380 protein-coding genes, 5 tRNA genes, 3 rRNA genes and 1 riboswitch (1 of these 389 cut by a window edge) are annotated in these 461,373 nt (G+C 43.9%); of the genes, 140 read left to right on the top strand and 248 right to left on the bottom strand.

The annotated features are described in order from the left end of the window. Positions 1-39 precede the first annotated feature (39 nt). On the bottom strand, positions 40-411 hold the full coding sequence (locus tag K9M52_RS05775) for a ribosome-binding factor A (RefSeq protein ID WP_224071109.1): 372 nt from the start codon (positions 409-411) through the stop codon (positions 40-42). A gap of 61 nt (positions 412-472) precedes the next feature. Here K9M52_RS05775 and K9M52_RS05780 point away from each other — a divergent pair, with 61 nt between their 5' ends. Beyond that, complete coding sequence (locus K9M52_RS05780) at positions 473-2,281, top strand: ABC transporter ATP-binding protein (protein ID WP_224071110.1); 1,809 nt, start codon at positions 473-475, stop codon at positions 2,279-2,281. A 120-nt stretch (positions 2,282-2,401) separates the two neighbouring features. After that, on the top strand, positions 2,402-3,148 hold the full coding sequence (locus K9M52_RS05785; protein WP_224071111.1) for a class I SAM-dependent methyltransferase: 747 nt from the start codon (positions 2,402-2,404) through the stop codon (positions 3,146-3,148). A gap of 103 nt (positions 3,149-3,251) precedes the next feature. On the opposite strand, the gene K9M52_RS05790 is transcribed toward K9M52_RS05785, so the two are convergent. The 6 genes from K9M52_RS05790 to K9M52_RS05815 form a co-directional block, all read right to left on the bottom strand. Further along, positions 3,252-4,421, bottom strand: a complete 1,170-nt coding sequence (locus K9M52_RS05790; RefSeq protein WP_224071112.1) for a lytic transglycosylase domain-containing protein — start codon at positions 4,419-4,421, stop codon at positions 3,252-3,254. Between the two features lie 165 nt (positions 4,422-4,586). Next, the gene (gatA, locus tag K9M52_RS05795; protein ID WP_317197284.1) at positions 4,587-6,050 is read right to left on the bottom strand and encodes an Asp-tRNA(Asn)/Glu-tRNA(Gln) amidotransferase subunit GatA; all 1,464 of its coding nucleotides are present in this window, start codon (positions 6,048-6,050) and stop codon (positions 4,587-4,589) included. A gap of 113 nt (positions 6,051-6,163) precedes the next feature. Further along, a complete protein-coding gene (locus K9M52_RS05800) occupies positions 6,164-6,406 on the bottom strand; it encodes a Sec-independent protein translocase subunit TatA/TatB (protein WP_224071113.1) in 243 nt (80 codons plus the stop codon). 92 nt (positions 6,407-6,498) lie between these two features. Then, a complete protein-coding gene (locus tag K9M52_RS05805; protein WP_224071114.1) occupies positions 6,499-7,572 on the bottom strand; it encodes a fatty acid desaturase family protein in 1,074 nt (357 codons plus the stop codon). 35 nt (positions 7,573-7,607) lie between these two features. Next, positions 7,608-8,327, bottom strand: a complete 720-nt coding sequence (gene bshB1, locus K9M52_RS05810; RefSeq protein ID WP_224071115.1) for a bacillithiol biosynthesis deacetylase BshB1 — start codon at positions 8,325-8,327, stop codon at positions 7,608-7,610. A gap of 73 nt (positions 8,328-8,400) precedes the next feature. Beyond that, positions 8,401-9,033 (bottom strand): DUF4294 domain-containing protein, encoded by a 633-nt coding sequence (locus K9M52_RS05815; protein WP_224071116.1) that lies wholly within the window; start codon positions 9,031-9,033, stop codon positions 8,401-8,403. A 120-nt stretch (positions 9,034-9,153) separates the two neighbouring features. Between K9M52_RS05815 and holA the strand changes: the two genes are divergently transcribed. Continuing rightward, the gene (gene holA / locus K9M52_RS05820) at positions 9,154-10,149 is read left to right on the top strand and encodes a DNA polymerase III subunit delta (RefSeq protein ID WP_224071117.1); all 996 of its coding nucleotides are present in this window, start codon (positions 9,154-9,156) and stop codon (positions 10,147-10,149) included. Positions 10,150-10,165: 16 nt separating this feature from the next. Here the strand turns inward: holA and K9M52_RS05825 are convergent, their stop codons facing one another. Next, positions 10,166-11,902, bottom strand: a complete 1,737-nt coding sequence (locus K9M52_RS05825) for a RecQ family ATP-dependent DNA helicase (protein WP_224071118.1) — start codon at positions 11,900-11,902, stop codon at positions 10,166-10,168. 138 nt (positions 11,903-12,040) lie between these two features. On the opposite strand from K9M52_RS05825, the gene K9M52_RS05830 reads away from it, so the two are divergent. The 4 genes from K9M52_RS05830 (at position 12,041) to K9M52_RS05845 (ending at position 16,336) form a co-directional block, all read left to right on the top strand. Continuing rightward, on the top strand, positions 12,041-12,616 hold the full coding sequence (locus K9M52_RS05830) for an AraC family transcriptional regulator (RefSeq protein WP_224071119.1): 576 nt from the start codon (positions 12,041-12,043) through the stop codon (positions 12,614-12,616). 125 nt (positions 12,617-12,741) lie between these two features. Continuing rightward, on the top strand, positions 12,742-14,988 hold the full coding sequence (locus K9M52_RS05835; protein WP_224071120.1) for a heavy metal translocating P-type ATPase: 2,247 nt from the start codon (positions 12,742-12,744) through the stop codon (positions 14,986-14,988). 29 nt (positions 14,989-15,017) lie between these two features. After that, positions 15,018-15,239 (top strand): heavy-metal-associated domain-containing protein, encoded by a 222-nt coding sequence (locus tag K9M52_RS05840; RefSeq protein ID WP_224071121.1) that lies wholly within the window; start codon positions 15,018-15,020, stop codon positions 15,237-15,239. Positions 15,240-15,388: 149 nt separating this feature from the next. After that, positions 15,389-16,336 carry a cation diffusion facilitator family transporter gene (locus K9M52_RS05845; protein ID WP_224071122.1) on the top strand — a complete coding sequence of 316 codons (948 nt, stop codon included), beginning with the start codon at positions 15,389-15,391 and terminating at the stop codon, positions 16,334-16,336. Between the two features lie 134 nt (positions 16,337-16,470). Here K9M52_RS05845 and K9M52_RS05850 read toward each other — a convergent pair whose 3' ends face one another. From K9M52_RS05850 to K9M52_RS05860, 3 genes are all read right to left on the bottom strand, one after another. Further along, positions 16,471-19,260: an alpha-L-rhamnosidase gene (locus K9M52_RS05850; protein ID WP_224071123.1), complete on the bottom strand. Its 2,790-nt coding sequence runs from the start codon at positions 19,258-19,260 to the stop codon at positions 16,471-16,473. A 107-nt stretch (positions 19,261-19,367) separates the two neighbouring features. Beyond that, positions 19,368-20,864 carry a RagB/SusD family nutrient uptake outer membrane protein gene (locus K9M52_RS05855; RefSeq protein WP_224071124.1) on the bottom strand — a complete coding sequence of 499 codons (1,497 nt, stop codon included), beginning with the start codon at positions 20,862-20,864 and terminating at the stop codon, positions 19,368-19,370. Positions 20,865-20,922: 58 nt separating this feature from the next. Further along, a complete protein-coding gene (locus K9M52_RS05860) occupies positions 20,923-24,060 on the bottom strand; it encodes a SusC/RagA family TonB-linked outer membrane protein (RefSeq protein ID WP_224071125.1) in 3,138 nt (1,045 codons plus the stop codon). Positions 24,061-24,585: 525 nt separating this feature from the next. On the opposite strand from K9M52_RS05860, the gene K9M52_RS05865 reads away from it, so the two are divergent. The 3 genes from K9M52_RS05865 to K9M52_RS05875 all read left to right on the top strand — a co-directional run bounded on the left by K9M52_RS05865 (position 24,586) and on the right by K9M52_RS05875 (position 27,481). Next, positions 24,586-25,626: a GntR family transcriptional regulator gene (locus K9M52_RS05865; protein ID WP_224071126.1), complete on the top strand. Its 1,041-nt coding sequence runs from the start codon at positions 24,586-24,588 to the stop codon at positions 25,624-25,626. 242 nt (positions 25,627-25,868) lie between these two features. Next, on the top strand, positions 25,869-26,423 hold the full coding sequence (locus tag K9M52_RS05870; protein ID WP_224071127.1) for a ferritin: 555 nt from the start codon (positions 25,869-25,871) through the stop codon (positions 26,421-26,423). 107 nt (positions 26,424-26,530) lie between these two features. Next, positions 26,531-27,481, top strand: a complete 951-nt coding sequence (locus K9M52_RS05875) for an ion transporter (RefSeq protein ID WP_224071128.1) — start codon at positions 26,531-26,533, stop codon at positions 27,479-27,481. Between the two features lie 40 nt (positions 27,482-27,521). Here K9M52_RS05875 and K9M52_RS05880 read toward each other — a convergent pair whose 3' ends face one another. From K9M52_RS05880 to K9M52_RS05910, 7 genes are all read right to left on the bottom strand, one after another. Further along, on the bottom strand, positions 27,522-29,378 hold the full coding sequence (locus K9M52_RS05880) for a serine hydrolase domain-containing protein (protein WP_224071129.1): 1,857 nt from the start codon (positions 29,376-29,378) through the stop codon (positions 27,522-27,524). Positions 29,379-29,577: 199 nt separating this feature from the next. Continuing rightward, positions 29,578-30,417, bottom strand: a complete 840-nt coding sequence (tsf, locus tag K9M52_RS05885; RefSeq protein ID WP_224071130.1) for a translation elongation factor Ts — start codon at positions 30,415-30,417, stop codon at positions 29,578-29,580. 121 nt (positions 30,418-30,538) lie between these two features. Continuing rightward, positions 30,539-31,423 (bottom strand): 30S ribosomal protein S2, encoded by an 885-nt coding sequence (gene rpsB, locus K9M52_RS05890; protein ID WP_224071131.1) that lies wholly within the window; start codon positions 31,421-31,423, stop codon positions 30,539-30,541. Between the two features lie 96 nt (positions 31,424-31,519). Further along, positions 31,520-31,909 carry a 30S ribosomal protein S9 gene (gene rpsI / locus K9M52_RS05895; RefSeq protein ID WP_224071132.1) on the bottom strand — a complete coding sequence of 130 codons (390 nt, stop codon included), beginning with the start codon at positions 31,907-31,909 and terminating at the stop codon, positions 31,520-31,522. A gap of 52 nt (positions 31,910-31,961) precedes the next feature. Then, positions 31,962-32,405: a 50S ribosomal protein L13 gene (gene rplM, locus K9M52_RS05900; RefSeq protein ID WP_224071133.1), complete on the bottom strand. Its 444-nt coding sequence runs from the start codon at positions 32,403-32,405 to the stop codon at positions 31,962-31,964. A gap of 241 nt (positions 32,406-32,646) precedes the next feature. Continuing rightward, positions 32,647-33,237, bottom strand: coding sequence for a pseudouridine synthase (locus K9M52_RS05905; protein WP_224071134.1), 591 nt, complete (start codon positions 33,235-33,237; stop codon positions 32,647-32,649). A 3-nt stretch (positions 33,238-33,240) separates the two neighbouring features. Beyond that, entirely contained in the window at positions 33,241-33,489 is a 249-nt protein-coding gene (locus K9M52_RS05910; RefSeq protein ID WP_224071135.1) for a hypothetical protein, read from the bottom strand. 112 nt (positions 33,490-33,601) lie between these two features. On the opposite strand from K9M52_RS05910, the gene K9M52_RS05915 reads away from it, so the two are divergent. Next, positions 33,602-34,771, top strand: a complete 1,170-nt coding sequence (locus tag K9M52_RS05915; RefSeq protein WP_224071136.1) for a glycosyltransferase — start codon at positions 33,602-33,604, stop codon at positions 34,769-34,771. On the opposite strand, the gene K9M52_RS05920 is transcribed toward K9M52_RS05915, so the two are convergent. Continuing rightward, positions 34,756-35,250 (bottom strand): SixA phosphatase family protein, encoded by a 495-nt coding sequence (locus K9M52_RS05920; RefSeq protein WP_224071137.1) that lies wholly within the window; start codon positions 35,248-35,250, stop codon positions 34,756-34,758. The genes K9M52_RS05915 and K9M52_RS05920 overlap by 16 nt on opposite strands. Positions 35,251-35,350: 100 nt before the next feature. Here K9M52_RS05920 and pncB point away from each other — a divergent pair, with 100 nt between their 5' ends. Continuing rightward, entirely contained in the window at positions 35,351-36,550 is a 1,200-nt protein-coding gene (pncB, locus tag K9M52_RS05925; RefSeq protein ID WP_224071138.1) for a nicotinate phosphoribosyltransferase, read from the top strand. A gap of 151 nt (positions 36,551-36,701) precedes the next feature. Next, complete coding sequence (locus K9M52_RS05930; RefSeq protein WP_224071139.1) at positions 36,702-37,055, top strand: hypothetical protein; 354 nt, start codon at positions 36,702-36,704, stop codon at positions 37,053-37,055. 21 nt (positions 37,056-37,076) lie between these two features. Here K9M52_RS05930 and K9M52_RS05935 read toward each other — a convergent pair whose 3' ends face one another. Beyond that, complete coding sequence (locus tag K9M52_RS05935; RefSeq protein WP_224071140.1) at positions 37,077-38,201, bottom strand: alpha/beta hydrolase; 1,125 nt, start codon at positions 38,199-38,201, stop codon at positions 37,077-37,079. A gap of 66 nt (positions 38,202-38,267) precedes the next feature. Further along, positions 38,268-38,855 carry a UbiX family flavin prenyltransferase gene (locus K9M52_RS05940; RefSeq protein ID WP_224071141.1) on the bottom strand — a complete coding sequence of 196 codons (588 nt, stop codon included), beginning with the start codon at positions 38,853-38,855 and terminating at the stop codon, positions 38,268-38,270. 154 nt (positions 38,856-39,009) lie between these two features. Here K9M52_RS05940 and K9M52_RS05945 point away from each other — a divergent pair, with 154 nt between their 5' ends. Continuing rightward, on the top strand, positions 39,010-39,594 hold the full coding sequence (locus tag K9M52_RS05945; protein ID WP_224071142.1) for a DUF3109 family protein: 585 nt from the start codon (positions 39,010-39,012) through the stop codon (positions 39,592-39,594). 52 nt (positions 39,595-39,646) lie between these two features. Next, positions 39,647-40,243 carry a TrmH family RNA methyltransferase gene (locus K9M52_RS05950; protein ID WP_224071143.1) on the top strand — a complete coding sequence of 199 codons (597 nt, stop codon included), beginning with the start codon at positions 39,647-39,649 and terminating at the stop codon, positions 40,241-40,243. Positions 40,244-40,532: 289 nt separating this feature from the next. On the opposite strand, the gene K9M52_RS05955 is transcribed toward K9M52_RS05950, so the two are convergent. Beyond that, positions 40,533-41,447: a DUF6268 family outer membrane beta-barrel protein gene (locus K9M52_RS05955; RefSeq protein ID WP_224071144.1), complete on the bottom strand. Its 915-nt coding sequence runs from the start codon at positions 41,445-41,447 to the stop codon at positions 40,533-40,535. A gap of 219 nt (positions 41,448-41,666) precedes the next feature. Here K9M52_RS05955 and K9M52_RS05960 point away from each other — a divergent pair, with 219 nt between their 5' ends. From K9M52_RS05960 to thrC, 5 genes are all read left to right on the top strand, one after another. Then, positions 41,667-42,695, top strand: a complete 1,029-nt coding sequence (locus K9M52_RS05960; RefSeq protein ID WP_224071145.1) for a sensor histidine kinase — start codon at positions 41,667-41,669, stop codon at positions 42,693-42,695. 3 nt (positions 42,696-42,698) lie between these two features. Next, positions 42,699-43,439: a LytR/AlgR family response regulator transcription factor gene (locus K9M52_RS05965; protein ID WP_224071146.1), complete on the top strand. Its 741-nt coding sequence runs from the start codon at positions 42,699-42,701 to the stop codon at positions 43,437-43,439. Between the two features lie 470 nt (positions 43,440-43,909). Further along, positions 43,910-46,360 (top strand): bifunctional aspartate kinase/homoserine dehydrogenase I, encoded by a 2,451-nt coding sequence (gene thrA / locus K9M52_RS05970; RefSeq protein WP_224071147.1) that lies wholly within the window; start codon positions 43,910-43,912, stop codon positions 46,358-46,360. Positions 46,361-46,398: 38 nt separating this feature from the next. Continuing rightward, complete coding sequence (locus K9M52_RS05975; protein ID WP_224071148.1) at positions 46,399-47,328, top strand: homoserine kinase; 930 nt, start codon at positions 46,399-46,401, stop codon at positions 47,326-47,328. 50 nt (positions 47,329-47,378) lie between these two features. Continuing rightward, a complete protein-coding gene (gene thrC, locus K9M52_RS05980; protein ID WP_224071149.1) occupies positions 47,379-48,674 on the top strand; it encodes a threonine synthase in 1,296 nt (431 codons plus the stop codon). A 449-nt stretch (positions 48,675-49,123) separates the two neighbouring features. Here thrC and K9M52_RS05985 read toward each other — a convergent pair whose 3' ends face one another. Then, entirely contained in the window at positions 49,124-51,391 is a 2,268-nt protein-coding gene (locus tag K9M52_RS05985; protein ID WP_224071150.1) for a helix-turn-helix domain-containing protein, read from the bottom strand. A 271-nt stretch (positions 51,392-51,662) separates the two neighbouring features. Between K9M52_RS05985 and hemH the strand changes: the two genes are divergently transcribed. Both hemH and K9M52_RS05995 read left to right on the top strand, forming a co-directional pair. Then, entirely contained in the window at positions 51,663-52,682 is a 1,020-nt protein-coding gene (gene hemH, locus K9M52_RS05990) for a ferrochelatase (protein ID WP_224071151.1), read from the top strand. A gap of 261 nt (positions 52,683-52,943) precedes the next feature. Next, positions 52,944-53,510, top strand: coding sequence for a CopD family protein (locus K9M52_RS05995; RefSeq protein ID WP_224071152.1), 567 nt, complete (start codon positions 52,944-52,946; stop codon positions 53,508-53,510). Positions 53,511-53,537: 27 nt separating this feature from the next. Here the strand turns inward: K9M52_RS05995 and K9M52_RS06000 are convergent, their stop codons facing one another. The 4 genes from K9M52_RS06000 to K9M52_RS06015 all read right to left on the bottom strand — a co-directional run bounded on the left by K9M52_RS06000 (position 53,538) and on the right by K9M52_RS06015 (position 57,427). Continuing rightward, positions 53,538-54,188 carry a hypothetical protein gene (locus K9M52_RS06000; protein WP_224071153.1) on the bottom strand — a complete coding sequence of 217 codons (651 nt, stop codon included), beginning with the start codon at positions 54,186-54,188 and terminating at the stop codon, positions 53,538-53,540. A gap of 2 nt (positions 54,189-54,190) precedes the next feature. Then, positions 54,191-55,684 (bottom strand): RNA polymerase factor sigma-54, encoded by a 1,494-nt coding sequence (rpoN, locus tag K9M52_RS06005; RefSeq protein ID WP_224071154.1) that lies wholly within the window; start codon positions 55,682-55,684, stop codon positions 54,191-54,193. 224 nt (positions 55,685-55,908) lie between these two features. Further along, positions 55,909-56,697: a hypothetical protein gene (locus tag K9M52_RS06010; RefSeq protein WP_224071155.1), complete on the bottom strand. Its 789-nt coding sequence runs from the start codon at positions 56,695-56,697 to the stop codon at positions 55,909-55,911. 211 nt (positions 56,698-56,908) lie between these two features. After that, on the bottom strand, positions 56,909-57,427 hold the full coding sequence (locus K9M52_RS06015) for a DinB family protein (protein WP_224071156.1): 519 nt from the start codon (positions 57,425-57,427) through the stop codon (positions 56,909-56,911). Positions 57,428-57,548: 121 nt separating this feature from the next. Here K9M52_RS06015 and gldC point away from each other — a divergent pair, with 121 nt between their 5' ends. From gldC to K9M52_RS06045, 6 genes are all read left to right on the top strand, one after another. After that, positions 57,549-57,905, top strand: a complete 357-nt coding sequence (gldC, locus tag K9M52_RS06020; RefSeq protein WP_224071157.1) for a gliding motility protein GldC — start codon at positions 57,549-57,551, stop codon at positions 57,903-57,905. A gap of 11 nt (positions 57,906-57,916) precedes the next feature. Beyond that, positions 57,917-58,369 (top strand): GatB/YqeY domain-containing protein, encoded by a 453-nt coding sequence (locus tag K9M52_RS06025; protein WP_224071158.1) that lies wholly within the window; start codon positions 57,917-57,919, stop codon positions 58,367-58,369. After that, the gene (locus K9M52_RS06030; RefSeq protein ID WP_224071159.1) at positions 58,366-58,911 is read left to right on the top strand and encodes a CvpA family protein; all 546 of its coding nucleotides are present in this window, start codon (positions 58,366-58,368) and stop codon (positions 58,909-58,911) included. Before K9M52_RS06025 ends, K9M52_RS06030 begins: the two co-directional genes overlap by 4 nt. A gap of 110 nt (positions 58,912-59,021) precedes the next feature. Next, a complete protein-coding gene (locus K9M52_RS06035; RefSeq protein ID WP_224071160.1) occupies positions 59,022-59,783 on the top strand; it encodes an alpha/beta fold hydrolase in 762 nt (253 codons plus the stop codon). Between the two features lie 11 nt (positions 59,784-59,794). After that, positions 59,795-60,451 carry a CBS domain-containing protein gene (locus tag K9M52_RS06040; RefSeq protein ID WP_224071161.1) on the top strand — a complete coding sequence of 219 codons (657 nt, stop codon included), beginning with the start codon at positions 59,795-59,797 and terminating at the stop codon, positions 60,449-60,451. Between the two features lie 112 nt (positions 60,452-60,563). After that, positions 60,564-61,253 (top strand): OmpA family protein, encoded by a 690-nt coding sequence (locus K9M52_RS06045; RefSeq protein WP_224071162.1) that lies wholly within the window; start codon positions 60,564-60,566, stop codon positions 61,251-61,253. 432 nt (positions 61,254-61,685) lie between these two features. Here the strand turns inward: K9M52_RS06045 and K9M52_RS06050 are convergent, their stop codons facing one another. Together K9M52_RS06050 and K9M52_RS06055 are read right to left on the bottom strand one after the other, a co-directional pair. Then, entirely contained in the window at positions 61,686-63,062 is a 1,377-nt protein-coding gene (locus K9M52_RS06050; RefSeq protein ID WP_224071163.1) for a hypothetical protein, read from the bottom strand. 91 nt (positions 63,063-63,153) lie between these two features. After that, on the bottom strand, positions 63,154-65,958 hold the full coding sequence (locus K9M52_RS06055) for a carboxypeptidase-like regulatory domain-containing protein (RefSeq protein WP_224071164.1): 2,805 nt from the start codon (positions 65,956-65,958) through the stop codon (positions 63,154-63,156). Between the two features lie 313 nt (positions 65,959-66,271). Here K9M52_RS06055 and K9M52_RS06060 point away from each other — a divergent pair, with 313 nt between their 5' ends. The 3 genes from K9M52_RS06060 (at position 66,272) to K9M52_RS06070 (ending at position 69,539) form a co-directional block, all read left to right on the top strand. Beyond that, on the top strand, positions 66,272-67,369 hold the full coding sequence (locus K9M52_RS06060) for a DUF4271 domain-containing protein (RefSeq protein WP_224071165.1): 1,098 nt from the start codon (positions 66,272-66,274) through the stop codon (positions 67,367-67,369). 40 nt (positions 67,370-67,409) lie between these two features. Then, positions 67,410-68,222, top strand: coding sequence for a uroporphyrinogen-III synthase (locus K9M52_RS06065; RefSeq protein ID WP_224071166.1), 813 nt, complete (start codon positions 67,410-67,412; stop codon positions 68,220-68,222). Positions 68,223-68,396: 174 nt separating this feature from the next. Continuing rightward, positions 68,397-69,539, top strand: a complete 1,143-nt coding sequence (locus K9M52_RS06070; protein ID WP_224071167.1) for an acyl-CoA dehydrogenase family protein — start codon at positions 68,397-68,399, stop codon at positions 69,537-69,539. A gap of 399 nt (positions 69,540-69,938) precedes the next feature. Here the strand turns inward: K9M52_RS06070 and K9M52_RS06075 are convergent, their stop codons facing one another. From K9M52_RS06075 to K9M52_RS06120, 10 genes are all read right to left on the bottom strand, one after another. After that, positions 69,939-71,582, bottom strand: a complete 1,644-nt coding sequence (locus K9M52_RS06075) for a CTP synthase (RefSeq protein WP_262902426.1) — start codon at positions 71,580-71,582, stop codon at positions 69,939-69,941. 386 nt (positions 71,583-71,968) lie between these two features. After that, entirely contained in the window at positions 71,969-72,463 is a 495-nt protein-coding gene (locus K9M52_RS06080; RefSeq protein WP_224071168.1) for a hypothetical protein, read from the bottom strand. A gap of 123 nt (positions 72,464-72,586) precedes the next feature. Next, positions 72,587-75,220 (bottom strand): M1 family aminopeptidase, encoded by a 2,634-nt coding sequence (locus tag K9M52_RS06085; RefSeq protein ID WP_224071169.1) that lies wholly within the window; start codon positions 75,218-75,220, stop codon positions 72,587-72,589. Positions 75,221-75,304: 84 nt separating this feature from the next. Continuing rightward, positions 75,305-75,934 carry a 16S rRNA (guanine(527)-N(7))-methyltransferase RsmG gene (gene rsmG / locus K9M52_RS06090; RefSeq protein ID WP_224071170.1) on the bottom strand — a complete coding sequence of 210 codons (630 nt, stop codon included), beginning with the start codon at positions 75,932-75,934 and terminating at the stop codon, positions 75,305-75,307. A 10-nt stretch (positions 75,935-75,944) separates the two neighbouring features. Beyond that, entirely contained in the window at positions 75,945-76,571 is a 627-nt protein-coding gene (locus K9M52_RS06095) for a D-glycero-alpha-D-manno-heptose-1,7-bisphosphate 7-phosphatase (RefSeq protein WP_224071171.1), read from the bottom strand. Between the two features lie 53 nt (positions 76,572-76,624). After that, complete coding sequence (locus K9M52_RS06100; protein WP_224071172.1) at positions 76,625-77,209, bottom strand: D-sedoheptulose-7-phosphate isomerase; 585 nt, start codon at positions 77,207-77,209, stop codon at positions 76,625-76,627. Positions 77,210-77,267: 58 nt separating this feature from the next. Beyond that, positions 77,268-78,389: a glycosyltransferase gene (locus K9M52_RS06105; RefSeq protein WP_224071173.1), complete on the bottom strand. Its 1,122-nt coding sequence runs from the start codon at positions 78,387-78,389 to the stop codon at positions 77,268-77,270. 17 nt (positions 78,390-78,406) lie between these two features. Then, the gene (rseP, locus tag K9M52_RS06110) at positions 78,407-79,750 is read right to left on the bottom strand and encodes an RIP metalloprotease RseP (RefSeq protein WP_224071174.1); all 1,344 of its coding nucleotides are present in this window, start codon (positions 79,748-79,750) and stop codon (positions 78,407-78,409) included. Between the two features lie 35 nt (positions 79,751-79,785). After that, positions 79,786-80,943: a 1-deoxy-D-xylulose-5-phosphate reductoisomerase gene (locus K9M52_RS06115; RefSeq protein ID WP_224071175.1), complete on the bottom strand. Its 1,158-nt coding sequence runs from the start codon at positions 80,941-80,943 to the stop codon at positions 79,786-79,788. A gap of 176 nt (positions 80,944-81,119) precedes the next feature. Then, positions 81,120-82,613 (bottom strand): GH3 auxin-responsive promoter family protein, encoded by a 1,494-nt coding sequence (locus tag K9M52_RS06120; RefSeq protein WP_224071176.1) that lies wholly within the window; start codon positions 82,611-82,613, stop codon positions 81,120-81,122. A 146-nt stretch (positions 82,614-82,759) separates the two neighbouring features. Here K9M52_RS06120 and K9M52_RS06125 point away from each other — a divergent pair. Continuing rightward, positions 82,760-82,846 (top strand) — tRNA-Leu (locus K9M52_RS06125). Between the two features lie 132 nt (positions 82,847-82,978). Here the strand turns inward: K9M52_RS06125 and K9M52_RS19180 are convergent. The 4 genes from K9M52_RS19180 to K9M52_RS06140 all read right to left on the bottom strand — a co-directional run bounded on the left by K9M52_RS19180 (position 82,979) and on the right by K9M52_RS06140 (position 86,334). After that, positions 82,979-83,212 (bottom strand): transposase, encoded by a 234-nt coding sequence (locus tag K9M52_RS19180; RefSeq protein ID WP_394369860.1) that lies wholly within the window; start codon positions 83,210-83,212, stop codon positions 82,979-82,981. Beyond that, positions 83,167-83,529, bottom strand: a complete 363-nt coding sequence (locus K9M52_RS19035) for a transposase (RefSeq protein ID WP_394369845.1) — start codon at positions 83,527-83,529, stop codon at positions 83,167-83,169. The genes K9M52_RS19180 and K9M52_RS19035 overlap by 46 nt, the downstream gene beginning before the upstream one ends. A 150-nt stretch (positions 83,530-83,679) precedes the next feature. Then, a complete protein-coding gene (locus K9M52_RS06135) occupies positions 83,680-85,212 on the bottom strand; it encodes an ATP-binding protein (protein ID WP_224071177.1) in 1,533 nt (510 codons plus the stop codon). Positions 85,213-85,509: 297 nt separating this feature from the next. After that, positions 85,510-86,334 (bottom strand): DUF3108 domain-containing protein, encoded by an 825-nt coding sequence (locus K9M52_RS06140; protein WP_224071178.1) that lies wholly within the window; start codon positions 86,332-86,334, stop codon positions 85,510-85,512. Between the two features lie 447 nt (positions 86,335-86,781). Between K9M52_RS06140 and K9M52_RS06145 the strand changes: the two genes are divergently transcribed. From K9M52_RS06145 to K9M52_RS06155, 3 genes are all read left to right on the top strand, one after another. Continuing rightward, positions 86,782-87,273: a hypothetical protein gene (locus K9M52_RS06145; protein WP_224071179.1), complete on the top strand. Its 492-nt coding sequence runs from the start codon at positions 86,782-86,784 to the stop codon at positions 87,271-87,273. Positions 87,274-87,460: 187 nt separating this feature from the next. Continuing rightward, positions 87,461-87,808, top strand: coding sequence for a heavy-metal-associated domain-containing protein (locus K9M52_RS06150; RefSeq protein ID WP_224071180.1), 348 nt, complete (start codon positions 87,461-87,463; stop codon positions 87,806-87,808). A gap of 55 nt (positions 87,809-87,863) precedes the next feature. Continuing rightward, positions 87,864-90,107, top strand: a complete 2,244-nt coding sequence (locus K9M52_RS06155; RefSeq protein WP_224071181.1) for a TonB-dependent receptor — start codon at positions 87,864-87,866, stop codon at positions 90,105-90,107. Between the two features lie 156 nt (positions 90,108-90,263). Here K9M52_RS06155 and K9M52_RS06160 read toward each other — a convergent pair whose 3' ends face one another. The 18 genes from K9M52_RS06160 to K9M52_RS06245 form a co-directional block, all read right to left on the bottom strand. Then, complete coding sequence (locus K9M52_RS06160; protein WP_224071182.1) at positions 90,264-91,115, bottom strand: COG4315 family predicted lipoprotein; 852 nt, start codon at positions 91,113-91,115, stop codon at positions 90,264-90,266. Between the two features lie 41 nt (positions 91,116-91,156). Next, on the bottom strand, positions 91,157-92,071 hold the full coding sequence (locus K9M52_RS06165; RefSeq protein WP_224071183.1) for a DUF5777 family beta-barrel protein: 915 nt from the start codon (positions 92,069-92,071) through the stop codon (positions 91,157-91,159). A gap of 10 nt (positions 92,072-92,081) precedes the next feature. Then, on the bottom strand, positions 92,082-92,624 hold the full coding sequence (locus K9M52_RS06170; RefSeq protein WP_224071184.1) for a YceI family protein: 543 nt from the start codon (positions 92,622-92,624) through the stop codon (positions 92,082-92,084). Between the two features lie 28 nt (positions 92,625-92,652). After that, positions 92,653-93,045, bottom strand: a complete 393-nt coding sequence (locus K9M52_RS06175) for a c-type cytochrome (protein WP_224071185.1) — start codon at positions 93,043-93,045, stop codon at positions 92,653-92,655. Positions 93,046-93,063: 18 nt separating this feature from the next. Continuing rightward, positions 93,064-93,474, bottom strand: a complete 411-nt coding sequence (locus K9M52_RS06180; RefSeq protein ID WP_224071186.1) for an OB-fold putative lipoprotein — start codon at positions 93,472-93,474, stop codon at positions 93,064-93,066. A gap of 64 nt (positions 93,475-93,538) precedes the next feature. Then, positions 93,539-94,906 carry a hypothetical protein gene (locus tag K9M52_RS06185; protein WP_224071187.1) on the bottom strand — a complete coding sequence of 456 codons (1,368 nt, stop codon included), beginning with the start codon at positions 94,904-94,906 and terminating at the stop codon, positions 93,539-93,541. Next, positions 94,875-95,459, bottom strand: coding sequence for an RNA polymerase sigma factor (locus K9M52_RS06190; protein ID WP_224071188.1), 585 nt, complete (start codon positions 95,457-95,459; stop codon positions 94,875-94,877). Before K9M52_RS06190 ends, K9M52_RS06185 begins: the two co-directional genes overlap by 32 nt. 660 nt (positions 95,460-96,119) lie before the next feature. Then, positions 96,120-97,292: an alginate lyase family protein gene (locus K9M52_RS06195; protein ID WP_224071189.1), complete on the bottom strand. Its 1,173-nt coding sequence runs from the start codon at positions 97,290-97,292 to the stop codon at positions 96,120-96,122. A 52-nt stretch (positions 97,293-97,344) separates the two neighbouring features. Further along, complete coding sequence (locus K9M52_RS06200; protein WP_224071190.1) at positions 97,345-99,795, bottom strand: glycoside hydrolase family 2 TIM barrel-domain containing protein; 2,451 nt, start codon at positions 99,793-99,795, stop codon at positions 97,345-97,347. Between the two features lie 323 nt (positions 99,796-100,118). Further along, on the bottom strand, positions 100,119-100,544 hold the full coding sequence (locus tag K9M52_RS06205; protein WP_224071191.1) for a DoxX family protein: 426 nt from the start codon (positions 100,542-100,544) through the stop codon (positions 100,119-100,121). 40 nt (positions 100,545-100,584) lie between these two features. Continuing rightward, the gene (locus K9M52_RS06210) at positions 100,585-101,127 is read right to left on the bottom strand and encodes a DinB family protein (RefSeq protein ID WP_224071192.1); all 543 of its coding nucleotides are present in this window, start codon (positions 101,125-101,127) and stop codon (positions 100,585-100,587) included. 346 nt (positions 101,128-101,473) lie between these two features. After that, entirely contained in the window at positions 101,474-103,027 is a 1,554-nt protein-coding gene (locus tag K9M52_RS06215; protein ID WP_224071193.1) for an alpha-N-arabinofuranosidase, read from the bottom strand. Positions 103,028-103,080: 53 nt separating this feature from the next. Further along, positions 103,081-103,863, bottom strand: a complete 783-nt coding sequence (locus K9M52_RS06220; protein WP_224071194.1) for an NUDIX hydrolase — start codon at positions 103,861-103,863, stop codon at positions 103,081-103,083. Between the two features lie 53 nt (positions 103,864-103,916). Beyond that, complete coding sequence (locus tag K9M52_RS06225; protein WP_224071195.1) at positions 103,917-105,602, bottom strand: sodium:solute symporter family transporter; 1,686 nt, start codon at positions 105,600-105,602, stop codon at positions 103,917-103,919. 43 nt (positions 105,603-105,645) lie between these two features. Next, positions 105,646-107,136, bottom strand: coding sequence for an L-arabinose isomerase (gene araA, locus K9M52_RS06230; RefSeq protein WP_224071196.1), 1,491 nt, complete (start codon positions 107,134-107,136; stop codon positions 105,646-105,648). 50 nt (positions 107,137-107,186) lie between these two features. After that, on the bottom strand, positions 107,187-107,885 hold the full coding sequence (locus K9M52_RS06235; protein ID WP_224071197.1) for an L-ribulose-5-phosphate 4-epimerase: 699 nt from the start codon (positions 107,883-107,885) through the stop codon (positions 107,187-107,189). Between the two features lie 27 nt (positions 107,886-107,912). Beyond that, positions 107,913-109,574, bottom strand: coding sequence for a ribulokinase (locus K9M52_RS06240; RefSeq protein ID WP_224071198.1), 1,662 nt, complete (start codon positions 109,572-109,574; stop codon positions 107,913-107,915). A 125-nt stretch (positions 109,575-109,699) separates the two neighbouring features. Continuing rightward, positions 109,700-110,599, bottom strand: a complete 900-nt coding sequence (locus K9M52_RS06245) for an AraC family transcriptional regulator (RefSeq protein ID WP_224071199.1) — start codon at positions 110,597-110,599, stop codon at positions 109,700-109,702. A 326-nt stretch (positions 110,600-110,925) separates the two neighbouring features. On the opposite strand from K9M52_RS06245, the gene K9M52_RS06250 reads away from it, so the two are divergent. From K9M52_RS06250 to K9M52_RS06295, 10 genes are all read left to right on the top strand, one after another. Continuing rightward, on the top strand, positions 110,926-111,870 hold the full coding sequence (locus tag K9M52_RS06250; protein ID WP_224071200.1) for a dihydrodipicolinate synthase family protein: 945 nt from the start codon (positions 110,926-110,928) through the stop codon (positions 111,868-111,870). Between the two features lie 57 nt (positions 111,871-111,927). After that, entirely contained in the window at positions 111,928-113,427 is a 1,500-nt protein-coding gene (locus tag K9M52_RS06255; RefSeq protein ID WP_224071201.1) for an aldehyde dehydrogenase (NADP(+)), read from the top strand. Between the two features lie 14 nt (positions 113,428-113,441). Further along, positions 113,442-114,443, top strand: coding sequence for a 4-hydroxyproline epimerase (locus K9M52_RS06260; RefSeq protein WP_224071202.1), 1,002 nt, complete (start codon positions 113,442-113,444; stop codon positions 114,441-114,443). 47 nt (positions 114,444-114,490) lie between these two features. Beyond that, complete coding sequence (locus K9M52_RS06265) at positions 114,491-116,854, top strand: glycoside hydrolase family 127 protein (RefSeq protein WP_224071203.1); 2,364 nt, start codon at positions 114,491-114,493, stop codon at positions 116,852-116,854. 33 nt (positions 116,855-116,887) lie between these two features. After that, positions 116,888-118,153 carry an NAD(P)/FAD-dependent oxidoreductase gene (locus tag K9M52_RS06270; protein ID WP_224071204.1) on the top strand — a complete coding sequence of 422 codons (1,266 nt, stop codon included), beginning with the start codon at positions 116,888-116,890 and terminating at the stop codon, positions 118,151-118,153. A gap of 11 nt (positions 118,154-118,164) precedes the next feature. After that, positions 118,165-119,559, top strand: coding sequence for an aminopeptidase P family protein (locus tag K9M52_RS06275; protein ID WP_224071205.1), 1,395 nt, complete (start codon positions 118,165-118,167; stop codon positions 119,557-119,559). A gap of 323 nt (positions 119,560-119,882) precedes the next feature. Beyond that, positions 119,883-120,854, top strand: a complete 972-nt coding sequence (locus K9M52_RS06280; RefSeq protein WP_224071206.1) for a hypothetical protein — start codon at positions 119,883-119,885, stop codon at positions 120,852-120,854. Between the two features lie 70 nt (positions 120,855-120,924). Further along, the gene (locus K9M52_RS06285) at positions 120,925-123,372 is read left to right on the top strand and encodes a glycoside hydrolase family 127 protein (protein ID WP_224071207.1); all 2,448 of its coding nucleotides are present in this window, start codon (positions 120,925-120,927) and stop codon (positions 123,370-123,372) included. Positions 123,373-123,995: 623 nt separating this feature from the next. Beyond that, positions 123,996-126,965, top strand: coding sequence for a SusC/RagA family TonB-linked outer membrane protein (locus K9M52_RS06290; protein WP_224071208.1), 2,970 nt, complete (start codon positions 123,996-123,998; stop codon positions 126,963-126,965). Positions 126,966-126,982: 17 nt separating this feature from the next. After that, positions 126,983-128,572 carry a RagB/SusD family nutrient uptake outer membrane protein gene (locus K9M52_RS06295; RefSeq protein WP_224071209.1) on the top strand — a complete coding sequence of 530 codons (1,590 nt, stop codon included), beginning with the start codon at positions 126,983-126,985 and terminating at the stop codon, positions 128,570-128,572. A gap of 116 nt (positions 128,573-128,688) precedes the next feature. On the opposite strand, the gene K9M52_RS06300 is transcribed toward K9M52_RS06295, so the two are convergent. Beyond that, complete coding sequence (locus K9M52_RS06300; RefSeq protein ID WP_224071210.1) at positions 128,689-129,828, bottom strand: aldose epimerase family protein; 1,140 nt, start codon at positions 129,826-129,828, stop codon at positions 128,689-128,691. 307 nt (positions 129,829-130,135) lie between these two features. On the opposite strand from K9M52_RS06300, the gene K9M52_RS06305 reads away from it, so the two are divergent. Continuing rightward, positions 130,136-130,840 carry an NUDIX hydrolase gene (locus K9M52_RS06305; RefSeq protein WP_224071211.1) on the top strand — a complete coding sequence of 235 codons (705 nt, stop codon included), beginning with the start codon at positions 130,136-130,138 and terminating at the stop codon, positions 130,838-130,840. Positions 130,841-130,955: 115 nt separating this feature from the next. Here K9M52_RS06305 and K9M52_RS06310 read toward each other — a convergent pair whose 3' ends face one another. Further along, complete coding sequence (locus K9M52_RS06310; RefSeq protein WP_224071212.1) at positions 130,956-132,062, bottom strand: alpha/beta fold hydrolase; 1,107 nt, start codon at positions 132,060-132,062, stop codon at positions 130,956-130,958. Between the two features lie 274 nt (positions 132,063-132,336). Between K9M52_RS06310 and K9M52_RS06315 the strand changes: the two genes are divergently transcribed. Beyond that, positions 132,337-132,579, top strand: a complete 243-nt coding sequence (locus tag K9M52_RS06315) for a hypothetical protein (RefSeq protein ID WP_224071213.1) — start codon at positions 132,337-132,339, stop codon at positions 132,577-132,579. A gap of 10 nt (positions 132,580-132,589) precedes the next feature. Here the strand turns inward: K9M52_RS06315 and K9M52_RS06320 are convergent, their stop codons facing one another. From K9M52_RS06320 to K9M52_RS06375, 12 genes are all read right to left on the bottom strand, one after another. After that, the gene (locus tag K9M52_RS06320; protein ID WP_224071214.1) at positions 132,590-133,414 is read right to left on the bottom strand and encodes an META domain-containing protein; all 825 of its coding nucleotides are present in this window, start codon (positions 133,412-133,414) and stop codon (positions 132,590-132,592) included. A 181-nt stretch (positions 133,415-133,595) separates the two neighbouring features. Continuing rightward, the gene (locus K9M52_RS06325) at positions 133,596-133,844 is read right to left on the bottom strand and encodes a hypothetical protein (protein WP_224071215.1); all 249 of its coding nucleotides are present in this window, start codon (positions 133,842-133,844) and stop codon (positions 133,596-133,598) included. 561 nt (positions 133,845-134,405) lie between these two features. Continuing rightward, entirely contained in the window at positions 134,406-134,954 is a 549-nt protein-coding gene (locus K9M52_RS06330; RefSeq protein ID WP_224071216.1) for a methylated-DNA--[protein]-cysteine S-methyltransferase, read from the bottom strand. 82 nt (positions 134,955-135,036) lie between these two features. Further along, entirely contained in the window at positions 135,037-135,180 is a 144-nt protein-coding gene (locus K9M52_RS06335) for a hypothetical protein (RefSeq protein ID WP_224071217.1), read from the bottom strand. Positions 135,181-135,215: 35 nt separating this feature from the next. Beyond that, the gene (locus K9M52_RS06340) at positions 135,216-135,479 is read right to left on the bottom strand and encodes a DUF2059 domain-containing protein (RefSeq protein WP_224071218.1); all 264 of its coding nucleotides are present in this window, start codon (positions 135,477-135,479) and stop codon (positions 135,216-135,218) included. A 370-nt stretch (positions 135,480-135,849) separates the two neighbouring features. Next, complete coding sequence (locus K9M52_RS06345; RefSeq protein ID WP_224071219.1) at positions 135,850-136,488, bottom strand: NAD(P)-dependent oxidoreductase; 639 nt, start codon at positions 136,486-136,488, stop codon at positions 135,850-135,852. A gap of 88 nt (positions 136,489-136,576) precedes the next feature. Beyond that, positions 136,577-136,981, bottom strand: coding sequence for an Rrf2 family transcriptional regulator (locus tag K9M52_RS06350; protein ID WP_224071220.1), 405 nt, complete (start codon positions 136,979-136,981; stop codon positions 136,577-136,579). 118 nt (positions 136,982-137,099) lie between these two features. Then, entirely contained in the window at positions 137,100-138,356 is a 1,257-nt protein-coding gene (locus K9M52_RS06355) for a DUF2264 domain-containing protein (protein WP_224071221.1), read from the bottom strand. Positions 138,357-138,586: 230 nt separating this feature from the next. Continuing rightward, positions 138,587-139,705 carry a glycoside hydrolase family 43 protein gene (locus K9M52_RS06360; protein WP_224071222.1) on the bottom strand — a complete coding sequence of 373 codons (1,119 nt, stop codon included), beginning with the start codon at positions 139,703-139,705 and terminating at the stop codon, positions 138,587-138,589. A gap of 266 nt (positions 139,706-139,971) precedes the next feature. Then, on the bottom strand, positions 139,972-141,243 hold the full coding sequence (locus K9M52_RS06365) for an amidohydrolase (RefSeq protein ID WP_224071223.1): 1,272 nt from the start codon (positions 141,241-141,243) through the stop codon (positions 139,972-139,974). Between the two features lie 50 nt (positions 141,244-141,293). Then, complete coding sequence (locus K9M52_RS06370; protein WP_224071224.1) at positions 141,294-142,658, bottom strand: amidohydrolase; 1,365 nt, start codon at positions 142,656-142,658, stop codon at positions 141,294-141,296. Positions 142,659-142,839: 181 nt separating this feature from the next. Next, positions 142,840-143,694 carry a helix-turn-helix domain-containing protein gene (locus K9M52_RS06375; protein WP_224071225.1) on the bottom strand — a complete coding sequence of 285 codons (855 nt, stop codon included), beginning with the start codon at positions 143,692-143,694 and terminating at the stop codon, positions 142,840-142,842. A gap of 403 nt (positions 143,695-144,097) precedes the next feature. Here K9M52_RS06375 and K9M52_RS06380 point away from each other — a divergent pair, with 403 nt between their 5' ends. The 4 genes from K9M52_RS06380 to K9M52_RS06395 all read left to right on the top strand — a co-directional run bounded on the left by K9M52_RS06380 (position 144,098) and on the right by K9M52_RS06395 (position 151,504). After that, positions 144,098-145,369, top strand: a complete 1,272-nt coding sequence (locus K9M52_RS06380) for a Gfo/Idh/MocA family oxidoreductase (RefSeq protein ID WP_224071226.1) — start codon at positions 144,098-144,100, stop codon at positions 145,367-145,369. Positions 145,370-145,430: 61 nt separating this feature from the next. Further along, on the top strand, positions 145,431-148,892 hold the full coding sequence (locus K9M52_RS06385) for a DUF1080 domain-containing protein (RefSeq protein WP_224071227.1): 3,462 nt from the start codon (positions 145,431-145,433) through the stop codon (positions 148,890-148,892). A 44-nt stretch (positions 148,893-148,936) separates the two neighbouring features. Further along, positions 148,937-150,394: a Gfo/Idh/MocA family protein gene (locus K9M52_RS06390; protein WP_224071228.1), complete on the top strand. Its 1,458-nt coding sequence runs from the start codon at positions 148,937-148,939 to the stop codon at positions 150,392-150,394. A gap of 18 nt (positions 150,395-150,412) precedes the next feature. Further along, positions 150,413-151,504, top strand: coding sequence for a Gfo/Idh/MocA family protein (locus K9M52_RS06395; protein WP_224071229.1), 1,092 nt, complete (start codon positions 150,413-150,415; stop codon positions 151,502-151,504). A gap of 120 nt (positions 151,505-151,624) precedes the next feature. Here the strand turns inward: K9M52_RS06395 and K9M52_RS06400 are convergent, their stop codons facing one another. After that, entirely contained in the window at positions 151,625-154,036 is a 2,412-nt protein-coding gene (locus tag K9M52_RS06400) for an outer membrane beta-barrel protein (protein WP_224071230.1), read from the bottom strand. Positions 154,037-154,391: 355 nt separating this feature from the next. On the opposite strand from K9M52_RS06400, the gene K9M52_RS06405 reads away from it, so the two are divergent. The 4 genes from K9M52_RS06405 (at position 154,392) to K9M52_RS06420 (ending at position 159,753) form a co-directional block, all read left to right on the top strand. After that, positions 154,392-155,228: a UDP-2,3-diacylglucosamine diphosphatase gene (locus tag K9M52_RS06405; protein WP_224071231.1), complete on the top strand. Its 837-nt coding sequence runs from the start codon at positions 154,392-154,394 to the stop codon at positions 155,226-155,228. After that, positions 155,225-156,277, top strand: a complete 1,053-nt coding sequence (locus K9M52_RS06410; protein WP_224071232.1) for a glycosyltransferase family protein — start codon at positions 155,225-155,227, stop codon at positions 156,275-156,277. Before K9M52_RS06405 ends, K9M52_RS06410 begins: the two co-directional genes overlap by 4 nt. 180 nt (positions 156,278-156,457) lie before the next feature. Then, positions 156,458-157,624: an acyl-CoA dehydrogenase family protein gene (locus K9M52_RS06415; RefSeq protein ID WP_224071233.1), complete on the top strand. Its 1,167-nt coding sequence runs from the start codon at positions 156,458-156,460 to the stop codon at positions 157,622-157,624. An 8-nt stretch (positions 157,625-157,632) separates the two neighbouring features. Next, positions 157,633-159,753: a 3-hydroxyacyl-CoA dehydrogenase NAD-binding domain-containing protein gene (locus K9M52_RS06420; protein ID WP_224071234.1), complete on the top strand. Its 2,121-nt coding sequence runs from the start codon at positions 157,633-157,635 to the stop codon at positions 159,751-159,753. 69 nt (positions 159,754-159,822) lie between these two features. Here the strand turns inward: K9M52_RS06420 and K9M52_RS06425 are convergent, their stop codons facing one another. The 4 genes from K9M52_RS06425 to K9M52_RS06440 all read right to left on the bottom strand — a co-directional run bounded on the left by K9M52_RS06425 (position 159,823) and on the right by K9M52_RS06440 (position 164,222). After that, positions 159,823-161,277 carry a bifunctional 2-methylcitrate dehydratase/aconitate hydratase gene (locus K9M52_RS06425; protein ID WP_224071235.1) on the bottom strand — a complete coding sequence of 485 codons (1,455 nt, stop codon included), beginning with the start codon at positions 161,275-161,277 and terminating at the stop codon, positions 159,823-159,825. Between the two features lie 22 nt (positions 161,278-161,299). After that, a complete protein-coding gene (gene prpC, locus K9M52_RS06430; protein ID WP_224071236.1) occupies positions 161,300-162,454 on the bottom strand; it encodes a bifunctional 2-methylcitrate synthase/citrate synthase in 1,155 nt (384 codons plus the stop codon). After that, a complete protein-coding gene (gene prpB / locus K9M52_RS06435; RefSeq protein WP_224071237.1) occupies positions 162,451-163,335 on the bottom strand; it encodes a methylisocitrate lyase in 885 nt (294 codons plus the stop codon). Before prpB ends, prpC begins: the two co-directional genes overlap by 4 nt. A gap of 119 nt (positions 163,336-163,454) precedes the next feature. Further along, positions 163,455-164,222 (bottom strand): enoyl-CoA hydratase-related protein, encoded by a 768-nt coding sequence (locus tag K9M52_RS06440; protein ID WP_224071238.1) that lies wholly within the window; start codon positions 164,220-164,222, stop codon positions 163,455-163,457. 262 nt (positions 164,223-164,484) lie between these two features. On the opposite strand from K9M52_RS06440, the gene K9M52_RS06445 reads away from it, so the two are divergent. Next, positions 164,485-165,156, top strand: a complete 672-nt coding sequence (locus tag K9M52_RS06445; protein ID WP_224071239.1) for a hypothetical protein — start codon at positions 164,485-164,487, stop codon at positions 165,154-165,156. A 213-nt stretch (positions 165,157-165,369) separates the two neighbouring features. On the opposite strand, the gene K9M52_RS06450 is transcribed toward K9M52_RS06445, so the two are convergent. After that, positions 165,370-166,305, bottom strand: a complete 936-nt coding sequence (locus tag K9M52_RS06450) for a sugar phosphate isomerase/epimerase family protein (protein ID WP_224071240.1) — start codon at positions 166,303-166,305, stop codon at positions 165,370-165,372. Positions 166,306-166,592: 287 nt separating this feature from the next. Here K9M52_RS06450 and K9M52_RS06455 point away from each other — a divergent pair, with 287 nt between their 5' ends. Next, positions 166,593-167,972, top strand: coding sequence for an oligogalacturonate lyase family protein (locus tag K9M52_RS06455; protein ID WP_224071241.1), 1,380 nt, complete (start codon positions 166,593-166,595; stop codon positions 167,970-167,972). 336 nt (positions 167,973-168,308) lie between these two features. After that, a complete protein-coding gene (locus K9M52_RS06460) occupies positions 168,309-168,653 on the top strand; it encodes a hypothetical protein (protein WP_224071242.1) in 345 nt (114 codons plus the stop codon). Between the two features lie 444 nt (positions 168,654-169,097). On the opposite strand, the gene K9M52_RS06465 is transcribed toward K9M52_RS06460, so the two are convergent. Both K9M52_RS06465 and K9M52_RS06470 read right to left on the bottom strand, forming a co-directional pair. After that, positions 169,098-170,294 (bottom strand): basic secretory family protein, encoded by a 1,197-nt coding sequence (locus K9M52_RS06465; RefSeq protein ID WP_224071243.1) that lies wholly within the window; start codon positions 170,292-170,294, stop codon positions 169,098-169,100. 195 nt (positions 170,295-170,489) lie between these two features. Further along, positions 170,490-171,602, bottom strand: coding sequence for an acyltransferase family protein (locus tag K9M52_RS06470; protein WP_224071244.1), 1,113 nt, complete (start codon positions 171,600-171,602; stop codon positions 170,490-170,492). A 668-nt stretch (positions 171,603-172,270) separates the two neighbouring features. Between K9M52_RS06470 and K9M52_RS06475 the strand changes: the two genes are divergently transcribed. Both K9M52_RS06475 and K9M52_RS06480 read left to right on the top strand, forming a co-directional pair. Continuing rightward, positions 172,271-172,861 carry a sigma-70 family RNA polymerase sigma factor gene (locus K9M52_RS06475; RefSeq protein ID WP_224071245.1) on the top strand — a complete coding sequence of 197 codons (591 nt, stop codon included), beginning with the start codon at positions 172,271-172,273 and terminating at the stop codon, positions 172,859-172,861. Positions 172,862-172,870: 9 nt separating this feature from the next. Next, positions 172,871-173,158, top strand: a complete 288-nt coding sequence (locus K9M52_RS06480; RefSeq protein ID WP_224071246.1) for a hypothetical protein — start codon at positions 172,871-172,873, stop codon at positions 173,156-173,158. A 467-nt stretch (positions 173,159-173,625) separates the two neighbouring features. Here the strand turns inward: K9M52_RS06480 and msrB are convergent, their stop codons facing one another. From msrB to K9M52_RS06495, 3 genes are all read right to left on the bottom strand, one after another. Continuing rightward, on the bottom strand, positions 173,626-174,084 hold the full coding sequence (gene msrB, locus K9M52_RS06485) for a peptide-methionine (R)-S-oxide reductase MsrB (RefSeq protein WP_224071247.1): 459 nt from the start codon (positions 174,082-174,084) through the stop codon (positions 173,626-173,628). 149 nt (positions 174,085-174,233) lie between these two features. After that, positions 174,234-174,890, bottom strand: a complete 657-nt coding sequence (gene msrA, locus K9M52_RS06490; protein WP_224071248.1) for a peptide-methionine (S)-S-oxide reductase MsrA — start codon at positions 174,888-174,890, stop codon at positions 174,234-174,236. Between the two features lie 204 nt (positions 174,891-175,094). After that, on the bottom strand, positions 175,095-175,595 hold the full coding sequence (locus K9M52_RS06495; RefSeq protein WP_224071249.1) for a YkgB family protein: 501 nt from the start codon (positions 175,593-175,595) through the stop codon (positions 175,095-175,097). Between the two features lie 518 nt (positions 175,596-176,113). Between K9M52_RS06495 and K9M52_RS06500 the strand changes: the two genes are divergently transcribed. Both K9M52_RS06500 and K9M52_RS06505 read left to right on the top strand, forming a co-directional pair. After that, the gene (locus tag K9M52_RS06500; RefSeq protein WP_224071250.1) at positions 176,114-177,364 is read left to right on the top strand and encodes a site-specific integrase; all 1,251 of its coding nucleotides are present in this window, start codon (positions 176,114-176,116) and stop codon (positions 177,362-177,364) included. Between the two features lie 18 nt (positions 177,365-177,382). Beyond that, the gene (locus tag K9M52_RS06505) at positions 177,383-177,601 is read left to right on the top strand and encodes a hypothetical protein (RefSeq protein WP_224071251.1); all 219 of its coding nucleotides are present in this window, start codon (positions 177,383-177,385) and stop codon (positions 177,599-177,601) included. Between the two features lie 96 nt (positions 177,602-177,697). On the opposite strand, the gene K9M52_RS06510 is transcribed toward K9M52_RS06505, so the two are convergent. The 5 genes from K9M52_RS06510 to K9M52_RS06530 form a co-directional block, all read right to left on the bottom strand. Next, on the bottom strand, positions 177,698-180,805 hold the full coding sequence (locus K9M52_RS06510) for a type I restriction endonuclease subunit R (RefSeq protein ID WP_224071252.1): 3,108 nt from the start codon (positions 180,803-180,805) through the stop codon (positions 177,698-177,700). Then, entirely contained in the window at positions 180,792-181,928 is a 1,137-nt protein-coding gene (locus tag K9M52_RS06515; RefSeq protein ID WP_224071253.1) for an ATP-binding protein, read from the bottom strand. The genes K9M52_RS06510 and K9M52_RS06515 overlap by 14 nt, the downstream gene beginning before the upstream one ends. A gap of 19 nt (positions 181,929-181,947) precedes the next feature. Beyond that, entirely contained in the window at positions 181,948-183,114 is a 1,167-nt protein-coding gene (locus tag K9M52_RS06520) for a restriction endonuclease subunit S (RefSeq protein ID WP_224071254.1), read from the bottom strand. 124 nt (positions 183,115-183,238) lie between these two features. After that, positions 183,239-184,090 carry a RhuM family protein gene (rhuM, locus tag K9M52_RS06525; protein WP_224071255.1) on the bottom strand — a complete coding sequence of 284 codons (852 nt, stop codon included), beginning with the start codon at positions 184,088-184,090 and terminating at the stop codon, positions 183,239-183,241. Continuing rightward, complete coding sequence (locus tag K9M52_RS06530) at positions 184,087-185,640, bottom strand: type I restriction-modification system subunit M (RefSeq protein ID WP_224071256.1); 1,554 nt, start codon at positions 185,638-185,640, stop codon at positions 184,087-184,089. The genes rhuM and K9M52_RS06530 overlap by 4 nt, the downstream gene beginning before the upstream one ends. Positions 185,641-186,120: 480 nt before the next feature. On the opposite strand from K9M52_RS06530, the gene K9M52_RS06535 reads away from it, so the two are divergent. Continuing rightward, positions 186,121-186,615 carry a hypothetical protein gene (locus K9M52_RS06535; RefSeq protein ID WP_224071257.1) on the top strand — a complete coding sequence of 165 codons (495 nt, stop codon included), beginning with the start codon at positions 186,121-186,123 and terminating at the stop codon, positions 186,613-186,615. A gap of 13 nt (positions 186,616-186,628) precedes the next feature. Continuing rightward, positions 186,629-187,072: a hypothetical protein gene (locus K9M52_RS06540; protein WP_224071258.1), complete on the top strand. Its 444-nt coding sequence runs from the start codon at positions 186,629-186,631 to the stop codon at positions 187,070-187,072. Between the two features lie 373 nt (positions 187,073-187,445). Here the strand turns inward: K9M52_RS06540 and K9M52_RS06545 are convergent, their stop codons facing one another. The 8 genes from K9M52_RS06545 to K9M52_RS06580 all read right to left on the bottom strand — a co-directional run bounded on the left by K9M52_RS06545 (position 187,446) and on the right by K9M52_RS06580 (position 193,709). Then, complete coding sequence (locus K9M52_RS06545; RefSeq protein WP_224071259.1) at positions 187,446-187,796, bottom strand: hypothetical protein; 351 nt, start codon at positions 187,794-187,796, stop codon at positions 187,446-187,448. Between the two features lie 30 nt (positions 187,797-187,826). Further along, positions 187,827-188,639: a relaxase/mobilization nuclease domain-containing protein gene (locus K9M52_RS06550; RefSeq protein ID WP_224071260.1), complete on the bottom strand. Its 813-nt coding sequence runs from the start codon at positions 188,637-188,639 to the stop codon at positions 187,827-187,829. Next, positions 188,636-189,025, bottom strand: a complete 390-nt coding sequence (locus tag K9M52_RS06555; RefSeq protein WP_224071261.1) for a plasmid mobilization protein — start codon at positions 189,023-189,025, stop codon at positions 188,636-188,638. The genes K9M52_RS06550 and K9M52_RS06555 overlap by 4 nt, the downstream gene beginning before the upstream one ends. A 137-nt stretch (positions 189,026-189,162) precedes the next feature. Continuing rightward, entirely contained in the window at positions 189,163-190,098 is a 936-nt protein-coding gene (locus tag K9M52_RS06560; RefSeq protein WP_224071262.1) for a hypothetical protein, read from the bottom strand. 309 nt (positions 190,099-190,407) lie between these two features. Next, positions 190,408-191,724 (bottom strand): DUF3987 domain-containing protein, encoded by a 1,317-nt coding sequence (locus K9M52_RS06565; RefSeq protein WP_224071263.1) that lies wholly within the window; start codon positions 191,722-191,724, stop codon positions 190,408-190,410. Positions 191,725-191,761: 37 nt separating this feature from the next. Then, a complete protein-coding gene (locus K9M52_RS06570) occupies positions 191,762-192,088 on the bottom strand; it encodes a helix-turn-helix domain-containing protein (protein WP_224071264.1) in 327 nt (108 codons plus the stop codon). A gap of 162 nt (positions 192,089-192,250) precedes the next feature. After that, the gene (locus K9M52_RS06575) at positions 192,251-193,492 is read right to left on the bottom strand and encodes a hypothetical protein (RefSeq protein WP_224071265.1); all 1,242 of its coding nucleotides are present in this window, start codon (positions 193,490-193,492) and stop codon (positions 192,251-192,253) included. 144 nt (positions 193,493-193,636) lie between these two features. Beyond that, positions 193,637-193,709, bottom strand: a tRNA-Lys gene (locus K9M52_RS06580). A 214-nt stretch (positions 193,710-193,923) separates the two neighbouring features. Next, a riboswitch (SAM riboswitch) is annotated at positions 193,924-194,032 on the top strand. A gap of 466 nt (positions 194,033-194,498) precedes the next feature. On the opposite strand from K9M52_RS06580, the gene K9M52_RS06585 reads away from it, so the two are divergent. The 5 genes from K9M52_RS06585 to alr all read left to right on the top strand — a co-directional run bounded on the left by K9M52_RS06585 (position 194,499) and on the right by alr (position 200,854). Beyond that, positions 194,499-195,803 (top strand): O-acetylhomoserine aminocarboxypropyltransferase/cysteine synthase family protein, encoded by a 1,305-nt coding sequence (locus K9M52_RS06585; RefSeq protein ID WP_224071266.1) that lies wholly within the window; start codon positions 194,499-194,501, stop codon positions 195,801-195,803. Positions 195,804-195,854: 51 nt separating this feature from the next. Next, positions 195,855-196,913, top strand: a complete 1,059-nt coding sequence (locus tag K9M52_RS06590) for a homoserine O-acetyltransferase family protein (RefSeq protein WP_224071267.1) — start codon at positions 195,855-195,857, stop codon at positions 196,911-196,913. A 6-nt stretch (positions 196,914-196,919) separates the two neighbouring features. Further along, the gene (locus K9M52_RS06595) at positions 196,920-198,182 is read left to right on the top strand and encodes a homoserine dehydrogenase (protein ID WP_224071268.1); all 1,263 of its coding nucleotides are present in this window, start codon (positions 196,920-196,922) and stop codon (positions 198,180-198,182) included. A gap of 353 nt (positions 198,183-198,535) precedes the next feature. Continuing rightward, positions 198,536-199,687 (top strand): amidohydrolase, encoded by a 1,152-nt coding sequence (locus K9M52_RS06600; RefSeq protein ID WP_224071269.1) that lies wholly within the window; start codon positions 198,536-198,538, stop codon positions 199,685-199,687. Between the two features lie 6 nt (positions 199,688-199,693). Then, positions 199,694-200,854 carry an alanine racemase gene (gene alr / locus K9M52_RS06605; RefSeq protein ID WP_224071270.1) on the top strand — a complete coding sequence of 387 codons (1,161 nt, stop codon included), beginning with the start codon at positions 199,694-199,696 and terminating at the stop codon, positions 200,852-200,854. Positions 200,855-201,074: 220 nt separating this feature from the next. Here the strand turns inward: alr and K9M52_RS06610 are convergent, their stop codons facing one another. The 10 genes from K9M52_RS06610 to K9M52_RS06655 form a co-directional block, all read right to left on the bottom strand. Continuing rightward, positions 201,075-201,335, bottom strand: coding sequence for a hypothetical protein (locus K9M52_RS06610; protein ID WP_224071271.1), 261 nt, complete (start codon positions 201,333-201,335; stop codon positions 201,075-201,077). A 107-nt stretch (positions 201,336-201,442) separates the two neighbouring features. Then, positions 201,443-202,093 (bottom strand): Rpn family recombination-promoting nuclease/putative transposase, encoded by a 651-nt coding sequence (locus K9M52_RS06615; protein WP_224071272.1) that lies wholly within the window; start codon positions 202,091-202,093, stop codon positions 201,443-201,445. A 524-nt stretch (positions 202,094-202,617) separates the two neighbouring features. Beyond that, entirely contained in the window at positions 202,618-206,421 is a 3,804-nt protein-coding gene (gene rpoB, locus K9M52_RS06620; RefSeq protein WP_224071273.1) for a DNA-directed RNA polymerase subunit beta, read from the bottom strand. Positions 206,422-206,629: 208 nt separating this feature from the next. Next, entirely contained in the window at positions 206,630-207,853 is a 1,224-nt protein-coding gene (locus K9M52_RS06625) for an ATP-grasp domain-containing protein (RefSeq protein ID WP_224071274.1), read from the bottom strand. A gap of 49 nt (positions 207,854-207,902) precedes the next feature. After that, the gene (locus tag K9M52_RS06630) at positions 207,903-208,580 is read right to left on the bottom strand and encodes a FadR/GntR family transcriptional regulator (RefSeq protein WP_224071275.1); all 678 of its coding nucleotides are present in this window, start codon (positions 208,578-208,580) and stop codon (positions 207,903-207,905) included. A gap of 197 nt (positions 208,581-208,777) precedes the next feature. Beyond that, on the bottom strand, positions 208,778-209,620 hold the full coding sequence (locus tag K9M52_RS06635; protein WP_224071276.1) for an energy transducer TonB: 843 nt from the start codon (positions 209,618-209,620) through the stop codon (positions 208,778-208,780). Positions 209,621-209,993: 373 nt separating this feature from the next. Further along, complete coding sequence (locus K9M52_RS06640; RefSeq protein ID WP_224071277.1) at positions 209,994-210,842, bottom strand: energy transducer TonB; 849 nt, start codon at positions 210,840-210,842, stop codon at positions 209,994-209,996. Between the two features lie 78 nt (positions 210,843-210,920). After that, complete coding sequence (locus K9M52_RS06645) at positions 210,921-211,472, bottom strand: ExbD/TolR family protein (RefSeq protein WP_224071278.1); 552 nt, start codon at positions 211,470-211,472, stop codon at positions 210,921-210,923. Positions 211,473-211,505: 33 nt separating this feature from the next. After that, a complete protein-coding gene (locus K9M52_RS06650) occupies positions 211,506-212,192 on the bottom strand; it encodes an ExbD/TolR family protein (RefSeq protein WP_224071279.1) in 687 nt (228 codons plus the stop codon). Positions 212,193-212,352: 160 nt separating this feature from the next. Next, positions 212,353-213,216 (bottom strand): MotA/TolQ/ExbB proton channel family protein, encoded by an 864-nt coding sequence (locus tag K9M52_RS06655; protein WP_224071280.1) that lies wholly within the window; start codon positions 213,214-213,216, stop codon positions 212,353-212,355. 358 nt (positions 213,217-213,574) lie between these two features. Between K9M52_RS06655 and K9M52_RS06660 the strand changes: the two genes are divergently transcribed. From K9M52_RS06660 to rpmA, 3 genes are all read left to right on the top strand, one after another. Next, entirely contained in the window at positions 213,575-216,127 is a 2,553-nt protein-coding gene (locus K9M52_RS06660; RefSeq protein WP_224071281.1) for a zinc-dependent metalloprotease, read from the top strand. A gap of 270 nt (positions 216,128-216,397) precedes the next feature. Next, a complete protein-coding gene (rplU, locus tag K9M52_RS06665) occupies positions 216,398-216,703 on the top strand; it encodes a 50S ribosomal protein L21 (RefSeq protein WP_224071282.1) in 306 nt (101 codons plus the stop codon). Between the two features lie 45 nt (positions 216,704-216,748). Further along, positions 216,749-217,024: a 50S ribosomal protein L27 gene (gene rpmA, locus K9M52_RS06670; RefSeq protein WP_224071283.1), complete on the top strand. Its 276-nt coding sequence runs from the start codon at positions 216,749-216,751 to the stop codon at positions 217,022-217,024. A 603-nt stretch (positions 217,025-217,627) separates the two neighbouring features. Here rpmA and K9M52_RS06675 read toward each other — a convergent pair. After that, positions 217,628-218,728 (bottom strand): mandelate racemase/muconate lactonizing enzyme family protein, encoded by a 1,101-nt coding sequence (locus K9M52_RS06675; protein WP_224071284.1) that lies wholly within the window; start codon positions 218,726-218,728, stop codon positions 217,628-217,630. A 169-nt stretch (positions 218,729-218,897) separates the two neighbouring features. Between K9M52_RS06675 and K9M52_RS06680 the strand changes: the two genes are divergently transcribed. Beyond that, complete coding sequence (locus tag K9M52_RS06680) at positions 218,898-220,571, top strand: molybdopterin-dependent oxidoreductase (protein WP_224071285.1); 1,674 nt, start codon at positions 218,898-218,900, stop codon at positions 220,569-220,571. 134 nt (positions 220,572-220,705) lie between these two features. On the opposite strand, the gene rrf is transcribed toward K9M52_RS06680, so the two are convergent. From rrf to upp, 8 genes are all read right to left on the bottom strand, one after another. Then, positions 220,706-220,819 (bottom strand): 5S ribosomal RNA (gene rrf, locus K9M52_RS06685). Between the two features lie 114 nt (positions 220,820-220,933). Further along, positions 220,934-223,747: ribosomal RNA gene (locus K9M52_RS06690) — 23S ribosomal RNA — on the bottom strand. Between the two features lie 304 nt (positions 223,748-224,051). Beyond that, a tRNA-Ala gene (locus K9M52_RS06695) sits at positions 224,052-224,125 on the bottom strand. Positions 224,126-224,174: 49 nt separating this feature from the next. Then, positions 224,175-224,248, bottom strand: a tRNA-Ile gene (locus K9M52_RS06700). Positions 224,249-224,396: 148 nt separating this feature from the next. After that, positions 224,397-225,926, bottom strand: a 16S ribosomal RNA gene (locus tag K9M52_RS06705). The 16S, 23S and 5S rRNA genes sit together here with 2 tRNA genes alongside, the layout of an rRNA operon. A gap of 555 nt (positions 225,927-226,481) precedes the next feature. Further along, positions 226,482-227,231, bottom strand: a complete 750-nt coding sequence (truA, locus tag K9M52_RS06710; protein ID WP_224071286.1) for a tRNA pseudouridine(38-40) synthase TruA — start codon at positions 227,229-227,231, stop codon at positions 226,482-226,484. A gap of 17 nt (positions 227,232-227,248) precedes the next feature. Continuing rightward, positions 227,249-228,712 carry a DUF4476 domain-containing protein gene (locus K9M52_RS06715; protein ID WP_224071287.1) on the bottom strand — a complete coding sequence of 488 codons (1,464 nt, stop codon included), beginning with the start codon at positions 228,710-228,712 and terminating at the stop codon, positions 227,249-227,251. An 84-nt stretch (positions 228,713-228,796) separates the two neighbouring features. Further along, positions 228,797-229,450 (bottom strand): uracil phosphoribosyltransferase, encoded by a 654-nt coding sequence (gene upp / locus K9M52_RS06720; RefSeq protein WP_224071288.1) that lies wholly within the window; start codon positions 229,448-229,450, stop codon positions 228,797-228,799. 83 nt (positions 229,451-229,533) lie between these two features. On the opposite strand from upp, the gene K9M52_RS06725 reads away from it, so the two are divergent. From K9M52_RS06725 to K9M52_RS06760, 8 genes are all read left to right on the top strand, one after another. Beyond that, entirely contained in the window at positions 229,534-230,631 is a 1,098-nt protein-coding gene (locus tag K9M52_RS06725) for an anhydro-N-acetylmuramic acid kinase (RefSeq protein ID WP_224071289.1), read from the top strand. 41 nt (positions 230,632-230,672) lie between these two features. Next, positions 230,673-231,659, top strand: coding sequence for a Gfo/Idh/MocA family protein (locus K9M52_RS06730; protein WP_224071290.1), 987 nt, complete (start codon positions 230,673-230,675; stop codon positions 231,657-231,659). A 109-nt stretch (positions 231,660-231,768) separates the two neighbouring features. Then, complete coding sequence (locus K9M52_RS06735; protein ID WP_224071291.1) at positions 231,769-232,620, top strand: SDR family NAD(P)-dependent oxidoreductase; 852 nt, start codon at positions 231,769-231,771, stop codon at positions 232,618-232,620. Positions 232,621-232,660: 40 nt separating this feature from the next. After that, the gene (locus K9M52_RS06740) at positions 232,661-233,596 is read left to right on the top strand and encodes a helix-turn-helix domain-containing protein (RefSeq protein ID WP_224071292.1); all 936 of its coding nucleotides are present in this window, start codon (positions 232,661-232,663) and stop codon (positions 233,594-233,596) included. Between the two features lie 86 nt (positions 233,597-233,682). After that, on the top strand, positions 233,683-234,729 hold the full coding sequence (locus K9M52_RS06745) for an MBL fold metallo-hydrolase (RefSeq protein WP_224071293.1): 1,047 nt from the start codon (positions 233,683-233,685) through the stop codon (positions 234,727-234,729). An 80-nt stretch (positions 234,730-234,809) separates the two neighbouring features. Next, positions 234,810-235,052: a molybdopterin converting factor subunit 1 gene (gene moaD / locus K9M52_RS06750; RefSeq protein ID WP_224071294.1), complete on the top strand. Its 243-nt coding sequence runs from the start codon at positions 234,810-234,812 to the stop codon at positions 235,050-235,052. Positions 235,053-235,063: 11 nt separating this feature from the next. Then, positions 235,064-235,480 (top strand): molybdenum cofactor biosynthesis protein MoaE, encoded by a 417-nt coding sequence (locus K9M52_RS06755; RefSeq protein WP_224071295.1) that lies wholly within the window; start codon positions 235,064-235,066, stop codon positions 235,478-235,480. A 26-nt stretch (positions 235,481-235,506) separates the two neighbouring features. Further along, a complete protein-coding gene (locus K9M52_RS06760) occupies positions 235,507-235,857 on the top strand; it encodes a DUF7009 family protein (RefSeq protein WP_224071296.1) in 351 nt (116 codons plus the stop codon). Positions 235,858-235,905: 48 nt separating this feature from the next. Here K9M52_RS06760 and K9M52_RS06765 read toward each other — a convergent pair whose 3' ends face one another. From K9M52_RS06765 to moaA, 9 genes are all read right to left on the bottom strand, one after another. Then, positions 235,906-238,230 carry a molybdopterin oxidoreductase family protein gene (locus K9M52_RS06765; protein WP_224071297.1) on the bottom strand — a complete coding sequence of 775 codons (2,325 nt, stop codon included), beginning with the start codon at positions 238,228-238,230 and terminating at the stop codon, positions 235,906-235,908. 100 nt (positions 238,231-238,330) lie between these two features. After that, positions 238,331-238,540, bottom strand: a complete 210-nt coding sequence (locus K9M52_RS06770; RefSeq protein ID WP_224071298.1) for a hypervirulence associated TUDOR domain-containing protein — start codon at positions 238,538-238,540, stop codon at positions 238,331-238,333. Positions 238,541-238,562: 22 nt separating this feature from the next. Next, on the bottom strand, positions 238,563-239,369 hold the full coding sequence (locus K9M52_RS06775) for a family 1 encapsulin nanocompartment shell protein (RefSeq protein WP_224071299.1): 807 nt from the start codon (positions 239,367-239,369) through the stop codon (positions 238,563-238,565). Between the two features lie 5 nt (positions 239,370-239,374). After that, a complete protein-coding gene (locus K9M52_RS06780) occupies positions 239,375-240,406 on the bottom strand; it encodes a Dyp-type peroxidase (RefSeq protein WP_224071300.1) in 1,032 nt (343 codons plus the stop codon). A 91-nt stretch (positions 240,407-240,497) separates the two neighbouring features. Further along, on the bottom strand, positions 240,498-241,556 hold the full coding sequence (locus K9M52_RS06785) for a HesA/MoeB/ThiF family protein (RefSeq protein ID WP_224071301.1): 1,059 nt from the start codon (positions 241,554-241,556) through the stop codon (positions 240,498-240,500). A 5-nt stretch (positions 241,557-241,561) separates the two neighbouring features. Next, positions 241,562-242,167 (bottom strand): NTP transferase domain-containing protein, encoded by a 606-nt coding sequence (locus K9M52_RS06790; protein WP_224071302.1) that lies wholly within the window; start codon positions 242,165-242,167, stop codon positions 241,562-241,564. Continuing rightward, positions 242,148-242,627 (bottom strand): cyclic pyranopterin monophosphate synthase MoaC, encoded by a 480-nt coding sequence (gene moaC / locus K9M52_RS06795; RefSeq protein WP_224071303.1) that lies wholly within the window; start codon positions 242,625-242,627, stop codon positions 242,148-242,150. Before moaC ends, K9M52_RS06790 begins: the two co-directional genes overlap by 20 nt. A gap of 14 nt (positions 242,628-242,641) precedes the next feature. Then, positions 242,642-243,847, bottom strand: coding sequence for a molybdopterin molybdotransferase MoeA (locus K9M52_RS06800; protein ID WP_224071304.1), 1,206 nt, complete (start codon positions 243,845-243,847; stop codon positions 242,642-242,644). Between the two features lie 4 nt (positions 243,848-243,851). Further along, positions 243,852-244,838, bottom strand: coding sequence for a GTP 3',8-cyclase MoaA (moaA, locus tag K9M52_RS06805; RefSeq protein ID WP_224071305.1), 987 nt, complete (start codon positions 244,836-244,838; stop codon positions 243,852-243,854). A gap of 272 nt (positions 244,839-245,110) precedes the next feature. Between moaA and K9M52_RS06810 the strand changes: the two genes are divergently transcribed. Then, complete coding sequence (locus K9M52_RS06810; protein WP_224071306.1) at positions 245,111-245,545, top strand: GNAT family N-acetyltransferase; 435 nt, start codon at positions 245,111-245,113, stop codon at positions 245,543-245,545. Positions 245,546-245,594: 49 nt separating this feature from the next. Here K9M52_RS06810 and K9M52_RS06815 read toward each other — a convergent pair whose 3' ends face one another. The 5 genes from K9M52_RS06815 to K9M52_RS06835 form a co-directional block, all read right to left on the bottom strand. Beyond that, the gene (locus K9M52_RS06815; RefSeq protein WP_224071307.1) at positions 245,595-248,054 is read right to left on the bottom strand and encodes an ABC transporter permease; all 2,460 of its coding nucleotides are present in this window, start codon (positions 248,052-248,054) and stop codon (positions 245,595-245,597) included. A gap of 170 nt (positions 248,055-248,224) precedes the next feature. Then, positions 248,225-249,472: a TlpA family protein disulfide reductase gene (locus K9M52_RS06820; RefSeq protein ID WP_224071308.1), complete on the bottom strand. Its 1,248-nt coding sequence runs from the start codon at positions 249,470-249,472 to the stop codon at positions 248,225-248,227. A 44-nt stretch (positions 249,473-249,516) separates the two neighbouring features. Beyond that, on the bottom strand, positions 249,517-250,749 hold the full coding sequence (locus K9M52_RS06825; RefSeq protein WP_224071309.1) for a TlpA family protein disulfide reductase: 1,233 nt from the start codon (positions 250,747-250,749) through the stop codon (positions 249,517-249,519). A 26-nt stretch (positions 250,750-250,775) separates the two neighbouring features. Further along, on the bottom strand, positions 250,776-252,185 hold the full coding sequence (locus K9M52_RS06830; protein ID WP_224071310.1) for a RagB/SusD family nutrient uptake outer membrane protein: 1,410 nt from the start codon (positions 252,183-252,185) through the stop codon (positions 250,776-250,778). A gap of 27 nt (positions 252,186-252,212) precedes the next feature. Then, on the bottom strand, positions 252,213-255,428 hold the full coding sequence (locus K9M52_RS06835; protein WP_224071311.1) for a SusC/RagA family TonB-linked outer membrane protein: 3,216 nt from the start codon (positions 255,426-255,428) through the stop codon (positions 252,213-252,215). Positions 255,429-255,930: 502 nt separating this feature from the next. On the opposite strand from K9M52_RS06835, the gene K9M52_RS06840 reads away from it, so the two are divergent. Further along, positions 255,931-256,770 carry a sensor histidine kinase gene (locus K9M52_RS06840; protein WP_224071312.1) on the top strand — a complete coding sequence of 280 codons (840 nt, stop codon included), beginning with the start codon at positions 255,931-255,933 and terminating at the stop codon, positions 256,768-256,770. Then, positions 256,767-257,504, top strand: coding sequence for a LytR/AlgR family response regulator transcription factor (locus K9M52_RS06845; RefSeq protein ID WP_224071313.1), 738 nt, complete (start codon positions 256,767-256,769; stop codon positions 257,502-257,504). Before K9M52_RS06840 ends, K9M52_RS06845 begins: the two co-directional genes overlap by 4 nt. 104 nt (positions 257,505-257,608) lie before the next feature. On the opposite strand, the gene K9M52_RS06850 is transcribed toward K9M52_RS06845, so the two are convergent. Next, on the bottom strand, positions 257,609-258,439 hold the full coding sequence (locus K9M52_RS06850; RefSeq protein ID WP_224071314.1) for an XRE family transcriptional regulator: 831 nt from the start codon (positions 258,437-258,439) through the stop codon (positions 257,609-257,611). A gap of 73 nt (positions 258,440-258,512) precedes the next feature. Between K9M52_RS06850 and K9M52_RS06855 the strand changes: the two genes are divergently transcribed. Genes K9M52_RS06855 through K9M52_RS06865 form a run of 3 tightly spaced genes read left to right on the top strand, consistent with a single transcriptional unit; the run spans position 258,513 to position 263,934 of the window. Continuing rightward, positions 258,513-259,250: an ImuA family protein gene (locus tag K9M52_RS06855; protein ID WP_224071315.1), complete on the top strand. Its 738-nt coding sequence runs from the start codon at positions 258,513-258,515 to the stop codon at positions 259,248-259,250. After that, on the top strand, positions 259,247-260,740 hold the full coding sequence (locus tag K9M52_RS06860; protein WP_224071316.1) for a Y-family DNA polymerase: 1,494 nt from the start codon (positions 259,247-259,249) through the stop codon (positions 260,738-260,740). The genes K9M52_RS06855 and K9M52_RS06860 overlap by 4 nt, the downstream gene beginning before the upstream one ends. A gap of 17 nt (positions 260,741-260,757) precedes the next feature. Further along, entirely contained in the window at positions 260,758-263,934 is a 3,177-nt protein-coding gene (locus K9M52_RS06865; protein WP_224071317.1) for an error-prone DNA polymerase, read from the top strand. 129 nt (positions 263,935-264,063) lie between these two features. Here K9M52_RS06865 and K9M52_RS06870 read toward each other — a convergent pair whose 3' ends face one another. Then, positions 264,064-264,441 carry a hypothetical protein gene (locus tag K9M52_RS06870; protein ID WP_224071318.1) on the bottom strand — a complete coding sequence of 126 codons (378 nt, stop codon included), beginning with the start codon at positions 264,439-264,441 and terminating at the stop codon, positions 264,064-264,066. Further along, positions 264,426-265,250, bottom strand: a complete 825-nt coding sequence (locus K9M52_RS06875) for a hypothetical protein (RefSeq protein ID WP_224071319.1) — start codon at positions 265,248-265,250, stop codon at positions 264,426-264,428. Before K9M52_RS06875 ends, K9M52_RS06870 begins: the two co-directional genes overlap by 16 nt. A gap of 366 nt (positions 265,251-265,616) precedes the next feature. Here K9M52_RS06875 and gdhA point away from each other — a divergent pair, with 366 nt between their 5' ends. Then, positions 265,617-266,957, top strand: coding sequence for an NADP-specific glutamate dehydrogenase (gene gdhA, locus K9M52_RS06880; RefSeq protein WP_224071320.1), 1,341 nt, complete (start codon positions 265,617-265,619; stop codon positions 266,955-266,957). A 124-nt stretch (positions 266,958-267,081) separates the two neighbouring features. Here the strand turns inward: gdhA and K9M52_RS06885 are convergent, their stop codons facing one another. Next, positions 267,082-267,999: an alpha/beta hydrolase gene (locus K9M52_RS06885; protein ID WP_224071321.1), complete on the bottom strand. Its 918-nt coding sequence runs from the start codon at positions 267,997-267,999 to the stop codon at positions 267,082-267,084. Between the two features lie 503 nt (positions 268,000-268,502). Here K9M52_RS06885 and K9M52_RS06890 point away from each other — a divergent pair. Continuing rightward, entirely contained in the window at positions 268,503-269,048 is a 546-nt protein-coding gene (locus tag K9M52_RS06890; RefSeq protein ID WP_224071322.1) for a phage tail protein, read from the top strand. A gap of 11 nt (positions 269,049-269,059) precedes the next feature. Then, positions 269,060-270,238, top strand: coding sequence for an ABC transporter substrate-binding protein (locus K9M52_RS06895; protein ID WP_224071323.1), 1,179 nt, complete (start codon positions 269,060-269,062; stop codon positions 270,236-270,238). Positions 270,239-270,409: 171 nt separating this feature from the next. Here K9M52_RS06895 and K9M52_RS06900 read toward each other — a convergent pair whose 3' ends face one another. Genes K9M52_RS06900 through K9M52_RS06915 form a run of 4 tightly spaced genes read right to left on the bottom strand, consistent with a single transcriptional unit; the run spans position 270,410 to position 275,014 of the window. Then, positions 270,410-271,696, bottom strand: coding sequence for a bile acid:sodium symporter family protein (locus K9M52_RS06900; protein WP_224071324.1), 1,287 nt, complete (start codon positions 271,694-271,696; stop codon positions 270,410-270,412). A 9-nt stretch (positions 271,697-271,705) separates the two neighbouring features. Beyond that, positions 271,706-272,368: an aspartate/glutamate racemase family protein gene (locus K9M52_RS06905; protein ID WP_224071325.1), complete on the bottom strand. Its 663-nt coding sequence runs from the start codon at positions 272,366-272,368 to the stop codon at positions 271,706-271,708. A 3-nt stretch (positions 272,369-272,371) separates the two neighbouring features. Further along, complete coding sequence (locus tag K9M52_RS06910; protein WP_224071326.1) at positions 272,372-273,766, bottom strand: four-carbon acid sugar kinase family protein; 1,395 nt, start codon at positions 273,764-273,766, stop codon at positions 272,372-272,374. 6 nt (positions 273,767-273,772) lie between these two features. Next, positions 273,773-275,014, bottom strand: coding sequence for a ribulose-bisphosphate carboxylase large subunit family protein (locus K9M52_RS06915; RefSeq protein ID WP_224071327.1), 1,242 nt, complete (start codon positions 275,012-275,014; stop codon positions 273,773-273,775). A 613-nt stretch (positions 275,015-275,627) separates the two neighbouring features. Here K9M52_RS06915 and K9M52_RS06920 point away from each other — a divergent pair. Further along, positions 275,628-276,548, top strand: a complete 921-nt coding sequence (locus tag K9M52_RS06920) for a 3'(2'),5'-bisphosphate nucleotidase CysQ family protein (RefSeq protein WP_224071328.1) — start codon at positions 275,628-275,630, stop codon at positions 276,546-276,548. Positions 276,549-276,675: 127 nt separating this feature from the next. Here the strand turns inward: K9M52_RS06920 and K9M52_RS06925 are convergent, their stop codons facing one another. Continuing rightward, on the bottom strand, positions 276,676-277,476 hold the full coding sequence (locus K9M52_RS06925; protein ID WP_224071329.1) for a 3-keto-disaccharide hydrolase: 801 nt from the start codon (positions 277,474-277,476) through the stop codon (positions 276,676-276,678). 345 nt (positions 277,477-277,821) lie between these two features. Beyond that, a complete protein-coding gene (locus tag K9M52_RS06930; protein ID WP_224071330.1) occupies positions 277,822-278,400 on the bottom strand; it encodes a GNAT family N-acetyltransferase in 579 nt (192 codons plus the stop codon). 630 nt (positions 278,401-279,030) lie between these two features. On the opposite strand from K9M52_RS06930, the gene K9M52_RS19185 reads away from it, so the two are divergent. The 3 genes from K9M52_RS19185 (at position 279,031) to K9M52_RS06945 (ending at position 281,570) form a co-directional block, all read left to right on the top strand. Continuing rightward, on the top strand, positions 279,031-279,147 hold the full coding sequence (locus K9M52_RS19185; RefSeq protein ID WP_224071859.1) for a DUF4372 domain-containing protein: 117 nt from the start codon (positions 279,031-279,033) through the stop codon (positions 279,145-279,147). A gap of 756 nt (positions 279,148-279,903) precedes the next feature. Next, the gene (locus K9M52_RS06940) at positions 279,904-280,812 is read left to right on the top strand and encodes an ABC transporter ATP-binding protein (RefSeq protein WP_224071331.1); all 909 of its coding nucleotides are present in this window, start codon (positions 279,904-279,906) and stop codon (positions 280,810-280,812) included. Between the two features lie 5 nt (positions 280,813-280,817). Then, positions 280,818-281,570: an ABC transporter permease gene (locus K9M52_RS06945; RefSeq protein WP_224071332.1), complete on the top strand. Its 753-nt coding sequence runs from the start codon at positions 280,818-280,820 to the stop codon at positions 281,568-281,570. Positions 281,571-281,750: 180 nt separating this feature from the next. Here the strand turns inward: K9M52_RS06945 and K9M52_RS06950 are convergent. Together K9M52_RS06950 and K9M52_RS06955 are read right to left on the bottom strand one after the other, a co-directional pair. Next, positions 281,751-281,834: transfer RNA gene (locus K9M52_RS06950), tRNA-Leu, on the bottom strand. Positions 281,835-282,019: 185 nt separating this feature from the next. Beyond that, on the bottom strand, positions 282,020-282,805 hold the full coding sequence (locus K9M52_RS06955) for a tRNA1(Val) (adenine(37)-N6)-methyltransferase (RefSeq protein ID WP_224071333.1): 786 nt from the start codon (positions 282,803-282,805) through the stop codon (positions 282,020-282,022). Between the two features lie 63 nt (positions 282,806-282,868). Between K9M52_RS06955 and gatC the strand changes: the two genes are divergently transcribed. From gatC to K9M52_RS06970, 3 genes are read left to right on the top strand one after another with little or no spacing between them, the layout of a single operon-like run. Further along, a complete protein-coding gene (gene gatC, locus K9M52_RS06960; RefSeq protein WP_224071334.1) occupies positions 282,869-283,162 on the top strand; it encodes an Asp-tRNA(Asn)/Glu-tRNA(Gln) amidotransferase subunit GatC in 294 nt (97 codons plus the stop codon). Between the two features lie 18 nt (positions 283,163-283,180). Continuing rightward, positions 283,181-283,900, top strand: a complete 720-nt coding sequence (locus K9M52_RS06965) for an ABC transporter ATP-binding protein (RefSeq protein WP_317197283.1) — start codon at positions 283,181-283,183, stop codon at positions 283,898-283,900. Between the two features lie 9 nt (positions 283,901-283,909). Then, complete coding sequence (locus tag K9M52_RS06970) at positions 283,910-284,497, top strand: cob(I)yrinic acid a,c-diamide adenosyltransferase (RefSeq protein WP_224071335.1); 588 nt, start codon at positions 283,910-283,912, stop codon at positions 284,495-284,497. 9 nt (positions 284,498-284,506) lie between these two features. On the opposite strand, the gene K9M52_RS06975 is transcribed toward K9M52_RS06970, so the two are convergent. Continuing rightward, entirely contained in the window at positions 284,507-285,163 is a 657-nt protein-coding gene (locus K9M52_RS06975; protein ID WP_224071336.1) for an ABC transporter ATP-binding protein, read from the bottom strand. A 144-nt stretch (positions 285,164-285,307) separates the two neighbouring features. On the opposite strand from K9M52_RS06975, the gene K9M52_RS06980 reads away from it, so the two are divergent. Then, positions 285,308-285,529: a DUF2795 domain-containing protein gene (locus tag K9M52_RS06980; RefSeq protein ID WP_091397889.1), complete on the top strand. Its 222-nt coding sequence runs from the start codon at positions 285,308-285,310 to the stop codon at positions 285,527-285,529. A gap of 215 nt (positions 285,530-285,744) precedes the next feature. On the opposite strand, the gene K9M52_RS06985 is transcribed toward K9M52_RS06980, so the two are convergent. From K9M52_RS06985 to K9M52_RS07040, 12 genes are all read right to left on the bottom strand, one after another. Continuing rightward, entirely contained in the window at positions 285,745-286,404 is a 660-nt protein-coding gene (locus K9M52_RS06985; RefSeq protein ID WP_224071337.1) for a DUF6089 family protein, read from the bottom strand. A gap of 12 nt (positions 286,405-286,416) precedes the next feature. Then, complete coding sequence (gene porN, locus K9M52_RS06990; RefSeq protein ID WP_224071338.1) at positions 286,417-287,454, bottom strand: type IX secretion system ring subunit PorN/GldN; 1,038 nt, start codon at positions 287,452-287,454, stop codon at positions 286,417-286,419. Between the two features lie 30 nt (positions 287,455-287,484). Beyond that, entirely contained in the window at positions 287,485-289,008 is a 1,524-nt protein-coding gene (gene porM, locus K9M52_RS06995; protein ID WP_224071339.1) for a type IX secretion system motor protein PorM/GldM, read from the bottom strand. A 168-nt stretch (positions 289,009-289,176) separates the two neighbouring features. Next, positions 289,177-289,812 carry a GldL-related protein gene (locus K9M52_RS07000; protein WP_224071340.1) on the bottom strand — a complete coding sequence of 212 codons (636 nt, stop codon included), beginning with the start codon at positions 289,810-289,812 and terminating at the stop codon, positions 289,177-289,179. A gap of 87 nt (positions 289,813-289,899) precedes the next feature. Then, a complete protein-coding gene (gene porK / locus K9M52_RS07005) occupies positions 289,900-291,183 on the bottom strand; it encodes a T9SS ring complex lipoprotein PorK/GldK (protein WP_224071341.1) in 1,284 nt (427 codons plus the stop codon). Between the two features lie 60 nt (positions 291,184-291,243). Next, complete coding sequence (gene ade / locus K9M52_RS07010; RefSeq protein WP_224071342.1) at positions 291,244-292,884, bottom strand: adenine deaminase; 1,641 nt, start codon at positions 292,882-292,884, stop codon at positions 291,244-291,246. A 47-nt stretch (positions 292,885-292,931) separates the two neighbouring features. Further along, positions 292,932-293,744 carry an MBL fold metallo-hydrolase gene (locus tag K9M52_RS07015; protein ID WP_224071343.1) on the bottom strand — a complete coding sequence of 271 codons (813 nt, stop codon included), beginning with the start codon at positions 293,742-293,744 and terminating at the stop codon, positions 292,932-292,934. Between the two features lie 115 nt (positions 293,745-293,859). Further along, positions 293,860-294,540, bottom strand: a complete 681-nt coding sequence (gene trmD / locus K9M52_RS07020; RefSeq protein WP_224071344.1) for a tRNA (guanosine(37)-N1)-methyltransferase TrmD — start codon at positions 294,538-294,540, stop codon at positions 293,860-293,862. Positions 294,541-294,574: 34 nt separating this feature from the next. Then, positions 294,575-295,090 (bottom strand): YcxB family protein, encoded by a 516-nt coding sequence (locus K9M52_RS07025; protein WP_224071345.1) that lies wholly within the window; start codon positions 295,088-295,090, stop codon positions 294,575-294,577. A 45-nt stretch (positions 295,091-295,135) separates the two neighbouring features. Next, entirely contained in the window at positions 295,136-295,921 is a 786-nt protein-coding gene (gene bla / locus K9M52_RS07030; RefSeq protein WP_224071346.1) for a subclass B1 metallo-beta-lactamase, read from the bottom strand. Between the two features lie 36 nt (positions 295,922-295,957). Next, complete coding sequence (locus K9M52_RS07035; RefSeq protein ID WP_224071347.1) at positions 295,958-296,356, bottom strand: RNA-binding S4 domain-containing protein; 399 nt, start codon at positions 296,354-296,356, stop codon at positions 295,958-295,960. 85 nt (positions 296,357-296,441) lie between these two features. Continuing rightward, entirely contained in the window at positions 296,442-297,812 is a 1,371-nt protein-coding gene (locus K9M52_RS07040; protein WP_224071348.1) for a dipeptidase, read from the bottom strand. Between the two features lie 23 nt (positions 297,813-297,835). Between K9M52_RS07040 and K9M52_RS07045 the strand changes: the two genes are divergently transcribed. After that, entirely contained in the window at positions 297,836-298,084 is a 249-nt protein-coding gene (locus K9M52_RS07045; RefSeq protein ID WP_224071349.1) for a hypothetical protein, read from the top strand. Between the two features lie 80 nt (positions 298,085-298,164). On the opposite strand, the gene K9M52_RS07050 is transcribed toward K9M52_RS07045, so the two are convergent. The 13 genes from K9M52_RS07050 to K9M52_RS07110 form a co-directional block, all read right to left on the bottom strand. Next, positions 298,165-298,458 carry a hypothetical protein gene (locus tag K9M52_RS07050; RefSeq protein ID WP_224071350.1) on the bottom strand — a complete coding sequence of 98 codons (294 nt, stop codon included), beginning with the start codon at positions 298,456-298,458 and terminating at the stop codon, positions 298,165-298,167. 238 nt (positions 298,459-298,696) lie between these two features. Beyond that, entirely contained in the window at positions 298,697-299,632 is a 936-nt protein-coding gene (locus K9M52_RS07055; protein ID WP_224071861.1) for a PD-(D/E)XK nuclease family transposase, read from the bottom strand. Continuing rightward, positions 299,551-299,796: a hypothetical protein gene (locus K9M52_RS07060; protein WP_224071351.1), complete on the bottom strand. Its 246-nt coding sequence runs from the start codon at positions 299,794-299,796 to the stop codon at positions 299,551-299,553. Before K9M52_RS07060 ends, K9M52_RS07055 begins: the two co-directional genes overlap by 82 nt. Positions 299,797-300,295: 499 nt before the next feature. Then, complete coding sequence (locus K9M52_RS07065) at positions 300,296-301,489, bottom strand: TlpA disulfide reductase family protein (protein WP_224071352.1); 1,194 nt, start codon at positions 301,487-301,489, stop codon at positions 300,296-300,298. 53 nt (positions 301,490-301,542) lie between these two features. Next, positions 301,543-303,000 carry a PKD-like family lipoprotein gene (locus K9M52_RS07070; protein WP_224071353.1) on the bottom strand — a complete coding sequence of 486 codons (1,458 nt, stop codon included), beginning with the start codon at positions 302,998-303,000 and terminating at the stop codon, positions 301,543-301,545. 23 nt (positions 303,001-303,023) lie between these two features. Further along, positions 303,024-303,842 (bottom strand): DUF4843 domain-containing protein, encoded by an 819-nt coding sequence (locus K9M52_RS07075; RefSeq protein WP_224071354.1) that lies wholly within the window; start codon positions 303,840-303,842, stop codon positions 303,024-303,026. A gap of 14 nt (positions 303,843-303,856) precedes the next feature. Then, a complete protein-coding gene (locus K9M52_RS07080; RefSeq protein ID WP_224071355.1) occupies positions 303,857-305,389 on the bottom strand; it encodes a RagB/SusD family nutrient uptake outer membrane protein in 1,533 nt (510 codons plus the stop codon). 11 nt (positions 305,390-305,400) lie between these two features. Next, the gene (locus K9M52_RS07085) at positions 305,401-308,781 is read right to left on the bottom strand and encodes a SusC/RagA family TonB-linked outer membrane protein (RefSeq protein WP_224071356.1); all 3,381 of its coding nucleotides are present in this window, start codon (positions 308,779-308,781) and stop codon (positions 305,401-305,403) included. 152 nt (positions 308,782-308,933) lie between these two features. After that, on the bottom strand, positions 308,934-310,133 hold the full coding sequence (locus K9M52_RS07090) for a FecR family protein (protein WP_224071357.1): 1,200 nt from the start codon (positions 310,131-310,133) through the stop codon (positions 308,934-308,936). Positions 310,134-310,200: 67 nt separating this feature from the next. After that, the gene (locus tag K9M52_RS07095; RefSeq protein WP_224071358.1) at positions 310,201-310,770 is read right to left on the bottom strand and encodes an RNA polymerase sigma-70 factor; all 570 of its coding nucleotides are present in this window, start codon (positions 310,768-310,770) and stop codon (positions 310,201-310,203) included. Positions 310,771-310,916: 146 nt separating this feature from the next. Further along, positions 310,917-311,900, bottom strand: coding sequence for a cation diffusion facilitator family transporter (locus tag K9M52_RS07100; RefSeq protein WP_224071359.1), 984 nt, complete (start codon positions 311,898-311,900; stop codon positions 310,917-310,919). Between the two features lie 45 nt (positions 311,901-311,945). Next, a complete protein-coding gene (locus tag K9M52_RS07105) occupies positions 311,946-313,418 on the bottom strand; it encodes an LptF/LptG family permease (RefSeq protein ID WP_224071360.1) in 1,473 nt (490 codons plus the stop codon). A 153-nt stretch (positions 313,419-313,571) separates the two neighbouring features. Then, positions 313,572-313,955: an START-like domain-containing protein gene (locus tag K9M52_RS07110; protein ID WP_224071361.1), complete on the bottom strand. Its 384-nt coding sequence runs from the start codon at positions 313,953-313,955 to the stop codon at positions 313,572-313,574. A gap of 493 nt (positions 313,956-314,448) precedes the next feature. On the opposite strand from K9M52_RS07110, the gene K9M52_RS07115 reads away from it, so the two are divergent. The 4 genes from K9M52_RS07115 to K9M52_RS07130 all read left to right on the top strand — a co-directional run bounded on the left by K9M52_RS07115 (position 314,449) and on the right by K9M52_RS07130 (position 317,876). Continuing rightward, positions 314,449-315,975 (top strand): GH3 auxin-responsive promoter family protein, encoded by a 1,527-nt coding sequence (locus K9M52_RS07115; RefSeq protein ID WP_224071362.1) that lies wholly within the window; start codon positions 314,449-314,451, stop codon positions 315,973-315,975. Positions 315,976-315,982: 7 nt separating this feature from the next. Next, positions 315,983-316,231: a hypothetical protein gene (locus K9M52_RS07120; RefSeq protein ID WP_224071363.1), complete on the top strand. Its 249-nt coding sequence runs from the start codon at positions 315,983-315,985 to the stop codon at positions 316,229-316,231. Between the two features lie 191 nt (positions 316,232-316,422). After that, positions 316,423-317,178: a 3-oxoacyl-[acyl-carrier-protein] reductase gene (gene fabG, locus K9M52_RS07125; protein ID WP_224071364.1), complete on the top strand. Its 756-nt coding sequence runs from the start codon at positions 316,423-316,425 to the stop codon at positions 317,176-317,178. A gap of 62 nt (positions 317,179-317,240) precedes the next feature. Continuing rightward, entirely contained in the window at positions 317,241-317,876 is a 636-nt protein-coding gene (locus K9M52_RS07130) for a carbonic anhydrase (RefSeq protein ID WP_224071365.1), read from the top strand. A 110-nt stretch (positions 317,877-317,986) separates the two neighbouring features. Here the strand turns inward: K9M52_RS07130 and K9M52_RS07135 are convergent, their stop codons facing one another. Both K9M52_RS07135 and K9M52_RS07140 read right to left on the bottom strand, forming a co-directional pair. After that, complete coding sequence (locus K9M52_RS07135; protein ID WP_224071366.1) at positions 317,987-318,553, bottom strand: hypothetical protein; 567 nt, start codon at positions 318,551-318,553, stop codon at positions 317,987-317,989. Positions 318,554-318,708: 155 nt separating this feature from the next. Continuing rightward, complete coding sequence (locus K9M52_RS07140; protein ID WP_224071367.1) at positions 318,709-319,899, bottom strand: aspartate aminotransferase family protein; 1,191 nt, start codon at positions 319,897-319,899, stop codon at positions 318,709-318,711. Positions 319,900-320,083: 184 nt separating this feature from the next. On the opposite strand from K9M52_RS07140, the gene rnhA reads away from it, so the two are divergent. After that, entirely contained in the window at positions 320,084-320,551 is a 468-nt protein-coding gene (gene rnhA, locus K9M52_RS07145) for a ribonuclease HI (protein WP_224071368.1), read from the top strand. Between the two features lie 47 nt (positions 320,552-320,598). Here the strand turns inward: rnhA and rsmI are convergent, their stop codons facing one another. The 4 genes from rsmI to K9M52_RS07165 form a co-directional block, all read right to left on the bottom strand. Next, positions 320,599-321,303: a 16S rRNA (cytidine(1402)-2'-O)-methyltransferase gene (gene rsmI, locus K9M52_RS07150; RefSeq protein WP_224071369.1), complete on the bottom strand. Its 705-nt coding sequence runs from the start codon at positions 321,301-321,303 to the stop codon at positions 320,599-320,601. Between the two features lies 1 nt (position 321,304). Then, complete coding sequence (purS, locus tag K9M52_RS07155; RefSeq protein ID WP_224071370.1) at positions 321,305-321,553, bottom strand: phosphoribosylformylglycinamidine synthase subunit PurS; 249 nt, start codon at positions 321,551-321,553, stop codon at positions 321,305-321,307. 75 nt (positions 321,554-321,628) lie between these two features. Next, a complete protein-coding gene (locus K9M52_RS07160; protein ID WP_224071371.1) occupies positions 321,629-322,486 on the bottom strand; it encodes an NUDIX domain-containing protein in 858 nt (285 codons plus the stop codon). An 8-nt stretch (positions 322,487-322,494) separates the two neighbouring features. After that, positions 322,495-323,439, bottom strand: coding sequence for an SPFH domain-containing protein (locus K9M52_RS07165; protein WP_224071372.1), 945 nt, complete (start codon positions 323,437-323,439; stop codon positions 322,495-322,497). Between the two features lie 32 nt (positions 323,440-323,471). Here K9M52_RS07165 and K9M52_RS07170 point away from each other — a divergent pair, with 32 nt between their 5' ends. Then, the gene (locus K9M52_RS07170) at positions 323,472-324,188 is read left to right on the top strand and encodes a 2-C-methyl-D-erythritol 4-phosphate cytidylyltransferase (RefSeq protein WP_224071373.1); all 717 of its coding nucleotides are present in this window, start codon (positions 323,472-323,474) and stop codon (positions 324,186-324,188) included. On the opposite strand, the gene K9M52_RS07175 is transcribed toward K9M52_RS07170, so the two are convergent. The 9 genes from K9M52_RS07175 to K9M52_RS07215 form a co-directional block, all read right to left on the bottom strand. Further along, positions 324,174-325,100, bottom strand: coding sequence for a hypothetical protein (locus tag K9M52_RS07175; protein ID WP_224071374.1), 927 nt, complete (start codon positions 325,098-325,100; stop codon positions 324,174-324,176). The two genes, K9M52_RS07170 and K9M52_RS07175, sit on opposite strands and share 15 nt — an antisense overlap. After that, the gene (locus tag K9M52_RS07180) at positions 325,094-327,259 is read right to left on the bottom strand and encodes a hypothetical protein (protein ID WP_224071375.1); all 2,166 of its coding nucleotides are present in this window, start codon (positions 327,257-327,259) and stop codon (positions 325,094-325,096) included. The genes K9M52_RS07175 and K9M52_RS07180 overlap by 7 nt, the downstream gene beginning before the upstream one ends. A gap of 32 nt (positions 327,260-327,291) precedes the next feature. After that, positions 327,292-328,719 carry a sugar transferase gene (locus tag K9M52_RS07185; RefSeq protein WP_224071376.1) on the bottom strand — a complete coding sequence of 476 codons (1,428 nt, stop codon included), beginning with the start codon at positions 328,717-328,719 and terminating at the stop codon, positions 327,292-327,294. Positions 328,720-328,749: 30 nt separating this feature from the next. After that, positions 328,750-329,742 carry a Gfo/Idh/MocA family protein gene (locus tag K9M52_RS07190; RefSeq protein WP_224071377.1) on the bottom strand — a complete coding sequence of 331 codons (993 nt, stop codon included), beginning with the start codon at positions 329,740-329,742 and terminating at the stop codon, positions 328,750-328,752. Positions 329,743-329,814: 72 nt separating this feature from the next. Continuing rightward, on the bottom strand, positions 329,815-331,341 hold the full coding sequence (locus tag K9M52_RS07195; protein WP_224071378.1) for a helicase HerA-like domain-containing protein: 1,527 nt from the start codon (positions 331,339-331,341) through the stop codon (positions 329,815-329,817). 42 nt (positions 331,342-331,383) lie between these two features. Beyond that, positions 331,384-332,211 carry a glutamate racemase gene (murI, locus tag K9M52_RS07200; RefSeq protein ID WP_224071379.1) on the bottom strand — a complete coding sequence of 276 codons (828 nt, stop codon included), beginning with the start codon at positions 332,209-332,211 and terminating at the stop codon, positions 331,384-331,386. Between the two features lie 74 nt (positions 332,212-332,285). Beyond that, a complete protein-coding gene (locus K9M52_RS07205; RefSeq protein ID WP_224071380.1) occupies positions 332,286-334,640 on the bottom strand; it encodes an efflux RND transporter permease subunit in 2,355 nt (784 codons plus the stop codon). A gap of 113 nt (positions 334,641-334,753) precedes the next feature. Continuing rightward, positions 334,754-335,461 (bottom strand): peptidase associated/transthyretin-like domain-containing protein, encoded by a 708-nt coding sequence (locus K9M52_RS07210; protein ID WP_224071381.1) that lies wholly within the window; start codon positions 335,459-335,461, stop codon positions 334,754-334,756. Between the two features lie 138 nt (positions 335,462-335,599). After that, positions 335,600-337,309 carry an OmpA family protein gene (locus tag K9M52_RS07215; RefSeq protein WP_224071382.1) on the bottom strand — a complete coding sequence of 570 codons (1,710 nt, stop codon included), beginning with the start codon at positions 337,307-337,309 and terminating at the stop codon, positions 335,600-335,602. Between the two features lie 351 nt (positions 337,310-337,660). Here K9M52_RS07215 and K9M52_RS07220 point away from each other — a divergent pair, with 351 nt between their 5' ends. Further along, complete coding sequence (locus K9M52_RS07220) at positions 337,661-338,623, top strand: polyprenyl synthetase family protein (protein WP_224071383.1); 963 nt, start codon at positions 337,661-337,663, stop codon at positions 338,621-338,623. Positions 338,624-338,696: 73 nt separating this feature from the next. Here the strand turns inward: K9M52_RS07220 and K9M52_RS07225 are convergent, their stop codons facing one another. Beyond that, positions 338,697-339,113: an acyl-CoA thioesterase gene (locus tag K9M52_RS07225; RefSeq protein ID WP_224071384.1), complete on the bottom strand. Its 417-nt coding sequence runs from the start codon at positions 339,111-339,113 to the stop codon at positions 338,697-338,699. Between the two features lie 57 nt (positions 339,114-339,170). Continuing rightward, positions 339,171-339,488 carry a hypothetical protein gene (locus K9M52_RS07230; RefSeq protein WP_224071385.1) on the bottom strand — a complete coding sequence of 106 codons (318 nt, stop codon included), beginning with the start codon at positions 339,486-339,488 and terminating at the stop codon, positions 339,171-339,173. A 106-nt stretch (positions 339,489-339,594) separates the two neighbouring features. On the opposite strand from K9M52_RS07230, the gene K9M52_RS07235 reads away from it, so the two are divergent. Continuing rightward, positions 339,595-340,191: a TetR/AcrR family transcriptional regulator gene (locus K9M52_RS07235; RefSeq protein WP_091398000.1), complete on the top strand. Its 597-nt coding sequence runs from the start codon at positions 339,595-339,597 to the stop codon at positions 340,189-340,191. 202 nt (positions 340,192-340,393) lie between these two features. Here the strand turns inward: K9M52_RS07235 and K9M52_RS07240 are convergent, their stop codons facing one another. The 6 genes from K9M52_RS07240 to K9M52_RS07265 form a co-directional block, all read right to left on the bottom strand. After that, the gene (locus K9M52_RS07240; RefSeq protein WP_224071386.1) at positions 340,394-345,067 is read right to left on the bottom strand and encodes a translocation/assembly module TamB domain-containing protein; all 4,674 of its coding nucleotides are present in this window, start codon (positions 345,065-345,067) and stop codon (positions 340,394-340,396) included. 169 nt (positions 345,068-345,236) lie between these two features. Continuing rightward, the gene (locus K9M52_RS07245) at positions 345,237-347,492 is read right to left on the bottom strand and encodes a cation:proton antiporter (RefSeq protein WP_224071387.1); all 2,256 of its coding nucleotides are present in this window, start codon (positions 347,490-347,492) and stop codon (positions 345,237-345,239) included. Positions 347,493-347,552: 60 nt separating this feature from the next. Beyond that, entirely contained in the window at positions 347,553-348,086 is a 534-nt protein-coding gene (locus K9M52_RS07250; RefSeq protein ID WP_224071388.1) for a YkgJ family cysteine cluster protein, read from the bottom strand. A 169-nt stretch (positions 348,087-348,255) separates the two neighbouring features. Next, a complete protein-coding gene (locus tag K9M52_RS07255) occupies positions 348,256-349,059 on the bottom strand; it encodes an outer membrane beta-barrel protein (RefSeq protein ID WP_224071389.1) in 804 nt (267 codons plus the stop codon). 23 nt (positions 349,060-349,082) lie between these two features. Further along, positions 349,083-350,135: a hypothetical protein gene (locus tag K9M52_RS07260; protein WP_224071390.1), complete on the bottom strand. Its 1,053-nt coding sequence runs from the start codon at positions 350,133-350,135 to the stop codon at positions 349,083-349,085. Further along, complete coding sequence (locus tag K9M52_RS07265; protein WP_224071391.1) at positions 350,116-350,688, bottom strand: RNA polymerase sigma factor; 573 nt, start codon at positions 350,686-350,688, stop codon at positions 350,116-350,118. The genes K9M52_RS07260 and K9M52_RS07265 overlap by 20 nt, the downstream gene beginning before the upstream one ends. 122 nt (positions 350,689-350,810) lie before the next feature. Between K9M52_RS07265 and K9M52_RS07270 the strand changes: the two genes are divergently transcribed. The 5 genes from K9M52_RS07270 (at position 350,811) to nagA (ending at position 355,715) form a co-directional block, all read left to right on the top strand. Next, the gene (locus K9M52_RS07270) at positions 350,811-351,212 is read left to right on the top strand and encodes a hypothetical protein (RefSeq protein ID WP_224071392.1); all 402 of its coding nucleotides are present in this window, start codon (positions 350,811-350,813) and stop codon (positions 351,210-351,212) included. 102 nt (positions 351,213-351,314) lie between these two features. Beyond that, entirely contained in the window at positions 351,315-352,784 is a 1,470-nt protein-coding gene (gene gatB, locus K9M52_RS07275; RefSeq protein ID WP_224071393.1) for an Asp-tRNA(Asn)/Glu-tRNA(Gln) amidotransferase subunit GatB, read from the top strand. Positions 352,785-352,874: 90 nt separating this feature from the next. Then, positions 352,875-353,462 (top strand): adenylate kinase, encoded by a 588-nt coding sequence (locus K9M52_RS07280; protein WP_224071394.1) that lies wholly within the window; start codon positions 352,875-352,877, stop codon positions 353,460-353,462. 167 nt (positions 353,463-353,629) lie between these two features. Beyond that, positions 353,630-354,556, top strand: coding sequence for a DMT family transporter (locus K9M52_RS07285; RefSeq protein WP_224071395.1), 927 nt, complete (start codon positions 353,630-353,632; stop codon positions 354,554-354,556). Positions 354,557-354,566: 10 nt separating this feature from the next. Then, a complete protein-coding gene (gene nagA / locus K9M52_RS07290) occupies positions 354,567-355,715 on the top strand; it encodes an N-acetylglucosamine-6-phosphate deacetylase (RefSeq protein WP_224071396.1) in 1,149 nt (382 codons plus the stop codon). Between the two features lie 95 nt (positions 355,716-355,810). On the opposite strand, the gene K9M52_RS07295 is transcribed toward nagA, so the two are convergent. The 4 genes from K9M52_RS07295 to yihA all read right to left on the bottom strand — a co-directional run bounded on the left by K9M52_RS07295 (position 355,811) and on the right by yihA (position 360,105). Next, positions 355,811-356,824 carry a tetratricopeptide repeat protein gene (locus K9M52_RS07295; RefSeq protein WP_224071397.1) on the bottom strand — a complete coding sequence of 338 codons (1,014 nt, stop codon included), beginning with the start codon at positions 356,822-356,824 and terminating at the stop codon, positions 355,811-355,813. Positions 356,825-356,886: 62 nt separating this feature from the next. After that, a complete protein-coding gene (locus K9M52_RS07300) occupies positions 356,887-358,119 on the bottom strand; it encodes a DUF1015 domain-containing protein (protein WP_224071398.1) in 1,233 nt (410 codons plus the stop codon). A 98-nt stretch (positions 358,120-358,217) separates the two neighbouring features. Further along, positions 358,218-359,291, bottom strand: a complete 1,074-nt coding sequence (gene serC / locus K9M52_RS07305) for a 3-phosphoserine/phosphohydroxythreonine transaminase (protein WP_224071399.1) — start codon at positions 359,289-359,291, stop codon at positions 358,218-358,220. A 175-nt stretch (positions 359,292-359,466) separates the two neighbouring features. After that, positions 359,467-360,105, bottom strand: coding sequence for a ribosome biogenesis GTP-binding protein YihA/YsxC (gene yihA, locus K9M52_RS07310; RefSeq protein ID WP_224071400.1), 639 nt, complete (start codon positions 360,103-360,105; stop codon positions 359,467-359,469). 97 nt (positions 360,106-360,202) lie between these two features. On the opposite strand from yihA, the gene K9M52_RS07315 reads away from it, so the two are divergent. The 3 genes from K9M52_RS07315 to K9M52_RS07325 all read left to right on the top strand — a co-directional run bounded on the left by K9M52_RS07315 (position 360,203) and on the right by K9M52_RS07325 (position 362,002). Beyond that, positions 360,203-361,207: a WD40/YVTN/BNR-like repeat-containing protein gene (locus K9M52_RS07315; RefSeq protein ID WP_224071401.1), complete on the top strand. Its 1,005-nt coding sequence runs from the start codon at positions 360,203-360,205 to the stop codon at positions 361,205-361,207. Between the two features lie 69 nt (positions 361,208-361,276). Further along, entirely contained in the window at positions 361,277-361,522 is a 246-nt protein-coding gene (locus tag K9M52_RS07320) for a hypothetical protein (RefSeq protein ID WP_224071402.1), read from the top strand. A 57-nt stretch (positions 361,523-361,579) separates the two neighbouring features. Further along, positions 361,580-362,002, top strand: coding sequence for an immunoglobulin domain-containing protein (locus K9M52_RS07325; protein ID WP_224071403.1), 423 nt, complete (start codon positions 361,580-361,582; stop codon positions 362,000-362,002). 120 nt (positions 362,003-362,122) lie between these two features. Here K9M52_RS07325 and K9M52_RS07330 read toward each other — a convergent pair whose 3' ends face one another. From K9M52_RS07330 to K9M52_RS07375, 10 genes are all read right to left on the bottom strand, one after another. Further along, positions 362,123-362,677 carry a hypothetical protein gene (locus tag K9M52_RS07330; RefSeq protein WP_224071404.1) on the bottom strand — a complete coding sequence of 185 codons (555 nt, stop codon included), beginning with the start codon at positions 362,675-362,677 and terminating at the stop codon, positions 362,123-362,125. A 284-nt stretch (positions 362,678-362,961) separates the two neighbouring features. Then, positions 362,962-364,119: an esterase gene (locus tag K9M52_RS07335; RefSeq protein WP_224071405.1), complete on the bottom strand. Its 1,158-nt coding sequence runs from the start codon at positions 364,117-364,119 to the stop codon at positions 362,962-362,964. Between the two features lie 54 nt (positions 364,120-364,173). Then, the gene (locus K9M52_RS07340; protein ID WP_224071406.1) at positions 364,174-365,550 is read right to left on the bottom strand and encodes an MFS transporter; all 1,377 of its coding nucleotides are present in this window, start codon (positions 365,548-365,550) and stop codon (positions 364,174-364,176) included. 78 nt (positions 365,551-365,628) lie between these two features. Further along, on the bottom strand, positions 365,629-367,425 hold the full coding sequence (locus K9M52_RS07345; RefSeq protein WP_224071407.1) for an alpha-amylase family protein: 1,797 nt from the start codon (positions 367,423-367,425) through the stop codon (positions 365,629-365,631). Next, entirely contained in the window at positions 367,425-369,284 is a 1,860-nt protein-coding gene (locus K9M52_RS07350) for a glycoside hydrolase family 13 protein (protein WP_224071408.1), read from the bottom strand. The genes K9M52_RS07345 and K9M52_RS07350 overlap by 1 nt, the downstream gene beginning before the upstream one ends. 26 nt (positions 369,285-369,310) lie before the next feature. Then, positions 369,311-371,740 carry a glycoside hydrolase family 31 protein gene (locus tag K9M52_RS07355; RefSeq protein ID WP_224071409.1) on the bottom strand — a complete coding sequence of 810 codons (2,430 nt, stop codon included), beginning with the start codon at positions 371,738-371,740 and terminating at the stop codon, positions 369,311-369,313. Between the two features lie 158 nt (positions 371,741-371,898). Further along, on the bottom strand, positions 371,899-372,933 hold the full coding sequence (locus K9M52_RS07360) for a SusE domain-containing protein (protein ID WP_224071410.1): 1,035 nt from the start codon (positions 372,931-372,933) through the stop codon (positions 371,899-371,901). A 32-nt stretch (positions 372,934-372,965) separates the two neighbouring features. Then, positions 372,966-374,561: a RagB/SusD family nutrient uptake outer membrane protein gene (locus K9M52_RS07365; RefSeq protein ID WP_224071411.1), complete on the bottom strand. Its 1,596-nt coding sequence runs from the start codon at positions 374,559-374,561 to the stop codon at positions 372,966-372,968. A 62-nt stretch (positions 374,562-374,623) separates the two neighbouring features. Continuing rightward, positions 374,624-377,593 carry a SusC/RagA family TonB-linked outer membrane protein gene (locus tag K9M52_RS07370; RefSeq protein ID WP_224071412.1) on the bottom strand — a complete coding sequence of 990 codons (2,970 nt, stop codon included), beginning with the start codon at positions 377,591-377,593 and terminating at the stop codon, positions 374,624-374,626. A gap of 305 nt (positions 377,594-377,898) precedes the next feature. After that, positions 377,899-378,909: a LacI family DNA-binding transcriptional regulator gene (locus K9M52_RS07375; RefSeq protein WP_224071413.1), complete on the bottom strand. Its 1,011-nt coding sequence runs from the start codon at positions 378,907-378,909 to the stop codon at positions 377,899-377,901. Between K9M52_RS07375 and K9M52_RS07380 the strand changes: the two genes are divergently transcribed. Further along, positions 378,910-379,107, top strand: a complete 198-nt coding sequence (locus K9M52_RS07380; protein ID WP_224071414.1) for a hypothetical protein — start codon at positions 378,910-378,912, stop codon at positions 379,105-379,107. An 89-nt stretch (positions 379,108-379,196) separates the two neighbouring features. On the opposite strand, the gene K9M52_RS07385 is transcribed toward K9M52_RS07380, so the two are convergent. From K9M52_RS07385 to K9M52_RS07450, 14 genes are all read right to left on the bottom strand, one after another. Further along, on the bottom strand, positions 379,197-379,820 hold the full coding sequence (locus K9M52_RS07385) for a hypothetical protein (protein WP_224071415.1): 624 nt from the start codon (positions 379,818-379,820) through the stop codon (positions 379,197-379,199). Positions 379,821-379,870: 50 nt separating this feature from the next. Then, complete coding sequence (locus K9M52_RS07390; RefSeq protein ID WP_224071416.1) at positions 379,871-382,114, bottom strand: TonB-dependent receptor; 2,244 nt, start codon at positions 382,112-382,114, stop codon at positions 379,871-379,873. Between the two features lie 134 nt (positions 382,115-382,248). Further along, positions 382,249-382,539, bottom strand: coding sequence for a winged helix-turn-helix domain-containing protein (locus tag K9M52_RS07395; RefSeq protein WP_224071417.1), 291 nt, complete (start codon positions 382,537-382,539; stop codon positions 382,249-382,251). Beyond that, on the bottom strand, positions 382,532-383,122 hold the full coding sequence (locus tag K9M52_RS07400; RefSeq protein ID WP_224071418.1) for a hypothetical protein: 591 nt from the start codon (positions 383,120-383,122) through the stop codon (positions 382,532-382,534). Before K9M52_RS07400 ends, K9M52_RS07395 begins: the two co-directional genes overlap by 8 nt. Positions 383,123-383,343: 221 nt before the next feature. Continuing rightward, a complete protein-coding gene (locus K9M52_RS07405; RefSeq protein ID WP_224071419.1) occupies positions 383,344-384,009 on the bottom strand; it encodes an ABC transporter ATP-binding protein in 666 nt (221 codons plus the stop codon). 67 nt (positions 384,010-384,076) lie between these two features. Beyond that, positions 384,077-386,467, bottom strand: coding sequence for an ABC transporter permease (locus K9M52_RS07410; protein ID WP_224071420.1), 2,391 nt, complete (start codon positions 386,465-386,467; stop codon positions 384,077-384,079). A 21-nt stretch (positions 386,468-386,488) separates the two neighbouring features. Further along, positions 386,489-388,855 carry an ABC transporter permease gene (locus tag K9M52_RS07415; protein WP_224071421.1) on the bottom strand — a complete coding sequence of 789 codons (2,367 nt, stop codon included), beginning with the start codon at positions 388,853-388,855 and terminating at the stop codon, positions 386,489-386,491. Positions 388,856-388,875: 20 nt separating this feature from the next. After that, positions 388,876-391,236, bottom strand: a complete 2,361-nt coding sequence (locus K9M52_RS07420) for an ABC transporter permease (protein ID WP_224071422.1) — start codon at positions 391,234-391,236, stop codon at positions 388,876-388,878. 33 nt (positions 391,237-391,269) lie between these two features. Next, on the bottom strand, positions 391,270-393,630 hold the full coding sequence (locus tag K9M52_RS07425) for an ABC transporter permease (RefSeq protein WP_224071423.1): 2,361 nt from the start codon (positions 393,628-393,630) through the stop codon (positions 391,270-391,272). A 39-nt stretch (positions 393,631-393,669) separates the two neighbouring features. Further along, positions 393,670-394,377, bottom strand: coding sequence for an ABC transporter ATP-binding protein (locus tag K9M52_RS07430; RefSeq protein ID WP_224071424.1), 708 nt, complete (start codon positions 394,375-394,377; stop codon positions 393,670-393,672). Between the two features lie 26 nt (positions 394,378-394,403). After that, the gene (locus tag K9M52_RS07435; RefSeq protein WP_224071425.1) at positions 394,404-395,336 is read right to left on the bottom strand and encodes a DUF4097 family beta strand repeat-containing protein; all 933 of its coding nucleotides are present in this window, start codon (positions 395,334-395,336) and stop codon (positions 394,404-394,406) included. 40 nt (positions 395,337-395,376) lie between these two features. Then, on the bottom strand, positions 395,377-397,737 hold the full coding sequence (locus K9M52_RS07440) for an ABC transporter permease (protein ID WP_224071426.1): 2,361 nt from the start codon (positions 397,735-397,737) through the stop codon (positions 395,377-395,379). Between the two features lie 40 nt (positions 397,738-397,777). After that, positions 397,778-399,028, bottom strand: a complete 1,251-nt coding sequence (locus tag K9M52_RS07445; protein ID WP_224071427.1) for an efflux RND transporter periplasmic adaptor subunit — start codon at positions 399,026-399,028, stop codon at positions 397,778-397,780. 32 nt (positions 399,029-399,060) lie between these two features. Continuing rightward, positions 399,061-400,515, bottom strand: coding sequence for a TolC family protein (locus tag K9M52_RS07450; protein ID WP_224071428.1), 1,455 nt, complete (start codon positions 400,513-400,515; stop codon positions 399,061-399,063). A gap of 220 nt (positions 400,516-400,735) precedes the next feature. Here K9M52_RS07450 and K9M52_RS07455 point away from each other — a divergent pair, with 220 nt between their 5' ends. Continuing rightward, positions 400,736-402,073: a sigma-54-dependent transcriptional regulator gene (locus K9M52_RS07455; RefSeq protein ID WP_224071429.1), complete on the top strand. Its 1,338-nt coding sequence runs from the start codon at positions 400,736-400,738 to the stop codon at positions 402,071-402,073. A 67-nt stretch (positions 402,074-402,140) separates the two neighbouring features. Then, positions 402,141-403,484 (top strand): sensor histidine kinase, encoded by a 1,344-nt coding sequence (locus K9M52_RS07460; RefSeq protein ID WP_224071430.1) that lies wholly within the window; start codon positions 402,141-402,143, stop codon positions 403,482-403,484. Between the two features lie 26 nt (positions 403,485-403,510). On the opposite strand, the gene K9M52_RS07465 is transcribed toward K9M52_RS07460, so the two are convergent. Beyond that, a complete protein-coding gene (locus K9M52_RS07465; protein ID WP_224071431.1) occupies positions 403,511-404,134 on the bottom strand; it encodes a DUF502 domain-containing protein in 624 nt (207 codons plus the stop codon). Between the two features lie 530 nt (positions 404,135-404,664). Between K9M52_RS07465 and K9M52_RS07470 the strand changes: the two genes are divergently transcribed. The 4 genes from K9M52_RS07470 (at position 404,665) to K9M52_RS07485 (ending at position 408,001) form a co-directional block, all read left to right on the top strand. After that, on the top strand, positions 404,665-404,991 hold the full coding sequence (locus K9M52_RS07470; RefSeq protein ID WP_224071432.1) for a helix-turn-helix domain-containing protein: 327 nt from the start codon (positions 404,665-404,667) through the stop codon (positions 404,989-404,991). Beyond that, on the top strand, positions 404,966-406,096 hold the full coding sequence (locus K9M52_RS07475) for a type II toxin-antitoxin system HipA family toxin (protein ID WP_224071433.1): 1,131 nt from the start codon (positions 404,966-404,968) through the stop codon (positions 406,094-406,096). The genes K9M52_RS07470 and K9M52_RS07475 overlap by 26 nt, the downstream gene beginning before the upstream one ends. Before the next feature lie 82 nt (positions 406,097-406,178). After that, positions 406,179-406,886, top strand: a complete 708-nt coding sequence (locus tag K9M52_RS07480; RefSeq protein ID WP_224071434.1) for an SDR family oxidoreductase — start codon at positions 406,179-406,181, stop codon at positions 406,884-406,886. A 125-nt stretch (positions 406,887-407,011) separates the two neighbouring features. Further along, positions 407,012-408,001 carry a 2-hydroxyacid dehydrogenase gene (locus K9M52_RS07485; RefSeq protein ID WP_224071435.1) on the top strand — a complete coding sequence of 330 codons (990 nt, stop codon included), beginning with the start codon at positions 407,012-407,014 and terminating at the stop codon, positions 407,999-408,001. Positions 408,002-408,095: 94 nt separating this feature from the next. Here K9M52_RS07485 and K9M52_RS07490 read toward each other — a convergent pair whose 3' ends face one another. After that, positions 408,096-408,836 (bottom strand): geranylgeranylglyceryl/heptaprenylglyceryl phosphate synthase, encoded by a 741-nt coding sequence (locus tag K9M52_RS07490; RefSeq protein WP_224071436.1) that lies wholly within the window; start codon positions 408,834-408,836, stop codon positions 408,096-408,098. A 268-nt stretch (positions 408,837-409,104) separates the two neighbouring features. Between K9M52_RS07490 and K9M52_RS07495 the strand changes: the two genes are divergently transcribed. Then, entirely contained in the window at positions 409,105-410,226 is a 1,122-nt protein-coding gene (locus K9M52_RS07495) for a 5-(carboxyamino)imidazole ribonucleotide synthase (RefSeq protein WP_224071437.1), read from the top strand. Between the two features lie 90 nt (positions 410,227-410,316). On the opposite strand, the gene K9M52_RS07500 is transcribed toward K9M52_RS07495, so the two are convergent. After that, on the bottom strand, positions 410,317-411,372 hold the full coding sequence (locus K9M52_RS07500; protein WP_224071438.1) for an outer membrane beta-barrel protein: 1,056 nt from the start codon (positions 411,370-411,372) through the stop codon (positions 410,317-410,319). A gap of 163 nt (positions 411,373-411,535) precedes the next feature. After that, positions 411,536-412,918 carry an ammonium transporter gene (locus tag K9M52_RS07505; protein WP_224071439.1) on the bottom strand — a complete coding sequence of 461 codons (1,383 nt, stop codon included), beginning with the start codon at positions 412,916-412,918 and terminating at the stop codon, positions 411,536-411,538. 431 nt (positions 412,919-413,349) lie between these two features. Here K9M52_RS07505 and lptB point away from each other — a divergent pair, with 431 nt between their 5' ends. The 8 genes from lptB (at position 413,350) to K9M52_RS07545 (ending at position 425,159) form a co-directional block, all read left to right on the top strand. Beyond that, positions 413,350-414,168 carry an LPS export ABC transporter ATP-binding protein gene (gene lptB / locus K9M52_RS07510; protein ID WP_224071440.1) on the top strand — a complete coding sequence of 273 codons (819 nt, stop codon included), beginning with the start codon at positions 413,350-413,352 and terminating at the stop codon, positions 414,166-414,168. A 203-nt stretch (positions 414,169-414,371) separates the two neighbouring features. Next, a complete protein-coding gene (locus K9M52_RS07515; protein ID WP_224071441.1) occupies positions 414,372-414,830 on the top strand; it encodes an LSm family protein in 459 nt (152 codons plus the stop codon). A 39-nt stretch (positions 414,831-414,869) separates the two neighbouring features. Beyond that, complete coding sequence (nusA, locus tag K9M52_RS07520; protein ID WP_224071442.1) at positions 414,870-416,114, top strand: transcription termination factor NusA; 1,245 nt, start codon at positions 414,870-414,872, stop codon at positions 416,112-416,114. A gap of 53 nt (positions 416,115-416,167) precedes the next feature. Next, entirely contained in the window at positions 416,168-419,221 is a 3,054-nt protein-coding gene (gene infB / locus K9M52_RS07525; protein ID WP_224071443.1) for a translation initiation factor IF-2, read from the top strand. Positions 419,222-419,444: 223 nt separating this feature from the next. After that, on the top strand, positions 419,445-420,890 hold the full coding sequence (locus K9M52_RS07530) for a peptidylprolyl isomerase (protein WP_224071444.1): 1,446 nt from the start codon (positions 419,445-419,447) through the stop codon (positions 420,888-420,890). Positions 420,891-421,033: 143 nt separating this feature from the next. Then, entirely contained in the window at positions 421,034-422,302 is a 1,269-nt protein-coding gene (locus tag K9M52_RS07535) for a hypothetical protein (protein ID WP_224071445.1), read from the top strand. Positions 422,303-422,435: 133 nt separating this feature from the next. Further along, positions 422,436-424,655 carry a phosphoribosylformylglycinamidine synthase subunit PurL gene (gene purL, locus K9M52_RS07540; RefSeq protein ID WP_224071446.1) on the top strand — a complete coding sequence of 740 codons (2,220 nt, stop codon included), beginning with the start codon at positions 422,436-422,438 and terminating at the stop codon, positions 424,653-424,655. Between the two features lie 174 nt (positions 424,656-424,829). Further along, positions 424,830-425,159 (top strand): DUF6686 family protein, encoded by a 330-nt coding sequence (locus K9M52_RS07545; RefSeq protein WP_224071447.1) that lies wholly within the window; start codon positions 424,830-424,832, stop codon positions 425,157-425,159. A 7-nt stretch (positions 425,160-425,166) separates the two neighbouring features. Here the strand turns inward: K9M52_RS07545 and K9M52_RS07550 are convergent, their stop codons facing one another. Next, positions 425,167-425,334 (bottom strand): hypothetical protein, encoded by a 168-nt coding sequence (locus tag K9M52_RS07550; RefSeq protein ID WP_224071448.1) that lies wholly within the window; start codon positions 425,332-425,334, stop codon positions 425,167-425,169. Positions 425,335-425,375: 41 nt separating this feature from the next. Here K9M52_RS07550 and K9M52_RS07555 point away from each other — a divergent pair, with 41 nt between their 5' ends. Then, the gene (locus K9M52_RS07555) at positions 425,376-426,032 is read left to right on the top strand and encodes a Pr6Pr family membrane protein (protein ID WP_224071449.1); all 657 of its coding nucleotides are present in this window, start codon (positions 425,376-425,378) and stop codon (positions 426,030-426,032) included. Between the two features lie 57 nt (positions 426,033-426,089). Here K9M52_RS07555 and K9M52_RS07560 read toward each other — a convergent pair whose 3' ends face one another. The 4 genes from K9M52_RS07560 to K9M52_RS07575 all read right to left on the bottom strand — a co-directional run bounded on the left by K9M52_RS07560 (position 426,090) and on the right by K9M52_RS07575 (position 429,664). Further along, a complete protein-coding gene (locus K9M52_RS07560; RefSeq protein WP_224071450.1) occupies positions 426,090-426,497 on the bottom strand; it encodes a DUF4907 domain-containing protein in 408 nt (135 codons plus the stop codon). Positions 426,498-426,512: 15 nt separating this feature from the next. Then, positions 426,513-427,541, bottom strand: coding sequence for a Kelch repeat-containing protein (locus K9M52_RS07565; protein ID WP_224071451.1), 1,029 nt, complete (start codon positions 427,539-427,541; stop codon positions 426,513-426,515). Positions 427,542-427,671: 130 nt separating this feature from the next. Further along, a complete protein-coding gene (locus tag K9M52_RS07570) occupies positions 427,672-428,376 on the bottom strand; it encodes a LytR/AlgR family response regulator transcription factor (RefSeq protein WP_224071452.1) in 705 nt (234 codons plus the stop codon). Then, positions 428,369-429,664, bottom strand: a complete 1,296-nt coding sequence (locus K9M52_RS07575) for a sensor histidine kinase (protein ID WP_224071453.1) — start codon at positions 429,662-429,664, stop codon at positions 428,369-428,371. The genes K9M52_RS07570 and K9M52_RS07575 overlap by 8 nt, the downstream gene beginning before the upstream one ends. A gap of 292 nt (positions 429,665-429,956) precedes the next feature. Here K9M52_RS07575 and K9M52_RS07580 point away from each other — a divergent pair, with 292 nt between their 5' ends. After that, positions 429,957-431,330 (top strand): DUF4270 family protein, encoded by a 1,374-nt coding sequence (locus K9M52_RS07580; RefSeq protein WP_224071454.1) that lies wholly within the window; start codon positions 429,957-429,959, stop codon positions 431,328-431,330. 110 nt (positions 431,331-431,440) lie between these two features. Further along, positions 431,441-432,637, top strand: coding sequence for a hypothetical protein (locus K9M52_RS07585; protein ID WP_224071455.1), 1,197 nt, complete (start codon positions 431,441-431,443; stop codon positions 432,635-432,637). 482 nt (positions 432,638-433,119) lie between these two features. Here K9M52_RS07585 and K9M52_RS07590 read toward each other — a convergent pair whose 3' ends face one another. Beyond that, entirely contained in the window at positions 433,120-433,719 is a 600-nt protein-coding gene (locus tag K9M52_RS07590; RefSeq protein WP_224071456.1) for a NifU family protein, read from the bottom strand. A 236-nt stretch (positions 433,720-433,955) separates the two neighbouring features. Between K9M52_RS07590 and K9M52_RS07595 the strand changes: the two genes are divergently transcribed. The 3 genes from K9M52_RS07595 (at position 433,956) to K9M52_RS07605 (ending at position 437,371) form a co-directional block, all read left to right on the top strand. Continuing rightward, positions 433,956-435,215 carry an S-adenosylmethionine:tRNA ribosyltransferase-isomerase gene (locus K9M52_RS07595; protein WP_224071457.1) on the top strand — a complete coding sequence of 420 codons (1,260 nt, stop codon included), beginning with the start codon at positions 433,956-433,958 and terminating at the stop codon, positions 435,213-435,215. Between the two features lie 208 nt (positions 435,216-435,423). Then, entirely contained in the window at positions 435,424-435,900 is a 477-nt protein-coding gene (locus K9M52_RS07600) for a hypothetical protein (protein ID WP_224071458.1), read from the top strand. A 76-nt stretch (positions 435,901-435,976) separates the two neighbouring features. After that, positions 435,977-437,371 (top strand): endonuclease/exonuclease/phosphatase family protein, encoded by a 1,395-nt coding sequence (locus tag K9M52_RS07605; protein WP_224071459.1) that lies wholly within the window; start codon positions 435,977-435,979, stop codon positions 437,369-437,371. A gap of 2 nt (positions 437,372-437,373) precedes the next feature. Here K9M52_RS07605 and K9M52_RS07610 read toward each other — a convergent pair whose 3' ends face one another. The 6 genes from K9M52_RS07610 to rplK all read right to left on the bottom strand — a co-directional run bounded on the left by K9M52_RS07610 (position 437,374) and on the right by rplK (position 441,136). Further along, positions 437,374-437,925 (bottom strand): hypothetical protein, encoded by a 552-nt coding sequence (locus K9M52_RS07610; protein WP_224071460.1) that lies wholly within the window; start codon positions 437,923-437,925, stop codon positions 437,374-437,376. A gap of 24 nt (positions 437,926-437,949) precedes the next feature. Continuing rightward, on the bottom strand, positions 437,950-438,663 hold the full coding sequence (locus K9M52_RS07615; protein WP_224071461.1) for a copper homeostasis protein CutC: 714 nt from the start codon (positions 438,661-438,663) through the stop codon (positions 437,950-437,952). 161 nt (positions 438,664-438,824) lie between these two features. Next, positions 438,825-439,223: a 50S ribosomal protein L7/L12 gene (gene rplL, locus K9M52_RS07620; protein WP_449500889.1), complete on the bottom strand. Its 399-nt coding sequence runs from the start codon at positions 439,221-439,223 to the stop codon at positions 438,825-438,827. Between the two features lie 126 nt (positions 439,224-439,349). Beyond that, positions 439,350-439,928, bottom strand: a complete 579-nt coding sequence (gene rplJ / locus K9M52_RS07625) for a 50S ribosomal protein L10 (protein WP_224071462.1) — start codon at positions 439,926-439,928, stop codon at positions 439,350-439,352. A gap of 43 nt (positions 439,929-439,971) precedes the next feature. Then, positions 439,972-440,667 (bottom strand): 50S ribosomal protein L1, encoded by a 696-nt coding sequence (gene rplA, locus K9M52_RS07630; RefSeq protein WP_224071463.1) that lies wholly within the window; start codon positions 440,665-440,667, stop codon positions 439,972-439,974. A gap of 25 nt (positions 440,668-440,692) precedes the next feature. After that, positions 440,693-441,136 carry a 50S ribosomal protein L11 gene (gene rplK, locus K9M52_RS07635; RefSeq protein ID WP_224071464.1) on the bottom strand — a complete coding sequence of 148 codons (444 nt, stop codon included), beginning with the start codon at positions 441,134-441,136 and terminating at the stop codon, positions 440,693-440,695. A gap of 285 nt (positions 441,137-441,421) precedes the next feature. On the opposite strand from rplK, the gene K9M52_RS07640 reads away from it, so the two are divergent. Next, positions 441,422-441,814 carry an acyl-CoA thioesterase gene (locus K9M52_RS07640; RefSeq protein WP_224071465.1) on the top strand — a complete coding sequence of 131 codons (393 nt, stop codon included), beginning with the start codon at positions 441,422-441,424 and terminating at the stop codon, positions 441,812-441,814. 6 nt (positions 441,815-441,820) lie between these two features. Here the strand turns inward: K9M52_RS07640 and K9M52_RS07645 are convergent, their stop codons facing one another. From K9M52_RS07645 to K9M52_RS07670, 6 genes are all read right to left on the bottom strand, one after another. Next, positions 441,821-442,969 carry an acyl-CoA dehydrogenase family protein gene (locus K9M52_RS07645; RefSeq protein WP_224071466.1) on the bottom strand — a complete coding sequence of 383 codons (1,149 nt, stop codon included), beginning with the start codon at positions 442,967-442,969 and terminating at the stop codon, positions 441,821-441,823. Positions 442,970-443,063: 94 nt separating this feature from the next. Then, positions 443,064-445,775, bottom strand: a complete 2,712-nt coding sequence (locus K9M52_RS07650) for a PIG-L family deacetylase (RefSeq protein WP_224071467.1) — start codon at positions 445,773-445,775, stop codon at positions 443,064-443,066. A gap of 152 nt (positions 445,776-445,927) precedes the next feature. After that, positions 445,928-447,844, bottom strand: coding sequence for an acetate--CoA ligase (gene acs / locus K9M52_RS07655; RefSeq protein WP_224071468.1), 1,917 nt, complete (start codon positions 447,842-447,844; stop codon positions 445,928-445,930). Positions 447,845-448,045: 201 nt separating this feature from the next. Then, entirely contained in the window at positions 448,046-448,459 is a 414-nt protein-coding gene (locus tag K9M52_RS07660) for a hypothetical protein (RefSeq protein ID WP_224071469.1), read from the bottom strand. A 140-nt stretch (positions 448,460-448,599) separates the two neighbouring features. Next, a complete protein-coding gene (locus K9M52_RS07665) occupies positions 448,600-449,535 on the bottom strand; it encodes a muramidase family protein (RefSeq protein WP_224071470.1) in 936 nt (311 codons plus the stop codon). Positions 449,536-449,708: 173 nt separating this feature from the next. Beyond that, entirely contained in the window at positions 449,709-451,094 is a 1,386-nt protein-coding gene (locus K9M52_RS07670; RefSeq protein ID WP_224071471.1) for a methyltransferase RsmF C-terminal domain-like protein, read from the bottom strand. Between the two features lie 123 nt (positions 451,095-451,217). Between K9M52_RS07670 and K9M52_RS07675 the strand changes: the two genes are divergently transcribed. Beyond that, positions 451,218-451,733 carry a DUF4399 domain-containing protein gene (locus K9M52_RS07675; protein ID WP_224071472.1) on the top strand — a complete coding sequence of 172 codons (516 nt, stop codon included), beginning with the start codon at positions 451,218-451,220 and terminating at the stop codon, positions 451,731-451,733. Between the two features lie 421 nt (positions 451,734-452,154). On the opposite strand, the gene K9M52_RS07680 is transcribed toward K9M52_RS07675, so the two are convergent. Next, the gene (locus K9M52_RS07680) at positions 452,155-452,664 is read right to left on the bottom strand and encodes a hypothetical protein (protein ID WP_224071473.1); all 510 of its coding nucleotides are present in this window, start codon (positions 452,662-452,664) and stop codon (positions 452,155-452,157) included. A 532-nt stretch (positions 452,665-453,196) separates the two neighbouring features. On the opposite strand from K9M52_RS07680, the gene K9M52_RS07685 reads away from it, so the two are divergent. Further along, the gene (locus K9M52_RS07685; protein WP_224071474.1) at positions 453,197-454,081 is read left to right on the top strand and encodes an AraC family transcriptional regulator; all 885 of its coding nucleotides are present in this window, start codon (positions 453,197-453,199) and stop codon (positions 454,079-454,081) included. 96 nt (positions 454,082-454,177) lie between these two features. Here the strand turns inward: K9M52_RS07685 and K9M52_RS07690 are convergent, their stop codons facing one another. The 4 genes from K9M52_RS07690 to K9M52_RS07705 form a co-directional block, all read right to left on the bottom strand. Continuing rightward, positions 454,178-457,081, bottom strand: a complete 2,904-nt coding sequence (locus K9M52_RS07690; RefSeq protein WP_224071475.1) for a sugar-binding domain-containing protein — start codon at positions 457,079-457,081, stop codon at positions 454,178-454,180. 185 nt (positions 457,082-457,266) lie between these two features. Next, the gene (locus K9M52_RS07695; protein ID WP_224071476.1) at positions 457,267-459,423 is read right to left on the bottom strand and encodes an alpha-amylase family protein; all 2,157 of its coding nucleotides are present in this window, start codon (positions 459,421-459,423) and stop codon (positions 457,267-457,269) included. A 319-nt stretch (positions 459,424-459,742) separates the two neighbouring features. Next, complete coding sequence (locus K9M52_RS07700) at positions 459,743-460,639, bottom strand: AraC family transcriptional regulator (protein ID WP_224071477.1); 897 nt, start codon at positions 460,637-460,639, stop codon at positions 459,743-459,745. Between the two features lie 64 nt (positions 460,640-460,703). Continuing rightward, a protein-coding gene (locus K9M52_RS07705; protein ID WP_224071478.1) for an alpha-galactosidase crosses the window boundary here: on the bottom strand, positions 460,704-461,373 show its 3' end. Its footprint extends 1,571 nt past the window's final position; 670 of the gene's 2,241 nt are visible here — the last part of the coding sequence; its start codon lies off the right edge, out of view; its stop codon occupies positions 460,704-460,706.

Raw genomic sequence — 461,373 nt, forward strand, 5'->3', positions numbered from 1 at the left:
AGTTTCTTAAAAAACGCCCGGGTGCCTCAAATATTATATTTAATCGTTATTTTTATCGGAATTACGGTTAATCTGTGCCAAAAGCTCTTCAATATGAAAGACTTGATCCAGGGTATCATCTAAGTAATAATGAATAACCGGAATTCTTCTTAATTGTTTACCCAATTTATGAGAAAGCTCTTTTTTGATCTCCCAGGCCTTTTGTTCAATACGTAATAATGCAGCTTGACTATCAGCAACCTGGAAAAAGCTGAGATAAATCCTGGCTTCCAATAGATCGGGTGTAACCTTCACATCCGCAATAGAGACCATACCGCCTCCTATCATATTGAGATCCAGATGCCTGAAAATGGCATTCATCTCCTCTTTAATGACACTGGCCACCTGTTTTTGTCTTTTCCCCTCTTGCATAATCTTTACAAGTTTATTGGCTGTAAAAATAGTTACTTTTGCACTCTACCACTGAGAAACAATGAAGAAATTTAAAAGAATATTCAGATATCTGGGCTATTATAAAGCAAAACTGACTGTCTACGGTGTATTAACTATACTGGGAACAGTCTTTGGTGTTTTTTCATTGGGTATGCTAGCCCCGTTTATTTCCCTGATCGTTTCTGATGGTAGTGACGGGACAGCTGGCCTTATCAAATCCAAAGCAGTTGGTCAAAATGTATCCGATATTTTAAATGAAATGATGATAGACCATGGCAAAGTCTATACTTTGGGAGCAGTCTGCGTACTGATTATTATCCTGACTTTTTTAAAGAATATTTGCATTTACGGCTCTAATATTATGTCGGCCCCGATCAGGAGTTCCATTATCCGGCATTTGCGTAGTGATCTTTACCAAAAAACACTGGTACTGCCCATCGGCTTTTTTACAGAACAAAAAAAAGGCGACATTCTTTCCCGGATGACCAATGATGTAGGCGAGGTAGACGCTTCTGTGGTCAGCACCTTGGAAGGCCTGATCAAAAATCCGCTGACCATTATCGGATATTTGATTGCGATGATTATCATTAGCCCCTTGCTTTCCATCGGTTTATTTATATTGCTGCCGCTGACAGCATTTTTAATCGGCAGAGTAAGTCGGTTACTTAAAAAGCAATCTAAGGTAATGTCCGAACAGATGAGCCTTGCATTATCTATAATAGACGAAACCCTCTCCGGTATGCGGGTAGTCAAGGCATTTTTAGCGGAAAAGTTACTGGGACAAAAATTTGAAGCCGTAAATGATTACATGTTTGTGGTACGTAATAAAATGGCCAGAAGAAGGGACCTCGCCTCGCCGATGACTGAAATTCTAGGTGTGATCGTGCTGGCAGCCATTCTTTTTTTTGGTGGCTTATTGGCTATCCGATATAAAACTTTGTCGGGGGGCGATTTATTAAGCTATATCGCCATGTTCGCCATCATCATCAATCCTGCCAAGACATTATCCACCGCTTTTTTTAATATGCAAAGAGGCGGCGCGGCATTGGACCGGATAGAGCAGCTACTCAATACACCAGTGGTCATTGAAGATAATGGCCAGCAAGAATTGGCATTTAACCATCAGATCGAGTTTCGAAATGTCAGCTTCAGCTATGGACAGGGTAATCCAATCCTTAAAAATATCAACCTGACCATCCCCAAAGGTAAGACAGTTGCTTTAGTGGGGAGTAGCGGTGCTGGGAAAAGCACCCTCGCGGACCTGGTTCCACGCTTCCATGACGTAACTTCGGGCGAACTTTTGATCGATGGGGTCAACATCAAGGATTATTCATTAAGTTCTCTCAGAAGCCATATTAGCATTGTTACCCAGGAGCCGATCCTATTCAATGACAGCATTGCCGGCAATATTGCACTCGGGAAAAATAGTGCAACCGAAGAGGAAATTGAACAGGCTGCCAAAATTGCCAATGCCTATCAGTTTATTGAGAAAAAAGAAGGTGGCTTTGAGGCCAATGTAGGCGATAGAGGCGGCAAGCTCAGTGGGGGAGAAAAACAGCGGCTGACCATTGCCCGGGCCGTTGTCAAAAATCCGCCGATTTTGATTCTGGATGAAGCCACTTCCTCACTGGACACTGAAAGTGAAAGACTGGTGCAGGATGCTATTAATAAAATGATGAGCAACCGAACTTCACTGGTAATTGCACATCGGCTCAGCACCATCCGCAATGCCGATGAAATCATCGTATTGCAAGGCGGGCAGATCGCAGAGCGGGGTAATCATGAAACATTGATGGCCATCCCTGAAGGCATTTACCAGAGATTGGTTCAGATTCAGGCAGTGAAATAGAATTATTGTTCTGATAAGATGACGGGACGCCCATTCATATAATTCATCGCTCATAAGCGGTAATTTGGCCGTAAATTTGCGTTTAGACTTTACACAGAAAAACTTTAATGAATACTCTATATGAATGATATTCAGAAATATTTTGAAAATAATACAGGTAGACTTATCCATAAATGGCACCATTATTTTGATATCTACGACCGGCACTTTTCAAAATACAGAGGTAAAGAAGTCGTTGTACTGGAAATCGGTGTATATCAGGGTGGAAGCCTTAAGATGTGGCAGGACTATTTCGGCCCTAAGGCAAAACTCTACGCGATCGATATAGACCCCAACTGTAAAAGTTTCGCGGATGAACAAACGACCATACTCATTGGCAGTCAGTCAGACCGTCAGTTTTTAAAAAAGGTAATAGCTGAACTCCCCCCAATTGACATCTTTATTGATGATGGTGGGCATACAATGAAACAACAGATTGTTTCTTTTGAAGAGATCTTTTCCCATGTAAAATCTGACGGTGTGTATTTATGCGAAGATCTGCATACATCTTATTGGCCCATATACGGAGGCGGTTACAAGAGAAAGAATTCCTTTATCGAATATAGTAAAAACTGGATCGATTTCATGAACGCTTTTCATAGCCAAAGTAGCCGGTTAAAAGTAACTGACTTCACCAGATCGGTCAAGGGAATTCATTATTATGATAGTATTGTGGTCGTGGAAAAAGCTCCTATCGACCCTCCGCAGGATTCAATGTCAGGCAATGCCTCCATTCCTACACCCGTTGCCATCCGGCCAAAGAACTTTTTCGAGAGAAACTTCAACAAGATCATGGGTAAATTGAACTTACCCTTTTACATCGATTAAAAGCATTCCAATTACTATAAAAAACCGAGTGGGCCGCTATTGATTTAGTGGCCCACTCGGTTTAACTTTCTAATTTCAAAAAATATCTGTTCATTACTTTGAGTTAAGAACGATCGATAGCTGTTCTGCCGGCCGGCAGCTTCTCACTGCTTGGCGAATCTGCATCCAACAGATCATTAAAACACTGCTGTAGGATCTGATCCTTCTTTTTAAGGAACTGGTCTGTTTTCCCATCGGGTAAATGTAAATCGTAGAACTGTCCGTCTGAAAGGGCCTTATCAAAGTTTGGATTAATTTTATCAAACTCTGATTCTTTAATATTCAATACTTTACAAATCGCATCCTTCTTATAAATGCCCTTAATTCTTACAACATTTGTATTACCGATTAACTGAATTACTTCATTGCCATCTTCATTAGCCGCCAGTTCTTCTTTTAATTTTTTAGTTTCTTTGGCGCTCATGGTGGTGATCCCGCCGCTACCTTCAAAGAAATAATGCGTACTGATAAACTTCTTGACATGGTTGCGTGTCTCCTTCGGCAGATAATACTGCACTTTCCAAAAATCTTTGCTACCACCTGCTTTTTTTATCGCCCTGTTTACTCCGCCAACACCTGCGTTATAAGCGGCGATAGTGAGCAACCAGTCATGATAACGATTATGCAGAGAAGTCAGTAATTTGGAAGCAGCTTCCGTACTTCTGGCCAGATCCGTACGGTAATCGTGCCCATTCTTAAGCAATCCGTACCGTACCGCCTCATCGGGCATCAATTGCCAATAACCTAACGCACCGGAACGCATTCTAAGATGTGCCTTCAGGCTACTTTCAATGACAGCCAGATATTTTAACTGTGTAGGCAGATGATTTTCTTCCAGAATCCTGTCCATGGTGGCGAACATGGACTTGGCAGAGGATTTCATACGGGTCAGGTCGGTATATTCACGACGAATATAACTATCCGCAAAATCTTCTACCTTGCTGTTCAAATCTACCTTAACATCAGAAAGATCAATTGTTGCGGGTTTGACCCCTTCAGTCGAAGGGTCTAAAATAACCGGTTTGGTCTTAGGTAATAAGCTAACGAACCCTTTAGGGCCTTTTGCTTTTAATTTCGTATCCTTACCCGGAGCAGGCAATAAATCACTGCTGTAGCTGCTAAATGACATTATTGACACAGCAAAGCCCCCCATCAACACAAGGCCGATACAGTACTTTATACCTGTCAAGGTCAAAAAATTCTCTTTAATCCGGGAAACTAAACTCCGCTTCATTCATTTTTTTTTCGTTACATAACCATCCCAGATGCAGTTTTTAGTTGCAATGGGTTTAACTTAGAAAAAACGCGTCTGCATTAATCCTGAACGGTATTATCTAAAATTGAAGATAATCCGGATGCAAAGAAGCCTGTTGATTGAGGATTATGTATATTAAAGTTCTTAATGTTTGCCTTCTGATTGCATCAATTGATCCGAAAGAGTTAGCAAAGATAACTCTTTAAGTTGATCTGACATCAGCTGTATACCAAAAGGCATGCCATCCTTTGTGTGGAAAAGTGGCAACGAAATCCCGGGAATGCCGACCAGATTGGCGAAAACTGTATAGATATCAGCCAGATACATCTCGGTGGCATCACCCTGCTTTTCCCCTAATTTAAAAGCCGAACAAGGAGCATTGGGGGAGATCAGCGCATCGTATTTGTTAAATATTTCTTTAGACTTTTCAGATAGTAATTGTCTAATTTGCTGAGCTTTAGCAAAGTAAGCATCAAAATAAAATGCACTAAGTACAAAAGTACCTAACATAATTCTTTTTTTCACTTCCTTTCCAAAGCCTTCGCTCCTATTCTTTTTATAAAATTCTGTTAAATCATCTACTTTTTGAGTTGTTTGATGGCCAAATTTGACTCCGTCATATCGGGATAGATTCGTAGATGCTTCTGCGGTAGTGAGTACATAATAGGTTGGGACAACATAATCAAGAAGCTCAAATTCAATGGGAGTAACAGTATGGCCTTCTGCTCTCAGTTTATCTATCAGATCCGAAACAGCGTTTTTAATTTCCGGATCCAGGCCCGGATGCTCAAGCGCCTGTTTAAAATAAGCCAGCTTATATCTTTTGTCTTCACGGCGCCCCGCCTTTAATAACTGACTGTAAGCCTCTACCGGCGACTGGCTAACCGTACTATCCATATCATCAGCCCCAGAGATAACCTCCAGCACTCTGGCGGCATCCGGTATATTAGTGGAAAAAATACCGATCTGGTCAAAAGTAGATGCATAAGCGATCAGTCCATACCGGGAAATCCGGCCATAAGAAGGTTTAAGGCCGATTACACCACAAAAATCCGCCGGTTGACGAACAGATCCGCCTGTATCGCTTCCCAGGCTAACCATACAAAGGCCGGCCTGAACAGACACAGCCGATCCTCCCGAAGAACCACCGGGTACCCTGTTATTATCGGCATCGTTGAGCACAGCTCCGTAAGCAGAATGTTCATTGCTGGATCCCATGGCAAATTCATCACAGTTCTGGCGACCAATGATAATGGCCCCTTCTTCCAATAGACGCTCGACCACGGTTGCATTATAAACAGCCTCATAGCCTTTCAGCATATTAGAACTGGCCGTCAGGCCATGCCCCCGGTAGCTGATAACATCTTTGAGCCCAACAATAACGCCGTGTAGTTTACCCATCGGGGCCCCGTCACGTCGCTGATGGTCCAACATTTTTGCCCGCTGAATGGCTTCTTCTTCAAATACTTCCAAGAATGCATTGAGATGCGTTTTCTCTGCTATGCGCAATAAAAAATGATTTACAGCCGCCTCGCAACTCGTGCGATGGTGCTGTAAATCATCTAAATAAGTTTCAATAGAGGTAAAACTAAACAGAACGGCAATTATTTATAGCTCCGCCATCAGGCAGTGCTTCCATGAAAATAACATTCCTGCGACCAATATGACAATAGTGGCAGCAGCTACAAATCCAAACACGCTTATTCAGCGGAAAACTGGTTCTACTTTTCTGTAACAGCTGTTTCTACCGGTTCAATTGTTTCTACCGATTTAGCAGCAGTTTTAGGTGTATCTTTTTCCTTCATGCCTTCTTCCAGCTCCTTGCGAACGCTGTCTTTGGCATCGTTAAATTCCCGGACACCTTTACCTAACCCACGCATGAACTCAGGAATCTTACGGCTGCCGAAAAGCACCAAGATAACTACTGCGATCAATAAAATTTCTGAAAAGCCAATATCTCCCATGATGATGTGATTTTATATATTATGTGAACAACAAAGATAGCTAATTTATTGAACTGGAAAACTCTGGTTCTATTTTTTTAACAGCCACCTTTTCACGCGATCTGCCCCATATGTTTTAAGAAGCTAACATGCGATATAAAGGCCTGATACATACGCTTATACTCGATATAAGTTACATTATATTCTTTGCATGCCTGCTTGACGATTTTATTAATGGCCGGATAGTGTACATGGGAAATCTTAGGAAACAGGTGATGCTCTACCTGAAAGTTAAGCCCTCCTACATACCAGGAAATAATCTTGCTATTGGTTGCAAAATTGGCCGTAGTCTTCAACTGGTGTACCGCCCATTCATCAGCCAGTTTACCGGTAGCTATATCCGGTACGGGAAACTCTGTATCCTCTACCGTGTGTGCCAGCTGAAATACAACGCTCAAGATCAAACCTGCGGTTAATGAGAAGATCAGATAGCCGATAATCCATTTTTCAAATCCCAACCGGATAATGGGAACCACAATAAACAAGGTATAATATACCGCTTTAAAACCCCAGAAAAGAATATGATCCGTGCTCTTCATTTTTTTCAACGGCATTGAACCGATTTTACCGGTGAAATATTTTTTATAATCACTAAGCAGGGTCCAGTAAATATGTAAAATAGAATAAAACATCCAAAAATACAGATGCTGAAACTTGTGCATTTTGTATTTTTTTTGCGTAGATGCCATCCTCAAAAACGGCTTGGCGTCAATATCATCATCCACTCCGTCGATATTGGTAAAGGCATGGTGAATGATATTATGCTTCATATTCCACATAAACTGGCTCGCCCCAACTATTTCTGCAGAATAAGCAGCTATTTTATTCACCGTTGGATACTTACTAAAACTCCCGTGACCACCATCATGCATCACATTGAATCCCACTCCGGAGATCAAAGCACCAATAGCTATACAAAGTAATATATCCAGCCATAGGCTTTCCGGTGTAAAAAACACGGTCTGAATATAGCAGTAGATCAAGGCGGCATATAAAATAACGGCCTTGCTGTATATGCGCATACCCCCTGTCACACTCTGATTGGTGGTAGCAAAATAATCGTTGATACGGTTTTTAAGTTCTACATGAAAAGAATTACCGCTTTTAGGGAATTTAGGAACTGCCATTTTAAAAAAGATCCGTTTAAGGTTGGTGTTAATGTTTAGAGGGTAAAACGATCAAAGCTGCTGATGCCCAGTGCACGGGTTTTAATATACCCCTCCCCAAACTCAGCCCCGATTCTTTTACCAAATAATCTGGCTCTTGCTTCTACCCCCTGGATAAACTGCGGCTTTGAGATATAGGTCTGTACTCCATCTCCGGCCACAACGTTAAATTGCGTGGTATAGCTGAGGATCGCTTCCTGTCTTTGATTGAATGTGTTTGTAATGTCAAATATAAAATCCGGTTCAATATAATCATCCTGAATATAATGATACAGATGTTTGGGCCTCCAGGCAGCCTGCTTTTCTCCGTTTTCTTCTGTTTCTATACGAATCAGGCCCGATAGAAAGGCGGCTTCCTTCACCAGCTGAGAACTACGCCCATGATCGGGGTGCCGGTCATGAGGTGCATTACAAATCAGTACTTCAGGTCGGTATTTACGGATAACCCTTATTACTTTCAGGGTATTTTCTTGCGTAATCTGAAAAAAACCATCTGCCATTGCCAGATTTTCACGGGCGGCGAGCTGCATAATCTTAGACGCAGCTTCTGCTTCCTGTTCTCTGGTCTCGGGCGTTCCCCTGGACCCCAATTCTCCTCGGGTAAGATCTATTACCGCTACTTTTTTCCCTTCCTTCACGGAGGCTATAATCGCCCCGCCACATCCTAATTCGACATCATCTGGATGAACGCCAACGGCTAGTATATCTACTTTCATCAATATTTGTTATTGCGGATACGCTCAAAAACAGTCAAAGTTAACGCATTTTGTCCAAAAGCTGCCTTAAAAATTAATAGCCATAGTAAGAGGCGGCTTGCTGCGCTAAAATCTCTATAGAGCGGTCATCGCGGGCTCCGTCATAAGATTGTTTCAAAGAGGAGCCGAAAATCCGGGCTACCCCCTGATAGACCACTGCCGAGAAATCACCCTTATATTCATCGATGATCTCGTAACAACTGTTACCGGTTTCCCGGTTGATCAATTTCATAAGAACTTTACCTTGATACACAGAGAGGTTACGTAACTTGCTCGAGAATTTTTCTTTGAGTTCCTTTTCGTGACTTTTGATAATCTTTTTCCGTTTATGCTTACTGGTAACCCCGACTAATTCCTGGTTGATCTGATTGATCACAGAACCGGCGGCCTTCGCATAAGGGTAAGTGACATAAACGGCATTTTTAAGCCGTCCCCATGCCTGGTAATATTTACGCCATTTGGCCGTCATCTGTGCGAACAGATAAAGAGGTTCCAGTTCACTGGTAGGTACCGGGATACCGGTTTCAGTAAAAGTTAATTCTACCCGGATAGAATCATAGGGTCCTATTTGTAACGATGAAGATAACTGTTGAGCAGCGACCTCCCTGCCGATAAGTAGGATACTTACCAGGATCACCGGGCTCATTATTTTGCTAACTGCTTTCATCCGCCTATAAAAGTAATAGAAATCTTCAATCTGCAAAAATAAACGCTAAAAAAATCCAGCGTTGCCTGGAATCGTTAAAATCCCTGCAAAGGAAACGTTATAATCTGTTACATTTGCGACATGTCTGTTGAAAAAATTATCGGCGATTGGAAAAAAGGCAGTTTCAAACCCATCTATTGGTTGGAGGGAGACGAGCCCTATTATATTGATCAGATCGTAAACTATGCGGAAAAGCGCCTGTTGACGGAGTCTGAGGCAGGATTCAACCTGACCATTTTTTATGGCCGGGATGCCTCCTGGTCTGATGTAGCCAATACCTGCAAAAGGTTCCCGATGTTTGCCGAAAGGCAAGTCGTGATTCTGAAAGAGGCGCAATACATGAAAGATATTGCCAAGCTGGAATCCTATTGCGAAAAGCCTCAGCCAGAAACCGTGCTGGTCATCAGCTATAAAGATAAAAAGCTGGACACCCGGACCAAATTTGGCAAGGCTATCAAAAAAAATGCGGAGATCGCCTCTTTCAAAAAAATCTACGATAATAAGCTTCCCGAATGGATCGGCAACCGGGTAAAACAGCTGGGTTATCAGACGACACCCAAAGCCGTCATGCTTCTTGCAGAACATATCGGAAATGACCTGTCCCGCATAGAAAATGAGTTGAACAAACTGGCTGTTAACCTTACAGATAACAAAACGATTACGGAGGATGAAATAGAAACTTATATCGGTATCAGCAAAGACTATAATGTCTTTGAGTTGCAAAGAGCAGTTGCCGGCAAAGATCTGCCCCGGGTGATCAGCATGATCCAATATTTTGACAAAAACCCGAAGGCAGCGCCGGTACAAGTAATCTTGCCTACGCTTTACAATTTTTTTTCAAAGACCTCCATGGTCTTCTATGCGGGTAATGGCGAAGCTGCTATAGCCTCTGCATTGGGAGTACATCCTTTTTTTGCCAAAGACTACATGGCGGCAGCCAGACTATATGGACATGCCGGAGTTGATAAAACCTTATTATTACTCCACGCTTATAATCTCAAGAGTATTGGCATTAATAACGGAGGGGCTTCTGAAAGCGATTTACTAAAAGAATTGATGGTAAAACTGATGTCCTAAAAAACATTCACCGTGCTTACACATCGGCTCTCTTCTCAACCTGACAATTATCACAAATGCCACATGGCACAGCAAGCTGCTGACCAAAATAAGCCGCCAGCATTTGGGCCCGGCATTTATCCTTTTGTTGTATATACCGGATTAACATATCGAGCCGCCATTCAAACCATTTTTTTCTTCTCTGGTATCGCTCATGATCAAACAACAGTGATCCGGCCGGAGCCCGGGCCGTTAAAAAATGGACCTGAGGTAGATTACGCGCGGGTAGATACTGTATATATCCGTCCTGATGCAGGTTATAAAGGATATGCCTGATACGTGCCTCATCCAGATATAAATCCCAGGCGATCTGGCGCTCTCTGATCGTAACCGATTCGATAAAAATATGCGCGTAGTGACGCATCAGGAAATCCAGCACCTCGCCGGCCTCAGGAAATCCTTCACTATAGATCTCGATTTGGGACCTGGAAGCAGTTATCTTTAATTTAGACGGCAGATATACCTGTTCCAGATAGGTGATCAGGCCCGATTGCTCCAGAGCCTTTAGAATACTATGCACCTGTAATGGATTCCATTGAAAACGCTCCGCAAAATCCTTTGTCCGGAAACTAAAAAAACGATCCTCTCCCAACCCGACCGGCAACTGCAGGTAGTCAGCGAGGTCTTGATAAAAATGTTGTATCGTCTCAAAAGAGGGATAAAAGAGCCCGGATAATTTCTCCAACATCTGAAGATCCCCTTCTGTATATAACAACAGGGCTGTTGAAGGGTTCCCGTCTCTGCCGGCCCGGCCGGCTTGCTGGTAATAAGACTCCAGATTATCGGTTGGTCCATAATGCACTACCCACCTGACATCGGGCTTATCAACCCCCATACCAAAGGCGCTGGTGCAAACCATAATGGGCAGTTTGTTTCCTAGCCAATCCTCTTGCCTTTGCTCGCGTTGCTCACCGGCTATGCCTGCGTGATAGAAGGTACTGGAATAACCGGCAGCATTCAGCTGAGCTGATAACGCTTCTACTGCTTTTCGGCTGCGCGCATAAATAAGAACACGCTCTTCTTTACAGCGGGATAACAATGTGTATAGCTTCTCCAGTTTATCTGCTTCGTTAACACAAAGTTCGATCCGGTAGCTAAGCCCAGGTCTGCTAAAACCCTGAATCAGGACTTCAGCTTGTTGTAACCGGAGTTTGTCGATAATGTCCTTTTGTACAAGAGGCGTGGCGCTAGCCGTCAGTGCCAGACAAGGAACATTTCTCAGCTCTTCCCGAAGCATCCCGATATTGAGGTAAGCGGGCCTGAAATCATATCCCCATTCCGCAATACAGTGCGCCTCATCTATTACAAGCAATTGCACCTTGAGGCGGCTCATACATTGCAGGAAGCTTACTGTGTCCAGACGCTCGGGCGATACATATAAAAAGCGATATTTATCCCCTTCCAACTCGTCATAGATACGTGCGATATCTGTGGCATTCAGGCCGCTGTGAAGGGCAATTGCAGCAATACCCCTTTGTTGCAGATGTTGCACCTGGTCTTGCATTAACGCGATCAATGGCGAAACAACCAGACAGAGACCAGAGCGCATCATAGCCGGCACCTGAAAGCAAAGGGATTTGCCGCCTCCTGTCGGCATCAGCGCTAATACATCCTTGTTCTCCAAGACGGCTTCAATGACGGATTGCTGAATGCCCCTGAGGCTGTCATAACCCCAATATCTGCTCAAAATATCATGAAGTTGCCGCTGTTCCATTGGCAGTAAAAATATCAACCTTTTTATAAACTTGGCAAATTAAAAAAAAATTAAGATCAGTTAGCAGAGCGTTAATCCATATCCAGTACACTTGCAGTCAATTAAATTCTATGTAAATTGCGTTAAATCTGAACATACATGATACTGCATATCAAAAATATGGTTTGTCCACGCTGCGTCCAGGCTGTCACCGATCTGGTTAACAAGATGGGCCTAAAAGATGTGCAGGTCGATTTGGGCATCTTGACGATATCTGATGGAGATAGCCCTCTAAAAGATAGAAAAAAGCGGGAACAATTAGCTGACCAACTTCGGGTACTGGGCTTTGAACTGATTGACTCCCAGAAAGGGCGCCTGATAGAACAGATCAAAAAAGAAGTAATTACACTGGCCAGAAAATCCGATGGCGAGAAACCCAGCCAAAACCTTTCCCAAATTATAGCCAATGCCTTACATTATGATTATAACCACCTGAGCGCGCTTTTTTCCGCTTCAGAAGGGCAGACAATCGAAAAATACTATATCGCTCAAAAGATAGAATTTGTAAAAGAATTATTGGTCTATGACGAACTTAGTTTAAGTCAGATCGCTTTTAACCTCGGATATAGCAGCACGGCCCACCTCAGCGCGCAATTCAAAAAAGTAACCGGTCTAACCCCTTCCCATTTCAAAAGCGTAAAAGATCAAAAAAGGAAGTTTCTTACAGATATTTAAAATATTGCACAAAAAGTCTATCGCCGTAAGTAGCTGCTCCTGAAAATCTATAACTTTTACAGATAAAGCTGTAATAGCTGGCCTTGAAATTCGTCGGAACTTTGTCTTCATAACACAATAAAACTATGAAGACCGTTCAACCCATAAGCGAAAAATTACAACATAGATCCTTTCCGGTACTGGGGCTTTCATGCGCCTCATGCGCCGCTAGTGTACAATCGATGCTTTCCAGTCAGGCAGGCGTTTCTGCCGTAGCCGTCAATTACGCCAATGCCACAGCAACCGTTGACTATGATCCGGCTGCTATCCGGGAAGAGGACATGCAATCAGTGATACGTAGCATTGGATATGATCTGGTGATTGAAAAGGAACAGGCCGCTGAAGTGGTCGAAAAATCAGAGCAGAACAGGTACAAGAAGTTAAAAATACACACCCTGTGGGCGGCAATACTGAGCATGCCACTTATGGTCATTTCTATGTGGGGCATGGATATCCCTTACGCCGGACTCCTTATGTGGATACTGGCGACGCCTGTCGTATTTGTTTTTGGTGGCCGGTTCTTTACAAGTGCCTACCGACAATTAATTCATGGAAAGGCAGGCATGGACACCTTAGTGGCATTGTCTACCGGCGTCGCTTATCTATACTCCCTGACAGTATTTATCTTTCCTGATTTCTGGGCATCTAAAGGACTGCCCGGTCATCTGTATTTTGAGTCTGCGGCTGTGGTGATTACCTTTATCCTGCTAGGTAAGCTATTGGAAATGCAAGCCAAGAGCCGCACTTCCGCAGACATCAAAAAGCTAATGGGTACACAGCCTACGACCGCTACGGTCATCAGAGACGGCAGAGCCGAACAAGTGTCTGTCAACGCCATTAAAATTGGTGACCACCTACTGGTAAAGCCTGGTGAAGCCATCGCGGTTGACGGCAATGTCCTTTCCGGAATGCCCCTAATCAATGAAAGCATGATTACGGGAGAACCGGTTGCTGTACAAAAAGAAAAAGACGCAATCGTCTATGCGGGTACACTCAACGAGCATACGTCTTTTGAAATGACTGCTACGCAAGTAGGCAGCGACACGGTATTGGCCTCTATCATCGAAATGGTAAAAAATGCGCAGGGTAGTAAAGCGCCTATTCAGAAACTCGTGGATAAGATCGCTGCACGTTTTGTTCTGGGTGTTTTAATCATCGCTGCCATTACCTTTTTATCCTGGTGGTGGCTGGGAGGTGCGGCAGAGATTTCCAGAGGTGTGGTGGCTGTTGTCACAGTGCTTGTTATTGCCTGTCCATGTGCACTGGGACTGGCAACACCTGCAGCCATCATGGTAGGCATTGGTAGAGGCGCCGCGATGGGCATACTTATCAAGGATGCTGCACATCTTCAGACCTTAGCTGGCGTAACAGACATTGTATTAGACAAAACCGGCACGCTTACTACCGGCAAGCCTGTTGTACAGGAAGCCGTCTGGCTGGAATATAATGACCAACTGGCAAATATATTACTGGCCATAGAACGCAGTTCACAGCACCCACTCGCAGATGCCGTCGCCGACTATGCTGCATCATTGCTTCCACATAAGGACACCGTAAACGGCCTGACGCACGCTACTTTTTTGCCTGGCTTAGGCCTGGAAGCGGCCGTTAATGATATCAATTATTATGTAGGAAATGCCCGGCTTTTGGAAGACAAAGGCATCGTCTTAAATGACCAAAGCCTGGATCACTTTCTACAGAGGCACCCCAACGACACCATTATCTACTTTGCAGATGGCGGCCATAAAAAACTGTTGGCCGGACTGGCGTTGGCAGACACCCTGAAACCGGAGGCGAAAACAACACTTGACAGGCTTCGGGATCAAGGGATAACCATACATATGCTCACAGGCGATAATTCAGCAACAGCCAGTCATATAGCTGCGCAAACGGGTATCACTTTTTTTGAAGCAAATCTGCTGCCGGCTGACAAGCTGACCTATATTGAACAACTGCAGCGAGCCGGTAAAGTTGTGGCCATGATCGGCGACGGCATCAATGATAGCGCAGCGCTCGCACAGGCAGATATCAGTATGGCAATGTCAAAAGGAAGTGCGGTAGCGATGGATGTCGCGGGCATGACACTGGTAGGCGACAGGCTGGATAAAATTGCTGACGGCATACAACTTTCCAGATTAACCAACAAAACAATAAAAGAAAACCTTTTCTGGGCCTTCTTTTATAACTTAATAGGGATTCCTGTCGCTGCCGGTATCCTTTATCCGTTCACAGGTTATATGCTAAACCCTATGATCGCGGGTGCAGCTATGGCGATGAGCAGTATTTGCGTGTTAGCCGCCAGTCTGCGGCTCCGGTATAGAAAGCTTCAGTAATTTATTTTTTTCATATTTAAATCTAATCAATGATGGCAACTTATCAATTTAAAACGAATATCCAATGTGAGGGGTGCATTGCTAAAGTCACTCCCTTCCTAAATCAGATCAAAGACCTGGAAAACTGGCAAGTAGATATCAAAAATCCAGAAAAAATCCTGACCATACAGGGGCCTGCAGAAGCAAATATTAACGTATTGGTAACTGAAAAGGTCAAAGAGGCAGGCTATCAGATAGAACCTGTCGTCTGATGCCCCTGACGCCTGTCTATTATAATTTAGCGCGGCTTTGCGGTAATCTTAATGAAACCGCAAAGCCGCTTTTTTTGAAACCTTATTACAAAGATAAATATTCAGACTACTAAACGAGTTTGGTAAATTTGTATAAAGAATATCAACATATGGCCCACGATCATTCAACGCATAGCCATGCACATCACCATCATACACTTACTGCTCAGAAGATCAATACAGCATTTCTGATTGGTATCGGCCTGAATACCGTATTTTTGATTGTTGAGTTCATTGTAGGCTTTATGCAGAACTCCTTATCCCTCATTAGTGATGCGGGTCATAATGCCACTGATGTATTCAGTCTGCTAGTATCCCTGTTTGCCTTTAAAATGATGCAGGCAAAGGCATCTAAACAGTATACATATGGTTATAAAAAGGGAACTATACTGGCGTCCTTACTCAATGCGGTATTGTTACTTGTAACGGTGTTTTTTATCTTTTACGAAGCAATTGGCAGAATCGGCCAACCTGTAGCCGTGCATGGAACTGTTATTTCTATCGTTGCGCTGATCGGTGTATTTATTAACGGGTTCTCTGCCTACCTGTTTTTTAAAGATCAAAAAAAAGATATCAATATCAAAGGTGCTTATCTACATATGGTGAGCGATGCCATTGTTTCCCTGGGTGTTGTTATTGGTGGTCTGTTAATGAATTATACGGGGTGGTACTGGCTGGATACGGGCATCAGTATAATCATAGGCATTGTTATTTTGAAGGCCACATGGGGCCTTTTTACGAAAAGTGTACGTTTGGCACTCGATGGCATGCCCGAAGATATTGATGTGGAAGAAGTCAAGAAAATAATATTAACATATCCTGGAATTGTGGGCGTACATCATATTCATATCTGGCCGCTTAGCAGTAACGAGAATGCCTTAACCGCACATCTGGTATTAGCCGGGACAGATATCACCCGTTACGAGACTATTAAACAGTCGCTTCGCCACGATCTGTTACATGCTAATATCCACCATATTACTTTCGAAATAGAAAGTACCGCCTGCAGCGAAATAACCTGTGCAGATAAGGGTCAGCAAAGCGACGGGTGTTCATAATGACAAAATAACTACCCGAAACAACCGTATTTGATTGGGTAACAGAACATCCGCCATGCGTAAACCAATAGGTATAGCATGACGGATGTTCTGTTATCCAATCTTGGAAAATATTCTCGGTCCTATATACTTTTCTAAATTTTCTTCTTGGGTACCTGATACTGACTTGTAAATGTATAACTTCCTGAGCCTAATTGTATCTTAAGAAATTCACCATCTTTGCCTTCCACTAAAAGGCTATCCATGTCGTTTAACGGCTTGCCATTCACCCTTACGGACGAAGGGTCATTGGTAGGAATGAAAACAGTCGAATGCGTATTCACCGGGATGTGAACAGTCATAGTCAGCCTATTGCCCGACATCTTCCATTCATTACTCAATATGCCAAAATAGGTATTCAGGCTGGCCTTTGCATCGGTAAAGTCGCCGCCAATATGTGGCTGAATTCTGCTATGCTTGTAAGCGACACCATCCTCGTAGGTATCCAGTCCAACCATTTTTCGATACATCCAATCTCCTATTGCACCATACGCATAATGATTAAAGGAGTTCATTCCGGGATTTTCAAAGGTACTGTCAGGCTTTATACCATCCCACCTTTCCCAAATAGTGGTCGCTCCCATCTTTACAGGATATAACCAAGACGGATAGGTCTTCTGGAGCAATAGCTGATAAGCAACATTACTATAGCCAAATCTGGTCAGCACCGAACAGATGTAAGGCGTTCCTAAAAATCCGGTAGTAATATGATTGTCATAACTTCGGATGTTTGCTACCAGTCTTTCCGCTGCCTGACTTCGGAGGCCTTCCGGTAACATATCAAAATTAAGTGCGAGCACATAAGCCGTTTGCGTACTGGACACAAGCCTGCCGGAAGGAGTTACATACTCGCGCATAAAGGCTTTTTTAATATCTTCCAGTAAGTGAGTATACATCGCCACATCATTCGCTTTCCCCAGAAGTTTTGCCGTATTGATCAGTAACTGGGTGGAGTGAGCATAGAAGCATTGAGCTATCAGATACTTATCAGTCACCGCCGCGCGGCCATCATTATCATCTGCCGGGTGATAGAAAAGCCAGTCTCCAAAATGAAAACCGGTATTCCACAGATTTTCTTTACTGACGCTTTTAATATAGTCCACCCAGGCTTTCATACTCGGATATTGCGTTTCCAATATTTGACGATCCCCATACGCCAGGTACATATTCCAGGGTATAATGGTAGCGACATCTGCCCAGCCGGCCGAACCACTGGAATTAGCACCTAAGACGTTAGGAACGACATGATCTACCCGCCCGTCTTTTTGCTGATCGGCAGCTACGTCTTTCATCCACTTATCGAAAAAGCTGTTGACATTGCGGATAAAGGACGCCGTTCTGGAGAAGACCTGTGCATCACCTGTCCAGCCAAGTCTTTCATCGCGTTGCGGACAATCAGTAGGCACATCCAGAAAGTTTCCCCTCAGGCCCCATTCTATATTATGCTGCAGCTGATTGATCAGGCTGTCAGAGCTACTAAAATGGCCCGTCACAGGCATAGCTGAATAAAGTGTTACCGCTGTAAAGTCCTCAGGATTCAATGGCCCATCTATTCCTTCCACACGGATATAGCGGAACCCATGCCAGGTAAAATGCGGTTCAAATGTCTCGGCACCGGTTCCGCTTAAAATATACTGATCTTCGGCTTTTGCTTTGCGCAGATTGGTCGTGTAAAAATTACCGTCTTTATCCAGCACTTCCGCATGAAAAACCTTCACCGTATCTCCCGCCTGGCCATGTAACCTGGCTACGACCCAACCTACCAGGTTCTGCCCGAAGTCCAGTACTTTTTCTCCCTTGGGTGTGGTGATTACTTTAATGGGTTTAAAAGTTTTATGCTTTTCAACGAGCTCATTCTGCGTTGTTATAAGATTCTTATATCCATACTGACCTATCCTAACCGGCGACCAGTCAGCATCATTATACCCTGGCTCCGTCCAGCCTTTCTTTGCCTGTCTAGCATCAATGGTCTCGCCGTTATAAATTTCTGCATAGCGAACTTTGCCTGTTGTTGACGTCCAGGAGTCATCGGAGATAACCGTTGCTTTGCTGCCGTCACTGTATGTTATTTCCAGCTGAAATAAAAGGCCGAGGGTTTTCCCATAAATATTATAATTATTTCCCCAGGCAATCGTTCCCCTGTACCAGCCATTTCCCAGCATCACTCCAATAGCATTACTTCCCTTTTTGACCAGATCCGTCACATCATACTGTTGATACTGCAACCTTTTATTGTAGCTTGTCCAACCCGGTGTAAGAAAGCCCTTCCCCACTCGCCTGCCATTGATAAATGCTTCATACAGTCCATGTGCAGTGATTAAAGCTGTTGCCCGCAGAATCTTTTTATCCAGACTAAAGTCCTTTCGCAGCAACGGGCTGGGTCTTAAAACCGTGTCCTCCTGGTATCCCGGTTCGATCCATTTGGCTTTCCATTCATTGCTTGAAAACAGCCCGGTGGTAAAATAAGCGGGCGCACTCCACTTAGAGCTATGACCCTGGTTGTCCCAGACACGGACCTGCCAATAATACTGCTGGCTGGCTTGCAATTTGTCCCCTCCATATGGTACATGTAAAGAACTGGGTGAACTTATCTTACCTGATCCCCAGACAAGGTTTTTCCCCTTTTGCAGATCTTGTGAAGTACCAGCCACCCGAATTTCGTAAGCCGTCTGTTCTACATTCCCGCCGTCTGAAACAGATGCCCATGTAAATCTGGGTTGTGGCACATCAATCCCCATCGGGTTTGTCTTATTTTCTACCCAGAGTTGACTTATTTGGATCTGCGCCTCAAGACGTAACCCAAAAAATAAGAATATGGCACAAAACCAGAGTGCCTTAGGCGTAAAAACACTAATTGAGCGATCGATAAACTTTGTTTGTTTCATAATGATGTCAGTTTAATTTATGCTGATTTGAAGTTAGGTAAAATATTTTATACGCATCAGAAACGGGCGCCACCACTCCGGCCTGACAGGCATACCGGGTAAAAATGCTATTGCCAGCCCTCATTTTGTTCAATATTATTTAATTGAATTTCATTGAGCGGAATAGGAAACAGCATTTTATAGTCCTGGATATCATATGAAGACGCAGGCAGCCATTTCTGATAAGATTTTTGCTCAGAACCGTTGGCCGTCATCGCCGCTTTTGCTTCTCCTGTTCTCAACAGCTGATACCATCGATGATTTTCAAAAGCATTCTCAACACGCTGTTCATGATAAACGGCTTTGCGGAAATCAGCCTGACTTAACCCTTTTTCCAAAGCCGGTAGCCCTGCTCTTTTGCGTACCAGATTTACATTCTCATAGGCTTGACCATTCGGACCCAACTGCTCGTTAATGGCTTCCGCCTTCCAAAGTAACACCTGAGCATATCGATATACATAAAAATCATTATCCTGTTTACCTGAAACAATGGGTTTAGAAGCATATTTATTAATAAAAGGAACAGAATCATGCTGTGCTTCTGCATAACCTTTATCTATATTCAACTTATCCACGAACCAGGCAATAGAGGCCGCCTTGCGTAAGTCACCTGCCTCATAGGCGCTGATCATGTTCCGGGTCGGGATATTGCGGCCGGCACCGCTGTTGGGGTCAAAAGAACCGATTGTCTTAAACCCGGAATATAAAGGGGCAAAAGTATAAAGATAGTTGCTGGCTTCGCCCTCAATGGCATTGCTATACTGGATCTCAAAAATGGATTCTACATTATTCTTACCGCTGGGTTGATACAAACCTGCATAAGAGGGCAACAGAGCATAACCCGATACCTTATCAAATGCGTCAATCGATAGCTGATATTGTTTTCTGGTCAGATATACCTCCCCAAGTAACGAATAGGCTGCCCCCCGGGTGGCTCTTCCCAAATCTGAGGATGGCCAGGATTGCGGAAGATCTTTAGCGGCCTCAGTAGCGTCCGCTATGATCTGCCGATAGACCGAATCCACAGAGACCTTGGTATTGTATGCCTTAGCGGGATCATCCAACTGCCTGAGGACCAGCGGAACACTTCCCCAAAGTCTTACCAAATGAAAGTAGAACAAACTTCTTAAGAAAACTGCCTGCCCATAAATTTCCGCCTTCTGGTCATCACTGGCATAGGTCACATCATCGATATGTGCAATGACACCATTACACTGAGCGATTGAATTGTAGATAGATGTCCAGATAGTTTCAAGATAATTATTGTCTGTTGTTACCTGAAAATAGTCTAGATTTTCAAGTTGCAGGGAGCCACGATCTTCATTATTATATTCAAAGGTGGTGTTATCGGAGCGCATCTCTGTCATTGCCCAGAGATTCCCGTCTGCATTATATAGGTTCTGCAGGCCAGCGTATCCACCGTTCAGAACTTCTTTCAGCTGTGTTACATTCTTAAAAAAAGTTGTAGAGGAAGCAAAGTCCTGTGGTTGCTGATCCAAAAATTTATTGCATCCGCAGGCAGTAATCGCTATATAAAATAAACCGATCAGATATTTATATTTCATAGTATTTCTTTTAATCAATGATAATTATGTCATTCTATACCGTCTACATCCTTCCGCATCAATAGCTGAGCTTAACACCCAATACGAATGTCCTGGGAACAGGATAATTCGTATAATCGACTCCCGGTGTCAAGGCAGTTCCATAGCCGTTTGCACCTGTGTAGTTTGAAACAGCTGGATTGCCGGGATAATTGGTAATAATGAATGCATTTTGAATACTGCCGTAAACCTGTACACTATTGAACAGCCCTTTGGCAAATCTTTCGGGTAAGTTATAGGACAATGATATGTTGCGGCACCAGAGATAAGAAGCCTTATAAATGGCCCATGAGTTAATATCCCTAAACATTACTCTTCCCAGGCTGGCACCTGCAGTGGTGGGCACTTTTCCGCTTCCGGGGTTATCTTCTGACCGCCAGCGATCAATCACATCTGTCGGAACATTAAAAATACCATCAATATTGTGCAATGAGGCGTAGTTTCCCTTATAACGGTCCGCTCCATAGGATCCCGAGAATACAAAGTTCAGGCTGAGCCTTTTGTAGGTCATATTATTGGAGAAACCATAATTAAATTTCGGATAAGGATTACCAATGATCGTAAAATCAGCAACTGGTGTTATCTCACCATCTCCATTCGCATCCAGCATCTTCAGATTTCCGGGAATCGCATCAGGAAAAGCAGGATTACCTGCTACGTCTTCGGCATTTCGATAAAGGCCTAACACTTTATAACCAAATAACATTCCGACCGGCAGGCCAATCCTGGTAATATTGGTCGGATGCCCTTCCATATTGCTGGCACTTTGTATCTCTGATTCATTCGGTCCCAGTTCAAGTGTTTTATTTCGGTTTAAAGTAAAATTAAAATTGGAAGTCCAGTTAAAATCCTTGGTAGCCATATTCACCGTATTCAAAGACAGTTCAAAACCTTTGTTCTGCACTTTTCCCACATTTGCAATGGTTGACGTAAAACCGGAAGAGTTCGGAATATTCAGATTTAAAAGCAGACTTTTTGTTCTGGACTGGTAAAAATCCGCAGTAAAGGTTATTTTATTGTTCAGTAGACCAATGTCCAACCCCAGGTTAACCTCAGCGGTCCTTTCCCAGGCCAGATCCTGATTGCTGATAGAACTAATCACGCGACCACTGGCCAGAGAGCCGCCAAAGACATAATTGCTGGAATTAAGCTGACTTAAATAAGTAAAATTACCAATCTGATCATTGCCTGTAATCCCATATGAGGCACGTATTTTAAATTGGTTTAATGCCGAGCTCCTGCTTCGCATCCAAGGCTCTCTGGCGATATCCCAGCCTAGCGCAAAGGACGGAAAAGTACCCCATCTGTTATTCTGTCCAAACCTTGAGGAACCATCTCTTCTGACGGTGGCTGTCAGCAGGTATTTATCCTGATAAGCATAATTGACCCTGCCAAGATAAGATGCAAGTGCCCAACTGCCGGCATAGGTACCTCCGGTGATCAAAGCAGCAGCGTTAAGTGTCTTAATCGCATCATCAGGGTATTCAGAGCCATTAAATGCCGCCGAGTTATCGCTTTGCTTCTGTTCGGAGAACACCCCCAGAACCGTAAGCGCATGCCCGCCTTCGAAGGTTTTCTTAAACGTGAGGCTATTTTCATTGGCCCAGTTAAGATAATGGCGTTCGCCATAAGAGCCTGATGGTATATGTGGAGGCGGGTTATTTGTGCTTCCCAGGATAGATGGGGTAAAGTTTTTCTGGTTTTGATAGTCAAGATCCACATTAAAGGTTGACTTAAAGGTCAGTGCAGGCAGGATCTCGTAATTAATATAGGTACTTGTTAAGAGATGCGTCTCCGTTTGTCGATGCACAGACTCTTTCAGTACCATAACAGGATTAGGTTGATTCCAGGTCCCGGCAGTCCCGATCATTGCATTATATGTTCCGTCTTCATTATAAATGGCAGGAATTGGATTCGCTACTTCCCATGCACCAAAAGCGTCACCTCTTTCATTCCCTCCTGTAACGCCATTATGCCCATAGGAATAAGTCGGAGATAAGTTTAATCCGACAGTGATTTTCTTACCGATCAGGCCCGTCATATTAAAACGCAGAAAAAACTTGCTGTAATCGGTAGCCAACACCACGCCTTGCTGATTCAAATATCCGCCCGATGCATATATCTTGAAATTTTTCGAGCCTCCACTCAGACTAAAGTTGATGTTGGTCATTGGCGCTACCCTGGTTATCGCGTCAAACCAATCAGTTCCTTTGCCTAGTGCTTCCGGATGCTGATAGATTTCGGGAATAGGCGTTTTCGTCCCATTCAGGACATCATTATCTTCTATAATCTCCTTTTGAAACAGTGCGAACTGGGAGGCATTCATCATACTCGGCACTTCTTTTCCCGGTATTTTCTGCCATCCGGTATAGGCATCCATATTAAACCTGAGCTTACCTGAAACACCTTGTTTGGTGGTAATAATTACGACACCATTCGCTCCCCTCGATCCATAGATAGCAGTTCCGGAAGCATCCTTCAGGACAGATATAGAAGCAATATCTCCGGGCGGGATATCGTTAAGTGGATTGGAAATCTGTACTCCGCCGGAGCTACCGGAGGGCAGAGGAAACCCGTCGACCACATATAGAGGCGTGCTGCCCGCTCCAATGGCACCGACACCCCTGATTTGTACTTCTGGCCCTCCTCCAGGAATTCCATTTGTAAAATTAACCTGAACCCCAGGAATCTGGCCGGCCAATGCCTCATTGGCCCCCACAATGGGCTGTTTGGTCACAGTCTCCATATCAACAACCCCAACCGACCCGGTAACATCTTGCTTGCGCTGTGAGCCGTACCCAACAACTACTACCTGATCCAATGCACCTTTGCCAGTAGCCGGTTGCAAGAAAATCTTTATGGGCGATGCAACAACCTCTGCTGCCGCCTGATCATAGCCAACACTGCTAATCAGTAATTGCGCACCAGGCATCGCTTTAATGGAAAACTGACCATTGCTGGCTGTAACGGTTCCTTGAGGAGAGCCTTTTATCCGTATTGTTGCGCCGGGCAGCGGGGTGCTATCTATGGCGGACAATACCGTTCCATGAGCGGTAATTTCTTGCTGTGAATAGCCCTGTAATACAGGAAGCAATAGCGTTACAGCGACGATACCGTTGCGTAGGTGTGGAAACCAACGTTTTTGCCTTTTCATCATGAGATATTATTTTGGAAGGTTAAATATTAAAAAATAAGGGTTCCCCCAGGTCTATCCGTTGCAATAGCCAGCTGAAGGCATGAAATGTCATCCTCCTAATAATCATTTTACAGAATGTATTTGCGCTTAGGGCTTGTCGTCAATATAAAATGACAAATGATCCAAGTTGTTAATCATTCATTTTTTATATTTAGGTTAATCAATAAAATATTCTGCTATTTAGGCGCTTCCTGACAATCTGCTCCACACAACCTAAATAACATTTGTATGCAATTTATCGCATTCCAATAAGTTAACTATCCCCTACTGTATTCAAACACCTACCCGGCTCCGGATTTCCATAACACTTCATTTTAATTGCGGCCCGGCTTCATCCGTCTATAAAAAACTACCCGACCAGACATCGAACACAGCGACCATCTTTCAATACATATAACTATTGTCGGCTGCATAAGCCGATCAGGCCATTGCGGCTCCCATTTTGTTCATAGCGTTTACGTATCTTTAAACTATTATAGAAAACATATGGACATGACGCTATCCGAGAACATCTATTCGTTCATTGAATTTGATGATTATGCAATAACTCCTAAGTATCTGCAATTATGTAATTCCATCATAAAGGCGGTTGAAGACGGTAAGATTACCAAAGAATATCTATTGCCCTCAATTAATAATTTTAGTTATGAGCTGGAGATAGGGCGCAATACGGTCGAAAAAGCCTACAAACACCTTAAAAAACGCGGATTCATAAAGTCGGTTCCAGGCAAAGGTTATTTTATCAGTGACTTACAAATGGAGAAGTCCATCCGGGTGTGTCTGATCTTCAATAAACTAAGTGTCCACAAAAAAATCATCTATGATGCCTTTACCAAAGCACTTGGTGTAAATGCCATGGTCGACTTCTATATATACAACAACGACTTCTCGTTATTCAAACGTCTGTTGTCCCGCAGAAAAGACAATTACTCTCACTTTGTTATTATTCCGCATTTTCTGGAAGGTGGCGAACACGCAAATGAGATCATCAATACAATTCCTAAAGAGAAATTAATTTTAATGAGCCACCTCGTTGAGGGCGTTGACGGTAGTTACGGCGCGGTCATCGAAGAGTTTGAAAAAGAAATCTATCATGCCCTCACCGATGCATTGCCCCGTCTTGAAAAATACAAATCTATCCATATCATCTTTCCTGAAAACACATATCATCCTGAAGCAATATTAGATGGCTTCGTCCGATTTTGTCGGGACAATCATTTTAACCATCATATCATCAGAAATATCGACATAGCCCCCATACAGCGCAGCACGGTTTATATCAGCCTTATGGAAGATGACTTGGTGGTGCTGGTCAAAAAAGTGCTTGAATCGGGCTATACGGTTGGTGCTGAGATCGGCATCATATCTTACAATGAAACCCCTATCAAGCAAATTATTCTTAATGGTATCACCACGATTTCCGCGGACTTTAAATTTATGGGAGAGGCGGCGGCCAAATATGTCAAAGAGGGTATCAGGGAGCATCTTGCTGTGCCTTTTTATCTGACTTTAAGGAACTCACTTTAGCGTGATCCTGGGTAAAAAATCCGGAAATCAAAAGGCGCCAAAAGGGCATAGACCTTGATGTCGGGGTTATAAAAAGGCACGGTCTGTATGCTAAATCGCCTGGTTGATGGAATTTATCAAAAATTACTTAACTTTAGGATAGTAACCGTTTTGACATAAACAGCGATCTGCCCGGCATGGTCATCATTTCGTTTTCAGACCGGGGCTGTCGTTCACAACTTTAACCTTTAAATGATTTGCAGATGAAAACGGACAGACTTTCTCCGGCAATGAACCAGGCGTTAAATCAACAATTGACCATTGAAGCAGAAGCGGCACAGACCTATCTTTCCTATGCCGCCTGGGCGGATGATCAGGGTTACGCCGGTATCAGCAATTTCTTATTCAGGCATGCACATGAGGAAAGAAATCATATGATGAAATTTCTTCGCTATATTTTGGACAGAGGTTCAAAAGTAACTATTCAGGCGGTGTCCGCCCCAGGGGCAGATCCCACAAGTATACAAGATTGCTTTAATAAAGTTTTTCAGCAGGAAGTAAGCAATTCTGAATCGATCCATAGAATCGTTAAGCAGAGCTTCGAAGAGCAGGACTGGGCTACCTGGAACTTTTTACAATGGTTTGTAAAAGAACAGGTAGAAGAAGAGACCCTTGCACTTAATCTGCTGGATAAGATAAAAATTGCCGGTGGCGAAGGGGCCGCAGATGAAGCACTACTGGAACTCAATGCCGAATTAGGCAAAATGCCGGATGAGGCGCATAATGCCAGCAGTGCTACGGAACAACATCCGTCATAGTCCCGGACGTACTGCGGCTAGATCATGTGTAAGGTCAGTTTCAGTGTTTAAAATATCCTGATACTTACCAATGGATATACTATTTCTTATTAATAACTGAAGTGTAGATGGCTAAACCGGATGACGACTTTACCTTTCTGGAATCTCTGGATGCAGAATATGATAACGAACCTGACCATCCGGGTTGGCGTCAGCGTGTCTATAATATCATCTTTAAATCCGATACACGGAAAGGCAAGGTATTTGACATCATTTTGGTGCTTTTTATTCTTACCAATATCGGCGTGTTGCTCCTGGAGTCCATCGAAACCTTCAGTGTCAGGTACGGCTCTTTATTTAAAATATTAGATAAAATATATCTGGTATTTTTTACCCTGGAAGTCTTACTCAGGATAATTTGCGTTAAATGGCCCGGGCGCTATATTTTTAGTTTTTATGGCTTAATAGACTTACTCTCGATCATCCCGTCTTATCTCGAATATTTCTTCCCTTCGACACATGTGCTGATGATGATCCGTGCCTTTAGACTACTCAGGGTATTCAGGATCTTTAAATTGGTTAAGTTTTTAAATGAGAGTAAGCGTTTACTCTTTGCTATGATCCGCTCTTTGAGAAAGATAGTCATCTTCCTGTTTTTTGTATTACTGCTGACCATCTTCTTAGGTGCAATCATGTACGTACTGGAGTCCGCCAAAAACCCACAGTTTTCAAGCATTCCACAAAGTATTTACTGGGCTATTGTAACAATTACTACGGTAGGGTATGGAGATGTCGCCCCGATTACACCGGCGGGCAAAATTGTATCTTCCCTTATTATGATCCTCGGCTATGCAATTATCGCCGTACCTACAGGAATTCTTTCCACCTCCATGATGCGGGAACAATGGAAGCGTTTACCGCAGTACGCGTTACTTCCCTGCCCCAAATGCGGCGAAAAAGGCCACGAAACGGATGCTGCTTTCTGTAAAAACTGTGGTGCCGCATTATACCCGGATACGGATAAAGGCCATAGCTCCGATCAGACGGGGACGGCTGTGAACGATGCCTCAACATTGTAACAAGAGCGTTTGAGCGATATACAGATACGACCGACGCGGCTTATTTACTGTTATCACGTATGGTTGCTCTCTTTCTTCCTTGTATCGATTGATCGATCGCCTTATTGATCACATCTTGTATCCTGCTTCTGGTTTTCAGTCTATAGATTTCGGTGCTGCGTACAGGATTTACGCGATTGGACAAAAAGATATACACTAAGTCGCGGTCTTCATCCACCCAGATGCAGGTACCTGTATAACCGGTATGTCCAAATGTATTGAGCGACGCGAGTCTGGAGGGGTATTCTTTAGATCTGTCCGGATCTGCCCTGTCAAAACCATATCCTCTTCTGCTTACTTTGGATTCATTCTTCGTAAAAGTAGTAACCGTCTGTGGCTGAAAATATCTTTGCCCACCATAATATCCCTTGTTTAATAACATCTGGTAATAAGCTGCCAGGTCAGTAGCACACGAGAACAATCCGGCGTGACCGGCAACACCTCCTTTAAGGGCCGCTCCTTCATCGTGTACATATCCAACCAGTAAAGTTTTACGGAAGGTCTTATCATCTTCTGTAGGGACGATTCTTCTGTCATCAAACTTATAATATGGCAAGTACCCGGTACTATGCATGCCCAGAGGTTTGTAAAAATTACGATCTGCATATACATCCAGTGTCGTGTCTGTAATCGATTCTACCACGGCCTGCATCACATACATGCTGATATCACTGTATACATACTTTCCTCTGGTAACAATGGGCGAATAAAGCATAGTAGGCCACATCAAATCCTTAAAAAAGTTTTTGCGGATAAAATAATGGTCAGCCACCTTAGTAGGAAACGCCCCGCTGGAATCACGGCGATAATCCCGGTCTGTAATCATCTTGGGGAAATTAATAAAGGGCACAAATCCGGCCTGATGCAACATTACTTCCCAGAGATGAATATTATTCATACCCGTCTTTCTGGCCCGGGCGATATAATGACCAATGGTAGAATCGAGCTTGAGTTTTCCTTTTTCAACCAGCTTCATTACCGAAGGAGTCGTTGCAGTTATCTTTGTCACTGAAGCCATATCAAAAATATCATTCAGCTGTTCGGGCACCTGTTTACTATAGGTATGATAGCCATATGCCTTGTGGAAAAACACTTTTCCATTTCTGGCAGCAAGCACTACCATTCCCGGAGTAGCTCTTTTTGAAATAGCCTCCCCCGCTATTTTATCGATCTCTTTTAAAGCAGTACCGGAGATCCCCAGCTCTTCAGGGAATGTGTATTTTAAGCGAATGGCACTGGTGAGACTGCCTTTACCAGCCGTCATATCTGGACCTAAGGTCTTTTTCAGCTTACCATGCACACCAATACCGCCAAAAACCATTTGCGCAGCCACGCCGGCTGATATGGATTCATTAGAAGGGATATAGAGCACCGGGCATTTAAGAGGATTCAGGCGCATTTTTAACGGATGACGGATCTGCCCCATGATCACCAAAATTGTCTGTTTGCGCTTAGCGACATCCTGAATATACCGCTGATTCCTGTAGTCACTCAACCCAGCTGAGGTTGTGGTTATAATGATCGTATTATAGGGTTGTAAATCATCTTCAAGATTAAACAGGTCAGAAGAATCCGCATAGACCTGGGCCGTTAAACTGGCAACAGGCGCATATAAACGGGCAATACTGTCAAAAAGTGTACTTTGATTACCTGCCAGATGAACGGTTGCTATGGATCGCTGTGATAAATCTTTTACGGGAAACAGGTCTGGGTAATGCCCTAACAATACGGCGGCATTTTCTACAGAACGCATAGCCGAATAGGCGCTCTTTGCACGGCGAGTCGTTTGTGCGTGGACATCCAGGATATACAATAGACCTATCAGCAGGCTGACGGCTGCGCATAATCGTTGTTTCATAAAAAAAGATGTTTGCTTAAAGATATACAATTTTCAGGAAGCATCTTACAAGGCAAATCGCTTATTTTACAAACAGATATTAGTTTCAGGTTACTCCAGAGGTAAACTCACAAAGAAGGCGGCTCTCCCTAAAGAAGGAAAGCCGCCCTATATTTTCTGTTATGTCTTTTAAAGACACCGCTTGTCTGTCTTGCAAATATTACCCTAAAGCAACACGCTTGAAAGATTGAACTTTCAGGTCGTTACCTAAGTATGCGGCAACAGTTTTGCTACCATCCTTTACAAATGGTTGCGCCAGTAACGTATTTTCTTTAAAGAATGCATTTAATTTACCTTCAGCGATCTTGCCGATCATTTCGTCGGGCTTGCCTTCCATTTTAGGATCAGCTTTCATGGTATCAATGATCACAGCTCTTTCCCGGTCAATTGTTTCCTGAGAAATGCTGTCAGAATCGATGGCCAGTGGGTTCAAAGCTGCAATTTGCATAGCGATATCTTTACCTGCTTCACCTGCTTCTTTATTGAAACCTACCAAAACACCGATGCGGTTGGCTCCATGAATATATGAAGCCACATAAGGGGCTTCTACAACTTCAAAGCTGGCAATACCGATTTTTTCACCGATAGCCGCTAATTTATCATTGATCAGATCAGCCACTTTTGCACTTCCAACAGTTGCATTGTTCAATGCATCAATCGAGTCAACATTATTTTCAACTGCGGCATTAGCAATAGATTCCGCGAAAGCCACGAAATCCGCATTTTTTGAAACAAAATCAGTTTCGCAAGAGATGTTAACGATATACCCTTTAGAGTTGTCACTATTTGTCTTTGCAATAACAACACCTTCTTTTGCTTCTCTGTCACTACGTTTTGCTGCAACTTTCTGGCCTTGTTTGCGTAACCAGTCAATTGCGGCTTCAAAATCACCGTTGGTTTCTGTCAATGCCTTACGACAATCCATCATACCAGCCCCGGTGGCCTGGCGTAATTTATTAATATCCTGCGCTGTAATAGCTGCCATGGTTAATTCCTCCAAATATTTTTTAATGATTAAAAAAACCTGCCTTCCAGGCTTAAATAAGAAGCCTGCAAAAGATATTTACAGGCTTCTCTATTGACTTAATTGAAAATAATTCTCTCTTCTATCAAGGAAGCAATTATCTTTTTCCACCAGCCTGAGGCTTGCGGGCGCCACCACCCTGAGGTGCACGGCGTTTAGGGCCACCTTCGCTCTGACGGCCACGACCACCAGCTGTGTTACCGCCTTCTGCTTCGGCTTCAGCCTGCAGTCTGGCAGCTTTTGCTTCATTTTCGTTGTCCACTTCTTCTTCATCTTCATCCTTTGCAGCCTGACGTTCAGCCAGACCTTCTGCAATAGCAGCAGTGATGTAGTTTGTGATAATAGCCACAGATTTAGTAGCATCATCATTAGAAGGAATTGAAAAGTCTACTTTATTGGGATCACAGTTCGTATCAACCATACCGAAAGTTGTAATACCCAGACGCTTTGCTTCAGCCAGCGCAATATGCTCATGTCCGATATCCACCAGGAACAAAGCAGCCGGAAGGCGGCTCATCTGAGCGATACCGCCCAGTACCTTTTCCATTTTATCTTTATCGCGTGCCAGTGTCAGCTTTTCTTTCTTAGTCAGGCTATCAGCGTTTGCATCGCTCAGCAATTTCTCAATGCTCTGCATTTTCTTAACGCTTTTGCGGACCGTGTTGAAATTAGTCAGCATACCGCCTAACCAACGTTCTGTTGCGTAAGGCATATTAACTCTCTTAGCGCAATCAGATACGATTTCCTTAGCTTGTTTTTTGGTAGCCACAAACATGATCTTTTTACCGCTTTTAGCGATCTGTTTCATAGCGGCTGCAGTCTCCTGCAGGTGGTCGACAGTTTTATTCAGGTCAATGATGTGAATGCCTTTTTTCTCTGCAAAAATGTAAGGTAACATTTTTGGATTCCACTTCTTCTTGAGATGGCCAAAGTGTACACCAGCCTCAAGCAGTTGTTGCTGTAGAGAAGTATTTGTTTCCATTTATTAAAAATTATAGTATGGTTAAAATGATATTTTCGGTAAGAAATATACCACTGTCCGCCACTTGAGCAGCGAACAGTGACAATATTTTCTGTATTAACGTTTGCTGAACTGGAAGCTGCGACGGGCTTTCTTGTGACCGAATTTCTTACGTTCAACACTTTTCGAATTACGTGTCAACAGACCGGCTGCCTTTAACAGGGGACGGTATTCAGGATCAATTTCGATCAGTGCACGTGCGATACCTAATTTAGCAGCTTCTGCCTGACCTTTCACACCACCACCAGTGGCATTCACTTTTACATCAAATTTATCGCTTCCCTCTACAGTTTTCAAAGGCACCTCTACCTGATTCTGTAAATAAGCTAAAGTGAAATATTCTTTATAGTCCTTGTCGTTAATGGTAATTTTTCCACTACCGCGGCTAATAAAAACGCGGGTAACGGCTTCCTTACGACGTCCTACGGCTATTTTTTGCTTTTCCATTGAGTATTAATTATTTACAAAAGATCACTTCTGTAAGATTGTTTAAGATTAATTAGAATTTCAGTTCTTTGGGCTGTTGAGCAGTGTGCGGATGCTGGTCCCCTGCATAAACAAACAATTTTTTAATCATTTTACGACCTAATTTGTTTTTAGGCAACATACCCTTGATGGCTCTTTCCAAAACAACTTCAGGACGACGCTTTAAAAGGTCTTTAGCCACTTCCTCTTTTTTACCTCCCGGATAACCAGAGAAGTTGATATAGGATTTCTGCTCTAACTTGTTACCACTAAAAGTAACTTTATCTGCATTGATGACGATAACATAGTCACCAGTGTCTACGTGTGGAGTATAAGACGCCTTATTCTTGCCGCGCAGAATGGCTGCAATTTTAGAGCTGATACGACCCACGGTTTGATTAGTACCATCCACAATATGCCATTGGCGTTGAACGGTAGCCGCATTCGCGTGCTTGGTTGTGAAATGTAGTTTACTCATTTTTAAATGTTTTATACAGCGCTATCCCGCCGTTTTTTATGAATTAGGGTGCAAAGTTGCGCTTAGTTTTTGGATATAACAAGAAATTCGGCCTTTTTTAGAAATGATACTTTCTCAAGTTACTGATTTTCAATAATTATTTTGACTCAATTTTAAAAATAGTCTTGAAAAACACCGTCTTACAACATTTTGGGGGAACGATTATCAGCTTTTATGCCACGAAGCGGTCTTGTACTGCCGATTAAACATGCATATAACGAGAAATGTCTATCCGGCTCAGCTCTTTAATATCGCCGGATGCCCATCCTGTAATATCCAGCTCTTCAATTGAGATACGGACCAATCTAAGGACAGGGGCACCTACCGCAGCACACATTTTGCGGACTTGTCTATTTTTACCTTCTCTCAGTGTCAATGAAAGCCAGGGAGCAGGTACGGTTTTTCTAAAGCGAATCGGCGGGTTTCTATCCGGAAGCTGCGGTTCTCCACCCATTATCTGTGCCTCCACAGCCCGACAGGTATGCACTTTACCGTTGATACCAATCTCAACACCTTTTTTAAGCTGAGAAACTGCCGCCTGACTGACAATACCCTCTACCTGCACATAATACGTTCTGTTGTGAGCGTTTCTGGGATGTAATAAGGCCTGGTTTAACTTTGGGTCATTGGTAAGTAATAACAATCCTTCACTATCATAATCCAAGCGACCCACCGGATAGACGTCTTTTGGAACGGAAAAATAGTCTTTTAGGGTTCTTTTCCCAACCTCAGGGGAAAACTGTGATAAAGTCTGAAAAGGCTTATATATAGCAAAATAGCGAAACCTGGACAAAACTTAGTTTTTATTAAATAAGAAGACAAAAGGCTTAATGGGGTCACTGATAATTTTGCGTACCAGGTAGCTCTTCTCCAGAATTCTGTAATGATTGAGATCGATGACCTCATGCGCCTGGCAGAACTGCTCGGTTCCTTCCACCCTATACAGAATCTCATGAATGGAGCGTACCTCCTGCTCGAAAGCAGCAGTATCGGTATCCGCATACCGGGACAATATGATCAAATCTCTGTTACTATACGCATTCATCGTATCTTAGTTCCGTTATTATTAATAAGACACATTAGCCTCATCTCACGGAAACAATTTATTTTTGTCTCCAGTCAGGCCACTCAGGCAAAATTATTAAAAAAATAAGTTTTTGGAAGAAACCAACGACATCATTTTATTTTCCGCACTGGATTGGGGCTTAGGTCATACCACAAGATCTATTCCGCTTTTAACGTTTTTTAACGAAAATGGCTACCAATTGCTGATTGCAGTGCAGCCAGCTACTGCCAGCGAAAAGATTCTGCAAAGACACTTTCCCGATGCTATATTCCTTCCTCTGAAAGGTTACTGCATTCGCTATGCCAAAAAAAGATCTTTTTTTGCGCTCAAAATATTTTTTCAGATTCCCAAAATTCTGGCAGCCATCAGGCGGGAACATCGTTTTGTCAAAGAAACCGTTCGGTCTTATCCCATCAAGATGATTCTTTCAGACAACCGGTATGGATTTTACCATAAATCCGTGCATTCAGTTTTTATGACCCATCAACTGCGAATTGCAGCGCCCTTTTCATGGCTGGAGGCGACTATACAACAGATCAACTATAACTATATTCAGCGCTTTGATGAACTCTGGATACCCGATCTTAAAGGCGAGCTTAATATCGGAGGAGCACTGTCTCATCCGGGAAAAATGCCACCCGGCGTTTCAGCTCACTACCTGGGTCCCCTCAGCAGATTATCCCTGTTAGACCGGGCCGACACCGACAAGAGCATGCCGGTTCACTCCTTGAAATACCTTTTTTTATTGTCAGGCCCCGAGCCACAACGCAGCATTCTGGAAAAACGACTGCTGGAAGCAGCTCACCGTCTGACAGGTAAAACGATTTTGATCCGGGGACTGCCGGCAGAAGCCAGTACCCCCGTCTACCAGACTTCTGAAATAAAAAGCGGGGCCAATGGGTTGACAGTGATTCCTTATGCTGATCCCGACACATTAAACAGATTATTGCAGAAAGCAGAATATGTCGTTTGTCGAGCCGGCTATTCTACGATTATGGATCTTTTAATCCTGGGTAAAAAAGGCATTTACATTCCCACTCCCGGGCAAACAGAACAACAGTACCTTGCTAAGCGGTTAATGCAGCAGCAATGGGGCTTCTGTTTTGAGCAGGAAGAAGCGGACTACATAAGTCTGTTAGAAAAAGCTGATACTTTTAATTACATTCTCCCTAAACTGGAAACAATGGATGTCCGGCAACATCTGACACACACAGCAAAACTGGGAAATCAGTTAAAAAGATCCAATCACCTGATCAGATGATTTTTAGGGTAGTCAAAAAACCAGAATGCCTTTTTCCCCTCTTTAAAACCGGACCAGCTTTCTATATCCGCTTTAACGGCATAAATACCACAGGTAGGGACAATATCCACCCGGACTTTAGTTAGTTTATTCACAAAATCAGTAAGTCCCGTATTATGAGAGAATAGAGCCACACATTGATAGCTATCCGGCAATGCATGTACGATCTCAAAGAAATTCTTGACGCTCGCCTGATATAATTTAGGTTCCTTTCTGATAGGTATCCCGGGATAAGCACCGGCAAAAAAAGCGCATGTTGCCACCGCCCGGTTCGCATCGCTGGTCACCAGGGCATCGATAGGCACTCCTTTTTTGAGGATCTCATCGGCCATAAAGGGCGCATCCCTTTTGCCCCTGTCATTCAGTGGCCTGTCAAAATCATCTTCCCAGGGATTCTGCCAGCTGCTTTTAGCATGACGGATTACGAGTAATTCTTTCATAGAAAGGGCTCCTTGTTTACTGCTAAACAAATATACATTTTGCATCTAAACCACCCAAATAGACATTCGGATAATTCTAATTTTTTCGTAGGTTTGATTGATGGAACAATCAACAACACTTGTCCGGCTGGCGTCGATGCTAGACAATGATTTTTATAAATTCACCATGCAATGCGCTGTGGTGAGTCTTTTTGCAGATGTAAAGGCAACCTATAAATTCATTAACCGTGGCGGGCATCGCTATCCGCCCGGATTTGGCCAGGCATTAAGAGCGTCTGTGGATGCGATGGCGGAGCTAAAACTGCAGCCTGATGAGAAAGAATACCTACATACAACCTGCCCTTATTTAAGTCCGGCCTATATTGACTTTCTTGCCGGGTACAAATATCATCCACAGGAGGTTCGCATCCATCAGGAAGGCGAAGAGCTGGAAGTAACTGTTGAAGGTTACTGGTTTAGAACCATATTATGGGAGGTTCCATTACTTTCACTAATCAGTGAACTTTTTTATATCCTGACCGGGCAAAAGCGGATAGCGGATGTGGACATTGAAAGACGTACGGCAAAAAAGATACATCTGTTCAATCAACTGGGTGTCACTGTTGCAGAGTTTGGCACCCGTAGAAGACACTCCTTTGAAGTTCACAGGCTGATTGCCTCTACCCTAAAAAAGCACCACGGTAACAGCTATATTGGCACGAGCAATGTCCACCTGGCCAGGATGACTGGTGTCAAGCCCATCGGCACCCATGCACATGAATGGTTTATGTTCCATGGCGCTTATTACGGCTTCAAGATGGCAGGAGGGCTCGGGCTGGAAAACTGGGCAACTGTTTTCCAGGGCGACCTTGGTGTCGCATTATCAGATACGTATACCACCGATATTTTCTTCCAGCAATTTAATAAGAAATTATCCAAGCTTTTTGACGGCGTGCGCCATGATTCAGGCGATCCCATTGAATTTGCAGAAAAAACAATTACGCACTATGAAAAACTGGGGATTAACCCACTCTATAAGTTTATCATCTTTTCAGATGGCCTAAACCCGGAAAAGGTCACCCATATTGCCCAGGCCACACGGGGAAGAATCGGAATATCTTTTGGCATTGGCACCAACCTGACCAATGATGTAGGCCTGGATCCCATGAATATTGTTATAAAGCTTTCATCCATTCAAGCGGGTAATGATAAGCCCATCCCCACCATTAAATTATCGGATGAAAAAGGGAAATACACAGGGGATCCGGAGATGATTGAACTGGCACAGAAAATACTGGGAATTCCGGTTGATCCAGCTTAACAACGATTTTTATTCCCTAAAATCACCTTCACGGTCAACAGACATGCATTTTAAGCACACATCGGGAAAATGTCATTACATTTGCCCCCATACACCTTAGATGACTATAACCATTAGCATTTAGATTATGATACAGGATAAAAATTTTTTAATGCGCCGCCTGAAAGAACTGGCAGCCATGCTCAATAAACAGATTGGCTCATTCCCTGACAATATACTGGGAATTACGCAGGCAGATATTGATCAGCAGATATATACAGCAACGGGATTGGCCGTAGAAGATTTCCTGGCATTTGATGAAAAGCAATTAGAGGATACAATTGCGAAATATGGAGAGCAAGGCGGGCCGTTAATGCTGGATTTTCTGGGTAATCTCTTTTATTATCAGTATCAGGTCACAGGCGACAACTTGTTTCTTACAAAAGCCAGAGATTTCTATGCTCGCTTTCAACAAGAAACCGGCACTTTCTCTATGGTGTATTTCCAAAGAATGCAGCAGCATTGATCTGCAGCAATATCCTTATGACTACCTCGACTGTAAAGTCAAGAGCCAATGATAAAACGGAGCAAACGCTTTACGCCAATATTGTTCCTGATGCATCCCTTCGGGATCCATTACAATCTGGCTGACAACAGTTTCGTTTTTATCCAGCACTAGCTTCATTTGCCGTAACCTTATGTCCAGGCTATCTCCTTCTTTATCTCCTCCATAAAAATAAAACCCCGACTGCCCTAAAAGTGGTAAAGCTTTTTTGGCAGCAGGATAAATGTCCGGTGCGATCCAAAATGAGGGAGAGAAAACACCTGCCTGGCCAAAAATTTGCGGGTATGTAATTGCCGTATAATAACTAATCAGCCCACCCATGGAACTGCCACAAATAGTGGTGAATCTGGCAGCCGGTTTTGTACGGTAATGAGCATCCACAAAAGGCTTTAGAACCTCTGCCAGAAAAGCAGCATAACGTTTTCCTTCTCCCCTACCAAATTGTTTGTTAGGATATGGATTATATTCCTGCATCCGTTCATTCCCGCCATTATCTATTGCCACGACAATGCATTGCTCATGATCGGGCAGACTATTAAGATATTCATCTACACCCCATTCACCTGAAAATGCGGTGGCCTCATCAAATACGTTTTGCCCATCCTGCATATATATAACAGGATAATGGGTTTGTGTATTTTGCTCATAGTTTTTGGGCAGATAAACCCAGATACGCCTTTTACGGTTAAGCTGAGGAATCAAAAATGTGCTATCTATGATTTTAACGTTACCGGCCGCAGTGCTTCTGACAGGCACCCTGGGGAAACGATCAGCCCATCCGGCGACTTTTATAGCAACTTTCAGAGGAGATCTTCCTGTTTGCTTTTCAAGATCCAATATTCTGTTGGAGATCGCACCGCCCATACTGTCGGTTTCCACTGTCTGCCAGTTACCACGAACAACTTTAAAAGCATGTTCACCCAACAGTAATTTAGTTTTTAGTACATAATGCCCCTTTCGGTCTTTGCTGAAGCAAAAAGCGGTATCGGCGGTATGCCAACCATTAAAATCCCCCGCCAAGAACAGACTGTCATTTGCGTCAGGTAATGAAGCATCAGGAAGCTCCAATTCAAAAATTACGGTCTGTCGGACTTGTTTAGCGGACATAAACGAAAATAAACTTAAAATAACTATCAGGTTAAAGATCGGTTTCATAAACCTACTGTATTACGGCTACTTCTTTTCCTCTGCTGACCCAGCTGCACCCCACCTGAACCCGCCTTGTTCCAGCCCCAAGAGGTCGATCAATCGGTGCACTACGGTCATCGCCACTTCGTCGATTGTTGCCGGTTTGCTGTAAAAAGAGGGCGTCAACGGACAGATAATGCCTCCAGCCATTGTGACCGTCTCCATATTACGGATATGAATCAGGTTATAAGGCGTTTCTCTAACACCCAATATAAGGTTTCGACGCTCCTTAAGCATAACATCTGCAGCTCTGCTGACCAGGTCATCGCTGATGCCACTTGCAATCCGGCCTAAGGTGCCCATACTACAGGGAACAATCAACATATCTGTATATTTTGCTGAACCCGAAGCAATGGGTGCATTAAAATCGTACTTGTCGTAGTAAGTAAGCGGGTAAGACGCATATTCTTTATTACTCAGCTCTGTCTCCCAAACGGTAGCCGCATTCTTACTCATTACGACAGCCATTTCTCTCCACTGGCTTTTTAATGCTAACAGTCTTTCAATAAGAAGCTTAGCGTAAATCGACCCGCTGGCCCCGGTTATAGCAAGGGCTATTTTCTTTTCCATCATAATTATTTGCAAGTTAGGCATCCTGGATGAATAATCAGCCATTTGGCGCCATCGACAGCCACGAATGCGCAGATCTCTATTTTTAATAAAATATGGTTTATCTGTCAAAAACTCGGCTTTAGATGTACCTTTGCATATAAGTAGAAATCAGCGTATGATTGTAATTGATAATATATTAGTCAGTGATGATGTACTTAGTGAACAGTTTGTCTGTGATCTAAGTAAATGTAAAGGAGGCTGTTGTGAAGATGGTGATGCCGGTGCACCGCTGATGGATGAAGAATTAAAGGAGCTCCAGAAAAACTTTGACGCCATCAAACCATATCTAACAACGGAAGGGCTGAAAGCGATTGAACAGCAGGGTAAATATATTTACGACAAAAGCTTCGGCTGGGTAACCCCAACAATTAATAATGCCATCTGTGCCTATGGCTACCGAGACACCAACGGTATTATAAAATGTGGTATCGAGCAGGCCTACAATGATGGTAAGCTGGATTGGAAAAAACCCGTCAGCTGCCACCTGTTTCCTATTAAAACAGAAAAAAGCAGGCTTGATAAGGATCTGGAGTTTGTCAATTATGTTCCCAGAGAGGACTTGTGTAGCGCAGCATGTAAATTGGGGAAAAAACTAAAAGTTCCGGTTTACCGGTTTTTAAAAGAGGCAATCATTCGCAAGTACGGCACCGACTTCTATCAAAGCCTGGAAGCTACTGCCGAGCATATGCATAAGGACTAAACTGTCTTCGCAGACTTATTGTAGAAATTATGCCTCGAAGAAATCACTAAACATGACTCCTGAAAGAAAAGAAAAATTATTACGTGTACTTAGTAAACGGCAGTTTGACCTGACCGTCGTCTTTGAAAATGTGCAAGATCCCCATAATATTGCAGCGGTCTTGCGGACATGTGAATCAGCGGGCATTCAGGAAGTACATATTTTAAATCACAGCATTCCGCCACATCCTAAATTTGGCGATGGTTTAGGTTACAGGAGCAGCAGCAGTGCCTGGAAATGGCTAACACTCCATTATCACGATGAGCTGCAAACCTGTGTTGATCACATCAAATCACAAGGGTTTTCATTAATGGCTACAGCGCTCAATGAAAGAGCCGTTGATTTGTACGAAGTAGATTTTACCCAAAAGCTGGCATTGGTATTCGGGAATGAAAAAAAAGGGGTGTCAGATGAACTACTGCAGCTTTGCGATGGCAACTTTCTAATTCCACAGGTAGGCATTATCCAGTCACTGAATATATCTGTAGCCTGTGCTGTTTGTCTGTATGAAGCATATAGACAGAAAAAAAACAAAGGGCATTATCAAACCCATGCCATAACAGACCCAAAAAGTAACGCATTGGCAGCTGAATGGGGAATAAATGAATAACGACCACAACCGTACTTCCCAACTTAAGTACTGTCAAAAATGACAAGTCAACTTTAACGCCCTCTTCGTCAGTTATATAGAAATCATCTACATCCCTTATTGTGGTTAAGCCAGCCGTGCAAACAGGTGTCATCAAGCTAAGGGTGATATGTGAAAGGTAAATTATATCCCCTGCTGGCCGCCATGGTAAAAAAGCAAAAATTACGACCGCTAACTATCGGTTTATAAGTGCAGCCCCATATACTATCATCCCGTCTTCATCTGTATTTGCCTGGGCCTGAAAGATGAATCAAAAATCCAATTTTAAAGACAGTGAACCATAAGGAGCAGCACCAAAATGAGGATGATGTACATTATCATCACTTTTAAAAATAGATTTCAAGGTCCTTTCCTGATAATAGGCCGTTCTGCCAGCGGCAAGGCCTGCTATGGCAGAAATCGACCAACCTTCCCCCAGATTAATTTCAGGTTGAAGTCCTGTATAAAAATACTGATGCGTAAACATTAGTTTCTTGTTGTTTTTAGTTTCCAATGCCATACTCCCGTTAAATGCAGCTACCATATCCAACTTAAACTGTTCACTAAACCTTTTGCCTGCTGAAGCCTCCAGCCCGTTGAACATGGAAACATTCACTTCATAATCACCATTAGTTTTCCATTTAACATATACACCGGGGAAAACCATGGGGTATCCAAGCAATGTATTAATTACCGGCCCCAGGCCCACATCCAAATTATTTTTTATGTGACGAACAAAAATCACACCGCCGTTAGCCATTAAATTATGGAATCCCACTTTTGAAAGATCCGTATGGCTTGTATAAACGCCAACGCCCAGAGTGGCAAGAATGGACCATTTTTCTGACATCGGCCGCAGATGATATAAAGATAAGTTAGCATTAACTATCTTATCAGGGCCAAAGACATCCGCTATTTTCCCGTTTGAGAATGTGGTATATTCTGCTGCGACTCCTAGCCCCCACACCTTCACCGGCTTCTGATTTTCATCCACTTCCACCGATAATGGGATCTTGGCATTCAATGAGAACACCTTTGCACTTCCTTTATCAGTCGTTTTAATATTGCTTCCATTTGTATACCGGGAAGACCCGATAAGTTCGGTTCTCAATTCAACCTGACCATATGTCTTAGCCAAAACCACACTTAACAAAGTAATTAGTGATAACCTCAATATCATATTCATTTTATTTTTTTTAAGATTTAATCCGATCCTTAAGAATTTGAAACAGCAAATATCTATTGCAAGTCCTGCCTTACTAACACAGATTTGACCAATAGCACATTGGTTTTGACCAGTGGCGCACGACCGATCCAATTATCCGTTATTTTTGCACTGTGACAATTGAACATTCTGGGAACCAAGCGCATTATTGAAAAAAACTCCATTATCAAATAATCCTACATGAAAAACTATTTTTTCAAAAGCTATAATGGTATTATCTTTCTGATCTGGACAATCATTATTTTCCTGGTCTTTTTAAATTTTATAAATAGGTATTCGTTTTTACCTTCCGTTGTTTTAACGGTCGTCATTTTCCTTCCGACCATCTTGATTAGCCATGTCCTAAGCAATCATTTATTAAAAATATTTATGCTTACTGACAGAATGCACATTTTCACGATATGGTTCCTGTCATTATCGCTTTTACTATCATTTATCTACGCGTTAATTGACCAGGGCTTCGATATATTATTAACAAACGGGGTGGTCGCATACCCCCGGACGATGTCAGCTAATTCTTTGCTACTGCAATTCATGAGCGCACTCCCTACTCCGCTTTTAATAAATCTCGGATTTTGCGGACTTCGTTTTTATTATGAACATACCAAACTGCAACAGGCTCATTTAAAAAGCCAATTACATTTTTTGCAAGAACAGATCAATCCACATTTTATGTTCAATGTGTTAAATAATATCCACATATTAATGCAAAAGGACCTGGAACTTGCTTCTGCTCAACTGGTCAAATACGCAGATATACTGCGCTATCAACTCTATAACGGCAAAAATGAATGGGTAGCTCTAAAGCAAGAAATCCAGTTTTTGAAAGATGTTATTGAAGTGGAAAAGATGAGGTGGGGGCATTCATTAAAAGTTCAAACCCGGTGGAAGATCATTGACGGTGAAAAAGTAATACCACCCTTGCTGCTAATCACATTCATAGAAAATGCATTCAAACACGTTTCCCGGTCCTTATCTGAAACGGGTTACATAAACATATTGGCAGAACAACAGGAAGGCCAGCTCTATCTAGAAGTAGTCAACTCAAAATCAATAAAACATCCTCAACAAAATAAAAATGCGGTCACTTCAGGCATCGGTTTAAAGAACATAAAAGAAAGACTGGCATTGCTTTATCCCAAAAAACACAATTTGAGCATCGATGAAACGAAAGAGCATTACCGGGTTCAGTTATATATCAATTTTTAATTTATGGAGAAAAAAACTATGACTAAAAGCAGCAATAATACGTTGAAGTGTCTGGTTGCTGACGACGAGAGCTTGGCCCGTGAAGGCATTATTTCCTACATAGAAAAGATTGGCTTTTTACAGGTCGTATCCGTCTGTTCTTCTGCCGTCGAGGTTGGGGAGGTACTTAAAAGAACTTCAATCGACTTGATGTTCCTGGACATCCAAATGCCCCATTTTTCCGGTATGGAACTTCTTGAGTCTCTTGATCATCCACCTTTAACCATTCTTACTACAGCACATTCAGAATATGCCTTAGAAGGTTATAGATTTCAGGTGGTGGACTACTTATTGAAACCCATCACTTTTAATCGCTTTTTCCAGGCTGCATTGAGAGCACAGGAACTATTTAGCCTGCGTAACAATAATGAAGAAGTGGACCCTTCCGTGTATATTCGTCAGGGCGATTCATTTGTCAAAATCTCGTGGCTCGACGTGCTCTTTGTTGAAAGTATGGAAAACTACCTGAAGCTATATTTAAAAGAACGAGTGCTGATCATCCATCAGACAATGACCTTTTTAGAAAATGCACTTCCGAAAGACTATTTTTTCAGAATACACAAATCATACTTAGTACATCTTTCTCATATTGATGTCATAAAAGGAAATTTTGTGTACATCCAGAATCATCCCATTCCGATTTCAAGGCAGAAAAAGGAAGCCTTTCTGAAAACCGTGGTCTATAAAAACCTGGTCAGCAAATAACATGTCAATATGCCCTTGTTTTGACATTAGAAAAACACACATGTTTTAACAATTTCTGAAAGCAGACTTTGTGCTACTTTATATAATCTTGATCACCCATTCCGGGACCTTGGTTATTTTAAAAAACTGAGCGAACCCTGAGCTAACGAACGTTTGCAGGAATCATCACCGATCCACTTCCGTATTAAAATTTTAAAATATTCAATAAAAAATATTTTTTTAATTAAAAATTGTAGGCTAATTTAGCTCCACATTTAACAAATAAGTGAATAATCGTACCCTAAATATTACCTCTTACATTTCCGTAGTGTCCTCCACTACCGGGACGATTATTATTACCCTGTAAAGGGTAAATCATTGTATATATCATCCACTGGGCCGTTAAGGCCGTTTTGTAGAAGCATCTATTTTTCTACGATATAAATCAATATCACTTTCATTTACGCTCATTAAACAATTAAACAATATCTATGTATGTCTTAAAATTCGGAGGCTCCTCCGTCGCAAATGCCGACAATATCAGAAAAGTAGCTGAGATCGTCCGGGCATCAGAGGCCAACCAAGTGGTCGTTGTCGTCTCTGCCCTCGGAGGAATGACCAATGAGCTCCTGGCGCTTGGAACCAGGGCTGCGGAAGGCGATGAAAATTATAAAGGGCACCTGGATGAATTGCAGGAACGCCACATCAATGTTGTAAAGGCTTTGTTACCCATTACCGGCCAGAGCGGCAGCCTCAGCCTGGTCATGCAGCATTTCAATGAACTTGAAGATATCGCAGAAAGTATATTCCGGCTCAGAGAGTTCTCTCCCGCAACAAAAGATCGCATCCTTGCTTTTGGCGAAACGCTCTCCAGCAAAATCATCGCTGCCTATTTTGCCTCCCTGAACCTTTCCTATCGGTGGCTCGACGCCAAAGGTGTAATACTAACAAATTCTAAGTTCAGCATGGCTAAGGTACATCTGGAACCGACCATGGACAATATCAGTAAGACCATCGCCGAGTTTAAAGAAAGAATTATTCTGGTGCCTGGTTTCATTGCCCGCAATAAAAAAGGTCAGACAACCACCCTCGGAAGAGGAGGGTCAGACTATACAGCCGCACTCTTTGCCGCCGCGCTGAAAGCTACACGTCTGGAGATCTGGACCGATGTATCTGGCATGATGAGTGCAGATCCCAGATGGGTGAAGGGAGCAAGAATTATTCCTCATATCTCTTTCAAGGAGGCTATGGAGTTATCTCATTTTGGAGCGAAAGTGATCTATCCACCCACTATTATCCCGGCCATGAATGCCGGTATACCCATACTTGTAAAAAACACTTTTGATCCTGATGCTGCCGGCACTTTAATCGATAATGAGCCGACCGTTCATGAGCTGGATCAGGATATCGTTACCGGCATATCCAGTATGACGGAAATCGCGCTACTCAGCATTGAGGGAAGTGGTATGGTCGGGGTTCCCGGCACATCAAAAACCCTGTTTGAAACGCTGGCAACAGCTCAAATCAATGTTATACTGATCACGCAGAGTTCTTCTGAACATTCTATCTGTGTGGCCGTCGATGTGGCAGATGTCGAACTCGCCAAGGAATCCCTCGATAACAGTTTTCAAAATGATATTCAATCAGGAAAAATAGAACCTATTAAAATTGAGCGCGGACTATCCATCGTAGCGCTTGTAGGGGATAAAATGAAAAGCCATCCGGGCATCAGCGGAAAAATGTTCTCCGTACTCGGCAGAAATGGCATTAATGTTCGCGCCATCGCTCAAGGTAGCTCAGAAAAGAACATTTCCGCAGTCATCTCATTCGACGACGTCAAAAAAGCAATCAATGTGCTGCATGAAGCGTTCTTTGAGAAAGTCTATAAACAATTAAACCTGTTTATTGTAGGCGTCGGCAATGTGGGATCCAGATTGCTTTCCCAATTGAAACAACAAAGAGAATATCTGCTTCACAACCTGAATATACAACTTAGAATAGCAGGCCTGGCCAATAGCCGCAAAATGGTCTTTTCTGATAATGGCGGTGTCTGTCTGGATAACTGGGAAAATGCTTTACAGCAGGGCAATAAGTTTGAGCTGGCAGCATTTATCAATACTGTTCTAGAGAAAAACGTGCGTAATGCCGTTGTGGTAGATGTTACAGCCAATGCTTCCATTGCCGGCACCTATAAAAGGTTTCTGGAAAAAAGTGTAGCCGTGGTGGCTTGCAATAAAATAGCCTGCTCTTCTTCTTATGACGACTACCAGCAGTTAAAGACACTCTCCAAGTCGTTTAATGCACCATTTTTCTTCGAGACAAATGTTGGTGCGGGACTTCCTGTGATCGGAACGCTAAACGATCTGTTAAGAAGTGGCGATGAGGTCCTAAAGATCCAGGCGGTACTTTCAGGGACACTCAATTATGTATTCAATAACTATGATACGACCACCAGCTTTGAACAAGTGGTCAGACAGGCGCAAAAGGACGGCTATACAGAGCCGGATCCGCGGTTAGACCTTGGCGGGACAGATGTGATGCGCAAAATTCTGATCCTGGCCCGGGAGGCTGGATTTGAGCTGAATATGGAGGACATTCAAAATACCCCGTTTCTTCCCGAGTCTTGCTTTGAAGGGAGTGTTGAAGATTTTTATGGTCAGCTGAAAGTCCATGAAGGCCATTTTAAGAAATTGTTTGAAGAGGCTTCTGCCAAGAATTGTAAACTGAAATATGTAGCTAATTTTGAGCCAGGCAACGCCAGCGTAGGATTACAGTCCGTATCTCCTGATTCTGACTTTTACCATCTTTATGGCAAAGACAATATTGTTCTTTTCTATACAAAAAGGTATCCGGACCAACCGCTTGTTATCAAAGGTGCGGGCGCCGGAGCAGAAGTAACGGCTAGTGGTGTTTTTGCGGATCTGATCAAAACCGTTTATTAATCATTTCCTTAATGGCTCATTAAATAAAAAAAAGAACAATGAAAGCATGTATTGCTTATGCGCCCGGAACTGTAGCCAACCTTGTATGTGGATTTGATATCCTCGGACTCTGCCTGGACTCTCCTGCGGACAAAATGGAAGTGAGACTTACGGATAAAGCGGAAATCATTATCCGCAGCGCCGACGGCTATCCACTACCAGAAGATCCGGCACTTAATACAGCCGGGGCTCCATTATTAGAAATGTTGCAGGACCTCGATCAAAAACTGGGCTTTGAAATTCTGATCCATAAAAGGATCAAACCAGGCAGCGGTATCGGGTCCAGTGCCGCCAGCGCAGCTGGCGCCGTAGTGGCGGCTAATTATTTGTTAGGCAACCCTTTTGACAAAGCACAATTAATTCAATATGCAATGGCAGGAGAAAAGGTAGCCAGTGGCGTCAAGCACGCAGATAATGTAGCGCCTTGCGTTTATGGTGGCATTACTCTGATACGTAGCATCGCGCCTTTGGATATTATTCCGCTGGCTGCACCTGATCTCTATGTCAGTGTAGTACATCCACAAATTGAAGTCAGAACGGCGGACGCCAGGGCAATATTACGCCAGCAGATCCCCTTGAAAAACGCGATCCGGCAGTGGGGAAATATAGCGGGGCTGGTCACCGGAATTCTTAAAAACGATGCGGCATTAATCGGCAGAAGTCTTGAGGATCACATTATAGAACCCATACGTAGCACTTTGATCCCCGGCTTTAAGGAATTGAAAGAAAGCTGTAAAGAAGCTGGCGCCTTGGGCGGCGGTATCTCAGGATCCGGGCCTTCCATTTTTATGCTGAGTACTTCCAGACATACTGCACAACAGGTAGAAGAGGTTATGCAAAAGACTTACATTGAACTTGGTATAGAATATCACAGTTATGTTTCTATGATCAACAAAGAAGGCGTCAGAATTGAACCCGTAAAAGGTTAATTTCCGGGACTCATTGACCCAATAACAGAACAATAATACAAAAATAAACAATGCAATATTATAGTTTACAACACCAAGCCCCAAATGTGTCTTTCAGGGAAGCTGTACTAAAAGGGCAGGCACCTGACAAAGGGCTCTATTTTCCAGAAGAGTTACCCAAATTGTCCAAGGACTTCGTCGAGAGCCTCTCGTCACTCAGCAAAGAAGAGATCGGCACTACCGTTATGCGACCCTATGTCGGGGAAGACATTCCAGAGCAGGATTTAAAAAAAATCGTTTCAGAGACCATTAATTTTGACTTTCCACTCGTAAAGATCAATGATCATATTTCGTCACTGGAATTATTCCATGGTCCGACCTATGCATTCAAAGATGTAGGGGCCCGATTCATGAGTCGTTGCCTGGGTTATTTCCAAAAAGAAGAAAATAAGAAAACAACCATTTTAGTAGCCACCTCAGGTGATACGGGAGGTGCTGTCGCCAACGGTTTTCTGGGTGTTGACGGCGTCGAAGTTATTATCCTGTATCCTTCGGGCAAAGTCAGCCCCATCCAAGAGCTACAGTTAACGACCTGTGGGCAGAATATTACAGCCCTGGAGATTGAAGGTAGTTTTGATGATTGCCAGGCGATTGTCAAACAAGCGTTCATGGATCAGGACCTAAATGACGCCTATAATCTAACCTCTGCCAATTCCATTAATGTTGGTCGCTGGCTTCCTCAGCAACTCTATTATTTTTTCGGATTGCAGCAATGGGACCAACGTCAACCACCCGTCATTTGCGTCCCCAGCGGTAATTTCGGTAATATCTGCGCCGGCATATTAGCCCATATCAGTGGGCTGCCTGTAGAACATTTCATGGCTGCCTGTAATGCAAACGATACGGTGCCCGTGTATATGCAAACCGGTAATTATCAACCGAAAGCTTCAACTCCAACCATTTCAAATGCCATGGATGTAGGCAACCCAAGCAACTTTGGTCGTATTCTGGAGATCTTTGGTGGAAAGGCCACTAAGCTAAAGGCCCAACTTAGTAGCGTATCTGTGACAGATGTCAGCACAAAAAGTACGATCAAACAAGTGTATGAGACCGCGGGTTATCTTCTGGATCCACATGGAGCAGTAGCCTATCGTGCACTTGAAGACTTTCAGGCAAGGCATCCGGATAAAAACGGATTTATATTGGAAACCGCTCATCCGGTTAAATTCCCGGATGTAATTGAATCTTTATTAGGAATTCAGATCCCTTTACCTGAAAATGCGGAACAGTTAAATGCCGGCAATAAAGTATCCATTCAACTTCCGGCAACATATGAAGCAGTCAAAAAATGGCTGTTAGGCAGATAAGAAACTACAGCCTGTGACCTATTAAAATGAGATATCAACCCGGCGAGCATCCCATTCTAATAGGTCACTTTTCATTCGTTCAGTCACCTGCCGGCCTATCCGTCATTGGTTAAGGTACTTTGTCCAGTACAATTGTAAATGCACCTCCCTCATCCATCTTTGTCTGAATCGACAAGTTGCCACCGGTTCTTTTGAGCTCTGCAAGATTATCAGACTCCCGTTACCTTCTCTGTGCTCTGCATTTACAGCGTCCATGTAATATTGAACCTGCCGGTCATTTGCCATTACATCATCATAATCAGTGGGCAATCTTTTTTGTTTATATACCTTCCCTTCTTTTGAGGCGATCTAATAGGAAGCATATGTACACAATCACAACCGATTCCTTTGAAAGGGTAAAATACTCACCAGTTATTCATCCAAAGGCAATAATGTTCTGCGTCTGTTCGCTAGTCTTTCAATGGCAGGTCACTGTCTACCTGCGCAGGTTTTAACGGAAGCCGGATTCCTAATGCAGTTGCCACCGCACGAATCTGCGTGAAACTCACAGTTTCTCCACTCAGGATCCTGATTTCAGTGGCCCTGGCTTCGGGGTTATTATTAATTAAATCCTCGATAGAACGCTGTTGCGCGGCCGTTACAAATAGAGATAGCGCCACTTCTTTTGTCTCTAAAAAAGAAATCAAATGACTTTCGATCGTGCTGACGACCATATTTCTGGCTTCTGCAATCTGCTCAATGCTCATCCCTTCCTTAAGCAGGGTCAACGACATTTTCTTGGAACTGCCTACAGGTGCCCTGCCTGACGGTTTTAACGCCTGCGCGGATTCCGACACATTGATCCGGTGAAGGCCGGTTACGCAGGAGAGCCAGTCAGCGATCTTACTGGATTTACTCATGGATTCTGTTAACTGTATAACCTGACCAATCTGAGCTATTTTTCTTTCCAGAGGCAGGATGAGACCAACAATCTTCTTTTGTACCGCGGCTGTTTTCTTAACGCTTTTCAATTTCCTGAGTTGCTCCTTCAGCGGTTCAATAACCTCTTTAGCCAGTGCATCTGTAAACCATCCACAGGCAGCCATGGTTCTTTGATGCAATTTATCAAAACTCTCTATGTCACCTGAATGCAATAACTGCGACAGCTCACCGTTAAACCGTTCTGAAGTGACGCGCTGCTTTTGAATCTGTTGATAGACCTCCTTCATCTTGTCGAGCAAGTCCTGATGGTCGGTGAATAGCTTCTGCTCGTTTTCGCCTATATAAGCCACAATCTGCCGTTCCAGCCGGTTCCAGTCAAATGCTTCCAGGATAAGTGTATAAATATATTCTCTTTGTAGTGTCAGCAACTGGCCGGAGAGCTCATCCTCACTTTTTGCCATCGCATAATATTCCATAACGGATTCATCGGTTTTAATCGCCGAAGACATAATTCTGCTCCGCAGTACCAGGCCATCCAGACTGCGAAGCCGGCTAAGGGCTACATAGACCTGACCAGGTGCAAAGGAAGCGCCCGCATCGACAACAGCTTTATCAAAGGTCAGTCCCTGACTTTTATGTACAGTGATTGCCCAGGCTAGCCGTATAGGTAACTGCCTGAAACTACCTACCTCCACTTCCTCAATCTGATCCTTTTGGCTGTCATATTCGTAACGTAAATTCTGCCAGATCTCCGGTTCCAGGGTCAGCAATCCTTTTTCATCCTTAAACTGGACCTTTATTTCCTGATTGATATCAATATCTGCAATAACGCCGATCTTGCCATTATAAAATCGGCGTTCTTCCCCTTTATCATTTTTAATAAACATGATCTGGGCACCGACCTTAAGCACAATTTCTTTTTCTGCCGGATAGGCCTTTTCAGGAAAGTCCCCTTCAACAATCGCCTTAAAACAGTATGCTTTTGCAGGCAATCCATTTAACGCTTTCTGGTTGATCCGGTCTGCTATGGCATTATGTGAAGTCAATGTAATATACCCTTCATCCTCGCGGGGTTCAAACTCCGGATGATAGTAGCTGTTGAGCTCACTTAGTTCCTGCTGGCTCACCCGACTATTACGCACCTGATTGAGCAAGTGGATGAATGCCTGATTGCTCTGACGGTAAATTTTCTTAAGTTCCAGAAATATAGGAAGTTCTTCTCTTAGCGCATGTGCTTCAAAGAAAAAAGGACTTTCATAAAATTGTTTAAGCACAGCGATATCCTCATTACGGACCACTGGCGGCAACTGAAACAAGTCTCCGATAAACAACATTTGTACCCCACCGAACGGCCGCTGATTTCTGCGTACCCATTTAAGTACTTCACTGATGGCATCCAGTAAATCCGCTCTCACCATGGAAACCTCATCTATAATCAATAGCTCCAACTCTTCCATTATAGATCTTTTGGCGCTATTGAGTTTCAGTTTCTGGATCAACTGATGTCTGTTGTAAAGCACCTGGTGCTCATCAACACCCCAAACATGTTCCGCCGTAGGTGCAAAAATGCCAAAAGGCAGTTGAAAAAAAGAATGGATCGTTACACCGCCGGCATTAATGGCCGCTACACCTGTAGGGGCGAGTACCACCATCTTTTTAGGGCAATGCTGTTTAATATAGTGTAAAAAAGTGGTCTTCCCTGTACCAGCCTTTCCGGTTAAAAAAAGTGGACTACGGGTGAAATTCACAAATGAGATGGCCTGCTGAAAGGCTCTGTTATTGCTGTCATGCTCCATAGGCCTGCAAATTAACGAAATCTGCCTGTCTTCGCAAGATTGTTGTCACCCGTAATCTTCACCCAAGGCAGACAATTGTAGGTCGCCGTTCTCATAGGGATAAGGCAAAACCATTCGTTTTTCTTGCGGCATTTGTCAGCCATTTGTCATATTCAATAAAGTTGCCGGCAAGTTGCTCCAAGATTTAATCTTTTCCTGACCTTTTAGCACACTTGAGAAGGCCCTCTTTAACAGTAATTGACTAATTTTGCACACAATTATTCAATTTGACATGGCAAAGCGTGGCATCATATTAATGAATCTGGGTTCTCCGGATTCTACCAGTGTTCCGGATCTAAAAAAATACCTGACCCAGTTTTTGATGGATGAAAAAGTAATAGATAAACCCTGGCTTGTCCGCACGGTGCTGGTTAAGGGATTAATCGTTCCTTTCAGGTCTCCTAAATCTGCTGAAGCCTATAAAAAAATCTGGTGGCCGGAGGGCTCTCCGCTGATCGTCCTTACAGAACGCCTGTGCACTTCTCTAAAAGAAAAGATCACTGATCCTATGTCCATTTCAATGCGATATGGCAACCCTTATCCCAAAGCGGCTTACGAAGCGCTTTTGAAGGAGAATCCCGACCTTGAAGAAGTCGTACTGGTCCCTCTGTACCCTCATTATGCCATGAGTAGTTTTGAAACGGCAGTGGACTATATGAAACAGGCTCACCAGCAACTGGGCTACCGTTTTGTGCTTAAAACCATTCAGCCTTTTTATAACCATCCTTCCTATATCCATGCCCTGGCAGAAAGTATCCGCCCTTATCTGCAGGAAGATTTTGACCAGCTCTTATTCAGTTATCATGGCATCCCGGAGCGGCATGTCCTTAAATCAGATCCGACCGGTCATCACTGCATGCAGTCTGCTACCTGTTGTTTTAATAAATCTGAGGCGCATAAGACCTGTTACAGGCACCAGGTAACGATGACCAGCGAACTGGTCACGAAAAAATTAGGATTACCTAAAAGCAAATGGCAGCAAAGCTATCAATCCAGGCTCGGCCGGGACCCCTGGCTACAACCCAATACCCAGGTGCGCTTGCCCCAACTGCCGGGAGAAGGTGTCAAAAAACTGCTGGTGGTTTGCCCTTCTTTCGTGAGCGATTGCCTGGAGACCCTGGAAGAGATTGAGATCCGTGGTAAAGAAGATTTTATAAAAAGCGGAGGCGAATCATATAAGTATATTCCTTGTATGAATGTCCAGCCACTTTGGGTCGATGCGTTGTCGGAGATTATTCGGGAAGTCAAATAATTTATAGAACGTGCAGTAAAACCCATTCATCACGTAGTGTGGGTGGGATGTAAGGCACAAAAGTATTTGGCTGTTTTACAAAGTACATTTACCTTCGTTTTGTCAGTAAAAGACTTAAAAACCTCGTAAGGGACTTGCGAGTACACGTGTGGAGCGATAATAAGACTTCTAACCCATTTGGGCAGTAAGCAAGTCGCTGTGAAGCACGAAGCCCATTCATCGCTTTAGCGTGGGTCGGTAGTTCACTCCTAATTTTATGGTATGTATTATTATATCAAAGCGCTACATATCATTTTCATTGTAACTTGGTTTGCCGGTCTGTTTTACTTTCCCCGGCTGCTGATCTACAACGCGGAAATCCAGACAGAGCCCGATGCAAATATTAAATCGGCCATGACCCGGCAGTACCTACTTATGATGAAGCGGCTCTGGTATGGAATCACCGTGCCCTCGGCGATCATGACGCTGATTCTGGGGTCACTGACATTGCATTTTGGACACTGGGCGCCTCATTTATTTGACGGAACGGGCACATGGCTACTCATCAAACTCGGTTTTGTCATCCTGCTATATATCTATTTTTTCTCTCTGGGAAAGATCTTTAAACAGCAATCCAAGGGAATTTTCAAATACTCCGGTAATCAACTCAGGTTCTATAATGAGGTCGCAACTGTATTTTTATTCGCCATTGTCTTTCTGGCGACCGTCAAAAGTGCCGGCAGTCTGCTATATGGCCTGGGTGGCCTTATCCTGCTCATTCTGATCCTGGTTACAGCTATTAAGATCTACAAAAAAGTCCGGGAGAAAAAATCGGGGAAACAGCCATAAGCACATAGAAACCAAAAACCAGCTATATCACATCATCACCCAATATCCAATGATCTGGCACAAAGCGCCCACAATAAAGCCCAGGTTAATCTCAAAAAGACTGTGTTCGCTAAGCGCCATACGTGCTGTACAGACCGTCCCGGCTATTAGCGTAAAAAGCGCAATATCAAGGCCATAGTTGTTTTGATAGAGAATACAGGTTAGAATAATAGCTGCCAGTGCACCGCCTACCCCCATGGCATGCATACTGATTTTGACAAAATTGTTCAAAATCAACCCTGGGATAGTCGCTATGAAAATGCCAAAATAAAAGAATTTAAGGGCAGAAGCCTGATCGGTAAAATTCCGGCTCAGATACCACATCCACCAATAGAAAATCATCGTGGCAATATAAGGAATAATCCTTTCTTTCTGGTATCTTAAATGGATGCTTTTAGCAAAGCCTAACTTCCACAGCAGGAAAACCGTAAAAGCCGGAAAAAAAGCGGTTGTCATAAAGACTCCGATTTCCCGAAGCGTCAGATCGTGGCCCTGAAGCCCAATAAATTCATAGGGAAAACGCAATACCATCCACCCAAAGATATACGTCGGTATAAACAGTGGATGAAAAACATAAGATAATACCTTTGCCAATACTCTAACGACTACGGGCTGTCTTTGAATCACGTTCTCCGTCATAATTATAATTGAATTCTAAGCCTGGCTACAGGAATGTTGAGTTGTTCTCTGTATTTGGCCACAGTTCTGCGTGCAATATTATAGCCTTTTTCTTGTAATATCTCAGTTAATTTCTCATCACTGAAGGGCTTTTGCTTATCTTCCTCATCGATTACATCACTGAGTATCTTCTTCACCTCTCTGGTACTTACCTCCTCACCACTTTCGGTACTGAGCGATTCACTAAAAAAGAACTTCAGCCGATAGGTCCCAAATTCTGTCTGCACAAATTTGCTGTTCGCTACCCGGCTCACGGTAGAAATATCCAGATCGATCATTTCAGCAATATCTTTCAAAATCATTGGTTTCAGTGTCGTTTCATCCCCTGTCTTGAAAAATTCCTCCTGATATTCCATAATGGCGCCCATCGTACTAAGCAGTGTATGCTGGCGCTGCTTGATCATATCAATGAACCATTTAGCAGAATCGATCTTCTGCTTGATAAATAAAATAGCTTCTTTCTGCCTTTTGTCTTTTTTATTGCCTTTTTCATAGTCCCGCAACATATCCCGATATCCATCGCTGATACGCAGGTCTGGCGCATTTTTAGCATTCAGAGACAGTTCAAGCTCGCCGTTATTATTAAAAATAAAGAAGTCCGGAACGATATAGCTCATAGCCTTATTTACCTCTCCTACACCACCGCCCGGCTTAGGATTCAATCTGATGATAGCACCAATTGCGCCTTTGAGCTGTTCTTCCGTTATGGACAGACCACGCTGGATCTTGTCGTAATGCTTCTTGGTAAATTCATCAAAATACTTGGTAAGGATCTGAATGGCGACTTTTGTGTGTTCATCCGCTTCCGCCCCTGCCCGATTGAGTTGCAATAACAAGCATTCCTGCAAATCCCGGGCACAGATACCGGCCGGATCGAACTGCTGTATCTTCTGAATAATTGATTCTACCTGTTCCTCCGTGGCGTCAATATTCTGTCGGAAGGCCAGATCATTGACGATAGAAGCCAATTCCCGGCGAAGATATCCGTCATCGTCAATACTACCGATGATCTGCTCTGCAATGGTATATTCTTTATCGTCCAGAGACAACATCCCTAACTGTGACTTTAATGTCTCGTGTAGGCTGCTTTCCACCTTAAAAGGTATATTTTGCTTGTCTTCAGCCTCCTGATAACCGTCCGACCGGAGCTTATAGTCAGCGATCTCATCATCCCCCTCATTGACATACTCAGAAATATCTATATTCTCATATTCCTGCTCGCTTCCATCGGGTTCAAAATCATCATCAGTCTCCTGCTCATATTCATCTGCCGGAGTCTCTAACTCATCATGGACATCTTCTTCACCGCTCTCTTCGAGCGCCGGATTCTCTTCCAACTCCTCTTTGATTCTTTCTTCCAGATTAGCGGTCGGGATCTGCAACAACTTCATCAACTGAATCTGTTGTGGAGATAACTTTTGTAATAACTTTTGTTGTATTGTTTGACTTAACGCCATAACATAGTGTTTGCTTCAATAATTGAGTAGGTTTTTTCTCACAAACCTAAAATCAAAAGTACAATGATTTGCAGCTAAATTTCTAAATAAATTGTTTTATTTTAAAAAATGGCCTACTTTTTGCTATTGTCGGAAATTTTCCCTACTTTCATGAGCTGTCATAAAAAAATGCCCCTGGAAAGGAGCATTTTGGAAGCATTTAAACCCTAAATTTTCAATCATATTCAATAAATATTCTTGCCATAAGTATCCTTAAAATGTGATAATAGCAAGACCAGATCGATTTTGCGTATGTTCAATTGGAAAAGCTCCATACGAATGGACTCCACCTCTAGGAAGGTGTTATAATAAAAAATAGTAATACTTGAATTATTGGTTACATCGCGGCGATTATACTGCCAATCAATAATCTTATCCCAGGAAACTACTTTGTTTTGCACCAGCAACGCTTCAGGCGTAAATTCCATGGCGACACCGCCGCTGCGGAAAAAATTATAGTTTCCGAACAGATATCCGAAAGCGATACACATCAGTCCAAGAATCGCAATCAAGGCTGTATCGCTGGCGCTCAGCGATAGCAGCTGATTGGCTGCATACACTCCCAATAAATAGGTGCTTATTGTAACCCAGATAATATAGTCGTGTGTTCTCCTGGCGCCTATCCGCGTACTGAGATTATTGTCTCGAATAAAACTATCTATTTCCTGACCATTCTCGACAATTGTAGCTGTATGTTCTTTGGGGCGCTCCAGCAGAATGTTTTCTGTCAAGTGGATCTTTTCCAACACTTGCCAAAAAAGGCTTTTGTATCTGGAATGTTTTAACCTGGTGTAAATGATCTTATCTTTAAAAATATAGATCAGGAATAAAACCGCTGATACACCTAAGAGATAAAAATTCACGTGAATCTGCGCTTCATCAGTACCCACTAACGACAGTACCATCAATAAAAAGGCGCACAACACAAACACACTGGAGTATTCAACAAAGCGGATACTGTTTTTGACACTCATTTAAGAAAGTTTTAAAATTCAATAAGCATTGGCTCAGTTACGTGTTAAAAAAGTTTTCATAAATATAATATGAATACTCGTTCGGTTAATAACAAATTGTGCACAATGATCATATCAAACGTTTGCGTATCAAAAATAATTCACGACTTTGGCTTTATTTTAACATTTAACCTTCTTTTTAACGATGACTTCTGACTGCCTGGGAGCCTTATCAGTCCTCTATTCCATAGCGTTCTTTTAGAATTTGGGCATGATAGAGTGCATGACCAAAACTAATATATATCCAAGACCTGCAGGTACATTTGTGCCCCGTAACCAGACCTTCTGCGATTAATGCAGTCTTGTCAAAGGACCGGAAAAGAATATTATGATCACTGCGCAAGGCCAGGAACTCTTCCTGAAGATCACTAAAGGCCCTGTATTGAGCGCGTTGAAACCGCGCGAAGGCATCTTGATCCACTCCTGGCAAGTCCAGTATATACCCTCTGGCAATGGCGAGTGCCCGGTACGCAAATACCCTTTCCATATCGATGATATGCTGCAACACTTCTTTAACGTTCCATTTTCCAGCAGCGTAGCTGTAACCCGCGCTGTCTTCCGGAATATTCGCTATAAAATCTAAAAGGTATTCGCTGTGATTGGTAATTAGCTCGCCTACACTATTTCCCTTAGCAAGAGAGACATATGGTTCGAAAGCGGGCTTATACTCATTTAATGCAGGTCTAGGCATATAATTACATTTTTGGGCTAAGTTAAGTCAGTCTCATTAGATTGCAACGGCATTCGGGCGCGAATTGTCAGAATAAAATTACCTTTGTGCCGCCTAATTATTTAAATATAAAAGACGATCAATGATTAAATCCACCATTCAAATAGATGTTGAGTTAGACAAGGACCGCGTTCCGGAAAATATTTACTGGAGTACGACCGATAGAGAACAGCAGGCACAGAAAGCGAGAGCTATGCTACTGGCCTTCTGGGATGCAGCCGATAAGAGCGCACTGAGAATAGATTTATGGACTAAAGATATGATGGTCGATGAGATGGCGGATTTCTTCTACCAGACGTTAATGACCATGGGCGATACGCTGGGCAGGTCCATTAATGAAAAGGAACTGGTGGATGACATGAAGGGTTTTGCAAAAGATTTCTATCAGAAATTCCGCAAACTCCAACTGGAAAAAAACAAAATTGAAGGAAAACAATAACACTTTATACAATGAGCTTAGAACAAGAAATCATGACGCGCCTTAAAGAGGCCATGAAATCAAAGAATGAAGACGCCCTTCGCAGTTTGAGGGCGATCAAAGCAGAAATCATCAAGGCGAAGACAGAAACCGGTGCCGGTGGCATAATTACAGAAGACGGTGAAGTCAAACTTCTACAGAAAATGGCCAAACAACGCAAGGACTCGCTGGAGATTTTTGAACAGCAGGGACGAAGTGATCTGGCAGCCAAAGAAAAGGCGGAGCTGTCTGTTATTGAGCAATTCTTACCCGAACAGCTTTCGGCAGAAAAACTGCAAGAAATTATTGCTGACATCATTAGGGAAACCGGCGCTTCCAGCCCTGCAGATATGGGAAAGGTCATGGGTATTGCGACCAAAAAACTGGCTGGCAAGGCCGACGGCAAAGCCATTTCCACACAGGTAAAAGCCCTATTGAGTAAATGACCCTAGATCTGATCGCAGCGATACTGTTGGTTCTGGCAATCTTTAAAGGTTACCGGAAAGGGGTCATCGTGGCCGCATTTTCGTATGTAGCGCTCATTATCGGTATCGCAGCGGCCATGAAGCTCTCGGTGGTAGTAGCAGGTTACCTAACCAGTCAATCGATGCATGGCAAATGGCTATCCTTTTTGTCTTTCGTGATTGTATTGGTTGTAGTCATCGTTATCATCAAACTGGTTGCCCGCATGATCGAACAGTTGGCGGAAGCAGTCCTTATGGGGTGGCTAAACCGTATTTGTGGTATTATTTTATATGGCCTGGTTTATTTTACCCTCTATAGTGTTGTGTTATTTTATACGAGTAAAATGGGCCTTACAGGGCCCCAGACCATTGCAGGATCAGTAACTTATCCCTATTTCCATAATCTTGGTCCATGGGTTATTGATCATTTGGGCGCTGTGATTCCCTGGTTTAAGGACATGTTTAGCCATCTTTCTGATTTTTTTGCAGACATGGCCGCCAGAATTCCGGCTTCCTCCAGCTAATCTAAACGGTATCAGCCTAACAAGCAGGTTGATGTGCTAAAAAAAATAATAAATTCTCATTTGAATTATGTTTATTTGTAAGTAAGAAATACCTGTACAGATATTATAATATGAGTTACGAAGTAAAACAATTAGATAAATTTCAATATATTGATGAAGGCAAGGGAGAACCTCTTGTTTTATTTCACGGCCTGTTTGGTGCGCTGAGCAATTTTGAGGATCTGATCGAGCATTTTAAGCACACGCATCGTGTGATCGTCCCTCTATTGCCTCTCTTTGGATTAGACCTGCTCAGTACTACAGTGGGCGGGCTCCAAAAATATGTCAACCGGTTTTTTGAGAAACTGGACATAAGGGATATGCACCTCCTGGGGAATTCACTGGGTGGCCATGTTGCACTGGTACAGGTACTCAAACATCCGGAAAGGATTAAAACCCTGATCCTGACCGGCAGTTCCGGCCTTTTTGAAAACGGCATGGGAGACACCTACCCAAAAAGAGGAGACAGGGAATATATTCGTAAGAAAACCGAATTTACCTTTTATGACCCTAAAATGGCCACTGAGGAACTCGTCAGTGAAGTCTTTGAGATCACCAATAACCGTCTGAAGGTTATTAAGATCATTGCCCTGGCTAAAAGCGCCATTCGTAACAACCTGGGACAGGAATTAAATGGTGTCCAGCAACCCACCCTGCTTATCTGGGGGCAGAATGACCAGGTTACGCCACCATTTGTGGCAGAAGAGTTTCATAAATTGATCCCTAACTCCGAGTTGCATTTTATTGATAAATGTGGCCACGCCCCTATGATGGAAGTTCCAGGTGAATTCAATGTATTATTGGAAGCATTTTTGCAGAAACATAAATCCTAAGCACAATAGCCATGTTATGTGAACAAATCATAGCGCCCGATTTTCCGACACTGACTGCTGACAGTACAGTGGCGGATGCCATGATGGTTTTCAATGACCGCGGCTTAACATATGCTCCGTTGCTTAAAGGAGATGAGTTACTCGGACTGATATCACTGGAAGTATTGGAATCACTGGATGAGAGAATACTTCTTGAGGAAGTACCTCTCAGAACACTTTCAATTGGTGGCGGTCAACATATTTACGCAGCGCTTCGCACAATAACTGCCGCCGGAACCGATTTATTGCCCGTTTTAGATACTGAACAAAATTACATCGGCGTCATCACTGCAGGTGCATTACTTAGCGGACTGGCTGTCTTACTGGACACGGAGAAATCTGGCGGAGCAATTATCACGCTACAGATGAAGAGAGTAGATTACTCTCTTTCCGCTCTTACCCGCCTTATTGAGTCCGGTGACGCCAATATTACCCAACTCAATACCTATAACGACCAGGAGACCGAAAATCTGTGGATCAATATCCGGCTGGACCGTATGGAAGTGTCTGATATTATCAGCACCCTGCAGCGTTATGAGTATAATGTGGTACACTTTTGGGGGAATGAACTATATGAAAATGAGCTTCGCAGGAATTATGAAGCCTTAATGAACTATCTTAGCATATAATTTTAAGAATTATCTAATATTTTAATAATCAGTAATTAAACGTGCGTATTTTTTTTATATCGAAGAGAATGGCATAATTATAGCATATTTAGAACTTTAAAACCAAACAATAATGAAAAAGCTAAAAATCTCTGTATTTGCCCTTATCACAGGTGCAATCATGCTTACTTCCTGTAATGCTTATAAAAATGCAAATAAAAGCGAACGCGGCGCAGCCATCGGTGTAGCCGGTGGAGCAGTAGCAGGTGGCATAATCGGTAAAATTTCAGGTAACACTGCGCTGGGATCCATTATTGGAGCTGCAGTTGGCGGCGGTGCCGGTTACGTAATTGGTAAAAAGATGGATAAGCAAGCAGAAGATATTAAAGAGCAGATTCCGGACGCAAAGGTACAGCGTGTCGAAGAAGGAATTGTCGTAGAGTTTAATAGTAAGGTTCTTTTTGGATTTGACCAGTCAAGCCTGACAGACGCTTCCAGAAATACACTTAGTAACCTGATCACGATCCTGAACAAATACCCTGAAACGAACTTGGAAGTTCAGGGGCATACAGATAACACTGGTGCAGCGAACTATAATATGACTCTGTCCATAAAAAGGGCTACCGCAGTATCTGACTACCTGAAATCAAATGGCATCAACAGTTCCAGACTGACCGTAAAGGGCTTCGGTGAAACAGTACCTAAATACGATAACAATACAGAGGATGGGCGCGCCCAGAACCGTCGTGTTGAATTTCTGATTACCGCCAATGAGCAGATGAAGGCTGACGCAGCAAAAGAGGCGAAGCAGCAGGGAAAATAAGCACAATCGGCAACAAGCGACTAAAGCGATGCCCATAACATACAACGGGCGAAAAATAACCAGAAGGCCACTGATGTAATATTCAAGTTACACAGTGGCCTTCCGGTTTTCCGGAGATCACTATTTCCGATAGCCAAAGCAGCGACCGACGTAAAACAGCTTCCACGGACGCACCTATATTCGGCAGAGAACCAAAAAATTGCTTTTCAAAATACGAGTTCCGTTACTAAATGAAGCGTGGTAAATTGCAGTGGTCCATCTAAAGTGGATATGCGAACCAACACAGACACTGTCTATAATAGAAAACAGCAAAAGACCCGATCAATATCTATTTAATATTGTCGGGCCTTTCCATTGCTATTTATCAACACTCAATATATGACGCTGCGATTCTGTGCTGTTATGATAAGCGTCATGGCATTTCTTCTTTTATTATTTACCCCATGCGGTCCATCCACTTGTCCAGTCATTGCTAGCATCCAGTGCACCTACATAAGATGTCTTCACAAAGAAACTGTTGTCCAATCCGTTAACATCAAACTTTCCTTCAGTAGTCAATGCTTTAGAATCGGCTTTAGGCTTCAAGTCAGGTGCCGCGTTATTGAACGGGTCTGTCAGACCGGCGTCTTCTGCACCGCTTAACAACTGAGAAAGATTTGTGCCCAGTGTCAGTGTTGTCAAGGCTGCTGTGTTCAGTGTGGTTGAATCACTACCCAATACAAGGAAGGGTTTTGTTACCGCTTGGATCAAGCTGTTATAGAATCTGGCTGTACCGGCTTTATAATTCGCCTGAGTTACATCGTCTTCAATAATCAGACCGCCTTTCTGGCTGCCCAGAACAACAGAATTAGCTAACGTAACATTAGAGCCTCTTCTAAAACGCATCCCATAGCCAAAATCGGATGAAGTACCGCTGGCATTATTAGGGCCGATCGCAGTAAAGTTAGATAATACCGGTGTGGTCATCGGCTGGGTATTGAATGGAATCTTACCATTGGTATTATCTATTTCAAAGTTATTGGATAAATCACCACTGGTGCCCTTAGCGTCAGTAAATTTAGGGTCCTTAATAGACAGCCCAAACTGAATCTTGCCATGGTAACCGTCATCCATATCAAAATCATCATCGGCACAATCATAAGCAATCAGATACTTACAGTTTACGCTGCCGCCGAAGAACTCATATCCGTCATCCAGGCCACGGATAACTTGAATATGATCAATCGTTGTACCGCTACCCACAGCGTACAGCGAGAGACCGTTTACTTCATCCCCTGGATTGACAGCCTTCCCTGCATATTCAATACGAACATATTGTAAAACACCACTGTTATCGGCATCGTCTGTACCGCCGAAATCCTTGTGTGAATCATCTACTCCACCTTCCAGATTGGCATGATTATGATTGCCGGTAGCTTTACCAACCAGGACCAAGCCACCCAGATCGCCAGGTTTAGGACTCTCTTCGTTAGAGGTGAATACAATTGGCGCAGAAGCGGTGCCTTTGGCATTGATCTTAGCACCCTTGTATATGATTAAAACGCCTGCAGAATCACTGTTGGAAACGATCTTGGTGCCAGGTTCAATGGTCAGGGTTGCACCTGATTCTACATAAACATAGCCCCGGAGCCTGTAGACATTATCTTTGGTCCACGTTTGGTCTTTACTAATGGATCCCCGTATATCTGTCGTCTCAGATGGATCTACCGGGTTTACAACCCCTCCGTCATCTGACTTGCTGCAACTTGCTGCCATCATAATCAGGCCGCCGGCAAGTCCCATAAACTGAATTGTTCTTAATTTTTTCATGATTTTTAAGTTGAATTTTACTTTGGTTTTTACGTCTGTTTTTAGATTGAATTTTTGTGATTAATAATCTGTTTTAAGAAATGTATGGCATCTAAAATTGATATTTGATAGATAGATTAAGTGCTGTACCCGGTTTAAACTGGCGAGTGATTTTATCCGTAGAGGCGTCGTAGCCCGTTTTACGGCTATCCTGACTCACCCCGAACTTATAATACCAGTCAACTGATTGTGCCAACAAGTCTTTGGCTGATAGTTTCAGTTCCAGTTTTTTAGATTTCAGGAATTTATAACTCACCTGTGCGTCAATGACATCCCTTCCTTTTTCATAGATATTCATCTGCCCTTCACCCTGGCCTCTGAAGGCAAGGCGGGGGCCGGCTTTCTGATAAAGCAGGTTCACAGACATATCCCCTTCCGTATAGCTCAAACCTGCGCCAATCAAATAGGGCGACTGGCCCTGCATTAAGCTTTTGCCCTTTGTACCATTTAATTGAATATCTCCGTCAACATAGGTGGCATTTCCATATAAGGTCCACTTGCTCATGAATTCACTTCCCAGAAAATCCAGTTTCTTTCTGATCTCAAACTCTGCCCCGTATAACTGTGCTTCGTCTGCATTCTGATAGTTAAGAATTCCGTTCCCCTGATTGACCTGTTCGATAGGATCATTGAAATGTTTGTAGAATATACTGGCTGAGATGATCTCTCCTGTTGCAGGGAAAAACTCATACCGAAAATCCAGGTTGGTGATCTTACTTCGGGTCAGATTCGGGTTACCACGATAGATAAAATCCTTGCTATAATCATAGAGGCTATAATCTGCCAGCTCCCTGAACTCTGGTCTGTTTACGGATTGAGATCCGGCTAACCTGAAGTTCATTTCCGACCATGGCCGGAAAGTCAGGATGGCAGAAGGCAGGATATCAGTGTTATTCTTTTCGATGGATTTTCCGGAAGTCGGTATCAGTTTTTGATTATAACTGCTAATGGCAGCTCCCCATTTTAAGGTCCAGTGGTTCCACCATTTATTTTCTAACATGACAAATCCGTCAGTATTCCAGGCCTTTCCCTGATAATCTGTAGAGTTATTGCCAATAGTCGCTACTGTAACTTTATACTGCTCAATATTCTCATTGGTAAAGAGGTCAAAAGGGCTCGAAGGATCTGCGGGAATGGTAATACCATACGCATTTAGTGACGCATACCCCAGCGCTTCTACCGATACATCTTTTAACCGGTAATAAGTCGACATTCCGGCCTTTAATAATTGTTCCTGATCGCCCAATTTAAATCCATAGCTGTAATCCCAGTGACCGCCGAACTGCTGCTCCAGGTTACTGGAATAGACCCGGCCCGCATTCTGAATTTCCGGTGAGTTCTCATTGCTCAGCTTTCTTTCATAACCACCATCAGCGTTCTCATTCAGTGTAAGAATCGTCTCGTCCGGGCTATAATGATAGGTTCTGGCATAGGACAAATTCCAATTGAGTACCTGATCAGATTTTAAGTCATGTACTCCTTGCAATACCGATTGCAAAAGACCGTTTCTAGATGCCTTACTGGAGCTGCTGATAAAAGGCTGTGGGTTTTCGTTAGAAAGATTGGCCCCTTCTCTAAGTACCACATCGCTGGTGAGCTGATTGTTATAAAGATTTTTGAGCATCAATCTGTTGTTCGCATTAAACGCATAGCTAAGGTTCAGTAAGGCATAATGGCCATATTTATAGCTGTAATCTGTTGCGTTGCTTCTGTATATCTGTCTCTTGTCAATAGAATAGTCGTTGATTAACCCTGTGGTGACTTCTCTGGAAGCGCTGTAACCCAGGGAATAAATATACCCGAACTTTTTATCCGACTTTGTGTACCGAGTGTCCCCACCTGTATACGAAATACTCATATCAGGTAGGCTGTTTGCAGCCCCTTTATAGCCGAAGTTATTAGAGAATTTTTCGGTAACGGCCATTTTAATTCCATCATCCTGATGGCTAAACCCGTTTTTATAGTAGTTATAGGAAGCCGGCAGAGCTCGTCGATTATCAAAATATCCTGTATAGTCGTATTTACCCGTAACCTTTGATTTTTTAAAGCTTTTAAACGTTGTATTTGTCTGATATCCCAGCGATAACGACAGTTCACTCACCCTTCTTGATGGGAATTCCTTGGTGGTTATATCAATCGCCCCTCCGGCAAAGTCAGGAGGCAGATCTGGTGTCATGGATTTATAAATCACCACTTGGTCGATGAGTGATGCGGGAATAATATTAAAGGCAAATGCTTTTTTGTCGGGCTCTGTGGAAGGCAATAGTGCACCATTCATTTTTGCCGTATTATAGCGTTCATTCAGTCCTCGGATAATGACGAACTTATCGTCTTGAACGGATGCGCCACTGACTCTTTTAAGCACATCACCCATATTTCTATCGGGCGATTTTTTAATTACGTCCTGAGAGATGCCATCAGAGATCGCAGAAGCAGCCTTTTGATTTGCATAGACCAAATCCACGCTACCGCTGCTACGTCTCACGGCAGAAACCGTTACATCTGCAAGATCTCCTGCCTTAGACTGGAGTTCAATTAAAAAAGGCTGGTCTTTTTGACGATTCGGATATAAAGTAAGAACAGTTTTTTGGTAGCCGATAGCTTCCACACTAACCTTGCAGCTTGAGTCCTTGGGACACATGAGCTGAAATATCCCATCTGATTCGCTGACTGCACCGGTGTGGCTGTTTAAAATTTTTATGGTTGCACCTGCAACAGGAACGCCTTTTTCATCCTGGACCTTCCCGTTTATTTGTATTTTGCTGTCGTCAACAGGCTTTGCCTGGGCCAGCTGTAAGCCACTTAAGATCAGTAAGGTGATCAGGTAACTTAAGGATAAAGAAAATTTAATTTTCAAGAAATCTATGCTTTAGTGATCTAATTATTTACGGGCCAAAAGTAGAAGTGCCGTGTTAAGCCAAGGTTATCTCAGGATTAATTCCGTGTTACCATCCATCTCTGTCAGCAAAACAAAAAAAACGATACAATGAGCGGGTTTCCCAAAAAAATAGGCAACTTTGCAGAGTATGAAGCAATTGTGGATTTTTCTAATATGCATTTGCTGTACTTTGACTGTTTTGGGCCAACATCAAAATACAGATAGCACTCCCACCAAAAAAACTACAGGCACCCGATCTGGTGCCGGAGATACTGGGCGGGCGGGCCAAGCTGTGCCAGCAAAAAAACAATCATCCACAAATACGCAAACAAAAGATACAGGCAAAGCCGCAAAAGCAAGCACTGCTAAACCAGTCGCCGATACAGGAGTCAAGCAGTCCCGAAAGCGTACATTAGCGAACACACCGGACAGTTCGAAATCTGGTTCGGCAACAATTGCTGCCTCTGATAGCGGAAATGCCAACAACCGTCCCGAGGCTCTGACAGCACAGCAACTTGAAGCGCAACACAAAGCCAGCGAACAGCGTCAATTAAAGGAGCGTAAAGATTCTATATATAATACGCATAAAAGGCAGGTTTTATCAGGGCTGACATCCGCAGCACTGACCAGAGACAATCGACGTCCTGATTACAGCATATTCTTTCCTGATTATTTCTATGACAATAGTCGTGATGCCGGCAATAACAATGGTGCACTTGTCAGTTTTCATGCATACCGGAATCGCGATCTGCTCTTTTATGCTTTTTTTGGAATTACGTTGTTACTGGCCCTGATTAAAATGATATTTCCGCGTTATTTTAATCAGATCTTCTGGTTTTTTCTACATCCTAATGATAGAAAAAATAATGCATCGGAACAGATCAGTGGTCAGAATCTGCTTCCCTCCCTGTTATTAAACCTGTTTTTCGTATTAACGGGAGGGCTATTCCTAGCCCAGATAGCCCGGCCCAATATACCCGGCACGAACTTTTGGACAACCTGGGCGCTTTTTTCTCTTTTATTAGCGGGTGTCTATCTTGTTAAATTTTTGGTCATTTTACTTTCCGGATGGGTATTTGGCGCACCTACTGCAGCAACTATTTATAATCAGGTCGTCTTTTCTATCAATAAAATCATCGGCCTCGTGCTGCTCCCTGCCACATTGTTAATCAGTTACGGAACAGATAGTACCCTCGGACATGTCTTTTCCACTGTAGTGGTTATAATAGTTATACTTCTAATATATCGCTATATAGCCTCTTTTCTTCTAATTAAAGGCAAACTCAAGGTGAGCGCATTCCACTTTATTTTGTACCTTTGCGCGGTTGAAATAGTACCTTTGCTACTTGTTTACAAAGTATTATTGACCAATATGGGACGGTTCATGTAACCTGTACCTATTCATTATTCTATCGACATTATAATAATTTATGGTAAAAAGTGAAGGTAAGAGCTTGATTCCGGCAACGGTAAATACTAGGATACTCATTACCCAACCCAAACCAAGTAGTGAGAAATCACCTTATTACGACCTAGCCAAAAAGCACAATGCCGAATTAGTATTTCATCCATTTATACGACTGGAAGGACTTTCTGCGAAAGAATTCAGAAAACAGAAAATAGATATCACTAAATATAGTGCCGTTATTTTTACCAGTAGAAATGCCATCGATCATTTTTTCCGCATGTGTGAAGAAATGAAAGTCTCTGTAAGTCAGGATACCAAATATTTTTGTGTAGCAGAGGCCATCGCGCTTTACCTTCAGAAATTTATTCTGTATAGAAAAAGAAAGGTATTTTTTGGGGCCGATGGTACCAACAAGAGCATTTTCGATGTGATCAACAAACATAAGGAAAATGAAAGTTTTTTGTATGTCTGTAGTGAAAACCAGCAAGACAGCGACATCGTTAACTGGTTGAAAGCCAATAACTGTAGCTTTGAACTCGGCTTTATGTACCGCACAGTATCTAATGATATCAAAAGTGTTATGAATAATCAACGCTATGACATAATCTGTTTTTTCACACCTAGCGGTATCCGCTGCCTGCTGGATTCCTATCCTGATTTTGGTAAATCAGACACAGTTGTAGGCACTTTCGGAAGTGGCACCTTCCGGGCCTGTGGTCAGGAGGGCTTAAAAGCGACCATCGTTGCACCGTCAGAGAAAAGCCCCAACATGGCTGTTGCTCTGGATAATTATCTGGCCTCCCGGGAAAAAACTGCAGGAAAAAAAGCAAAATAAAACAGGACTATTTCTGTTTTTCATACGCTATTTAAAGCCACTCTATTTGTAAGGGGTGGCTTTGTTTTATGTTTCACCTAATACCTTATTAAAAATCAGTAATTTTTTTGAATAACATCAAAAAAGCACTACATTTGTAACAAATGTTAGTTAGTTTTAAATATTTGATACTATATGCACACAACTCAAGTAAGTGATTTAGCGCTGGAAATCCGGCAAATGGCTGCTGACTTCGCCGCCAGGCATATTAAACCATATGTAATGGAATGGGATGAGGCGCAGAAGTTTCCGGTGGAATTGTTTCAAAAGTTAGGCGAATTAGGGATGATGGGGGTATTGGTACCGGAGCAATACGGGGGGGCCGGACTGGGCTACCATGAGTATAAAGTTGTCATTGAAGAAATCGCCAAAGTCTGCGGCAGTATCGGACTGAGTGTAGCTGCACATAATTCCTTATGTACCAATCATATATTGACCTTCGGAAGTGAGGCTCAAAAAAATAAATACCTGCCGGCGCTGGCGTCGGGGGAACATATTGGCGCCTGGGCACTGACAGAACCCAATACCGGCAGTGATGCAGGCAATATGAAATGTGTTGCCACCAGACAGGGTGATAACTGGGTCATTAATGGTTCAAAATGCTGGATTACCCATGGCATTACCGGTAATACCGTCGTATTGTTGGCCAGAACCGGTCCCGCCCATACGAGAGACAATTGTACTGCATTTATTATAGAGCGGGGTATGGAAGGATTCAAGGCAGGCAAAAAAGAGAATAAATTAGGGATGCGTGCCAGTGAGACCGCTGAAATCATTTTCGATAATTGTGTAATTTCTGATGCACAGAGAATGGGAGAAGTGGGAGAAGGATTTAAACAGGCAATGACCATCCTGGATGGCGGTAGGATCTCCATAGCGGCCTTATCACTTGGCATTGCTAAGGGTGCTTTTGAAGCTGCTCTACAATATAGCCAGGAACGCAAACAGTTTGATAAACCCATCAGTTCGTTTCAGGGCATCAGTTTTAAGCTGGCCGATATGGCCACTGAAATCGATGCTGCAGATTTATTGATTCAACGCGCCTGCCAGCTAAAGGAAGATCATGCGCAACTTACGAAAGAATCTGCCATGGCGAAATACTATGCCAGTGAAGTAGCAGTAAGGACGGCCACAGAGGCGGTGCAAATTTTTGGTGGATACGGCTATACAAAGGATTTTCCTGTGGAAAAATTTTATCGGGATGCCAAACTCTGCACTATCGGAGAAGGCACATCAGAAATCCAGAAAATTGTGATCGCCCGGGAGCTTCTAAGATAGTGTAACTGTCTGGCAAAGTTTGTCAATGCTGCCAGGAATATACTCAGGGAAGGTCTGGAAATATTGCCTGGCTGTGGTGCGCAGACGGACATTAAACAAAAAACAGGCGGAGGCACCCCCACCCGGAGCGTCTGTGAAGCCTGAAGCGAAGGCTATGCAAAAGTAAAAACCTAATACATAGCCGAACAGCAACAAGATAGTTATTGTGCGATAAGCGCACCATCAAGCAACGCAAGACAATTTCATATACCCGGAGGAGAGATGCGCATTGAAACCGGATCATTTATCAGGCATCTTTCCCTTATTTTGAGCGATTGTAGCTGTATCAAAAGACCGCTGTTGCCCTAACAACAGCGGTCTTTTGATATTCAATAAAATTGATATCAGGATTGTATATAATTATCTGATCACCGCACTGGTCATTTTATTAGCCGTTCTCTTTTCACTGTATTGCTTGGCGGCAGCCACGAAATGGACAAAGAGCGGGGCAGGATTTAGAACGGTACTTTTTAATTCGGGATGATATTGTACACCAATGAAGAAAGGGTGCGTCGGAACCTCCACGATCTCTACCAGACCTGTCTCGGGATTGAAACCGGTAGCCGGCATTCCCTTGTCAATAAATTGCTGCAGGTATTCATTATTAAACTCATACCGGTGACGATGCCTTTCCGAGATATTCACCTTTCCGTAAATTTTATGTGCCAATGACCCATCTTTGATCTCACAAGGATAGGCGCCGAGGCGCATAGTCCCGCCCATTAATTTTACCTTTTTCTGTTCTTCCATCATACTGATGACCGGATGCGTGGCATCTTCCTTCATTTCTGTAGAATGAGCTCCTTTCAGGCCAATTACATTGCGGGCAAATTCTATAACGGCCATCTGCATACCCAGGCAAATTCCAAAGAAAGGAATGCCGTGCTCTCTGGCATATTGAATGGCCATAATCTTACCTTCAATTCCTCTTTCTCCAAATCCTGGCGCTACCAGCATCCCGTCAAAGGATTCCAGTTTCTCTGCGACATTATCTTTAGTAATAAATTCGCTGTGAACATTGATGATCTGTACTTTCACCTCACAAGCCGCACCTGCATGAATAAAGCTCTCCAAAATCGATTTATAGGCATCCTGCAGTTCAATATACTTTCCGATCAGACCGATCGTGATTTTACTTTTTGGGTATTTCAATTTATCGAGGAAGACTTTCCATTGTTCTAGTTGTGGTTCTTTAATATCGGAGATCTGAAATTTTTTCAGACAGATCAAGTCCAGTTTCTCTCGAAGCATTTCCAGCGGCACTTCATAAATAGAAGAAGCATCCATCGCTTCTATTACGGCATCCTGTTTTACATTACAGAAAAGAGCTATTTTTCTCTTCAGTTCATTGGTGAGTGGTTCTTCAGTCCTGCAGACAATGATATCGGGATGCACCCCATTTTCACTCATGGTCTTAACAGAATGTTGTGTAGGTTTGGTCTTAAGTTCTTTTGCCGCCTTCAGATAAGGGATCAGCGTCAGGTGTACAACGCAAACATCTTCTTCGGGCAATTCCCATTGGATCTGGCGAATAGCTTCTACAAACGGCAGGCTTTCGATATCCCCTATTGTACCGCCGATTTCAGTGATAACCACGTCATAGTTACCGTCCCCGCCCAGCAATAGCATACGGCGCTTAATCTCATCGGTAATGTGAGGAATAACCTGGACAGTCTTACCCAGGTATGCTCCCTCCCGCTCTCTGTTGATCACCGTCTGATAGATCCTTCCCGTGGTAACGTTGTTCGCCTGGGAAGTATGAATATTCAGGAACCTTTCATAATGTCCCAAATCCAGGTCGGTCTCCGCACCATCTTCTGTTACATAACACTCTCCATGCTCATAAGGGTTCATGGTTCCGGGGTCGATATTGATATAAGGGTCAAATTTCTGGATTGTGACCTTCAACCCTCTTGCCTGTAACAGCTTCGCCAGCGAAGCTGCTATAATGCCCTTTCCTAAACTACTGGTCACACCACCGGTTACAAATACATACTTTGCCATAATTATATTGTATATGAATTCAACTTTTATACAAAAAAAATAATCATCCGATCATTGATTACTACAAAAAAACGGATGACGAACGTGACCTGATTAATAAATGATTTTGGAAAAGGGATTTTGACTCATTTTCCTAGGGAGGTCATGCAAAGATATTTGAATTTTCCGGGATTTAGGCACGTGCCTGCCTTTAATTTTTAGAGCGAGCCCGCATTTGTGCCTGTCTGGCAAAAGCAATCTTCATAAGAAGATGAATTTCAGGCAAATATTGGCCCGATAAAATATATAAGAAAAACCACCTCCAGAGATAGACTCATAAGAGGTGGTCACCTTCAACGAACAAAAATCGCAAAATGTACTATTACATATAGAGTGGGAATCCGACATTATTTTTCACGGACAAACTTCACGACAGTAGAAGTACTGTCAGCCGTCTTGTCACCAAACTGAACATCACCTTTTACACCACTGGTAACAATCAGAGAGTCCTTTGTCAGGCTCACGTCTCCTTTGACGTTAAAGTCCTCTGCTTCACCTAAGTCTAATTTTGCATCGATAGAAGTTTTATCTTTTTCGGTGTTCAAGACATAGGTACCCAGTAATGCTTTGTTTTCTTCACCATAGGTTCCCTTGATGGAATCAGCTGTTTCGGTGCCTTCAAATAAAGTAATCTTCAGAGACTTTACCAGCGCATCCTTATCCGTATTGGTCTCATCAATTGCTTCCCCATCAATAAAGCCGGTCATTACATATGATACACCCGCCCAGTCTCCCCGGATCTCTGTTGATGGATCTGGAGGTGGAGGAGTAGGGTTATCATCTTTGGAACATGCCACAATAAGCATGGTAGCCGCTGCAGCGGTTAACAAGATCTTTTTCATCGGTTTTAAAATTTTAAAATAATTTATGAATACACTCTGAACGTCCTGTTAACCCATATCGCTACACCTGGCATTAAAAATCACCGGATATTATTTTCTATCATATGATAAATAATGTTCTTGCTATTTACTTTCCGACCAAAGCCTTGCCCTTCTGAGTCGGTCTGTAGCCTGCAATAGTTTATCTCTCAGTTTTGGAAAATCATTTTTATGCTTCTCTAAATAAGCATTCACGGCGTTTACGGCATTAGCGCTGTTATAATTTGCGAAGATGGCACTCAAAAACCCTTTAGGGAAAAAAATCGTACCGGTATTTTGTATTTCTTCCAGGAGCTTTAATGAAGCCTTCAAATACTTTTCACTTCCAGGCTGGCGTAATGGATGATGTAAATAGGTTAGCCCGGAAAGTACTGCCCTTTCATTACTACGCCCCTTTAGATCACTTATCTCATTAAGGAACCGTTCTCTTAACGCAGGATCACTGCTGGCGGCCTGCATAACAACCTTAAAGGTCGCCCGTTTATCTTCATTGCTGATCCTACCAAGTGCGCTATCTAATAAAACCTTATTGCTATCCATTCTGAGGGCGAGTTGCAGGGCCAGATCACTATAATCATCTTCATAAAGTCTGACACCGGCAGGAGGTTTCATATCCAGCCATATTTTTTTCAGGCGAAGTAAGGCCTCCCTACTTTGAAATACACTGCTATAACTCTGAAAATACAATTTTCTGATGTTTGTAGCATTACTTTTACTCAGGTCCGACCAGAGCGTTTCTTCCAAGCTTGGGGCTAATTTCTGCCTTATATCCCGGGGTATAAAATCCCAATAGATTGTTTTGATATATCCTAACAACAAGCGGGTATTCAGTTCATCTTTTTCACTATGGGCCGCTTTCAGAAAGCACTGCAGCAACCGTTCCGGACGCTGCCCTTTGCCGGCAAGCATCTGTTCATATAAATTGATATAGGCACTAGCTCTTTGAAGTGGAGAACCAATCAGGTACAAATGCGTAGCCATTATGGAATCTGCCGGGAATAGGCCATAGCCCATTCCGTTAGAGTTGAATAAGATAAACAAGGGTGTTCTTTGTCCGATGGCTGCCTTTATCTCCATAGCACTACTGCTATTACGCACACCAATCACTTTTATTCCTTTCTCATAAAAAAGTGTGATGTCAAAAATCTGAGGCCAGACAGCTGACCGGCCTTTGTTGTATTCGAGAGTTGTATCTCTTCCGGCGACCTCTTCCGGATGCTGACTGAGCGTAAGCTTTGATATCCGGCCTCCTTTTGTCTCCATCCGGTAGTCAAACACAGGCCGGCCGGCCCTTTCTACCCAGACTTTATTCCATTTGACAAGGTCCACCGGTGTCTCTTTATCAATCAGCGCAATCAGCTCCGGCCAACCCGCATTTCCATAGGCATACATTTTCAGATACTGCCGAACGCCTTTTTTAAAAGCGGCAGGCCCGGCAAGCAACTCTAACTGGCGCATCATAATAGGCGCCTTATGGTAAATAATATTACCGTATAACATGCCTGCATGCTGTAAATTTTCCAGTTTTTGCCGGATCGGTGTAGCTCCGGCCGACCGATCTTCATCAAAAGCCGCCGGATAGTGATCTAATAAAAACTTATGATTGAAAGCCGCCACTTTACCTGCTGGTCTCATACATTTATCAGCCATAAAGTTAGCAAAGACCTCTTTCATCCAGACATCGTTAAACCAACGCATCGTCACCAGATCGCCAAACCACATATGAGCCAGTTCATGGGCCAGTAGATTTGAGCGGTTGTTGACCTGACTGGCGGTAGCCACCGGATCCAAAAACAGGCTGGAGGACTGGTATAAGATACTGCCAGGATGCTCCATTCCTCCAAACTGAAAATTCGGGATAGCGGCCATACCGAGATTATGGAAAGGATATGGCAGGCCCGTCCAGTCTTCATAAAACCGAACGGCTTTATTAGATAAACGATACACCTCTTGAAGACTGGCCTTTATCTTAGCGGGATCTGTTTCTCGGTAAAGCAACTTGGCAACCAAAGTGTCCACTTTTCCTTTTGCCAGTTTAAACTTACCCGCAGTGAAAGCAAACAGATAAGTGCTTAACGTGTCGGAAGGCTCAAAATGTAATGTTTTCCTGCTGCCCTTTACCAAACTGTCCTGTAGATGCCCATTGGCGATCGCCTGCCAGCTGGTATCGACCTGCAGGGTAAGATCAAACACGGCCTTTAAATCAGGCTGATCAAAACATGGAAACGCGGTACGGGCCCGGTCAGGAACAAATAATGTGTACATATAATCATCCCTTCTGTTCAAAGCTTCTTCTCCTGGCTGAAACTCAAATGAGATAGTGTTGGTGCCTTTCTGTAGCTGACCGGCATCAATAATAATATGTTCTTTCTGATAATTGGGGACAGCCTGCTGCCCGTTAATCACCATTTTCTGGAGGGAAGCCGTCCCGTTTTGCCTGAAATCTATCTGTAAAGGCACTTTCAGGCTATCTTGGTAATCAAATTGTATGGCTGACGTAGCCTGAATAGGCTCCTCTCTGTCAACAGGGATGTTGTAACTAATCTTATATTGCAAATGGCTGATCACCCGTTTTCGATACGTCGCCAGCTTTTGAGACACCCCCTGCTCCAGTTCAATTTCTTTTACTTCAGCGTTACTATGGCAGCCTGCTAAGCTATAGCCGAGTATAAGCATTACACTAGCAAAGAGAAGAAATTTAAATCTGGCGACATTCATGTTGAGGCATATTATAATTTAAAAGATTTATCTCAGAAAATACAGTGTTCTTGATAGGCGGTTACTCACAGAGGCCTTTTATAGCTATCCTTTTTTGACATGCAGTAGAAATTTATCCTGGAATATGTCTTCATCAAAGATATCTTCCAGCCTGTAAATGTGTGGCCGGAGCCCGCTTTCAGAAATCTCCTGGGCCAGATCCCCTCCTTTAAGGCAAATCAGACCATTCGGCAGTTCCTGCTCCTTAGCTTTCCTGATGAGCGGCTTGCTCCACTGCCAAAGATTCTTCAGCGAAGTAACGGCTCTGGAGACGACAAAATCAAACTGGCGGTCTTTGATATTTTCGGCTCTTGTATGTTCTATTGTAATATTTTTCAGTCCTATTTGCTGGCTGATCTCTCTAACGACGGTCAACTTCTTGTTAATAGAATCTACCATGTGAAAGGATACTTCAGGAAAGAAAATGGCCAGTGGAATTCCTGGAAATCCGCCGCCGCAGCCTATGTCAATGATTTTAGTGCCTGCTTTGAACTCTATAACCGCAGCAATACTGAGCGAATGAAGGATATGACGGATGTACAGGCTGTCGATGTCTTTTCTGGAAATTACATTGATCTTTTCATTCCACTGGGGGTATAATTTACCCAAGGCTTCAAACTGAAGGGCCTGTTCCGCTGTAAAGCCAGAAAAATATTGCTGAAGTACTTCTACCATAAATAAACGTTTAATGAGATGGTCGGGTGATTTTGTTATTTTTAATACTATCAGCAAAAGCCTTCAGGCTGTTATAATTAAAATCGCTGATCGGTCGGCCTTCCTTGGTGGGCGCCTCATCAATGGTCGTATGTAAAAACACTTTATAGCCGATATGTGCATTCAGCGCAAACTCCATATCAGAGGGATTATTGCCGACCATGATAGATTTCTGAAGATTAATTTGCGGATAGTCCTCCATAGCAGCTATTGCCATTCCGGGATTAGGTTTTCTTAACGGGTCACTGTCATAAAGTTCCTTGGCGTAATAAAAGTGATCAACCCTTCCGCCGGCAGGTGTAATTTGTTCCAGTAAATACCTGTGAATATCTGCCAGCCCTTGCTCCGTGAGCAGACCTCTGCCGATACAGCGTTGATTGGTACAGATCACGATCTTTCCAAATTGCTTTGCAAACTGCGCCATAGCTTCTTTTACCCCTTCATATAACCTGAATTCTGAAATACTCAGGGTATATCCACCGACATGGTCTTCATTAATCACACCATCTCTATCCAAAAACAGCGTCCAGCTAGCATCAATGGTATCGACTTGCTCTGAATGTCCCGCTATTTCTTTTTTATTTTCTGCTATATCCATTTTTTAACTAAATCCCTTATAAATCTGCTTCGTAATGATCTGTTTTATGCACATTATCTACCCTGGCCAAATATATTTTCTTCTACCAACTGGCAGATAATGTGTCCGATAAGAATATGGGACTCCTGAATCCGGGGTGTGTCCGTTGCCGGTACATTAAAGAGAATATCACTTAAGGCTTTGATGGCACCACCGCTTTCCCCTGTGAGACCAATTGTCACCACTTCTGCCGCCCGAGCCGATTCAAAAGCCTTTATGATGTTACGGGAGTTGCCTGATGTACTCAGCCCTATCAGTATATCTCCCGGATATGTAAGTCCCTCAATCAACCGGGAATAAATATCATCAAAATGATAATCATTAGCCACAGCGGTCAGATAGGAGGTATTACAGTGAAAAGCTTCAGCCGGCAACGCTTTACGGTTCAGATAGAAACGGCCCGAGAACTCGGCAGCCAGGTGCTGCGCATCAGCAGCACTACCGCCATTACCGCAAAACCAAACTTTCCTGCCTGCCTCAAATGCCCGTGTGATCATATCCACCGCCTCCTGGATTCTGGCTAAAAAAGCGTCGTCAGCCAATATCTGCTGCTTGACGGCAATGGACCTGCTGATACAATCCTGTATAATTGATTTCATGGTTTAACATTTTGGAATGGTACACTAAATGGACCAGCCCGGAGGGGCTTCATTTTACTTATTTTATCAACGACAGAATCGCCTCTGAGAACCTGGCCCAGCTATAACGCTTTTTTTCTTCTTTGAGGTGAGGCAAAAAATATGCCTCTCCCCTATTGTAAAGTTGTTCGATACCAGCTGCAACAGACTCGGGTGTCGGTTTTGTAACAACACCCACCTGATCATCCGGCACCAGATCAGGCAACCCACCGACATTAGTGACCAACATTGGCTTCTCAAAATGATACGCCAGTGGCGTCACCCCGCTTTGCGTTGCATCCCGGTATGGCTGTATGACAAAATCCACCGCACTCAGATACCACCGCACATCACTATCCGCAATAAATCCAGTCCGCATAATGAGTTGGTCCTCGATACCGAGTTCCCTGATCAGCTTTTCATATTCCTCTCTGCCGCCGTAATATTCTCCTGCAACCAATAGCCTGGGGATAATCCTGCTGTTTTTGTCTTTCAGGCATTTCATGGCTTTTAACAAAATATCCAATCCTTTATACTTTCGGATAAAGCCAAAAAACAATATAATGGGTTCATCGGGCAAATGTAATTGCAGCCGGGCTTCTTGCTTGTTTGCGGGCTCCCCGAAATTATCAAATAAAGGATGCACCACTAATCTGGATGGTTTATCCGTAAATTGACGCAAATCCTTCTCTACTGAATCGCTCATAGTAATAAAGCCATCCACCGGTTTTATAAAATATCTGGTCAATAGCGTATCACCCGGCCTTTTTTCGTGTGGGATAACATTATCCGTGATACAGACAACTTTGGTGTGTCCATTCTTTTTAACTTGTCTTAGAATACTGCCCTGGCAGGCACCCATGTAAGGAATCCAATACCTGACGATGATCAAATCGGGTCTCAGCCGCTGAAGTGCTTTACCAACTTTGCGCCAATTGAGCGGATTAACTGAATTGATGACCACTTTTATATCCAGATCACGGGGTGCAGGTTCATCGCTATATTGAGAGGTACCGGGGAATAGAAATCCGGGATATTGCAAACTATAGGTATACATTTCTACTTGATGCCCTTCCACCATAAATTGTCTGGCCAAACGCTGATCAAAATTGGCCAGACCTCCCCTGAGCGGATATGCAGGACCCAGTATTACAATATGCATACACTAAATAGTTGAGCCTATTTAAAAAGCCTGAATATATCATTGCCAAATGCAAAGACCATAAGGGCCAATATGATGATCATGCCTACCGTCTGTGCATATTCCATAAACTTTTCACCCGGTTTGCGGCCCGTGATCATCTCATAGATACAGAATAAGGCATGCCCGCCATCGAGTGCCGGAATGGGCAGTAAGTTCATAATCGCCAGAATCATGGATAAAAAAGCCGTCAGCGACCAGAAAGCCTGCCAGTCCCAGGTAGCGGGAAACAGATTGGCAATACCCACCGGTCCGCTCATACCTTCGGAGAGATTCACCTTACCGCCGAACAGTATTTTCAGCTGTTTCACGTAGGAGCCGAGCATCCTGCATCCTTTCGCCACTCCGGCAGGCAGGGCTTCCAGGAAGGTATAATGGACAATAAAGGGAGGTTCAGCCCTGACATAGACCCCCATTGTCCCTTCCTCAGAGACATGAACACTTAAATTGGCTGTATCACCGCCCCGCAATACAGACACTTCCACCTGCTGGCCTTTCGCCGCTTTTGTCGGCTGTGTCACCTGATCCCAGAACTCTACAGGCTGTCCGTTGAAAGCAACGACCTTATCTCCTTTTTTAAGTCCGGCCATTTCTGCAGGCGAACCAGCTAACACAGAATCTAATGCGGGAACCTTTTTTCTAAAGTCATCAGCACCCAGAAAATGCAGATGTTTATTAATAATTGTAGAAGTCAGGTCTGCCGGCAAGGATACCTCAACCGGTTTTCCGTCTCTCAATACTTGAATGGTTTTTACGTCATCCAGTAATATCTTCAGTGGAATATCTTCAAAATGCGCCACTTTTTTGCCGTCCAAGGTCAGTATTTTATCACCACTGCGCAATCCTACAGACTGCGCCAATGAATCGGCTACGATTCCATACTGAAGGCTGTCCGTCGGGCGGTAAGCATCTCCCCATTTCCAGAGCATCATGGAATAAATAAAAAAGCCCAGCAGGATATTAACGATAATACCGGCCAGCATGATGATCAGGCGCTGCCAGGCAGGCTTGCTCCTGAATTCATACGGCTTGGCAGGCTCAGCCATCTGTGCCTTATCCATGCTTTCGTCGATCATTCCGGAGATCTTTACATACCCACCTAAGGGCACCCAGCCAATCCCATATTCCGTATCGCCGATTTTCTTTTTTACCAGAGAAAACCAGGGATCAAAGAACAGATAGAATTTTTCGACGCGGCACTTGAACCATCTGGCCGTTATATAATGACCAAATTCATGGAGGACCACTAAAATGGAAAGAGATAAAATAAGTTGGGCAGCTTTTATTCCGACAGTTGCCCAGTCTATAGCTAAAAGTGTCATGTAGATTGCGAAGTAATGATAAAATTAAGTTTTGATTACATATTAACCAATGTGGCTGCAAAATTACGGGCTTCCCCATCAGTTTCAAAGTAATCTTCCAGGGTAGGCCTTTCAATAAAACTGATTTTCGCCATAGTTTTTTCAATCACGTCAGTCATTTCCAAAAAGCCAATTCGGTTATGCAAAAAGGCATAAACCGCTAACTCATTGGCTGCGTTTACGATACAAGGTAAATTACCTCCCTTATTCAGGGCTTCTGAGGCCAGGGCCAGGTTCCGGAAAGTCTTCAGGTCTGGTTTCTCAAAATGTAAGGCGTCGGGCTTTAGGAAGTCATATCGGGGGAATTTTGACTGAATCCTATGTGGAAAACTCATTGCATACTGGATAGGCACCTTCATATTGGGCAGTCCCATCTGAGCTTTAATACTGCCGTCTTCGAATTCCACCATGGAGTGGATGATACTTTCCGGGTGAACAATGACATGGATCTGTTGAGGCGTCAGGTTGAACAACCATTTGGCTTCGATCATTTCCAGGCCCTTATTCATCAAAGTGGCAGAGTCTATGGAGATTTTCGCCCCCATCTGCCAATTAGGATGTTGCAGCGCATGCTCTCGCTTCACATTGACCAGGTAATTTGGCTTTCTGCCCAGAAACGGCCCTCCGCTGGCAGTCAGGATAATCCGGTCGATTTTATTGCGCCCTTCTCCTACAAGGCACTGAAATATAGCTGAATGTTCGCTGTCCACGGGGATGATGGGCACCCTGTTCTCGGCGGCCGTACGCATGACGATATCTCCTGCAACCACTAATGTCTCTTTATTGGCCAGCCCTACGGGCTTACCGATCTGAATGGCTTTTAGCGTGGGCTTTAATCCTGCAAAGCCTACAATACCGGCAATCATCAGGTCATAGGCGTCCATCCCAGCTACATCGGTCAATGCCTGTTCACCTGCAAAAACCTTGGTATTGGTCTGGATAAGGGCTGTCTGTACTGCGGAAAACTGGCTTTCATCTGCTATCACCACAATATTAGGATCGTATTTAAGCGCCTGCTCGATTAGCAGATCCGCATTGGTAGATGCAGTCAGTATCTCAGCTGAAAAGAGTTCAGGATTTTCATCAATGATTTCCAGGGTCTGCTTACCTATCGAACCGGTAGAGCCAAATATTGCAATACGTCTTTTTTGCATAATTTTCAGGGATGCAGGATTAATAATACCTCGTTTTTACGAATGGTTGTAAAGATATTGGTTTTAGGTCTAAATAGAAAATCGCCCCACTGGACTACCTCCGGCGATCAGTGACTTGCTCACTTGCAGGGATTTTTCCTAAAAATATTCCATAAAAACCAAGGTTTCTACATAAGTTAAATTAAAAACTCTTTTAATGCGTCAGCGATTTTCCGGTCATTACTGAGTCTGGGGAGTTTATTTTGCCCGCCCAGTTTACCGATGGAGCGCATATAATTAATAAAACCGTCCTTCTTGACGGGGGTTATTTTAAGTGGCTGGAGAATACCTCCAGCGATCAAATCGTCATAGTAAGTGTTTTTCTTTCTTAGATAATTATCAATTGTCAGGGCCAGCTGTTCTATATTTTCCGGCGCCGATTCAAATTCTATCAACCATTCATGATAACTCTTACCTTCTCCCTGGACCACCATTGGTGCTACGGTAAATTCTGTAATTTTAGCCCTACAGTTGCCCGCGGCGGCCTGCATCGCATAGTCTACTTCTTCCCCGATCACGTGCTCTCCGAAAGCAGAGATAAAGTGCTTGGTCCTGCCTGTCACAACGATCCGGTAGGGATCAAGACTGACAAAACGCACTGTGTCCCCGATATCATAGGCCCAAAGGCCCGCATTATTGCTGATGATCAGGGCATAATTCTGATCCAGTTCCACCTGCTCAAGAGACAACCTTTTGGCACCCGGCTTTCCGTACTCATCTGCCGGAATGAATTCAAAGAAAATTCCCGAATTAGTATTGAGTAACATACCTTTTTCCGTCTGCGTATCCTGAAAGGCAAAAAAGCCTTCTGAAGCAGGAAAAAGCTCAATGCTATCAATTTCCTTGCCAATGGATTCAAAGAGTTTCTGTTTATAAGGCTCAAAATTGACGCCTCCGTATACCAGTAATGAAAAGTTAGGGAAGATCTCTGAAACCTTCTTACCATGCTTTTCTATCAGCCGATCAAAATACATCTGAACCCAAGGAGGGATTCCACTGATCAGGGTCATGTCTTTGGCACTGGTCTCTTCTACGATTTTATCCAGTTTGGTCTCCCAGTCTTCAATACAATTGGTTTCATATTTGGGAAGCTGGTTGGTTCTTAAATAAGGCGGGACATGATGATTAACAATCCCGCTTAATCTGCCAGATGGCACGCCTCCGATTCTGTCCAGTTCAGGAGAGCCGCTCAGAAAAATCATTTTACCTGCTGTAAAATCAGCGTTTTTTGTCTGGGCTATATAGCATAGCAGCGCATTACGGGCTGTATTAATGTGGTTAGAGATCGATTCTTTGGAGATAGGGATGTATTTAGCGCCGCTGGTGGTGCCACTGGTTTTGGCAAAATACAAGGGCTTACCTTTCCAGAGAATATTTTGTTTTCCTTCCTTTACTTTTTCAACATAAGACTTCAATGCCTCATAATCACGAACCGGAATCTGATTTTTAAAATCTTCATAGGTTTTTATCGTTTCAAAGCCATGGTCCTTACCAAATACGGTGTGTTGAGCTGATTTTATCAGGTACTGGCGGATGCTTTTCTGATCCTCCACCGCGCTCGCCATCTCCTTTTTTATCTTATTATAGATAAAGCCCGCGAAAGGCCTTGCCAATAATGATTTTACGTGCATCTTTCTGTACAGTTCTTAAGGCTTCAAATGTAACTTAAATGCGAATGGAAGTCCCAGAAAAAATCGATAAATTCAACAAAAAGAAAATTTCTTTTCGAATATTTTTTTGAAATCCAACTTTTCCCATTACTTTTGCGCTCCTGAATGCCCAGGTGGCGAAATTGGTAGACGCACTGTGTTCAGGTCGCAGCGTTCGCAAGGATGTGCTGGTTCGAATCCAGTCCTGGGCACCATAAAGAATTAAAAACGACTATAAATCAATTATTTATAGTCGTTTTTAATTCTGGCTATATCAGTTCTCTGACCACGGAGCAAGGGATTAACACTTTTAACCATAGATTTTTGCCAACCTGAACAAAAAGAAATTAATTGTCTCTTACACCCCTTGCCGAAGATCTGAAAGATTTAATTTTTGCATTAAAGGCTTCAGCAGATGCATTGGTATTTCTATTATTAAAATAGTTGAGTATTGCCAGGTAATGCGTTTGTAGGGATCTTGATACAGTTCTGAAGGAATCTATTGCACAGTCTTCTACTTCATTATACCCCAATGCTAACCTTTTAAAGGCCTGTTCTTTGCTGGTGCATTTGCGGAATATGGAACTAAGTTTCTGTGAAGGATCATAAGCTTTTTTATGGCCGGATAACCTTCAAATATAAATCCGGCAGCTGGGCTTGTGAGGATGCCCACTTGTTCTGTGGCTTGAATAACAGATATCTGGCTCTTGCCAGCAGTTGTTTTGGCGTGTCTCCGTTGGCCAAAACTTCGGGTACATATGGCTTTTCTTGTTTTTTTGCCTCTTCTGTCAGCTTGTTTTCCAGGTCCAGCTCCTGCCACCGGCCACCGATATTTGATTCTGATCTCCTGTACCGCCTCACTTGCCAGCTGCTGTACATGAAAGCGGTCTACTACCAAATGTGCATGAGGGAAACATTCCGTTTTTCCAGATCGTAATCGATAAAATACTGATGCCTCACTTTAGGAAAAGCGGTACCTTTATCATAGGACTTTCTGTTCTGTTCAAAACCCGCAATCTACTAGTTTCTATAAAAATACCTGCGATTTCTACCCCTGCTGTTCCTCCAACAAAAATTCAGCTACTTCCCTGTTTTCAGAAGAAAATGAAATGCCGACGGCCAGTTTCTTTCTCAGATCGGCTACATAAGGTGAAAGGTAGCCCTTTTTCCTGATCTGCTGCAGGGCCTCAGAGGCAGAACCATCCAGTTTAAGCTCTATTACAAATATGTAAAGGTCCGTTTTAACCAGTACATCACACCTGCCTTTTGCACTATGCACTTCAGTATATACATCCACTCCAATCAGTTTGAAGGTAAGAAAGGTAATAATGGTAAATATGGACTCAGAATCGACCTTCCAGTGATCATAGGGGATGGTTGCAATCAGCGCGTTTAGCTGCCTTACTAATCCTGCTATGTTAGCTGCTTTTAGTGCCACCTGTATATCTTCTATCAGCGCAACTGAATCTACTGACGGCATTTCCCGGTACTCACTTAGTAATCCATCCAACAGACTAGCTTTTACCTCCTGGTTCGGATATCCCAATTCGTATACCTGGCCGCTGGCAGATATATTTTTAATCGTGAGATAACCCGTCTGAAAAAGCAGGGAGCCTGGGTTCGGATGATCTGGATTAAAAGTCGAAAGTGCCAAACTACCCATCCTGATCCCCTCAACATCATATATGTTATTTTTTTTCAATATATTTATTAGGAAGCTAGGGGTTCCCGTTGCAAACCAGTAATTACGGAAAACCGGGTCCTTCATAAACTTCAGTACAGAAAAAGGGTTATAGACGTGCGTTTGCATATTCCAGGTATAACCATTATACCATTCTTTGATCTGAGCCAGTATATCGGGCCTGTTTTTTTGCAATTCAGTGATTTCCGGGGCAAAACTCTTTTCCAGTTCTTTCTGTGTGATCCCTACAAGACCTCCATATTGAGTCGTCAACGTAATATTATCCAAGTTATTGAGGTCCGAGAAAATACTTACCTGACTGAACTGACTCACGCCGGTAATCAGCAAAAAACGTATATTTTCATCACTGGCTTTCAGAATAGAATAGAAACTTTTCATAATGGAGCGGTTAGTATCCATGAGCCCCGGCTCCTCCAGAAAATCAATGATCGGCTTGTCATATTCGTCTATCAAAATAACAACCTGGCCTTTTAGCGCAGCTTTTTCAATAAGATCCCTAAAACGATCTTTTATATTGTCCCCGGAAACTGAAAGGCCCAACTGTTTGGCATTTCTATCTAATCCCCGGTTTATTGACTCGGTAAGCCCGATTTCCTTATAAGGCAATTCCGAAAAATCAAAATGAATTACCGGATGAGACTGAGACCAGTTCCATTTGTCATGAATCCACAGTCCTTCAAAAAGTTCCTTTTTCCCGCTAAACAGCTGTTCAATGGTATCCACAAGCAGGCTCTTGCCAAAGCGTCTGGGCCGGCTGAGAAAATAGTATTTACCGGTTTCCACGAGCTGATGGATGATTTCGGTCTTATCAATATAAACATAGCCGCCCTGCCGGATTTCCCTGAAACTCTGCAGGCCGATGGGGTATTTGCGTTGCATAGGACAAAGATACGAACAATCCTTTGCTTCTATTGTTTTTCCAGCATATCTAAAGAACAAAAAGCCCAGGTCAAAGCAGCAAAAACAATCAAGGGTATACAATCGTCCAACTCCAGTAAGTAAACGGTCTTTTTTGACCTGTAACTCGACCGGATATGTAATTGTGATATAGGCTTTAGACAAACAGGGCGCGCCAAATTTTGCACGACAAGCGAATTATCGAGCGTAAAAAAGCACATCAAACAAAAATTGACATTCTCTTTCTCAAAAAAGGGATATCGATTATATACATTCAATTTACAGAGTCGCTGCCGCAAAATCAGGCAACTTTATCTTATATCTGAAAGCTCCATGGCCTAAATCATCTTTTTCCATCAGCAACTCATGCGAATCCTGACTAATCCAAAACGTTTCTGTGAACTTCATCCCTTTATAGCTGGCTTCCATAAATAACTTCCAACACCGCACTTTAGCGGCACTTCCATATACAGAAATGCTGTCTTCGCCGGTCACTTTGTAAACCAGCCTTTGCGGTGTTTCGATACCCGCATCATAAAAATTAATAGCAAATATTTTATGTTGATCCATGGGTAGCATTTCAAAGGTTTCCAAATCCAGATTCCAATTTAAATTGGGTTGATCAAATGCCAGAATAAGCCCCTTTTTCTGATTACCGGTAACCGAATCTGCCGCCTGGATGTGATCAGAATACCAGTTGTAAGCCACCACACCACGGTGGCTTTGTTGAGAATGGTATAATGGAAGGAAATCAGTGTAATTGTTGACAGATATAAAATGCTCAAAACGGGCAGAATCAGAAGACAGCCAGTTCTGTTTAGTTACAAAAACTTTGTGGTTGTCCCGCTTTGCAACAGACACCCTTCTTTGCCAGAGCCTCATATTGTGTTGCCTTTTAACCCCAGGTATCGTAGTATAAACCAAATACTGACGCAATCCAGGTTTCAGATACTGTGTGTTTAAAACAGAATTGTCAGGAAGATATACCGTATCTAATCCTTTATTGACGCCTAGAGGGGGTTCGGTATTTGAACCGTATACATTTGTTATTGGACTTAACAATAGTGCTGTAGCCCAGAACAAAAGGCATTTAAATGGCTTCATCGTGTCCAACTTTTATAACGTGGAAAGAAACCGTAAATTTATTCAATCTATGTAATCTGGGCAAGCCATTCATAACGCTATTCAGCTATTTATACTATTTTCAGTACGCCTAGAGTGCACACCATACGTGAACGTCAGATTGGCAATAAATAAGAACGTTCAGATAACGCAACCTAAAATAACTTATTGTACGGCGTCGTCCTTGCTGCAGGAACTTACGCAAAAAGTCAGGGCCGCAAAAATAAAAGCGATAGGTGCCAATTGTTTTTTCGTTATCTCACTGTTTGGGTTCTGCGGTTATATCATTAAATACAAAGCACTTGCGAATATAAACTGATTTTTCAACACACTCCCAAAGAGGTCGTGTATTTTCCTCTAATTCATCAATCTCCCAAAACCCTGATTTTAACAATTTCACCTCCATAAAGTCTGTTAACTTTGACCGGATTGAAAAAGTTAGTTTCCATATTCTTAATGGCGCTCTATGCCATGTCGGTCTCTGCATCTGTAGTGAGCATACGCTATTGCGGCCCTATGCAGGGAAAGGTCATTATTTCTGCCTTAGAAAGTAATGATTGTTGCTGCGCTGACAGCCATAATATGGAGATGTGGCAGGGCCTTGTAAAATCAGATATAGTTTTCAATCAGTCCAGCGATGCCAGTGCCGCTCTTATCGGCAAGACAGACACAGTGACGCCAAAGGCCTGCTGTGCTGAGATTGTTTTACAATCAAGGCTCGCTGCCAATCAGCTCATTAATGCAGAAACAATCAGTGCCCTGGGTAGGACGCCACAGTTATTGCCGGCAATTATTTTGCAGCATATAACTTACCGGCCGGTTTTATTAATGCTTCATAAACCGATTGCGGTCTCCGTTAAGCCACCGCCACCGGCGATCCCCCTCTACAAGTTATTTCAGAGATTTACCTTCTACGGATAGGAGACTTCAATAAAATCCACTTCATATAAGTCTGCCAGCCATGTCAACAGTGAACACTGTGATAGTATTATCACTATTAAAGTGGCTGTATAGATATTTGATGTAAGTTTCATCTTTCAGTGGGCTGCAAGGTGAATGTACCAGCTTCCGTATATGGAAGATTTAATAATTGAAAAAAGTCTCTATCATGAAAACACTATTAATTATATTTAGCTTTATACTTATCAGTACACAAATTAGCTTTGGTCAAAAAAAGCAAATCGTAACTGATACGGTTTCCGTTGACGGTGTTTGCGAACAATGCAAGGAAAGAATTGAAGATGCAGCCTTTATAAAGGGCGTAAAAAAGGCAGACTGGAACAAAACGACCAAAAAACTGCTCATTATATATGACCAGCATAAAACCACTCTTAAAGCAATTGAAACAAGTATCGCAAAGGCGGGGCACAATGCAGGAGAAATAAAAGCTTTACCGGCTGACTATAACAAACTACCCTCATGTTGCGCCTACAAAGACCCGCAGATTGTCCATTAAATTCCGGTTCTACATTAGACTATTTGTTTCCGGGGTATTTTTATTTGGCGTCTTTTTGGAGAACACAGCATCGGCGCAGACTGTTTTTCCAGCAACCGGCACTTCCCTATTGGAAGGAAAAGTAATAGATGCTAAGGATAAGAAACCCTTACAGGGAGCAAGTGTATCCTTTTTGAATGTGCATAAGGGAGTGATTTCTGATATCAATGGCCACTTCCAACTACCGGTAAAGAAAGGAGACCGTTATTTAAAGCTGGTAGCCAGGTATGTTGGATACCAGTCAGATACGCTCTCCCTCAAGCCAGACTTTAATCCAGACTCCACGAGTCTGTCTATTTTACTGTACCCTCAGGACCTGAAGACGGATGAGTCAGCCGTTACCGTTCGTTATGAAAGGAAAAGTACCGAGATCAGCCTTCTCGGCGCTATTAAACAAGAGAAAATTGGCGGCGCTGAACTCCTTCGGGCTGCCTGTTGTAATCTAAGCGAAAGTTTCGAGACGACACCCTCTGTGGATATTGGTTATACGGACGCAGTGAGTGGCTATCGTCAGATTGAAATGCTGGGCCTTGCAGGATCAAATACTTTCTATACACGGGAAAACGTCCCGGAAAACAGAGGGTTGGCTTCTGTTACCGGTTTAACATTCACCCCCGGGACATGGTTAGAAGGTATACAGTTAAGCAAGGGTACAGGGTCCGTTGTAAACGGCTACGAAGGAGTGGCGGGGCAGATCAATACGGAATGGCTAAAGCCATTTGAAAAAACAGCACCCCGGCTCCTGTTAAATGGCTATCAAAGTATCCAGGGGAGATCAGAAGGCAATCTCGTGTTTAATCATCACTTAAACGATGCAGTCAGTACGAACCTACTGCTGTACGGTCGGTCTGACTGGCATCGCAATGATGAGAACAAGGATGGATTTATGGATAATCCGGTCGGCAAACTGTTTGTAGGTTCCAACAGATGGTTTTATTTTAGTCCAAAAGGCTTCGAGGTTCAAGGGGGCGTAAAAGCCGTTTATATGGATGGCACTGGAGGTCAATTAAATTTTCAGTTCGACAAGAACCAGCCGGTAAACGATGACAGCTGGGGCTATCACAGTAAAATTAAAAGACTGGAAGGGTGGGCGAAAATCGGTAAGGTATATGTGGACAAGCCATATAAAAGTATGGGGCTTCAACTATCGGGTGTCACGCATGAGCAACGGAGTCTGTATGGCGACCGCATCTATAACGCGGATCAAAAGAGTTTCTATGCCAATTACATCTATCAGTCAATCATCTCCAATACCAATCATGTTATAAAGGCGGGTGTCAGTTTTCAGGCGGACAATTTTAAAGAGAATTTTGACAATTGGAAAATGCAGCGAAATGAAATTGCTCCCGGGGCCTTTATGGAATATACCTATAATTATCTGTCGAAATTAAATATCGTAGCAGGCCTCCGCGGGGACCATCACAACCTTTTCGGCAATTTTCTGACACCGCGGCTCCATATTAGGTATGCCCCTTTTGAGAGAACAGCGATACGGGCATCCATTGGCAGGGCGCAGAGAACAGCCAATTTTTTGTCAGAAAATACCGGGCTGATGGCTAGCAATCGTCAATTTATGCTAAATGGCATTTCTTTAACAGAGACTAAACAGGATGCCTACCCCCTCAAACCCGAAATTGCCTGGAATACCGGAATGAATATTACCCAGAAATTTACTTTGGGTTATAGAGAAGGTTCATTCACTGTCGACTACTATTATACGGATTTTCGAAATCAAATAGTAACCGATTTTGAATCTGCAGGTCTGGTCAACTTTTATAACTTGTCGGGAAAGTCATATTCTCATAGTCTGAATTTTCAGCTAGACTACGAATTAATCCATAAATTGAATCTCAGATGGGCCTACCGGTATCTGGATGTAAAATCCACTTATGGAGGTACGCTTAAAGAGCGCCCGCTTGTTGCAAAAGACCGGGCTTTTTTCAATGCCAATTACGAAACGCGCAACAAATGGAAATTCAACTACACCCTGCAATGGATCTCGGCAAAAAGATTACCGGTAAGTAACGTATATCCGGAAAAGCAATCGCCTTCATTCTTTCAGATGAATGCACAGCTCAACAAAAGTTTCATGTCTGATAAACTGGAATTATACGTAGGTGCCGAGAATCTTACCAATTATATGCAGAAGCCATTAATACTTTTAGCGTCGCATCCGGCAGACCCGGGATTCGACGCCTCACAAGTGTGGGGTCCGGTTATGGGAAGAAACCTGTACATCGGCTTTAGATGGAAACTATAGTGTCTACCGGTTGTCTGTAAAGATAAAAACAAGTATAGAAGGTAGCGATTTTGTCGCTACCTTCTTCTCTTATTACCGTATTATAACCACATCAGCAAACCTCCACTCTTCTTAAAAAGACAGGTAATATTGTTGTAATTAATCAATGGTCACTATTTAACTTTCGGGAGCCGGAGCCGAGCTTTTGTTTAAAAGCGGCCATATGCTGCTTTCGCCTTTAATATCTCCCCTTACCCCTTTATCCGGACCATAAAAATAAAGTGGCCAGCCTTTATAGGTCAATTGAGATTTGCCAAAAACCTGAATGATTTTGAAATCCTCTTTTTTCAAAGTAGAAGGCACACTGCCAATCCCGGTAAAAGAAGTGTCAATTGGCCATGCCGAATTATTACTGAAATCAGACTTGGTGTAAGTGTTAACACCATCTTTATCAGGCGCGTACGCATAAAGTGTATTTCCATTATCATCCGTTAAGTATTGGATGGAGTGATCATCTGTTTTATTGGCGAGCATAACAGAATAATCTGCCTTAGCCACAAACCAATTGCCACCGAATCCATCTCCATTTACTTCTCCTGCTTTTTTGTCTTCAGAATAATAATAAAGCGGCCAGCCTTTGTAAGTTGTCTGCATTGTCCCATCTGTCCGGGTAATCGTCCCAAAATCAGAAGCTTCCAACCCTGCTCCAATCTTGGGTGTTTTGATGTAGTAAACAGGCCAAAGGTCTGTACATCCAGCGTTGCATCCTGATTTTCCATTGGCATCTATTGAGAAAAAATAGAGTGTCTCCCCTGCGCCATCAGTAATAATCTTTCCAAAACTGGCATTTGCAATCAGTTTAATGCTATCTCCTGCATTACTGCCATTACCGTTGCCGTTGCCGTTACCATTACCATTTCCGTCACCGTATCCACCACCGTCGCCGCTGCTGTCTTTTGAACAGGCGATCGCAAAAAAGGCCATCCCCATAATGGCTGCTATCCAATAAAATATTTGCTTCGTTTTCATGATTCAAGTTTTATGATTTATAAAAATTAATACGCACTATTCTACTTCGCTTTTGTCTTTTTCCATCCAAAAGCCCTGGAAATATTAAACCCAAAGTATATATCACCATTTCCCCAGGTCCCGTTAGTTTCAGTCAGATAATAGGGGCCGATCATTCCCTGGGAGTTACTGAATACAAACTGGAAGACATGACCACCGGTTTCAATATCCAACCCGACACCAAAGGAGGGCTTTATATCACGCGAAGGCATTGGATCACCCGGCAGCAAATCATACTCCAGATCCAGACTCAGCCTTTTGGTCAGTTTCATTCTACCGGCAAGTCCAAGGAGAAAAACATCATTTTGATCCTCTGGTGTCGGCACAAGATTGTAATGCACCCAGGTAGGCACGACCTCCAGGGAAAGATTTCTATTAAATTTCCGGGCAATTAATAGCTGGGAAGTATACGCTGTCCTATATTTAGCGTTGAGATAGGGCTTGTCATCATATTTAATCGTCTGAACTGTCGCCCATTCATTTAGACTTACAGCTACAGGCATTTTATGTTCCCGCTGTTGGAGCAGCTTATATTTAAAGGAGGCGTCATAGGTCTTATCCAGCGAACTGCGGCCTATACCTATAGACAATCTGTCTGTCAGGCCGTAATCCAGGCCGAAACGGATTGTCGCATTATCCAAACCAAATAGCTGATATAACCCGCCATCAAGCTTTCCGAACCTGTGCATAATTATAAACTGCAGATTATTCCGGCCGGGCTGTTCAACCGTAGGAAGATTTACAATTTGCGTGGCTTTAAATATCGAGTTTACGTCATCCATCTCAGCAGCCTGCTTCCCAATTGAATCATTTAACTGATTGAGTAAATCGACTGAAGTACTATCCTGGGAAAAGACGCTGGAGGCGCCGGCCGCCAATACCAGCATTACAATTGCGATCCTCTTAAAAGTTATCATAAATAAAGGGTTATTTTTTTTGCATGAGCTTACAATCCACATTTACGGTCACCAAAATGTCGGGGGCTATATTGTTCTTAAGTACGGCTGGTATTTTAATTTTATAGTCAGCGAGTGATATTTTGAATTGGCAGTTGCCGTGAAGTACTTGATTTTTAAGTTCTAAATCCGCCATTGTATTGAGTGGCTTTGTAATGCCACGGATCGTCAGCTGGCCTGTAAGATGAACATGATTTAAGCCTTCTTTTACACCTTCTTTCATACTGCCCGTAAAAGTTGCTTTGGGAAACCTGTCAGATTCCATAACATCTTCATTAAAATGATCCTGCATGAGCTGCTTCTCGAAAAGAAATCCCTTTATTAATAAATTAAAGGCCAATTTATGACGCACCGGATCGATAATTGCCAGAACCTGATGGTTCTCCGCTTTAATATCCTCTACAGGAGATTTCGAAAAAAAACTGATCTGACCACCTCGGGTAAAATAGCTTTGCGCTTCCGACTTTACAGAAATTAAAGCCAACACCATGATCAGGAAAAAAAGGCGTTTCATATCACTCATTTTAAGGTTAAGAAAATCATCAGTTATTCTGGGCTCCTCTGTTAATCCAGTCCCTGATTTTATTGATATCACAATCGGACAACTTTGGCAAGTTAAACGGCATGGCAGGATATCCTGGTGCATGGGTGATAACCCCAATCAAGTTTCCGTTATCTGCCTGTGTTTTTACGGTCCCATAATCTTTCAAATTTATACCTGCCTGCGGAGCGGCGCCATCACCATGGCAGCTATAACAATTTTTAGCCAGTATAGGCTGAACATCTGCCTGATATGCCATATTTACCGTATCGCAAACTGTGTTATTTCCCGATTGCAGATCTGTCTCATTCGCCTTAGAGCACCCCTCCAAAAACAATACAGAGATGGTCACTACAGATAATACCAAGCATACATTGACAATAATGTTTTTCATATTTGTTTAGTTTACAGTTTACTTGATAATTTCAACGTCAGTTAAATTCACATCCATCAAAAAGCCGGCACATCTGCCCTTTACCCTTACCCGCTCTCCTATTTGCACTGCAGAATCTTTTGGAAAACGGAGCGCGCAATTAACACCGCCGCCCGTCAATTCGCTTCTTCCCATTTGAACCGCGACATGATCTCCGTCTACCATCTTCCCAGTAATTTGCCCCTCTACCTCCAAAATTTTGCCCAGGTAAAGTTTATTGGCACTATCCTCATTAGCCGCAAATGCCTGGTACAGCGCAGCTGCATGAACGTCTGCAGCCGCTCTCTCTGACTTCAGCAGAGGCCTTTGTTCATGGTACAGCCGCCAGAACCAAAAGATGGCGATTACCAGGCACAAAGAGCCGCCTACGAAAAAAAATACTTTTTTCATTTTCATTTTAAATCGATTATATTATTATAGGCTATTTCATGTCGCTGCCCATCAGATATATCAGTTAAAAGCTGCGTTTTATAGATATCTGCGCACCGAGACTACCAAGATTCAACTCTCCATAGCCGATACTGCTCATCGGCAATTTTACATAAGGCTCAATTTGAACAGAGGTTCGCTTAAAACTGCGTTCATACCCAATAGAAAGATTTGTCACCGTATATAGGCTTTTCCCTTTACCAGTTACCGTAACACTTCTTTGATACACCTGACCTTTATTGTCGTAATTATAGGAATAGGTTTCCTTCGCCATCAATAACCCGGAAACACCTGTGCTGACAAACGCCTTACTTTTCTTATTACGCATGACATCATATCGGACATTTACCGGCACATCCAGCATTTGACACTTTCCTTCTACGCTCGTTAAAGAAGGGATATTCAAGGTTTTACCACCAGGATGAAAATCACCGGGCGCCATTTTATATACCATGGACTCCAGCACAACACCTGAACCGACAGAAAACTTTGAATCGTTTATTCTGCGTTGAACAGTAATGCCCGTATTAAAACCAGCTGTCTTCCCAACTGTGCCGTTTACAGTTGTCAAGTTGGGTCCGACGATCAGGCCTAATTGCCATTTTCCTTGTCTTGATGCGGCAGCGTTATCGCGGGACGCATTGTAATTTCTGTCTGGAACCGATAAATCACCAGGTTGCGCCGCTTTTTGTGTAGCAAATGGATCATTGGCTGCCAAAAAATCTGCTTTGCTTAATCTCTTCGTTACCGAATCCCCGTTTCTGTTAACAGGGTTTATATTTGGTTCGGGGGCCGCGTCTTCATGTACCAAGAAGGGGTCAATCACACGAATGGATGCCTTATTAGTAGTAATCCGTTGTGGCACAATTTGAAAGGTTTTGTGGCGAATCATTATCATAGCCTTTGCCATAACCGAAGTACCGGCTTCTGAATTGTTCGCTGACGGGACAGCTAACTTTTCACCCTTAATTACCCCATTTTTTCCGGGAAACGCTGATTCAGTGAGCACTTTTTTATGCCTTGCCGGCGCCACTTCCCTTCCTATATAGTCACCACCAGTGGTTTCACCTTTGGTTACCAATACGCGATTATCGGTAGAACGACTTTCCCCCATTTCCTGCCAAATCCCTATAATTCCCAGGCAAAAAAGCACTATCGCTGCTGCGACAATTAACCAAAACCTGCGTTGCCTGAAAAAGGTAATCTTCTTCCAATTTGTTTCTTTACCCTCATTGTCTGTTCCTAAGCTACCTCCCTGCTGCGCCTTCTCCCTATTCTGTATAAATTCTTCCCAAGCTCCCTTTGGCGCAGAAGGTGGATTATACTGTCGGGCAGCGTCACGGAAGATTTTATCTAATTGTTCATCTGTCATATCTGGAAATTTCTTCTGCATGGCTCAATTCCAACATTTTTCGTAATTTTCCTCTCGCCTTTAATAAATTAGACTTAGAAGTACCGATAGAGATCTTCATCATCTTGGCGATATCTTCATGTGAGTACCCGTCTAACACAAAAAGTGAAAAAACATGCCGATAAGCTGGACTAAGATTTTGTATTAAAGCGACTAGTTCTTCATAGGCCATGCTTTCTATCGGATGGCGATCTTTAGATGGAAGATTCTCAGCTTCATTGTCTTGACTATCCCAGGAAATTTGCCTGGCCAGAGATTTCTTGTAATTAATACCTGTATGGATCATTATCTTTTTAAGCCAACCCATAAATGCAGGCAATATCTCAGCTTCATTTTCCGGAACATCAAAATTAATCAACCCTCTAAAGACCCGGACAAAGCCATCGTTCAGAATTTGAGTCGCGTCTTCTCTTGTAGAAGCATAGCGGATACAAATTGTAAAAACATAACCATAGTACTGCTCATACAATACCTTCTGCCAAGCAGGATCTCCCTGCTTGCATCCACTCAAAATGACCATTAGATTATTTTCCATCTTGAGAGGCAAGAATTTATTAATAGCTTTTTAGGTTAAAAATCATATTGCCATTAGTATAAACAGGGAATTAAAAAAAATGGTTGCCTGAAGATAAAAAAATTCTAAGAACGGCGGAGTTTACTTTTCTGAGACCGAAGCTTCGATGTATGCTTCCCTTATAAAATATTGATAAACAGCGGGGACCAAAACAATGAGCCTGCTCGCCCTAAATCGTCAAATTCTTTTCACCATCTTCATTAACGGAATCGGGCGTACGCGTATTGCGTACGAATGTGAATGCTCAATTTGGCAGCACGATCTTATCAACTATTAGAACACCATATGGCAATGCAGTCATCAAAACCCATTTTCATACACCATTCCTGGCATTGATGTCTCATGGAATGCACGTGAAAAAATATGACTATATTATTCTGCGAAAATCCTCAGAAATCTACAAAGGCTGGGAAAAATTCAAGCATACAAGGGGGAATTTTATGCAAAATTCTATAGTGGAAAAAGCTTCAGGTTGCTTGAGTCAGCAGACACGAGACCCATATATCCGGACCTACGCGGGATCTCGCCCGACTGCTTGCGACGGGTACCGGCCATTGCTGGATCATATTAATAATTACCACAGAACAAATAGCTTGCGATGCAGTTTAATCTACTATTATCCTATAACCAAATCAAGGGGTTCCGCACCGGCAGATTCCGGATCACTTCCTCTACTTCCGGGAAGTGATTTAACCTCTTCCAGACACCCAGCCATTGATTATTGCCATATCGTGCAGCACCAAAGATCAGTGAAGGTTGTGCCACAGGCCACTCATTCCAATACATCACATCTTGTTTAAATGGCCATTTTGACTTATCCTGTATATAAGGAAACATAAATTCGATTCCTTTTTTAATGGAGCGGCCATCAGGGGTTTGAAAACTCCATAAATCCATCTTCGGGGTGGATAATATCTGGCAGAGGGTTGTCATCGCATCCAGGTTGAACAAGGAATAGCCATAAGGTTTTGTCCTGGCCAGTTCCTTTGGAAAACTGCCATCCTGTGCCATTTGATCCGGAAGCAGAACCGTTTTATAACGGTTCCTGCAAAAATTCATCAACTTCGCGTCTCCGGTGAACTTTGCAAAACAGGCTACCTGCATAACCCAACAGGTGCCATGGTTATTGGCTGCATTCATTTCATCGATACCATATTGATGTGTCGTAAGCCAATGTAAGTAGGCATTAAACCAGTCTTTGATTTTCCGCAAAGCTTCTTGGTCCATTCCAGGCGCATGCTGCATAATGTATAATCCCTGTGCCACCTCCATTAACTGGATAGCATCAATGATCCCGATGCCGCGCCCGGTCGCTCTGCCCTTAATCGCCTGTGCATACAGCAGATTGGGGTTCATCATCGTAGCCGTATCTACAAACCATGCCCTACAATGCTCCATCGCTTTTTCAAGATATACTTTCTTATGCGTAATCCGCCATGCAGAGGCGAGGGTGCCGACAATGCGGCTGAAACGAATCATAGCCAACCGATGCGCCACAAAATTATCAGGGTTTGTCATGCCATCTTTTCTGATATAGGGACGGTCTACACTAACCGGATCCGGCCACCAATAGTCTCCTTCACTGAAAAAATCATGTTTCCCACCGGCGCTGCGTGGGCTTGTTGCGGCAGTAACTGTTACAGGTTCTTCCTTTAAGGCTTTTGCCGCCGCATGCATGACTTCCCCTCGCAGCATTTTTTCTGCCCGTTGATATACGACAGACTTTTCCAGCCTGTTTTGTGCACCGGCACATAAGCAATACATAATACAGAATATCCATAAAAGCAGACGCATAATTAAATTATTTATAAGGAAAGAAATCGTCACTACCTTCAAAATACTTCTTTTACAAGGTCAGGAAAGCAACCGGAAGCGTTTCTACTTTGGCACTGGCTACAGATCTGCCGCTATTCGTTTTAAGCTTTATGATCGCCCGCCCATTATACAGCTGCACTTTTCTGGACCCTGAAGACGTGCCTAAGTCATCTATCAACGTTCCATCTCCCGTTAATCCAAACCGGATCCAATTGGTTGCATCCAGACACTGAACATGATTTTTATCATACAACTTAGCTTCGATAGTTGCAATACCATTTTCTTCTGCAACCTTTTCAAGTTTTACCAAAGCGGGTTTACCCCATTTTTCCGTCTGATACTTGAATTGGATGGTATCACGCACAGCTGTATTCTCTTTCGTTGCAACGACGATCACATTGTAATTTCCTTTATGCAAAGGTATATTCCAGCGAAGCCCGGCAGCCGGAAAATCCTGGCTATTGCGCTTTTTACTGCCATAGGATTTACCGTTCACAAATAACTCAGCCTCATCACAATTAGAATACACCTTAATCATTTTTTCTTCTCCCTCCTTCCCCCAACGCACCGGCCAGGTGTGGCCATAAATATGTGCCATAGGTTTAGTAGCCCAGTAGGACTGGAATACATAATAAGATTCCTTTTTCGTCAGATCGCGTTCAACAACGCCCTTTTGGTTCATATATGGAACCGGATTATCCGGTCGGACCGGTGTGGAGAAATCCTTAAATACCCACTGCGCTGTCCCCGTCAGCCAAGGCATCGTCTCCTGCTCTTTTAAATGCCAGTCAAACAGATTACAAATATAGGTTTCACTCCAGTCTCCATCTTTGGAAGCCCTGGCGGCACCTCCGTATAACGAAGCGTCTCCGGCTCTTTCATCTGCCGTACCTGTCGCTTTAATATCTTTAAGTGCATTATCAGGGTTTTCAGAATGCCTCCTGGCATGGCTGTCACCTCCCCACTCTACATGTAAAAAATGATCGACTTTATCAAACTCCGATTTTGTCACGTCTTTATACTCCGTATAAATTCCTCTGTACCAGCCTGCCCAGATTGACGGTGAATAAACATCTACGATGTCCTTACAGAAGTCACAACGACGGATGGCTGTTTTACGCGACGGATCTAAAGAATGCGCCAGTACATTCAGCTCCTTCATATAGGCTCTGATTTTTTCTTTGTCAAATTCGGGAAAGTCGTTTGGCCAGTCGTTTTCATTGCCTAGCCCCCAGATCATTACTGCAGGATGATTAAAATGCTGCTCGATCATATTCGTCAACATTCGCTTTCCTTGTGCCTGATAGACCGAACCTCCCAGTCCGCCACGGCACCAGGGAATTTCTTCCCACACCAGAATCCCCAGGCTGTCGCAAAGATTTAAAATGATCCTTGACTGCTGATAATGCGCCAGGCGAATAAAATTCACGCCCATACCCTTCATCAGAATCATTTCCTTGCGCATCAATTCTTCAGTCATGGCTGGCCCCAGGCCTGCATAATCCTCATGACGATGGGTTCCCTTAAGTAATAACCGTTTGCCATTTAATATGAAAGGACCTTTTTTTACAAACTCAAAACTTCGAAATCCGACCGGAGAAACACTGGTATGCGATCCGGCTTCTGAGGAAATGGTTGCTTCCAGGCTGTATAATTCCGGTTTATCCGGGCTCCAGAGTTGTGGACTATTAATTTTAAGATCGGCCACTGCCTGGTCTCCGTCAAAATGATCCAGATGCTTTTGAAGGCGCTTCACAATCTTGCCGGAGGGCGCTTTTAGTGTCACCGATAAGTTCGCGGAATGAATCTTTTCAGGATTATTGAATCTCAATCTGATGCCGAGTTGACCAGCAGCCCTATCCTCATTCACTTTCGGGGCGGCAAAAACCTTGTCGATATACAATGCCGGTTCATATACCAGGTTTACATACCGGTATAATCCACCATAAAGATTAAAGTCGGATAAATCTGAGGGCATCATTTCCAGATCCCGGCTATTATCACACCTGACCGCTATCGGCACCTGGCTTTTAAAAGCCTTAAACAGACTATCATTGTTCTTAAATGCATTTACAGCGTCCGTGATATCTACTGTCCATTCATCATATCCGCCTACATGGCTGCCTACTTTGGTCGTGTATACATAAACTTCTGATTTCTGGCCCGCACCTTCAAAATGTAATAAAGTTCTGCCATGAGAATACGGATTCTTGACATCCAGCTTTGTTTTGTACCACATTGGACCTTCATAGTAATTGACATCGGGGTCAACCGCATCCCGTTCATTTGCGCTATGTGGTAATGTAACGGGAGTCCATAAAGGAACCGTTTCAGGATTGCCCTTCTTGGCTGGGCGGACTGCCTCCCAAATACCCCCAAGATCTTCTTTCAGAAACTGCCATCCCTCAGTCAACCGTATAGACTGCTGCGCAAACGAGAGTTGAGAGCCTAATATAAATGCAATAGCCAATAGATACCTCATATAATTATCGAATATTTAGAACAATAGTTTCGACTTAGCGGGCCCGTTATCAACAGTGCGAACCGTTTGGAAACGATTTCATTTTAACCGGCCCCAATTAAATAGTCGAAACACTAAACTAAAGGATAATTATCAATTGTTAGCTTTTTATTTCCGCAACCGTTTCCGTAAAACATGACCTCCCAAACATCGAAAAAAAATGAAAAAGGGTTGTCACAATGCGCTTACTTATTTAATATACAGCGAACTATAACAACCCTAAGCGTTTAAATACAGCCGTTACCTGTAAAAATCCGTCTTTCGGATGACATTTACTTTGTTGGTCAAGTGTTGCCCGTTTTTGGGGAAATCACAATTGGAAATCCGTTGTTATCATGCAACTTGTGATAGGTGATATAAGAAACCACCAAGAGTGCCATGAAGAGCAGAGGGGAAAATAAACTCGCGGTCCATCCATCTACCGCAGCATAAGCGATAAAAGCCGAGATAAAGTCAATTCCAAAAGCGACATAGGTCCATTCTTTAATTCTTTTGGAGACAGGAACAATTAATAGTATTCCGCCGATTATATGACCAATACTCACCTCCCAACGAAACCATTCCGGAAGCATAAGGTGACGCGTCCCCGCTTTAGCTATTTCGCTATTGATAAAAAATGCACCGGAAAGCTCGAATAATGCAATGATAAGCGTAGTGACCCAATACGTAATCTTAGTCGATTTTTTGTTGTTACGGACTACTGTTTCCATTGTGTTTAGTTTTATGTTAGAAAATGGAGATCTGTTACAATTAAATAACTGTTTTATTCTCTTGAAGGAGCTTATAAATATTTTGTATTTGCCTGGTATGTCTTATAACATGAAAGGCCGCAAAACTGAGCAACTCAAATCTTGTCAGATACCCTACACCGGGAAACTCCATAGCCTGGCATATAAGAGATAAATCCAACCCGCGTATATCGCCTAGCAATAATTGTTCTGTCTCAGTCAGGTCATTTCTCATTTCTGCTCTGGAAATAAACCTTTCGTCGGGCAGCAATTCGGGAGCGGATTTGCCCTTTGCTGTCATATCTTCCATTATTTGCTTTAATACCGGTATGTGTTGCTCCGGGTTTCTGTTTACCGGTATAACCTCCCCTTCAACAATCTGATGGATAAATTGCATAGATTTATTGATGTGATTTCCTGTTTCTGCCGCTGTCCAGCTCCCTGCAAATGGAGCGACATTGAAAGCCGATTCCTTAAATGCGTACATTGACTCAACAAAGGATTTTATAGCCTCCTGTAACAAGGATTCCAACGCTGTTCTTTTTTCTTCATTTATTGCTTCCATGACTTCGAGTTTAAAATGGCACAATCCGGTCTGATTAATTTTCTATGACAAAAATAGAAGGAATATTCAGTTAATTGCAGGTATAAATACGGCAAAATATGGGGCAATTTACGCCAGAGATGAAATTCGCCCGTAAAATCAGCCTCAGTTGATGGATATTAGAGAAAAGAATAGTGGGCATGCTGCTCATCGCAACGATAGTGCTGTGGCTGAAAACCGCCCGAACAGCACGCCTCAACTCAGCCATTAGCCTAAAGAATGAATAAAGGAACAGGGGCCAATCCTGGACATATTATATCCGGACTGACCCCATTCACCCTTTATCTAAAATCCAAAACTTTAGTCTTTATTCAAGATCCAGCATCACTACACTATGTGCCGGCAGCGTCACCGTTAGCACCTGACTACCTGCCGCGCCGGATAATTTGGCGCCCTTAAACTCAGTTATCTTAACATTATCAGGCTGTTCAAATGTATTGACCGTTGTAACGGCTTTGGCATTCAACAGCAGGCCAGCTACTTTCGTATATTGAGTATGTGCCAGGTCAACGGTTACCGTTTCCGAGGTTTCAGCATTCAGGTTGACCAGGCTGGCATGCAATTTTCCGGCATCATCGATAGAAGCGGAGGCATTGACTGCATCAATTGTCGCATTACCTACAGTATAAGCCGGGCTAATCAGGTGTAAAGGCACTAAACGCCCTCCCTGATGCTTTTTGTACATCTCAAAAACATAATAAGTCGGTGTAAGGATCATCTGATCGCCTTTGGTCAAAATGAGCGATTGTAAAACATTCACCGTCTGGGCAAGGTTCGCCATTCTCACACGATCTGCGTGATTATTAAAGATATTCAATGTGGATGCCGCAATGAGTGCATCTCTCATACTATTTTGCTGATAAAGAAAAGCAGGATTCGTCCCCGGTTCTGCATCGGTCCATACCCCCCATTCGTCTACCACAAGCGCCACTTTCTTATCCGGATCATACTTGTCCATGATAGCAGAATGCTTGGTCACCAGTTCTTCCATATGAAGACAGTTCTTCATCGTATTAAAATATTCCGCTTCATCAAAATTCGTAGCCGATCCTTTCTTCCCCCAGTGTCCGGTTGGAATGGTATAATAATGCAAACTTAGCCCCCACATCATATTCAGCGGGATGCCTTTCATCAGCACTTCTGTCCAGTGGTAATCATCGGAGTTCGCGCCGCTGGCAATTCTTTTCAAGGGAGCATTTTGATAACTCTTCGCAAATGTAGCGTATCGCCTGAATTCATTGACGTAGTATTCAGGTTTCATGCTACCGCCACAGCCCCAGCTTTCGTTGCCAATCCCAAAAAACTGAACGCCATAGGGCTTGTCTATCCCATCTTCCTTTCGCAATTTAGTCATGGGGCTCTCGCCGTCAAAGTTCAGGTATTCAACCCAGTTCGACATCTCCTGGACAGTACCACTGCCCATATTGCCAGAGATATAAGGCTGCGTGTGCAGCAGATGGCAAAGCTGCATAAACTCGTTGGTGCCAAAACTATTGTCTTCCGTCACCCCGCCCCAATTCGTATTGACCATTTTAGGCCTTTTTGCGGGATCGCCGATGCCATTCATCCAGTGGTATTCATCCGCAAAGCAGCCACCCGGCCACCGCAGGTTAGGAATCTGTATTTTCCGGAGCGCTTCCACAACGTCCATTCGGATTCGACCCTCCTTTTTCACTTTGGCATCCTTAGGCACCCAGATACCTCCATAAATACCCCGGCCAAGGTGTTCGGAAAACATTCCATAAATATTCGGATTGATCTCGGTTTTGGCTTTGGAGGCATCCAGGCTAATGACAGCCTTTTGTGCGGATGCCGCCAGTATGCCGCAAAGCAATAAAACTGTCAGCAATTGTTTTTTCATGTTAATCAATATTTAATAATAAGCGAATAAATACAACAGTTTAAACCAGATGGCTATGTGTCAGCGTCCGCTGCTTTCACCGGCATCATTACAGCACTTACCTTTTGTCCTTCCTTGTTACTTTTAAATTTCGGCTTATATACAAAATTCAAAAAGGTATTAAAACCTTCTTCATACTTCTCTTTATCCAGTGTATAGAAATAAGCTCCTTTTTTTGAATTCAGCTTATCTCTTTCTTTTAGCCTGACAAGCAGGCCCAGGGATTGAACCTTCTTGAAGAAATTGCCGGGATCAAATTTCGTATCATAGAGCTTTTCATATAAGATCTGCAACTGCGGAATGGTAAATTTATCCGGTAACAACTCAAAGAGAAGCGGATGCAGGGCGGCTTTATAACGCAGCCTTTCTTTGGCCATCTCCACCATCGCATTATGATCAAAAATGAGTTTAGGAACTTTTTCGGCAGGCACCCATCTGGCCTGAAAATCTGCACTCATCTGACTCTGATAGCGCTTAATATCTATCAGGGCAAAATATGCCATCACCGCTGTCCGGGCACCAGGGTCTCTGGAAGGGTCACTAAAAAGATGCAACTGCTCCATATAGATTCCCTCCAGGCCAGTCAGTTCATGGAGAACACGGGTAGCAGCATCTTCTCCGCTTTCCGTCTCCGCTACAAAACCTCCCATCAAGCTGAGCCGCCCTTTACACGGCTCAAACCCTCTTTTAATGACCAATAGCTTCAGACCTTCCTCATCGAATCCAAATATGATACAGTCCACTGCCAGAAGGAGCTTTTTGCCACTGTATTTTCTTTTTTTCTTTTCCTTTTCCAAAATCCCGTTTTAAAAATAAGCTGACTCAAATTGCATATCCAACCTGATTCCTATTACCAGAATTTGGCATATAGTGCAGCAAACAACATCAGGATTACTACAATAAGTACCAGTACGCTGGGTTCCACTTTATACATCTTACGATCTATAACGAAGGCTTTTTCATTGACCTTCGGACTAAACAGGCTGCAGATCACCATCAGTACTACTGTAAACCCAAAGGCCAGTCCCATACAGATAAGGAACGGAATTTCGTAACCGCCATGTCCATTCGGATACGCCGTATAAAACCAGGTATTATTTCCGAAAAGTTGTGGCGCAAATTCGTTGAAGAATACGCAAAGCACAAATCCGCCGACGATGCCCACAATGGAAGCCAGTCCGTTTGTCCGCTTCCAGAACATACCCAGTAGAAACACGGCCAGTACGCCCGGGCTGATAAATCCGGTATACTTTTGGATAAATGTAAATCCGCCGGCACCACCAATCCCAAGAATATCATCCCAGGTAAAGAACAGTCCGATGGCCATAGATACTACCACAGCGATACGTCCAATCCATACCATCTTCTTGTCGGAAGCCTCCTTATGAAAATAGTTCTTATAGATATCCAAGGTATAGATGGTAGAAATGCTATTAGCTTTCCCGGCGAGTGAGGCGATGATCGCGGCAGAGAGTGCGGCGATAGATAGGCCTTTCAGCCCGTTAGGCAAAAAGCCTAATACCGCTGAATAAGCATGATCTTTATGCCCGCCTAATTCAGGTAGAAACCCTTTCTGATACAACACATAAGCCGCAATTCCAGGCAACATTACTACAATAGGGGTAAACATTTTCAGGATACCGGCGAACATCAGGCCCGTGCGGGCTGTCTTCAGATCGGCTCCCAGAGCTCTCTGGGTAATATATTGATTGGTACCAAAATATTCCAGATTTACGATCCACTGACCGGCGATATACATCAGAATTCCCGGCACGATCAGATACTGGTCAATATAATGCTGTGAAGACGTCGCTGTCGGTTTATCATAAATCAGGTGAAAATGCTGTGGTGCCGCGTCCATCATAGCCTGGAATCCGGCAAAGATATCTTTGCCAAGGCCGAACTTTTCGCTGACCACCTGTAAAGCAAAATAAGTAGTTGCCAAACCACCGATGAGCAGCATCGCGACCTGTATCGCGTCTGTATATCCAATGACCTTCATACCTCCCAGGGCAATCAATACCGAGCAGATGGCAAAGATCACCATAATCATATGCAGTGACGCTCCTCCGACAAGCGTATTGACAGCCAGTGCCCCTAAATACAGAATAGAAGTAATATTGACGAACACATAGAGCAATAACCAGAAAATAGCCATAATCAATGCAACAGTCCCGTTAAACCGCCGTTTTAGAAACTGTGGCATTGTAAATATCTTGTTCTTGAGATAGATCGGTAAGAACCAGACGGCGATAATGATAAGCCCCAGAGCGCCTACCCATTCGTATACGCCTACGGCAATCCCCACAAAAAATCCATCTCCACTCATACCGATAAACTGCTCAGCTGAGATATTAGAAGCAATAATGGAGGCTCCGATAGCCCACCAGGTCAGAGACCCCTCCGCCAGAAAATAATCATGGCTGCTCAGGTCCTTATTCTTCCTTTTGCGGTAGATCCAAATTCCATAAAAGGTAATCAGTAAAAAATAGGCAACGATAATGATATAATCAATATGGATAAGTCCACTTTTCATGTGTCGAATTTAGTGTGGGATGACTTCCCGGTGAATGAAATAATTATTGATAATACGCTTGGGCGAACTTAAGTTCTCTTTTGAGTTGCCGAAGTGTTGTGTCCTGATCAATGATAACGCTCTCTATACCCGCCATCTCCGCAAAATCTTCAATCTGCTCTACGGAAAGATTCTGACTATAGCTGGTATGATGGGCGCCACCTGCCAGAATCCATGCTGCGCAGGACGTCTGAAAATCAGGTAAAGGCTTCCACATTACACGTGCGACCGGCAACTTTGGCAAGGCTTCTGTAATTTCCACACCCTCAACCGCGTTGATAACCATCCGGAAGCGGCCACCCATGTCTACAAGACTGGATGCCACCGCAGGCCCGCCACCACCGTTAAAAACCAGGCGTACCGGATCAGATTTTCCACCGATGCCCAAAGGATGAATTTCACAGCTGGCACGGCCGACCGCAAGTGAAGCGTCTACTTCCAGCATATGTGAGCCCATCACCTTTGCATCTTTTGGATCTAAATGATAGGTATAATCTTCCATAAAGGCATTTGCTCCCGGCAGGCCGTGCCCCATCACTTTCATAGCGCGTACAAGTGCCGCAGTTTTCCAGTCCCCTTCACCTGCAAATCCATAACCATCTGCCATCAGCCGCTGTACAGCAATGCCGGGCAACTGATTCACACCATGCAAATCCTCAAAGGTGTCCGTAAAACCTTTAAACCCTCCGGCCTGCAAAAAGCTTCGAAGCCCCAGTTCGATCTTCGCCGCGTCTCTGAGGGCCGCCCTTTGTGTACCTTCTTTTCTAAGTACGTCCATCAGGTCATAACTGTCTTCATATTCCTGGATTAAAACATCTACTTCTTTATCGGATATCTCACTGATTACAGTGGCCAGATCTCCGATTCCGTAGGTATTCACTGAAAATCCGAGTTTAGCTTCCGCCGCCACCTTGTCCCCTTCCGTTACGGCAACAAAGCGCATATTATCGCCAAAACGGGCAAATTTAGCTCCCTGCCAATCCGCCCAGCCAGCTGCGACCCTGGCCCAGTCGCCAATCTGCTTTTGAACCGCAGACGCTGCCCAATGGCCTACAACCACCTTTCTGTTGATGCCTAAACGTGTAACAATAAAGCCAAATTCTCTATCGCCATGTGCACTTTGGTTCAGATTCATAAAATCCATATCCATTGTTGCCCATGGAATATCCTGGTTAAACTGAGTATGCAAATGCAACAGCGGCTTATGCAAAATATTCAGTCCGCGGATCCACATTTTTGCCGGAGAAAACGTATGCATCCAGGCAATCAGACCTATGACATTATCATCGTGATTGGCTTTTTGAACCAGGCTGTAAATCTCGTCGGTTGTCTTTACCGTTGGCTGCCAGACGATCTTTGCCGGAATATCCCCTGCACTATCCAATGCCCGTGCAATTTCCTGGCTATGGCTGGCAACTTCTCTTAGCGTCTCTTCACCATATAAATGTTGGCTGCCGGTCACCAGCCAGATCTCCCGGTTTTTAAAGTCGATCATATAAATTTTATTTAATATAAGATGATTATTGTTAATCTGTTTCTATAATCCTATTGTCCGTAATACGCGCCGTCTCCGTGTTTACGCTCATAATGTTTTCTTATCAGCGCATCTTTTAGCCTGGGCGCTTCGCTATTGATCTGTAGCGTAAACAAAGCCATTTTAGCCACCTGTTCTAATACGCCACTATTATATACTGCCTTATCTGCGGTTTTACCCCAGGTGAAAGGTGCATGATTACCAACCAGCACCATTTCCATCTCCTCATAGCTTAGACCACGTTCTTTAAAACAATCCATAATCTGGAAACCCGTCTGATATTCGTAATCACCTCGGATCATCTCATCAGACATGGGAGGGGCGCAGGGAATATCCATCGTATTATGATCAGCGTGTGTGGTGCCAAAAATGGGAATGTCTATTCCCGACTGCGCCCATGAAGTGGCATAAGTAGAGTGCGTATGTACAACGCTTCCGATATTTTCCCAGTGCTGATAAAGCACTCCATGGGTTTTGGTATCAGAAGAAGGCCTTAAATCTCCTTCTACGACTTTACCATCATAGTCTACAATGACCATCTTATCAGGCGTTAGCTGTTCATATGGTACGCCACTCGGCTTAATGGCAAACACAGCTTCACTTCGATCCACGACGCTTACATTTCCAAAAGTAAACAAAACCAGACCTAATGCAGGTAACTGCATGTTGGCCTGGTATGCTTCTTGTTTAATGGATGAATATTTTTTCATATTATTTGTTTAATTTCAGAACATATTTTAATGAGCAGCGGTCCGGTTGTTTGCCTCCGCTTCGATCCAGCCTCCAAGGCGCTTATATTGTTCATATCTTGTATTATACAGTGCATGCCGCTGATCATCCGGCACATAATGTTTATCAAACCCTTGTCCCATCGTCTTCATAGCAATCTGTACATTTGAGAATATACCGGCTGCTGTCGCGGCAAACATAGCCGCTCCAGTCGCACAGGTCTGTTCTGAGCAATGTACTTTGATGGGCATACCAATAACATCAGCCATCGTCTGCATAATAAAAGAAGATTTTTGAGCAACGCCTCCCATAGCGATCAATCCTTTTACAGCGATACCTTCAGCAACGAACCTTTCCACGATCGCTCTGGCACCGAAACAAGTAGCTTCCACCAGTGCCCGGAATATTTCCGGCGCGTCCGTGCCCAACTGTAATCCGCTGATCGCGCCATCCAATGCCTGGTTGGCATCCGGTGTCCTGCGTCCATTCAGCCAATCTATGGCCAGCACGCTGTTTTCCGTTACCGGCCGCTTACCGGCCTCTTCAGAGAGCTGCACCAAAAGATTTTTTTCCATCTGTTCCAGTTGCTCACCCGACAGCCCCATGTTTCTGGCCGGCCATAATAATATATTCTTAAACCATGCATATACATCGCCAAAGGCGCTTTGTCCAGCTTCCAGCCCTATCATGCCTGGCACAACGGAACCAGGAACCTGGCCGCAGATACCTTTGACCAGAATATCTTTCATTTCCTCTTCCGGAACGACCATAATATCACAGGTGGAGGTCCCGATGATTTTACTGAGCATATAGGGCTCTATCTCGGCGCCCACCGCGCCCATATGACAATCAAAAGCACCGATGCCGACAACAACATCAGTTGAAAGACCCAGTTTTTCCGCCCATGCTGCGCTCAAAGTGCCTGCAGCCTCAGCAGCAGTATATGTCCTGTCAAACAGCCGGTCCCTGAATCCGTCCAATAGAGGATCAATCTCCGCAAAGAAACTATTCGGCGGCAGTCCCCCGAACTCAGGGGCAAAAAGAGATTTATGCCCTGCAGCACATACACTTCTTTTCATTAACTTCAAATCATCGCCGCCCGTGAGCAAAAACGGAATCCAGTCGCAGTGTTCGACCCAGCTATAGACGTGTGGCCGAATGTGTTCATCAATACGTAGAACATGGAGTAATTTGGCCCAAAACCATTCTGTGCTGTAAATTCCGCCTACAAATTGCAAGTAATTAATTTCTTTCGTTGCAGCCACTTCATTGATACGAGCCGTCTCCTGAATAGCTGTGTGATCTTTCCAAAGAATAAACATCGCATTCGGATCTTCTTCAAAACCAGGCTTCAGCGCCAAAGGCCTTCCTGTCTGATCGACCGCAACCGGCGTGGAGCCCGTCGTGTCCACAGAAATACCTTTGACAAACCTTCCTGCCTCCGGTCCTGCCAACTCCAAAATTTCTTTAATTGTTGCCGTCAGTCCTTCAATATAATCAAGCGGATGCTGCCTGAACTGCTGTTTTTTGGCATCACAGTATTTTCCTGCAGCCCATCTGGGATAATAATAAACACTCGATGCCAATTCCTTCCCATCCGCCGTATCTATCAGCACAGCCCTAACAGAATCCGTTCCGTAATCAAGACCTATTACATAATTGTAATTCATACAAATATAATTATGGATAAATTTTTTTAATTGTAAATTTAACTTTTATTCTTAACCCACAAAAAATATCTTCTCATTTTTTCTCGGCCATCCCGTTTAACTAATTGAGAATCAATAATAGAAACTTAACCAATAGCAGGACTTGATTGTTGCAACTCTCTTAAACTCTCAATATACTCGGTGGGAGCCTGTCCCATTACCGATTTAAAGACACGATTAAAATTAGTAATGCTATTGAAGCCTGAGCTATAAGCGACACTGGATATACTCTCAAAGGATCCGGAGGAAAATTGTTTTCTGGCTTCTCCAATCCTCACCTCATTTAAAAACTGGACAAATGTGTGCCGGGTATGCTTCTTAAAAAAACGACAAAAGGCCTGTGGCGTCATATAAGCCTGACCTGCCACATCTTCCAGCGTAATCGGTTTATCGTAATTATGTAATATATAATTGTAGATATGACTGACACGGATACCGTCGGTCTCCGTATTCAGCATTCTTGGTCCCTGCTGAGAAAGAATCTTATAACCGGACAAGCCGGAAAGCTTTTGAAGCAACTGTATAAATAAAATTGTAGACTGGGCCGCGTCTTCGGTGGTGAACAGTTTATCCAAAAGCGCAGAAACTTCAGACGCGTTAGCAGCCGGCACCTGTATGCCGTTTTGCGCATAAGCAATAAAACTACGCAGGTGTTTAAATTCAGGTATACCCAACAGTGTCTGACATATAACGTCCGGATCAAAAAACACATCCAGTGAACAAATAATTCTTTCAGAACCTTCCTCAAAATAAGCAGCGGGACTTTTAAACAAATGCGGTTGCCCGCCTCCGATAATAAAAATATCCCCTTGCTGAAAGCTATGCATATTGTGATCTGCCATCAGTGTTCCCTCTCCATGCTGCACCCAGGTTAGCTGCATTTCCTTGTGTCTGTGCAGATAGGGATAAAAGTGAGGTAAAATATCCATTCTTGTGACAATGGTTTTATCATGACGGACAGGTATTGTAAACTGGAGTACTTTCATGACTGCTGATATTTAAATGGGAAAAACAGATGCCAACAGGAATAAAGATTTGATAATGCCAAGTTAACATTTTCTCGCTTTATAGCACGGAAATTACCATAAAAAATCAATTTATGCATATTCTCGGTTAAAATACGGTTATAATTCCGTATGGGGAATGACTTCAACATTCTTATCTGCTGAATAACGAGCCGGCGGCGGCGGTTAAAATCTGTCTAGTAAATAACAAAAAGCGGGAAGATCACTTCACAGCACGCAGGTAATTTTACAGCCGATATTCCTTACCTTGTAGAGGATGTTATTTCACTAACTAAATGTATAATACTATGGCAATTGAATGGAAGGGAGTGTTCCCGGCAGTTACAACAAAATTTACCGATAATGACGAGTTGGATCTGACATTATTTGAAAAAAATCTTCAGGCGCAGATCGAAGCAGGCGTCGCAGGAATCATCATAGGAGGGTCTTTAGGAGAATCAAGTACCATTACAACCGAGGAACTGGGCCAGCTGGTGGCAAGTGGTTTAAAAACAGCCGCAGGTAAAGTACCGGTCATTGTCAATATCGCTACAGGTTCCACCAGAGAGGCGACATCGATAGCAAAACAAATTAAAGCATGGGGGGCGGATGGCATTATGTTATTGCCACCTATGCGTTATAAATCCACGCCGGAAGAAACCGTTTTATTTTTCAGAACCGTCGCTGCGGCGACAGACCTGCCTGTACTGCTCTATAATAACCCTGTAGATTATAAAACTGAGATCACAATAGATATGTTTGAGGCACTAAAAGACATCCCGACCATACAGGCTGTAAAAGAATCTACCCGTGACGTCAGTAATGTCATCCGCATGCGTAACAATTTTGGAGATCGATTTAAAATACTCTGTGGCGTGGATACGCTCACTTTTGAGGAGCTATCTTCGGGAGCGGATGGTCTGGTGGCAGGCCTGGTATGTGCTTTCCCCAGAGAAACTGTCGCCATTTACAACTTTATTAAAAACAATCAGCATCAACAGGCCCTGGAGATATACAGATGGTTTATGCCTTTATTGGAATTTGATATCACACCACAGCTGGTACAGTATATCAAATTAGCGGAAGTGTATACGGGTCTTGGCAACGAAACTGTTCGCGCACCCCGCATATCTTTAAAAGGGGACAAAAGAGCGGCAGCAATCGCGACTATCGAAACGGCATTAAAAACACGTCCCGAAGCATTGGTTGAAAAGGGGCTTGCACTGATGACAGCAGAAGGGGTTTCTGTATAGAACAGTTGCCATATAACCTTACGATTGAACACCTTTTATTTCTAAATAACTATTACTATGCAACACGATATTAACAGCACGACCATTCAGGCGCAGGAAGTTATGGATCGTGCACAACAGGCATTTCTCAGTTTCCGACACGCATCAGGCAGGAAACGGGCTGAACTGCTGGAAAAAATTGCTGACGGACTGGAAGCGGAACGTTCCGCATTAGTGAGGACTGCGCAAGAAGAGTCACATCTGCCAGATACCAGGTTAAATGGTGAACTGAGTCGTACGATCGGGCAATTAAAGCTCTTCGCTAACCTGGTTCGCGAAGGGAGTTGGGTACAGGCCAGTATTGATCCGGCACTTCCCGACAGAAAACCGCTTCCCAGAACAGATATCCGTAAAATGTTGCGCCCCAAGGGCCCTGTGGTTGTCTTTGGTGCCAGCAACTTTCCCTTCGCGTTTTCGACATTGGGAGGAGACACTGCCAGTGCACTGGCTGCCGGCTGTACAGTAGTGATCAAAGCACATCCCGCACATCCGGCCACATCTAAAGCCGCGTTTAGGACGGCTTGCAAGGCGATACAAGACTTGGGATTTCCCGCAGATATCCTGCAGCACGTCGATCAGCCCGATATCCGGACCGGCATTGAACTGGTGAAAGCAAAAGCTACCGCGGCCGTTGGATTTACAGGCTCATTTCAGGCGGGGTACGCCCTAATGCAGGCCGCAGCAGAACGAGCGGTGCCTATTGAAGTGTATGCTGAAATGAGTAGCACTAACCCCGTTGTGATCCTACCTGAACTTTTAAACAGCGCTGCTGAGGCTACTGCCAAAAAGCTGGCAGCTTCCATTTCACTGGGCGTGGGCCAGTTCTGTACCAATCCCGGTCTCATTTTTATTACCAAAAATCCGCAACTCGAAACATTCCTGAAAGTGCTTAAATCAGCCATGGAGACCACCGCCGCAGCTCCCATGCTGCACGAAGGCGTCCTGGCCGGTTACCACAACAACCTACAGGTTGTTCTTTCCCAAGCAGGCGTAGACACGCTGGTAGAAGGGAAGCATGTGGATGGGACTATCGCCGTCACCCCCTCTCTTGCAACAGTAACCGCCGACAGTTTCCTGCACAACAGTAGTCTTAAAACGGAGGTATTTGGACCGTTCTCACTAGTGATCATAGCCGAAAACCAAGCAGAGCTCCTCGCAGCCTTACAGAGCATCGACGGGCAACTGACGGCCAGTATCTTCGGCACACAGCAGGACCTGGCCAACAAAACAATCGTTACACCTATACTGGACAGTTTGACGGCCATTGCCGGCAGAATTATATTCAATGAAGTTCCTACTGGTGTAGAAGTCTGCCATGCCATGGTGCATGGAGGCCCTTTTCCTTCAACATCCAATGGCAGCTACACTTCAGTAGGATCATCGGCTATTTTACGTTGGGCAAGGCCGGTTTGTTATCAAAATTTCCCCGACAGTCTTTTACCTGAAGAACTGCAAAATGCCAACCCGTTAGGTATCTGGCGGCAGATAGATGGTGACTGGTCAAAAAATCAACGCTAATTCATTCAAACGTTATGCATAAAACATTCTTTTGTATTGATGCACATACATGTGGCAATCCGGTTCGCCTGGTCGCCGGTGGCGGTCCCCTTTTAGAGGGGGCCACCATGCGTGAGAAAAGATTATTTTTTCTCAAGCACTATGACTGGATTCGCAAAGGCCTGATGTTCGAACCCAGAGGACATGATATGATGAGTGGCAGCATCTTATATGCTCCCTCAACTGATGCCTATGATATCGGTGTTCTCTTTATTGAGACCAGTGGCTGCCTGCCCATGTGTGGCCATGGCACTATTGGTACAGTTACAGCAGCATTGGAAGCCGGTTTGGTCACCCCGGCGACTCCCGGTACACTTCGCCTGGAGACGCCTGCAGGATTGGTCACGGCCACTTATCAGGAAAAGGCCGGCAAAATAAAATCCGTTAAGTTAATCAATGTCCCCTCCTATCTGGCTGCCAGGGACCTCCAGGTGCAACACCCGGAGCTAGGCCTGTTGCATTTTGACGTAGCATTCGGCGGGAACTTCTATGCCATTGTAGACCCTCAGCCAAACTTCAGTGGGATGCAAGACTATACCGCGCTTGATCTGATCCGGTGGTCCAGGCAAATGCGCGAAGTCGTTGCAGCAGGCCAGCCGTTCATACATCCTGACGATCCCGCCATCTATGGAGTGCATCATATCATGTGGACAGGCACTCCTTTGAACCCGACCTCTACTGCACGGAATGCGGTTTTCTATGGCGAAAAAGCTATTGATCGCAGCCCATGTGGAACAGGAACCTCTGCCCGTATGGCACAACTCTATACGCAGGGCAAATTAAAACCAGGAGATCAGTTCGTCCATGAAAGTATCATAGGATCTTCGTTTACAGGCACCATAGAAGACACCTGTAAGGTCGGAAAGTTTGATGCCATCATTCCCGGTATTGAAGGATGGGCCCGCGTATTTGGCCATAACAACATCACGATTGATACGGAGGATGATCCGCTGGCACTCGGTTTCTCTGTTATTTAGACATCCATCTCAACAGCATTTACCTACGTCATTTAATCTTATCTCTCATGAAACACAAAAAAGACATCGCTCTATTATCCGCTCTGATGATATGGGGTTATATCTGTTCTGCCCAGACATATATTCCCATTAAAAATGATACACGTTTTAAGATCAGGCCTGCGGCTAAAATTGAGGCCTACGGGTTTCCGCTAACAGCTATCCAACTCACAGAAGGATCGCCATTTGCACATGCCCAGAAACTTGACGAAGCTTATCTGTTAAAGCTGGAACCTAACCGACTGCTTAACAGGTTTTATAAAAATGCCCACCTGCCCGAAAAAGACTCGGTATATGGTGGCTGGGAGCGTGAGGGTCTTTCCGGACATACATTGGGTCATTATCTTTCTGCCATTAGCCTGATGTACGCTACCACCGGCAAGACAGCATTTAAAAACAGGGCAACATATATAGTAGGAGAACTGGCTCGTTGCCAGGCGGCCCGTGGAACCGGCTATGTAGGCGCCATTCCTAAGGAAGACAGCATTTTTGGCAGGGTCGCCAGGGGAGACATTGAAAGCGGAGGGTTTGACCTGAACGGTGGCTGGTCGCCCTGGTATACCGTTCATAAAGTGATGGCCGGCCTGGTGGATGCTTATCTTTACACGGGCAACAAACAAGCCCTGGAGGTAGTCGTAAAAATGGCTGATTGGGCAGACAAGCTATTAGGCAATCTCAGCAAAGAGCAGATGCAAAAAATGCTCGTCTGTGAATACGGAGCAATGAATGATGTCCTGGTGACGATATACGCCATTACGGGTAATAAAAAATATCTGAATCTGGCAGATCGCTTCTTCGATGATTTTGTCATGTTGCCTTTATCAGAACGAATGGATGCCTTGGAAAACAAGCATGCCAACACTAATATTCCCAAAGCAGTAGGGTCTGCATCCGAATACTTTTGGGTAGCCGGTGCCAGAGACAGTACTATTGCGCAATATGCCTGGCGCACCATCATCGGACACCACACCTATGCAAATGGTGGCAATGGCAGCTATGAATATTTTGGGCAGGAAGACCACTTAAGTGACCGGTTAAGCGATGACAACACAGAAACCTGTGCGTCCTATAATATGTTGAAGCTCACACGCAAATTATTCTCACTTCACCCATCTGCTACTTTGGGTGACTACTATGAAAGAACGCTGACAGATCATATCCTGGCCTCGCAACAACCTCAAACGGGTATGTTTACCTACTTCGTGCCATTACGTATGGGTGGCAGCAAAAGTTTCAGTGATGCATTCAACACCTTTACATGCTGCGTGGGTACCGGTATGGAAAATCACGCTAAATACGGAGAAAGTATCTTCTTTGAGTCACCCGACAGTAAAACACTTTATGTGAACCTGTTTATTCCGGCTACCTTAAACTGGCGGGAGCAAGATACAAAAATCCAGTTAGCTTCATCCATCCTTACAACAGATACCATTACCATCAATATCCAAAACCAGGCTGCTAAAAACTTCGCTGTCAAATTACGCAAGCCTGCCTGGTCTGCAAATTACAGTGTGTTCGTGAATGGGGAAAAAATGAAAAGTCAACCAGATTTGAATGGATTTGTCACCATAGAAAAAAACTGGAAAAACGGCGATAGAATTCAATACGTATTGAACCGGGAGATCCATGCCGATCCAATGATAGATAATAAAAACCGTGTCGCCATTTTCTATGGCCCCGTCTTACTTGCAGGGCTACTGGGAGACAGTATGCCCGATCCGGTAATGGGCATTCCTGTCTTGCTCACGTCTGATCACAACGCCTCTAATTGGATACAAACGGTAGACAAAGAAAATATGATTTTCAAGACAGCCGGAGTTGGCAAACCCTTCGACGTAACCTTAAAACCATTCTATGCCGTCTATAAACAACATTATATGGTTTATTGGGATTTATTCACCAAAGAAGACTGGAAACAACGGGAGGCGTCCTATAAAGCCGAGCTGGAAAGACAAAAACAAATCGAAGCCAGAACAGTTGATGTGTTCAGAATTGGAGAAATGCAACCTGAACGGGATCATGCACTCAAAGCTTCTAAAAACTCCTATGTCAGTGAGGCCTTCGGCAAACATGGCAGAGAAGCCAGAGGCGGAGGCTTCTTTGAATTCAATATGAAAGTTGATCCAAATGCCACAGATAGCCTGCTGGTTACCTATATCGGTGCTGACAAAAACCGAAAATTTGACATTGTAGTGGAAGGCAAGGTTATCGCAACAGAACATTTAACCGGCGGGCAGACGGATAAATTCTATGACAAGACCTATGCAATCCCCAGGGACTTAATCAAAGGCAAAAACAGGATCCGGGTCCGTTTTAATGCGAATTACCGGTCTACCGCCGGCCGTGCATTTAATATCCGTATCATCAGATAATAACAATAATCCAAATTATTCAACCGACAGTTCATGAGCGCAAATAAGGTGATAATAATCGGAGGAGGTATCTCTGGTTTATCTTCCGCACGCTATCTGGCCAAAGCCGGATGGCAGGTCACTGTGCTGGAGAAAGGCGATTTTACCGACGGCTGTTCCTATGGTAATGCAGGTTTCGTCTGCCCAAGTCATTATGTTCAGTTAGCGACTCCCGGTATTGCCAGGCAAGGACTTAAATGGATGTTTAAAAATACCAGCCCGTTTTATATACAGCCAAGGTTAGACCCTCATTTACTCCGGTGGGGAATTCATTTTCTGAAAAGAGCCAAACAACGTTATGTTGACATCAATGGTGCCCCGCTCAGAGATATTGGCTTGCTCAGCCAGCAAGAATATGAAAATGTCTGGATCAGGGAAATCAACTTTGATTATCAGCATAATGGTATGCTGGAAGTTTTTCAGACGCCGAAGGCACGTAAAGAATGTGAATACATTGCTAAAATGGGCCAGAATCTGGGACTGGACATCGAATTAGTAGATAAAGCCGGGCTGGAAATGCTGGAACCTGATGTCCGGTGGAATGCACTGGGTGCCGTAAATTACAAGTGTGACGGACATCTAAATCCGGCCAAACTCATGCAAGGTCTCTATAAACAGCTGGAAAAAGAAGGCGTACAGTTAATCGCGCATGCCGAGGTAACCGGTTTTAAAAAAGAAGGCAAACTAATTAGTGAAGTTCACGTGGGAGAACAGACATACCCGGCTGACAGTGTGGTACTCGCAGCAGGATCCTGGAGTGAACAACTGGCCCGTGAGCTGCATATAAACCTTCCTGTGGTGGGTGGCAGAGGGTACTCCTTTTTGGCACCTATAACTGCCGGCGATGGTCAACATATGAAGCGGCCAGGCCTGCTGGTAGAAGGGCGGGCTGCATTTACCCCATTGGGAGATCAGGTCCGTTTCGGAGGCACCCTGGAGATCAGAAAACTCGACGCACCATTGGCACTCAACCGGGTCCGCGGTATTATTCATGCAGTCCACCAATTCTTTCCCGATTATCAACTGGATTTTGAGGAGATCCGCCCCAGGATATGGTCCGGGTTCAGGCCCGTATCTGTAGACGGAATGCCTTATCTGGGCAAATCCCCTGCACTGGACAACCTGGTCATCGCAGCCGGCCATGCGCAGTTAGGCATCAGTCTCGGTGCCGCTACCGGGTTACTGGTCAGCGAACTGGTCCGCGGGGTCGATACTACCATAAATATTTCTACCTTTGGGGTCAATCGATTTAATAACTAAACCAGGAAATTATGTTTAACAAAGACATCTATACCCAACGCAGAAAACAGCTAGCGGCCAAAGTAGGTTCCGGCGTCATTTTGCTGATGGGCAATGATGAAGCAGGCATGAACTTTAAAAATAATTGGTATCCTTTCCGGCAGGACAGCAGTTTTTTATACTATGTGGGTATTGATTTGGCCGAACTGGCTGTCGTGATAGATTTGGCGACAGGTGATACGACACTTTTTGGCAATGAGCTAACCATTGACGATATCGTATGGACAGGCCCCTTACCTTCCTTGCAGGAACTTGCCGCTAAAACAGGTATAGATAAGGTCCGACCTTATAATGAACTGGAAATCGTGCTTAAGGCAGCAGGCGACAAAGTTCATTTTTTACCGGCATACCGTCCCGAGCATTCTATTAAACTGCAGGCCTGGTTGAACATTGCTCCTGCACAGAGTATTTCAGCAGCTTCTGAAACACTTATCAAGGCAGTCGTCTCCATGCGTTCCTATAAAGGGCCGGAAGAAATCGCAGAAATGGAGAAAGCTGTAGATATTTCCAACGATATGCATAGCTATTTCATGCGTGCCTTAGCGCCGGGGAAAAATGAAATGGAGATTGCTGGCCAATTACGGGCACTGGCCATTGCAGGCGGGGGTGACCTCTCCTATCCCATTATCCTTACCAGCCGCGGAGAGACCTTACATATTCATGCACGCAATGTCGAGCTTCCAAGTGGTGCCATGGCCCTATGTGATGCCGGCGCAGAAACAGCCATGCATTACGCGGGCGACCTCACCAGGACAGCACCCGTGAATGGTGTTTTTTCCGGTGTTCAAAAGGATATGTATCAACTGATATTAGATATACAGCTGGCTACTATTGATGCCTGCAAGCCAGGCGTGCCTTTCAGCGAGGTGCACCGACTGAGCGGAGAGTTGTTACTAGAAGGCCTGAAATCATTTAGTATCATTAAAGGCGATGTAAAAGAAGCCTTGGCGCTGGATGCGCATACCCTGTTTTTCCAATGTGGACTGGGACATATGATTGGACTGGACGTACATGACATGGAAAACCTCGGAGAGCAATATGTCGGCTATACCCCCGAGACGCCTAAGAACATGAGTTTTGGCTGGAAATCACTCAGACTGGGCAGAGCACTTGAGCCGGGATTTACCATTACTGTAGAACCAGGCATATATTTTATCCCAACGCTGATCGACCTGTGGAAAACGGAACATAAGCTGGCTGATTTTATCAACTACAACGAACTGGATAAATTCAGAGATTTTGGTGGTATTCGTATTGAGGACAACCTGGTCATTACACAAGACCATTACCGTATCCTGGGTACCAGAATGGCACCCAAGACAGTCGCGGACATGGAATCAATTCAAAAACAGGGGCTTATTAAATAACACCCTTCAATTCCTCAAAAACTTAAAAGCCGGGCCAGTCATTTGCCCGGCTTTCTCATTGTATGTCATCTGCCATTTTATTCTCCCTCTGGTTAAAATCAGCAAAACAAAGGTTAAGAACCGGTTAGCCGTGTAAAAGAAAAAGATTAACTTTATGCTATATTAATTGTATTTATTACAATATAAGCAGATAAGGAGAGGTAGCGCAAGATTTTTTCAGGCATCGAGCAAAAGAATTGATTACACAACAGTTATCTACCAGATACAACTATCTATCAACAAAGGTTTAAAACATTTTCATTGCACATAAAAATAGAATGACAATGCCCAACAGAATGTCCACAAAAAAATACCTCGCCTGTATGACAGGGCTGGCCATTTTACAGGCTCTCCTGTTTTCAGTGAAAGTCACTGCAAGTCCAAATCAACAGGAAAACAATATTACAGGTACTTCAACTCACGATACAGCAGGGCTCACCAACCGATATTTCGCGCAAATAATAACGCCGCCGCCGGATAGCCTACACCTCGACCCATTCTATAAACAATACTGCAACGCGGTCGGGATCCCCATAGTAGGATCAGAAAAAGTACCCCCGACGGCATTATTAACGGCCAGAGATATCGTTACATATATGCTGTCCGGCAGAAGTGATATCCGGGCGGAGCTTGTAAAAGAAAAAGGTCGCGTACTTGTTATGGCCGAAACGGAAATGGAGACAGACCTCCCGGAGCGCAGGGACTGGAAGAAGCCTGCCTTTAATGACCAGAGATTGACACCGAAAGAACGTGAAAATTATTATAAACCCGGCGGCATAGCCTCTATGACGGATAGAGGATACTGGAATCAACGCGCCAGAGGTATGGGTGGCCTTATTACCTCCTGTGCAGAAGAAAACCTTTTAGGCTACGCTGGAACGCGTTACTACGGAGAGAACATCACTGTACACGAATTCAGTCACAATATGATGGGGGCAATTGAAAAAATAGACCCTTCGCTTTATAACCGTATTTTAGCAGCATACGCCTCTGCCAAAGAAAAAGGCATGTATAAAGATCAATATGCGATCAACACAGCGGACGAGTACTGGGCTGAAGGAACGCAGTGGTGGTTCTGGTCTAATTTTCCTTTCCGGGATAGCATACGCAATATAACAATATGGTCTCCGGCGTCTCTTAAACAATATGATCCTACGCTTTATCAGATATTATCGGAGGTCTATATCGGGCACCATAATCCGGCAGATGTATACTATAAAACGCATTATACACCAGCCGCCAACAGTACGCATTAATACGATTAATACACGTAAATTCACACTTATTTTTGTATTCTATACCTTACACCTGTTTAACAAGACAAAAATGAAAACTAAAATGAAAGGAATGGCCGGAAGAACCTGCACATGGCTGAAATTAGGGTTATTTACCGGTATACTGCCTATGGTCTCTTCGGGATTTGGGCAAGACTATCCCTATAAACCAGTCCCTTTCACGCAAGTACAGCTGACGGATCACTTCTGGAAACCTAAGATTGAGGTAAATGCCAAAATCACAATTCCATATATATTACGTATGTGTAAGGAGCATGGCCGTATCGACAACTTTCTAAAAGCGGCAGGCAAAATGCCTGCGGGTGAGGATATGACCACCTACCCATTTGATGACACGGATATCTACAAACTAATCGAAGGAGCCTCCTATAGTTTACAGACCACACCAAATCCAATACTAGACAGGCAGCTGGATACCTTGATTCAAATGATCGGCGAGGCGCAGGAGCCTGATGGCTATCTATATACATTTAGAACCGCCAAGGTCAAACATCCGCAGAAGTGGATCGGAGAAAAGCGCTGGGAAAAAGCAGAGATTCTTAGTCATGAGCTATATAATTCCGGACACCTATTTGAAGCGGCAGTTGCTCATTACCAGGCCACCGGTAAAAAAACGCTCCTGAAAATCGCCATTAAAAATGCCGATCTTCTCGTCAACGATTTTGGCTGGGGCAAAACCGAAAAATATCCAGGTCACCCTGTAGTAGAGATGGGACTAGCAAAGCTATATAGGTCAACCGGCCAGAAAAAGTACCTCGATCTCGCCAAGTTCTTTCTGGACGTCCGAGGTCCCCAAAAAGGGAACCCCGGTGATGCGTATAATCAATCAAATATCAAACTGGTCAATCAAAGAGAAGCGGAGGGACACGCCGTAAGAGCTGCCTATCTTTATTCAGGAATCGCTGACGTGGCAGCGCTCACCAAAGGCAGTGCCTACTTAACCGCCATTGATGCGATCTGGAATGACATAATCAAACACAAACTTTATATTACCGGCGGCATCGGCGCTACGGGCAACGGTGAAGCATTTGGACCTGCCTATGACTTACCCAATATGAGTGCCTATGCAGAAACCTGTGCCGCTATTGCCAATGTATATTTTAATGAAAGGATGTTTTTGTTACACGGTGATGCACGCTATATTGACGTACTGGAAAAAACCCTATATAATGGCTTGTTGTCAGGTGTGTCCCTGGATGGCACACATTTCTTCTATCCGAACCCATTAGCTTCCCTTGGTCAGCATGCCCGCAGTGCCTGGTTTGACTGTGCCTGCTGTATCACCAATATCTCCAGATTCATGCCTTCTATGCCGGAATACATTTATGCGCAGGACAACAATGCAATTTTTGTCAATCTGTTTGCAGCAAATAAAGCCAGCTTTGAACTTACCGAAGGTAAAGTTCAGTTAGAGCAGATAACCAATTACCCATGGGACGGGCAAATCGCTATTCACGTCAATGCCGCTGCCGCGCATAATTTCGCATTACATATCCGCATACCCGGGTGGGCAAAAGGCGAGGCCTTACCCGGCGACCTATATCACTTCCTGGACATCAACCCTCATCCGGTAGATATCTCCGTTAACGGTAAATCTGCCGGCTATAAGATGATCGATGGCTATGCGGTGATCAAACGCAGCTGGCAAAAAGGAGATAAAATCAGTTTCGCACTTCCGATGCCGGTTAAAAAAATACTGGCAGACCCTGCGGTCAAAGCAGATGATAACCGTTTTGCATTTCAACGGGGCCCTATCGTGTATTGCATTGAAGGAGCAGACAGAAAAGACAGTAGCGTAATGCACCTGATGGTGGATACGTCCGCACAAATAAAAGTCAAGTATATCGCTGATAAACTGGGTGGTATTGAACAACTGGAAGCTCCTGCAGTCCTACTCAAACGCAAAAGCGAAACCCATTCCACTGACGCTATTGAAACCATTCCAACGGAAGTCACAGCCATTCCCTATTACAGTTGGAATAACCGCGGAGCAGACGAAATGGAAGTCTGGATCCCTTATAACAACCAGGCCGGCACACCGCTTCCGGCCCCCTCCATTGCCTCTGAAAGCAAGGTTAGCGGGTCCCAGGTCTCTAAACTCATGTTGCGGGCCGTAAACAATCAGGTAATACCACAAGACTCAAAAGACCAGAGTACAGGTAATTTACATTGGTGGCCCAAGAAAAATCAGCCGGAATGGATACAATATGACTTTAAAACATCCTATACCATATCCAGTTCAACGGTTTACTTCTTTGACGACGGCCCTTTTGGAGGATGCAGAGTTCCGGCCTCATGGCAGCTGCTTTATAAGAAAGGCGACAGATGGATCCCTGTTGAAAACACAACCAGCTACGGTACCCGAAAAGACACCTTTAATGAAGTATCTTTCACGCCTGTAACCACAACAGGTCTAAGACTACAATTGCAGCTTCCAAAAGACAACTCTTCAGGAGTTCTCGAATGGTCGGTTAAATAACGCTCAATCAACTCAATACTTCGTTTTACATCCAACCGGTCGGTTTTTATCAGGAATAAGCAATCCTTTTAAAAACCGACTCTTTTTTGTAACTATCTGAATACACGCATATTGTTAATTTGACGTTTAAAACAGGTTAAAATCCGGCCATCATGGAGCAATATATGTAAAAACAGAGCACAATGTAAATTTTAACTTCACTATCTGATTGATGCGATAATTACATGCGACCGGTTATAGCTGTTTGTCTCAAAGGGCAAACAAATTTTTTACTCGGATTTTAACTTGTAAATAATACAATTTAAAATCGGGAAAGGCAGCCATTGTACAGCCGCCAGTCAGAAAGTAAAAGAACAAAACGGTTAACGGGCAAAACTAGAAGTAAAGAATTTACCGAATTGATAAAACCGCAAAAGAACCGATTCACCGCGTAGGTTTATTTAAACGAACTCCAGATGAAAAAAAGAATCTTTACGCTAATAGGGTTATTAGTAATTATTACCGAAAGGTGTCAGGAGCCCAGAAAGTAATTTCCGGACATTGAATATAATTGGTCAAATCCCATCCTATCTATCTTAATCCAGATGCAGAAAATCAAACATTCAACCACTAAAAACAAAAAAATGAAGACAGAAATTCCAAAGGGAACACTGGGAGGCAGCTTGCTGTTAACGCTGCTCCTGCTGTTCTGCCAATTACTTCCCGTGGCGGCTCAGAAAACGCGTAGTTTATCAGGCACAGTTCGCTCACTTGAAACAGGTGAACCCCTGCCCGGCGTATCAGTCACCCTACAAAATTCAACTACAGGCACCACTTCGGACCAGAACGGCCATTATGAGCTTCAGGCTAATGCAACAGACACGCTGATCTTTCATTTTGTCGGCTATATCAGTCAGCATGTCGTCGCAGATCATAATCCGCTGAACATTTCCCTACAAAATGCCTCCAACATACTGGGAGACGTGGTAGTGGTCGGATACGGGACAGAGAAAAAAGAAGTTGTAACTGGTGCCATCGGTACCGTTAAGTCCAAAGACTTTGTCAAAGGTGCCGTAAAAGATGCGGCCCAATTAATTACAGGTAAAGTAGCGGGCCTGAGCGTTTCCTCCTCCACCGGAGACCCGACGGCAGGTACGGAAATCATGTTACGCGGCATTCCGACATTAATGTCTTCCACTTCTCCACTGATCCTTATTAATGGTATTCCCGGCGACCTGAAAACAGTTTCTCCCGAAGACATTGCTTCTGTAGATGTATTGAAAGACGGCTCTGCTGCCGCCATTTACGGCACACGTGCGACTAATGGCGTTATACTAATAACGACAAAGCAGTATAATAAGAACCAGGCAAAATTGCAATATGATGGCTACATCAGTATACAAACCATTGCCAAAAGACCGGAATTCCTTGATGCATCTGACTACCGCCGTCTGATAAAAGAAGGGGTCGCGTACACAGATTATGGAACCTCTACAGACTGGTTCGATGAGATCTCCCGGACACCGGTCAGCCATACCCATAATATTCTACTGCAGGGAGGTAATGCGCAAACCAATTACACTGCTAATATCAATTACCGTAACTGGCAAGGACTACTCAAACGTTCCGACAATACCGACTTTAGAGGCAACTTTGACATTCACCATGCGATGTTCAATGATAAAGTAAAAATTCACTTGAACGCCATAATGTCAAAAAGAAAGTACTGGGCTGGCGGAGATGGCTATAGTTTCAACACCTATATTTACCGACAGGCACTGATTCGTAATCCTACGGATAGCGTTCGTCATACTGACGGCAGCTATGTTACCAGAGATGGTTATTTTTATGATAACCCGGTGGCCCTGCTGGAGGGCGTAGACGGAGAAAATACAGAAAAGGAAATACGCCTGAATGGGAGTATCACTTATCAGCCTATCAAGGCATTATCTTTTAAATTACTGGCATCTGACAACAGCTGGATGCAGTCCAGAGGGTATGCAACCAAGAGTTACTATCCTTCCAATGAAGCTAACGGGTGGGGTAACGCTTATGCCTCAAGAGGCCAGTCCAATACTGAGGACCATCTTATAGAGTTTACCGCTAATTATGATAAGGCTTTCGGTGCCCACCACCTTAATGTTCTCGGAGGTTACAGCTATCAGGATGCCATGGCAGAAGGTTTCTGGGAAAACAACTGGTATTTTCCCACCGACAGCTATGGGTATAATAACATAGGCGCAGGTGACGCGTTGTCTGAAGGCAGTGCCGGCATGGGCAGCAGCAAGACAGAAAATAAACTCATTGGCTTCTTCGGCAGGGTAAATTACAATTACGCTGAGAAGTACCTGTTTATGGCCTCCCTACGCAGAGAAGGTTCTTCCAAATTCGGAAAAAATTACCGCTGGGGTATGTTTCCGGCGATATCTGCCGGCTGGCGGATCAGTCAGGAGGCTTTTCTAAGGAACAATAAAATAATCAACGATCTGAAACTTCGTGTTGGTTTTGGAATAACAGGTACGGCACCAACCGATGATTATGATGCCTTAACCACGTTAAACTATGGAGACCGCTTTCTATATAATGGCAATTGGGTGCAAGGCCTGTCTCCTACCAGAAACCCAAATCCGAATCTAAGATGGGAGCAAAAAGAAGAGTATAATGTCGGTATTGATTTTGAGCTATTCAATCATTTTGTTTCCGGCAGCATTGATGCTTATCGTAGAAATACGAAAGACATGTTATATGATTACCCAGTACCTGTGCCTCCATACCTGTATAACACAATCCTGGCTAATGTGGGACAAATGCGCAATGAAGGAGTAGAAGTGCTCCTAAATTTTAATCCGGTGACAACTAAAGATTTCTCCTGGAATTCCGGCCTTACCTTCTCTACTAATAAAAATACATTAGTTTCCATTAATAACAGTGAATTTAACCTTACCCAGGACTTCTTCACCGCAGGATACACTGGTGAGCCTATCCAGACATATACGCACCGGGTTGAAGTTGGCCAGCCTATCGGCAATTTCTACGGCTGGCAGTCAGTCGGAATTGATGAAAATGGTGTATGGCAAGTGCTGAATAAAGATGGTGAAACTATTTCTATCAAAGAAGCAAACGAGGATGACAAGCGAATTCTAGGCAATGGTTTACCTAAATATTACTTCTCATGGAACAACTCAGTCAGATATAAGCAATTTGATCTCAGTATTAATATGCATGGCGCCTTTGACTATAAAGTGCTCAACTTTCTGCGTCTCTTTTACGAAAACCCACGTAACGCACAATATAATATGCTCAAATCCGCTTTTGAAAAGGTGTATAACAAAGCCCAACTTGATTACGACCTATCCTATGTAAGCTATTATCTGGAAAATGGCGACTACTGGAAAATAGACAATATCACCCTGGGATATACCCTTGCCTTGAAAAAGAACAAAACATTCCAATCGGCAAGACTGTATGCATCCGGGCTTAACTTGGTTACGATCACAGGTTATAAAGGTATCGATCCTGAGGTAAACCGCAGCGGACTTGCTCCGGGCAATGATGATAGAGACAAATACCCCACGACCAGGACTTTTACACTGGGCGTTAACCTTACCTTCTAAACACAAAATCTTTAAAAATGAAAACATTAAAATATCTGTATAAAGGGTTGCTGGCGGTGTCTGTTCTCTCAGCGACAGCCGGATGTACCAAATTAGATGTCAACGACTATTCTGAAATCATCAGTGATAATTTTAATCCGACAGAAAGCGATATCGCCTCGATTATTGCGCCGGTTTATATTAGTTTCCGGCCGATGTGGGCAGCCTGGTATGGCAATTTTGATTTGCAGGAAGAGAGTGCAGACGCCATTGTAACCCCGGTTCGCCCAAACGGGTGGTATGACGGAGGCACTTATATCAGGATGCATCAGCATCTGTGGACGCCTACCGAAGGTCAGCCGGAAACTTTATGGTATAATTGCTTTAACGGTATCAATGCCGCCAACCGGGTACTAAGTCAAATAGCATCAGGAGACCTTCCCGTCAGTGAAGGTAAGGAAGCAATTATTGCTGAGATGAAAGTCGCCAGAGACTTCTGTTACTATCAATTATTGGATAATTTCGGAAATGTCCCGATCGTTACAGACTTTACCAGTGATGAACTGCCAAAACAAAACACTCGTAAAGAACTTTACGATTTTCTGATAGCTGAGCTAACCGAAAATATTCCTTTACTTAGTGATGAAGTCAGTTCAAAGACCTACGGCCGTTTTAACCAATGGGCAGGTTATACCCTGCTCGCCAAAATCTACCTGAATGCGGGGGTTTATACCGGAACCGCACAATGGCAAAAGTGTATTGAAACGTGTGATAAGGTTATCGCCAGCGATAAATACATACTCGAACCGGATTATAAATCCAATTTTGTTACCGAAAATGAGAACTCTCGGGAAATCATCTTTGCGGTACCATATGACGAGACAAAAGCGACAGGGTTTATCATTCATATGAAGACGCTGAAGCCCGCAGATCAGAAAGTGTATAACCTCCAGGCCCAGCCCTGGGGCGGCAGCTGTGCCGTTCCCCAGTTTATACACACCTATGACCCGGATGACAGCCGCCTGGAAAAATCCTGGATCATGGGGCCTCAGATCACACCCGAAGGCGAGGTGGCCATCGACTATATTGATTCTCTGATTAATATTGACCAGGCGGGAGGCAATCCTTTTAATTACGGGTTTCCGATAGGAAAATATGAGATCAAAATGGGTGCTAAAGGATCGCTGAGTAATGATTTTCCGATTTTCAGATATGCAGATATACTGCTCATGAAAGCTGAGAGCCTGTTGCGCACCGGGAAAGAAGAAGAAGCCGCGGCGCTGGTAACACAGGTCAGAGCAAGAGACTTCAAATCAAATCCTGGCAAAGCGAAGGTAACTGGTGTCGATTTACAAAAAGGCAGTGTCTATAATTACGGGTATGTCAAAAATGGGAAGATTACTACCGATGAGGGAGGCGCCGATATTAAATATGGCCGGTTCTACGATGAGCTGGGATGGGAATTCGCGGCAGAAGCACACAGAAGACAAGATATGATCCGTTTTGGTGTGTATTCAACCAAAATGTGGTTCCAACATAAACCAGTTGGCGCTTACAGACAACTATTCAGCATTCCGGAAAGCGTCCTTAATTCAAACTCCAATCTCAAACAGAACCCCGGATATTAAATAACAAAGTCAGTCTGATATAGTCGCTAAAAAAACGCCGGGCGGTATTCCTACATACCCGCCCAGCGTTTTAATTGGAAAGAAATACATAATGCAGCCCAACCAACAGCCCTCCCCTACCTTTTGATAGACAAAGCATAGGTCGTCTCTTCATGGTAATGCTCACCTGGTCTGAGAATTGTATTCGGGAACTTAGGTTCATTAGGGCTGTCGGGAAAATGCTGCGTTTCAAGTGCCAGACCATCATACTTAATCACGGCGTGTCCTCTTGCGGTAATACTGCCATCCAGGAAATTGCCAGAATAGAACTGCAATCCCGGTTGAGTTGTATATACGTCCAATTGCCTTCCCGATATACTATCGAACAATGTCGCGACGGGCTCCTTAGCGCCATGAGTCGTATCCAATGCCCAATTATGATCATATCCGCCCGGCACCTGAGAGATTCTGGCGCCTATAGCTGTTGCCGTATTAAAATCAAAGGGAGTCCCCACTACAGACACAGGCATACCGGTCGGGATCTGGTCCTCTACCGGAGAATAACCGGGCGCATGAATGGTGAGCTGCTCGTCCAGGATAGTTCTGGCGAGATCACCGGAAAGATTAAAATAACTATGGTTGGTCAGGTTCACAGGTGTTGCCTTATCTGTTGTTGCGTCGTAAATGATATGCAATTGATTATCATCAGTAAGTTCGTATTTTACCGTAACCTGGAGGTTGCCAGGATATCCTTCTTCCCCGTCTTTAGAGGTATAATGCAAAATCAATGTAGTTTTGTTACTATCTGGCACTTCAACCTGCCAGAGGACCTTATCAAAACCTTTGATGCCCCCATGCAAATGATTATTACCATCATTAACGGCTAATTGATAATTTTTGCCATCCAGCGCAAATTTACCTTTAGCAATACGATTGGCATATCTGCCGATCAATGCCCCAAAATAAGGAGGGTGTGCCAGATAGCCACTCAGGCTGTCAAAACCGATAATAATCTCACTGGTATCTGCATTTCGATCGGGAAAACGCCATGAGGTAATAGTGCCACCGTAGTTGGAGATAGCCATTCTTGTGCCATGTCCATTGTTTAAATGGTATAAATATACAGGATTACCTTCGTAGCTGCCCCAGTCTGACACTGTGATAGCTACCTTACTACTATCTGATGTGTTATTTCCTTTCTGACTAGCAGTTCCGCAGGAAATCAAACCCATGGCCAAGGCTATAGAACATAAGCCGAAATACCGTTTTTTATTCATCGTATATTCATTTTTGAGTTAAGATAGAATAAAAGTACAAATTATATTTGTATATATGACAATTTATATAGGCCGACTTAAACAGAAATGAAGGTCAGCAATTTTTCTGAATTATACTGGACAAAAGAATATTTTTTATGGCGGAATCCGTCTTTGTAACCAACAAATCAAATCAAATTAAGCTGAACTTTAACATTTAACGTTGGGGAAATAATTAAGAATTGTATAGAATATAATATCTTTACGTATAATAACCCTTTATTATTTATCGATTGAAACTGAAATCGAAATTCAAACTGTTTTTTTTATGACGCAATACAAAGGACAAGAACATTACCTGGTGGCCGTTGATTGTATTATTTTCGGCTTCGATGGAGAACACCTTAACCTGCTTTTAATTAAAAGAGGGTTCGAGCCCAAAAAAGGTAAATGGTCGCTGATGGGCGGATTTGTTGAACCCCAGGAAAACCTGGATGGCGCTGCAAAAAGAATACTGCATCAGCTGACTGGGTTGAAAGGCGTTTATCTGGAACAACTTAAGGCTTTTGGACAACCCAAAAGAGACCCGGAAGAAAGAACAATCAGTATTTCTTACTTTGCCCTGATCGATATCAATCAGTATAAAGAAAAAATAAGCGATACATATTCTGCGGCCTGGTTCCCACTTAAAAAGCACCCCAAACTCATATTCGATCATGACAGGATGATTGATCTGGCTAAAAAGCGGCTGCGTTATAAGGCGTCCCTACATCCAATTTTATTTGAACTCTTACCGGAGAAATTTACCATGCCCCAACTGCAGAATCTGTATGAGGATGTATATGATACCGTGTTTGATAAAAGGAACTTTAGCAGAAAAGTGCTTTCTACTTCCCTTTTGATAAAGCTGAAAGAGAAAGATATGTCAGCCTCTAAAAAAGGCGCATACTACTATAAGCTAAACAAAAAACAATACATAGAAAACTTCCATTCTTTCCTGAAGTTTATTCCAAACCCTGATCATCTTTTATAGGTTAACTGATGAGGATAACTTTTACAACCTGGAGAAGGAGGACTTTAAAACTCCCCCTTCTCCATTATGACAACGTCTCCAGACCGCTATGTTCAGCCCATAAAATACTGACCAATTAAGGATGCTTCGCTAAAAAAGCCTTTACAATGGGGTAGTACGCATCTGCGGCTTCCATATTTACATTATGGGCAGCGCCAGCCATAATATGTAACTCTTTTTGATTTTGGTTTAGCCCCGTAAGCGCTTCATAAATAAGATTGGCGTGGCCCGGCCCTACTACATAATCTTCTGCGCCGCCAATTACAGCCACCGGAACATGGATCTCAGCCAACCGCCCTGTTAACTGAATACGATTATATGCCGGTGTGTTTCTGAATACCTGATTTACATGTGTACCTTTTTCAGTGACACTATCATAACTAGCCATATCATAATGTGCCCTTGCGTAGAACGCGCTGTCTTTTCCCAATTGGACTGCTTTATTGTGCGCGACGCTATCGTACCAGTAAGCATTAAAGCCCAGCTTCTTGGGAAACTTAAATTTCAGAAGTTCAACATCTTTAAAAAACCGGTCAAAATCGCTATTTGCAATGCGCTTTAACTCCAGGGCAATCTGGCGAAGAGTGTCAGCAGTGGCAGAAGTTGTATCTTCCATGGCATTCAGTTCTGATGCTACAAGCGCCATTTCATGGTCAATCAGCACTTTATTTTCATATGGGCCATCCACTTTACCACTCACACAGATAAAGGAGCGGATCTTATCCTGATGGGCCAACAGATATAAAAAACCATAAGTGCCTCCCCAGGAACCACCCAGTAAATGAATAGATTGATCGGGATACTGATGATGTAATGTATCAATCACCGCATCAAGATCGGCCACAAATTGCGCCATAGTAATAAGACTGTCGTTTTTCTCTCTAGGCGATTTACCGCAACCCCGTTGGTCCAGATAAGCCATCAGGTATTGCTCCTCCATAGGATCTTTATAAAACTCCCTGTCAAAGCCCGACGTTCCACCCGGTCCGCCATGAAGCATTACAATAATAGGTCCGTTTGCATTCCCCGACAGGCGCATATACAGGCTATTGTCTTTTACAGGGATATAGACTTCTTTATCAATCAATTTAGGAGCAATGCGCTTGCAAGAAATGCCGAAGCTTAATAGAAGAACAAGGGGAAACAGCACATAGGTCAGGGAGTAACATTTGAACTTAATCATAACTATAAAACCGTTAGGTGTCAGGTAAATCCACATTCAGGCATCAGGTCAATGAAATATATTAAAACAGCCGCAATACATCTTTCTTTGGTCAAATCCACCCTCATTACTTCACAACTCTGTTTTGGAACCGCTACAATCATCTTCAGCACGGGAAAAACGCTTGAATACTTTTTTAAAAAGAATGTATTCAATACCAACCAAATAAACCTTTACCCGGAATTGCCAATGGAAATCTGAAGGTAAAGGTTTATTTTTGGAAAAACAACGGATTATGGAACAAATCCTTTCTATTAATGAACATCCCTACTGGGATACCTATCCTGAACAAAAGGAGGCATTGGTAGCCCGAATGAACGAGTTACTGGCAGCAGGCAATATATACCAGGATGGTGATATTCTGGAGCTTGACCTTTTAGGTATTCCTGTCAAATTACGCACACACGTTCAAATTGCTGAAAGCAGGGTGTCTGGGGACGCCTATCATATGCTGGACCTGGAATTGATTGAATCCTAAAGAGCGAAATTTAGAGATAAACAGCGACAAACTGAGCCAGGGGCGCCATTCTGGCTTTATTTAAATACAGGGTGTCTCCATGTTGTGTATAGTTATCAGCTTTCTCCAGGAGCTTTAAAAAAGATGTTTCTAAAGACAGGTCCGGGCAAGCCATCATGGTAGATATTAATTTAGAAAAACGGATACGGTTACCTGGTAACAACTCAAAGTGACCACCAAAACCATTGCAACCGGCAAAACCCCTGACAGTGCTGTCCGCAGACTTTAAAATCATGTGGGGCTCTTTATTTCCCTTAAACTGTACAGGCTGCCCATTGATTTGGGTGAGCTTCCAATATTTCTCCTCAATTTTATGTTCATCCATTTTTCTGAATTTAGACAAATTAGAAGCAGCGCCCTCAATAGGCTGACCATTTTGATCTAATTGATCCAATCCGTTTTCAATAACCTGATAAGTAAATCCGGTGTCAGCTAATAAATTCATTGAAATTTTAGAACCTGTTGCATCCCACTGGAATGTCCCGGTCTTAATAACTGTTGAATCACTTTTACCTTCATATTCATATCTAAGTATATATGTATCGTCTGCATTTAGCGTTAATTCTGCGTTAATGGCGGCGCAGTCATCGCAAGGCATTTTTCCGGCATATACACCTGCCCAATCCAGAGAATTGCGACTGTTATGGGAATTATCGACATTCTGTATTTTTTTGTCTGGGCGATTCGATCCAACGGCTGCTTTCTGAGTATTTTTACATCCGATGCTCAGCGATATCCATCCACCTAACAGGATAACCAAGAAACAGCTATGTCTAAATCCAAGTCCTTTTTCCATCTTTGTGTTTTTTAGGTTTGCACCCATTCGATGAATGGATAGTATTTGGACTATATAAACGTGAGAGGTGTTTAAAATGCTACAAATAGTTTTTGAACATATGTTCATTTATCTCAGCTAAAAGAAATTATTGCTTCAACAAAAGTAGACTATTTCCGGTTTCCTACCAGTAAGATTGAAATCAGGACAAGGCACCAAAATAAAGTGCGCCAAAATACTTAGCGCCGTAGAAGGGAATAAACATTTTCCATCGATCCTTCCTGGGCATCTCTCCCAGGCGAATCAATCGATGACTATCTACAAGCGGGCGATAAAGAAGTACATAAACCAAAATCGCAACAAGGGTGGTTGCATACAGTTCGCGTTCATACAAATAAACCATGAGCGCCACTGGTAGCAGAATCTGGAGATAATAGAACAGTAGTTTCATGAGTATTAGTTTTGAAGATACACAAGGTTATCAAATTTTTAAGCAGCACCTTCTACACTTGTGTGTACCTCGATAAACGTTTATCGAAGTTAGTAAAAAACAACCGTACTCAAAAATAAATTTCAGAGATTAATGAAAAGTTAACGTAGCAGTTCATTATTAAAAGAAACGTAATAAACCGGCAAGCCAGGCAAATGCGATTGCCCACAGGAGAAAATAACCTGCGATTAACCATAAAATCGTGTATTTTGAAAAAGTTGAACTTTTTTTCCTTTTCATTTTCATTTCACGTTTTTAGGGGAATTTCCCTGTTTATTTATTGTCCGTACTATACTATTGGCATCGACAATATGCCAAGAGCAACACTGTGTCTTCCATGGTTAATGACCAAGACCCGCACAAAACGACCGTGGGTGTATATAAGTACCTCAACGAAAGTTTAACCGCTATTTTTCACCCATTTATTTTTCTGATTTTTTCAGTTTTAAGCTGAAAACGGGTCAAATGTTCAAAAAAAAGAAATAACTACTTAGTTTTCAACAAAATAAGTAAGGGAAAATATTAAAAAAGACTTCCTGACGGCACAGGGCTATTGGACCGCTCCAACTGAAGCAGCCATTTTTTTTTCTCCAATCCACCGGCGTAACCCGTCAGACTGCCATTGCTGCCAATCACTCTGTGGCACGGAATAATGATTGCGATCGGGTTACGGCCATTGGTGGCCGCGATCGCCCGAATAGCCAGGGGGTTTTTCATCATTTCTGCCTGTTTTTTATAGGTCCAGGTTTCTCCATAGGGAATTCTAAGAAGCGTTTGCCAGACGGATTGTGCAAATGTATTACCATACGGATCCAGCGGTATCGTAAAGCGCTTCAGGTTTCCGGAAAAGTAGGCTTGTAGTTCACTGGCTGTCTGTTGAAGAATAGGATGATCGGCCACCGCCCATTCTCTATCAGTCTGGGTGGCTAACTTATTTAAATCCTTCCGGATCTGAGCCAGACTTCCAAACTCCAGCAAGATAAGGCCAGTATTCGAGGCAGCGGCAACCATACATCCCAAAGGTGTATTTAAAACGCGTACGTTTATAGAGGAAGTTTCATTTACCGTCATTTGAAAAGAAGCCATTTTTAGCAGCTCCCTTACAAATTTAATTAAAATACTAAACATTTTATCCAAAACCGGCTATAAGTTTCTATCGATCCTCCAAAATAGGAGGCGCTTCCTGATCTGCTGTCGGTTTGTTCTTATAATCTTCCAATACTTTCCGTCCGGCCTCCGCACCCCATTTTGCACCGAGTTCCATGCATTCCTGAAGGATCTTGGGCGTTTCCTGCATTAATTTCTGGCCCAGAGGCGTTTTGTAGAAAGCAATCAGGCGTAATTGAATGTGTTTTGCAATGCTTCCAGATACTCAGAGGATAAATTGGGAATTTGTTTTTTATAGGTAATTACCATTGCGTCAAGCATTGTCTGCATATTCTTTTTGGCCCCCGTCAGTTCGAGCAGTTCACATACTGCTGCTTCACTTTGCGTACCTACATAGGGTGTCTGGTCATTTACCTGTGCATGTCCCTGAAATAGGGCGCCTGTTATAAAACATGTCAACAATGTCAGGGTTATCAGGAATTTTCTCATGATGCGTTTATTTTATTCAAAATTAAACGAAAATAACATTATCACTTTGATTGAAAATAAACTTCCGGTAGCGCCCATGACTTACCTTAATTTTCCAGTTTCCGACAATCGTTTTCCCAAATTCATAAACAATTTATCGCCATCCCGCCCATCTTTGCATAAATAATGGTTTTTCAAGGTCCGGCAGGAAGAAACCTTATCTGATACCCGGTTCCTTCAGATATTGTCCCCTGCCGGTTTTCACCGAACTGAACGACTTTAGATGATAATTTTTTGCTTTAATTCGTATGCTTACCACATGTCGAAAAACACAATGGGGCCGCGTTTCATATAATAAAAATCGCGGCCTTTTTATGCAGCAAGAACGGTATCAGTATCCCAATGTAAACCTTTGTCGGATATGTTCGGGCTCTTCAAGCTCGTTTATAACAGCAACCGCCAAATCTTCTACCGAAATCCTGCTCTTTCCGTTCTGGTCAAATACCGGACTATCTGCCCCCAGTCTAAACTTCGCCGTTCTTTTTCCAGGCACCAGCTCAATAGCCGGGCTTACAAAAGTCCAGTCAAGGGCTTTGTCTTCAACCAATATATTCAGATAGTCCCTGGCCGCAGTAGCACCTTGCTTCCACTCGGCCGGAAAAGCGGGGGTGTCAACCAATTGCTGACCATCTATAAACAAACTGCCTGCACCACCAATTACCAGTAATCTTTTTACACCGGCCTCATGGGTTGCCTTTTGTATGGAAGCACAACCATCCATAAAATCCTGATATAGGTTGGGGTTTTGCCAGCCGGCATTGAAAGCATTAACGACTGCATCCTGCTCCTGAAACAATGTTTTCAACACCTGCGGCTGTTTTACATCCGCTGATACCGCTTTCACACCGGGAAGATCAGGTACTTTACCCGCATCTCTGGCGGCTGCTGTAACCTCCAGGCCTCTATCGCTGGCTTCTTTAACCAAGGCTTTGCCCACAAATCCTGTGGCGCCGACAATAACAATTTTCATGTGTTTTGAATTTGAGATTATAAAATAAATTGAAACATTTTTTATTACAGTTTACAGCATCACAAATGGAAGATCTACTATAGATATCCTATTTAAACCTGTTACAAAATTCCGCCAAAGACTGATTTGCCAGCTGGGCTTCCAGTTGCCGTTCTATATCCTGATACAGCTGCTCTAACTGGCCAGTTATTTGGCGCCCAACGGGACAATCCGGATTCGGTATGTTCCTGGAAGCTCCCAGTATTGCTTCCGGTTTTACCGACCTGTATACCTCTGATAAGAAGATCGTTGCTGCACTACGACTCAACAAATAGCCCCCGTTTTTGCCTTCTTTACTCACGACTAAACCTTTGGCCATTAAATCCCGTAAAGCCTTTCTGACTAAAACGGGATTTACATTCAGACTACCGGCAATATAATCCGAGGATAACTGCTCCTGGGTATAACTGAGCAGCGTCATAATATGAATCGCGATAGGAAACCTGCCGTTCATGATTGTATCAGTTAAGTAACCAAACTGTAACAATAATTATTACAGTACAAAAATAACAAAATTCCGCTATCGAGCATTGGAATTTTGAAAAATTTAAGTTTTCGTCAGCTGTGTTTCCTCAAATGGAATGATCAATCGAGATATCCTCTCCCTTCCAGACTTTTTTGCCAATCCATTCCTGATCCGGCCCTTGCCAGAGTGCGTTATTTTCCGGCAGGCCTAAAATCAAAAATGCTTCTGAACATAAATACAGGCTACCTGTCGAAATGTACCCCTGCGCTATTCTTCTTTGGTGTCCTGCCATACCGATACGCAGCCATCCATCTTTATCAAAAGTGCCTTTCATGGATAACTGTCTTTTAATCACAGTGTACAAAGCCGCTCGGACCTCTTGGGGTTGAATTCCTTCGGGCAGGTGTTCCATCAGGGCCATTTTGGACAAATGCTGAAAAGCGCCAAAGCGGTAGGCCAGTGAACGACCCAGTGGCGGATAAGTGCCTTCAGGAGAGATCAGAGATTCCTGAATGTAAGCATACCGGGTTGCTCTTTTAAGCACCAACTCATATATTTTGTTGTATTTGCCGGGATTTACTTTTGCATCAAGAAGTTCCCGCAATACTTCCAGAAACATTGGCTGTATTACGTATGAATTATAATAATCCCAATGATAATGGGGGCCATCTCCGTAGGTTCCGTCACCCACATACCATTTCATATGCGCATCTATCGCTTTTTCAATCGGGGCCATTTCGCAGGTACCCGTAAATTTAAGAATAGCTGCTTCCACCATGGCACTGAACAGAAGCCAGTTATTATTGCCAGGTGTTATTACCCGGGTTGACCGAAGTGCGGTCAGGATATTATCTTTGGTTTTGGTATCTAATGGATCCCACAGCTGATGCGGCGCGCGAAGCAATGCCTGCACGAGAAAAGCAGCATCCACGACGGGCTGACTACCTTTATTGAAATTCATAAAATCAGGGCTATCTGGATCCGTTGCGTTGTGCAGACATTTGCGCGCCAGCAAAATATATTTTTCCCTTAGCCGGCCTTCCTTTGACTGATCCGGGCCTAATTCCAGCCAGGGTGCCATGCCTGCCAGCAATCGACCAAATGCTTCTAAATAGGTATATTGTTCCCTACCCTTTGCTACTGCCTCTACGGGCATACGTTCAACTAATTTATTTTCACTGAGTGCTGTCAATACCGGATCAGCAATTTTGACCAGGCTTTTGACCAGGTACACTCTTTCTCTCGTCCCATCACTGTTATTGAAGCCACTAGCCATTACGGATGCGGAACTCATTAACAGCAGTATGAGACTGGGCAGAATCGCATGTTTAATTCTGGTACTTACTGTAGCGATTTGTTGCATTGCGTTCGGTTTTACATGGGTTAAGCCTGACGGCCGGGCCCAAAATATAAAAATTAAATTGATAAACTTACCTGGAACAAAATCTCTTCCTGTCACAAATGCTGCATACAGCGCGTACACGCAACCAGATCTGATTAAGACAGGCGTATGTCTACAAATTTATAGTATTGATACAGCTGCGCAAAAAAATTTACCAGCAGCGCCTGCTATCAGGAAAAGAACGCAGCCTCCTATCTCATTTTTGAGCCGCCTTTTTTCCGCTTCAGATATACAGCCGACCAGTGCGCTAATCTTTTATATTCCTTCTTAGTCAGCACTAAAAAAGAACCATGCTGCGCCGTACCGGCAACATCACCTCCTATATCTTCAGGTGTGTGAAAATTATGCATGAATTCATCTGCCTCACAGAGCCGGTATTTTGTCGGCCTGGAACTGTATTCTACATAAGCGATCCGCCAGGTCGAATCTCCTATACGTTGAAACGCTGATGGGCCCTCTACTTTCCTGCTGCTTTCAAAATTAATGTAATCTTTATCATCGGGTAAGTGATAAGGCCCGGTAAGTTTTCCGGATGTTGATGTAAAGATACCGGGTGTCCCACCCTCCTTTTTTATCAACAGATGATACTTTCTGTCTGCAGCTATATAATGAATATCGGCATCTATTGTCGCATATCCCCAATCTATCAGTAAGCGGGGCTTCGTTAGCTTAGTAAAAGAAGCGTCTGCATACGAATAAAATATCCGGTCATATCTGTCTTCTTTAGCATTGAGCAGTGAATAATAGATCATATATCCACCTTTCTGGCCGTCAGGCCATTGATACCTGGCATCCCAGATAATCTGTGGTGCCCATACCCGGCATATTGCTCCATAATCTTTATAAAAATCAGGGCTATCGCTGTCACAAAAAATGCCTGGCCCTTTTCTAAAATCAAAGCTGACTGAGGACCAATTTATCAGATCATCGCTTTTCAGTAAATCAATCCCATAGTTGTGCCAGCTATGGCTTTTGTGATTAGACATATCAGTGACAACCATCACATACCCATTTCCTTTACCAGCTCTTGCGATAAAAGCATCCCTGCTGCCGCCTTCTATTCTGGAAAGCCTTGCAGGGTCGTAGACCGGGTCACCATCCAATAGCTCCTGAAAATGAATGCCATCCCGGCTAAGCGCATATGCCGTGTACTCACCTTTCTGACTCATATGGCAGTATAGATACCCGTAACCCTTCGTCGTCTGGGCAAAAAGGGCATTCATCTGACCCGACAGCAGCCATAGCAAAGCCGCTATGCCTGCCAAACTGCTGTATTTTAGCTTTCTCAGTAGTGTTAATTTAAAAAACATCTTTATATTTTACCGCTTTGATTCAATAAGTTACCCCGCCGAATAAATACCTGATCTTTCATTATGCCACATCAGCTTCTGCCAAATATAGTCGTTTTCAATTTAATTGTAACATCCACAGTTTTATTCTGTAAAGGTGATCTTCCAATATTTATCTGACATTAGTCCCTTTATAGCGTGCACGTTCTCTTCAAGTCCTCAAAAGCACAAGGTCTGTCCGCTAAATATATAACGAACAGACCTCGTGATGAACGAAAAAATAAAACTTATCCTTCCATAGTCCAGTTTATATCGCCTTTATGGGCAAATGCTTTCACAGGTGCAATCCTGGCAACTGCCTCTGCGGAACAGCTGGCATTCACCAGTACAAATTCTGCCGGATCACCGGCTGCCGGCCAGCTATGCTCCCCTTGGTCTGTCAGTGGCAGCACATTGCCTGTCGCGAATCTTAAGGTTCGCGACAGATCATACTCCGACGACCATCCATAGAGCTGCGCCATTAGATTTGCCTTTTGCAGCATACTGCCAGAACCGAATGTGCTCCAGTGGTCCTGGATATTATCATTGCCGGCGAGCACCTGAACGCCGTGGCGTATCAGTGTCGGGACCGGCATCACAAGGCCCGCAAATGGGATTGAGGAAACGATACCTATTTTTGCTGCAGCCAGACTTTCCGCAATCCGGTCCAGTGTTTTTTGATCCAGCCGACCTAAGACAAATGCATGACTGATATAGGTATTACCTTTCAGTGAAGGGTTCTCTTCTACCTTCTGTATCAGGTATTCCACTGTTTCCAAACCTTCCTTACCACCATCATGCAAATGTATATCTATCCCCTTACTGTTATCCAGTGCGAGGCTAACAGTGAAGTCAAGCACTTTTTTAATGGCCCTGTCTACACCATAAGGATCCACGCCACCGATAAATCTGACACTATCCAGCTTGGCTGCTTCTTTTAACAACGCTGCACTATCTGTATAAAAGACCCCGTGCTGGGGAAAAGCCACTAATTCTGCATTAAAACGTCCATTCAAATTGTCCAGTGCCTTTTGCAGGTTTTCCAGAGAGTGAAGACCGGAAGTCGGGTCAACATTAAAATGGGTGCGGGCAAACGTGGTACCATAACTTTGCATAAGGTCTATCAATTGCTCCGCCCGCTTTGTCGAGGTCTTGAGTAATTCAGGAATGATCTCTTGTTCATAGGCGATCATATCATAAATAGTCCTTCGCCCGGTATTCACCGCCTGCCAGGGCAGACCATACAGCGTCTTGTCCAGGTGTACATGCATATCCTTAAATGCTGGTAGCATAAGAAAGCCTTTCGCATCTACGATATCAGACTCGGTTGTGCCGGCATTCCCGGTCCACAACTTGGCTATTTTTCCGCTTTCTACGGCAACATTATACAAAGCTGTTTCGGTCGCGTTAATAAACGCTCCTGTTGCATCCTTTATAAACCCTGTTTCCAGCAGTACATTTTTTATTATATAGTTATCTGCGGCAGCATTACTATTCAATTTATTGCCTATCTCTGACATAATCTTACTGATTGGTTGATGAATTCTTTATCTGAATACCGGATATCTTATCAAAAAACATGATTACCCTTGTAATAGAGTGATTTTACCGGCGAAATCCTGGCAATCGCTTCGGCTGAGCAGCTGGCCTCTATGAGCACGAAATCTGCCGTATCACCCGCCTTTGGCCAGACCTGAACGCCTTTATCATCTAATGGGATAGGCCCCGAAGTAGCCAGTGATAACATTCTTGACAAATCAAACTCCGTCCTTTTACCATATAACTGAGCGGCAACATGCGCCTTCTCCAGCACACTGCCTTTTCCAAAGGTACTCCAATGGTCCACAATACTGTCATTGCCCGTCATCACTTTTACCTTATGTTTTAATAAGGTGGGGATTGGCATGATCAATCCGCCAAAAGGAATGGTCGAAACAATGCCGATTTGAGCATCAGAGAGCCTGGCGGCCATTTCTTCTTGCTTGTCTTTGCTGATTCTGGCCAGGCAAAAACAATGACTCAGGTAGGTTTTCCCTTTTAATACAGGATTCTCCTGCACCTTTTTAACCAGGTATTCCACTGTCTGCAATCCGGAATCACCGGTTTCATGGAGATGTATATCAATACCTTTATTAAATTCCAGTGCCAGTCCCACTGTAAAATCCATGGTCTTCTCAATAGCACCATCTACGGTGTAAGGATCTACACCACCGATAAAATCAATTCCAGACTGAGCGGCTTCCCGCATATAAGGTGCGGAATCTGTGTAGAAAACGCCGTGTTGGGGGAAAGCCACCAATTCGGCACCAAAGCTTTGCTTTTTGTTTTCGAGAGCAGCCTGCAGATGTTTAAGAGACAGCAACTTAGAAGTAGGCTCAATATTTACATGACTGCGAGCAAAGCCAGAGCCTTTGGACTGCAAAAGTTCTATTAATTTCTCTGCTTTATAAGTGGAATTTTTAAGCATATCGGGCAAGATCTTTTGCTCTAGCTCGATCATACCCTTGACGCCGCCTGCTCCTCTTCTGACTGCACGCCATTTATCGCCATAAAAGGTCTTATCTAAATGTATATGCATGTCTTTGAAGGAAGGCAGCATCAATTTGCCTCCCGCATCAATGGCGTTTGCTTCTGGCTTATTCGCTGCTACTGACAGAATTTTCGGGCCTTCTACTTCCACGCAAAATAAACCCGTTTGCGTCGCCACTACCTCTCCGTCCTTATACTCGAAGCCAGTTTCCAGACGAACATTCTTAAGTGTATAATGCCCGGTAAATCCACCATTGTGCATTCCGGGCATTACATTCGTTCCGCTTACGCCAGCTTTTAACAAGGAAGGCGCAACGGCTGTCCCCATCAGGGTCCATGCTGCATTGCGGATAAAGGCTTTTCTGGAAAGTCCTGCTGCCTGAGATTTATCAGTTGCTTTTACCATAAAGATTAAATTGCTGTTTTTGACATTACATTTATATGACCAATAAGACACGATTTCAACTGCAACACCTACAACGGCAGACAATTATCGCCGAGGGTGTTTTTAACGCTCACACGGACAAAGGTAAGAAGGCGTAAAGGCCAATCGTTTGTATAAATACTGCTATTACTTGTAAAATTTATTATTTCTGTCTAAAGGCAGAAGGAGGCACAGCAGTTCTGGATTTAAAAAAATTAGAAAAATGTGCATGGTCGTTGTACCCTAATTCATAGGCAATTTCTTTAATGGACAGGCTTGTACATTGCAAGAATCTTTTGGCTTCCAGTACGATCCTCTGATTAATAAGCTGCGTAGCAGAAACCTTCAAATGTTTCTTGCAAAGAATATTGAGATAGTTAGCGGTAAGATGCAACTTCCCGGCATAATAAGATACCGATTTCTGCTCCTTATAGGATTCATCAATCAGCATATTGAACCTGGCCAGGATAGGATGACTCTGATAAACCTGAAATTCCTGAAAACTGCGTTCTGCTTCTTTGCTCACAGTAGCAGCAATAACACCTGCATAGGCTGTGATCAATTGTAACAAAGGCGTTTGATGATGCAACTCCGTTTTGATCGCGTCAAAACTATGGGTCAATCCATCAAAGCTTTCTTCGGAGAGCCGAATCACTGGATGGTTCTGATAATTCGTAAAGGAGAACCGGAAATAAGGAGCAAATTGTTCCAGCAAAGGCTTTTCAATCATCAATTGATAGCCCTCTGTCCCTGTTTCAATACTCCATTTGTGGATCTGGCCCGGGAACAACACGTGGACCTGGCGATTGGCAATCTGATATTCCAGGGAGTCGATCATATGCACCCCGTTACCCTTCACAAACAAAATAATCATAAAAAAATCATGCTTGTGCGGCTTGGCAATAAAATTCCCCCCTCGAATCTCGTTAAAGATTAATTGCTCCGCCCCTGCGGTCTGGGTTTCACGAAACCCATCCATTCGTATAACAGGGATCCGGGATGTCGGGTTGTTGTCCAATGTACTTTGATTTTAGGAAGTCCCCAGGTATACAACATCTACAGAAAAAATACCTCAGATGTTCGTAAAGATAATATTTTTCCAGATCAACAAGTCTTCTCTGCTTTTTGATACCTACATTTTTGCTGGACCTGCTTACGTGGAAACTATATTTTTTTCACTAAGTTCTCATCAATTCTTTAATAATTTTAAATAAGATAGCAAGAGCTTCCGGAATCTTCATAAAAAGGTGCAATTGAATATATTAGATAAAGGAGCCTAAGCATTCATACAAGAAATTGCGCTTGTCTGGACTTGGTAAATTATCTTAGCTCTATTTCAGAAAAACTGCAATTAATTTGTATCTTCAACTCCTCCCATTAAACGATTATTTTTACTTTACTTATCTAAATTCTTATTTCCTATGGAAAAGGAGCATTCACAGTCTAGAAGGGACTTTATTAAAAAGACTTCTACCGTCCTTGCTGGCATTACCATTGTGCCAAGATTTGTATTAGGAGGCAAGGGCTTCCTGGCACCCAGTGATAAACTGACTAAAGCGGTTATTGGTGTCGGCGGTATGGGCGTCAATCATTTTGCTTATGAAAACACACCGGTAGTGGCTATCTGTGACGTGGACAAAAAACACCTGGCGCATGCAGCAGGTATGCTAAAAAATAAAGTCAAGACTTTCCATGACTACCGGGAACTGATTCAATTACCGGAAGTCGATATTGTACATATCGCCACCCCCCCGCACTGGCATGGCATTATAGCAGTGGACGCGGCTGCCGCAGGCAAAGATATATGGTGTGAAAAACCGATGACCCATTCTATCGGAGAGGGGAAAAGAGTCATGGAAGCCATGGAACAGCATGGCCGCATCTTCCGGCTCAATACCTGGTTTAGATTTAAAGATATTTTTTACGGTATGGGCACCACTGTTAAACCGATAAAAAAACTGGTAGACAGTGGCTTATTAGGCTGGCCGTTAACAGTTCGCGTAGGTAAACACACAGGCTTTGACTGGAAATTCTATTGGGTGGGGAAAGAACATCTGACACCACAGCCTGTTCCACAAGAGCTGGATTACGATACCTGGCTGGGACCGGCTCAATTTAAGCCTTACAACAAACACAGAGTACATCAAACCTTTAGAGGCTACTGGGATTATGACGGTGGTGGGCTGAGCGATATGGGGCAACATTATCTGGATCCCATTCAGTATTTTTTAGGAAAAGATGAAACCAGTCCTGTATTAGTGGAAGTGGATGCCCCTCAACAGCATCCCGATGCCGTTGGCACCTGGCGACGAATTACCTATACCTATGCCGATGGCTGCAAAATCATATTGGATGGAGAAGGTAAAGACACGGAAGTTCCCTATATAGAAGGTCCTAAAGGAAAACTTTACCCGGGCTTTAAATCAGATATTCCTGACCTGGAGCGTAAGCTGGCTGCATTCCCGGATCCGGCTCCGCAGATCACGACTTTCACGGAGTCTGTAAAAACCAGACGTCCTTTTGCGCTCAACGAAAGAAACGGTTACCATTCCTGTACAATTGTCAATATAGGCATGGTGGCTTTGCGGCTAGGTCGTTCGCTAAGATTTGACCCCGAAAAACAAGAGTTCATCGGAGACGAAGCCGCCAACAGGATGCTGATGCCGGTCATGCGCGCGCCATATACGATTTAAGTTGATAAGAATGGGCCGTTTTACTTTATTTATATTCTACTAACAGATTTAATTGATTTATATGTTTACCTTAAAAAGATTTGCAACACCGGTTGCGCTTGCTTTAATCGGGCTGGGAACTACCAGCAGCATGGTGCATGCACAGGTGGAACAAGACAGGCGTACCACCACGACAAAAATCGCGGATTTATTAGCAGCGGTTCCTGCGCAGGACTCCGCATTGCTGGTTAAAAATATTGAGGAAACTCAGCATTTGGGCGTTGATGGCCTGGTATTACTTATTAAAGGCCTTGCCGCTCCGGGAAAAACGTCTAACGCTAAATTAGATTATGCTATTGGCGGGTTGACAATGTACGCCAGTGGACCGAACAGAGAAACACTTCGTAACATGGCAATGCAGTCCTATCTCAAGGCACTGCCCTTACTGGATGACAAGCAAAATAAAGAATTCATAATAGAGCAGCTCATGCTTGTAGGCAATGATGAAGCCGTCACAGGAATTGCTCCTTATCTGGTCGATAATTTCCTGGCAGACCCTGCAGCCCGGACGCTGGTCAAGATAGGGTCTGAGCAAGCCTTTAAAGCGCTCCTGACAGGTTTATCTGCAGCTAAAGGCCAGGCGGCCACCTCTATTGCAGAGGCACTGGGAGACGCTGGTTATATGCCAGCTGCAGGCCCGCTATCTAAACTGGCAAATTCGTCCGATCCCAAAATGGCGAAAGTGGCACTGTACTCTTTGGCGAAGTTAGGAGACCCTGCATCTTTACCTGTCATGCAAAAAGCAGCTGAGCGAGCCGGATACAAATATGACAATACCAATGCTGTGGCTTCCTTTGAGCTTTACCTGTCGCATTTAGTTCAAAACGGGCACAAAGACCAGGCAACGAAAGCTGCAAAAAATATTTACAACAAGGCCACTGCCATCAATCAGATCGGGGTGCGTACCGCGGCATTAAAAACGCTGATGGCAGCGGGTCCTGGCATTGAGAATAAGTATTTTCAAGAGGCCTTAAAGGGTAGTGATGCCGACCTCAGAGCTTCAGCACTCGCATTTGCAGCCCCGTCTTTAAGTAATGAGACCGCTTCCGGGTGGCTCCAACTGCTTTCCAAAGCTAAACCAGAAGCACAGGTAGATATTTTACATGTACTGGGTCGGGAGAAAAACGAAAGCACACTTCCAGGTATCACAGCGCTCTTTAATAGTCCAACACCTGCCGTTAAGCTGGCCGCAATAGAAGCCGCTGCCAATATTGGTGGTGCGTCTGTAACCGGAGATTTGATCAAACTTTTGCCGGATGCCAACAAACAAGAAACAGATGTCATTACAAAATCTCTGCTTCAGTTAAAAGGTGCCGGTGTCACACATGAAGCGGCAGCTGCTTTGTCGGGTAGTAAACAGTTGCCCGCTACCGCACAAGTAGCTTTGTTGCAGGTACTTGCTGCCCGCAGTGCCAATAGTGAGATCCAAACTGTCTACACTGCTCTAAAGAGCAGTGATCCGGCTATCAGCAGCGCAGCCTACAAAGCATTGCCTGATGTCGTCATCCAAAAAGACCTGCCTCAGTTATATTCCCTTTTGAACAGCACTTCTGATACACATGCGCCACAGGTGCAGGATGCAGTGATCGCTGCGCTGGGGTCCGCATTAAATAATGGAGGCCAACAGAAAAAAGATCAAATAGCGTCTTCCGTATTGCAAAAAATGCAATCCGCACCGGCGGATAAGCAGGCGCTATATTATCGGGTCCTGGCCAGCGTGGGCGGGACTACCGCTTTAAAGGCCGTATCTACGGCATACGGCTCAGGTAAGGGGTCCAATAAATCCGCTGCCTTAGCTGCCCTGTCCGGTTGGTCAGATAAAGAAGCAGTCAATACATTACTCAATATTGCACGTCAGTCAAAAGATACGGGCGAAAAGCAAGAAGCGCTAAAGGGCGTATTGGGGTTGGTCCAAAAGACAGATTATCCAGCAGAAGAAAGACTACTATTATTAAGAGACGCCTTCCAGATCGCTGACAATACACAGGAAAAACAAACAATTCTTACATCGCTGAAAGATGCTGAATGCTTTAATACACTTGTCTATGCAGGACAATTTCTGGACAATCAGGGACTACAGCAGGCAGCAGCCCACACGATCATGGAAGTCGCCCTTGCAGGGGAATATAAAGGGGAACTGGTCCGTAGCTTACTGACAAAAACCATGAATGTCCTTTCGGGAAATGATAGCCAGTATCAAAAAGAAGCCATCCGTAAATATTTAGAAGATATGCAACCGGGAGCCGGCTTCGTTTCCTTATTCAACGGAAAGGACCTGACAGGGTGGAAAGGGTTAGTAGAGGATCCGATCAAACGGGCTAAAATGGACGCCGCCACACTGGATGCAGCGCAGAAAAAAGCGAATATTGCCATGCAGGACAGCTGGAAAGTCATGGATGGTGAACTTCATTTTATGAGTCACGGCAATAACCTGGCTACTGAGAAACAATACGGAGATTTTGTCATGCTGGTCGACTGGAAAATCATCGACGACGGCAAGGGAGAAGGTGATGCGGGCATTTATCTGAGAGGCACTCCCCAAGTTCAGATCTGGGATACTTCCCGCAGAAACGTTGGCGCCGAGGTCGGATCCGGAGGGCTTTATAATAACAAAATCCATGAAAGCAAACCCCTAGTTGTCGCTGACAACCCACTGGGTGAGTGGAATACATTCAAGATTATCATGAAGGGCGACCGGGTGACCGTATACCTGAATGGCATATTGGTTACAGATAATGTCATCCTGGAGAACTACTGGGACAGATCCCTGCCCATATTTGCCAAGGAGCAAATTGAATTACAGGCCCACGGCTCTCCTGTGGTCTACCGTGATATTTATATCAAAGAGCTCCCCCGTGCAAAGCCTTTTGAGTTAAGCGCAGAAGAGAAGCAAGAAGGCTACCAGGTCTTGTTTGACGGAACCAATATGTTTAATTGGGAAGGAAATACAAGAGATTATTTTATTCAGGATGACAACCTGGTCGTAAGCCCCAAACCGGGCAAGGGCTCAGGAGGTAATCTGTATACCAAGAAAGAATATAGTGATTTCGACTACCGCTTTGAATTTAAACTGACACCCGGCGCTAATAACGGACTAGGTATTCGTGCCCCATTGGAAGGCGACGCAGCCTATGCAGGTATGGAACTGCAGATTCTGGACAATACAGCGCCTATCTATAAAAATTTACACAAATATCAATACCACGGTTCCGTTTACGGAACGATACCCTCCAAAAGAGGCTACCTGAAACCTGTGGGTGAGTGGAATCAGGAAGAAGTAATTGTTAAAGGCCCAAAAATCAAAGTCATTTTAAATGGAACCGTTATCTTAGATGGTGATATTACAGAAGCCAGGAAACACGGCGCAATGGATGGTAAAAAGCATCCGGGGCTACAGCGGACTACCGGCCATATTGGCTTTCTGGGTCATGGTTCCACCGTTTATTTTAGAAATATCCGGATAAAGGACCTGAGCAAAAAATAGCTTTAACCTTTAAATAATCACTATCGTTTCATAATTATTGACCAATGGATCAGCAAAAGCAAACAAATACAACAAAAAATTCGAGAAGAGATTTTATTAAAACGACGGCCATGGCAACGGCAGGTGTCATGATCCTGCCCCGTCACGTATTGGGAGGTAAGGGATTTCTGGCACCCAGTGATAAATTGATCGTAGCCGGTATCGGCGTTGGCGGCAAAGGCCAAAGCGACCTGGCGGAGATATACAAAGGCGGCATCTCAGAGATTGCCTACTTATGTGATGTGGATGACAGACGGGCCGAGAATTCCAGAAAAAGCTTCCCTAAAGCGAAATATTATAAGGACTATAGGGAATTGCTGGAAAGAGAAAATAAAAACATAGATGGCGTCGTGGTATCTACACCGGATCATAACCATGCAATGATTGCCATGGCGGCTATGCAGCTAGGCAAACACGTCTATGTACAAAAGCCCCTGACGCATGACATTTATGAAGCACGTAAGCTGGCAGAAGCGGCAAAACGTTATAAGGTTGTGACACAGATGGGCAATCAGGGGGCTTCCGGCGATGGTGTACGCCGGCTGCAGGATTGGTGTAACGCCGGTCTGATCGGCAAAGTGCATACTGTGCATTGCTGGACAAACCGCCCGGCATGGCCTCAAGGGATCCACTGGCCGACAAAGAAGGCTGACATACCTCGCGCGCTGGACTGGGATCTCTGGTTAGGCAGCGCGCCCTATAAGGATTATGTCGATAATCTGGTTCCTTTTAACTGGCGTGGCTGGTGGGATTATGGCACAGGTGCTATCGGAGACATGGGCGCTCATCTGGTCGAGCCACCCGTTACTGTATTGGGACTGGACAATCCACTCGATGTTCAATGTAGTGTCGGAACGACTTATGTCGGAGAATTTAAAAGAGATTATTATCCGGAAAGTTGCCCTCCTTCCAGTCATATTATCATGACTTTTAAAGAAACAGACAAGACAGCTGGCAACCTGACGCTTCATTGGATGGATGGTGGTATTAAACCGATGCGGCCACCTGAGCTGGGGCCTAATGAGCGCTTTGGTGACAATGGAGTTCTTTTTGAAGGCACCAAAGGTAAAATGATGTGTGGTGTATATGGACAGGATCCTCAATTACTACCACTTTCGCGTAATAAGGAGGATAAAACCCCAAAAACCACACCATTGGTTCCCGGCGGTGTAGACGGCCATTACTGGCAATGGGCTATCGCAGCCAGAGCAGGTTACGGAAAAGTAAAATTAGCCTCAGATTTTGCAATTGCAGGACCGCTGACAGAGACCTTGCTGATCGCGAATCTCTCCATCAGAGGAACAGATATCAGGGTGCCTAAGCAAAACGGCAAGGGATTTCTTTTTCCGGGCAGAGACATTAAGATACTTTGGGATAAAGCGAATATGCGTGTCACCAATTTTGATGAGATTAACCAATTTGTTAAACGGGCGTATCGCCAGGGCTGGAGTCTGGGCGTCTAAGCCTTAAGTTTTATTGATATGAATGAGGGAGTCAGGAATTTACGCGTACTCGTCGTTGGCTGTGGCAATATGGGAAAGTCCCATGCCAGGGCTTATCACACATTGGAAGGATTTGAGATTTGCGGACTGGTTTCCAGGGGAAACAGCAAGCAAATTTTAAATGAAACACTTGGCAATAGCTATACCCTATTTGACGGATATGAACTGGCGTTGAAGGAAACCAGGCCGGATATTGTCTGTATTTCTACCTATCCGGATACGCATGAAGCATACGCCATTATGGCCTTTGAAGCAGGCTGTCATGTCTTTATCGAAAAGCCATTGGCAGATACGGTAGAGGCCGCCGAGCACGTGGCAGCCGCCGCTAAGAAGGCGGGCAAAAAACTGGTAGTAGGGTATATTCTACGCCATCATCCTTCCTGGCAGGAATTTATCCGTCGCTCGGAGTCCTTAGGCAAGCCATTAGTGATGCGTATGAATCTGAATCAGCAAAGCCACGGGGCCAAATGGAAGGTCCATCAAAATCTGATGAAGAGCCTGAGCCCAATCGTAGATTGCGCGGTGCATTATATTGACGTAATGTGCCAAATGAGCCGTTCCAGGCCATTACAAGTTTCGGCAATCGGGGTACGGTTATCGGATCAGGTGCCGGATTGGAATTATAATTATGGCCAGCTACAGATTAAATTTGAGGACGGTTCTGTCGGCTGGTATGAAGCCGGTTGGGGACCCATGGCCAGTGAAACCGCTTTTTTTATTAAAGATGTCTGGGGACCGAAGGGCGCTGTATCTATTGTCGCCAAAAAAGCAGGTGCAGCCGGACAATCAGATGAAATTGATGCGCATACAAAAACAGAGGCATTAAAGATTCATCACAGTCAGCTTAACGAAAACGGAGAATTTACGCGACCTGATGAATGGATCAACCTGGCAGATGAGCCCGATCATCAGGAGCTTTGTAACAGAGAACAACGTTTTTTATTGAAAGCCATTAAAGAGGATATGGATCTGTCAGAGGCAACCGGCGATGCGATTAACAGCCTCAGGATCGCCATGGCCTGCGACCAGTCGGTCAGAACGGGAAAAATTATTCCATTGACTACCTCCTAGTCTATGTTAGTAAAATTGTCAATAATGGCATCCTGATCTGTAAGGCGGCACCTCAGTCAATTATCGGTGCCACAATAAGAGGCGTACTGACGTATGCCTCTTATTGTGTATAACCCAAAATCAGAGCCTTCTGGTTTCACCAGCATTACTCATCAGTATATTTTTTTGTTTAAAGCGCATCCCTGCATTAAAAAAATAGGTCAGTGAAAAATCTAAATACCGGGACTGAAAACGCCTTACTATCATAACCGGGGCGTTATTGTAATACTGATTACCGTTAGATTTTCCATAGCTTTGAAAAAGATCATTTATCCCGAGTCTGGCTGCCCATTTATCTCCCGCCCATTTCTTTTGTACCGTAATATCTACCTGTCCGTTGGGGCTATACACAGTGCTGGCCCAGATCTGATGGTAGCTATAGCGCCCCAGCAGGTTCACCGACCAGTCATGTGCCAGATGAAAATTCTGGCTGCATTGTATAAGTAAATAAGGTTTTACGATATGAAAATTCTCTCCTTTTAACCGTTGATACCCGCATTCAATTGTATTGTCAGACTTCCACCAACGGGCAATGGATAACGGCATTGACAGGTTCAAATTCAGCTCCTTGCTATTACCTATATTTTTGTATATCTGGTTAATCAGGGCCCTGCCATTTTTATACTCGTGAATCAGGGCGATCATCTTACCGGTGACAGTGTAATTGAAGGCAAAGCTGTATTTATTATGAAACATATAACTCAACGACATTGAATGGGTATATTGTGGACTTAATGCCGGATTTCCTCTTTTTGCCGTATAGCTGTCATAATAATATTTAAACGGGTTCATTTGAAAGTAAGTTGGCCTTTTAATCCTTCTTGCATAGGAAAACAGCCAAAAATTCTGGGATTGTTCTTTCTTCTTCTTTAGGTAAACCGTGGGAAATAAGTCAAAATAATCGTTCCTGTTTGTCGTATCCTGATATTCACTGCCTAACAACCTTCCTTCGACTTTGCTGTACACACTCAGAAGGCCTATTTCATAATCAAACTTGAAGGCCTTTCCCTTAAGAATAAAAAAGCCGGCAAAAAATCTTTCTTTATAACTATAATTAAATCTTGTAAAAGGGTCTTCCTGCCAATCACCCTTATCAAGTACCCGGTTATAATTACGATTGAATATACGAGTCGCCGTGAATTTAGTGCCGGCCGTTAATTCCATAGACGACCGGTAGACTTTCCGGTAATCCATCTGAGCGGTCAGAATATGCGTTTTCCCGGGATATATGTTTCGAAAAGTTGTGTCACCGAGTGGCACTTCACCGATACCATACTTTTCACTATGATTATCAGAACGGGAATGACGCTGGCTAAAGGTCAGGTTACCCATAAATCTGATTTTCGAGCCCAGCGTATCCAGCTTAATTATATAATTACCGCTCAGGTCCGAGAAACTAGTGCGGGAAGAATCGGAAAAACGCCCGACAGAATAGGTATCTGCCGCCTTGCTCTCCCCTTCAATTGTAGAGTTTGACAATACCCCATTGCGGCTATCCGTAATATAATGTGTATAGTCCAAACCGAGATATTGGTCTTTCTTAATATCATAGAAAACACTGAACCGTTGCGTACTCAGCTGCACATGATTGGTGTTAGCGGCTTGAGATCTATAATGCGCATCTGCTGCCAGGGGACTACTTGTCATGACATCAAAGCGTGACTTAAAATACTCATATCCTACACTTCCTGTAAGCCCTAGTTTATCTTTATGATAATTAACAGTCGCGCTAGGAAGATAGTCCAGGAACCTGCGCCCTCCTATTGTATACCCCATAGATGCAGTCCCATCTAACCCTGTCTTAACAGGCTTCTTCAAAATAATATTCACCAATCCGCCGCTCCCCTCCGCTTCATAATTCGATGGTGGCCGCTCCATTAATTCAATTGATTGTATATCAGTGGACTGCAGCGTATTTAAATAGACCTTTAACGCCGGCCCGGGTATATTCAATTTCTTTCCATTAACCAGAATACCAACCGCCTGTTTTCCGCCAAGGAGGATCCCTCGGTCAGTCACCAGCACTTTTGGCGCATATTTCATAAGGTCGATAACAGATCCGACATTTGCGAGGGGACTGCCGGCAATATGCATGACTATCCGGTCAATTTTATGTTCGATAGTAGCAGGACTAGCTTTCACTATAACATCATCCAGAAAATGAGCCTTCACCGGCGTTAAATTTGCCTTGATCGAATCTTCTTCACTCCATGCATTCGGGTTAATAAGGGTATCTCTATAACCTTCTTTCTGAAAGGCCAGCCAAACACCTTGCTTTTTGCATATGAATGCAAAATCACCATTGTTATCGGACGCCGTTTTTGTAGCTGAAATTGCATCGACCCTGTGAGTAGAAGTAACAAGAACCAGAGCAGTGTCCAAAGCCATTTCATTACAATCAAATACCGTCCCACAAACCCGTTGATGGGCTATTGCGGACAAGCCGCGCAAAACAATGAAAACTGTTATAAATACATGTTGTAATAGACGCATAAGAGGAAAGATTTAAAATAGTGGTTTATAAATATGATCAGCCGACCACAAATTATGTCGCAAATGTAAAGCATAAATGCTATTTTGTAAAGCATATTTTACATTTATAATAATACGTTTTATTGAATTCGGGAATATAGAGATCTGCTTCGCCTTCCATTTTGCGCCTGGTTACTGGAATTGTTATACATTCATAAGGGTCAAAAACCACACGACACGTTTCAAAACATCTACGCTAATAGCCACCCTATTCATCCGTTCCTCTCTGAATGTCCATTGATAACATATAGACAACAATTGTATTATATTAAGGTAATATAATAGATAGAATTTTATAGAAACAAACAACCGAAACATGAATAAAAGAAAACTGGATGTTGTTGTTATTTCGGATGTGCATATGGGGACTTATGGCTGCCATGCCGAAGAATTACTTCAGTATCTCAGAAGCATAGAACCGAAGCTTCTGATATTAAATGGCGACATCATCGATGGCTGGCAATTCAGTAAAAGATACTTCCCGAAGAGCCACTTCGCCCTTATTAAAGAAATAATGAATTTTCTGTATAAAGGTGTGCAGGTCGTTTATATAACCGGCAATCATGATGAGGTGTTACGAAAATACTCAGATGCACATATCGGGCATCTTACACTCACCGATAAGTATATTCTGGAAATCGACGGCAAGAAAATATGGATCTTCCATGGAGACGTATTTGACAATACAACAAAAGGCAGCGCCAAGATCCTCGCTAAGTTTGGAGGCAAAGGATATGACTTACTTATTCTACTGAACCGTGCGATCAACTATTGCCTCAAAAAGCTTGGCCGGGAAAAAGTGTCTTTTTCAAAAAAGGTAAAGAACGGGGTGAAAACAGCCGTCAAGTTTATCAATAAATTCGAGCAAACAATTGGCGCCCTTGCCATCGAAAATGGATTTGACTATGTCATTTGCGGACACATACACCAGCCCTGTAAAAAAGAGATCATAACAGCCGAAGGAAGGGTTACTTATCTTAATTCGGGAGACTGGATAGAAAACCTGACAGCCTTGGAATATCACAGTGGAAAATGGAAAATCTTCCAGCATGACAAATCCGATTTCCAGGATGTCGACATCGACAACCTTATTACTACCGATTTAAATATATTCTCAGAAAAGATCGATTACATTCAAAATTATCAGCCATGAAAATATTCTATGCAGTGCAGGCAACCGGTAACGGTCACATCAGCCGGGCGATGGAACTGATGCCTATTTTAACTAAGTATGGCAAAGTTGACATTTTTCTCAGTGGCAGCAACAGCACACTAAAGGCAGACCTGCCGGTCAAATACCGTAGCAATGGCCTAAGCCTTCATTATACTTGCAATGGGAGGCTCAACCACGCCAAAACGATCCGGCGCTGTGCCATATTCAAAGCAATCAAGGAAGCAAAATCTTTGCCGGTCAAAGATTATGACCTTGTATTAAATGACTTCGAGGCCATCACATCTATTGCCTGTAAAAAGCAAAATGTCCCGATGATCCATTTTGGGCATCAAGCCAGTTTTGCTTCCGACAAAACGCCACGCCCGCATAACAAAAATATACTTGGAGAATGGATCCTTAGAAATTACGCCAGCAGCTCCATTAATCTGGGCTTGCATTTTAAGCGCTACGATACGTTTATCCAACCACCCATTATACAGTCTGCTATATGGAATGCGGATCCCAAAAAAAAGTCTTATGTAACAGTATATCTGCCTTCTTATTGCGACAAAGAATTGCTGCAACTCTTTACCCCGATAAAAGATATGCAATTTGAGATCTTTTCCCGGCATTGTAAAGAGGAGATGCGATTTCAGCATATCCGGTTGCTGCCCGTTGAAAGAAGCGCTTTTCAGCAGAGTTTAATCAACTGTACAGGCATTATTACCGGTGCCGGTTTTGAAACACCTGCCGAGGCCCTTTATCTTGGAAAAAAAATTATGGCTGTTCCCATTGGAGGCCAATACGAACAAATCTGTAACGGTGCGGCACTAAGCAGAATGGGTATCAAGGTCCTGGACGCCATTATAAAACCCCATTTTAAACGGGAAATAGAAAACTGGCTCCAGACAAATGGCCCCTACCCCCAACTTAACTGGCAGTCCACAGAGCAAACCGTTGATACCTTGTTTGATCTTTGGGAAAAGGTCGCAAAGTCCAGTCACATAATACCTGCTACTCCTGCCGTTGTTTCATATCAATCCTTTTAGACCAGGCATTCAATTTGTAGCTGTTGGCTACAAATTTAGATTTAGCCAATAATTTCAGAACGCCGCAATACAGCGTCATCTCAAAAAATAAAAAATTTACGCATGTATATTGTCTATTAATTATTTTTTCTACCTTTACTAACATTTGATAGTATTATAATTAAATAACACAAAGACAATATGATACGTGCGACTCAACTGTCTACAGAGCATCAGGCTTTTCGTGAGACACTTCGAGCTTTTATGCAGCAAGAAATTCTTCCCAATATCGACCAGTGGGAAAAAGAGCAAAAAATCGACCGGAGCATTTGGAAGAAAATGGGAGACATGGGTTTTATGGGCATCAATTTTCCAGAAGCATACGGTGGCCTGGACCTCGATTTTTACTACTCGATGATTCTCTGTGAAGAATTGTCTCATTGTTTTTCGGGAGGTTTTACCATTTCGGCATTAGTCATCCAGTATATGTCCGCCCCCTATTTGCTCAAATTCGGATCCGAAGATTTAAAACAGCGCTATCTCAGGCCAGTCATTATGGGTGATATGATCAGTGCCGTGGCCATTACTGAACCGGGGGCTGGTTCCGATGTCAAAAACATCCGTACCGTTGCCGTGCGCGACGGCGATCATTTTATCGTTAATGGATCAAAAACTTTTATCACAAACGGTTATTATGGAGATTTCTTCATTACGGCTGTTAAAACAGATCCAGCCAAAGGTGCAAAAGGGATCAGTCTGATACTGATTGACCGCAATGCAGAAGGTGTGGGTACTCATAAGATCGATAAAATGGGCTGGCATGCTTCAGACACCGCTGAGCTTGCCTTTGACAATGTACGCGTACCGGCTTCTAATCTGCTGGGAGAAGAAGGTGCGGGCTTCGGATATCTGATGGATGGCCTGCAGCTGGAAAGACTCACGGCCGCCATTCAGAGTATTGCCACAGCAGAATTTACGCTTCAATATACGATGGACTATATCAATGTCAGGGAAGCTTTTGGTAAAAAGCTGCAGGAGTTCCAGGTAATCCGCCACAGGATAGCGCAAATGGTGGCAGATATTAAAACCACCAAGGCCTTTGTCAACTACTGCTGTGATTTACAAAATGATGGTGTATATGCCGTAGAGGATTGCTCAATCGCCAAACTACAGGCCAACGAACTGGCCATTAGTATTGTACATCAATGCCTGCAGTTGTTTGGAGGCTATGGATTCACTGAAGACTATAAGATTGCCAGATTGTACAGAGATGTCAGGGCGGGCACGATTATAGGCGGAACTTCAGAAATCATGCTTGAAATTATCGCTAAAATGGAAATAGACGGCGTCAACTACCAACAGAAATAACCCAGGATATGGCCACAAAACGCAATTCTCTAAAGATACAGCTCCCGGAAAGCGAAGCCTTTAACTTCAGTTTTGATGTGAATGGCATCGTGATTATTGGTCCGGGTGAGGCCACAAAACAAACGCAATTATCTCCGCTCGTCATTTTGGAAAAATTTGCGGTCCTTGTAGCTGAGCTGATACGATTGAAAGACATTGCTGGTATTATTTATCAATGCCCGCTAGCTGATACAGAAGATGATTACAAACGCATGTTTGACGAGGCTGGTAACTACGCCCGCATAAATGCATTGCTAACACAATCCATCAGCATCAATAGCGCTGATAAACCGGTCGTTGCAATTATAGACAGGCCTTTAAGCAGCATACAACTGGCACCCATGCTTTGGAGCCATTATATAATCGCACAAGAAAATATACAGTTATCTCTGCCCGATACAGCACTCGGCATCTTTCCGGGTCTGGGAGCAACCGCCTACACCACCCAACGCCTGTCTGTCAGTGACGCAGCTTCTATGTTAATAAAGGGTGCAACCATAAATGCAACAAAAGCACTGGACAGCGGTCTTATCCAGCAAATAGCCGTTGATGCAGAAAATGCAGTATCGATGGCTGTCAACTGGGTTTTAGCCGGCGCTTCACATAATAAAGGCAGCAACGGTGCCCGGGAGGAGCAAGAGAATATAACCAGTCAGCTGGCTGCTTTCAAAAAGAAAATCAATCCCCGGTTCCCGGGTATTCAGCCCTGCTTCGAACTAATTGAGGCAGGTAAAAAGCGCTCACTGGCCGAAGCATTGCAACTGGAAGCTAAAAAATACGCGGAAGTACTTCAGAGCCCATTTGCCCGCGCCATTATGCGTACCATGCATTATGGCGTAAAAGAAGCGCAAAACACAAAACAGATTTCAGGTACCGTCAACTTCCGGAAAATAGGTATTATCGGCGCCGGTATGATGGGATCAGGCATTGCATATGAGGTAGCCAAAGCGGGTATTGACGCCTGTCTGAAGGACACAACAATTGAGCTAGCCGAAAAAGGAAAGCAATACAGTGAAAAATGTTGCGACAAGCTCATTTCGCTCGGAAAAATGGCAGAGAGCGAAAAGCGCACCCTGCTTTCCCTGATTCAGCCCTCTGATAAGGCCACTGACCTTAAAAACGCCGATATGATCATTGAAGCCGTGTTTGAACAGGAAACGCTCAAAGGAAGCGTTATCAAAGAAAGTGAGCCTTTTCTGAAATCAGGCGGCATTTTTTCTACTAACACCACGTCACTGCCGATTTCCCGGCTGGCAAAACACAGCACTCAGCCGCAGAAATTCATAGGGATGCATTTTTTTTCGCCGGTAGACAGAATGCCACTGGTTGAAATCATCGTAGGCAGGCAAACTGATAAAGCAACCGTAAATGGTGCCATTACACTGGCACTTAAGCTCCGGAAAACACCCATCGTTGTTCACGATAGCCCGGCCTTTTTCACGTCTCGGATTTTCTTTAATTACCTGCTGGAAGCGATCACGATGCTCCTGGAGGGAATCCCGGCTGCAGAGATCGAAACAGGGGCCCTCCATGCAGGGTTTGCCGTCAGTCCGCTGGCCGTTCTGGATGAGATATCCCTTCCGCTGATGGCACATGTTTACGACCAGCTTCCGCAGTTGTCTTCCAGCCAAAAGCGCTGTTACAATTATCTGAAAGCACTTATCGCACAACATAGAGAAGGCCGTAAAGCCGGCAAAGGCTTCTACGATTACGATGTGGCCACTGGTAAAAAACAACTCTGGCAAGACCGGTCTATCCGTCTTTCTTCCCAAACGACCGATCCTGCCATTATTCAAAAACGGCTTTTACATGTTATGGCATTAGATAGTTACCGTTGTCTGGATGAAGGCGTTTTAGACCAACCTATTGACGGCGATATCGGCTCTATTTTGGGCGTCGGCTATGCCGCCCACACAGGAGGGGCGATTGCGCATATGGATCAGGTAGGTTTGGCTGAGTTCGTAAAAGACTGTGATTCATTTAGCGGATATGGGGAACAGTGGTATATACCGGATTCTCTCAGGACGCTGGCAAAACAAGGATACGTTTTTTATGAAGGTTTCACTTCCAACTGGCCACAGATAAAATAGACGTTCAAGGAAATAGCATTGGCGGGCCGCCAATGCTATTTTCACTATTATACCTTTGCCAGGGACTTCCTAAGGTTTTACCATCAAATCCACAATCTGGTTTACATCAGCATTTATAAAAGTGTCATAGCTGAGAGTGGAAGCAAGTATCTGCTCCTGTTGTTTCAGCGGAAATATTCTGGCCAGATTGATCTTATACTTTTCGATGAGTTTGGGTATCCCTTCCTCTCTTCGTCTGGGATGACCAATCGGATATTCAACCACCACTTCAGGCAGCGAAGTACCATCTTTGAACTTCACGGTCAAGGCATTGGAGATGGCCCTTTTTTCAGGGTCATGATAGTCTCTGGTAAACTGCGGGTCCTCTACGCACTGCATCTTTTCTCTCAAGGTATCAATGCGCGGATCACTGGCCACACCCTGCTCATAATCTTCCGCTGTCAGCCTGCCAAATATCAACGGAACAGCGATCATATACTGAATGCAATGATCTCTGTCTGCCGGATTATTTAGTGGTCCTTTCTTATCGATAATTCGAATGGCAGCCTCATGTGTTCTGATCGTGATATCTTCTATATCCTCAATTGATTTGCCTGCGTCTTTTAACTGTTGATGCAAAGTCATGGCCGCTTCCGCCGCCGTCTGCGCATGAAATTCAGCTGGGAAAGATATTTTAAAAAGAATATTTTCCATCACATAACTGCCATATGGCCGCTGGAATTTAAAAACCTGTCCTTTGAAGGATACATCATAAAACCCCCATACCGGCGCTGTCAATACAGACGGATAACCCATTTCTCCGGTTCCGGCCATTAAAGCCAGTCGGACAGCCCTGGAAGTGGCGTCACCGGCAGCCCACGACTTCCGGCTTCCCGTATTAGGCGCATGTCTATAGGTTCTGAGTGCCTGTCCGTCTACAAAAGCCAGCGAAATAGCATTGATCAGCTCTTCCCTTGTGAGCCCCAGTAGTTTACCTACCACCGCCGTTGAGGCCACCTTGACCAATAACACATGATCCAAACCAACTTTATTAAAGGAGTTCTCGAGGGCCAGAACGCCCTGAACTTCGTGGGCCATCACCATCGCCTCTAATATGACCTTTGCTTTCAAAGGAGCCTTGCTGTTTGCCATATTGGTTCGGCTGATCCAATCCGCAGTAGCCAGAATGCCACCGAGATTGTCAGAAGGGTGCCCCCACTCCGCTGCCAGCCAGGTATCATTAAAATCGAGCCACCTGATAATAGTTCCAATGTTAAACGCAGCCTGTACCGGATCCAGTTGATAATTCGTACCCGGGACTTTAGCACCATTAGGAACAATTGTTCCGGCAACAACAGGCCCCAACAACTTAGCACAGGCAGGATAGGTCAGGGCCTCAAATCCGCAACCGAGTGTATCTATAAAACAGTAGAATGCCGTCTCCAAGGCTTTTTTATTTTCAATCTTATAATTCAGCACATAATCAGTAATATCCACTAATACCTGATCTGCAGGGGGTCTTTCATTAGAAATTAAGGAACTCATATTTTGATTTAAATAATTATTATTACGAACGGTTCTCAAGCGGTACAAAGGCCCTGTCTTCCGGACCGGTATAATTAGCACTGGGGCGAATAATCTTTCCATCCTCACGCTGCTCAAATACATGAGCCGCCCAGCCAGTTACCCTGGAAATGACAAACAGCGGTGTGAACATATCGGTCGGAATGCCCATTAAATGATAAGAAACCGCTGAATACCAATCCAGATTGGGAAACATCTTTTTCTTTTCCCACATGATTTTTTCCAGCCTTTCCGCAATGGAAAATAGCCTCATGTCGCCCGCTTCTTCAGAAAGCTCTTTAGCGACTTGCTTGATCACCTGATTTCGCGGATCCTCTATAGTATAAACAGGATGACCGAACCCTATGATCACTTCCTTGCGCTCCAGGCGTCTCACAATATCCGCTTCTGCCTCATCTGCATTCGCATAGCGCGATTGAATTTCAAAAGCGACTTCATTTGCGCCGCCATGCTTAGGTCCTCGCAATGCACCAATAGACCCCGTAATACTGGAATATAAATCAGACCCTGTTCCTGCAATCACCCGGGACGTAAAGGTCGATGCGTTAAACTCATGCTCTGCATAAAGATTGAGCGATATCTGCATAGCACGAATCCAAGAGGGCTTGACAGCCTTGCCATGGAGCAAATGCAGAAAATGCCCCCCTAATGTCAGTTCCTGTGTGTCAACATTAATTTCCCGGCCGTTCCTGCTAAAGTGATACCAATATAAAAGTGCGGATCCCATAGAAGCCATAAGCCTGTCCGCCGCCCTTTGCGCTTCAGCTAAAGGATGGCTTTCCTTCTCTGGATGAATACTACCGATTACAGAAACATAGGTTCGTAAAATATCCATCGGATGGGTAGCCAGGGGTAATAGCTTTAAAATATCCTTCGCCACGGCAGGAATGCCACGGTCGGCCATTAGCGCAGATTGATAAGCCACCAGCTGAGGCTTTGTAGGCAGGCTGCCATAAATCAACAAATAGGCCACTTCTTCAAAACTCGCCTTACTGGCCAGATCTAGAATATCATAACCTCTGTAATGTAGATCATTGCCGCTCCTGCCGACTGTACTGAGCGCTGTATTGCCTGCGGGCACTCCGGAAAGTGCAACACTTTTCTTAGGTTTGAACCCTAAAGGTGAGGACTCTTTCATTTTTTTGATTGATTGAAAAGCTGATCTAATCTGGTTTCATAATCGTAATAATCGATGCTTTGATAGAGCTCATCTCTGGTTTGCATGTCTGCAATTACTGCCTGCTGACTGCCGTCTGAACGGATATGCTCATATACATTTTTCGCCGCTTTGTTGGCTGCCCGAAAGGCAGACAAGGGGTACAGGACAATGGCGACTTTTGCCTCACGTAGTTCCTCCACCGTGTAAATAGGAGTCTGTCCAAATTCTGTAATATTAGCCAGAATAGGAAGACCCGTCGCTTCGCTAAATTTTGTATACTGACCTAAACGCTGGACGGCTTCGGCAAAAATAAAATCCGCTCCTGCCTCCTTATAGGCGATTGCCCGCTCCAGCGCTCTTTCCAATCCTTCGGACGCCAGCGCATCTGTCCGGGCTCCGATCACAAAGGACGCATCTGTCCGGGCATCTACGGCTGCTTTAATACGATCCACCATTTCTGAAGTAGCCACGAGTTCTTTTCCCGGCCTGTGCCCACAGCGTTTAGCCCCAATCTGATCCTCCATATGGACGGCTGCGGCACCCACCTTAATCAAAGATTTGATGGTCCGGGCGACATTGAATGCCGAGGCGCCAAATCCGGTATCAATATCCACCATTAATGGTAAAGGACAGACATTGGTAATCCGGTCTGCATCAATCAGAACATCTTGCAATGTAGTGATGCCCAGATCCGGAATGCCTAAGGAACCTGCAGCGACACCTCCGCCCGATAAATAAATGGCTTTGAATCCTGCTTGTTGTGCTAAAAGCGCATGATTTGCATTTATAGTTCCCACCACCTGAAGGGGCCGTTCATGCATAATGGCGCTTCTGAAAGCTTGTCCGGGAGATACATTCATATATAAAATAAATTAATAGTATTTACACTTACAATAACCACATTCAATTTGACAAATTTCCAAATACTAACAAATGTACGCATAAAATACCAATGACTATACAAACATTAGGTGTAAAATCAATTTTTAAAAATCGGCTTTCGTTTTTCCAGAAATGCCGTAACACCTTCCTTTTTATCTGACATATCGAACAGGCGCCCAAAGGCCATCATCTCTTTTTCAAAACCGTTTTCAGCATCCGATGCATTCACGGCCTGAATCGCCTCGGCGATCCCCATGGGAGAATTCTTTGCTATTGAATCCGCCAGCTGCCTGGTCTTTTCCATTAATTCAGCGAGTGGAAACACCTCATTTACCAACCCGATTTCTTTTGCCCTACCAGCAGAAATCATTTTAGCTGACAGAATCATTTCATTGGCCAGGCCTTTTCCCACTAATTTTGGCAGCCGCTGGGTACCGCCATAGCCGGGTATAAGACCTAAAGTTACTTCTGGCAGCCCTAATCTGGCATTTTCTGACGCATACCGAATATGACAGGCCAGGGCAAGCTCCAGGCCTCCCCCAAGGGCGAAGCCGTTAATCGCCGCTATAACCGGTTTACGCAGATGTTCTATTTTATCAAAGACGGTTGCCTGCCCTTTACGGGACATTTCCGTTGCAGCTGCTGAGTCATAATCAGCAAATTCTTTGATGTCTGCACCGGCAACAAAGGACTTTTCTCCGCTTCCTGTGATAATGATCACGCGGATAGATGGATTATGTTCAGCTTCATCTAACGCCTCACTTAACTCCTTCAGTGTACTTCCATTTAAAGCATTCAGGCTTTCAGGGCGGTTGATCGCGATGGTCTGTATGTTATCATCAATAGTTATAAGAATATTCATCATATTATTCCAATGGATTTTACTTCGGATTCAAATTATGTCGATGGTCACTATGCCTTCCAAGGACAGGCAAGTTACGACATTCCTTTGTACCTGAATCGAACGATAAAAAGAGCCTACTTGCTTTCAACGGATTGTAAAGCGGAATGGGTCCTTAAAGTCGATTTCCCGCCTGATTGCTGTTTATTGATTTTTTGTTATTTCAGGTGATTCATGGATAAAAAGCATACATTTGACAAAGCATAACACCCTCCAAATTACGCTTATGAAAGTGCTATTATATGCAGTGTTTCTTTTATTCGCTGTCTCTGGCAGAGGGCAGACCAGGCACCAGCTATACATCGATTCCGTCAGTAAAGGCATTAGCCAATATATCGATTCACATAAAGAGCTTTTAGATTCGGCTGAATTTATTGAATATATCAAAAAACTGGCTTTCCAGTTTCAGGGAGCAACCGATACTTTGACGCTGGCACAAAAGCGTGAATTACCGATGGAGGTCATGTTAAGGATCCTGCATTATAACATCTACTTAACAGAGAAATTGTATACGGCCGTGCCCAAAAATAAATATTACGCCCATGGAACCTCCCAGCCTCCCTCCTCCATCAGCCGGGAGGACTGCGCTTCATTCTGGCAGTATCACAAGTTTACCTATCATGACAGTGACTCAACGCTGGTCCATTTAACCTTAGATGAAAATTATTGGATCGACAGCATGGCCGACGGCAGTTTCTCGAAACTAACTGTCGATAAATTCAATGATCAGACTTTTCAGATCTGCTTTATTGAGAGCAATAATAATTTTAAAAGACTGGCCAGTATCCCGGGCGATATCTATTGTTACCAGATACTGGAAAAAACCGATCATTCTTTTAAATTATCGACCCATATCCTGGGAAAATCCAGTTATGATATTTTTGAGTTAAACTATTAACTCCATGGAAAAGAAAGTAGGCCTTCAGACGTATTGATCTCGTATATAGCAGCCCCATTTTATTAAATCACTGAAACCAATGTGGCTTCCTATAATGGAGACAGTGAGAAGGATAACTACCGATAACTTAAACCGGCAGACTGCTACAATGCATTTACGACGGCTCCTCAGCAAATTATTTTATCAAGGTGGCGTTCGCGAAACTCATAATTTCTATTTAAAGATCGATTCCATATACTTACTGTTCGCCCCAAAATTATACAGCACATTCTTCGGATCTTTTTGATCCCTGGAGCGTTGAAGCACCAGCCAGCCTGACCATCCCATTTGATCAAGTGTTTGCTTAATTTTCGGCATATTGACTTCAGGATCCTGCGAAAGGTGAACACCATCGCTATTCGTTCCGTGTATCTGGCAAATATTGTCCTTTCCCAGTATCTTCAATTCATTACATATGTCCAGCTGATGGTCTACAGGGTTGGCAAAGTTAAAATAGCTCTTAATACCGGGAGAGCCGATCTCTTCAAGCAGTCGACGCTCGCCGGCCGCATCCAGGGAGGTCTCAATACCAATGACTGTTCCTGTAGCGACGGCCATTTGACCGGCCACTTTAAGCCTCGTAACAATAGCAGGTCTCAGTTTAGGATATTTCCTCAGATCACAGGTAATCCCTAAGGGAAGAAAAGTTGTTTTAACTTTCAGCCGTTTTGCAGTATCCAGGCAATCTCCGATCATCCGCTGCCAGGTCGGTCTTTCGGCAAAAGACTGGGCATAGAATCCCGTCATGGCCACGGAACAGATTTCCAGGCCGTATTTCTCAGCTTCGTCCAGAAATGCTTTGCAAACGGCTGGATCAGCTAATTTACTATTGAAAGTCGGTCGATCGCCAAGCCCCCCCATGTCCACTTCTACCCCTTCTGCTCCGATACGCTTTGTCAATTCAAACGCGCCAATTTTTTGACGCTTATAGATCATCAGATCGGCAACACCTATCCGGTATCTCGAAACCTTCATTTCACTTTTAGAAAAGCCGGTATCCCAATGACCGGCCTTGCGGGTAAAAGCCATTCCAGCTAGCAAGACGGCTGAATTTCTGATAAAGTCTCTTCTACTATTATTTAAATCAACTAAAATGCGTTTGTCTTTCATATTATAATTTATAAGTACAGCTACCCCTAACAAGAATCATCATCACAATGATGAAACGAATAAAGATATTTATATTTCAAAAATAGCTTTATATATAAACAACATTTTCCAACTTCTTTTCATAATTATGTATATGGTTTACATGATTGCATTTTAGCCTGGCTCGCTTTTCAAATTTAAACAATTCCGGAGCGGATTATTGATTTCCCTTGATTGCGTATGCATGCGAGTTTCTTAATGAGCCAATGACCATACCCATATAGTAAAAGTAACCTTTAAAGCTGATCATGCAGCACAGTACAGGATGGTTAAACAAACAGGCCTGTGTATATTGGGATATAAAACAAACCGGATATCCTGATAAAAGATACGAACTAATGATTACCGCTAAATTATTCTCCATGAAACCTAAAAACATTCTGATCGCCGCAATTCTATTGTTGTTTCAAATCCATTACACCCTATATGCGCAGCCTGTATTGGAAACTGGAAAGGGGAAAATGCCCGATAACTGGATAGATAAAAGTACCGGCCACCTTATAAAAAGGCTGATCAATCAACCTGGAGATCATCGTAGCTTTTATTTTCATAATAATCCATTTGCTGACGGAAAAATGATCTTTTATGGAAGTAATGCCATACGACGTGATACAAGTATAGCCGCGGATGGATATGTTTACAGGCCTAAGCAAAACCCTTACAATAATCAACTATATGCTTACGACTTCACCTCAGGAAATATCCGGCAGTTGACCCACAAAAACAATAGGATGAGTGGGGAAATTGTCAGCGCTGTCAATCACGAAGCCTATTATCAGATTAAAGACAGTGTATTTGCCGTGAATATCAATTCGGGAAAAGAGAGACTGATATTTGTCTTCCCCGAAGACTTTAAAGCAAATATAACGACAATCAATGCCGACGGCACATTGCTGGCGGGTGCCTATGCAACGCCTGCTGAGAAAGCCATTTCCAAAAAGTATCCGAAAAAACATGATTACTTTAACCGCATCTATGCGTCAAAGCTACCAAGGACACTTTTTACCATCAATATTCAGACAAAACAGCTGGATAAAATCTTTACGGACAGTGCGTGGCTTAATCACGTTCAGTTCTCGCCCGTCGATCCACATCTACTGATGTTTTGCCATGAGGGACCATGGCATAAGGTGGACAGAATCTGGACGATCGATGTTGTCAAAAAAAATACGCCAAAGCTGATCCACAAACGCACAATGGACATGGAAATTGCGGGGCATGAATGGTTTAGCTCCGACGGGAAATTTATCTGGTATGATCTGCAATTACCAAGAGGTGAAGACTTCTATGTTGGCGGCACAGAACTTGCCACTGGCAAGGAAATAAAATATCATTTACTTCGAAATGAGTGGTCAGTACATTATACCAGCTCCTGGGACCAAAAGAATTTTGCAGGGGACGGCGGCAGCAAGGGTTCTGTCGCGAAAGCGCCGGACGGGCAGTGGATCTATTATTTCACACCGGAAGGCGACCATTTCAAAGCGGAAAAATTAGTGAACATGAAACATCATGACTACCAGCTGGAACCTAATGTGCATTTTTCGCCAGACGGCAAATGGATCATATTCAGGGCAAATTTTGAAGGGCATGCGGATATTTATGCAGTCAGTATCCGAAGATTCAAATAAAGCCGCTCGTCAATAAATACCGGCAGCTGAATCCGCTCGGGAGCTGTTCAGGTAAGAATTACAGGCAAAAGTCATCTTTTTCTTAACAGCACTTATTCCTTCACAGGAGTAAGTGCTGTTGTATGATGTCATCGCAATAGGTAGTATGGGGATCTCCAATATCATGTCATTTTGTAACCAGAGCGGGCCTTCAGGAAAATACCGGGAAGACTTGGCTGAGCTCTCAAAGCTGTCGGCATAAAAATATTACACAACAGTCGGTTATTGCTTAATTTTGGTTAAAACAATCTGAAAATAGCATCCAGAGCTTCTATTATAAACAACGCAATCCCTCTTATGAAAAAACTGCTATCTCTATCGCTGCTGCTCATAACAGTATCTGGGATCTCACAAACTAGGTATCAACTCTATGTCGATTCATTAGGCATTGCCATTAGTGATTATATCAATGCCCATAAGGATGGCATTGACAGCCTTACATTCTCCAACTTTATGACTCAAATGGCCAATCAGATTACCGGATCGCAGGATTCCATAACGGCCCAACAGCAAATGGATCTGCCGGTTTTTCTCTTATCCAGAATCTCACACCATAATGATTATATGGAAAAATTTATCACTCAAAACATTCCCAGCAGCAAATACTGGACACATACAATAGAAATGCCCCTTCCTCAATAAGTCAGGAAGATTGTGCATCATTCTGGACACATCATAAATTTATCTCTCACAGCAGTGATACTTCTACTGTTCTTTTAACGATCGATGAAAACTACTGGATTGATTCAATGTCGGATCACACCTATTCTAAACTCACGGTAGAAAAATCCAATGACCAGACGTTCAACAGCACATTTATCGAAAGTAATAACAGATGGAAAAGCTTGATCAGTATTCCGGGCGACGTTTATTGCTATCAAATTCTAGAAAAGACGGATCATTCGTATAAACTATCAACACATATGAAGGGAATATCCAGCTATTTTATATTTGAACTCGAATATCAATAAGAAAAAACCATTCAAAATCAGAATTACTGCATTGTTATGTTTAATTGAAATCAATAAACGAGAATTGCTGGCAATAATGATAGCCATACCGCATGCATGCCAGCATACTCCATGATCATAATCCAGGATTACCCCCGTATTCCGCCCAAAGCTCATCAATGTTCTTGCCCAATATCCGCACCCAGAAGTCTTTATAGTTGGTGCCCTCTCGGAGTGCCGCGTCCAGCTCTTGCACAAAATCCCTGTTCTTATGGTTTTCTATCCAAACCAGAAACCGGGCGGTCACCCTGTAACTATCATCATAATGCTGGTCTGGGCTATAATCTGGCAAAGACCAGGAATCGGGATTATCTATCCCAAAGCGATAACGCACATAATCTGCAATGCCTTCAGTAAGCCAGCCTGGCACATCTCCTTCATACCCGTTCTGTATTTTATGCATGATTTCATGAACCGCTACATCCCCCTCATCAGGATGGGCCTCCATGTAATCATAGCTGAATACCAAGACATCTCCAAAGGAATACGCAACGCCATCGTAACTTGGATCAACGATAAAATATATGCGTTTGAGCGCATCTGGGTTATACGTCTCAAGTAATTTCGGATACACCGTGAAGAAAGTATTCGTCAGCATTGACTGATAAGACAAATTCTCCTTTTCGGAATGGTTAACAAATATCAGTTTCAAACCGTCCTTGCTTGTGCTATCGACCCAAGAGATGGGTTCCGCTTTTTGCGCTGAGGGAGGCATCTGAATTAATCGGAACTCTGAGGCCTGGAACATATCTGCACCATATACTTTTGCAACCTGCCAGCGATAATAGGTATAACCCTGGTCATTTTCAAAGTAAAAACGATAATTGGTTCTTCTTTGCCGGAACTGCATTCCCATCCGGCTGTCCAGCAAGGTCCAATCCTTACCATCCATAGAGCCATAAAACTTCCAGTCCATGGGATCGCGGCCGTCAAAATCATTTCCGGTGGTGAACTGATAGGAGGCGACCAGTTTTGAGGAATCAAATTGAAAATCAATATTCACCAGTGAAAAATCCTTAATCAGGAACTTTGTGGTGGTGTCACCATCTACCAGCCTAGTTGAACCTTCGACACCGTCAGGGCCATCCGGGTTGTCTTTGCTTACAGTTAAAGTTGCCTTGCTTGTGATATCCAACACGGGGATATCTTCAAAATCTGGATTGGGATCGGGCCCGGGGGCAGCATCCATCGTATCCTTGCTGCAACTAATTGCCAATATAAGCATTAGCAGAATAACAGAAAGGAGTTTGCTATTGAGTTTAAGCATCTTCATAAGTATATCTTTTATAGGTTTCGATAGCTACACGTACCATTGACCGAAAAAGTGGCGGCCAAGTAAGAAACGATTCTTCCCGGACAAAATGCCAACAACAGGCAAGATGGTCGCCATCTAAGTTAATCAAATTACTGTATTTCTCTAAAAATAAGGAAAATCACCGGTGATGATCCCCTGAGGCTCAAACCTTTTTTACGCAAATCTCCTTCGCAACCATTTACGCATTGGCTCATCATACCATTTAAGGCTGACATAGGCCAGAATTATTGAACCGAACAGGATCAACAATGCATAAGGCAGCGCTTCCAGAAACGTCATGCCGCTGTTATCACTGATCCAGGCAACATAAAAATAAACAAATGGGTAATGTACCAGATATAATGGATAAGAAATGTCGCCGAGAAACTTACATATCTTATACTCTCGCTGACCGTGCGCCACGCCACTCGCGCCTAAATAAACGATAAGCGGGAAAATGATGATGATACAAAACGATTCATACACCCCATTCATCCAGAGATGTGTAGCGCCTCCAATACGGGGCATATACAGTGTGATTGCCACCAAAAGGCTGCACCACGGAAAAGCATGTTTGATCCGGATAGGCCTGGCTACTCTTGAAAGTAATAACCCCGCAAAGAAAGGATACATGGTCCGCACAAATCCGATATAGAGGTGCTCCCTATTCAGGGTCCACCCGCCACTCACATCCCCGTTCGGGTTTGTTATAGCCATATATGCCAAGGTTATGGCCGCCATTATGACCAAAACAGCCAGGGCTGCTTTTGAAAACTTCCTGATAAAGATTGCATACAAGATATTAGCAATATATTCAAAGAACAACGACCAGCCGACGCTATTAAGCGGATGCATTTCTTGCCAACCTCTTATATCCAACGATAAAGGAACGGGAAGTACCGTATAGCCTATCATCATTACCAGTACCAGTTTCCATAGTGGAACCGTATGGATCAGCGGCCAGATTGCGGAATCGGTAAAATAGAAGCCGATAGCGCCCAAGGTCATTCCCAATATCACCATCGGCTGGAGTCTTTCAAGACGGCGCCTAAGGAATGCCCCCACGGTCATTTTGCCCCAACGGTCATCATACGCATAGCCAATCACAAAACCTGACAAAAGAAAGAAGAAGTCAACGGCTAAATAGCCGTGATTGACCAGAATATCCAGATGACCGGTTCCTAAGGGCTCGGTCAGATGAAAGGTGACGACAATAATTGCGGCAACACCACGTAATCCATCTAAAATCAGATAATGGGGTTTGGCAGGAAGGCTATTATTATTCATCGATATTCTTCGACTCTTAGGGTTTTATTAAAAAAGATGCGTAAATATAGGCAAACAACAGCCCTTCTGATCGACATATAGTATCAAAATTTGGGCAAATCGTTTCAATTAGGCAGCAATAAAGCTCGACTCTATAATATCGGCCATCGCGCTATCTTTTGAGAGCATACTCTTATTTTATTGGGGCACTAATAAGCATCGATCGCCAGAATCAAAAAAGAATACCGAGTCAGCTATTCTCTAAAATATGGCCTTAGAACGAAAGAAGTGTTAATCTTCCAGACATTAACACTTATCGTCAGCGCCCAGCATAAAGAGCAAAAATGAACAAACCTATTTCGCGAATTTTTCCTAAAAGCGACGCCAAAGACATTTGACTTTAGGCTGGCAGGTGAAGAGTGACACAATAAGCGGCATTCCAGCAGCAGTGAGACCAAGCCACCTAACTGCTTCTCATTTGAGCCGTCAATATATTATTTTCGGTCGGCAAAAATTATTATTATCCAACTTCAATAATTCTGTTTAAATTGCCTTTCAAATATAGTTTCTCACCAAGATTGTAAGGTTACTGGAGTACATCCGACTAAAGCTGCAAGTGTCGTGTATTATGACCGCTTGCAGACAGGATACGGCCAGATGACTGCAATCGAATCCTAATAGATACGTCTATGCAGATGAACGCTTCGACATCAGAATTAAATAAGCCGGCACCGGAGCATTGGGTTGATAAGTATGCAGATTATCTGTATGCGTACGCCTCAACGCGGATCAATGATCGTGATCTTGCAAGGGATCTGGTCCAAGAAACATTTCTTGCAGCATTGCAGCGCATCGATAAATTTGAAGGCCGCAGTTCTGAGAAGACCTGGCTGACAGCTATTCTGAAAAATAAAATCATCGATGTGTACAGAAAGAAAGCAGGCCGACAAAAGGATCATATTTACTCATCGGATAGTTCTGCGGCGGAAGATGACTTTTTTGAAATGGATACCGGACACTGGAAAGAAGGAAAATATCCGGCAACTTTTGGTATTGAACAACCGGATATTATCGAACAGAAAGAATTTCAGCGAATACTATTGGATTGCATTCAGAAACTTCCGCCGCTCTGGGCTTCTGTATTCAACATGAAATATATTGATGAGGAAGCTAGTGAAAAAATTTGTGCCGCGCTACAATTAACCACGTCTAATTTTTGGGTCATCAGCCATCGGACAAAGGTTAACCTCCGGGCATGTCTTCAAAAGAACTGGTTTTAACTATTTGTTATGGAGAAATTTACTGAAGAAGAAAAGCATAAGATTGCTAATAATTGCAGAAAAGCAACTTTTCTGATAGAAAAGCAGCAGTTTGGAGAAATTACCAGATTGGAAAAGCTGGAATTAGCGCTCCATTTGAAAAATTGTGAAATCTGTACCATATACATGAAACAGAGTGCACTGATCGATGAATATAGCAGAAAAATAATCGTTTCAGGGCTTGGAGACCTGAAATTAGAAGATAAAGATAAGCAACAGATCAGGGATGCTGTCAATAGAAAACTAGGTGAAAAATAGCCTGGACAATATCCCGAAAACTTGTGCTATTTCTATCAGGCACCCCTGATTAAAAGTGCGGAAAGCCTCGAGGCAGTGCTCACCAGTAACCTCTTTCTGAGTGCATTGGAAAGCGCCTTCAGACCCAAAAATTCCAATGACTTCTCAACAAGTTTAGAGCGAGTACCCCTTAAACTAAGCAGATAAAGCCTGCCACCTGCTCATCACTTCTGTAAGTCTTCTTGAAAGCTATATCGTTTCAGGCTCTCCTCTCCTTGTTGCCGAACAAAGATCTATCTTTGACAGAAACTATCACACCTTACCAGATTCGTTGCAGACACAAAAAGCAGTTGATAGCGTCATCTTATCTCCCCAAACCCTATCATATCAGACGCCATCACTGCTTCATAATAGAAAACCTCTGTACACTATCTGTTATCCTCTAAATTCAAACGAGTGAATTACATAGTATAACCAAAACCGTATAACTAATCTACCTTTTCTTTTATCTCTTTGGCAAGAGATTCCCCGTTCATACAATAACGCAACCCGCTGGGTGCAGGACCATCAGGAAACACATGTCCTAGATGCGCGTCACACACATTACATTGCGCTTCAACACGGATCATTCCATAGGAGGTGTCCTTTAAATATTTAACGCTGTTCTCTTTATATGGCTGAGTAAAGCTCGGCCACCCGGTTCCCGAATCAAATTTAACAGTGGAATCGAACACCAGCGTATTACAGCAAACACAAGAATACAGTCCAGGCTCATAGCTCTGACAAAGATCATGGCTAAAGGACGCCTCTGTTCCGCGCTGGCGTGTTATACGAAATTGTTCAGGGGTCAAAAGTGCTTTCCATTCCCCTTCGCTTTTTTCAACACGTTTGTCTGGTGTGGGATTGCCTTTATTTGCAAAATTTAAGATATCATTCCAGTTTAACATAGTGCTTTATTTGCTGTTATTAATTATTATTTTCACCCTCAAATAGCCGTCGCGTGACAAACTCTAGATACCCTCCCCCACGATGTCTTGTCATTTCAGACCGATGGCAGCGACGGCCACTTTGAGTATCTAAATTGTACTTATGCCATTTACTTTTTCCGATTGGCCTCAGCCGCCACTTTAAATAACTCAGGATTGATGTGACAGTAACCGCCAGGGTTTTTATCAAGATAGTCCTGGTGATACTCTTCAGCCTTATAATAATTTTTAAGTGGTGTAACTTCTACCACAATCGGGCTGGTATACTTAGCGCCTTCTGCTTTTACACGGTCCTCTATTACAGCCAGTTGATCTTCGGCAGTATAGTAAATGCCTGTACGATACTGCGTTCCGAAATCATTTCCTTGCCTGTTGAGGCTGGTCGGGTCAATGGTGAGGAAATACAGATTCAGTAATAAATTCAGATCAACCACCTTAGGATCATAGGTCACTTTTACCGTTTCTGCAAATCCGGTGTTATTGTAGACAACATCGTGATAGCTTGGATTTTTGGTATGCCCATTGGCAAAACCTACTTCGGTCTCGGTAACTCCATTTATCTGTTGAAAGAAGTGCTCTGTCCCCCAAAAACAACCACCTGCAAAATAGATTGTTCTTGTGCTGTCATTGGTGTTTACTGTTCCCATTATACTCGTTTTATTTGTGATTTTATTTAATGCCTGTTCTGTATTATTACCGGCACCATTACAACTGGCCAGTGAAACCAAGCCCAAAACTGCTGTGGCGAAAAATGATAAAATATTCATATTGTTCTAATTTTTAAATATGCTTGATAAGTTTTCTAACACTAATCGGGTAAAGGGGATAAAATCCGCTTCATCCTCTTTATTGACTTAGTCGCAAAAGAACCGGCAACCTTACAATCACATTTTATCAAGTTGAATGGCTTATAAGTTGTTGAGAAAGAGCTTATGTAATCTCCATTGGAGCATTTCTTCCAGCTTTAAGAATTAAGCCTGCGTATTTTTCGTTATGAATATGATTTCTTTACTTTGGACAGCCGCGGTTGCTTCGCCAGCAGTCCATAATGCCGCGCCCAGCAAAACCAGGTCTTTAAGAAGAAATTGCCCCGGAGACCCTGAAATAAACGGAAATGACATATCATGCTGGATGACACCCGGAGTAGATACTATAAATGTCAAAGTTATGATAAAGGTGATAATCGCGCCGATACTCCCCACGAAAGACAGTCTTGGTGAAACCGGTCGCAAGCCAATTAGGACACCGGTTGTAATTTCAATAACGCCAAGTACATTCGCAAAAGACCTGGTGTCAAGAAAAGTAAAAGCCCAGGACAAAAACGGACTATGCTCGGCCAAGGGACGGACGCCCACAGCCTCATATTCTGTAAATTTAAGAATACCGATCCAGATCAGGACAACAACTAAACCATAACGGATAAAGAACGTTCCGGCCTTAAGAAAGAACTCTGTTGTAGATGCTTTTTTCATTTTTCAAATAATTTAAATTTACCCACTTAGTTGGCTATCTACCAAAAACCTTACAAAAAAAATAAAGTTTTAAATAACTCCTATCGAATTATAGTCGGATAGATTGCAATAGCTGCTTACGCAGCTTGCCTTCTTTACACATGCGTTTTTCCTTCAGTGCATTTTCGGTTTTGATCTACTCCTTCTCCTTAAATGCGGATTTCTCAATAATAAAGTTAGACGGTCGCCCGTTCAAATTTTAAAGGAACTCTAAGATGTATCCAATGAAAAAAGCAGTTATGAACTCTCGTTCATAACTGCTTTTTTCTATGTGACCCCGCAGAGACTCGAACTCTGGGCCCGCTGATTAAGAGAGATCCCAAAAGGGTACTTTTGCATATACATATTTAATAGCTATTTATAGAATAACTGATATTCAATAACCTTAACATTACGTTATTTTAGAAATTGATAGTTGCTGCTGGTTATTCATAAGATATGTGTATCAAAATGTGTATCAACATTTCTATTTTTGAACCATGAAAAATACAATGCTAAATATAAAGGTGGTCCCCGACAAAAGGCGGGAGACAGTACAAGGTAAATATCCATTAAAACTAAGACTTACCTATAAAAGGGAAAGAAAATACTATTCCATCGGCAAAATGGTTTCCGAAGATGAATGGCAATCACTAAATTCAGAAAAAGCCAAGGGTAAATTAAGAAACCTCCGGAACGAATTGACGCAAATAGAAGTAATGGCTCAAGAGACGGCAGTTAAAATAGTTCCATTTTCCTTTATCCTATTTGAGCGGCAATATTTCCAAAGCCCTCAGGTTGCTGACCTCAATACGGTCCTGGTCGACAGCTACAATGAATACATAGAAGGTCTCATTAAAAACCAGCAGATCAAAACAGCCAAAAGCTATTCGAACTCATTCAAATCGTTAAACGCTTATAAGCCCAACCTAACTATATTCGACATCACAGTTGAATTCCTCCAGCAATATGAAATTTGGATGCTTAGCAACAAAAAATCAAGGACAACTATAGGCATCTACACCAGATGTTTACGGACCATTATGAATGTTTTAAAATCGGAAAGCATAATTACTGAACAAGCCTACCCCTTTGGCAGGAAAAAATACATGATACCAAAGGGCAACAATACTAAAAAAGCTCTAAGTATTGAACAGATAAAGGCCATTTTCAATTACGAAGTACCAGCTGGTGAGCACTACTACTATCAACGACGGTCCAAAGATTTTTGGATTTTCTCATACCTAGCAAGCGGCATGAACTTCAATGATATAGCAAAACTAAAATGGGAAAATTTTGACCAATCATCATTTACCTTTCTCAGATCAAAAACAATAAGAACAAACAAGGCTAATCCGCACCCGATAACCGTACTGCTTAATGAACAACTAAATAGAATTATTAAATCATGGTCAACAGACCCTAATACTAGTAAAAAAGATGACTATGTATTCAATATCATCCATAAAACCGATTCTCAAGACCAAATAGCGACCAAGATCGATCAATTCATTAAAGTAACCAACCGTTGGATGAATCAAATCGGGAAAAAATTAAAAATTGAAGCACCAATTACCACATATGTGGCCCGCCACTCATTCGCAACAATAACAATAACAAATGGCAATGCCCCTATAGAATTCGTGAGCCAGTGCCTTGGCCATGCCAGTATATTAACAACCCAGCATTACTTTGCCGGTTTCAATACACAAAAACAAGCAGAATATAGCAAAGCACTATTAAATTTCTAATATTACAAAACGAAAAATATGTCAATCATCATAAAAGACAAACTAATGGAATCAGATAACTATAAAATTGCGGAATTCTTACATGCATCATTAGGTGAATTATTACGTATAAGCCTTCTCGACAAAAAGAATTACGAAAAATTTCCAGAACAACTAAATATGGCCATGGAAGTTTATCAAAAATACTTAGATATAATAGGTGACGTTTCCGGCCAATTTAAACCCAAATTAAATTAGAACTATAATAATGCATCAGCACAGAACAAACAGGAACAGCCTCTAACCTATATTAATATCGGGAAGAAAGTACAAATCAGTTAGTCCTATTTCCATCTATAATAATCCACCGACCCCCTTAAACTTTTCAATAAATGCGCTAATTTTCTGAAAGACCGTTTGTTTTTTAGTCAAGTACTGAGGGTTCAAAGGACTCATCTTTGGTAAAATGGCGTTAAGCTCAGTACCATTTTCGCTAGCATATTCGCGCTTCAATGAAGTGGTTATATATCGTTTCGCGGCCTCTACATGCAAATTCTCCTCCTCAATTAACTGAAGGGCCTCCGTTCTTTGTTTGCCCTGAGCGTAGGTGAAGAAAGCATCAATTATACTCGCCTTATCCTGTATGCTGTCAAGGTTGGTTTCATTAATAAAATCAACTATTAAGCCTTCCTTTGCCCTGCTACCAATACTTGCTCGGACAACCCGACGTATTTCGTCTACTAAATCAGCCTTATCTTTTGTCTTTTTATTGTGTTCAAATATTAACTCAAGAATATAATCTAGGTTTATCTCCTGTGATTTGAGGAGTTCTACTTCGAACACAACATCGTCCCAATCAATTTTTGATTCTTCAGGCTCTTTACCTTCTTGGTCCCGTCGCAACCAGTCACGAATATCATTATAGGTTGAACGATAATCTTGAACAGTCCGCTCTGGAAGTAGATTAACTTCCTGCATAGCTCCGAGGTCCTCATCTGTAATAAAATGCTCTTTCTTAAATGTTTCAATTGCTTCATGATCACCTGGATCTATTGATTGAAGTTCTTTTAGATGCGTGTATTCATCAAAATTTTGTAAAATATTTTCGACACGCAGGTATTCACCAAAAAGTTTGGTAAACTCCTTTTTATCCTTTTCCTTAATAATTTCATCAGGGTTTGGAAACTTTTGATTTAATTCATTTACAATCTCAATATAACCTCGGCGTGCTTCCCCGGTCGCAATATCCTTAAAACCCTCTAAATATTCAGCATAACTTTTTTCCAGGATTACGTTTCTGGTATTACTATCCCCAAAAAGAGTAATAGCTTCAATCGTAGGTTGTTCTAAATCCCTGAAAGTAATAATATTACCAAAAGTTTTTGCAGCATCAAAAATCCTATTGGTACGGGAAAAGGCTTGGATTAGTCCATGATAACGCAGGTTTTTATCTACAAATAAGGTATTGAGTTTGGGTGCATCAAACCCGGTAAGGAACATGCCAACCACGATAATCAGGTCCACTTCCCTGCTTTTTACACGCTTTGCGAGATCTCGATAATAATTCTGAAACGCCTTACTGTCAATACCAAAACTGGTTTTAAACATCACATTATAGTCCTTAATAGCTTTGGCCAGAAACTCCTTTGCACTACTATCCATGGCTGTAGGCTCGAAAGTTTCATCTCCTATGTCTCCAACAGCACTTTGTTCCTCATTAGCGGCAAAAGAAAATATGGTCGCAATTTTAAGTGGCTTTTCGCTGGCATTTTGCTGTCGGGTTAATTCCTCGTAATAACATTTGGCCGCATCAACACTATTTACTGCAAACATAGCATTAAAACCATTGTTACCTCCCTGACTTCTATGTGTTTTTAGACGGTAATTCTGTAAGATATATTGAGAAATCTCTCGAATACGGATAGGATGCAGTAACGCCCGCTTATTTTCGGCTGCACTTAACTTTTTCTCGTCCTTTTCTATTTCAACTTTCTTAAACTTTGGCTGGACATTATTATAATCAACTTTGAATTTTAATACTTTATCGTCTCGAATAGCATCTGTAATTACGTAAGAATGTAATTGATGTCCAAACACTCCTTCCGTGGTCTCAGCACCTAACGCATTTTCTGGAAATATAGGTGTTCCCGTGAATCCAAATTGATAGTATCTCTTAAACTTCTTCTTTAAGTTCTTCTGTGCCTCGCCAAATTGTGAACGATGCGCTTCATCAAATATAAAGACTACCTGTTTGTGATAAATGGCCAAATCATTTTCACTTTTCATGAGGTTATTCAACTTCTGAATGGTAGTGACGATGATTTTATTATCCTCCTTTTCTATATTCCGTTTTAGTCCTGCAGTGCTATTTGAACCATTGACACTATCTGGAGAAAATCGTTGATATTCCTTCATTGTTTGGTAGTCAAGATCCTTTCTGTCAACAACAAAAAAAACTTTATCTACGAAATCCAATCCTGTCGCAAGTCTTGCCGCTTTAAAACTGGTCAAGGTTTTACCCGATCCTGTGGTATGCCAGATATAGCCACCTCCTTCGGGCTTAGACCATTTTTTAGAAAGGTATGAACTTTTAATTTTCCATATCAGTCTTTCAGTAGCTGCAATCTGATAAGGCCTCATAATAAGCAGCGTATTGTTAATATCGAAAACAGAATAAGTAAATAAAATATTCAGGAGCGTGTGCTTTTGTAAAAAGGTCGCAGTAAAATCCTTAAGATCTTTAATAAGTGAGTTATCAGCCCTCGCCCAGTTCATAGTAAAATCAAAGCTATTTTTATCCCTTTGAACTGTATTGGCAAAATAACGGCTATCAGTACCGTTCGAAATAACAAAGAGTTGAAGATACTTATAAAGCGAATTGCTACCGTTAAAGCTTTCCTTTGAATAGCGGTGAACCTGGTTAAACGCCTCCCGAATAGCAACGCCTCGTTTCTTCAGTTCAACTTGAACAATTGGCAGGCCATTTACCAAAATCGTTACATCATAACGATTGGCATGAGAACCTTTTTGTGCAAATTGGGAGATCACTTGAACCTTATTTCGAGAAAGGTTATCTTTATCCACAAGGTAGATATTCTGGATATGACCATCATCAAACACAAAATCATAAACGTAATCATCCTGGATTTTCCTTGTTTTTTCTATAAGACTGTCACTGGGCCTATCCAAATATTCTTCTACATAACGCTCCCATTCAGCATCTGCAAACAATACGTTATTAAGCGCCTGGAGCTGTGTCCTAACATTATTCAACATGGCCGTGGCTGTGGTTAACTCTTTTGGATTTTCGTAGCCTTGGTTGACGAGGTCGCTAACAAACTCCTTTTCGAGAGATGATTCAGTTTGGTAAACGGCAGTAGGCTCGTTTACTTCTGAGTATTTGGTATATTTATCGAGAACGATAAAATTATTCGATTCTGCGATGGTTCTATATTGCAACATTTTGTTCTTTTATTTTCTCATTATAATATTTATTTTCAATTAAATATTTTAACAAAAACTCAACAATCTTTTTCTCAGCGACAGTTGGTTCAGCAACAACTTCATCTGATAAAGTAGAGTGGCTTGTAAATTGAATGATCCTATTGTAGTAAGTTTGTTTATCGTCGGGTAATAACTCCGACCAGCGCTGATACCCTAAAAAGCTTGCTGTTTTCTCGTACAGGTTTCGTAAAAGTGTAAAGTGGTATTTTTGAATAGTATTAGACATTATCGCCTCCTCAATAGTGCGTTTTAAAAAAAGGTGATATGAGAAACTGTTGTTTGAATTCCCTTTCTTTGGTGCAAGTTCAAATGTACCGTCTTCTTCTTTCCTCAAAATATTCCCTTCTTTAACTCCAAGCTCACTGTAAAGCACATTGTAAAATAACGGACTGTGTGTTGAAATTATGAACTTCAAATTAACTGATTTCTTAATTAGTTCCACTAAATTTACGGCTAATTCTATTAAGTGATTTTCGTCCAAGGAACTTACAGGATCATCAATAAATACAAATTGTAAATCATTAAATTTATACTTTGGACGATTTTCAAGTTCTGGAATATTTAATACTTCAACGACTTGTTCGAGTAGGCTATAAAATACGCACCAAATTAAATTGCTTTCCTCCCCTTTTGAAATTTTAATATTTTCAATCTGTTCATCGTTACCTCTTTCTATCGAAAACGTAATTTCAGTGTAATCTTCATTGAATCGTGGGGTCAATCTATTACTTGCAAAATGCTGAAAATTGGAAATAATGTTACCTTCAAGACCTTGCTCTCTAAGAACTTGAAGAACCAAATTTGTAAAACTATTCGGGCGAATTAAAAGTTTCCTATTAACATCAGTATCCAAATCATTATCCCAATAGAATAAATCTTCAGTAAACGCATTGTAATAAAGAACTTGTATTCCTTGTCCCTCTTCTGCATCCCCTGCATCTCCCATATTTTTAGGTGCTATCAGTTCTTTAAATTCACATGAGAGCCGTGTCTTTCCTGTGCCATTAAAGGCATAAATTAACTGAACCTTTTTATCAGTATCTATAAGTGCTTGTGCTATTTCAGTTAGTGTTTGAGTCATAATCTCCTTTTAAAGCTTCTTATTTAAACGTCAACAGTAAATCCCTATAATATTCATACTGCTTTTTTCGTAATTCTATTTCTTTTGGCAAACCTTCGCATATGGAAGTGGTAATCGTATCGAATTTGTCAAGAATAGAAACAATGCGTTTTTGTTCTTCGAGTGGAGGAATGGGTATTTTATAATTTCTTAGTGCACTTAATCCTAAATTTTTAATAGTTGAACCTGTTTTTTGCGCTTCAAAATAATTAGTGGAATAATTAGTTTGTAAAAAATAATACAAATACCTTGAATAAAGTTCTGTTGATTCAATATTGAAAAATGCCACGGACTTGCCAAGCACAATTTTTTCATTATTATAAAGAGCAACACTTCCAATTGTGCCATTTATTGAAAGAAAAACAGTATTCTCAATAGTAAAATCAATTCCGTGTTTATTATACATAATTTCATCTACCCTTTTTGTTTTATTATTAAAAACAATTCTACCATTATCTAAATTATTTCCATTTATAAAATAAAATTCACCATTGTCGTTGTAAATAGGAGTTCCGTGTAATCCATCACCAATTTTACATAACTCACTCATTGTCAGCCATTTACACCCCCCATTAATTTCTAAGTCATTGAAATTCAATAACTTATCTCTATAATATTCATACTGTTTCTTACGAGCTGTAAGCTCGGCTGTAAGCTCGGCTGTAAGCTCGGTGAATTTATCTAAAATGCGGACGATTTCCTTTTGAACGGAAAGAGGCGGAATGGGGATTGAAATACTTCCAACTTTCGTTGTATTGATTGTTGGCACTCCTCCTTGGCTTTGTAATTCTGTTATGCTCGTTTCCTTTGCTTTAAGATTATAGAACAAAAACTTATTGTCAATTTTGGACTTGTATTTTTCTTTTGGTAGAACTGAAAAACATTTGTCGTTTAAGTAGAATTTACGTTCTATGAAACAAACATACCCTGCGTTAGCACCAACACGAGAAATCGTAACAGTATTTTCTATTCTATTGAATTTATCATAGTATCCCATTGGTTCTTTTCCACCACTTATGATTGGATATAGTGCGGAGGCAGAACTATCATTTTTGGTTATACATTTCCCTGTTTTAATCTCACAAGTAGCTCCCAACGTCTTCCATTCCACGCTTGTGCCTTGTAATAATTTATCTATGTAGCTCATTTTTCCCCTTTCTTTTTTGCTTTTTGTTCTAATTGTGCTATTGTTTTCAAATAATCTTTTTCTACAGAAAGTAGCGTTTTGGCCTTGTATTTCTTGTACTCCAATTTTGCTTTTTCAGTTGCTTTTAAATGAGATATAGAACCCCATTTTTGAGAACCTTCCTGCCTGTCGAGTTTAGGATATTATCCAGTTCCCGAACATAATCCTCCATTCGCATTTCCCGCTCTTCTACTGCATTTAGTTCAGCCAAATCAAATAAAGCCGCCACCAAATTGTTCAACACTTTCAGTTCTTTTTCGTCCAAGAAGTTTTTGGCAATCATCGCTTCGGCTTGTGTGGGTTGGTCGCTTTTAAAATTGGCTAAACCTGCAAAAGGCTTATCGCTGTCCACACGCAAATAAATCACTTCGCTTGCGGTTTTACCATGAGCGGCATAATGCAATTTATTTTGGACAATTTTAAAAAATGTCAGGCTTTCTTCGCTTTTAGGGTCATAATCGATAGCCGTGGCATACAATTCCAACACCTGCCGGTACATTACCCTTTCGCTGGAACGAATATCACGTATACGGTTTAATAATTCTTTCCAGTAATTGCCACCGCCTAGATTCTTAAGACGTTCATCGTCCATTGTGAACCCTTTTACAATATACTCCTTTAACCGTTGTGTGGCCCATTGCCTAAAACGAGTTCCTTGGACGGATTTAACACGATAACCAACATAAATGATGACATCGAGATTGTAGTGATTGGTTGGTTTGGTAGAAAAATCGGAAATTCCGATTTTTCTTATGGTATCTACTTCGCGAAGCTCTTCTTCATTGTAAATATTAAGAATGTGTTCATTAATTGTAGAACGGCTTTTATTAAACAATTCAGCCATTTGGTCTATGGTCAGCCAAACGGTTTCATCGTCGAGCTTGACATTGATTTTAGTCAAACCATCGCCTGTCGTGTATAAAATTATTTCACTCATGCTTCAATCTCCTTAACAATTTTTTCAATATCCGTCCGAAGCGAATTTATCTTTTTTACGGTCTTTGATATTTCTTGGTTTAATTCCTCAATATCAATTACTTCACGTGTATCCTTTGCCTCTATATAAGAGCTTACAGACAGGTTATAATCATTTTCAGCTATTTTATTATTGTCAACGGATTTCGCAAAATAATCCACATTCTTTTTGCTATCGAACATTGACATAATCTTTTCGATATGTGTTTGTTCGAGTACATTATTATTGGTGACCTTCTTAAAGAAGCCTTCGCCGCTAGCATCAATAAACTGTGTTTTAGTGTCTGGTTTATGTTTTGAGAGCACTAGAATGTTTACAGCGATGGATGTCCCATAAAACAGGTTGGGGGCTAAAGAGATAACGGTTTCCACAAAATTATTATCAATCAAATACTTACGAATCTTTTGTTCTGCTCCACCCCGGTAAAAGATTCCCGGGAAGCAGACGATAGCGGCTCTTCCTTTACTGGAAAGGTAGCTAAGAGCATGCAATACAAAGGCAAAGTCTGCCTTAGATTTAGGAGCCAGCACACCTGCAGGGGCAAAACGATCATCATTAATCAGCGTGGGGTCATCTGATCCTATCCAACTAACTGAATACGGTGGATTGGAAACAATGGCGTCAAATGGCTTTTCATCCCCTAATTGCGGATCACGGAGTGTATCGCCCAAAACGAGGTGAAACTTGTCGTAATTAATATTGTGCAAAAACATATTCATTCGGGCCAGGTTATAAGTGGTATGGTTAATTTCCTGACCATAAAAACCTTCTTCGATGATATGACTATCAAAATGCTTTTTTGCCTGTAATAATAAGGAGCCAGAACCACAGGCTGGGTCATAAATCTTATTGACAGAAGTTTGTTTATGCATGGCCAATTGTGCAATTAGCTTAGAAACATGTTGTGGCGTAAAAAATTCGCCACCTGATTTCCCCGCATTGGCTGCATAATTGGAAATGAGAAATTCATACGCATCTCCAAACAGATCAATTTGATTGTCTTCAAAATCCCCGAAGTTAAGCTCTCCTACGCCTTTCAAAACTGCGGCCAGCCTACTATTCTTTCTTTCAACAGTATTACCTAAGCGAGAGCTAGTCGTATCAAAATCAGCAAACAACCCCTTGATATCCAGTTCAGAAGGGAAACCACTTGCGGAGCCTTCAATAGCATCAAAAATGGCTTTCAGGTCTGTATTTAGATTTTTGTTTGTGTTGGCACCCTGGGCAACATTTGCAAAAAGTTGACTGGGATAGATAAAGTAACCTTTGGTTTTAATGGCGTCTTCTTTTATTGCTGCTGTTAGCTTACTATCTGGAAAGCTTGCATAGTCAACGCTATCGTCACCACCTTCTATATAGCTTGTAAAATTCTCACTAATAAACCGGTAGAATAACGCTCCCAATACGAACTGCTTAAAATCCCAACCATCTACAGCACCCCGCACATCATTGGCAATTTTCCATATTTTTGCCTGTAATTCAGCTCTTTGTGCATCCCCCTTTTTCGTCATACCCTCCAAAATTATTTATTTAATGCTTTTTGTTTATTCTGAATGAACTGTCCTAAATAAAATACTAGGCATATTTGCCATAAAGAGATTTCAAGCACTTTAAGCAGCTATAACCTACTACATATCAAGTATCTTATAAATTATTAGTTTTCTCAATAAAAATACAATAAATACAAATATAACGTTCTATAAAATAAAAATATTGTAAAGCTCAAAATCCCTTATTTTTGTAAAAGTCAATATAAGTTATTGGCATTAAACTTATTGAACGGATAGCGTTCACTTTTAAATTATCTCGTAACAGAAAACTGGTAGCTTCTAAACACACGGGATGGATAAGTGAAACGCTCACGCTACGGGCGTGGGCTTCCTTATTTCGTGTGTGGGTATACCAGTACCTCTGTTACGGATTTGGAACCTGCGCCTTATTTTTGGGGCCTGGTTCATAAAACCGTTTACTCATTTAAAAAATAAACATTTATGAAACCAATTTTCAAAAATCTACTTTTTGCCTTGACAATCAGCTTCTTACTGTTTTCTTGCTCAAAAGAGGACCCTGCCCTGGCCGTAAAGGATTACCCCAAAGCTAACATGACAGTAGAAGTCTCTTATAAAGGTGACCTATCCAGTCAATTAGTTTTTGCTTCTGTTGCCGGAATCAGCGTTAAGAATGCAAATGACCATGTCGGCACCTCAATTAAACTACTGAATGACCAGACCAATGAATCAGACATTATCTGGAATCTAAAAAATGCACAGTTTGAGGATCATGACAAATATACCTTTACATCAGTCGGAAAAGTGACGAAAGCAATGATAGAGGTGGCTTTTAATGAAGACCGCCCTGCTGGATTAACGGAGGATAAACAAATTGCCATCACCGTTAAGATCTATTTTGACGGCAAACTGACCGATGAACAGACCTTCTCAAATGATAAGGCACATTCTGAATCCTATACTATAAATGTCGAATAATTAAAAAAACAATATGACTGATTCAAAAAGACTTTTATTCACCTCGGTGATCGTAGCTTGCCTGGCCTCTTGCGGGCCAGGAACGCCTTCTGCCAAGGATGCACAAGACAAGATTAATCAACTTAATAGTAAACTCCCCATTGAGTATACTGAGCTCAAGAAAACCAATGGCATAAAAGGGGAAATTGAAGGGAAAGAAGTATACGAAATGTCCTTTACCGCCAAAGTAGTCGCCAAAGAAGACCTTGAAACATTTCAGAGATTCAAACCTACAGGTGTCGACACAATGTTTATTGCCAAAACTGATACAGCTATGCTAAAAAAAGCGGCAAGTATGAAAGGAGGGTTTATGAGCATGGTAGATGTCAAACCTTTAAGCTCGTTTAAGAAGGGAGATCTTTTATTTACTCGGAATGGGATGATAAATTTTGTCAAAACTGAAAATGGCTGGCGCTAATCACATATTATTCCATAACTTCAACCGGATTTTCCGGCTGAAGTTATGGAATAACTCTCCACCATTAAAACCTAACCAGCATAAAAGATGAAGCCAACACGTGTAAAAAAATACTACTATTTTGAGATGTACTTTCAACTCCAGCGAGATATAGAATTTCGAAAGGCTTTCTTGTTCTGTGGTACAGATATGATTCAATTATTATTCAATATGACTCCTGAAGAGTTTGTTCTTCACTACCGAGCGGATTACAACAAATATTGGGCATATTATATTAACGAATTAAGGACACCGGATAAGCAAAGCCGGTTTATCGACTACTGCATTAAGCGTCGAAGGCAGATTCTCGGAATTTAACTCTAAACGAAAAGGGCTAGGCAATTAAAGGCTCGATGGCCATCACTTTTATTGATTTTCGGCTGGTTAGTTCAACGAAAACCTTATACTTGGTCTCGATTGGGCAATATCTGAGGTTAACGGTTCCCTGTCCAGGAATATATTCCTCTTCCTTATTTCTGAAAACATTTACTCTCACTTTTTCTCCTCCTGCCAATGTAAAATAGCATGTTACGGCAGGCATATCACCATATGCCCATATTTTGAAATCAAGTACCGCTTCAAAGGTCCCAATAGGGACTACGTCTTTCCCATACTTATAATCTTTAGGGTTAAGTCCTGCTTCAATTGCTCCTTTAAAGGAATAGATGTTCTGTTGCTGTTTCATTTGTTTAAAATTTTAAATTAAAAAAAATTGTTACCTAGAAATTTTCTGGATTCTTTGCTTTAGGTCACGAACTATTGGTCTTTTTTCAGGGTTAAGGTTGACTTTAATTTGTTTTTCAACCTTGGCAAGTGAGTATCCGATTTCGGACCCCTTAATTTTCATGGATTTATTGTCTACAAAACTCAATCCCCGGCCCTTTATGGTCTTAATACCTTTCTCTGCCAAGAGCAAACTCAAATCTTCTATTGATTTTGCCTTAGCTACAGCCTCCTTTATGAGTTTTTTCAGTTTTAGCTTCCTATTGTCCTTACGTGGAATTAGTCGCTGATTCTTGGGCAAAAAACGTCTGGGAGCCATAACCGCTTGCAAATCATATTTAGTTTCTATTTTGCGGCAGAAATCAGATGTTCTTTTATACGAATGGCTATCTGACACGTTTGTTTTGCCACTTAAATTGACCCGGTTAATGCATAGATGCACATGCCCGTGGGTCTCTGATGTATCGTGGTGTCTGATAATTAGATATTGATTGTCTACAAAATTGAAGTCTTTAGCTAGTTCATCCACAATCTTGAATATTAGATCAGTCGTAACTGGATCGCTTTTTGAAAAACTTAGAGATAGATGAAGTACTGGTTTAGACTGGCGCCGGTTTAGTTGGCTAACTTCAGTGAACTGTCTTATTAAATCATCTTTATCACCATATATATTATTATAACCCAAGATCTCCGCCCGACCAACCATTGGTTTAGATAATAGGTCATTGCCTTTATGTTTCTTATCAGAAATTAAGTAATTGACCAGCCCAGAAAAACTGGTACCCAGGATAAACTTACCGATCATCTTAAATAGTTTTTGATTTCGTTTGACACTTGACGCAGCTCCTCAATCATGGTGAATAAGCTGATGATTTCATCAGGTGTAAATTGGATGTGTTGATTATTAAACTTGGCCAGCTGATTGAGAGAACTGGCACACCCGGCAACTCTGGCTGTCAGTAAAAGCACTTCCGGTGGAAGTTGGTTTTTCATGACAACTTTGCAGTCCATCGCTGCTGCTCGCAGAAATGCCGAGAGAGACAGACCAGCGGCTCTTGCTTTAGCAAAAAGAAGTTCTTTTTCCCTTTCGTTACATACTACCCGTAAAATACGGGTCCGTTTATTTGCTCCTACTGGGAGCAAATCCCCTTGGTTAACAAAGGGGGTGTTCAGTTGATTCTGATCTTCCATAAAAATTATCTTTAGATGATTTGGGGGCAACTTTTTGAATATGGAGCCCCAAGCGGAATATGAAAAAAGCCAGCGCTGAATGGCATTACGAGGCACGAGTTAGCCAATTCAGCATAGCTGGCTGCTACCATTTTGCACTATCTGCGGAAACCGCGTGGCCTATGATCCTCTCTAGAGTTTTTGCTTACGGGCGCAGAGCGCACGTTCTGGGTGTTGTTAAACACCCATTCGGAAATAGTATTAAAATTATGATCGAGCGGAGCGAGATCAGTAATTTTAATACTATTTCCCGAAGCTAACGACAGCGCTCTTTTCCTGATACCGGAGGTGTCTTTATCATTCCCCAGAAGGAGGTAGACTTCATCATGAAGTAACATTATTTCGTCAACTTTTGCATTCATACCTTGGCCATTCAACACCAGCCAATTTGTCGGGAATGGAAGGTCGGGGTTACCCTGCATTGCCACTAAGCAATCCAACAAATCATCAATTACGACCAACGAGCATGCGTCATTATCAATAAAGCTAACATCCGAAGAAGTGCTCCCTTTAAAATTTAAAGCCCTCAATTGAAACCCACCAGACTCATTTGGTAAACCAAGTACCTTTAAACGATTACCAATTAAAGGAAATTCTATTTCAAGTTCATGAAAATAATTATTGGCTAACTCTAAAACTATTTTTTTCGCTTTCAAAAATTGAATTAGCTCCGGAGAAGAAATTGGCTCTACAGATATAATCCGAATTCCAGGTTGCCTTTGATTCTTTCCGGTCAGTTTATCTAATCTTCCTTCAGGCAATAATGAAAGGGAGAAATCATCCAACTTCTGTAAAAAATCAAAAAGAGAACAATTGTGAAATCTTGTGCCAAAAGAAATTAAATCACCTTTCATATCTATAAAGAAATCATGCCATTGATTTCTAGCTAGGTCAACTTCAAAAGAAGGGATCAAGCTATTTTTTTCAAATGGACAAAAAAAACTGCATTTCCCATTTGTTTCACAAACCGGGTAAATGTCTAAATAGGCTAAATAGTCAATAATGGCTATTTTCCTTGCTTCTTCTATTATCATAAATTCAAATTTTATTTTAATCTTTAAAGAAATCTCATAATTACTTTTACCACCTTTTCTCAACAAAATAGATAAGAAGGCAGGTCAAGGGCAAATATTCAATGGTGCAAAAAGATTAGGTTATAAAAAAATACAGCCACGAATTACGCCGATCAATTGGTGGATTAATACGCACTTTTAATGGCATTTATGGCACAATCCCATAAACACCATTATACTAGCTGGCACAAATACCGACATTTGTGCCAGCTAAAGACACCACACGATAGGTTATAAGAAAGTAAAAATGCCAAGAATGCCATTAATGGCTTAGGGGGGCTTCTTTTCATACTTACCTTGTGCAACCCTTCTAAAAAATCGGCTATCACTAAAAAACCGCTTACAAGTTCTTTCTGGAACTCCCAACTTCTTGGCCTCTATTAGCCCCATTTCTGTAGTAAAGGCGCAGGGCAGGTTGTAAAATAAACTCTGTTTGTTCTCAGGCAGGGAATGAACTTTAGATCCATAAAGTTCCCCGAGAACATCTAATGCCGTTTCAGAAAAGTACTTCACTAACTTCAGGGCAGATTGAACATCAGCTACCTCAATATAATCCAAATGTTGGCCACCAGCATACTTTAATACACGGAAAATCAAGGCAAATCGAAAAAGATACCGGTCTAACTTCGCCATGATCCCCCAATATTGATGATCCGACTGCCTGGAAATTAAATCTTGTTTGTTCCAGACTTGAATTAGTTCGATCGCCTTCGGTTCAATTTTTAAGACCCGGAAATCATTTTTTGAATATGGGAGATCAAGTATTATTTTTAATTTTCTTTCCCAGCAGTCAATAATTTCCGTTTCAATTCCGCCAAATCGCATCGCCTGAGGAGAAAATGTTCGTGGTTTAACAAACAAAATTCTATCCAAAAAGCCATCAACATCCCTCATTTTCCCTCCTAATGAGGGAATAATAAGTGGCTGGATTCCACCTATAACAGTGCAGAAAGGATTATCAACCCGGAAACTCTCGCTTGTCTTACGGTCCACCTCTATGGAGATGGAACTAAAAATTGACAACCAAAATGCCTGATCGGAGCTACCATGTGCGTAACGATCGAAGCTCCCAAACCAGGATTGCATCTCATCAACAGCGATACCAACTCCTCTCGGGTTTTGCATCAGCCGCATGGTCAGAGCTTCTGTTGTGGAATTTTTAAGCAAAATTTTCTTTTCAACTGGTTTGGGTAAGGTTTGATCAGATAAAAAAGCCTTCAAATCATTTTTATATTCACAGGCATACTGCGAATTCAATTTTTCAAGTAATGCAAGCGCGAACCTCAAAGGATCAGTCTTTCCAGACCCCTTTGGTCCAACCAGTCCAACAAAAACTACAGCAGATTCCACCCTATTAGGTGAAGTTTCTATTTTCACCGCATTACCGATTGCAATCGAAGCAGCGGCTAATAGAGAGCCCAATGTAAAAGGAACTAAAAATCCCGCATTTTGAAATAGCTGCCTTGCGATTGCCTGTTCTTCATTTCCAAACGCACTCTCAAACAAATCATCCACTGAGTAATCTTTAATATTAATTTTCATACGACCGTGCCCGATAATACTATCTGAAACAACTTTTGATTTCATAATTAAAGTTTCAATATTCTTATAATTAATTAGTTGGTCATTTAAGATTATATTTTTTCTTAAAAAGTTTAGCCTTTTGTTCCTCAACTTCTCCATTGCCAAATGACACTAGCCAATTCAGAAGTTCATTTTTTAAAAAAAGAAGTCGCCTCCCTGGCTTATGACACGGCAAAAGATTATTCTTTATGTGAAACCGGATGCTTGCTTCTGGGATTTTTAGCAAGGTAGACGCCCCAGAGAGATCAAGAACTTCATTTTCATCTTCCGGCCTCTCTATTTTCATTAATCCTAAGTTCTGCACTTCCAATGAAAGCGCTTCTAGCCTTGAATTAATTTCTGTAAAGGGATTCTGTTCATTGTTCATAATTAATATTTTTGATAAGAAATGAATACAGCTGCCAGCGCTAGTAGCTATTAATTTATTACAGCACAAACCTAAAACCTCAAAAATAAAAAGGCGAAACTCCTAGAACCGTATTAAAAGTTCCAGGAGTTTCGCCTTTTTAAGAAAAAACTATTATTCCGCCTAATCTATACTACCTTCTAAAAAATTCTCAATCGCTTTGTCAAGATCATAAAAGCAATCAGTATACCTTTTATCGTCATGATACAATATTTCCTCTAAGCGCTTAGCTTTAAGATGCACAATAGGCCCTTTCAGATCCAAATCAAACACTAAATTTATTAACATAATAAGCTTTAAATGATTATCCCTGAGCTCCTTTCGTATCAAATTCCCATCCATCAGCTTTTTGACTAAAGTTGCAAGCAATATATTATAGCCATCCACCACTTTTTCCCTTTCATTTGGGACTCTAGGGACTTCCACCAACATTCTACATACCTGAATCCCTTTAACCTCACTCTTATTATTGGCCAAATAATCTAGAATAAATTCCTTGATCATTCTGGAAGAGCAATTATTCGTTATGCAAAACAACGAATCTCCTGAGTCACTCTTCTCTTCCTCCTTCATTTCTTCAAAAATTGACTGCCACCCATCGAAATCAGAACTAAATGGTTCTCTCAAAAAGTCTTGAGATCCGCTCATTATTGAATCTTGAACAATATTTAAAATCACTTCAGAAAAGAAGTTATCCCACATTTTCAACCAAAGATCTTCTGAAAAAATATCCTCGTCCTTAAATATATAAAAGTTGTCAAACCGCAATTTTCTTCGAACAGATTTTACCATTTCATAGACATCCCTATTTGAATAATGAGTTAAGACCGAACCGATGAAAAAAGAAATAACGCCCCTATTGAATTTTTTGATTACATATTCATAGTCATCAGTCCAGTCGGTCTCACTTTCAAGTAAAGTCAAAATTAGCATATACCCAAGCCCTCTATAATTGACTACAAACTCAGCTACCTTGGTCTTCTTAATATTATCACCCAATAAAGGGATAAATATCCGCTCCATTAAAGAAAATAACCCTACAAATATAGAAAACCCAATTTTATGCTTTGCATCTTCCAAAAACGTCCTTTCTGAATGAACCGGGATAATAAACCTACCGGGTTTTTTAAATTTCAAAAAAGCGTTCGCCCGTCTCCCATAAAATAAAAATTGAAAAACGTTACTTTCCTTATTGCCTTTGTTGAATTCTTGGATATAAAAATTAACCAGAAGATTTTTGGTTGCCTGGATATAGCGAATTCTATAATGCTCATGGGCTTTCAAATTCTTGTAAACTCGCATCTTTTCTTGCCGAGCTTTCAATTTCAGTAGGTATTCGTCACTGAATCTGTGTTGATTATTCATAAATCACATGCACTTATTGTTAAGCAAAATCTAATTTATAAAAAAAAGGAAGAAAAAATGGCAAAATTCAAGACTGTGTATCAAAATGTGTATCAAATAAAAAAACCACCTACATTTTTTAATGTGTAAGTGGTTGATCTGATGTGACCCCGCAGAGACTCGAACTCTGGGCCCGCTGATTAAGAGTCAGCTGCTCTACCAACTGAGCTACGGAGTCAATTGAGGGTGCAATTTCAGTAAATAATTTGTTTATTCCAAATACCAATTAAAAATTTCTGCCATACTGCTATGTTAATACTACTGTTCTCCAATGTTTCAGCTAATCATGATTTCTGATAATTCTCGGATCTTTCACCCAAATCACACGATATTTCGTAAATTATTTTTTTTGTGTGAGATTTCACCCTACCTTTGCGCCAGTTCTTTAAGGTATCTTATCAAGAAAGGCAGAGGGATTGGCCCGATGAAGCCTTGGCAACCTCACGAAAGTGAAAGGTGCCAAATCCAACCGTTCGTTTATAACTTACGGGTAGATAAGTCAGCGTTAACTTAAAATTGATTTCAATTAATCATAATGAGCTTGCCTGACTTGGCAGGCTTTTTTTTGCATTTGACGATTAAACAATGCATTCCGGCATATTTCTGTATTAGTCAGCCTCCTATTCTTTCTTCTTAGTTTATCACAGTTCATTACCTATCTCCCTTAGATGCCTAACGGCATTAAGAAGAAGATAACCAATGAGTTGTAGCTCTATGAGTGAGATTGCCTCAAGATTTTATTTGGTAATTAAAAAATTAATCTATTAAATTTGTGGAGTAAAATGCAAAAAACAACAAATATACAAGCCATTCGTATGATGTCCATTGCGCCTGCAATGTGCTGTTGTTGTATGTGTATGGGCGCATAAGCTTTTCAGCTGCGCTATCTTCGCCCGCAGGCATAAGACCTGCCCTCCTTCAGATTTTTTCAGTTTTTTGTTACTAAAACTTCTAAATTTTTACTTTCATGAGTAAACTTAAATTTGAAACCTTGCAACTTCATGCAGGTCAACCCGTTGAAGCGACTACGCTTTCTCGTGCAGTGCCCATCTACCAGACAACTTCTTTTGTATTTAATGACGTCGTACATGCAGCCAACCTCTTTGGATTGAAAGAATTCGGCAATATATATACCCGTATCATGAATCCCACCACCGATGTGTTTGAGCAGCGCATAGCGGCCCTGGAAGGTGGTGTCGCAGCAGTCGCCACTGCTTCTGGCATGTCTGCGCAGTTTCTGGCTTTAACCAATATCCTTCAGACGGGTGACAATTTTGTTTCCTCTCCCTTCTTATATGGCGGTACTTATAACCAGTTCAGCGTGTCTTTTAAACGCCTGGGCATAAAAGTCAAGTTCACAGACGGCGACAAGCCTGAGGCATTTGAAGCCCAGATCGATGAACATACCAAGGCAATTTATCTGGAAACCTTGGGAAACCCACGACTCAATATCCCTGATTTTGAAAAAATAGCCGCCGTAGCTCAAAAACATGATATCCCTTTTATCGTAGATAACACATTTGGAGCTGGCGGGTACCTTTTCCGTCCCTTTGAATGGGGCGCCAATGTGATTACCCATGCCGCCACTAAATGGATTGGTGGTCACGGCACCTCCATAGGAGGCGTCGTGATCGATGGTGGCAACTATGACTGGGGTAATGGTAAGTTCCCGCAGTTCTCAGAACCTTCCGAAAGTTATCACGGGCTCAACTTTGCCCAAACCTTTGGCGTAAACAACCCCCTAGGCTTACCTAATATCGCATTTGCGATCCGTACACGCGTGGAGGGCCTTAGAGATTTCGGGCCGGCTCCTAGTCCCTTTAATTCATTCTTATTGCTTCAGGGTCTGGAAACCCTTAGCCTCAGAATGGAAAGGACCGTTTCCAATACTCTGGCGCTCGCCAAATGGCTGGAAGAAAATAACCAAGTAGATTTCGTATGGTATCCCGGACTGGAGAGCAGCCCCTATTACGAGCTGGCAAAAAAATATCTTCCCAAAGGTGCCGGCGGAGTTTTGAACTTTGGTGTTAAAGGCGATAAAGAACGCGCCTTAAAGGTGATTAATAACCTCAAACTGGCATCTTTATTAGCGAATGTCGGAGATGGCAAAACTCTTGTTATTCATCCGGCATCCACCACGCACGAACAACTGAGCGAGGCAGATCAGAAAGCAGCAGGCGTGCTGCCTAACCTGATCCGTGTCAGTGTGGGCTTTGAGCATATTGATGATATTATTGAAGATTTCAGACAGGCTATCGCAGCCCTGGATTAAAGTTATGCGGGGCAGATCCTGATGACAGGATTTGCCTTCTTTTATATACAAATGGAACAAACAATACAAGTGGATCAACTTATTTACCAACACTCGGACCCCATTACACTCGAAAGTGGCGTGGTACTCCCGGGTTTTCATTTGCAATACACGACCTATGGTACGCTGAATGCAGCGAAAGACAATGTTGTCTGGGTTTTCCATGCCCTGACCGCCAGCAGCGAAGCTGCCGACTGGTGGCCGGGACTGGTCGGAGACAACAAGATCTTCGACCCCAAAGAGCATTTTATTATCTGCGTGAATATGCCCGGCAGTCACTATGGGAGCACCTATCCGCTGGATACAGATCCTAATACCGGAGAGCCGTACTATCATGAATTTCCCCTGTTTACGCTGCGTGATATGATCAGCACCTACCAACATCTTCGTGCCCATCTGGACATCGACAAAATCTGGATAGGTATTGGGGGCTCCATGGGCGGCATGCAATTACTGGAATGGGCTATTATGGAACCAGACCGTTTTGAAAATATTATTCCCATTGGCACCAATGCCAGGCATTCGCCCTGGGGTATTGCCCTGAACGCTTCCCAGAGAATGGCAATTGAAAGTGACTGTACCTGGTCCTCTAAAAGCGCGGATGCCGGCTATAACGGTATGAAGGTAGCCCGTTCCATTGCGTTATTATCCTATCGCGACTATACCGCCTATAATAAGACACAGCAGGGATTTAGTCCGGAAACAGCGGATAAACAGATAGACAGTCAGATTTTCAGGGCAGAGACCTATCAGCGTTATCAGGGTGAAAAGCTGGCCAGGCGTTTTAATGCCTTCAGTTACCATTCGCTCAGCAGGTCTATGGATAGCCACAATGTCGGGAGAAACCGTGGATCCGTTGAACAGGCGCTGGGTTTAATCAATGCGAGGACACTCATCATCGGCATTTTTACAGACATACTTTTCCCGCCGGATGAACAGCTTTATCTGGCCGAACATATAAAAGATGCGGAAGTGCATATTATTAACTCTATGTATGGTCACGATGGCTTCTTACTTGAATTCGATACGATTGAAAAATTAATAGCACGCTTTTTAACCCCCAAAAATTAAACCCAAATGAATAATAAACATAAAGACATCGTCATAGGCATGTTTGGATTCGGCGTCGTTGGAGAAGGTCTCTATAAGATCCTGCAACAGACCCCTTCTCTGAATGCCCGCATCAAAAAGTCCTGTATCAAGCATCCGGGTAAGAAAAGAAATGCACCGGAAGAGCTTTTTACAACTGAAAGGGATGTGTTACTGAATGATCCGGAAATTAATGTCATCGTCGAAGTAATTGATGATTCACAAGCAGCCTATGAGATTGTCAGCACCGCGCTTAAAAACGGTAAAGCGGTTGTCAGTGCCAGTAAAAAAATGGTGGCAGAACACCTGGCAGAATTACTGGAACTGCAAAAACAAACCGGCCAGCCATTCCTTTGCGAAGCGGCGGCCTGTGCCTCTATTCCGGTGATCCGCAATCTTGAAGAGTATTATGACAATGACTTACTGCATTCTATCCGTGCTGTCGTCAATGGCTCGACCAACTTTATCCTGACCAAGATGTTTGATGATAAGATTGGTTTTCAGGATGCCCTGATATTGGCACAGCAATTAGGCTTTGCGGAAAGCGACCCTTCCCTGGACGTTGAAGGGTTTGATGCAGTCAATAAATGGGTGATTTTGCTCAATCATGCCTATGGCATTGTTGAAACCATTGACAAGATCCTTTTCTCCGGTATACAGAATATACAGCTCTCCGATGCAATGGTAGCCAAAGAGAAGGGGTTTGACATTAAACTGGTAGCCCAGGCTAAGACTTTGCTTAACGGCAAGGTTGCCGCCTATGTGCTCCCGGAGTTTGTGAAGCTGGACGATCAGCTGGCTTTTGTCAAAAATGAATTTAATGGAGTGGTTATTGAAAGCGGGTTTGCTGACCGTCAGTTCTTCTATGGCAAGGGGGCGGGCAGTCTGGCCACCGGTTCGGCTGTAATGAGTGACGTCTCAGCCTTACGTTATGGTTATAAATACGAATACAAGAAACTTTATCATCATACACCTAAGGAACTAACCAGTGATTTCTATGTCAGGGTCTATATTAGTTTTGATGATATTAAAAAGATCCGTAAGGAAGATTTTGAGTGGATTGAAGAGTGGCATGCTGGGCTGGAAAGAAGCTATCTGACAGGTGTTATACATTTTGCAAAACTGCAAAAAGATAACTGGTGGAAAGAAAACGGCGTCTCCCTGATTCTGGCTGCCGATGGCATTATTGAGGAAATTGATTCCCGTAATGCGAAACGCCGCAGTCTGGAGTTAGCCGGTATCTGTCTTTAATGCCGGATAAATAACGAAGTTTTATAAGTTGTGGTTCATATTTCATTAAGTCTTAAGTGATGACGGCAATCGCCATTCCGTTATTCATTTAAGACTTTTTGCTTGCCAAATCATTGTAATATCTGATTTGACTGTCTTACAACCTTTTAACCTTTCTTGCTGCTGTATCCCCGCATAATTTTGGTAAATTTGTTTAGGAAGGGGTATTTATAATACTATCAGCTGGCATCTCGAAAACTGGACGATTGTGGCAAGGTCTGTGCCTCTTTGTTCATTGACCGGTTCTTATTTCCATAACGCCTTTTACCTCTCATTGGCTGTTTCAAGGTGCTGCGTCACTTAAATATTCTTTTATGGAATTAAAACATTTTATAGACTTCAGAAAAATGCTGCACCGGTTTCCCGACATTTCCGGTAATGAGGCTGCCACCCGGGAGCTGTTACGTGCATTTGTAGAACCCTTCTCTCCTACAGAAATACATGAAGTAGGCGGCAACGGCTTAGTCCTGGTGTATAAAGGCGGCAAACCTGGAAAGCGTATGCTTATCAGGGCAGAGCTGGATGCCCTTCCCATTCAGGAGAGCAACACCTTTGAACACAGATCTACCTACCCAGGCAAGAGCCATAAATGTGGCCATGATGGCCACATGGCCATTTTAGCCCGGTTAGCCTGGCTATTGCATCAGCGTCCTCTAACGAAAGGTACAGCCTATCTGCTCTTTCAACCGGCGGAAGAAAATGGTGAAGGCGCACGAGCCGTATTATCTGATCCGGTATTTAAGAAAATTGTCGGTAACAAAGGGCCGGATCAGGTAGTGGCCTTACATAATATACCGGGTTATAAAAAAGGAAGCGTGCTAATACGCGAAGGCAACTTTACGCCTGCAGTCCGATCGATCATCGTCCAGTACAAGGGCAAAACCAGCCATGCAGCCCAACCAGAGACAGGTATCTGTGCAGCACCTGCCATTGCTGTTTTTTTGCAAAAGGCATTGGAAATGGCCCGCACCGACCCACAAGCCGCAAATTTCTTTCTGGTATCTCCTGTCTATATACACATGGGTGAAAAGTCCTATGGTATCACTGCAGGAGATGGCGAAATTCACCTGACTATCCGGTCCTGGGAAAATAAACTGCTGGACAAACGATCCCATGAAATGGAAAGACTGGCAGAGTCTATCGGTACTGAATTCGGACTTGGAACACAAATTGGCTGGACCGAACGCTTTGAAGCCAATGAGAATGATGCGTCTGTCGTCAATCAGATCAAGGCTGCTGCCTTGTCTCTGGAGCTATCCGTTCAGTTTCTGCCGAACCCCATGAAATGGGGTGAGGACTTTGGATTATTTACCCGGCAGTTCAAAGGAGCCATGTTTGGTATGGGCGCCGGCGAAGATCATCCGGCCTTGCATAATCCAGACTATGATTTTGTGGATGAATTAATAGCACCGGCCAGCGATATATTTGAAAAGGTATTACGAGACTATTTAAACAAAGAGGACTAAGCCACTATGGAAAACACCAGTGAGATTGTTTTAAACCCGGAGGCACTGGCCTTTAATCTTGATTTTTTACGTCAGGAAATGGGGCCCGATGTAGAAATTTCTTCGGTTGTCAAAGGAAATGCATACGGGCATGGTATAGAAGCGTTCGTTCCGCTCGCAGAGAAGCTTGGTATACGGCATTTTTCTGTTTTCAGCACCGGCGAAGCTGCACGGGTAAGTAGCGTACTCAGAGAAAAAACCTCTGAGATGATGATCATGGGTGATATTGCTCCCGGACAGTTAGAATGGGTCATTCGGTCAGGATTTTCCTTTTTTGTTTTTGACATGGGGCGGCTTAAGGAAGCGATTTCATTGGCCGCAGTACTCAATATTCCTGCAAAAATCCATCTGGAGCTGGAGACAGGCATGAATAGAACAGGCTTTAACCAACAGACAGTCATCAAAGAGGTCATTCCTTTTCTGATGGCTAACAAGATGCATTATGTTTTCAGTGGCCTCTGTACACATTTTGCCGGAGCAGAAAGCATTGCCAATTACCTGAGAATTGAAAGGCAGCAGAAGCGCTTTGTCAAAACACGTAAGTTATTTCTTCAGGCGGGACTGACGCCTGAACGCACGCATACCTGCTGCAGCGCCGCAGCCATTCGGCTTGTGAAAATGCGTTTTGACCTGGTCCGGATCGGCATTTTACAGTATGGATTCTGGCCCTCCCCGGAAATTAAAATTGAATATTTGAGAAGCAATAAACTGCCGAACTTTAACCTCCACCGGGTCATCACCTGGAAAAGCCGGCTGATGGCCATCAAAAAAGTTTCCATGGGCGAATTTATCGGCTATGGTAACAGCTACCAGGCATCTGAAGATATGCAGGTCGGCATCGTTCCGGTGGGATACAGCAATGGCTATAGCCGCACACTGAGCAATTCCGGGAGAGTATTGATCCGGGGCGTCAGAACAACGGTCCTGGGCAATGTCAATATGAATTCATTTGTCATATCGCTTCAGCAAGTACAGGATGCACAGGTGGGGGATGAAGTCGTGCTTATTGGGGCGGCGGATGATCTGGAAATCTCCGTTGCCTCATTCGGTGAGCTGTCCAACCAACTCAATTACGAGCTACTTACCAGACTCCCCATGGACATACCGAGAATTTATTTAAACCAGTAGCTCCTGTTATATTGTGTTGACCGGCGTCATTCAGGCTTGCCGTCTGTCTTTACCTTCAGTCAAGCCTCGATTGAGTCTACAACCCATATCCTCCTACAATACCTTTTAAAGTCGCACAAGAAAGCCCGCATGCATCATTTGCAAATATGCGGGCTCATGTAAATAAGAAACCTGTTTAAATCGCAGTGTAATAAGGGCTCATGGAAACAGTGCCTTCCATTTAGTCTTCCCAGTCATCACATTTTTGACATAAGCCATCTTGCAATGGTTTATCATACTCAAGGCAGCAATAACAGATCTCGAAATCTCCGGCAATATCTTCCAGAATTTCTCCGTGGTTACAATCATAGTCGACACAGGTGATGAATATTTCTTTCAAAAAAGCCCTGGTCGTATCCTTTTCAAGTTTTTCAAATATGCCCAGTTTCAATGCAGACTTCAGCACATCATTCAGCATATAACTTCCAAGATGATTAGACATGATTCTATACAATTTAAATGGTTATAAAATAGCAATTCTTTACGCCGGTTCTCCGCCTGTTCCTTCACAACAGATTCCAGTTGGTCAACTGATCTTCCGAAACAGTATTACAAGGGAAGTTTCGCGCATTTGAACAGTTCTTTGAATACCGGCGTATCGTAAACGGCAGGCCGCTTGCTGAGATAAGGCATGTTCTTTAATAAATAGAGCCATTTATCCAGCTCTGTTTCCAGCTCATCAATATCTTTATTGAACTTCGGCAACTCAATGGTTATATTTAATATATCTTCAGGCCGCTCGTCAACAGCGGCCAGCCCCACAATATGAATAGGCTCTTCCCGGTCCTCCCAGACAATAAAATCCGCAATATTAATATTGACAAAGGAATCAAACCGTGGCTTTTCCTTGTCCTGCCTGCTGTTACCAATGGCCACTTCTAACCGCTCTATATTTCTTTTGTCGAAGTCCTTCGTTTTATACCTGGCCCGTTCTGCTATTATCAATGCCCTGGAACGCACCTTACAGAGGATGTCAAATTTTTTTGCTTTCACAGACGGAGGAACGAGTAAAAAAGAATCTCCTGAGACAAACTCCGCATCACTAAAAAAATGTTTGCTCCCAAAAATGGCATTTGCAAAGGCGAGAAACCGGCTATAATCATGTTGGGCATTAAATATCTTGTCGAATCCGTGCCAGGTCATCAAATCGAAATATCGCCCTTTTGGCGGGCGGGGTTGGGGTGAAAACGTAGATTTCATTATACAATGTCATTTAAAGTGAATAAACAATAATTCTTTACCTGCTTTTTCAAACAAGTTCAATGGGCAGCACATAAGGTCAATTGCCCTTCAAAACGAGATGTCAGACCCCATTTTACAATCAACAACCCAAAAGGGAGTAATTGGAAAAATATTATAGCAAGCTATCTTTCGAATGGAAGCTTCTGTTTTTCATAATCGCTATTGCAAAAGTCCGTATAAGGGCTCCTTTTACCAATTTTAGCAGGGAATATTTTAGTCAGGTTATTCACATCTGTAATGCAGTGAGGATAGGCATTTGGGGGAAGTCGAAAAATAAATGGGAAAAATATACCTCTTTCATAGAGCAGCAGTCAAAAAACAGACATCGTCGAAAGCACCACAGGCAGGGTCGTTCTTATTCATATTAGCAGCTTTGGTTCTTCCCTCAATCAAATTACAAACAAAAAGCCCGCAACATGCATATTGAATTTGCATGTTTGCGGGCTTTTGTTATCTGTCAGGAGGCGTTACCGCCGCTGCTATTAATCAAATTTAAGATCCAGACCTAATCCTCGTAACTCATGTACCAGTACATTGAAGGATTCAGGGATACCAGCCTTCGGCAGGTTGTCTCCCTTAACGATGGCCTCATAAGTCTTGGCACGACCGATGATGTCATCAGATTTAATGGTTAACAACTCCTGCAGGATGTTGGCCGCACCGTATGCTTCAAGTGCCCAAACTTCCATTTCCCCGAAACGCTGACCACCAAACTGAGCCTTACCACCGAGTGGCTGCTGAGTAATCAGAGAGTATGGCCCGATTGAACGGGCATGCATCTTATCATCGACCATGTGGTGCAGTTTGATCATATAGATCACACCAACAGTGGCCTTCTGATCAAAGCGCTCACCGGTTTCGCCATCATACAGATAAGTATGACCCATGGATGGAATACCGGCTTTCTCACAGTATTCTGCGATTTCTTCCGGTTCTGCACCGTCGAAGATCGGCGTTGCAAACTTGACCCCCAGATTCTTACCGCACCATCCCAGGATAGTCTCATAGATCTGTCCGATATTCATACGGGAAGGTACCCCCAATGGATTGAGGACGATATCTACCGGTGTACCGTCTTCCATGAACGGCATATCTTCTGCTCTTACAATCTTGGCCACAATACCCTTGTTTCCGTGGCGGCCCGCCATTTTATCCCCTACTTTCAGCTTACGCTTAACAGCTAAGTATACTTTGGCCAGCTTCAGCACACCCGCAGGCAGTTCGTCTCCGATAGAGATATTGAATTTCTCTCTCTTATAACGTCCCAGTTCTTCGTTGTACTTGATATTGTAGTTATGTAACAGGATATTGATTTGATTATCAACCGTTTCATCAGAAGTCCATCCTAATGGATTGACGTTCTGATAATCGACGGAACCGAGATTCTTCTGATTGAATTTCGCTCCTTTACCGATCAGCATTTCTCCAAAATTGTTACTTACACCGGCAGAAGATTTTTCCTTCAGCAGGGTTTGCAATTTTTCCAGGAGCAGCGTTTTCAGTCCGGCTGCGTTTTCATTATGTACTTTCTCGATCTTTTCCAGTTGGGCTTTCTCACGGATCTTACCGTTCTTGTCTTTTTTCGCTCTCTGGAAGAGTTTTTTGTCGATGACCACCCCTTCAGTACCATTAGGTGCTTTCAGAGAAGCATCCTTGGCATCACCTGCTTTATCTCCGAAAATCGCTCTCAGGAGCTTTTCCTCCGGTGTCGGATCGCTTTCACCTTTAGGAGTGATTTTACCGATCAGGATATCCCCTTCGCGAACAGTAGCACCGATACGGATAATACCATGCTCGTCCAGGTCCTTAGTCGCTTCCTCAGATACATTGGGAATATCAGCGGTTAACTCTTCTTCCCCTAATTTGGTATCACGTACTTCCAATTCATACTCTTCAATATGTATGGAAGTGAACAAGTCTTCTCTGACAACTTTCTCGTTAATTACGATGGCATCTTCAAAGTTGTATCCTTTCCAAGGCATGAAGGCTACCTGCATGTTACGTCCCAGGGCCAGTTCTCCGTCCTTGGTCGCATAACCTTCTGTCAGGAAGTCTCCTTTCTTCACATGCTGCCCTTTCTTAACGGCCGGGCGCAGATTAATGGAGGTTGCCTGGTTGGTTTTGATAAACTTCGTGAGCTTATAGACAATCAGGTCATCTTCAAAGCTAACCAGTCTGTCTGCATCGTTTCTGTTATATCTTACATGCACCTCTTTAGCATCAACAAATTCAACAACGCCATCTCCTTCAGCATGGATCTGGATACGGGCATCACGCGCGGCTTTGCCTTCCAGGCCAGTCCCTACAATAGGTGCCTGTGGTAATAATAATGGAACCGCCTGACGCTGCATGTTCGATCCCATCAGGGCACGGTTGGCATCATCATGTTCCAGGAAGGGAATCAAAGAGGCACTCAGACCAACAATCTGGTTAGGTGCCACGTCCATATATTCCACATCACTTCTGTCCAGTACAGGGAAGTCACCCGTCTCACGACTGATGATACGCTCATCCACAAACACACCCTTATCATCTAATGGCGCGCTGCTCTGGGCAATCTTGGCCTCATCTTCCTCTTCTGCGCTCAGGAATTTCAAATGCTTCAAATCCACTTTGCCCTCGTGCACTTCATGATACGGCGTTTCAATAAAGCCCATATCATTAATTTTCGCGTGTACACAAAGCGTAGAAATCAAACCAATGTTCGGTCCTTCCGGCGTTTCAATGGTACAAAGACGACCATAGTGAGAATAGTGTACGTCACGCACCTCAAATCCGGCACGTTCGCGACTCAGACCACCGGGTCCCAGTGCGGAGATACGGCGTTTGTGGGTGATCTCGGAAAGCGGATTGGTCTGATCCAGGAACTGAGAGAGCTGAGAAGTACCAAAGAATGAATTGATCACAGAGGACAGGGTACGGGCATTGATCAGGTCAACCGGCGTAAACACCTCATTATCACGTACATTCATTCTTTCGCGGATGGTTCTGGCCATACGGGCCAAACCAACACCGAACTGCGCATATAACTGCTCACCTACCGTTCTTACACGACGATTGCTCAGGTGATCGATATCATCAATTTCTGCTTTACCATTGGTCAGGCGTACCAGATACTTGATGATTTCAATAATATCTTCTTTGGTCAGGACTTTGTTCTGTAATTTCTGCTTGACGTCGAGCTTACGATTAATTTTATAGCGACCGACTTCACCCAGGTCATAACGTTTGTCACTGAAGAATAATTTATCAATAATACCACGGGCAGTCTCATTATCCGGCGCATCAGCACCGCGCAATTGACGGTAGATAAACTGAACGGCTTCCAGTTCTGAGTTGGTGGTATCCTTATTCAGGGTATTATAGATGATAGCGTAGTCTCCACCAACGTCTTCACGCTGGATAAATACGCTTTTCACTTCCAGGTCAGCGATCAGCTGGATGCTTTCTTCATCCAGTACAGTATCACGTTCCAGTACTACTTCGTTTCTTTCCAGAGAAACGACTTCCCCGGTATCCTCATCCACAAAATCTTCTACCCATGCTTTCAGGACACGGGCAGCGAGTTTCTGGCCTTCATGTTTTTCCAGGGATTTTTTATCGGCAGGCACTTCAGTGGCCATACCAAATAATGTCAGAATATCCTTATCTGTCTCAAATCCGATAGAACGAAGTAAGGTAGTAACCGGGAATTTCTTCTTACGGTCGATATAGGCATACATCACATTATTAATGTCTGTCGCAAATTCCATCCAGGCACCTTTGAAAGGAATCACTCTGGCAGAATAGATCTTCGTTCCGTTGGGGTGTGTAGACTGCCCAAAGAATACACCGGGTGAACGGTGCAATTGGGATACGATAACACGCTCAGCACCATTGATCACAAAGGTACCTCTAGGGGTCATGTAAGGAATGTTTCCTAAGAATACATCCTGTACAATGGTCTGGAAATCTACGTGCTCCTCATCGTTACAACTTAACCGTAATTTGGCTTTTAACGGTACAGCATAGGTGAGTCCGCGCTCCATACATTCTTCAATAGAATAACGGGGAGGATCCACAAAATAATCCAGGAACTCCAACATGAAGATATTACGCGTATCGGTAATAGGAAAGTTCTCTTTAAATACACGGAAGAGGCCTTCGTTATTACGCTTATCGGGCGTTGTTTCTAATTGGAAAAATTCGCGGAAAGATTCAAGCTGAATGTCTAATAGGTCAGGGGTTTCAGCCAGGTGTTTGGTTTTACCGAAGCTGATCCTGTTGGTAACTTTAGTTGATGACATATCTGATTTTAACCGGTTTTACTTAATTAAGTCGAGGCAAACAGCAGATAAAAACAGGAAGAAATTGGCCATTTTCCTATTTTATCTGTTTATTTACCCAATTTTAAAGGGCAACAAAGGTACGAATTGTATCATTACCGGCAAAATGAATTTTCCTTGCCGCTGAGAAATTCATTTTACGGAGGATATTTAACTTTTTTCTAAGGATTCAACCTTCTCCCTCACCAAATAATGCAAAACTCCCCCCTACCCAGCTCTTATTTTTATTCTGGGCTACTCCGACCATATTTCCCTTTGTAAGTCTTGCCAGATTACAAATGGCTATTGGTCGGTCCGCACCTTCCGGCCAGACATAAAACAACCGGATCTCAGCCTTGGCTGCTGTATCCGGAGTCCGGATCACCGGGGCATAATTAACCTTCTTCTGCAATATATAATTACTATATTGTTCAACGGGTACCGAGGCTATGTCTGCCTCTGTCACATCAATAACAACACCATTGCCGGCGAAAGAAAATAACGGTTTCAGTACATAGTTTTCCAGATCTCCGGGAAAAGTCGTAAAATCAGAAAGCAATCTGGTTTCGGGTATCCCGGGGTTTGACAGTAATGGCAATGTAAACTTGCTAAGCCGGTAAAACCAGTTAGGATGGGTAATCCATGTGATATCCAGTGGCTCCATGAGCATTTCTGCCTGTTTTCGCACCTCGGGTGGCTGACCGGAGAGCTCATCGAATATCAGCCGGTTATAGATCCGGTCAATCCTGATATCCCTGCCATTCCTGTTATAATATAGCTGGCTTCCTTTTTTTCTGAGTTCCGTCAGGCAAACAGTTGGGATGTCAAAATATTTTTCTGTGTACAGAAAGTCTATACGCGTTTTCTGTTTTTCGGGGAATAGTTCGAGTAAAATAGTATGTGGGTATGTATTGTCTTTATTCTCCTTCCCTTTTAATAGCTCCCCCAGGATCGATTTTACTTTTTCGTCATCAAAGTTCTCCATAAAAGGAGTAAAGCCTTCCGGTAGCCGGTAAGCTGTTGCCGCTGCTTTATACTGCTGAAGCTGATAGGCAAATAAGGTTGGAAAACCCTGCATTTCTATTAGTTGTAGGCTGTAATTTCCGTCCTTGTCATCGCAAATCCCAAAGTCAAATATAAGAAAATGGGGGTATCCCTCATCCCCGGGCACTTTCAGGCCTTCTGGGATCGCCATTTCTGTCCTCCGCATAAAATGGGGTGACTTAACCTGATCAATAATGTAGTCACAAACAACCTGCATTTTATGCAAAAAACCAGTCGATATGAAGACTGGCGTTTCCGCCACTCTAAAATCCAACGCATCGGGGAAATCTGCTTTCAGCAAATGCAGATACTCCTGGTATTTCTCCTGGTTAAAATCGCTATTGAACTGACGGCGTGGCTGCGCTAGCATATAAACTGTGGGTATTAAGGGGGTTAACTTATGGATGCAGGCCCCGGCATCAAAAGATCCGTTTAAAATGGCCGTTTAAATGCTGCCGCATTCCTTTTCGTAACTTGTCAGCAGAACCGGTTTCTATAAGGGTGACCAAGTCACTGTGGGTGACAATTTTCTTGAAAACGGGCATATCATTGAGCATCCCGCTGCTATGTACATAGTTAAAGATCGGTAATAGCATCTTCTGAAATCCCTTCATCGTATCATTATCCGATATTTCATAAAGCTTGCTATGAAACGCGATCTCCTCATCTATGGAAAATGTATTGGGTGCTACCAATGGCGCCTCCCTGGCGACAATCGCTTTCAGCGCTGTGATATCTTCCTGTGTGACTCGTTTAATGATAAAATCCGCCATCCCAATCTCGAGCGCCAGACGCATTTCAAAAATATCTTTCAGCGTTTTTTGATCCAGCATATCGGGATTCATCCCCTTTTCGATAACCGATACAATATCCGGGCTCGTAATCACGGAGCCTCTTTTTTTACGTGACTCAATCATCCCACGTGTTCGCAACCGTGATAGTGCTTCGCGTACAACAGTACGGCTGACACCAAGGCGCTCCGCGAGCTCTATTTCTTTCGGGATCACAGCACCGATCGTGTACTCCTTGCTGGAGAGCAATTCGACCAGTTTTTTTTCTATTTTATCAACCAGCGATTTTTTATCTATATCTTTCATGCAGTAGGCGTACTTAATTCTCCAAAAATAATATACTTTTCCCAATTGACCTTCCCGGTGAAACCTTTATAACAACCACTTGTCATAATGACGGACGCAGCGTGCCGGGCAGGTAGGCGCCCGGCACGCTGTCATACGCAATGCTCCGTTTTATCACGGTATGCAAGGAGGTGCTCTAATATCAAATCCCGTTTATACTATTCGCTAACCTGAAAAATGATCTTCTGCCTCTCCCGGTAGATGACACTTCGCCCGTTTTGTATGGCCGGCTGCCATTTACCGCTATGCTCAATAACGCGAATTGCCTCTGCAGCGGTTCCAAAATCAGGGTCCGGTGCAGAAACGACTGTAACCTCAGAGGTGGATCCGTCTCTGGCCACCAAAAAGGAAACAACGACAGCATATAATCCTGGGGAAGCACCATTATCAACGGCGACCTGACGACGCAAGTTTCGTTCCAGATATTTCTTCCAGGCCTCCTGTCCTCCCGGATATCGGGCTTCGACCTGAACCACTTTGAATTCTTTTTGATAATCAGCATTATCATTGACACTGCCTATCATACCTTTACCATTGCCACTGATGCCTTTTACTTCCGGAGGCGCCGTTAATAATCCATCCATATTTACACCAGTTTGGGTAACAGGCCCCACTTTGATCTTGTCTGTCTGTTTGGGCGGCATCTCATCGGGCCTTACCAGACGATCATCCACCACATTCGGTACGGTAAGCTTTTGCATGGCTACCTTGAGAGGTGCCTTTGTGGTGGGTGGGGGAATAACTTTGGGCTTTTCTGGCTTTTTATAAGTTTTTAGCTTCACGGTGGGACCTACAAATACCTGAGGAGCGGCCGGTTCAATTTGTTTATGGGGCAATAGTGTACCTCCTACAAACAAAAGTACGAGCAGGCCGGTAACCACCATTGCCAGTTCGATGCGTTTATGATAGTTTTTTCTAAGCGTATAAGCTCCATAATCTTTGTTTTTGCCGTCAAACAGAATATCCAGCTGACTGGCGCGCATAATATCTTTGGCATCCATCTTAATTAATTTTTACAGTGAATAGATACGGTTCAAGAAAACAATACAACACAGTATCTGAGTCTGCAGTGGTTCAGATGTCAACCTGCTTCCTGTGAAAAAGCAAACAGGCAGAGATGCCATGGCCATGACATTAAAAATGATAGGGCAAGAACACTCATAAGTCCGTTAGTTCTATGTTGCAGCCCGTACTATATAGATGCAAAACAAGACTGAATTCCATAAGGTTTTTCATAGAATTATCTTGACGCAATACAGTAGAAAGATCCCGGAGTTTCACAACAGCCCAGACATAAAAAGCCCGGGCTCAAATCAGTAGTTACCTACTGTCTGAGCCCGGACTTCAATTGATTACATTTCCCGCGCCTGAATACTATTCAGAAACCTGGAAGATGATTTTTTGCTTTTCACGGTAAATTACCTGGCGTCCGTTCTGGATGGCAGGCTGCCACTTACCGCTTCTTTCGATTACGCGTACCGCTTCATCAGAAGTTCCGTAATCCGGATCCGGAGCAGAGATGGCTTTAACTTCGGAAGTTGTACCATCTTTAGCGACCAGAAAAGATACCACAACAACGTACTGGCCGGGAGGCGCTCCATTATCTACAGGTGTCTGCTGACGCAGGTTCCTTTCCAGATACTTTTTCCAGGCTGCCGGACCACCGGGATACTTAGCTTCTACCTGTACGGAAGTAAACTCCTTGTTATAGTCTCCATCACCTGTACCCCCTGACCCAGGGCCTTTACCGGTACCACCGATACCTTTAACTTCAGGTGGTGCTGCTAATGCACCATCCATTTTCAGACCATGTTGTGTTACCGGACCTACTGTGATTTTTTCATCTTGTTTAGGCGGTTTCTCATCTGGTTTCACCAATTCATCCTTTACGACCTTAGGAACAGTAAACTGTTTCATTTCGATTTTAGGAGGTGCTGCCTTTGGCGGCGGCGGCGGCGGTGGGGCTTTTTTGGGTGGAGGCGGCTTCTTGTAGTTTTCAATCTTGACATCCTTCACTTCAAACTTTTTAGCTGCGGCATCATCATTCTTGGGTTTGATGAACATAGAGGCCACGAATAAGACTACCATTGCAAGCGTTCCCAACAGCGCAATCCGTATTCTTTTGGCATATGTTTTCCGCAGTTCATAAGCCCCGTACTCCTTATTCCTGCCGTCAAACAGGATATCCAGATCGCTCGAGCTTAATATTTTATTTGCGTCCATTTTAAAAATTTGTTTAATTGTTTAAGCCAGTAATACTCAACGGATATCAGCAAATATTCTTTGCATGTCCAGTGCTTATTATTGACCAGCCTGATCTGCTATCGCATCCATTTTATCGATATCCGCAGAATAAGCGGTATCGACCTTATTCACCAAAGCATATCTTTCAACCACATCGATAGAAAACTCATCCAGAATATCTATGATATTTTTGTAAGTGCTCTGATTACCCGGCATGACGATCATAAAAACGTCATCCGGATTTGCAACGGCAGCTTTCTTTTCCAGGATCACCTTACGAATATCTTTGTAATTTGATACCTGAACGTTCGACAAATCTGGCTTTAATTCACCTTCGTAATAGTACAGTCTGTCTTTAGCGCCTAACCAGATGGTCAGTGCACCGGATTGCTTGACATTTTGTTCTTTTGTGTCTTTATTGTCATCCGGCATTTTAAGATTCATGGAAGTAGGCTGACTCATTGTTGTTGTAAACATGAAAAATGTAATCAACAAAAATCCTAAATCCACCATGGGGGTCAAATCCACTCTCGTGGACATCTTTTTTCCTTTCTTGACCCCAGGACCCTTTTTCCCCGTGTCTTTCGACGAGGTATCCATTTCTGCCATAGGATATTGCTTTTAAAGTTTTTAAAAATTAATTTAACCGTTTACAGGAGTCACCGTCGCTCCTTCAGCCTGTGCTTTTTTCCAAAGTTCAGTACCGCTTGGCACGCCTTCCGGATTGGTCACCATCTGGAACTCCAGGATGCTGTTCTCCGTTAAGGCAGCGATTACGTTCTTAAACTCAGGGAATTTGGCTACATTATCGCCCTTCAGGATAATGGCCATTTTCTTTTGCGGATCATCGGCACCTAACCCTTGCTGAACGGAAACAAATGCCTTCATCCAGACCTTTAACTGATTGTTGGCCGTATCCTGGATTGGAATACCCGGCAATTTGTCATTAAGTTGCTCATTGGGCAACTGGCTGTATGCTTTCAGATTATTGAAACTCGTTCCGATAACTGGCATGATCGCCAGTTTATGGATTTCTCCGGGCGTCAGGCCCAGGTTCTGTTCCTGATTGATCAGATCCAGGGCCTGTTCTTTGACGGGAACCATATCACTGTTCAAAAAAGCATGACCATTTTTATCCAGAGAGATCAAAATGAAATTCTTCTCCGGAGCTATTTTAGAAGCGACAGAAGAAGGTGTCGTGATAGGAATCTTTTCGTCGGGCTTAAACTTCGTCGTTAAGATGAAGAAAGTCAACAAAAGAAACGCAACGTCACACATCGCCGTCATATCTACATTCGTACTTTTGCGTTTTACTTTGGCTCTTCCCATTGTTATTTTTTTAATTTCTTCTATAATATAGATGCAGGTCGCATCCCGATTCCATAAAACTTTTTATTTATTTCTAAAAAAAAGTGGTCGCTGCGGCGCTGCAGCCACCTGAGTGGCTGCAGCTGGGCGCGCGGCTTGCCTAATCAATGCTCAGCACCGATTATTTATAGATAGAAGCAAAGCTCTGAGTCAAAGTGAAACCTGATTCGTCGATACCGTAAGTGATACCGTCGATTCTGGTCGTAAAGATGTTATACATGATGATGGAGATCGCAGAAGTACCGATACCTAAGGCCGTGTTATACAGGGCTTCGGCGATACCTTTGGATAACTGAGTAGAAGCGCTGCCACCTTCACTTGCTGCCAGGGCCGCAAAGGCCGTGATCATACCCACAACCGTACCTAACAGACCAACCAGTGTGGCGATAGAGGCAATGGTAGACAAGAATACCAGGTTCTTTTCCAGCATAGGTAATTCCAGTGCTGTCGCTTCTTCAATTTCTTTTTGGATGTTCAGGACTTTCTGATCTGTATCCAACTCACTGTTGGTGATCATTTCTTTGTATTTGCCCAGGCCGGCTTTCATTACATTACCGACAGAGCCTTTTTGTTTGTCGCAAAGTGCGATCGCTTTGTCTACGTCTTTGTTAGCAAGGTTGAACTGTACGTTACGGATAAATTCTCCGATATTGCCTTTACCAGTTGCTTTAGAGATCGTCAGGAAACGCTCAATAGCAAATGTGACTACGATTAAAAACAAACCAATCAATACAGGCACGATGATACCACCGTCATACATCCTCGATAATCCTGTCTTTGCATCCTCGTGTTTAGGCCAAAAGCCACCGCTCATATCCGGTTTAGTAAAGTTAGCCGGATTACCTAATACAAACCTCCAAATAATGTAACCGATTACAATCCCCAGAACCGGGGCCACCCAAGAAATTGCATTAGAGCTTTTTTTAGGTTTTACGTTAGAAACGTGTTTTGCTGCTGCTTGAGCAGTTGGTTTAATTTCAGCCATGATGAAATTGTTTTTTAATGAATAACTGTGTTTAATGATTTTTAAATAACCCCAATACTAAGAAGAAATTCTTAAATAAGGAACATTAGTTCGTTACATTATTATAAACTAGCCCTGTACCTCCAAATACTCCATAGAAAGGCAGAGCAAATTATATATTTTATTTTACCGACCAAATTCTTTTTTATATTTTTTTAAAAAAATTTTGATTTTGTTTTTTTTGTTTAACTTTTTATTGAGGTCATTTATAGGGCTTTAAAGCCGCCCCTACCCCATTTTGACCGTTTTTGGAAAATAGTATTTTGTAAACAAACAACCATTATCTTTACCGCCATTGTTATAACTAATTTTAACCAAAATGTACAAAAAACTAGCCTTAGTGGCAGGGCTCGTACTGTTTTCGGCTTTCTCTTTTGCCCAGAAACCAGACAGCCTGCCCAAAATCCCCAAGGATTCTGTATCGGTAGTCAAAAAGGATACCACGCACAAACCAGAGAAGAAAAAGCCCGAGAAACCCAACCCGATCAAACCTTACAAAGAGGTCATTCCTGATTCAGCTGTCAGCGCCAAAGGGCTTTTTACGGTTCATAAGGTAGATAATAACTGGTTCTTTGAGATACCCGATTCTATTTTCAACCGGGATATCCTGGTCGTTACCCGTTACGATAAAGTACCCGGGGGTGCCGGGGTCTATGCAGGTGAGATCGTCAACCAGGAGATGGTGCGTTTCGTCAAAGGGCCGGATAAAAATATCTTCCTACAGCTGAAAATGACCATCGCAATGGCAGATTCCACCAATGCCATTTATAAAGCAGTATTGAACTCCAATGTAGATCCCTATCTGGCCTCCTTCCCTATTAAAGCTTATGGCAAGGGGCACTCAGTAGTGGTAGAGGTGAATGATCTGTTCCTGGCCGATAACCCAGCACTTTCCTTTCCCTCCCGTACCCGCAAGGGTTTAAGTATTGGTGGCCTGTTAAAAGACCGTTCTTTTATTCAATCCATTCATACTTATCCCATTAATACGGAAATCAGGACTGTAAAAACCTACTCCAGTCAACCGGCCCCCCCAACCCCCGGGCAGTTCGGACGCCGCAGCAAAGCTTTTGACGCTGCCAGCGATGTAGGTGTAGTCACCATTGGTTTCAACCACTCTTTCCTATTACTACCCAAGACGCCAATGCAGCCCCGGCTGTTTGACCCAAGGGTAGGATATTTCGCCGACGGGTTTACCCGTTATGGAGATGATCAACAACGTGTTAAAGATGAGCATTTTATTGTTCGGTGGAATCTCCAGCCCCGTGCTGAAGATTACCAGAAATGGAAAAACGGGGAGCTGGTGACACCGGCCCATCAGATCGTCTATTACATAGATCCGGCGACACCTAAAAAATGGCGCCCCTATCTGATCGCCGGGGTGAATGATTGGGCAAAAGCCTTTGAAAAAGCAGGTTTCAAAGATGCCATTGTGGCCAAGCCATGGCCGGAAAATGATACGACCATGAGTATGGAAGACGCCCGTTACTCCGTGATCCGATATTTTGCTTCTGATATTGAGAACGCCTATGGTCCTAACGTACATGACCCCAGAAGCGGACAGATCCTGGAAAGCCATATCGGCTGGTACCACAACGTAATGAAGCTGGTGCATGACTGGTATATGATCCAGGCAGGGCCGATTGACAAAAGGGCGCGCAAAATGGTATTTGATGATGAGCTTATGGGGGACTTGATCCGCTTTGTTTCTTCTCATGAAATCGGCCACACGCTGGGACTGCGTCATAATTTTGGTAGCAGCAGTACCGTACCGGTTGAGCTCCTCCGCAATAAAAAATGGGTAGAGGCACATGGGCATACCCCCTCTATTATGGATTATGCCCGTTTTAATTATGTGGCCCAACCAGAGGATAATATCAGTAAAAAAGGCATTTATCCCAGAATCGGAGAATACGACGAGTGGGCCATTAAATGGGGCTATGCTTATACCGGAGCAACAACCCCCAAAGAGGATCATAAGATCACCAGCAAATGGATCATTGACAACCTGTCTAAAAACCCCAGATTGTGGTTTGGTACAGAAACGGATCCCTACGATCCAAGGACACAAAGCGAATGTCTGGGCGACGATAACGTATTGGCGAGCCAGTATGGTATCAAAAACCTGAAAGTCGTACTCAAAAACCTGCCGGAATGGACTTATGAACAGGCCGATACCTATACAAATATGGAAGAGATGTACAATCAGGTCATCGGGCAGTTTAACCGGTATATGGGACATGTCCTTAAAAATGTAGGCGGTATTGAGACCACGCCCAAGAGTATTGAACAGACAGGAAATGTCTATGAACCTACCCCTAAAGCCATGCAGGCCAAGGCAGTCGCGTTCTTAAATGATCAGTTGTTTACAACGCCGACCTGGTTATTGGACAGCAACGTGCTAAACCGGATCAGCCATCCTGCCACTGAAGAGACACTCTACCGCCTGCAAAAGGGCGTGCTGTCCAGCCTGATTTCTGCCTCCAGACTACAAAGAATTACCTTTAGTAATCAACGCTTTGGTAAAGCAGATGGCTACCAGGTGGAGGACCTGCTCAGCACACTAGAATCTAATTTATTCAAAGAGCTCGGTACTCGGGATGCGATCTCCTTCAGCAGAAGAAGACTTCAGAAAACTTATATTGATGCGCTTATTCTGGATCTGAGCCCGGATAAGACTGCCGTAACCACACAGCTACAGTCTATTCTGGGGGGCGAGTATGCTGAGTCAGATGTTCCGTCTCTGGTACGCGGCCACCTTATGTCGTTAAAAACAAAACTAGAGTCAGCGGCGGGTAATTATACAGATCCTATGAGCAAATACCATCTCCAGGATCTTGTATACAGGGTCAATAAAGCCCTGGATGCGCAATAATGCGCCAGGGAGAATAGTGAACTTATATAATCTGTTAAAAGGGGGCACTGGCCCCCTTTTTCATGGAACGCACCTTCAAGTCGCAGAAACGTGCTAATTTTACGCCCGGTACCGGAGACCACTTGCTGTTTTTAGCGCCTCAAAATGGAGGTTCCGGATATAAGAAGCGGTCGTTCAGGGGATTTTCTGACATTCCCTAAAATTATTTTGCAATAATCTTGTGACATATGCTTTTTATACCTACCTTTGCAGTCCTAATTTTTTAATGTTATGTTCGCAGTTGTAAAAATCGCAGGCCAACAATTCAGAGTACAGGAAGGTGATACCCTTTTCGTACCACATCTGTCTGCAAATAATGGTGATAAAATTGAGTTTAAAGACGTTCTGCTGGTAAGCGCCGATGGAACTTTATCTGTAGGTACCGATGTAACTAAAATTGTAAAGGCTGAAGTCCTGAACAATCTGGTACAAGGCGATAAAGTAATTGCTTACAAACAAAAAAGAAGAAAAGGCTTCCGTAAGAAGCACGGTCACAGAACCCAGTATACACAGATCAAGATTGATGCTATTGCATAATCATTGATATTTAACCATTTACAAACTTTTTAATTATATAATACCATGGCACATAAGAAAGGTGAAGGTAGTGTAAAAAACGGACGGGATTCCCGCAGCAAACGCTTAGGTGTTAAGATCTTTGGTGGTCAGCCTGCCATCTCCGGAAACATTATTGTACGTCAGCGTGGTACCAAATTCCATTCTGGTAAAAACGTTGGTGTTGGTAAAGACTTTACTTTATTTGCACTGACTGACGGTATCGTTGAATTCAGAAAAACTAAAGGAGACATCACCAAAGTTTCTGTGATTCCTTCGGAAGCTCCTGCTGAAACTGCATAAGGCATATGCCTTAAGGGCTACGCTTACAACTACTATTTAGGTTAATAATAGAATATATTGGCTGTCGGATACAACATAAAAGTGTCCGACAGCTTTTTTATGCCTCTATACGCAAGAAATACCGCCCTTCTCAAAAGATTTCCACTGAGACCATCAAATGCTACACCGCTGATAATATCTGTTACAGGTTTGGACAAACACCGATTTAAACCTATTCTGAGCTTTCCGTACTGCTGTCGGATTCCAGAACCAGGTAAGCCGCTGCCTCATAAATGTTTCCCGATACGATCTGTGGCGCGGCAGTCCCAAATAACTGGCTCCATTTACCCTCTGTGCTGTCAATTTTTAAGAATGGCTCTCGTTGAATCCTCCGGAAGGATAGGGGTCAGGTTTTGGTGTTACAGTATTGCTGCAAGCATGAATTGAGCATCAGAAACAGACAGCTGTTAATTGCAGTTACGCTTTTCATAGATTACCTATTTTAATTATAAGTACTCCCCAGAAAAAAACCAAAAAACAAATATACTAACTATCTATGAAACAATAAATTGCGTTCAATAACGAATGAATAATTTAAATATAACCTATAAACGGGAAGAATATTCAAATACACCAACGGGCACATTTGCTTAGAAAAGACGGATCTATTTCCGCCCCAATGCCCGGTAAATCAGGTGATGGTAATCGGAGCCTGTATTGATTTATTTCTACACCTCTTGTAACAGGGTCTTCTGTATGGCCTAACAAGCAGGTATCCATATCAATAAATCTGATATTGCCAGCTGCCAATACCAGGTGGGCCATAGCGGTCAATGCCATTCTGCTTTCAAGCATCCCTCCCATCATACAAGGCACCCCTACGTCGGCGGCATTACGGTCCAGCCGTAAAGCATTAAATATGCCGCCGGCTTTGGCCAGTTTAATATTAATATAATCAAATCCAGCCAGCACATTTTTTGCGACATCTCTGGGATGATAACAGCTTTCATCCGCCATTAATGGTATTTTAATTTGTGACTTCAAAGCAGCGATCTTGTCATCATCATAGCTACGCATGGGCTGCTCGCAAAATTCGATATCCAGATCGCGCATGCCGGCCAGCGCCTCTATTGCTTCCTCCAGGCGCCAACCCTGATTAGCATCCAGGCGTATTTTCAAATCGGGACCGACCGCAGCACGGATGGCTTTGATGCGCAAAATATCTGTTCGCGGCTCTTTCCCAACCTTTACCTTGATCGTCGAAGCGCCATTTTCTTTAAATTTAAATGCCAGGGCGGCCATTTGCTCAGGTGTATCTATACCGACGGTAATATCTGTTATTATCTCTTTCTTATCGCCGCCTAAATAAGCATATAATGGTAAAACGGCATCCTGGGCAGCAATATCATATAAGGCCATGTCAAAGGCACTTTTGACCGTAGTGTTCCCTGCAATGTAGCTATCAAATTCTGCAAGCCTTACTTCTATATTAAGCGGGTTCTTTCCTTTTATTAAAGTAGCAAAATCCTTCGCCACGGCGATACAGGTTTGCTGGGTCTCTCCTACGATCATCGGGAAGGCGGAACATTCTCCTGTTCCTATAATACCTTCATCCGTATGCAACCGAATCAGTACATTCTGGGCATAATCCATCGTACCGGTTGCAATGGCAAATGGCACCATCGGAATGCTAAACTGGTAAATTTCCGTATGCTTGATCTTCATGGTTTATATATTTAAACGCCGATATAAAATCAAATTTCCACAGCTATTGTGAAATTACTGCATTCGCCTAACTTTTTGAAAAACAGATTAGTTTTTGTAATTTGTGAGAGCAAAATGAGAAGGGCATAGACGGCAAATCAATTTGATCATCGAAAAATTCTAAAGGCAAATGATTGGACATCTAAGCAAAGCAGAACAGTCAGTACTTTATCCCAAGGATAGAAGGCTGACCATGGTGATTAAACCCTACATGTGGATTATTTTCGGCGCCATTATACTGATCCCAACAGGAGCAGCATGGATCGAATACCTTTTTTATGGCCTGCCACCCGACCCTTCCGCAGCCTTAGCCAATTTACCGTCGAAAGCCGCTGCCGGCTTTCCGTCATGGGCACGCATCAGCCATTGGGTTAATTTCCTCTTTCTGTCATTAATTATCAGAAGTGGCTTATCTATTTTGGTAGATCATCCCAGGCTCTATTTTAATAACGGCTGCTCGCCGGAATCAGAATGGGTCCGCTTTACTCCGGTTAAGGTTCCCAAAGACCGTATGTGGACTGCCAAAGAAGACGCCAGATATATTAGCCCTCTTTTAGGTTTGCCCGGTTATCGCCATAGTATAGGCCTTGCAAGAGTCTGGCATTTCCTGACCGTTCCGTTTTTTATTATTAACGGCATTATATTTATCGCTTTCTTACTATTTACCAATCACTGGATGCGGCTGATCCCTACTTCCTGGCAAGTTATACCAGATGCCTGGAATGTGTTCGTGCACTATGCTACTTTCAATTTTCCGGTAGAGCCCAATGGATTCTATCATTACAATGCTCTACAGCAGCTTTCCTATTTTGCCGTTGTATTTATTCTGGCCCCATTAGCTATACTAACCGGTCTGGCTATGTCACCTGCCATTGCTAATCGATTTCCCTGGTACCCTAAATTATTCGGAAACCGACAGTCGGCCAGGTCCGGGCATTTTATGGTAATGGTTTGCTATCTGGTATTTATTTTGATTCATGTGTCCCTGGTCGTTGCTACCGGTCTTTCCCGTAACATGAATCATATCGTTATGGGGACAGACAGTACGACAAGCAACGCCGGCCTTTATATCGGCATTGGTATCGTTGTTTTTGTAGTTCTCTGTTGCTTTATTGCGTTATGGCTGTCCTGGCATCGTCCAAGGCCTTTACAAAAGGCGCAGGCAGCTATTAATGGAAATCTGTGGCGCCGGAGTATCAATACTTTTAAGCCTACACGCTATTATAAGAAAAAAGATATTTCTCCCTATTTCTGGCCAAATGGTAAAATGCCGGAGGATTCAGAACGCTGGATGGAGCTGGCAAGAAATAATTTTAAAGATTATAAATTGACGATAAGAGGGCTGGTCGAAAACCCCATGGAATTATCCTTGGAAGAGTTAAAGAAAATAGCAATGGACCAGAATATTACAATGCATCATTGCATACAGGGCTGGTCGGGCATAGCAGAATGGGGCGGTATTCCCATGCGTAAAATAATAGAACTGGTCAAACCGCATCCCAACGTTACTACCGTAGCATTTTACTCTTTTGGGACTGGACTATATGGTGGCGTATATTATGATACCCATACATTGGACAATTGTATGAAGCCCTTAAGTCTCCTGGCCTGGGAAATGAATTATAAACCATTACCTGTTGAGCATGGGGCACCCCTCAGACTTAGAGTAGAAAACCAGCTCGGCTATAAGATGGTCAAATGGATAGACTATATAGAATTTATCGAATCTCATGAACAAGTCGGCAAAGGCTTCGGCGGTAAAAATGAAGATGACGAATACTTTGATTTATTGGCAGACACATAAACACTACGAATGCCAACAATTGCGACCGCGTATAGGAGAGCCTGTATGTTTTGTCTTCCTCTATCTGATTTCTACTCCCTTCAAATAAGCCCAAAAAAAAGTCTCCGTAATTGCTTACGGAGACTTTCAAATAAATATGGCAGCTACCTACTCTCCCAGGGATAAGACCCAAGTACCATCGGCCATGAGGGGTTTAACTTCTCTGTTCGGTAAGGGAAGAGGTGAAGACCCTCGGAATAACCACCATAAAAAATTCGTGTGCCACTCGCTTACTGCTTACGGCTCACTTAATAAGGTCATATTGGAAAAGCTCAACTTTAGAGCAACTATCTTTACCATTTCAACAATAAAAATAGATTTAAAAAATAAAGCGTACGGGCAATTAGTACTACTCGACTTTGATGTTACCACCTTTACATCTATAGCCTATCAACGTCATCGTCTCTGACGACCCTTAAAAGTAAACTCATCTTGAGGGAGGTTTCACGCTTAGATGCTTTCAGCGTTTATCCTGGCTGTACGTAGCTACTCAGCACTACACCTGGCGGCATAACTGATTCACCAGCGGTACATACGACCCGGTCCTCTCGTACTAAGGTCATGTCCTCTCAATTTACTTGCGCCCACCACAGATAGAGACCGAACTGTCTTGCGACGTTCTGAACCCAGTTCACGTGCCACTTTAATGGGCGAACAGCCCAACCCTTGGGACCTTCTCCAGCCCCAGGATGTGACGAACCGACATCGAGGTGCCAAACCTTACCGTCGATATGAGCTCTTGGGTAAGATCAGCCTGTTATCCCCGGAGTACCTTTTATCCTTTGAGCGATGGCCCTTCCATTCAGAACCACCGGATCACTTTAGCCGACTTTCGTCCCTGCTCGGCGTGTATGCCTCACAGTCAAGCACCCTTATACTAATGCGCTCTATGTACGATTACCAACCGTACTGAGGGTACCTTTGCAAGCCTCCGTTACTTTTTAGGAGGCGACCACCCCAGTCAAACTACCCACCATGCAATGTCTCCTTGTTCAGGATTAGGTTCTAAGCAACAGAAGGTTGGTATTTCAACGTTGACTCCACACACACTGGCGTGCATGCTTCATAGTCTCCCAACTATCCTACACATCGGTTGCTCAAAATCAATGCAAAGTTGTAGTGAAGGTTCACGGGGTCTTTTCGTCCCGTGGCGGGTAACCGGCATCTTCACCGATACTACAATTTCACCGGGCTCGTGGAGGAGACAGTGTTCAACTCATTAGACCATTCGTGCAGGTCGGAACTTACCCGACAAGGAATTTCGCTACCTTAGGACCGTTATAGTTACGGCCGCCGTTTACTGGGGCTTCAGTCAGAAGCTTCGCACTTGCGCGCTAACATCCTTCCTTAACCTTCCAGCACCGGGCAGGTATCAGGCTCTATACGTCATCTTTCGATTTTGCAGGGCCCTATGTTTTTGTTAAACAGTTGGTTGAACCTATTTACTGAGACCATATCGCTATGGTATGCTTTATCCCGAAGTTACAGCATTAATTTGCCTAGTTCCTTCTCCACGGCTCACCCGAGCGCCTTAGAATACTCATCCCGTCTACCTGTGTCGGTTTGCGGTACTGGCTGCATATCTCGCTTTTCTTGGAACCACTTTTATCCGTTCGCTTCCCCCGAAGGTTCTACTCAGATGCCCTATTCCGTCAGGACATACAGACCACGGTGATCCGTCACTTTTATTGATATGCAGGTAAAGGAATATTAACCTTCTTTCCATCAGATACCCCTCTCGGGTTTTCCTAAGGACCAGACTAACCCTGATCCGATTAACGTTGATCAGGAACCCTTAGACTTTCGGCGTTAAAGTTTTTCACTTTAATTATCGTTACTTATGCCTACATTTTCTTTTGAAAACGCTCCAACAGTGGTCGCCCACCATCTTCAACGCTGTTTTCAATGCTCCCCTACCAATATACACCTTAAGGTGCAATTTTAGGACTTCGGTTCATGGCTTGATGCCCGATTATTTTCCGTGCAGGACCTCTCGACCAGTGAGCTGTTACGCACTCTTTAAATGAATTGCTGCTTCCGAGCAAACATCCTGGCTGTTATAGAAGTCCCACCGCGTTTATTCAACTTAGCCATGGATTGGGGACCTTAGTCGCTAATCTGGGTTATTTCCCTCTCGGCCACGGACCTTAGCGCCCGTAGCCTCACTCCCGGAGATATGTGTTAGCATTCGGAGTTTGTCAGGGTTTGGTAGGCGATGAAGCCCCCTAGCCCAATCAGTAGCTCTACCTCTAACACACTTCTTTATATCCGAGGCTGTTCCTAAAAACATTTCGGGGAGAACGAGCTATCTCTCAGTTTGATTGGCCTTTCACCCCTATCCACAGGTCATCCCAAGACTTTTCAACGTCAACGGGTTCGGTCCTCCATTTTGTGTTACCAAAACTTCAACCTGCCCATGGATAGATCACAAAGTTTCGCGTCTACCCCCACTGACTGAACGCCCTATTCGGACTCGCTTTCGCTACGGCTCCGTTATTTAAGAACTTAACCTCGCCAGTGAGGAGTAACTCGTAGGCTCATTATGCAAAAGGCACGCCGTCACACCATAAAGATGCTCCGACCGCTTGTAGGCGCACGGTTTCAGGTACTATTTCACTCCCCTGTTCGGGGTACTTTTCACCTTTCCCTTACGGTACTGGTTCACTATCGGTGTCTGAGGAGTATTTAGCCTTACCAGATGGTGCTGGCAGATTCACACAGGATTCCTCCGGTCCCGCGCTACTCAGGATACTGCTCGTTGGTATTAATTTATGCCTACAGGATTTTCACCTTCTGTGATGTAACTTTCCAGATACTTCAGCTTGATAATACCGCCTAAATGCAGTCCTACAACCCCTATGAGGCACGCCTCATAGGTTTGGGCTCTTCCCTGTTCGCTCGCCACTACTTAGGGAATCATTGTCTTATTTTCTTTTCCTCCCGGTACTTAGATGTTTCAGTTCTCGGGGTTGGCTCTCTTTGCAGAGTGATATGTCTTCAACATACCAGGTTGTCCCATTCGGAAATCTACGGATATAACGCTCGTGTGCAACTCTCCGCAGCTTATCGCAGCTTACCACGTCCTTCTTCGCCTCTCAGACCCTAGGCATCCACCATGCGCCCTTAATTGCTTTAAAAAATTTAGAAATTGTAGTGATGTTACCACCACTATGTGTTTGATCAGCTCTCCTTCCGTCTTACAACAGAAAAAAAGCCTCTCGTTACTCTTATTGTTTTTGCTTTCCCAATATGTCAAAGATCTTTATCTACCCTCTACGCCTACTACTTAACTATTACTAGCCGTTCGCTGACTCAGGCACATCTGTCAGTGTATGGAATCCGATTCCTGCTGCCGCTGTCTTTTGATCACCTCTGTAATCAATCAACCCGCTTACACTTAACTCATCTTAATTTAAGAACTGTTCTTTTTACTTCTTAATGTGGAGGATATCGGAGTCGAACCGATGACCCTCTGCGTGCAAGGCAGATGCTCTAGCCAACTGAGCTAACCCCCCATTTATATACCTTACAGTATAGCACTTCAGAATCTCATCGAATTCTTTGTAGTCCCGCCCAGATTTGAACTGGGGACCTCTACATTATCAGTGTAGCGCTCTAACCAACTGAGCTACGAGACTGTGACTGTTTGAACCCTATCGCCAATCTATAGCCATGTGTTACATTGAAGTTGGCCGTCAGTGCTATCTGTTTGAAAGAACTAATAAGTTTAAAAGGAAAATAAATAACAGTAATGCTACTCCGACTTGCGTCGGCGCGCCGCTCTAAAAAGGAGGTATTCCAGCCGCACCTTCCGGTACGGCTACCTTGTTACGACTTAGCCCCAATTACCAGTTTTACCCTAGGCAGCTCCTTACGGTTACCGACTTTAGGTACACCCAGCTTTCATGGCTTGACGGGCGGTGTGTGCAAGGTCCGGGAACGTATTCACCGTATCATTGCTGATATACGATTACTAGCGATTCCAGCTTCACGCAGTCGAGTTGCAGACTGCGATCCGAACTGAGAGAGGGTTTTTGAGATTCGCGCCTTGTCGCCAAGTGGCTGCTCTTTGTCCCTCCCATTGTAGTACGTGTGTAGCCCTGGGCATAAAGGCCATGATGACTTGACATCATCCCCTCCTTCCTCGCGTCTTACGACGGCAGTCTCATTAGAGTTCCCAGCTTAACCTGATGGCAACTAATGATAGGGGTTGCGCTCGTTGCGGGACTTAACCCAACACCTCACGGCACGAGCTGACGACAGCCATGCAGCACCTTGCTTCATGTCTATTGCTAGAAAATACCCTTTCAGGTACCGTCATTCGCATTCTAGCCCAGGTAAGGTTCCTCGCGTATCATCGAATTAAACCACATACTCCACCGCTTGTGCGGACCCCCGCCAATTCCTTTGAGTTTCATTCTTGCGAACGTACTTCCCAGGTGGATTACTTAATGCTTTCGCTCAGACGCGCACTGTGTATCGCGCACGTCGAGTAATCATCGTTTAGGGCGTGGACTACCAGGGTATCTAATCCTGTTTGATCCCCACGCTTTCGTGCCTCAGCGTCAATTTTCGCTTAGCCAGCTGCCTTCGCAATAGGTGTTCTATGTCATATCTAAGCATTTCACCGCTACATGACATATTCCGCTGACCTCAACGACATTCAAGACCTATAGTATCCAAGGCAGTTTCCGAGTTAAGCTCGGAGATTTCACCTCAGACTTACAAGTCCGCCTACGCACCCTTTAAACCCAGTAAATCCGGATAACGCTTGCACCCTCCGTATTACCGCGGCTGCTGGCACGGAGTTAGCCGGTGCTTATTCATAGGGTACCGTCAAGCTCTGTAAAAACAAAGTGTTTCGCCCCCTATAAAAGAAGTTTACAATCCAGAGGACCTTAATCCTTCACGCGGCATGGCTGGTTCAGACTTGCGTCCATTGACCAATATTCCTTACTGCTGCCTCCCGTAGGAGTCGGGCCCGTGTCTCAGTGCCCGTGTGGCTGATCATGCTCTCACATCAGCTAATGATCGTCGGCTTGGTGGGCCGTTACCCCCCCAACTACCTAATCATACGCGCGACCATCCTCATCCACCGGAGTTTTAATAATCATGTGATGCCACATCATTATATTATGGGGTATTAATCCGAATTTCTTCGGGCTATCCCCCAGATAAGGGAAGGTTTCGCACGTGTTCCGCACCCGTTTGCCGGTCGTCAGCTCAAGTATTGCTACTCAACTGTTACCCCTCGACTTGCATGTATTAAGCCTGCCGCTAGCGTTCATCCTGAGCCAGGATCAAACTCTCCATTGTTAATGTATTGTTTGAACTGACTAAATTTCTCTCGAAAATTAGGCGTCAAAATTTGTGTTCTTTTTCAACGCTTCGTAGTGTCTTCCTTACTGTTATTTGTATTTTCCTTTCAAAGATCTTTATAGAAATATCTCTATCCCTATCTTGCTATACCATGCACCTCACGGCACACCGTACTCCCTACTTTTTTACCCCCCGCCAATCTTCTGACAGTCTCTACCGTCAGGCGGAGTGCAAAGGTAGTAAACACGCATTTACCAACCAAATATTTTAAGTAGATTTTTTTTATTTTTCTCGCAGGTCTGAGACTCGCAACTTGCTGTTAACCACCCCCTTACAAAGAAAAATATCTTAAGAACTGACCCGCCTTAGCACCCTCTTTTCCGTCGCGGGATTGCAAAGGTAATACCTTTTAACTCCCAAACAAATTTATTTTCAAATAATCCAAAACTATTTTATGAAACCCAATGTTTATAAGACTTTCAGAAAAGAAAAAAATAGAAAAGGAAGACAAGGATCTCCCTTTTGAGGCATAAATTTAATCATCCAACCGGGTTATTGAATCCCTGTTAGCTTATACGGATAGCTCACTTCTTCTAAGAAAAGTCCTTTGGCCGGTGCAGAAAAATCAGCATTCGCACAATTTTTTGATTCTATGATCCTGCGGAACTGTTCTATACTAATTGTACCGCGGCTTACCTTCAGCATGGTTGCCACTAAGGCTCTGACCATGCCTCTGAGAAATCTATTCGCTTCTACCGTGAATACAAGAGTATGATTGTCCATTTCCCAGACAGCTTGTCTGATCTGGCAGATATAGGTATGCACCTGTGTATTACGTTTAGAAAAGGATGTAAAATCCTCGTATTCCATAACAACAGCTGCTGCTTCATTTAATCGGTCTATATCCAGGTTAAAAGGGTAATACCAGCCACGGTCCCACATAAATGGATTCTTATAGTTATAGATATAATACCGGTATTTTCTGCCAAGTGCATCAAACCTGGAATGTGCTTCGTCATGAAGCTTGTACATATTCGTGATAGAAATATCCCGGGGTAAAATTGCATTCAGGTTATAAATCATTTTCTGACTGATCTCAGTCGCGGTCTCAAAATGAAAAAAGTTCTGCCGTGCGTGGACACCAGCATCCGTTCTGGATGAGGTGGATAATTCAATATCTTCCCGTAAGCGTATTTTCATCGCTTTCTCCAACGCTCCCTGAATCGTGGGGACATTTGGCTGTACCTGAAACCCATTATAATGGGTGCCCATATAGGAAAGTTCCAGAAAATACTTAGCCATGAAAAATTACAATACAATTATTGAAGGATCTGCTGAAAGCGCTTCTTAAAATAACTATCCAATAGTTGGCCTTCTAAAGAAGGAAAATTCTGCTTATCGGTTACGTGAGAATAGGTATCATGATATAAAGCATACCTACCGGCATCCGATAAAAACAGTCCCCCCAGCGTTTTTACCTGGCTGGTGGTTAAGCATTTACCGGCAATATACTTGTCAACAATAGCGATCATGTCATTATCATTATTGCGGGCAATCATTTTTTTCTGCATTTTCTGGAAATTCTTGTCCGTAATCGGATCACATTGAACCACTTCAGCTGCCTGTTCATCATTTGCTGTTACATCCGTATCTTCCTTTTTCTCCGTATCAGCACTGATTGTCTGGCCCGCGTCATCTTTAGACTTACTATAAAAAGGATTGTCGATTGCTCCTTTGACATCTCCTTCTGCTTCTTTTGCCTGATCTGAGTTACCTATATCGACAAATCTCTTTTCTTCTCTTTTTCTTTTTCTTTCCTCCCTTCTTTCAGAAAGCGCATTCTGATTGTCCACTGTAAAACTATCTTCTTCCGTATTGGCAAATAATGCCAGAGATTCTTTCTTGCTGATGGGGGTAGGCGCCACGCCAGTCGTTTTCTCTTCTTCCTCCGTAGCGGCACTTCGCGGTACCAGAATCTTTACCGTATCCGTCGAGCGGCTGTTAAACATTACAAATGTCATTTCCGTTCCCTTCCTGGAGCGTTCCTGACCAGATTTGATCACGCCAAAGGTTTTCGAAAAATCAGCAGTTGCTTCTTCTGCCGGCTTCAGGTTTTCTTCAGGTGCCGCTTCCGCAATGGCTTTGCTATCTGCCTCGGGATCCTTTCCAAAATCTTCGACCTGAGTGGATTTTTTCTCTCCTTTGTTCGCTAATACGGCCTTAGGCGCTGGTATCGGTGCACCTAGAGTAGGATCACCGGCTGCATTAGAAAGCATTTCACTAAAGGCATTATTCGAAGCTGTAGCCTCTTTCGTCTCTGCTTTCGCAGCATCTTTTTCTTGAGTTATCTTTTCTGCAGCCTTATCCGGTTGAGGGTTAGCGGCTGCATATTGATCTTCCAGCGTTGTCTGACTATTTGAAGCAATGAATTTTTTAGATTGAAGATTTAGCAATCCTAAATTACCATCTTCTCCTTTTTCTAAAGAGTATCCTGCATCACTCCCTTTGACGACACAGGTAAAATTCTGTTCCGGTGCCTGGGCCTGGGGAAAACCGATCCTCAAGTCATAGGAGCCATCTTTCAGTTTTGGGATAATAAGATACCCAATAGAGGAAGAGCTGTACACCTTTTTATTTAAAATCACGTAAAAAGGCTGTTTGGCCTTTGCCTGTATATAGATAAAATGATTATTATCAGCATCTTGCGCTTTAGACTGAGTGGAAAACACCAACACTGCCATGCACACAAAAAGTAATATCCGTTTGATTGATTGACGCGTCATTTAATTTTAATATGATTTCCGAACAAAATTAATAGCTAAATGCGGTTACATAACAAAACTTATGCTAAAAATTCCCCTTTTTGCCTAGTGTTGTAATTTCTCCCCGAAAGCCAGGTCTCCTGCATCACCAAGGCCGGGCACAATGTAGCCATTGTCATCCAGGGCTTCATCGATATCCCCACACCAGAGATTCAATTCCCCGCCAACGGAACGTTGCAGATAATCAATGCCCTGTTTGCTGGCAATAGCAGCTATGATATATGTTTTTACCGGTTTGCCCAAATGCGCCAAAGCGGCGATGGTCTTGGCCAGTGAAGTCCCCGTCGCGAGCATGGGATCAGAGATAATCAAAATCCGATTCTCAATGGAAGGACTGCTGACATAATCTAAAACAATATCAAAGCTACCGTCCTCATTATGTTTTCTGTAAGCGGAAACAAAGGTATTATCCGCCTGATCAAAATAATTGAGTACCCCTTGATGCATGGCCAGACCTGCCCGCAAAATTGTCGCTACGATGGGCTGCTCTTCCAGCACCCTACTCTGATGTATACCCAATGGAGTTTCTACGTCCTTAGTCTTCCAAGGCAACTCCTTGCTGATTTCATAGGCAGCCACCTCTCCGATCCTTTCCAGGTTCCTGCGAAAACGCATACGGTCTCCATGTATGTGAACATCGCGTAATTCACTCACCCAATTGGAAATCAGGGAATGCTCCTGACTAAGATTTCTTATCATGTGGCTAAGTTAACTGATATTTATGAATTGCAGATTTCTTCTCGATAGATAGTTATCTTTGCCCTTCAACTTAATAATAAAGCATGGTTTATAGGGCAATAGGACTCATGAGCGGGTCGTCTCTGGATGGATTGGATATCGCGTTTGTTTCTTTTGAAGAAGTCAGGGGTCAATGGACATTTGACCTAAGAAAGGAGAAATGTGTCCATTATAGCGAGCAGTGGAAGGACCGTTTAAAAAATGCAGCAGATCTGAGTGCCCGGGAATTTGTACAGCTGGATTATGACCTTGGCCTATTTATAGGCAAAGCCGTACAACAATTTATTGTGGAACATGCACTGGATCATCAGATACAACTAATTGTCAATCACGGGCATACAATATTCCACGAACCGGAAAAAGGCGTTACCACACAAATCGGGTCAGCCGCAGCCATCGCTGCGATCAATTCAATTAATGTAATAGATCAGCTCCGGGTTTTAGATGTGGCGCTGGGCGGTCAGGGGGCGCCGCTGGTTCCCTTGGGTGAGCAACTACTCTTTCCCACATACGACAGTTTCTTAAATATTGGTGGCATTGCCAATATCGCCTTCCATCAGACGGACAATATAAAGGCTTTTGACGTAACCGTCGCCAATCAGGCGTTGAATTATCTAGCATCATTAAATGGTACTGCCTATGATCAGGATGGACAGCTGGCAGCAGCGGGTCAGGTCAATACGCCACTTTTAACCAGCCTGAATAAACTGCCTTATTGTAGCCAGCCAGCCCCAAAAAGTCTGGCTAACCAGTTTTTTACCACAGAGATAAAACCGCTGTTAGATGCGGCCGCCATAAATATAGCAGACAAACTACGCACTGTAGTTGAACATATAGCCATGCAGGTGGGCTATGCAACAGGTACTGCTTTGACAGGTAATACCGCTGCAGCAGAGAAAAAAATGCTTATAACAGGTGGCGGTGCACATAACACCTTCCTGGTTAACCGTATTAAATCAGCATTGATGCCTTACGGCATTCAGGTCGAACTGCCCGATGCCCGGGTTATTGATTACAAAGAAGCTATTATCATGGCTCTACTGGGTGTTCTTCGCTGGCGGGAAGAGAACACGGTAATGGAAAACACCGGGGCCAGCCGTCCCAGTATAGGTGGAGCGGTCTGGATCGGACAGCCATACTAATCACAATCATACACCTATTCACCCATCAAAATCCTTTTATTATGGCCGATAAAATATATAATTGGGGTATTCTGGGTCCTGGTAAAATCGCCCGGAAATTTGCCAGTGCCCTGGAAATTCCGAAACACTCCAGGCTATACGCAGTAGCCTCCAGAGACCAAAACCGGGCAAAGGATTTTGCTTCGGAGTTCAATGCGGACAAATATTATAGTGATTATATCAGTCTCATTAAGGACCCCAAAATAGACGCAGTTTATATTGCGACACCACACGCTTTTCATTATGAACTGGCTAAGGCTTGCCTGGAAAACAATAAACCTGTGCTTTCAGAAAAGCCATTAACACTGGATGCGGAACAGACTGAAAAGCTATTGGCACTTTGCGAAAAGAATCAAGTCTTTTTAATGGAAGCCCTATGGACACGCTTTATCCCCATGACTGTTTCCATGCTGGAAAAAATCCATCAGGGGATCATAGGAGATATACAATACATAAAGGCTGATTTTGGATTTCCGGCGCCCTTTAATCCCGCAGGCAGGCTATTTGATCCCGCTCTGGGTGGCGGGTCCCTGCTTGATGTAGGCATTTACCCGTTATTTCTATCTACTCTTCTACTGGGACAACCCGAAAAGATCCTGGCTTCCGGCAGACTCTCTGACAGCAAAATTGACCTGGATTGCCAGGCTATACTACAATATGCCGGCAACAAAACGGCCCTCATCGCCAGCTCCATCCACTACCAGATGCCTATTACCGCTGAGATCACCGGCACCCGGGGGCAGATACAAATTCCCTGCCCCTGGTATAAAAACCATTATTATAATTTAAAGACCGGGAATGAAGATTGGGAGAAAGTTGAACTACCACCACTAACCAACGGCTTTGAGTTTGAGATCGATGAAGTTGTCCGCTGTATAGAACAAGAACGCATACAAAGTCCGCTCTGGCCAGTCAGTTCGAGTCTTCAGCTGGCCAGGCTAATGGATGAGATCAAGCGACAGTTGGGCGTACAATATCCCAAAGGTTAATATCACCGAAATCCGGTATTTGGCTTCAAACATCCTCAATCCGGCTACAAAAGCCCGATCAACTTACGGCGATCTTTGCACCATTATAAACTTAAAATATATAGTTATTATGGCAAAAGATCAAAATACAGCAGCAACCACAAAAGAAAAAGTCTGGTTTATTACCGGTTGCTCCAGAGGTTTTGGCAAGATATGGACCGAGGCCGCATTAGAAAGGGGTGATAAAGTCGTCGCCACTGCCCGAAATGTCAGCGCCCTCAATCCCCTAAAGGAAAAATATGGCCAACAGGTGCTCACCTTGCCTTTGGATGTCACCAGGCCAGATCAAGTGACTGCCGCCGTACAGTCCGCCATTGAATACTTTGGCAGACTGGATATTGTTGTTAACAATGCCGGCTATGCCTTAGTGGGTACAATTGAAGAGTCCGCACCAGAGGATATCCGGGCTCTCTATGAAACCAACGTAATAGGGCCTGTAACTGTTATTCAGGCCGTGCTCCCTTATCTGCGCAAACAAAAAGGAGGGCACATCCTGGGTGTATCCAGCGGTCTCGGCCAGTTGGCCTACCCTTTAATCGGCTACTACTGTTCTTCTAAATGGGCGTTTGAGGCGATCCATGAAAGCCTGGCTACCGAGGTCGAACCTTTTGGCATTCAGGTAACGATAATCGAACCAGGTGCCTACGCCACTGAGTTCGGGAGCCCTAATTCTTTAAAATTAACCGGCACTTTAACAACCTATGACCCACTGAGAGAACAGGTAATGGAACAGTTAAAGGCCATGGAATCGGGTGATCCCGCAGCAACGCCCCAGGCTATCTTCAAAGTGGTTGATGCCCCCCAACCACCGCTGCGCCTGAATTTGGGCAAACACAACCTTCCGGAGGTAAAGGAAGCGTATCGCAAACGGATCGCCACCTGGGAAGCCTGGGCAGATGTTGCCGACAGTGTTCAAAACTAATTAACACGGGCGGTTTTACGAAAAACTTAAATTTGTACTCATGAAAAGAAACCACCCTCAACCCATACGGTTCAAATCCCTTTCTGAAGCCATGAGCGCTACTGGTTTTCCGCCACCGCAACATCCGCTTATTGCCCTGGTCAACGGAATCGATAATGAACTGAAAGGAAGACCACCTCAGCACAGTCAAATGCTGAGCTTCTATAAAATATCTTACCGGATGAATATCGGTGGCACCATCCCCTATGGAAGGACGCAGTTTGATTATCTGGAGGGTGGTTTATTTTTCGCTGCTCCCACACAGATACTTGGATCAGATGAACCCCAGGAAACGCCCTCGCCGGGTTGTCTCAATGACCAGTTTATCCTGCTCATACATCCTGATTTCCTGCTCAACTATCCGCTGGCTCAGAAAATCAGGCAGTACAGCTATTTTTCTTACACGGTCAATGAAGCATTGTTATTGTCAGAAAAAGAAAAAAAAGTCATTCTTTCTTTATTCAGAAATATTGAAGAGGAACTTAGTAACCGTCTGGACGATATCAGTCAAGACATCGTCATCTCTCAACTGGAATTGCTGCTCAACTATGCCCACAGGTTTTACAAAAGGCAATTTATTACCCGTAAGCCAGCCAGTCATACGATCCTCGAAAAGATGAATCAATCATTGGAAACCTACTTTGAGGAAGCAAAATCCCTAAACATGGGGCTGCCCAGTGTCGGTTATCTTGCCAGCCAGTTAAATGTTTCTGCGGGCTATCTCAGCGATATGCTACGCAGCATCAGCGGTCTTAGCGCACAACAGCATATCCACGAGGTGCTGATCGAAAAAGCAAAGGAAAAGCTGCTGTCTTCAGGACGTACCATAAGCGAGATCGCCTATGAATTGGGCTTTGAACATCCGCAGTCTTTCAGTAAGTTTTTCAAGACAAAAACCAGTCAATCCCCAATGGAGTTTAGAACTTCTTATAATTAGTTGGGGCGGTTATTCTGTTTCAGAAAATCGAAAATTGCCCTGATTGACCGGCAACATGTACATTTGATCAATAATTCCTTCTTTGTATGTTCAGACGACAATTTGGAAAAGCGCCTTCCGGTAAAAGACTGGTATCCATTACCCGATCTCCTCACTATAAGAAGGGCAAGTTTCACAATATCCACGACACGCCGACACTGGCCGAGGGTTATTCCATGTCCGGGGTTTTGTACAACTTTACCTTTGGAAAATTTCCGAGGACAAAACCTATGGATCAAATCCCGGCCATCCGGACGAACTTAAAAAGCCTGCCTGTTGGGGAGGATCTATTGGTATGGTTCGGGCATTCTTCTTATTATATTCAGCTTAGCGGTCAGCGTTTTCTGATCGATCCGGTCTTTAGCGGTAATGCCTCTCCAATCCCCGGTTCCAATAAATCATTTAAAGGGACGGATCTCTATACAGCGGCAGATATGCCCGAAATCGACTATCTACTGATCACCCACGATCACTACGACCATCTGGATTATGCCACCATCCTGCAGTTAAAATCCAGGATCAGACATATCATTTGTGGCCTGGGCGTCGGTGAGCATCTGGAATACTGGGGTTACGACAGTCAACTGGTCACGGAACTGGACTGGAATGAGCAGATCGATATTAACGCAGATATCCGTTTATATACTGCATCTTCCCGGCATTTCTCGGGTAGAGCTTTCAGGCGCAATAATACGCTCTGGTTGTCTTTTATTCTGGAATCGCCCCATTTGAGATTGTATCTGGGTGGTGATAGCGGTTATGACACGCATTTCGCTGATATCGGCAACAGATTCCCTGGTTTTGACCTGGCTATCCTGGATAATGGCCAGTACAACCTAGCCTGGCAGGCCATCCATATGCTACCCGCAGAAGGGTTAAAAGCAGCGCAGGATTTAAAGGCAAAGCGTCTGTTCCCTGTGCACTCCTCAAAATTTAAATTATCAACCCACCCCTGGGACGAGCCGCTCAAAGTCATTACCGAATTAAACAAAAAAGGGCCGCGCATACCACTTGTTACCCCTAAAATTGGAGAAGTCGTCCACTTACGCAACGATACTCAGCCCTTCTCCCGCTGGTGGGAAACCATTCAATAAACAGATACAACCACCCCCAAGACAAATGTGGGCGATTATGCAACCATCTGCCCAACATGTTTTAATTTTATCTTTTCAAAATGGAAGTAACAATATTAGCCTTTGGCGTTAGTAAAGAATTGACAGGCGCCTCCAAGTTAATCCTGGAGGTAGAAAAGGGCATCAACACAAGGACTTTAAAAAAAGAACTTGAAAGCAGATATCCGCAATTAGCCTCCTTAAAATCCTATATGATTGCGGTCAATAAAGAATATGCAGGAGATGCTTTAATACTTAACGCCCAGGATGAAATAGCTATTATCCCGCCGGTCAGTGGCGGATAAACCTGACTTGTATGATCGATGTTCAAATTATAGACACTCCTTTACATATTCCTGACTGCATCCATGCCGTCTCTGATGACCGTTGCGGCGCCGTGGCTACTTTTACGGGAACCGTCAGAAACAAGACCCAAAACAGGAAGGTGATCCGGCTGGAATATGAATGCTATTATGCTATGGCCTTAAAAGAAATGGAGCAATTGGCAGCGTTGACCATTCGCAGATTTGATATTCAATCCATCAGCATGCATCACCGGACCGGCATTTTAAAGGTAGGCGATATTGCCGTCCACATCGCCGTCAGTGCACCGCACAGAGCAGCGGCATTTGCAGCCTGTCAATTTGCCATCGACACCTTAAAGCAAACCGTTCCGATATGGAAAAAAGAAGTTTTTGAAGATGGAGAACAGTGGATCTCGGCACATGCTTAAGCTTTCATACCCTAAAAACGACAAATATGAAAATAAGAATCCTGAATAACACAATAAGATACCGGTTGACCAAATCTGAAGTTACAACACTTGGGGAAAAGGGAATGATAGAAGCCCAAACCTTTTTTACGGGCAACTCATTACACTACGCCATCGAACAGTATAGCGAGCAACAACTCCATGTTACATTTAAGGAAAACCGGATCACTTTATATATGCCCAAGCAAATGATCGACGAATTACAGAACACCAGTCAAGTCGGATTTGAAGATACAACCGGCCCGGTCAGCATACTGATCGAAAAAGACTTTGTCTGCCTGGACAACCGGGCAGAAGATCAAAGTGATAATTATCCGAATCCCAACATGGTATGTTAACGGCTATTACCCAAATTAACCGTTATCCGTCCGGGAAGTGTATCGCCGCTACACTTCCCGATTAACCGTTCCTTCATACGCTCTTGCAGCAAAGGGCATAATGGAATGCCCGTTTAACTCTTTCAGCCTTTCCAGCAACCAGGGTTGCGGTGCACCAAAGCTTAGACGGCGCAAGGCCACCGGGGAAGATTTTAAGTGAGGCTGCTGACTCACCGCATCACGGGCATACCAAGTATGTTGATTGGCAGCAAGCACACCGTGACCATAATGAAAAGGAATAAAAACATCCCCCGGCCGAACCGTATCCACGACCATCGCAACACCTTCCCACCGGCCGTTGGGTGAGGTTACTTCCACCAAATCACCGCTACTGATACTCAGTTCGGCGGCGTCATCCGGATGTATCTCAATATAAGGTTGTGGAGCGTGACTGTTCAAAACAGCCGACCGGGCTGTTTTCGTTCTGGTATGAAAATGATAGACCACCCTGCCGGTAATTAACAGATAAGGAAATTGCGCTGAAACAGGATTGGGATGCCGACGCCACTGTGCAGGCCTCAGAAAGGCTTTCCCGTCAGGGTCCACATAATCGCCTCTGGTTGTTCCCCGTCCGGTCAAAAAGTCAACACCATAGGTCTCGCACTGATCAATACCTGTCCAGAAATGTAAGTCCTCATACAGCCTTTCACAGCCCCTGGGATATTTTTCGTTGCAGGGCCACCTGACAGCCCCCATTTCAAGGATCAGTTCATAGCTCATACCTGAATAGTCGCAGGGCCGGCCTTTCGATATCATACGCCACTCCTCAAAGGCCTCCCGGGGCTCCTTAAAGGGAATCAAAGGCGCGCCATCCCTGTCCTTAAATCCAAGACGTCTGGCAACTTCTATAAAAATGTCAAAATCACTGCGCGCTTCTCCGGGCGGATCTACTGCTTTCATAAGCAGATTCACGCTTCTGTCAGCATTGGTGACACAGCCTTGCTTTTCTCCCCACATGGAGGCCGGAAGATAAATATCCGCCAGACTGACGGTTTCTGTATCAATAAAAGGATCCTGAACGACCATAAACATGCGCTTCATGATCCGTTCGCTCCGGTTCTGGTCGGGTAAACTTACCAGCGGATTGGTCCCCATCACCCACATAAATTCAATTTCCCCGCGTTCAGCCGCCTCCATCATGGTGAGTATATCCTTAGGCACCTCTGGCGTGAACGTCTCAAAATCGATATTCCATTTTTCACAGAGATCCCGCATCTGGCTGTCGCTATGCGGATTTCTATATCCCGGATAGGAACCGCCGGCGCCTGTCTCTCTATTAGACATGGCAGAGGGTTGTCCCGCCATCAGTAAAGGACCCGCACCGGGCTTGCTGATGGCTCCTAACAATAAGTGTACTGTATTGACTAAAGAAGAGGAGGCTGTCGCCTCTACACTCTGGTAAAATCCCTGTAATACTGTCGATACCATTTTAGGCGTTGAGGCCATCCATTCTACCGCAGTTTCCAGATCATTTTGCCGGATACCACAGATCTCTGCGACCCGTTCGGGCGTATAACGATCTGTCACTGCTTTCAGAGAGGCAAATCCGACTGTGTGGGCATCAATAAAGTCCTGATAGATCCAATTATTTTTAATCAGTAAATGAATGATGCCATTCATCAGAGCTACATTGGTCCCCACCCTGACCGGAATATGCAGATCGGCCCCCTGCGTAACAGTGGGCGTCCTGCGCGGATCAAATACTATAATGCGTCCTCCATTCGCTTTCTTAGCGGCCAGCATACGCTCCCATAAAACAGTCTGGACTTCCGCTACATTATGCCCGTATAAGCAGAGCAGCTCCGCCTCATCTACATCCACGTATGAGGCTACCGGACCGTCACAACCAAAATTGGACATGAGTCCGGTTGCAGAAGTCGCGGTACAAAGCCTGGTATTCCCGTCGATGTTAGCAGATTTAAGCCCGGCACGCCAGAGCTTGCCGAGTGTGTATAATTCTTCTACCGTAAGCTGCCCCGAACTATAACAGGCCAGATTCTGATGCCCCTGCGTCCAGGCCTGTTTAAATCTTTCTATAAAAAAATCCATGGCTTCCTCCCAGCTGACCGGCTTCAAAGCCTCCTGCTTTGAACGCCTGATCATGGGTACTGTACCCCGCTCTCGGGTATTATTCGCGACCCAGGCATGTTCTCCTTTAGGACCTAGATGGCCGAAACTTACCGGGTGATCCGGATTACCGCGGACACCCACTATTTTACCGTCTTTTACGGCGATATCAATACCACAGCCGTTGGAACATAATATACAGGCGGAATGTACCCATTTATCGGGCGTTTCTGATATGCTAAGATTCGTATCGATTCTAGGTTTCATACAACGCATTTTATTAAGAAGAAAAACGGAGTAGCGTTTTATACTTGCTACTCCAATTTACAGTTTTTCTGCCTAATCTCCATGAAACCGGCTTACAGGGCTATATTTTAGTCAGCGCAGTTCCTTTATGCGCTGCAATATGAGCCGACTTATCACTTTTAATTTCATATTGGGGATTCTTTATGGTCGCATGATGCGTGTAACCTTTATAATCAAAATCCTTTGTATGCACTTTGATGATAATACCGGATACCTTTCCCGCTTCCGAATTCCACCTGACATGATCCCCTACTTTGAATTTTTCTGCCATTTCTATCGGTTTGAATGCTAAATTACTGTCCTGCCGGTTTTAAATAAACCGCTGCCTCAGCTGTATAGAACTGGAAGGTAAAAGATTCCTGCAGATATAACTTTACGGTCGTATCTGTGTGACTGAGATAACCGATGGACATGTCACGGCCCAGGCTCAGTTCAAAGTCACCGCCCCTGGTAGAAAGCACAAAGCCCCCTTTGACTGCCGGCGCCCAGACAATATCGCCGTCCACCAGCTCTCTTATATGATGTAATACCGGGTACCCTTCATCACTGCCACCGCTGGCTGCAACGTATTCGTCAGCCCCCAGTACCAGCATATACGGCCCGTTGACACCGGCAAGTCTGAGTTCGCTTAAAGCTTGTGCCACCGTATCAGAATAGTTCTTTACACTAGCCGGTAAAGTCAGAGATTTATTACTACTGCCCTCGCGTATACCTTTAATACCTGCGGCAGCATAGCCTTCAAATACAGCACGATCCTCGGCAAAAGCAATCTTACGGGCCGCATCTTTCAAAGGTTGCCAGTCAGAATCTTCTGCCCCTCTTTCTACGTCATCAATGGCGGCCCTGGTAAGTTCAAAAGGAATACGTAGCTCGACCACCGGATTGACCTCTCGTATCACTGCCTCCACATCATCACCGGGTGTATCGATAGGTTTAATATGACCTGTTCCTTTCGCAGACAGGTCAAACCCCACCGGCCCATCTACATCTACCACTTTCCTGGCGGCCAGATAACGTTTCAGTGTCCGGGTGGCTTCTTCTTCTATTTGCGCCCATGCGGCCTCCGATATGGGCGCTAATTTGCGGTGTAAATTATTCATATCTCTTAATTTTTTAATTTTAATGAACCTATCCCCAGTGAGCCGTATGGGTGCCTGAGTTCTGGTGCAATTTCCGTGCGACTATTAGGGACATCCGTCTGTAGTTCGAAACTGCCGGAAGACATGGCATCCAGCATTTCCAGGGTCGGCACAAAGAACAAACTGCCGGTTTTAGCCGTACTGAAGTCCAGCAGACGGTCATAATTCCCCCGTGGATTTCCGATAAACATACTGGTCAGCATTTTATTGACCGTATCAAATGTACTGGCATAGGCAATAAAATAAGTACCCATTTCATTGGTAGACATATTTCCGAAAGGCATATTATCCCTGATAATTTTCAGATCATCCCCTACATTGGCGACCGCAGAATGTGCGTTTGCCGGCTTTACGTTATCCGGCATTTCCACATCACTTTCCTTGTACCTGCCGAAAACCTTTTCCTGTTCTTCAACAGAGAGCGCTTTAAAGGCTGCCAGATCATGAATATACTTTTGAACAAACAAATAGCTACCGCCCTTATACGCTGGATCTGCATCGCCGATCAGGCCGAAGAACGCCCTTTCGTGCCCTTCAGGGTTCTCTGTACCATCAACAAATCCTAAAATAGAGCGTCCGTCCCAGTAACGGAACCCATGTACCTCTTCCACACAATCGGCAACCGGCGCCAGTATTTTGGCGATTTCTGCGGCCATGTCATAGCAAATACTACTGTTCAGCGCACGTAAATGAAAATGGAGATCTCCTCTAGTGGCAACGGCTGTATATTTATCGCCGGAAATGGGCGCAAAGTCATTTAATTCCTTAGGTTGCTGTCCAGGTAAATCCAACATCCTCCAGGCTACCGGACCTATCCCAATGACACAACTGGCGCCATTATCCGGATAACGGATTGCCGCCGAATGGTTGAGGTTAATCACCAAGGCGCAGATTCGCTGAAAAGCTTCCTGAATTACTGTGTTTTCTTTGAAATTCCAAACAGTAAATATGGTATTGTTTCCGTGATAATCCAATACATTCTGTGGGTGCACTGTCATTTCTATACGCTGTTTATATTTTAAATCGTTGATTGGATATGATTGAATTTATGTAAAATTATGGCTTTATTCCCAAACAATAAGGGCTGCATCAATCTGACGGTTTCAACAGATCAGGCGGCATTAATAAACCCACACCGTTCCTAAGTGAGTAAACCACTACCTTGGGAAAATGCTGCCGGATCAATTTAGCCGCTTCTATGCTGCGTTTTCCAGAAGCGCAATAACAGACAATCGGTTTGTCTTTTGACAAGGTATGTAACATACCAGGCAATTCGTTAAAAGGTATGTTCACGCCGCCGATATTAAACATTTCGTGTTCTGCACCGGACCGCACATCCATTAGCTGAAAATCTTGTTCGTTTAGTGCTTCCAGATCAATAAGAGCGACACTGTGGGGAAGTTCCGTAATGCTGACAGAAGGATCTTTTTGCAGTTCAACCTGGTATAGGTTCCCTGTTTGAATATTGAGCATACTGAGTTTTCCTGTTAGCAGCGCTTCCCTGTCTGTAAAATATTTGATCACTTCACTTGCCTGCATGCAGCCTATCATGCCAGCCAGGGGCGGCATAACACCGCCTTCCGCACAGTTAGGGATATCCGCCGACGACGCTCTTGGGAATATATCGCGGTAACTGGGCGAATAAGTCCCGTCAGCCAGTAATACATTTAAAACAGCCATTTGTCCCTCGTGCTGATAAATCGCTCCGTACACCAAGGGTTTGTGGGACAATACACAGGCATCACTCAGTAAATATTTGGCATCGAAATTATCTGTCCCGTCGACGATCAGGTCATAATCAGCGATGAGTGCCATTACGTTTTGTTGATCCACCCGGTGTTGATAGGGTACAATCCTGACCAATTGGTTCTGTAACTTCAGTTTCTGAGCGGCGCGTTCAGCTTTGTTCTTCCCTATGTCCTGCTGCGTAAATAAAATCTGTCTATGTAAATTACTTTCAGCGACGTTGTCATCATCGGCAATACCGATGGTTCCGACACCTGATGCCGCCAGATACTGTGCTGCCGGGCAACCTAAGCCACCCGCCCCGACAATCAATACCCGCGCATTTTGAAGCCGGCGCTGGGCAGTTGCTCCAAAACCTGGCAGGGCCATCTGGCAGTGATATCTTGCAAAATTCTCTGACATACAGATTATGGGGTGTTTAAAAATTCCTTTGCCCTAGCTGCCTCTTCAGGCGTGTTGACATTCATCAGGGCATCAGGCTCGACAGGTATTACGGACTTTATATCGCTATTGATGAGGACTTTTCTGGGGCAGCTTATGCCTCTGTCCAGAGACTCCAGTAATACGGAGTAACTATCCGGCTCCCAAATTGTTATCAAAGGTTCAGGGAGCCCGTCATACGGGCTCAAAAAGGCAGTCGCCGTTTTTGAACGATCCCTGTTATTAAGAAGTAACTGGAGGGTCGCTTCATTCAGTAAAGGCAAGTCACAGGCAACGACCAGCCAGGCAAAAGCCTTGTCTGAGCTGAGGGCAGTCAGGATTCCCCCTAATGGACCTTTATTCAAAAAACGGTCCGGTAATCTCTTATACTTCCGGTCAATACCCGCTGTCTGATCCGGGCGGCAGGAGATAAATACGTCCTTGCAAAAACCACTTAATAAATCTGCTGCGTGATACCGCTGCTCTTTATCATACCATTTGATCTGGTCTTTCGCCTGCCCCATGCGTGTGCTTTTTCCACCTGCCAACACCAGCCCGTTCAATGGAAGCTGCCTATCCTCTTTTAAAGTCATTTTTACCTCCCGTCTTTTCCATGAGTTTAATTTCCCTTATGACGATGTCCTGACTCAAAGCCTTGCACATATCATAAATCGTCAGTGCAGCAACTGAGGCCCCGGTCAGCGCTTCCATTTCCACACCTGTCTTCGCTTCAATACTGGCCGTGCAGTATATCGTTAATTCCCCAGGATTTTTTATTTCTATGTCCACCGTACAATTTTCTAACCCTAAAGGATGACAAAGCGGGATGAGCTCTCCCGTCTTCTTTGCGCCCATGATGCCGGCGATTATGGCCGTTTGTATAACCGGGCCTTTTTTTGTTGCAAACGACTCCTGTTGCAGCAAAGAAAAAATCTCAGCCGGCAAGGTGACAACTGCCTGTGCCAAAGCCTTCCGCCTGGTCACTTGCTTGGTGCCGACGTCTACGATGGAGGGTTCTCCCTTGCTATTTATATGTGAAAGTTCCATCATCATCAAATCTGTAGTTTTTAATTTTTGTATTGCCAGACTTTAAATAACTCTCCTTTTCTAAACTGTGTTCTCTCCAAAGGTAGTTCCATAAATGCATTGGCATATATTAAATTAGAAAAATCACCCGACCCGTTGCTATCAAAAGGTGTCGCAACAATTACCCCCTCTTTGTCTGTTTCTAATTGCACCTGAATAAAATATTGCAATGGCGGCTTAAATTCAATGTCCCTACCCAATACTGCCATACGACCGGAGGACTGGGGCATCTTCAGGGAACGCTCCAGCCAGGGAACAAAATATCTGTTAAGGCACATAAAAACGGATACCGGATTACCTGGAAAAGCAAAAACTACGCTTTCATGATGCGTGCCAAACCAAAAGGGCTTACCAGGCCGTTGCCGGATCTTATGAAATCGCTTTGCCACGCCAAGCTCCTGCAGCGCCTGTGGCACATAATCGAATTTACCCATGGAAACACCGCCACTCAACAGAAGTACATCATAGTCCTTCAGCAGTCCCGCAAGTGTTGTTCTTATCAGCCCAATGTCATCATTCAAATGATAAGTATCTGCCTGGATCATATACCTCTGTAGAACGGATTGCATCACAATGCCATTGGAGCGTCTCAATTGAAAAGGCGTAGGTGCGGACTCTGGCGGCACCATTTCATCTCCTGTGGAAATGATCGCCACCCGGGGAAGTTTTTTAACTGTCAACGTCGTTTTACCGATTGAAGCGGCCAGGCCAATCAACGCAGGGCAGATCAGCCTGGGGGCGGCCGCTACCATTTCTCCCTTTCGTTTATCTTTGCCACGTACGTGAAGGTTCATACCTGCCTTAATGTCTATCGCACCTTTTATTGTCGCGATCCCGTTTTCAACGCTAATATCCTCATAACGGATCACCGCATCCAAAGAGGGATCCAGCGCCGCGCCCGTCATCACTTCAACACAAGCCCGCTCTGTGGTGATCGCAATGGGCGGCTCTCCTGCAGCCTGTGTACCGATGATGGTAAAAGACTTTGACCCGACGGCGCCGGCTGTAGCTCTTATGGCAATGCCATCGACAGTCGCCCTGTTAAACGGCGGCAGATCTCTGTCTGCATAGAGATGCTCGGCTAATACCCTTCCAGACGACATCGTATATGGCACCTCTTCAGAACCGTAGTCCTTTACATACAATTGTATTATATCTTCGGCTTCTTTAACGGTGATTAAGTCCATCAGGCTATCCTCCAATTGTTGCCATTGATTGGTGTGCTAAATTATTTGCAATCAGGCCACGCTCTGCTGCCCAGCCATCCAGTGGCTTTTTCATCACTGCATTGCGTACCAGCCTGGCCAGCATTTCGTCTGTATACCCCTCCCGTATCCGATCCTTTAAATTCAACTGCCCGGCCTCATATAGACATGTCCTCAAGGTACCGGTCGGCGTAATGCGAAGTCGGTTGCAGGAACCGCAAAAGGAACGTGTATAGGCTGGAATCAGGCCGACACGTCCTTTGTGACCGGGTATATCGTAGTTAAGAGCAGTCGCATGGGATTCATCTACCGCTTTTTTGAGCGTGGGAAACCGCTCCTTCAAATGGCTTAGAATACGCTGAGAATTCCATGCCAGAGAGACATTCTGCATCGTACCGTTAAAGGGCATTTCTTCTATAAAACGAACGCTGACGGGCAAGGATTGTGTGAGTTCGGCCAAAGGAATAATATCTTCGATATTACGTTCTTCCATCACCACGGCATTTATCTTAACGGCAATACCGTTTGCGAGGAGCGCATCAAGCGTACCTAATACTTGTGCCAGACCGTCACGACGGGTTATGGCGATAAATCGGTCCTGGTCCAGCGAGTCCAGACTCAGGTTCACGGACCGGATACCCATTTTTTTGAGTTCAGGAATAAAGGGAGCGGTTAGCAACCCATTTGTGGTAATCGTCAGCTCTTGAAGTCCGCTGATGACAGAAAGAGCGTGCAAAAATGGCAACAGATCTTTTCTGACAAAAGGTTCTCCGCCTGTGATCCGGATTTTATCAATCCCCATTTTAATCAGCAATGTGCAAATACGGAGCATTTCTGGGGTTGTTATCAATTCGCTGCGGGGCGTCCAATCCAGGCCCGACTCGGGCATACAATAGGTGCATCTGAGATTGCACCTGTCTGTAACCGCAAGTCTCAAATAATTTATCGTCCGCCCATGGCCATCAGTTATCATCACTATTTCTATTCACTAATTCATGATTAACAAGATTGTAATCCTGTTTCCTTCCAGGCTGTAAGTTAGTTCATTTTCTCCAATAGGCGAAAGGATAAAATAAGGTATCAACATGCGAGAGAACTCACTCATGCCACACAAATACAGGCAACGCGGGCGTTCATCTCATACCCTTCCTTTTCTGCCAAACGTTCGTGAGCTAAATACTTGCAAGAAAACGATAGTTGTATTGGGTTTATACATTAATTTGCCTGTAAATCTGAAAGTAGGTCATGGATCAGCAACACTACCACATTAAAAGCGGTTTTGAAAATATGGATACCCAGGCTATTTATAGCTTCCTGAATCAGGAAAGTTATTGGGCGGAAAATATTCCTTTTCAAACCCTGGAAACCGCATTAAAAAACTCCTACTGCGTAGGTGTATTTAGTGGAGAAAAGCAGGTTGGATTTGCAAGATTAATAACCGACTATGCCACATTTGCTTATTTGGCGGATGTCTACATCTTAACAAGCCACCGGCAAAGAGGATTGTCTAAAAAGCTGATGCATCATATAATGGAGCAAGACTGGGTAGCAGGCCTGAGAAGAATTTCACTGGCCACCTGGGACGCGCATGAACTTTACAGACAATTCGGGTTTAGTGCGCCCGCAAATCCAGAATACCTGATGGAAATTACCCGAAGAGACATTTATAAAAATGGATGAGCCTGCCTGATTTATCATGTAGATAAAAACTCGTAGCACCATTCTCCGGCTATTCCACTTTAAGCGACTCCACCGGATTGGAACGGCCGGCTTTAATGGCTTTAAAACAAACAGTGAATAGCGCGATCCCCATCGTAATAACGGCCGATAGCGGAAAGATCCACCAGCTCAGCCGCGTTTGATACGCAAAATTCTGAAGCCACGCGTGCATGGCCATATACCCTAATGGGATTGCAATAACTGCCGCAATAATCACCGGCTTTAAGAGGTCACTGGCGAGTAGTAACACAACCTGACTTACAGAAGAACCCAAAATTTTTCTTATACCCACTTCTTTCGTTCTTTTATTCGTTGTAAAGACCGCCAACCCAAATAATCCCAGGCTGGCAATCATGATAGCCAGAATTGAAAAAGAAGTCAGCAGTTTCTGTTGTTTAATATCTTTTCTGTACATATTTTCAAACTGCTGATCCATAAAACTATATTCAAAAGGATATCCAGGTGCAGCGATTCCATAATCTTTTTGAAGCGCCTCCAGCGTTGCAGGAATGCTACCCCCCTTCAACCTAATATATACCAGGCGGTTATCATCTCCAGGCGTGATCACTAGTGGTGTAATGCTTTGTTTAAGGCTTTCAAAGCTGAAATCAGCGACCACACCTATTACCGTTCTTCTCATGGAATCATTTTTAGTATTCTGAATCCATTTTCCGACGGCTTGTTCAGGCGTCCATCCCAAACTGGCAGCAGCAGTCTGATTTAGCAACACGGACGCTGTAGTATCGGTTGGCAAACCAGTTGAAAAGTCTCTCCCACTCAGCAGTTTTAAACCCAGTGCTTTTACGTACTGAAAATCACAATATTCTGTGTGAGCGCTCCATTTATCCGTTTTGCCTTCTACATTAAAAAAATAGGTATCAAAAAAACCACCCGGCTCGCCAGACATCAACGAAACGGCTTCGACACCCGGCTCATTTAAAACCTTTTGTTTAAACAAATCCCTGTTGTCATATAAATCTCCATTATCAATCCTCACGACGATGGCCTGAGACTGGTCATATCCCAACTGTTTATTTTTAACAAAATGCAATTGTTTGGAGATCACAATCGTCCCTATGATTAGAAACACTGAGATCATAAACTGAACGACCACTAAGACTTGCCTGAAATTAGTGCCTCCCGTTCCTAATCTTAGTTTCCCTTTAATAGCTTGAACAGGCGGAAAGCCTGATAAAAATAAAGCGGGGTAACTGCCAGCCAGCAGACCAACAATGAGAATAATGCTGACGATAAATATATAGACTGCCGGCCGGGTCCAGTCAACGCTCAGTTGATAGCCAAGCATCTGATTACAGAATGGCAACGCAAAATAGAGAATGATAATTGCTAGAGCGCAAGCCGTGCAGGTAATCAGCAATGACTCTCCCATAAACTGCCCTATGAGTTGCTTTCTATACGCCCCCAACACCTTACGTAACCCAATCTCTCTGGAACGTTCAACGGCCCTGATCGTTGAGAGGTTGACAAAATTAATACAGGCTATAAGCAGGATAAGAATAGCAATAGAGAGAAATATATAAATAATTGACCGGTCTCCATGGCGCTGGGCGCCAAACATATCTTTGGCCAGGTAAACATCCTTTAAAGGCATGAGGCCAAGAGAAAAATTAAACCCGTATTGGGCCATTTCCTTACCCATATATTTTTGCATAAAACCGGGCAACCTGGCCTCCAGCTGGTCAATTTTAGCGCCAGGCGACAGCTGAACAAAAGTATACATGCTATTATTGATCCAGTGAGTAAAATAGGGCGCATTTTTGTAATTCTCAATAGGCACCAAGATATCGAAATCCAGTGTAGAGTTCTTAGGAACATCTTTCATGACTCCGGTCACTTTTAACTGTAATTCTTTATCTAATTCCAATGTCTTCCCCATCGCAGCCCTGACGTTCCCAAAGTACCTTTTTGCAGCCGTTTCGGTAAGCACGATACTGCCCGGATTACTGAGCGCAGTAGCGTCATTTCCCAGAATTAAAGGGAAAGAAAACATGTCCAGAAATGCAGGGTCAACAGCGAAAATCTTTTTCTCATTAAAAACCCGATCATGACCGGCCGCCACCAGGCTATTGTTTGGCAGTACCCGGACTACTTTGTCTACCGCACCAGGAAAATCCGCTTTTAGGGCAGGGCCATATAGGCCCGACAAGTACGCTACACTTTTCTGATGGCCGTCAATTTTTGCATAACGCAACACCTGGTATATCTCATTTTTATTCTTATGAAAACTATCTGCAGTAAATTCATTGTTAACAAACAGGAATATTAACAGGCAAACGGCAATGCCAATCGCTAACCCCAGTACATTTATGACGGAAAACATCTTACTTTTCATCAGGTTCCGCCAGGCTATTTTAATATAATGTTTGACCATCAGTGGCATTTTTGATGTATAATCAGGTTTAAAATTCCAATTCAACGCTGAATATTCGGTCAGCGATTTAAATGCCATTTTCCTATCTTATTCATTACAAACAACTTATAAGCTCGGCTCAGAAATGGAGTTGTCCGTTTTTGATACACCCTCTTTTTAAAACCGGACACTCTGTCCTGGCTAAAAAAAATGAAAAACAGTATAATGCAATACCGCTTTTCATTTTCTTAAAACAGACCTGGTTCAATTTAAAACGACATCGCCTTAATCACCTTCTTATGTCCGCTTTTGCCTTCACTTAGTATCTTCTTAATTGCAGCTTCCGCCTCGGGAGAGTAGCCTGTAAATTTCTCAATTATGGTCCCTTCAGGACTAATTAAATACATCGTAGGAATACCTGAAAACTGAAACTGCTTCATGGTCGTATCCATATTGGGACTAATATACTGTTGCCAGGGCATCTGCTCTTCTTTCATTGCTTTTTTCCATGCGTTGTTATCTTTATCTATGGAGATACTAACAACATCAAAGCCTTTGCCATGATAGGCGTTATAGAGTTCCTTCACTTTAGGTATGGCCTGGCGGCAAGGGCCACACCAGCTGGCCCAGAAATCTATCAGCAAATAATGGCCCTTATAAGCCTTTAGGTCGTGGTTTTTCCCGTCAACATCCAAATAAGTGGCTTCGGGTAAAGGCTGTCCCGCGGCAACTTTCTCCGCCTGCTTTCGATTTTCAATAATCGTATTTTTTGCCTGCTTCGCCTCAGAAAGCCAGGGATATCTTTCAATAAGCCTGTCAAGCTTTATCATTGCTTCATCATATTCGTCTTTATTTTCTGTCCCTGTCATACCCCTTAACCTGTAAATGGTGACGGGCCTGTCTGCATATGCTTGCATCAGTACATCCATCCGTTGCTCATAATCCTTCGAAAGAGAATCATACCTTTTCGTCTTACTCAGATAGCTTGCCCAGGCTGAGTCTTTATCTTTATGCTGCTTCGCATAGTACCCTTCATTATATTCATCAATCATTCTTAGATAATTGAGCTGTGATATCTGATTGGAAAAATTAATAAAATTATTATCCATAGAACCTTTTACAAAATTATAGTGAGGGATCTTTACATGCACCTTCGCCGTATCGAAGCCTCTCATGGCAACAGAAACGTCGGCATCACTCCAAAACTCACAATGATCCCAGTAGGTAGTTGTAATGCTATAAATACCGGGATGATCCTGTTTGAGATCAAAATGAAAGGTTTTATGGCCTTCATCTATAACCACTGAATCAACAGGCAAGGGCTTGCCACTCATTTGAACCCTACTAAGTATGACCTTATTGACTACCGAAGGATCGATAAATTCAACAGTGCCATCTACTTTAATGTTTTTGACATTCCCGCTACCAGATTGAGCGTTGGCACAGGTACACATAAAACATAATAAAACCCCCATCCAAATCGCTGCATATCGCAATTGTACACACTTTTTAGACATAAATTTCATTTTTGGCTTTTTCTTGATTTTATTTTACTGTTAAACTATTGCATTCCGGACATTGGAATAGCTTTGATTACCTTTTTCCCTTTTTCGTTGGATTTCACCTTCTTGTTTGAATCAGCTTCTGTTGCACCAAACAAGGCAGCCATCTTATCCTCTATCGGATTATCCTTGCCATCAGGATCAAAACCTACCTGCTTGGCGACAATTTTTCCTTCTGGGCTGATTAAAAAAGTGTTGGGAACGGCACTGACAGCAAAGCCTTTCTGAGAAACACTTCTGGTATCTAATACCTGTGGCCAGGGATTGCTTTCCTGATTAACTGCCTTGAGCCAGGCTTCTTTATTCTTATCAATGGAAATACTTAAAATCTCCAGATTCTTATCCTTATATTTTTTGTACAGCTCTCTCATATGAGGAAATGATTTCCTGCAGGGGACACACCAGCTCGCCCAGAAATCTATCAGCAGGTATTTCCCTTTAAACTGGCCGGAACCGATCATTTCACCCTTAGGATCAGGCAATTGAAAATCGATCATATTATTGCCAATGGCTGCGTTTTTACGCCCCTGTATAAAATCATGAAAAAGTACGCCTTCTTTACTTTTCTTCATTCTGTCAGAAAGCATTGAATACAGCTTTTCCTGTTCACCGAGACTGGAAAGCCCCTTGCCCGCACCGGACAGCACAAACGCGGTTGCCATGGCGTCGGGATACCTCTTGACCAGGCGTTCCAGCACCGGAACCGTATTAACGGCTTCCAAGGAATCTTTTGTTTTAATATAGGCAGCATACCGATCATTTTTCTCATCAATCATATACCACTGGTCTCCGTAAAGACTTGCCAATGTTCTGTTGGTTTTCAGATAAGCCGTGCCCTGGTCTTTTTCAAATTGCCGGTATATGACCGCGTCCTTTACACCGCTGACCACACTTGAAGCTGCCAACCCTTTTTCAATGTTACTTTTGACGTAATACGTTCCGGGCCCTGAAATTAAAATACCAAAGGGCTGGTACATCTGTTTCATGGCAGTGGTATATTCCGGCAGAAACATCTTCATTTCCGGCTCCTTAAATTCAAATTTAAATTCATAATGACCATCACTCATTTTCGTGGTATCTGACCCCATCCTGTTATACATATACATATGATCATACCCTTTAAGATCTCCCGTAAGCTCTCCTTTAATAGTCACGAGATCAGAGACCTGCCCCTTGACCATTAACGAGAGGGACAACAGCCACAATACCATCAACACATTCTTCTTTGTCATAACTTAATTTTTATTCTGTTTTATTATTATTTTATATAACCCGGATTCTGCTTGATAATGCCACCTGTGATTTCAACATCATATTGTGGAATCGGAAGGGCGTACTTGCTTTCGGGGAGCTGATCATTGGGTTTTACCCCGGCTGCGATTTCATCATACCGGTCTAGTCCTTCAAAAGCCAATTCCCATTTTTTCTCCTGCAGTATCTGATGGATAAGTGCCTCCCGATTGACAAAATCGTCTGGTACATAAACTGTCGGTTTATTTTCGGCGGCAAAGGCCCTTTGATGAATTCTGTTTAACAGATCGACTGCCTTCCGGCTGACACCATCTTTAAATGCGATCGCCTCTGCCTTATTCAATAACACTTCAGCAAGTCGGAGCATGACCAGGTTGTCCAATCGGTTGGGGTCTGAAAATTTAACGGTCGTCGCGATCTCTCCGTTATAAGTGGCAATCGTATCTATCATAACTGTTTTGCGAAGATCGCCCGCCCCATAAGAAGCCACAAAAGCACTATCCGGCCTGATGTACCCCTGCGTATAATAGATATTATGCTTCGCATATTGCGTCGGATCTTTATTGTAGCTGACTGGGAAGGCAAACAGCACTTCTTTATCAAAAGGGTAATCTACACTGTTGCCATTCGCATTATCCTGGAATACGCCTGCTGGAGAAGTGGACAGTACGTGACCGGGATCATTTAATGCGATATCACAATAGCTAATACAGGCCTCATAGTCTCGCATATAAAGTGCGACTCTCGCTGCTAGTGCCGCAGCAGAAGTCCTGGTCGCCCGGCAATAGGTGTTCACCAATACGTCATATTTCTCAGGCAATCTGGCAATGGCGCTATCCAGGTCACTTCTAATCAAGGAAAAAATCTCTTTATTAGTCGACCGGGGTGTTATCTGAGAGCCATCATATCCCTCAAAACCTTCCAGACGGAGTGGCACCCCCAGCCCTTCAGGTTTATTTTCTAATGCGCCATCACCGAATAGTTTAATGAGTTGCAAATAACTGAAAGCCCTTACAAAACGCGCTTCCGCCACAAACTGCTTTTGCACTGCCGGATCAAACCTGGCATATCGGGGCAGCTGAGTAATAATCACATTGGCCAGGTTGATCGCCGCATATCCGTCATCCCAAAAACCGGCCACTACTCCATCATTAGGCTCTACCATTCCTGTATACCATTCATTCGTCGTGGCGGTCGCGATGCCGGTTGTCAGGTCGCCGATGGTATAGGCGTCTCCGCTCATTGCTAAAAACATCTGCTGATAAGCACCCGCCAGCATATCTTCCGCGGTACGCTGCTCTTCTAATGCACTTTGTTCGGTCATTACTCCTTCGGGAGCGATATCCAGGTTCTTATTACAAGCACCTAAAGTAAGCATCAATATAAAAAGAAGGGAAAGGCCGTTTTTGGTATTCATAACATTTTTATTTGCGGTTTTGGAGAATTAGAGTTCAATCTTAACACCAATGTTGTAAACTTTTGGTAGCGGCATTGTCAGTTCATCAAACCCGCCGTTCAAGGCAGAGGAACCATAGGCACTCACCTCCGGATCAATACCCGAATAAGAAGTAAGTGTCCATATATTGTCAGCTTCTAAGAATATGGCGAGGCTGCTGACTGGTTTTAGTTTACGGAGTGCATGTGCATTAAATTTATAGCTTAATGTCAGTGTTCTTAATTTCAAAAAGGACGCGTCTTCCAAAAATCGATTAATATTCCTGCCAAGGGTATAATCATAAGCAGAGCCAAATCCTGCAGCTACATAATTCGATGCATTGATCAATGCCGGAATATCAGTATGCTGCCCTGGTGCTCTCCAATAATTCAGCAGATCGGGAGAAAGATTGTTTGCCTGAACACCCGAATAGCTGGAAGCTGTATAATTATATAAAGCAGCTTTGGCACCGTTATACAACTTGTTACCTAAAGAGAAAGAAAAAAACGCGCTTAATTCCAGTCCTTTATAATTTAGCGTATTGCCAAATCCGCCGAATATATCCGGCATCGCATCTCCGCTGGCCAACCGGCTGGCTACATAATTATCTCCGTAATTATAAAAGGTGATTGGTTCCGCTATCTGCTTACCCGTATTATCTTTCCACAGCGGGTTGCCCGTAGCGGGATCAACTCCCTCCCACTGGAACATATAAAATTCCGTTGCCGAATGCCCCTCCAGCCAGAACCGTCCGCCATTTGTTTCAATTTGGGCCGCCATACCCAAGCCGTCTATATTATGGAGCTTTTTAATAACGTTCCTGTTTCTGCTGATATTCAGATTTGTCGACCATTCAAAATTTTTAGATTTGATATTTATACTGTTGACAGTCAACTCCAGGCCATTATTGGCAATATCTGCAATATTCTGAATTTGAGAGGTAAACCCCATAAAGCCAGGAATCCCGGAATTCAAGATGGCATTTTTGATCTGGCGGTTATAATAATCAAAAGTGAGCGTTAATCTGGAATCAAGTAAAGCAGCATCTACGCCAAAATCATATGTATAAGTCGTTTCCCATTTTAAATTAGGATTAGCAGGCTGCTTAACGGTAATGATATTTGTATTTCCATAAGTTGCACCATATACACTTAACTGATATTGTCCCTGATTACCATAGTAACCAACACCCCCGTCATTACCTGTTATACCCAGGCTGCTGCGTAGTTTTAACTGGCCAAGCCAGTCAGATGTGCCTTTCATAAATCCTTCCATACTGGGTACCCAACCCAATGAAAAAGAAGGAAAGCCTACATACCGGCGATTACTGGCAAAACGGGATGAACCGTCCACGCGATAAGTAAAGCCGGCAAGGTACTTGCCTTTAAAATCATAATTAAGACGGGTAAAATAGGATAAGAGTGCCCATTTTTGCTGAAGAGAACTACTCAGATACTTAGACTGCGCAGATCCGATACTTAATATTCTGTCATTAGGAAAATTCTTTCCATACATGCTGCTGCTATTTTCTGTAGATGTTTCATAGCTCTGACCTGCAATAGCATTTAAATGATGTACGCCTGAAAAGCTTCGATTTAAAGTAAGCACATTATTGATTACCCATCTGATATTCTGATTATTGGATTGGCTTGCAAGGCCGCCTATCTGCTGAGGCTGATCAATATCTCTGGAATATGCCCGGCTGTTCATCCAGTCTGTCCCGAATTCACTTCTAAAAGAAAGCCCCTTGGTCAGTTCCAGATTCGCATATACATTACCGATCAGGCGTGTATCCACGCTGTAATTCTGATTTTCTACCGCTACCGCTACCGGGTTCCCATTAATCTGTGCAAGACCTATAGGATTGGGATAATACCCCCACAAATAATTGTCCAGAGAATCCCTGATAGGTTCATTTGGTGCTTTAAGAGCTGCATTCCGATAAACGGATTGTGCATTTAAGGCATTGTTTTTGGCGTATGAAACAGTAAAGTTTGTACCGACGGAGAATCTTCGTGAAAGTCGTTGATCAAAGTTTACCCGGCTTTGATAACGCTTAAAATCACTGTTCAGTATATAGGAAGGATTATCAGCATAATTGCCACTGATATAGAAACTTCCTCCTCTGCCGTTACCACCTGAAATAGCTACATTCACATTTGTTCCGACCGCTGTACGGGTAACGGCGTCCAGCCAGTCCGTATTATATTTTTTAGGAAACACAACCGTATCTGCTTTATAGTTCAGGTGATTCATCTGAGTTAAATAATTGGAATAGAAATCTCCGTATTCCTCTCCATTCATGACTGAGGGTAACCTGTAAGGACTGGAAAAAGTGGTAGTAACATTCGCGCTTATCTTTGTTCTGTCTCCCTGGCCTTTCTTAGTCGTAATTAATATAACCCCGGCGGCACCTCTGGAACCGTATATAGCTGTTGCAAAAGCATCTTTCAGGACTTCAATAGAGGCGATATCATCAGGATTAATATTCGCTAATGGATTTTTCTCAAACGTATTTCTATGCATGCCGCCTGGGTCATAGTCTCCGGATACCTGCGTGCCGCCAAAAGTAAATCCTGCATTTTTCCCTGACCCAAAATTGGTCGTATTCATATCCTGGTTGTTTCCGTATACCGGCGTTCCGTCAATAACAATCAGCGGCGAATTGCCATTGCTGGTCAACGTGGTAATCCCTCTGATCGTAATAGCTGTCGCACTGCCCGGCACACCAGAAGAAGGTGAAACATATACGCCGGCAATCTTGCCAACCAGGGCCTTGTCAATAGACAGAGGTAATTGCCCAGGTTCTTCTGAGGGCTTAAAAACACCTACTGATCCTATAACTTTTCTCAGGTCCTGTGTTCCGTAGCCAACCACTACCACATCTGTTTTGGTATCAACGAGTCGCATCATCTGAATTTCAGCAGGCCGAATCAAAACCCCTTTTACAATCACAGGCATTTCTTGGGTAGCATATCCCACCGAGGTAATTAGCAAAGTAATGGTATCATTGCCTTGCACGTTAAAGGAGAATTCCCCCAGTTTATTGGTTATGGTGCCAATGGAAGGCTTGCCTTTTAATCGAATCGTCACCCCTGGCAAAGGTTCACCGCTTTTCTCATCCTGAACAACTCCTTTAATTGTCCGGGTCTGACCGAAGACTGTCGCGGTTAACAATAGCAAAATGAGTAAGCTGAATGCAGTTTTAGTTACGCTTTTTTTCATATTTATCCTTTTATCAATAATGGAACAAAAAATTTAATTTGCGATTGAGAAGGCTGTTTCTATTTCAGTTACTCATTATCAGGACTTTCCGTTTCAACCTCTGGAGTTCATCAACGATCAATTGTTGCACAGAATTAAAAAAATTATACATTCGACAGTTGAATTATACATTTACCCGTCTAAATAATGTACGAACAGGGGGTTTTAATACGTGAATCAGAAACAAGGGGATTTTCTTGTACAATTAAACGAAGAGAAATACCTTAGCCTATGTCCAATACGTTCCAAAATGGTTAAAAAAGTCAAACAAGTACTGCTGCTTTTTATTTCATTCCATGCATTTTGGCTTTTGTTCTATTTCCTGTCCAATTCAAATTTTTTCGAGGGCCATTTTTGGTACTATTATTCCAGACAGATAGTGATTGACTCCATTGGATTTGTAGGATTTCTTAGTGCAGTCTATTTTCTCTTTCCAAATTTAAATATCAGGAAGAAAAGGTGCTTGTATATTTTTTTTGCATTAGCACTTGTTATTATTCTGGGCTGGCTTCAATTCGAAGCGCAGGAATGGAAGATCAACTCCGATCCTTATACCACAGTCGCCGTAAAGCCTAATTCCGTCAAGGCTGTTAGACTTCAGCAGCCCGGAGGCGCCATCATTTATGCCATGCTGAAAGAGGCCGTTTACCTACTGCTGGGACTGGGATATGCCTATATGCTGGATAGCATTAAAAAAGACAAGAAAGCCAAAGCGTTAGAGAATGCAAACATGCAGGCTGAGCTTAAAATCCTGCGTTATCAGATCAACCCCCATTTTCTTTTCAATACTATTAATAATATTTATTACCTGGCCCTCATCCAATCTGAAAAAACTGCAGATGCATTATTACAACTTTCAAAAATATTAAGATATATCCTCAACGAAAAAGAAGCTACGGTTTCTCTCGGGCAGGAAGTGGAATATCTGGAGCAATATATTCAGTTGCAGCTATTTAGATTTCCTGAAGGCTGCATCCGGAAAAACATTAGCTTAGACTATAAAATCAGGCAAAGGACAATCGCTCCTCTGCTTCTTATTACTTTTGTTGAAAACGCTTTTAAACATGGTGTCTCTGACAGGGCAGATACACCAATTCTAATCAGTTTAAGCAATGAGAATGGAAGCTTATATTACGAAGTCGTCAATCAGATTGGCGACAAATTGTCTAAAGACAGCACTATGGGCATCGGATTAGCCAATCTTAAACGAAGGTTAGAATTACTCTACCCTTCCAGCCACCATCTCGAATTAATGGAAAAAGAGGGACACTTTATTGCTAAACTTCATTTGAGCAGCTTATGATGAACTGTGTAGCCATTGATGATGAATTGAATGCATTAGGCATCATACGGGAGTTCATAAAACGCCTGCCTGATGTTGAACTGGAAAGGGCTTTTACCGACCCCACCCTTGCACTACAATATATATCCAATTCCAAAAAGGTAATAAACATTGTCTTTCTGGATATACAAATGACCCGGTTGAATGGCATCACCCTTGCCCAACACTTTTCCCGCGATATCCATATCATCTTCACGACCGCTTATCCAGATTATGCGCTGCAAGGGTTTGAAATGGATGTAGTAGACTACTTACTAAAGCCTTTCTCTTTTGAACGGTTTGAACGTGCTATTCAAAAAGCCAAAAATCTAATTTTCGCGCAGCAAGGCAAAGCCGAAGAAGGCAAACTTACACAGCTTCCGTTACGCCCTGCAGTAGACGATTTTATTTTTGTCAAATCAGGCTATAAAATCGTAAAAGTGAAACTGGCAGAAGTTCTTTATATTGAAGGATCAGGCAATTATGTAACCATTCATACAGTATCGGAGAAAATAATGGTACTCCAGAATCTCAAATATTTTGAAACACAATTAACAAGCTATCAATTCATCCGGATTCACCGTTCTTTCATCATCGCATTAAATCATATCGACTCTATTGAAAAGGGATGGGTTCGTATCAAGGATAAAGAACTTCCTGTTAGTGACGGCTATAAGGATAATCTGGACAATTTCCTTAGAATGACATTTAAGTGATACCGTTTCCAAAACACAGCGCAAACCCTGACATTAAAAAAATACCATAATCCGCAGCTATTTTATGCATACAGCTATACAAGCCGCTAATACGTTATAGGGTTCTAGCAGCCTCTTTCCTTTTTTAAGCTGGCTATCTCATCCTTAAGATCCTCAAACATAGCTTTCAGTAATTGCATATCAGTTGACGACTCTGTAAAATCTGGCAACTGGTCGAGATGCAGCTTTTTAAACATCCAGAACTCCAGAACTTCATCTCCTTCAACAACATAAGATTTGTATAGCGGGTTGGTCGATTTCAGAAGAAAGTTCTTTTCCTTTTTATTGACAGTTACCAGTTTAAAAACAAAATTATGCACTCCCTTCATAATGACGATACAAGGGGTATCGGGTTTTATCGATAACCAGTTCTCCACATATGCGCCCGTAACCTCTGCTTTATCAGGAATCGGATACATCGAATCACCTTCCGCCTGGAAGGTCCGGTAAGTTCCTGTTCTTGATAAGGATGGAATATTATATTTCGGCAATAAGGAGATATAGTCCGGATCATTATATCCCGATGCATATCCCATTTTAGCTTTAACAGGGACATATTCACAGTTTTGCCGGTTTTCACCATCTACCGTAATCGGTAGCACCCTAATTTTTGAGCCCATCATATACACATCATTGCCAGCCTCCAGTTCACGCAGCTGCAGTTCCAGTAATTTAGAAAGATTCACTTTAAGTAGACTGTCTACACTCATTTTGAAAAATTCAGAAAATTTAACGAGATCTTCAACCGGCGGATTTTTAGTGGCTCCTTTTTCAATCGCCTTGACTTTCTCTCTCTTAAAATCAAGCAATTGTGCCAAACCTTCCTGTGTCAGTTTCTTTCTTTTTCTGAGAAACTCAATGTTTTCTCCCAAAAATATTTTTTGCTGTTCGTTCATGATACGGTATTATTACAACCAAAGGTATGGTATTATTAATACCAAATAAAAGTTTTATTATAAAAATCTGGATATGCAAGTGCAAAAAAAAGGTACAATAGAAAAGCTGCGAAGAGAAATCCTTGATTTGCAGGGGCCTGGCATTCGTCAAAATAGTGAGCAGACCAATATACCATTAGGTCCGATACTGTACCACATGCCTGGGGGCGCCTTTCCAACCGGCGTCATTCATGAGTTTATCAGTCCCTCCCTGCCAAGTGCAGCTGCTACAACAGGCTTTATATCAGCCTTGATTCATTCTTTAATGCAAAATAACAAACCTTGTCTTTGGGTCAGTACCCGCCCGCTCGCGTTTCCCTCAGGCCTGAAGATATTCGGCATAGAACCGGACAGGTTTATTTTTATCGACACTAAAAAGGACAGAGAGGCACTTTGGACAATAGAAGAAGGCTTAAAATGCAGTTCCTTGTGCGCAGTTATCGGCGAAATAAATGCACTGGACTTTAAGCAATCCAGAAGATTACAGCTGGCTGTAGAAAACAGTAGGGTAACAGGCTTTATCAACCGATTATTTCCACGAAATATACAACCAACTGCCTGCGTTTCCCGGTGGCAGATTCTCCCTGTCAAAAGTCAGCTGCCAGACAATTTACCCGGTATCGGTTTTCCGCGCTGGAAAGTGGATCTGCTCAAGATCCGTAATGGCAGAACCGGAAGCTGGCAGATAGAATGGTCAGATAATAAACTCTGTATAGAAGACAATACACTCCACCCAATTATATCACCCTATTACCAAATGGCAAGTGCATGAGCCGTTTTATGTCCATATGGTTTGGGCATCTGCTGACAGATGGATATGCCCGGCAATCACCTCATCTGCAGTCCATCCCTTTTGTGGTAGCCGCGCCCGAACACGGGCGCATGGTCATACGGGCTGCGAACCTGAGAGCGGAAGCAGATGGCATTGCGGCAGGTAAAGTTCTGGCAGATGCAAGAGCCATATTTCCGGATTTGCAGGTTGTGGACGCCAAAGAAGGTATGGAAAATGAACTATTACTGGCACTGGGCGAATGGTGTTTGCGATATACGCCGGATGTAACTATTAATCCACCGGATGGGTTAATATTAAATATCAGCGGTTGTCCTCATTTGTGGGGTGGCGAACGCAATTATTTAAAAGAGTTAGTACTAAAATTACGGGCTATGGGTTATGATGCCCGGGCCGCTATAGCAGACACCATTGGTGCAGCCTGGGCCCATGCGCGTTATGGCAAAATAGCCCCCATCATTGAAAGCGGCCGGCAAAAAGAAGCGCTGTTGCCCTTACCTCCTTTAGCATTAAGACTGGATCAGATAACCGCAGACCGGCTACACAAATTGGGGTTACATTCTGTTGCCCACTTTATTGACATGCCACGCCCGACACTTAGGCGACGTTTTGGGCAAGAAATGCTGATTCGTATAGATCAGGCCTTAGGCACACTTATGGAAACGATGAAACCCATACGCCCTATACCCCCTTATGAAGAGCGGCTACCCTGTCTGGACCCGGTCCGTACGGCAAAGGGCATTGAGATCGCTATTCAGATGCTATTAACGCAATTGTGTCAGCGTCTATTCAAGGAAGACAAAGGACTGCGTGCAGCAACGCTTACCTGTTACCGGGTGGACAATGAGGTACAGCAAATATCCTTTAGTACCAGCCGCCCATCCCGAAATGTGGAACACCTTTTCAGCTTGTTCACGTTAAAGATCCCCTCGATTTGTCCGGCACTGGGCATTGAATTATTTCTACTGGAAGCCACGGTGGTTGAAGAGCTGACTGCGGTCAAAGAAATGCTGTGGAATCAAACCATAAGTAATGAGAAAGCGGTAGCAGAATTACTAGATAAGATCGGTGGTAAGATCGGCATAGATAAGATTCACCGTTATCTGCCGGACGAGCATTACCTGCCGGAACACTCTTATAAAGAGGCTGCCAACTTACAAGAGAAAACCACCGGCCAGTGGTGCACGAACAGATTACGCCCTATCTGCCTTTTACCAGAACCAGAACAGATAACAGTTGCTGTCCCAACACCGGATTACCCGCCATTTTTATTGCGTTACAAAGATGAGTGCTACCAGATCGTTAAGGCCGATGGTCCAGAACGTATCGAGCAGCAATGGTGGGAGCAAGAGGGTCCCCATAGGGATTATTACAGTGTGGAAGATGCAGATGGCGCGAGATACTGGATCTTTCGTTCCGGCCATTACAATAATGAACAGTCAGGATGGTTTTTACACGGCTTTTTCGCCTGAATAAAAAAGAATAAATAATGTCATACGCTGAACTCCATATAACCTCAAACTTTTCCTTTCTCCGGGGTGGTTCTCATCCTGAAGAACTGGTGACGCAGGCTGTAGAATTAGGCTATAAAGCCATGGCTATCACGGATCGAAACACTATGGCCGGTATTGTACGCGCGCATGTAGAAGCAAAGAAAAAAGGAATTCAGTTTATTCCCGCCTGCCGGCTGGATCTGCAGGATGGGCCTTCACTCCTCGCTTTCCCTACCAATAAAGAAGCATATTCAAGCCTTTCGGGAATACTTACGAAAGGTAACCTGCGAACCGAAAAAGGTCAGTGTCTTTTATATATGGCAGATCTCTCCCATTATAAAGACGGGATACTTTTTGTCATCATCCCACCTGCTTCCCTAAACCAGGATTTTGATTTTGAACCAGGCTTTTATACCGCTGTACAGCGGTATAAAAAATATTTTGGCAGTCACCTCTATATGGCCGCAATAAGATCCTATAACGGGTTGGATGGTAAAAAGCTGTTTCGTATTGATCAATTATCAAATCAGCTGCAGATCCCGATGGTGGCTTGCAACGATGTGTATTACCACAGTGCAGAAAGAAGACAACTGCAGGATGTGCTTACCTGTATACGGGAAAAATGCACCATACATAAAGCAGGCTATTTGCTGGAACAGAACGCAGAAAGATATATGAAACCTGTCAAGGAAATGCAGCGTTTATTCAGGAAGTACTCTGAAGCCATCAAGAATACCTGCCGTATAGCCCAAGCCTGCACCTTTTCACTGGATGAATTACAATATATCTACCCCGAAGAGCTCACTACTGATAACCATACACCACAGGAAGAGCTGGAACTTTTTACCTGGCGGGGCGCTGAGGAAAAGTTCGGCAAACACATTGCTGAGAACATCAAAAATACGATAAGCTATGAATTGGATTTTATTCAGCGAAAAAATTATGCCTCTTACTTTTTAACGGTATACGATTATGTATGTTTTGCCCGAAGCCGGAATATTCTTTGTCAGGGCCGCGGTTCCGCCGCCAATTCAATGGTCTGTTATTGTTTAGGAATTACCTCGGTAGATCCCTCTAAATTCAAACTGCTCTTTGCGCGCTTTATGTCCGATGCCCGCAATGAACCACCGGATATTGATGTCGACTTTGAACATGAACGGCGTGAGGAGGTCATGCAATATATCTATAGCAAATATGGTCGTGACAGAGCGGGCATTGTGGCAACGGTGACAACAGTACATCACAAAGGAGCCATCCGTGACGTCGGTAAAGCAATGGGCTTGTCAGTAGACACCATTAACCAACTGTCCAAGTCCCTTTGGGAATTTACCGATGACTGGCACCGGGGCAAACAGCAAAAAACATCCCTTGGCTTTATGGCCAGTGATCCACACCTGAAAAAAATATTAGAGCTGACGGAGCAATATGTCGGCTTTCCACGCCAACTGGGGCAGCATACCGGTGGCTTTGTGATCACGCAAGGGCAATTGTCTGACTTATGCCCTATACTCAATGCACGCATGGAGGACCGCACCAATATCGAATGGAATAAAGATGACATTGAAGACCTTGGTTTTTTAAAAGTAGATATACTTGCACTGGGCATGCTCACCTGCATCCGTAAAGCGTTCGATCTGGTCAGACAGCATTACAAACTGGATTTAACCCTGGCTAATATCCCTCAGGATGACCCGAAAGTCTATGAAATGGTTGCCCATGCAGATACAATTGGTGTATTCCAGATAGAAAGCCGGGCACAAATGTCAATGCTACCCAGACTAAAGCCAAAATGTTTTTATGACCTGGTCATTGAGGTCGCCATTGTGCGCCCCGGTCCCATACAGGGAGACATGGTCCATCCTTACTTAAGAAGACGCAATGGACAAGACCCCGTAGAATATCCATCTGAAGACTTAAAAGTAATCCTCGAAAGAACCCTCGGTGTTCCGCTCTTCCAGGAACAGGCGATGGAAATAGCGATCGTCGCCGCAGACTTTACACCCGCAGAAGCCGATGGACTACGCCGCAGTATGGCCACCTTTAAAGCAAAGGGAAAAGTAAGTGATTGGGAGACAAAATTGATCAATGGCATGATAAAAAAAGGCTATAAGGAAGATTTCGCCAGAAGAGTGTTTAAGCAACTCGAAGGGTTCGGCAGTTACGGTTTTCCGGAAAGTCATGCGGCCAGTTTTGCATTACTGGTATATATCTCCTGCTGGCTCAAATATTATTATCCTGACGTATTTGCAGCGGCCCTGCTTAACAGCCAGCCGATGGGATTTTACCAACCTGCCCAGATTATTATTGACGCAAGGAAACATGGTGTTGCAGTCAAGCATATTGATATCAACAATTCGCATTGGGATAATACATTAGAAGACATTACTGGTAAATATTGCCCTGTTCGTTTAGGATTCCGGCAAATAAAAGGAATTGCCGAAGAAGATATGCAGCTTTTAACGGCAGCGCGAGATAAAGGTAAAGTATTTACGTCCATAACTCAGGTATATGATACGGGTGTATCCCTGCGCGCGATGGAAAGGCTGGCAGATGCAGATGCCTTTCGCTCCCTTGGCCTCGACCGCAGGCGAGCTCTTTGGGAAGTCTCAGCACTCAGCGATATACCCATTGGGCTCTTTAAAGGCGCAAATGCAAAAGAAGCAGAAGCAGTCAGCTTGCCTGAAATGTCATTACCCGAACATGTCCTGCAGGACTACAGCTGTCTTTCTTTATCTTTAAAAGCGCACCCCGTCAGCTTTTTACGGGAGGAATTGCATAAACAGAACATCATACCTGCCAAAGAATTATCATTATGGCCGGATGGAACACAAGTACGAGTGGCAGGACTGGTTCTTGTCAGACAAAGGCCCGGGACGGCAAAAAGTATTTGTTTTATCACGCTGGAAGATGAAACAGGCATTGCCAATCTGGTCGTGTTTAAAAATAATTTTGAATACTACCGCAAGCAGATATTGAGCGCCAGGCTACTAGTCGTGGAAGGGCAGTTGCAAAAGGAAGGTGAAGTCATTCACGTTATAGCCGAGCAGCTTTTTGACTTTACACCCTTACTCAACCGGATGAACACAATCGAAAGTAAGCATAATAACGCCAAAGAGCCTGCTAAAAAAGCCATACAGGGGACGATATTCCCAGAAGGGCGTAATTTCAAATAAGGTACGTGGTATTGATGTGACAATAGCTCTGTCGAAATAAAGATCTTACCTCAACAGAGCTATTTCAATGACTGGATAGCATTACAATTAAAGGCAATCCCCAAAATATCACTTATAATGCTCCGGTCATCAGGAAATCACCGACAAACAGTTTTCTAATATATCAAAATCATCTCGGGTGGCGTCAAAATGAGATCTAAGCTGCGCCTTGAACTGTGCATTGGGATATAATTGATAAAAGCCTTGTTCCTGTGCATTAAACCTGGATTCAACTTCATTCAACAATCTGGCCGGATCATGGCGCTGCTTGCAGATAGCCAAATCTACAGAAGAGGGATTTTGATAATGTGCTTCAGCATACTGAAGCACACTGTTTACCTGGCTCAGATATTGTTGAAGTACCAGGTTCGAGCCGGCGAAGGGGCTTAACAACATGGTAAGTGTCTTGTATTCCTTGCATATCCGATTTGTGCTTTCAGCAATTCTTTTTTTTAGTTCTTCTTCCATGTGATAGAATCCTGACTTGTAATATTACTTAGAAAATGATTATATACCTCTTCGTTTTGGAAATCACGATAAACATTTGGTACAAAAATTTGCACCAGCCCTCCTGCCAGATGATATTCCTGCATAAAGTTATCATAATACTTATTCTCAGCGCCGGCAATCGGCTGACTTGCCGCTACTCCTTTCCATACTTTCATCGTGTCCCCTTCCGGAATCGTATATTCAACCATCACTTCAAAAGCATTCCACGCTGGCTGTACGGCCGTCCCTCCAATCACATCGGCATAACCCGTAGGTTTATCCAGGACCCAATATCCACCTGTCGGATAGGAACCTGCCCCGCCAATGACTCTATACAGTACCGCACCTTTTCGCAATACAGTATCTTTAACACTTACAAAATTTGGCGCTTCACTGGCCGGAAGGTTGAGTTGATCATCAGAAGGTATCGCCTCCACTTTCTGGGCCGGCAGTCCATTTGCAACGAACATTCCGGTAGCAATACCCGGGATTTCATCAACACGGTCGTTAACCAACACTCTTTGATGATAAATACTTTTTGCCGTATTCAACGCATTATAAAAGTCAGAGTCATGCGTATAGAGCTTCACTGTCGCTTCCATACTACTTGAGCTTAACCCTTCCTGGATCCAGGCCCGTAACTGTGCTTTCTCACTTGCATCAATAGTATTGTCAAGCTGGTCTATCCAGTCAGAAGCTGGAGCGGGGGCATCATTTTTACTACAGCTGTTAAAGAAGACAATACTCAGGCAGCAAATCCCCGATAATAGTAAGTTTTTGTTTAGCATCGCAATATAGTTTATAGAAATTATTAATTAGTCAAATATATAACATTTAACTGACTTCAAACCAATGATCAAAAAAAAACTGCCTTAATAGTGAAATAGGCCGCTAAAATCAAGGCGTAAAACTATCTGTCCGGCGGTGCGCATAAGACGCACTGTTGGCACCGAGCATCTAATGTATATCCGCTTCAACCTCTTCCATACTGGCCGTAAAAAACTTTGCTATCCGGGGCTGGAAATCAGCCAATAAAAATAGCGAGCCTGGATAAATTTCATACGGTTTGCTAACAGCTGTTGTTGTGTCTGGACTCTTTTTTTTCTAATTTCAGAGCTATATTTTATTTGCACAGCAATTTATTTTCGGAAAATATGAATGAAGTATTAGCGCATTTTTTAAATAATATCCATTCCAAAAACCCAGGCGAGCCCGAATTTTTACAAGCCGTCGCCGAAGTAGCTACGTCGATCACCACTTTTATCCAATCTGAGCCGCGTTATAAGAATACCAAAATATTAGAGCGGATGGTTGAGCCTGAACGCGTCGTCATCTTCCGGGTACCCTGGCTGGATGATAAAGGTGAGATTCAGGTAAACAGAGGATTTAGGGTGCAGATGAACAGTGCGATCGGGCCATACAAAGGTGGCCTGCGGTTTCACCCGTCTGTAAACTTAAGTGTATTAAAGTTCCTGGCTTTTGAACAAATATTTAAAAACAGCCTTACTGGCCTTCCAATGGGGGCGGGAAAGGGAGGTTCGGACTTTAATCCAAAAGGGAAGTCGGACAATGAAGTGATGAAATTCTGCCAGAGTTTTATGACCGAGTTGTATCGCCATGTTGGCGAAGACACGGATATCCCGGCAGGAGATATTGGGGTAGGCAATCGCGAAATCGGATTCTTGTTTGGTCAATATAAGCGCATCGTCGGTTCATTTAACGGGGTATTAACTGGGAAGGGTAATGAGTGGGGAGGCAGTCAGATACGGCCAGAAGCAACCGGGTATGGCTTGATTTATTTTGTAGATGAAATATTAAAAACAAAAAACGATTCTATAAAAGGAAAAAATGTAACGATTTCAGGGTCGGGCAATGTGGCACAGTTTGCGGCAGAAAAATGCATTGAAAATGGGGCTAAAGTCTTGACCATGTCTGACTCTCACGGTTTCATTTATGATCCGGCAGGTATTGACAAAGAGAAGCTGGAATACATAAAACAATTAAAAAATAAAACACACGGACCGATTAAAGAATATGCGGCCAAATTTCAATGTGCCTATTTCGAAGGAGAAAGGCCCTGGAAAATAAAATGTGATATCGCACTGCCGAATGCTACACAAAATGAACTGGATGCAAAGGATGCGGCGTTATTAGTAGAACAGGGTTGTATCTGTGTCGCTGAAGGGGCCAATATGCCATGTACCCCCGACGCTGTAGCCGTTTTTCTAAAAGCGAAGATATTTTATGCGCCTGGCAAGGCTGCAAATGCCGGCGGCGTCGCTGTTTCAGGCCTGGAAATGTCCCAAAACTCGCAGCGTTATTCCTGGACCCGTACAGAAGTGGATCAGAAGCTGAAAAGTATCATGCGTGAAATACATCAGCGCTGTTTGCAATACGGTAAAGAGCCTGATGGCTATATCAATTATGAGCGAGGCGCTAATATCAGTGGTTTCGTAAAGGTAGCTGATGCCATGTTGGCCCAGGGAGTTGTCTGAACGATTCACAGGGTATCACATCAGGCGGGCAGCGGGGAAAAAGCCCTGCCACCAGCTGCAATTGAGAAACCGCTTTTGCTTAAGGCCATCTAGTTTCATGTTTTGATGATGCCGGCACGCCCGCTTAATTAGCAGACTTTGGAAGAAATCCCATCGTCTGCATCCAATAAGCCAGATCTTTCATCCATACGTCTCTGGGCGGAACTTTGCCGAATCCATGACCGCCCACTGTATACAGATGCATAGCAGCGGGAACCTTGTTTTTGAGCAAAGCTTCATAAAACCGGAGGCTGTTTTGCACAACCACAACACTGTCATCCTCTGCCTGAATGAGAAATGTCGGTGGCGTTTCCGGAGTCACCTGCTCATCATTGGAAAACTGTTTGATCGCAGCTTCACTTGGCATCTTTCCAATAAGGTTGGTACGTGACCCGATATGCGCAATATCTGATCTAAAACTAATAACCGGATATACCAACACCAGAAAGCTGGGGCGCAGGCTGACCTGATCCTTATTATTGATGAATGCTTTTTTATAATGTGTGCCTATTGTAGAAGCCAGATGACCTCCGGCCGAAAAGCCCATGACACCCACTTTACTTGTATCAATATGCCACTTCTCCGCCTGACTCCGGACCATATAGATAGCTCGCTGCGCATCCTGCAGTGGGCCGGTGGACTTGTCCTGCATAATTTTGTCGTCAGGCAACCGGTACTTGAGAACAAAAGCAGCAATCCCCATATCCACCAGACGCCTGGCCATTTTATATCCTTCACGGTCAATTACTAAATTATGGTAACCACCACCGGGGCAAATAATAACAGCAGTGCCATTTGCCTTTTCAGGAGTTGGCAGAAAAGGAGTCAGTGTCGGAACTGAGACCTTAGAAACCGAGGAACCGTCTTTACCCGTTTGTTCAACATCAGGGCCGGCAATAGCATCTGGAATAGCTCCATTATATAGCGGTATAGGTTTTTGAGCCACTGACGGTAAAACCACAAGTAACAACAAGGCTACACAACAACTTTTCAGGGCTTTCATTACGGGCAAAATATAAGTTTAAGAATATTGCAGATTCCGGACTATGTCGGCGGTATATGCTTCACGAATATAATGAATAATCCTAAGGAAATGATTACGGCGGCTATAAAGCTTATAGAAAAAGCTTAGCCCTTTAAAAACACCATAATCAAAATAGCAAAAAACTGGCCGGCTCGACTTCTGAATGTGAACGCCATAGGCATCGCTCGGTGACAACCATAATATTGCGCGAATAGACTGGCCGTCGTTGGAATAGAAGCAGCAAAATAGACGATTTGTATCTTCTCTTTCTGTGTGGAAGCAACAAAGACAAAAGCAGGATAATTGAACCGATAGAAAGATAAGAATTGCCAATATATGTCATTATAAAAAAGAAAATATTTTCTATCCCCTTATCTTCTTTAGGTATTTGAATAATTAATATAGAAAACAATTAACTTTATAGCGCCTTCGATTTCCGTGCATATGTTCATCAATTTTTAAACAAATAAATTCTAGTAACTATGGAACCATTTCTTGCGCAAATCATGTTATTTGGAGGGAATTTTACAATTCGTGGTTGGGCACAATGTGACGGCGCTCTGTTACCCATTGCCCAGAACTCCGCTCTATTTAGTCTGTTGGGAACTACCTATGGAGGCAATGGCCAGACGACATTTGCGCTGCCGGACCTGAGGGGACGCGTCGCAATTGGTCAGGGGCAGGCTGTAGGCGGGTCCTTCTACACCTTAGGTGAAGCCGCAGGTTTTGAACAGATGACCCTTACTACCCAGCAAATGCCCATTCATCACCATGGATTAATGGCGAAAAATGCCACCAGCTCGACTGATGTGCCCAGCTCGACAGTGGTACTTGCCAAAGGGCCAACATTCGGAAGCGGCCCCACTGCACAAATAGGAAATATATATTCCACTGAAGCACCCGATACTATGTTATCGCCAAATTCTATTTCAGCTGCCGGGGGCAATCTGCCTTTCTCTATTAAACAACCTTATCTGGTCTTGAACTACCAGATTGCATTAAATGGCGTATTCCCGTCCCGAAACTGATAAATGCTAGCATGAAAAAACTGAAAATAGGGTTTCTGATGCCTTATTCAGGCATTTATCCCTATTATGGACATCATATGATGGCTGGACTACAACTTGGGATGCAACCTGGTGGTATCCATAAAAATAGGGCCATTGGCACTCTTGATTGCGACTTTGTTCCGGTATTTACTAAAAGAGGTGACCCCACCACACTTAAAAATGCTATGGAGCAGCTGTTGTTTTTTGAGAGGGTGGACCTGTTGTCGGGCTTAGTGAGTTACCGCACAATGCCCGAATTAATTCCCTTGATCAATAAACAACAGAGGCTGGCCATATTTTTTGATTTGGGAGAGCATATTCCCCATCGGGACGTCATCAGTCCTTATGTTTTCTACGCCTCCCAGCAAATATGGCAATCAGAGTATGTTTTGGGTGCCTGGGCACAGGAAAAGTTCCGCAATCCGGGGCTTGTCGTCATGCCATTATATGAATCCGGATATCAACTGCACAGCTCTTTTTGGGAAGGTATCCAGTCTGCAGGGGGACAGGCACTTCATATCCATACGCTCGCCCGGGAGAAGAGTGACCATCAGGTTTTAGACCTGGCCACCTTTTTTGATGCCATTGCAAAGGAAAAACCGGCATTTGTACATGGGATATTTACCGGCAATCAGGGCGTGGATTTCATAAGGCAATGGATACAGTCTCCCCATTATAATAAGATACCCCTAGTGCTCGTAGAGAATATGGCTTACGAAGATATATTAGACGATGTCCTTGATACGAATGTCACTTTTTACACGGCCAGTTCCTGGAGCCGTGAAGATGAAAACCCGGAGAACCAGAAGTTCGTACGCAAATTTGAATCTTCCAGCGGGCAAAAAGCGAATATCTTCGCCTTGTTGGGATATGAAGCAGGGTTATTTATGCGCGAGATCCATGCTGCTGTATTAAAGGGAGATACCATGCAGGCTATAGAGTGGCTTCACCGCGAATCTATCAAAGGGCCAAGGGGCTTTCGGAACTTTGACCCGCTGAATATCCGTCCCCTGGATTCTGTGGATATTCTCCAGATACGGGTGCATAATAAAAGTATCCGTAAATTGATTGTAGGGCAGGCTGGCGGCGGCCTTATGTCCGCCGAACGCAGAGAGACAATCACCGCTCAGAGTGTAAGTGGCTGGCAGAATCCTTTTCTGTGCGTCTGACCTGGAGCGTAGATTAAGCCGACGGGCGATATACTCATTGAAAGTGATATTGGATTTATATTCCAATAATTTGTCAGCATCATAGCCCGAGACAACCCTAACGGGTTCACGAATCGTAATTGTCAGGGACTGCAATGACTATAGCGATGATTATCTATAAAAATGGCATTGTTAGGCAGGCTCACTTTCCTTTTCAACAGGCTTCTTACGCCAAAAATTTGCCAAAAGCGACCCCGAAATATTCATCCATGGACTGAATACCGCTGCCGCCAGGCCCACGGTTGCCAGTTTGCCCATACTACCTGCTAACCCAGAGGCCATGCCTCCGTTTTGCAATCCCACCTCAAAAGCAATTGTCCTCGCTGAGTTCTTGTCCAGCTTAAATATACGGGCTAACCAATAGCCAAAGAAATAGCCGGCTCCATTATGGATGACCGCCGCCAGAAACAACCATAAGCCTACCTGCAAAAGATGGTCACGCCCCGCCGCTGTGGTAACAGTGGTAAAATAGACAATCCCGAACATCGATAGATAAGGGGTTAATTGATCAATCTTTTTAAACCGGGTATAAACAAAATGATACAAAGTGCCGACGATAAATGCACCTGTGAAGAAGTTAAAAATAGTGACAGACTGTATCACACTTAGAGATTGATGACTAAACCAGCTATCCCATAAGAAAATAAACATGATGCATAACCAAACACCGCATAAAACAGCGATCCTATTGATGGTCTTTTTCCTTGCCGCGGGCGCCTGTTTGAGATAATCATGTAATAAGGCAGCCCCGATAGGAACGATCACCATCTGAATAATCTCAAGCATCATGGGAAGGAATTTCACTTCTACCAGTGTTCCGGCCAACAAATGCATCAGCAGCGGTGTCAAAAATGGCGCCGCAAGTGTCGCGATCGCCGTTACCGTGACCGAAAGAACAAGATTCGCCCGGGCCAGATATACCATCACATTGGATGCCAGTCCGCTTGAGCAAGAACCAATCAGAATAATACCCGCAGCGATCTCGGGATCAAATGAGAAGACCTTGGTTAAAATAAGTCCCATGATCGGCATAATGGAAAAATGGCAGATCAAACCAATGAGTACGCCTTTACCGGTACGCGCCAAACCCGAGAAATCCCGGATGCTCATTTGTATGCCCATGCCAAACATTACAAACTGCACAACCACCAAAATGAGCCACCTGTCGCGTAAATCGACCGGCCCCCATTTGATGAATGACTGAGGATAGATCATGGCCGCTACAACTGCCGCAATGATCCAGGCCGTGTATTGATAGTTCTTCAATTTGTCTACGGCACCTATGCCAATGGCCAATCCAATGGCAGTACAAACGGCGGCTGGTTGCCAAAAGGCAGGTTGTTGTTGCCATAAACCATAAAGAAGAAAAAGAGCGGCAACAGCTGTAATTCCGAGGCAAATTTTTCGCAGATACTTCATAATATATCCTTAGCTGATGTTGGCAATATACTGGAGCGCAGTTGGTGGACTCGTGAGAATCGGCACACGTTTATCTTCTTCGCTAAGCGTGTCTACCACACGGGCCATACTGGCCTGGGCGAGTAAAATTACATCCACTTGTTGGGCTAGCTGTTTCAGTGCATCAGCGACAAGCCGATCATGTCTTTTGGCATCGCCAGCCATTAAGGATTCGAATGCCCCTTCACATACGGTTGCCGTCAGCTCGATCTGCTTACCTGCTGACTTTGCCCTGCGTTCTACGAGGTCAGCTGTGGGCTGCAACGTCGTCTGCAATGTGGCAATGACACCAATACGCTGGCCGGTTTTAACCGCCAGATCAGCCATTGGCTGATCTACCCTGAGCACCGGTACAGTAGTTTTCTCAGCCGCGGCTTCCACAGCAGCGCCGATAGAAGAACAGGTAACAAGGATATAATCCGCTCCGGTGTCTTCCGCTGACATGACGTAGTCTGCCACACGTTTATAAATAGCCGCATCCGCTTTCCCTCCCCGACTGATAATATTCTTCACTAAGCTATCATCAACAATATTAAATAACTTTGTATCCGGTAGATGCTTTTCAGCAAGCTGCTGAAAAACAGGTATCAATGTCGCTGATGTATGAATCAGGCATAATGTCTCTGGTTTCATATTTTATTTTTTTGAAATACTACCTTTTAAAATATCTGTAAAATAATATTCGTTACCTACCTGGCCGCCTTTAAAGTTTATTTCGATCCCATCGATCGCTTCTTTTGAAGCATGTGCTCTGCAGAGAGGGGCACCAAATGAAAATGGCCTTATCATTTCTACAGCGGTTATGCCTAGGTTACGTGCAACATAGCTAGACGTATCGCCTCCGGCGATCACCAGCCGTTGTAGAAGCCCGGATTTTGCTACCTGAAGGGTTATCTGTCCGAGCACACGGCCATATACCTGCGCCGCCCTAACACTCACTTCGTCGTCCGCATACCCCTGCTCTATCAGTAGTTCATGCGTTTCTAGCTTCCTTGGATCATCTTCGTCCAGATGGGTATGTATAATAACAGGATATCCTTCCTTCATAAAGGCAATTGCTTCACCAGCGCACCGTTTGATAACCGCTTCGCATTCTTCTTCAGAAGCGAAGATAAGCGCCGGTATAGCTACTGTTTTAAAGCCCTGACTGACTGCATGGCTGATCTGCTTTGATGTCACCGGAGAGCAGCTACCGGAAAGTACTAATACACGCTTTGTTTCTTCCAGTTGCGGCCAGTTGCTTATTGCTGTAGTAGCGTCAAGATTTTCCCAATAGGTTCCCCAAGCCATCTCCACGCCTGAAGATCCGATAGAAAACAATGGAGCTTCTTTTATATACTGATCCATTACAGTTGCAATGATAGTCAAATCGCTTGTCTCCATAGCGTCAAACAGTATGAGCCGGTCGCCGCTCTCTGTGCACCGTTCAAGTTTATTTTGTATTGCTACAGCTCCTTCTTTGATTGAGAGAATGTCGACCAAACCTACAGGAAGGTTTGTCTGTGCTGCCAAGTGAAGCCGAAGATCGGCTTCTTTCATCGGAGTAACCGGATGCTTGCTGATAGAAGGGTGTCGGTCCAGGCGATAAATTTCGCCCTGACTGCCAATTCCCATCTGGGCAAAATGATTACCGAATAAAGTATACCTTCCTAAAGTCGGTGCCGCAAGAAGAAGCGGTATAAAGGCAGGCTTAAAAATTGCCGCACCTACTTCCGCAGCTACTCCAATGTTTCCGACCCTTGGTGAAGAATCAAACGTAGAACAGACTTTGTAATGAAGCTGCTCAACGCCTAAAGCATTCAACGCGTTGAATGCTTGCTGAAGTTCAGTTCTCATGGCCTCTGGCCCCATAGCCCTTGTCATACCCGCAACTCCGATAGCTTCTATATCCGGATAATACTGCAACTGCTCAGCGGTCGGCACCTCCATAAAAAGCACCGTTTTGATACCTGCCCTGCTTAAAAATTCCAGCGCATCAGTCGAGCCTGTAAAATCATCTCCGTAAAAGGCAAATAAAAGTCGCTTTTTCATCTTTATTTATTTGGCGAATTTTTTCAATGACTTGGCGAACTCGGGGTATATCTTTGCCGCATCTTCAATGGCTAATCCGTTTACGGCCCCTTCCCATGCCTGTTTCAACGCCACAACGCCTCCTTTAGGGCCATCCGGATGTGCCAAAATCCCTCCACCAGCCAGATAAAGCAGATCGACCGTCTTTGTTCGCCGATAGGTTTCAAAAGCCTGGCCTCCCCATTGACCGGATGAGACAACCGGTAGCAAATTTTGACCACTTAGAAATGAATTTAGGCAAGCCTCTATTGACGTAACAACGGAGTCATCGGATTCCCAGAACTTATTCTGAATACCGTTGACATGCAGCTGATCAATCCCTGCCAAACGCCAGAGTTTCTGATAGGCTGTAAATGAAATGCCTAATAACGGATGACGATTTAACATGCCCCAGCCATTGCGATGCCCGTGTATGACTAGCGCCCCCTGGTCGGAGACTTTCTTAACCCCGGAAAGCCCCACGCTGTTCACACTGATCATAGCGCAGGTTGCTCCCGCCTTAACCAGATAATCGTAATGTGTTAGCATTGGATCTAGTTCGTCGCTGATGTTGAAGGCATACATCGCCTTTTTACCTGTCTGTTCTGCATAGTCATTGATAACTTTCATCACAGCATCGACACGGGCCTCAAATGGCGAGTTAGCCGCGGAAGCCTGCAGTTCATCATCTTTGATAAAATCGATTCCTGCATGAAGCAAAGTCTTCACCAATGCAGCTGTATCATCGGGCGTCATTCCGATGCTTGGTTTGATAATAGTACCTATCATTGGGCGCCCATATACGTTCGTCCTTTCCCGGGAACCAGCTACGCCAAAACTTGGTCCCCTAAAATGGCCGCCATAGGAAGAAGGAAACTGGATATCCATCAGCTTTAATCCAGTAAACTGGCTGAGCTCATATAGATTTCCTTGCAACGTTGAAATAAGGACTGGTAAATTATACCCGAAATTTTCAATCGACCATGACACCTCGATATATGCACGGTTATAGGCGCCTGATTTTGCCTTTGGACTCGGAATGGCAGGCTCCCCTACCCTCTCCAAAATCTGAACACTTTCTACACGAGCCGCAAAACGTTCTTTCAATGCCGCCGTTTCTCCTGGCACGGAAACAAATGTACCCGACGACTGCTCACCGGCGAGTACGCTGGCAGCCAGCTCTACGTCAAAAGAAGTTTCTACATAGTAAGTAGCTACGATTCTTTCCATTATAAAATCTTATATAAGTATAATTCATTCCCTATATCGTATCATTTAATGAATCTTGTTCCCTGAAAATCAAGCAACCCAACGCCTGCATTTAAAGTAAAAAATAGATAAATATAGTTCCAACAAATATAGCGGCAGGTGGCATAGCGACATTATAAGATGAGCCCAAAATATTATAGGATATTAGCTTCTATTTGCAGACCCAACCTGAATCATTTTGCAAATAGCCTTCTCGTATGATAGTTTCACCCGGTTATCAAGAAGTAGCGATAAAGGTGCGGTGAAAAACTTGCGTTAGCATTTGAACAGGGAATATACCCCTACATTTGGGCATTCAATGAAAAAACGGGAAATCAGGCAAAGCAAATTCCCTGTTACCTACGCACCAATTGTAGGCTTATAAAAAAAGATTTAAACTTATACTGAGAGCTGATGGAAGCATCATTTAACTGCACCGGATCATGATTTTGCCGGAAATATATAGTCGCGGTAAGCGGATATAAAACCTGAGCAAGCTCCTATGTCGGAAAAATATAGTACATTCATTGTACGCTCCAAATTGACCCATTAAAAGCCATGCTTTTTCTATGGCAATGTAAATTTAGTAATGATCATGAGTACATTAATTGACAATTTGTCTTTTGCAGTCACCGCTGCAGTCAAAGCGGGCGCAGAAATTTTGCAGATTTACAGGTCTGAAACAGCTGCAGACCCAGAACAAGCGGAAACGCCATCTGTGGAAGCAGGTCGCAGAGCGCTTCAGTTAATAAAGCAAACGCTGAAGGAAACCGACATCCCATTGCTGAGCCCGGAAGGAGAGGCCTTTTCAGAAGCTGAGGGCAGCCCTCACGCGCTTTTCTGGCTGGTGTCCGTCCTTAACGACACCGGGGACTTCGATAAGAGGAAAAGGAGCAGCGAGTTTACAACGAATATTTCCCTTATCAAGAATGGCTTTCCAATACTGGGTGTAATTTATGCCCCTGCCATGAATAGACTGTACTTCGGCGAAGAAGTTGCAGGAAGTTTTAAACTTGAAGCACAGCAAGAAAAGAGCGAACTTGCCAATCTCTATGAGGAAACTGCAAAGGCTTTGGCGGAGAATGCACATAATGTCACTAAAGCCCAGCAGGATGATACGGTAGTAGCTCAGACAGTTCCAGCATCAGTAGCCATGGGAAGTATATCAGCGCAGCAGTTACCAATAGATTCTTTCCTTTCTGAAGGCAGGCCCTACACCATTACAGCCAGTAGTTCAGAATCTGGTCCGGAAACCAATGCATTCATTAACAATAAAAAACAACAGTATGGAAATGTCGATATCGTCTTCGTGGACAGTTCATTACAATTCTGCCTGGTAGCAGAGGGTACTGCTGACATCTATCCCTCACTGGCGCCAACGAAGGTATGGGCCGCAGCAGCCGGTCACGCCATCGCTAAATTTGCTGGCTGCCGGGTGATAGAACCGCAAAGTGGTTCTGAACTGCGGTATAATAAGGAAAACATGCTAAATCCATCGTTTATAGTGGAACGTTAAGGCCATTTGGAACGACCGGAAATACCAGATGTATGCAATTCAGTTTAAGTAGCACCTCACTCTCAACTGGACAGGATTTCTATCTTATTTTGATATAAAGCAACGACTTACCGAATAAGTTCAGAGATTATTTAAGCGGTTTCACAGTAATGTTTTTGAACCACAAGGAACTCCCGTGATATTGCAAACCAATATAACCGGATTTAAAAATTCCGTAGTTTTCACTATCGGCCCATTTGCCCGCTTTTTTACGTGCATACCAATCCTTCGACCAGGGTTCAAAACTCAAAAGCTTCACGCCATTCAACCAATACTCGGTTCTGCCGGGTGCTACAACAATTTTAGTCGTATTCCATTCGCCAACTGGATGCAGATTTTTTTTTGACTCATCAGGTGCATACATGGCATAATCAGCGCCTGTCTTCTGCCAGTCCTGCAATTGCTCCGGATGTTCCGCTTTAAAAAGCGAATTATAAGATCTTAATTCTTTACTATGCATCTGAGCATAATTTACATCATCGATTAGTTGATACTCCGGGCTCACACTTGAGGGAGTAGCTTTTCCCTCCTGCACATGATAGTAAATACCACTATTGCCACCGGGACCAATTTTCCAATCGATTGACAGCTCAAAATACCGGAACTCTTGGCCCGCGAATATTACATCCAAACCGCCTTTGTAACTGCTATCGTGTTTAGCTTTATCATTCACCCATATCATTCCATTGCTGATCGTCCACCCGGGCGGTAGCGTTTTAGCGCCAAATCCACGCCATTTAGAGGCATTGGTTTCATCTAAAAGATTGATGGGCCTGGAAGCAGCAGTAACTGAAACTTCTCTTTTACGGACGGGAGTGTGATCAGCCACCTGATCAAAAAGGCTAAAGAAAGGAATCAATAACAGTGGCACTAAGGATAATGATTTCATTCAGCTAAAATAACAAAAAATATTCAGCCGCGACCATAAAATCGGTAGTGTCCCGTCAAGTTAAAGATAAGTCTTGAAAAAATATGATTCTATGGATTTACAGCCGAAAAAATAGTCGGTGGCAATTCTAAGTACCTTTTGTATGCTTATTGACATTAATACACTATCTCTGTCGTGCGTAGTGAGAAAGTTGGCACGTAGTCCACTGTTATTAATGCAAGTTGAATAATCTCCGGTCTAGCATCTTATAAATTAACAAATAAAAGAAGATGACTAATTCTATGCTCACAAATACAAATGTGATTATATGCATCTGAGTTCCAAAAACGACCATGCTGCATCTGATTACTTTCTAAATAATCTTCTCAAAAAAAATAATCGATAGCCCAGGTTAAATTCATCATAGATTTCAAAACCAAACTTCTCATACCACGGCAAGTTCTTTAAGGTAGAGGTCTCTAAATAAATAGACAGATGTTGTTCTGTTGCTATTTGTATAACCGAGCTCATAAGAGCAGTTCCAATACCTCTATTTTGGTCGCATGGGTGTGTACCGATAAACCATAAATATACCATATCCACCTCAGGTTGAATCCTTTTAATAACTGATTCCCTAGAAAGCGTTTTCTTTAAATTTCTAAGCCCGACACACCTAAATATTAATTTGGCATCGAGCAAAATAGTCCTAATACTCGATTTCTTTTTCTGAGGATATAAAATAAGAGCACAAGCATTTTCATCAATAGAAAGTAACACCTTACCGAACAAATAGCACATTTCAAAAGAATAACCCATCAAAATACGGATTCTTTCAAAACGCTTTTCATCTTGTTTTACAATATAATTTATACTTCGATTAGCTTCAAAAGATTTAGCAAGAATATCTACTATTAATTCTTTGTCTGCTCGATTAGCTATTTTCATAGGTTCAATTAAATTCCCAAAAAAATAATTCCTGTTTTAATTACTATAGAAACAATAATACGAACCATCCTCCTCACTACAAAATCCGGCGCAACAAAAAATTATTTAAAGATATCTCAGTGAGTAGATGACAACCAAGACAGCCATAACCAACCATATTCAATCAATAAAGATGAATAAACATAGTCTTATAGACAGTTTTATTCATTTTCACTAATACGAAATGTAAAACAATTATGGATTCTATTAAATTTGGTTTATTGCACTTAGCACTAAACTAGAAGTATGATTTGGCAGACTATTCCAGTATTTTTTCAGGATCTCATATAAATACCTTTTAGTTAGGAACAGCGTAATGTATTATCTATCTCGATTCTTGAAAGAAGACGAGGTAAGAAATCAATAATACTCGCAACACAACTTATTTAAACATAAAAAAATATTACGAGTTACGCCACCTAACAAAAAAAATTTCACTGGTGTCCGGTAAAAATATGATATAAAATAGGCCAAAAAGCAAAGGGCGCTCCTAAAGCCGTTCAAAATGGTTAAATTTGAATTGCTAACAACAAAAATATAACCATGGGCAAAAAGTAGTCATTTTACCGGACAGCCGATTTTTATCAGATAATTTCTTTTTTGGATAACGGAAATGTTAAAAAATTAGCAGAAGAAAATGATGCCGAAAGATATGTAAAGAAGTTTTCGACATACAACCACCTAATTTTTATGCTTTTTTGTTTTTAACGGCTATGATTCAGTTAGGCAGGTTATCTTAAGCTTGTTGGCCAATGCCGACAAACTTAACCATTTAGGGCTAAGTTATATTGTTAGGGTAGTATACTTTCAGAAGCGAATATGCTCCGCAAGAGTAAGGTCTTTGAAGGAATTTATATGGATTTATATAATGCGCATAGTGGAAGTTTAACGGACAGCCGATTAAGCAAGGATGGGCTTAAACGCCTAGACGTACCCCTCTCGACGACTATAAGCCTGTTCTCTAATATTTTGAAAGGGATTGAACGAATTAAAGCCAGTGAGCATGTGTCTTGTTTGATAAGGTTCACATCTGCAGCTGTCCATGATCACACCAGCCTTTCAGAAATATATGCTCTTCCTGAAGGCTCTATAGTAACCTTTCATAAAGGATATTTAGATTAGGAACGAATATCAAATATTTACTGAGTGTGGAATTGTATATGTTAGTAGACTAGGTAAAGCGCAAATGGGCATTTGCAAACTTTGTCTCCGTAGTACGGCAAACGTTAATGGGCTATATCAACCTATTTAAGTTTCTTGCAGATCCGGAAGAATCCTGGAATACAACAATAGCTTAGAAAAAAGATAGTTATGCAAACTCCTTACTCCCTCAATGAGGGGCTTGGTTTTAAAAACAAAAAACGCAACTATTGATTATCAATAGTTCTCAACAAAATAAACTCCGGTATTTAGGTTTACCGGACAACAATGAAAATTAAATGTATAATAATAAAATTAAACTTCATGAACGACATATTTATTAATGGTTTGAGGTTTAAGTACCCGAAGGAGAAGCATATTTTAAATGGATTAAATATGCATGTCAAGAAGGGCGCGATTTATGGATTTATTGGAGCTAATGGAGCCGGGAAAAGCACAACCATAAGACTGATTCTCGGCTTACTTAAAGGCCATTGCGATGAAATTGAAGTTTTAGGAGAAAACCCTAATGCTTCAGGTTCAAAACTTATAAATAATATTGGGTTTCTTATAGACAAACCTGTCTTCTACAACCACTTGACATGTGAGGAAAATTTAAGATTACTGTGTAAATATTATAATCTTAAAACTAAAAGTATTCAGATCTCACTGGAAAGAGTTGGTTTATTTGATTCTAGAAAGACGATGTATCGAAACTGCTCTACTGGAATGAAGCAAAGATTGGCCATCGCAAAAGCAATCGTACATAAGCCTAAATTATTAATTCTTGATGAGCCTTTTAATGGAATGGATCCGGAATGGATCGTCCAAATTCGGCTTTGTCTTCAGGAAATAAACAGTGAGGGTGTGACAATATTTTACTCAAGCCATTTATTAGCAGAGATGGAAAAATTAGTTACTGATATTGGAATTATCAAAAACGGCACAATGATTATTGAAAATTCTATTAAGAACATAGTCGCATCTGACTCTGACAAAATTAAGGTACGCATACACGTAGACGATGCCGTTAATATTGAGAATATAGAGCTAGTTCCTGGACAAATTGAACTGATTAACAAGCCAAAAGGAAATTGCCTTTTATTTGAAATCAGCGAAAGAAGGCATCTTAATAAATTAATATTGAATATTATAAACCACAGCCTTATAATAACTGATATTGAAGTTATTAAACCGAATCTAGAAAGTTTTTTTCTTAACTATATAGCTTAACATTTATGAAAAATATACTTAATGTAGAATTTTATAAGCTAAAGAGAATCAAGTCCCTCTATTTAATTATTATTTTACCTGTAATTTTAATTGGAATGTCTATTTACGATTTTGCCAAAAATGTAGGCCAAATGGGTGCTAACTCTAGTGCAGGCAAACTTTTTCTTTATCACATGTTTTTAAACTTTTTTACTTTTTTCTCACCTTTTTTTATTGCATTATTTGTTTTTTCCTTGGTGCAATTAGAGTTTAAAAATGGATCCTGGGAAAACCTTCTCTTACTGGCTAGAAGTAAATCTAAAATATACCTTTCAAAACTTATTGTCGCTATAAGTATGACCATTATATATTGTTTAGTAACTTACTTACTTTTTACTATTGCAAAAAAGGGGTTATCCGTTGCATACCCAAAGTTACTACTTAGCGGTTTCGCGGACTGGCCAATTCTAGTTCTATTTCTCCAATATACTTCCATATATGTAATGTTGACAACTTTCTTTTTTAACCTATATTTATACTTCGAAAATCCTATTACTTCCCTTGGCATTGTTTTTTTTCTCTTAGTTACTGGTTTAGTTGTAATGAACTCTAAATTCTATATTTATATCCCTCTTACATACAGTTATAAATTGATGCAATATTTTAATGAAGCCAGGTACTGGAATGAGTTTACTAGAATGTCCATTCTCTGGCTAATCATTTTCCTTGTTTTCGGTTACATCCTATTTTTACGTTTTTGGAAAGCCCAAAAGTCATAAATGAGATATTCGGTACGTATATTTAGGATTAGCTATTCATTCTGACACCCTCACCGTCCGGCTAATTGTTCCCCTTACTGGGCCAATAGAGATCTTTCATATCCTAGAAATGCACTCGCCGGGCGCACCAAATAAAAAAGACCCACAAATGCGGATCTTTCTAATTGATTGAAAATCTCGTGCCCAGAACAGGAATCGAACCTGCACTCCCTTGCGGAAACCAGATTTTGAGTCTAGCGCGTCTACCAATTCCGCCATCTGGGCTCTCTATTTGAGATGTGCAAATGTAAGGTCTTGAAAATTATCCGCAAAACTATTTTTGACTAATTATTCGCAGCAACTTTTCTTGCGCCAGAATATTTTGCGCATGACCCGAAGTATCCTTTTAAACGTATTCATAACTCTAAATTTAAAGAACAGACCCGAAACCATGATTTCCCGGTACAAATTTACAAATACAGATAGAACGGATTCAGTAACTCCCTAAACTTTAAGGAATATTGTTGTTTTAGATCTCTAATTAGGATCTCTTCCACATGATTTTCAAGCTCTTTTCTGGAAAACAGTTGGATAACCCTAAAATAATCATGCAACTGTGTATGAGCAACTATATATTCCAGATAAGGAAACAGTGTATACTCCTTCGCAATTCTGATCATCTCCTCTCTTCTGCTAAAAGGAATCAATACCGCAAATATCCCTTCCGGCTGTAGTAGCGCTTCTGTATTTCTGACGAGTCCCTCAAATCCCAGGTCTGTACTATGCAGCGCCTGATTCCTTTGATTGTCAGCGGATTTTAGGTCGCCTTCAAAAAATGGCGGATTAGAAAATATCAGATCGTATTTTGCAATATTATTTTCCTCTATGCTGCCATACGACCTAAAATCAGCCTGGATGGCTGTCAACCTATCCGGCCAGGGGCTGACGGCAAAATTCTCCTTTGCCTGCTCAAAAGCCGCCTCATCCAGCTCTATTGCATCTATCTGAGCATCAGCGTGCCTTTGGGCATACATCAGGCTTAAAAGTCCTGTACCGGTGCCAATATCCAGTATTCGGGTACGATTCTGATCAATACAGGGCAATAAAGCGCCAAACAGGCAGGAATCGGTACAGACCTTCATAGCAGTCTTTCCCTGCTTCACCTCAAACTGTTTAAACCTGAAAAAATCATTGCCCATGGCGCAAAAATAGGCAAATACGGCCGCTCTTATCCCACTAATGTGCTCTTTGCGCATAAGAAAGCTTGCCGCCCATCCAAAATATTGGGAGACTTAGCTGCAAAACTTTATTTTTGTTCCATGGTAGAAATTACGGATCAACTTATTGATGATTTAGCCCATCTTTCCCGGCTCAGTTTTGATGCTGAAGAGAAGGAGGCGATCAAAAGTGATATGGAGCAAATGGTCCTTTTCGTGGAGAAGCTTAGTGAAGTAGACACAACTGGCGTTGCACCGCTATTGCATATTACCCCGAATCAAAACGTTTTCCGGGAAGATGAGGTGGAAGGCAGCATTTCCCGGGAGGAGGCTCTTAAAAACGTCCCTAAAACGGATGGCACCTATATTCTGGTGCCTAAAGTCATCAAAAAATAATATCAAACCAGTCACCGTATGTCAGGCATTATTCATTTGGACAAAATAGAGAAGCAGTATTTTATGGGCGGACATGGTATCCCTATCCTAAAAGGCTTATCCCTGGATATCTATAAGAATGAATACGTGGCACTTATGGGGCCTTCCGGTAGTGGCAAAAGTACCCTTATGAATATATTGGGTTGTCTGGATACACCAACAGGAGGAACCTATATCCTGAATGGCCAGGACGTCAGCAAAATGGCGGATGACCAGCTGGCCGATATCCGTAATGTAGAGATTGGTTTCGTATTCCAGCAGTTTAACCTTCTTCCAAGGTTAACTGCAGCAGAAAATGTCGCTTTACCACTGATCTATGCGGGTGTCGGAAAAGAAGAAAGGATTGAAAGAGCCGTAGCCGCACTTGAAAAAGTAGGCCTGGGAGACCGTAGCCATCATAAGTCCAATGAAATGAGCGGTGGTCAGATCCAGCGTGTGGCCATCGCCAGGGCGATCATCAATAATCCGGCTATTTTATTGGCAGATGAGCCGACCGGTAACCTGGACTCTAAAACATCTGTAGAAGTAATGGAGATCTTTTCACAGATCCAGGCTGCAGGTAATACTGTTGTACTGGTTACCCACGAGGAAGATATTGCGGAATACGCCAAAAGAGTCATCCGTTTAAAGGATGGCATTATAGAATCAGATCAGTTAAATGAGCATCAGACGCAGACGGCGTCAGCAGCAAATATATAATACAGTTACGTGGCAAAGATTTATACGAGAACAGGAGATCAGGGAAAAACAGGGTTAATAGGCGGTACGAGGGTGTCAAAGGGTGCATTACAGGTAGAATGTTACGGCACTTTAGATGAATTAAACGCACATTTGGGTCTTTTAATATGCCAGCTTGAGACAACGATTTCAAGGCCCATGCCCATTCTCGTCAGGATTCAGAAACATCTTTTTGATATGGGAGCCATTCTGGCACTGGATCCAGCAAAAGCAGATAAATTCAATTTACCGGTTGTTACTTCTACAGATATTACCACCCTGGAACTGGAAATCGATGAAATGAATTTCCACTTACCTAAAATGACTCATTTTATTCTGCCGGGCGGCCATCACGTAGTCGCACAGGCACATATTGTGAGAGCAGTCTGCAGAAGGGCAGAAAGGCTCTGTGTCGGGTATATCAGCCAGGTGAAATCAAGTGAAAATTCCTTTGTCACCAAGACTTATCCCATCATCATCCAATACCTCAACCGGCTCAGCGATTACTTTTTTGTATTAAGCCGTTATATCGGGTATTTACTGAATATACGGGAAAACAAATGGGTTCCCGAGTCGTAAAGACCAGGACTAACCTTCTATAATCACCCCATCACTCATCTTCAGGATGCGGTCGCTCATTTCTGCGAGTTGTTCATTATGGGTGACAACCAAAAAAGTCTGATTAAACTGCTTTCGGAGATCCACGAATAAATCGTGCAGTTCTTTTGCGTTATGGCTATCAAGATTCCCTGTCGGTTCATCCGCAAAGACTATATCGGGTTTATTGATAAGCGCTCTGGCCACAGCTACCCGTTGTTGCTCTCCTCCGCTCAACGCATGAGGTTTATTATCTATTCTGTGTGAAAGACCTAAAGTATCTAATAATCTTTTAGCCTCATTTTCTACATCCCTTTTACGATAACCCGCCAGCCAACCAGGAATACAGACATTTTCCAGGGCGGTAAATTCAGGCAACAGGTGATGGAACTGAAAAACGAAGCCAATGTGCTTGTTTCTGAATGCAGCCAGCTTCTTATCTTTTAACTGGTGAAATGCCTGTCCGTTCAGGTAGCATTCTCCCCTGTCACTGCTGTCCAGGGTGCCCAAAATATGCAATAAGGTGCTTTTCCCGGCACCGGAAGACCCAACAATGGAAACAATTTCCCCTTTTTGGATCTCCAAACTGACGCCTTTCAGCACCTCTAACTGGTTATATCGCTTATGAATATCAACGGCTTTTAGCATAATATTTGACTCTTCTAACTGCAAACATAGGGTAAAAATATGTTTTTGAAATATTTTAACGATATGTTAATTCATTGGACGGCAAATGCTATTTGGTAGTTCAGATTGATAACTTACATTTGCCGAAATTTAAAACCGAAAGCTATGTTTTGGACTTTAGAATTAGCCAGCTACCTAGAAGATGCTCCCTGGCCCGCAAGCAAGGATGAGTTAATTGACTTCGCAATTCGTTCCGGCGCTCCAATTGAAGTGGTGGAAAATCTACAGGAGCTAGAATACGAAGGAGAAGTCTATGAAAGTATTGAAGACATATGGCCGGACTATCCCAGCCAAGAGGACTTCATGTTTAACGAAGACGAATATTAAACCCACTAAAAATTAAGCATCGAATAATTTAAAAGCTATCCGGAAAATAACATATCAGATATTAAATTCCGGGTAGCTTTTTTTATGCCTGTACGACAAGGTTATCCTTTCTTAGTAAGGTAAACCCATTCATAAAAAAGCTGGTCGACAATCAAATGCGGACCAGCTTTTTTATGGATAAGACTTTTTTTAAACCATCTTCTCTTCTTTATGACTTACCAGAGCTCTTCCAGTTTTATATTGCTCAAACGGAATGAAGCGCCCACCATAAGAGAATAATACCGGCTACGGCTGTTGGTACTCTCATAAAAATCAATACTGCGGGAGAACTCTCTTCTACTACCTTCGGCAAATAGCTGTATGTTTGGATTGACCAGATACCGTACACCAATACCGCCTCTGAAGTTAAACCCGTTGTTATTGGGTTTATCATAATCGGCATCATTTTTCTGATAGCCTGTCAATGCGTAAAAGCCACCACCTACAAACACATAAGGGGATACTTTGTGCGTTGTCAGGTCCAGAAAATTATATTCCGGTAAAACAGACACTTCAAAGATATTTGTCTTAAACTGGCCGGCGCGATCAGTGCCTCCTTCTACTAACTGCGGGCCATTATCTTTAGACAGAGAGCCATACATAAAGGTAGCACGTACATTAAAGTTCTTGGCGATATCATAACGATAAAAGGCTTCAAAACTAGGATGACTTTCCTTTAGGGTAAAGGCGGTCTTATTCATAAAACCACTGTAGTTCATCACGCCAACACTTACACCAATCTGACTTCTTTGTCCAAAATCCAACACTTGTGCCGAAGCACCCACTGCCATCGCACAAAAGGCGATCACCATCGGTAATATAAATTTGTTTTTCATAGAGGTTATTGATTATCTTGATGCAGAAGGTTTCTCCCACATACGTTTACTAAGATTATTGAGTTCTTTTTGAATCTGGCCTGCCTGGGATGCGGTAAGCGGCCATTTTGTAAATCCATTGGCCGCATCCAGTGAGGATTTTATAATCGTACTTTTGAATAACCGATTTTCAAATACCTGCTCCCAGCTAAGTCTTCCTCCTCCATTGAGCGGATTGGGAATCAAGGTTCTGACAAGTTTGGTACGCAAGTCAGGATAATAGATCCAGAAAGCAGCGTGCTCACTATTATCCATTACTTCTCCTGTAGACATGGTGTAATTTAAAAGCGGGGCGATACCTAATATTCTGACATAGGTTTTGCCGTCTCTTTTATTAAATACCCACTCTTCTTTAACCCTGTACTTATATATTGAATCGGCAGAAATCGCTTTCTGGCGGACCTGATATCCGACAATATTACCATCCAGGTCATAGGATGCCGAGGTATCTGTTCCCCCGCCGAAGGCAGCCATCGCCTGGTCAAAACTGATCGGGGTCGTAAAACGGTCGTCTATAGGACTAAAGGCCTGAACGCTGTCATTTTTGATCGCATCGATCATCACATTAATGAGTCTGGTCGTATTCTCTCCATCAATAGATGAGTTGTAGAAATAAGGCAGGTTTGCCCGATCTCTGGCATCGATCACCCGCCATACCCTGACCCTGTATAAGGCATCTGTAGAATAGAGCGGCGTATATGGCAGCGGCGTTGCTGTGCTGTCTCCTGCATCATCGGCCAGGATATTATCCCTTCTCATAGATTCCTTCGGGCCATTGATCAACTCATTACCCGATGAGTCTTTGATCACCTCTATCGGTAAATTTGCCAGTAATCCACTGGTATCACTGGTGGAGCCTGCCTCATAGCTGCCGTTATCCGGCAGTTCAGTTGTGTCCTGAGGCGGCACGCTTGTTCTTTTCTTCACGGGTGGTGTATCATAGGCGGACTGTGCTTCTGCATAACCGGCCCATGTCACTGCACATATCAATAATAAAATCAACTTTCTCATAGGTATTCCCCTCTTTATAAAATTTCTATTTTAATACAGATTAAAGGCGATCGGTGCCAGGGTTCTTGAACCGCCGGGACCTCGTGCCCTGATTTCGTCAATAGTGATAGTACTTCCAGGTTTTGCCCTTTCAATCAGGCTTCTGGCGGCACCAAAAGTATTTCCGGTTACAGACTTATGCATGAACTCCGGATAACCGGCACCGGCAAAGGTCATGGTAAAACTGGTCACCGTGAACTTCACCCCTTCAAACACGAAGTTCTCCAGCTCGGCCCTTACGCCTGCCTGCGCTTTAAAGGCGTTAACTGACATCCGGCCCCCCTTGCTGGCACCCACCATCGCGGTCGGCGTCGGCACGGTTTTCACGCGAAAGACAAAGTCTTCACTGGTCTTTCCGTCCGATACATGCATATGCGCCTCACCCGGCTTAGAAGGTCTGGCAATAAACTTGCCATGTCCCTTGGAGACAACAGAACCCTGATCCATAGAAACCCGCATATTCTCCGCCCCACGGCCGTTACCGCCACCAACAGAAATCGGGTTATCCAATCCGATGTACAGCACTTTAACCGCATCTGCACTGACCGTAATACCTGTAGGTGATCCTACCGTATACTGTATATCTTTGGTTAATGTGGCTTTGGTTCCATCCGGCTTCAAAAAAGATATATTGACCTTCTTTGTATAAGTACCGGGGCTTCCTGCTGTCGTCTTATATTCTGCCATCCCATTGGCATTCAACGGGACCGCCTGCCCGTCAATGGTAACGGTTGGTTTGGCACCTTTGCTAAATGCACCCACGCCTGCCGATATACTGAACTCCTGACCAGGTAACAGGTACTGCGTATTGGCGGAGGCTAACGCCTGAAACTCATCATAGACCACCTGTACCTGTCCGATCTTATTATGGCAGAAAAGAACCACCTGTGCTTCGGCGTTCTTGACATCATTCTGGAACTTAGTCAGAATCGTCAGTGCCGCGATGGTCGGTGTCATCCTGAAATAAGCTGCAGACCAGGTTCTGTTACTTTTTTCCCGTACCACCGGCATGGATAAATCGATGGGCAGGCTGCTGCTGAACTGAGAATTAATCTCAGGGTCAATATTTAAAATATTTTTTCTGTATTCCGCTAATTTCTGATACAGCGTATCACCCACTTTACCGTCGTCCAAAATATTGGTGGGCACATCCAGATCATCTTCACTATATGTCGTATCCCCTTTTGCCGGATTATAACCGGATGCCCGCTTTAGACGATCCTTTACCCCTTCGATATAGGCATACATACCATCGGATAAGGTCTTGGCCTGTTGGGCTTTGGGAGCCCAAATGGCGGCCAGCTTCTGTGTAGCAGGATCTTTCAGCTTTTCAGCCAGTGAACTAAACAAGGTCTGGTTTTTCTCATCAATGGTCTGTATGGAATTCTCCAGACTGTTGTTTACAGTACGAAAAGCGTTTAATATTTCGGACGATACATTCAGCGCCAACAGGGCAGTCAACACCAAATACATCAGGTTGATCATTTTCTGCCGCGGCTCCCTAGGTATTGCCATAATTTATATTATTTCTATTTTAAGCTAACTTATAATTTCATTGAGTCCGGCCCCGCTGTGGCTGGTACCGTAATCGATATACATCTATACACGCATTCTTTTATCAGATAGATCCGCCATCCGGCCATCCAGATGAAATGAATCTTCCCACAAAAAAAGCACAGTTGTCTATTTCTGCGGTCCCTGCATGGCAGACAACATACCGCCATAGACCTGATTGAGCTTGGCGAGGTTTTCAGCCAGTTGCCCGATCTGTGCCTGTGTCCTTTTCGCGTCATCCGCACTGGTCACAAGTGCCTGGGAGGTTTCTGCCAGCTTAGCATAGAAACTGTTCATAGAGCTCAGTGACGCGGTAGCTTCCTGTAGCTTTTGCATATACTCTTCTGTATTAGCCATCGAATTACTGGCCGTGCTGATGCGTTGAATACTGGCTTCCAGATTTTTAAAGCCGTCACTCAACCGGTTCATGGAATCAGGTGTGATATCTGCGTCTTTGAGCATATTATCAACAGCTGCCAAGGCAGAAGGCTGTGGTTCAGCCACCCGGGCTGTCCCATACTTTTCATCTCCGATAGGAATACCCATCTCATCAACCGCTTTAGGTGGCGCGAAAATATACAGAAGACCAAAACTCATAAACACAAAGGCTTCTGTATAAAGACCGAAATTCAGCCATCCGTTGGCGGAACCAAAAGGTGCGGTATGGGTGATTTTAAAGAGTGCGCCTAATAATACCGGCACAGCGGCAAAGGAATAAACGATCTCTAGGAAACGATCAATAGGCCTTACTTTTTCTACTGCCATAATAAGGAGTATTTATTTTTAATGATTATATATGTTTATATCAGCAACAGCATGTTCCTTTCCAGAACATGCTGTTATCTATTTTTATTATTCAGGAAGGTTCACCACTACTCTAAATCCGATATAAGAGTGCGCTGTACCCAGATCTTCGAAGAAGTGGTTAGATACATCGGTAAATTGCGGCGTATCTTTCCAGCTGCCGCCACGGACCACCTTTCTGCGTTTTGATTTGCTTTCTGAATCAATCGTGCCCCATTGAATATCCGGATTAAATCTGTTTTCAAAATTGGCACCTCCTGCATAATAGGAAGTATTGGTCCATTCTGACACGTTATCTGCCAGGTTATAGATCCCATATTTACCATGTCTCCCTTCGATTACTTTCTCGGGGAATAATTTATTACCCTGCAGGGAAATGGCTTCTGTCTGTTCCTCTCCCTCACCACCACGGCGACGGCGTTTCTTATCTCCTTTACTGTCATCATCCGCCTCTGCAACTTTCTGATTATTGCTTTTATTGAGTTCCTTATCATTCAGACTGGCAGCATAAGCCCATTCAGCTTCTGTTGGCAGGCGGCACTGACCACCCACAGACATCTTATGATCGCGCTGATCCCGATTAATTCTTTGTTTGGTAAACCAATCACAGTAAGCAGAAGCTTGTTTCCAGTTTACGCCGACCACCGGAAAATTTTTGTATTTATCACTGGCAAAATAACTGGTGGCCATCTGCTCATTATTAGAATACCCGAAATCACGCATCCAGACCAGTGTATCCGGATAGACTTGCACGGTATAGCGATAAACAAATTCCTTCGGGCTACGTCCTTTATTTTCAATTTTTGCTGCTTCCTGATAATCAAACCCCTTCATTTCGTATACCAGTTTTGCCGGATCTATCTGAGGCCGGTGGGAAAGGCTTTTGGAAGGGTCTAATAACAAGCTGGTCAGTTTGGTCATTACTGCGGGATCCTGATAATTAATCTTCTCTGCATTTTTCCAGTTAATACTTGTGTCGCCGTCTTTAACCGTCACATACTGTCCGCCGAGATTTTTGGCAGCAATGGAGTCGCGTACCCAATTAACGAACTCCTTATATTGCGCGTTCGTTGTTTCTGTGGTACTAATATAAAATGAACTGATTAAAACCGGATGGCGGTTTTCATTACTGGCGATATTATTGGTATCATTTTGATTCTCTCCGCCTTCAACAAAAGTTCCTGTGGGCACTTTCACCATAGAAATTGGCAGCCCGTAGAGATGCTTGCTTTTATGCTTTACTATTTTTCTTAACCGAACGCCTGTTTGTGCCTGCAGGGCCCCAGCGCATAAAAGCATCAGACCCATCAAATAACCCGTGTATTTGCTCATACTTTAACTTTTCTATATTTAAGCGAATAAGCAACGCAGTACGGTCGGTTTACTGCTTGCCTATTGGTTTACAAATGCGAACCTTTCCCCGTCAAAAAGACCTTTGTCACTGAGTTTCAAGGCAGGTATCACCAAAAGAGCCATAAAACTCAGGGTCATATACGGTGCGGACAAACTACTCTGCAATTTTTTTGCCATATTATCCATATCGGCATAATTTTTAGCGACTTCATATGCATCCTTGTTGCTCATCAACCCTGCAACGGGTAGTGGTAAAATTTCAGATTTGCCTTTCAGTGAGAGACTAATACCTCCTTTTTCCTGTATAAGACAATTAATTGCCTGTAACAGATCATCATCTGTAACGCCAACGGCCACAATGTTGTGACTGTCATGCGCCACTGTGGACGCAATGGCACCTTGCTTAAAGCCAAAACCCTTGATAAAGCCAATCGCGGGGGCAGCAACTTGATACCTGTTGACGACAACAATTTTCAGAATATCCTGTTCAGGGTCAGTTATCCAGATGCCGTCCGCTTCATGAGGTTGCCAGTCCAGTTTGCCTGTAATTAATTGTCCATCGTACGCTTCAATTACAGGCAGTCTGCCCTTTTCATTTAAGAAGCCAGCCCTTTTTTCAAAACGTAAATCTTTCAGTTTTATTTCTTTAGCGGAAAAATTATTAATCGGTTTTTCAGAAACTCCGGCTATTTTTGTCTGGCCGTTTTCAGCCACCAGATTTCCATCAATAAATGTTTTAATGACTTTGAAGTTTACCAGATCTTCCACCAAAATAAAATCTGCCGGTTCATTTACACGGAGCAGTCCGACATCTAGCTTATAATGGAATACCGGGTTAATACAGGCTGCTTTGACCACCTTAAAAATATCGATTCCCTTTTTAACAGCCCTGGCACAGAGCTGGTCAATATGACCCTCGACCAGACTGTCCGGGTGTTTATCATCACTACAAAACATCATCTCATCTTCATGATCGCTTAACAGATCAATTAATGCGTCGAAATTTTTGGCAGCGCTGCCTTCCCGGATCAGAATCTTCATGCCTCCGGCCAGCTTATCCATGGCCTCTTCCCTGGTAAAACATTCGTGATCGGTGGAAATACCAGCACTGATATATCGCAAAGCCTCCTGTCCTCTTAACCCCGGCGCATGTCCATCGACTGGCTTTTTAAATTGTGTCGCATATTCAATCTTTTTCACCACTTCCGGGTCCTTATGCAGTACACCGGGAAAATTCATCATTTCCGCCAGGTACCGGATATCGTCAGACATCAGCAATTCCTTTATGGCCTGGCTGTCCAGTGTTGCTCCGGCCGTTTCAAAACCTGTTGCGGGCACACAACTGGGGGCCCCGAAATTAAATTTAAAAGGTACTTTCTTACCATTGTCGATCATATAATGCACGCCTTCCACCCCACACACATTGGCGATCTCATGCGGATCGCTGACGGTGGCCACCGTCCCATGCGTCACCGCCACCCTGGCAAATTCACTGGGGATCAGCATACTACTTTCAATATGCACATGCGCATCTACAAAGCCCGGCATCAGATACGGCAAGCCCGGCCCCTCAAGGTCACCGGTCTTCTGGACCTTCATAATTTTTTTATCAAACTCGATGGTGACCGGATAAATTTCCTTTTTAAATGCGTTGACCAGATTCGCGTGTAGGGTATTCATTTCTTTGCTTTTAAATAATAATTAAAAATCACCGAACTGATGGCCTTTTATTGCTGTGGATAGAAATCAAGTAGTTCCACCTTAATAGTCTTACCACCGCCGTCCACCAGTTTTTTAAACTGGTTTATATCGGAAAGACCTTTAGATCCTTTGTAATGATAAGGAATGACCACCTTTGGCTGAAAATCGAGTACGCCGGCTGCCGCCTGTTCCACATCCATTGTGTAAGGCAGGTTCATACATACAAAAGCCAGATCAATATTTTTCAGATGGCGAAGCTCGGGAGTTGCTTCTGTATCGCCACTCAGATAAATACGTTTACCATTAACGGTCAGTACGTAGCCATTTCCCCTTCCTTTAGGATGGAAAACCTGCTCTCCGCCCGGCAGGTTATACATAGGCACCGCCTGAATCGTATACCCCTCCCATTTTTCCGTCCGGCCATTCTCCAGCACGCTGACCTGCCGGCGAAGCGATTCGGGCAGTTGTTCCGCGACTGCCTTGGGTGCTATAATAGGCTTGCTGCCGAATTTATCCCGGATCTGAGCCAGTAATTCAGGATCCATATGGTCTCCATGGATATCCGTGAGTAAGATCAGATCCGGAGCCTGAATACCGGAAAGCAATTTGGGGTCAAAACTGGGATCGACAAGCAGGGTCTTGCCAGCTGTTTTAAGTTCCAGACTGGCATGAAAAATTGGGTGTACAAAAACGCCGGTTACCGGTTCCGTCCAGTCAGTGACTTTTGACTGCGCTTTTGCGGAGCCTGTTAACAGGGCTAATACCAGTAGCAGAAATGCGGCTGCAAAAGATCTTAATGAAAGGTCGCTGCTTTTTCTGTTCTTTTTATTATTATCCATGGCAATTCAGTTTTAATTAATATTAAGTAAGGTATTAAATAAAATTATCGCCAATATCCTGCCAAACTAACGAAAAAAGCTGACCGTTTGTGTTGTATTATTCTTATGTCACTATTTATGCTTCGTCCAACAGATCAGGACGGCGTAACCGGGTTCTTTCAACAGCCTGGTTATACCGCCATTCTTCAATGAGTTTCGGATTGCCGCTGAGCAGCACATCGGGTACTTTCCACCCCTTAAACTCAGCCGGGCGGGTATAAACCGGCGGAGCCAGCAGGTCATCCTGAAAAGAGTCCGTCAGGGCGGAAGTTTCATCTCCCAAAACGCCGGGCAGCAGCCTGCCAACGGCGTCGATCACTACGGCCGCCGCCAGTTCACCACCACTAAGGACATAATCCCCGATGGAAATTTCACGGGTCACATAATGCTCACGGATCCGCTCGTCAATCCCTTTATAATGGCCGCAGATAATCAACAGATTACCTTTAAGAGACAGGCTATTGGCTACTTTTTGGTCAAATCTCGGCCCGTCAGGAGTCATATAAATAATTTCATCAAAATGGTGCTCTTTTTTAAGCTCTTCTATGGCATTGACGAGTGGTTCACACATCATTACCATACCGGCACCTCCCCCAAACTGATAATCGTCCACCTGTCCATACTTGTTCAGTGCCCATTTGCGTAAATTATGCAATCTGACAGTAAGCAGTCCTTTTTCCTGCGCCCTTTTCATTATACTATGGGAAAGTGGACTCTCCAACAAATCAGGTTGAACTGTAATGACATCAATGTGCATGGTTGTTCTTTTTTAGACCTCCAGCGGACGGATATTATTTTTTTGCTTTGCCGTTAATAACAGGTGACTGTGCGGCCACTTTGGCTTCAATAAAACGGATCTCTTCCGCCTTCAGATCCTTTAATTTCAGGAAATAGGCTGCCCTGTTGTAGCCAAAAAGTAGTAAGTACTCCTTCGTCTTTACTGTTTTGCCAAAGTCGCTCCAGGCAAAGGTAGAACGATTTCCGCTGGCATCAAGCGTTAGTCCCTGATCTGTAAAACTGTATTCAATTGGCCCCTGTAATCCCAGATTCGATCTATAAATTTTTCTGGCCCTGACCCAGACCAGAATAGGAAACAGTACCAGACCATAGATGCTAAACGCAAATAAAAAGAGCTGTACATTTTCAGAAAGAATGCTTTTGACAAAAAAACGGACAACGGAAAGGATCAGCAGCAGTATGCCCATCATGGTAATGATCTGGTAGAGACGCTGACGATAACTGAGCCGCAAAAACAATTTGCAATATTCAGTTTGTGAAAGTTGTGTACTGACTTTAAATGCAGCCATAAATTGAATTTCTTTTGTGGTGGTTTATTTCGAAGACCCTTTTCTTTATTTTCGCTTTTCTTTTTTAACAAGCTCAATCGTATGATCAATCGCCTGCAAGCTATGCCAGTCACCATGTCCTACGATCATATAGCGGGGATGCTTAAAGCACTTTAGCTTCAGGGCATCCTGATCCCAGACAGCTATATTCGCATCTGACAGATTCCCCAGATTCTCGTCCTCTACGCTCTTTAAAAAACAGCCTCCATATAATATTTTTTCCCTGGGTAGCCATACCACGATATTGTCAGGGGCGTGTCCGGGTCCGGGATAAAAAGTCTGCATGGTAAAAGAGCCCAAGTGAAACGTCGTATCAGGCGTCATTAAATGTTTCGCTCTGGGTTCATTATGTAGTTCACAAAGAGAATCTGTCATTTTAGTCGCGTAAGTGGCAATCCCAAGTGCGCCATACTCTTTCAGCGCTCCGGACCTGTCTTCATGAAAATGCGTCGCCAGACACAGGATCACCTTTTGCTGATGCCGTTTCCATATACTGTCCAATAATGGTTGCCGGTCCTTGGGATCCCAGGGGCCATCAATGACTACGGCTCCCTTGGGCGTAAGCGCAAAGAGGCCGTTGGCCGGATAATACTTCCCATTAAAAGCACCGTAACTCGTAAACAGATAGACGCTGTCTGTCAGGGGCGTTATTTCAAAGGGACCTTTGACCGCTAACTGCGCCCGGACGGCTATTACGCAAAGACTCATTAACCCGGCCAGGCAGACGCGCCAAAACACTTCAGCCCGGCCTGCCCTTTTACCTATTTCCGCTGTCAGTATCATCCTCTTCATCTCTTTTTGTGTTTTACTTTTGTGGCGGCAACAACGCTACTCTTCCGGCGTCTGTTCTATATCCAAAAAATGATCAATGTCCCGGCGATCCCTTTTAGTAGGCCTGCCTACTTTACTCAGTCTTTTGCCCGTATGAAAACTGGGAGCCTGAAACGTGATGTGATCCAGGGCTTCCGGCGGTGTTATGTCCTTATAAAATTTTATCGCCTCACTATAGGCCACTCTTTTAGGGAGCAGACCGGTTACTTCAATGACCCATTTACGGGCTTCTGCCTTCACTTCATATACATCTCCAACGGACACCGGCTTAGAGGCCTTGAGGCTTTGCCCGTTTGCTTTCACGCGGCCCTTATCGCAGGCATCCGCAGCCTGGCTTCTTGTTTTAAACAGCCGGATCGCCCAGAGATATTTGTCTATTCTTAATTTCTCATCCATAATCTTCTTATATATAGATACAAAAATCGGGCAGGGGACATTCATAAACAAAATATATAGCCCGCCTGCCCGAATAAGATTTAGGTTATTTTTTCAGTTCTGCGTAGAACTTGTGAAAATAAGGAATCGTCTCTATGCCTTTGTAATAATTTTCCAGATTGTATTTTTCGTTGGGACTATGCAGGTTGTCGCTATCCAGTCCAAAGCCCATAAAGATTGTTTTACAATCTAAAATGGATTCAAATAAAGTGGTAATGGGTATACTCCCACCGCCCCTGACAGGAATCGGCGCCTTGCCAAAGGTGGCTTCGATGGCTTTCTCCGCAGCCTTATATTCTGTGCTGTCAATCGGTGTTACATAAGGATTACCGCCGTGATGAATGATCGTTTTCAGCGTTACGCAATCCGGCGTAATTTTTTCCAGATGTTTAATCAGTAAATCTGTGATCTTATGATGGTCCTGGCCGGGCACCAAACGACAACTGATCTTGGCATGGGCCTTACTCGGCAATACGGTCTTGGAACCTTCCCCCATATAACCGCCCCAGATACCATTGAGTTCGAGTGTCGGTCGGATACCTGTTCTTTCCAGTGTCGTATAGCCTTTTTCACCCCAGAGTTCCTTTATACCCAGATCTGTCTTATACTCGGCTTCATCAAAAGGTGCCTGATTGATTTTTTGACGTTCTTCCCCGGTAAGTTCCTGGACATTGTCATAAAATCCCGGAATGGTAATATGATTGTTTTGGTCATGCAAAGAAGCGATCATCTGAGCCAGAATGGTAATCGGATTTGCGACAGCCCCGCCATAAACGCCGCTATGCAAATCACGGTCCGGACCTGTCAGCTCTACTTCGATGTAGCTCAGTCCCCGCACTCCGGTATCCAGACTGGGTGTTTCCAGACTGATCATGGCTGTATCGGAGATCAGCACCACATCTGCTTTCAGCAGGTCTTTATGAGATTCCATAAAAATGCCCAGATTCTCTGATCCTACTTCTTCTTCTCCTTCAATCAGAAATTTGATATTCAGGGGAACGGAATTCGTTTTAACCATGGTTTCCAGGGCCTTGATATGCATATAAAACTGCCCCTTGTCATCCGCAGATCCTCTGGCAAAGACCTTTCCGTCTTTAATCACCGGTTCAAAGGGACCGCTGTGCCAGAGATCCAGTGGCTCTATAGGCTGCACATCATAATGACCATATACCAATACGGTTGGTTTGGAAGGATCCGTAATGAGTTCACCGTAGACGACGGGGTGCCCTTTGGTCGGAAAGATCTCTACTTTTGCAGCGCCTGCTTCTGCCAGACGCGCTTTAACCATTTCGGCACAAGTAGCCATATCTGCCTTATTTTCAGGTTTGGCACTGATGCTGGGGATGCGTAATAATTCTAATAATTCGTCAAGAAACCGTTGTTGATTAGCCTCCTGAAATGTTTTCCATTCTTGCATAAAATCGCTTTTTTTCGTTGTAAATGTCTGCATTCAGGCAGCTTTGCCCCGCTCCTTTTTGTTCCGTCAAGCGATTGTCGCTTGCCGGTTCTCCCATATCTACCGCCGATAAGCTTCAGGCGATTGAGAGATCCGGTCAGTCGCTTTCTCTGACAGGTGGCTGCCTTGCAGGAGCCAAAGGTATCGATTCCCTGACTTATTACCAATGGCTGTTAGTATTCTGTATTCAGTCAACTGACTGCATGCCCCATATCGTAGGTTGGCATTTCTGATAGCCAAAACAGGTCCGGAGCAAGAAAAAATACATATTTAAAAGGCCCTGGAACCAGCCCCCGTACCGGGACTGCTTATATTACCGTCCGATATCTTCCTTGCCCTGGCCTTCTGATTCTTTCTTAACAGTCAACGCAGATTCTACCAGCTGCACATCGATGCCGAGCAGGGAAGCAATTTCCTGCGGGGATTTATTATTACAATAGGAAGTATTTTGAAAAAAATTTCTAAGTATTTCTATTTTTACCCGTTTTTCCACTCGTTCTTCTCCTCTCTTTTCCCCTCTCTTTTCCGCAGCTCTGACACGGTCCTGCAGGCGCAATTCCAATAGCATGTCCATAAATTCTGCCATTTTAGCTTTATCTACTGCCATTTAGTTTTCAATTTATATGGTAAACGTATTTTTGCAGGATTCCCGTTCTTCCAGTGTTATTCAAGTTAGCTCAAACTAGCTCAAAATTGTGGCCATAGCCATCGTATAATATCGGAAGTGCAGGCTCCCCGTAGCAACCTTTCAATATAGAAAAGTCAGGCGCAGCTGTTCCATAACTTCAGGCCGCACCCTGACTTTTCCTCCCAATTTTTACAGTACCCCTGGTACTACCGGGTAATTAAGCTGTTAAAACAGACTTTACCAGCTGCGCATCAACGCCCAAAAGTGAAGCTACTTTGTGCGGCGCTTTTTTTAAATCAGGAAAACTTTGAAGAAAGCGTTTGATCATTTCTCTTCTTGCCCATTCCTTTCCACGGGCTTCCCCACGAGCCTCTCCTCGAGCCTCTCCTCGTGCTTCTCCACGTTTTTCTCCACGTTTTTCCCCCGCTCTGATACGATCCCTTAGGCGCAATTCAAGCACCATGTCCATAAATTCTTCCATCTTGATTCTGTTTAAATTTTCGGCAATACTTAATACCTGATCGAAGGAGCCATCCTTCAAAAAAGCAGGCAGTTCGGTGTGTTTTATATTAAAATCACCTCCCAGCCTATGAAAGTTATTCAACAGGAAAAGCCATTTATCCCGCTCAGAATAGGCAGTTGGCTTATTAATGGCGGCCTTTGGCAGATCAATCATCATTTTCCAGTCCTTATTATTGAATAGCTCACCACGGCCGTCAGCGTCCATACTTACATATTCATACATCCACACGTCCGGTCCTTTTCTCCCCAGGTCAAAATCCGCCAGCCCCAATACAAAAATTGGCACCTGCTCAAAATTCCAGCCCCGCCCTTTTTCCGCATACATCGCGCGTGTCTTACCTTCATACAGAGAAATCCGGTCGAAGTAAAAATCCTGCTCCTGTCTTTGCATTTCCGTCACAAAAACCGCCCGGGTCTCCGGCTCCTGCCAGACAACATCCGGAAGTACGTTTCTCGCATCCTGCGTGTCTCCCAAAAAATCTGCAGACTGCAAAACCAGATCATTAATTTCCGTTCGGTGGCCCCAAAAGGCACGGAGAAAAGGGATCGCTACGGCGTCTTTATGCCCTTTCCTCCCAAAAAGCGCCTGAAGGCCGCATCTCTTTTTAACTCCTCCAACTCCTGCTTCAATAACAAAGCGCCATCTTCATCATTAAAAGATGATTTTCTATAGACGCTATCATCACTGGCTTCATCCTCCCGGACTTCATGATTTCCAAAATTTCCATCCTTATCCACAAACATAGAATAAGAGACAGGTACAGATTGTTTGTACAACATAGCATTATTATTCATAGACATAACATTTTAAGTAAGACTCACAGCAATGCTGCATCTTACAGAAATAAAAAGGATAATTCCGGCAATAATTGTAGGTTAAATAGCAGTAGAACAATTCCATATGTATAAGCAACAAAACAATCATCCACTGCTGGAACAAAGATACAGCAATATAATCCCAATACCAAAAAAATGGCTTGAAAATAATAAAAAACTTAGTCAAATGCCAATCTCTTTCATGAGAAAGCACTTCAAAGCCGCTCCCCGCTACCTCATAAACTGTGGGGCCTTATAGAGTTTACCGTATATCAGACACATTCTGTTTATCATGTTTATAGTCATCTTTTACCTCCAGAATTAGCAGATTTTCTTTCAACTTAGAAGGTCGCTTTTCGGTCCGGCAAACACATTGCATAGGCTCAATATAAAGAAATGCCACAATACACCAAACGGGCATTGTGGCATTTTCTTTATCGGACGTTTTCAAAAACCGATTAACGAAGGAGCATGAGCGCTAGAACAGCTGATCCAGTTTTTCCTGCAGCGCTTCTCCCCTCAGATTCTGTGCGATAATCTTTCCTTTGGGATCAATCAGAAAATTTGCCGGAACGGCGTGGATCCCGTATAAGGCGGCCACTTCATTTTTCCAGCCTTTCAAATCAGACACTTGTTGCCAGAGCAGCCCATCTTTTTTAATGGCCTGCAGCCACTTGGCCTTGTCATTGTCCAGACTCACGGAAAGCACCGTAAATCCTTTATCATGAAACCGGTCATAGGCTTTGAGGACATTCGGGCTCTCCGCTCTGCAAGGGGCACACCAACTGGCCCAGAATTCCAGTAATACGTACTTTCCTTTATAATCAGCCAGCTTTACGGATAGACCGGCTGTGTCAGCCTGGGCAAATCCGGGCGCGTTTTTACCGACCTGTACCCTGCTAAGTGTAGCGATCCGGTCACCCAGTTCCAGGCCCTGTTGGGAATGTTGTACGGCCTGCGAAAATCCTGCGAATAAGGCCTTACTTTCTTCCAGCGTGTTATCATTGACATAATGCAGGAGCTCCCAGGCAGCAGCGATACTGCCCGGATGGCTTTTAATAAAATCCATCTGTAATTTTCTGGAAAGATCGTTTTGTGTATTTCTGGCAGACTCAAAGGCCGTCTTATAGTTTTGGGCCGCCACTGAGTCACCCGCCTTATAGGCAGCCATCCACTTTTCATATACCGCCTGTACAGGTTTTCTGGATTGGAGCTGAGCGTGATTATAAGCGGCATATTCATTCACAACCGGACTGCCCTTTACACCTACATCATAAATGGCATTCAGGTCTCCTTTTACGGTAATCATACCTTTATCCAGATACAGGTCGACCTTCAGCGAATAATCATGATTAAACAGCATGGCAAAACAAGGTTCAGAAATGGTATCCGTAATACTGAATTTCCCGTCTTTGGTCACCACGGTATCGGCTTTCATCTTACCGAAAGTACCGAAGCCCAGATACACCTCGCCATCCGGCAAATTGGCGATATTGCCGTTTAATGTAAAACGTTGCTGCTGCGCGAAACCCTTTAGACTGAAAACCGTCATGATCATTAAAATAATAAAGAGCATAAGACCGGCCGGACGGCTCTTTACTTCATTTTTTTTAGCAGCAAATGAATAAGTAACCGCGTTCACGGCGCCATTGATTATCTGTGGTGTTCTCATTTCAATTTGATTTAAATATTTATGGATTAAAAAATTGACTTGTCATAAAATGCTTACTGTTCCCGGAAGGCCATATCAATGATTTTTCCCGGCAATCCTTCTATTTTCTTAATAAGAGTCCCGTCCTGTCCTGTACGGATATCCAGAAAGTAAAGAGTGCCTTCTGTACCTACCACCAAGGTGTTTGCATCCTGTAGTTTCACCATAGTGACCGTTTTTCCGCCGAAGGCGGTTTTCACCAGCCTGAAATCTTCATTGATCGGGTTATAGCGGTATACCTTATCCTTATAGCTGAAAAACAGGATCTGACTGGACGTCGCTGCCCATAGCGTGGCAGGGCTGATCAGTTCCTGCCTGGCAAAGGGCCGCCTGGTCAACGCCTCGAATTCAAAAGGCCCGTTAAAATTCGTTTTCATGCTGCATTCATAAATGCTGTCATTGGGCGCTATAAAATAGCCAAAACAAAGCCCGCCGGCAATCTGCTGGAGATGCATCAGGTCCATGCCTACATTTTTAGGGTCAAAGCTATCGCCCTTGACCACATAATCCGGTCCAAAGAATGTCGCGTCGCCGTAAAGGTTAAACCGGACAAATTGCTTTTTATGCTGATCAAATCCAATGTAATTACCGGGGCCAAAAGTGCCTGTATAATCGAAGACCATCTCCGGTGAAAGACTGTAATCCCCTGCCGCTCCCTGGCCGAACATGCCATAAGTGGGTGCCTGATTCCAGGTAGAGGTCGTACCGTTATACAGCCGGTCCCCGATAATGCCGGAAATAACACCCAGCGGGTTGACAAACATATGATTGGGAAGCAGGCTTCCCTTAGGTGCGTCAAAAAAATTATCTTTCAGTGTTTTGATCACTTTAAAATCATTGGCATCCACCTGGATCCCCGTATTTTCGCCGCTCTTCCCGAAAATCCAGTAGCTGGCAACAGGCGGCTGATAGGCCTCCGGGATCGCCAGGATCTGCGTGGGTGCGGAGGGCAGCGACTGACCGGGATTCACTGCCTCAAATAAATAAGGCTGCACCGTGCCATCCGGCTTGATAAAGGACAATACGGTCTTCTCCGCTTCACTGCTGAGCACGGTCATACCCTTAGAGAATGCAGTCTTGCCCACGAGGGTAAAATCCTTAAAATACTTCATACCATTGGCCGTATTCTCAATGGCAAATCGCCCCGTAAATGATTTAGGGCCCAACCCGAAAATGATCCTGAGATCCTTGCCTTCATAGTGGCGGTCTGTGTCGGACGCCGTCACAGGAGGCACATGTATGGTCCAACTATATTTCAGCTGTCCGGCCGTACTGCCTTGCAGCTGCACATCCGGAGCAATGACCAGGCTGTCTCCCACAAACACTTCATAGACACTGTCCATATTTCGAATGACAGGAGCAGCGGGCAGCTGATAGGTGTAATTTCCCTTATCCTTGTAACAGGAGCTGACAAGCAGTACCAACCCCAGGCAGAGAACAGAACTATAAGAAAAGACTTTGTGTAGTCGCATAATCATACGATTTAAAAAATGACTTAATGAACCTGATCACCATTTTCATCTATAAAAAAGAAGCTGCCGGCCAGGGCGTCGTAACGGTAAGTGATGATCTTTTTAGGATTGTCCTTATTGAAAAAAGAGTAAGTCTGATCATCTACTTTTTCCAGGACATAGCCTTTTTCCGGATGATCGTTTACCCACTTGGCGGGATTACTTAAAAAACTCGTCAAGAGACTGACAAAGTAAAGATTCTTAGGCGCGTCCAGGCCGCCTTCTGAACCTGTCGTGAGATCCGTCTGGCCGGTAACGATGATAAAAAGCTGGTGCTTCACCTGGGAATAATAATCGCCCATCCACATCGACCACCAGCCGGGCCGTTCCAGCTTACTGGAAAAGACCAGCTTCGCCCGGGACAGCTGAGGCATCGAGACACCCAGCGAACTCGTTGGTTCCAGATAAAATTTAATATGTACGGCGGACTGCTGTAATAGCGTGTCTGTATTATAGAGCACGATGGGCACATATAGTATACCGGTGTTTGCCGGGATCACATAGTGGGGCTCGATGGCTTTATAATGCTTTCCCGCAACAGCCGTAGTGGAATCCGGATCTACCTTCAGGATAAAGTCCCGGTCCTTGTCAGATCGGAGACCTTCCAGTTTGACCGGCAAATAAACCGTATCTGACGCTTTTTCGGGCGTATAGGCAAATGTATAAAGCAGGCTGTCCCGTTCAGCCGCCGTCAGTTCAAAATAAACGCTGGCCGGACTATTATATAACGTCAGTTCACTTTTTTTGCAGCCAGTTGAAACCGCTGCCAGCATGCCTAAAAAAACTCCTATCGTATAACGCATATACCACTTAATTTTTAACGATGACCAAATTCAATTTCATTATCGGGAAGCGGCAGGACAAACACGGACGGGCTGGCAGGGATCTGTGTGCCTGCGTGGCCCTGGATCGGTTGGTTCAACCGTTTATACATATAAAACACCTGCCCCTCACCCAGGAACTCCTTGCGCGCTTCACGAATCAGCGCACTGATGAACTGATTTTTATCCGTCGCGGTAAAGGGCTGCCCTATTCCCCGGTGGACACGTACGGAGTCAACATAACTCAGCGCCTTTTGCTTATCCTGATCAAAGCTCGCTTCTGCTGCTATATAATACATCTCACTGAGCCGGATCGCGGGTAAAGTCTGCGGGTAAAAATTTGAGCTCAGGTCATCTTCGTCACCATCCGGATTACGGGCATATTTCTGCAGTTCCAGATTGCCATCTACCGCCACCTGCAGCCACCTTTTAAAACGCAGATCCTCTCCACCGACACCACTGGTTTCATAAATGCGGGCCGCATCTTCTTTGGACAGAAATAAGCCGGCGGAACCGGTTTCAAATCGGGACCTTAGCTCTGACACACTCCAGGGGGCATACCATCCGAAAATAACCTCCTTATACAAGAGCAGGTCTTGCTTCTCAGGATCCGTGTTCAAAAAATCCTCCTGTCGGGTCCAGGGGAATTTAGCAGTCTGTATGACTTCCATGGCACTGGCCAGGGCCTCTGTTTTCTTCTGGTCATATAGATATACCCTGGCAAGAGTGGCCATGACTGCATAATAGTTAAACCGGTTGCGGCGCATCTGCATAAAAAGAGAAGGGTCGGTATTTTCTGTCGCGGAATCACTGCCCGGATAATCCACCACGTAGGCAGCGGTCTGGATCGGGTCGGTACCGGCTAGTAAGCCCTTCGCGGCGGTCAGGTCTTTTTCTATGGCCTCCATCACTTCTGCGGGCGAGGAGGTCTTGGTTACCTTATTACTATAGGTCGTTACATAGGGGATACCCTGAGCGCCATTGCTGATCACAGAACTGCCGAAAAGGCGGAACAGGTCAAAATGAAGATAGGCTCTGAGACCCAGCGCTTCACCCTTGATCAGGTTATAATGATTGCCGGAAAACAGCTGCTCATGGCCTTCCAGATGCTCCAGGATCAGGTTCAGGTTGACAATGCCGTTATAGAGTCCCGACCAGATATTATCCCGCCTCGCGATAAAATCCGCATCCTTAAAATCAAACTTCTCCGTTTTCAGGTAGGACCAGGGGTCTATCTGTGTAGACAAAGTATAGTCCTGGGCCATGACATCCGGCAGGCCGGTTGTCAGCTCTGCCCCATACAGATCAGTACTGGCCAGCCGGATGTAAACGCCATTTAAGGCTTCCTCAAAACCAGCTTCAGTGGTAAACAGTTCATCTGCCGCCACATCAGACTTCGGCTGAATATCCAGCCATTTATTACAGCCTGTCATCGTTATAAGGACGATCAGTACCGAAGCCAGCAGGACGCCCGGCTGACTCATTTTACCCCGATAATCATTTATTCTTTTGAATTGCTTTTGCATCATAGCTGTTGTTTTTAAAATCTTCCTGTCAGTGAAATATTAAAACTCCTCGCAAAAGGATAATCAATGCCTCTTTCCTGGCTGATGGAAGACCACCTGACCAGATTATTCATGGTAAAGGCCACCCGCAGCGATTTAATGCTGGACCGGAGTAAATGCGCTTTAGGCAGGTCATAGGAAAGATAGAGCGACTGCAGTTCCAGTACATTATCTTTTTGTACAAACCGGGACACGGTCTGCGTCTGACCCAGATCCGCTATATTTTTATAAAAAGCGTGATCTCCCGGTGCTTTCCACTTATCGGCAAAGACCCGGCTGTCCACATTGTAGCGCGGATCCGCATTTTCCACCCGGTCCACCAGGGTCTGGTTGTAATGATCCCCGCCCCACCTGGTATAGAAATTAAAATTGAGGTTGAAGTTTTTATACCGGATACTAGACCCAAAATAGCCTTCAGCTTTTGGCTGATCAATGCCGACAGGCCGGATATCCCGCGCGTCCCAGTCAAAGGTCCGCGTACCATCTTTTTTCACATAGACCTCCCGGCCGCTTTCCGGATCAATCCCCAGTGAAGGAACGGCATAGATAGTATTAAGGGATTGTCCTTCTACATAATGCAGTAATGGCACCCCCTGATTGGCGGCATCCATCTGCGCCTCATCCACATCATTGTTGTAAGCCTTTAAGGCATCCGAAATTTTTACGATAATATTCTCGTTATGCACCAGGTTGGTCGTCAGGTTCCAGTTAAAATCCTTACCCCGTATGACATTATACTGAAAGCTCAGTTCCCAGCCCTTGTTTTCCATATCGCCGATATTGTCAAGATAGGACGCAAAACCCGTAGAAGGCGGCAAGGTGACCGAAGCAATCAAGCCACTTGTCCTTTTTATATAGTACCGGGGCATGATCTGCAGGCGGTCCTGTAAAAACCCAAGTTCCAGCCCCAGATCATAGTTACGGGTCTTCTGCCACTGCAGATCCTCATTGCCGTAATTATTGACAATGGCGCCCGGCCCCGTACTGTACCAATTATTCATATAATAACTATAGGTCGTCTGCGCCATGTAGGGGGAGAAAGAAACAGATCCGGTAAGCCCGGTGCTGGCCCTGATTTTAAAGCGGCTGAAAGGACTTCCCTCCATAAAAGATTCCTTATGCATGTTCCAGCCCAGGCCGAGCGCCGTAAAAGGAGCCATCCTTCTGTCCTTCCCGAAAGTAGAGGAACCATCCTCTCTGAATGTAAAATCCATCAGGTATTTATCCCTGTAGGAATAGTTGAGCGATGTAAACAGTCCGATCAGCCTGTTTTCCTGATAATCACTGTAAGGTGTGGCATCCTCTGCATAACCGGAGGCGAAGCCGATGTCCGAGAATTTATCATTGGAAAAACCAATGGCCGTAAAGGCCTTGTAATCTGCCTTGGTCGTACGGATATTACCGCCCGCAACCAGGTTCACAAAATGCAGGCCGATCTGGCGGTTAAAGTTCAGGGTCAGGCTCCCGTCCAGATTTGTCGCCACCTGGTTATTATAATCGTATTGCCCACGTTCCTCTAAACGATCCGCACCATAATTGTAAAAAGCATTTGAGAAAGGCGATGTAAAATGATCACCGGTAGTCCGGATCTGCTGGATACTTAATTGTCCGCGCAGTCTCAGCCCTCTGGCCATGGTCCAGTCGGCAGAAAAAGCGTCAATAACTTCCAGATATTCGCTGCGGCTGAATCCCCCCAGTGTCGCATCATACATCGGATTGAGCACAGGCGACAGATAGGTACCTCCATTGGAATAGCTGCGGGTCCAATCGTCTACAGACTGTAAAATGGCGCCCGCTGAATCCCGGATAGGATAATAGGGGTTCATTCTTACATAATCTGCAAAACGGCCGTAAGGAGAATCCTCGCCGTTCATTTTTGTGACCGAAAGGTTATTTCTGAAAAGCAATTTACTGCCCAGATTATAGGCCAGATTCAGTTCCGTACTGTACCGGTCCCTGGAAGACCCCTTCATAACCCCCGGAGAGGTCTGGTAACGCAGGCTTAGCCCGTATCGCAAGGCACTGGTGCCCCCTTCCAGGAACAAAGTGTGTTTTTGCCCCACGGCCGTTCTGACCGGCTGACTCAGCCAGTCTGTATTCACACCACTTAAGACCAGTTCTTTTTTATGATAATAGAGATCATTTAACTGATCTTCATATAAACCCGGGTTGTTCGCCGGGTCATAAAGGCCGGCCATTTTCTCATAAGCCAGTTTCTGCTGACTGTTCAATACATGATACTCGGACAGGTCAGGAGTGGCGATGTTCAGGTTTACATCATAACTCAGGCTAAGCTTTCCTGCTTTAGGCGGTACGGTCGTGATGACCACGACACCGTTAGCAGCCCGGGAGCCATAGACCGCCGTTGCAGCCGCGTCTTTGAGCAAGGTAATGCTCTTGACGCGGTTGATATCCAGATCAAAGATTTTCTGTACATCCACCTCGTAACCGTCCAGTATAAAAGTCGGCAGATTAACGGTACCCGATAAGTTATTGCGGCTGATAATAGAGCCCTCACTGCCGCTGGGCATCGCGGTGGAACCTCTGACATTGATCTGTGGCAGACTGTTGGGATTTGAACCCACCAGGTTGTTCTCCGCGATCTTAAAACTGGGATCGAATACCTGCAGGCTTTGCAGGATACTCTGAGGATTGACCTTCTTCAATTCCTCTCCGCTGACGATAACCGCTGTACCGGTATAACTGTCTTTATTGATCAGCTGATAGCCGGTAGATACCATTACCGACGCTGCTTCATGAACAGTGGGGGACAACACGATTTTCATCGCCGCAGAAGACCTAAAATCTATTTTTAAATGCCGGCTCACGAAGCCGATAAAAGAGACCGACAGTGAATCATTGCCCTGACCTTCCGGCACCGCGATGTTAAACTGTCCGTTCTCGTCTGTCAGGGTTCCCTGTTGGGTGCCGATAATAAAAACGCTGGCACCATCAACCGGTCTGCCCTCGTCATCGAGCACCCGGCCGGACAGTTGCTTTTTCTGAACCGGCATAGGCTTATTTTCTCCTTTCTTTTGGGCAGCCGGCTTTCTTCGGATAACGATCGTTTTATCATCCAGAATTGTGTAGGTCAGGGGCAAACCACTCAGGCTCTTGTCGAGTAGTTTTTCAACCGGCAGATCACGGGCCTCCACAGTAATGGCCGGCAGGTTTTCCAGCATATCGCTGTTATATAAAAACTCATACCCCGTCTGTGTCCTGATCAGTTTAAACAACGCTTCCAGATGCAGGCGTTTTTTTGGCAGATTGACCTTTTGCCCGTAGCTCATCTGTACAAAGAGCAGGGTCGTCATCACCATCAGCAGGGACCAGATCAATTGTTTTTTCTTATGCATAGCTATGTCCTGATTTATCTTAAAATTTATTTGAACAGCGGGCAAAGACTCCCCACCACATGGTTTACACCCATGTGCCAGGCACTATATTTTGCTGGCTGATTTGCAGCCCGTGTCTAACGGATGACTACTTCATTATTGGCTGAGAAAGGTCAATACCCATAGACCTTATTTTCACTTATCTTAAATTCTACGACGCCTGTGGCTGACAACACCTTCAACAAATCTGCTAACCTGGCCCGTTTGGAAACCACGCCACTGAAACGCAATTTCATTTTTGACGGATCCGCACTCGCTTCCACATCATACCATCTCGCCACCTGTTTCAAGATATCACCGAGTGGCTCATCTTTAAAGAAAAACAGGCCGCTTTTCCAGGCTACTGCCTGACGGGTATCTACTTCTGCTAAAGAGATGCGTACCGGATCTGCCCTGTCGATGGACGCCTGCCAACCGGGGCGCATTGTTTTTCGGGGACCGTCTTTTCCATAATGCACGGCCACGCTGCCTTCCAGTAATGTTGCTTTTACCTGCCCTTCCTCCGGATAATTCTGAATATCAAAATGTGTTCCCAGTACTTCAATATGCAGCTCGCCTGAGTTTACGTCAAAAGGAATCCTTGTCTTATGATCAGCGGCCGTTATATGTGCCACTTCAAAATACACTTCTCCGGTTATACAGACACTGCGCCTGTCTTTTGCAAACTGCACCGGATAGGTAATGGAAGAGGCTGCGTTGAGCCATACTTTGGTCCCGTCGGGTAAGACCAGCGAAAACTGTTTCCCCCTGGGCGTGGTCATCGTATTAAGCGCAGTGGACTGCCCGGGCTGACTGCCTGCGTTCAGATACTTTATCTGCCCGCCCTGCTGCAAGATCCTGGCGTTGCCCTGCACCGCAATCTGACCGGTGCCGGTACTATCCAGCGTCACCGTCTTACCGCTGCTCAGGGTGAGAATGGCGCCGTTATGATCTGATCCCTGCAGGACCACTTTAGCCGGAGCCTTTTCAGGAGCACCCTCAAAATATGTCAGGGTCCACCATCCAAGTGCGACCAGTAAAAGACAGGCTGCCGCAATACGGCTATAGCGATACAGATAAGGTCGCCTCGGTGCCGCTCTGACTGATCCTGCTTTTTTCCCGGCGCTGCTATCCATGCCGGTGCGCTTCTCAATGCGGCCCCAGATAGCTTCCCTTACCTCTTTTTTAGAACGCTCCGTAGAAGACAGTACAGTAACTTCCGCATCTGAGAAGCTGTCAAACCAATCCAGAAGCACCTTTCTGTCCGCCTCACTGATCGTACCGGCGAGATACTGGTCCAACAAAGCTTCAGGAAATTTTTCAGGTCCGGACATCAGTGCGCTTTAATAATATGTGATAAAATAAGGCAGTTACCCTTAGTCAAATAAAAAAATATAGGTATCAAAAACTGATAAAACTGCCGGGGCCTTTAAAGGCGGTTCGTAACTGCCTGATTGCCCGGCTAATATGTGCTTCAACCGTTTTCGTGGAGAGTTGTAATTTTTCTGCGATTTCTTTATGTGTAAGTCCTTCATCCCGGCTGTACCTAAATATAAGCCTGCATTTTTCAGGCAAACGATCGATCTCTTTTTCTACCTGGTCGATAAAGCCTTTATAAAGAAGTGTGTCTTCCGGCGTTAACGGCCGGTTATGCTGATCCTTAAGAGATACCTCCGTTTGCAGCGCAGCGCGTCGCTGCTGCTTGCGGATCTCATAAAATACGGCATATTTAACAGCGACCGATAAGTATTTACCCAAATGATCTATCTGTACTTCCTTGCGCCGGATCCATAAGGCAGACAGCACCTCCTGAACAACGTCTTCAGCACCCTGCTCTGTACCTAAACGGTTATAGGCTACCCCATAGAGCCGCTCCCAGTACCGGTCGAAGATCTCTCTCAGGGCCCAGCCCTGATCCAACGCCAATTGCTCCAGTAAAGCGGCATCACTAAGTAAATGCTGATCCTGCACTTCGCTTTTTTTATGATGAAAGGTTAGCGAAATTATAAAATTAACCAATACCACACAGTGCTGGAGCCGGATTTGCCAATCGATTGTATTCAATGGTTTGATTCTGAAACAACAATTTCTAAACGAAGCTGGCGGAAAGAGCGTTTTTAACTGGTATGCTGTGCATTTGTCAGGATATTATCCAGATTCCAGGTCAGTTTTTCCTTAAAAGGATGCACCCGGACCGGGCAGTCTTCCTTGGTACAGATAGGGCAGCTGGTTGGCCGGCAGTCATCATAGTGCACGAACATCTCAATAGAATCACCAAATTCAGAGCTGATAAGCCGGGAAAATACATCCAGCTCCTTATGTGCCTCTTTGAGATTTAGATACCAGGGCAGGGTAAGGTGGCAGTCTACATGTAGTAGGCTGCCGTATTTGATCACTCTAAGATTATGTATATCAATCCAGTTAGGGCGTCGGTTGGCATTGAGCAGTTCCACCATCCGGCGCAGCAGATCCATGTCTGCCTCGTCCATAATACCGGCCAGGGATTTGCGAAGAATATGGTAGCCGTTAAAAAGCACCAGAATGCCCATTCCAAAGGCAATGAGTTTATCCAGCCAGTTAAGACCGGTAAAATAAATGATCAGAAGTCCTGCTACAATTCCCAGAGTGGAATATGTATCAACTTGCAGATGTTTACCGCTGGAAATAATTGCCAGTGACTGATTCTTTTTCCCCTGACGAATGCAGATCCATCCCGCAATATAATTGATTACCGCGGTGATGACGACCAGGATCAGTCCCCGGTCCAGATCTTCCAGAGGGCTTTTATTGACAATTCCTGTAATAGTCTGATAAAAAATCAGGATGCCGGCTCCGATAATCAGTGCCCCTTCTGCAGCAGCTGAAATAAATTCCGCTTTTCCATGGCCGTAAGGATGGTCTTTATCTTTAGGTTTAGCAGCGATGTATAGACTGTAAAGTCCGATAAAACCCGCCATGACATTCACAATACTTTCCAGGGCATCTGACAGAATCGCCACAGAATTGGTCATGTACCAGGCAATGACCTTGATCAGGAAAAGCACAACGGAAAGTCCGCAAATCCATTTCTGTAGCCTGTAATTCTGTCTTGCTGCCTCCATAGCATACTGCATTTAGCGTCAATAAAAATCCCGATCTACGATTGTTTAAGTGCCGGGCGCTGCCGCCGGCGGCACATCTCCCTTCTTTCTAATCAATGACCTTACCTTTTTAAAGAATCTGAAGTAAGCCTCATTATTAAAAAGCTGGGAATCCCGCATCGCCTTGATCGTCAGGAACAACCCAATCGGAAATAACACGAACGAGGAGAGCCACATACCGGTAAAACAGGAAACCACACCTTCCCTGGCCAGCCGCTCTCCGATGGTATTGAGCAGGTAAAAAAGCACAAAGAAAATGATAGAGAATACCAGGGGAGACCCCAGCCCGCCCTTGCGGATAATGGAGCCCAGTGGAGCACCGATCATAAACAGCAGTATGCAGGCCACCGATAGGGTAAACTTACGGTACATCTCTATATAATGCGACCGGACGCTATCCTGAAGGTCTTTAAAATCTTTGGCCGATATCTCCAGATTATTAGATGCGGCGTTTAGCTGACCTAATGCGCTGGTGATGGCGCTACGTTTAATCGAATCAGACAAGGTCCCTAAATAGGCGTCCGCCGGATCCTTCGAGCCGGTAGACCCCACCACTACTTTTTGACCAGACCATACGCTATCTTTATAACGGGCGGTCGATAAATAAGGGCGCATCAGCAGCCGTGTCCTTTTCTGATAGCCGGCCGACATCTGTTCCAGGGAATCAATAGCCGGCAGCAACTGACGATAGGTGAGCATCCTGGGATTATATTTGAAAGAGTTTTCGTCCGTTTTATTGAGCTTAAAACTAGACATATCAAACCTCTTTTTATATGTTTTAAAAGACATCCGGACAAACTGGGTATTGGTTCCGTAACGGGGGCCTGTCTCTTCATAATGGTGTCCGTCTCTCAGCGTAAACTCCATCGTTAATTTATCCGGCGTCATTTCCATGGTACCGGACTTAGCCGTCAGTAAATTATCCTGGATGTCGTGATTCTTTTCAAAGATCACGACGTCTCCGATATTTTTACTGTCTTTATCCTTTTTCCCTACCCGGATCACATAGCCTTCGATTTTATCATAGAAGCTTCCCACTTTAATATTGAGTGCCGGTTTGGAAGAGATAATGTCGAACATCAGACGGTCTTTTTTCAGGTTGACCACCGGGATAATATTATTGGCAAACAGGTACGCAACACCACTTAGACCAATGGCGACCACTAATAGCGGCCTCATGAATCGCTCCAGTGAAATACCGGCTGATTTAATCGCCACCAGTTCAAAAGATTCTCCCAACTTGCCAAAAGTCATAATGGAAGAAAGTAAAAGCGACAGTGGCAGGGCCAGCGGTACGATCGTAGCCGTAATAAAGCCAATAAGTTTGATCACCACCAAAGAATCCAGGCCTTTCCCAACCAAATCATCGATCCAAAGCCAGAACACCTGCATGACCAATACAAAATTGGCGATCAGGAATGTGGCGATAAAAGGGCCGACAAAGGACCTGATAATAAGTTTGTCAAGCTTTTTAATCATGAATCTTCTTAGGGATAAGCTAAATAGGGCTCAAAAATACAGAAAGCAATTCGGGAATCGGGAAAATTATAGAAATTTTAGTCAAATACAGGGGCCATTCAAACCGATAAAAAAACCTGCTGTTCAGCAGGTTTTTTTGAAATTCGGGTAAAACTAACTGCCCAGCCGATGGAACAGCTCCTTGACCTGGTGTTCCCACATCATGGATTCATCCTTAATATCATTTTTCTCCGCAAAAGCGCTCACAGTCAGAATTGTTTGATTGGAGACTTCTGCCGTATCAATTTTAAACTCAAAATACTCCTTGGGGTCCTCATGCAGCCAACTATATCTGATACTTACATTTTCTTCAGAGGAGACTACTTTTGCCTTTTCAGGCTTACCGCCCCCCCAAGTGAAGCTATAAATACCGTCCCGCTGATCAACCAGATCAGCGAACCATTCCTGTAAACCGGCGGGAGTAGCCAAAAAACCATATAAGATATTTGGAGAGCAACGAACCGGAAATTCTATTGAATATAATTGCCTCTTTGCCATTATGTCTGAACTTTTTATGAAACAATGCTGGTTGCAATAATAAAAAATAAATAACGGATTAAGCTACTTTTTAAAATTATTATCCAATTTTTTTTAAAACTATTTCTAATGTATTAATTACCAATAATTTATCTTCAAATTTTAATTAATTTTCGACCTGATTTGCCTACCCGTCAGTGGAGCGGTTCAGCTCAGAGCAATACTTTGCGTGGAAAACTTGGGCAAAATTTATCACAGACGGGCATTCAAAAATTATGGGACATTAAGTATCTTGTGCCAGGTAGCCGCTGCCTAAAACTAAAATATCAGAAGAGGAAAAGGCAGAAAAAAAGGCATAATACATTTGTAACACGCTGACGTAAGATTGAAGACCAGAGAAATTAAACAGAAAGCTTAGAGAGCAATTTGAACCGGAAGTACTCCCGAAGCTTAAAAGAATATTTTTTAGACTATATTTACCCCAAATAGGGCAAGGAGCGCTATCGCAAGAATCATGAAGATTTTCAGTCCAACCATATCACGACTAGCAAGGCTGCGGCATTGGCGCATTGAAGAATGGATGGCCCATCCTATCGATATCCAGCGTGAGGTTTTGCAGGATCTGGTGACCCATGGGCAAAATACCTCCTTTGGCCGTCAGTATGGCTTCAATCAAATATTTAATACCCGTCAGTTCAAAGCGGCTGTTCCTATTCATGAATACCCGGATATAAAACCCTGTATTGACCGGATCATGCAGGGTGAGGAAAATGTGCTCTGGAACACGCCGGTCAACTGGTTCGCCAAATCAAGCGGCACCACCAGCGATAAAAGCAAGTTTATCCCGATTACCGCAGAAAGCCTTGAAAACTGCCATTATCAGGCCGCCAAAGACGTACTGACCCTCCATTACCATAACCGGCCGGAAAGTGACCTGTTGACCGGCAAAGGGCTGGTGATCGGTGGAAGTCATCAGGTCAGCCAGCTCAATGAAGAAATCTTTTATGGAGACCTGAGTGCTGTCTTACTTCAGAACACGCCGTTTTGGGGACAATGGCTCCGTACCCCGGAGCTTTCCATTGCCCTGATGGATGAATGGGAGGCTAAGCTGGAAGCCCTGGCAGCATCTACGATCAAAGAAGATGTGACCTCGATATCCGGTGTCCCTACATGGACCCTCATTCTGCTCAAAAGGATCCTGGAAATCACCGGAAAATCAAAAATTAAAGAAGTCTGGCCTAATCTCGAGCTCTATATGCATGGCGGTGTCTCCTTTACCCCCTACCGACAACAGTTCCAGCAGCTGCTGGGCGATACGGTTTCCTATCTGGAAATGTATAATGCGAGCGAGGGTTTTTTTGCGGTACAAGACCTGCCTGACAGCGACGGCATGTTATTGCTCTTAAATCATGGCATCTTTTATGAGTTTATGCCCATAGAGGAATACGGCAAGCCGGAACCCAGAACCATCGGGTTAAAGGATGTGGAATTACATAAGAATTATGCGCCCGTCATATCCACCAATGGCGGCCTATGGCGGTATTTACTGGGCGACACCCTTCAATTCACGTCGCTATACCCTTTCCGGGTAAAAGTCAGTGGCAGGATCCGCCACTTTATCAATGCCTTCGGCGAGGAGCTCATCGTGGACAATGCCGATCAGGCCATTGATTATGCCTGCCGCCGCCTGGACTGTCAGGTGACGGAATACACAGCCGCACCGATCTATTTTAGTGAGGCCTCCAACGGCGCCCATGAATGGCTGATCGAATTTGAAAAAGCACCGGAAGACATGGACACTTTTACAACAGTGCTGGATCAGCGATTGCAACAACTTAATAGTGATTATGAAGCTAAAAGGCATAAAGGGATCGCACTCAGCGAACCGGTCATCCGGGTATTGCCGCCCAGAAGTTTTAACAAGTGGCTGAAGAGCAAAAACAAACTGGGCGGTCAGCACAAGGTGCCCCGGCTCAGTAATGACAGAAAATATATTGATGAGATCACTGCACTTCTTGCAGTGGATAAAACACCGGCATAAAGCACGCATGAATAACAAGCAAGTTTCTAAAAAAAGAGTCAAAGATCCCAGAGAGAACAAATACCAGATCGGCATCATCGTTTCTGTTATCTTTATGTTGATCTATGGCTATTCACTCTATCTGGCGGTCCGGTTGGGCAGAACCACTAAAATCTATATAAATGGCGGCATCCTGCTGGCTTGGTTTTTACTTTGCCTGTACTGGTTGAGACAACTGGGCCGCCTGCTCAAAGAACAACATCAACAGCAGTCATAATACTGTCGGCCCTACGGTAACCTGTGACAGGCACTTCGGCAATGTTCAGTAAAAAAGATAAAGTTTTGATATTGAGCCTATAACGGGCTGATGGCCTATTGCTGTGACATCAGCTTAGGCAATTTAGGTGACATGTCTTAATTTTGACCCTCAATTCAATTAAAATTAATCATTAGAATTACGTACCGTCCATGAGTTTATTAAAAGATAAAGTAGCGATCATTACCGGGGCTGCCCGTGGCATTGGGGAAGCAATGGCCTTAAAGTTTGCAGAGCAGGGTGCTAATATTGCATTTACTTATGTCAGCGACAGCAGTAAGGAAAAGGCAGAAGCACTCACTGAAAAACTAAAGGCAATGGGAGTTCAGGCAAAGGCCTGGCAAAGCAACGCAGCTGAGTTCGACCAGGCAGAAAGTTTTATAGCAGAGGTCGTGGACAGTTTTGGGAAAGTTGACATCTGTATCAACAACGCAGGGATCAGCAAGGATAACCTATTACTCAGGTTAACTCCTGATCAATGGCACGCTGTTATTGAGACTAACCTGAACAGCGTGTATAATATCACAAAACACGTAATCCGTCCAATGATGAAAGCCAAATCCGGCTCGATCATCAACATGAGCTCTGTGGTAGGCATTGCCGGCAACGCAGGCCAAAGCGGCTATTCTGCCTCCAAGGCGGGCATTATCGGATTTACCAAATCCATAGCACAGGAACTGGGTAGCAGAAACATTCGCTGTAATGTCATCGCTCCCGGATTCATCGAAACAGATATGACCAGTTACCTCAAAGATAATCCGGCGGGAGATGCTTATCTGAAAAGCATCCCGCTCGGACGGTTTGGCAAGGCCGAGGAGGTTGCCAATACGGCCTTATTCCTCGGTTCAGATCTGAGTTCCTTTATTACGGGACAAGTGATCAATACCTGTGGCGGAATGCTGATGTAACAATATTTAAAATCGGGCAATTGTCCGATTTTTTTTTCGCAATTAATTAAAAAAAAAGAAAAATGGAGATCATCAAAAAAGTCTTGCAAAGCAACAAGCAATGGGCAGAGAAGGTTGCCCTTCAGGAACCAGAATTTTTTAAAGACCTGGCCAAAGTTCAGAACCCGGAGATCCTGTGGATCGGCTGCAGTGATTCGCGGGTACCGGCAGACCGGATTACCGGAACCCTACCTGGTGAAATCTTCGTACACCGCAATATTGCTAACCTGGTGATCCATACAGACGTTAACTTTCTGAGTGTATTGGATTACGCCGTACGGCATCTTCATGTCAAACATGTCATTGTCTGCGGACATTATGGATGCGGTGGTGTCGGTGCTGCACTGTCTAACCACAATGTCGATCTTGTCCTCAACATGTGGCTCAGACAGATTAAGGATGTCTACATGCTATATGAACAAGAGCTGGATGGGATCAAAGATGAAACACTCAAGGCCAGAAGGCTGGTAGAGCTCAATGTTGTGGAGCAGGTAAAACACCTGGCTAAGACGTCAATTATCCAACGGGCGTGGAAGCATGAACAGATTCCTCACCTCCATGGATGGGTCTATGGCCTGGAAGATGGGAAGATCAACCCTATCTATGAAATGCATCCCGGTGAGCCGCTAGACCCGATCTATCAGTATGACGACATTTAACTCCTGGCATTTTGCATAGACGAACAATCCCGCTCCTGCTTTACCGGCCTTTCCAATAAACAGTAGCGGGATTTATTTTTTGCCCTACGTTCTTTTTAACAGTTCAAACCCTAATACAGTGGTGTCTGGGGCTCGGCCATATAGGTCTCTACCCAATGCATAAAGTCTGAGAACGGGCCATGCATTTTATTGGTCGCATCGTCAAGCGTGGTATTATGCAGCAAAGAGCCGACTTCCAGCTCGGCGGGCAGCCGGGTCAGGATGGCCATACGCTGGCTGGTCAGATAAGATTTGACTTCTCTGCCGGTGGCTCGGGAGCCAACAGCGCTTTTGATTTCCAGGACCGCTTTCTGCGCGACCGCATATAGATGCTGACGGATGACATTGGGAGCACACTGGGTATAATCCGCTATCTTTTTTTCCAGTTGCGCCGGATACTTATGGAAGACGACTTCCAGCCAGGTCCGGTTCATTTTAGGCATCAGCAGCTTAGCCGCTTCACTTTCTTCCCGGGTAAATTGATAAATCCCAGCCAATACGGCACTGATACAGGCCTGATCTAGCTTTTCAGGGTGGTATTTATGACAGGTGGGATCAGCTTTTTGTTGATTGGGGCTTTCCTTTTCCAGTCTGGCAAAGGCCAGATGGCGCTGTACGGATTCAATTAGATTTGCCATGACATCTATATTTAGTGTGAAAGCAAAATCGCTCCTATGAAGTTACGATTTTAATTCACCCTCCCGTCAAAAGAAATTGCTAAAACCGAACAATAGGTAGTTTTTAACAATCCGAAAACATTGCAAATTAGAAGCTGATAATCAATTGATAATGTTTAATCGACTCCGGATGCTCTAATGGAATCGAGGATTTTATCGCAGACTTCCTCCAGCTGCTCCTTTGTGATGATCAAAGGCGGGCCGATGCGCAGTCCTGAGGGATTAAACAAAAACCAGTCCGCGATCAGCCCCGCTCTAATACAGTGTTCAATCACCTTTTTATTGGTATCAAAATCCTTAAATTCCAGGCAGGCCCAGAGCCCGGCCGTCCGTATTTTTCTGATGGCCGGATGGCGCAAACGCTGTTGTAAGATATGCTCTTTCTCTGGTACCGCTTCAATATAATGACCTTCCAGCAGTACATCTAACGCGGCCAGCCCTGCAGCGCAGCTGACCGGATGCCCCGCAAAGGTGCTGATATGTCCAAGTACCGGATTATAGGTCAATTGCTGCATGAGGTTTCTGTCTGCAATAAAAGCCCCGAGCGGCATGCCGCCACCCAGCGCTTTGGCGACCAACAAAATATCAGGCGTTATCCCATACCCTTCAAAGGCGAACAGATGGCCGGTTCTGCCAAAACCCGCCTGAATTTCATCCAGGATCAATAATGTACCTGTTGCCGTACATTTCTCCCGGATGGCTTTGATCCATTCTGGATCCGGGCTAATGATGCCGGCTTCCGCCTGCACGGTTTCCATGATAACGCAAGCGGTATCCGTATCGATGGAAGCTACTACGGCGGGATCATTGTAGTCATAATGATAAATGCCGGGCAGTAATGGCCTGAAATTTTGCCTGAAATACTCATCACCGATCAGGCTGAGTGCCCCCTGTGTAGATCCGTGATAGCTATTGTTAAAGCAGATCATTTTGGGCCGCCCGGTTACCCTTTTTGCTAGTTTCATGGCTCCCTCAACAGCTTCCGCACCACTATTGGTGAAAAATACACTGTTCAGATGCCCAGGCAGTAGGTCACAGAGCCTTTTGGCATAGCGCACCTGCGGCGCCTCGATAAATTCTCCATAGACGATCAGGTGCATATAGGCTTTCATTTGCTTTTCGATAGCCGATAAGACCCTAGGATGACCATGACCGATATTACAGACACTGAAACCGGAGATCAGATCTATATATGTCTTTCCTTCTGCATCTTTCTGATAAATACCTTCGGCGGAGACCATTTCCAGTGCCATCGGAGCATCTGAAGTCTGGGCCACATGCTGTAAAAATAATTCCCGGTTATTCATTATTGTTGTTTGTTTGCGTAGCTTATTGTGCCTGTTGTGAGTGGCAAAATTACAATTTGTTAACCGAACTGCTTATTAAAGCAGGAATTTAACGGCAATAAGAACAACGTATTGCCCGTTGTGCATCTAGTTTTCTTTTCACCCATAGATAGCACAATAAATTATCTGTTATCTTCGCAGCCTTATGTCAGAATTGATCATTTATACAGACGGCGCATCCAGAGGCAACCCGGGACCGGGAGGTTATGGTATTGTCATGATGTACGGCCAGCATATCAAAGAATTTTCTGCCGGGTTCAGAAAAACCACCAATAACCGCATGGAGCTTTTAGCGGTGGTTATAGCCCTGGAATCACTGACCAGAAAGCAGATTGCTGTGAAGATATATACCGACAGCCAGTACGTCGTCAACAGTGTTGAGAAGAGGTGGCTGGATGGCTGGATTCGTAATGATTTTAAAGGCGGCAAAAAAAATAAAGATCTCTGGCTCAGATATGCCGCCATCGCCAAAGATTTTACGGTAAGGTTCCATTGGGTGAAAGGTCATGCAGATAACCCCTATAACAACCGTTGTGACGCATTAGCCACTAAGGCTGCCGATAATAAAGGCCAATTAGGGATAGATCATGCATATGAAGCAGAAAATCCCTGATATTTATATAACTCCTGGAAAGAGATTTTGAATTTGACCAGAGAAGGTTACGATTTCCCCTGCACGATAAGGACGATCTCTCCTTTTACACCAGTGGCCACATAATGGTCATGTACCTCTTGCAAGGTCCCCCTTCTGGTTTCCTCATATAACTTTGTAAGTTCCCGGCTGACACTGCAGGGACGATCAGGCCCAAAATAAGTGGCCATTTCTTTCAGGGTCTTTACCAGCCGCATCGGGCTTTCATAAAATACCATGGTCCTGGTCTCTTCGGCCAGTAATTTCATGAGTGTCTGCCGGCCTTTTTTGAGCGGTAAAAACCCCTCAAAGCAGAACCTGTTACAGGGGATACCGCTACTCACCAGCGCTGGCACGAAAGCCGTGGCTCCAGGCAGGGACTCCACGCGGATATTGCGGTGTGCACAGGCCCGTACCAGCAAAAATGCCGGGTCCGAGATCCCCGGCGTACCCGCATCCGTAATAAGTGCAATTTTCTTACCTCCGCTCAGCTGGTCGACCAGCCGGTCTACGATCTTATGCTCGTTATGCATATGATACGCCATCAAAGGCTTCTGAATGCCATAATGGCTCAGCAGTTTACCCGAGGTGCGGGTATCCTCACATAAGATCAGATCTACCTCCTGTAATACTTCAATACTACGCAGAGTGATATCTTTAAGATTGCCGACGGGAGTGGGTACAATATAAAGCATGGTATAGGTAGCATTGACCGAAAGGCGACCTTGGGACACCTTAGCCGATCAACTCGATTTCAAAATATTCCATAACAGGATTGGCCAGCAGTTTGGTGGCCGTGGTCTCCGCGATCTGCTTAGCAGCCTCTTCGCTGGCGGCATCGATTTCCATGGTAATATGCTTACCGATGCGGATATCCTGGACATCATGAATACCCAGGTTATCCAATCCACCCATAACGGCCTTTCCCTGAGGATCTAATAAATCCTTTAAAGGCATCACTTTTATCTGTACATGGTACGTCATAACTAACAAAATTTTGAAGGGCAAAGGTAACCTAAAAATCTGCTATCTGAAAATCAGACCGGCAATTATTCTCAATTAACGCTCGCCACCTTCCCGGTGTACCAGGTCGGGAGAAAATGCCGGAAGGCAAACGCTCCAATAGTCACAAGGCACATCAAAGGGGTTACTGTACCTCACCCTGACTCCTTTAGAGACCCAGATACTCTGGCCGGCGTCCAGTATGATCTCTTCCCCATTAATTTCCAGGCATTTTTTGCCTGCGTTGACCAGGGTCCATTCGTCAAACTCCGGCCATTGAGCGGGTTCTGACCAACCGGCAGGGGCGACCATATGGGCAATGCTGATATCCTTTCTGCCCGTGGATGCTGCGCCAAAATGCTCCTCAATTAACTTCCCGTCCGTTGTCGGCACAATAAACGGGGCTTTTTGAATATAATAGGCAGCCGGTTGTGTCGAGGCCGTTATATCGCTTGCATTCGGCCTATGCGCCAATATAAGTGCCACAACATGCTTATCTATCGGCAGAGACATGCTCTCTTCAGACAGGCAATGCCAATCCACCCATCTAAAAGTCTCCGCATCCTGATCCGGATGCGCCTCAACGGCGCCTTCGAAATCAAAAGGCTCGGTATGGGTATTCAGACAGGAAAGATCGGCGCAATGCACCCAGTAATAGATAGAGATGATCTGATCACCCGGGTCAAAAGCCGACTGCTGATAAAAATCAGTTGTATATAAATGCGCTCCGACTGTGATATCCAGGCCGGTCTCTTCCCTGAATTCTCTTGCCAGGCAATCACGGGTACCTTCTCCCGGTTCCAGTCCGCCACCCGGCAGCTTGGTATAAAACTGCCCTTTGATATACTCATCGCTGACCAGGAGCTTCCCCTGCTGCACCAATACGCCATATACCCGCACATTAAAATGGCTCATTGTCTATTTTACTTTAATGGTTCCTTCGTTTGTTTCGTCCCGTCACGCATTTGCATCATCGCCATTAATTCTTTCATGGTTCTTTGCATGCCATCCGCACTACCGTCCAGAAAGATCATATTGCCTTTTCCATATTCGGCAAAATTCTGAATCGCTTCCGTCCACATACTGAATAAAATCACATTGGTATCCAGATTTGCCTGTTTCATCTGCTCAGCCGCATCACTCATCCCGCGCGCGACTTCTTCTCTGAATAATGCGACCCCCTGTCCTCTCAGCCTGGCAGCTTCCCGCTCGGCCTCCGCAGAGATTTTAATGGCATTCCCATCCGCCTCAGCTGCCTTGGTCTTGGTAATCAGTAAAGCCTGGCCTTCATTTTCAGCAGCCGCCTTCAGGTTATTGCTGGCTACGACTTTACTCATGGATTCCATGATGACCTGGTCAAAGGTGATATCATTGATCTGAAGATCCAGCAGGTGATACCCCCACTCTTCGAGTACCTGATCCACTTCCTGTTTGACCGAACCTACGATCTCACGGCGCAGGGCCAGTATCTCTGCCTGCTTTTTGGTAGCGACATAAGACCTGACATTCCCTTCGATCGTTCTGACCAGCGCCTGCATTAATTCTCTGTCATTAATAAATTTAAAAGCAACTTTTTTGATCGTCTCTGCATCGGCACTCATGACCGCATAGAGCAGCATGGTCTTAAAATAGACATTGGCCTGATCAAAAGTGACCGCCTGAAATTCCATTTCAATAGAGCGGTTCTGAATACTGATCCTTTTATAGATCCTTTCCAGGATGGGAATTTTAAAATTCAGCCCGGCCGGTAAAATACGGCGGTACTTACCAAACATGGTAACAACAGCAATCGTCCCCTGGTTCACGCTGACCAGTCCGCTAAAGATAATAATCACCAGAACCACTAAAAGAACATACAGAGGTATCATATTTTTTTCTGAAAGTTAGGTACTTTTGACCTATGGACAAAATTGCTATTATTGTTGCTGCAGGGTCTGGGACCCGCATGCGGTCCGACCTGCCTAAACAGTTTCTGCCGCTGGCAGGTAAAGCCATTTTATTGCATACGACAGCAGCATTTATCGAGGCCTTTTCAGATATCAGAATCATATGGGTGCTTCCTTCAGATCAGATAACCTATGGCCGGCAATTACTGGAACAGCTGCCTTACAAAACGCAGCTGACCATTACCCCCGGAGGTGGTTCCAGGTTTCACTCTGTTGCCAATGGATTAGCGCTGACCGCGGCCGACAGTATTGTATTCGTACATGACGGCGTTCGCTGTTTAGTAAGCCCTTCACTGATTCAACGCTGTTATCATGCAGCAATGCTGAACGGGTCCGCCATTCCGGTCTGTCCGGCCACAGACAGTATGCGCATGATGATAACAGGGGAAGGTGAGGAGCAGCGATCCAAAGCAATAGACAGAACAGCTGTGAGACTTGTGCAGACGCCGCAGACTTTTAAGAGCAGCTTATTAAAACAGGCTTTTGAGCAGCCCTATCAGACTGGGTTTACCGATGAGGCTTCCGTGTTAGAGGCAATGGGTGAGCAGGTATTTCTGGTAGAGGGCGATCCTGAAAATCTGAAAATTACCCGACCCATCGATCTGATCGTGGCCGAAGCGATTATAAATAAAAGAGCAAGGGCATCCGGTGGCGGCTCACCTTTTGAATAATTTAAGTGGCCATGGCAGGTGATTATAATGGTACAGATAATAGGGTCTCATATCCGCCCCAAAGCTCTCAATAAAGCTTCGGACACCAGGTAGGGCAGAACCCATAAAATCGAATATCCGGCCTGTCCCGGCATATTGACCGATAAGATGATCCAGTGCAAATGCAGATGCGTTTGCATTTCTTCCTTCTTGTGTGACGGCCGTCATAAATTTGTAGATCCTGAAAACATCTTTACCATATAGCCCAAAAAACACTTCTTCCTTGTTTTGAGTCATCACCTTATAGGGAGTAAAATGCGCGGCGCCGAACGGGGTCTGTAATAACGCCGCTAACCGTTTAAAGTCTTCCCGGAGGTCTAAGGGGGTTTTCTTTGCAAGAAAACCCTGGTACCGGGAGATTACTTCCCTGCCGTCTGCCGATACCACACATAAATTTTGATCCTGGGATATCCGGCGGAGCCTTTTTCTGAGTGTCTTATGATACCCGTTATATATATCTACGTATCCCTGATTCAGATCAAGTTCATAATTGGGTTGAGCGCAGGCGCTTCTATCTACTAAAGCTCCATTGTTTTGATTAAAACAGACATCACCATATTTTGCAAAACGATGAATGGTATTAAAAACAGCTTCTTTATGAGAAGGTTGCCAATCCCCCATCAATCCCAATTGTTTTACAAAAGGAAGGCCCGTCATATATTTTATTCCAAACTTACTATTATATATGATCGGCAGCACTGCCTGATAATCGTTCAATACCAGGCCGCCCCAACCGGGTGCCATATAAGAAAGATAATCATGGGCGGCAAAAAAACTGCCATGAGGGTCCGAGAACACACAGTGATCCCATTTGGCTTTATCCAGTTTTATCGCCGGCAGAATGGCTATATCTGTCGAACAAAGGCTTACCATTGTATATCTTTATGCAATCGTTTAGGCATTAGGTTACCCAGACTTATGGAGAAACGGATCCTTTGTCCAAAACCACCCATATCTCCCATTGACTTATAATAATCTCTGTATACCTTACTATAGAACAGCGGAAAATAAATCGTTACCGCTTCTTTTAACACACTGACCTGCACACCGGCGTCATACAGGAACCTGCCGGCGGCAGGATTTTCAGACCACAGATCTCCGTAAGTACCCATATCCGCAAATAACCGGACCGGTAACCGAAAAGGAAGAACAGCAAACGGATTGAGTCCTTCAGGCAGGTCGGTCGTCAGATTGACGGCCGCCAGCCAGCTATCCGTCTGGCCCAGAGGATCCTGCAGATAGGGTGTTGAAACCTTAAAGAACCCGTCCGAAACGGCCATCTGCTGACTCATCCAGCCCTCAAATGCAGAACGTCCTATATAATAATCACTATAGGTAAAATCCTGCGCGCCTGTTGCACCGCTCAGATTAAAAAAATAATCCCTGAGATTAAAAGAACGAAGGACATTCTTTTCCTTCAGATAAAAGAATTTTCCGGCAAATCCACGCAATTGCAGCCCGTTTCCTTTGGCATCATAGTTCAGGAAATATTTACCCGTCAGGCCGGCTCTCAAAAACTGGTCTGTACCCTGCAATTTTAATTGAAGACTATAGGGATACAGCGCCCTGTTATCCATCAAAGCGGCCTTTATTTCTCCGATCGCGGAGGTCGTTTTGTCCAAAAACTGATCATCATTTTCCAACACCCAGCTGTCCCGGCGGAGTATATAAGACTTTGCCGCAATCTTCCATACCTTATCGGTGGTGTGATTATCCGGATACCATTTATACCGGATCGCCGGCACAATACGTAAAAGGCGCATTTTATCTCCCTCATGTACATGGCCCGCCCCATCTGCCCAGCTATTGAAGGCATTAAAAGCATAATAACCGGCATCGACAGAAATTTGCCAGGCATTCGATACATGACGGTCTGTAAAACTTAAGCGACCGATACCGCTCAGGGTATGGTCCCCTGTGCTATACAGGGGAGCAAGCAAAAAATTAAATTTACCGGCCGGCAGCCCATAGTTATGAACCAGTATCCCGGGCATCCATTTATCATAGTTATTATAACCGATAGCCGGACTCAGGGATAAATATCTTTTAGCGTCTGCTTCCTTAAAATTAAACAAAAATGCGGGCTTAACCGGTTTATGACTACTGATCAAGGTGCCACGCCGGGCTGCCGCCATTTGTGCCATCAGGCTGTCAGGTCTTGCCGGCCGCTTGGCTGCAAGCGGCCCGGGCAGTAATTTTTTAAAAAAGCCGGTGGCCGGTGGCTTTGCCGTATCGGCTGCAGATGAATTTTCAGGCAGTACTCCTTTCGCCTGTATGGCAACGGTGGCATGTGCCCCCATCGCCAGCTGAAAGGTATTAAAGTCTGAAGAATCCAAAGTCGCCGCCTCTTGCAGGACACCATCCACCCTGCAGTTCAGCCCTCCGGGTATCGTTAAATGAAGCAGGAGATTGCTTTTCAGCGCCGTGACGCCTGCCGGGAACGCCACCTGAGGGAACCAGTCTTTCAGATAACTCACGGCTTCTTTCTCTACATAACCGATATCAATTAGGCGTGCCGGCAGCTGCAGTAAAAACGGTGTCCGTATCATGACAGAATCACCAGATGCCAATGCGGCAGGCAGCGTAAGTGTAATAAATTCCCCGGTTCCGGCAGGATCCTCCTTTACCAAGACCTGATCCTTTGCAGTAAAATTCAATTCCTTAATATTGCCAAGCTGACTGGTGTCGGCAAAATAGAGTCTTAGATCACGCGCCTGCAGCAGCCTCTCGCTTAACGCTGTGCTGTCACTGCTGTAGCTGTTCGGGTATACCCGAATCTTGACCTGTTTTACCGGAGCAGTGCCGGTATTACGGACATAGATCTTCTCATAGCCCGTAAGGAAGCGCAGGACGCCCGGTGTCTGAGTCAGGCCGCTTTCTGCCTGACCAGAAGCAAATAATTCATAGTGTACCTGCAGGGACGGCGACATATCCGTAACTTCTTTTACCGCCTGTGCCCAGGCAACCCCAGGCTTTATAGCCAGCACGGTCAGACAGCTCATAAAAAATATGCAGAATATGCCTCTTTTCATATAGTAAAATGATGATAGTATTGGTAACGGGACTATTTCCCCTTACCCAAAAATATGATTTTTAATGTATGTAATATAATCTTAAAGTCGATCAAAAGGGATGCATTCTCAATATACATCAGGTCATACTGCATTCTTTCCAGCATTTCCCGGACACTGGACGCGTAACCAAACCGGACCATACCCCAGGAAGTCAACCCCGGTTTCACTTTGAGCAGATATTTATAATAGCGGTTATGTTCCATGATCTGCTCAATAAAGTACGCCCGTTCCGGTCTCGGTCCTACCAGGCTCATTTCCCCCTTGAGGACATTCCAGAACTGAGGCAGTTCATCCAGCCGCCAGCGACGCATTACCCGTCCCCAGGAAGTGATCCGCTTGTCGTCATCATAGGATAACTGAGGGCCGTCTTTCTCGGCCTGTGGGATCATCGATCTAAACTTGTAGATATTAAAGGGTTTGCCTTTAAAGCCGATCCTTTCCTGGGAATAAATGATAGAACCCTTAACGGAAAAATAGGTACGGATGGCAACAAACAGGATGACGGGGCTAAAAACAAGAATACCAATCACAGAAAAGAACTTATCGAGGACCATTTTCAGGTTATACTGCCAATCCACCATTACTGTGGTATTAATGGTAATAAAAGGGGCATTGAGTACATTTGATGTCTTAACAGATCCCTTGATGATATCCATATCCTCTGCAACAATACGAATCAGTACATCGTATTCACTCAGTGCGCTGATCAATGGTTGCATCATTTGAATCTCATCTTCCTCCAGCGCAACAATGACCTGATCAATCCTGTGGGCTTTCATAACGACACTCAGGTCCTCTGCAATACCCAACCATTTGATCTTGCTTTCCAGCGTGGCGGTCACCGGGGAATGCCCAAAACTGGTTGTCAAAAACCCGACAATTCTATATCCCAGGTTCTTATAAAAATCCTCTACAGAATAAAAGGCCTTTAATGCTTTATAGCGGTTGCCGATCAGCAGCGTCGTAAAAAAAAAATCGCCGCTCTTCATTTTTTGTTTGGCCCATTTGAGCTGCAATCCCCTGAGAAAATAAGTCAGGCAGAGCTGCAGCCACCAATAAAGAAAGAATATCTTAAAATGATAGCCATAGCCTTGCTTATCTCTGAGGAACAAGATAAAAAAGATGATCAGGCAGCCAAACAGGGTCTGGAAAAAAGTGACAAAAAATTCGTTGACACGGGACTTTTCAAAAACAGAATACCTGTAAGCGCCGGTAACGGTAAACAGCAGCAGCCAGAAGGTAAATACCAGTAGCGAGCGAATCAACTGGCCGGAGATCAAGAAACGTTCACCCGATATATGCATCTTTTCAGACCGCACCAGGACAATAATCACCCAAACCAGAATAACGGACAGAAAGTCTAATAAAAAATAATAGGTTTTGGCTTTGTTCTTTAATATTAGGGCTTTCTCATTCATGCATGTATAGGTTATGCACGCATGAACTATTTATCCCTGCAGTGCAATAGCATTATTTTTATTGATTTTCTCCAGAATCTTGTGAGCCACTTCCATCGCCAGATAGCCGTCAATCTCACTCACAATAACCGGTTTACCATTTTCAATTGAATTTATAAACGCAGAAAGCTCTTCTTTTATTGCATTGGTTTCTTTGATTTTGGGGTTGGCAATGGCAATGGTCTTTTTCCTGCCTTCGGCTACATCAATATCAAAACTAAAGGCTTCCTGGTCAGCCTCACCTTTCATTTTGATGATTTCAGTCTTTTTCTCCATAAAATCGATTCCGATATAGGCATCCTTCTGGAAAAGCCGGATCTTACGCATTTTTTTCATACTGATACGGCTGGCCGTGAGATTGGCTACACAGCCGTTATTGAACTCAATGCGTACATTGGCAATATCGGGAGTGTCTGTCAAAACGCAGACCCCGCTGGCAGAAATATGTTTCACGTCACTTTTCACAAGGCTGAGGATGATATCCAGATCATGGATCATCAGATCCATGATCACACTCACTTCTGTTCCTCTGGGATTGAACTGTGCCAGGCGGTGTACCTCGATGAACATAGGATTCAGGCTGTAGTTACGGGCGGCTACAAATGCCGGATTAAACCGCTCGACATGTCCGACCTGTACCTTTACATTCGCTTCTTTGATCATCTCTATAAGCCGCTTACCTTCTTCCAGGGTATAAGCCAGGGGTTTTTCCACAAAAACGTGCTTGCCATTCTTAATGGCGAGCTCACACATTTCAAAGTGATGATCGGTTGGTGTCACGATATCCGCAATATCGATAGCTGCTATCAAGCTTTCAGGACTCTCAAACCGCTTCAGGCCATATTTATTCATTACTTCTGCGGCCGCCTGATCACTGGGATCATAAAATCCGACCAGCTGTGCCTTTTCCAGCTCCAGCCAATTATTAATATGAAATTTACCTAAATGCCCCGCTCCAAATACACCCACTCTATACTTATACATGCTCATTTAAAATAAATGCGGTCGCTCCCGCTCATTGCTTTAAAATAATATTCTACCTAAACGTTCCGGCGATTACTTCCTGCGCTTTCCGCCCAATCCCAGCGCTCCCATAATACTGCGGGTGATATAACCTGTAATGGTAACAGCCGCCGTTCTTGCCGCAGATTTGACGATTGGATTACTGAAAAAACCGCCGTCATGCTCTTTCTTTTTATCTTTTGCGGGGGGCTCGGATTGTTCAGCGGCCTGGGCCAGTTTGTCTGTCAGTATCTCATAGGCGCTCTTTTCATCCACTACCGCCTCGTACTTTGCCACGAGCTTGCTGCCGGCAACTACGCCATCGATTTCTTCCGGACTCAGGATGTCCATACGGCTTCTGGGAGAACAAAGCAGGGTATGCACCAAGGGTGTAGGAATTCCCTTTTCATTCAACATGGTTACCAGCGCCTCGCCAATGCCCATCTGGGTCAATAATTCATCTGTTTTATAGAATTCTGTTTCAGGGAAGTTTTCTGCAGCTGTCTTAATGGCTTTTCGATCCTTGGCCGTGAATGCACGTAGTGCATGCTGTACTTTAAGGCCCAGCTGACTCAGTATGGGCGCTGGTACATCCTGTGGATTCTGGGTACAGAAAAAGATCCCAATCCCTTTAGAACGGATAAGTTTGATCACCGTCTCTATTTTTTCCTGCAGTGCATCTGTGGCTTCCTGAAAAAGCAGATGCGCCTCATCGATGAACAGCACCAATTTCGGCAAATCCAGGTCGCCTTCTTCGGGGCTGCTGGCATAAAGCTCATCCAGCATCTGCAACATAAAAGTAGAAAAAAGTTTAGGCCGGTCCTGCAAATCTGTTACTCTAAGAATATTGACCATGCCCTTGCCTTCGCCGGTCTTACGCATCAGGTCCGCCACCTCAAAGCTGGGCTCATCAAAAAAAACATCCGCACCCTGCCCCTGTAGCTCAATCACTTTTCTCAGAATTGTACCCGTAGAGGCGGTGGATATCTTGCCATAAGATTTTTCAATATCATCTTTACCTTCATTACTGGCATACTGCAGTAACTTGATAAAATCCTTTAGTCCGACCAGGGGCAGTTTCTGGTCATCCGCGTATTTGAATATAACAGCCACCAAAGAGCCCTGGGTTTCATTCAGGTCCAGGATCTTACTGAGCAGTATGGGTCCAAATTCGCTGACCGTGGCTCTGAGCCGCACGCCCTTCTCCTTACTAAGTGACAATAATTCTACAGGAAATGCCTTGGGTGTATAATCAAGATCCAACAATTCATAGCGCCCCTTTATCTTATCATTTTCGCTCCCCGGGGCAGCGAGGCCACTCAAATCACCTTTTATATCCATCAGCATTACCGGTACGCCTGCGTCACTGAGAAATTCACTGATGGTCTGTAGCGTTTTGGTCTTACCGGTACCGGTAGCACCGGCAATAAGGCCGTGCCGGTTCATCATTTTCAGCGACAGATTAACGTCTGCCCCTTTAACAGCCTTGCCATCCAACATACCGACGCCTATTTTTACCGAAGCGCCTTTAAACTGGTAACCCTGTTGAATCGTACTTAGAAATTGATCTGCCCCTGCCATATTATCTAATTTTAATCTGATTATCTTTATTGATTAGGCCCCTTACAGCTTGTGCACTTGTGTGGCCCCTACTTCTGTTCCAAAAAACCGTTCAGCCTGCCGGTTAAAGGTGGTTGCCCGTTCAGTCGTATAAAAATCCATTTGTCCCTCTCTGGTAATCCGCTCGGTTAACTCGGAATGTCGCAATAGATAATCTGCAAGGCTATCGGCCACGATCTGACCCTGCGTGATGACCTGAATATCTACCGGCATATATTCTTTTATTTTTTCCAGCAATAATGGATAATGCGTACAGGCAAGTAAAACCGTATCTATGCGAGGTTCTTTTTTAAGTAACAGATCAATATATTTCCGGACAAAATAATCCGTCCCCGGATTGTCCTGTTCCCCGTATTCCACCAGTGGAACCCAGATCGGGCAAGCCTGCTGAAACACACTTACTTCAGGGAAGAACTTCTCGATCTCGAGTAGATAGGATTCTGATTCGACTGTGCCCTGAGTGGCTAGAATTCCTATATTGCCTCCCTCACTCATATCACCAATCACTTCGCTGGTCGGCCGGACAATACCCAGCACCCTGTTATCAGGTGCCAGACCCGGCAAATCTTTTTGCTGGATGGTGCGCAATGCCTTTGCAGAAGCTGTATTACATGCCAGAATTACCAGAGGGCAGCCTTGTTTAAAGAACCACTTAACGGCCTCAAGTGTATATTCATAGATGGTCTCAAAACTTCTGGAACCGTAAGGGGCCCTGGCATTGTCACCCAGATAGATATAATCATAATCCGGCAGCATGGACCGTATTTGCCGTAAAATGGTCAATCCTCCATAGCCGGAGTCAAAAATACCTATTGGATGATTTGCTTGCATGACTCAAATTTAATCAGAACCATGGACTTCCGAAAACAATTTATGCACATTCCGGTATAAAAGCGGCTGTTCAATTATTGATTCGTACGGGCTGCCTGTTTCTTTTTACCGGACAATGTCTTGATCAGTACGGGCAGTAACACCAGATTGGTCAGGGTAGCGACTGCCAAAGTCAAAGAAGTTAACCAGCCCAGGCTTTCCGTCCCGGCAAACTCACTAAAAATAAAGATGATAAACCCGGCCACCAGTACCAGGGAGGTATAAATAATGCTGATACCGGTATGCATAATCGTTTGCTTTAAAGTAGCGTCAATATCATTATTATGCCGGGGCAATTCCTGTTTATAGTTAATTAAAAAACGGATGGTCACATCAATGGCGATCCCCAGCGCCACACTGAAAACCAGCACGGTTGAGGGTTTAATAGAAATGCCCAGCCAGCCCATAACACCTGCCGTCACGATCAGTGGGATCACGTTAGGGATCAGGGAACAAAACAGCATCCGGGTCGATTTAAATAAGTAGAGCATCGCCAGGGCGATCAGAATAAAAGCCCAGAAAATACTCTCCCCTAATCCTTCAACGATATAAGTAGATCCTTCCAGGAAGGTCACGGTAGATCCGGTAAAAGTGACTTTATAGTGAGCCGTGTCAAATAAGTTGTCTGCTTCGTGACGGAAGCTGTCCAGTAAAACCGGCAGCTTTTTCGTACCCACGTCCTTCATATTAACGCTGATCCTGGCTATTTGTTTATTAGAATCAATAAAGCGGCTAACCATACTACTGAGGGCATTTTTCCTGGCATCAGCATCCTTGGATTGCTTATTGATTTCCTGAATGTAACTACCCATAAACGGCACTTCAAACTGGGTCAATACCCCATAATAAGTACTGTCCCCCTCGTAGAAGGCCTGACGTGCGAATTTTAAAGCATTGACAAATGACAAAGGCTTAGCCACATCGGGTTGTGTTGCCAGATAGGCAGAGAACTGGTCAATCTTATCAATGGTGCGCAGGTTACGAAACAGGCCGTTCTTTTTCTTGGCGTCAACGACAATTTCCAGCGGCATTACACCGTTAAAGTTGGATTCAAACCATTTAAGATCCGTATATATCTTATCGGAATGAGGCAGGTCGTCCACCACATGTGAAACGGCTTTCATGCGAAGGGTACCGATTACAGCAGCCACCAGTAAGACAAAAGTCACGCCATACACATACTTCACATGATAGAAGGCCCACTTTTCAATTTTAACCAGTACTCTGGCTAAATATTTGTTATCCAGATAGCGCATATGTACCGCTTTAGGAGCCGGCAGCATACTTAACAGCGATGGGATGAAGATCAGGGAGATTAAAAACAGAACCATAATATTGATCCCGGCTACCACCCCGAACTCTTTCAAAAGGTCACTGCTGGTGAAGGCAAATACAGCAAATCCTATGGCCGCAGCGATATTACAGAACAGGGTGACAATGCCCATCCTGCCGACCATCATAATAATAGATTGGTATTTATTCTGTTTCTCTTTGTAAACTCCATGGTATTTATTGAGAAAGTAGATACAGTTTGGAATACCGATTACAACAATTAAAGGAGGAATCAATGCCGTAAGCAGGGTAATTTTGTAGCCTAATAGCACCATCGTGCCTACACTGAATATGACACCCATAGCGACTACCGCAAGACTCATCAGCATAGCGCTGACGGACCTGAAAAATAACCAGAGTGTGATGGCCGAAAGCAAAAAAGACCCCAACAGAAACCAATTGAGCTCGTGAGCGATCTTATCCCCCACTGAAGTGCGGATAAAAGGCAGGCCGCTCACATGAACATCCAGCCCTGAGACCTTTTCAAAGGCTTCAATAGGTGCCATGATGCCATTAATAATATCAGTTCTTTCTTTGCTATTGATCAGTGTGTCATTGAGTGAAACCGCAATCAGATAAGCATGTTTTTGGTTATTGTAGAGTAGTCCCTGGTAAAACGGCAGATTAAGAAAACGTGCGGCATTACTATCCAACAGGGCCTGATCCTTGTATGGAGGAGAAAAAATATTCTCCGGCTGAAATTTCTGGAGACTGTCAACCTTTTTCAGATCTACCGAGCTGGGTACACTCAAAACACCAGTAACACCACGGGCCGCCTTAATACCATTTTGGAGTACAGTCACCTGATTGAAGATGTCTTTCGTAAAGAACTTATCGGTCTTTATGCCGACAACGACTGTATTGCCGTCACGGCCGAAGGTCTTTAAAAAATGCTGGTAGTCCTGGTACTTTTGATTATCAACGGGTATAGCTTTAGAAAATTCATAGCTCATTTTGATATCCTTGGCCAGATACCCCATAATTAGGGTAGCTATGGCCAGCAAAGATAAAAGCAAAACACGCCATTTAATGATCCACTTCCCCAGTCTATACCACATAGTATAATAATTAAAGTCAAGAATGTTGGCCAGCCCACTGCCGTTACAGCCGGCGGGTGTAAAGTTCGCTAAGAAATGGGAAAATCAGGCCATTTTGCAGCAGCAATTATCGCTTATCGCTTAAAATATTTTTTCAACTTGCCATTAATGTAATAAAGCAGGTCTACCTGCCGCGTATGATTACGCAACCATTTATAAGAAGGCCGGTATTTGTTCATGAACTGTTGCAAGCTATCTCCCTTCAGACCGGTATAGCTATGTACAATGATCGGGTTAAACCGAAAATCCACGTACTTTTCTTCTTCAACCTCCTGAAACAGTCTTAGTGCCCTTTTTTTATTCTGCTGACGGTGGCTAAATATGCGCTCCAGACTAATGCCGATCCCTGCTCCCGTGTTGGCATTATCGAATAAGGGTTTGGCATAGCCAATGGCCTGCTCAAAATAGCGAATCCTGTCCACACTATCTGCCTGGTAGTCCTCATAGCTATAGGAAGATACCGTAACACTCTCCAGTTCGTGCGTTTTAGGTACCATTGTAATATGAAGTGTGTCACTAAGGATAGTGCCCTTAAGCGCAATTTTCTGGCTAAAATAGCCGACTCTCAATAGTGTCAGCGTATCCCCTTCGTGGGCCTTGATTACAAAAAGGCCATGGATGTTCGTATAATCGCTTGTATCCTCATTACCTGTGGATACGTGTACGTCCTGAATCGGAAGCTCCGTGATACTGTCCTTCACATACCCATAAAAATAGGTGTCCTGTCCCCGGACAGTTACCGACAGCAGACAAACAGATATTATCAGTAGTAACCTATACATAGAAGCGCTTTAATCAAGCCTAAAATTACGCAATCCCTGTCAAAACAGATAATAAGGGTGTCATAAGGTTTGTGCAAAAAAAAGAGCCACTCATTGCTGAGTGACTCTCTTTGTATTTTCAATTAAATAGCGGAGCTATTATTTTTGAAGATTTGGGTGTGGAGCAGGTACTGTGCTAGGACCTGACTCAGTAGTAGGCTGAAGATCTACTGTATTTGCATCACCATCGTAACCGTAAGTGAAGATGATACGACCTTCAGAGATACCTTGCTGTTCGATCAGGAAGTTCTTAACAGCATTTACTCTATCCCAGCTTAACTGTTGAGCACGTTTGTTAGAAGCACCGTAACCAACAATTTTCACTTTACAATTAGGATTAGAATTCAACTGAGCAGCTGCAGAAGTCAATGCTGATTGAGCAGCGTCATCCAATTTAATGCTAGAACCACTGAAGTTAACACTTGGTAAGCTTGTGATTGCACATTCAGCCTGAGCTGGCATGCTAGCTAATTTATCACGAAGCTCTTGGCAACAAGCTGGTTCTGGTTCAGTACCAACACCGTCAGCATCAACAGGGAACCAAGACTGAGGAGTCAGCACTTGTTTGTCTCTGCAATCAGGTACACCGTCACCATCTGTATCCAGTGAACGACCATGTGTATCTACAGCGCAACCAGCTGGAGTGTTAGGCTCCTGGTCAAACTGATCAGTAACACCATCGCCATCAGCATCAGGTAATACATCACGAGTCGCTAACTTGTTGTAAGCATAGTTGTTTGGATTAACCCACCACAATGGTTCGATTCTCTTATCGCTGTTACCCAGGTTGAAGTTGAAACGAACTTGAGTAGAGCTTAAAGTAGTGTTACGACCTTGTTTTTGTAAAACCAAACCTGCTAACACATCAGAGTTGTTGAAGAACATAGTGAACTTCTGCTCGATACCGATATTGAATCTTGGAGAAACTTTGAAAGCTACACCCAGACCGGCATCTAAACCGTGACGGTTGATGGTTTTTTCTGATCCAACAGCGTCATCACGTGTTCCGTTTCTTTCAACGCCTGCTGTTTCATACTGTCTGTTCATGTCATCTTTACCCTTAACATCCAGGATACCGTTAGACTGATCTTTGCTTAATTGATCTTTTGCGTAATCCTTGATATCTTTTCTGGAACCACCTGGTAAGCTAGACCAATCATAAATACTTCCATCTTTTTGGAAAGCATTGATTGCTACGTTAGCCATGTTAAAGCTATAACCTACTAAAGCATAAAAGCTTGTTTTAGGATTACCGCGATAGTGACTAAGAGAGTTCAGATCAGCGATCAGGTCTAAGGAAGCCTGCTGGATAAAGGTCTTATAGTTTGCTAAGTAGTTGTTGTTACTTTTACCATAAGCCGCAATGATCTTAGAATTCTTAGTGTCAGATGCATTTCTTGTTCTGTAATCCAGACCAAAGTTGTTAGACGCACCATAACCTAATCTTACAGAGAAAGTGTGACCCAGCGCTTTTCTCAAAGAAATGCTTGCTCCATAACCAAAACGAGGATCGATTGGCGAGAACAGGAAAGAGGGTCCGAGACCAATACCCAGCTCCATCATGTTACGAGGTTTAGCAGGATAAGGGTTTGTGTGGTTTAAGAAACCGTTCTGCTGATCTTCTTTGGTAACGCGCACTTTGTTAGTGCCATCGTAGATCCATGAATCGTCAGCATTGGTGCCGGCAGAGATGCTGGTACCCTGAGTGCTCACAGACTCGCTAGTAGTTGTACTGGTGTCTTGAGCAAAAGCTGCTGTCGAGATAAGGCCTAAAAGACCTAACATCATCGTGTACTTTTTGCTTGCCATAAATTGAGATTTAATTTTTTATTTAATGCTTCCAATGAATATTCGAGAGCAAAAATAGTAATAGTAATTGAAATAGCAAATATTTATTACATTTAATTATCTAATTGTTTACTAAATATAAGTAAATTCCACCTTCAAAGACCGTTTATATTTTATACGAATTTCATTCTTATCCATATTTACATATATCGTGCCAAACCAAACCACTCAACACTATAAATTAAAATTATTAGTTATCTGGTTATAGCTGATATAAAACGTTGAATAGACTATCTTGCTAATGAAAAGTTTATTTTTCCCTTTAAATTTTATAATATTACCTTAGCAAGCCTATTTGACAGGTAACTATTAGTGAAAAAAGCAAATCAACTCATCGCCGCAGAACTCAGCGAGTTTGAGCGTCATTTTAAGGCAGCCGTTAAAAGTAAAGTCCCCTTGCTGGATCGCATCATGCAATATATTGTCAAGCGTAAGGGCAAGCAATTGCGTCCCATGTTTGTCATGCTGAGCGCCCGGCTGGGAGGTGCCGTTAATGAAAAAACTTATCGGGCCGCCTCTTTGGTAGAATTACTGCATACAGCGACGCTGGTACACGATGATGTGGTAGATGATGCCCATGAGCGAAGAGGTTTCTTCTCCATTAATGCGCTGTGGAAAAACAAAGTCGCTGTTTTAGTGGGCGACTATCTTTTATCCAAAGGACTTCTACTGTCCATTAATAATGGGGACTTCCGGATTTTACAGATCTTGTCTACAGCTGTCAAGCAAATGAGCGAAGGGGAGCTGCTGCAAATGGAAAAGTCCAGAAGCCTGAATCTGGATGAGGAAGTTTACTATAATATCATCAAGGGAAAGACCGCCTCTCTGTTATCCTCCGCCTGTGGAGCCGGCGCCTGTTCGACTTTTGGCCAGGAGGAAGATATCCAGCGCCTGGAGTCCTTCGGAGAAAAGGTGGGTATGGCTTTCCAGATCAAAGACGACCTTTTTGATTACGGTGCTGCCAATATCGGTAAACCAACCGGTAATGACATTAAAGAAAAGAAACTTACGCTGCCGTTAATATACACGCTTAACAATACAACTCCCGACATCCGGAGAAAGATTATCTATATTGTCAAGAATCAAAATACCCGCAAGGATAAAATAAAGTATGTCATCGACCGGGTAAGAGAAGCAGGCGGCATTGACTATGCAACAGAAAAAATGAATCAATTCAGAGACGAAGCCCTGGAACTGCTGTTCCACTATCCGGTGTCCGACGTGCGGGACGCCTTAGAAGAATTGGTTAGGTATACCACAGATCGAAAATATTAGCCCTCCATCAAGACTTACTTTGTCGCAATACCATCTTTGTATACGCTATTGCGACAACCATACAGCCCCTAGTTTAACTTTCCAGGTAGAAAGGCGCCAGCTTGCTTTTTAAAGCCGCTGGGATAGCCACCTTCTTCCAACTGACCTTATCCATAAAGAAGAGCCGGATCTTGCCGGTGGTCAGTAACTTTCTGCGTTCATTCAGTATCTCACAGTCAAATATGATTTCATGGTCGGTAGGAAGTTGGCGGATGGTGGTCACGACTGTCAATAATTCATCATAATAGGCAGAACGAAGATATTTTGTTTCCATTGAAACAACCGGCATGGCAACACCTTCTTCTTCCATCTCTTTATAACTGTATCCCAGTTGCCGGATAGCTTCTACCCTTCCTACTTCAAAATACTGCGCATAATTCCCATAATAAACTACGCCCATCTGGTCCGTCTCCGCATACCGGACCCTTATCGTCGTTTCTGATTGATACATTTTTCTGAATTTACTTTTAGGAAGCTCACCGGACTAAAAATATAACGATAAGTTGATCTACCACTTATCCTCTTCCGGGATATCATCCGAAGCCCCTGTATAGCGTGCCCGTAAAGCTACTTTTTGTTTTTGTCTTTCCAAAAGCAGACGGGTAATAATTTCAGCAGGCGGCGCATCTGACTCATCCAACGCCCTCTTCAGCAAACGCTCATCCACATCCACTCTGTACAATATCTGACAGAGCCTGGGGAAATCCGCTTCGAGCAAATGAGCTACGGCCTGTATCAACAAAGCTTCCTTCTCATGAGCATTCTTCCCTTGTATTATAGCAGGTGAATCAAGTAGTTCCAACATCTGTTTTTCATCCATTATCATGACAATTCGCACATTTTTCCGCATTCATGCCACAAAATCCATTCCCTTAGTGGAAATACTAACAAATTTTCTTATTTTGCATTGAAATAATTATAATTTTGTAGCTATGGCAAGAATCAAAACAGACAAAGACATCACAAAAAAAGACGTCATTTTAAATGCAGCGTCTAACCTGTTTCGTCAACGCGGCTATAAAGCTGCCAGTATGCGTGATCTGGCAGAAAAAATCGGCATTGAAGCAGCCAGCCTATACAATCATATCCGCTCTAAGTCTGAGTTGCTGTATGACATCTGCTTTAATACCGCTAATATTTACAACGACTATCTGGAATCTGTAGAGAATTCCAAAGAGCCTTATCTCAAAAAAGTAGAGCTGATCCTGCGCTTTTTGATCAACCAGATGATTGAGAATTTTGACGATGTAGTGGTAGCGGACAGAGAATGGGTACATCTGGAAGATGCATATCTTTCCAGTTATCAGACAATGAAACACAACTATCGTAAACGAATCAATCATATTATCACCAAAGGAATTGAGGCAGGAGAAATTAAAGAAATCAACGTTCCTTCTACCATATGGCTTTTACTGCATGCCATCAATGGTATTGAATCCTGGCACCGTTCTAAAACCCAGATTCCTCCTGAAGAGCTGGAAGAGAATATGATCTCCATTTTGATCGGAGGGATGAAAAAAGTAAATTAATGAGCTTCACCCAATAATTTGGAATCATTTATACCAATAAGCCTTAAAAACGAAGGATCTTTAGCTTGTTAGAGTTGCTTTTAGGTACAAAGCCAAACAATCTTCAATTATTTAACAGTTCACTACAGCCATAAAAGCAGGCAGCGAAATCATAAAGATTCGCTGCCTGCTTTGTATTATACTGCTTTGTCTACTTCAGCCGCTATTTAGGCCGGACCTCCATCTTAGTTTCCCGGCTCTTAACTTCCTTAAATTCTTCTTTCTTGCCGGCAAACAATTTTTCAAAATCTTTCGTATAAGAGATGGACACCCCGTAACGGTTCTGGCGACCAATAGAACCTGCGGAAGCCACCCCCAGACTGCTTCTATTGAAAATGACTGCTCTTAGTTTCCTGTCTCTGGTCAGTATAAACTGAACAGAGATATCCGGCAAAAACTGAAAGCTTCCGTTTTCCATGGCCGCAGCGGAGCTCCCCAGCCCAAAATCCAGGTTAGACCCAAAACTCAATAAGATTTTATCGTTGGCAAGACTCTGATAAAGTTTAAAGTTCACACTCTGACGATCCAGCCTTCCGGAGTTAGTCCCCTGCCCCAGGATACTGGCACTGCTATAGGTGGCGGCACCTACTTCAAACCTCAGTCCCTGGTCTCCGGTCAGCTTGGTCAGCGCATGTGAGAAAAGGTTGTTCAATTCATGCGTTACGAGTGAAGAAATAGTATTCACACCTGCTGAGGCAAAATTAGCTGAATTAGCGCCCGCTTGTCCATAAGGAGCAAAGGCATTGAAGACGATCAGATAAGTAACCTGCTTCAACATCTCATTTTCATCACTTTGCATGCGGTTAATAAATAAGGCAAAATCTGGATCCGATTTAACGGAGCTGCCGGTAGGAAAATCGACTTTGAAGCCGATGTCCGGTTTTAGTAAATGCCCCCTTAGCTCAACAATTACATATACGTCTCCCCTATATCCTCTGATATTATTAAGGCCGGCCTGCCCCTGTACACTAGACTGCGTATTGATCAGATCATTGATGCTGACCTGATGGGCTGTATATTGTGCATCAATATTCAGATTAGCATTATACGGGTCACCTGTCCATTCAATAAAATTGTTGGCCCCTTCGATAAACTGAAAGGGTTTCTTCAGGAAAGTCTGGAAATTAAAATTATAATTTCCTCTGGAGATCACGTATTTGCCTTTCATCGTCATCTCTCCATGAGCTGGCATATAAATCCTGAGGCGGCCATTGCCCGTCGCCGTGATCACATCACCGGTAAGCGGATCTAATATAACATTAATTACCGCCAGGTCATTGGCAGAAAGGTCCATATTAATATTAAGATGCGATTCATGATCCTCTTCTGTTTTTACTTCCTCACCATATTTTTTAAAGACGATAAAGTCCGCGTCACTGCTGGCGGCCGTCGTATTGGTATTAATGCTGATATTTGAAGAGTCGGCCACACTGCCTTTGATATCCATTTGCATATGATCCTCGGTACCCTTCAGCGTAAAACGCGCGTTAGCGATCGCCTTTCCGAAAAACCGCTCGTTATCCGAAGCCTTTGTATTTAATACGAGAATTTTAGGTGAACTCATATCAAAATCAAAACGCATATTCTGAAATCCTTCATGATAGAGTTTCCCCTTGACAGTCCCTCTATTTCCATATACATCCCTCACATTAAATTGTCCAAAATCGATACTACCATCATTGAATACAAAATCTGCAGAATCGATAAAATATTTGACTCTGGTATATATCACATCCAGGCTGGCCGAATCAATATGCGCCTTGCCAAGGAGTTTGATTTTATCAAAGGTGCCTTTTAACTGAATATCTCCAGTGCCCTTTCCGTCAATATGCTCAAATAAGGTTCCCAGGAACTGATTCAGGAAATTAATTTTAGTATCCGTAAGATGCACGTTCAGATCGAGCGGGGAACCAACAGAGTCTTTCAGGTTATAAAATCCGTCCGCCTTAAAATGATAATCCTTATTATCGGCATCCGCCTTTAACGAAATGCGGTCATTTCTCGCAGAATAGAAAGCCGTTGTATTGACGACACCTACAGAGTCTCCGTTTACACGGAACTGTTCCAGCTGCAGTTTTTCAAAGGCACTGAAATCTCCGAAAAAATTGATCATGACGATTGAACCCGTCGCCAGCCCTTCCAGTCTGGGGCTGGAGAAGAATAGCGGTGTAATATCACCGATATTCACTTTGGAAAGATTAAATACCAGATTATTATTGGTCGTATCTCTTCTCCCTTTTTGCGTTTCTACGGTCAGCTCCTGAAATCCCTGTGAAAACTTTACATTTTTAGCCGAGGCGAAATGTTTTCGGATCACGATCTCTCCTTGTTTTTCAAGATCCCATTTCTTATCGTTGAGGACAAAATAGGAGGGCTGAAATTGTATTCTCACACCATCCGACAGATTATCCACCGTGGCTGACAAATTGATCTCATTGATAGTATTATTAGATCCGGTTGTCAGCTGTACCAGGGAATGATCGTTCCTGGAATTAATCAGCAATTTGGAATTGGGGAAAAATGAGCTGTCATTTAGATAAAATTTATCCACCCGGCCTCCAAAATCAATTTTTTCAAAATCTCCTTTTCCCGCCAGATGTGTTCCCCTTAATTTGAACCTTTTGTATTTAAATTCCGGTATCCGGGCATCAAAGTAGAAACTGCCCGAGTCATCCGTATTGACCGCTCCCCGGATCCGGACACTATCAAAGCCATGCAGATTCGTATCGATCAGATTGATATAAGAATCAAAATTCCCTGTTTCAATTTCTACGGTAAAATGTTGGTTTTTGGGTACTTCTTTAGGCGGATTAATAAAAGCAGGATAATACTTATTTAAGAAAGACTGAAAAGTTACCGGCAAATCCAAAATTGAATAAGCACCTGTTACTTTTGCATTGAACTCATTATTTTCTACGCTCAGAACTTTATACTGATTGCTGTCAACACTTGCCCTTAAGGTCAAAGAGTCAAAATTCAGCGGTATACTGTCCTTCATCAGGGAAACGTTAAGCAGTTTGGCAGAACCGACAAAGTCATCGATATTATTCCCTTCAAAATTCAAGTCAAACAACCCGGTGAGATTCATATTCTCCTTGGTCAGATGCGTTTTACGCATGTCCAACCCAATCAGATCACCCAGTACGTTAAATCTTGGTTTTTCTGCATTAAGATCAATTTCCACATTCGATAAGAAAGTAGCATTCGGATCATCAATCTTTAACTCACCCGTAAAATATTTTTTCTGGAAAGTGCCGTTTACATCGATCCCTGTATAGGCATAATGGTTCACCTCCAGACTGTCAAAATGTCCCTTCAGACCGGCCCGCATGGAGTTAAGCGCAAAGGAGCTTCCCTCAAAGCTGCCATTGAAGGCCACATTGCCGAGCGCCTTTGCTTCTATAAATGTTCCGAGATCAAAGGACTTAGTGATAATCGTTCCTTTATAAGCAGGCTCTGATTTTTCCGGAATGGTTAAATTCAGATTAGCCTGTGCCGCCCCCAGTGCAGTGGTCAGATGACCACGGGTGGTAAAATCATAGACTGTTCCGTGAAAGTTACCGCTATAATGCATATCCCCCAGTGCGGCCAGATTCGGGTTTTTAACTTCCTTCAGACGAGGAACAATCGGTAATAATTGATTGTAATTGGTATGCAGGTCCAGCGTATCAAAATCCATAACCGTGTGCTCAATGTCTGGCAAGCCTTTCATGGCCATATCCCCTCTTAGTACCATACCACCATTACCACTGATCAAAAAATTATGCGCTCTAAAGTTGCCGACAGTTCCCTGCAGCGTACCAGATAACTTGAACTGTTTTTTCCAGTCCTTAAGCTCAGGGGCAAAATAGGCTATATCATTGCTACTGACTTCCGCATTTCTAAACCTGGCCGTAATATGTACATTGTCGGTAAAACTTCCCATATCCTCCGTAAAATCCTTAAAGGACATAGCATAGTAGTTTTCCAGATGGCTGTTCCCGGTCTGAATGTCCAGGTCTTTAAATTCCATGATCTGGGGCGTTAATTTAAAGTCCGATTTCAGATGTTTGATGGTAAAACCACTTCTTTCAGTCGTACTTAACTCCATCTTCGCCCGGATCGTATCCTGCACAAAGGATAGCTTACTGGCGGCAATATCCAGATGATTGCATTGTATGTAACGGTCATCAAAATAGGAAACGACCGTATGTGGCCTCATCTTATTGATCAGACCAAAAGTCCCGTTCATCAAATGCAGGCTGTCCAGTTCGATATGCATGCCTGCGGCATTAAAATAAAGGCCACTGTCCGGGCTGCCGGAAGCAGGTGGCGGCGGACGATTACCTTTATATTGTACCAGCTCAAACTTAGGCTTATCTACTTCCAGATAATGCAGCTTAAAGTTCAGTTTATCCAGATCGATTTTATCGGCATCCAGCAGCAGGCGCCCGACATAGACATCCATATTTTCACCTCGCCATCTGTCCTGTTTAAAGTAGCGGACATTTTTAAAATCGATCTTTTTGAGGTCTAATCCGATATGACGGGAAGCGGTGTCTTTCTTAGGGCTGGAAAAGTAATCGATCAGGAACTGAAAATTCCAGACCGAATCGCTCCTGTTCTGATAGAAGGTGGCATCTTCCAGGCCAATATATTTGAGTTCAATATTATTTTTCAGGAAAAACCAGTCACTGATCCTGACCTTCAGGGCGCCTGCGGCCAGCAAAGTGTCTTTTTTCTGATCCTTGATCAAAATATCATCCAGGTCCATCCGGTTGAAGAGGGTAAAACTAACATGCCTGATGCTGACCTCCGTATGCAGATCTTTAGAGAGTCTTGCCGTTACTTTCTTCACCAAAAAGTTTTGTACGGGCTCAGTTTGAATAAGAATCCATACCAACAGTAAAACTGCCAGTATAATCAGAAAAGTTCGTCCAAGTATTTTTAGAAATGTTCTCAGAAAATCCTTGTTTTAAGTGCAAAGGTAACCATTCAGTCATAGCAACCTGTTACATTATTAGCGATCAGGCCTCCTTCAGGGCCTGGATCTTTTGTTTATTACCCACGAGCCATATAACATCTCCCCACTCCAGCATTGTATCCGAGGAAGGATTGATAAAATGCTGATCTTCTCTTTCCACCCGTATCACCAGGCCATCTGTCTTTTCTCTGATGCCGCTATCATGAATGGTCATTCCCTTAAAACGTAAATGTTCATCCACTACAAGGCGCTGTAGCCCTACATCTTCGATTTTACTGGTGCTGGTCCGGTAGGCTTCATCCTCACTGGCCTCTAACACCGGCTGAAACTTGCTGAGCTGTTCGTCTGTCGCTATTACCCCGATCTCATCAGCGGGAAAGAGTATTTCCTCCCTTTTAGGTGGTAAAATTACGTTATCCCCTCTTTTGATAAAAGCGATATTCACGCCGTATTTTTCCCTCCATTTAAGTTCCAGCAGAGATTTTCCTAAAAAAGTGGCATTCGGACTCACGACATGCTGAGAGATATGGGTTTCCCAGTCAGAAATATCATATTTACCCAGATCCAATAGCGGGCGCTTTGCATTTGCCGCAGCTTCCCGTGCATTTAAATTCGTCAGGAACCTGGACTCCAGTTTACCGTAAAACTGTTGGATCTTTTTTCCCAACACATAATACAAAACCAATATAATCGGTAGTAAGATCAGTAGTGCCACTTCCCCCGAAAAATACCGATCCAGCAAAAGGCCAATCAGAGAGGCGCCGATCAGGTTACGCGTGATCTCGATCATTAACAGGGGGCCTCTGTTATAGATACTGTTCATCCAGAGCTCTTTGTAAGCTAAACCGGCCGGCCGTTTCATCATCAGGCCCCAGAAAAAAGGAGCGGCCAGCAACAAGGTAACAAAGACACCTACAACGCCCACATAGGTCATGTTTTTTATCTTAGAAAGCAAAAATGGCTCCAATAAATTAATCGACAGAAGTAAAATGGCAATTATAACAATGCCATTGGTAATCAATATAGTTGTATAAGATTTGATCACTTTTTTCCAGGCACTCTCTGCCTGTATCTTTTGCGTACTAGACGCATAGAGGTTCACTGAATTAACCCATTTTTCGGGAATAATCTTAAGTAGCAGCTGATAGGCACTGTCCGAGGACTTAATCATATATGGGGTCGTGAAAGTCGTAAGTGCTGACACCCCCACTGCTACAGGAAAAAGGAAATCACTGGTAACGTTGAGCGTAACGCCGAGTCCGGCAATGATAAAGGCAAATTCCCCGATTTGTGCCATACTCATACCTACTTGTACAGATTGCTTTAACGGCTGTCCGGAAAGCAATGCTCCAAAGCCGGAACTGAAAAACTTACCAAAAATGGTCAGTAAGGTCACGATCAAAATGGGCATTCTGTATTCCCACATGGCCGCCGGATCAATCATCATCCCTACCGACACAAAGAATACCGCCCCAAAAACATCTTTGACCGGTTTAAATAAATGTTCTATTTTCTCAGCTGAGGTCGTTTCCGCCAAAATGGAACCCATGATAAAGGCGCCCAACTCTGCAGAGAAACCGGCTTTGGTAGCCAGAACCACCATACCCAGACAAAGTCCGATGGACAGCATGAGCAGCATCTCCTCATCCAGCATATGGCGCATCTTTTTCAGGAAAGTCGGAATCAGAAAAATACCCAATACAAACCAAAGGATCAAAAAGAAAAGTAGCTTAACCAGTGTCATTAGCATGGCCCCTCCTTCAAACTCTCTGGAGACCGCAATCGCCGGTAACAACACCAGTAAGAGGATCACCACCAGATCTTCCACAACCAACACCCCGAAGACCACACCGGCAAATCTTTTAGACTTTACGCCCAGCTCTTCAAACGCACGGATAATAATGGTGGTCGAAGAACTGGCTAGCAATGCCCCCAGGAAAATACTGTCCATCTGCCCCCACCCCATCCACTTACCCGCCAGATATCCCGCCACCAAGATAAAAGCAATTTCCACAAACGCCGTGACAGAGGCGGAGCCACCAACCCGCATCAGCTTTTTGAAGCTAAATTCCAGCCCCAGGCTAAAGAGCAGAAAAATGACACCCAGTTCAGCCAGTATCTTGATATTGCGCTCTTCCACTACTGTTGGCACCAGGGAAATATGCGGACCTACTAATAAGCCCGCAATAATATAACCCAGCACCAACGGCTGTTTTAGTTTCCGGAACAACAATGTCACCATTGCCCCGGAAAATAAAATGAGCGCCAGATCTTCAATTAGGGTGGGTAAGTGGCCCATATGGAGGGTTCAAGATTATTTAATGAAATGAAATACCAGATACTGCCGAAAATACGAAGATTACTCAAAAAGTTTTTCTAAAACGTAAAAAACTGCAGGACAGAACTCTGCATTTTTGAGGGTGATATTCTTGCGCTTGAAAAGCACATCCTCATCCGTATAAGGAAACCGGGCGCAGTCCGAAGGCCGGACATCATATATCCCGCAGGTATTATCCTCTTGCAGAAAGGGACAGGGCGAAGATTTCACCACATAATCCCCTTCCTCGTCCATATACAGATAGGTGGTAATCAAGCTCGTTTCTTTCATACCCAGGTACTTGGCGATACGTTTGATATCTGGCATTTTGAACCGTGGGGAGTAATTTTTACAACACCTGGCACATGTAAGACAATCGACCCTTTTGAAAGCCTCCTCATGTAACGCAGGCAACCGTTTGAGTGTTGCCTTTTTGTCAATTTTGGACAGACGTTGGGCATAGATTTTTTTGCGGTCTAAAGACCGCTTTTCCCAATTATCAAAATTAAAGTCCGTCATAGTGATCATATCCGGCAAAAATACAAAAATAGGCCGTCCGGTTAAAATCGGATTCAAACAGCAGTTTTTCTGCCTAACGATCCGCCAGGCAAATGAGCATGTTACCGGCTCTTTTTTCAGGAAAAGCCAGGCGCCTCAAAAATGACAGCCCGACGTCTTCTATCATCATTCAGATAGAGGACCCCGGGCCGCAAACTAAATGGAAAAAAGTTCTGTAATATATGGCTTAGAAAAATCCGACATTGATGCCAATAGCCACTGTTCTAAAATCCTTTGGCCCCTCGCCTGGCGCAAACACATCAGAGAAATAGTATTTGGCGTAAATATTAAAGGCGTTATAACCAATGCCAAAGCGCAGTCCATAACGCACCGGGTTCAGGTTAAAAGAGCCTTTCACTTTTACCTTACCGGCATCATCGCTGATTTGTTTGGTTTTAGCACCAATTAGTAGTCCCCCCTCTACCCCAGCGTTAATCTGAAAATGACTGTCTTTTATGGGATACACGGCAATCATCAGCGGCATGGTCAGATACTTGGAACGCAACAGATTCTTGGAAAAATGCCTGTCCTCGTCAATAGTATAGGTCAAAACGTCCTGCCCCTTTTCCAGGGTGATATCCTTCTCAAAATGATATGTGTTCCATGTAATGCCTAAAGCAGTAGATACTTTTAGCGTATGCTTTTTATCGAGAAACACACCGCCGGTTATGGGAAAGAAACCAAACTCGGGTCCCTTCTCCAACCTCAGATCGCTGTTTACAGACCCAACTGTCAGGCTTCCGTTATCCATAAAACGGTTCCAGCCAAATTCCACGCTGGGATCGATACCAAAATAAGCGTTCTTGCTCTGATGAATCAAGTCCACTTTCAGTTTGGTCGTTTTTGATTTCCCATCTTTACTCTCCGAATTAATTTTGAATAAGGTAGATTTGCCTTCGTCTTCTTTCTTATTACCCGTAGAGTCCGTATCCTGTGTAAAGCCGGTATGGCATAGCATTGCCATTAAAGCGATAAATAACACTTTTTTCATATTTATTATATTTTATTTTCTAATTATTTATAAGCAGTAATTGCTAAGACACCTACATTGATAACCGTTTTGTCCTCATCTTGAGAGACGACCTCTTCTGTAATGGCCCGGGCAGTGTTCCCGATCTTTTTAAATATCCCTTTCAATAACCCTCTTCGCTCAGCGTGGTCAGTACGGCCCTGCTTACTTACACCGTCTGCACGGGCAAGCGCGTCACCTTCATTGTCACCACGGGGAGCTATATCTGCTATGACCGCTGTTTTTGCCACTTCATTTTTGTCAGCTGTACCAGCCGTCATAGCTGTATTTCTTGTATCCTCCTGCCGGTCAACGGCAGATGCCGCCGCAACCTTTCTCTGGGGTTTTATCTGAGCCGTCAACGCCTGATCCGCGGATGCCTTTTTAACGGCAATGTCCTGCGTTACCGCCAGATGTGCCTCGCTGCCCGCCGGTCTTTTATCCGCCTGAACAGGCTGAGCTTTAGCAGCAACCAATGCGGTGTTTTGATCACTGCCGGAAGGCTTGGTGATGGCTGTCGGCCGGCCGGCACTTCGCCTGCCGGAAGACTCTTTTGTGTTATGACGGGCAGTTCCCGCTGTCACCACAGGCGCTGCTGTTTTTTCCGCTTCCGGCCCAGGCGTGCCATCCATCATGCCCGTCTTTGCCGCATTTGTCTTCTTTTTTGCATCTTTTGATGGCTGAGGCTCAGGTGTTACCGGTGTTGTTAAAGGGGATTGAACCGCCGGCCGCCCTGCGGGCACCACGACCACAGAATCCTGGCGGGTCAGTTCCCTCATGCCGATCGCAAGTACCACCAGCACACCGGCAATCGCTGCTACATTAGAAAGACGCCGCCTAAAACGGCGCAGAGGTTTTACCGGGGCTGCCGGGGCGACCTGTTTTGTAGGATCTTCTTCCAAAAGACCAAATATCTTATCCATCAGATCTGCGGGCGGTGTAATTTCGGCATCTTCCAGATGGCGCCTCACCTGGCGATCAAATGGATGTGGCTCATTTTCATCTTGCCGTCCATGGTCGCGGTCGGTCTGTCCGGCGTTATTTTTCAAGTCTTGCATATACCACCTCCTCTCTTTTTTTAATTGCATTTTGTAATAGTTGCCTGGCCCTGGAGAGCTGCGACTTGCTGCCCCCTTCCGTAATACCGAGTTGTAAAGCGATCTCTTTATGGGAGTAACCCTCAATTGCATACAGATTAAAAACCATTCTGTATCCATCCGGTAATCCGGCAATCAGTGCTAACAGATCATCCATTGCTAAGCTGTCCAGTGCTGATTCATACGATCCTGCCGTATCCAGCGCTCCCGTAAGTGCTTTTGTTTCCTGAATCTTTGCCGCCTGACGGTAATGCTCAATAGCGGTATTCACCATCACTGTTCTGATCCATCCCTCAAAAGAACCTTCATTGCGAAACCTTGCAATAGACTTAAAGACCTTTACAAAACCATTCTGCATGAGTTCTTCAGCCACCATTTTCGTCTTTCCGTACCTCAGACAAATCGCAAACATCTTAGCTGCATACCTCTGATAGATAGCTTTCTGAGCCGTGTGTTCGTTTTGAACGCACCTCTCTATCAGTAATTCCAGTGTATGATTGTCAGCTATCTTCATGTGTCTCTACAAATTAAGACGAAAATCAGGCAAAAAAGGTTGCATTCACCGTAAAAGTTTTTTTAGACAGCTTCCCGGCGGAGTTTCGTATTTTTGATAGCAGATCACAAAACCCCATTTCCATGCAACTTTCCAATCAGAAGCTGGCTTATCAGGCCACCCGGCTGGCCATCGGCATCAGTATCTTTTTCCATGGCGCGGTACGGATTCCCAAATTAAACACCTTCGCACACAGCCACCTGGATATGTTCAGTCATACCTTTATTGCCGGCACACCTACACTCCTGATGTGTTATCTGATCCCTTTTCTGGAGGCTGGAACAGGGCTTTTAATTTTAATAGGCGGCAGACTGACCCGCTATGGCCTGACACTCGGTATCGCTACGATGGGCATCCTCATGTTTGGCGCGTCACTGGCGGAAAAATTTGACCTGCTGATCTCTATGCTCTTACATGTGATCGTCTTTTTCCTGTTACTTACCCATAAAGAGACCTATCAGCCTGCCATGGCTGATTCAAAATAAAGCAGATACCGGCCCCTTATGGTGTCAGTGATGGTCCAAAATTTATTTTATTCAGCCACTCCTGTCATTTTTAGTAGGCTGGGCTTTACCTTTGTAAGCAATATGGCAACAATTTATCAAGGAAAATACGAGGCTGTTATTGGCCTGGAAATTCATGTTCAGCTGGATACGGCCAGCAAATTATTTTGTGGAGACAGCACCCGTTTCGGAGCAGCGCCCAATACCCATATCAGTCCTGTTACACTGGCATTACCCGGTACGTTGCCTAAAATCAACAAAAAAGCGATTGAATACGCCGTCCGCCTGGGACTAGCCTGTCAGTGCGAGATCATGCCTTATAACTTCTTTGCCCGCAAAAATTATTTTTATCCGGACCTGCCCAAGGGCTGGCAGACCACCCAGCATACCCACCCCATTTGTATGGGCGGATCGGTGCCGATCAAAACAGAAGAAGGCGCCAGACTGGTCAAAATGCACCATATTCACCTGGAAGAAGATGCAGGCAAGAGCATACATGATATTTACGCTGACCAGAGTTGTGTAGACCTGAACCGGGCAGGAACACCCCTGGTTGAGATCGTCTCAGAACCCGATATGTTCTCGGCGGACGAGGCCTGGAATTATGTGCAGGAGCTCAGGCGGCTGGTCCGCTGGATCGGTGTTTCTGACGCAAATATGGAGGAAGGCAGCCTCAGATGTGATGCCAACGTCTCCATCCGGCCGGCCGGAGACCCGAAACTGGGCACCAGGGTAGAGGTCAAAAACTTAAATTCCACCCGCAATATAAAAAGAGCGATTGACTATGAAATCGACCGGATGATACGACTTGTGGAAAGTGGTGAAGCCGTAAAACAGCAAACCAGAAGTTTTGATGCGGCAAATGGAACCACTTTTGCTATCCGGGATAAGGAAGAGGCCAATGATTACCGTTATTTTCCGGAGCCGGACCTCCCGCCTATTCAATTATCAGAAGATTTCATTGAAAACATCAAAGCGGCCATGCCCGCATTACCGCAGGAGCTGACGGCTCTATATCAAAGCGATTACGGATTAAGTGAGTACGATGCCGAACAGTTGGTCAGCGAAAAAGAAATTTCCGTTTATTTTGAGCAGGTGATTCAGCATACCGATAATTATAAGGCGGTGGCTAACTGGATTGGGGGGCCGATCCGTTCTATTATGAACGAACAGCACATCCCGATCGACCAAACCGGGATCCCTCCCGGTAGCCTGGCTGCACTTATTTTACTGGTGACTGAGGGAAAACTTAATTTTTCTGTCGCTTCCACCAAGTTACTGGCTGCCGTCAGAGAAAACCCGGGTGCCAGCCCCCTGGATCTGGCCAGGCAGCTTAATTTGCTTCAAACCGATGATACAGACCTGCTGGAAGACTGGATCAAACAAGCCCTGGAGAGCATGCCCGATAAAGTTGAAGCTTATCGGAAAGGTAAAAAAGGACTGATCGGCCTGTTTGTAGGCGAAGTAAAGAAAAGAAGCAAAGGCAAGGCAGATCCACAGAAAGTAATGGATATGCTGAAGGAAAAACTGGATGAATCCACAAACAATTGTTAGCCTACTGTTTCTATGTAATGCAGACCGGACCTGCATTTTACATTAAAAAAAATAGTACATTTGCTGTTCAAATTATATTTAATATAAGTTATGTTTAATTTAATCTTGTTTGGCGCGCCGGGTAGCGGAAAGGGTACACAAAGTCAGAAAATTGCTGAGAAGTACAATCTAAAACACTTGAGTACAGGAGACTTACTACGTCATGAGATCTCCACCGAAACCGCGCTGGGCAAGGAAGCAAAAGAATTTATTGACAAGGGACTGTTAGTGCCGGATGCCGTCGTTATTGGCATGATCAGTAAGGCGATCGAATCTAATAAGACGGTCCGTGGCTTTCTTTTTGACGGTTTCCCGCGTACAGAGGCTCAGGCAGAAGCCTTGGACAAGCTGTTAAAACTTTACGACAGCACGATCAACCTGGTCGTCGCCTTAGAAGTAAGCGAGGATGAACTGGTACAACGTCTGTTACTCAGGGGGAAAACCAGCGGACGTTCTGACGACGCCAACGAAGAAATTATTCGGGAACGCATTAAGGAGTACCGTAAAAAGACGGCTGTCGTGGCGCAGTATTATGAAACGAACGGTATTGTTAAAAGCGTTGCCGGCGAAGGATCGGTAGACAATATTTTTGACAATATATCTCAGACCATCAACGAAGAATTGGAAGTAGCCAGCTAATGTAATGATGCATCTACATTGGCTCAGTATACCGGGGTCTGTAAAGGTTTATCGCTTTTACAGACCTTTTTTAATAAATTGATCCGGCCGTATATGTCACCGGATGGGACTTTGACCGGAATACCTGTAATAAGGTAACCGAAAAATGACCGGAAACCGAATGCACCATGACAACACGATTAAAGCAAACCGGCCTCAAATGGGCCATGATCGGACTTATCTTCACATTGCTTTGGTCTTCTGCATCCACAGCGACCAAAGTAGGCCTCAAGGTTGCACAACCACTGACCATTGCGCTGATGCGATTTGCGATGGCCTCTATCTGCATGCTGGTGTATGCCCACGGTTTTCGGCGCTACGCCTTACCCAAAGGACGGCAGTGGAAAATGATCACTATTTATGGCGTTTTTAATATCACCGTCTATTTAGGACTCTATGTGCTTGCCATGAAAGATGTTACGGCGGGTATCGGCGCACTTGCAATAGCGACCAGTCCGATCTTTATCGGCCTTCTGTCCATACTTGTACTTAAACAAATGCCGCCGGCCAAAGTGATCGTGGCGCTTTTACTGGGCCTTTTCGGGGTGATTGTGGCCGCCTACCCCCTATTACTCGGGACCGGTGTTTCTGCAAAAGGACTGATACTCATGCTCCTGGGCATGTTATCCTATTCCATTGCGTCCATTTACTTCAACAAAATGGATTGGCAGGGGCTGAAAATATTAACGATCAACGGCTGGCAGACTTTGATTGGCGGCATTTTACTGCTTCCCTTTTTAATCCTCACCTATAAATCCGAGGAAAACCACTTTACGGTTGACTTCTGGGTTTCTTCCGGGTGGCTGGCGCTGTTTGTATCCATTGCCGCGATTCAGTGTTGGCTCTGGTTACTTAGATCGGCACCGGTAAAAGCGGGCATGTGGCTCTATCTATGCCCTATTTTTGGCTTTATCATTGCAGCCATTCTCTTACATGATCCGTTATCTTTGTATACGCTTGCGGGTGTGGTAATGGTACTCACCGCGTTACTCCTGGTCCGCCGGAAAAAGTCAGAAGAGCGGCTCATTAAATCTCAGCAAGCCCTTAACGAATAAAATAAATAGGATGAAAAATACAGGCCCTACCCTTATCAGAAATGCACGGATCTTTACAGGTGATCAGGTAATTGAACAAGGCAGGATCTGGGTTGAAAACGGACGTATAAAAGAAGTCATATCAGGCAGCGAGGTCAATAATACAACAGCTGACAACATCCATGTCATCGAACTGCAGGGCAAGTCCCTGGCTCCCGGCCTGATCGATATCCAGATCAACGGCGGCTATCAGTATTATTTTTCTCAGCATCCGGACGAAAAGGGCCTTTTAGATATAACAGCTGCCTGCAGGGATTTCGGGACACTACATTTTTTACCCACGCTGATTTCGTCCCCACAGTCCGTTATCCTGTCCGCCCTGAAATCAGTTCAACAGTTTAAAGAACAATATCCTGAGACCGGTGTGTTGGGCATGCACCTGGAAGGGCCGTTTTTTAACCCTGTAAAACGGGGGGCGCATAGCCCCAACATTGTAAGAACGCCCACGGATGAAGAACTAGAAGATATCGTCAAAGCAGGCCGCGATGTGATAAAGATAATGACCATTGCGCCGGAAATGTTTACCGATGACCAGATCAGATATTTACTGGATCAGGGCATTTTGCTGTCTGCCGGTCATTCTAATATGAGCTATGAGCAGGCCCACTACTACTTTGATATGGGTATTGATTTAATAACGCATTTATATAATGCGATGTCGGGCTTTACCCACCGGGCACCGGGTTTTGCAGGTGCAGCTCTTGAAAGAGCAGCTGTCTGGGCGCCCATCGTGCTGGACGGGCATCATGTACATTTCGGGGCCGCCAGAATTGCCCGTCAGATGAAAAAGGACAGGCTACTGCTACTCTCAGACAGTAGTTTTCTCGGAAGGCGGATAGAGGATTTTGTCTGGGGAGATTTTGACGCGAAAATGATAGATGGCACCTACCGAAATAAGGAAGGTAACCTGGCGGGGGCGGCCATTTCTATGGTAGAAGCCCTGGAAAACGCGGTTACCCATCTCGGCGTTACCGAAAAGGAGGCCGTGGAAATGGCTACCAGCCGGCCGGCACTTGCCATCAGGATGCAGGATCAGATCGGTTATATTAAGGCCGGATACCCCGCCAGATTCTGCGTATTTGAAGCAGGGTTTAAGAACCTGGAATCGCTGGTACTGTAGACAGGCCAAAGGAAGATAATCAACCACCAAAAAAAGCGCAGCAAGACTATTTACTTATCCTGCTGCGCTTTCTGACCGACAAAGTTGCCACCCATCTAATTATGTGCGTAATATTCCCCTTTAGGCACTTTAAACATGGACGCTTTCTGGAATTTGCTGAACTCTTTAATCAGTCCGTCATGCATATGCCCCCAATTATTAAAGCGGTCCTGGTTATAAGAAGCAAAGAGCCATTGATTATAGGCTTCAAAGATGCCGAGTTTTAATAACTGTTGTTGCCTGTCAAACAACTTAAATGAAAAATTCTTTCCGTTGTCTCCGTTAAACCAGTTGACGATAAACTGCCCTCTTAATGCATAGAGGCTTTCAGGCGTAACGCCACCAGAGACCATATCCTGAAACTGTTGAAAGGTCATTGCTACTGCTTTTTCAAAAGGCTGTCCGTTATCTACATATTTTTGCAGCACGCCCGGCGTTGCAAAAAGCGCGGCATATTGACTCGTTACAATACCACGTATCTCGGTCGTGCGGCCGGAAAAGGATTCGAAATTGACAAACATCTCACCATAGAGAACGCTCCATAACGGATTATTGTTTTCCGCATAGAACTTTGTCAAAAAATAATAATTGCTACTGATGGAAGGCCCTACCTCAATGCCTTTCTCCCAGGCGGTTTTAGCGAGTTCCGGCTTACTGTTCTGCTTCAGTGCATCTCCCAGCTCTGCATATAACAAGCTGTTTTCGGGAAACTTTTCAACAGCGTCTTTATAGATCCGTTCGGCTTCCGCATATTTTGAATCCGCGCGGTAGGCTGAGCCCAGTATCTGATAACACTGAACATCTGCGTCCGGGCTGGCAATTAATTTTTTACCGACCTCAATGGCCTTCACATAATCTTTTTTCCATGTATTGATAAACGCCTCATCTTTTAAAAGGCTCAGATTATCCGGAAAATTGACTTCGGCTTCCTGGATAATGGACAATGCCTTATCCATATCACCGTCTTTGGCTTTGTCCATCGCCTGCTTGTGTGCATCAATGACTCCAGCCTGTCCAAAAGCGGCCATCGCCCCCAGTAACAGCATGGGTAATACCAGTAATTTCTTCATAATATACTTTTATTAATAGATATAGGTTGTTTGAATGTTTAGCGATTGTACAATCAGCTATTTTATTTGATTAGATGCGTCAACAGGCCATCTCGTAATTTGGGCTCAAACCAGGTGCTTTTAGGGGGCATGACATTCCCGCTGTCGGCAATCGCAAATAACTGCTCGATGCCTACAGGATACAAACTAAATGCCAGAACCATTTCTCCTGAATCGACTCGGGACGTCAACCCCTCCAGGCCACGAATGCCTCCTACAAAATCAATCCTTTTATCGGTTCTCTGGTCAAGAATTCCTAAAACAGGTCCTAAGATATTTTTCTGCAAAACGCTAATATCCAAAACACCTACAGGATCGGAAGCGTCAAAGCTACCTTCCTTGGCTACCAATTCATACCACTTATGCGCTATGTACAGACCAATGTGATGCAAGGCAGCCGGCTTGACGGGCTGATCGCTGGGAATTATAGTAAAGTTTTCTGCTAACTTTTCCAGAAACGCTTCCGGGGACAATCCGTTCAGATCAGTGATGACCCTGTTATAATCCAGAATCTGCAATTCACTGGCCGGAAACAAGGTCGTCAGAAAATAATCTGAAGCCGGCGTCCTATCTGCTCCCAGCGCTTTACGCACCTTAGCGGCTGAAGCTGCTCTGTGGTGTCCATCTGCAATATAGGTTTCAGGCACCTCATTTGCAAAGATATCCGTGATCCGGCTTATAGTCGGATCATCATCGACCAGCCACACAGTATGACGAATGCCGTCATCCGCCACAAAATCATAAATGGCGGTGTGGTTGTTTTTCCAGTCGCCAATGAGCTGGTTGAGCACAGGTACATCTCTATAGGCTAAAAATACATTACCCGTTTGCGCACCGGTAATGGTGATATGGTTGATTCTGTCCTGTTCTTTTTCAGGGCGGGTAAACTCGTGCTTTTTGATAATATCATTTTCATAATCATCCACTGAACTGACAGCAACAAGGCCCGTCTGGCTCTTGCCATTCATGACCAACTGATAGATATAATAAGCAGGCTTTTGTTCCTGTATCAGAATATGATTATCAATAAAAGCCTTCAGGTTCTCCCGGGCTTTCTCGTACACGGCCCGGTCATGAATGTCTACCGACTCCGGCAGGTCAATTTCACTTTTAGTGATATGCAGAAAAGACGCAGATTTCTCAGCTGCTTCCTTTCTGGCCTCTTCCCGGTTCAATACGTCATATGGTCTGCTCGCCACACCCGCCGCAAAATTTTCTGCAGGGCGAAGTGCATTAAAAGGTTGGATTCTACTCATATCTCTTTTATTACAATTGCTCTCTGGATCTGTGCCAACAGACAGCCGCAGAGGCTTAATGGTTCAAAAACGGGGCTATCCCTTTTTTATTTAGAAAATTATTTTTGTGCCTTATCAAACTGCTCCATCAGGTCTACCAGTGCCTGCACACTCTCCAGTGGCATGGCGTTATACATAGACACTCTGAGCCCGCCCACACTTCGGTGGCCTTTTACGCCAACCATTCCATTTTCATCGCAAAGCGCAAGAAAGGGTGCTTCCAGGGCTTTGTCTTTCGTCGTAAAAGTCGCATTCATCAAAGAGCGATCTTCCTTAGCCACAATAGGCGTAAACACATCCAGATTATCCAATGCCTGATAGAATAAATCAGCGCGAACTTTAGCTCTTTTCTCCATTTCTGTGAGGCCGCCCTGCTGCTTGATCCAGCGAAGCGTCAGCAGAGATACATATACCGCAAATACAGGCGGTGTATTGAACATCGAGTTCGCCTTGACATGATTTTGATAATCCAGTATGGGTGAGATATTTCTGCCGCTATGCCCTAAAATATCTTTTTTAATAACGACAATGGTCGCACCGGCAGCTCCTGCATTCTTTTGGGCACCGGCATAGATCAATGCATGTTTATCAAAAGCCACCGGCCGGGAGAAAATATCACTGCTCATATCCGCGATAAGCGCGGTCTGTCCGGCAGCAGGCAAATCATGCCACTGTGTCCCCTCAACAGTATTGTTACTGGTATAATGCAGATAACTGCTCCCTTCGGGAACGATGAAATCTTTATTAATATAACTGTGACTGCGATCAGCGGTATCTGCCACTGTAACCGCTTTTCCAAAAACAGACGCCTCTTTGATCGCTTTGCCCCCCCATATGCCGTTGTTAATATAGGCCGCGCTGCCATCTACCGGTAACAAATTAAGCGGAACCTGCATAAACTGCATAGTCGCGCCTCCCTGGAGGAACAGAACGCTATATGTTTCGTCCAATCCCATTAATTCTTTTACCAGCGAGCGTGCTTCTTCAATAACCTCTGTAAACCACGGCGTTCTATGTCCGATTTCCAAGATGGACAACCCCAGTCCGTTAAAATCAATAACGGCCTCGCTGGCCCGCCTCAATACTTCCTCCGGAAGAATAGACGGTCCTGAATTAAAATTGTGCCTTTTCATTACTGAAAATTGTTTAAATGATGATCTGATGATAGATTTTGAAGCGGAAAGTTACGAGAATTGGCTGACTGTACAATAGAAGGAGCATCGAACTTATAAAAATGACCGGAAGGCTGATGATTTATACAAAATGGAACGATCCGGTCAAGTCAACAGTTTAGGCTAAATAGTTCATTTAACGCAACTGCTGCTCAAACTGTTCATTAATTGTTTCAATGACCTCCAGTACTTCGTCACGGCCCTTCTTTTTAGTGGCGCTGGTAATGATTACCCGCGGTAAAAACTGCCAGGACTCCCTAAGTTCATCCAGAAAGAAACCGACATTTCGTTCTACCACCCCAGGCTTCTCCTTGTCCGATTTGGTAAAGACCAGCGTAAAGGGAATCTGCCACCGACCAAGTGCCATAACAAATTCCATATCAATGGCCTGAGGCTTATGCCGGCTATCAATCAACACAAATAATTGCATCAGGTTTTCCCTGCCGGCAATATAATTTTCAATCATAGCTGACCAGGATTTGCGGGCTTTCTGGGCCACTTTCGCATACCCATAGCCTGGTAAATCCACCAAGTACCAGTTATATTTAGGTCCTTTCTCCTTTTTGCTGCTTTCAATAGAAAAATGATTAATCATCTGTGTTTTGCCTGGCGTGGAAGACGTTTTGGCAAGTGACTGACGTTGACAAAGCATATTGATCAGGGATGATTTCCCCACATTACTTCGGCCAATAAAGGCATATTCCGGGCGGTCCGGCTTGGGGCACTTTTCCCAGGAAGGGCTGGAAATCAGATACGTCGCGTTTTTTATTACCATGCCGCAAAGATAACATAACTAAATCAGAAGCAGCAGTACCGGCTGGCCATAATCCCAGGCAGGCAAAAATGATTAATTTTAGCACTAAAATTGACTTATGCACAGAATTACACTATCCTGCATGTTGTTCTTGACAAGCCTGGGATATGGCCTTTCACAGACACCTGTCCTTCATATCTTGGAATCCGGCAAGGCTACCAACCTGAGAGGTGTCAGCAGTCATGATGGAAAAAGCATCTGGGTCAGTGGAAGTAGTGGCCAGACCGGCCTATCCAAAGACAGTGGCAAAACATGGGTCTGGCACATCCCGAAAGGATATGAAAAAAGGGATTTCCGGGACATAGCGGCTTTAGGAGAAGATGCCGCCGTCACGATCGCCGTAGACACGCCGGCCGTGATCCTAAAAACGACAGACGGAGGCCGCCACTGGAGACAGGTTTACAAAAATAACCGGCCGGGTATGTTTCTTGACGCCATGGATTTTGCAGACCACTACAACGGCGTAGTGGTGGGAGACCCTATAGATGGCCAGATATTTTTGGCAAAAACGACAAATGCGGGGGATAGCTGGCAGTCTTTTACACCTGACCTAAAAGACAGTATTGCCAGCGGTGAAGCTTTTTTTGCGGCCAGTGGCAGCAATATCCACCTGCAAAACGACGGCGTTTTTTTATTGTCTAGTGGCGGAGCCAGGTCCAGGCTATGGAAAAGCCATCAAAGTGCCACTTTGCTGCCGTTTCAACAAGACAATCTCACAGCCGGACCTAACGGGATGGACGTAAAAGGAAATATCATTGCTATTGCAGGGGGAAATTATACACAGCCAGGCTCAACAGACAGCAGTTATGCTATTTCTTATGACGGTGGACAGCACTGGAAACCTTATAACAAATTGCCGGGTTATGGCAGCGCTGTGGCCATTATTTCTGACAGTGTACTGGTGGCCTGTGGCCTAAAGGGAGTCTGGCTGACCAAAAATGGCGGTAAGACCTGGGCGACAATTGATGCCCGACCTTTTAACGCACTGCTATACATACCCCGCAGCAAAAAATTGTTTCTGGCCGGTCCCAACGGGACCATCGCCCTCCTGGAGGGTCTATAGCCCTATTTTAGGCGAGGCCCCTGATTTGCTTATTTTTATGTAATTTCGGAGTAGTCAAAACGAATGAATATGCAGTCCTTTATCATCAATATACCTGAAGAAAAAATAGACTTTTTTCTGGAACTGGCCGAAATGCTGGATTTTGAAGTGTTGGAAATAGAGGAAGACGAATTTGAAATTGAAGATGAGCAAGAAGAAAAATCCGGCCATTCAAAAAAGAAACCGCCGAATCCGGGGCAATCGTCTCCTGAAACAGATGACCCTTTTCTGGATTGGGAAGCAGAAAGGAAAAATGCCAAGAAAAATAAATACTAATCACCATAACTGCATAAGTATTTACCTTTGTCTGGCTAATTTAAAATTTAAACCCTTATGCACCTTCATTTAAATAGAACTATTGTTTGTTTCGCATTATTACTTATGTCATTTGCATGCGTAAGCTGTAGCAAGGATGACCCCGAAATCACCCATTATCAGCTGGAAGGCACCTGGCAACTATATCGAACCTATGTAGGGCAAACGGATTCCATATACGAGCTTAGTGCGGACAACGAGATCATTTTTACGCCCAAATTCTACTGGAGATACATGGATGCATCCCTAAGCGATTCGGGAAGCTATACCCTGACGGACATAAGTGATGAAAAAGACATCTTTAGTGCCAAAATGACCTTTAACGTCCATGAATATAAGTTCCTGTCTCTGTATGGTGATACCCTCTCCTTCACTTCCCCTGACTTCGTTGCCAGCGGGGAGATCTATATAAGGGCAGATAAGCCAGCAGAGTCTGAATAATCATAATAGCGATTGACTGAAAAAAGATTTCATAAAATAAACGGCCGGATACGAAACCGCCACCATTTAGTCATTAAGTGGTGGCGGTTTTCTATATTCTGAACATTATACTTTTGTCAGTTACCTGCTACGCTGCACAGAGCTGCGTGTCACTTTCTTTACCTTCTGACCACGGCCGTTACCAGTATTTCTGACAGCCTTATTCGTCGTCCGTTTCGTAACGGTTGTACTGTTTCTGTTCACCGTACCGTAACCTTTATAATTATTATAATTGTTATTGTGCATAGAAGTATATCTTCTGTCATCCCTTAACATGGGCTGCCCGGTGCGTCCTTTATAATGGCTGTAATGCTGGACATCATACTGATTGTTCAGATACGGATTCTGGCGGTTCACCACTACCTTATAGGAATTATAGATATTATAATTACGATAATGATTAGGTAACCTGTTCGCAAAGCGCCATTTATTGCCTCTCCAGTAGATATACTGTGCCGTAGCCACATTGTAGTAGGCATTGATATCAGGTAGATAATAATAATCGACATGATTATACCCTGTGGGTCCCCAGGCCGGCTGGCTGCCTATATTGATACTGATATTGATCTGCGCCTGTGTTTTACCCATAAATAACACACCAGCCATAACGCTCATTATAATGATAAACTTTTTCATAACTTAAAATTTAAAGGGTTCAACAATTTTAGTACCCATGTGCCTGTTTTGTGTCGCACATATATAAGATGCTGCGCTTTAAAACAAGTTACATGACAGACGCTTCTTTTAGGTAAAATCAATTAATGTTTCGGTGATCTGATGAAATAAGGATAAATTCACCCTTCATCCTGGCGCTTTTCATAAATACTTTAACTGATTTTCAATAACTTATTAACAGGCTGATATAATTATGCAAAGTTCCGCCGATGACAACCGGCCCGGGCAGCCCGTTACCTGTTATCTTATTTGAAAAGCAGCTGTGCAAAAACAGTGAGATAATCTCGCCAGTTAGACCACATATGCCAGCGGTCACTCTCATAATATGTATATTTGAAGTGGAGACTGTCTAATCTTTTTCGGAAGTCTGTCACTTCTTTATAAAGAAAGTCATCTCTGCCTATACCCATCCAATAACTTCTCACACCGGAATCTTGAAGGGCCACAAGTTTAGCATTCAGATCTCCGTAAATATCACCCCCATCTGTTGTTCTGGGCAGGATAGCCGGGGAAAACAAACCGACATAATCGAAGGTGGCAGGATTATTCGCAGAAATATACAAACTGTGAAAACCGCCCATCGAAAGGCCTGCAATCGCCCGGTGCTGTTTATCATTGATCGTCCTGTAGTGCTTTTCAATGTATGACTGGATGTCCGTAAAAGCCGCTTCAAACGTGCCGTCCATTAAGTGAGGCGATTCAAAATGAATTGCTTCCAGATTATCGGAAGAAAACCCGGGAGCCGCCTTTTTTGTCGCGTTTCCGTTAGGCATTACCACAATCATTGGTTTTACTTTCTTGTCAGCAATCAAATTGTCGATAATCTGGGCGGCTCTCCCTAATGTCAACCACGCAGTCTCGTCTCCACCCATCCCATGTAGCAAGTATAATACAGGATATGCCGCTTTACTGTCTTCGTACCCCGGTGGCGTATATACCGCCATTCGCCGCATGCTGTGTAACGTTGGGGAACTATACCATGGATAGGCAACGGTTCCGTGTGGTACGGCCTGCACCTTATAGTGCTCTGCCTTCCTCCCGTCAATATAAAATATGCTGAACTGCTGCCCCACATCTCTCAACACATATACATTGGCCGGGTCGATCATCGTAACACCGTCTACTACCAATTGATACGTATACAGATCAGACGGGATGCTGTCTGACCGGTAATGCCAGATCCCGTCAGTCCCTTTTGTCAGGGCAGCACTTTTTCCCTGTGGCAGCCAGTCGCCTTTGACAAGTACTTCCCTGGCGTAGGGTGCCTTAACATTAATACGAACGTTATGTCCTTCTATAACGGGAGATACTACCTGGTTCTGGCGGTTACCCAGATTTTGCTGCGCTGAAATACGCAAAAAGGAAATGCAGCAGATCAACAATAAATAATGGCGAATTTTCATGGAAACAGGTTTGACTTTTAGAAATAATAAGACCGGCCGCTTCTCAGCCGCATTTTAAGATCGGAAGGTGGTGTCTTTCACTTTCACCTTCATCATGGAAAACGCGCCCAGTATCATAAAGCCACCGGCCATTACTAAGGAATAGATGGCATTACTGTGATAAAAATATTTCAGGATAAGCCCTCCCAACAGGCCGTTGACAATTTGCGGAATCGTAATAAAAAAATTAAAGATTCCCATATATACACCCATCTTCTTGGGCGGAAGAGCAGAGGCCAGAATCGCATAAGGCATTGCCAGAATACTCCCCCAGGCCATACCGATGCCCACCATCGGCAACAATAGCCAGTATTTACCTTGAATAAAGAAGATTGATATCAGACTTATTCCGCCAATCAGCAAGGATAAAGCATGTGTCCTTTTCTTACCTACAACCCGGGCAATAGCAGGCAACAGTAAAGCATATACCGCTGAAACCCCGTTATAGACCCCGAATAGCACGCCCACCCAATTGCCGGCATCCGCATAAGCGGCAGAGGACGTGTCTGTTGCCGGCAGATGGTAAACATGTTCTGCAATAGCCGGTGTCGTATAGACCCACATAGAAAACAGGGCAAACCAGGAGAAGAACTGTACCCAGCCTAATTGCCGCATCGTCAGTGGCATTTTGCGGATATCTTTGATGATCGTCCTGACACTACCTTCTTTTTTGATCACTTCCTCCACGACATCCAACTCCTGAACAGCATCCTGCTCATACAATCTGGCCTGCTGCGGGCTATATTCTTTGGTCGTCACAATGGTCCATAAGATTGCCGCCACCAGTACCGCGGCGCCTATATAAAAGGTGAAGATCACGTTAGCAGGCACTTCTCCTGCGGGCGCCGTTGCCTGAACATGAAAGATCTCAGCCAGTAAAAAAGGCATTACAGAACCGAGAATAGCACCGGCACCGATCAAAAAGGTTTGAATGGAAAAACCCAGACTGGATTGGCTATCCGGCAATTTATCGGCGACGAGTGCCCTGAAAGGCTCCATAGCCACATTAATCGAGGCGTCTGTCAGCATCAGCATACTGGCACCTACAATAATGGGTGGCATGAGATAGGCCAGAAAGGAAGCATTGGGCATAACGATCAGTGCCAGTGCAGTCAGTAATGCACCCACGAGAAAATATGGCTTTCTGCGGCCAAATCTTGTCCAGGTCCTGTCACTGTAGTGACCGATAAGCGGTTGTACAATCATACCCGTCAGCGGCGCCGCCAGCCAAAAAAGTGACAGATGATCTACCTCCGCCCCAAATGTCTGCAGAATCCGGGAGGCATTGCCGTTTTGCAGCGCGAAGGCAAACTGAATCCCGAAAAAGCCAACACTCATGTTGAATATACTCTTTATAGACAGCTTGGGCTTCGTGATTCTTTTTGTCGTCATTTGATGCTGTTTTCTGGTATCCCCTTTGGGATATTTCTTTTAAAAATACATTTTTTAAAGGCAATAGCCAATTATCGTTTAACGGATCTGCCAAACCTGAAATCCGCCTGGAGGGAGCTCAAACTCTATCGTATTTCCGTCCAAGGAAAAACGATTGCTATTACAATTCGATAATAAAGGGCGTAATGCTTTAGCAGATCCCGGCGGAATAGAATCGGGAAGATATGCGGTCGCCTGTAATGCAGCGTAATGGTCAAAATTAGCCCCAAAGAACAAAGTTTCACTTGTATCATAACGCAGATAGCAAAGACCATATCTGCCCAAACCACGGCCATTCAGTATTGCCAGTTTTCCTTTAGCAACTGACCGGCGGCTTCCAACCAGGTTTAGTAGACCCTTATAAAACGCCCGCAATTTTATTTGCTGCTTATTTAATCCGGCACCATCATATTTTCCACGGTCTGCCCATTTCTGATAAACCGGCAGGCCCCAGTAATCAAAAATAGTCGTTTTACCATCTGCACCTCCGAACCCTTCGGCCTCATCTGCAGCAACTCCTAATTCCTGTCCAAAGTAAACGAGTACCGGGCCCGTAGTGGCCGTTGCCGCCACCCCCATCGCAGCTTCGCCCCGGAAAGGATCACCGGTAAAGGTTTTGGATGCGATTCTTTCTTCATCATGGTTTTCCAGAAAGTTCAGCATGTGGCCGCTGATGTCATCCTGACTGCGTAACAGTGCTGTGATCTGTCTGACAGTTGCGCCGCTGTCATTTTTCATAACAGGCTTTAAAGCATCGTAGAGCCCAACTTTGTTATACAGATAATCAAAGCCTCCAGGGGCGACAAAGGCATTATATTTTGCCGGGTCATAGGCCTCCGCGATAAAAAGAAGTTTTGGATATTTTTCTTTAACAGCCGGAATTACAAAATGCCAGAAAGCCAGCGGCACCATTTCCGCTACATCACATCTGAATCCGTCGACGCCCTTAGCGGCCCAGTAAAGTAAGATATCCCGCATTTTGGTCCAAACCGGCGGCACCGGATCAAAGTGAGTAGTGTCTCCATGAAATAAATCGACGCCATAATTCAATTTAACGGTTTCATACCAGTCATCGATAGAAGGGTTCGGCTTTAAAACATTATTTCCCGTTACTTTGGCAGGGATCTCTTCAAATTTATTATCTTTTAGGAGCGAATGGAAATCTGAGCCACCGGCGTTTACGCCGGCCGGCACCTGAAACGAAGTGCCCGGCAGGTAATAAAAATCATTTTGCGCACTAAAGGCCATTTGCTTGTTGTCCCCGGCACCAAAATCAACAACATTATTCGGTTTCTTGTCAGAGCGATATCCCCTGGCGACATGATTGGGGATAAAATCCATAATCACTTTTAATCCGTGATCGTGGGTTCTTTTTATCAGCGCTTCGTATTCCTCAAGCCGCTTATTCACATCAATGGCCAGGTCCGGATCTACGTCATAATAGTCTTTAACCGCGTAAGGAGAGCCGGCCCTGCCTTTTACGACATCCGGGTCATCGGGGCGGATATGATAAGCCGAATAATCCGCCATGGTCGCGTGTTCCAGCACGCCCGTATACCAGATATGGGTAATGCCAAGGGCTTTAATACTGTCCAGTGCCGTTCCGGTTATATCATTAAACTTTCCAACACCGTTCTCATCAACAGATCCATAATAGTGATTGGTCAGGTTACGATTACCGAACAGGCGAACCAGTACCTGATAGATAACCGGTTTGCCCTTAACGGCCCGAGACGGTCCGCCTTCAGGTTTTATATTACCCGCGCATCCTGTTATGACTATTATACAGAGCAGATATACTTTTCTTATATGCCTGTCCCTAAAAGTTCGTATCATTATTTCTGTAATTGCAAAATAGTGATGCCATTTGCCGGCAAGGCGATGTTTTTTATATCTTCTACCTTCTCCTTAGTCAGTACGTTAACTGCCTGGTGAAATCCCTGAAGCCTTTCTTTAAATCTGTCGGTATGCAGGATTTTGTCGCTATCATTTTTATTAACTATGACCATTACACTTTCGCTGTCCGTATAGCGGAAATATACGTAAACCTTACCTTCGGGTACATACTGCATCAGCTTACCTGTTTGCAGGGCCGGGCTTGATTTTCTAAACCGTGCCAGCGTCCTGATAAAATCAAAAGCTTTGTTTTCGCTGGCACTCCGGCCTGAGGCTGTAAACTTATTTACCTTATCTGACCTCCACCCGCCGGGAAAATCCTCTCTGACCAGCCCATCGGGGGCAGAGAAATTTTTCATTAAGATCTCTGTACCATAATATATCTGTGGCACACCCCGCATGGTAAGCAATATGCCCATCCCCTGCTGAAACTTGTTGAAATCTTCGCCTACCATGGAATAAAACCTGCTCATATCATGGTTGTCCATGAAAATCTCGTTCTTTTCCGGATGTTTATACAGGAAATCAAGCGATAGTATGGCATACAGTTTATTGGTGCCGTCTACCCAACCGTCTTTGTCATTTAAAAAACCATAGATCGCATCCTTCAAAGCAGCATCTGTCACCCCGGGCAGATAAGTATCCATGCCTCTGTTAACGGTATTGCCACCTGCAAAATAAGCCTGTTCTGCAACGGTAGTTACCAGGGTTTCCCCAAAGATGGACAGATGCGGAAATTGCTTTAAAATGGCCTTTGCCCAGTCCGCCATAAATTCCGGGTCGTTGTAAGGGTACGTATCCAGGCGAAGGCCGTCAATCCCCGCATACTCTATCCACCAAATATGATTTTGTAATAAATACTTGTCGACAAAAGGATTGTTTTGATTCAGATCCGGCATGGTAGGTACGAACCATCCGTCCAGCATGATCTTTTTATCAATAGCGGAACGGTGAATATCCATCACCGGCTGATCCCTGTAACTGCTGTTGGTATAAGCGGGCCACTGGTGAACCCAATCTTTCATAGGCAGGTCGTTCCTGATCCACCCCTCAGACCCGATATGATTGTGTACCACATCCTTAATCACTTTAAGGCCCATGCTGTGGCATTTCTCAACATAGGCTTTATAAAGCTGATTAGTGCCAAAACGCGGGTCAATCTTATAGATGTCCGTTGCGGCATAGCCATGATAGGAGGCCTTGGTCATATCATTTTCGACCATAGGGGTACACCAGATGGCAGTGACGCCTAAATCCCTGAGATAATCCAGGTGGTTCATCAACCCCTGAATGTCACCACCATGCCGCTCATACATAGAATCCCGGTTCAACGACTGATCTTTCATGCCCGGGATTCGGTCATTGGAAGGATCTCCATTGGAGAAACGGTCCGGCATGATCAGATAGATCAGGTCCTTATTCGTTACCCCCTGATTGCGGCCGGGATCGCTGCTGGGTTTGTCCAGCCGGTAGGTGTAGTGCAGCGCTTCCGATCCTTGTTTTGTAAAGCTGATAACAAAAGAACCGGGATCAGTCCCCTTATCGATGACCAGATCAATAAAAAGATAGTTAGGGTTTTCCACATGATGCACTTTTACCAGATGTACACCCGGGTAAGTAAATGAAACTGTCCGTTCTGCGATATCCTTGCCATGTACCAGAAGCTGAAGACTCGAGTCGGCCATATCCACCCACCAGGACATAGGGCGTACCCTGTCTAAGGCCTTGAGTGTTGGCTGAGCGCTCAGTTTTGTGAACATCCCTCCCCCGATCAGTAATATCCATAACCATTTACGCATAATTCTTAGCTTTTTTATCTTAATACCTATTTTAGCTCTATAATGATCTGTTCATCCGAATTTCTGATAACATGGCTCAATACACCTTCCCCTTCCAGCGGATTGGCCACTCCCTGGGGATCGAACTTAGAGATCGGCGTCAGTAAAGCTACGAAGTCCTTCTTAAAACCGACTTCATGTCCCTCGATGGAGAAATGCTGCTGACTGCCAAAACCATGCATCACCAATTTAATGCTTTTAAAATTAGAGCTTCGATTTCCTTCTTTCTTTTTCAAAATGATCCTGCCATTTGCCTGGTCATAAATGAAATCCCTTTTATAATAATCTCCCGACTGATATCCATAGGATCTTCCGTCATCTTCGTAATACGTATACCGGTTGTCCGACTCTCCTTTATAAATATTAAGGATCAATGTATCTTTGGGTAGCTGTGCCGTAGATTGGATCAGCGATTGCATCGGGATAATACTGCCGCCTTTTACATATACCGGCAATTTATTATAAGCCAGTTTCAGGATTCTTTCCTCATTTCCTTTTTGCACTTCACCGGTAAAAAGATCATACCAGATACCATTCGGAAAATAAGCCTCACCAAACGCCTGCTTACTTTCAAAAGGCAACACCAATATACCGGGCCCGAACAGGTATTCATTTTGATACCGGGTATCATAAACCTTGTCATCAAAACTATAGTCTATAGCCAGGCTGCGCATAAGAGGCAGCCCGTCTTGTGTTGCATTATAGAAGGCAGAATAGATATACGGCAACAAACGATATCGGAGGCCGATAAAGTTTCTGGCGATCTCGGTCACCTCTTCACCAAAGGTCCAGGGCTCGGCAGATTTTGTATTCACTGCTGTATGCCCCCTGTAATAAGGAGTAAACGCGCCAATCTGGATCCATCTGGCATATAACGCAATACTTGGATTACCGGTAAATCCGCCTATATCCATACCCGTAAAAGCGACACCACTCAAACCGAGGCTGTTCAATAAACGTATCCCTGCGATCATATGATCATCCTCTGCCCGGTTATCACCGGTCCAGATGGCCGTATATCTCTGGAGACCGGCATAGCCCGCTCTGGTCAGGATAAACGGACGTTCTTTAAAACTCTTTTTAGCGCCTTCATAGCTGGCTCTGGCCATTTCCAGCGCATAAACATTATGTGCGCCGATGGTTGTTGCGCCGGCGCCGTCATAATCAAACAGCACATTAAAAGGCATTTTATTTCCCCAACTGGCGATCTCGTTCATATCATTCCAAATCCCGTCTACGCCGGTACCCGCCAGAAACTTCACTTTATCTTCCCACCAGCTTCTCCCTCTTTCACTGGTAAAATCCGGAAAATTACACCAGCCTGGCCATACCTGGGCCGTATAAGGATGGCCATCAGGATACTTGATAAATACATCTTTGGCTTTACCATCCTCATAGGCCGGATAATCCTTTTCTACTTTAATGCCGGGATCCACAATGACCGTGGTCCTAAAGCCCATGGACTCCAATTCTTTATTCATCTTTACCGGATCAGCAAAACGCTTCTTATCCCATGTAAAAAGTTTATACTTCTCCATATAATGGATGTCCAGCGTAATACCATCCGCGGGAATTTTCTTCTCTCTAAGCGTTTTGGCGATCCTGAGCACTTCTGTATCCGGGTAATAGCTATAGCGATTCTGCTGATAGCCCAGGCTCCACAAGGGCGGCAGGGGCATTCGGCCTGTCAGTGTTGTATAATCAGTAATGATGTCTGCCACATGGCCTCCGGAAATAAAATAATAGTTCATCTCGCCACCATCGGCACCAAAAGATGAAAAACGGTTATTGCTGGCACCAAAATTAAAATCTGATTTAAAAGTGTTATCCAGAAAAATACCGTAACAAAGGTGGTCATGCAGTCCGATATAAAACGGAATACTGGAATAGATCGGATCTTCATTGGCCGCATAACCATATGAATCGTTGTTCCAGTTCACATATCCGGAGCCTTTTCTGTCCAGATTACCTGTTTTTTCTCCAAGCCCGATAAAGCGCTCTTCAGGCTGCAACTGTTTATAGGTGGTCACCTGATCTCCTATCCAGGACGTTCCCATTCCCGCGACGTCTTCATTAATGACCCTCCCGTCTTTTGTATAAAAGGCAATAGAAAACGGATGCTTCTGAAGGACCACGTCCAGGCTGTCTGTTGAAAACACCAGGCTGTCAGTAAATTCCTGCCATTTAGTGCCTGTCGTTTCCGGCCCGGTAATTACCGCATAAGAAAAGTCCCTGCCCAGCGGCCTCTTATCCATTCTGACACGGATCACTGAAGGTGAGTAAGCAGAGATTTCGATATAACTATTGGAGGTCCTTATCTTCAGTCCCTGCCCAGTGGCTTCTACCTGAACTATATTCCCGGGCGCCAGCAAGGCAGAAGGGGCAGGTATAGGATGATGTACTTGCTGTGTTTTCAATGAAGAGGTGTTTTTTGTTTCAGTAACTACCATAGAATTCTGGCCCATTGAGGCTGATATTAAACTTAAAGAAATGATCGCTGTACTTAAAATGCGCATGAATGATACATATAATGAATCACCGGCCTTTTGGTAAAAGCCAGTGATTCGAAAGTGAACTATTGAATAGCCATTGTTACGATGGGCTCAGATGGTACTCTCAGATCAAGTGTGATCTTATAGGTACCGGCCTCAGTGATAACAATATTGTCGCCGCCGTATTTGGCATTTACCCCTATATTCAGGTCCCACTTGTGATTGGCCCTGAATTTAAGATTGCCTGCTTTTAAGGCGACTGTTTTAGTCAATACCTGGTTCTCGGCATCAAAATCAAACAGGATATCGTCAGCGTCTCCCCAGCCCTTGGCCGCATCGCCGATAATGCCCCAATCCTCCGGTGTAGCATTCCAGGTCAGTTTCTTCGTATCTGCTTTCATCAGATAATAGCCCGCTCCATCCACTTTGAGATTATCACCACTTGTGGCCAATAGCCCAGCGCCCCCGCTGGCATACTGGGCGCCGTCCCAGTTTGGCTCTGCTGTGAACTTAAATTCATTAGTGGCATCCGGCAGGTTCACATAACCTTCATAAACACCATTATCTGCTACTGAGAATAACCGCGCAATAACCTCACTGGCAGGCATCCAGCCCTGATAAGCACCCGGCACATACAGAGCGGAATAGGTGATCACCCGTTTGGCGACATAAGGCGTAACTTTAAGGATCAAAGTGTCAGAGAACGCATAAAGGCTGTCGGCTACCTGCGCCAATACCCTGAGCATTACATCGCCCTCGGTACCCGCCTCATACTTGGCGCCCAACAGCAGTGTATTTAAATCAGCCGTCGTAAAGGAAAGCGTGTTAGCCGCTCCTACCCCTACAGACGAGAACTTGTGAAATGCAGAATCCCTGAAGCTCACCTGTAAAGTGTAATTTATCGCCGCAGCATAACCAAAATCAGCCTTATTCCAGGACAGATCCACTGCGTTTTCTGTCGCATTGCCTTCACTAAGAACAATTGTCTGTTGACTGGCTGTTAAGTTAACAGGAGAACTGGGAGAGGCGACCACCAGTGTACCCTCTTTTTTGCAGGATACCATTGATAGCATCAGCAGCGCACCCAGGATATGTAAAAAATTAAGTCGGATTTTCATTATTGTAGAGTTTTGCAAAGTGATTGACTGTTTTAACTGCCGTAACCCGGATTCTGCGTGAGATTATCGGGGTTCGCCGCAATATCAGAGGCGGGTATTGGAAATATGTTATACTTGTCCGCCACACTGGTTCCGTCTTTAACGCCGCCCTTCCAGGGCCATACGTAGGCACTTCCGGTGAACTTGCCAAAGCGAATCAGGTCTGTTCTTCTGAAGGCTTCATAATACAGCTCCCTGGCTCTTTCATCCAGGATAAAGTTCAATGTGATATTGGAAACATCCCCGCTATTATTTCCGTAAGCCCGTTCTCTCAGCTTATTGATATAACTGATAGCGGTTGCCTTGTCACCTCCGGTGCCGCCACGAAGCACAGCTTCTGCATAAATCAGATATTGCTCAGCCACCCTGAAAAGGGGAAAATCTGTCGAAACATAAGTTCCGGCATTGGCAGGCAGGCTTCCGTTTGCATTGGTATTCCGGAATTTAATGACTTTTACGCCCTGAGCAAAAGTAGATTGATTCGTAATCTCATAATCAGTACCTAACATCAATGCCGCTCTTTTATCCTTGGAAGTGGTATAGTCATCGCCAAAAAGTTTAGGCAGCGGTGAGCGCGCTCTTATGCCTCCCCATCCGCCTGTCGGAACACCATAGGACGCCGGGCCGTCGCCGGTGCTGCCGTCGATACATGCATTGACCAGAAAAGTCGTACCGCCATAGTTCTGCGTTTTGTTGCCATCATAATTAATCGAAAGAATCGTTTCCGGATTATTGAGGTTATTATCTGCCAGAAACAGGTTATTATAGTGCGTGTCCAGGCTGTAGCCGGATGCAATGACCTTTTTGGAATAGGTAATCGCGTCCGTATAACGATCCGTACCGGTATATACCTCAGCATTCAGGTAAAGTCTTGCCAGCAGCGCCCAGTCGGCAGCCTGATCCGCACGGCCATATTCATTCTGTCTCGGTGCTACAAGATCCGGTTCAATGGCTTTTAGTTCAGACTCAATATAGGTAAACAGGTCGGCCCGCTTAATTTGGGGAGGAGCGACCTTGCCGATAGCACTGTTTTCGTCCGTAAAAGGCGGATTACCGAACAGATCCATCAATACCCAGTATTGATAGGCACGGATAAAACGAGCCTCTGCCCTAAAATGTTTTAGGTCTTCCTGATCCTGCTCACTGAAAGAGGAAGGAACAGTAGCTGTTTCCCTGATAAAAGAATTCGCAGCGGTGATCTGGTAGATACAGCGGTTATATAACCCGTTCAGTAAAAGATTACCGGAAGTCCAGCTGATCTCATTGAGATCAGGAATGCCGGGGTCTCCCCATGCACAGAGCGCCTCATCAGTAGGCAGTTCCTGTGCATTCCAATACAGCCTCAGAAAATCTGATGTCCCGGCATCAATACCCCCCAGATCCGAACTGCCGGACCCACTGCTTCCAGTTAAGGCGAAGGCGCCATACACTTTTGCAAGCGCTTGTTTCGTACCCTGAATGGTGCTGAATACTTCTTTATCACTTGTTGTATTAATGGGCGACCTGTCTAGCTTTTTGCTGCAGGAGAAGGCGGTCATCATCACCACCACTGCCCAAACTATATGTATCTTTTGAAAATAATATTTCATCTCAAATTATTTTAGCGTGTGTCTGCTCCTTTAAGAGCATCCACTGTTTTTTGCATCAGATTCTAAAAGTTAAGATTCAGCCCAATTGTATAAACTCTTGGATTGGGATAGATATTGGTATCTATACCGCCATAGAATTCGGGATCAAGGCCGTCATACTTCGTGACACAGAATACGTTCTGTGCGTTCGCACTGAGTGTCAGGTTCGAGTTTTTCCAGTTAAAGACACTGCCCACCTTATATGCTATTCCAATATTATCCATTTTCAGGAATGAGGCATTCTGTACGTAGTAATCTGATTGTTGCTGTTTTTCAACAAAATTGGTATAGAGCACATCACTTACCGCATTAGAGAGATATTGGTTGACCGCCATATTATAGGCAATTCCATGGTTAGAGGCCACATTGTTATACATGTAATTGCCAATATTTGCTCTAAGCGTTGTGCTGAACGACCAGTTTTTATAATCCAGATGGGTGCTGAAGCCCAATACCCATTTGGGCCATGGAGATTTATAATAATACTGGTCATCGTATGGATTGATCGCCCCATCTCCATTCAGGTCCGCATACGCACCTTCAATGGGTTTACCATTCGCATCATAGACCTGCCTGTATACTAAAAATGTATTGGGATCCTGGTTCAGGTTCTGAATCTGTATGGTCTGTCCTGTGGCACCTTCAATACTGCCGGTGGTCTGTCCTTTAAAAGAAGAGTCTGCATGTGCCAGCAGATTTGTGATCTTACTGTTGTTATAGGAGGCGTTCAAATTGACGGACCAATTCAGGTCTGCTGTTTTAACGGGCACAAAACCCAGGTTAAGCTCGATACCTTTACTGTTCATTTCTCCGATATTGGTTAAGAGCTGATTGGTAAAATTGGTACCTGCAGGAATATTCACAGTGGCCAGTAAGTCTTTTGTATGCTTATTATAAAGATCCAGGCTACCGTTAATCCTGTCATTGAGCAATCCGAAGTCTATACCAATATTTGCAGAGGCAGTTCTTTCCCACTTTAAAGATTCATCATAAGGCGAGGGGGTATACATCTCATAAAAGCTATCGCCAAACTGGTATTGAGATACATTGTCACTCAGATAGTAGGTCGGGATATACTTGTAGTCATCTATACCGGACTGATTACCCGTAATACCATAACTGGCCCTGAATTTCAGAGAAGACAGCGCATCCCAGTCACGGAACATGGCTTCTTTTTTCAGGTTCCAGCCAAGGGCTACTGAAGGAAACCAGCCCCAGCGGACATCTGGTGCAAACTTGGACGAGCCGTCTCTGCGAATGGAAGCCGTTAGCGTGTACTTTTCATCGTATGTATAGATTAAGCGGCCGATATAAGAGATCAGCGTCGTCTGCTTCATAGTATATGGATACAGCGGTTCTGTATTAGGGATCTCTCTGTTTAGATAATCAAAAGATGCGTATTTATCCTCCGTGCTTTTATTATCGTAATAACCGTAGACCAGCAGGGCGTTAATATTACTTTTAATGGAACTGATATCTTTTTTATAGTTCAGCATATACTCCGCAAAATAATTATTGAAATCGCTGCTATACTGGTTATTTAGCCCTTTGTAGGCGATGTCTCCCTGTAGGTTATACGTATTTCTGGAAGTACTGTCTTCCCGGGTAGTGCCTGTCGTTTTGCCCACATCAAAACCGAGATTGGCACTGATCTGCAGATCGGGAAGAAAATGCAGGCTATAGTCCAGCTTGATATTACCAAAACCCCGGTTAAAGTTACTGACGTCCCTACGTTGCATCAACATGCTGACAGGGTTAATAGGCGCGAGCGGATTAGGTGTCCCATCTTCTCGCATCCATTCAAAATAGTTCCCAAATAAAGCATTGTTCTCGTCAAAAACAGATTGAGTCGGGTCAAACGCGATCGCCGCTCCGATGGCGCCCTGATTGGCATTTCTGTTCTTAGTCAGACTACCGTTCAAATTTAGGGCGATCTTCAGGTGATTATCAAAAAGTGACGGCGTCAGGCTCAATGAGCCAGTTGTCCGCTGCATGTTATCTGTTTTCAGGATACCATCCTGATTCAGATAACCGACAGACAACCGGTAAGGTAGTTTGCCAATCCCTCCGGAGACACTCAGATTATTATTCGTGGTTAAGGCTGTCTGGTAAATCTCTTTTTGCCAGTTGGTACTGGCTGTCCCCAGCCGGCTTCTATAGGAAGTATCAAAATCAAAATACGATTGACTATTTATGTAACCCCTGAACTGGTCTCCGGTGAGCACATCTACATACCCTTTAATTTTACTGACCGAAAACTGTGTATTAAAATTAACCCTGGTTTGCCCGGCCCGGCCTTTTTTGGTTGTAATCAGAATAACCCCTCCGGACGCCCTGGAGCCGTATATTGCTGCAGAAGCGGCATCCTTCAGGATAGTGACAGACTCAATATCATTAGGATTTACATACCCGTCAAACGGCGCCCCGTCCACGACCTGTAATGGATCCTGACCGGCATTGAGTGAAGAAAGGCCCCGGATTCTTATTTTGGATCCGCTGCCGGGATGACCACCGTTGGAAGTAATAGAAATACCGGGTGCTTTCCCGGCGATCATCTGGTCAAAACTGGTAATGGATCCTTTCTGAAAGTCTTTTTCGGAGATGGTTGAAATAGCACCGGTCACATCTTTTTTGCTTACAGACCCATATCCAATTACGACGACATCGCTGAGTGTAGAACTACTATCCTTTATCAGCGTTATCTTTAACTGATTGCCGCCAGCAATGGCAACCTGCTGGGTAAGGTAGCCGATAAAAGAAAAAGAAAGACTGGATTCTGTAGGCTGGACCTGAAGCGAAAAAGCGCCTTTGATGTCCGTAACAGTTCCGGATCCGCTTTGAATTGCCCGGACGGAAACACCGGCCAGAGGTGTCTGATCCTGGTTTAAAACGACCCCGGAAACTGTCCTGCTCCCCTGTGCCATTGTCCATCCGCTAAAGATGACTGACAAAAAGAGCCCCAGTAAGAAAGGAAGTTTTTTAGAATGCATCATTTCATTGAAGGTTTTAGAATATTTTAATTTTTTGTTAATGAGTGTATCTTTCAATGGTTGTATTTTCAAAAGGGAACGTTCCCGAATGTTACCGGAAACGTTCCCGATCAATATTCTGCGGCTAAACTAAACGGATTTTAAATAACTGCCAAATTATTTTTGGTTTTTATTAAGATTTCTATAACATAAAACACCGAGGTTTTGGCAATTTATTTAATCCGAAATCCACCTTCCTGAGCCCTGTTTTAGGGAATTAACGTTTTGATAACCAACAGATGTTTGCACCCAGCTTCTCGGTCCGGCACTTAGAATTGGGTCGATGCCCGGTGAATGATATCAGAAGATAAAATTTGTTCTTTTTTAGGAAGTTCAACACCGCATAGAATACCGAAGATCAGTTTAGCGGCTTCCCTGCCTAATGCTTCGGCTGGCTGCGTAATGGTGGAAAGAGAAGGATGAAGAAGATCTGCTATACTTAAATTAGAATAGCTGATCACTTTTATATCTGACGGGATCTGCAATTTAAGGTTATTGCAGACACGGTAAGCGGCGGTGGCCAAACGCTCCACACTGGCAAATAAGGCCTGGGGTTTATATAGCTCAATGGCTTTTTTTATTGCATTATAGGACTCTTCAAAATCATTGGTGCAATCAATGATCAGGTTCTTATTTACTTCTATGTTACATTGTCTGTGGGCCTCAAGATATCCCTGCAACCTGGCATTACCAATGGATACGTTTTTGTCAATGACCAGAAAAGCCACCCGATCCAGCCCTTTTTTCAGAAAATACGTTGTGGCCTTAAAGCTACTGTCAAAGTCATCGGTAACGACTTTGGGGACATCAATGTCGTCATACACCCGATCAAAGAAAACCAGCGGAATCCGGCTCTCTTTTAACTTACCGATATACTGATGATCGGTGCCTTCTCCTGATACAGACATAATGATCCCTTCTACCCTGCCATTAAATAAATCTTCAACGATACTGACTTCTTTGTCATAATTACTGTCTGTAACATATACCAGGGTATGATAGCCTTTATCCTGCGCAACTTTTTCTATGCCTTTCACAGCCAGAGAGAAAAAATTATTGGCCAGTTCAGGCATAATGACCGCCAGCGTCCGGCTCTTCGACCCTCTCAGGTTGCTGGCATAAATATTTGGATAATAGCCCAGTTCCTTGGCCTTATCCAAAATATATTGTTTGGTTTGCGGATTAATATCATTCTTGTCCCGGAACGCTCTGGAGACAGTCGAAGTAGAAAGGCTCAGGGCCTGGGCCAGCTCCTTGATATTTATAAATGACTTAGCCATATGGATCAGATATACGCACAAAGTAATAATTTTCCCGAGAATTCCATTAAATTTTTGAAAGGAAGCCAGGCCTTGGCGGCCGTCAGGAAACCAGAGGCATCACCATTATCCGACAAAAAACAATATCAAAAAAGCGCATTAGTCCTCAAAAAGAAAGTCGCCACACCAAAGAGGACTTATCCGCCTACAGACGAATAGGGCAACACCGAGGATCAATCACCCTCCGCTAAATTATTTTAAGAAAAAGTTAGGTCTATAATATACCCCCTTTAATAGGCGCTGACTGGTTATTCGCCGCACTGTTTCAGCATGGCCTTTGCTTCTGCTTGCCCCCACCTGGGTTTAAAGCTGGCCGTCGTATCTTGAGCGGCAAACAGGTCAACGGACTTTTGGAAGATCGGTTTGGCAGCGGCTTTTCCACCGCCAAAACTTTCAGGTGTATGGAACACGGTCTCTCCCTTCATAAAATAAATTCTGGGATTGGCAGAATCCTGTGCAACTGCAGTCTGATAATACTTTTCCATCAAAGGAGCCGCTTCCATATAGCGCTGCGCTGGATTGACGGACATTTTCATTACTTCATTGTAATAATGTAATGTGCTTAGCTCAGAATTCTTCTCAATTAACTCAGCTTTAGCCAATAGACTGTCGACTTCTCCCCCTGTCTGGTCTTTATCAACGGTTCCGTCATGCATAGCCCCTGTCAACTTAGCAAGCGCTGCATAATAATAAGGAATCCATAGATTTTTTTCCGCCTGTGCAATTCTGTTGAACGCAGCAGAGACACTATTATAGTCTTGCATTGTTTTAGCCGACTGCAGCAATTTAAGATTTGCCTTCATAGCCGGGGCATACCTGGCGGATTGAGCTTTAAGACCGGCAGCTCCGGTGATTAAGGCTATTATAGCCATTGCGATCATTTTTATCATTGTAGTTTTATTTAGGTGAAAGATTTGACTGTTTATAGATTCTCATTAATGATCTCCTCAGAGCGGTCTCGTCCAAAATTAAAGAACACCCCGACAAAATACTGCCTTTTAGACATAGGCCAGACAGGTTGTTTGTAGGAGCCGTCATAAGAATAATTATACGTATATAGTTGCTGCAACCCGAAAATATTTTTAATGGTAGCAACAAACATGACCGTCATCTTTTTATTCGTCTTTCCAAAATCCGGCAGATAATCAATGCTAAAATCGAGGTTATTGTAACTGGAAGATTTTCCCTGGTTCTTTAAATGATACGTATGGTTTTCCAGATCCGGCTGGAAATAATAATAAGGCCTTCCGGTAGCGAAGCTATAGGAGAAATTCACCTGTGTTTTGATACTGGGAATAAACTGCTGCAAAACAGCGGACAACGTATGTGGCGTGACAAAATCCGGTTGCAGCGCGGTGGGATAATTCAGGAACTTGCGTCTGGTATGAATATAGGAGTAACTGATCCAGTACTTGAACGGAAATGTCTTTTGATCTTTCCAGAACAGGTCAACTCCTGCGGCATGCCCGTCGCCACCGTTATCATAGGGGAAGTCATTGATCTGGGTAGCAGGTACCAGGCGGATCAGATCATCATACTTCTTATAGTAGGCCTCCAGGCGCAGAATCTGACTGGTGCTACTCTTTTGATAGTTAAGAATATACTGAGTTGACTTTGTGAATCCCAGATGCTGATTGTACATCAGGTAGTTCGCTTCAGGTTTCTGGTAAAAAATTCCGTACGCACCGGATATCTGCGCATTGGGGCCAACCCGATACGCCATGGATACCCTGGGGGCCACTTTGGTTTCATTCACCAATGCAGACCTTTCAGCGCGGACGCCCGTTTTAAGCATAAAATCACCGGTAAAATAAAGATCATTTTCTGCAAAGACGGCGCCATAGTTATCCTTGAAGCGCACCTTCCGGTCATTGTACAGGCCATCCGTGTGTGCGTAATTATACTCACCTCCAAAGCGGATGGCATTTAAATGATGAAATTTCTTCTCCAGAATAAACCTCGACTGCAGATGATCCTCCGTATTCAGAAAAGTAAATATCTTATTATTCATCCAGTGATACGACGGCGAAAAACTCACGGGTTCATTATCACTGTTAAGTATACTTCTGACGACATGATCATGATTAATACTGAAACTATTGGCCCAGACCAGTTTCCAGCTTGCACCCAGGCGCTCTGTCCAGTTCAAGTTATTATACCAGTTGTTGTTGGCCACATTAATTTTATCCTTTAGCGAGAGACTGTCGATATCTTGCCAGGCGTATCCGACATCATTATGACTGAATTCCGTATAATACTTAATCATACCTCCCTTGGTCTTCCTGTGATAAAAGAAATTACCAGTATGGTAAACAGGCACACGTGTAATATCAAAATAGGTAGGCACAACCTGCATTTCCGGCCAGATATTAATATAATTATAACTGGCGCCATAGCCGGATTTCTTATCCCTGGATAATTGCTGTGTGCGGAGGTTTACATAGGCGATAGGAGAAATATCGATCTCATACTCTGACTTTTCGGGCAAATCATTACTATTCATGAGCAACACGGAAGACATGGCATTACCATAGAGCGCAGAATAGCCACCTGTGGCAAACATGGTTCCACTGAAAAGCCTAGGATCAAACCGCCCCCTTTGCATGACCTGAGGGCCGCCTGCGTAATAAGGATGCTGGATCACGGCTCCATCCATATACTGGGCGGTTTCCCCTGCGGTACCTCCATGTACAAATAAACCGGACGACTCCCCATTTTGCTGGGTACCGGGCAATAACCGCATGGCGGAGGAAATATCTGCATTAGTGGAAGTGGTAAGAATATCCAGCGATGAAAGAACAACACCTTTTTTATTATCTCCGGCAGAAAACGACCCGGCAGTAATCGTTACAGCCTTTAATTCATTAAACGCTTCCTGCAATACAACATTTAAGGTGACAGCCTGACCTTTCAGTTCAATGACCTTTTCAACGCTTTCATAGCCTGCCATACTGAAGACAACCGTGTCCCGGCCCACATCTGCCGTCATGAATGTATAGTTACCTGAACTATCCGTAATGGCTCCGTCATATCCGTTTTTTACCGTGATATTTGCACCGACAAGGGGACGCATTTTATGATCTCTGACCCACCCCCGAACGGGTGTCTGTGCGCTGACCTGTGCAAAAACAAGGCTGAAAATGCAAAGAAAAAAACTGACTTTCATAGCATGTCTGTATTGTGTTGAATCGAAAGATGTCCGCCAACAAAATTGCGGGCATTTGATGAACTCAGCCATAGTTTTGCGGTAAAACAACTCAGAATGTCGGTAAGGAATCTATTAGATCCGTAAGAAAGAACTTAAGGTTTAGGTCTCAGGTAGTCTTTCAGCGCTTCTACATAATTGTCGAAGGCTTTTAAACCTTCTTTTGTAATCTTACAGGTTGTCAGGGGATACTTTCCCCTGAAGGACTTTTCTACCCGGATATAACCCGCATCAGAAAGCTTTTGCACCTGAACGCTAAGATTACCTGCCGTCGCGCCCGTTTTCTCTTTCAGTTCCTTAAAATCGGCAGCTGAAGCCCCCACCAGTAAACTGATAATAGCTAATCTAAGTTCAGAATGCAGTAATGGGTCCAGTTCTTTAAACATGCGCCTCATTTTTTGCCGTTTTCCAAAGGATATATCCCGGTACCAGATAACCTAAAAACATCACAGCAATAGACACCAGATATTGATTTATATTTTGTTTCATCAACGTACATACGATGGCGCCCAGCCAGAATACAACCGCACCCGCGTATAGCGACCAGAATTTATATATGCCGCCAGTGGCGAACATGCCAAGGCCCAAAAGACAATAAATAAACGGAGGTGCAAACTGATGGTAATAGCTACATAAATACATTAATACAACATAACTGATGGCATAGGCGATCCATACTTTTCCATTGATCGTATCAAGTCTGGTGAAGCTTCGCCGCCTGGGCGCAATGCGCGCATAATAGATGAACGTTACGATCAGACCAAAACCAACGGTAATACCCCAGATATATCCATCAATACCTTGAATGTCCATCTGATAACAGACATAAGAAATCAGACAGGCGGCTATGACAAGTACACCCCAGAACAGAAATGCGAATCCATTATTATAAAAACGATGGCGGGTTTCTGCCAGCATCTTTTCAATGATCTGCAGACTTTCTACAGGTGAAATGGCTTTTTCTTCCATGAGCTCAAATTTAATACAACAAACATAAACTAGTTTATATTATAAACCAAAAATAAAATTGAGGGCAATCCGATAACATTTGATAAGATAAAGTTTGTCAGGTCTTTAGATGAGGAAAAATATTTTTAAATTGAAAACGGCCATGACCCACCAAAATATAAATATCTTAATGAGGGCCATAGCCGCGAAAATGAAAAACCGATATGTAAACTTTGGTTGCTCTATGCTTCGATCCTGCCATCCAGTAAATTAATGATCCGATTGCCATAGGCTGCATTCTTTTCCGAATGTGTCACCTGAATGATCGTTACGCCGTCTTCTTTATTCAACTGTGTAAAAATATCCATGATCTCCTCTCCTTGTTTAGAATTCAGGTTCCCAGTGGGTTCATCCGCCAAAATCAGATCAGGTTTCGCTACCAGTGCACGGGCTATACCCACCAGCTGTTGCTGTCCGCCAGATAATTGAGCTGGAAACAGGTCCTTTTTGCCGACAATCTGGAAACGGTCTAACATGTCGGCGACAATGGCTTTGCGTTGTGAAGCTTTAATATCCTGATACAAAAGTGGTGTTTCTATATTTTCATAAACGGTCAGCTCATCAATCAAATGATAAGCCTGAAATACAAAACCGATATGATTTTTGTGTAATGCGCTTTTAGCTTTCTCTTTGAGTTTACCAACGTCCTCGCCCATAAACAAATATTCTCCCTCGTTCCAGTCATCCAACATGCCCATCACGTTGAGCAAAGTGGACTTACCGGATCCGGAAGGTCCCATTATCGAAACAAAGGCGCCTTTTTCGATTTCAAGATTGATATCTTTTAATAGGAAGGTTTGCAAGCTTCCTGTTTTAACCCATTTACTTATATGAGATAATTGAATCATAATTAGGTTCTTTTTTATGAACGTGAATATAATACATTGTTGCTGAATACTTTAATAAAGCGCCGGCTTATTCAGTTTTGATACTTTTCAAAGGATTGCTCCTGGCTGCCTTGACAGACTGATAGGATACTGTAATAAACGCAATCAACAAACCGGCAATAGCAGCAAGTGCCACCACCACCCAGGAAATCCTGATGCGATATTCAAAGTGGACCAGCCACTTCTGCATCATATAAATCGCCAGGGGAATACCGATAATGATAGCAAGCACCACCAATTTTAAAAAGTCAATGCTGAGCATGCTTCCGATCGAGAAATTACTGGCTCCCAATACTTTTCTGATACCTATTTCTTTTGTCTTTTGTTCAGCCATAAAAGCAGATAAGCCAAACAAGCCCAAACAGGAAACAAAGATCGCCAGCGTAGAAAACAGCAATACGGTCTTCTGAACGACCTTCTCAGTATTATATAGTGAAGCCAAATGGGCATCTAAAAAAGCATAGTCAAAAGCCGCCGAAGGGACATTTTCTGTAAATGCCGCCTTGATCCTATCCATTGTCGCCATTAACTGGTCTGTACTGACCTTAACGATCATTGCATTCTTTGACTCCGGAGCGTCATTTGTGGCATAATACACATAAGGCTCAATCGGGCGCTTTAATGACATGTAATTAAAATCACCTACAACACCAACGATATAGGCATTATCTCCCAGTTCCACATTCACCTTCTTACCGATCGCTTCCTGCGGCGTCCAACCTAAATAATCAACGACCTTTTTATTGGCCAGTACATATACCGTGGAATCTGTTGCACTCAGATGGTCAGGTAGGGTTTTTCCCGCCAACAACTGAAGCCCCAGGGCGGGTACCACGTTTGCATCTGCATAACAAGTATACAAAGAGGGGCCAGACTTCTCATCGGCTTTCCTAAGTGACCGCAGGCTGGCTGAGAAGCCGGGGGGCGATTGTAATTCGGTAACCTCCTGTACAGCCGGTATTTCCTTTAAGGAATTGGTGAGGCTTTCCAGGCTTTGCTTATCACGTATGCCACTAATATTAATCATGGCTAAACCGCTGGGATTAAACCCCAGATTCTTATTACTGATAAACATCATCTGTTGATAGATGATCACAACAGCAATTATGAGTATAATTGAACAGCTGAACTGTACAACTACCAAAGATTTCCGCAGGAATCTGTCCATTCCGCCAACTGCAAACCGCTTCTGCATCAGTTGCAAGGCAGAGCTCCTGGACAATAGCATTGCCGGATAACTGCCTGCCAATACTGTCACGATCAGCCAGATCACCCCCAAAAACAGAAACGTCCTTCGGGAAAGCAGCTCAGTAATATGCAAATGACTATCGCTTATTGCATTAAATAAAAATAGGCTGCCAAAGGACAAGGCGAATCCAACAATAACCGCCAACAGAACAGTGAGAGCGGTATCTGCATAAAACCGGCCAATCATTTGATATCTTGTCGCGCCTAATGTTTTATTAATACCCACCTCTCTGGCTCTTTTTTCAGACTTCGCCGTCGCGAGGTTCATATAATTAATACAGGCAATCACGACTATCAATAAACCCAGAAGGGAAAGCTGGCGGACCGTCTTTATATCGCCGACTCTGCTAATATAGGTATCCGAAATATGAGCAGAATGCAGATGGACATCAGACAAAGGCTGGAGGGCCAAATCAAACCACCTGTCGTCTTCCGTCTTTACATACTTTTTTATAAGTTCCGGTAGTTTCTTACTAACGGCACCTGCATCCGCCCCCTTTCTGAGCAAACAAAAAGTTTCATAGCTGGCATTGCTCCAGTAGATGCTTTTACTGAGTCGGTTAGATTTAAAGTTAGCGATCAAAGCCGGATCGATGCTGCTGTTATCGGGTAGATCTTTGTATACAGCACTCACGACTAATTGAGTTTTGTTATCTACCAAAATCGGCTGGCCAATAGGGTTCTTATTTCCAAATAACCGTTTAGCCTCCGACTCATTAATGGCCACTGAATTGTTATCATTCAACGGACTGCGTCCATCACCGGCAATAAACTCAAAATCAAATATTTTAAACAACTCCGGATCAGACCAATACAATAGACCCTCCTTGTAATTTTGCTCTCCCACCCGCAAACTGGCAGGCGTTCCAAAACCATTCTTCAACATTCTGGCAGCATAGCTAACTTCCGGGATATCCCTCATTAATGCCGGCGCAACAGCATTTGGAACATGGGCCCAGGTTGCGGGATCGTCATCATGCGTTATCAGGTTAACTCTATAGATTTGATCCTTTTTAGAAAAAAAGTTATCGAAGCTATACTGTTTGCAGACAAACAAAAACAGGGGTATACAAATAGCAATCGCAATAGACAGCCCCATTAAATTCAGGAAGCTAAACAACTTACTTGATGAAAAGTTGCGCCAGGCCATTTTTAAATAATATCGAATCATAAAACCCTCCTTTTTTTAAAATTACTCCGTTTTAAGACTTTGGACCGGATTCACATGTGACGCCTTCCATGCCTGATATGAAATAGTACAAGTGGCAATCGCCGACGATAAAATAAATGCATAAACAAACCACCAAACAGAAATCTCAACGCGATAGTCCATATCAGAAAGCCATGTATGCATCACCCACAGCGCAACCGGTGTGGAAACAAGAAATGATACAAAGAGAAGATGCATAAACCCTTTGGATAACAATATGGCGATACGCCTCCCTGAAGCACCAAGGACCTTTCGGATTCCGATCTCCTTCATTCTTGTTTCCTTCATATAGGACATCAGGCCGAAGAGCCCTAAACAAGAAATAAATATCGCCATCCCCGCAGCAACAACAGAAATCTGCCTATATCTTTCAGATTCTCTGAACTTAGACTGATAACTTTTGTCAACAAAATCATACATAAAGGGTGCCCCTGGATTGTACCGGGCAAAAATCTCTTTTATAGTTGTCAGATTTTCTGAGGTGGAACGACCAGGATTGAGCCGGTAGTGCATAACATCAAACCATGACCTGGGGCCTTCGATAATCATCGGTTTAATCCTTTCAAACGGCTTATCAATAATAAAATCCTCAATGATGCCTACAACGTGCCAGTCCACATCATTATCACGTACAATTGCCCCGACAGGATCTTTCAGTTTCATACGCCTGGCTGCAGAAGCGGTCAGCACCATGGCTGTGCTATCAGAGCGAAACTTATTAACATCAATATCCCTGCCTTCCAGCAGATGCATTCCCAGTGTTTTAACCATGTCTGCATCTGTGCTGAACCTGATAAACTGAATCTTCTTATCGCCTGGTGTCGCCCCTGGCCAACTGATACCCCAGCCATTGCTTTGTGACTCTGTTACAGGAGACATATTCTTTGTAACCGACAGAACGGCCCCGCTTTGCAGAAGCGCATTTTTAAGTGGCAGATAGTTTTTCTCCAGGTCACCTGTCAACCAGGAATACAGCAACCCTCCATTGTTATAACCGATGTCTCTGTTTCTGACATAATCAATGTTTTTTATGAGCATGATTGTCCCCAGCATCAGGACGATAGATACGGTAAATTGCAGGATTACCAAAACTGACCTGATATTGAGCTTACGATATATTCTTTTAAACTTTCCATTCAATACCATAATCGGTTTGAAAGAGGACAAATAAAATGCGGGATAACATCCGGCGATTGCTCCGGTAGCTAAAACAAAGATCAGTGACACCACGACCAACCTGCCGCTGAATGCCAAACTAAGCTGCACGCCGACCAGATGATTAAAGAATGGCAGCACCAGTTCAACCAGTCCAATTGCCAACACAAATGAAATGAATGCCAGCAATAAGCTTTCTATAAAAAACTGCGAGACCAAACGTTTTTTTGTGGCACCGATAGCCTTTTTTACCCCCACTTCCTTTGCTCTGTGTTCACTCTGCGCCGTACTAAGGTTCATAAAATTAATACAAGCGATCAATACCAAAAAAACGCCGATCAAGATAACGGACTTTACAAGAACGATCCGGCCAGTAACAAACTCACCATTCTCATCTTTATCATACAGAAAGTTCCGGCTCAGAGGTTCAGCCAATAGTTGGTAGGTTATATTGGCATTATCAGAATGAGCTCTGATAATATCCTTTATTTTATCATTAAAAACGGCAAGTTGTGTACCTTTTTCGATTTTTACAAAGGTTTGTACATTATTATTAAACCAATTCTTGTCAACAGCATTAATTTTCTTTGCGTAAGCCCAGCTTAAAAGATAATTACAATTAAACATCGTATTTGTTGGGAAATCCTTAAGAACCCCTGTTACCTTCACATAATTTACACTATCGATCTTAATTGATCTCCCCAGGGCCTCTTGTTTACCAAATAGTGCTGTAGCAAATTTTTCTGTCAGAACAATGCCATTTCCTTTCTTCCAGTCCTCATTAATGCCGCCCTCTCTAAAAGGAAAATCAAACATTTTAAAAAATCCCGGATCCGCAAAACTTCCGTTATGGCCTTCAATAATCTTATTTCCATATGTCAACAGAAAGTCCCATTCACTATCATAACGTGTCATTTGTTCAACGCCCGGCATCTCGTCAACCAAAGTAGGACCCAGGATCTTTGGCGTCCATTTCCAGGAGCGCATTTCGCCGCTGATAGTCCCTTTACACCTTAAAACAAATAACCGGTCTTCGTCCGGGTGGAATCTGTCATAACTGAGCATATTGTGTGCCCACAGACCTATTAGTATGGCTCCCGCCATACCAATAGCCAGCCCCAATACATTCAGGCCAGAAAATAACCGGTTTCTTTTTAAACTTCTAAAAGCTGTATTAAAATAAAATTTCAACATAACTAAACCATTTTCTTCAGCTACTCCGTTTTAAGACTTTGGACAGGATTGGCTCTGGCCGCTTTTAGTGCCTGGAAACTAACTGTCAAAAATCCGATAAGAATGGCGATCAATACGGTCACCACAAACCACCACCACTGGATGCCAATACTATACACTGAACTCGAAAGCCATTTGTCCATGATCAACAAGGCGATAGGTATAGCAATAACGAAAGATATCAAAATCAGCCGTACAAACCCTTTAGAAAGTAAACCTATAATCGCCGCTACACTCGCACCCAGAACTTTCCGCACACCAATCTCTTTGGTCCTGGTTTCAGCCATATAGGTTATCAGCCCGAATAAGCCCAGACAAGAAATAAAAATGGTAAGTCCCGCAAATAGCAAAGACAGCTGACCAAACTTCTTATTCTCTTTAAATTTCTCAGCATAAGTATTATCCACAAAATGGTAGACAAAAGGATAATCCGGGTTAAACTGATTAAAAATCCCCTTGATGGCCGCCAGGTTCGCCTCCACCGGCCGGTTAGGGTTTAAACGATAATGAATGGTCTGCAAATAGGCCGCTGGCCCAAGAATAATCATCGGTGCTACTTTATCAAAGGGCTGTTCAATAATAAAATCCTGAATAACGCCTACCACATGCCAGGTTACGTCATTGCGCCGGATAACAGCACCGATCGGATCTTTAAGGCGCATTGTTCTGACTGAGGTCTCTGTGAGCATGGCAGCCGTACTGTCAGCCGGGTACTTATATACGTCAATATCCCTTCCTTCTAAAAGGTGCATTCCTAAAGTACCTACCATATCTGCATTCGTTCCGTACCGGATAAAGTCAATCTTCTTGTCCTGTTCAGTAGAACCGGGCCAGCTAAAACCCCACGAGTCTGTATAACGCTGGGTCACAGGCGACATATTCTTAGAAACCGAGGTAACGGCCCCGCTTTTTAACAACGCATTGCGCAACGGCTCATAGTTTTTATTTAAATGACCCTCCAGATTTGTATACAACAGGCCATTTCTATCATATCCGGAATCCCTATTCTGCACGTATCCCGTATCCTGGGTGATCATGATTGTTGTCAAAATCAAAATAATAGCCACCGTAAACTGCAACACGACCAAAACTGAGCGGGCACTCACTTTACGTCCTATCCTTCCAAGTGTTCCTTTCAGCACTTTAATGGGTGCAAATGATGAAAGATAAAAAGCGGGATAACTTCCGGCAATTAATCCTGTCAGGATCATAACAGCCACTGCGATGATCCAGCCGCCAATTCCAAAATGCCAGCTAAGTTTTGTCTCCACCAGGTTACCAAAGGCAGGCAAGAGCAACTTTACAATACCAACAGCAATAATAAAGGCAAAAAACGCCAACAGAACACTCTCCACCAGAAATTGCACAATCAGCCTCGTGCGCGTAGCACCGATAACCTTTCGGACACCCACTTCTCTGGCCCTGCGTTCACTTTGCGCCGTGCTTAAATTCATAAAATTGATACAGGCGATCAATAATAGTAAAATGCCAATAACAGTCAGACACCTGACAATCACAATCCTGCCCGAAGCATACTGCCCGTTTTCCTCCTGATTATACAAATAATCCTCTTTTAGCGGAACAGCAAAGATGGTTGTCTTTATTTTCCGGTTATGGAGACGTGTGAAGCCTTCTATCTTTTTATTAAAGGCCGTCAGATCAGTTCCTTCATTGAGCTTTATATACGTATTAACTGAATTGTTCTCCCAGTTACTGTCCAGTTGTCCTTGCCGGTCCGCATACTGCCAGCTCAGAAAAAAGTCTGCCTTAAATTTTGTATTCTTTGGCATGTCCCTTAAGACACCCGCTACCTTAAAATAACTAGTCGTATCCAGTCGCAAAGTTTTTCCGACTGCATTCTCATTACCAAACATGGCTTTTGCAAAAGATGCGGAAATAATAATACCGCTACCTGACTTCCAGTCATCGTTTACCGCCCCGCTTAACATGGGGAAACTAAACATGGAAAAAAAGCCAGGATCTACATAGCCCCCCTTATCGGTCTGGATTCTATGTTCCCCAACTGAAAATAAATAGGAATAGCCAATATCTACCCTGGTAAAGGCCTGAATTTCGGGCATGGCCTCTTTGATGCTGGGACCAAGGATTGTTGGCGTTGTCTTCCATGCATGTAGTTCACCATTAAAGTGATCCAGGTTGCTGATGACATATAACTGGTCTTCATCTTTGTGAAAGCGGTCATAGCTCAGCATATATTGGAGCAAAATAGCGATTAAAATAGCACCCGCCATGCCGACCGCCAGCCCGAATACATTCAGACCGGAAAACAGTTTATTTCTTTGAAGGCTCCGAATAGCCGTTTTAAGATACATCCTAAGCATAACGAATACTATTTTAATTCATCAGGTTATTTATCATTCCGTTTTCAAACTCTGTACAGGATTCGCCTTTGCGGCTTTCAATGCCTGAAAGCTTACCGTCAAAAACGCAATCATAATCGCAACAATAATCGTGATAACGAACCACCACCATTGAATGCCTATACTATAGACCGAACCGGACAGCCACCTGTTCATAATGTAATAGGCGATTGGCACCGCGATAACGAATGAAATAATGATTAACCTGACAAATCCCTTCGATAGCAGCCCAATGATGCCCGTCACAGACGCCCCAAGTACTTTACGAACACCTATTTCTTTAGTTCTGGTCTCCGCCATATAAGTGATCAGACCAAATAACCCGAGACAGGAAATAAAGATCGTTAGTCCCGCAAATAACAGCGACAGCTGGCCAAACTTTTGATATTCCTTAAACTTATCGGCATAGGTATCATCCGCAAAATGATAGTCAAATGTGTAATCAGGATTGAACTGGTCGAATATCTTTTTGATGGCCGACAGGTTCTCCTCTACCGGATGTGCCGGATTTAAGCGGTAATGGATGGTGGAATAGAAGGACAATGGGCCTTCGATCACCATGGGCTCAATCTTATCAAAGGGTTGCTCAATAATAAAATCGCTGATCACACCTACTACAGTCCATTGCCGCCCGTTGTCACCGACGAGTGCGCCGATCGGCTGTTTTAATCGCATGGTTTTAACGGCTGATTCAGTTAAGATCATTGCTGTGCTGTCAGCGGGATATTTATAGACATCAATATCTCGTCCCTTTATCAGTCGCATCCTCATGGTTTTAACCATATCTGCGTCCGTGCCAAAGCGAACAAAATCAGTCTTCTGATCATCTTCGGTGGATCCTGGCCAGGTCATCCCCCAGCCATCACTAAATCTTTGGGTAATGGGAGACATATTTCTTGAAACAGAGGTAACCGCGCCGCTTTTTAATAAAGCATTGCGTAAAGGGACATAATTTTTGTCAAGATGCCCCCGAATAGATGTAAATACCAAGCCATCCTGATCATAGCCAGTATCCCTGTTTTGTACATACCGGGTATCCGCGGTGATCATGATCGTTGTTAAAATCAAAATAATGGCCACCGTAAACTGCAGCACGACCAAAACGGATCTCGGATTGAAACGGCCGCGCCCCCTGTTAAATGTGCCTTTCAATACCTTTACCGGCATAAAAGAAGACAAATAGAACGCAGGATAACTTCCGGCAATAAGACCGGTAATGACCATGACAGCGACCGCAATCAGCCAGCCAGCCCAGCCAAACTGCCATGTCAGTTTCGCTTCGACAAGGTTGCTAAATGCAGGCAGTAATAAAAGGACAATGCCAATGGCAATTACAAAGGCAAATAAAGAAAGCAGCACGCTCTCTACCAAAAACTGCAGCACAAGCCGTGTCCTTGTCGCCCCGATTACCTTCTTTACCCCTACTTCTCTGGCCCTGCGTTCACTTTGGGCAGTGCTGAGGTTCATAAAATTAATACAGGCAATCAGTAACAGTAAGATACCGATAACCGCAAGGCATCGCACCACCACGATCCTGCCAGTTACATACTGGCCATTTTCATCCTTATTATATAAATAGTCCCGGCTTAAGGGCTCGGCAAATATCTGCGTTGTAATATTTTCTCTATGCTCATGAGGGAAATTTCTGATCTTGTCATTAAATGCTGTCAGGTTGACGCCTTTTGACAGCTTAATATAGGTATGCACCGAATTATTGCCCCAGCTGCTATCGACCCGGCCCAGCTGACGTGCGTATTCCCAGCTTAAAAAATAGTCAGATTTAAAGCCCGTGTTGGTCGGCATATCCTCCATAACGCCGGATACTTTTACATAACTGGACGTATCGAGTTTTATTGACTTGCCCACGGCATCCTTTGTACCGAACAGTGCCTTGGCCAGGCCGGCGGAAACAATAATTCCCTTACCGGCATCCCAATCCTTGTTGGGTCCGCCACTTTCCATCGGAAAACTGAACATTTTAAAAAAATCAGGATCAACATAGGAACCTTGATTATTCTGGATCCTCTGATTACCCACCGTAAACAAGAAAGAATTGTTGTCATCAAATCTGGTCCAGGCTTCAACTTCAGGAAGCTCCCCTTTTAACGTCGAACCCAATACTTTTGGCGTCCATTTCCAGGCCTTTAATTCTCCGCTGTAGTGATCCCGGTTGCTGATCACAAACAACTGATCTTCGTCCTTATAAAACCGGTCATAACTCATCATATGCTGGAGCAGGATCGCAATTAAGATCGCCCCTGCCATACCTATGGCCAGACCGAATATGTTCAGGCCGGAAAACAACTTATTTTTTTTCAGACTACGCCAGGCAGTCTTCAGATAATTTTTTAACATCTTTGTCTGTATTAATCAGCCCATAAAAAAAGGTACCGGTTACATATCTACAGCAGGGATATAATCTAATTCTCTGAGAATATTTTCTGTGATCTTTTCCCCATCCAGCATCCGAATAATGCGATGACTGAATTTAGCATCATGCTCACTGTGTGTTACCATGATAATAGTCGTACCGGCTTCATTTAATGAGGTCAGCATGTCCATTACTTCATTCCCGTTATGAGAATCCAGGTTACCGGTAGGCTCATCCGCCAGGATCAGCTTCGGTTTATTCACCACAGCCCTTGCAACAGCCACACGCTGTTGCTGGCCACCGGATAACTGCTGCGGGAAGTGATTTTTACGGTGCATAATCTGCATCTTCTCCAGTGTTTCCTCTACCATTACCTTTCTGTCAGAGGGCTTTATGTTATTGTAGATCAAAGGCAGCTCAACATTTTCGTAGACGGTCAGTTCATCAATCAGGTTAAAACTCTGGAAAACAAATCCGATGTTCTTCTTGCGGAGCATAGCCCTTTTCTGCTCATTAAAATGCGCGATCTCCTGGCCATTAAAAATAAAACTTCCGCCATCACAATCGTCCAGCAGGCCCAGGATATTCAAAAGCGTGGATTTGCCACAGCCTGAGGGGCCCATAATGGCTACAAACTCTCCCTGCCTTACTTCAAAGGACATTTTATTAATGGCGACCGTCTCTATCAGATCGGTCCTATACACCTTTTCTAAATCTGTTATTTTAATCATGATCAGATATTTTTGATTGAATTAGATTAATTATGCGTTATTTGGACATCCCCACTAACTGTCTCAATGTTTAAGTTTTTCCCACCGCCGTTCACCTTGGCGACCACGGTACGTTTAGTTTTTGTTTCGTAAGAAACAGCGCTTAATTGGCTGATATCGAGATCTCCGCTAAGCGTCTTAAGCCTTAAATCCAGGCCCGCCTTATCTTTAATACTCAACTTTATATCACCTGAAACAGTTTTCATATGAACGTTCTGTCCGAGTTTCCCGGCGGCGATCCTGATATCTCCGCTGACGGACTTGGCCTCCATTACAGCCCCTACTGTGCCTGCCTCAATGTTACCCGAAGTGGTTCCGGCAGAAAAGCTGCCACTTGCTGATTGCAGTTCAATGTCTCCGGAGACACTGGAAGCTGTTGCATCACCGCTTAAAGTGCCCACTTCAATATCACCGCTTACGGTACCGATATTTGCACCGGCCGCCCGGCTGAGTTCCACATCACCGCTGACTGTCTTAATGGCCGCATCTGCGTTTGCAGGGGTATGTAAAACAAACTTTAATGAAAGTCCCTCATTATTTTCGATATGCTTTGTTTTGAATTCGACTTTCACGAGTAACTCACTTCCATTGAGCTCGGTAATAATACGGTAATACTTATCCAGTCGCTGCTGGATCTCTGATGCAGAAAGGGATTTATTATTGGAGCCCTTTGCGAATACCTCAACAGTAGCCTTTCCCGCGGCATCACCCCTTACTTCAACATCGGCGCTCACGGTGCTGATGTTCATTGATTTAATGGCACTTGCGTCAAAACTCTTTTTAAGGACAGAGCGAAAGTTATCCTGTAAAAGGGCTGAACCGACAGATACATGATCTTCACCCGAATCATGGCTGGCCTGAATACATGCACCTGCCAGTAAAAATGTCAGGACAGCGATGGCTAAAATTTTCTTTTTCATTTCCAATATTTTATTTGTGATTCATTTAATTAAATTTACGCTATTCAGAACGGATGGCCTTAACAGGGTTAAGTCTGCCGGCTTTAATGGCCTGATAACCGACCGTTGCAAAAGCAATGACGAGAACCGCAATAGCTGTCACTGCAAATACATACCAGTGAATCGAAATCCGGTAATCAAAATCCATAAGCCAGCGGCTCATAAGATAATAAGCGACCGGAAACGCGATGACGCAAGATAACAGCACCATCATAACAAAGTTTCTGGTCAGCATTCTTACTACAGAGTTGACGGAAGCTCCCAATACTTTCCTGATACCGATCTCTCTGGTTCTCTGCTCTGCCATAAATGCTGACAGTCCAAATAAGCCCAGGCAGGAGATAATAATAGCCAGCCCACCAAATATAATGGCCAGGGTGCCGGTAAAACGCTGCCGCTTAAACTTGGTTTCAAAAGTCTTATCCAAAAAATGATAATCAAAAGCCTGGGCCGCATCAACTTTGGCAAAAACAGATTTTAGTGCGGCCAGGGTGCCACTTAGGTCCCGACTGTCTTTAAGGCGCAGGAAGATGGAGCCGGTCAGGCTGGGATAATTAAAGAAAATAAGGGGTTTAGGCATCATTTCGGAGACATTATTGAAAACAAAGTTTTTCGTAATCCCGATAATGGTCCTGGGACTGTCGCCATTCCTATAAAGCTTTCCTCCGACATGTCCTTCCTTACCCATTATTTTTGCCAGCGCCTCATTGATAATGACAGAATTGCTGTCGACAGCCGGCTCTTTGTTAAACTGCCGTCCAGCCTCCAATGCAATACCAAAAGTATTCAGATATTGGTTGTCAGTCCGGACAAAACTGATCAGCACTTCCTGATTTTCTTCCTTACCATTCCACTGAAAACCACCTCCATTATTATAAATCTCTAAAGGATTAGAGGAACCAAGGGAGACAGTGGAGACCTTTCCAGTGGACAGCAGCGACTGTTTCAGAGAAGGAAAGGATTCCATCATTTTATCCGAGGCTGTCAGATAAAGTATATTATCCTTACTATAACCTAGATCCCTATTGCGCATATGCTGGATCTGATGATAAATCACAAATATGGCGATGATAATTATCGCAGAAATAGAAAACTGCAGGACCACCAAAAGTTTTCTAATAAAGCCGGCTCCGCCGGCCTTTGGGCTATTCCCCTTCAATGCTGCGATCGGATTGAAAGAAGACAGGTAAAACGCGGGATAGAGACCTGCCATCACCCCAGTGAATAATCCAAGGGAAACCAGAAAGACTATATGTTTTGGGCTCAGAAAATTGAGACCGAGATGGAGGCCAATCAGCCCATTAAAAAGCGGAAGAGCCAACACCATCAGCAAGACAGCTAAAAACAACGCTGCAAAAGACATCAGGATGGCTTCCGAAAGTAACCTCGCGACCAGATTTGCTCTGGATGAACCCATCACTTTGCGCAAGCCTATTTCACGGGCCCTCTTTTCACTTCTGGCTGTGGACAGGTTCATAAAATTAATACAGGCAATCAAAAGAATGATAAACGCAATCAAGGTAAACATCCTGACTGTTTTTATCTGGCCACCCGGCATTTCCCTGGTGCCATTCAAATTGCCGTGCAGCGCCAGTCTCTCCATGGGATAAATAAAATAGGTATCACTGGTCTCAGGCATATGCTTCTTTGCAACACCTGCCATTTTCCTATTAACCTGATCAACATTCATTCCCGGCTTAAGCAACACCCAGGCTCCTGTTGTATTGGTACCCCAGTTATCCCAATCTTTATGGGCATTATAGTAAACTGAATAGGGCAACAGAACCTCGATATCAGCGAACTGCATATTATCCGGCGGATCATTAAAAACGGCCTTTATCTGATAAGGCTGCTTATCAATTTGCAGCGTTTTACCAATGACATCCACGCTGCCAAAATAGGCGCTTGCCACACTGGATGCAATGGCCACCCCGTCAGGGCCGTTGAGCGCACCTTCCGCGCTGCCTCTGATCACATTATAACTGAACATTTTAAGAAACTCAGGATCCGCATAAGCACCGGCCTCGGCAAAATTCAGATCCCCCAGCGTCACATTTACCGATGCATCGGTATACCGGACCACAGATTCCACTTCCGGAAAGTTTTGTTGCAATTCTTCTCTGATTCCAAAAGGTGTGACAGGAAATGTATATGTGGCCTTCCCGTATACCTGGACATCTTTCATCTGATAAATCCTGTCCAGATCCTTAACTGAATGATTAAACGTAGTATAAAATTCTACCCACAGCAAGATAATGCCCGCACACGCGATGCCAATCGCCAGTCCGATCACATTGAGCAGACTGAAAGCCCTGTTTTTATTAAAGTTGCGCCAGGTGGTAATCAAAAAACGCTTAAACATAGCCGAAAGATTTTAATTGTTGTGTATGAATACTGCTTTATTAATTAATGACCAAGGTTTCATTATCTCCAAAATTATCATAGCTACTGGTAACGACTTTGTCTCCAGGCTGTAATCCTTTCAGCACTTCATAATAGTCCGGATTCTGGCCGCCGATCTGGATATCCACTTTAAAGGCAGTTGAACCGTCTTTACTCAACTTATAGATCCAATTGCCGCCGGTTTTCTGGAAGAAACCGCCTCTGGGCACCAGGAGTGCCTTTCTATCATCGCTAAGTGTCAACATGATCTGCAGGCTCTGCCCCCGGTGAATCGTTTTGGGTGCTTTATCCTCAAAGGCCATATCCACCTGAAAGCGTCCATTGGTTACGGAAGGATATACTTTTTTGACATTCAGATGCAGGGTATCATTTCCGATTACCGCTGTACCGGTAAGTCCCGGAAAAACATTATTGATGTAATGTTCATCCACATCCACCCGTACTTTGTAATCGCTGATCACATCAATTTGCCCCAGCCGCTCGCCTTTATTTTTATTTTGGCCGACTTCTGCGTCCAGAGAAGTCAATTGGCCATCTACCGGTGCGCGGACAATCAGGTCACCTACCTTTTGCTGCATCAGAGAAAATGCCTTATTCGCCCCGGAATACAGCTTATTTTGCTGGGCCAGTTGCTGCACTTTATCTGTGGAATCCTGTTGGAGCAGCGTCTTTTGCAGCTCCAGTTTTTTAACCAGATAATCATAACTGATCTTTGATTTTTGAAATTCCTGAGATCCAATTGCTTTCTGGCTATATAATTTTTTATTCAGGTCATATACCCGCTTTGCCTCCTGCAGCAGGCTCTGCACGTCTGCCAGCTGATTCAGATTGCTGACAGATGTCTGGCGTGCGCCGTTTTGGGCAATCTGTACCTGCATCAAAGTATTATATACGTTGTTTTGCTGTTCAACCAGGCTCATCATCAGATCCGGATTGGAAAGGCGCAGGATAGGTTCTCCTTTTTTCATCATGGCACCATCCTCTACATAACGCTCTTCTACTCTGCCCCCCTCCATGGCATCCAGATAAATGGTCGCAATCGGCATGACCACCCCATTGACAGGAATATAATTCTTAAACTGCCCTTCGGTCACCTCGCTGATCGTGATACGTTCCTTATCCACGTTTAACCTGGATCCGCCACTGGCATAATAAATGCTGGCCGCTATTAAAGCCACTAAGGCAACAATACCTATAATGGTAAAAATCTTTTTCCGGGTCCAGGTTTTCTGTTCTATTGCTCTATCCACTGCTGTTGGTTTTAAATAATTAAGTTAGATTATTACAGAGAAAGTGCTCCTTCGTAATAACTGAGTATTTTCGTTTTAAAAATATAGTTGTACTTAGCTGCTACCAGGCTATTTTCCGCCTGATTCAATTTGGTTTTGGCAATCAGGTATTCGGCAGAATTGATGGCGCCGGCGTTGAACTTTACTTCAGAAATCCGGAAGTATTCTTTATAGGCCGCCACCTGATCTTGTTGCTTCAACCAGGATTCCAATGCAGTCTGCTGATCAAAATAAGCTCTGCCAATCGTATTTTTAAGTTGTGTCTGTGCTGTATTTAACTGCACCTTGGCGAGGTCCTGCTGTAATTTAGCTACCTTAACATCCGTTTTGGATTGCAACTTATTGAATAACGGGATATTCAAAGTGACGTTGACATTTGTTCCGTAATTGTTCTTCAACTGGTCCCAATAGGGGATATCATGATAACTCATCGGCGTCGAACTGGAATAAACCGGCAACTTATCCGTACCACTGATCACATAGTTGCCGTTTTCCTCTGTAATAGGGGCTCCGGCCACCGAACGGGTCGCCGCACTGGAAAAAGCGGTTCCGATACCGCCATTCAGTGAAAGGGAAGGATAATAATCCGCCTTTTCTACTGCCACATTCTTAATGGAACTCTTATATTTTAGTTCAGCGGACTTAACAGATGGCAGATAAGACAATGCACTCCGGTAGATACCGTCAATAGATTTTTCATCGGCCGTCTTCTGATCCATGGCCGCCGGCTCCTTCAATACGATATCCATATTAAGCGGCCGGTTCATTAATTGAAACAAGGTGATTTTCGCGGTCTTAATCAGATTTTTCTGATCAATAACGGCAAGCTCACTACTACTAAGTTGACCTTTTAGATCATAGAGATCCGCAGGAGAAGCCGCGCCGCTTTGATTTAAGGTATCCAACCGGTTATACTGCACTTCAGTAGAGAGTAATTGTTTATAGTAGTTATTAAGCAGCTCCTGCTGATTCAATACCTCAAGATAAGCCGCAATCACTTCAATGGTAATCGCATCTTTTTGTTGCTGTGCATCCCACTTACCGGCCTCTTCATCCAGCTTTGTCTTGCGGATATAATTACGCACCTTAAAACCATTCCACAGGCTGAGTGAAGCGCTGAGATTATAATTAGCAGAAGTAAAGCTTTGCGAAATATAGCTATTATCAGAAGGGTTAATGGATCGGCCACTGTTTAATCCATGGTCAATATTGGCACTCACCGAAGGCAGCTGTGAGGCCTTGGCCTGCCTATGATAAATGGCCGCAATATCTGCATCCATATCCGCCGTCTTGATATCCAGATTATTTTCCAGTGCCTGGCTTACGCAGTCTTCCAGGGTAAGATACTCCACCTGAGTCGTATCCTTGGCATCCACTCGGTCTGACTGGCCCAGGCATATCCCTGAAAATCCAAACGTCACGCACACTATAATAACCAGTTTTTTCATTCATTAAAATTTTCAAAGAATATATAAAGCTTGTGCCAAACCATTAATACACTGCTTATCAACTAATTACGAAAATATCAGTTTTTCTTAACTGTCCGCTTTTGATACAGTTGCTTTTTAAAACCGGACAATTGTGCGTATGCCAGTTATTTGCCTTGGCAGCTGCCTCTGAATTGTAAAAAATTATTCGTTCCTTTATCCAAATAATCTATCGAGAATCATGGCCTTAAAAAATGCCACAATTGCAATTGTCGACGACGATTTAGATGTGCTTACCGCCGTGCGGCTGCTATTAAAAACAGAAGTAAAAGAGGTAATTACCGAAAAAAATCCAGAGAATCTGCTTTCTTTATTAAAAGACAGTCAGGTGGATCTGCTTTTTCTGGACATGAACTTCAAATCCAAAGTCAATACCGGTAATGAGGGACTATTCTGGCTCCAGAAAGTCAAAAAACTATATCCCGGTCTTCCGGTAGTCATGATCACTGCCTATGCAGATATTGACCTGGCTGTTAATTCCCTGAAACTGGGTGCGCAGGATTTTATGGTTAAACCCTGGCAGAATCAGAAACTGCTGGAAACGGTCAAAAGCAATTATCAGAAAAACAACAATAGCCAGACCGCTCAGGCCAGCCCTGCCGGCATTATCGGGGAGAGCCCCTCCATGAGAGACGTATTTAGGAAAATTGAGAAAATTGCGCCCACTGATGCCAATATTCTGATTTTAGGCGAAAACGGGACGGGCAAAGATTTAATCGCACAGACCATTCATGAACAGTCTCTTCGAACCAGACACCCGTATGTCAAAGTGGATGTGGGTGCACTCACAGAAAGCCTTTTTGAAAGTGAACTGTTCGGCCACAAAAAAGGCGCCTTCACCGACGCCAGAGAAGACCGTATCGGCCGGTTCCAGGCAGCCGACAGAGGTACCCTGTTTATGGATGAGATCGGTAATATTACGCTGGCCCAGCAATCCAGACTGTTGACTGCCCTGCAAAACAGATACGTTACCCCTTTGGGCACCAATGACAAAGTTCAGGTAGATATCCGGCTCATCTGCGCTACAAATGTACCGCTGAGCGTTCTGGGTGATGAATCCAAATTTCGCAGGGACCTGATCTATCGTATTAATACCGTAGAGATCACGATCCCCCCATTAAGAGAACGCAGAGAGGATATCCCGCTGATCGCCGAACATTATGCCAAGGTCTATGCGCAGAAATACGGAAAGCCGGCACTTACATTTACCAGGGAAGCCTATAAGAAGCTGAATAAATACACTTATCCTGGCAACGTCCGCGAATTGCAATATGCGATAGAAAGAGCGATTATCATGACCGAACACGAATCAATAGAGGCAGAAGATATCTTATTTTCCCCTATTGAGCACGTGGAAGAACAGGCTCCTGCAGATAAATCGATCAATCTGGGCCATGTGGAGAAAACGGCCATTTTAAATGCAATTTCCCGGCATGAGGGTAATATTTCAAAGGCAGCCAAGGAGCTGGGCATTACAAGGGCTGCCCTTTATCGCAGGATCAGTAAATATGATATTTAAATTATTTACAGCATAGCTATCCGCCCACCTGTTATCACGACGCATTGTTCTTCAATTACAATCCAATATGGTAAAAATCTGCCTTCGGATCTTACTACAGCTCCTGCTGGCCGGCTCAGCCGCCGCCGCGGCCGTCTGGTGTTATCTGAAAGGCATGCCCTATGGCGCAGTCATTGCGCTCTTTCTCTTTCTTGTGCTGGTATACAGAATGGTCTCTTTATTCAGAGACATCCTGCATGACTTCAATGACTTCGTACAGGCACTACATTACAGAGACTTTTCACAGCATTTTTCCATTAAAAGAGCCCCTTCCCATCTCAAGTTCTTTAGAAGAGGCTTTAATGAGATCGTCACTGGGTATAAGCGGCTCAGCAATGAAAAGGAACTCCAATACCAATATCTTCAAAATGTGCTGGAACTGGTAGATACAGCCATACTGGCATTTGAACCCGGCACAGGAGAAGTTATCTGGATCAACAACCAGATGAAAAACCTGATAGGTGTGCCAGGCCTGAAGAATCTAAAGCGACTCGAAAGGCAATTACCCGTTTTAAATGAAGCGTTTTATAAAATAAGCCCAGGCGCACAGAGCATTATCAAAGTCGACATATTGCACCGGCCACACAAATTACTGCTTACTTCCAATAACTTCATAACCAATGAACAGCAAATGAAACTTATTGCCTTGCAGAATGTGGAAGAAGCACTGGACGTAACGGAAACAGAGGCCTGGAATAAACTATTAAGAGTGCTGACCCATGAAATTATGAACTCTATTGCGCCGATCTCCTCCCTGGCCAATACCCTTCAGGACCGGCTGGGCCAGTTAGATAATCACAAGATATCTGAATCAGATTTTAAAGACCTGCAGGACGGCATGCAAACCATCCGCTCCAGAAGCGATGGCCTGATGCGCTTCTCAACCTCTTATCGGAACCTCAATAAAATCGGACAGATCAATCTCAGTGAGTTTTACGTAAGAGACCTATTTGAAAACCTCGCCTCACTTATGCAGCCCGGCATGACCAGCAAGGCCATCAGCCTCGAACTGATACTTAAAAACCCCAACCTGAAAATGCAGGCAGACCGGCAACTGCTGGAACAGGTTATGATCAATCTATTACTCAATGCGATCGATGCGGTCAGGGAAAGCCCTGCAAAACGGGTCACTATCGCCGGAGAGAAAAACCAGGACGGGCAAACCATACTAAAAGTCAAGGATAGCGGGAAAGGTATGGATGAGCAGATCATGGAAAGAATATTCATTCCGTTTTTCTCCACCAAAAAGTCCGGAAGCGGCATTGGCCTGAGCCTCTGTAAGCAGATCATGCTCTTGCACAAAGGCAACATTCAGGTAAAATCCACTCCGGATGAAGGCACCAGTTTTAGATTACAATTCCCCGCACAGTAAAGCCGATATACTCTTTTTTCAGGCTACTATGCGTCGGATTTATCCATTTCTGTTACCCCGCCAGATATCACGAATTTCATGGCTTCCGCTGAAGAAATTTTATCATTAACCGTACGAATACTGGACTTAGGTACAAAAAAAGTCATGCCGGATATCGCATAGGAAAAGGGTACATATACCACCACATGTTCAACCAGGTCAAACTGACTGGCGTCGCTTTGAGTAATAAAGCCCATACGCCAGACATCAGTATTGTCTACATTGACCAGTACCGGCTTGTCAAACTTCTTTTTGCTGCCGGAAAAAGCTTTCAGGAAGTCCTTTACAGAAGAATAAATGAGTTTGACACCAGGCGTTTTTTCCAGTGCAGAGCCTAAAAGGTCAATGAGATGGCTGATCACGAAAGAAGAAGAAGCCCATCCGATCAGGATCATAATAATCACCATCATCAGAATACCTAATCCGGGTATATGACGGGTCCCCTCTTCACCAGGCACTACGGTCCCAAATATATTGGGCAGTATGCTGTCGACTGCTGTAAAGAGCCAGAACACAAAGTAAATAGTGACCGCTATAGGCGCAATAACAATCACACCCTGGAAAAAATACTGAATAATTCTTTTAGCTACTGTCTTTTTCTGATCGTCCATAATCGGTTTTTTGGTTGTCAAAATTAAAAAAGTACTGTTGAAGTTTAAGACATTTTAATTTTTTGTATATAGCATCATCGAAACAAGTGCAACAAACTGCATCTAAACAATTGTAACACATATGTTTGAGAAAGAATCGACATCGCGTCATTTTTTATCTGTGGTCTCAAGCAAAGAAACAGATCAGCTAAAATGCCAATTGTGAATTTGATAAACAAGTAATAATCTTTTGTTCAAGTTCTGATCTTATAAAAAATCAAAATCTCCTTTCCCAAACAACATCAACTTAAAGCAGAAATACCTGGATCAACGAAAGTCAAAATGCATATCCAAATCCGCTGCGTCCACCTTCGCCATACAAAATCAGGTTATATAGCATCGTGCATATTGTCCCAAGAGCATATTATTGATTTTCTTTCACAACCTTATTTTTCAGTATTTTAACATTTAAATCGATTAAACTTATTTAAATTTATTGCATACTATAGTATACAAAAACAAGAATTTTTAGACATTTTATATACAATAATATGCAAATTATCTATAATTTTGATACAGATTCTCCTGAGGAATTGTTATTGATACTAGCAGGTAATCTAAAAAAGCGCCGATTGGAAAAAGGTCTGTCTCGCAATGCATTATCAATGACCAGTGGCGTATCTGCTTCGACGATTTCCAAATTTGAGATCCATCATATGATCTCATTAGAATCCTTTGTGAAACTTGCAAAAGCCCTTGGATACACAAAGATGATACGAAATCTGCTATCGGAGCCTATTTACCAGACAATGGAAGAACTAGAATTGATTAACAAAAATAAGAATAGGAAAAATGGCAGAATTACGCCCAATAAATAAATTGACCGTCACTTATCATGACCACAAAGTAGGCACACTCATGATGGACCCCACTAAACGACTATGTGTTTTCCAATATGATAAACTATGGATCGCCAACGGGTTTTCCATATCTCCATTGGAGCTTCCCCTGGCAACGGATTTGTTTATAGCCAAGCCGGAACCATTCTGGGGTAATTTTGGCATTTTTGAAGATAGTCTTCCAGATGGATATGGGCGCTATTTACTCAATCGGCTATTAAAAAAACAGGGAATAGATGATAGCAATCTTGATCCATTGCAACGGTTAAGTATCATAGGCACTTCTGGCATGGGCGCGTTATGTTATATCCCGGAGACCCATATTGGTGCAGAGAAGACGTTGCCTGCATTAGATAATCTCCAAAAAATCGCATTAGACGTTCTATCTGAGAAATCTGACCAGGATGAGGATATTCTTTATTTCAATAGTGGAAATTCTGGCGGTTGCAGGCCTAAATGTCTGCTGCATGACGGCGATGGTTCCTGGCTCGTTAAATTCAGGCATACTTACGACCCTAAGAATATGGGCAGCATGGAATTTCGTTATAATCAAATTGCACGCAATTGCGGAATTATAGTTCCTGACTTCAAATTAATTGAGGGAAAATATTTTGCCACAAAAAGATTTGATATTGAGAACGGCAAACGACTTCACATTGCAACTGCCGGTGCGCTGCTTGGAGAATCCATTGCACAGCCTAAAATGGATTATAAAAACCTCTTACACTTGACAGGATACCTTACGCAAGACCCTAAGGCTGTTGATGAGATGTTTCGGCGCATGGTTTTTAATGTCCTTACTGAGAATAAGGATGACCATGCAAAGAATTTCAGCTTTATTCACAAAGACGAGAAATGGTCTTTATCACCCGCTTATGACCTGACAAAATCAAGTAATGGCTACAACGGTGAACATGCCACTTCTGTTAATTATAAGGGAAACCCATCCATTGAGGACATGCTTCATCTCGGAGAAAGTATTCGGATCGGCAAAAAGCGCGGAATGAATATGATTATAACGATTGCAAACGAATGTGCTGATATTCTCAGCCGTAAATTCCAGGAACTGATATCCACGCATTAGTAACTTTTTCTGTCTCCATAACTCGTTTTTTGGTTCCCAAAAATAAAACTACTTTTGAAGCTTAGGACATAAAACTTACTATATGCAAATCGTCATAACAGGCGCAACAAGGGGCATCGGAAAGGCTGTGGCAGAGATATTTGCGAAAGAATCAACACCACATCATTTTTTTCTCTGCGCAAGAAAAGAAACTGAGCTGGCAACGCTACAATCAATCATAAAAGACCACTTGCAGCAACATACGGTCACCACTTTTGTATGTGATTTGCTGGATAACAGCCAGATCAGTGCTTTTGCGGACCTGATCCTTAGATCCGGCCAGGCGGTGGATCTACTCATCAACAATGCAGGTATTTATGAGCCAGGAAGTTGTTATAATGAGCCTGAGGGCCAACTGGGAAAAATGTTGCAGGTCAATCTGATGAGTGCCTACCATTTGACAAGAGCCTTATTGCCCCCAATGATCGAGCGCAAAAAGGGGCATGTATTTAACCTCTGTTCCATCGCCAGTATCCAGGCCTACGCCAACGGTGGCAGCTATAGCATCAGCAAATATGCATTATCAGGGTTTACCAAAAATCTCAGAGAAGAGTTAAAGCCACTGGGCATCAAAGTAACAGGCATCTATCCCGGTGCCACACTTTCCAGCAGCTGGGATGGTCTGGATATCGATCCTAACCGGATCATGCAGGTCGACGATGTCGCCAAGATGATCTATCAGGCGGCACATCTCTCTGTCCAGGCAGTGGTGGAAGACATCATTCTCAGGCCACAATTGGGAGACCTGTAGCCGTCAAATAACCATATTAATGTGACTGCCCGACCAGTGACAAGTGGAATCCGATCAGACAGCGCTGTTCTGGGTTGGGGTATCCCAATAGATCACACATATTACAAAAGATCAGTAACACCCGTATGAAAGTTTTTGCAACGAAAGTTATTCCAGATAATGCCAAAGCGTTTTTGTCCGCCAACAATATAGTCGTAGACGAATGGACAAATCAAACGCCTATTACCAAAAACGAATTGACCAAAATAGTCACCAGTGGTAAGTATACCGGTCTGTTTGTTCTAGGTGCAAAAATTGATGCTGAGATCATACATGCAATACAAAGAAACATACAGGTAATATCTTTACTCTCCGTTGGCTATGATAACATAGACCTGCACGCTGCCACCATGGCCGGCATCCCTGTCAGTAATACCCCCGATGTGCTTAATGATGCAACAGCCGAGACCGCTTTTTTGTTGATGCAAAATGTAGCCAGAAAAGCATTTTACAATTACAGAAGAATTATGGAGGACAAGTGGCACAATGACAGCTTTATCACTAATCTAGGGGTAGATTTACAGGGAAAAACCCTCGGCATATTCGGTCTGGGAAAAATTGGACTCGTGATGGGAAAACTGTGCAGAGCAGCCTTCAACATGGAGGTCATCTATCACAATAGATCCCGCAATCCAAAGGCGGATAAAACCCTAAACGCACAGTTTGTATCTTTTGATGAATTGCTGCACAGAAGCGATGTTCTTTCCATACATTGCGCACTAACGCCTGAAACCACCCGGGTTTTCAATGCAGCCGTCTTCAAAAAGATGAAAAATTCATCCATTCTTATCAACACGGCCCGTGGGAAGGTCGTCGATGAGCCAGCCCTGATTCAGGCCCTGCAGAAAGCTGAAATCTGGGGTGCGGGACTAGATGTCACCGATCCGGAGCCCATGCAGCCAGACAACCCGCTTTTGCAGATGGCAACCGTCGCGGTACTGCCCCACATAGGCTCTGCCACGGTCAACACTCGCCATCGGATGGCGCAGCTGGCCGCAGAAAATATGCTTTTAGGCTTAACCGGTAAACGGTTAAAGACCATTGTAAACGAAGAAGTATATTCAATCAAAAAATAGGTACATAGACGGGCGGATAGCCAGCCGCAACCAGCCGATGCATGAAGCGTTTTCCAGGTACGCTTACCGGCCCTTTTTGACAGCCTCTAAAGGATTAGAGGGCGTGTACTGCCCCGCTGATCTCTTTCATTAAACTGAGGTCCTTTTCAATAGCATTTCCGACAACGACAACGTCGGCGCCGGCCCTACAATTAGCCGCTGCCTTTTCAGGTGTTTTGATACCTCCACCGACGATCAGGGGAACCGAGATACTGCCCGACACCCGCTGAATCATCTTTTCCTCAATCGGATTTCTGGCACCACTGCCGGCATCCATATAGATCAGTTTCAGCCCCAGCATTTCTCCCGCCATTGCCGTGCATAAAGCGATATCACTCTTATCTGCCGGTATGGGCGCCGTATTGGCAATATAGGAAACAGAAGTAGGGGCACCCCCGTCAATAACCATATAGCCTGTAGGCATTACTTCCAGCCCGCTGCTGCGGACCATCGGCGCACTGATCACATGCTGGCCGATCAGCAATTCCGGATTCCGGCCGGAGATCAGTGAAAGATAAAACAGCGCGTCCGCATACTTAGATACCTGAGAAGGAGAGCCGGGGAAAAGGATAACCGGGATATCACATTTAGACTTGATCCGCTGTATATTCTGATCTACGGTATTGACCACCACGAGGCTCCCGCCTACAAAAAAATAATCAACCCCTGCAGCGAGTGCCTGTTCCACAATCGGATCAATATCAGAATCATTCATTTTATCCGGATCAATCAGCACGGCGAAAGCTTTTTTGCCCGCCTGCTTCTGCTCGATAAATCTCTGGTATATAGCTGCCATAGAATAGACTTAACTTAAATTTTGAGGAGTTACTGTTTGCAAAAATGCATAAAATCTTTCAAAAAACACCGATTCAAGGCCACTTTGCGTTTAAATTCAGCAAAACTAAACCCCTGAGTACCAATTAAAATAAGCAATCATCAACTTCAGCCCGTATAATCTGAACACTTCGAGCGTTATTCGATTTCAAATCCGTAATTTTGGCGCTCCCTTATACCTCTTCTTTATCATTATCGGATTGGGTAAACAGGTCATCTTAAATATCTATATGCAAAAAATTGGAATCCTCGGAGGCGGACAACTGGGACGTATGTTATTACAGGCAGCCGCAGATTTTGTAGTGGACACTTATGTTCTTGAAAATGACCCCGGATGTCCGGCAGCGCATTTATGCCATCATTTTGTTCAGGGAGACATCAGAAATTTCGACGACGTATATAACTTTGGCAAAGGCCTGGACGCCCTGACCATTGAAATAGAATCCGTCAATGTTGATGCCCTGGACGCACTGGAAAAGGAAGGGGTGCGTGTCTATCCAAAACCCGCCGCCATCCGTACCATTAAAAACAAGATCCTTCAAAAAACCTTTTATAAAGACCATGAAATCCCGTCCCCTTCCTTTATCATCACCAACAGTCAGGCGGAAGTCAGATCCAGAAAAGATCTCTTACCAGCCGTGCATAAGCTGGGAGAAGGCGGTTATGATGGCAGAGGTGTAGAGGTCTTAAGGAAAGAGGAAGATCTGGATAAAGCCTTTGACCAGCCTGCTGTACTGGAAACGATGGTGGAGATTGAAAAAGAGATCGCCATCACCGTCGCCAAGAACGACCAGGGCGAACTCACCCTTTTCCCCGCGGTGGAAATGCTGTTTGATCAAAAGCTCAACCTGCTGGATTTTCAGCTATCTCCGGCCCGCATTGACAAGCAAGTTCTCTGGAAGGCCGAAGCGATGGCTCAGAAAGTCGTGGAAAAACTAAATAGCCCCGGTTTATTTGCAGTAGAACTTTTTATCGACCGCACCGGCAATGTCTGGGTCAATGAAACGGCTCCGAGGGTGCATAACAGCGGGCACCATACCATTGAAGCTAATTATTGCAGCCAATATCATATGCTGCTCAGGATACTTATGCAGCTACCGCTGGGTAATACTGCTCCCATTATCCCTTCCTCCATTGTCAACATTCTGGGCGCTCCCGGTTACCAGGGTGAGGCAAAATATGAAGGATTGGACGAAGTGTTGAAAATGGATAACGTATTTGTGCATCTCTACGGAAAAACAATGACCAAACCCGGTCGTAAAATGGGGCACGTGACCATTCTCAGTCAGGAACCTCAGGAGTTGATCTTCAAAGCCAATAAGATCAAAAATATCCTGAAGGTGATGGCCTGAGGCGATCCGGTAAAATATAAATAAAAGGCTGCATGAACCTTTCGGGACATGCAGCCTTTTGCTTATATGATCACTCAGTAAAAATCTTGTCTAAAACTGATAAGTTACCGCCATCAGCCCAGAGACCTGTCCCTGATGCGCATTTCCGCCATAAGGATGAGAGAAATGATCCCACCTGAGTTCCGGCATAAAAGTAAACGGCCCTTCCCTGTAACTCAGTGTCGCGGTACTGGACCAGACATTCCCGCCCAGAGGAATTACGCTGATGGCATCCTTATCCGTAAAATATTCTTCCCGAACAGCCAGCTGCAGCTTGGCGTTCAACTGCGCCTTCAGGTAAACAGCCTGTCCCCACCAATGTCGCCAGTCGTTGCCGTTGTCTGACGCCTCAGAGACTTTCTTTTTTCTGAAAACAATAGATCCATTCCATCCCAGACTGATAGCGGAAGAAACCGGCAGGGACAGGACTGCATCCAGTTGCTGCACATTGGCGGTATCCACCTGTTTGCCTCCGGAATAATTTAAGGCCAGCACCAGTCCGTTTTCTTTTTCATAGCTATAGCGGGCAATGATCGTCTTATTATTCAATACTGAATCCGGCACGTGTCGATAATCTGTAGGATTACTGATACCAGCCATTAAATGATGGCTACCTTTCACGTATTCAACTTTGACACCCGTATTGGAAAAGGGACCGGTAGAAAATAAATAGGACATGCTATAATTAGCGTTTAAAGCAGGATCCAGCAGTTCATAGCCAATATGCGTGGCCCAGGATCCTGCAGAAAACTTTAACCCCTGGATGGGCTCATAATAAACATAAGCTTGTTTGACCGCGGCCATAATACCCTCATCTGTATAGGCAAAATCCCGGGCCCTTGGGCCAAACCCCAGATCTACCACGACACCTGTTTTTTTATACTGATAGGCCAGCTGCAGGCTGGCCATTCCCAGCTCAAAGCCCCGGTTTTTGCCGGTAAAACTAGTGGTCGGCCCCTGCAGGCCATGAAACACATTTTTGTAATAAAGGTCTACGTTTCCGTGAACGGATAAATGGCCAGATTCCTTCTCGCCAGTGCTATCCTGAGCGGAAACCCAACCTGAGTACAACATAATACTCCCAAGAAGCCAACTTTTAAGTTTCATATGATATTAGTTTAATGATGAGATCGATTCATATAGCCATCTGGGTATTTCAAAACTGAATACCTTATATGAACAAGGGCCTTTTCACGTCCAAGTAGAAAAGGCCCCATGTGATTATTGGTACGAAGAAAACTATTTTGCCCGCCACCGGCCAGGGCGCCATCTATGCAGAGAAAACCTCCTGCTCATAGGTGTAGGATGCATGGGCCGGTGGATCCAGATATTTTTCGTCATGCTGGCTGGCATCCAGGCCTAACTCCTCCTCCTCTTCACTTACACGCAGTGGCAATATGAAATTAATAAACTTGAAAATGCCGTAAGACATCCCGAAACTAAAGACAACGACTATAGCCATACCGGTAAGCTGTGTCAGGAAAAATGAAGCGTTGCCGAAAAACAGGCCATCGGTTCCTGCCGGATTAATCGCCTTAGAAGCAAATACACCGGTCAGCAGCATACCAACGATGCCACCGATGCCATGACAGGGAAAGACATCCAGAACATCATCCAGCGTGGACTTTGTCTTATAGTATACGGCAATATTGGAGATCACGGCAGAAAGTACACCGATAAAAATCGAGCTTGCAATGGAGACAAAACCCGCACCGGGTGTAATGGCCACCAGTCCGACCACAGCACCGATACAAAATCCGAGCACAGACGGTTTTTTTCCTTTCAGCACATCAAAGAACATCCAGGAAAGGCCCGCAGCAGCGGCAGCGGTATTGGTAGTAGCGAAGGCAGAGACAGCCAGGCCATTTGCCCCCAGCGCAGAACCTGCATTAAATCCAAACCAACCGAACCACAGCAGACTGGTCCCGATCAGCACATAAGGGATATTCGCCGGTGCTGTTTCGATATTTTCCAAATGCGCCTTTCTGCGTTTAAGCACAATAGCGCCTGCGAGCGCCGCGCAACCTGCAGAGATATGTACTACGGTTCCACCGGCAAAATCCAGTACGCCCATTTTGGCCAAAAAACCATCGGGATTCCAGCACCAGTGGGCCAGCGGCGCATATACCAGCAAACTAAACAGTACGATAAACAGAATATAGGCCGTAAAGCGGATCCTTTCGGCAACAGCACCGACGACCAGGCCCGGCGTGATGATCGCAAACATCAGTTGAAAAAGTGCGAACAACATCAGCGGAATGGTAGGGGCACCTGCCCAGGGCGCGCCGGAGCTGACATGATTAAAAAACAGAAATGTTGTAGGATTTCCGATCACGCCTCCCAGGGAGTCGCCAAAAGCAAGACTGAATCCGACAACGATCCAAAGTACGCCTACCACGCCGGCTGCCACCACACTTTTGATCATGGTAGACAAAATATTTTTACGGTTTACCATCCCGCCATAAAAAAAGGCAAGACCCGGTGTCATCAAAAAAACAAGCGCAGTAGCCACCAGAATCCAGGCGATGTCGGCAGAATTATACACGCCCGTTCCATCAAAAAGGGAGGTTTCCGGGACAAACAATGAGAGCAGAGCCACCACGGCAAGAACAGAGAACGGTGCCCATTTTTTAAAATCAAAACTTGTTTTCATGAGAAAAGATTTAAATTACTTTATTTTATATCTGTATTATGAAAACAAATTTATGCCGTTTTTTCAATACAATTTTATGTTTGCAATATATATTTTTTATCAATATTTATATAATATTCTTTTGCAAAGATGCTGGTATTCAGCATTTGAAACTTACAACCTATCGTAAATATAGAAAAAATAGTATTATAGGCCTTTTTTAAATAATATCATTCAGAAGTATAAAACGGCATTTTTCAAGATCATTTTTCGGAGTTTTATTCATATATTATATATAGCAATGTGTATAAGTAGATGATTACAGTGTTTCCGTCATTAAACAATTCCTAAATTTCCTTGCCTGATACGGTTAATCCCGCAAATTGTTATACGATAGCTTTAGGTTGATTATATTTGCCTACCTTTTATTATTGATTTTAAATATTGTCCCCTTGAGTATTACGATATATACAAAGAATCTGGTCAAATCTTACCGCAGCAGAACCGTCGTTAATCAGGTTTCTGTTCAGGTAACGCAGGGGGAAATTGTCGGGCTGCTGGGTCCTAACGGAGCCGGCAAGACCACCTCTTTTTATATGGTGGTAGGTCTGATCAAGCCAGATGAAGGCACAGTATTCCTTAATGATCAGGAGATTACAAAACTGCCTATGTATAAACGGGCGCAGATGGGCATTGGCTATTTACCTCAGGAAGCTTCTGTATTCCGCAAACTCAGTGTGGAGGATAATATTATGGCTGTACTGGAAATGACCAAGCTCAGCAAGGCTGAAAGGGAGGCAAAGCTGGAGGACCTCCTCGATGAATTCAGTCTCCACCATGTGCGCAAAAATAACGGAGACAGTCTGAGCGGTGGCGAAAGGCGCCGTACAGAGATCGCCAGAGCACTGGCGGTCGACCCCAAATTTATTCTGCTTGATGAACCTTTTGCCGGCGTGGACCCTATTGCGGTCGAAGATATTCAGGCAGTGGTCGCCAAACTCAAATATAAAAACATCGGAATTTTAATTACCGACCATAACGTAAATGAGACACTCTCGATTTGCGACAGAGCCTATTTACTCATCGAAGGAAAGATCTATAAGCACGGAACGGCTGAAGAACTTGCTGAAGATGAAAAAGTTAGAAGTATGTACCTTGGGACCAACTTTGAACTTAAACGAAAAGACTGGATACTCGAAATGGGCAAAAACGGTGGTCAGGCTACCGGCTCCGCTACCCGTACTGACGGCCGGGACAAGACCGGCGGCTAAGCGCAACAGGCCTGGCAACCGCTTTTCAAAATTATATATACATTAAATATTATGTAGCTGCCGGCTTCAGGATGTTATGGATCGGGGACAGGCAAATTAAATATTTGGATTGAATCCCTATATTATACTACCTTTGCGATGTAAAGAACGGAGGATGAAGGGAACGGCTAACGTTCCCTTCTGTTATTTTCAAAAGAAACTGTATGTCGGATCAACATGTGGAGGGTTTTCTGGATGAGATCTTAAAAACAGAACCCACTTATTTTAAAGTGAAGTTCAAAGTTAAACCCACCAATAATTATAAGATTTATATTGACGGCGACCAGGGAATTACCATTGACCAATGTATTAAATTCAATCGGGCGTTGTATAAGCAAATTGAAGAGGCGGCACTGTATCCTGAAGGTGATTTTTCGCTGGAAGTTTCTTCGCCTGGCGTAGATGAACCCCTGCAGAATATTCGTCAATATAAAAAAAATATAGGTCGTAAAGTAGAAGTAACCCTCACAGATGAGCGGAAACTTGAAGGCATTCTGAAAGAAGTGGCAGAGGATACGATCTCTGTAGAAGAAACAAAAGGAAAAGGCAAGAAAGCTGTAACAGAAGTTGTAGCGTTGCCGTTTAAGGATATAAAAACAACAATTGTTCAAATTCAGTTTTAAAAAGCGAGGCGAGCATCTCGCTTAAAATGGTATAAGAATATGGCAAGTATTAATCTGATCGAAGCGTTCCAGGAATTTAAGGATGCTGAAAACATTGACCGTCCGACCATGATGAAAGTGGTGGAAGATGTCTTTAAGACATTGCTTCGAAAAAAATATGTAAGTGATGAGAACTTTGACGTGATCGTCAATGCGGAACAGGGCGACCTGGAAATTTTCAGAAGAAGGATGATCGTGGAAGACGGAGAGGTGGAAGATCCGCTTGCTGAAATAGCTTACAGTGAAGCCATTAAGATTGAACCTGACTTTGAAGTGGGTGAAGAACTCATCGAGTCTGTTGACCTTTTTGATTTTGGACGCCGGGCTATTCTGGCAGCCAAACAAACCCTTGCCAGCCGTATCGGGGACCTGAAGAAAAATCTGTTGGTCCAACAATACGAAGGACGTCTGGGAGAAATGATCAATGCTGAAGTCTACCAGGTGTGGAGAAAAGAAGTTTTATTATTGGATGACGAGGGCAATGAGTTAATTCTGCCTAAATCAGAACAGATACCGCAGGACTTCTTCAAAAAAGGCGAAAATACCAGAGCTGTCATCAGTCGTGTAGACGTGAAAAACAATACACCGGTGATCATACTTAGCCGCACCAGCCCTGTGTTTCTGGAGAAACTTATGGAAATGGAAGTACCTGAGATCGCTGAAGGACTGATCACGATCAAAAAGATCGTCAGAGAACCAGGGGAGCGTGCCAAAGTAGCCGTTGAAAGCTATGACGACAGAATTGATCCGGTAGGCGCCTGTGTGGGTATGAAAGGCAGTCGCATCCACGGTATCGTCAGAGAATTGAAAAATGAAAATATTGATGTGATTAATTTCACAACAAATACGCAATTATTGATTCAGAGATCGTTGACGCCGGCCAAGATCAGTTATATGGAACTGGACAACGAGAAAAAACGGGCAGAGGTATTTCTGCAGGCGGATCAGGTATCGCTGGCCATTGGACGCCGTGGTGTGAATATCAAACTGGCCTGTGATTTGACTGGCTATAACATTGATGTTTACCGTGAGAATGAAGAAACCGAAGAATTTGATATTGACCTGGTAGAATTCTCTGATGAAATTGATATGTGGATCATCGATGAATTAAAACGTGTTGGCTGTGACACTGCCCGCAGTGTATTAAGCCTCACACCGGAAGAGCTTGAAAGAAGAACCGACCTGGAAAAAGAAACCATCCAGGAAATCAGGCGAATCCTCCAAGAAGAATTTGAAAAAGAGTAAATAAGGCCCCGGAACTGAACTGAGGATCACCTTATCTACGACTAAAAGAAAATATGGCAGAATTGAAATTACCAAGATTATTGGCGGCCGCCAGGGAATTTAATATTGGGCAGGAAACGCTCATAGAATTCCTTGACAGCAAAGGATTTAACAAGGACGACCTCAAACCCACGGCCAAATTGACCGAGGAGCAGTATGCTGCCCTTCAGCGTGAGTTTCAGAGTGACAAACTGGCTAAAGACAAGGCTGATAAAATTGAGATTCCTAAAAGTACAGTTGCCACACAGGCAGAGAAAGAGAAGAAGAAAAAAGTAGAGGCAGTGACCAGTACAGCTGCAGAAGAACAAAGAGAAGAGAGCGCTCCGGCGGAAGCTGTGCAGGAAAGTCCTGTGCAATACGGCCCCGAAGTAGAAGAAACACCTTCTCAGCGGCAACCCGGTGCAGAGGTACCAACCGAGGCCGCACCGGCAGTACCGGATGCACAGCCGGAAGCTCCTGCGGCTAAAGAAGAAAAACCTGTAGTCCAGGCAGAAAATACGACTCCAAAACAGCCGGAAACTGCCCAGACTGAGTCACCGGCGCCAGAAGCCGCATCAGAAACGCCTGCTCCACCAAAAGTTGAACAGACGTCTAAGCCAAAAGGCCAGGAAATCGAAGGGCTTAAAATCATTGACAAAATAGATCTGTCGGCGATCGACTCTTCTACCCGCCCCAAAAAGGCAGCGCCTAAGAAGGAAGAGAAGCAAAGGAAAGCGGAACAGAAACAGGGTGTTAAACCCGAAACGCAGCAGCCTACGCCGGCAGCGCCACCTAAAGCGCCTCTGGCACCAAAAGCACCGGCTGTGCCGGTTGCGCCATCCGAAACAGAGGAAAATAAACCCCCTGTGATTGAAAATATCCGGGCAGCTAAACTAGAGGGGCCTAAGATCCTTGGTAAAATTCAGTTGCCGGTAGACAGCGATACAAGACCCAAACCGAATAAGGATGCGGGACGCAAACGTAAACGTATTCCACTGGAAAACAAAAGGCCGACCGGAGAAGGTGGTCATGGCGGCGGCCAGCATCGCCCAGGTCAGGGAAGCAGGCCCGGACAGGGACAAGGTCAGACGGGCAACCGGCCCGGACCGCATGGAGGCAGAGCCGGTAACCGGCCAAAATATACGCCACATACGGAGGCTGATAAAGAAATCGACCAAAAACGTATCCAGGAAAAGATCAAGGAGACCCAGGCCAAACTGGCCGGAAGCGGCGGCTCCAAAGCCAAATCAAAGGCCAAGCACCGCAGGGAAAAACGTCAGGAAATGGCCGAGGCGATGGAAGCTGCAGCCAACAAACAGGATACTCGTTTGCAGGTAACTGAGTTTATCACAGTAAGCGAACTGGCCAATCTGATGGATGTCAGCTTCACAGACATTATCAGTAAATGTATGGGGCTGGGCATCATGGTTTCGATCAATCAGCGTCTGGATGCGGAAGTTATTGAACTCGTCGCGGAAGAATTTGGTTATGAAGTAGACTTTATCGGTCTGGATGATGTCAACGAGGAAGATGAAGATCAGGATACAGATGCTCCTGAAGACCTGTTGCCCCGTAACCCGATCGTTACGATCATGGGACACGTTGACCATGGTAAAACCTCTTTGCTGGATTATATCAGAAGAACCAAGGTGGCCAGCGGCGAAGCCGGAGGTATCACTCAGCATATTGGTGCCTATGTCGTTAATGTCGGCGATAATAAGATCACCTTCCTTGACACTCCGGGTCACGAGGCCTTTACGGCCATGCGTGCCAGAGGTGCTAAAGTAACGGATATCGCAGTGATCGTAGTCGCAGCCGACGACGCTGTGATGCCACAGACGAAAGAGGCGATCAGTCACGCACAGGCAGCCGGCGTACCGATGATCTTTGCGATTAACAAAATAGATAAAGATGGAGCGAATCCTCAAAAAATATACGAACAGCTTTCTCAGATGAATATTCTGGTGGAAGAATGGGGCGGTAAATTCCAGAGTCAGGAAATCTCTGCTAAACAAGGACTGAATGTAGACGCCTTGCTGGAGAAGATCCTCCTGGAAGCAGAAGTGTTGGAACTGAAAGCAAATCCGGACAGAGAAGCCAGCGGTTCTATTGTGGAAGCTTCTTTGGATAAAGGCCGTGGATATGTAGCGACCCTGCTGGTTCAAAACGGCACCCTCCGCCAGGGAGACCTGGTTGTGGCCGGTCAATATTATGGCAGAATGAAGGCTATGTTCAATGAGTTGAACCAACGCATTGAAGTAGCGGGACCTTCTACCCCGGTACAGGTATTGGGCCTGAATGGTGCGCCACAGGCGGGTGAGAAAATCAAAGTGTATCAGGATGAATCTGAGGCTAAGGATATCGCTAATAAAAGAGCACAGATCATGCGTGAACAGGGACTTAGAACCCGTAAACATATTACCCTTGATGAAATCGGACGCCGTCTGGCTCTGGGTAACTTTAAAGAACTTAACATTATCATCAAAGGTGACGTAGACGGTTCCGTGGAAGCCCTTAGCGATTCGCTGCAAAAACTTTCAACAGAAGAGATTGTCGTTACTGTGGTTCATAAAGCGGTGGGACAGATCTCGGAAAGTGATGTATTGCTCGCTACAGCCTCTGATGCTATCATACTTGGCTTTAATGTCCGTGCCTCTGCTCAGGCAGCCCGCCTGGCTGATGAAGAAGGAGTGGAAATCAAGACCTATTCCATCATCTACAACGCAATTGAAGAAATCAAGAGCGCCATGGAAGGCATGCTTGAACCGAAGATCCAGGAGAAAGAAGTGGCTACGGTTGAGATCAGGGAAGTTTACAAGTTTGATAAGGCCACCGTTGCCGGATGTTATGTACTGGAAGGTAAAATCAAAAGGGACCACAAAGTCCGGTTATTCCGCGATGGTATCCTGGTTTACCCAAGACAGGAAGGCGCCTACACAGAACTGGGCAGCTTAAAGCGTTTCAAAGATGATGTCAAGGAAGTTGCGCAGGGATACGAGTGCGGTCTGACCCTGAAGACCTTTACAGATATTCAGGTAGGAGACAATATCGTAGCCTACGAGCAGGAAGAAATCAAACGTACACTCTGATCATCAGTTCATTTGAATACGACTTAAATGACTGATTACCAGATGAGCAACCGATAAAAGAACAAAGGGCTAAATTATTTTTGGAAAATGATTTAGCCCTTGTTTTTTCGGCACCATACATTTTGTTAAAACCCGCCACGGCTGGCTTTAACTGCCCTCAAATCACTATTTTTGAGACCGCCTCCGGCACTGCCAGAAGGTGAAACACAGATAATCATTGGTAATGCATAGAAAAATGATAAAAAAGGGACTGACCCTGGCTGCTATAGCGATGAGCCTTGCCTTTGCGGCTAAAGCACAGCAAAACACTTCTAATAAAGTAGTAGTCGATAAGATTATTGCACAGGTAGGGGACGATATCGTCCTTAAATCCGATATCGATGAAGGTGTCAGGCAGTATACGGGCAATCCGGAATTCACCAACCTTCCGCCGAACCTGGATTGTCAGATTCTTAAGACACGTATCATGATGAAAGCACTGGCCTTACAGGCCAAGCGGGACTCCCTTCCTTTTTCTGATGATGAGGTCGAGAGTGCTTTTCAGAGCAGAATTCAAAATTATCTGCGTCAGTTCGGATCCAGGGAGGCCCTGGAACAGGCAGCCGGCAAAACGATCGAACAAATGCGTCAGGAGTGGACACCTGAGCTGAAGCAAACCATTCTGTCAGAAAAAATGCAGCGTTCCATTGCACAAAATGTAACGATTACGCCTGTAGAAGTTGAAAACTATTATAATACGATCCCCAAGGACAGCCTTAAGTTCTATGAAAGCCAGTTTGAGGCCAGTCAGATCATCATCTATCCGAAGCCCAATGGTGATGTCATTGCTTACATCAAAAATGAGTTAGAAGACTGGAAAAGACAGGTAGAAGAGAAAAAGGCCAATTTTGCGGCGCTGGCAAAATTATATTCCGACGAACCCGCCGCCAAAGAAACCGGCGGCCAGCTGAGTATCAACCGCCAGGATGATAAAGGCAGAATTGATCCGGACTTTATGAATGCAGCCTTCCGTTTAAGAGAGGGCCAGATATCTCCCGTTATTAAATCCCAGATGGGTTATCATATTATTCAGATGGTCAGCCGTGCCGGTAATGACGCTGTCGTAAGGCATATCATTAAAATTCCACCGGTAACCGATGAAGAGGTTCAGATTGTAAAAAAGAAGATGGACAGCATTAAAGATCTCCTGACCACTGATAAAATGACTTTTTCTGAAGCATTCAACCGTTTTAATGAAGACAAGGAGGCTAAATACAATGCCGGCGCCATCTATGGAATAGAAAACTATAGCCCGGTGACTACCTTTACCATCGATCAGCTCCGGGATAAAGATCTGGTGAAGCTGCTACCCACCATGAAAGTAGGCGAATATTCTGATCCGCAGGTCTTTACTGACCAGACCGGCAGACAAGGCGTTCGTATCATTTATCTGAGAGTGCGTACAGAACCGCACAGAGAAAATATCAAAGATGATTACGACAAAATTGCCCAGCGGGCGCTCACTATCAAGAAACAGGAAGCACTGGATGACTGGCTCACCAAACACATGAAAGACTTTTATATCCAGATCGACCCTGCCTATGCTCATTGTCCGGAACTCGTTAAGTGGATGCAGGGTACCAATGAGAAAGTAGAGCACTATTCTTCAGAGGAATTGAAAAACAAGTAATATTTATTTTTTTATAGAAAATAGCCGCATCAGCGGCTTTTTTCGTGTATAATATCTCCCGATGGCCACAGGTTCGCAATCTTGCTTTAATTTTGAGCCGAAAGGGTCACCCGGCGATACGCCTTATAACAAAGAAATTTTATATGCAGTCATCGGGCTTACATAAACTCCGGAACATTCTCCAACCGATGGGCCGACACAGGCAGCTTTTGTCACGGTGGCTGCTCAGTTGTGTTGTATTCCTGTCAGCTTTCCCACAACAGGAGGCCAGTGCCCAAGCTGCAAAAGAAAGAACTTTCTCTTCCCAAAGACTCACGCAGATTAATTATGTTTTGCAGCGCCTTGATAGCCAGCAAGTGAAGGACGGATCAGATCCGGTATTCCTTGTCGGGAGCTATCCTTCCTATATCCATCACAGAAGACACTTTAAAAAAAAGAAAAAAGACATCACCATATTCTTTAATATCCTGATTGATATAACGCTTAAAAGTGTCCGGTCACAACTGCCCGATAGCCTTCAGACTAAAATCGATACACTGCTGCACCGCTCTGCAGCCATCTATCCCCGATTCTACAATCAAAAGCGGGGTTCTTACAATTTCTGGCTCCGGGATTCTGCCTACAGATTCCCCTATTCCTGGTGGATACCGATCATTAAAAAAAACGGGGCCGTTCCGGACGACATGGATGACACCGTACTGTCCCGCTTCGTAGATCCCAAGGGCGGCAAAGACTCCCTGGAAAATTTGCATCAACGCATGCAGGCCTATACCCACAAGCAGGGCGAAAAACTGCGCACGGCACCCCGGGCTTACCGAAATTACGCCACCTACTCTACCTGGTTCGGTAAAAAGTTCCCCGTTGTCCTTGACGGGGTCGTCCTGAGCAACATACTGAGCTTTGTCAATCATTATGCGCTGCCCTGGACCGGAGCGGATTCAGCGGCCCTGCGATTTATCATACAGACCGTTCGTTCCGGTGACTACATTAACCGCCCGCTGGCGATCTCCCCCTATTACGGTAAAACATCCATTATACTCTATCATTACAGCCGGCTGATGCAGCAAGGCCGGCTACCTGCTCTTGACAGCCTTCGCCCGGAATTGATCCGGACATGCCATCACCTGTTAAATGCCGGTACGGGCACAGCGCTGATGGAAAAGATCATTGCCGCCAATGCGCTGGTCTGGCTGGGCGAACCGGCACCAGAGTTATCTCTTCCGGGCAGAAAAAACTGGAAGGAACAGATTGAACACAGTGATTTTGCCTACTTTATCGGCAATATACCTTCCTATATGCCCCGTCCCGTACAGGGAGCCCTGACCGGTATCAATGGTCTGATGTACTATCATTACTGTCCGGCCTTCAACGACGCATTGGTATTGCAGTATCTGGTATCAAACCCCGGATAGGCCACTGACAGACAGGCAAATCTGTCTGTCCAAAAAGAGGCTGATTAAAAGGGCAGCGCTCTCCAGCTGTTTTTCGCAACTTTTGTCATAAATTTGCGTGGCATTTCAATTACAATTTTTCTTAAAGATTCCAATGGAAATTACCGTACAACACGCCGAAGAGCTGCGGCTCACCGCAGAAGAATTTGAACTGATTAAACAAAAATTAGGTCGTACACCGAACTTCACCGAACTCTGTATATTCAGTGCAATGTGGAGTGAGCACTGCAGTTATAAAAACTCTATTAAATGGCTGAAAACCCTGCCCCGTGAAGGCGGCAGAATGCTGGTGGCTGCCGGAGAGGAAAATGCAGGCTTAATGGATATGGGTGATGGTTACGGTGTCGTATTCAAAATTGAAAGTCATAACCACCCCAGTGCCATTGAGCCCTTCCAGGGAGCGGCCACAGGAGTAGGCGGTATCCAGCGCGATATCTTCACCATGGGCGCCCGCCCCATAGCTTCATTAAATAGCCTGCGTTTCGGCAACCTGAAAGATAAGAAAACACAGCGCCTGATGGCCGGTATTGTACATGGAATCGGCCATTATGGGAACTGCTTCGGTGTCCCGACCGTTGCCGGCGAAGTATATTTTGAAGACTGCTATCATACCAATCCGCTGGTCAATGCCATGAGTGTCGGCATAGTAGACACCAAAAGAACCGTCAGCGCGACGGCAGAAGGTAAGGGCAACCCTATTTTCTTTGTCGGCAGTGCCACAGGAAAGGACGGAATCGGGGGAGCAAGCTTCGCTTCTGCCAATATCACGGAAGAAAGTACCGAGGAACTTCCTGCCGTTCAGGTAGGGGATCCTTTCCAGGAGAAAAAATTACTGGAAGCCTGTCTGGAAGTACTTCAGACAGACGCTGTAGTGGGTATGCAGGATATGGGTGCAGCCGGAATTATCTGTTCCACGGCGGAAATGAGTGCGAAAGGAGGTGTGGGCATGCACATTGATCTGGAAAAAGTGCCCACCCGTCAGAAGAATATGAAGGCCTGGGAACTCCTGCTCAGCGAAAGCCAGGAAAGAATGCTGCTGGTAGCACACAAAGGCAAGGAAAACCAAGTCCTGGAAGTATTTGAAAAATGGGACCTCCCTTGCAGCGAAATCGGTTATGTAACAGATGACGGCCAACTTAGATTCTACATGAATGGCCAACTGGAAGCCGAGGTTCCGGCTGAAGAACTGGTATTGGGTGGTGGCGCACCGCAATACGACAGAGCCTACAGCCGCCCCGCCTATTTAGATAAAGTAGAAGCATTTGACCAAAATACGGTTGCGGACCTGACAGACAATGCGGCTATCAAAGTAGCTGCAGAAAATCTGATCCAACTTCCCAATATTGCCAATAAAAGATGGGTAACCGTACAATACGACTCCATGGTCGGCACGGCCAATACCCAGACCAATGCACCCAGCGATGCTGCAGTCGTCCTGGCCAAAGGTACCGGCAAGGCCCTGGCGGTCACCACGGATTGCAATAGCCGTTATGTGTACGCGGACCCGTTCGTCGGTGCAGAGATCGCGGTAGCAGAAGCAGCCCGGAACATTATCTGCTCCGGAGGAGAGCCCATTGGCGTAACCAACTGTCTGAATTTTGGGAATCCCTATAATCCAGAGGTATATTATCAGTTTGTAAAAGCCGTTCAGGGTATGGGAGAAGCCTGCAGGAAATTTAATACACCGGTTACGGGTGGTAATGTGAGCTTCTATAACCAGAACCCAACCGGCCCGGTCTATCCGACCCCCACCATTGGCATGGTCGGCATTCTGGATGACATCAATAATAAAATGAGCCTGGACTATAAAAAAGCAGGCGATGCCATTTACCTGATCGGAGAAAGCAAAGACGATATCGGCTCTTCTGAATATCTACACAAGCTCCATAAAGTAGAACATTCCAGGGTGCCGGCCTTTGATCTGGAAGAAGAATACAATATACAACAGCTCATAGCGGAGCTGATCAAGGCCGGACAGATCAGCAGCGCGCACGACATCAGTGAAGGTGGCCTAATGATCACCCTGCTGGAAAAAGGCTTTAACCGTAACCTGGGATTCGACGTCCGCAATCAAACGCAGGTCAGACAAGATGCCTTCTGGTTTGGAGAAGCACAGAGCCGTGTTGTCGTCAGTGTACCTGCTGACGGGGCCAGCGCATTTGAATCGGGACTGAAAGCCAAAGGGGCTGCCTTCAGCAAATTAGGAACGGTCACTTCGGGCGAACTTGTCGTAGATGGGATCAACTGGGGTACAATTACCGCTTGGAAAGACAAATATGATACCGCCATCGAAAATCTGATCGCGGAAAACTAGCAAGATAAGGCTACTACGTCAAGAAACCTTCCCGGCGGATATCTCATCTATGCCGGGAAGGTTTTTTATGACCGCAACCAGAATAAATGATTCCTGATTTCGATACTCATTTTCCAGAATCCATAAACGGATAATACAATAATATTCCATCTTTGTTGACATAAAAAGTGGAATATGTGCGATTTTAATAACCTCAGTTCTAATGAAAACGGATTTATTCTCCGCTGCAGGCAATGCGGATACTATCAAGTTGGCTTTGCAGGTATAATGCTCTCACTCAACGGGGAAGACTATGACAAATTTTGTCGTCTGATTGAACATCTGAATGGCAGGCCTGTTGACGAAGATAAACGGCATTCCCGTCATATTGTGATTCCCACACCGTATTATGGTGTCAATCTCCTTTTGTGCAAACACGAAATAGACGAATTGCAGATGCTGTTGTCTACCGCCGAGACCGAACTGGTAGCACAATCTATGATGGCGCTGTTCACCGATAACTAAAGTAATATTAAGTCCAGATAGGTAATGGTGCGGCAGCGATCGTAAACTTCTTTGCCGCGGACAGGATGATACAAGCCGGCTTAGGCTGCTTATCTGGCACAAATTCCGGTCCGAGTCCATGTTTAAAAACTGACCGGTCGACAGTTTTTTTCCGACCATTTGTCCCGGTTCTCATTTGAAGAACCGGGTTTTTTATTTCTGTTGAAGGAAGTAACTTTGGAGATCAGACCAACCATAGAAATAAACATGGCGCTTACGCTCACATACTCAGTTTCTACCGTCCGTTTTATTGCCGGCACCCTGGCAGTACTTTGCTGGTTAAGTCTGCTGCTGCAATGGACACTCCTATACGGGCGCGTGAACCATTCTGTGCGCCATACCCTGGCCAGATTCTTCGGTTATTTTACGATACTGTCCAACACCCTGGTGGCCATTAGCTTTAGCCTATGGTTTATCTATCCGGTGGACCGCCTGAGCGGCACTTTGCAGGCTACACTATTTACTGCCATTTGCGTCTATATAATCATCGTAGCTGTTATCTATCATGCTCTGCTTAGAAAACTGGCGGTATTGCAAGGCCTGGATCAACTGGTCAATGCCATGCTGCATACCTGGTTACCTGTTTCATATATCGTATGCTGGCAGCTACTGATGCCTGCTGGCCTCCTCGATTTTACTCTGATCCCTTATTTTCTGATCTTCCCCGTCCTTTACCTGGTATATGTACTGCTATTAGGGTATAAGACGGATCATTATCCCTATCCTTTTATAAACGTGCTGGAATCCGGCTACGCTGCAGTGTTGCGTAACGCCGTATTTATCACCCTGGGCTTTATCCTGCTTTCTTGTCTGTTGATATGGTGGAAAAGCTAGTACTTTAAAATATACTCCTGATTTGCCCAGGGCCGGGTATGCACATAAATATCGAAATTAATAGGGTTTATATCCAACACCCGCCTTTTTTAATTCTTCCAGACTAATAGCGGGTATTTGTCCTGTTTTCAGCTTCTCAGCGACGACATGCCCGATCTGGTCAGCCCCTGCCTTACTACTGAATCCACATCTGCCGGAAACGGCAGGTACCCGTAACTGCCGGACAAGGACACGTCCTCCTGCGTAGATTTCATAGCCCCAGAGATGGTCACTGCCAGGCAGCGAAATGGTCTGTACGGTAAGGCTCAATGTATCCTCTTGCAAAGAGGATACGGCGGGTTGCCCCGCAGCAACCTGTTCAGTAGCTTTTTTAATTGTACCGGAGTGGTTATCCCTGCAACTGCCCAGCAATACTATTGCTGTGAATCCTGCAATATGCAAAAACCTGTTTTTTACGTGCATCATATTTGCTGTGATTTCCTAATCATTTTCTTCATAGGTATCGGCCGGCAGGAATTCATCAAAATTATCAAATGGAGAACCTGTATTAATTCCGGTGCCGACAAAGGCCCGGCCATCTACCGTAAAGGCAACAGCGCCACGACGGCTGGCTCTGGAGCTTTCATAAGGAGTTTTACGTGTCCAGCGGTCCGTTGCAAAATTATAGCACCAGGTCTTGTTGACGTAGCTGCCGTTGTCCACACGCTGACCAGTGGTAATAAATCCTCTGTCTCCTATTACAAAAGCCACGCCATTTGTGCGAACGATATCCGTATAGTCATCATCAAAATCTTCATCGGAGACAGTACTAATGGTATTCAACTTGGTCCAGGTATCGGAAGAAGGGCTGAATTTCCAGAAATCGGTGGCTGCCTGGCCACTGCTGTTCGTACCGCCTACAATATAAGCTTCGTCATTATAAACAAAGCTCATCGCACCTACCCGCTTATCGCCACCCAGGGATATTTCGGTATCCCAGCTATCGGTAGCGGGGTTATAGGCATACATATCTTTAAAATAAGTGCCATCCCAACCACAGGTAATATACCCCTTGGACCCCACCGCAAATCCGACGGCTCTGGAACGGGCAGCGCCGGCAAAATCGGCTTTCTGGGTCCAGCTATTTGTGGCCGGATTGTATGCATAAAAATCCTTGTAATAATTGTTCAGACCGTCCGTTCCGGTGCCAACGTAGCCCTTATCACCAATGGCGAACCCAACGGCAGAATGCCTTCCCCGGGGCATGGAGGCCACCTGGGTCCAGCTGTTTGTATTGGGGTCATACCGCCAAAAATCGCTCAATAGCTGGTTATTGCCATCCAGACCGGTGCCAATATAGCCGTAGCTGCCGATTGTAAAGGCAACAGCAAACGATCTTGCTGATCCGTCCAGCGTGGAGCGTTCCACCCAGTTTCCGTCCGTTTCGTCATCTGAAGCGGTTGATTTCGTACATGCAATACCCATAGCAAGGCAGATCCCTAACAACAGGAACAGTCTATTTGTTTTCATAAATACCTTTTTTCGATTTGTTTAGCTGTGAAAGTATCCGTTCTGGTAAGCTTCAAATCGTTAAAATGGATTCAAAACGGGTATTTATGGACGAAATGCCCCGATTCATCTACCAGGGTCCGAAGCTTATCTATGAATGGAGCTGGATTATTTTGTTCAGATGCTCCCTGAACCCGTCACTGATAGGCAGCTCCCTGCGTCCGATAAGTACACTGCTTTTATGGATCATTTCAATCTGGGTTACAGAAATGATATAGGACCGATGCACCCGAACGAAATGGTTGCTGGGCAGCTTCTCCTCGAAAGACTTCAGGTTCTGCAGCGTAATAATAGGTTTATCTTTCTGCTTTATAAATATCTTCGAATAATCTTTCATGCCTTCTATGAAAAGAATATCACCGTAATTGATCTTCATAAGTTTATACTCGGTGCGTACAAATAAGAAATCGTGTCCGGCACTCCTTTCCATGCAGGCGGCTTCTTCCAGCTTCTTACGCACCTTCTGGATCACCGTCAGAAACTGGCTATAGGCGATTGGTTTTTCCAGAAAGCCCATGACATCAAACTGATAACCCTGGACAGCAAACTGCTGATAGGCAGTGGTTAGAACGACCATAGGCTTACGGTTCAGATGCTTTAAAAAATCCATACCATTCAGGTCAGGCATCTGAACATCTAGAAATATTAGCTCCGCATCAGAGCCCTCCACAAAAGCTAACGCCTCTGTAGCACTGAGAAAACTTGATTCCAGCAGGGTTTCGGGCGTCCTTTCAATAAAATCCTGCAAAATTTCAATGGCCAGCGGTTCGTCATCAATGATAATACATTTAATCATACAGGTCTTTTTTTATTTTGTTTAATGAAATTTGCAATCTAACATAATAGCGTTGCCTGTCTTGCTCGATTTTCAACAGGTAATGGTTGCCATATAGTAGTTTTAAACGTTCCCTTACGTTGGTCAGCCCTACACCGCCCTGCTCATTAGCCCCGGACACCCTATGCCGTACAATGGGGTTGTCTACTTCCATGAACAGCTCGTCTTCTTTTACCTGTAAACGAATATTGATCTTTGAGGGTGTCAGATAACTAACGCCATGTTTGAATGCATTCTCAATGAAAGGGAGTAATAACATAGGTTCGATACAATGTCCCTCCTGAATACCTTCTGCCTTGCATGTGATGTCAACAAAATCCGGCATCCTGAGTCGCTGTAAGGCGATATAATTTTTTATGTAATCTACCTCCTTTTGTAATGGAACCGCTGACCTGTTGGTGTCATAAATCATATATCGCATAATATAGGACAACTTTAAAATGGAAGTCGAAACTTTAGACTGTTCTTTGTAAGACAGGGCATAAAGACTATTGAGTACGTTAAATAAAAAATGAGGGTTGATCTGTGACTTCAGCAATTTTAACTCTGCGCTCAGTTTCTCTTTTTGCAGGGTTTCTCTTTCCTTTTCTGCCCTGGACCAGACAAAAGATAATTTCCAGATAGATCCCACCATCAGTAAAAGCAAAGAAGTGCTGAAGGCCCTTCTGATCACCATAACAAAAGCAAAGTCATCCATATCTCTGAACCAACGGACACCGGCACCCATATGTGGGCCACCTGGTCTGTCCGGATTAAAAGCACCCTCTCTCGGTAAGATCACAGGCCGGGGCGGCAACCCATATTTTTTAATAAATGCGCTGTCGCCCAGCTTGTCCGGCGGAATATTCTGTATACTGTCCAGGCGGATTTCACCCTTGGCTCCATTGGGTTCTATAACTGCGTGAAAGGTCACTTTATGATGTCCGAACCTGGGCCACATGGGCGGCTGGAATGCCCGTTCCGTTATAAGCTGCTGGGCAATAACGACCAACAACAGCACCAATACCCCAATAAAGTATTTAACCTTCCTGCCTCTAATTAAATAGTTAGGCAACAGGTAACTGACATTCACATAAAAAAGCAATACAAAGAAGATATTATCGAGAAGCTGCCGCTGAAAAAAATGCGGGTCCATGATTCGGACATTGTACAAATGCAACGGAAACAAAAAGAACATTACCCATAGCACCACCTGTCCCATAATAGAGATCGCCCTGGAGCCCAGAATCAGTTGTTTAATCTTTTGCAATGTATGTTTAATCTAAATTGTTGAAGAATAATTTTGGGTTGAAACGAGAAATTACTGTCAGTAATGCGCCTGACCTTTTCACCGGTTTTCTCTGCAAAGGAAGGGGGCTTCCCCGAGAAATCAGGTTAAAATTATGGGAATTTTTTTCCCTGAAATGCACGTCTGTATTGCATTACGGCCTTGTCGACACATTTTGCCAATTCGTCTATGCAATTGCCTGTTTGGTACACACTAACACCTTTCTAACAATTAATGCCGCTAACATTGCCGCTCAATATTTTTCCATCGATTTATGTCTTTTTTCAAGAAAAGGGATCTTTACAGCAGCTGGCAACGCATAGGCGCTACTGTCATACTGGTAACCGTGATGATAACGAGTTGCACTAAAAAAGACATTCAATATGGTGGTCAGTTTGTCGATGGTCAGTATACCCAGATCATCCAGTTAGACAGCCTGACACCTGTCCTGTCTACCATTTACACAGATAGCTTTGAAACCGGGAATTCAGCTACGGCCCTGATCGGATATATCTCAGATACTGCAGTGGGCAACATAACACTCAGTTCATACTTTGAGCTACAGCCGCCTACCTACAACGGCACAGCGACGACCTATGACCATGCGACACTCGACTCAATCTGCCTGGTGATGCATGTTGATTCGGGTAAATATGCCGGAGATACACTAGTGCCTTTGAAAGTAAATATCTATCGGTTGAAAGAACAAATCACGACGGGAACAGATGATGCCCTATACAGCCATGACGCTTTCACAGCTGCAACCACCGCACTGGCAACCGGCTCCAAATTGCTTCGCCCCAATTTACCATCAGTCACCGATTCGCTGAGTATCCGGTTGCCCGATGATCTTGGCCAGGAACTGCTCGACCTGTTAACCAACAAAGATGCCGCTATCCAGTCAGTCAACCAGTTCCTGCCATATTTTAAAGGGTTGAAAATCGCACCTGCCACAGAGAACAAGATTGCCTACGGATTTAAGGATAGCATTGAAATACGGGTATATTACAGAACGCCGGGCGTCCCGGAGGCCGCGAAGGGGGTTGCAATCTTCCCGCTTAATGATGCCACCCATCAGTTTAACCACCTGGATATCGACCGTCGCGGAAGTGTGGCGATGGCCGGCATTGGCCTTGCCAACAAGGTCATCATCAGTGACAGCTCAGGCAACAACGCCATTTTACAGGCCCTTGCAGGATATACTGTCAAAGTCCGGTTCCCCTCCATTCAGCAACTTGTGCAAAGAGAAGGCTTCCTGCAAATCATCGCTGCAAAACTATACTTGCAGCCAACAGATCAAGGTTCTTCAAGACAATTTGCCTTGCCGGGAGCGATCAATCTCTATACCACAGATCTCAATAATGCTTTCGGAGATCAGCTGACAGACGGATCCGGCAATGCGCTTACAGGTGATCTGACCATTGACTATCAGAACACCTCAGGATTAGGCACTTATTATTCTTTTGACATTACGGATTACCTGACCACGCTTATGAGTGACAATACGGCCAATTCCCTGAAAAAAGGATTGCTGTTAACCAGCCCTTATAGTGATCGCTATGCTAGCTTTAACCGGCTACAGCTGGGTAACGCCGCCAGTGCTAAAGGAAAAGCCATGCTCAAAATTCAATACTTATCAGTTCAATGATGACGGTTAAACCTATAATATACAAATCCATATTATTTCCATGCCTGTCTGTCTGCTGCCTTTGCTTTTCAGGCCATCTTTATGCACAGAGTAATATATCCGTCTATTCCATGCTGGGAATCGGTAACATACGTACAGACAGTTATGATTACGGCAGTGGCATGGCCGGTGCAACGATCAGTCTGAGAGACGGACGCTATATATTAGATGACAACCCGGCCTCCCTCCCCTTTCTGGATGATCATTACTTCGCAATGGAACTCAGTGGCTCCTTTGAATCAATCAACTATACCGGCGACCCGATTACAACACCCACCCGCTCCAATCAGGCGCAGTTCCAGCGCTTTACCATGGCAACAAAGCTTACCAAATTCTGGGGTGCTCCCTGGGGCCTGAAGCAGTTCAGCAGCAGTAACTACAGTCTGTATGGGCAGAAAAATATCATTGGAACCAGTGATTATATTACTACCTATTATGAAGGGACCGGCGGTATCAATCAGGTATTCCTGTCCAACGGCTGGTCACTGGGTAAACACTTCTCGGTGGGCCTCAACAGTTCCTATCTGTTTGGCAATATGACCCAGACAGAATACCTGTATGGAGAGAACTATGTCGGTAGCCAGCTCAATACGTCCAACAGGTTATATTATGCGGGTTTCTATTTCACAGGAGGCCTACAGTATCAGGGAAAGATCAGTGATAAATTACTGCTGGGCATTGGTATGACAGCGTCCAGAAATATGACCCTCAAAGGAGACAGGTCCTTATCCATGAGTGCCGGCGATCCGGACGAAGGCAGCCCCACCAATATCATCGCAGATTCCTCCCTCGGCTCGACTGCCTTTCGTATTCCCGATATGCTCGCAGGAGGTGTTTCTTTCACTTATGATAGGACTTTTACACTGGCCGGCGACTATCAGTACGGCAAATGGGCCGATGCAGGCAATTCCACCAATGGTTACAACTATAAATACAATAACAGCTCAGGACTCTCCATCGGTATGAGTTACGCTCCCAGAAAAGTCTTTACGTATCAGGGGCAATACGTCGAAGTGGAGAAGTACCGGCTGCAGGGTGGATTTTATCTGAATCACGAATATATAAACATGTATGGACAACAAATCTCTGACAAGGGTGTTTCACTAGGTATCGGGCTGTTCTCTAAAAGATCTACCCTAGGCTATATGCTGAACCTGCAATATGGTTCCAGAGGCACGACCCTGAATAATCTGATCAAAGAAAATTATTTTAAGATCGGCATCACCCTATCCTACCGGGATCTGTGGAAAAAGCGCCGGCTCCAATAAACAAATTAAAAGGCCAGTGACAAGCGGGCCATTATCACGTAAGCGCTATTAAGAGTCTCCGGGTTTTCTAAGCGGCCCGGCGAGAAAATAAGATGTAATGCGGGGGGATATTCCTATCTCCCCTATTATTTTTTCAGTCTGCAATATAAGTGCAAAATGCAAAAAGGCGCCCTGTAAGGCACCTTATTTTTGCATATTTATGCTAAGTCTGGTGAACTACCCACCTACGCTAAAGCGATGAATGGGCTTCGTGCTTCACAGCGACTTGCTTACTGCCCAAATGGGTTAGAAGTCTTATTATCGCTCCACACGTGTACTCGCAAGTCCCTTACGAGGTTTTAAGTCTTTTACTGACAAAACGAAGTAAATGTACTTTGTAAAACAGCCAAATACTTTTGTGCCTTACATCCCACCCACACTACGTGATGAATGGGTTTTACGGCACGTTCTATAAATTCTTTCTTTCAGGAATACTTTCCCGGTTAATCCGCTTCAGCGATCACTTCCTTTACTTCAGGGATCATTCTTTTCATCATGCCCTCGATTCCCGCCTTCAATGTGATCATTGAAGAAGGGCAACCGCTGCAGCTTCCCTGCAGCATCAGGTTAACGACTCCCTGATTGTAACTTTTGTACTGAATCGCACCACCGTCCATTTCAACGGCTGGCCTTACGTAGTTATCGAGCAATTCCTTGATTCTTTTAACGATGTCATCATCATCTGCTGCGATCGTATTGCTGGATTCAGGGACAATCTTGGATACTTCTTCCTCATTGACGATTGTTCCGCCATTTTCTATATACTCTTTGAGAAACTGTTTAACCTGGGGAATCACTTCCTGCCAGTCCTCAACATCGTTTGTTTTCGTAAGGGTTACAAAATTACTGGCAATAAACACACTTTTGATAAATGGAAAGCTGAACAATTCCTTCGCTAACGGAGAAGGCCCTGCCATTGTTTCATCCTGAAAATCAATACTTTTCCCAGGGTAAAGGAGCTTGTTGGCCACAAATTTCATGGTTGCCGGATTCGGCGTCATTTCTGTATAAATACTGATAATAGGGTTTCCTGTCTTAATCATGATGGATCATTTAAAATTCTATTGCAAAGATACTACAAATAGCATGGCAACAATATCAAAAATCCCTAGAATTCCTTTAAAAACCCTGTATTTACGATAAATTGCAGTAATCTGACAATACGTTTCCTGCAGTATAGTCAGGGTGTCTGTTATCCTGTTTCCGGCATTTTCTGGCCCCAATACGAAAACACCCGAATTAAACGTACTTTTGCAGCCAGTTTGTAATATTCAGCAGCATGAGTGTAACTAATCCCGCATCATTTCCAACTCCCCACCCCAGAGAGCTCTCAATTGAAACGTATGATTATCCACTTCCCGAAGAGCGGATCGCCAAGTACCCGCTACCGGTCAGAGATCAGAGCAAACTTCTGATATACAAAAAAGGGGTTATCGAAGAGCGGGTATATCACCAGCTGGACGAAGTAGTGCCGGAGGGAAGTCTTCTGGTATTTAACGATACAAAGGTAGTGGAAGCCCGGTTGCTCTTTAAAAAGGAGACGGGTAGCAGCATTGAGCTCTTTTGCCTGGAGCCAGGGGAGAATTATCCGGATATCACCACAGCTATGCTGCAAAAAGGCACGGTCGTATGGAAATGCCTGGTCGGCGGCGCCAAAAAATGGAAATCCGGGCAACTTACAATGAAGGTTCCTTCCAATGGACAAACCATTGAACTTCATGCCGAGAAACTGGAAAAACTGGCAGACAGCTTCCTGATCCGCTTTCACTGGGCACCGGAAAAATGTAGCTTTGCAGAGATCCTGCACCTGGCAGGACAGTTGCCGCTGCCTCCCTATCTGAACCGGGCAACTGAAGCAAAAGACCTGGAAACCTATCAGACCGTCTATGCTTTGCATGACGGATCTGTGGCAGCTCCGACAGCGGGTCTTCATTTTACACCGGGGCTCCTTAAAAAGTTAAGCGATAAAGGCATTAACGAAGCCTTTCTCACCCTTCATGTCGGTGCCGGCACGTTCAAGCCCGTTAAGGCGGACAAAATGAAAGATCATGAAATGCATGCCGAGTTTATGGAAATACCACTTTCTTTTATAGAAATACTTTATCAAAAAGCCACCGGCGGGAAGCAGGACGGTAAAATCCTGGCCGTCGGCACGACCTCCCTCAGAACCCTGGAAAGTCTTTATTGGATTGGGGTAAAACACCTAACAAAGGCAACTGACCCCTACGTGGTCCACCAATGGGAACCCTATCAGCTGCCACAGGACATTACACTTACTGCCGCACTGGCAGCAGTAATAGAAGGCCTGAAGCACGACGGGAAATCTACATTGATCACCCATACCCAGATCATTATTGCCCCTGGGTACCAGTTAAAGGTGGCTGATGCCATATTAACGAACTTCCACCAGCCCCGGTCTACCCTGCTTTTATTAATTGCGTCTATCGTGGGGGAAAACTGGCGGACGATTTACCGGTATGCACTGGAACACGATTTTAGATTCCTGAGCTATGGGGACGGTAGTTTACTCTGGAAATAAGCTATAATATATTTGCTTTAATAATGATATTTAAGAATAAATACAGCATTTGCCGCCTGTCGGCACCAGCCGTCCGCCACAATCCGGCCAATTCAACTACAGACAGGGGTTTATGGCGGTTTAAAATCGAAAAAAGTTTTTTAGATACAACCCGATTGTCATAACTTTGTAACCTGATAATTTAATATTTATTCAAAAGTATTCCTGCATGGACAATCAAAATCTTTCAGAGAACAGGGTGGTATATGATTTTCAAAGCTACCACACACCCGTTACGCGTGCTATCTACGTTGGTGTGTTTTTAGGGTTCATTACCGCTATTGTCAATATTGCCTATTGGTCAATTTATGTTAATGTTACTGCATTAGGCATGTCTTCTTATATTGTCAATGTACAGACCATCAGTTTTGGTTCCATCCTTCCACTGGTGACTTTTGGAATTCTCTGGGCTACATTCAGTCACTATTTCAAAAAAGCCGGTCCATTGATTACGATCATACTATTTGCGCTGGCCACCTTATGGTTAATTATGGTTGTTGCCGGTGGTGATTACGGTACGAACCCCACTACGATAGCACAGTTTAAAGAATTGGTGATCCCTATTCTGGCTTTCATCGGTATTGCTGGCTGTATCGCTTTCCCGATCTGCTTTAAGAGCAAGAAAGTAGAAGATATGATGTTATAAAATCATCCGATTTATAAAAAACTAAAGGGGACCTCCAGTTACGGAACGTCCCCTTTTTTAAGGCCTCATCTGAAAAATGAAACAAATACCTAAATTAATCGCTTCCTTCTCCACACTCATCCCCTATAAGCGCTGCTGCTATCTGGTGGCCCTTTTAGTTTTTGTGGGTTGTAACCAACAAAAAGCAAACGGTGAAAATAAAGGAGCTGCAGCGCCGCCAGCTGCTCAAATGGTCGCCGGGAGCAGTCAACATCTTACCGCAGCCGAAAAGGCCAACAGTATTATGGTTGTCAACTGGAATATAGAATGGCTGGGTTCCGCCGTCAACGGACCCAAGAATAAAGAACAGCAACTTCGAAACGCTGTCAAAATACTGCAGTACCTGAAGGCCGACCTCTATTGCCTCTGTGAGATCGTGGACCCCGCATCACTGATAAAGTTAACAGAGGCTCTGGGCAGCAACTATGCCTATGCCCTGTCTCCATATGCATCCGGTGCCAGATCCGCCAAAGATCCGGGATACGGCAATGCCCAGAAACTCGCTTTTATCTATAATACCACCCGGTTTAAAAATATAAAGACCAGCGCTTATTTATCGCGTGACCCCAGAGCGGGCTTTTACTTTGCGTCCGGCAGGTATCCATTTAACCTGGAGGCCACTGTCCATACAGCCGAAGTTGACCAGCCGGTAGATTTTATGATCCTTCATGCAAAGTCTGGTGCGGACCAGAGCAGCTATGACAGAAGACGCAAAGCCGCCATGGCATTAAAAGCGGCCATCGATAAAGAGAAAAATAGCGAAGCAATCATGTTATTGGGTGATTTTAATGACCATGTCAAAGGCTCTATCACTGCCGGTAAGCCTTCTCCTTATATTGCTTTTACTGAGGACCCTGCCTATCATGTCCTCACAGAAAGCCTGGCAGATGGGAGATCGACTCTTGACTATGCGGGTGTGATAGATCAACAGATCATTTCCAAGGCCCTGAACAGATATTATCTATCCGGCTCCACAGGAATCCGGGCGGATATTACTTCTGTTGTCCCTGACTTTAAAAGAGGGGGGACATCAGATCATTATCCGGTCAGCAGCGTGTTTATTTTCGACAAAAAACGATACGATGCACCGCCTTTAGCGACAGTGATAAACAATAGTCTGAAGACTTCCAAAGATGATGCAGATGAGGCAGAAGACGCAGCGACAGCTTCAAAACCGCAGAAACTTCAGCAAAAAATCTTTTCCGCTAGTGTTTCGACCGGCAACATTCTGATTCAGGCAGCGGTAAAAAGCCAGCATATCCAGTTCATCCTATACAACAAACGGCAACACAAAGTATTATCCGTACACAGGAAATATATACTTAAAGGAGACCATTTTAGACTGAAAACCCCCGATTTATATAAGGGAGACTACACGCTGGTTATCTTTTCAGATCATGGCAAGCAGGTGATCCCCTTTACGGTTAAATAACGTTATTCAGGTTTCTGTTTTTTAGTCCTCTCTGCTTTTTCCCAGGTCGTAAGCACATTTCTGGCAGCAGAAGTCAACCCGGCGGCGCCATCCTCAAAATGATATTCAATTATGGCCCTGACCTCGGGCCTGATTTCAGGGACCGCCCGGCCGATCTGCCCCAAAATATGCATGGCAAAGGCCCGAATGGCAATCGCCTTGCCAGGATCCTGAACCAGCTCAAAACAATAATAGGCGGTCTTATCATACAGATCGGGATGCAAGGTACAATCTCTCAATATCCGAAGCGTATTTCTGAGAAGCGCGTCCTGTGGATTCTCCATGTCTAATAACGCTACCAGCTCAGCCTGACAGCTATCCGTCCAACCCGGCTTCAATTTAGCCGCCAGGCTAAAACACCATGCAGCCCTTTTGCCGAGAGTCACGTTCTGCGAAGACATCAGCTTTAGTAAATGCCTAAAGTCAATTTCTGACCGGGTCGCCGAAACGGCGATTTGCTCTACCTGCTCTTTGTCCAGGTGTTTAGGAGCCAATAAAGCGTTCTCTATCGTCATAGCTAGCCCACTTTTTAAAATAGATCATTTTGATAACAGCGCTTTCATGGCATGGATTTCTCCCGTATCAACTATCAAATTATCCAGGCGCTCATTCATTTCCGGGACAGTATATTCCATAGCGGAAGGCACAACCATGCGAGCACTGGAATGGAACTCCTCCGCACCTGCTGCTATTAGCTGGGGCAAGGTTGTACTGCGCACGCCACTGCCAGGTAAAATAATAATGTCATTACCGGCCATGCGAATCAGTTCGCTGATTAGGGCCATCCCTCCTGCCACTGTCGGATGCTGTCCACTAGTCAGTACACGGTTACAGCCGCAATCAATCAGATCGTTTAATGCTTCCAGGGGTGCTTTTGCCCGGTCAAAGGCTCTATGAAAAGTAATTTCGAGCGGATAACTGAGCTCCACCAAACGGCGGGTACGTTCCTTATCAATACTGCCATCCTTGTCTAACAAGCCAAGTACGGCACCGGTAAACCCTAATTCCTTACACAATAGCAGGTCCTTTTTCATCACTTCATAGCTATCTTCGTCATATAAAAAATCTCCTCCTCTTGGCCGGATTATCGGAAATGCCGGTATCCCTACCTTCTCAATAACGGTTCGTAATGTGCCATAAGAAGGCGTTGTGCCGCCTTCTTCGGGATTCTCACAGAGTTCCAGACGATCCGCGCCTGCTTTTTCTGCCAGAATTGCAGAGTGAACATTAAAAACGGCAATTTCCAATAACATATAGAATCAGGGTTAATTTCAATAAAAGTACAGGAGGCAAATTACAAAATAACCTTGAACGTTTCCCACAATTAATTGCCAATGGGCTATAAATACAAAACCCGCTGCCATGCAACGGGTTTGTGTTGAATATTCTTGGAAGCCCTAATGGGTGAACGAACTTATTTTACTTCCACTTCAGCTCCAGCGTCTTTCAGTTTAGCCGCAACTTCGTCAGCTTCTGCTTTAGAAACACCTTCTTTGATTGCTTTAGGAGCACCGTCTACCATTTCTTTAGCTTCTTTCAGACCTAAGCCAGTGATTTCTTTAACCACTTTAACTACGCCTAACTTGCTAGCGCCACCGCTAACCAGAACTACGTCAAATGCAGTTTTTTCTTCAGCTGCAGCTTCACCTGCACCACCACCAGAAACAACTACTGCAGCAGCAGCTGGTTCGATACCGTATTCAGTTTTCAGAACTTCTGCTAATTCCTGTACTTCTTTTACTGTTAAGCCTACTAATTGCTCGGCTAATGCTTTTACTTCTGCCATTTTGTTTTCAATTTTTTCCGCTTTCATTGCCTTAAAGCGCTCCAGCGGAGGGTTTTAAAAAAATTATTAATACTTGGCACGCTATAGATCATGCGCTGCCAAAAAGTTTACCTATTATGCAGTCCTTATGCTGCACAATAAGATAGATTTACATTATTCTGCTGCAGGCGCTTCAGGAGCCTCGGGTGCAGCAGGTGCTTCTGCTGCCGGAGCCTCTTCAGTCGTTGCATCTGCACCTTCTGCTTTATTCTCCTTATTCTGTAAAGCAGCAACAACGCGCTGGATTGGAGACTGCAGTAAGCCGATAACTTCACCGATAAGCTCTTCTCGTGTCTTGATCTTGGTCAGCGCATCCAGATTCTTATCACCGCTGTAGATCTCACCATTGATGAAAGCTGCTTTCAGCTCAGGTTTCTCTTTTTTACCCTCTTTACGGAAACTGCTGATGATAACGGCCGGCTCTTTGGGATTCTCAGAGAACATCAAAGCGGTTACGTTATTCAGCGATTCGTAAACACCTGTATATTTTTCAGCGTCAATAGCTTCCAGTGCCTTTTTAATCAGCGTGTTCTTCGCCACTTTCATTTCAACATTCTTGTTGAAACAAGCCCGGCGTAAAGTACCGATTTGTTCTACGGTAAGAGATTCCGTATTGGTTACATAGAAGTTATTATATTGATTGAACTTTTCTTTTAAAAGTTCAATTACTTCATTTTTTTGATCTTTGGTCATTTTCAAAAATTTTTGATGTTTGTAAACTAATCTTTTTACAAAATTAGTTCTGAACAGATTTAGTATCTACTGCGATGCCAGGTCCCATAGTGGCAGCCAGGCTGACACCTTTTACGTACACACCTTTTGCTGCAGTCGGTTTCAATTTGATCAGGGCATTGATCAGTTCCTGACCATTTGCAGCGATCTTATCAGCTGTGAAGGAGATACGACCAATAGATGCGTGAACAATACCTGCCTTATCTACTTTAAAGGCGATTTTACCACCTTTAACGTCGTTTACAGCGGCTGCAACATCATTGGTTACGGTACCGGTTTTAGGGTTAGGCATCAGGTTACGGGGACCTAAGATTTTACCTAAGCGACCGATTTTAGGCATCACGGAAGGCGTAGCGATAATTACATCGACATCTGTCCAACCGCCATCAATTTTTTGGATGAATTCGTCCAGACCAACAAAATCAGCACCTGCTTCAGTAGCAGCTGCTTCTTTATCAGGTGTACAAAGTACCAGAACTCGTTTCGTTTTACCAGTTCCATGAGGAAGGGTTACAGTGCCACGCACCTGCTGATCTGCTTTCTTAGGATCAACACCCAGACGGATGTGTACATCCACAGAACTATCAAACTTGGTAGTATTGGTTTCTTTAACCAATGCAGAAGCTTCTGTCAGTGAATAGAACTTATTGCTATCGACTTTCGCTTCCGCTACTTTTCTTTTTTTAGTAATTTTTGCCATTACAAATGAGTTTTAAGGATAAGAATTAATTTTCCCACGGAGCGGTGCCATCAATAGTGAGACCCATGCTGCGTGCAGTGCCGGCAACCATTTTCATGGCGCTTTCAATAGTGAAACAGTTCAGGTCAGGCATTTTGTCTTGTGCGATGGCCTCAACTTGTGCCCAAGTCACTTTTCCCACTTTGTTACGATTGCTTTCCTTAGAACCCTTTTTGATTTTGGCTGCTTCCATTAACTGGATAGAAGCTGGTGCTGTTTTGATGACAAAGTCAAAAGACTTATCAGAATAAACAGTAATTAATACCGGAAGCACTTTACCGGGTTTGTCCTGCGTTCTTGCATTGAACTGCTTGCAGAATTCCATAATGTTTACACCTTTGGAACCCAGAGCAGGTCCTACCGGTGGCGCAGGATTGGCTTGTCCGCCTTTAACCTGCAACTTTACGAAACCAGAGATTTCTTTTGCCATTTTAATACATTTTTTGGTGATAACGTCTTCGCAAAATGCTTAGACTCCCAATTCGCTATTCTCAAAAAAGAACTATTTGGGGCTGCAAAGGTAGAATAAAAAATGTAATATTGTGCAAAAATTGGCGCATTTTCCTTTAAAAGGAAGAAATTCAGCGTATTATGGGGTGTATTTTATGAATTTCGCGATAAAAACACAACAGCCCCATAAAAATAAGGATGTGCCTCCAGAATGTCGTAATTTTGCCGCGCAAATCTCTCAATCATCAAGATCGAAGCTAAAACGATGAACTTTTATACCCGAAAACTGATCAAACCCGGTGACCTGAACTCCAATAACACGCTTTTTGGAGGAACACTTTTAAAATGGATAGATGAAGAGGCCGCCATTTATGCCATTATCCAGCTGGGAACAGGCAATTGTGTCACTAAATTCATGTCTGAGATTGACTTTGTCAGCTCACCCAGACAGGGAGACATTATCGAGCTGGGTATCAAGGCCATCAAATTCGGTACAACATCGCTGACCCTGGCTTGCCAGGTCCGCAATAAGATTGACCACTCCATCATTCTCACCATTGACAAAATTGTCTTTGTAACAGTGGATGCATCGGGCAAGCCCGTCCCCCATGGCAAAACAGAGATCACTTATACTGACCCACGGCTAAGAGAAGAGTGAGATAAATCATACTGACTTTTTCTTTGTATGGCTTTTAGGCCGGGGAACGAACAGCGCATGCTGACTTCCGGTCTGAAAATCCCGCCAGACTTTGCCAATGGCAGAATTCATACTTGCACCGGTTAGCCCTGTATATGGATATAATGTATCAACGATCTCCCGGCAAAGTACCGCCTGCGCCTGTGCATGCACAGAAACAGCTTTTGATTTTTGCAGATATGTCCTATTATCGGCTAGCCGCTCAACGGACATATGTTTTTTTACAAAGGACTCAAGCTCCTTGACCGCGCTCCACAACCTTTCCCTGACCTCGAGCCATCTGTTATAATAGTTATCCAGCAGCCGCCAGGCGTCAGCCGTCCAGTCAGGTATGGAGGCTCCTTTCGGCCGGCTCGCCTTTTTTTGCTTCCATAATAGCTCAACCTCCTCCATAAAATGCAGTGTCATACCGGATAAATTGGCCGCGATGGTTGCTTCTGCCAGAGGGCCGAAGGGCATGCGGTACAGGTTTTCCCTGATAACCGGCTTATCAGGATCGATATCGAAGGCTCTTTCAGATCCGATGGTCAGGTCAGTGACGGCAAAGGATTCACTAGCCGATGCGATCAGCCCAATTGGATTCCAGGTCTTTTTTATGATTACTTCTTCTGGCAAGAATAAAAATGCGCGGACATTTTGTTGGCTTTGCAGGTAAACATTTGCTGTAAAAATCGTGGCGTGCGGCGCTCCGGTAGCATACTGCCATTCTCCTGTTATCACCGCCTGGCCATCTTTATTAGTCCTGCCCCTACCACCCACTGCACCGCTACCGGCCAGACACGCGTTTTCAGGTTTAAAGATCCTGCCGGCAAGTTGGGGGTCTAAATACCCCCCAAACCAACCGGCCCCACTACAGAGTGTAAAGACCCAGCCGGCACTTCCCTCTGCCCAACCAATGGCTTCCTCAAAACAGACGACTTCTATTAACGACCACTGCAGGCCTCCATAAGCCTTGGGGACCAGTGCTTTAAACCAGCCCTGCGCATAAAACAGCTGAAGCTGCCTGGAGGTTAGCCTCCCGGTCGTCGTTGCCTTATCTGCCTCGCTTCTGAGTGTTGTGATCCAGGCAGGATCCAAAAGTTTAGATGGGTGTGCGGCGTGGGAATGTTCGATCATGTACTACGGTCTCTTATATGCAGCTGTGAAGGTAGTCCTTTACAATCATAAATCATATCCCTGACTTGGCAGGCGGCTGAACGGCAAACATGGCTTATTTTATTTTTGGAGCAGTGCAAGCCAGCATATTGGCTAAAAACTTGTATGCTGCCGCCTTGCCATTGCTTAAAGCAGGGGCCAATTCCATAAAACAATTGACCAAAACGCCATTATCCGGATATTGTATACTCAAAGGAGAAAGAAATGCCTTTCTGTTTTTTTCTCGCCTCACTACCTGCAGAGGATACGGTATGCTGACGTTCCGAACGGGTAACGACCCTCGGGACAGCACGCCTTCCCATTTCCGGAAAAAAGCAGCCGGCACCTTATTAGGGGTATTAAATAATGCAGATAAACTATCCACCTGTATGCGCCCTGAATTACCGTCTGCAATCAACATTTGTGAGCGGACGCTGTCGAAAAGTGGCAGCTGTTTCTGTAATGCCGGATCGGCGTTCAGGTTAATCAGACGGCCGCCGCTCTTAACATACGCATGTAAAATATAACGCAGTCTTTGAAGCTGAATTGAATCCGTAGGCAACACTTCATCCGCCCCGGAAATGACAATGGCATCTAATTTCCGCAGACTGTCTTTTACCATTGAAGAAATGGTCCCGCTATTTAAGTCCACTTCGTCGATCCAGGAAGTAAAATCCTTAAATCCCGCATCCTGCACTTCATAGCCCAGTTGGTTAAAGGCGTTCTCAAATACGTCTCCCGACAGACCATTCAGATACAGTATCCGACCGCCACCGGTATGGATAGTATCCCCTACAACCATTGTCTGACTATGGTAGTTATATATCCTGGGAGATTGATAGGGATAGCCTACAGATTTAATATTGGACGAAAAGGCCTGTACCCCTTCCGGCAGCTTTAAAAGTACAGTCGGCTTTAATACGGGCGTTAATGGATTCAGGTGATCAATCACTGAGGTGTTCAGTACCCAGCCTATTTTCGTTCTGGCGCCGGGTGCAGGTTTGATATATCCGGCATCCTGATAGACCATGCTGGCGGTATCTGATTGAACCTTTTGGCCGTTGACCATCGCCTGAATGCCCACTTGCCGGATCTTAAAAAGGACTACCTGTGCAGTATCTTTAAATAATGTTTTCATATTTATATGGAGTTCCTTTTGCCTTATAGGATAATTTCCTCTAAAAACATGCGTCAGCAAAACAGTAGGTGTAAGCGCCAAAAGAACCGGCTCTATGGTATAAAATGGCCTTTGTATCTGCCCCTCCATACGATCAAAATGCCTGTAAAAAACGGGGAAACGATATGTCAATGTATCAGTACCGTTTGATACGAGTGCTTCCACACGATAGCTGGTCGTGTCCGACAACCTTCCTTGCATTTTCGTATCAATATTATAGGAGCCGTCGCTTCGCATGGACTTGTTTAACCAAAATGGCTGATAGGCTTCCTGCATTAAAGGAATATGCAAGGCCGTATCCAGCAAAACCGCGGCCATTTCTCTATTCGCTGCGGGAATAACAGGCGAGGCTACCAGACCAGGTATCCGGACACTCAATACAGAAACCGGAATCTGCATTCCTGCTCCTTCTCTCGCGGTGATCTTTAGTCTAAACTCCTGCCCCAAAACACCCAACTCTTTATCAGATGTAGCCAAGAAATGCATGTCCACTATTGTTTTGCGCATCACCTGAAGCTGGCTTAGTACCCAAAGACGATCGGGGTTTATCTGCATTTTTTCATTATTATTTTCCGCATGCCCTCTCATCAGCAAGTCAGATATTCCCCTTAATGCCATCGAAACTGAACGATAATCATGCATCTGTAATAGAGCCGGAACATTCTTTAGTTGCATTTGTACCGTCCTCACATCAACACCGGCTGACTCCAGTCTGTTCCAGACACCAAATTCAGCGTTAGCAGCCAGATCCGAGAAAAGATGTGTTATAACCGCAGGCACACTGCCGCCTTCTGTCGCACTCAGCCAACTTAACCGCGCCGTATCTCCCCTCAGTGGAATACTATCCAGATCTGGATAGATTGACCTAAAGGCTAACTTGCTGTCTAGCGATACCTGTTGAAAGGACCTGCCGCTTATTGAATCTTCTCCGCCAACCGTGATGGCCGTTGACAGAGGATAGGCTAGTGCGGAAGAGGCATCCAAGCTTCCAAAAGGCGTATTATCCGCTAAAACGTCATGTACGCCGTAAGCATCTAAAGCTGTATCTTCCAGTTTGGTATTGGCGGCAGCCAACTGGCAGGCCGTCTGGCAAATACTATCTATCCAGTAATTAAATCCCTTCCCTGAAAGAAGTGTATCGCTGCGGTGTCCTATAATCATCATGTCCGGCCGGAACTGACGGATAACAGCTGTCAGGTCAAGAATTAATCTGTCAGTAGACAATGTAGCATTTATCGTAGCGGTATCTCTGGCGCCCATATCCTTGCAGGAGCTTACAAAAGGAAAGTAGCCGGCCACATTTGCGGCAGCTTCCATTTCTGCGACATGAATCACACCCAGATCAATGCCTTTTTCCGGGCCGTTATAATTGCGCATGCCTTCTCCCCTGGTCATCCAAAAGACCGCTGTATTGCAATGATACCGTCTACTGACCGCCGTTAACAATCGTGTATTTTCCTGTCCGGGCAGAAAACTTATATACAACAGTTTCTTACCATTTTCCAGATGTCTAAGTTGTTCTGATAGCTGTAACTGTCTTTTGACAGAAGATGGTTGGGCCAAAGCAACCCTCACAAACATTCCTAAACAAAATATTAGTATTAGCCTCATTTTGAATATTTTGCACTAAAATACTAACTTATTAGTTATTCACCTAACTTTCTCTTATATGAAGCAATGAACTCATCGACCGGATACCCCCAAAAAAACCGGACAACGACTGATCGGTCATTGTCCGGTTCTTACATCCGAAACTTTATAGATTATATCTTTCCTTTCTTGATATCCTCGACCACTTCTCCATTGAGCAGGGCAGAAGTATCTCCCAGATTATCGACGTCGTTCTCTGCGATCTTTCTCAAGATACGGCGCATGATCTTACCACTTCTGGTTTTAGGCAAACCGGTTACGAACTGAATTTTATCCGGTTTTGAGATGGGGCCGATGATCCTGCTGACGGTAGCTGTAATGTCTTTTCTGATCAGGTTCTCATCATCAGCATTATGCGTACCGTTATAGATCACAAACGCATAAATGCCTTGCCCTTTGATATCATGCGGATACCCTACTACGGCACTTTCAACTACGCCCGCATGTAAATTAATCGCATTCTCTACTTCAGCCGTACCAATACGGTGACCACTTACATTCAGCACATCATCTACCCGGCCTGTAATCTTATAATTGCCGTCTTCATCACGCATGGCACCATCACCGGTAAAATAATGACCAGGATAAGCATCAAAATAGGTTTGCTGACAACGTTCATGATCTCCCCAAGTAGTCCGGATAATAGATGGCCAGGGGAACTTCATGCAAAGGTTGCCCTGCCCGGGGCCTTCGACCTCATTTCCCTTTTCATCCATAAGGCAGGGCTGAACACCCGGCAAGGGCAGCGTCGCCCAACTTGGCTTTGCAGGCGTTACGCCGGCCAGATTAGAGATCAGGATGCCCCCGTTCTCCGTCTGCCACCAGGTATCAACGATCGGACATTTTCCCCTTCCGATCTTTTCATGAAACCAATGCCAGGCTTCTTCATTGATTGGCTCTCCTACGGATCCCAATACTTTTAATGTTGACAGATCTTTACCCTTGAGTGGTTCATCGCCATAGCTCATTAAGCTACGGATCGCCGTCGGTGCTGTATACAAGATATTGACACGGTGCTTATCTACCAGATCCCAGAAACGTCCGGCATCAGGATAGGTAGGTATGCCTTCAAACATAACGGTTGTAGCTCCTGCGCTAAGTGGCCCGTAGACAATATAGCTGTGGCCCGTGATCCAGCCTATATCAGCCGTACAGAAATAAACGTCTCCTTGCTTGTAATTGAATACGTTGACGAAAGTATAATTGGTATAGACCATATAACCGGCGCAGGCGTGTACAACCCCCTTCGGCTTACCGGTAGATCCGGAAGTATAGAGAATAAAAAGCGGATCTTCTGCATCCATTTCCTCGGCAACAGCAGGTGCCATGCCCAAAGTCTCCACCTTTTTAATTTCGTCCTCCCACCATACGTCACGGCCTTTTAGCATCGATACCGGTGTGCGGGTCCGGGTACAGACAATCACCTTTTCAATAAAGTCCACGCTTTCCAATGCATCATCGATCAGGGACTTTAAAGGAATGTCTTTGCCCCCTCTGAATGCGCCGTCACAGGTAATAATATATTTGGCATTGGCATTCACCAATCTATCCGCAATACTCTTGGCAGAGAAGCCTCCGAAAATCACGGAATGGATGGCACCTATTCTGGCGCAAGCCAGAACAGCAATGGCCAGTTCTGGGATCATGCCCATATAAAGACATATTGTATCCCCTTTTTTAACCCCGTTATTCTTAAGCACATTGGCGAACTGCGTCACCTTCTGATATAGATCATTATAGGTAAGAATGCGGTGGTGTTCGTCTGGACTGTTAGGCTCCCAGATAATGGCTGGCTTATTGCCCAGCTTCTCCAGGTGTCGGTCCAGGCAGTTTTCTGTAATATTTAATTTTGCTCCCTTAAACCACTCTGTCTTATAATTGTTAAAATCCCATTCCAGCACTTTGTCCCATTTTCTCCTCCATTTAAAATTGCTGGCAATATCCGCCCAGAAATTTTGCGGCTGTTGAACACTGCGTGCATACACTTCCTTGTATGCCTCAAATGAATTGATTTGATAAGGATAAGACATAATCACATTTTTTAGAAAAGATTCTGATTTTTAAGAGGATAATATTACAATATTTTTTCAGAACGGGAAAGTTATTTGTTCAGTTTCTTATAGTAAAACGATTGCTCAAACGCCATAAACTACATAAAAAAAGCATTTGTCCGAGACAATTAAGTCTGACAAATGCTTTCTATTCTTTTATATACGGAAAACGCTTCCTGTCTATAGTTTCCGCTTGTAATTATACGTGTCTGTGGTGCCCGCAACAGTATCCTTGCTGACCAATGTCAGGTTCGTCGAATTAATGGTTGTCATGTCAAAGGTCACGCCATCAAAAGAAATCGTATTCTTATCGTCGAAAGAATAATTCACATCATGAACAACGGAACCATTATCATCATAGATCCTGTAATGACCGCCAGAAGTAAAAGAAATCACTTCAGCCGCGCCTTCAATAGTCACGCCGCCGCCCTCATCTGTCGTACGGATCGCACTGATCAATTGCCATTTGCCTGCAGTTAACAGCGCCTTATTACCGGTTTGGCTGATTTCATCTTTAGAACAGGACAATAAAAGCCCTGTAATACATAACAGTACAGCACAGACAGCCGCACTTTTAAAAAAGGTGTTTTTCATGGGTTATCAGTATTTAATAAGCAATAGCTGGCAATATCTATGCCAGCTAAGAAAATGAAAAGAAAAAGCCGCTCATTCATATAGGGAGCGGCTTAAATGATTTTTCTCAGACGGCTTATCCACCGTATACAAATTATGCTTTATTCTGATTTAAAGTATGAAACGATAATATCCGTCTGATCGCCGCTAATACCTAACGCGGAAGCTGCGGCGTCACTGACTCGGTAACTGAGGCCTGCATTCTCTTTAACATTACCCAGGTTCCACAGCACTTTAGCATATATAGTTTTACCTTTCGTCTGAATTTTAACCAATGTACCGGGAGCAACTTCATTCATCAGAATAAAATATTTACCATCCTTCCATCCACTGGCTGACTGAAACTTACCTGCCAGCCCCTTGGTAATGAGCTCCGTCCCACTTGCCTGGCTTTTGTAAGCCACCGCAAACGCACCTTCATTACCTGAAGTTACGCCGGCAGCTGAAGCTGGCTCCGTACCTGCATTATCTGCAAAAACCGTCTGGCCTCTTTGCTTGTCGGCGGATTGTGCCTGGTCTTCCGCCTGATTGCTCATATCCGAATCTGTGCTGGCAGCCTCCGTAGCCTGGTCATTGCCGGTTGTTGAAACAGGATCAACGGGCTGTGACGCATCACCGGACGACACCACTGGCAATGCACTTTCTGTCGCACCGGAAGACACCTTCAGTGTCTGGCCTACCTGAATATTATTACCGGTTATATTGTTCCAGTCGCGCAACTGATTGACCGTAACTCCATATTTTTTACTGAGTTGATATAAGGTCTCGCCCTTTTCAACAATGTGTGTCTTCGCTGTACCGCCAGCCACAACAGTTTCACCGGCGGCAGGGATTTTCACTTTCTCTCCCACAAAAAGCTTGCTATCGGAATTCATGCCGTTGAAACGCATGATATCCCCTACAGTAGTTCCGTATTTTTTGGCCAGCTGAGAAAGGGTCTCTCCTTCCTTAATTTCGTGAACGGTCTGCACTGCCTGGGCCATCGCTGTGCCAAGTGATAAAAGTATGCCTGCTGCTATAATACCTATTTTCTTCATGTTCAATTATCTATATTTCTTTTTATGCCTGCTCCTTCTTCGTTTTTCAGGGCAGATTTTAAATTGTGTCCGGCAATTGCCTGTTTTACATGACTTCGGGCAATAAAATTGCCTAATTTCTATGAGAAAAAATGTTAATCTTTGGAATATACATTCGTTCTACCCGTTTTAGTTTAATCCTTGAGTATTCGCCAGTTCCTGGGGTAATAATTATTGACCCTGTGTTGCAATATCTTCATCCACCCCAACCCAATGCCTTCAAATGTGGCCAGATGCCACCCCGGGGTAGATTCATCTAATTCAATATCCGGCTCCTGACATTTCAGGTATTGCAAACTTTGTGCCCTATCCAGAGGCTGACGAGGTACCCTGGGATGGACCCATGGGCTGACCGCCAGATCGTGGGCAGGAACGAGATTTTTACCCTTGATCTGGCCTATTTTCACACCTGCCTTTTTCAAAAATAGATTTTTTTGTAATACGGCCAGATCCTGTATCCATTTATTTTCCATTGCAAGCACTTCTTCGCCTTGCTTAAAAAAAAATAAATCCAGATCCGGTTTTACCCAATCTCCCATAATCGCCTGCTCCTTTGCGGGGATAGCCGGGATAGCGTCTCCGGTGTGATACCCGGGCAGTTCTGCACTTAATTTCTTAAAAACACTGATAAAAAAACCCTCGCTACGCACTTTATCGGGGAAAAATTTATAGCCGACAGGTAGTTTGCCGTTATAGTCTTTCAACTTGCCTTTAACCTCAGTAATCCCTTTTGAAATAGCAGTCAACTGAACAGTGCAGAGGCCAGCCTGACCCACCAGAAAGTCCATGATATCCTCGTCTTCTGCGGGAGCGTACGAACAGGTGGAATAGATCAGCAGACCGTTTTCTTTAAGCGCCGGCAGGCAATCTTTTAAAATTCGCTCCTGCCTTTTACTGCAAAGAGCCACCAGCTCGGGCGTCCATTGATCCACGGCGACCTGATCCTTTCTGAACAGCCCGCTACCACTACAGGGCGCATCTATAACGATCAGGTCAAAAAAACCTTTTAGCCGCTGAAAATGAGTGGGATCATTATTGGTGACAATAATATTGCCACTGCCCCACTTCGTCGCGTTTTCAGTCAGGACGGCGGCCCTGTTTTTCATAATTTCATTACCGACAATCAGACCGTTTTTGAAAAAAGAGGCTAACAAAGTGGCTTTACCACCTGGGGCCGCACATAAATCCAGTATCCTTAAGCTTTGATTTGGATCTGTAGTTTGCCTCAAGGCCTCCCAGAGGAACTGGCTTCCCGGCTCCTGTACGTAATATAAGCCTCCGTGGAATAAAGGATCATGCGTAAAAGAGGGTCTTTTTTGCAAATAGTAGCCATAAGGGCTCCAGCTGATTCGCTCTGAAGCAGCAGGTATTGCGCCCTTAAAGGCATTTATCTTTTGAGGATTATACCTGATTGATGTGTTGGGTAACCCGGCTTCATGGGCTTCTATAAAAGACGTCCGGTCAAATCCGGGCGAGCCTTCCAGCACGTCAACCAGGCCTTTTGGTATTGATAAGGACACGTTAATTCTATATTTATGGCCTCAAAAATAAGAAACTAAGAGAGGATTCGTTTTGAAATCTTTGCAGTTGGTCTTACCTTTAACCTTCAGTGACATATTTTTAATCTTAAAACATAAACGATTATGCGAAAGTTATTTGTCATCCCCGCCTTTTTATTGGTTGCTATGGTAGCCTGTAATTCAGGGACAGAGCAAAATACGAATACAGATTCTGCTGCAGCTGCGACAACAGAACATAATATGGAAGACATGACTGCCGGCGAAGCGGTTGCTCCGCTACCAGCCATCCCAGACGGTGCTAAAGTGTATTTCAAAAATGTAAAGGACGGTGAAACCGTCTCTTCTCCGCTGAAACTGGAATTTGGCGTTGACAAAATGACTGTTGCTAAGAAAGCGCCAGACAGTAAAATTGAAGAAGGTATCGGACATCATCATCTGCTTATTGACGCGGGAGATTCAATCCCGGCCGGGACCGTTATTCCTGATGACAGCACACATATCCATTATGGTGGCGGTCAGACAGAAGCGACAGTCAATTTAACTCCTGGCAAGCATACGCTGACACTTCAGTTTGGCGATGCGATCCATCGTTCATATGGAGCGCCACTGGCCAGTACGATTACCGTTACTGTAAAATAAGCAGTATACTTCTAACAATACTTACAGGGCCGGCACCGCTATACGTGGTGCCGGTTTTGTTGGATCAAGTCGAATTCTTTGCGGGATTAACCCTTTTAACCATGGATTTGCATGGTTAAATAGACTCATCATTGAATAGGATAATAGAATTAGTAAAACTTTTATTGCCGGAAAGTCCCTTGAAATATTTTGAGTTGATAAGAGTTTTACGATAAAGGTACAACGACGACTACCGCCAAATGCTTACGCTTAATTGCTCTTCTGATGAACTCAGATATAACCTCTTAACGAAGCACTTGCATCAGCTTTTTTGAAAATAAATGCAGTTCAGAAATACTCCTGCACGGTTTTCTGCTTGTTTATAATTGGTTTGTTAGTTGGATTATTATGTGCTTTCGGGTTTGATTTCAGTCATCCACTTTTACACTGTCCTACGTTTTAAAGATTTCTGCTCTATTCGAACCAATTTGTTTGTCTCAGGATGAACATAGAACTCTATGAATTGAGGTTGAGTTTTGATTTCTGTCCAATGAACTGATTTGTTTACAGCTTCACCTGTCCAAATAAATTTTTGAGATTTTTTATTCCAAGGTTTACCTTCAACGAGTTCTACTTTATCAGCAACAAACCAAAATACCATCTCTTTATAGTCAAGAAGTTTTGTCGGAATACGGCTAATAATTTCAGAATAAATACTGTCCCAATTATTGCCAACGTTTTGACGCAAAAACCTTACTAAAAGCCCATAATTAATTTTTCCATTATAAAATTTCTGTGTCACCCTTATACTCTCGTGACTTGGTAATTCATCAAAGTCGAAGTTCTTTTGTAAATGTCTCTCGTCGGAGTATTTACGATTAAGTAAATGATCTCTTTTACTGCCTGAAGTTTTCAGCATACTTATCAACCATCTTTTATTATCCTCTCTCATTTGAATGAAGCATCAGTTTAGCGTTACAGCCACTTGTGAATTGGCCTAGTATGAATTACTATTAATCAAATATAAGTATATTTTTGTTAATTATATGGAACAGGTGCCAAATAATATTTTACAAGTGCAATCTATTTAACCGAGTATCAGAATCAATAAATACCCTCACTATAGTATTGATCTAATAAAATTACCATTGAACTATTCATAATGTACTACGATACAGAAATGGCCTTTACCAGATTCATTCGGCTAATAGTAGATTTGGTCAGCCGCTCAAATCATCGTATGCTACTTATCTTCGGAAATGCCCGGCCCATATATACTTTTTCTATTGAACCCAAGACATACTTTACCATCTACATTGCTTTTTCCCGTTCATTAAAAGCCTATATTTGATTCGGCTTTAATAAGGACAATGGTCGATCTTTAAGATAACGGGGGCCGCTTGATGATATTCAGGTACGGCTATTCAGTTTAAAAAGCCTGGAAAAATGCTTAAAACGACTATTCCATCATAAATAGAATCATTATGAAAAAAAAGAAAGATGGTTTTGATGGGCAAAAAGCTATTGTTATCCCAAGAAAGATACTGGGTGCCTATTGCGATGCAATTCCTTTGATAAGAGATTTATATGTTACCGACATCGGCTATTATCCCAAGGCAAAACACCACTACAGGGAACGAATAAGCGGCGCAGATCAGCATATTCTTATTTATTGCATTGATGGAAAAGGCCATGCTACTATACGTCAGGAACAAAATGAAATCCGGCCGGGCGACTTTATCCTTATTCCGGCCGGAATGGCACATATATACGAAGCCGATACCAGTAACCCCTGGACGATTATTTGGGTACACTTTACAGGTTCATTGGCTACTGCAATGGTCGAAACCTTCCTTAAAGGAAATCAGAGTTCTAAAGGAGCGGTTTATTTTCAGACAAGCAGGGTTCAACTCTTCGATGATATGTATGCGAATCTCGAAATGGGCTATAGTAACGACATATTATGTTATACAAATCTATGTTTCAAGTATTTTTTAGCTTCCTTTGTTTATAAGGATAATTTTAATCGATCAGAGAAGCAACATACAGGGGATCTGATTGAAATCTCTATTGAGTTCATGAAAAAAAACATAGATAAACAACTATCATTAGATGATTTAGCACAGGCAGTTCATCTGTCAGCCTCTCACTATTCATTTTTATTCAGAAAAAGAACAGGATTCTCTCCTATTGAGCATTTTAATCATTTAAAGGTACAAAAGGCATGTCAGTTTCTACTGTTTACAAACCTGAGGATTAAAGAAATTGCCGACAAACTGGGCGTTGAAGATCAATATTACTTCTCCAGAATGTTCTCAAAAATAATGGGCATTTCTCCTGCAGGTTATAGAGTAAAAAGAATCAATTAACCCATATGTAATTGCGTGCAAAGCAAAGAAGCAGTCCCACCAGAAGATGCAACTGCTTCCAAAAGCCCGTGAAGGCCGGTCGCACAGACGCTACAGCTATTCAGCTTTGAACAAAGATGTTATTTTCCGCACCGGCACTTCAACTGCCGGATCGAAAGAATCTGATTCCATATAATGCATTAAACTATATTTTAATTGCCTCGCTTCAGGGCGATTCTTTTCATCTCTGATCAAATCTATTCCAGTAACGATTAATTTGCCGGCACCTACCTTACATTCAAAAATCAACCCTAAGGATCTGGCCGTCACCCAGTCATCAATCACTCTGACAATAGGCCGAATAGCGTTTGAGACGCTGTCTAACTCAATTGCAGAACTGTGGCTCATGCCATCCCACCACTGCCAGCTGGCATAATAATCCGTTGGGAAATCAGCCAGGGCCGGGTGTTTCGGGTTACAGAGAATCCCCAGGGAATGAGGTGGCTGACCATGCGTCCAGGCTGTATTCCAGAAAATGCTTGAAAATCCTATAGGGATCTTTTCTCCTTTGTCTTCGCGAAGCATGCCTTTTTTGATACTTAACAGTACCTTGCCGCCCGATGCTAAAGTAGCAAGGGCTTTTTGATTTAACTGTTGTGTTACCAGAATGTCATGCAAGGCAGGCGTTTCAGCAGGGTAAACAAACACCTGCCAACTGTTTTGATGCTGCCCAACCCGGACGGTCAATGTCAATTCAGATGCTTTCCTGATATTATTTAATGGAACCTGAATTGCTCCCAGTTGGATGTCATTACCCAAAGCAATATCCGTAACCGGTAATACCCCGCTTTTGATCTTATTCCCATTTTGATCTTGTAATGTCCATGTGGGCTTTATGGCACTTAAAGAGGCCATGCCAAAATTAGCGATTTCAATCTTTGCATTTAAAGTTTCATTATTCAGCCAGACCATTTTCGGCAATCTCGCTAAAGGCACGACCGCGTTACAAAATCGGCTGTACTGATCACTCGTTACATATCCTTTTTCCTTCCAAAACGGGCTGAGTACACCGACCAATGCGGTCCCTTGCCCGGGAAAATCATGCAGATCCAGCAATTGAAAGCCGCCAAAGCCAGGCGTTCTCAGCGCAGCTTCAATATCAGCCTTATAACACAGAACCTGCAATTTTCCTGATGCCAGCAAAAAGCTGTCTGCCAGATTTCCTAATCCACTATTGTTGAGTTTGTCTTGAAATATCTCAAAATTCTTCGCCTTCATCACACCTGTATAGTCCTTGATTTCTTTGAAATCCGGATAAACACACCATTGGCCGATTTCATGGCTAACGGTTGGATGTTGCCATTTGGCAATAATATTCCGCCAGTCATAAGCCGTATTGGGAGGCTTGGCGTTAATAATACTCTTTAAACCCGATCCCCAGGCTTGAATCCGAGGATCTGGTGTCGAATTATAATCACTTTCAGCTATTACCGGCCATCCGGCTGCGGTCGTATATAATCGTCTGGGATCCTTTTCTTTCCAATACTGTACAAAACGGGTCAGATAATCTGTCAGATGTTCGCCCGCCGGCTCATTGCCGTAGGCCATCATACAAAAAGACGGATGATTGCCGTAAGCGGCTACAATCCTGTTGCTTTCCCTATACAAATAAGCATCCAGCGGCTTACCGTCTCCTACAGTCGCACCCGAATTGGCCCAGGACCCGCATTCAACCTGTAAATAAAAACCCGCTTCATCTGCGGCCGCAAAGGCGGCCTCGGGAGGGCACCAGGAATGAAATCTCATATGATTAAGCCCGTAAGCGCGTGCAATTTTAAAAATCCTGCTCCAGGCAGCTTTATCAGTGGGTGGGTAACCGGTAAGTGGGAAAATGGCACATTCCAGTGTTCCTCTCAGAAATGTCTTCCGGCCATTAATAATGAACTGCGTCCCTGAAGTTGTAAACGCCCGCATTCCAAACTGCACTTCTTTTCTACTGCTTTGCGTATCTGGTTTTCCTGTCGCGGATTTCATTAATACGGTCAATTTATAAAGATTGGGATGGAACTCGTCCCACAACATTGGATCACTTCCCATACCATATTGCAATTCAACAGTACTGCTATCAACAGGGACCTCTAACGTCTTGTTCATGGGCGCCAGCTTTACTGAATTTGCGCCTCCGGTCGTCTGAGCAGATACATTCAGTGTCACACTTGTCTTAATCTTGGAACGGTTCACTACGCGTACCCGCACATTTATCCTGTTGTTTTTAATATCCGGGAATACCTGAACATCTTCCAGATAAATCAAAGGTTTTTCAATAAGCTGTATTTTACCAATCATACCATTCCAGTTTCCCTGTGTATGATCAGTGATACTGTGAGAATTCATGCCCACATTGACCTCCTTTGTCCGATTGTCTACACGTATAGAAACCCTATGCCTTCCGGGCGGCAGTAGCCGGGAGAGGTCATAGACATGTGCAGTAGACAAACTATTCTCGCTGCCCGCTTTTTGACCATCCACCCAAACGGTTGTCTCCCAGTGAGCTCTTTCGATGGATAACTCTATTGGACGCCCTTTCCAATCAGCCGGAATGTTTACTTCTTTTTGATACCATGCAGCTCCTTTATAATACTTAACCGGCTGTAGCCAAAATGGGATCTTTATATTCCCTGGCTGGCGGTAAGCTGCATACCCGGGATCAAAGAACCAGGAAGAATCGACAATTTGGCCGGTCCAGGGCGTCGTTAAGGAAATATCATTCCCCTTGTTGTTTGTCGTCATGGAACCTGGTAGCGCGATCGTTTCCCCGAAGTCATTGTTAAACCACCCTTCGGCTTCACCTTTATCCAACGAATCGATTCTAAACTGCCAGGTACCAGACAAATCGATTAGATGTGGCCAATTCTTCCTCTGCCCCTTTGCAAAAAGGCAAAGCAGTAATAAGAGAATGGACAAGTATCCGGCTCTCCGCATCCATGCACTCGTCTGATTGACAAAGATTTTACTACTCATATGTGTTGATTTAACTGGTCAGTATAAAAACCATTATTCAAATGTACCAGTCATAAATAATCACAATGATGGATAAAATCCGTTAATAGATGGACTATTTTACTTTTTCATTATAAAAAAGTAAACACAAGACGGATCATTATATTGCTCGAAGTAATGAACTGTATAATAAAGCAATAAATCCGCTACGGTTCCAGGCAGAAGATTGCGGCATCTTGCTTCGGCAGCTCCATATTGAGGGCTTGAGAGGACAAACTGCATTTCGTTTCCTTGCCGCCCATGATCATTGTGACCTTTGACGGGCTTTTAACGCCTAATTTGCTATACAGCACATTGAACCGGCCTGGCTGCGCTGCATAGTTGAAAACGCCCAGATACAACTTATCCCCCACCCGCTTTTCAAAAATATTTCCGGCCCCGTTACCTACATTTATTGTGTAAGGCATAAACGATTTACCGTCAAGGCCGACCAATGCCAATAACGCCTGATTTTGCAGTAATCGCCGAGCTGTCGTCCGCCAGGGACCAGGCTTGCTGTAATCGTCACCGGTTATTAGCGTTCCTGTCATGACTGCTGAAGCCAGCCTGGCCCGGTTCTCACCGGAAGCCCCTCCCTTGAATACAACATGATCTGCATCCATGTAGTCATATAAATGAGACTGCCACCAACCATAAGTCAAGCTGTTTAATGCATAGGCGGTTTCTGAAATGGATTTAAAAGCATCACAGGCTATACGTCTCATATGAACGTACCTTGCAGTAGCAAGATTGGGAGAAATAGCTGCATATACCAGCATTTTATTATCCAGCAGGCTGTCCAGGAACTCCATTCCACTGCAAAAAGCCTCCATTCCGGTTTTCACCTGAGGGTCGTAATAATGATCTGCCTCTAATGTTGCATGACCCAGGAAATCAATTTTGATCATTTTAAAACCCATTGATTTAAAAAACCCAATGTATTTAATAATCCGGCGGCGGGTAGCAGGATGTGTCGGATCCATTGCCCGTCCTCCGTCCACATCGAGCGGCTTTCCGTTGATGGACGTCCAGCAATCCTGGTAGGTATAATCGGAACCCTCAACCCGCCGGCTCCCCTGCTTCCCCCAGTCCGTAAAGGGCGCCCAATAGATTCCGGGTTCAAAACCTCTGGATTTGCAATAGTCCACAAAGGATTTCAATTCTCCTACGTCTCCACCCAGTCCATTTTTTATCATCCGGTCCCAATAAGAATCCAGATCGATAAACAGCTTTCTGTCTTTGGTCCTGAATAATTTACAGGAATCTGCAAAAAAATCCACCACCCCTTTTGCTGAAGGCAGATCAATCTTATCCTGTAAGACGCCCCAGCTGTTCCAGCCCACTGGTGTCGCTCCTTTCCAGGACTGAATAAAAGGCGGTTCTGTCAACCGGTTATTTTTGGCATACGCTTCCATGCCCGTCCGCCAGTCTCCAAAATAACCGACCATCATTTGAGGGGAACAGGTCGAACCATCGGCTGACCGGACAACACCGTGAGGACGGCGATCATGTGTCACTGTTGCATTTGTATAACCACCAAAGGCAGTGAGCCGAAGAGAATGTGCAGATGTTGATTCAAGACGAATACCTGATTTCCAGATCTTATGCTCCAGGGAGCCAATGACAAGGCCTGCCCTGTCTGCATTAAAAACAGTCGAAACCTCGCTGCTGACAAAATGGACGGTGTCCAGTCTCGCCGTTTCATATCTGGCCCACATATCATTATCAAAAGGGCAGCGTAAGGTATAGTTCTCTCCCGCCCAGTCCAGATCTATAGTAGCTGCAGACAATGGACTACAGTAATTAACCGGACCGCGTACATGACTGAACCTGGCTTTAACTAAAAAATAGTCCTTACTGGTGAAAACAGTGAAGTCCTGTTCCATAAGGACACCTGTCGACGTCTTTCTCAATATCTTATATAGGACAGCATGCCCCAGTGGACTGCTAACCGGCGTCTTCGTATATCTGACATATGCCATATCAGCGCTTCGCTGTAAAGGCCTGACGTCACCCAGCGTATCCGCCATACCGGCGATGGCGGTTGCCTGACGTATATTCACGCCCCCGTAAAAGGTTACGTCATAACTTCCTGTAGCAAGATGATAAATAATGACGTTATTTTGGCCAAAAGGAATACGAAGTATTGCATCCTTATTATTGACCGTTCGATCATCAATAATCTTGCAATAACCATTCTTAACGCTCAGCGCCAAAACAAGGAAAATCAAAAGGTACACGCTTTTCATTGTAATATCGTTAAACCAATATTTTCCGGTTACCGGCAATTCTTTACCTGATCGTGTTGATGTAGTATATCTCATAATAAATTTACATTAACTGGAACATTCGAACCATAGAAAAATGTATGCTCAGAGCCGATGATCCCATAAAAATTTGCACTGGATACGCCCGGATACACCCGCTTGTATTGTTTATAGAACTGTCTGTCAGTATTCACCACTTATTTACCCCCAGGCAGACGCACATACAGACATGCAAGGCTGTCACAAACTTATAACAAAATCTGCCAATAAAGTGTGCTCAGAAAAAGAGGTACCCCTCAGAGCTGGTGGTATTTAGCAACCAGTTATGTCCACTGTAACGCTCATTTAAAGACCTATATTAAAACACTTAAAGCCATCAGGCAGAGATACTCTTTGTCGCCTCTTTGTATAATAATGGAGACACCTTCATATGTTTCTTAAATTGCCTGGAAAAATAGAAAGGGTCCTCATAGCCGATCGCTTCAGCGACCTCTTTTACCTTCATGTTATCTGAATATAATAATTGACACGCTTTCTGCATCTTTAACTGAATAAAATAATCCATCGGTGGCATACCGGTCGCTTTTCTGAAAATAGCTGAAAAATGAGAACTGGACAACTGTAAACGGGCTGCTAAGGTCTCTACCGTAATTCTGGAATCGACCATATTCTCCATATAATGGATAGTCTCTTCAATGTGGTCACGATCGTCTTTTTGTTGACTTGCCGGCTCCGGATATAAGAATGAAGCAATAAAGTGATGGAGGCATAAATTGGCGTGCCGGAGGTTATCAATATTTAATCCATTTGTCAGACATTGATACATTTCCTCCCAGACAGATAATCCACGGTTATTAAGCGGTAAAGAGACAGGACCTCTATGGACACCGATACCCAGGGATTGATTAAAAGCGGCAATATCGGGGCCTGTAAAATGTACCCAATAAATGGTCCAGGGTTCATCACTGTCTGCTCCATAGGTAACCACATCGGATGTCGCCGGTAGTATCAGATATTGATTCGGTAAAATATCAAATCGGTATTCTCCGATTTCACAATATCCCTTTCCATGCAGACAATATATCAGGATATTATCCCTACAACCATTCGAACGACGTATATAATGGCTTCTGGCATGGGGAAAGTATCCAATATGCGTGATATAGAATTGATTAAAAGCGGGCGTCGATTTACAAAAGCTGTCACATATTTCACCCGGTAAACTGATCATCTTTTCACCTTCAAAGCCATCTGTTCTATTGTATGTTTCCATAAAACACATTTTTTATTATCAAATCCGGCTCGGTTCCGTCGGCCATGATTATATTTTTGTGGTCTTATTCATCCAGCGCCTGAGCAACCAATACGACACTGGATCTTGCAGCATCCACGTTCGGATTAAAGCCAACTGTCATCAGGAACTCACCGGTATATATCTGATTGCCGGTTATTGAGGATTGTGTGCCGGGATAAAGATTAATTTCCTCAATCCGGTAGGTACGGTCAGGATCAAGTCCTTTCCACCGGATCGGCGTATGACTTCCTGACGCGTAACGCTGATTGACCAGATAGTTAAAGATAACTGCATGTAATTTATTCCGATCTACGTACAACAGACTGGCCACATCATGCGTCCACGGACTTTGTAGCCGATACTGGTCTCCATGCCATATGACATTTTTCACTTTATTATAATTCCTGACGGAACTTTGACAAAAAGCCAGATCCGGAGCGCTTAAATCGTGAACCGGTATATCAAAGCCGAGCTTTCCCATCATCGCGACATCTACCCGGTATTTCAGTGGTTGTTTCCCCCAATTGGTAACATGGTTGGCACTGGCTATCGCAGGATAGAAATAAGAATACGACCACTGCATATATATCCGCTCCAGCGGATCTGTATTATCACTGGGCCAGTATTCTGTAAAATACTGAAGAGCAGCATAATCTACCCGTCCGCCACCACCCGAACAAAGCATCATTGGCACTTTAGGATACTTAGCACGG

It is taken from the genome of Arachidicoccus terrestris (assembly GCF_020042345.1).
In the GTDB taxonomy this organism is placed as follows: Bacteria; Bacteroidota; Bacteroidia; order Chitinophagales; family Chitinophagaceae; genus Arachidicoccus; species Arachidicoccus terrestris.

Excerpts from the sequence above, each read along its gene's own strand:
- K9M52_RS05775 (WP_224071109.1), bottom strand. The coding sequence starts at position 411 with ATGCAAGAGGGGAAAAGACAAAAACAGGTGGCCAGTGTCATTAAAGAG.
- K9M52_RS05780 (WP_224071110.1), top strand. The coding sequence starts at position 473 with ATGAAGAAATTTAAAAGAATATTCAGATATCTGGGCTATTATAAAGCA.
- K9M52_RS05785 (WP_224071111.1), top strand. The coding sequence starts at position 2,402 with ATGAATGATATTCAGAAATATTTTGAAAATAATACAGGTAGACTTATC.
- K9M52_RS05790 (WP_224071112.1), bottom strand. The coding sequence starts at position 4,421 with ATGAAGCGGAGTTTAGTTTCCCGGATTAAAGAGAATTTTTTGACCTTG.
- K9M52_RS05800 (WP_224071113.1), bottom strand. The coding sequence starts at position 6,406 with ATGGGAGATATTGGCTTTTCAGAAATTTTATTGATCGCAGTAGTTATC.
- K9M52_RS05805 (WP_224071114.1), bottom strand. The coding sequence starts at position 7,572 with ATGGCAGTTCCTAAATTCCCTAAAAGCGGTAATTCTTTTCATGTAGAA.
- bshB1 (WP_224071115.1), bottom strand. The coding sequence starts at position 8,327 with ATGAAAGTAGATATACTAGCCGTTGGCGTTCATCCAGATGATGTCGAA.
- K9M52_RS05815 (WP_224071116.1), bottom strand. The coding sequence starts at position 9,033 with ATGAAAGCAGTTAGCAAAATAATGAGCCCGGTGATCCTGGTAAGTATC.
- holA (WP_224071117.1), top strand. The coding sequence starts at position 9,154 with ATGTCTGTTGAAAAAATTATCGGCGATTGGAAAAAAGGCAGTTTCAAA.
- K9M52_RS05825 (WP_224071118.1), bottom strand. The coding sequence starts at position 11,902 with ATGGAACAGCGGCAACTTCATGATATTTTGAGCAGATATTGGGGTTAT.
- K9M52_RS05830 (WP_224071119.1), top strand. The coding sequence starts at position 12,041 with ATGATACTGCATATCAAAAATATGGTTTGTCCACGCTGCGTCCAGGCT.
- K9M52_RS05835 (WP_224071120.1), top strand. The coding sequence starts at position 12,742 with ATGAAGACCGTTCAACCCATAAGCGAAAAATTACAACATAGATCCTTT.
- K9M52_RS05840 (WP_224071121.1), top strand. The coding sequence starts at position 15,018 with ATGATGGCAACTTATCAATTTAAAACGAATATCCAATGTGAGGGGTGC.
- K9M52_RS05845 (WP_224071122.1), top strand. The coding sequence starts at position 15,389 with ATGGCCCACGATCATTCAACGCATAGCCATGCACATCACCATCATACA.
- K9M52_RS05850 (WP_224071123.1), bottom strand. The coding sequence starts at position 19,260 with ATGAAACAAACAAAGTTTATCGATCGCTCAATTAGTGTTTTTACGCCT.
- K9M52_RS05855 (WP_224071124.1), bottom strand. The coding sequence starts at position 20,864 with ATGAAATATAAATATCTGATCGGTTTATTTTATATAGCGATTACTGCC.
- K9M52_RS05860 (WP_224071125.1), bottom strand. The coding sequence starts at position 24,060 with ATGATGAAAAGGCAAAAACGTTGGTTTCCACACCTACGCAACGGTATC.
- K9M52_RS05865 (WP_224071126.1), top strand. The coding sequence starts at position 24,586 with ATGGACATGACGCTATCCGAGAACATCTATTCGTTCATTGAATTTGAT.
- K9M52_RS05870 (WP_224071127.1), top strand. The coding sequence starts at position 25,869 with ATGAAAACGGACAGACTTTCTCCGGCAATGAACCAGGCGTTAAATCAA.
- K9M52_RS05875 (WP_224071128.1), top strand. The coding sequence starts at position 26,531 with ATGGCTAAACCGGATGACGACTTTACCTTTCTGGAATCTCTGGATGCA.
- K9M52_RS05880 (WP_224071129.1), bottom strand. The coding sequence starts at position 29,378 with ATGAAACAACGATTATGCGCAGCCGTCAGCCTGCTGATAGGTCTATTG.
- rpsB (WP_224071131.1), bottom strand. The coding sequence starts at position 31,423 with ATGGAAACAAATACTTCTCTACAGCAACAACTGCTTGAGGCTGGTGTA.
- rpsI (WP_224071132.1), bottom strand. The coding sequence starts at position 31,909 with ATGGAAAAGCAAAAAATAGCCGTAGGACGTCGTAAGGAAGCCGTTACC.
- rplM (WP_224071133.1), bottom strand. The coding sequence starts at position 32,405 with ATGAGTAAACTACATTTCACAACCAAGCACGCGAATGCGGCTACCGTT.
- K9M52_RS05910 (WP_224071135.1), bottom strand. The coding sequence starts at position 33,489 with ATGAATGCGTATAGTAACAGAGATTTGATCATATTGTCCCGGTATGCG.
- K9M52_RS05920 (WP_224071137.1), bottom strand. The coding sequence starts at position 35,250 with ATGAAAGAATTACTCGTAATCCGTCATGCTAAAAGCAGCTGGCAGAAT.
- pncB (WP_224071138.1), top strand. The coding sequence starts at position 35,351 with ATGGAACAATCAACAACACTTGTCCGGCTGGCGTCGATGCTAGACAAT.
- K9M52_RS05930 (WP_224071139.1), top strand. The coding sequence starts at position 36,702 with ATGCGCCGCCTGAAAGAACTGGCAGCCATGCTCAATAAACAGATTGGC.
- K9M52_RS05935 (WP_224071140.1), bottom strand. The coding sequence starts at position 38,201 with ATGTCCGCTAAACAAGTCCGACAGACCGTAATTTTTGAATTGGAGCTT.
- K9M52_RS05940 (WP_224071141.1), bottom strand. The coding sequence starts at position 38,855 with ATGATGGAAAAGAAAATAGCCCTTGCTATAACCGGGGCCAGCGGGTCG.
- K9M52_RS05945 (WP_224071142.1), top strand. The coding sequence starts at position 39,010 with ATGATTGTAATTGATAATATATTAGTCAGTGATGATGTACTTAGTGAA.
- K9M52_RS05950 (WP_224071143.1), top strand. The coding sequence starts at position 39,647 with ATGACTCCTGAAAGAAAAGAAAAATTATTACGTGTACTTAGTAAACGG.
- K9M52_RS05955 (WP_224071144.1), bottom strand. The coding sequence starts at position 41,447 with ATGAATATGATATTGAGGTTATCACTAATTACTTTGTTAAGTGTGGTT.
- K9M52_RS05960 (WP_224071145.1), top strand. The coding sequence starts at position 41,667 with ATGAAAAACTATTTTTTCAAAAGCTATAATGGTATTATCTTTCTGATC.
- K9M52_RS05965 (WP_224071146.1), top strand. The coding sequence starts at position 42,699 with ATGGAGAAAAAAACTATGACTAAAAGCAGCAATAATACGTTGAAGTGT.
- thrA (WP_224071147.1), top strand. The coding sequence starts at position 43,910 with ATGTATGTCTTAAAATTCGGAGGCTCCTCCGTCGCAAATGCCGACAAT.
- K9M52_RS05975 (WP_224071148.1), top strand. The coding sequence starts at position 46,399 with ATGAAAGCATGTATTGCTTATGCGCCCGGAACTGTAGCCAACCTTGTA.
- thrC (WP_224071149.1), top strand. The coding sequence starts at position 47,379 with ATGCAATATTATAGTTTACAACACCAAGCCCCAAATGTGTCTTTCAGG.
- K9M52_RS05985 (WP_224071150.1), bottom strand. The coding sequence starts at position 51,391 with ATGGAGCATGACAGCAATAACAGAGCCTTTCAGCAGGCCATCTCATTT.
- hemH (WP_224071151.1), top strand. The coding sequence starts at position 51,663 with ATGGCAAAGCGTGGCATCATATTAATGAATCTGGGTTCTCCGGATTCT.
- K9M52_RS05995 (WP_224071152.1), top strand. The coding sequence starts at position 52,944 with ATGTATTATTATATCAAAGCGCTACATATCATTTTCATTGTAACTTGG.
- K9M52_RS06000 (WP_224071153.1), bottom strand. The coding sequence starts at position 54,188 with ATGACGGAGAACGTGATTCAAAGACAGCCCGTAGTCGTTAGAGTATTG.
- rpoN (WP_224071154.1), bottom strand. The coding sequence starts at position 55,684 with ATGGCGTTAAGTCAAACAATACAACAAAAGTTATTACAAAAGTTATCT.
- K9M52_RS06010 (WP_224071155.1), bottom strand. The coding sequence starts at position 56,697 with ATGAGTGTCAAAAACAGTATCCGCTTTGTTGAATACTCCAGTGTGTTT.
- K9M52_RS06015 (WP_224071156.1), bottom strand. The coding sequence starts at position 57,427 with ATGCCTAGACCTGCATTAAATGAGTATAAGCCCGCTTTCGAACCATAT.
- gldC (WP_224071157.1), top strand. The coding sequence starts at position 57,549 with ATGATTAAATCCACCATTCAAATAGATGTTGAGTTAGACAAGGACCGC.
- K9M52_RS06025 (WP_224071158.1), top strand. The coding sequence starts at position 57,917 with ATGAGCTTAGAACAAGAAATCATGACGCGCCTTAAAGAGGCCATGAAA.
- K9M52_RS06030 (WP_224071159.1), top strand. The coding sequence starts at position 58,366 with ATGACCCTAGATCTGATCGCAGCGATACTGTTGGTTCTGGCAATCTTT.
- K9M52_RS06035 (WP_224071160.1), top strand. The coding sequence starts at position 59,022 with ATGAGTTACGAAGTAAAACAATTAGATAAATTTCAATATATTGATGAA.
- K9M52_RS06040 (WP_224071161.1), top strand. The coding sequence starts at position 59,795 with ATGTTATGTGAACAAATCATAGCGCCCGATTTTCCGACACTGACTGCT.
- K9M52_RS06045 (WP_224071162.1), top strand. The coding sequence starts at position 60,564 with ATGAAAAAGCTAAAAATCTCTGTATTTGCCCTTATCACAGGTGCAATC.
- K9M52_RS06050 (WP_224071163.1), bottom strand. The coding sequence starts at position 63,062 with ATGAAAAAATTAAGAACAATTCAGTTTATGGGACTTGCCGGCGGCCTG.
- K9M52_RS06065 (WP_224071166.1), top strand. The coding sequence starts at position 67,410 with ATGGTAAAAAGTGAAGGTAAGAGCTTGATTCCGGCAACGGTAAATACT.
- K9M52_RS06070 (WP_224071167.1), top strand. The coding sequence starts at position 68,397 with ATGCACACAACTCAAGTAAGTGATTTAGCGCTGGAAATCCGGCAAATG.
- K9M52_RS06075 (WP_262902426.1), bottom strand. The coding sequence starts at position 71,582 with ATGGCAAAGTATGTATTTGTAACCGGTGGTGTGACCAGTAGTTTAGGA.
- K9M52_RS06080 (WP_224071168.1), bottom strand. The coding sequence starts at position 72,463 with ATGAAAAAGATCTTGTTAACCGCTGCAGCGGCTACCATGCTTATTGTG.
- K9M52_RS06085 (WP_224071169.1), bottom strand. The coding sequence starts at position 75,220 with ATGAATGTCGCCAGATTTAAATTTCTTCTCTTTGCTAGTGTAATGCTT.
- rsmG (WP_224071170.1), bottom strand. The coding sequence starts at position 75,934 with ATGGTAGAAGTACTTCAGCAATATTTTTCTGGCTTTACAGCGGAACAG.
- K9M52_RS06095 (WP_224071171.1), bottom strand. The coding sequence starts at position 76,571 with ATGGATATAGCAGAAAATAAAAAAGAAATAGCGGGACATTCAGAGCAA.
- K9M52_RS06100 (WP_224071172.1), bottom strand. The coding sequence starts at position 77,209 with ATGAAATCAATTATACAGGATTGTATCAGCAGGTCCATTGCCGTCAAG.
- K9M52_RS06105 (WP_224071173.1), bottom strand. The coding sequence starts at position 78,389 with ATGCATATTGTAATACTGGGTCCTGCATATCCGCTCAGGGGAGGTCTG.
- rseP (WP_224071174.1), bottom strand. The coding sequence starts at position 79,750 with ATGACACTTTTAGCTATAGACTGGGCAACTGTCGGAATAAAAGCTGCC.
- K9M52_RS06115 (WP_224071175.1), bottom strand. The coding sequence starts at position 80,943 with ATGCAAAAAAGACGTATTGCAATATTTGGCTCTACCGGTTCGATAGGT.
- K9M52_RS06120 (WP_224071176.1), bottom strand. The coding sequence starts at position 82,613 with ATGCACGTAAAATCATTATTGGCAAGGCCTTTCGCGGGCTTTATCTAT.
- K9M52_RS06135 (WP_224071177.1), bottom strand. The coding sequence starts at position 85,212 with ATGCAACGCAAATACCCCATCGGCCTGCAGAGTTTCAGGGAAATCCGG.
- K9M52_RS06140 (WP_224071178.1), bottom strand. The coding sequence starts at position 86,334 with ATGAAGCCATTTAAATGCCTTTTGTTCTGGGCTACAGCACTATTGTTA.
- K9M52_RS06150 (WP_224071180.1), top strand. The coding sequence starts at position 87,461 with ATGAAAACACTATTAATTATATTTAGCTTTATACTTATCAGTACACAA.
- K9M52_RS06160 (WP_224071182.1), bottom strand. The coding sequence starts at position 91,115 with ATGAAAACGAAGCAAATATTTTATTGGATAGCAGCCATTATGGGGATG.
- K9M52_RS06165 (WP_224071183.1), bottom strand. The coding sequence starts at position 92,071 with ATGATAACTTTTAAGAGGATCGCAATTGTAATGCTGGTATTGGCGGCC.
- K9M52_RS06170 (WP_224071184.1), bottom strand. The coding sequence starts at position 92,624 with ATGAAACGCCTTTTTTTCCTGATCATGGTGTTGGCTTTAATTTCTGTA.
- K9M52_RS06175 (WP_224071185.1), bottom strand. The coding sequence starts at position 93,045 with ATGAAAAACATTATTGTCAATGTATGCTTGGTATTATCTGTAGTGACC.
- K9M52_RS06180 (WP_224071186.1), bottom strand. The coding sequence starts at position 93,474 with ATGAAAAAAGTATTTTTTTTCGTAGGCGGCTCTTTGTGCCTGGTAATC.
- K9M52_RS06185 (WP_224071187.1), bottom strand. The coding sequence starts at position 94,906 with ATGCAGAAGAAATTTCCAGATATGACAGATGAACAATTAGATAAAATC.
- K9M52_RS06190 (WP_224071188.1), bottom strand. The coding sequence starts at position 95,459 with ATGGAAAATAATCTAATGGTCATTTTGAGTGGATGCAAGCAGGGAGAT.
- K9M52_RS06195 (WP_224071189.1), bottom strand. The coding sequence starts at position 97,292 with ATGCGTCTGCTTTTATGGATATTCTGTATTATGTATTGCTTATGTGCC.
- K9M52_RS06200 (WP_224071190.1), bottom strand. The coding sequence starts at position 99,795 with ATGAGGTATCTATTGGCTATTGCATTTATATTAGGCTCTCAACTCTCG.
- K9M52_RS06205 (WP_224071191.1), bottom strand. The coding sequence starts at position 100,544 with ATGGAAACAGTAGTCCGTAACAACAAAAAATCGACTAAGATTACGTAT.
- K9M52_RS06210 (WP_224071192.1), bottom strand. The coding sequence starts at position 101,127 with ATGGAAGCAATAAATGAAGAAAAAAGAACAGCGTTGGAATCCTTGTTA.
- K9M52_RS06215 (WP_224071193.1), bottom strand. The coding sequence starts at position 103,027 with ATGAAAAAACAATTGCTGACAGTTTTATTGCTTTGCGGCATACTGGCG.
- K9M52_RS06225 (WP_224071195.1), bottom strand. The coding sequence starts at position 105,602 with ATGAAAAGTGGACTTATCCATATTGATTATATCATTATCGTTGCCTAT.
- araA (WP_224071196.1), bottom strand. The coding sequence starts at position 107,136 with ATGATCGACTTTAAAAACCGGGAGATCTGGCTGGTGACCGGCAGCCAA.
- K9M52_RS06235 (WP_224071197.1), bottom strand. The coding sequence starts at position 107,885 with ATGAAAAAATATTCATCCATTAAACAAGAAGCATACCAGGCCAACATG.
- K9M52_RS06240 (WP_224071198.1), bottom strand. The coding sequence starts at position 109,574 with ATGAATTACAATTATGTAATAGGTCTTGATTACGGAACGGATTCTGTT.
- K9M52_RS06245 (WP_224071199.1), bottom strand. The coding sequence starts at position 110,599 with ATGAAAGTACTCCAGTTTACAATACCTGTCCGTCATGATAAAACCATT.
- K9M52_RS06250 (WP_224071200.1), top strand. The coding sequence starts at position 110,926 with ATGGCAATTGAATGGAAGGGAGTGTTCCCGGCAGTTACAACAAAATTT.
- K9M52_RS06255 (WP_224071201.1), top strand. The coding sequence starts at position 111,928 with ATGCAACACGATATTAACAGCACGACCATTCAGGCGCAGGAAGTTATG.
- K9M52_RS06260 (WP_224071202.1), top strand. The coding sequence starts at position 113,442 with ATGCATAAAACATTCTTTTGTATTGATGCACATACATGTGGCAATCCG.
- K9M52_RS06265 (WP_224071203.1), top strand. The coding sequence starts at position 114,491 with ATGAAACACAAAAAAGACATCGCTCTATTATCCGCTCTGATGATATGG.
- K9M52_RS06270 (WP_224071204.1), top strand. The coding sequence starts at position 116,888 with ATGAGCGCAAATAAGGTGATAATAATCGGAGGAGGTATCTCTGGTTTA.
- K9M52_RS06275 (WP_224071205.1), top strand. The coding sequence starts at position 118,165 with ATGTTTAACAAAGACATCTATACCCAACGCAGAAAACAGCTAGCGGCC.
- K9M52_RS06280 (WP_224071206.1), top strand. The coding sequence starts at position 119,883 with ATGCCCAACAGAATGTCCACAAAAAAATACCTCGCCTGTATGACAGGG.
- K9M52_RS06285 (WP_224071207.1), top strand. The coding sequence starts at position 120,925 with ATGAAAACTAAAATGAAAGGAATGGCCGGAAGAACCTGCACATGGCTG.
- K9M52_RS06290 (WP_224071208.1), top strand. The coding sequence starts at position 123,996 with ATGAAGACAGAAATTCCAAAGGGAACACTGGGAGGCAGCTTGCTGTTA.
- K9M52_RS06295 (WP_224071209.1), top strand. The coding sequence starts at position 126,983 with ATGAAAACATTAAAATATCTGTATAAAGGGTTGCTGGCGGTGTCTGTT.
- K9M52_RS06300 (WP_224071210.1), bottom strand. The coding sequence starts at position 129,828 with ATGAATAAAAAACGGTATTTCGGCTTATGTTCTATAGCCTTGGCCATG.
- K9M52_RS06305 (WP_224071211.1), top strand. The coding sequence starts at position 130,136 with ATGACGCAATACAAAGGACAAGAACATTACCTGGTGGCCGTTGATTGT.
- K9M52_RS06310 (WP_224071212.1), bottom strand. The coding sequence starts at position 132,062 with ATGATTAAGTTCAAATGTTACTCCCTGACCTATGTGCTGTTTCCCCTT.
- K9M52_RS06315 (WP_224071213.1), top strand. The coding sequence starts at position 132,337 with ATGGAACAAATCCTTTCTATTAATGAACATCCCTACTGGGATACCTAT.
- K9M52_RS06320 (WP_224071214.1), bottom strand. The coding sequence starts at position 133,414 with ATGGAAAAAGGACTTGGATTTAGACATAGCTGTTTCTTGGTTATCCTG.
- K9M52_RS06325 (WP_224071215.1), bottom strand. The coding sequence starts at position 133,844 with ATGAAACTACTGTTCTATTATCTCCAGATTCTGCTACCAGTGGCGCTC.
- K9M52_RS06330 (WP_224071216.1), bottom strand. The coding sequence starts at position 134,954 with ATGACGGTAAATGAAACTTCCTCTATAAACGTACGCGTTTTAAATACA.
- K9M52_RS06335 (WP_224071217.1), bottom strand. The coding sequence starts at position 135,180 with ATGCAGGAAACGCCCAAGATCCTTCAGGAATGCATGGAACTCGGTGCA.
- K9M52_RS06340 (WP_224071218.1), bottom strand. The coding sequence starts at position 135,479 with ATGAGAAAATTCCTGATAACCCTGACATTGTTGACATGTTTTATAACA.
- K9M52_RS06345 (WP_224071219.1), bottom strand. The coding sequence starts at position 136,488 with ATGAAAATTGTTATTGTCGGCGCCACAGGATTTGTGGGCAAAGCCTTG.
- K9M52_RS06350 (WP_224071220.1), bottom strand. The coding sequence starts at position 136,981 with ATGAACGGCAGGTTTCCTATCGCGATTCATATTATGACGCTGCTCAGT.
- K9M52_RS06355 (WP_224071221.1), bottom strand. The coding sequence starts at position 138,356 with ATGCAACAAATCGCTACAGTAAGTACCAGAATTAAACATGCGATTCTG.
- K9M52_RS06360 (WP_224071222.1), bottom strand. The coding sequence starts at position 139,705 with ATGTTTTTTAAATTAACACTACTGAGAAAGCTAAAATACAGCAGTTTG.
- K9M52_RS06365 (WP_224071223.1), bottom strand. The coding sequence starts at position 141,243 with ATGTCAGAGATAGGCAATAAATTGAATAGTAATGCTGCCGCAGATAAC.
- K9M52_RS06370 (WP_224071224.1), bottom strand. The coding sequence starts at position 142,658 with ATGGTAAAAGCAACTGATAAATCTCAGGCAGCAGGACTTTCCAGAAAA.
- K9M52_RS06380 (WP_224071226.1), top strand. The coding sequence starts at position 144,098 with ATGGAAAAGGAGCATTCACAGTCTAGAAGGGACTTTATTAAAAAGACT.
- K9M52_RS06385 (WP_224071227.1), top strand. The coding sequence starts at position 145,431 with ATGTTTACCTTAAAAAGATTTGCAACACCGGTTGCGCTTGCTTTAATC.
- K9M52_RS06390 (WP_224071228.1), top strand. The coding sequence starts at position 148,937 with ATGGATCAGCAAAAGCAAACAAATACAACAAAAAATTCGAGAAGAGAT.
- K9M52_RS06395 (WP_224071229.1), top strand. The coding sequence starts at position 150,413 with ATGAATGAGGGAGTCAGGAATTTACGCGTACTCGTCGTTGGCTGTGGC.
- K9M52_RS06400 (WP_224071230.1), bottom strand. The coding sequence starts at position 154,036 with ATGCGTCTATTACAACATGTATTTATAACAGTTTTCATTGTTTTGCGC.
- K9M52_RS06405 (WP_224071231.1), top strand. The coding sequence starts at position 154,392 with ATGAATAAAAGAAAACTGGATGTTGTTGTTATTTCGGATGTGCATATG.
- K9M52_RS06410 (WP_224071232.1), top strand. The coding sequence starts at position 155,225 with ATGAAAATATTCTATGCAGTGCAGGCAACCGGTAACGGTCACATCAGC.
- K9M52_RS06415 (WP_224071233.1), top strand. The coding sequence starts at position 156,458 with ATGATACGTGCGACTCAACTGTCTACAGAGCATCAGGCTTTTCGTGAG.
- K9M52_RS06420 (WP_224071234.1), top strand. The coding sequence starts at position 157,633 with ATGGCCACAAAACGCAATTCTCTAAAGATACAGCTCCCGGAAAGCGAA.
- K9M52_RS06425 (WP_224071235.1), bottom strand. The coding sequence starts at position 161,277 with ATGAGTTCCTTAATTTCTAATGAAAGACCCCCTGCAGATCAGGTATTA.
- prpC (WP_224071236.1), bottom strand. The coding sequence starts at position 162,454 with ATGAAAGAGTCCTCACCTTTAGGGTTCAAACCTAAGAAAAGTGTTGCA.
- prpB (WP_224071237.1), bottom strand. The coding sequence starts at position 163,335 with ATGAATGTATCTCCCGGACAAGCTTTCAGAAGCGCCATTATGCATGAA.
- K9M52_RS06440 (WP_224071238.1), bottom strand. The coding sequence starts at position 164,222 with ATGATGAATATTCTTATAACTATTGATGATAACATACAGACCATCGCG.
- K9M52_RS06445 (WP_224071239.1), top strand. The coding sequence starts at position 164,485 with ATGAAAGTGCTATTATATGCAGTGTTTCTTTTATTCGCTGTCTCTGGC.
- K9M52_RS06450 (WP_224071240.1), bottom strand. The coding sequence starts at position 166,305 with ATGAAAGACAAACGCATTTTAGTTGATTTAAATAATAGTAGAAGAGAC.
- K9M52_RS06455 (WP_224071241.1), top strand. The coding sequence starts at position 166,593 with ATGCAGCACAGTACAGGATGGTTAAACAAACAGGCCTGTGTATATTGG.
- K9M52_RS06460 (WP_224071242.1), top strand. The coding sequence starts at position 168,309 with ATGAAAAAACTGCTATCTCTATCGCTGCTGCTCATAACAGTATCTGGG.
- K9M52_RS06465 (WP_224071243.1), bottom strand. The coding sequence starts at position 170,294 with ATGAAGATGCTTAAACTCAATAGCAAACTCCTTTCTGTTATTCTGCTA.
- K9M52_RS06470 (WP_224071244.1), bottom strand. The coding sequence starts at position 171,602 with ATGAATAATAATAGCCTTCCTGCCAAACCCCATTATCTGATTTTAGAT.
- K9M52_RS06475 (WP_224071245.1), top strand. The coding sequence starts at position 172,271 with ATGCAGATGAACGCTTCGACATCAGAATTAAATAAGCCGGCACCGGAG.
- K9M52_RS06480 (WP_224071246.1), top strand. The coding sequence starts at position 172,871 with ATGGAGAAATTTACTGAAGAAGAAAAGCATAAGATTGCTAATAATTGC.
- msrB (WP_224071247.1), bottom strand. The coding sequence starts at position 174,084 with ATGTTAAACTGGAATGATATCTTAAATTTTGCAAATAAAGGCAATCCC.
- msrA (WP_224071248.1), bottom strand. The coding sequence starts at position 174,890 with ATGAATATTTTATCATTTTTCGCCACAGCAGTTTTGGGCTTGGTTTCA.
- K9M52_RS06495 (WP_224071249.1), bottom strand. The coding sequence starts at position 175,595 with ATGAAAAAAGCATCTACAACAGAGTTCTTTCTTAAGGCCGGAACGTTC.
- K9M52_RS06500 (WP_224071250.1), top strand. The coding sequence starts at position 176,114 with ATGAAAAATACAATGCTAAATATAAAGGTGGTCCCCGACAAAAGGCGG.
- K9M52_RS06505 (WP_224071251.1), top strand. The coding sequence starts at position 177,383 with ATGTCAATCATCATAAAAGACAAACTAATGGAATCAGATAACTATAAA.
- K9M52_RS06510 (WP_224071252.1), bottom strand. The coding sequence starts at position 180,805 with ATGTTGCAATATAGAACCATCGCAGAATCGAATAATTTTATCGTTCTC.
- K9M52_RS06515 (WP_224071253.1), bottom strand. The coding sequence starts at position 181,928 with ATGACTCAAACACTAACTGAAATAGCACAAGCACTTATAGATACTGAT.
- K9M52_RS06520 (WP_224071254.1), bottom strand. The coding sequence starts at position 183,114 with ATGAGCTACATAGATAAATTATTACAAGGCACAAGCGTGGAATGGAAG.
- rhuM (WP_224071255.1), bottom strand. The coding sequence starts at position 184,090 with ATGAGTGAAATAATTTTATACACGACAGGCGATGGTTTGACTAAAATC.
- K9M52_RS06530 (WP_224071256.1), bottom strand. The coding sequence starts at position 185,640 with ATGACGAAAAAGGGGGATGCACAAAGAGCTGAATTACAGGCAAAAATA.
- K9M52_RS06535 (WP_224071257.1), top strand. The coding sequence starts at position 186,121 with ATGAAACCAATTTTCAAAAATCTACTTTTTGCCTTGACAATCAGCTTC.
- K9M52_RS06540 (WP_224071258.1), top strand. The coding sequence starts at position 186,629 with ATGACTGATTCAAAAAGACTTTTATTCACCTCGGTGATCGTAGCTTGC.
- K9M52_RS06545 (WP_224071259.1), bottom strand. The coding sequence starts at position 187,796 with ATGAAACAGCAACAGAACATCTATTCCTTTAAAGGAGCAATTGAAGCA.
- K9M52_RS06550 (WP_224071260.1), bottom strand. The coding sequence starts at position 188,639 with ATGATCGGTAAGTTTATCCTGGGTACCAGTTTTTCTGGGCTGGTCAAT.
- K9M52_RS06555 (WP_224071261.1), bottom strand. The coding sequence starts at position 189,025 with ATGGAAGATCAGAATCAACTGAACACCCCCTTTGTTAACCAAGGGGAT.
- K9M52_RS06560 (WP_224071262.1), bottom strand. The coding sequence starts at position 190,098 with ATGATAATAGAAGAAGCAAGGAAAATAGCCATTATTGACTATTTAGCC.
- K9M52_RS06565 (WP_224071263.1), bottom strand. The coding sequence starts at position 191,724 with ATGAAATCAAAAGTTGTTTCAGATAGTATTATCGGGCACGGTCGTATG.
- K9M52_RS06570 (WP_224071264.1), bottom strand. The coding sequence starts at position 192,088 with ATGAACAATGAACAGAATCCCTTTACAGAAATTAATTCAAGGCTAGAA.
- K9M52_RS06575 (WP_224071265.1), bottom strand. The coding sequence starts at position 193,492 with ATGAATAATCAACACAGATTCAGTGACGAATACCTACTGAAATTGAAA.
- K9M52_RS06585 (WP_224071266.1), top strand. The coding sequence starts at position 194,499 with ATGAGTAAACTTAAATTTGAAACCTTGCAACTTCATGCAGGTCAACCC.
- K9M52_RS06590 (WP_224071267.1), top strand. The coding sequence starts at position 195,855 with ATGGAACAAACAATACAAGTGGATCAACTTATTTACCAACACTCGGAC.
- K9M52_RS06595 (WP_224071268.1), top strand. The coding sequence starts at position 196,920 with ATGAATAATAAACATAAAGACATCGTCATAGGCATGTTTGGATTCGGC.
- K9M52_RS06600 (WP_224071269.1), top strand. The coding sequence starts at position 198,536 with ATGGAATTAAAACATTTTATAGACTTCAGAAAAATGCTGCACCGGTTT.
- alr (WP_224071270.1), top strand. The coding sequence starts at position 199,694 with ATGGAAAACACCAGTGAGATTGTTTTAAACCCGGAGGCACTGGCCTTT.
- K9M52_RS06610 (WP_224071271.1), bottom strand. The coding sequence starts at position 201,335 with ATGTCTAATCATCTTGGAAGTTATATGCTGAATGATGTGCTGAAGTCT.
- K9M52_RS06615 (WP_224071272.1), bottom strand. The coding sequence starts at position 202,093 with ATGAAATCTACGTTTTCACCCCAACCCCGCCCGCCAAAAGGGCGATAT.
- rpoB (WP_224071273.1), bottom strand. The coding sequence starts at position 206,421 with ATGTCATCAACTAAAGTTACCAACAGGATCAGCTTCGGTAAAACCAAA.
- K9M52_RS06625 (WP_224071274.1), bottom strand. The coding sequence starts at position 207,853 with ATGCTAGCGCAGCCACGCCGTCAGTTCAATAGCGATTTTAACCAGGAG.
- K9M52_RS06630 (WP_224071275.1), bottom strand. The coding sequence starts at position 208,580 with ATGAAAGATATAGATAAAAAATCGCTGGTTGATAAAATAGAAAAAAAA.
- K9M52_RS06635 (WP_224071276.1), bottom strand. The coding sequence starts at position 209,620 with ATGGATGCCAAAGATATTATGCGCGCCAGTCAGCTGGATATTCTGTTT.
- K9M52_RS06640 (WP_224071277.1), bottom strand. The coding sequence starts at position 210,842 with ATGGACGCAAATAAAATATTAAGCTCGAGCGATCTGGATATCCTGTTT.
- K9M52_RS06645 (WP_224071278.1), bottom strand. The coding sequence starts at position 211,472 with ATGGCAGAAATGGATACCTCGTCGAAAGACACGGGGAAAAAGGGTCCT.
- K9M52_RS06650 (WP_224071279.1), bottom strand. The coding sequence starts at position 212,192 with ATGGGAAGAGCCAAAGTAAAACGCAAAAGTACGAATGTAGATATGACG.
- K9M52_RS06655 (WP_224071280.1), bottom strand. The coding sequence starts at position 213,216 with ATGGCTGAAATTAAACCAACTGCTCAAGCAGCAGCAAAACACGTTTCT.
- K9M52_RS06660 (WP_224071281.1), top strand. The coding sequence starts at position 213,575 with ATGTACAAAAAACTAGCCTTAGTGGCAGGGCTCGTACTGTTTTCGGCT.
- rplU (WP_224071282.1), top strand. The coding sequence starts at position 216,398 with ATGTTCGCAGTTGTAAAAATCGCAGGCCAACAATTCAGAGTACAGGAA.
- rpmA (WP_224071283.1), top strand. The coding sequence starts at position 216,749 with ATGGCACATAAGAAAGGTGAAGGTAGTGTAAAAAACGGACGGGATTCC.
- K9M52_RS06675 (WP_224071284.1), bottom strand. The coding sequence starts at position 218,728 with ATGAAGATCAAGCATACGGAAATTTACCAGTTTAGCATTCCGATGGTG.
- K9M52_RS06680 (WP_224071285.1), top strand. The coding sequence starts at position 218,898 with ATGATTGGACATCTAAGCAAAGCAGAACAGTCAGTACTTTATCCCAAG.
- truA (WP_224071286.1), bottom strand. The coding sequence starts at position 227,231 with ATGGCTAAGTATTTTCTGGAACTTTCCTATATGGGCACCCATTATAAT.
- K9M52_RS06715 (WP_224071287.1), bottom strand. The coding sequence starts at position 228,712 with ATGACGCGTCAATCAATCAAACGGATATTACTTTTTGTGTGCATGGCA.
- upp (WP_224071288.1), bottom strand. The coding sequence starts at position 229,450 with ATGATAAGAAATCTTAGTCAGGAGCATTCCCTGATTTCCAATTGGGTG.
- K9M52_RS06725 (WP_224071289.1), top strand. The coding sequence starts at position 229,534 with ATGGTTTATAGGGCAATAGGACTCATGAGCGGGTCGTCTCTGGATGGA.
- K9M52_RS06730 (WP_224071290.1), top strand. The coding sequence starts at position 230,673 with ATGGCCGATAAAATATATAATTGGGGTATTCTGGGTCCTGGTAAAATC.
- K9M52_RS06735 (WP_224071291.1), top strand. The coding sequence starts at position 231,769 with ATGGCAAAAGATCAAAATACAGCAGCAACCACAAAAGAAAAAGTCTGG.
- K9M52_RS06740 (WP_224071292.1), top strand. The coding sequence starts at position 232,661 with ATGAAAAGAAACCACCCTCAACCCATACGGTTCAAATCCCTTTCTGAA.
- K9M52_RS06745 (WP_224071293.1), top strand. The coding sequence starts at position 233,683 with ATGTTCAGACGACAATTTGGAAAAGCGCCTTCCGGTAAAAGACTGGTA.
- moaD (WP_224071294.1), top strand. The coding sequence starts at position 234,810 with ATGGAAGTAACAATATTAGCCTTTGGCGTTAGTAAAGAATTGACAGGC.
- K9M52_RS06755 (WP_224071295.1), top strand. The coding sequence starts at position 235,064 with ATGATCGATGTTCAAATTATAGACACTCCTTTACATATTCCTGACTGC.
- K9M52_RS06760 (WP_224071296.1), top strand. The coding sequence starts at position 235,507 with ATGAAAATAAGAATCCTGAATAACACAATAAGATACCGGTTGACCAAA.
- K9M52_RS06765 (WP_224071297.1), bottom strand. The coding sequence starts at position 238,230 with ATGAAACCTAGAATCGATACGAATCTTAGCATATCAGAAACGCCCGAT.
- K9M52_RS06770 (WP_224071298.1), bottom strand. The coding sequence starts at position 238,540 with ATGGCAGAAAAATTCAAAGTAGGGGATCATGTCAGGTGGAATTCGGAA.
- K9M52_RS06775 (WP_224071299.1), bottom strand. The coding sequence starts at position 239,369 with ATGAATAATTTACACCGCAAATTAGCGCCCATATCGGAGGCCGCATGG.
- K9M52_RS06780 (WP_224071300.1), bottom strand. The coding sequence starts at position 240,406 with ATGACAGTGCACCCACAGAATGTATTGGATTATCACGGAAACAATACC.
- K9M52_RS06785 (WP_224071301.1), bottom strand. The coding sequence starts at position 241,556 with ATGTCAGAGAATTTTGCAAGATATCACTGCCAGATGGCCCTGCCAGGT.
- K9M52_RS06790 (WP_224071302.1), bottom strand. The coding sequence starts at position 242,167 with ATGACTTTAAAAGAGGATAGGCAGCTTCCATTGAACGGGCTGGTGTTG.
- moaC (WP_224071303.1), bottom strand. The coding sequence starts at position 242,627 with ATGATGATGGAACTTTCACATATAAATAGCAAGGGAGAACCCTCCATC.
- K9M52_RS06800 (WP_224071304.1), bottom strand. The coding sequence starts at position 243,847 with ATGGACTTAATCACCGTTAAAGAAGCCGAAGATATAATACAATTGTAT.
- moaA (WP_224071305.1), bottom strand. The coding sequence starts at position 244,838 with ATGATAACTGATGGCCATGGGCGGACGATAAATTATTTGAGACTTGCG.
- K9M52_RS06810 (WP_224071306.1), top strand. The coding sequence starts at position 245,111 with ATGGATCAGCAACACTACCACATTAAAAGCGGTTTTGAAAATATGGAT.
- K9M52_RS06815 (WP_224071307.1), bottom strand. The coding sequence starts at position 248,054 with ATGGCATTTAAATCGCTGACCGAATATTCAGCGTTGAATTGGAATTTT.
- K9M52_RS06820 (WP_224071308.1), bottom strand. The coding sequence starts at position 249,472 with ATGTCTAAAAAGTGTGTACAATTGCGATATGCAGCGATTTGGATGGGG.
- K9M52_RS06825 (WP_224071309.1), bottom strand. The coding sequence starts at position 250,749 with ATGACAAAGAAGAATGTGTTGATGGTATTGTGGCTGTTGTCCCTCTCG.
- K9M52_RS06830 (WP_224071310.1), bottom strand. The coding sequence starts at position 252,185 with ATGAATACCAAAAACGGCCTTTCCCTTCTTTTTATATTGATGCTTACT.
- K9M52_RS06835 (WP_224071311.1), bottom strand. The coding sequence starts at position 255,428 with ATGAAAAAAAGCGTAACTAAAACTGCATTCAGCTTACTCATTTTGCTA.
- K9M52_RS06845 (WP_224071313.1), top strand. The coding sequence starts at position 256,767 with ATGATGAACTGTGTAGCCATTGATGATGAATTGAATGCATTAGGCATC.
- K9M52_RS06850 (WP_224071314.1), bottom strand. The coding sequence starts at position 258,439 with ATGAACGAACAGCAAAAAATATTTTTGGGAGAAAACATTGAGTTTCTC.
- K9M52_RS06855 (WP_224071315.1), top strand. The coding sequence starts at position 258,513 with ATGCAAGTGCAAAAAAAAGGTACAATAGAAAAGCTGCGAAGAGAAATC.
- K9M52_RS06860 (WP_224071316.1), top strand. The coding sequence starts at position 259,247 with ATGAGCCGTTTTATGTCCATATGGTTTGGGCATCTGCTGACAGATGGA.
- K9M52_RS06865 (WP_224071317.1), top strand. The coding sequence starts at position 260,758 with ATGTCATACGCTGAACTCCATATAACCTCAAACTTTTCCTTTCTCCGG.
- K9M52_RS06870 (WP_224071318.1), bottom strand. The coding sequence starts at position 264,441 with ATGGAAGAAGAACTAAAAAAAAGAATTGCTGAAAGCACAAATCGGATA.
- K9M52_RS06875 (WP_224071319.1), bottom strand. The coding sequence starts at position 265,250 with ATGCTAAACAAAAACTTACTATTATCGGGGATTTGCTGCCTGAGTATT.
- gdhA (WP_224071320.1), top strand. The coding sequence starts at position 265,617 with ATGAATGAAGTATTAGCGCATTTTTTAAATAATATCCATTCCAAAAAC.
- K9M52_RS06885 (WP_224071321.1), bottom strand. The coding sequence starts at position 267,999 with ATGAAAGCCCTGAAAAGTTGTTGTGTAGCCTTGTTGTTACTTGTGGTT.
- K9M52_RS06890 (WP_224071322.1), top strand. The coding sequence starts at position 268,503 with ATGGAACCATTTCTTGCGCAAATCATGTTATTTGGAGGGAATTTTACA.
- K9M52_RS06895 (WP_224071323.1), top strand. The coding sequence starts at position 269,060 with ATGAAAAAACTGAAAATAGGGTTTCTGATGCCTTATTCAGGCATTTAT.
- K9M52_RS06900 (WP_224071324.1), bottom strand. The coding sequence starts at position 271,696 with ATGAAGTATCTGCGAAAAATTTGCCTCGGAATTACAGCTGTTGCCGCT.
- K9M52_RS06905 (WP_224071325.1), bottom strand. The coding sequence starts at position 272,368 with ATGAAACCAGAGACATTATGCCTGATTCATACATCAGCGACATTGATA.
- K9M52_RS06910 (WP_224071326.1), bottom strand. The coding sequence starts at position 273,766 with ATGAAAAAGCGACTTTTATTTGCCTTTTACGGAGATGATTTTACAGGC.
- K9M52_RS06915 (WP_224071327.1), bottom strand. The coding sequence starts at position 275,014 with ATGGAAAGAATCGTAGCTACTTACTATGTAGAAACTTCTTTTGACGTA.
- K9M52_RS06920 (WP_224071328.1), top strand. The coding sequence starts at position 275,628 with ATGAGTACATTAATTGACAATTTGTCTTTTGCAGTCACCGCTGCAGTC.
- K9M52_RS06925 (WP_224071329.1), bottom strand. The coding sequence starts at position 277,476 with ATGAAATCATTATCCTTAGTGCCACTGTTATTGATTCCTTTCTTTAGC.
- K9M52_RS06930 (WP_224071330.1), bottom strand. The coding sequence starts at position 278,400 with ATGAAAATAGCTAATCGAGCAGACAAAGAATTAATAGTAGATATTCTT.
- K9M52_RS06940 (WP_224071331.1), top strand. The coding sequence starts at position 279,904 with ATGAACGACATATTTATTAATGGTTTGAGGTTTAAGTACCCGAAGGAG.
- K9M52_RS06945 (WP_224071332.1), top strand. The coding sequence starts at position 280,818 with ATGAAAAATATACTTAATGTAGAATTTTATAAGCTAAAGAGAATCAAG.
- K9M52_RS06955 (WP_224071333.1), bottom strand. The coding sequence starts at position 282,805 with ATGCGCAAAGAGCACATTAGTGGGATAAGAGCGGCCGTATTTGCCTAT.
- gatC (WP_224071334.1), top strand. The coding sequence starts at position 282,869 with ATGGTAGAAATTACGGATCAACTTATTGATGATTTAGCCCATCTTTCC.
- K9M52_RS06965 (WP_317197283.1), top strand. The coding sequence starts at position 283,181 with ATGTCAGGCATTATTCATTTGGACAAAATAGAGAAGCAGTATTTTATG.
- K9M52_RS06975 (WP_224071336.1), bottom strand. The coding sequence starts at position 285,163 with ATGCTAAAAGCCGTTGATATTCATAAGCGATATAACCAGTTAGAGGTG.
- K9M52_RS06980 (WP_091397889.1), top strand. The coding sequence starts at position 285,308 with ATGTTTTGGACTTTAGAATTAGCCAGCTACCTAGAAGATGCTCCCTGG.
- K9M52_RS06985 (WP_224071337.1), bottom strand. The coding sequence starts at position 286,404 with ATGAAAAACAAATTTATATTACCGATGGTGATCGCCTTTTGTGCGATG.
- porN (WP_224071338.1), bottom strand. The coding sequence starts at position 287,454 with ATGAGAAAGTTGATTTTATTATTGATATGTGCAGTGACATGGGCCGGT.
- porM (WP_224071339.1), bottom strand. The coding sequence starts at position 289,008 with ATGGCAATACCTAGGGAGCCGCGGCAGAAAATGATCAACCTGATGTAT.
- K9M52_RS07000 (WP_224071340.1), bottom strand. The coding sequence starts at position 289,812 with ATGGCAGTAGAAAAAGTAAGGCCTATTGATCGTTTCCTAGAGATCGTT.
- porK (WP_224071341.1), bottom strand. The coding sequence starts at position 291,183 with ATGAGCAAATACACGGGTTATTTGATGGGTCTGATGCTTTTATGCGCT.
- ade (WP_224071342.1), bottom strand. The coding sequence starts at position 292,884 with ATGAATACCCTACACGCGAATCTGGTCAACGCATTTAAAAAGGAAATT.
- K9M52_RS07015 (WP_224071343.1), bottom strand. The coding sequence starts at position 293,744 with ATGGATAATAATAAAAAGAACAGAAAAAGCAGCGACCTTTCATTAAGA.
- trmD (WP_224071344.1), bottom strand. The coding sequence starts at position 294,540 with ATGCACATTGATGTCATTACAGTTCAACCTGATTTGTTGGAGAGTCCA.
- K9M52_RS07025 (WP_224071345.1), bottom strand. The coding sequence starts at position 295,090 with ATGGCTGCATTTAAAGTCAGTACACAACTTTCACAAACTGAATATTGC.
- bla (WP_224071346.1), bottom strand. The coding sequence starts at position 295,921 with ATGAAGAGGATGATACTGACAGCGGAAATAGGTAAAAGGGCAGGCCGG.
- K9M52_RS07035 (WP_224071347.1), bottom strand. The coding sequence starts at position 296,356 with ATGGATGAGAAATTAAGAATAGACAAATATCTCTGGGCGATCCGGCTG.
- K9M52_RS07040 (WP_224071348.1), bottom strand. The coding sequence starts at position 297,812 with ATGCAAGAATGGAAAACATTTCAGGAGGCTAATCAACAACGGTTTCTT.
- K9M52_RS07045 (WP_224071349.1), top strand. The coding sequence starts at position 297,836 with ATGTCTGCATTCAGGCAGCTTTGCCCCGCTCCTTTTTGTTCCGTCAAG.
- K9M52_RS07050 (WP_224071350.1), bottom strand. The coding sequence starts at position 298,458 with ATGGCAGTAGATAAAGCTAAAATGGCAGAATTTATGGACATGCTATTG.
- K9M52_RS07060 (WP_224071351.1), bottom strand. The coding sequence starts at position 299,796 with ATGAATAATAATGCTATGTTGTACAAACAATCTGTACCTGTCTCTTAT.
- K9M52_RS07065 (WP_224071352.1), bottom strand. The coding sequence starts at position 301,489 with ATGAGAACACCACAGATAATCAATGGCGCCGTGAACGCGGTTACTTAT.
- K9M52_RS07070 (WP_224071353.1), bottom strand. The coding sequence starts at position 303,000 with ATGCGACTACACAAAGTCTTTTCTTATAGTTCTGTTCTCTGCCTGGGG.
- K9M52_RS07075 (WP_224071354.1), bottom strand. The coding sequence starts at position 303,842 with ATGCGTTATACGATAGGAGTTTTTTTAGGCATGCTGGCAGCGGTTTCA.
- K9M52_RS07080 (WP_224071355.1), bottom strand. The coding sequence starts at position 305,389 with ATGATGCAAAAGCAATTCAAAAGAATAAATGATTATCGGGGTAAAATG.
- K9M52_RS07085 (WP_224071356.1), bottom strand. The coding sequence starts at position 308,781 with ATGCATAAGAAAAAACAATTGATCTGGTCCCTGCTGATGGTGATGACG.
- K9M52_RS07090 (WP_224071357.1), bottom strand. The coding sequence starts at position 310,133 with ATGTCCGGACCTGAAAAATTTCCTGAAGCTTTGTTGGACCAGTATCTC.
- K9M52_RS07100 (WP_224071359.1), bottom strand. The coding sequence starts at position 311,900 with ATGGAGGCAGCAAGACAGAATTACAGGCTACAGAAATGGATTTGCGGA.
- K9M52_RS07105 (WP_224071360.1), bottom strand. The coding sequence starts at position 313,418 with ATGATTAAAAAGCTTGACAAACTTATTATCAGGTCCTTTGTCGGCCCT.
- K9M52_RS07110 (WP_224071361.1), bottom strand. The coding sequence starts at position 313,955 with ATGGCAAAGAGGCAATTATATTCAATAGAATTTCCGGTTCGTTGCTCT.
- K9M52_RS07115 (WP_224071362.1), top strand. The coding sequence starts at position 314,449 with ATGAAGATTTTCAGTCCAACCATATCACGACTAGCAAGGCTGCGGCAT.
- K9M52_RS07120 (WP_224071363.1), top strand. The coding sequence starts at position 315,983 with ATGAATAACAAGCAAGTTTCTAAAAAAAGAGTCAAAGATCCCAGAGAG.
- fabG (WP_224071364.1), top strand. The coding sequence starts at position 316,423 with ATGAGTTTATTAAAAGATAAAGTAGCGATCATTACCGGGGCTGCCCGT.
- K9M52_RS07130 (WP_224071365.1), top strand. The coding sequence starts at position 317,241 with ATGGAGATCATCAAAAAAGTCTTGCAAAGCAACAAGCAATGGGCAGAG.
- K9M52_RS07135 (WP_224071366.1), bottom strand. The coding sequence starts at position 318,553 with ATGGCAAATCTAATTGAATCCGTACAGCGCCATCTGGCCTTTGCCAGA.
- K9M52_RS07140 (WP_224071367.1), bottom strand. The coding sequence starts at position 319,899 with ATGAATAACCGGGAATTATTTTTACAGCATGTGGCCCAGACTTCAGAT.
- rnhA (WP_224071368.1), top strand. The coding sequence starts at position 320,084 with ATGTCAGAATTGATCATTTATACAGACGGCGCATCCAGAGGCAACCCG.
- purS (WP_224071370.1), bottom strand. The coding sequence starts at position 321,553 with ATGACGTACCATGTACAGATAAAAGTGATGCCTTTAAAGGATTTATTA.
- K9M52_RS07160 (WP_224071371.1), bottom strand. The coding sequence starts at position 322,486 with ATGAGCCATTTTAATGTGCGGGTATATGGCGTATTGGTGCAGCAGGGG.
- K9M52_RS07165 (WP_224071372.1), bottom strand. The coding sequence starts at position 323,439 with ATGATACCTCTGTATGTTCTTTTAGTGGTTCTGGTGATTATTATCTTT.
- K9M52_RS07170 (WP_224071373.1), top strand. The coding sequence starts at position 323,472 with ATGGACAAAATTGCTATTATTGTTGCTGCAGGGTCTGGGACCCGCATG.
- K9M52_RS07175 (WP_224071374.1), bottom strand. The coding sequence starts at position 325,100 with ATGGTAAGCCTTTGTTCGACAGATATAGCCATTCTGCCGGCGATAAAA.
- K9M52_RS07180 (WP_224071375.1), bottom strand. The coding sequence starts at position 327,259 with ATGAAAAGAGGCATATTCTGCATATTTTTTATGAGCTGTCTGACCGTG.
- K9M52_RS07185 (WP_224071376.1), bottom strand. The coding sequence starts at position 328,719 with ATGAATGAGAAAGCCCTAATATTAAAGAACAAAGCCAAAACCTATTAT.
- K9M52_RS07190 (WP_224071377.1), bottom strand. The coding sequence starts at position 329,742 with ATGTATAAGTATAGAGTGGGTGTATTTGGAGCGGGGCATTTAGGTAAA.
- K9M52_RS07195 (WP_224071378.1), bottom strand. The coding sequence starts at position 331,341 with ATGGCAGGGGCAGATCAATTTCTAAGTACGATTCAACAGGGTTACCAG.
- murI (WP_224071379.1), bottom strand. The coding sequence starts at position 332,211 with ATGCAAGCAAATCATCCAATAGGTATTTTTGACTCCGGCTATGGAGGA.
- K9M52_RS07205 (WP_224071380.1), bottom strand. The coding sequence starts at position 334,640 with ATGTGGTATAGACTGGGGAAGTGGATCATTAAATGGCGTGTTTTGCTT.
- K9M52_RS07210 (WP_224071381.1), bottom strand. The coding sequence starts at position 335,461 with ATGTATAGGTTACTACTGATAATATCTGTTTGTCTGCTGTCGGTAACT.
- K9M52_RS07215 (WP_224071382.1), bottom strand. The coding sequence starts at position 337,309 with ATGGCAAGCAAAAAGTACACGATGATGTTAGGTCTTTTAGGCCTTATC.
- K9M52_RS07225 (WP_224071384.1), bottom strand. The coding sequence starts at position 339,113 with ATGTATCAATCAGAAACGACGATAAGGGTCCGGTATGCGGAGACGGAC.
- K9M52_RS07230 (WP_224071385.1), bottom strand. The coding sequence starts at position 339,488 with ATGATAATGGATGAAAAACAGATGTTGGAACTACTTGATTCACCTGCT.
- K9M52_RS07235 (WP_091398000.1), top strand. The coding sequence starts at position 339,595 with ATGGCAAGAATCAAAACAGACAAAGACATCACAAAAAAAGACGTCATT.
- K9M52_RS07245 (WP_224071387.1), bottom strand. The coding sequence starts at position 347,492 with ATGGGCCACTTACCCACCCTAATTGAAGATCTGGCGCTCATTTTATTT.
- K9M52_RS07255 (WP_224071389.1), bottom strand. The coding sequence starts at position 349,059 with ATGAAAAAAGTGTTATTTATCGCTTTAATGGCAATGCTATGCCATACC.
- K9M52_RS07260 (WP_224071390.1), bottom strand. The coding sequence starts at position 350,135 with ATGCAAGACTTGAAAAATAACGCCGGACAGACCGACCGCGACCATGGA.
- K9M52_RS07265 (WP_224071391.1), bottom strand. The coding sequence starts at position 350,688 with ATGAAGATAGCTGACAATCATACACTGGAATTACTGATAGAGAGGTGC.
- K9M52_RS07270 (WP_224071392.1), top strand. The coding sequence starts at position 350,811 with ATGCAACTTTCCAATCAGAAGCTGGCTTATCAGGCCACCCGGCTGGCC.
- gatB (WP_224071393.1), top strand. The coding sequence starts at position 351,315 with ATGGCAACAATTTATCAAGGAAAATACGAGGCTGTTATTGGCCTGGAA.
- K9M52_RS07280 (WP_224071394.1), top strand. The coding sequence starts at position 352,875 with ATGTTTAATTTAATCTTGTTTGGCGCGCCGGGTAGCGGAAAGGGTACA.
- K9M52_RS07285 (WP_224071395.1), top strand. The coding sequence starts at position 353,630 with ATGACAACACGATTAAAGCAAACCGGCCTCAAATGGGCCATGATCGGA.
- nagA (WP_224071396.1), top strand. The coding sequence starts at position 354,567 with ATGAAAAATACAGGCCCTACCCTTATCAGAAATGCACGGATCTTTACA.
- K9M52_RS07295 (WP_224071397.1), bottom strand. The coding sequence starts at position 356,824 with ATGAAGAAATTACTGGTATTACCCATGCTGTTACTGGGGGCGATGGCC.
- K9M52_RS07300 (WP_224071398.1), bottom strand. The coding sequence starts at position 358,119 with ATGAGTAGAATCCAACCTTTTAATGCACTTCGCCCTGCAGAAAATTTT.
- serC (WP_224071399.1), bottom strand. The coding sequence starts at position 359,291 with ATGAAAAGGCACAATTTTAATTCAGGACCGTCTATTCTTCCGGAGGAA.
- yihA (WP_224071400.1), bottom strand. The coding sequence starts at position 360,105 with ATGGTAATAAAAAACGCGACGTATCTGATTTCCAGCCCTTCCTGGGAA.
- K9M52_RS07315 (WP_224071401.1), top strand. The coding sequence starts at position 360,203 with ATGCACAGAATTACACTATCCTGCATGTTGTTCTTGACAAGCCTGGGA.
- K9M52_RS07320 (WP_224071402.1), top strand. The coding sequence starts at position 361,277 with ATGCAGTCCTTTATCATCAATATACCTGAAGAAAAAATAGACTTTTTT.
- K9M52_RS07325 (WP_224071403.1), top strand. The coding sequence starts at position 361,580 with ATGCACCTTCATTTAAATAGAACTATTGTTTGTTTCGCATTATTACTT.
- K9M52_RS07330 (WP_224071404.1), bottom strand. The coding sequence starts at position 362,677 with ATGAAAAAGTTTATCATTATAATGAGCGTTATGGCTGGTGTGTTATTT.
- K9M52_RS07335 (WP_224071405.1), bottom strand. The coding sequence starts at position 364,119 with ATGAAAATTCGCCATTATTTATTGTTGATCTGCTGCATTTCCTTTTTG.
- K9M52_RS07340 (WP_224071406.1), bottom strand. The coding sequence starts at position 365,550 with ATGACGACAAAAAGAATCACGAAGCCCAAGCTGTCTATAAAGAGTATA.
- K9M52_RS07345 (WP_224071407.1), bottom strand. The coding sequence starts at position 367,425 with ATGATACGAACTTTTAGGGACAGGCATATAAGAAAAGTATATCTGCTC.
- K9M52_RS07350 (WP_224071408.1), bottom strand. The coding sequence starts at position 369,284 with ATGCGTAAATGGTTATGGATATTACTGATCGGGGGAGGGATGTTCACA.
- K9M52_RS07360 (WP_224071410.1), bottom strand. The coding sequence starts at position 372,933 with ATGAAAATCCGACTTAATTTTTTACATATCCTGGGTGCGCTGCTGATG.
- K9M52_RS07365 (WP_224071411.1), bottom strand. The coding sequence starts at position 374,561 with ATGAAATATTATTTTCAAAAGATACATATAGTTTGGGCAGTGGTGGTG.
- K9M52_RS07370 (WP_224071412.1), bottom strand. The coding sequence starts at position 377,593 with ATGATGCATTCTAAAAAACTTCCTTTCTTACTGGGGCTCTTTTTGTCA.
- K9M52_RS07375 (WP_224071413.1), bottom strand. The coding sequence starts at position 378,909 with ATGGCTAAGTCATTTATAAATATCAAGGAGCTGGCCCAGGCCCTGAGC.
- K9M52_RS07380 (WP_224071414.1), top strand. The coding sequence starts at position 378,910 with ATGGATCAGATATACGCACAAAGTAATAATTTTCCCGAGAATTCCATT.
- K9M52_RS07385 (WP_224071415.1), bottom strand. The coding sequence starts at position 379,820 with ATGGCTATAATAGCCTTAATCACCGGAGCTGCCGGTCTTAAAGCTCAA.
- K9M52_RS07390 (WP_224071416.1), bottom strand. The coding sequence starts at position 382,114 with ATGAAAGTCAGTTTTTTTCTTTGCATTTTCAGCCTTGTTTTTGCACAG.
- K9M52_RS07395 (WP_224071417.1), bottom strand. The coding sequence starts at position 382,539 with ATGTTTAAAGAACTGGACCCATTACTGCATTCTGAACTTAGATTAGCT.
- K9M52_RS07400 (WP_224071418.1), bottom strand. The coding sequence starts at position 383,122 with ATGGAAGAAAAAGCCATTTCACCTGTAGAAAGTCTGCAGATCATTGAA.
- K9M52_RS07405 (WP_224071419.1), bottom strand. The coding sequence starts at position 384,009 with ATGATTCAATTATCTCATATAAGTAAATGGGTTAAAACAGGAAGCTTG.
- K9M52_RS07410 (WP_224071420.1), bottom strand. The coding sequence starts at position 386,467 with ATGATTCGATATTATTTAAAAATGGCCTGGCGCAACTTTTCATCAAGT.
- K9M52_RS07415 (WP_224071421.1), bottom strand. The coding sequence starts at position 388,855 with ATGTTGAAATTTTATTTTAATACAGCTTTTAGAAGTTTAAAAAGAAAC.
- K9M52_RS07420 (WP_224071422.1), bottom strand. The coding sequence starts at position 391,236 with ATGCTTAGGATGTATCTTAAAACGGCTATTCGGAGCCTTCAAAGAAAT.
- K9M52_RS07425 (WP_224071423.1), bottom strand. The coding sequence starts at position 393,630 with ATGTTAAAAAATTATCTGAAGACTGCCTGGCGTAGTCTGAAAAAAAAT.
- K9M52_RS07430 (WP_224071424.1), bottom strand. The coding sequence starts at position 394,377 with ATGATTAAAATAACAGATTTAGAAAAGGTGTATAGGACCGATCTGATA.
- K9M52_RS07435 (WP_224071425.1), bottom strand. The coding sequence starts at position 395,336 with ATGAAAAAGAAAATTTTAGCCATCGCTGTCCTGACATTTTTACTGGCA.
- K9M52_RS07440 (WP_224071426.1), bottom strand. The coding sequence starts at position 397,737 with ATGTTTAAGCGTTTTTTGATTACCACCTGGCGCAACTTTAATAAAAAC.
- K9M52_RS07450 (WP_224071428.1), bottom strand. The coding sequence starts at position 400,515 with ATGAAAAAACTGGTTATTATAGTGTGCGTGACGTTTGGATTTTCAGGG.
- K9M52_RS07455 (WP_224071429.1), top strand. The coding sequence starts at position 400,736 with ATGGCCTTAAAAAATGCCACAATTGCAATTGTCGACGACGATTTAGAT.
- K9M52_RS07460 (WP_224071430.1), top strand. The coding sequence starts at position 402,141 with ATGGTAAAAATCTGCCTTCGGATCTTACTACAGCTCCTGCTGGCCGGC.
- K9M52_RS07465 (WP_224071431.1), bottom strand. The coding sequence starts at position 404,134 with ATGGACGATCAGAAAAAGACAGTAGCTAAAAGAATTATTCAGTATTTT.
- K9M52_RS07470 (WP_224071432.1), top strand. The coding sequence starts at position 404,665 with ATGCAAATTATCTATAATTTTGATACAGATTCTCCTGAGGAATTGTTA.
- K9M52_RS07475 (WP_224071433.1), top strand. The coding sequence starts at position 404,966 with ATGGCAGAATTACGCCCAATAAATAAATTGACCGTCACTTATCATGAC.
- K9M52_RS07480 (WP_224071434.1), top strand. The coding sequence starts at position 406,179 with ATGCAAATCGTCATAACAGGCGCAACAAGGGGCATCGGAAAGGCTGTG.
- K9M52_RS07485 (WP_224071435.1), top strand. The coding sequence starts at position 407,012 with ATGAAAGTTTTTGCAACGAAAGTTATTCCAGATAATGCCAAAGCGTTT.
- K9M52_RS07490 (WP_224071436.1), bottom strand. The coding sequence starts at position 408,836 with ATGGCAGCTATATACCAGAGATTTATCGAGCAGAAGCAGGCGGGCAAA.
- K9M52_RS07495 (WP_224071437.1), top strand. The coding sequence starts at position 409,105 with ATGCAAAAAATTGGAATCCTCGGAGGCGGACAACTGGGACGTATGTTA.
- K9M52_RS07500 (WP_224071438.1), bottom strand. The coding sequence starts at position 411,372 with ATGAAACTTAAAAGTTGGCTTCTTGGGAGTATTATGTTGTACTCAGGT.
- K9M52_RS07505 (WP_224071439.1), bottom strand. The coding sequence starts at position 412,918 with ATGAAAACAAGTTTTGATTTTAAAAAATGGGCACCGTTCTCTGTTCTT.
- K9M52_RS07515 (WP_224071441.1), top strand. The coding sequence starts at position 414,372 with ATGTCGGATCAACATGTGGAGGGTTTTCTGGATGAGATCTTAAAAACA.
- nusA (WP_224071442.1), top strand. The coding sequence starts at position 414,870 with ATGGCAAGTATTAATCTGATCGAAGCGTTCCAGGAATTTAAGGATGCT.
- infB (WP_224071443.1), top strand. The coding sequence starts at position 416,168 with ATGGCAGAATTGAAATTACCAAGATTATTGGCGGCCGCCAGGGAATTT.
- K9M52_RS07530 (WP_224071444.1), top strand. The coding sequence starts at position 419,445 with ATGCATAGAAAAATGATAAAAAAGGGACTGACCCTGGCTGCTATAGCG.
- K9M52_RS07535 (WP_224071445.1), top strand. The coding sequence starts at position 421,034 with ATGCAGTCATCGGGCTTACATAAACTCCGGAACATTCTCCAACCGATG.
- purL (WP_224071446.1), top strand. The coding sequence starts at position 422,436 with ATGGAAATTACCGTACAACACGCCGAAGAGCTGCGGCTCACCGCAGAA.
- K9M52_RS07545 (WP_224071447.1), top strand. The coding sequence starts at position 424,830 with ATGTGCGATTTTAATAACCTCAGTTCTAATGAAAACGGATTTATTCTC.
- K9M52_RS07550 (WP_224071448.1), bottom strand. The coding sequence starts at position 425,334 with ATGAGAACCGGGACAAATGGTCGGAAAAAAACTGTCGACCGGTCAGTT.
- K9M52_RS07560 (WP_224071450.1), bottom strand. The coding sequence starts at position 426,497 with ATGATGCACGTAAAAAACAGGTTTTTGCATATTGCAGGATTCACAGCA.
- K9M52_RS07565 (WP_224071451.1), bottom strand. The coding sequence starts at position 427,541 with ATGAAAACAAATAGACTGTTCCTGTTGTTAGGGATCTGCCTTGCTATG.
- K9M52_RS07570 (WP_224071452.1), bottom strand. The coding sequence starts at position 428,376 with ATGATTAAATGTATTATCATTGATGACGAACCGCTGGCCATTGAAATT.
- K9M52_RS07580 (WP_224071454.1), top strand. The coding sequence starts at position 429,957 with ATGTCTTTTTTCAAGAAAAGGGATCTTTACAGCAGCTGGCAACGCATA.
- K9M52_RS07585 (WP_224071455.1), top strand. The coding sequence starts at position 431,441 with ATGCTGGGAATCGGTAACATACGTACAGACAGTTATGATTACGGCAGT.
- K9M52_RS07590 (WP_224071456.1), bottom strand. The coding sequence starts at position 433,719 with ATGATTAAGACAGGAAACCCTATTATCAGTATTTATACAGAAATGACG.
- K9M52_RS07595 (WP_224071457.1), top strand. The coding sequence starts at position 433,956 with ATGAGTGTAACTAATCCCGCATCATTTCCAACTCCCCACCCCAGAGAG.
- K9M52_RS07600 (WP_224071458.1), top strand. The coding sequence starts at position 435,424 with ATGGACAATCAAAATCTTTCAGAGAACAGGGTGGTATATGATTTTCAA.
- K9M52_RS07605 (WP_224071459.1), top strand. The coding sequence starts at position 435,977 with ATGAAACAAATACCTAAATTAATCGCTTCCTTCTCCACACTCATCCCC.
- K9M52_RS07610 (WP_224071460.1), bottom strand. The coding sequence starts at position 437,925 with ATGACGATAGAGAACGCTTTATTGGCTCCTAAACACCTGGACAAAGAG.
- K9M52_RS07615 (WP_224071461.1), bottom strand. The coding sequence starts at position 438,663 with ATGTTATTGGAAATTGCCGTTTTTAATGTTCACTCTGCAATTCTGGCA.
- rplL (WP_449500889.1), bottom strand. The coding sequence starts at position 439,223 with ATGAAAGCGGAAAAAATTGAAAACAAAATGGCAGAAGTAAAAGCATTA.
- rplJ (WP_224071462.1), bottom strand. The coding sequence starts at position 439,928 with ATGACCAAAGATCAAAAAAATGAAGTAATTGAACTTTTAAAAGAAAAG.
- rplA (WP_224071463.1), bottom strand. The coding sequence starts at position 440,667 with ATGGCAAAAATTACTAAAAAAAGAAAAGTAGCGGAAGCGAAAGTCGAT.
- rplK (WP_224071464.1), bottom strand. The coding sequence starts at position 441,136 with ATGGCAAAAGAAATCTCTGGTTTCGTAAAGTTGCAGGTTAAAGGCGGA.
- K9M52_RS07640 (WP_224071465.1), top strand. The coding sequence starts at position 441,422 with ATGAACTTTTATACCCGAAAACTGATCAAACCCGGTGACCTGAACTCC.
- K9M52_RS07645 (WP_224071466.1), bottom strand. The coding sequence starts at position 442,969 with ATGATCGAACATTCCCACGCCGCACACCCATCTAAACTTTTGGATCCT.
- K9M52_RS07650 (WP_224071467.1), bottom strand. The coding sequence starts at position 445,775 with ATGAGGCTAATACTAATATTTTGTTTAGGAATGTTTGTGAGGGTTGCT.
- acs (WP_224071468.1), bottom strand. The coding sequence starts at position 447,844 with ATGTCTTATCCTTATCAAATCAATTCATTTGAGGCATACAAGGAAGTG.
- K9M52_RS07660 (WP_224071469.1), bottom strand. The coding sequence starts at position 448,459 with ATGAAAAACACCTTTTTTAAAAGTGCGGCTGTCTGTGCTGTACTGTTA.
- K9M52_RS07665 (WP_224071470.1), bottom strand. The coding sequence starts at position 449,535 with ATGAAGAAAATAGGTATTATAGCAGCAGGCATACTTTTATCACTTGGC.
- K9M52_RS07675 (WP_224071472.1), top strand. The coding sequence starts at position 451,218 with ATGCGAAAGTTATTTGTCATCCCCGCCTTTTTATTGGTTGCTATGGTA.
- K9M52_RS07680 (WP_224071473.1), bottom strand. The coding sequence starts at position 452,664 with ATGAGAGAGGATAATAAAAGATGGTTGATAAGTATGCTGAAAACTTCA.
- K9M52_RS07685 (WP_224071474.1), top strand. The coding sequence starts at position 453,197 with ATGAAAAAAAAGAAAGATGGTTTTGATGGGCAAAAAGCTATTGTTATC.
- K9M52_RS07690 (WP_224071475.1), bottom strand. The coding sequence starts at position 457,081 with ATGAGTAGTAAAATCTTTGTCAATCAGACGAGTGCATGGATGCGGAGA.
- K9M52_RS07695 (WP_224071476.1), bottom strand. The coding sequence starts at position 459,423 with ATGAGATATACTACATCAACACGATCAGGTAAAGAATTGCCGGTAACC.
- K9M52_RS07700 (WP_224071477.1), bottom strand. The coding sequence starts at position 460,639 with ATGGAAACATACAATAGAACAGATGGCTTTGAAGGTGAAAAGATGATC.